General features: G+C 70.5%; 386 protein-coding genes, 4 tRNA genes, 1 other RNA gene and 14 pseudogenes (2 of these 405 only partly in view). 184 read left to right on the top strand and 221 right to left on the bottom strand.

Features of this window, described 5'->3' with window-relative positions; translation table 11 throughout:
- Positions 1-807, bottom strand: partial view of a chitinase gene (locus tag ACYUED_RS14005; RefSeq protein ID WP_491292615.1) — the 5' portion only. It extends 240 nt beyond the left edge of the window; only the first 807 of its 1,047 coding nucleotides appear in the window; the start codon lies at positions 805-807; its stop codon lies off the left edge, out of view.
- Positions 808-990: 183 nt separating this feature from the next.
- Between ACYUED_RS14005 and ACYUED_RS14000 the strand changes: the two genes are divergently transcribed.
- Positions 991-2,001 (top strand): aldo/keto reductase, encoded by a 1,011-nt coding sequence (locus ACYUED_RS14000; protein WP_491292614.1) that lies wholly within the window; start codon positions 991-993, stop codon positions 1,999-2,001.
- Positions 2,002-2,029: 28 nt separating this feature from the next.
- Complete coding sequence (locus ACYUED_RS13995) at positions 2,030-2,620, top strand: TetR/AcrR family transcriptional regulator (RefSeq protein WP_491292613.1); 591 nt, start codon at positions 2,030-2,032, stop codon at positions 2,618-2,620.
- Between the two features lie 228 nt (positions 2,621-2,848).
- On the opposite strand, the gene ACYUED_RS13990 is transcribed toward ACYUED_RS13995, so the two are convergent.
- The 3 genes from ACYUED_RS13990 to ACYUED_RS13980 all read right to left on the bottom strand — a co-directional run bounded on the left by ACYUED_RS13990 (position 2,849) and on the right by ACYUED_RS13980 (position 5,807).
- The gene (locus ACYUED_RS13990) at positions 2,849-3,994 is read right to left on the bottom strand and encodes a serine hydrolase domain-containing protein (protein WP_491292612.1); all 1,146 of its coding nucleotides are present in this window, start codon (positions 3,992-3,994) and stop codon (positions 2,849-2,851) included.
- Positions 3,995-4,075: 81 nt separating this feature from the next.
- A complete protein-coding gene (locus ACYUED_RS13985; protein WP_266513961.1) occupies positions 4,076-4,282 on the bottom strand; it encodes a hypothetical protein in 207 nt (68 codons plus the stop codon).
- 97 nt (positions 4,283-4,379) lie between these two features.
- On the bottom strand, positions 4,380-5,807 hold the full coding sequence (locus ACYUED_RS13980; protein WP_491292611.1) for an MFS transporter: 1,428 nt from the start codon (positions 5,805-5,807) through the stop codon (positions 4,380-4,382).
- A gap of 101 nt (positions 5,808-5,908) precedes the next feature.
- Between ACYUED_RS13980 and ACYUED_RS13975 the strand changes: the two genes are divergently transcribed.
- On the top strand, positions 5,909-6,865 hold the full coding sequence (locus ACYUED_RS13975) for a helix-turn-helix transcriptional regulator (RefSeq protein ID WP_491292610.1): 957 nt from the start codon (positions 5,909-5,911) through the stop codon (positions 6,863-6,865).
- 83 nt (positions 6,866-6,948) lie between these two features.
- Here ACYUED_RS13975 and ACYUED_RS13970 read toward each other — a convergent pair whose 3' ends face one another.
- On the bottom strand, positions 6,949-8,394 hold the full coding sequence (locus ACYUED_RS13970; RefSeq protein ID WP_491292609.1) for an MFS transporter: 1,446 nt from the start codon (positions 8,392-8,394) through the stop codon (positions 6,949-6,951).
- Between the two features lie 143 nt (positions 8,395-8,537).
- On the opposite strand from ACYUED_RS13970, the gene dusB reads away from it, so the two are divergent.
- Entirely contained in the window at positions 8,538-9,668 is a 1,131-nt protein-coding gene (dusB, locus tag ACYUED_RS13965; protein ID WP_491292608.1) for a tRNA dihydrouridine synthase DusB, read from the top strand.
- 587 nt (positions 9,669-10,255) lie between these two features.
- Here the strand turns inward: dusB and ACYUED_RS13960 are convergent.
- From ACYUED_RS13960 to ACYUED_RS13950, 3 genes are all read right to left on the bottom strand, one after another.
- Positions 10,256-12,076 (bottom strand): LTA synthase family protein, encoded by a 1,821-nt coding sequence (locus tag ACYUED_RS13960; protein ID WP_491292606.1) that lies wholly within the window; start codon positions 12,074-12,076, stop codon positions 10,256-10,258.
- Positions 12,077-12,534: 458 nt separating this feature from the next.
- Positions 12,535-14,472 (bottom strand): amylo-alpha-1,6-glucosidase, encoded by a 1,938-nt coding sequence (locus ACYUED_RS13955; protein ID WP_491292605.1) that lies wholly within the window; start codon positions 14,470-14,472, stop codon positions 12,535-12,537.
- Complete coding sequence (locus ACYUED_RS13950; protein ID WP_491292604.1) at positions 14,469-15,908, bottom strand: MGH1-like glycoside hydrolase domain-containing protein; 1,440 nt, start codon at positions 15,906-15,908, stop codon at positions 14,469-14,471. Before ACYUED_RS13950 ends, ACYUED_RS13955 begins: the two co-directional genes overlap by 4 nt.
- Positions 15,909-16,028: 120 nt before the next feature.
- Here ACYUED_RS13950 and ACYUED_RS13945 point away from each other — a divergent pair, with 120 nt between their 5' ends.
- Both ACYUED_RS13945 and ppdK read left to right on the top strand, forming a co-directional pair.
- On the top strand, positions 16,029-17,231 hold the full coding sequence (locus ACYUED_RS13945) for an ROK family protein (RefSeq protein WP_491292603.1): 1,203 nt from the start codon (positions 16,029-16,031) through the stop codon (positions 17,229-17,231).
- A gap of 405 nt (positions 17,232-17,636) precedes the next feature.
- Complete coding sequence (ppdK, locus tag ACYUED_RS13940; protein ID WP_491292602.1) at positions 17,637-20,357, top strand: pyruvate, phosphate dikinase; 2,721 nt, start codon at positions 17,637-17,639, stop codon at positions 20,355-20,357.
- Between the two features lie 494 nt (positions 20,358-20,851).
- Here ppdK and ACYUED_RS13935 read toward each other — a convergent pair whose 3' ends face one another.
- From ACYUED_RS13935 to ureA, 7 genes are all read right to left on the bottom strand, one after another.
- Entirely contained in the window at positions 20,852-23,821 is a 2,970-nt protein-coding gene (locus ACYUED_RS13935) for an aminotransferase (RefSeq protein WP_491292601.1), read from the bottom strand.
- A gap of 51 nt (positions 23,822-23,872) precedes the next feature.
- Entirely contained in the window at positions 23,873-24,313 is a 441-nt protein-coding gene (locus ACYUED_RS13930) for an Lrp/AsnC family transcriptional regulator (RefSeq protein WP_491292600.1), read from the bottom strand.
- Positions 24,314-24,739: 426 nt separating this feature from the next.
- Positions 24,740-25,351: a TetR/AcrR family transcriptional regulator gene (locus tag ACYUED_RS13925; protein ID WP_491292599.1), complete on the bottom strand. Its 612-nt coding sequence runs from the start codon at positions 25,349-25,351 to the stop codon at positions 24,740-24,742.
- Positions 25,348-25,545, bottom strand: coding sequence for a hypothetical protein (locus tag ACYUED_RS13920; protein WP_491292598.1), 198 nt, complete (start codon positions 25,543-25,545; stop codon positions 25,348-25,350). The genes ACYUED_RS13925 and ACYUED_RS13920 overlap by 4 nt, the downstream gene beginning before the upstream one ends.
- An 83-nt stretch (positions 25,546-25,628) precedes the next feature.
- Complete coding sequence (locus tag ACYUED_RS13915) at positions 25,629-26,675, bottom strand: agmatine deiminase family protein (protein WP_491292597.1); 1,047 nt, start codon at positions 26,673-26,675, stop codon at positions 25,629-25,631.
- A gap of 9 nt (positions 26,676-26,684) precedes the next feature.
- Positions 26,685-28,394 carry an urease subunit alpha gene (locus tag ACYUED_RS13910; RefSeq protein ID WP_491292596.1) on the bottom strand — a complete coding sequence of 570 codons (1,710 nt, stop codon included), beginning with the start codon at positions 28,392-28,394 and terminating at the stop codon, positions 26,685-26,687.
- Positions 28,391-29,095, bottom strand: a complete 705-nt coding sequence (gene ureA / locus ACYUED_RS13905; protein WP_491292595.1) for an urease subunit gamma — start codon at positions 29,093-29,095, stop codon at positions 28,391-28,393. The genes ACYUED_RS13910 and ureA overlap by 4 nt, the downstream gene beginning before the upstream one ends.
- A gap of 163 nt (positions 29,096-29,258) precedes the next feature.
- Between ureA and ACYUED_RS13900 the strand changes: the two are divergent.
- Positions 29,259-29,477: pseudogene (locus tag ACYUED_RS13900) on the top strand (cytosine permease); the annotation flags it as partial.
- Positions 29,478-29,505: 28 nt separating this feature from the next.
- Here the strand turns inward: ACYUED_RS13900 and ACYUED_RS13895 are convergent.
- The 11 genes from ACYUED_RS13895 to ACYUED_RS13845 all read right to left on the bottom strand — a co-directional run bounded on the left by ACYUED_RS13895 (position 29,506) and on the right by ACYUED_RS13845 (position 43,365).
- Entirely contained in the window at positions 29,506-30,330 is an 825-nt protein-coding gene (locus ACYUED_RS13895) for an ABC transporter ATP-binding protein (protein ID WP_491292594.1), read from the bottom strand.
- The gene (locus ACYUED_RS13890) at positions 30,330-32,171 is read right to left on the bottom strand and encodes a dipeptide/oligopeptide/nickel ABC transporter permease/ATP-binding protein (RefSeq protein WP_491292593.1); all 1,842 of its coding nucleotides are present in this window, start codon (positions 32,169-32,171) and stop codon (positions 30,330-30,332) included. Before ACYUED_RS13890 ends, ACYUED_RS13895 begins: the two co-directional genes overlap by 1 nt.
- Complete coding sequence (locus tag ACYUED_RS13885; protein WP_491292592.1) at positions 32,161-33,192, bottom strand: ABC transporter permease; 1,032 nt, start codon at positions 33,190-33,192, stop codon at positions 32,161-32,163. Before ACYUED_RS13885 ends, ACYUED_RS13890 begins: the two co-directional genes overlap by 11 nt.
- Positions 33,189-34,616 (bottom strand): amidase, encoded by a 1,428-nt coding sequence (locus tag ACYUED_RS13880; protein ID WP_491292591.1) that lies wholly within the window; start codon positions 34,614-34,616, stop codon positions 33,189-33,191. The genes ACYUED_RS13885 and ACYUED_RS13880 overlap by 4 nt, the downstream gene beginning before the upstream one ends.
- Positions 34,617-34,743: 127 nt before the next feature.
- Complete coding sequence (locus tag ACYUED_RS13875) at positions 34,744-36,324, bottom strand: ABC transporter substrate-binding protein (RefSeq protein WP_491292590.1); 1,581 nt, start codon at positions 36,322-36,324, stop codon at positions 34,744-34,746.
- Between the two features lie 265 nt (positions 36,325-36,589).
- Positions 36,590-37,273: a TetR/AcrR family transcriptional regulator gene (locus ACYUED_RS13870; protein ID WP_491292589.1), complete on the bottom strand. Its 684-nt coding sequence runs from the start codon at positions 37,271-37,273 to the stop codon at positions 36,590-36,592.
- A gap of 354 nt (positions 37,274-37,627) precedes the next feature.
- Positions 37,628-38,446, bottom strand: a complete 819-nt coding sequence (locus ACYUED_RS13865; RefSeq protein ID WP_491292588.1) for an SDR family NAD(P)-dependent oxidoreductase — start codon at positions 38,444-38,446, stop codon at positions 37,628-37,630.
- A 78-nt stretch (positions 38,447-38,524) separates the two neighbouring features.
- The gene (locus ACYUED_RS13860; protein ID WP_491292587.1) at positions 38,525-39,109 is read right to left on the bottom strand and encodes a TetR/AcrR family transcriptional regulator; all 585 of its coding nucleotides are present in this window, start codon (positions 39,107-39,109) and stop codon (positions 38,525-38,527) included.
- Between the two features lie 100 nt (positions 39,110-39,209).
- Positions 39,210-39,560, bottom strand: a complete 351-nt coding sequence (gene nirD / locus ACYUED_RS13855) for a nitrite reductase small subunit NirD (protein ID WP_491292586.1) — start codon at positions 39,558-39,560, stop codon at positions 39,210-39,212.
- Positions 39,557-42,151 carry a nitrite reductase large subunit NirB gene (gene nirB, locus ACYUED_RS13850; RefSeq protein WP_491292585.1) on the bottom strand — a complete coding sequence of 865 codons (2,595 nt, stop codon included), beginning with the start codon at positions 42,149-42,151 and terminating at the stop codon, positions 39,557-39,559. Before nirB ends, nirD begins: the two co-directional genes overlap by 4 nt.
- Positions 42,151-43,365, bottom strand: a complete 1,215-nt coding sequence (locus ACYUED_RS13845) for an NAD(P)/FAD-dependent oxidoreductase (RefSeq protein ID WP_491292584.1) — start codon at positions 43,363-43,365, stop codon at positions 42,151-42,153. Before ACYUED_RS13845 ends, nirB begins: the two co-directional genes overlap by 1 nt.
- A gap of 214 nt (positions 43,366-43,579) precedes the next feature.
- Here ACYUED_RS13845 and ACYUED_RS13840 point away from each other — a divergent pair, with 214 nt between their 5' ends.
- Both ACYUED_RS13840 and cpt read left to right on the top strand, forming a co-directional pair.
- A complete protein-coding gene (locus ACYUED_RS13840; RefSeq protein ID WP_491292583.1) occupies positions 43,580-44,362 on the top strand; it encodes a sulfite exporter TauE/SafE family protein in 783 nt (260 codons plus the stop codon).
- A gap of 15 nt (positions 44,363-44,377) precedes the next feature.
- The gene (gene cpt / locus ACYUED_RS13835) at positions 44,378-44,911 is read left to right on the top strand and encodes a chloramphenicol phosphotransferase CPT (protein ID WP_491292582.1); all 534 of its coding nucleotides are present in this window, start codon (positions 44,378-44,380) and stop codon (positions 44,909-44,911) included.
- Positions 44,912-45,041: 130 nt separating this feature from the next.
- On the opposite strand, the gene ACYUED_RS13830 is transcribed toward cpt, so the two are convergent.
- A complete protein-coding gene (locus ACYUED_RS13830) occupies positions 45,042-45,665 on the bottom strand; it encodes a class F sortase (RefSeq protein WP_491292581.1) in 624 nt (207 codons plus the stop codon).
- 133 nt (positions 45,666-45,798) lie between these two features.
- On the bottom strand, positions 45,799-46,338 hold the full coding sequence (locus tag ACYUED_RS13825) for a GVDTG sorting domain-containing protein (protein WP_491292580.1): 540 nt from the start codon (positions 46,336-46,338) through the stop codon (positions 45,799-45,801).
- Positions 46,339-46,616: 278 nt separating this feature from the next.
- On the opposite strand from ACYUED_RS13825, the gene ACYUED_RS13820 reads away from it, so the two are divergent.
- A complete protein-coding gene (locus tag ACYUED_RS13820) occupies positions 46,617-47,246 on the top strand; it encodes an NADPH-dependent FMN reductase (RefSeq protein WP_491292579.1) in 630 nt (209 codons plus the stop codon).
- Positions 47,247-47,285: 39 nt separating this feature from the next.
- Here the strand turns inward: ACYUED_RS13820 and ACYUED_RS13815 are convergent, their stop codons facing one another.
- Positions 47,286-48,185 (bottom strand): aminoglycoside phosphotransferase family protein, encoded by a 900-nt coding sequence (locus ACYUED_RS13815; protein WP_491292578.1) that lies wholly within the window; start codon positions 48,183-48,185, stop codon positions 47,286-47,288.
- 101 nt (positions 48,186-48,286) lie between these two features.
- Positions 48,287-49,939, bottom strand: a complete 1,653-nt coding sequence (locus ACYUED_RS13810) for a M4 family metallopeptidase (protein WP_491292577.1) — start codon at positions 49,937-49,939, stop codon at positions 48,287-48,289.
- A 152-nt stretch (positions 49,940-50,091) separates the two neighbouring features.
- On the opposite strand from ACYUED_RS13810, the gene ACYUED_RS13805 reads away from it, so the two are divergent.
- Positions 50,092-50,502, top strand: coding sequence for a gamma-glutamylcyclotransferase family protein (locus tag ACYUED_RS13805; protein ID WP_491292576.1), 411 nt, complete (start codon positions 50,092-50,094; stop codon positions 50,500-50,502).
- Between the two features lie 42 nt (positions 50,503-50,544).
- On the opposite strand, the gene ACYUED_RS13800 is transcribed toward ACYUED_RS13805, so the two are convergent.
- On the bottom strand, positions 50,545-52,845 hold the full coding sequence (locus ACYUED_RS13800) for a molybdopterin oxidoreductase family protein (protein ID WP_491292575.1): 2,301 nt from the start codon (positions 52,843-52,845) through the stop codon (positions 50,545-50,547).
- Between the two features lie 114 nt (positions 52,846-52,959).
- On the bottom strand, positions 52,960-53,646 hold the full coding sequence (locus tag ACYUED_RS13795; RefSeq protein ID WP_491292574.1) for a SanA/YdcF family protein: 687 nt from the start codon (positions 53,644-53,646) through the stop codon (positions 52,960-52,962).
- A 226-nt stretch (positions 53,647-53,872) separates the two neighbouring features.
- Here ACYUED_RS13795 and ACYUED_RS13790 point away from each other — a divergent pair, with 226 nt between their 5' ends.
- From ACYUED_RS13790 to ACYUED_RS13770, 5 genes are all read left to right on the top strand, one after another.
- Entirely contained in the window at positions 53,873-54,838 is a 966-nt protein-coding gene (locus tag ACYUED_RS13790) for a sirohydrochlorin chelatase (protein WP_491292573.1), read from the top strand.
- 60 nt (positions 54,839-54,898) lie between these two features.
- On the top strand, positions 54,899-56,158 hold the full coding sequence (locus tag ACYUED_RS13785; RefSeq protein ID WP_491292572.1) for a deoxyguanosinetriphosphate triphosphohydrolase: 1,260 nt from the start codon (positions 54,899-54,901) through the stop codon (positions 56,156-56,158).
- A 135-nt stretch (positions 56,159-56,293) separates the two neighbouring features.
- Positions 56,294-57,559 (top strand): NAD(P)/FAD-dependent oxidoreductase, encoded by a 1,266-nt coding sequence (locus ACYUED_RS13780; RefSeq protein WP_491292570.1) that lies wholly within the window; start codon positions 56,294-56,296, stop codon positions 57,557-57,559.
- Positions 57,560-57,588: 29 nt separating this feature from the next.
- Positions 57,589-59,487: a DNA primase gene (gene dnaG / locus ACYUED_RS13775; protein ID WP_491292569.1), complete on the top strand. Its 1,899-nt coding sequence runs from the start codon at positions 57,589-57,591 to the stop codon at positions 59,485-59,487.
- A 532-nt stretch (positions 59,488-60,019) separates the two neighbouring features.
- Positions 60,020-61,321 (top strand): RNA polymerase sigma factor, encoded by a 1,302-nt coding sequence (locus ACYUED_RS13770; RefSeq protein WP_491292568.1) that lies wholly within the window; start codon positions 60,020-60,022, stop codon positions 61,319-61,321.
- Positions 61,322-61,459: 138 nt separating this feature from the next.
- Here ACYUED_RS13770 and ACYUED_RS13765 read toward each other — a convergent pair whose 3' ends face one another.
- The 4 genes from ACYUED_RS13765 to ACYUED_RS13750 all read right to left on the bottom strand — a co-directional run bounded on the left by ACYUED_RS13765 (position 61,460) and on the right by ACYUED_RS13750 (position 67,164).
- Positions 61,460-63,391, bottom strand: a complete 1,932-nt coding sequence (locus ACYUED_RS13765) for an ABC transporter ATP-binding protein (RefSeq protein WP_491292567.1) — start codon at positions 63,389-63,391, stop codon at positions 61,460-61,462.
- Positions 63,391-65,124 (bottom strand): ABC transporter ATP-binding protein, encoded by a 1,734-nt coding sequence (locus tag ACYUED_RS13760; protein ID WP_491292566.1) that lies wholly within the window; start codon positions 65,122-65,124, stop codon positions 63,391-63,393. The genes ACYUED_RS13765 and ACYUED_RS13760 overlap by 1 nt, the downstream gene beginning before the upstream one ends.
- 207 nt (positions 65,125-65,331) lie before the next feature.
- A complete protein-coding gene (locus tag ACYUED_RS13755) occupies positions 65,332-66,774 on the bottom strand; it encodes an FGGY family carbohydrate kinase (RefSeq protein ID WP_491292565.1) in 1,443 nt (480 codons plus the stop codon).
- 84 nt (positions 66,775-66,858) lie between these two features.
- Positions 66,859-67,164: a YtxH domain-containing protein gene (locus tag ACYUED_RS13750; RefSeq protein WP_491292564.1), complete on the bottom strand. Its 306-nt coding sequence runs from the start codon at positions 67,162-67,164 to the stop codon at positions 66,859-66,861.
- Positions 67,165-67,307: 143 nt separating this feature from the next.
- On the opposite strand from ACYUED_RS13750, the gene ACYUED_RS13745 reads away from it, so the two are divergent.
- The 4 genes from ACYUED_RS13745 to ACYUED_RS13730 all read left to right on the top strand — a co-directional run bounded on the left by ACYUED_RS13745 (position 67,308) and on the right by ACYUED_RS13730 (position 68,922).
- Positions 67,308-67,380: transfer RNA gene (locus ACYUED_RS13745), tRNA-Asn, on the top strand.
- Positions 67,381-67,385: 5 nt separating this feature from the next.
- Positions 67,386-67,458, top strand: a tRNA-Asn gene (locus ACYUED_RS13740).
- 179 nt (positions 67,459-67,637) lie between these two features.
- Positions 67,638-67,711 (top strand) — tRNA-Ile (locus ACYUED_RS13735).
- Between the two features lie 647 nt (positions 67,712-68,358).
- Entirely contained in the window at positions 68,359-68,922 is a 564-nt protein-coding gene (locus ACYUED_RS13730; protein WP_491294249.1) for a nitroreductase family protein, read from the top strand.
- Between the two features lie 490 nt (positions 68,923-69,412).
- Here ACYUED_RS13730 and ACYUED_RS13725 read toward each other — a convergent pair whose 3' ends face one another.
- Positions 69,413-70,804 (bottom strand): Dyp-type peroxidase, encoded by a 1,392-nt coding sequence (locus ACYUED_RS13725; protein ID WP_491292563.1) that lies wholly within the window; start codon positions 70,802-70,804, stop codon positions 69,413-69,415.
- 386 nt (positions 70,805-71,190) lie between these two features.
- Between ACYUED_RS13725 and ACYUED_RS13720 the strand changes: the two genes are divergently transcribed.
- Positions 71,191-72,237, top strand: a complete 1,047-nt coding sequence (locus tag ACYUED_RS13720; RefSeq protein ID WP_491292562.1) for a ferritin-like domain-containing protein — start codon at positions 71,191-71,193, stop codon at positions 72,235-72,237.
- 58 nt (positions 72,238-72,295) lie between these two features.
- On the opposite strand, the gene ACYUED_RS13715 is transcribed toward ACYUED_RS13720, so the two are convergent.
- From ACYUED_RS13715 to ACYUED_RS13690, 6 genes are all read right to left on the bottom strand, one after another.
- Positions 72,296-73,864, bottom strand: a complete 1,569-nt coding sequence (locus ACYUED_RS13715; RefSeq protein ID WP_491292561.1) for a M20/M25/M40 family metallo-hydrolase — start codon at positions 73,862-73,864, stop codon at positions 72,296-72,298.
- Entirely contained in the window at positions 73,861-75,081 is a 1,221-nt protein-coding gene (locus tag ACYUED_RS13710; protein WP_491292560.1) for a hypothetical protein, read from the bottom strand. The genes ACYUED_RS13715 and ACYUED_RS13710 overlap by 4 nt, the downstream gene beginning before the upstream one ends.
- Before the next feature lie 69 nt (positions 75,082-75,150).
- Positions 75,151-76,767: a hypothetical protein gene (locus tag ACYUED_RS13705; protein WP_491292559.1), complete on the bottom strand. Its 1,617-nt coding sequence runs from the start codon at positions 76,765-76,767 to the stop codon at positions 75,151-75,153.
- A 215-nt stretch (positions 76,768-76,982) separates the two neighbouring features.
- Positions 76,983-78,365: a hypothetical protein gene (locus tag ACYUED_RS13700; protein WP_491292558.1), complete on the bottom strand. Its 1,383-nt coding sequence runs from the start codon at positions 78,363-78,365 to the stop codon at positions 76,983-76,985.
- Positions 78,352-79,116, bottom strand: coding sequence for a hypothetical protein (locus ACYUED_RS13695; protein WP_491292557.1), 765 nt, complete (start codon positions 79,114-79,116; stop codon positions 78,352-78,354). The genes ACYUED_RS13700 and ACYUED_RS13695 overlap by 14 nt, the downstream gene beginning before the upstream one ends.
- Positions 79,117-79,160: 44 nt before the next feature.
- A complete protein-coding gene (locus tag ACYUED_RS13690) occupies positions 79,161-80,396 on the bottom strand; it encodes a hypothetical protein (protein ID WP_491292556.1) in 1,236 nt (411 codons plus the stop codon).
- A gap of 193 nt (positions 80,397-80,589) precedes the next feature.
- Between ACYUED_RS13690 and ACYUED_RS13685 the strand changes: the two genes are divergently transcribed.
- From ACYUED_RS13685 to ACYUED_RS13670, 4 genes and pseudogenes are all read left to right on the top strand, one after another.
- On the top strand, positions 80,590-81,063 hold the full coding sequence (locus ACYUED_RS13685; protein ID WP_491292555.1) for a helix-turn-helix transcriptional regulator: 474 nt from the start codon (positions 80,590-80,592) through the stop codon (positions 81,061-81,063).
- A gap of 699 nt (positions 81,064-81,762) precedes the next feature.
- Positions 81,763-81,975 (top strand): annotated as a pseudogene (locus ACYUED_RS13680) (aldehyde dehydrogenase family protein); the annotation flags it as partial.
- Complete coding sequence (locus tag ACYUED_RS13675) at positions 81,923-82,516, top strand: hypothetical protein (protein ID WP_491292554.1); 594 nt, start codon at positions 81,923-81,925, stop codon at positions 82,514-82,516. The pseudogene ACYUED_RS13680 and the gene ACYUED_RS13675, both read left to right, overlap by 53 nt.
- Positions 82,517-82,540: 24 nt before the next feature.
- Entirely contained in the window at positions 82,541-82,780 is a 240-nt protein-coding gene (locus ACYUED_RS13670) for a hypothetical protein (RefSeq protein ID WP_491292553.1), read from the top strand.
- Here ACYUED_RS13670 and ACYUED_RS13665 read toward each other — a convergent pair.
- A complete protein-coding gene (locus ACYUED_RS13665; RefSeq protein WP_491292552.1) occupies positions 82,770-85,220 on the bottom strand; it encodes a SpoIIE family protein phosphatase in 2,451 nt (816 codons plus the stop codon). The genes ACYUED_RS13670 and ACYUED_RS13665 overlap by 11 nt on opposite strands.
- A gap of 137 nt (positions 85,221-85,357) precedes the next feature.
- On the opposite strand from ACYUED_RS13665, the gene ACYUED_RS13660 reads away from it, so the two are divergent.
- Positions 85,358-86,821 carry a benzaldehyde dehydrogenase gene (locus tag ACYUED_RS13660; protein ID WP_491292551.1) on the top strand — a complete coding sequence of 488 codons (1,464 nt, stop codon included), beginning with the start codon at positions 85,358-85,360 and terminating at the stop codon, positions 86,819-86,821.
- Between the two features lie 166 nt (positions 86,822-86,987).
- Here the strand turns inward: ACYUED_RS13660 and ACYUED_RS13655 are convergent, their stop codons facing one another.
- The gene (locus ACYUED_RS13655) at positions 86,988-88,424 is read right to left on the bottom strand and encodes a glycoside hydrolase family 43 protein (RefSeq protein ID WP_491292550.1); all 1,437 of its coding nucleotides are present in this window, start codon (positions 88,422-88,424) and stop codon (positions 86,988-86,990) included.
- 490 nt (positions 88,425-88,914) lie between these two features.
- Between ACYUED_RS13655 and ACYUED_RS13650 the strand changes: the two genes are divergently transcribed.
- From ACYUED_RS13650 to ACYUED_RS13640, 3 genes and pseudogenes are all read left to right on the top strand, one after another.
- Complete coding sequence (locus ACYUED_RS13650) at positions 88,915-90,483, top strand: sigma-70 family RNA polymerase sigma factor (RefSeq protein WP_491292549.1); 1,569 nt, start codon at positions 88,915-88,917, stop codon at positions 90,481-90,483.
- 340 nt (positions 90,484-90,823) lie between these two features.
- A pseudogene (locus ACYUED_RS13645) lies at positions 90,824-92,644 on the top strand (family 43 glycosylhydrolase); the annotation flags it as partial.
- Positions 92,621-93,097 carry an AbfB domain-containing protein gene (locus ACYUED_RS13640; protein WP_491294248.1) on the top strand — a complete coding sequence of 159 codons (477 nt, stop codon included), beginning with the start codon at positions 92,621-92,623 and terminating at the stop codon, positions 93,095-93,097. The pseudogene ACYUED_RS13645 and the gene ACYUED_RS13640, both read left to right, overlap by 24 nt.
- Before the next feature lie 434 nt (positions 93,098-93,531).
- On the opposite strand, the gene ACYUED_RS13635 is transcribed toward ACYUED_RS13640, so the two are convergent.
- The 4 genes from ACYUED_RS13635 to ACYUED_RS13620 are packed head-to-tail and all read right to left on the bottom strand — an operon-like array spanning position 93,532 to position 97,346.
- Positions 93,532-94,935 (bottom strand): FAD-dependent oxidoreductase, encoded by a 1,404-nt coding sequence (locus tag ACYUED_RS13635; protein ID WP_491292548.1) that lies wholly within the window; start codon positions 94,933-94,935, stop codon positions 93,532-93,534.
- Positions 94,928-96,118 (bottom strand): MAB_1171c family putative transporter, encoded by a 1,191-nt coding sequence (locus tag ACYUED_RS13630; protein ID WP_491292547.1) that lies wholly within the window; start codon positions 96,116-96,118, stop codon positions 94,928-94,930. Before ACYUED_RS13630 ends, ACYUED_RS13635 begins: the two co-directional genes overlap by 8 nt.
- Complete coding sequence (locus ACYUED_RS13625; protein ID WP_491292546.1) at positions 96,118-96,723, bottom strand: toxin; 606 nt, start codon at positions 96,721-96,723, stop codon at positions 96,118-96,120. The genes ACYUED_RS13630 and ACYUED_RS13625 overlap by 1 nt, the downstream gene beginning before the upstream one ends.
- A complete protein-coding gene (locus ACYUED_RS13620; protein WP_491292545.1) occupies positions 96,720-97,346 on the bottom strand; it encodes a hypothetical protein in 627 nt (208 codons plus the stop codon). The genes ACYUED_RS13625 and ACYUED_RS13620 overlap by 4 nt, the downstream gene beginning before the upstream one ends.
- A 236-nt stretch (positions 97,347-97,582) precedes the next feature.
- Between ACYUED_RS13620 and ACYUED_RS13615 the strand changes: the two genes are divergently transcribed.
- The 3 genes from ACYUED_RS13615 to ACYUED_RS13605 all read left to right on the top strand — a co-directional run bounded on the left by ACYUED_RS13615 (position 97,583) and on the right by ACYUED_RS13605 (position 101,135).
- Positions 97,583-98,458, top strand: coding sequence for a DUF6424 family protein (locus tag ACYUED_RS13615; RefSeq protein ID WP_491292544.1), 876 nt, complete (start codon positions 97,583-97,585; stop codon positions 98,456-98,458).
- 13 nt (positions 98,459-98,471) lie between these two features.
- Entirely contained in the window at positions 98,472-99,632 is a 1,161-nt protein-coding gene (locus tag ACYUED_RS13610) for a T6SS phospholipase effector Tle1-like catalytic domain-containing protein (protein ID WP_491292543.1), read from the top strand.
- 555 nt (positions 99,633-100,187) lie between these two features.
- The gene (locus ACYUED_RS13605) at positions 100,188-101,135 is read left to right on the top strand and encodes an anti-sigma factor RsbA family regulatory protein (RefSeq protein WP_491292542.1); all 948 of its coding nucleotides are present in this window, start codon (positions 100,188-100,190) and stop codon (positions 101,133-101,135) included.
- A gap of 243 nt (positions 101,136-101,378) precedes the next feature.
- Here the strand turns inward: ACYUED_RS13605 and ACYUED_RS13600 are convergent, their stop codons facing one another.
- The 3 genes from ACYUED_RS13600 to ACYUED_RS13590 all read right to left on the bottom strand — a co-directional run bounded on the left by ACYUED_RS13600 (position 101,379) and on the right by ACYUED_RS13590 (position 105,531).
- Positions 101,379-102,416, bottom strand: a complete 1,038-nt coding sequence (locus ACYUED_RS13600) for a rod shape-determining protein (protein ID WP_491292541.1) — start codon at positions 102,414-102,416, stop codon at positions 101,379-101,381.
- 252 nt (positions 102,417-102,668) lie between these two features.
- Positions 102,669-104,093, bottom strand: coding sequence for a carboxyl transferase domain-containing protein (locus ACYUED_RS13595; RefSeq protein WP_491292540.1), 1,425 nt, complete (start codon positions 104,091-104,093; stop codon positions 102,669-102,671).
- On the bottom strand, positions 104,086-105,531 hold the full coding sequence (locus ACYUED_RS13590) for an acyl-CoA synthetase (protein ID WP_491292539.1): 1,446 nt from the start codon (positions 105,529-105,531) through the stop codon (positions 104,086-104,088). Before ACYUED_RS13590 ends, ACYUED_RS13595 begins: the two co-directional genes overlap by 8 nt.
- A 198-nt stretch (positions 105,532-105,729) precedes the next feature.
- Here ACYUED_RS13590 and ACYUED_RS13585 point away from each other — a divergent pair, with 198 nt between their 5' ends.
- Positions 105,730-106,644: an ATP-grasp domain-containing protein gene (locus ACYUED_RS13585; protein WP_491292538.1), complete on the top strand. Its 915-nt coding sequence runs from the start codon at positions 105,730-105,732 to the stop codon at positions 106,642-106,644.
- Positions 106,645-107,018: 374 nt separating this feature from the next.
- Positions 107,019-108,242 carry an IS110 family RNA-guided transposase gene (locus ACYUED_RS13580; RefSeq protein ID WP_491292537.1) on the top strand — a complete coding sequence of 408 codons (1,224 nt, stop codon included), beginning with the start codon at positions 107,019-107,021 and terminating at the stop codon, positions 108,240-108,242.
- Positions 108,243-108,454: 212 nt separating this feature from the next.
- Here the strand turns inward: ACYUED_RS13580 and ACYUED_RS13575 are convergent, their stop codons facing one another.
- From ACYUED_RS13575 to pgfA, 10 genes are all read right to left on the bottom strand, one after another.
- Positions 108,455-109,054 (bottom strand): hypothetical protein, encoded by a 600-nt coding sequence (locus ACYUED_RS13575; RefSeq protein WP_491292536.1) that lies wholly within the window; start codon positions 109,052-109,054, stop codon positions 108,455-108,457.
- Positions 109,020-109,850 carry an FkbM family methyltransferase gene (locus tag ACYUED_RS13570; protein WP_491292535.1) on the bottom strand — a complete coding sequence of 277 codons (831 nt, stop codon included), beginning with the start codon at positions 109,848-109,850 and terminating at the stop codon, positions 109,020-109,022. Before ACYUED_RS13570 ends, ACYUED_RS13575 begins: the two co-directional genes overlap by 35 nt.
- Positions 109,847-110,071, bottom strand: a complete 225-nt coding sequence (locus ACYUED_RS13565; protein WP_491292533.1) for a Trm112 family protein — start codon at positions 110,069-110,071, stop codon at positions 109,847-109,849. Before ACYUED_RS13565 ends, ACYUED_RS13570 begins: the two co-directional genes overlap by 4 nt.
- Positions 110,068-111,000 carry a hypothetical protein gene (locus ACYUED_RS13560; RefSeq protein ID WP_491294247.1) on the bottom strand — a complete coding sequence of 311 codons (933 nt, stop codon included), beginning with the start codon at positions 110,998-111,000 and terminating at the stop codon, positions 110,068-110,070. Before ACYUED_RS13560 ends, ACYUED_RS13565 begins: the two co-directional genes overlap by 4 nt.
- A gap of 23 nt (positions 111,001-111,023) precedes the next feature.
- Positions 111,024-111,758, bottom strand: coding sequence for a class I SAM-dependent methyltransferase (locus ACYUED_RS13555; RefSeq protein WP_491292532.1), 735 nt, complete (start codon positions 111,756-111,758; stop codon positions 111,024-111,026).
- Complete coding sequence (locus ACYUED_RS13550) at positions 111,755-113,146, bottom strand: condensation protein (RefSeq protein WP_491292531.1); 1,392 nt, start codon at positions 113,144-113,146, stop codon at positions 111,755-111,757. Before ACYUED_RS13550 ends, ACYUED_RS13555 begins: the two co-directional genes overlap by 4 nt.
- A 142-nt stretch (positions 113,147-113,288) precedes the next feature.
- The gene (locus ACYUED_RS13545) at positions 113,289-117,740 is read right to left on the bottom strand and encodes an alpha-(1->3)-arabinofuranosyltransferase domain-containing protein (RefSeq protein WP_491292530.1); all 4,452 of its coding nucleotides are present in this window, start codon (positions 117,738-117,740) and stop codon (positions 113,289-113,291) included.
- A complete protein-coding gene (locus ACYUED_RS13540; protein ID WP_491292529.1) occupies positions 117,737-118,462 on the bottom strand; it encodes a class I SAM-dependent methyltransferase in 726 nt (241 codons plus the stop codon). The genes ACYUED_RS13545 and ACYUED_RS13540 overlap by 4 nt, the downstream gene beginning before the upstream one ends.
- 101 nt (positions 118,463-118,563) lie before the next feature.
- Positions 118,564-119,715 (bottom strand): glycosyltransferase family 4 protein, encoded by a 1,152-nt coding sequence (locus ACYUED_RS13535; protein ID WP_491292528.1) that lies wholly within the window; start codon positions 119,713-119,715, stop codon positions 118,564-118,566.
- A 194-nt stretch (positions 119,716-119,909) separates the two neighbouring features.
- Complete coding sequence (gene pgfA, locus ACYUED_RS13530) at positions 119,910-120,896, bottom strand: cell envelope lipid trafficking protein PgfA (RefSeq protein ID WP_491292527.1); 987 nt, start codon at positions 120,894-120,896, stop codon at positions 119,910-119,912.
- Positions 120,897-121,139: 243 nt separating this feature from the next.
- Between pgfA and ACYUED_RS13525 the strand changes: the two genes are divergently transcribed.
- Both ACYUED_RS13525 and ACYUED_RS13520 read left to right on the top strand, forming a co-directional pair.
- Positions 121,140-121,292, top strand: coding sequence for a hypothetical protein (locus tag ACYUED_RS13525; RefSeq protein WP_266513737.1), 153 nt, complete (start codon positions 121,140-121,142; stop codon positions 121,290-121,292).
- Between the two features lie 3 nt (positions 121,293-121,295).
- A complete protein-coding gene (locus tag ACYUED_RS13520) occupies positions 121,296-122,543 on the top strand; it encodes a PucR-like N-terminal domain-containing protein (RefSeq protein ID WP_491292526.1) in 1,248 nt (415 codons plus the stop codon).
- Positions 122,544-122,550: 7 nt separating this feature from the next.
- Here the strand turns inward: ACYUED_RS13520 and ACYUED_RS13515 are convergent, their stop codons facing one another.
- Positions 122,551-123,636 carry an NAD-dependent epimerase/dehydratase family protein gene (locus ACYUED_RS13515; protein ID WP_491292525.1) on the bottom strand — a complete coding sequence of 362 codons (1,086 nt, stop codon included), beginning with the start codon at positions 123,634-123,636 and terminating at the stop codon, positions 122,551-122,553.
- Between the two features lie 212 nt (positions 123,637-123,848).
- On the opposite strand from ACYUED_RS13515, the gene ACYUED_RS13510 reads away from it, so the two are divergent.
- Positions 123,849-124,622 carry an IclR family transcriptional regulator gene (locus ACYUED_RS13510; RefSeq protein ID WP_491292524.1) on the top strand — a complete coding sequence of 258 codons (774 nt, stop codon included), beginning with the start codon at positions 123,849-123,851 and terminating at the stop codon, positions 124,620-124,622.
- Positions 124,619-125,464, top strand: coding sequence for an SMP-30/gluconolactonase/LRE family protein (locus tag ACYUED_RS13505; RefSeq protein WP_491292523.1), 846 nt, complete (start codon positions 124,619-124,621; stop codon positions 125,462-125,464). The genes ACYUED_RS13510 and ACYUED_RS13505 overlap by 4 nt, the downstream gene beginning before the upstream one ends.
- 81 nt (positions 125,465-125,545) lie before the next feature.
- Here ACYUED_RS13505 and ACYUED_RS13500 read toward each other — a convergent pair whose 3' ends face one another.
- Together ACYUED_RS13500 and ACYUED_RS13495 are read right to left on the bottom strand one after the other, a co-directional pair.
- Positions 125,546-126,814, bottom strand: coding sequence for a DUF6545 domain-containing protein (locus ACYUED_RS13500; protein ID WP_491292522.1), 1,269 nt, complete (start codon positions 126,812-126,814; stop codon positions 125,546-125,548).
- Complete coding sequence (locus ACYUED_RS13495; protein ID WP_491292521.1) at positions 126,811-127,434, bottom strand: toxin-antitoxin system, toxin component family protein; 624 nt, start codon at positions 127,432-127,434, stop codon at positions 126,811-126,813. Before ACYUED_RS13495 ends, ACYUED_RS13500 begins: the two co-directional genes overlap by 4 nt.
- Before the next feature lie 316 nt (positions 127,435-127,750).
- Here ACYUED_RS13495 and arfA point away from each other — a divergent pair, with 316 nt between their 5' ends.
- Positions 127,751-129,265: an arabinosylfuranosidase ArfA gene (arfA, locus tag ACYUED_RS13490; protein ID WP_491292520.1), complete on the top strand. Its 1,515-nt coding sequence runs from the start codon at positions 127,751-127,753 to the stop codon at positions 129,263-129,265.
- 29 nt (positions 129,266-129,294) lie between these two features.
- Here arfA and ACYUED_RS13485 read toward each other — a convergent pair whose 3' ends face one another.
- Together ACYUED_RS13485 and ACYUED_RS13480 are read right to left on the bottom strand one after the other, a co-directional pair.
- On the bottom strand, positions 129,295-131,751 hold the full coding sequence (locus ACYUED_RS13485; RefSeq protein WP_491292519.1) for a beta galactosidase jelly roll domain-containing protein: 2,457 nt from the start codon (positions 131,749-131,751) through the stop codon (positions 129,295-129,297).
- An 18-nt stretch (positions 131,752-131,769) separates the two neighbouring features.
- Positions 131,770-131,991: pseudogene (locus ACYUED_RS13480) on the bottom strand (hypothetical protein); the annotation flags it as partial.
- A 105-nt stretch (positions 131,992-132,096) separates the two neighbouring features.
- Here ACYUED_RS13480 and ACYUED_RS13475 point away from each other — a divergent pair.
- The 5 genes from ACYUED_RS13475 to ACYUED_RS13455 all read left to right on the top strand — a co-directional run bounded on the left by ACYUED_RS13475 (position 132,097) and on the right by ACYUED_RS13455 (position 135,044).
- Positions 132,097-132,555: an RrF2 family transcriptional regulator gene (locus ACYUED_RS13475; protein WP_491292518.1), complete on the top strand. Its 459-nt coding sequence runs from the start codon at positions 132,097-132,099 to the stop codon at positions 132,553-132,555.
- Between the two features lie 190 nt (positions 132,556-132,745).
- Positions 132,746-133,396, top strand: coding sequence for a DUF4360 domain-containing protein (locus ACYUED_RS13470; protein ID WP_491292516.1), 651 nt, complete (start codon positions 132,746-132,748; stop codon positions 133,394-133,396).
- 139 nt (positions 133,397-133,535) lie between these two features.
- On the top strand, positions 133,536-133,922 hold the full coding sequence (locus ACYUED_RS13465; RefSeq protein ID WP_491292515.1) for a peptidase inhibitor family I36 protein: 387 nt from the start codon (positions 133,536-133,538) through the stop codon (positions 133,920-133,922).
- 154 nt (positions 133,923-134,076) lie between these two features.
- Positions 134,077-134,796, top strand: a complete 720-nt coding sequence (locus ACYUED_RS13460; RefSeq protein WP_491292514.1) for a hypothetical protein — start codon at positions 134,077-134,079, stop codon at positions 134,794-134,796.
- Positions 134,775-135,044 (top strand): winged helix-turn-helix domain-containing protein, encoded by a 270-nt coding sequence (locus ACYUED_RS13455; RefSeq protein WP_491292513.1) that lies wholly within the window; start codon positions 134,775-134,777, stop codon positions 135,042-135,044. Before ACYUED_RS13460 ends, ACYUED_RS13455 begins: the two co-directional genes overlap by 22 nt.
- Positions 135,045-135,211: 167 nt before the next feature.
- On the opposite strand, the gene ACYUED_RS13450 is transcribed toward ACYUED_RS13455, so the two are convergent.
- The 8 genes from ACYUED_RS13450 to ACYUED_RS13415 all read right to left on the bottom strand — a co-directional run bounded on the left by ACYUED_RS13450 (position 135,212) and on the right by ACYUED_RS13415 (position 145,622).
- Positions 135,212-136,912, bottom strand: coding sequence for a pyridoxal phosphate-dependent aminotransferase (locus ACYUED_RS13450; RefSeq protein WP_491292512.1), 1,701 nt, complete (start codon positions 136,910-136,912; stop codon positions 135,212-135,214).
- 248 nt (positions 136,913-137,160) lie between these two features.
- A complete protein-coding gene (locus tag ACYUED_RS13445; RefSeq protein ID WP_491294245.1) occupies positions 137,161-138,303 on the bottom strand; it encodes an aldose epimerase family protein in 1,143 nt (380 codons plus the stop codon).
- Positions 138,276-139,523 (bottom strand): multiple monosaccharide ABC transporter permease, encoded by a 1,248-nt coding sequence (gene mmsB / locus ACYUED_RS13440; protein ID WP_491292511.1) that lies wholly within the window; start codon positions 139,521-139,523, stop codon positions 138,276-138,278. The genes ACYUED_RS13445 and mmsB overlap by 28 nt, the downstream gene beginning before the upstream one ends.
- Positions 139,520-141,070, bottom strand: coding sequence for a multiple monosaccharide ABC transporter ATP-binding protein (gene mmsA / locus ACYUED_RS13435; protein WP_491292510.1), 1,551 nt, complete (start codon positions 141,068-141,070; stop codon positions 139,520-139,522). The genes mmsB and mmsA overlap by 4 nt, the downstream gene beginning before the upstream one ends.
- Positions 141,071-141,131: 61 nt before the next feature.
- Positions 141,132-142,238: a multiple monosaccharide ABC transporter substrate-binding protein gene (gene chvE / locus ACYUED_RS13430; protein WP_491292509.1), complete on the bottom strand. Its 1,107-nt coding sequence runs from the start codon at positions 142,236-142,238 to the stop codon at positions 141,132-141,134.
- Between the two features lie 137 nt (positions 142,239-142,375).
- The gene (locus ACYUED_RS13425; protein ID WP_491292508.1) at positions 142,376-143,344 is read right to left on the bottom strand and encodes a hypothetical protein; all 969 of its coding nucleotides are present in this window, start codon (positions 143,342-143,344) and stop codon (positions 142,376-142,378) included.
- Positions 143,345-143,454: 110 nt separating this feature from the next.
- Positions 143,455-144,462: a zinc-dependent alcohol dehydrogenase gene (locus ACYUED_RS13420; RefSeq protein ID WP_491292507.1), complete on the bottom strand. Its 1,008-nt coding sequence runs from the start codon at positions 144,460-144,462 to the stop codon at positions 143,455-143,457.
- Positions 144,459-145,622: a mandelate racemase/muconate lactonizing enzyme family protein gene (locus ACYUED_RS13415; protein WP_491292506.1), complete on the bottom strand. Its 1,164-nt coding sequence runs from the start codon at positions 145,620-145,622 to the stop codon at positions 144,459-144,461. The genes ACYUED_RS13420 and ACYUED_RS13415 overlap by 4 nt, the downstream gene beginning before the upstream one ends.
- A 256-nt stretch (positions 145,623-145,878) precedes the next feature.
- On the opposite strand from ACYUED_RS13415, the gene ACYUED_RS13410 reads away from it, so the two are divergent.
- The 6 genes from ACYUED_RS13410 to yjfF all read left to right on the top strand — a co-directional run bounded on the left by ACYUED_RS13410 (position 145,879) and on the right by yjfF (position 152,938).
- Entirely contained in the window at positions 145,879-146,649 is a 771-nt protein-coding gene (locus ACYUED_RS13410) for an SCO2400 family protein (protein ID WP_491292505.1), read from the top strand.
- 343 nt (positions 146,650-146,992) lie between these two features.
- Complete coding sequence (locus ACYUED_RS13405) at positions 146,993-148,039, top strand: LacI family DNA-binding transcriptional regulator (protein ID WP_491292504.1); 1,047 nt, start codon at positions 146,993-146,995, stop codon at positions 148,037-148,039.
- Between the two features lie 132 nt (positions 148,040-148,171).
- Positions 148,172-149,176 carry an ABC transporter substrate-binding protein gene (locus ACYUED_RS13400; RefSeq protein WP_491292503.1) on the top strand — a complete coding sequence of 335 codons (1,005 nt, stop codon included), beginning with the start codon at positions 148,172-148,174 and terminating at the stop codon, positions 149,174-149,176.
- Between the two features lie 95 nt (positions 149,177-149,271).
- Positions 149,272-150,810, top strand: a complete 1,539-nt coding sequence (locus ACYUED_RS13395; RefSeq protein ID WP_491292502.1) for a sugar ABC transporter ATP-binding protein — start codon at positions 149,272-149,274, stop codon at positions 150,808-150,810.
- The gene (locus tag ACYUED_RS13390; RefSeq protein WP_491292501.1) at positions 150,807-151,916 is read left to right on the top strand and encodes an ABC transporter permease; all 1,110 of its coding nucleotides are present in this window, start codon (positions 150,807-150,809) and stop codon (positions 151,914-151,916) included. Before ACYUED_RS13395 ends, ACYUED_RS13390 begins: the two co-directional genes overlap by 4 nt.
- Positions 151,916-152,938, top strand: a complete 1,023-nt coding sequence (gene yjfF, locus ACYUED_RS13385; RefSeq protein ID WP_491292500.1) for a galactofuranose ABC transporter, permease protein YjfF — start codon at positions 151,916-151,918, stop codon at positions 152,936-152,938. Before ACYUED_RS13390 ends, yjfF begins: the two co-directional genes overlap by 1 nt.
- Before the next feature lie 104 nt (positions 152,939-153,042).
- On the opposite strand, the gene ACYUED_RS13380 is transcribed toward yjfF, so the two are convergent.
- Complete coding sequence (locus tag ACYUED_RS13380; RefSeq protein WP_491292499.1) at positions 153,043-153,489, bottom strand: MarR family winged helix-turn-helix transcriptional regulator; 447 nt, start codon at positions 153,487-153,489, stop codon at positions 153,043-153,045.
- Between the two features lie 115 nt (positions 153,490-153,604).
- On the opposite strand from ACYUED_RS13380, the gene ACYUED_RS13375 reads away from it, so the two are divergent.
- Both ACYUED_RS13375 and ACYUED_RS13370 read left to right on the top strand, forming a co-directional pair.
- Entirely contained in the window at positions 153,605-154,603 is a 999-nt protein-coding gene (locus tag ACYUED_RS13375; RefSeq protein ID WP_491292498.1) for an NADP-dependent oxidoreductase, read from the top strand.
- 105 nt (positions 154,604-154,708) lie between these two features.
- A complete protein-coding gene (locus ACYUED_RS13370) occupies positions 154,709-155,143 on the top strand; it encodes an organic hydroperoxide resistance protein (RefSeq protein ID WP_491292497.1) in 435 nt (144 codons plus the stop codon).
- A gap of 92 nt (positions 155,144-155,235) precedes the next feature.
- Here ACYUED_RS13370 and ACYUED_RS13365 read toward each other — a convergent pair whose 3' ends face one another.
- Complete coding sequence (locus ACYUED_RS13365; protein ID WP_491292496.1) at positions 155,236-156,387, bottom strand: serine hydrolase domain-containing protein; 1,152 nt, start codon at positions 156,385-156,387, stop codon at positions 155,236-155,238.
- 272 nt (positions 156,388-156,659) lie between these two features.
- Between ACYUED_RS13365 and ACYUED_RS13360 the strand changes: the two genes are divergently transcribed.
- Both ACYUED_RS13360 and ACYUED_RS13355 read left to right on the top strand, forming a co-directional pair.
- Entirely contained in the window at positions 156,660-157,523 is an 864-nt protein-coding gene (locus tag ACYUED_RS13360; protein WP_491292495.1) for a hypothetical protein, read from the top strand.
- Positions 157,524-157,661: 138 nt separating this feature from the next.
- The gene (locus ACYUED_RS13355; protein ID WP_491292494.1) at positions 157,662-158,468 is read left to right on the top strand and encodes an EI24 domain-containing protein; all 807 of its coding nucleotides are present in this window, start codon (positions 157,662-157,664) and stop codon (positions 158,466-158,468) included.
- Here the strand turns inward: ACYUED_RS13355 and ACYUED_RS13350 are convergent.
- Positions 158,458-159,735, bottom strand: coding sequence for a pyroglutamyl-peptidase I (locus ACYUED_RS13350; RefSeq protein ID WP_491294244.1), 1,278 nt, complete (start codon positions 159,733-159,735; stop codon positions 158,458-158,460). The two genes, ACYUED_RS13355 and ACYUED_RS13350, sit on opposite strands and share 11 nt — an antisense overlap.
- 355 nt (positions 159,736-160,090) lie before the next feature.
- Positions 160,091-160,669 (bottom strand): TetR/AcrR family transcriptional regulator, encoded by a 579-nt coding sequence (locus ACYUED_RS13345; RefSeq protein ID WP_266840587.1) that lies wholly within the window; start codon positions 160,667-160,669, stop codon positions 160,091-160,093.
- A 139-nt stretch (positions 160,670-160,808) separates the two neighbouring features.
- On the opposite strand from ACYUED_RS13345, the gene ACYUED_RS13340 reads away from it, so the two are divergent.
- Positions 160,809-163,253: a beta-glucosidase family protein gene (locus ACYUED_RS13340; RefSeq protein WP_491292493.1), complete on the top strand. Its 2,445-nt coding sequence runs from the start codon at positions 160,809-160,811 to the stop codon at positions 163,251-163,253.
- 91 nt (positions 163,254-163,344) lie between these two features.
- Here ACYUED_RS13340 and ACYUED_RS13335 read toward each other — a convergent pair whose 3' ends face one another.
- Positions 163,345-164,316 (bottom strand): aldose epimerase family protein, encoded by a 972-nt coding sequence (locus ACYUED_RS13335; protein WP_491292492.1) that lies wholly within the window; start codon positions 164,314-164,316, stop codon positions 163,345-163,347.
- Between the two features lie 28 nt (positions 164,317-164,344).
- Positions 164,345-165,232, bottom strand: a complete 888-nt coding sequence (locus tag ACYUED_RS13330; RefSeq protein ID WP_491292491.1) for an SGNH/GDSL hydrolase family protein — start codon at positions 165,230-165,232, stop codon at positions 164,345-164,347.
- Positions 165,233-165,498: 266 nt separating this feature from the next.
- Here ACYUED_RS13330 and ACYUED_RS13325 point away from each other — a divergent pair, with 266 nt between their 5' ends.
- On the top strand, positions 165,499-165,993 hold the full coding sequence (locus ACYUED_RS13325) for a DUF3145 domain-containing protein (RefSeq protein WP_266513626.1): 495 nt from the start codon (positions 165,499-165,501) through the stop codon (positions 165,991-165,993).
- A 173-nt stretch (positions 165,994-166,166) separates the two neighbouring features.
- Here the strand turns inward: ACYUED_RS13325 and fabF are convergent, their stop codons facing one another.
- The 5 genes from fabF to ACYUED_RS13300 form a co-directional block, all read right to left on the bottom strand.
- Positions 166,167-167,438 (bottom strand): beta-ketoacyl-ACP synthase II, encoded by a 1,272-nt coding sequence (gene fabF / locus ACYUED_RS13320; RefSeq protein WP_491292490.1) that lies wholly within the window; start codon positions 167,436-167,438, stop codon positions 166,167-166,169.
- An 80-nt stretch (positions 167,439-167,518) separates the two neighbouring features.
- Positions 167,519-167,767: an acyl carrier protein gene (locus ACYUED_RS13315; protein ID WP_030678203.1), complete on the bottom strand. Its 249-nt coding sequence runs from the start codon at positions 167,765-167,767 to the stop codon at positions 167,519-167,521.
- 76 nt (positions 167,768-167,843) lie between these two features.
- Positions 167,844-168,839 (bottom strand): ketoacyl-ACP synthase III, encoded by a 996-nt coding sequence (locus ACYUED_RS13310; protein WP_491292489.1) that lies wholly within the window; start codon positions 168,837-168,839, stop codon positions 167,844-167,846.
- Between the two features lie 21 nt (positions 168,840-168,860).
- Positions 168,861-169,778 carry an ACP S-malonyltransferase gene (locus tag ACYUED_RS13305; protein WP_491292488.1) on the bottom strand — a complete coding sequence of 306 codons (918 nt, stop codon included), beginning with the start codon at positions 169,776-169,778 and terminating at the stop codon, positions 168,861-168,863.
- A gap of 89 nt (positions 169,779-169,867) precedes the next feature.
- Entirely contained in the window at positions 169,868-171,073 is a 1,206-nt protein-coding gene (locus tag ACYUED_RS13300; protein WP_491292487.1) for a PucR family transcriptional regulator, read from the bottom strand.
- Positions 171,074-171,147: 74 nt separating this feature from the next.
- Here ACYUED_RS13300 and ACYUED_RS13295 point away from each other — a divergent pair, with 74 nt between their 5' ends.
- Complete coding sequence (locus ACYUED_RS13295; protein WP_491294243.1) at positions 171,148-171,810, top strand: pirin family protein; 663 nt, start codon at positions 171,148-171,150, stop codon at positions 171,808-171,810.
- Positions 171,811-172,345: 535 nt separating this feature from the next.
- Here ACYUED_RS13295 and ACYUED_RS13290 read toward each other — a convergent pair.
- Positions 172,346-173,164, bottom strand: a complete 819-nt coding sequence (locus ACYUED_RS13290) for a serine hydrolase domain-containing protein (RefSeq protein WP_491292486.1) — start codon at positions 173,162-173,164, stop codon at positions 172,346-172,348.
- A 116-nt stretch (positions 173,165-173,280) separates the two neighbouring features.
- Here ACYUED_RS13290 and ACYUED_RS13285 point away from each other — a divergent pair, with 116 nt between their 5' ends.
- Positions 173,281-173,751, top strand: coding sequence for a MerR family transcriptional regulator (locus ACYUED_RS13285; RefSeq protein WP_266513614.1), 471 nt, complete (start codon positions 173,281-173,283; stop codon positions 173,749-173,751).
- Complete coding sequence (locus tag ACYUED_RS13280; RefSeq protein WP_491292485.1) at positions 173,748-174,764, top strand: aldo/keto reductase; 1,017 nt, start codon at positions 173,748-173,750, stop codon at positions 174,762-174,764. Before ACYUED_RS13285 ends, ACYUED_RS13280 begins: the two co-directional genes overlap by 4 nt.
- Before the next feature lie 22 nt (positions 174,765-174,786).
- Here ACYUED_RS13280 and ACYUED_RS13275 read toward each other — a convergent pair whose 3' ends face one another.
- Positions 174,787-175,647 (bottom strand): DUF4429 domain-containing protein, encoded by an 861-nt coding sequence (locus ACYUED_RS13275; RefSeq protein ID WP_491292484.1) that lies wholly within the window; start codon positions 175,645-175,647, stop codon positions 174,787-174,789.
- 57 nt (positions 175,648-175,704) lie between these two features.
- Positions 175,705-176,922, bottom strand: coding sequence for an alpha/beta hydrolase (locus tag ACYUED_RS13270; RefSeq protein WP_491292483.1), 1,218 nt, complete (start codon positions 176,920-176,922; stop codon positions 175,705-175,707).
- 76 nt (positions 176,923-176,998) lie between these two features.
- Between ACYUED_RS13270 and ACYUED_RS13265 the strand changes: the two are divergent.
- Both ACYUED_RS13265 and ACYUED_RS13260 read left to right on the top strand, forming a co-directional pair.
- Positions 176,999-177,445: pseudogene (locus ACYUED_RS13265) on the top strand (MFS transporter); the annotation flags it as partial.
- A gap of 317 nt (positions 177,446-177,762) precedes the next feature.
- Positions 177,763-178,071: a small hydrophobic protein gene (locus ACYUED_RS13260; RefSeq protein ID WP_266588450.1), complete on the top strand. Its 309-nt coding sequence runs from the start codon at positions 177,763-177,765 to the stop codon at positions 178,069-178,071.
- A 51-nt stretch (positions 178,072-178,122) separates the two neighbouring features.
- Here ACYUED_RS13260 and ACYUED_RS13255 read toward each other — a convergent pair whose 3' ends face one another.
- Together ACYUED_RS13255 and aceE (ACYUED_RS13250) are read right to left on the bottom strand one after the other, a co-directional pair.
- Complete coding sequence (locus ACYUED_RS13255) at positions 178,123-178,860, bottom strand: potassium channel family protein (RefSeq protein ID WP_491292482.1); 738 nt, start codon at positions 178,858-178,860, stop codon at positions 178,123-178,125.
- Between the two features lie 159 nt (positions 178,861-179,019).
- A complete protein-coding gene (gene aceE / locus ACYUED_RS13250) occupies positions 179,020-181,767 on the bottom strand; it encodes a pyruvate dehydrogenase (acetyl-transferring), homodimeric type (RefSeq protein ID WP_491292481.1) in 2,748 nt (915 codons plus the stop codon).
- Between the two features lie 353 nt (positions 181,768-182,120).
- On the opposite strand from aceE (ACYUED_RS13250), the gene ACYUED_RS13245 reads away from it, so the two are divergent.
- The 6 genes from ACYUED_RS13245 (at position 182,121) to ACYUED_RS13220 (ending at position 186,661) form a co-directional block, all read left to right on the top strand.
- Positions 182,121-182,552 (top strand): DUF3052 domain-containing protein, encoded by a 432-nt coding sequence (locus ACYUED_RS13245; protein WP_266513594.1) that lies wholly within the window; start codon positions 182,121-182,123, stop codon positions 182,550-182,552.
- A 111-nt stretch (positions 182,553-182,663) separates the two neighbouring features.
- Entirely contained in the window at positions 182,664-183,122 is a 459-nt protein-coding gene (locus tag ACYUED_RS13240) for a peroxiredoxin (RefSeq protein ID WP_491292480.1), read from the top strand.
- Between the two features lie 113 nt (positions 183,123-183,235).
- Positions 183,236-183,811: a calcium homeostasis/redox stress adaptation protein gene (locus ACYUED_RS13235; RefSeq protein WP_266513589.1), complete on the top strand. Its 576-nt coding sequence runs from the start codon at positions 183,236-183,238 to the stop codon at positions 183,809-183,811.
- A gap of 113 nt (positions 183,812-183,924) precedes the next feature.
- Positions 183,925-184,500: a TerD family protein gene (locus ACYUED_RS13230; protein WP_384249247.1), complete on the top strand. Its 576-nt coding sequence runs from the start codon at positions 183,925-183,927 to the stop codon at positions 184,498-184,500.
- 163 nt (positions 184,501-184,663) lie between these two features.
- Positions 184,664-185,812 carry a DUF475 domain-containing protein gene (locus ACYUED_RS13225; RefSeq protein ID WP_491292479.1) on the top strand — a complete coding sequence of 383 codons (1,149 nt, stop codon included), beginning with the start codon at positions 184,664-184,666 and terminating at the stop codon, positions 185,810-185,812.
- 111 nt (positions 185,813-185,923) lie between these two features.
- Positions 185,924-186,661, top strand: a complete 738-nt coding sequence (locus ACYUED_RS13220; RefSeq protein WP_266513582.1) for a TerD family protein — start codon at positions 185,924-185,926, stop codon at positions 186,659-186,661.
- A gap of 9 nt (positions 186,662-186,670) precedes the next feature.
- On the opposite strand, the gene ACYUED_RS13215 is transcribed toward ACYUED_RS13220, so the two are convergent.
- Positions 186,671-187,498, bottom strand: a complete 828-nt coding sequence (locus ACYUED_RS13215; protein ID WP_491292478.1) for a TerD family protein — start codon at positions 187,496-187,498, stop codon at positions 186,671-186,673.
- A gap of 196 nt (positions 187,499-187,694) precedes the next feature.
- Here ACYUED_RS13215 and ACYUED_RS13210 point away from each other — a divergent pair, with 196 nt between their 5' ends.
- The 3 genes from ACYUED_RS13210 to ACYUED_RS13200 are packed head-to-tail and all read left to right on the top strand — an operon-like array spanning position 187,695 to position 192,550.
- Positions 187,695-188,861, top strand: coding sequence for an HpcH/HpaI aldolase/citrate lyase family protein (locus ACYUED_RS13210; protein WP_491292477.1), 1,167 nt, complete (start codon positions 187,695-187,697; stop codon positions 188,859-188,861).
- 24 nt (positions 188,862-188,885) lie between these two features.
- The gene (locus ACYUED_RS13205; protein ID WP_491292476.1) at positions 188,886-191,738 is read left to right on the top strand and encodes a phosphoribosyltransferase; all 2,853 of its coding nucleotides are present in this window, start codon (positions 188,886-188,888) and stop codon (positions 191,736-191,738) included.
- Positions 191,738-192,550, top strand: a complete 813-nt coding sequence (locus ACYUED_RS13200) for an HAD family hydrolase (RefSeq protein WP_491292475.1) — start codon at positions 191,738-191,740, stop codon at positions 192,548-192,550. Before ACYUED_RS13205 ends, ACYUED_RS13200 begins: the two co-directional genes overlap by 1 nt.
- Positions 192,551-192,553: 3 nt before the next feature.
- On the opposite strand, the gene ACYUED_RS13195 is transcribed toward ACYUED_RS13200, so the two are convergent.
- On the bottom strand, positions 192,554-192,775 hold the full coding sequence (locus tag ACYUED_RS13195; RefSeq protein WP_491292474.1) for an FmdB family zinc ribbon protein: 222 nt from the start codon (positions 192,773-192,775) through the stop codon (positions 192,554-192,556).
- 221 nt (positions 192,776-192,996) lie between these two features.
- Here ACYUED_RS13195 and ACYUED_RS13190 point away from each other — a divergent pair, with 221 nt between their 5' ends.
- From ACYUED_RS13190 to ACYUED_RS13180, 3 genes are all read left to right on the top strand, one after another.
- Positions 192,997-194,934, top strand: coding sequence for a transglycosylase domain-containing protein (locus ACYUED_RS13190; protein WP_491294241.1), 1,938 nt, complete (start codon positions 192,997-192,999; stop codon positions 194,932-194,934).
- Positions 194,935-195,010: 76 nt separating this feature from the next.
- Positions 195,011-196,288: a polysaccharide deacetylase family protein gene (locus ACYUED_RS13185; RefSeq protein ID WP_491294240.1), complete on the top strand. Its 1,278-nt coding sequence runs from the start codon at positions 195,011-195,013 to the stop codon at positions 196,286-196,288.
- An 83-nt stretch (positions 196,289-196,371) separates the two neighbouring features.
- Positions 196,372-197,487: an amidase domain-containing protein gene (locus ACYUED_RS13180; RefSeq protein ID WP_491294238.1), complete on the top strand. Its 1,116-nt coding sequence runs from the start codon at positions 196,372-196,374 to the stop codon at positions 197,485-197,487.
- 268 nt (positions 197,488-197,755) lie between these two features.
- Here the strand turns inward: ACYUED_RS13180 and ACYUED_RS13175 are convergent, their stop codons facing one another.
- Positions 197,756-199,132: a hypothetical protein gene (locus ACYUED_RS13175; protein ID WP_491292473.1), complete on the bottom strand. Its 1,377-nt coding sequence runs from the start codon at positions 199,130-199,132 to the stop codon at positions 197,756-197,758.
- A 188-nt stretch (positions 199,133-199,320) separates the two neighbouring features.
- Between ACYUED_RS13175 and ACYUED_RS13170 the strand changes: the two genes are divergently transcribed.
- The 9 genes from ACYUED_RS13170 to ACYUED_RS13130 all read left to right on the top strand — a co-directional run bounded on the left by ACYUED_RS13170 (position 199,321) and on the right by ACYUED_RS13130 (position 207,853).
- Positions 199,321-199,563: a hypothetical protein gene (locus ACYUED_RS13170; RefSeq protein WP_491292472.1), complete on the top strand. Its 243-nt coding sequence runs from the start codon at positions 199,321-199,323 to the stop codon at positions 199,561-199,563.
- Between the two features lie 407 nt (positions 199,564-199,970).
- Positions 199,971-200,738, top strand: coding sequence for an iron-containing redox enzyme family protein (locus ACYUED_RS13165; RefSeq protein ID WP_491292470.1), 768 nt, complete (start codon positions 199,971-199,973; stop codon positions 200,736-200,738).
- A gap of 13 nt (positions 200,739-200,751) precedes the next feature.
- Entirely contained in the window at positions 200,752-201,750 is a 999-nt protein-coding gene (locus ACYUED_RS13160; RefSeq protein WP_491292469.1) for a 2-hydroxyacid dehydrogenase, read from the top strand.
- A gap of 2 nt (positions 201,751-201,752) precedes the next feature.
- Positions 201,753-202,907, top strand: coding sequence for an FAD-dependent oxidoreductase (locus ACYUED_RS13155; protein ID WP_491292468.1), 1,155 nt, complete (start codon positions 201,753-201,755; stop codon positions 202,905-202,907).
- 59 nt (positions 202,908-202,966) lie between these two features.
- Positions 202,967-203,503 carry a hypothetical protein gene (locus ACYUED_RS13150; RefSeq protein WP_491292467.1) on the top strand — a complete coding sequence of 179 codons (537 nt, stop codon included), beginning with the start codon at positions 202,967-202,969 and terminating at the stop codon, positions 203,501-203,503.
- 12 nt (positions 203,504-203,515) lie between these two features.
- The gene (locus tag ACYUED_RS13145; RefSeq protein WP_491292466.1) at positions 203,516-204,397 is read left to right on the top strand and encodes a hypothetical protein; all 882 of its coding nucleotides are present in this window, start codon (positions 203,516-203,518) and stop codon (positions 204,395-204,397) included.
- A gap of 80 nt (positions 204,398-204,477) precedes the next feature.
- The gene (locus ACYUED_RS13140) at positions 204,478-206,241 is read left to right on the top strand and encodes an SUMF1/EgtB/PvdO family nonheme iron enzyme (protein WP_491292465.1); all 1,764 of its coding nucleotides are present in this window, start codon (positions 204,478-204,480) and stop codon (positions 206,239-206,241) included.
- A 57-nt stretch (positions 206,242-206,298) separates the two neighbouring features.
- Positions 206,299-207,036 carry a class I SAM-dependent methyltransferase gene (locus ACYUED_RS13135; protein WP_491292464.1) on the top strand — a complete coding sequence of 246 codons (738 nt, stop codon included), beginning with the start codon at positions 206,299-206,301 and terminating at the stop codon, positions 207,034-207,036.
- A gap of 37 nt (positions 207,037-207,073) precedes the next feature.
- On the top strand, positions 207,074-207,853 hold the full coding sequence (locus ACYUED_RS13130) for a class II aldolase/adducin family protein (protein ID WP_491292463.1): 780 nt from the start codon (positions 207,074-207,076) through the stop codon (positions 207,851-207,853).
- Between the two features lie 295 nt (positions 207,854-208,148).
- Here the strand turns inward: ACYUED_RS13130 and ACYUED_RS13125 are convergent, their stop codons facing one another.
- A complete protein-coding gene (locus ACYUED_RS13125; protein ID WP_491292462.1) occupies positions 208,149-208,919 on the bottom strand; it encodes a DUF4097 family beta strand repeat-containing protein in 771 nt (256 codons plus the stop codon).
- Between the two features lie 174 nt (positions 208,920-209,093).
- On the opposite strand from ACYUED_RS13125, the gene ACYUED_RS13120 reads away from it, so the two are divergent.
- A tRNA-Val gene (locus tag ACYUED_RS13120) sits at positions 209,094-209,165 on the top strand.
- Positions 209,166-209,215: 50 nt separating this feature from the next.
- Here the strand turns inward: ACYUED_RS13120 and ACYUED_RS13115 are convergent.
- Together ACYUED_RS13115 and ACYUED_RS13110 are read right to left on the bottom strand one after the other, a co-directional pair.
- Positions 209,216-209,542, bottom strand: a complete 327-nt coding sequence (locus ACYUED_RS13115) for a DUF8825 domain-containing protein (RefSeq protein WP_491292461.1) — start codon at positions 209,540-209,542, stop codon at positions 209,216-209,218.
- Between the two features lie 145 nt (positions 209,543-209,687).
- The gene (locus ACYUED_RS13110; protein ID WP_491294237.1) at positions 209,688-210,587 is read right to left on the bottom strand and encodes a ketopantoate reductase family protein; all 900 of its coding nucleotides are present in this window, start codon (positions 210,585-210,587) and stop codon (positions 209,688-209,690) included.
- Between the two features lie 105 nt (positions 210,588-210,692).
- On the opposite strand from ACYUED_RS13110, the gene ACYUED_RS13105 reads away from it, so the two are divergent.
- Positions 210,693-210,920: a DUF2277 domain-containing protein gene (locus tag ACYUED_RS13105; protein ID WP_491292460.1), complete on the top strand. Its 228-nt coding sequence runs from the start codon at positions 210,693-210,695 to the stop codon at positions 210,918-210,920.
- Positions 210,921-210,971: 51 nt separating this feature from the next.
- On the opposite strand, the gene ACYUED_RS13100 is transcribed toward ACYUED_RS13105, so the two are convergent.
- From ACYUED_RS13100 to ACYUED_RS13085, 4 genes are all read right to left on the bottom strand, one after another.
- Positions 210,972-211,583: a DedA family protein gene (locus ACYUED_RS13100; protein WP_491292459.1), complete on the bottom strand. Its 612-nt coding sequence runs from the start codon at positions 211,581-211,583 to the stop codon at positions 210,972-210,974.
- A 241-nt stretch (positions 211,584-211,824) separates the two neighbouring features.
- Positions 211,825-212,280, bottom strand: coding sequence for a DoxX family protein (locus ACYUED_RS13095; protein ID WP_491292458.1), 456 nt, complete (start codon positions 212,278-212,280; stop codon positions 211,825-211,827).
- Between the two features lie 335 nt (positions 212,281-212,615).
- A complete protein-coding gene (locus ACYUED_RS13090) occupies positions 212,616-214,259 on the bottom strand; it encodes an alkaline phosphatase D family protein (protein ID WP_491292457.1) in 1,644 nt (547 codons plus the stop codon).
- A 115-nt stretch (positions 214,260-214,374) separates the two neighbouring features.
- Positions 214,375-215,019 (bottom strand): HNH endonuclease family protein, encoded by a 645-nt coding sequence (locus ACYUED_RS13085; RefSeq protein WP_491292456.1) that lies wholly within the window; start codon positions 215,017-215,019, stop codon positions 214,375-214,377.
- A 370-nt stretch (positions 215,020-215,389) separates the two neighbouring features.
- Between ACYUED_RS13085 and ACYUED_RS13080 the strand changes: the two genes are divergently transcribed.
- Complete coding sequence (locus ACYUED_RS13080; RefSeq protein ID WP_491292455.1) at positions 215,390-215,971, top strand: TMEM165/GDT1 family protein; 582 nt, start codon at positions 215,390-215,392, stop codon at positions 215,969-215,971.
- A gap of 184 nt (positions 215,972-216,155) precedes the next feature.
- Complete coding sequence (locus ACYUED_RS13075) at positions 216,156-216,824, top strand: HAD family hydrolase (protein ID WP_491294235.1); 669 nt, start codon at positions 216,156-216,158, stop codon at positions 216,822-216,824.
- Between the two features lie 239 nt (positions 216,825-217,063).
- Here ACYUED_RS13075 and ACYUED_RS13070 read toward each other — a convergent pair whose 3' ends face one another.
- Positions 217,064-218,041: a peptidoglycan-binding domain-containing protein gene (locus ACYUED_RS13070; RefSeq protein ID WP_491292454.1), complete on the bottom strand. Its 978-nt coding sequence runs from the start codon at positions 218,039-218,041 to the stop codon at positions 217,064-217,066.
- Positions 218,042-218,209: 168 nt separating this feature from the next.
- On the opposite strand from ACYUED_RS13070, the gene ACYUED_RS13065 reads away from it, so the two are divergent.
- Positions 218,210-220,309, top strand: coding sequence for an MDR family MFS transporter (locus ACYUED_RS13065; protein WP_491292453.1), 2,100 nt, complete (start codon positions 218,210-218,212; stop codon positions 220,307-220,309).
- Positions 220,310-220,489: 180 nt separating this feature from the next.
- Here the strand turns inward: ACYUED_RS13065 and ACYUED_RS13060 are convergent, their stop codons facing one another.
- Positions 220,490-220,993 (bottom strand): GNAT family N-acetyltransferase, encoded by a 504-nt coding sequence (locus tag ACYUED_RS13060; RefSeq protein ID WP_491292452.1) that lies wholly within the window; start codon positions 220,991-220,993, stop codon positions 220,490-220,492.
- Between the two features lie 4 nt (positions 220,994-220,997).
- Entirely contained in the window at positions 220,998-221,630 is a 633-nt protein-coding gene (locus ACYUED_RS13055; RefSeq protein ID WP_491292451.1) for a dihydrofolate reductase family protein, read from the bottom strand.
- Positions 221,631-221,829: 199 nt separating this feature from the next.
- Here ACYUED_RS13055 and ACYUED_RS13050 point away from each other — a divergent pair, with 199 nt between their 5' ends.
- Together ACYUED_RS13050 and ACYUED_RS13045 are read left to right on the top strand one after the other, a co-directional pair.
- Positions 221,830-222,495, top strand: a complete 666-nt coding sequence (locus ACYUED_RS13050; protein ID WP_491292450.1) for a hypothetical protein — start codon at positions 221,830-221,832, stop codon at positions 222,493-222,495.
- A gap of 5 nt (positions 222,496-222,500) precedes the next feature.
- Positions 222,501-223,169 (top strand): hypothetical protein, encoded by a 669-nt coding sequence (locus ACYUED_RS13045; protein ID WP_491292449.1) that lies wholly within the window; start codon positions 222,501-222,503, stop codon positions 223,167-223,169.
- A gap of 42 nt (positions 223,170-223,211) precedes the next feature.
- On the opposite strand, the gene ACYUED_RS13040 is transcribed toward ACYUED_RS13045, so the two are convergent.
- Entirely contained in the window at positions 223,212-223,640 is a 429-nt protein-coding gene (locus ACYUED_RS13040; RefSeq protein ID WP_491292448.1) for a DnaJ family domain-containing protein, read from the bottom strand.
- Between the two features lie 81 nt (positions 223,641-223,721).
- Between ACYUED_RS13040 and ACYUED_RS13035 the strand changes: the two genes are divergently transcribed.
- On the top strand, positions 223,722-224,114 hold the full coding sequence (locus ACYUED_RS13035; protein ID WP_491292447.1) for an FHA domain-containing protein: 393 nt from the start codon (positions 223,722-223,724) through the stop codon (positions 224,112-224,114).
- A gap of 47 nt (positions 224,115-224,161) precedes the next feature.
- Here ACYUED_RS13035 and ACYUED_RS13030 read toward each other — a convergent pair whose 3' ends face one another.
- The gene (locus tag ACYUED_RS13030) at positions 224,162-224,833 is read right to left on the bottom strand and encodes an O-methyltransferase (RefSeq protein ID WP_491292446.1); all 672 of its coding nucleotides are present in this window, start codon (positions 224,831-224,833) and stop codon (positions 224,162-224,164) included.
- Positions 224,834-224,941: 108 nt separating this feature from the next.
- On the bottom strand, positions 224,942-226,357 hold the full coding sequence (gene proP / locus ACYUED_RS13025; protein ID WP_491292445.1) for a glycine betaine/L-proline transporter ProP: 1,416 nt from the start codon (positions 226,355-226,357) through the stop codon (positions 224,942-224,944).
- 358 nt (positions 226,358-226,715) lie between these two features.
- Between proP and ACYUED_RS13020 the strand changes: the two genes are divergently transcribed.
- The 4 genes from ACYUED_RS13020 to ACYUED_RS13005 all read left to right on the top strand — a co-directional run bounded on the left by ACYUED_RS13020 (position 226,716) and on the right by ACYUED_RS13005 (position 232,008).
- Positions 226,716-228,761 carry a bifunctional glycosyltransferase 87/phosphatase PAP2 family protein gene (locus tag ACYUED_RS13020; protein WP_491292444.1) on the top strand — a complete coding sequence of 682 codons (2,046 nt, stop codon included), beginning with the start codon at positions 226,716-226,718 and terminating at the stop codon, positions 228,759-228,761.
- A 92-nt stretch (positions 228,762-228,853) separates the two neighbouring features.
- The gene (locus ACYUED_RS13015; protein ID WP_491292443.1) at positions 228,854-230,512 is read left to right on the top strand and encodes a LuxR C-terminal-related transcriptional regulator; all 1,659 of its coding nucleotides are present in this window, start codon (positions 228,854-228,856) and stop codon (positions 230,510-230,512) included.
- Between the two features lie 78 nt (positions 230,513-230,590).
- The gene (locus ACYUED_RS13010; protein WP_491292442.1) at positions 230,591-230,914 is read left to right on the top strand and encodes a tetratricopeptide repeat protein; all 324 of its coding nucleotides are present in this window, start codon (positions 230,591-230,593) and stop codon (positions 230,912-230,914) included.
- Positions 230,818-232,008 carry a flavin-containing monooxygenase gene (locus ACYUED_RS13005; protein WP_491292441.1) on the top strand — a complete coding sequence of 397 codons (1,191 nt, stop codon included), beginning with the start codon at positions 230,818-230,820 and terminating at the stop codon, positions 232,006-232,008. Before ACYUED_RS13010 ends, ACYUED_RS13005 begins: the two co-directional genes overlap by 97 nt.
- Before the next feature lie 73 nt (positions 232,009-232,081).
- Here ACYUED_RS13005 and ACYUED_RS13000 read toward each other — a convergent pair whose 3' ends face one another.
- Positions 232,082-233,317 (bottom strand): cytochrome P450, encoded by a 1,236-nt coding sequence (locus ACYUED_RS13000; RefSeq protein WP_491292440.1) that lies wholly within the window; start codon positions 233,315-233,317, stop codon positions 232,082-232,084.
- Between the two features lie 239 nt (positions 233,318-233,556).
- Between ACYUED_RS13000 and ACYUED_RS12995 the strand changes: the two genes are divergently transcribed.
- Positions 233,557-234,726, top strand: coding sequence for a steroid 3-ketoacyl-CoA thiolase (locus ACYUED_RS12995; RefSeq protein WP_266513482.1), 1,170 nt, complete (start codon positions 233,557-233,559; stop codon positions 234,724-234,726).
- Between the two features lie 26 nt (positions 234,727-234,752).
- Here the strand turns inward: ACYUED_RS12995 and ACYUED_RS12990 are convergent, their stop codons facing one another.
- Positions 234,753-234,851, bottom strand: a complete 99-nt coding sequence (locus tag ACYUED_RS12990) for a DUF397 domain-containing protein (protein WP_491294233.1) — start codon at positions 234,849-234,851, stop codon at positions 234,753-234,755.
- A 17-nt stretch (positions 234,852-234,868) separates the two neighbouring features.
- On the opposite strand from ACYUED_RS12990, the gene ACYUED_RS12985 reads away from it, so the two are divergent.
- Genes ACYUED_RS12985 through ACYUED_RS12970 form a run of 4 tightly spaced genes read left to right on the top strand, consistent with a single transcriptional unit; the run spans position 234,869 to position 236,756 of the window.
- Positions 234,869-235,231, top strand: coding sequence for an ATP-binding protein (locus tag ACYUED_RS12985; RefSeq protein ID WP_491294231.1), 363 nt, complete (start codon positions 234,869-234,871; stop codon positions 235,229-235,231).
- A gap of 12 nt (positions 235,232-235,243) precedes the next feature.
- Positions 235,244-235,771 carry a GNAT family N-acetyltransferase gene (locus ACYUED_RS12980; RefSeq protein ID WP_491292439.1) on the top strand — a complete coding sequence of 176 codons (528 nt, stop codon included), beginning with the start codon at positions 235,244-235,246 and terminating at the stop codon, positions 235,769-235,771.
- Positions 235,772-235,804: 33 nt separating this feature from the next.
- Positions 235,805-236,284, top strand: a complete 480-nt coding sequence (locus ACYUED_RS12975) for a hypothetical protein (RefSeq protein WP_491292438.1) — start codon at positions 235,805-235,807, stop codon at positions 236,282-236,284.
- A 1-nt stretch (position 236,285) separates the two neighbouring features.
- Positions 236,286-236,756 carry a pyridoxamine 5'-phosphate oxidase family protein gene (locus ACYUED_RS12970; RefSeq protein WP_491292437.1) on the top strand — a complete coding sequence of 157 codons (471 nt, stop codon included), beginning with the start codon at positions 236,286-236,288 and terminating at the stop codon, positions 236,754-236,756.
- Between the two features lie 9 nt (positions 236,757-236,765).
- On the opposite strand, the gene ACYUED_RS12965 is transcribed toward ACYUED_RS12970, so the two are convergent.
- The 10 genes from ACYUED_RS12965 to ACYUED_RS12920 form a co-directional block, all read right to left on the bottom strand.
- Positions 236,766-237,467, bottom strand: a complete 702-nt coding sequence (locus ACYUED_RS12965; protein ID WP_491292436.1) for a YoaK family protein — start codon at positions 237,465-237,467, stop codon at positions 236,766-236,768.
- Positions 237,468-237,821: 354 nt separating this feature from the next.
- Positions 237,822-238,241 carry an aggregation-promoting factor C-terminal-like domain-containing protein gene (locus ACYUED_RS12960; protein ID WP_491292435.1) on the bottom strand — a complete coding sequence of 140 codons (420 nt, stop codon included), beginning with the start codon at positions 238,239-238,241 and terminating at the stop codon, positions 237,822-237,824.
- Positions 238,242-238,532: 291 nt separating this feature from the next.
- Positions 238,533-239,378 (bottom strand): ECF transporter S component, encoded by an 846-nt coding sequence (locus ACYUED_RS12955; protein ID WP_491292434.1) that lies wholly within the window; start codon positions 239,376-239,378, stop codon positions 238,533-238,535.
- Complete coding sequence (locus tag ACYUED_RS12950; RefSeq protein ID WP_491292433.1) at positions 239,375-239,512, bottom strand: hypothetical protein; 138 nt, start codon at positions 239,510-239,512, stop codon at positions 239,375-239,377. The genes ACYUED_RS12955 and ACYUED_RS12950 overlap by 4 nt, the downstream gene beginning before the upstream one ends.
- Positions 239,509-241,434 carry an ATP-binding cassette domain-containing protein gene (locus ACYUED_RS12945; protein ID WP_491292432.1) on the bottom strand — a complete coding sequence of 642 codons (1,926 nt, stop codon included), beginning with the start codon at positions 241,432-241,434 and terminating at the stop codon, positions 239,509-239,511. Before ACYUED_RS12945 ends, ACYUED_RS12950 begins: the two co-directional genes overlap by 4 nt.
- Entirely contained in the window at positions 241,431-242,498 is a 1,068-nt protein-coding gene (locus ACYUED_RS12940) for an energy-coupling factor transporter transmembrane component T (RefSeq protein ID WP_491292431.1), read from the bottom strand. Before ACYUED_RS12940 ends, ACYUED_RS12945 begins: the two co-directional genes overlap by 4 nt.
- A complete protein-coding gene (locus ACYUED_RS12935) occupies positions 242,491-243,135 on the bottom strand; it encodes an SCO2322 family protein (RefSeq protein ID WP_491292430.1) in 645 nt (214 codons plus the stop codon). Before ACYUED_RS12935 ends, ACYUED_RS12940 begins: the two co-directional genes overlap by 8 nt.
- Positions 243,132-244,388, bottom strand: a complete 1,257-nt coding sequence (locus ACYUED_RS12930) for an SCO2321 family membrane protein (RefSeq protein WP_491294229.1) — start codon at positions 244,386-244,388, stop codon at positions 243,132-243,134. Before ACYUED_RS12930 ends, ACYUED_RS12935 begins: the two co-directional genes overlap by 4 nt.
- A 355-nt stretch (positions 244,389-244,743) precedes the next feature.
- Positions 244,744-245,247: a nuclear transport factor 2 family protein gene (locus tag ACYUED_RS12925; protein WP_491294228.1), complete on the bottom strand. Its 504-nt coding sequence runs from the start codon at positions 245,245-245,247 to the stop codon at positions 244,744-244,746.
- 60 nt (positions 245,248-245,307) lie between these two features.
- The gene (locus ACYUED_RS12920) at positions 245,308-246,336 is read right to left on the bottom strand and encodes a Strvi_7410 family MBL fold metallo-hydrolase (protein ID WP_491292429.1); all 1,029 of its coding nucleotides are present in this window, start codon (positions 246,334-246,336) and stop codon (positions 245,308-245,310) included.
- 209 nt (positions 246,337-246,545) lie between these two features.
- Here ACYUED_RS12920 and ACYUED_RS12915 point away from each other — a divergent pair, with 209 nt between their 5' ends.
- Positions 246,546-248,003, top strand: a complete 1,458-nt coding sequence (locus ACYUED_RS12915; RefSeq protein WP_491292428.1) for an aldehyde dehydrogenase — start codon at positions 246,546-246,548, stop codon at positions 248,001-248,003.
- Positions 248,004-248,009: 6 nt separating this feature from the next.
- Positions 248,010-248,243 carry a ferredoxin gene (locus tag ACYUED_RS12910; RefSeq protein ID WP_491292427.1) on the top strand — a complete coding sequence of 78 codons (234 nt, stop codon included), beginning with the start codon at positions 248,010-248,012 and terminating at the stop codon, positions 248,241-248,243.
- A gap of 322 nt (positions 248,244-248,565) precedes the next feature.
- On the opposite strand, the gene ACYUED_RS12905 is transcribed toward ACYUED_RS12910, so the two are convergent.
- Positions 248,566-249,219 carry a TetR family transcriptional regulator gene (locus ACYUED_RS12905; RefSeq protein ID WP_491292426.1) on the bottom strand — a complete coding sequence of 218 codons (654 nt, stop codon included), beginning with the start codon at positions 249,217-249,219 and terminating at the stop codon, positions 248,566-248,568.
- A 396-nt stretch (positions 249,220-249,615) separates the two neighbouring features.
- Here ACYUED_RS12905 and ACYUED_RS12900 point away from each other — a divergent pair, with 396 nt between their 5' ends.
- From ACYUED_RS12900 to ACYUED_RS12890, 3 genes are read left to right on the top strand one after another with little or no spacing between them, the layout of a single operon-like run.
- Positions 249,616-251,193, top strand: coding sequence for a glycosyltransferase family 4 protein (locus tag ACYUED_RS12900; RefSeq protein WP_491292425.1), 1,578 nt, complete (start codon positions 249,616-249,618; stop codon positions 251,191-251,193).
- A complete protein-coding gene (locus ACYUED_RS12895; protein ID WP_266513430.1) occupies positions 251,187-251,921 on the top strand; it encodes a class I SAM-dependent methyltransferase in 735 nt (244 codons plus the stop codon). Before ACYUED_RS12900 ends, ACYUED_RS12895 begins: the two co-directional genes overlap by 7 nt.
- Positions 251,918-252,988, top strand: a complete 1,071-nt coding sequence (locus ACYUED_RS12890) for a prenyltransferase/squalene oxidase repeat-containing protein (RefSeq protein WP_491292424.1) — start codon at positions 251,918-251,920, stop codon at positions 252,986-252,988. Before ACYUED_RS12895 ends, ACYUED_RS12890 begins: the two co-directional genes overlap by 4 nt.
- Positions 252,989-253,113: 125 nt before the next feature.
- Here ACYUED_RS12890 and ACYUED_RS12885 read toward each other — a convergent pair whose 3' ends face one another.
- The 4 genes from ACYUED_RS12885 to ACYUED_RS12870 form a co-directional block, all read right to left on the bottom strand.
- Positions 253,114-253,401, bottom strand: a complete 288-nt coding sequence (locus ACYUED_RS12885) for a hypothetical protein (protein WP_491292423.1) — start codon at positions 253,399-253,401, stop codon at positions 253,114-253,116.
- 48 nt (positions 253,402-253,449) lie between these two features.
- The gene (locus ACYUED_RS12880) at positions 253,450-254,460 is read right to left on the bottom strand and encodes an LLM class F420-dependent oxidoreductase (RefSeq protein WP_491292422.1); all 1,011 of its coding nucleotides are present in this window, start codon (positions 254,458-254,460) and stop codon (positions 253,450-253,452) included.
- A 114-nt stretch (positions 254,461-254,574) separates the two neighbouring features.
- On the bottom strand, positions 254,575-255,402 hold the full coding sequence (locus ACYUED_RS12875; protein WP_491292421.1) for a hypothetical protein: 828 nt from the start codon (positions 255,400-255,402) through the stop codon (positions 254,575-254,577).
- A gap of 85 nt (positions 255,403-255,487) precedes the next feature.
- A complete protein-coding gene (locus tag ACYUED_RS12870; protein WP_491292420.1) occupies positions 255,488-256,459 on the bottom strand; it encodes an N-acetylmuramoyl-L-alanine amidase in 972 nt (323 codons plus the stop codon).
- Between the two features lie 33 nt (positions 256,460-256,492).
- Here ACYUED_RS12870 and ACYUED_RS12865 point away from each other — a divergent pair.
- A pseudogene (locus tag ACYUED_RS12865) lies at positions 256,493-256,585 on the top strand (type II toxin-antitoxin system YoeB family toxin); the annotation flags it as partial.
- Positions 256,586-256,598: 13 nt separating this feature from the next.
- Here the strand turns inward: ACYUED_RS12865 and ACYUED_RS12860 are convergent.
- Both ACYUED_RS12860 and ACYUED_RS12855 read right to left on the bottom strand, forming a co-directional pair.
- A complete protein-coding gene (locus ACYUED_RS12860) occupies positions 256,599-257,252 on the bottom strand; it encodes a class I SAM-dependent methyltransferase (protein WP_491292419.1) in 654 nt (217 codons plus the stop codon).
- Between the two features lie 196 nt (positions 257,253-257,448).
- Complete coding sequence (locus tag ACYUED_RS12855) at positions 257,449-259,182, bottom strand: MFS transporter (protein WP_491292418.1); 1,734 nt, start codon at positions 259,180-259,182, stop codon at positions 257,449-257,451.
- A gap of 160 nt (positions 259,183-259,342) precedes the next feature.
- Between ACYUED_RS12855 and ACYUED_RS12850 the strand changes: the two are divergent.
- The 4 genes and pseudogenes from ACYUED_RS12850 (at position 259,343) to ACYUED_RS12835 (ending at position 264,293) form a co-directional block, all read left to right on the top strand.
- A pseudogene (locus ACYUED_RS12850) lies at positions 259,343-260,590 on the top strand (thiolase C-terminal domain-containing protein).
- Positions 260,591-260,654: 64 nt separating this feature from the next.
- The gene (locus tag ACYUED_RS12845; RefSeq protein ID WP_491292417.1) at positions 260,655-262,130 is read left to right on the top strand and encodes an MFS transporter; all 1,476 of its coding nucleotides are present in this window, start codon (positions 260,655-260,657) and stop codon (positions 262,128-262,130) included.
- A pseudogene (locus ACYUED_RS12840) lies at positions 262,063-262,648 on the top strand (IS607 family transposase). Before ACYUED_RS12845 ends, ACYUED_RS12840 begins: the two are co-directional and overlap by 68 nt.
- Entirely contained in the window at positions 262,641-264,293 is a 1,653-nt protein-coding gene (locus ACYUED_RS12835; protein WP_491292416.1) for a nuclease/transposase family protein, read from the top strand. The pseudogene ACYUED_RS12840 and the gene ACYUED_RS12835 overlap by 8 nt, the downstream one beginning before the upstream one ends.
- A gap of 5 nt (positions 264,294-264,298) precedes the next feature.
- Here the strand turns inward: ACYUED_RS12835 and ACYUED_RS12830 are convergent.
- Positions 264,299-264,766: pseudogene (locus ACYUED_RS12830) on the bottom strand (ATP-binding cassette domain-containing protein); the annotation flags it as partial.
- A 257-nt stretch (positions 264,767-265,023) separates the two neighbouring features.
- On the opposite strand from ACYUED_RS12830, the gene ACYUED_RS12825 reads away from it, so the two are divergent.
- The 3 genes from ACYUED_RS12825 to ACYUED_RS12815 all read left to right on the top strand — a co-directional run bounded on the left by ACYUED_RS12825 (position 265,024) and on the right by ACYUED_RS12815 (position 268,087).
- A complete protein-coding gene (locus ACYUED_RS12825; protein WP_491292415.1) occupies positions 265,024-265,899 on the top strand; it encodes a MaoC/PaaZ C-terminal domain-containing protein in 876 nt (291 codons plus the stop codon).
- Between the two features lie 146 nt (positions 265,900-266,045).
- Positions 266,046-267,131, top strand: coding sequence for a Zn-dependent alcohol dehydrogenase (locus ACYUED_RS12820; protein WP_491292414.1), 1,086 nt, complete (start codon positions 266,046-266,048; stop codon positions 267,129-267,131).
- Between the two features lie 11 nt (positions 267,132-267,142).
- A complete protein-coding gene (locus ACYUED_RS12815; RefSeq protein WP_491292413.1) occupies positions 267,143-268,087 on the top strand; it encodes a 3-oxoacyl-ACP reductase in 945 nt (314 codons plus the stop codon).
- A 326-nt stretch (positions 268,088-268,413) separates the two neighbouring features.
- Here the strand turns inward: ACYUED_RS12815 and ACYUED_RS12810 are convergent, their stop codons facing one another.
- Entirely contained in the window at positions 268,414-269,664 is a 1,251-nt protein-coding gene (locus ACYUED_RS12810; protein ID WP_491292412.1) for a hypothetical protein, read from the bottom strand.
- 244 nt (positions 269,665-269,908) lie between these two features.
- Between ACYUED_RS12810 and ACYUED_RS12805 the strand changes: the two genes are divergently transcribed.
- Genes ACYUED_RS12805 through ACYUED_RS12795 form a run of 3 tightly spaced genes read left to right on the top strand, consistent with a single transcriptional unit; the run spans position 269,909 to position 272,766 of the window.
- Positions 269,909-270,760, top strand: a complete 852-nt coding sequence (locus ACYUED_RS12805) for a Nif3-like dinuclear metal center hexameric protein (RefSeq protein ID WP_491292411.1) — start codon at positions 269,909-269,911, stop codon at positions 270,758-270,760.
- On the top strand, positions 270,757-271,500 hold the full coding sequence (locus tag ACYUED_RS12800) for a zinc ribbon domain-containing protein (RefSeq protein ID WP_491294226.1): 744 nt from the start codon (positions 270,757-270,759) through the stop codon (positions 271,498-271,500). Before ACYUED_RS12805 ends, ACYUED_RS12800 begins: the two co-directional genes overlap by 4 nt.
- A gap of 60 nt (positions 271,501-271,560) precedes the next feature.
- On the top strand, positions 271,561-272,766 hold the full coding sequence (locus ACYUED_RS12795; RefSeq protein ID WP_491292410.1) for a bifunctional RNase H/acid phosphatase: 1,206 nt from the start codon (positions 271,561-271,563) through the stop codon (positions 272,764-272,766).
- A gap of 111 nt (positions 272,767-272,877) precedes the next feature.
- Here the strand turns inward: ACYUED_RS12795 and eda are convergent, their stop codons facing one another.
- Positions 272,878-273,504, bottom strand: coding sequence for a bifunctional 4-hydroxy-2-oxoglutarate aldolase/2-dehydro-3-deoxy-phosphogluconate aldolase (gene eda, locus ACYUED_RS12790; RefSeq protein ID WP_491292409.1), 627 nt, complete (start codon positions 273,502-273,504; stop codon positions 272,878-272,880).
- A 122-nt stretch (positions 273,505-273,626) separates the two neighbouring features.
- Entirely contained in the window at positions 273,627-274,409 is a 783-nt protein-coding gene (gene yaaA, locus ACYUED_RS12785; protein ID WP_491292408.1) for a peroxide stress protein YaaA, read from the bottom strand.
- Positions 274,410-274,485: 76 nt separating this feature from the next.
- Here yaaA and ACYUED_RS12780 point away from each other — a divergent pair, with 76 nt between their 5' ends.
- The 6 genes and pseudogenes from ACYUED_RS12780 to rnpB all read left to right on the top strand — a co-directional run bounded on the left by ACYUED_RS12780 (position 274,486) and on the right by rnpB (position 279,290).
- Positions 274,486-275,982, top strand: coding sequence for an RNB domain-containing ribonuclease (locus ACYUED_RS12780; RefSeq protein ID WP_491292407.1), 1,497 nt, complete (start codon positions 274,486-274,488; stop codon positions 275,980-275,982).
- A 159-nt stretch (positions 275,983-276,141) separates the two neighbouring features.
- The gene (locus ACYUED_RS12775) at positions 276,142-276,561 is read left to right on the top strand and encodes a DUF4260 family protein (RefSeq protein WP_491292406.1); all 420 of its coding nucleotides are present in this window, start codon (positions 276,142-276,144) and stop codon (positions 276,559-276,561) included.
- Positions 276,554-277,093 (top strand): TetR/AcrR family transcriptional regulator, encoded by a 540-nt coding sequence (locus ACYUED_RS12770; RefSeq protein WP_491292405.1) that lies wholly within the window; start codon positions 276,554-276,556, stop codon positions 277,091-277,093. Before ACYUED_RS12775 ends, ACYUED_RS12770 begins: the two co-directional genes overlap by 8 nt.
- Before the next feature lie 31 nt (positions 277,094-277,124).
- Positions 277,125-277,952: an AraC family transcriptional regulator gene (locus ACYUED_RS12765; RefSeq protein ID WP_491292404.1), complete on the top strand. Its 828-nt coding sequence runs from the start codon at positions 277,125-277,127 to the stop codon at positions 277,950-277,952.
- Positions 277,953-277,960: 8 nt separating this feature from the next.
- A pseudogene (locus ACYUED_RS12760) lies at positions 277,961-278,755 on the top strand (DMT family transporter); the annotation flags it as partial.
- A 130-nt stretch (positions 278,756-278,885) separates the two neighbouring features.
- Positions 278,886-279,290: RNase P RNA component class A (rnpB, locus tag ACYUED_RS12755), an RNA gene on the top strand.
- 449 nt (positions 279,291-279,739) lie between these two features.
- Here rnpB and ACYUED_RS12750 read toward each other — a convergent pair.
- Together ACYUED_RS12750 and ACYUED_RS12745 are read right to left on the bottom strand one after the other, a co-directional pair.
- On the bottom strand, positions 279,740-281,992 hold the full coding sequence (locus ACYUED_RS12750) for a UvrD-helicase domain-containing protein (protein ID WP_491292403.1): 2,253 nt from the start codon (positions 281,990-281,992) through the stop codon (positions 279,740-279,742).
- Complete coding sequence (locus tag ACYUED_RS12745) at positions 281,989-289,041, bottom strand: DEAD/DEAH box helicase (RefSeq protein ID WP_491292402.1); 7,053 nt, start codon at positions 289,039-289,041, stop codon at positions 281,989-281,991. Before ACYUED_RS12745 ends, ACYUED_RS12750 begins: the two co-directional genes overlap by 4 nt.
- A 307-nt stretch (positions 289,042-289,348) precedes the next feature.
- Between ACYUED_RS12745 and ACYUED_RS12740 the strand changes: the two genes are divergently transcribed.
- The 3 genes from ACYUED_RS12740 (at position 289,349) to ACYUED_RS12730 (ending at position 292,136) form a co-directional block, all read left to right on the top strand.
- Positions 289,349-290,398, top strand: a complete 1,050-nt coding sequence (locus ACYUED_RS12740) for a beta family protein (protein ID WP_491292401.1) — start codon at positions 289,349-289,351, stop codon at positions 290,396-290,398.
- Between the two features lie 202 nt (positions 290,399-290,600).
- Positions 290,601-291,005, top strand: coding sequence for a hypothetical protein (locus ACYUED_RS12735; protein ID WP_491292400.1), 405 nt, complete (start codon positions 290,601-290,603; stop codon positions 291,003-291,005).
- Between the two features lie 27 nt (positions 291,006-291,032).
- Positions 291,033-292,136 (top strand): hypothetical protein, encoded by a 1,104-nt coding sequence (locus ACYUED_RS12730; protein WP_491292399.1) that lies wholly within the window; start codon positions 291,033-291,035, stop codon positions 292,134-292,136.
- A gap of 192 nt (positions 292,137-292,328) precedes the next feature.
- On the opposite strand, the gene ACYUED_RS12725 is transcribed toward ACYUED_RS12730, so the two are convergent.
- From ACYUED_RS12725 to ACYUED_RS12700, 6 genes are all read right to left on the bottom strand, one after another.
- Positions 292,329-292,805 carry an ATP-binding protein gene (locus ACYUED_RS12725; protein WP_491292398.1) on the bottom strand — a complete coding sequence of 159 codons (477 nt, stop codon included), beginning with the start codon at positions 292,803-292,805 and terminating at the stop codon, positions 292,329-292,331.
- Between the two features lie 174 nt (positions 292,806-292,979).
- Positions 292,980-293,381 carry a hypothetical protein gene (locus tag ACYUED_RS12720; RefSeq protein ID WP_491292397.1) on the bottom strand — a complete coding sequence of 134 codons (402 nt, stop codon included), beginning with the start codon at positions 293,379-293,381 and terminating at the stop codon, positions 292,980-292,982.
- 73 nt (positions 293,382-293,454) lie between these two features.
- A complete protein-coding gene (locus ACYUED_RS12715) occupies positions 293,455-293,538 on the bottom strand; it encodes a DUF3696 domain-containing protein (protein ID WP_491294224.1) in 84 nt (27 codons plus the stop codon).
- Between the two features lie 703 nt (positions 293,539-294,241).
- Positions 294,242-296,311, bottom strand: a complete 2,070-nt coding sequence (locus tag ACYUED_RS12710) for an Hsp70 family protein (RefSeq protein WP_491292396.1) — start codon at positions 296,309-296,311, stop codon at positions 294,242-294,244.
- On the bottom strand, positions 296,308-296,730 hold the full coding sequence (locus tag ACYUED_RS12705; RefSeq protein ID WP_491292395.1) for a hypothetical protein: 423 nt from the start codon (positions 296,728-296,730) through the stop codon (positions 296,308-296,310). The genes ACYUED_RS12710 and ACYUED_RS12705 overlap by 4 nt, the downstream gene beginning before the upstream one ends.
- 268 nt (positions 296,731-296,998) lie before the next feature.
- Positions 296,999-298,594, bottom strand: a complete 1,596-nt coding sequence (locus ACYUED_RS12700) for a hypothetical protein (protein WP_491292394.1) — start codon at positions 298,592-298,594, stop codon at positions 296,999-297,001.
- 434 nt (positions 298,595-299,028) lie between these two features.
- Between ACYUED_RS12700 and ACYUED_RS12695 the strand changes: the two genes are divergently transcribed.
- Entirely contained in the window at positions 299,029-300,150 is a 1,122-nt protein-coding gene (locus tag ACYUED_RS12695) for a hypothetical protein (RefSeq protein WP_491292393.1), read from the top strand.
- Positions 300,151-300,278: 128 nt separating this feature from the next.
- Here ACYUED_RS12695 and ACYUED_RS12690 read toward each other — a convergent pair whose 3' ends face one another.
- Complete coding sequence (locus ACYUED_RS12690) at positions 300,279-300,590, bottom strand: hypothetical protein (RefSeq protein WP_491292392.1); 312 nt, start codon at positions 300,588-300,590, stop codon at positions 300,279-300,281.
- Positions 300,591-300,920: 330 nt separating this feature from the next.
- Between ACYUED_RS12690 and ACYUED_RS12685 the strand changes: the two genes are divergently transcribed.
- The 3 genes from ACYUED_RS12685 (at position 300,921) to ACYUED_RS12675 (ending at position 303,142) form a co-directional block, all read left to right on the top strand.
- Positions 300,921-301,949: a hypothetical protein gene (locus tag ACYUED_RS12685; RefSeq protein WP_491292391.1), complete on the top strand. Its 1,029-nt coding sequence runs from the start codon at positions 300,921-300,923 to the stop codon at positions 301,947-301,949.
- A 99-nt stretch (positions 301,950-302,048) separates the two neighbouring features.
- Complete coding sequence (locus ACYUED_RS12680) at positions 302,049-302,933, top strand: helix-turn-helix domain-containing protein (protein ID WP_491292390.1); 885 nt, start codon at positions 302,049-302,051, stop codon at positions 302,931-302,933.
- Entirely contained in the window at positions 302,930-303,142 is a 213-nt protein-coding gene (locus tag ACYUED_RS12675) for a DUF397 domain-containing protein (RefSeq protein WP_491292389.1), read from the top strand. Before ACYUED_RS12680 ends, ACYUED_RS12675 begins: the two co-directional genes overlap by 4 nt.
- A 23-nt stretch (positions 303,143-303,165) precedes the next feature.
- Here the strand turns inward: ACYUED_RS12675 and ACYUED_RS12670 are convergent, their stop codons facing one another.
- The 9 genes from ACYUED_RS12670 to ACYUED_RS12630 all read right to left on the bottom strand — a co-directional run bounded on the left by ACYUED_RS12670 (position 303,166) and on the right by ACYUED_RS12630 (position 318,886).
- Positions 303,166-303,843, bottom strand: a complete 678-nt coding sequence (locus tag ACYUED_RS12670; protein WP_491292387.1) for a hypothetical protein — start codon at positions 303,841-303,843, stop codon at positions 303,166-303,168.
- Positions 303,840-305,069 carry an AAA family ATPase gene (locus ACYUED_RS12665; RefSeq protein WP_491292386.1) on the bottom strand — a complete coding sequence of 410 codons (1,230 nt, stop codon included), beginning with the start codon at positions 305,067-305,069 and terminating at the stop codon, positions 303,840-303,842. Before ACYUED_RS12665 ends, ACYUED_RS12670 begins: the two co-directional genes overlap by 4 nt.
- Positions 305,070-305,121: 52 nt before the next feature.
- Positions 305,122-310,401, bottom strand: coding sequence for a class I SAM-dependent DNA methyltransferase (locus ACYUED_RS12660; protein WP_491292385.1), 5,280 nt, complete (start codon positions 310,399-310,401; stop codon positions 305,122-305,124).
- A 74-nt stretch (positions 310,402-310,475) separates the two neighbouring features.
- Positions 310,476-313,430 carry a DEAD/DEAH box helicase gene (locus tag ACYUED_RS12655; RefSeq protein ID WP_491292384.1) on the bottom strand — a complete coding sequence of 985 codons (2,955 nt, stop codon included), beginning with the start codon at positions 313,428-313,430 and terminating at the stop codon, positions 310,476-310,478.
- 237 nt (positions 313,431-313,667) lie between these two features.
- A complete protein-coding gene (locus ACYUED_RS12650) occupies positions 313,668-314,948 on the bottom strand; it encodes a serine/threonine protein kinase (RefSeq protein ID WP_491292383.1) in 1,281 nt (426 codons plus the stop codon).
- A gap of 151 nt (positions 314,949-315,099) precedes the next feature.
- The gene (locus tag ACYUED_RS12645) at positions 315,100-315,573 is read right to left on the bottom strand and encodes an HNH endonuclease family protein (RefSeq protein WP_491294223.1); all 474 of its coding nucleotides are present in this window, start codon (positions 315,571-315,573) and stop codon (positions 315,100-315,102) included.
- Positions 315,574-315,869: 296 nt separating this feature from the next.
- The gene (locus ACYUED_RS12640; protein ID WP_491292381.1) at positions 315,870-316,721 is read right to left on the bottom strand and encodes a hypothetical protein; all 852 of its coding nucleotides are present in this window, start codon (positions 316,719-316,721) and stop codon (positions 315,870-315,872) included.
- 303 nt (positions 316,722-317,024) lie between these two features.
- Positions 317,025-317,711 carry a response regulator transcription factor gene (locus ACYUED_RS12635; RefSeq protein ID WP_491292380.1) on the bottom strand — a complete coding sequence of 229 codons (687 nt, stop codon included), beginning with the start codon at positions 317,709-317,711 and terminating at the stop codon, positions 317,025-317,027.
- Positions 317,708-318,886: a sensor histidine kinase gene (locus ACYUED_RS12630; RefSeq protein ID WP_491292379.1), complete on the bottom strand. Its 1,179-nt coding sequence runs from the start codon at positions 318,884-318,886 to the stop codon at positions 317,708-317,710. Before ACYUED_RS12630 ends, ACYUED_RS12635 begins: the two co-directional genes overlap by 4 nt.
- Before the next feature lie 358 nt (positions 318,887-319,244).
- Between ACYUED_RS12630 and ACYUED_RS12625 the strand changes: the two genes are divergently transcribed.
- The gene (locus ACYUED_RS12625; RefSeq protein ID WP_491292378.1) at positions 319,245-319,778 is read left to right on the top strand and encodes a hypothetical protein; all 534 of its coding nucleotides are present in this window, start codon (positions 319,245-319,247) and stop codon (positions 319,776-319,778) included.
- Positions 319,779-320,022: 244 nt separating this feature from the next.
- Here ACYUED_RS12625 and ACYUED_RS12620 read toward each other — a convergent pair whose 3' ends face one another.
- Positions 320,023-320,349 (bottom strand): MazG-like family protein, encoded by a 327-nt coding sequence (locus ACYUED_RS12620; RefSeq protein WP_491292376.1) that lies wholly within the window; start codon positions 320,347-320,349, stop codon positions 320,023-320,025.
- A gap of 22 nt (positions 320,350-320,371) precedes the next feature.
- Positions 320,372-320,938, bottom strand: coding sequence for a DoxX family membrane protein (locus tag ACYUED_RS12615; RefSeq protein ID WP_491292375.1), 567 nt, complete (start codon positions 320,936-320,938; stop codon positions 320,372-320,374).
- Between the two features lie 139 nt (positions 320,939-321,077).
- On the opposite strand from ACYUED_RS12615, the gene ACYUED_RS12610 reads away from it, so the two are divergent.
- The 3 genes from ACYUED_RS12610 (at position 321,078) to ACYUED_RS12600 (ending at position 323,687) form a co-directional block, all read left to right on the top strand.
- Positions 321,078-321,404 carry a nuclear transport factor 2 family protein gene (locus ACYUED_RS12610; protein ID WP_491292374.1) on the top strand — a complete coding sequence of 109 codons (327 nt, stop codon included), beginning with the start codon at positions 321,078-321,080 and terminating at the stop codon, positions 321,402-321,404.
- Between the two features lie 57 nt (positions 321,405-321,461).
- Positions 321,462-322,442 carry an aldo/keto reductase gene (locus ACYUED_RS12605; RefSeq protein ID WP_491292373.1) on the top strand — a complete coding sequence of 327 codons (981 nt, stop codon included), beginning with the start codon at positions 321,462-321,464 and terminating at the stop codon, positions 322,440-322,442.
- 96 nt (positions 322,443-322,538) lie between these two features.
- On the top strand, positions 322,539-323,687 hold the full coding sequence (locus ACYUED_RS12600; RefSeq protein WP_491292372.1) for a D-alanyl-D-alanine carboxypeptidase family protein: 1,149 nt from the start codon (positions 322,539-322,541) through the stop codon (positions 323,685-323,687).
- Positions 323,688-323,947: 260 nt separating this feature from the next.
- Here ACYUED_RS12600 and ACYUED_RS12595 read toward each other — a convergent pair whose 3' ends face one another.
- Together ACYUED_RS12595 and ACYUED_RS12590 are read right to left on the bottom strand one after the other, a co-directional pair.
- Positions 323,948-324,736: an SDR family oxidoreductase gene (locus ACYUED_RS12595; protein ID WP_491294222.1), complete on the bottom strand. Its 789-nt coding sequence runs from the start codon at positions 324,734-324,736 to the stop codon at positions 323,948-323,950.
- Between the two features lie 65 nt (positions 324,737-324,801).
- A complete protein-coding gene (locus ACYUED_RS12590) occupies positions 324,802-325,824 on the bottom strand; it encodes a Gfo/Idh/MocA family protein (RefSeq protein WP_491292371.1) in 1,023 nt (340 codons plus the stop codon).
- Positions 325,825-325,945: 121 nt separating this feature from the next.
- Here ACYUED_RS12590 and ACYUED_RS12585 point away from each other — a divergent pair, with 121 nt between their 5' ends.
- From ACYUED_RS12585 to ACYUED_RS12565, 5 genes are all read left to right on the top strand, one after another.
- On the top strand, positions 325,946-327,241 hold the full coding sequence (locus tag ACYUED_RS12585) for a multidrug effflux MFS transporter (protein WP_491292370.1): 1,296 nt from the start codon (positions 325,946-325,948) through the stop codon (positions 327,239-327,241).
- Entirely contained in the window at positions 327,193-328,368 is a 1,176-nt protein-coding gene (locus ACYUED_RS12580) for a serine hydrolase domain-containing protein (RefSeq protein WP_491292369.1), read from the top strand. Before ACYUED_RS12585 ends, ACYUED_RS12580 begins: the two co-directional genes overlap by 49 nt.
- Before the next feature lie 300 nt (positions 328,369-328,668).
- Positions 328,669-329,664, top strand: a complete 996-nt coding sequence (locus ACYUED_RS12575; protein ID WP_491292368.1) for a small ribosomal subunit Rsm22 family protein — start codon at positions 328,669-328,671, stop codon at positions 329,662-329,664.
- Positions 329,665-329,709: 45 nt separating this feature from the next.
- Positions 329,710-330,372: a TetR/AcrR family transcriptional regulator gene (locus tag ACYUED_RS12570; RefSeq protein WP_491292367.1), complete on the top strand. Its 663-nt coding sequence runs from the start codon at positions 329,710-329,712 to the stop codon at positions 330,370-330,372.
- A 38-nt stretch (positions 330,373-330,410) separates the two neighbouring features.
- Positions 330,411-331,145 (top strand): bifunctional DNA primase/polymerase, encoded by a 735-nt coding sequence (locus tag ACYUED_RS12565; protein WP_491292366.1) that lies wholly within the window; start codon positions 330,411-330,413, stop codon positions 331,143-331,145.
- 6 nt (positions 331,146-331,151) lie between these two features.
- Here the strand turns inward: ACYUED_RS12565 and ACYUED_RS12560 are convergent, their stop codons facing one another.
- The 4 genes from ACYUED_RS12560 to efeO are packed head-to-tail and all read right to left on the bottom strand — an operon-like array spanning position 331,152 to position 335,457.
- Positions 331,152-332,153 carry an SCO2278 family lipoprotein gene (locus ACYUED_RS12560; protein WP_491292365.1) on the bottom strand — a complete coding sequence of 334 codons (1,002 nt, stop codon included), beginning with the start codon at positions 332,151-332,153 and terminating at the stop codon, positions 331,152-331,154.
- Entirely contained in the window at positions 332,113-332,985 is an 873-nt protein-coding gene (efeU, locus tag ACYUED_RS12555; protein ID WP_491292364.1) for an iron uptake transporter permease EfeU, read from the bottom strand. Before efeU ends, ACYUED_RS12560 begins: the two co-directional genes overlap by 41 nt.
- 2 nt (positions 332,986-332,987) lie before the next feature.
- On the bottom strand, positions 332,988-334,292 hold the full coding sequence (efeB, locus tag ACYUED_RS12550) for an iron uptake transporter deferrochelatase/peroxidase subunit (protein ID WP_491292363.1): 1,305 nt from the start codon (positions 334,290-334,292) through the stop codon (positions 332,988-332,990).
- 13 nt (positions 334,293-334,305) lie between these two features.
- Positions 334,306-335,457, bottom strand: a complete 1,152-nt coding sequence (gene efeO / locus ACYUED_RS12545; protein WP_491292362.1) for an iron uptake system protein EfeO — start codon at positions 335,455-335,457, stop codon at positions 334,306-334,308.
- Positions 335,458-335,731: 274 nt separating this feature from the next.
- On the opposite strand from efeO, the gene ACYUED_RS12540 reads away from it, so the two are divergent.
- Positions 335,732-336,442, top strand: coding sequence for a PhzF family phenazine biosynthesis protein (locus ACYUED_RS12540; protein ID WP_491292361.1), 711 nt, complete (start codon positions 335,732-335,734; stop codon positions 336,440-336,442).
- Here ACYUED_RS12540 and map read toward each other — a convergent pair.
- Complete coding sequence (map, locus tag ACYUED_RS12535) at positions 336,429-337,286, bottom strand: type I methionyl aminopeptidase (RefSeq protein WP_491292360.1); 858 nt, start codon at positions 337,284-337,286, stop codon at positions 336,429-336,431. The two genes, ACYUED_RS12540 and map, sit on opposite strands and share 14 nt — an antisense overlap.
- A 58-nt stretch (positions 337,287-337,344) precedes the next feature.
- Here map and ACYUED_RS12530 point away from each other — a divergent pair, with 58 nt between their 5' ends.
- Positions 337,345-337,575, top strand: coding sequence for a hypothetical protein (locus tag ACYUED_RS12530; protein ID WP_266513196.1), 231 nt, complete (start codon positions 337,345-337,347; stop codon positions 337,573-337,575).
- A gap of 96 nt (positions 337,576-337,671) precedes the next feature.
- Here the strand turns inward: ACYUED_RS12530 and ACYUED_RS12525 are convergent.
- A pseudogene (locus ACYUED_RS12525) lies at positions 337,672-337,950 on the bottom strand (MFS transporter); the annotation flags it as partial.
- Positions 337,951-338,195: 245 nt separating this feature from the next.
- Complete coding sequence (locus ACYUED_RS12520; RefSeq protein ID WP_491292359.1) at positions 338,196-338,798, bottom strand: phosphoheptose isomerase family protein; 603 nt, start codon at positions 338,796-338,798, stop codon at positions 338,196-338,198.
- Positions 338,799-338,877: 79 nt separating this feature from the next.
- Between ACYUED_RS12520 and ACYUED_RS12515 the strand changes: the two are divergent.
- The 3 genes and pseudogenes from ACYUED_RS12515 to ACYUED_RS12505 all read left to right on the top strand — a co-directional run.
- Positions 338,878-339,276: pseudogene (locus ACYUED_RS12515) on the top strand (sialidase family protein); the annotation flags it as partial.
- Between the two features lie 192 nt (positions 339,277-339,468).
- The gene (npdG, locus tag ACYUED_RS12510) at positions 339,469-340,185 is read left to right on the top strand and encodes an NADPH-dependent F420 reductase (protein WP_491292358.1); all 717 of its coding nucleotides are present in this window, start codon (positions 339,469-339,471) and stop codon (positions 340,183-340,185) included.
- A gap of 110 nt (positions 340,186-340,295) precedes the next feature.
- Entirely contained in the window at positions 340,296-340,475 is a 180-nt protein-coding gene (locus ACYUED_RS12505) for a hypothetical protein (protein WP_491292357.1), read from the top strand.
- Here the strand turns inward: ACYUED_RS12505 and ACYUED_RS12500 are convergent.
- Entirely contained in the window at positions 340,465-341,265 is an 801-nt protein-coding gene (locus ACYUED_RS12500) for a site-2 protease family protein (RefSeq protein WP_491292356.1), read from the bottom strand. The genes ACYUED_RS12505 and ACYUED_RS12500 overlap by 11 nt on opposite strands.
- A 238-nt stretch (positions 341,266-341,503) precedes the next feature.
- Here ACYUED_RS12500 and ACYUED_RS12495 point away from each other — a divergent pair, with 238 nt between their 5' ends.
- Complete coding sequence (locus ACYUED_RS12495; RefSeq protein ID WP_491292355.1) at positions 341,504-344,800, top strand: AfsR/SARP family transcriptional regulator; 3,297 nt, start codon at positions 341,504-341,506, stop codon at positions 344,798-344,800.
- 20 nt (positions 344,801-344,820) lie between these two features.
- On the opposite strand, the gene ACYUED_RS12490 is transcribed toward ACYUED_RS12495, so the two are convergent.
- The 3 genes from ACYUED_RS12490 to panB all read right to left on the bottom strand — a co-directional run bounded on the left by ACYUED_RS12490 (position 344,821) and on the right by panB (position 347,950).
- Positions 344,821-345,654 carry an ABC transporter permease gene (locus tag ACYUED_RS12490; RefSeq protein ID WP_491292354.1) on the bottom strand — a complete coding sequence of 278 codons (834 nt, stop codon included), beginning with the start codon at positions 345,652-345,654 and terminating at the stop codon, positions 344,821-344,823.
- Complete coding sequence (locus ACYUED_RS12485) at positions 345,651-346,676, bottom strand: ATP-binding cassette domain-containing protein (RefSeq protein WP_491292353.1); 1,026 nt, start codon at positions 346,674-346,676, stop codon at positions 345,651-345,653. The genes ACYUED_RS12490 and ACYUED_RS12485 overlap by 4 nt, the downstream gene beginning before the upstream one ends.
- 398 nt (positions 346,677-347,074) lie before the next feature.
- Entirely contained in the window at positions 347,075-347,950 is an 876-nt protein-coding gene (gene panB / locus ACYUED_RS12480) for a 3-methyl-2-oxobutanoate hydroxymethyltransferase (RefSeq protein ID WP_491292352.1), read from the bottom strand.
- 200 nt (positions 347,951-348,150) lie between these two features.
- Here panB and ACYUED_RS12475 point away from each other — a divergent pair, with 200 nt between their 5' ends.
- The 4 genes from ACYUED_RS12475 (at position 348,151) to ACYUED_RS12460 (ending at position 353,040) form a co-directional block, all read left to right on the top strand.
- Positions 348,151-349,740, top strand: coding sequence for an MFS transporter (locus ACYUED_RS12475; RefSeq protein ID WP_491292351.1), 1,590 nt, complete (start codon positions 348,151-348,153; stop codon positions 349,738-349,740).
- A gap of 72 nt (positions 349,741-349,812) precedes the next feature.
- Entirely contained in the window at positions 349,813-350,442 is a 630-nt protein-coding gene (locus ACYUED_RS12470; RefSeq protein ID WP_491292350.1) for a TetR/AcrR family transcriptional regulator, read from the top strand.
- A 301-nt stretch (positions 350,443-350,743) separates the two neighbouring features.
- A complete protein-coding gene (locus tag ACYUED_RS12465) occupies positions 350,744-351,712 on the top strand; it encodes an endonuclease/exonuclease/phosphatase family protein (RefSeq protein WP_491294221.1) in 969 nt (322 codons plus the stop codon).
- A gap of 98 nt (positions 351,713-351,810) precedes the next feature.
- Complete coding sequence (locus tag ACYUED_RS12460; protein WP_491292349.1) at positions 351,811-353,040, top strand: MFS transporter; 1,230 nt, start codon at positions 351,811-351,813, stop codon at positions 353,038-353,040.
- A 357-nt stretch (positions 353,041-353,397) separates the two neighbouring features.
- Here ACYUED_RS12460 and ACYUED_RS12455 read toward each other — a convergent pair whose 3' ends face one another.
- Positions 353,398-355,434 (bottom strand): NAD(+) synthase, encoded by a 2,037-nt coding sequence (locus ACYUED_RS12455; protein WP_491292348.1) that lies wholly within the window; start codon positions 355,432-355,434, stop codon positions 353,398-353,400.
- A gap of 188 nt (positions 355,435-355,622) precedes the next feature.
- Here ACYUED_RS12455 and ACYUED_RS12450 point away from each other — a divergent pair, with 188 nt between their 5' ends.
- The gene (locus ACYUED_RS12450; protein WP_491292347.1) at positions 355,623-356,024 is read left to right on the top strand and encodes a hypothetical protein; all 402 of its coding nucleotides are present in this window, start codon (positions 355,623-355,625) and stop codon (positions 356,022-356,024) included.
- Positions 356,025-356,125: 101 nt separating this feature from the next.
- On the opposite strand, the gene ACYUED_RS12445 is transcribed toward ACYUED_RS12450, so the two are convergent.
- From ACYUED_RS12445 to ACYUED_RS12435, 3 genes are all read right to left on the bottom strand, one after another.
- Positions 356,126-358,033: a S53 family peptidase gene (locus tag ACYUED_RS12445; RefSeq protein WP_491294220.1), complete on the bottom strand. Its 1,908-nt coding sequence runs from the start codon at positions 358,031-358,033 to the stop codon at positions 356,126-356,128.
- Positions 358,034-358,282: 249 nt separating this feature from the next.
- Complete coding sequence (locus tag ACYUED_RS12440) at positions 358,283-358,909, bottom strand: DUF305 domain-containing protein (protein WP_491292345.1); 627 nt, start codon at positions 358,907-358,909, stop codon at positions 358,283-358,285.
- 1 nt (position 358,910) lies between these two features.
- The gene (locus tag ACYUED_RS12435) at positions 358,911-359,576 is read right to left on the bottom strand and encodes a thioredoxin-like domain-containing protein (RefSeq protein ID WP_491292344.1); all 666 of its coding nucleotides are present in this window, start codon (positions 359,574-359,576) and stop codon (positions 358,911-358,913) included.
- Between the two features lie 363 nt (positions 359,577-359,939).
- Between ACYUED_RS12435 and ACYUED_RS12430 the strand changes: the two genes are divergently transcribed.
- Positions 359,940-361,301, top strand: a complete 1,362-nt coding sequence (locus ACYUED_RS12430; RefSeq protein ID WP_491292343.1) for a glutamine synthetase family protein — start codon at positions 359,940-359,942, stop codon at positions 361,299-361,301.
- A 325-nt stretch (positions 361,302-361,626) separates the two neighbouring features.
- Here the strand turns inward: ACYUED_RS12430 and ACYUED_RS12425 are convergent, their stop codons facing one another.
- Together ACYUED_RS12425 and ACYUED_RS12420 are read right to left on the bottom strand one after the other, a co-directional pair.
- Positions 361,627-362,070 (bottom strand): VOC family protein, encoded by a 444-nt coding sequence (locus tag ACYUED_RS12425; RefSeq protein WP_266585194.1) that lies wholly within the window; start codon positions 362,068-362,070, stop codon positions 361,627-361,629.
- Positions 362,071-362,092: 22 nt separating this feature from the next.
- Entirely contained in the window at positions 362,093-362,605 is a 513-nt protein-coding gene (locus tag ACYUED_RS12420; RefSeq protein ID WP_491292342.1) for a pyridoxamine 5'-phosphate oxidase family protein, read from the bottom strand.
- A gap of 314 nt (positions 362,606-362,919) precedes the next feature.
- Between ACYUED_RS12420 and ACYUED_RS12415 the strand changes: the two genes are divergently transcribed.
- A complete protein-coding gene (locus ACYUED_RS12415) occupies positions 362,920-365,919 on the top strand; it encodes a bifunctional [glutamine synthetase] adenylyltransferase/[glutamine synthetase]-adenylyl-L-tyrosine phosphorylase (protein WP_491292341.1) in 3,000 nt (999 codons plus the stop codon).
- A gap of 227 nt (positions 365,920-366,146) precedes the next feature.
- Here ACYUED_RS12415 and ACYUED_RS12410 read toward each other — a convergent pair whose 3' ends face one another.
- Both ACYUED_RS12410 and ACYUED_RS12405 read right to left on the bottom strand, forming a co-directional pair.
- Complete coding sequence (locus ACYUED_RS12410; protein ID WP_491292340.1) at positions 366,147-367,043, bottom strand: phosphatase PAP2 family protein; 897 nt, start codon at positions 367,041-367,043, stop codon at positions 366,147-366,149.
- Positions 367,044-367,174: 131 nt separating this feature from the next.
- On the bottom strand, positions 367,175-368,209 hold the full coding sequence (locus ACYUED_RS12405; RefSeq protein WP_491292339.1) for a LacI family DNA-binding transcriptional regulator: 1,035 nt from the start codon (positions 368,207-368,209) through the stop codon (positions 367,175-367,177).
- Positions 368,210-368,610: 401 nt separating this feature from the next.
- On the opposite strand from ACYUED_RS12405, the gene ACYUED_RS12400 reads away from it, so the two are divergent.
- From ACYUED_RS12400 to ACYUED_RS12375, 6 genes are all read left to right on the top strand, one after another.
- Positions 368,611-369,885, top strand: a complete 1,275-nt coding sequence (locus tag ACYUED_RS12400) for an extracellular solute-binding protein (RefSeq protein WP_491292338.1) — start codon at positions 368,611-368,613, stop codon at positions 369,883-369,885.
- Positions 369,886-369,994: 109 nt separating this feature from the next.
- Positions 369,995-370,999 (top strand): carbohydrate ABC transporter permease, encoded by a 1,005-nt coding sequence (locus ACYUED_RS12395; RefSeq protein WP_491292337.1) that lies wholly within the window; start codon positions 369,995-369,997, stop codon positions 370,997-370,999.
- Positions 371,000-371,012: 13 nt separating this feature from the next.
- Positions 371,013-371,918, top strand: coding sequence for a sugar ABC transporter permease (locus ACYUED_RS12390; protein WP_491292336.1), 906 nt, complete (start codon positions 371,013-371,015; stop codon positions 371,916-371,918).
- 240 nt (positions 371,919-372,158) lie between these two features.
- The gene (locus ACYUED_RS12385; protein WP_491292335.1) at positions 372,159-373,892 is read left to right on the top strand and encodes a glycoside hydrolase family 13 protein; all 1,734 of its coding nucleotides are present in this window, start codon (positions 372,159-372,161) and stop codon (positions 373,890-373,892) included.
- 123 nt (positions 373,893-374,015) lie between these two features.
- A complete protein-coding gene (locus ACYUED_RS12380) occupies positions 374,016-375,392 on the top strand; it encodes an alpha-amylase (protein WP_491292334.1) in 1,377 nt (458 codons plus the stop codon).
- Between the two features lie 120 nt (positions 375,393-375,512).
- Positions 375,513-376,955, top strand: a complete 1,443-nt coding sequence (locus ACYUED_RS12375) for a hypothetical protein (RefSeq protein ID WP_491292333.1) — start codon at positions 375,513-375,515, stop codon at positions 376,953-376,955.
- Here ACYUED_RS12375 and ACYUED_RS12370 read toward each other — a convergent pair.
- Positions 376,933-378,351, bottom strand: a complete 1,419-nt coding sequence (locus tag ACYUED_RS12370) for a hypothetical protein (protein WP_491292332.1) — start codon at positions 378,349-378,351, stop codon at positions 376,933-376,935. The genes ACYUED_RS12375 and ACYUED_RS12370 overlap by 23 nt on opposite strands.
- Before the next feature lie 303 nt (positions 378,352-378,654).
- Here ACYUED_RS12370 and pulA point away from each other — a divergent pair.
- The 3 genes and pseudogenes from pulA to ACYUED_RS12355 all read left to right on the top strand — a co-directional run bounded on the left by pulA (position 378,655) and on the right by ACYUED_RS12355 (position 386,175).
- Positions 378,655-384,074 (top strand): annotated as a pseudogene (gene pulA / locus ACYUED_RS12365) (pullulanase-type alpha-1,6-glucosidase).
- A 71-nt stretch (positions 384,075-384,145) separates the two neighbouring features.
- A complete protein-coding gene (locus tag ACYUED_RS12360) occupies positions 384,146-385,777 on the top strand; it encodes a SpoIIE family protein phosphatase (RefSeq protein WP_491292331.1) in 1,632 nt (543 codons plus the stop codon).
- Positions 385,778-385,812: 35 nt separating this feature from the next.
- Complete coding sequence (locus ACYUED_RS12355) at positions 385,813-386,175, top strand: 5-carboxymethyl-2-hydroxymuconate Delta-isomerase (RefSeq protein ID WP_491292330.1); 363 nt, start codon at positions 385,813-385,815, stop codon at positions 386,173-386,175.
- Positions 386,176-386,214: 39 nt separating this feature from the next.
- Here the strand turns inward: ACYUED_RS12355 and ACYUED_RS12350 are convergent, their stop codons facing one another.
- From ACYUED_RS12350 to ACYUED_RS12335, 4 genes and pseudogenes are all read right to left on the bottom strand, one after another.
- Positions 386,215-386,904, bottom strand: coding sequence for a TetR/AcrR family transcriptional regulator (locus tag ACYUED_RS12350; protein ID WP_491292329.1), 690 nt, complete (start codon positions 386,902-386,904; stop codon positions 386,215-386,217).
- 56 nt (positions 386,905-386,960) lie between these two features.
- Positions 386,961-387,224: pseudogene (locus ACYUED_RS12345) on the bottom strand (2Fe-2S iron-sulfur cluster-binding protein); the annotation flags it as partial.
- A gap of 12 nt (positions 387,225-387,236) precedes the next feature.
- Complete coding sequence (locus ACYUED_RS12340; protein WP_491292328.1) at positions 387,237-389,198, bottom strand: hypothetical protein; 1,962 nt, start codon at positions 389,196-389,198, stop codon at positions 387,237-387,239.
- A gap of 61 nt (positions 389,199-389,259) precedes the next feature.
- A complete protein-coding gene (locus ACYUED_RS12335; protein ID WP_491292327.1) occupies positions 389,260-389,769 on the bottom strand; it encodes a tetratricopeptide repeat protein in 510 nt (169 codons plus the stop codon).
- Positions 389,770-389,903: 134 nt separating this feature from the next.
- Between ACYUED_RS12335 and ACYUED_RS12330 the strand changes: the two genes are divergently transcribed.
- Positions 389,904-390,320, top strand: coding sequence for a hypothetical protein (locus ACYUED_RS12330; protein ID WP_266585218.1), 417 nt, complete (start codon positions 389,904-389,906; stop codon positions 390,318-390,320).
- Positions 390,321-390,413: 93 nt separating this feature from the next.
- On the opposite strand, the gene ACYUED_RS12325 is transcribed toward ACYUED_RS12330, so the two are convergent.
- The 8 genes from ACYUED_RS12325 to ACYUED_RS12290 form a co-directional block, all read right to left on the bottom strand.
- Positions 390,414-391,988, bottom strand: a complete 1,575-nt coding sequence (locus ACYUED_RS12325; RefSeq protein WP_491292326.1) for a DUF1996 domain-containing protein — start codon at positions 391,986-391,988, stop codon at positions 390,414-390,416.
- 189 nt (positions 391,989-392,177) lie between these two features.
- Positions 392,178-392,831, bottom strand: coding sequence for a LuxR C-terminal-related transcriptional regulator (locus ACYUED_RS12320; protein ID WP_266513091.1), 654 nt, complete (start codon positions 392,829-392,831; stop codon positions 392,178-392,180).
- Positions 392,816-394,087, bottom strand: a complete 1,272-nt coding sequence (locus ACYUED_RS12315) for a sensor histidine kinase (protein WP_491292325.1) — start codon at positions 394,085-394,087, stop codon at positions 392,816-392,818. The genes ACYUED_RS12320 and ACYUED_RS12315 overlap by 16 nt, the downstream gene beginning before the upstream one ends.
- A 102-nt stretch (positions 394,088-394,189) precedes the next feature.
- Positions 394,190-395,182, bottom strand: coding sequence for an SDR family oxidoreductase (locus ACYUED_RS12310; RefSeq protein WP_491292324.1), 993 nt, complete (start codon positions 395,180-395,182; stop codon positions 394,190-394,192).
- 124 nt (positions 395,183-395,306) lie between these two features.
- Positions 395,307-395,912 carry a winged helix-turn-helix domain-containing protein gene (locus ACYUED_RS12305; RefSeq protein ID WP_491292323.1) on the bottom strand — a complete coding sequence of 202 codons (606 nt, stop codon included), beginning with the start codon at positions 395,910-395,912 and terminating at the stop codon, positions 395,307-395,309.
- A gap of 332 nt (positions 395,913-396,244) precedes the next feature.
- On the bottom strand, positions 396,245-396,325 hold the full coding sequence (locus ACYUED_RS12300; RefSeq protein ID WP_491294218.1) for a hypothetical protein: 81 nt from the start codon (positions 396,323-396,325) through the stop codon (positions 396,245-396,247).
- Between the two features lie 150 nt (positions 396,326-396,475).
- Positions 396,476-397,507 carry a glutamine synthetase gene (glnII, locus tag ACYUED_RS12295; RefSeq protein ID WP_491292322.1) on the bottom strand — a complete coding sequence of 344 codons (1,032 nt, stop codon included), beginning with the start codon at positions 397,505-397,507 and terminating at the stop codon, positions 396,476-396,478.
- Positions 397,508-397,691: 184 nt separating this feature from the next.
- Entirely contained in the window at positions 397,692-398,183 is a 492-nt protein-coding gene (locus tag ACYUED_RS12290) for a MarR family winged helix-turn-helix transcriptional regulator (RefSeq protein ID WP_491292321.1), read from the bottom strand.
- A 37-nt stretch (positions 398,184-398,220) separates the two neighbouring features.
- Here ACYUED_RS12290 and ACYUED_RS12285 point away from each other — a divergent pair, with 37 nt between their 5' ends.
- Positions 398,221-399,117, top strand: coding sequence for an alpha/beta fold hydrolase (locus tag ACYUED_RS12285; protein ID WP_491292320.1), 897 nt, complete (start codon positions 398,221-398,223; stop codon positions 399,115-399,117).
- Positions 399,118-399,120: 3 nt separating this feature from the next.
- Here the strand turns inward: ACYUED_RS12285 and ACYUED_RS12280 are convergent, their stop codons facing one another.
- Positions 399,121-399,819: an RlpA-like double-psi beta-barrel domain-containing protein gene (locus ACYUED_RS12280; protein WP_491292319.1), complete on the bottom strand. Its 699-nt coding sequence runs from the start codon at positions 399,817-399,819 to the stop codon at positions 399,121-399,123.
- A gap of 119 nt (positions 399,820-399,938) precedes the next feature.
- Positions 399,939-400,298: an arsenate reductase family protein gene (locus tag ACYUED_RS12275; protein WP_491292318.1), complete on the bottom strand. Its 360-nt coding sequence runs from the start codon at positions 400,296-400,298 to the stop codon at positions 399,939-399,941.
- 173 nt (positions 400,299-400,471) lie between these two features.
- Here ACYUED_RS12275 and ACYUED_RS12270 point away from each other — a divergent pair, with 173 nt between their 5' ends.
- Positions 400,472-400,780 (top strand): hypothetical protein, encoded by a 309-nt coding sequence (locus ACYUED_RS12270; protein WP_491292317.1) that lies wholly within the window; start codon positions 400,472-400,474, stop codon positions 400,778-400,780.
- A gap of 166 nt (positions 400,781-400,946) precedes the next feature.
- Here the strand turns inward: ACYUED_RS12270 and ACYUED_RS12265 are convergent, their stop codons facing one another.
- On the bottom strand, positions 400,947-402,131 hold the full coding sequence (locus ACYUED_RS12265; protein WP_491292316.1) for a winged helix DNA-binding domain-containing protein: 1,185 nt from the start codon (positions 402,129-402,131) through the stop codon (positions 400,947-400,949).
- 321 nt (positions 402,132-402,452) lie between these two features.
- On the opposite strand from ACYUED_RS12265, the gene ACYUED_RS12260 reads away from it, so the two are divergent.
- The 3 genes from ACYUED_RS12260 to ACYUED_RS12250 all read left to right on the top strand — a co-directional run bounded on the left by ACYUED_RS12260 (position 402,453) and on the right by ACYUED_RS12250 (position 405,317).
- Positions 402,453-403,793 carry a DUF2252 domain-containing protein gene (locus ACYUED_RS12260; protein WP_491292315.1) on the top strand — a complete coding sequence of 447 codons (1,341 nt, stop codon included), beginning with the start codon at positions 402,453-402,455 and terminating at the stop codon, positions 403,791-403,793.
- Positions 403,794-404,035: 242 nt separating this feature from the next.
- Positions 404,036-404,770, top strand: coding sequence for a GAF and ANTAR domain-containing protein (locus ACYUED_RS12255; protein ID WP_491292314.1), 735 nt, complete (start codon positions 404,036-404,038; stop codon positions 404,768-404,770).
- A gap of 262 nt (positions 404,771-405,032) precedes the next feature.
- Positions 405,033-405,317, top strand: a complete 285-nt coding sequence (locus ACYUED_RS12250) for a hypothetical protein (protein WP_491292313.1) — start codon at positions 405,033-405,035, stop codon at positions 405,315-405,317.
- 24 nt (positions 405,318-405,341) lie between these two features.
- Here ACYUED_RS12250 and pspAB read toward each other — a convergent pair whose 3' ends face one another.
- The 4 genes from pspAB to glnA all read right to left on the bottom strand — a co-directional run bounded on the left by pspAB (position 405,342) and on the right by glnA (position 408,930).
- Positions 405,342-405,926 carry a PspA-associated protein PspAB gene (pspAB, locus tag ACYUED_RS12245; protein ID WP_491292312.1) on the bottom strand — a complete coding sequence of 195 codons (585 nt, stop codon included), beginning with the start codon at positions 405,924-405,926 and terminating at the stop codon, positions 405,342-405,344.
- A gap of 3 nt (positions 405,927-405,929) precedes the next feature.
- Positions 405,930-406,847 (bottom strand): zinc metalloprotease HtpX, encoded by a 918-nt coding sequence (htpX, locus tag ACYUED_RS12240; RefSeq protein ID WP_491292311.1) that lies wholly within the window; start codon positions 406,845-406,847, stop codon positions 405,930-405,932.
- A 292-nt stretch (positions 406,848-407,139) separates the two neighbouring features.
- The gene (locus tag ACYUED_RS12235) at positions 407,140-407,397 is read right to left on the bottom strand and encodes an SCO2583/SCO2584 N-terminal domain-containing protein (RefSeq protein WP_491292310.1); all 258 of its coding nucleotides are present in this window, start codon (positions 407,395-407,397) and stop codon (positions 407,140-407,142) included.
- Between the two features lie 123 nt (positions 407,398-407,520).
- On the bottom strand, positions 407,521-408,930 hold the full coding sequence (glnA, locus tag ACYUED_RS12230; protein ID WP_266513032.1) for a type I glutamate--ammonia ligase: 1,410 nt from the start codon (positions 408,928-408,930) through the stop codon (positions 407,521-407,523).
- A 197-nt stretch (positions 408,931-409,127) separates the two neighbouring features.
- Between glnA and ACYUED_RS12225 the strand changes: the two genes are divergently transcribed.
- The gene (locus ACYUED_RS12225; RefSeq protein ID WP_266513029.1) at positions 409,128-409,595 is read left to right on the top strand and encodes an RDD family protein; all 468 of its coding nucleotides are present in this window, start codon (positions 409,128-409,130) and stop codon (positions 409,593-409,595) included.
- Positions 409,596-409,707: 112 nt separating this feature from the next.
- Here the strand turns inward: ACYUED_RS12225 and ACYUED_RS12220 are convergent, their stop codons facing one another.
- From ACYUED_RS12220 to lipB, 4 genes are all read right to left on the bottom strand, one after another.
- Positions 409,708-410,409 (bottom strand): DUF4191 domain-containing protein, encoded by a 702-nt coding sequence (locus tag ACYUED_RS12220; protein WP_491292309.1) that lies wholly within the window; start codon positions 410,407-410,409, stop codon positions 409,708-409,710.
- 60 nt (positions 410,410-410,469) lie between these two features.
- Complete coding sequence (locus ACYUED_RS12215) at positions 410,470-410,670, bottom strand: SCO2195 family GlnR-regulated protein (protein WP_491292308.1); 201 nt, start codon at positions 410,668-410,670, stop codon at positions 410,470-410,472.
- Positions 410,671-410,951: 281 nt separating this feature from the next.
- Positions 410,952-411,938 carry a lipoyl synthase gene (lipA, locus tag ACYUED_RS12210; protein WP_491292306.1) on the bottom strand — a complete coding sequence of 329 codons (987 nt, stop codon included), beginning with the start codon at positions 411,936-411,938 and terminating at the stop codon, positions 410,952-410,954.
- A gap of 74 nt (positions 411,939-412,012) precedes the next feature.
- On the bottom strand, positions 412,013-412,813 hold the full coding sequence (gene lipB, locus ACYUED_RS12205) for a lipoyl(octanoyl) transferase LipB (RefSeq protein ID WP_491292304.1): 801 nt from the start codon (positions 412,811-412,813) through the stop codon (positions 412,013-412,015).
- Between the two features lie 252 nt (positions 412,814-413,065).
- Here lipB and ACYUED_RS12200 point away from each other — a divergent pair, with 252 nt between their 5' ends.
- Entirely contained in the window at positions 413,066-414,502 is a 1,437-nt protein-coding gene (locus ACYUED_RS12200; protein ID WP_491292303.1) for an NsdA family TPR-like regulatory protein, read from the top strand.
- Positions 414,503-414,622: 120 nt separating this feature from the next.
- On the opposite strand, the gene ACYUED_RS12195 is transcribed toward ACYUED_RS12200, so the two are convergent.
- Positions 414,623-415,966, bottom strand: coding sequence for an NAD(P)/FAD-dependent oxidoreductase (locus ACYUED_RS12195; protein ID WP_491292302.1), 1,344 nt, complete (start codon positions 415,964-415,966; stop codon positions 414,623-414,625).
- A gap of 149 nt (positions 415,967-416,115) precedes the next feature.
- Positions 416,116-417,012 (bottom strand): TIGR01777 family oxidoreductase, encoded by an 897-nt coding sequence (locus ACYUED_RS12190; protein WP_491292301.1) that lies wholly within the window; start codon positions 417,010-417,012, stop codon positions 416,116-416,118.
- A gap of 41 nt (positions 417,013-417,053) precedes the next feature.
- Between ACYUED_RS12190 and ACYUED_RS12185 the strand changes: the two genes are divergently transcribed.
- Positions 417,054-417,542, top strand: coding sequence for a GNAT family N-acetyltransferase (locus tag ACYUED_RS12185; protein WP_491292300.1), 489 nt, complete (start codon positions 417,054-417,056; stop codon positions 417,540-417,542).
- A gap of 4 nt (positions 417,543-417,546) precedes the next feature.
- Here ACYUED_RS12185 and ACYUED_RS12180 read toward each other — a convergent pair whose 3' ends face one another.
- Positions 417,547-418,740: a MarP family serine protease gene (locus ACYUED_RS12180; RefSeq protein WP_491292299.1), complete on the bottom strand. Its 1,194-nt coding sequence runs from the start codon at positions 418,738-418,740 to the stop codon at positions 417,547-417,549.
- Positions 418,741-418,927: 187 nt separating this feature from the next.
- On the opposite strand from ACYUED_RS12180, the gene ACYUED_RS12175 reads away from it, so the two are divergent.
- Positions 418,928-419,734, top strand: a complete 807-nt coding sequence (locus ACYUED_RS12175) for a peptidoglycan recognition protein family protein (protein WP_491292298.1) — start codon at positions 418,928-418,930, stop codon at positions 419,732-419,734.
- Between the two features lie 53 nt (positions 419,735-419,787).
- Here the strand turns inward: ACYUED_RS12175 and ACYUED_RS12170 are convergent, their stop codons facing one another.
- The gene (locus ACYUED_RS12170) at positions 419,788-420,915 is read right to left on the bottom strand and encodes a lipid II:glycine glycyltransferase FemX (RefSeq protein WP_491292297.1); all 1,128 of its coding nucleotides are present in this window, start codon (positions 420,913-420,915) and stop codon (positions 419,788-419,790) included.
- A gap of 98 nt (positions 420,916-421,013) precedes the next feature.
- Here ACYUED_RS12170 and ACYUED_RS12165 point away from each other — a divergent pair, with 98 nt between their 5' ends.
- Positions 421,014-421,178: a hypothetical protein gene (locus tag ACYUED_RS12165; protein ID WP_491292296.1), complete on the top strand. Its 165-nt coding sequence runs from the start codon at positions 421,014-421,016 to the stop codon at positions 421,176-421,178.
- Positions 421,179-421,254: 76 nt separating this feature from the next.
- Here the strand turns inward: ACYUED_RS12165 and ACYUED_RS12160 are convergent, their stop codons facing one another.
- The 10 genes from ACYUED_RS12160 to ACYUED_RS12115 all read right to left on the bottom strand — a co-directional run bounded on the left by ACYUED_RS12160 (position 421,255) and on the right by ACYUED_RS12115 (position 434,340).
- The gene (locus tag ACYUED_RS12160; protein WP_491292294.1) at positions 421,255-421,797 is read right to left on the bottom strand and encodes a carboxymuconolactone decarboxylase family protein; all 543 of its coding nucleotides are present in this window, start codon (positions 421,795-421,797) and stop codon (positions 421,255-421,257) included.
- Positions 421,798-421,836: 39 nt separating this feature from the next.
- A complete protein-coding gene (locus ACYUED_RS12155; RefSeq protein ID WP_266520208.1) occupies positions 421,837-422,355 on the bottom strand; it encodes a DUF4240 domain-containing protein in 519 nt (172 codons plus the stop codon).
- 56 nt (positions 422,356-422,411) lie between these two features.
- Positions 422,412-423,386, bottom strand: a complete 975-nt coding sequence (locus tag ACYUED_RS12150; RefSeq protein WP_491292293.1) for a helix-turn-helix transcriptional regulator — start codon at positions 423,384-423,386, stop codon at positions 422,412-422,414.
- Positions 423,387-423,716: 330 nt separating this feature from the next.
- Entirely contained in the window at positions 423,717-426,419 is a 2,703-nt protein-coding gene (aceE, locus tag ACYUED_RS12145; RefSeq protein ID WP_491292291.1) for a pyruvate dehydrogenase (acetyl-transferring), homodimeric type, read from the bottom strand.
- Between the two features lie 297 nt (positions 426,420-426,716).
- Positions 426,717-427,340 (bottom strand): GntR family transcriptional regulator, encoded by a 624-nt coding sequence (locus tag ACYUED_RS12140; protein WP_491292290.1) that lies wholly within the window; start codon positions 427,338-427,340, stop codon positions 426,717-426,719.
- Positions 427,341-427,617: 277 nt separating this feature from the next.
- Positions 427,618-429,414, bottom strand: coding sequence for a 2-oxoglutarate dehydrogenase, E2 component, dihydrolipoamide succinyltransferase (gene sucB / locus ACYUED_RS12135; RefSeq protein WP_491292289.1), 1,797 nt, complete (start codon positions 429,412-429,414; stop codon positions 427,618-427,620).
- Positions 429,415-429,470: 56 nt separating this feature from the next.
- Positions 429,471-430,859: a dihydrolipoyl dehydrogenase gene (gene lpdA / locus ACYUED_RS12130; protein WP_491292288.1), complete on the bottom strand. Its 1,389-nt coding sequence runs from the start codon at positions 430,857-430,859 to the stop codon at positions 429,471-429,473.
- A gap of 287 nt (positions 430,860-431,146) precedes the next feature.
- Complete coding sequence (locus tag ACYUED_RS12125; RefSeq protein WP_491292287.1) at positions 431,147-432,694, bottom strand: leucyl aminopeptidase; 1,548 nt, start codon at positions 432,692-432,694, stop codon at positions 431,147-431,149.
- Positions 432,695-432,904: 210 nt separating this feature from the next.
- Positions 432,905-433,489, bottom strand: coding sequence for an RDD family protein (locus tag ACYUED_RS12120; protein WP_491292286.1), 585 nt, complete (start codon positions 433,487-433,489; stop codon positions 432,905-432,907).
- A 65-nt stretch (positions 433,490-433,554) separates the two neighbouring features.
- Positions 433,555-434,340 carry an adenosylcobinamide-GDP ribazoletransferase gene (locus ACYUED_RS12115; RefSeq protein ID WP_491292285.1) on the bottom strand — a complete coding sequence of 262 codons (786 nt, stop codon included), beginning with the start codon at positions 434,338-434,340 and terminating at the stop codon, positions 433,555-433,557.
- Between the two features lie 60 nt (positions 434,341-434,400).
- Here ACYUED_RS12115 and ACYUED_RS12110 point away from each other — a divergent pair, with 60 nt between their 5' ends.
- On the top strand, positions 434,401-435,162 hold the full coding sequence (locus ACYUED_RS12110; RefSeq protein ID WP_491292284.1) for a hypothetical protein: 762 nt from the start codon (positions 434,401-434,403) through the stop codon (positions 435,160-435,162).
- On the opposite strand, the gene ACYUED_RS12105 is transcribed toward ACYUED_RS12110, so the two are convergent.
- The 3 genes from ACYUED_RS12105 to cobT form a co-directional block, all read right to left on the bottom strand.
- Complete coding sequence (locus tag ACYUED_RS12105) at positions 435,113-435,856, bottom strand: hypothetical protein (RefSeq protein WP_491292283.1); 744 nt, start codon at positions 435,854-435,856, stop codon at positions 435,113-435,115. The two genes, ACYUED_RS12110 and ACYUED_RS12105, sit on opposite strands and share 50 nt — an antisense overlap.
- Positions 435,857-435,866: 10 nt before the next feature.
- The gene (locus ACYUED_RS12100; RefSeq protein ID WP_491292282.1) at positions 435,867-437,603 is read right to left on the bottom strand and encodes a phosphatidylglycerol lysyltransferase domain-containing protein; all 1,737 of its coding nucleotides are present in this window, start codon (positions 437,601-437,603) and stop codon (positions 435,867-435,869) included.
- An 83-nt stretch (positions 437,604-437,686) separates the two neighbouring features.
- Positions 437,687-438,808 carry a nicotinate-nucleotide--dimethylbenzimidazole phosphoribosyltransferase gene (cobT, locus tag ACYUED_RS12095; RefSeq protein WP_491292281.1) on the bottom strand — a complete coding sequence of 374 codons (1,122 nt, stop codon included), beginning with the start codon at positions 438,806-438,808 and terminating at the stop codon, positions 437,687-437,689.
- Between the two features lie 137 nt (positions 438,809-438,945).
- Between cobT and ACYUED_RS12090 the strand changes: the two genes are divergently transcribed.
- Positions 438,946-439,479 (top strand): class I SAM-dependent methyltransferase, encoded by a 534-nt coding sequence (locus tag ACYUED_RS12090; RefSeq protein WP_491292280.1) that lies wholly within the window; start codon positions 438,946-438,948, stop codon positions 439,477-439,479.
- On the opposite strand, the gene ACYUED_RS12085 is transcribed toward ACYUED_RS12090, so the two are convergent.
- On the bottom strand, positions 439,468-440,670 hold the full coding sequence (locus ACYUED_RS12085) for a bifunctional adenosylcobinamide kinase/adenosylcobinamide-phosphate guanylyltransferase (RefSeq protein ID WP_491292279.1): 1,203 nt from the start codon (positions 440,668-440,670) through the stop codon (positions 439,468-439,470). The two genes, ACYUED_RS12090 and ACYUED_RS12085, sit on opposite strands and share 12 nt — an antisense overlap.
- A 172-nt stretch (positions 440,671-440,842) precedes the next feature.
- On the opposite strand from ACYUED_RS12085, the gene ACYUED_RS12080 reads away from it, so the two are divergent.
- Complete coding sequence (locus ACYUED_RS12080; protein WP_266512951.1) at positions 440,843-441,055, top strand: hypothetical protein; 213 nt, start codon at positions 440,843-440,845, stop codon at positions 441,053-441,055.
- A 54-nt stretch (positions 441,056-441,109) separates the two neighbouring features.
- Here ACYUED_RS12080 and ACYUED_RS12075 read toward each other — a convergent pair whose 3' ends face one another.
- From ACYUED_RS12075 to ACYUED_RS12065, 3 genes are all read right to left on the bottom strand, one after another.
- Positions 441,110-442,192, bottom strand: coding sequence for a S1C family serine protease (locus tag ACYUED_RS12075; protein ID WP_491292278.1), 1,083 nt, complete (start codon positions 442,190-442,192; stop codon positions 441,110-441,112).
- 57 nt (positions 442,193-442,249) lie between these two features.
- The gene (locus ACYUED_RS12070) at positions 442,250-442,951 is read right to left on the bottom strand and encodes a class I SAM-dependent methyltransferase (RefSeq protein WP_491292277.1); all 702 of its coding nucleotides are present in this window, start codon (positions 442,949-442,951) and stop codon (positions 442,250-442,252) included.
- 83 nt (positions 442,952-443,034) lie between these two features.
- Positions 443,035-443,709, bottom strand: coding sequence for a DUF3043 domain-containing protein (locus ACYUED_RS12065; RefSeq protein ID WP_491292276.1), 675 nt, complete (start codon positions 443,707-443,709; stop codon positions 443,035-443,037).
- Between the two features lie 242 nt (positions 443,710-443,951).
- On the opposite strand from ACYUED_RS12065, the gene ACYUED_RS12060 reads away from it, so the two are divergent.
- The 5 genes from ACYUED_RS12060 to ACYUED_RS12040 all read left to right on the top strand — a co-directional run bounded on the left by ACYUED_RS12060 (position 443,952) and on the right by ACYUED_RS12040 (position 449,603).
- Complete coding sequence (locus tag ACYUED_RS12060; protein WP_266520206.1) at positions 443,952-444,719, top strand: PspA/IM30 family protein; 768 nt, start codon at positions 443,952-443,954, stop codon at positions 444,717-444,719.
- 23 nt (positions 444,720-444,742) lie between these two features.
- Complete coding sequence (pspAA, locus tag ACYUED_RS12055) at positions 444,743-445,021, top strand: PspA-associated protein PspAA (protein WP_491292275.1); 279 nt, start codon at positions 444,743-444,745, stop codon at positions 445,019-445,021.
- Positions 445,022-445,232: 211 nt separating this feature from the next.
- Positions 445,233-446,453, top strand: coding sequence for a sensor histidine kinase (locus ACYUED_RS12050; RefSeq protein ID WP_491292274.1), 1,221 nt, complete (start codon positions 445,233-445,235; stop codon positions 446,451-446,453).
- A gap of 28 nt (positions 446,454-446,481) precedes the next feature.
- Positions 446,482-447,168 carry a response regulator gene (locus tag ACYUED_RS12045; RefSeq protein ID WP_491292273.1) on the top strand — a complete coding sequence of 229 codons (687 nt, stop codon included), beginning with the start codon at positions 446,482-446,484 and terminating at the stop codon, positions 447,166-447,168.
- Between the two features lie 191 nt (positions 447,169-447,359).
- A complete protein-coding gene (locus ACYUED_RS12040) occupies positions 447,360-449,603 on the top strand; it encodes a serine/threonine-protein kinase (protein WP_491292272.1) in 2,244 nt (747 codons plus the stop codon).
- A gap of 21 nt (positions 449,604-449,624) precedes the next feature.
- Here ACYUED_RS12040 and nadA read toward each other — a convergent pair whose 3' ends face one another.
- Complete coding sequence (gene nadA, locus ACYUED_RS12035; protein ID WP_491292271.1) at positions 449,625-450,809, bottom strand: quinolinate synthase NadA; 1,185 nt, start codon at positions 450,807-450,809, stop codon at positions 449,625-449,627.
- 292 nt (positions 450,810-451,101) lie between these two features.
- Here nadA and ACYUED_RS12030 point away from each other — a divergent pair, with 292 nt between their 5' ends.
- Positions 451,102-451,458 (top strand): iron-sulfur cluster assembly accessory protein, encoded by a 357-nt coding sequence (locus tag ACYUED_RS12030; protein ID WP_491292270.1) that lies wholly within the window; start codon positions 451,102-451,104, stop codon positions 451,456-451,458.
- Positions 451,459-451,554: 96 nt separating this feature from the next.
- Here ACYUED_RS12030 and ACYUED_RS12025 read toward each other — a convergent pair whose 3' ends face one another.
- On the bottom strand, positions 451,555-453,429 hold the full coding sequence (locus ACYUED_RS12025; RefSeq protein WP_491292269.1) for a hypothetical protein: 1,875 nt from the start codon (positions 453,427-453,429) through the stop codon (positions 451,555-451,557).
- 170 nt (positions 453,430-453,599) lie between these two features.
- The gene (locus ACYUED_RS12020; protein ID WP_491292268.1) at positions 453,600-453,809 is read right to left on the bottom strand and encodes a hypothetical protein; all 210 of its coding nucleotides are present in this window, start codon (positions 453,807-453,809) and stop codon (positions 453,600-453,602) included.
- A gap of 195 nt (positions 453,810-454,004) precedes the next feature.
- On the opposite strand from ACYUED_RS12020, the gene ACYUED_RS12015 reads away from it, so the two are divergent.
- Positions 454,005-454,979 (top strand): carbohydrate kinase family protein, encoded by a 975-nt coding sequence (locus ACYUED_RS12015; protein ID WP_491292267.1) that lies wholly within the window; start codon positions 454,005-454,007, stop codon positions 454,977-454,979.
- 1 nt (position 454,980) lies between these two features.
- Here the strand turns inward: ACYUED_RS12015 and ACYUED_RS12010 are convergent, their stop codons facing one another.
- Positions 454,981-456,357 carry a cysteine desulfurase/sulfurtransferase TusA family protein gene (locus ACYUED_RS12010; RefSeq protein WP_491292266.1) on the bottom strand — a complete coding sequence of 459 codons (1,377 nt, stop codon included), beginning with the start codon at positions 456,355-456,357 and terminating at the stop codon, positions 454,981-454,983.
- A gap of 260 nt (positions 456,358-456,617) precedes the next feature.
- Between ACYUED_RS12010 and ctaC the strand changes: the two genes are divergently transcribed.
- The 4 genes from ctaC to ACYUED_RS11990 all read left to right on the top strand — a co-directional run bounded on the left by ctaC (position 456,618) and on the right by ACYUED_RS11990 (position 461,094).
- Entirely contained in the window at positions 456,618-457,577 is a 960-nt protein-coding gene (gene ctaC, locus ACYUED_RS12005; protein WP_491292265.1) for an aa3-type cytochrome oxidase subunit II, read from the top strand.
- The gene (ctaD, locus tag ACYUED_RS12000; protein WP_491292263.1) at positions 457,574-459,310 is read left to right on the top strand and encodes an aa3-type cytochrome oxidase subunit I; all 1,737 of its coding nucleotides are present in this window, start codon (positions 457,574-457,576) and stop codon (positions 459,308-459,310) included. The genes ctaC and ctaD overlap by 4 nt, the downstream gene beginning before the upstream one ends.
- Entirely contained in the window at positions 459,307-459,705 is a 399-nt protein-coding gene (locus tag ACYUED_RS11995) for a cytochrome c oxidase subunit 4 (protein ID WP_266679367.1), read from the top strand. The genes ctaD and ACYUED_RS11995 overlap by 4 nt, the downstream gene beginning before the upstream one ends.
- 132 nt (positions 459,706-459,837) lie before the next feature.
- Complete coding sequence (locus ACYUED_RS11990) at positions 459,838-461,094, top strand: L,D-transpeptidase (RefSeq protein WP_491292262.1); 1,257 nt, start codon at positions 459,838-459,840, stop codon at positions 461,092-461,094.
- 6 nt (positions 461,095-461,100) lie between these two features.
- On the opposite strand, the gene ACYUED_RS11985 is transcribed toward ACYUED_RS11990, so the two are convergent.
- Positions 461,101-461,373, bottom strand: the 3' portion of a protein-coding gene (locus ACYUED_RS11985; protein WP_491292261.1) for a response regulator. The gene runs 132 nt beyond the window's last position; 273 of the gene's 405 nt are visible here — the last part of the coding sequence; its start codon lies off the right edge, out of view; it ends in the stop codon at positions 461,101-461,103.

Raw genomic sequence — 461,373 nt, 5'->3', positions numbered from 1 at the left:
GTCGGTCTGCGCGGTGAAGCCGGCCACGGTGCCGGCCGAGTAGGAGTCGCCGGAGCAGCCGTACATGCTGCCGTTGTAGTACTGCATGTTCAGCCACCACAGGCGGCCGTTGTCCGCGTACTTCTTGACGACCGGCAGGTACGCGCCCCAGATCGAGCCGTAGGTGACGCTGCCACCGGTGACGTAGGCGGTCTCGGGGGCCATGGTGAGGCCGAAGCCCGACGGCATGCGCGCCAGTACTCCGTCGATGATGCGGATCAAGTTGGCCTGGGAGGCGGAGGGTTGGGTGATGCTGCCGCTGCCGACCAGGCCCGTCTCGATGTCTATGTCGATGCCGTCGAAGTTGTACTTCTTCAGGATCGGGACGATCGTCGCGACGAACCTGTCCGCCACGGCGGTCGAGTTGAGGTCGATGCCGGCCGTCGCGCCGCCGATCGACAGCAGGATCGTCCGCCCGGACGCCTTGGCCGCGCACATCTCCGCGGGCGTCGCCACCTTCACGCCCGCGTCCATGCCGTCCTCCCAGAGGGCCGTTCCGTCGGAACGGATCACGGGGAAGGCGGCATTGATCACGTTGTAACCGTGCGCGGCTATACGGGAGTCGGTGATCGAGGTCCAGCCGAAGGGCGGGTGGACGCCGTTCGCGGAGCCGTCCCAGTTCTCCCAGTAGCCCTGGAGGACCTTGCCTGCGGGCCGCGACTTCACGGCACAGGTGTCGGCGGCGGAGGCCGTGGTGGCCGCGGGGAGCTGGGTGAGGCAGGCGGTCGTCAGCGCGGCGGCGAGCAGGCACAGCGTGCGGCGGAGCATACGGGGCCTCCCGGTGGGGGTGCGGTGAGGTGAGGAGTCGGTCGATGTCGTAGGCATGACAGTGCTCGCGGTCCAGACCTTTCGTCAATAGGTCTGGACCACGCTGCAGGGCGGCGCGAGGGAATGACAAGTATGGAATGACAGATATTGAAATCTGTCATCCGTCATGAGAAGGTGGGCCCCATGACGATGCGGACACGAAATCTCGGAACCACCGGCCCCCAGGTCTCCGCCCTCGGCCTCGGCTGCATGGGCATGTCGCCGGTGTACGGCGACGTGGACCGGGCGGAGTCGATCGCGACCCTGCACGCCGCCCTCGACGCGGGTGTGACCCTCCTCGACACCGGCGACTTCTACGGCATGGGCCACAACGAGATGCTGATCGGCGAGGCGTTGCGCACGGCCCCCGCGGGACTGCGCGAACGGGCGCAGCTCAGTGTGAAGTTCGGCGGCCTGCGCGACCCGGAGGGCGGCTGGTCCGGCCAGGACGGGCGCCCGGCCGCCGTCAAGAACTTCGCCGCCTACTCCCTGCAGCGCCTCGGCGTCGACCACATCGACGTCTACCGCATCGCCCGGGTCGACCCGGACGTGCCGATCGAGGAGACCGTCGGCGCCATCACGGAACTGGTCGAGAAGGGATACGTGCGCCACATCGGCCTGAGCGAGGCCAACGCCGCCAACATCCGCCGCGCCGCCGCCACCGCGCCCATCGTCGACCTCCAGATCGAGTACGCGATCATCACCCGCGACATCGAGCGGGAGATCCTGCCGACCACCCGCGAACTGGGCATCGCCATCACGGCGTACGGCGTCCTCTCCCGCGGCCTCATCTCCGACCACATCACCCGCGACAAGCAGTTCGGCCCGAACGACTGGCGTTCCGTCTCGCCCCGTTTCCAGGGCGAGAACCTCCAGCGCAACCTGGATCTGGTCGACGCGCTGCGGAAGATCGCCGAAGAGAAGGGCGTGTCCGTCGCGCAGATCGCCTTCGCCTGGGTGCTCGCCCGGGGCGAGGACATCGTGCCGCTCGTCGGCGCCCGTACCCGTGAGCGGCTCGGCGAGGCGCTGGGCGCCCTGGAGGTGACCCTGGACGAGTCCGACCTGACGGCGATCGAGGAGGCGGCGCCCGCGGACGCGGTAGCGGGCACCCGGTACCCGGCGGCGCAGATGGCGAGCCTCGGCACCGAACACTGAGCACGCCGTGCCGGGTACGGTCTAGGCCATGGCACCGACCTCCCAGACCCTGACCGCCGAGCGCATCCTCGAAGCGACCGAGGAGGTCCTGCGCCGCCACGGACCGGCCAAGGCCACCGTGGTCGACGTGGCCCGCGCGCTCGGCGTCAGCCATGGCAGCGTCTACCGCCACTTCCGGACCAAGGCGGCGCTGCGGGAGGCCGTGACGAAGCGGTGGCTGGACCGCACGACCGAGGTGCTGGCCGGTATCGCCGCGGACGGCCGGTGGGACCCGGAGGCCAGGCTGCGCGAGTGGTTCACGGAACTGTTCGCCTCCAAGCGCCGCAAGGCGGGCGGCGACCCGGAACTGTTCGCCACCTACACGGTGCTCGCCGGCGAGACCGGCGAGGTGGTCGGTTCCCACATCGCCGAACTCACCGGCCAGCTGGCCCAGATCGTGCGGGCCGGCGTCGAGGCGGGCACCTTCACCGCCGACGACCCGGAGACCACCGCCCGCGCCCTCTTCCAGGCCACCGCCTGCTTCCACGACCCGGGTTACTCCAAGGAATGGGAACAACAGGGCGCGGAGGGCGAGCTCGAGGCCGTGTTGGACCTGCTGGCGCGGGGCCTGCGCGCCTAGCCGGTGCACTGGTGCCTCGGCAGGCGACGTTCGCCCGTCGACGAGCGGCGTCCGGTGCGTGCCCTGGGGTCCCCGGCCGGAGGCTGGGGGAGCGCCGGGTGCGGTGCCTCGTACTGGACGTACTTGGGCCAGTGCCCGGTGCGGCGAGTGGGGGCACCTCCCACCCCGTTGAGGCAGTGGGGGAGCGTGCCGGGCGTCGCGACGGCGCGAACGTTGCCTGCCGGGGCGTCAGCTTCCGGCGACGTGCCTCCAGAAGTCACGCATCAGCTGTGTGGGCGTCGGGTTCTGCATGGCTGCCTGGGTGAGCAGGATCGAGACCGTTCCCGTCGGCGGGACGATGTGGGCCGTCGTGCCCGTGCCGCCGACCCAGCCGTAGCGCCCGGGTACGTTCCACGGGTCGGACGGGGTGACGTCGACCTGGCCGCCGTAGCCCCAGCCCTGGCCCTCAAGAAAGAGGGGGACCCGGTCGCGCTGCTCGGCGGTGAGGTGGTTGGTGGTCATGCGGCTGACCGAGGTGGGAGTGAGGAGGCGGTGGCCGCCGCCCTCGCCGGCGTTCAGCAGCATGCGCGCGAAGGCGAGCCAGTCGTCGGCCGTGGAGGCCAGGCCCCCGCCGCCCGAGTGGAAGCGCGGGACACGGCTGAACTCGCCGTCCGGGGCGTCCGCCCGTTCCAGGGTGCCGTCGGAGGCCGTGTTGTAGGCCGAGGTGAAGCGGTCTCGCTTCGACGCCGGGACCTGGAACGCGGTGTCCTTCATGCTGAGCGGTTCGAAGATCCGCTCCGCGAGGAAGTCCGGCAGCGAACGGCCCGACGCCCGGGCGACCAGGATGCCCTGCAGGTCGGACGAGGTGCCGTAGAGCCAGGCCTCGCCCGGCTGGTACAGCATCGGCACCTGCGCGAGCAGGCTCAGCCAGGTGGCCGCGTCCGGCCAGTCCTGCAGGAAGCGGCCGTCCCGCTGCACCGGGAACAGCGACTGCACCGCGGGGAGCGTGAAGTCGGCGGGGAAGCCCCAGCCGGTGCGCGAGCTGAGCACGTCCTCGACCGTGATCGGACGGACGGCGGGGACCACGTCCTCGACGGGGCTGGACGGGGTGCGCACCACCGACGGCTTCGCCAGCTCCGGCAGCCACTCCTCCACCGGTGAGTCCAGCCCGAGCAGCCCGTCCTCCACCAGCATCAGCACCGCCGCCGCCGTGATCGGCTTGGTGATCGAGGCGATACGGAAGATCGAGTCCCGGGCCATCGGGGCGGAGCCGTCGGTGTCCACCGAGCCCACGGTCACCACCTCGACGTCGTCGCCGCGGGCGACCAGGGCGACGGCTCCGGGGGCGGTCCCCCGGTCGACATGCTGCTGCAGGATGTCGCGCAGATCACTCATCGGTCGGCCTTCCGGTCCGGGTGGTAGTCCTCAGTACGACTCCCACGGCGGCGAGAAGTCATCTCCGACAGCAGGGGAAATTCAAGCCTCCGACGGATCCACGGTCGCCTGGTGCGCCTCGGCCAGATGCTCCTCCGCCTTCAGCCAGGGCAGGAACTGGGCGCCCTTGCGCCAGCCGCACGTGTCACACCTGATCGTGCGCTGCACTCCCGCCCGCTGCACCCGGACGACGTGCTCGCGTCCGTGCTGGTCCCAGCGGCTCACCTTGCTCGTGTTGATCTCCAGCATGCTGCCTCGCCTCCGGCTAAGGAGTGTGCAGCAAGACCAACATCAACAGGGTGCCCTCCACCGCGAGTTGACCAAGCCGTGTCCGATCCCACACACCTCAGCCGATGGTGCGGGGCAGCCGCAGGCTCAGCAGCCCGGTCAGGAGCACACAACCCAGCTGCACCAGAAGGGTCGTGACCAGGGCGTCCCGCATTCCGGCATGCGGGACGAGGGACAGGAAGAGGGTGCCCAGGGCGGCCACGCCGAGCGCGAGCGCCGACTGCTGGGTGGTCATCATCACCCCGCTGCCGACACCGGCACGGGCGGCCGGCACCTCGGAGAGAACGACCCGGAAGACGATGGGGAGTTGGAGCGCCTGCCCCGCTCCGGCGAGGGCCGCGCCGGGGAGCAGTTCGACGAGGCCGAGGCCGGGCCAGGACCGCCATGCCGCCAGGGCCATCAGTCCGACGCCGAGCCCCTGGACCAGCGCGCCGGCGGTCACCACCCGGGTGCCGTACCGGGCGACCAGCCGCGGGCCGGCCAGCGAGACGAAGAAGAAGACGACGGCCATCGGCGCGAGCGCCAGCCCCGCCGGTACCGGCCCGAGCCCCGCGCCCCGCTGCAGCGCCACCGCGATCACGAACATGAACCCGCTGAAGCCGACGGAGAAGGGGAGGATCATCACCAGCCCGCGCCTGAGGGAGGTCAGCGCGAACAGGCTCGGCGGCACCAGCGGCGTACGGCCCTGCCGGTCCGCCCGCCGCTCCACCAGGTAGAACGCCGCCGCCACGAACGGGAACGCCACCAGCGACAGCCACGTCCACAGCGGCCAGCCCGCCGAGCGGCCCTCGGTGAGCGGGGCCAGCAGGGCGAGGAGGGACGCCGTGAGCAGGACGGTGCCGGGCCCGTCCACCGGCTCCGGATGCCGGGAACGGGTCTCGGGCACGCCACGGACCGCCAGGACCAGGCCCACGACGACCACGGGGACGTTCACCAGGAAGACCGAGCGCCAACCCGTGCCCGCGACGTCCGCGGCCACGAGCACCCCGCCGAGGATCTGCCCGGCGACCATGGACAGCCCGGCCGTGGCGCCGTACAGACTCATGGCCTTCGCCCGCCGCTGCCCCGCGGTGGCCGACTGGATGGTGGCGAGGACCTGCGGCAGCATCGCGGCCGACGCGGCGCCCTGCGCGACCCGCGCCGCGACCAGTGTCCAGGCGCTGGGCGCGAGCCCGCAGGCCAGCGAGGTCAGTCCGAAGGCCGCCATGCCGCCCAGGAAGAACCGGCGCCTGCCGAACAGATCGCCCAGCCGACCGCCGAGGACGAGCAGCACGGCGTACGCGAGCCCGTACCCGGCGACGACGAGTTCCAGCACGGACTCGCTCGCGTGCAGGTCCTTGCCGATGGACGGCAGGGCGACGTTGACGATGAAGAAGTCGATCAGGGGAAGTGCCGCTGCCAGCAGCACGGTGAAGAGCCCGAGGCCGCCGAGCGAGGGTGTCGCGGCCGGCGAGCGGACGGTGCGTGGAGCGATGGTTTCGGTCACGCCTTCGAGCCTGCGGTCACTCCCAGAGGGGTACCAGAGTCTCCTTATCCTGGTAGAAGCACTACCTGGAAACAGGTTCTGTGGGGCGGCACGCTGGAGGCATGACGACGATGGCACAGGATCATGCGGTAGGCACCCAGGGCCCCCCGGTGGCCAGGGACGCCGCGGTTTCGGTGCCCAGGGACGCCGCCGGTTCGGTGCGACGGCACGAACTCGCCGGGTTCCTGCGGCACCGGCGTGAGCACATCACGCCCGAGCAGGTCGGCCTGCCCCGCGGCCGCCGACGCCGCACACCCGGCCTGCGCCGCGAGGAGGTCGCCCACCTGGCCGCCGTCGGCGTCACCTGGTACACGTGGCTCGAACAGGCCCGGGACATCCAGGTCTCCGTGCAGGTCCTGGACGCGCTGGCCCGCACGCTCTTCCTGGACCCCAGCGAGCGCGCCCACCTCTTCCAGCTGGCGGGCCAGGTGGACCCGACGCCGGCCACCGGCTGCCCGTCGATCACGCCCGCCGTGCGCGCCGTCCTGGAGCACCTGGAGCCGGTCCCGGCCTGCGTGCAGAACAGCCGCTACGACATCCTCGCCTACAACCGCACGTACGGCATGCTGCTGTGCGACCTGGACGCGGTGCCGCCCGAGGACCGCAACTGCATGATCCTCTCCTACACGCACGACGACTGGTGCTCCTCGATCGTGCATCTGCGGGACGCCCAGCGCATGATGGCCGCCCGCTTCCGCGCCACGATGGCGGGCCATCTCGCCGAGCCCGCCTGGAAGATGCTCCTGAAGCGGCTGCGCGCCGAGTCAGCGGAGTTCTGCGAGAACTGGGACCGCCACGAGGTGTTGGCCCACCGCACCAAGCGCAAGCAGTTCGACAATCGCTACGTCGGCCGCGTCACCGTGGACCATACGGACCTGTGGCTGGGTCCGGAACCGGGCCCACGCATCGTGACGTACGCACCGGCGGACGAGGAGTCGAGGGAGCGGCTGGAGAGGCTGCAGCAGATCGCGTTGGAGAAGGGTGCCTCTCGCGACTCTCGCGCCTCCCGACCGGCGTGAGCGCCGACGCCTTGGGTCCAAGGGGCGAGGGGGCAGGGGCTGTGTCGTTGTGCGGCTCCGTCGCGGGGCCCGAGCAGCCTTGACTACGCACGGACTCCGGCGGCTTCGCGCACCTCGGCAGACTCCAGCTGCTTGGCCGCCCGCTCGGCGGTCGCCTTCGCCCAACGCCCGTTCGTCAGCGCCCCGAACGCGAGTACCGCGACTCCGCACCCCACGAGAATCCACCACCCGGGCACCGAAGCCGACACGAACGTGTCCTTGTACGACGACGACGCCACGCCGGACGCCAGCACCGCACCCACCACGGCGACGCCCAGCGTCTGACCGAGCTGCCGGCTCGTGGAGGCCACGGCGGCGGCGACACCGGCCTGCGCGCGCGGCATCCCGGACACCGCCGTGTTCGTGATCGGCGCGTTCACGAACCCGAACCCGATGCCGAACACCATGTACCCCAGCAACAGCGTGGTGTTGGACGTCTCCGCGTCGAACGCCGCGAACAGCACCGCGCTCGCGGTCATCGCGAACCCCGCGATCAGCAGCGGCAGCCGAGGCCCGCGGGTGCCGACCAGCCGCCCGGACAGTGGGGCGCACAGGAACATCGGCACCGCCATCGGCAGCATCCACAGCCCGGCGTGCAGCGCGCTCAGGCCCCGTACGTTCTGCAGATACAGCGTCGACAGGAACAGGAATCCGCCCAGGGCCGCGAACGCGCTGATCGCGATCACGGTCGCACCGCTGAACGGCACGGAACGGAAGAACCGCAGATCGATGAGGGGTTCGTCGCGCCGGGGCTCGTACCAGAGGAGCCCGATCAGCGCGGCCACGGCGATCACGGCGAACGGCGCGATCGAGCCGGCCCCTGAACTCGGTGCCTCGATGATCGCGTACGTCAGGGAGCCGAACAGGGCGATGACCAGGGACTGTCCGACCGGGTCGGGGCGGCGGGCCTTGGGCGCCCGGGACTCGGGGACGAAGCGCAGGGTGAGGAGCAGCGCGGTCAGGCCCACCGGCAGGTTGACCCAGAAGATCGACCGCCAGCCGACCGACTCCACCAGCAGCCCGCCGACCAGCGGACCGGCGGCCATCGATATGCCGACCACCGCGCCCCACACGCCGATCGCACGTGCACGCTCTCGCGCGTCCGTGAAGGTGTTGGTGATGATCGACATGGCGACCGGGTTGAGCATCGAGCCGCCGACCGCCTGGAGCATGCGGAAGGCGATCAGCGCGTCGAGGCTGGGTGCCAGGGAGCAGAGCAGTGAGCCCAGGCCGAAAATGGTCAGGCCCGCGATGAAGACCTTCTTGCGGCCGATCCGGTCGGCGGTGGAACCCGCGAGCATGAGCAGCGAGGCCAGGACGAGCGTGTAGGCGTCGATCGTCCACTGGAGACCCGACGTACTGGCGTCCAGGGCGTGCTGCATCGACGGCAGGGCGACGTTCAGGGCGGTGACGTCGAGGCTCACGATCAGCAGGCTCATGCAGCAGATCGCGAGGACGAGCTGACGTCGGCGGGGGCTGAGCTCGGGCATGCGTTTCAGCGTACACCGACTTCGATAGTGCGTCTAACTAATTACCTGGCGGATCTCGGGCGGCCCGAAGGGGCGGTTTCGGGAGTGCGCGACAATGGGTGCTTGCCCATGACCGCTGCCGTACTTCCGCCCGGAGCCTGCTGATGTCCCACCCCCTGTCCATCGGTCCGCACGCCGTCACGCCGCCTGTCGTGCTCGCGCCCATGGCCGGGATCACCAATGCGCCCTTCCGTACGCTGTGCAGGGAGTTCAGCGGGGGCAAGGGGCTGTTCGTCAGCGAGATGATCACGACCCGGGCGTTGGTCGAGCGCAACGAGAAGACCATGCAGCTGATCCACTTCGACGCGACGGAGACCCCGCGCTCGATCCAGTTGTACGGCGTCGACCCGGCGACCGTCGGCAAGGCCGTCCGCATGATCGCGGAGGAGGGTCTCGCCGACCACATCGACCTGAACTTCGGGTGCCCCGTGCCCAAGGTGACGCGCAAGGGTGGGGGATCCGCGCTGCCGTACAAGAGGCATCTGTTGCGGGCCATCCTGCGCGAGGCCGTGTCCGGGGCCGGGGATCTTCCGGTCACCATGAAGATGCGCAAGGGCATCGACGACGACCACATCACGTATCTCGACGCGGGCCGTATCGCCGTCGAGGAAGGCGTCACCGCTGTTGCCCTGCACGGGCGGACCGCCGCCCAGCACTACGGCGGCACGGCCGACTGGGACGCCATCGCCCGGCTGAAGGAGCACGTCCCGGAGATTCCGGTGCTCGGGAACGGGGACATCTGGTCGGCTCAGGACGCGCTGCGGATGGTGCGGGAGACCGGGTGCGACGGGGTTGTCGTGGGGCGGGGGTGTCTGGGGCGGCCGTGGCTGTTCGCGGATCTGGTGGCGGCGTTCGAGGGCCGGGGAGGCAGTGCGCGGCCGTCGTTGCGTGAGGTGGCCGGGGTGATGGTTCGGCATGCCACGCTGCTCGGTGAGTGGATCGGTGACGAGGCCAAGGGTGTTGTCGATTTTCGTAAGCACGTGGCCTGGTATCTGAAGGGGTTCGCCGTCGGGAGCGAGATGCGTAAGCGGCTTGCCGTTACGTCTTCTCTGGAGGAACTCCGCGGCGGGCTGGACGAGTTGGACCTTGACCAGGCCTGGCCCGACGGGGCCGATGGGCCTCGTGGGCGTACGTCCGGAAACAACAGGGTTGTGCTGCCGGACGGGTGGCTGAAGGACCCGTATGACTGTGCGGGGGTCGGGGAGGACGCCGAGCTGGATACGTCCGGCGGATGAGTCGGATGCCTGCGGCGCCTGTGCGGCTTCGGTGGGGGTGCGTGTAGCGCGTCGGGTTCGGTGGGGGGTCGGGGCCGGGGCGGGGGGTGTCCGTCCTCGGTCCGGCGGTGTTGTTGGTGGGGATGTACTGGTGATGGACGCCGGACGCTGCGGGCGGGCACCCCCCGCCCCGTCCCCTTCCCGCCGTTTGCGGCTACGGCGCGCCCTGCCCCGTCTCCTTCCCGCCGTTTGCGGCTGCGGTGCCTGCTGCCCGGTGCCCTTCGCGCCGTTTGCGGCTACGGGGCTGCCGCCCGGTCTCCTTCCCGCCGTTTGCGGCTACAACGCCTGTGCGGCTTCGGTGGGGGTGCGTGTAGCGCGTCGGGTTCGGTGGGGGGTCGGGGCCGGGGCGGGGGGTGTCCGTCCTCGGTCCGGCGGTGTTGTTGGTGGGGATGTACTGGTGATGGACGCCGGACGCTGCGGGCGGGCACCCCCCGCCCCGTCCCCTTCCCGCCGTTTGCGGCTACGGCGCGCTCTGCCCGGTCTCCTTCGCGCCGTTTGCGGCTGCGGTGCCTGCTGCCCGGTGCCCTTCGCGCCGTTGCGGGCTCCCCTCAGCCCTTGTTGGGGTGGGGGGTCGAGCCGTATGCCGTCAGGAAGGCGTCGCGGAAGTTGCTCATCTTCCAGACCGGGGCGTTGTGGGCGGGGCGCAGACCGTCTGTCCAGTTCCAGGAGCTGATCTTGTCCAGGACCTTCGGGTCCTTGGCCACGATCGAGATCGGGACGTCCCGGCTGGCGTGGTTGCCGCTGACTCGGGCGATGGGCTGGTGGTCGCCGAGGAAGACGAGGACGGTGTTGTCGTTGCCGTAGCGCTCCAGCCACTGGGTGAGGGCGGTGACCGAGTACTGGACCGACTTGCCGTACTCCGCCTGGGACTTGGGCGAGCTGGTGAGAATGTCCGAGGGCTTCTTGCCGGCCTTCTGGATGGCGTTGAAGACCGAGCCGTTGCCGATCTGGTCCCACGGGACCATCTTCGGGATGGGCGCCCACGGCTGGTGGCTGGAGGTCAGGATGAGGAACGACATCCGTGACTTGCCGTCGGCGGGCTTCTTGCTGTGCACCCGCTGCTGGAACTGCTGGAGCGCGTACTGGTCCGGCATCGTCGACCAGCTGAACTTCGGCCCCTTGTAGCCCAGCTGGAAGGCGTCGTAGACCTTGTCGAGGCCGTACCACTTCGACTCCGGCCAGCCCTTCTGCACGCCCGGCATGATGCCGACCGTGTCGAAGGCACCGGTCTTCTGGAACGCCTTGGTGAGGGTGAGGTGTTCGCCGTTGCCCGCGGTGACGGTCCGGTAGCGGCTCTGGTTGTTGATCCACAGGCCCGACATGGTCGTGGAGTGGCCGAGCCAGCTGCTGCCCCCGTACGTCGCCGACGTCAGCCAGCCGCTCTTGGCGTGGAAGCCCGCCTTCGCGAGGGCCTTGGTGCGTGCGTCGAGTGTGGCGTCCACTCCGGGCGCCTCGACCGGGTCCTCGATCGCGCTGCGGCCGTAGCTCTCGATGAAGGTGAAGACCATGTCCTTGCCGCGCAGATCCGGCAGCAACTGGCTGGGCGGTGTGCCGCCGAACGTGTCCGCCCGCGCGATCTTCCCGAATGCCGCCTCGTCCCGGATGGCGTCCCGGACCCGCTCCGCGCGGTACTTGAGCATCGTGACGGTGTGCTCGGCGGACAGCGGCACTCCGGCGTTCTGCAGGTTCACGCTCGCGCAGGTCATCCAGAACGCGCACAGCACGAGGAGGACGCGGGTCGAGTGGCCCGGGTGCCGGCCCACCAGGTTGCCGACGCGTACCGCCGCGAGGACCATCACCGCGAGGATGAGCGCGACGAGCAGGACGACGCCGACGGCCGCCAGCTGGGCCGTCCCCTTGCCCAGCGTGTCGCCGAGGTAGGACTGCGCGTCGGTCAGCAGCGGCCAGTCCAGGACGATGTTGAAGCCGCGGCCGAGGTATGCGTAGAAGCCGATGTCCATCAGGTTCAGCACGGTCAGCACGCCGAGCAGCAGCCCGAACAGCACCGCCACGATCAGCCTCGGCCTGCGCGGCAGAGCGGTCAGTACGGCCGCCCCGAGCAGCGCCTCCACCGGCAGCCGTATGAACTCGGCCGGGCGGAAGGTCTCAAGGCGGTTCGGCATCACGAGCGCCGCGACGATGAGCGCGAGCGCGCCGATCGTCACGACGATGCCGATGGCCCGCGCGGGCACGGGGTACGCGGCCTTCCAGCGCCGCCAGGCCCGCCGGGGGTGGGGGCGCGGAAGGGAGCGTATGCGGGAGAGGAGGCTCGGGGCGGCCGGCTCCCTGCTGGTTTCTCGCTCCGCGGTCTCGTCCCCGGGCGCCCCTGCCGTTTCCGTTGTCTGGCGCGTGCTCGTGTCCTGAGGCAACCCGAAGGTCCTTCCATGCGAGGCCCTGATGCGGAGCGGCGGGCCACGCCGGGGAGGCTGGGACCCGCCACCTGTCCGTACGGCCGACCTCGGCCCCCTGTTCACATCCCAGGGCAAACACCGGGCAAACGCCCGGTCAACGTTGCCGCCAAGGGCTTCTTGGGAGCGCGGGGAACTGCGCGACCAGCCACGATGAACCCGCGGCCGCCCCCGGTCTTTGAGGGGCGCGGCCGCCCCCGGTCTTTGAGGGGCGCGGCCGTCTCCCGGTCTTTGAGGGGCGCGGCCGTCTCCCGGTCTTTGAGGGGCGCGGCCGTCTCCCGGTCTTTGAGGGGCGCGGGGAACTGCGCGACGAGCCACGACGAACCCGCGGCCGCCCACGCCCTTTCAGGGGCGCGGGGAACTGCGCGACCAGCCACGATGAACCCGCAGCCGCGACACAGCCTCCGCACCCCGAGTTCCTACGCGCCCCCGACCGCCGTCAGCAGAGCGAGGGGCGCCGCCGCCGAACGAGATTCCCGCACGCACGCATGCGGATACGGAACCGGCTCCGCGTGCGTGTCCCGGCCGTACCCCGCGAGAACCTCCGGCAGCCGGTGACCGGAGGTCGTCGCCGCGTCCACCAGGGCATGGGCGACGAGCCGGGCCTCGTCATGCAGCCCGTAGCGTGCCAGCCCGAGGGCGATCAGTGCGTTGTCGTGCGGCCACACCGAACCGCGGTGGTACGAGAGAGGGTGGTAGGCGGCCTGGCCCGCGGCCAGCGTCCGCACGCCCCAGCCCGAGAAGAAGTCGGGCTCCACCAGCCGCCGGCCCACGGCCTCCCCGTACTCCTTGTCCAGCAGTCCCGACCAGAGCAGATGCCCCGCGTCCGAGGCCAGGGCGTCGACCTGGTTGCCGTCGCCGTCGAGGGCGAGTGCCGGGAAGGAACGCTCCCGCATCCAGAAGTCCCGCTGGAAGCGGTCACGGAGATCACTGGCGGCCTGTTCGAGTAACGCCGCGTATGTTCCGTCCTCCCATACCGTGCGGGCGATCCACGCCGTGCGGCGCAGCGCGTCGTACGCGTATCCCTGGGCGCCCGCCGCCATCACCGCCCCGCTCGCCCGTGTCCCGTCGGCGGAGCAGATCGCGCCGGGGGAGTCCTTCCAGTTCTGGTTGGCGAGGCCGCCCTGGTCGGCGCGGTAGACGAGGTAGCCGCGGGAGGTGAGCCCGCCGTGGTCGAGCATCCAGCCGATCGCCGCTCGGGCGTGGGGCTCCAGCCGGCGCGCGAGAGCCGCGTCCCCGGTCTGCTCGACGTAGGCGCCCAGGAGGACGAGGAAGAGGGGGGTCGCGTCCACGGAGCCGTAGTAGCGGCCGTACGGCACCTGGCCGAAGTGCGCCAGCTCCCCGTGCCGCACCTCGTGCACGATCTTGCCGGGCTGGGACACCGAGTCCGCTCCGGTCTCGGTCGCCTGGGCGGCGGCGAGGGCCGGGAGCGTGGCCGCGGCGAGCTGGGGGCGGTAGGGGAGGGCGAAGAGCGAGGTGAGCAGGGCGTCCCGGCCCAGCAGGGTCAGGAACCAGGGGGCGCCCGCGGCCGGCACGCGCAGGTCCTCGCCGTCCGGGCCCGTCGCCGGGACCTGGAGTGCGGCCAGGTCGGTGAGGCCGCGTGCGCAGGCCGCCGCCAGCTCGGGCCAGCCGGTCGGGAAGGACACGCCCTGAACGAACTCGCTTTCCAGAGCGCGGAGTTGACTGTTCGCGGCGGTCGGGGACGTCGGGACCTGTGGGGCGCCGGTGGCTCCGTGGGGGTGGGCCGCCACCCGAAGCGTCAGTTCCACCGTGCCGTGCGGCTGGAGGTCCAGGGTCCATACGAGGCGGCGGGCGCCCGTGCCCGTCTCCTCGACGGCGTCCGGGGCGGGGGCGGTCCGTACCGTCGTACGGGAACGCCAGTCGCCGCGCTGGTAGCCGAACTCCATGCCGTCGTCGAGGGCCTGGCGGGAGCGGACGGCACCGATCTTGGTGTAGGTGCGGTGGTCGGAGCGCAGCTCGAACTGGTCGGTGAAGTCGGCGTCCGCGGTGACCGCGAGGCGGACCGTCGTCGGCACCGGGCGGTTGCTGGTCACCCGCAGAGACTCGACGAACGCGCTGTCCCCGACGGCCTGTTCGCGGAAGATCGTGTACGCGGGCGGCTCCTGGCGTCCGCCGCGCGGGACGAGGACACAGCGCGCCGTGTCCCCGTCCGCGACCGGCGTGAGCGCCTCGGGCACGGCGCCGTCGACCGTCAGTTGCCAACGGCTCAGGTGCCGGGCGTCACGCACGAACAACCCGTCCGGGGAGCCCGATCCCCGGACGCCGCTGATGTCCCCGCCGTCGCCCATGGCCGCGAACGTCGCGCCGTGCACGAGCAGATGATGCCGCTCCGTCATGCCTGGTCCCCTCCCCTGACTCCCTTGTCACTGCTGTCGAACGTGCCGTCGCCCATGAGGGACATGCCGTGTCCGGGGCGCATGTGGAGCAGATCCAGCGCGAGCGCGGCGGTCCAGCCGAACCCGGTCGCGCCGCACGCCTCGCCGGTGTGCGGGTCCACGTACTCCGCGAACCCGGAGGTGCCGGCGATGTCCAGTACGGCCTCCCGCAGCGCGTCGGCCATCGCCTGCTCGCCGTGGGTGCGCAGCCCCCGCTCCAGCAGCCAGCTCGTGTTGAACCAGGCCGGGCCGCGCCAGTAGCGGTGCGGGTCGAAGGCCTCGCCGAGGAGGTCGTAGGACGGGGGGAGGCGGGTCGAGCTGCCGAGTCCGAAGTGCGGTCCGCGGGCCGTGCGCACGAGGGCGGCGGCCGTCTCGCGCGGCAGCGTGGGCAGCAGGAGGGGGAGCAGGCCCGAGACGCTTCGCTCCGGGATCAGCTCGTCGCTGTGGACGTCGCGGCAGAAGAACATCTCCCGCGCCGGGTCCCACAGCCGGTCGAGCATCGCGCTGGTCAGCCGCTCGGCCCGCGCGCGGCGGGCCGCGCCCGTGGCGCCCAGTTCGTCCGCCACCCGGGACAGGGCGTGCTCGGAGGCGATGAGCAGGGCGTTGAACGCCGGGTCCTCGACGGCGAACTCCAAGGCCCCGTCGGCGTAGTCGCGATCCCGGTAGTCCGTCGCCAGCCGCACGTACCGCCCGTAGTCCAGGTCCGTCGGCCGGTCCTCGGCGGCCCCGTGGTCGAGGTCGGCGCGGCGGAAGGAGCGGGCCGGGGCGGGGGTGACGCGGGCCAGCGGGGCGTCCCAGCAGGGGCTGTTGTCCATGCCCTGCTCCCAGGGGTGGACGACGGACACCAGGCCGCCTCCGCCGAGGTCGCGGCGGTGCAGCAGATAGCGGTGCCAGGCGGCCAGGCGGGGATACACCCGGGTGAGGAAGCCGCGGGCGCGGGACAGGCCCGGGTCGGCGCAGTGCACCAGCCAGGCGGCGAGCGCGTGCACCGGTGGCTGCACGATGCCGGAGGTCTGTACGGTGCGCGGGGCGCCCGCGGCGCGCCCCGCGGTCGAGGAGCGCCAGAAATCGGGGCTCGGGAAGTACGCGTCGAGCGGGACGGAGGGGTTGAAGACGATGTGCGGGATCCGCCCGTCCTCCCACTGGGCGTCCAGCAGCGTCTCCAGCTCCCGCTGCGCCCGTAACGGCGACAGATGCCTGAGGCCGATCGCGATGAACGCGGAGTCCCAGGACCACTGGTGCGGATACAGGCTGCGCGAGGGGACGGTGGAGGCCCCCGTCCAGTTGTCCTCCAGTACGCGCACGGCTCCGAGGTGCAGCGCATCCGGCTCGGGCGGTGGATCGTATGCAATGGGGTGCTGTGCGGCACGGCTGGCGAGTTGGGCAGTGCGTTCCACTCGGGGCTCCCCGAAAGACGTGCCGTCGACCGGTTCGGTCGTAGCTACCGTAGAGTTACGTCTATTTAACACGCAAAACTCAATATGTAATGCAGGCTTGAGAAACACAAGGGGGTGCGCATGACCGGACGTGGCCAGGCTCGCGCCGGCGATCTGCTCGAACTGGTACGAAGCGGGCGGGCCACCACGCGCGGCGCGCTCCAGCAGGCCACCGGGCTCTCCCGCGCCACCGTCGGCCAGCGCCTCGACCGGCTCTTCCGCGCGGGCTGGCTGCGCGAGGGCGCCGGCGGCCCGGTCGACTCGCCCCTCGGCGGACGCCCCTCCATCACCCTGGAGTTCGACGACGAGCACGCGGTGGTCCTGGCCGCCGACCTCGACACCCGCCACGCCCGCGCGGCCGTCCTCTCCCTGGCCGGCGAGATCCTCGCCGAGCACTCCGGCACGCTCGTCATCGAGGACGGCCCGGACGTCGTGCTCGGTGAACTCGGCCGTTGGTTCGCCGAGTTGCTGGAGAAGGCCGGCCAGCCGGCTCGGACGGTCTGCGGGATCGGGCTCGCGGTGCCGGGGCCCGTCGACAGCGACACCGGCCGGGTCGTGCAGCCGCCGATCATGCCGGGCTGGGACGGCCACGACATACGAGGCCGCCTTGCCGGAGCCTTCGCCGAGTGTGTGGGTGCGGGCGCGGGGGTGGTGCCGGTGCTCGTGGACAACGACGCGAATCTGATGGCGTACGGCGAACAGCGCACCGGATACGCCGACTGTTCGGCGTTCGTGCTGGTCAAGGTGTCGACCGGTATTGGTGCGGGCGTCGTGGTCGACGGGTCGATCTACCGGGGCATCGACGGGGGCGCCGGCGACATCGGGCACATCCGGGTGGGCACGGAGGCGCTGTGCCGGTGCGGTGCGTACGGCTGTCTCGCCGCCGTCGCGAGCGGTGGTGCCGTCGCCCGGCGGCTCGCGGAGGCCGGGTTGCCGACGGCCTCCGGCTCGGATGTGCGGGATCTGCTGGCGGCCGGGCATCCCGAGGCGGTCGGGCTCGCCCGGGAGGCCGGGCGGCTGGTGGGGGACGTCCTGGCGACCGTCGTCACGCTGCTGAACCCCGGCGTGCTGATGATCGCCGGGGATTTGGCCGGAACTCCCTTCCTCACGGGGGTCCGGGAGTTGCTGTACCAGCGGGCGCTGCCCCGCTCCACGGCCCATCTGGACGTCGTGACCTCGCGGCTCGGGGAGCGGGCGGGGCTGGTGGGGGCCGGGGCGCTGGTCGTGGAGCACCTGTACGCGCCGGAGCGGGTGGAGGAGCGACTGCTCGCGATGGGCGTGTGACGTCCGTGTTGCCGTCCCAGGTCGCGTCCGCATGGTGAAATCTGGCTGCCTGTGACAGCGTGATTCTTGCCACCCTTGATAAGGGCTGCGCTCAGATGAGCGGATCATGAGCGACTGCACTTCTCCAAGGGGTGGCACTGCGTGCCACCCCTTGATCGTTCATCGATCGAAATCAGACGTGCCGATAGCCGCTCACATGAGCGCATTTCCCGGGCGGGTGAGAGGGGTTGTGTTCAAGAAGTGAAAACATCCGCCCGTCATCGCTTGCCAAGCTTTGACTTTCGATCCACTGGCGGACGAGTGGTTACGGGCGCATGACGCGTGAGTAGACGTACCCAGACGCCTTCGATCTGGGTATGTTCTCGCCGTCAGGGCAGCCACCGCGTCCTCGAGGGAGTCGAGACCGTGTCGGATAACAAAGAACCCCACGTAGCGAAGTTCGTTTACGACTTCACCGAGGGCAACAAAGATCTCAAGGACCTCCTGGGTGGCAAGGGCGCGAACCTCGCGGAGATGACCAACCTGGGACTCCCCGTTCCCCCTGGCTTCACCATCACGACCGAAGCCTGCAAGGTCTACCTCGACAGTGGCGAGGAGCCGGCGGCACTGCGTGACGAGGTGAGTGCGCACCTCGACGCCCTTGAGGCCCGCATGGGCAAGAAGCTCGGTCAGGCCGACAACCCTCTGCTCGTCTCGGTCCGTTCGGGCGCGAAGTTCTCGATGCCCGGAATGATGGACACGGTCCTGAACATCGGGCTCTCCGACAAGTCCGTGAAGGGCCTCGCCGAGCAGGCCGGCGACGAGCGGTTCGCCTGGGACTCGTACCGCCGCCTCATCCAGATGTTCGGCAAGACGGTCCTCGGCGTCGAGGGCGAGCTCTTCGAGGACGCGCTGGAGGCGGCGAAGGCGGCCAAGAAGGTCAGCGTCGACACCGAGCTGGAGGCCGCGGACCTCAAGAAGCTGGTCACCAAGTTCAAGAAGATCGTCAAGACCGAGGCCGGCCGGGACTTCCCGCAGGACCCGCGTGAGCAGATGGACCTCGCCATCCACGCGGTCTTCGACTCCTGGAACACCGAGCGCGCCAAGCTCTACCGCCGTCAGGAGCGCATCCCGCACGACCTCGGTACGGCCGTCAACGTCTGCTCGATGGTGTTCGGCAACCTCGGCCCGGACTCCGGCACGGGCGTCGCGTTCACCCGCGACCCGGCCTCCGGCCACCAGGGCGTCTACGGCGACTACCTGCAGAACGCGCAGGGCGAGGACGTGGTGGCGGGCATCCGCAACACCGTCCCGCTCGCGGAGCTGGAGCAGATCGACAAGAAGTCGTACGACCAGCTGATGCAGATCATGGAGACCCTGGAGAACCACTACAAGGATCTCTGCGACATCGAGTTCACGATCGAGCGCGGGCAGCTGTGGATGCTGCAGACCCGCGTCGGCAAGCGCACCGCGGGTGCGGCCTTCCGGATCGCGACCCAGCTGGTCGACCAGGGGCTCATCGACGAGACCGAGGCCCTGCAGCGGGTCACCGGCGCCCAGCTCGCCCAGCTGATGTTCCCGCGCTTCGACGAGGACGCGAAGGTCGAGAAGGTCGGCCGGGGCATCGCGGCCTCGCCGGGTGCGGCGGTCGGCAAGGCGGTGTTCGACTCGTACACCGCCGTGAAGTGGTCGCGCTCGGGCGAGAAGGTCATCCTGGTCCGCCGGGAGACCAACCCCGACGACCTCGACGGCATGATCGCGGCCGAGGGCATCCTGACCTCGCGCGGCGGCAAGACCTCCCACGCGGCCGTCGTCGCGCGCGGCATGGGCAAGACCTGTGTCTGCGGTGCCGAGGAGCTGGAGGTCGACACCAAGCGCCGGCGGATGACCGTGCCCGGCGGGCACGTGGTGGAGGAGGGCGACCTCATCTCCATCGACGGTTCGAGCGGCAAGGTGTACCTCGGCGAGGTGCCCGTCGTCCCGTCCCCGGTCGTGGAGTACTTCGAGGGCCGGATGCACGCGGGCGCCAACGACGCCGACGAGCTGGTCGAGGCAGTGCACCGGATCATGGCGTTCGCCGACCGCAAGCGCCGCCTGCGGGTGCGCGCCAACGCGGACAACGCCGAGGACGCGCTGCGCGCGCGCCGCTTCGGGGCGCAGGGCATCGGCCTGTGCCGTACGGAGCACATGTTCCTCGGTGACCGCCGTGAGCTGGTCGAGCGTCTCATCCTGGCCGACACGGACAACGAACGCGAGGAGTCCCTCAAGCAGCTCCTTCCGCTGCAGAAGCAGGACTTCGTGGAGCTGTTCTCGGCGATGGACGGCCTGCCCGTCACCGTCCGGCTGCTGGACCCGCCGCTGCACGAGTTCCTGCCGGACATCACCGAGCTGTCGGTGCGCGTCGCCCTCGCCGAGTCCCGCAAGGACCCGCACGAGAACGAGCTGCGCCTGCTCCAGGCCGTGCACCGGCTGCACGAGCAGAACCCGATGCTGGGCCTGCGCGGCGTACGTCTGGGACTGGTCATCCCCGGCCTGTTCACGATGCAGGTCCGGGCGATCGCCGAGGCCGCGGCCGAGCGCAAGAACGCCAAGGGCGACCCGCGCGCCGAGATCATGATCCCGCTCGTCGGCACGGTCCAGGAGCTGGAGATCGTCCGCGAGGAGGCCGACCAGGTCATCGCGGAGGTCGAGGCCGCGACCGGCACGCAGCTCAAGCTCGCCATCGGCACGATGATCGAGCTGCCGCGCGCGGCCCTCACGGCCGGGCAGATCGCGGAGGCCGCGGAGTTCTTCTCCTTCGGCACGAACGACCTCACCCAGACGGTGTGGGGCTTCAGCCGGGACGACGTGGAGGCCTCGTTCTTCACGGCGTACCTGGAGAAGGGCATCTTCGGGGTGTCGCCGTTCGAGACGATCGACAGGGACGGCGTGGGTTCGCTGGTCGAGGCCGCGGTGAAGGCGGGCCGTGAGACCCGCCCCGACCTGAAGCTCGGCGTGTGCGGCGAGCACGGCGGTGACCCGGAGTCGGTCCACTTCTTCCACGAGGTGGGTCTGGACTACGTCTCCTGCTCGCCGTTCCGGATCCCGGTGGCACGTCTGGAGGCGGGCCGCGCGGCCACACAGTCGACGGGCAGCGACCACCGCTGACCCGACGGCCACTGGCCGGCCTTGCGGCCACTGAACCCCGGAGCCGCCGCCCGTCCCCGACCCTCAACACCGATGGGCGGCGGTTCCGGATCACCAAGAGAGGGCGGCACCCTGTGCGGGGGTGCCGCCCTCTCGTGCATTCTCTGCGGAGACTGTCAAGCCAAGTCGCTGACCAGGCAAAATGACGTTTGCTGGCGTTGGCCGCCGTTGATCCTGTGCGCGGGCGTCGTGCCCTCGTCGTGCCCTCCGCGCACGGCTGGGGCCTGTCACGCGCCGTTGCCACAGAAGCCCCGTCCTTGTCCGTTCCGGCGCGAGACCGGCACGGCTTCGGCGGCCCTTCGGGTCCCCTGCAATGCAGCAGGCCGCGGCCCTGCGCGCAGCAGATGAGGCGGGACGAGTCCACGAATGGGCCACGGGTGGCTGAGTACCGCTTCAGGAGTTCGATCCGGACCCGCTCCGGCTGGGGTCGGTGACTGGTGCGGCGGTGCGCGACGTCAGCGGGAGTGGCCGAGTTGGGTGAGGGCCAGGTCGAGCATGTCGGCGAAGAAGTCGGCCGCGGTGGTGTCGATGCACAGCGGTGGCTTGATCTTGAGGATGTTGAGGTGGTCCCCGGTGGGCTGGACGATCACCCCGAGGTCGAGCATGCGGTCGCAGAGTTCGGCGGTCTCCTCTGTGGCGGGTTCCAGGCCGACGCGGTCCCGGACGAGTTCGAGGCCGAGGTAGAGGCCCGAGCCGTGGACGGCGCCGATGATGCCGTAGCGGTCGGCCAGTGCCGTGAGTCGGCTTCTCAGATGGTCGCCGACGCGCGCCGCGTTGCCCTGGAGGTCTTCGTCGCGCAGGGTGTCCAGGACGGTGAGGCCCACGATGCTGGAGACGGGGCTGCCGCCGGTGGAGGAGAAGAAGTAGCCCTGATCGCGGTACCGGTCCGCGACAGCCTTGGACGTGATGACGGCGCCGAGGGGGTGTCCGTTGCCCATGGCCTTGGCGACACAGACGATGTCGGGGACCGCCTGCTGCTGCTCGAAGCCCCAGAACCAGTGTCCCAGGCGGCCGTATCCGACCTGGACCTCGTCGGCGACGGCCAGGCCGCCGTGACGCCGTACCGCTGCGTACACCTGGGCGAGATAGCCGTCGGGAAGGGCGACTCCTCCGGCGTTGCCGTAGAAGGTCTCGCCGATGAACGCTCCCGCCGGGCGGCCGGCGGCGGCCAGTTCGTCGATCACCGCGACGGCCTCGGGTGCGTAGCGCACGGCATCCGAACCGCGGTGGCGGCCACGGTAGGAGTTGGGCGAGTCCACGGTGTGCACCCAACTCGGGCGGGTGGCCAGGGCGTTGGGGTTGTCCTGGAGCGAGGTGGAGACCGCGTCGGAGGCGTACGTCCAGCCGTGGTACGCCTCACGCAGCGCGACGACGTCGGGCCGGCCGGAGGCCCCGATGGCCAGGCGCAGACCCAGATCCACCGCCTCCGAACCGGAGTTGACGAGGAACACCGTGTCCAGAGGGTCGGGGAGGAGGGCGGCGAGACGCTCGGTGAACTCCACCACGGAGGCGTAGTGGAAGCGCGAGTTGGTGTTGAGCCGCCGCAACTGCCGGGAGACCGCCTGCTCGACGCGGGGGTGGGCGTGGCCCAACGGGGTGACGTTGTTGACGATGTCGAGGTACGACCGGCCGTCGGTGGACAGCAGATGGTGGCGCCAACCCCGTTCGATACGCGGAGGGTTGGCGTAGTAGTGCCCCTGCACGGTGGCGAACGCGGCGTCACGCCGGTCGAGCAGGTCCCTCTCGCGCGTACGGTCGCAGGCGGCCGGGAGGCCGAGGAGCGGGGCGGGGTCTGCGGTGAGCGCGAGCCAGCCGGCGGCATACTCGGGGCGGACCAGGCGCGGGGCGGCGGGGCCGTCGGCGTCGCGCAGCGCGACGTGGACCGAGGCACCGGAGCCGAGGTGGGTGATGTCCTCGCCCGCCCGCACCGTCGCACCGGCGGTGACCAGGGGCTGGACCGTGCGGGGGAAGGACAGCGCCAGCGTCCGCGCGCCGTAGGTGAGTACCACGCGACCCGGCCCCGCGGCGAGGACCTTTCCCGCGGCGGGCGCCTGCACCACGGCGTCCCGGCCGAGCCAGAGGTCGATTCCGGTGGGCACCGTGGCGGCGGACACCGCCGACAGCGCTCGTGTCCGAGTGAGTCGTGCGTGGGCGTACCGGGTGGCGACGGCGCCCGCTCCGTCCGCGAGCGCGGAGGTCACCAGCCGGGCCTCGGTGCCGGCGTCCGTCCAGGCTCCGTGGTCCATGGAGTCGGCGTCGGTGGACAGGTCGAGGAGGGTGATGTCGTCGGCGACGAGGTCCCGCAGGAGGGGGCGCGCCGGCGCATCGGCCCGCGCGGTCCGGGCGGCCACGTCGGCCATGCCGGTCGCGTCCCCGATGAGGCGGATCATCACGGGCAGGGGCAGCGAGGTGGCCTGTTCGAAGATGCGCCACTCGCGGTCGAGCGCGGCCTTGGCGTAGGCGTTGTCCTCGTCGACGGCGGCCTGGTGCCGCCCGCTGGCCACCAGGACGGCGGCGCGCAGGACCACGAGCGGCCAGACCGCCTCGGCTTCCTCGGGGGAGAGCGGCCGAACGGCGTGGAAGGCACGAACGGCCGGCAGCACGTGGTGCGGCTCGATACCGTCGTGGTGGAGTATCGAGGACAGTGACACGGCGAGTTCGCCGACCGCCCAGCTCGTGGTCACATCACCGAAGTCGATGACCCCGTCCGTTATGGGCGGACGGCTGTCGGGACAGCGGATCAGATTGTCGTCGGTGAGGTCCAGGTGCACGGCCTGCGACGGCAGCGTGGTGGCCAGCTTCCGGACATGTGTCCAGGCCTCGGCGGTCGACGTCCGGACGGCGGTGCGCCGGTCGGGTTCGTCGATGTGCCCGGCGAGCTTGGCGACGACGCGATCGGCGTACTGCGGGTCCCACTGGAGTACGCGGTCGAGGCCCGGGTGCCGGAAGTCGCGCAGGGCGGTGCTGACCTTTGCGGCGATCGTGCCCATGCCCGCCACGCTGCCGGGGGACAGGTGCCGTGGTCCCGAGAGTGTGCCGCCGGGCAGGTGGTGCAGCAGGCGCGCGACGGCCGGACCGCTCTCGGTGTCCACCGTCGTGCGCCACGGGGAGCCGTCGGGGCGGCGCAGGACCGTGGCGATGCGCAGTTCCGGGTGGGCCGAGGCGATCAGGTCGGCTGCCGCGTCCTGGGCTTCGATCTCCACCGTGCCGAAGGCGGGGTTGGCGATCTTCAGAATCGCCGTGGGCGTCCCGTCGTCGGCGTGCAGCAGGAAGTTGGCGTCCTGCTGGCTGCCCAGTGCCTGCGCGCGAGCCGTGATGCCGAGGTGTTCGGCAGCGATGAGCTCAGCCTCGGCCGCTGTCGTGCGGGGCGCGGGGAGGGCTTCCTCGGTGAAGAAGTCGATCGTGCGGTACTCGTCGGGCAGCATGCGGGTTCCCTCGGCTGGTGCGGGCGAACGGGGCTCGGACGCTCGGATGCCTCAGTCGACGTGCCACAGGAAGCGGTGGGTGTGAATCGCGAAGTAGGGGAAGCTCTCCACGGAGGCGACACCCTCGACGGGCCGCACGACGTCGTTGATGAAGTCCAGAAGATCCCGGGGCTGAGCGCACACCGCCTCCGCGAACAGGTCGAAGCCGCCTGCCGTCAGGACCGTGTACACGACTTCGTCGTGCCGGGACAGTTCATCGGCGACCGCCCGGGGATCGCCGTCGATGCGCAAGCCCAGGAGCGCCATCGTCTGCTGGCCCATGGTCATCGGGTCGGTCACTCCGACGACCTGCACCGCCTTGGCGTCGATCAGCCGCTGCAGCCGGAGCCTCGCGGCCGAGGGTGACAACCCCACCTTCGGCCCCAGATCGGCGTAAGGGATCCGGCCGTCGACCTGCAACTCCCGCAGGATGGCCCGGTCGATGTCGTCCATGGAGCACCTCTCTCCTGCGTGAACGGCAGGCATTGCGCTTGTTTCAAGCACAATGCCGGATCGATGTGCTCGATTCAAGTGTGAAGACGATGGAATCGATCGAATCGCGTGTGCGGGTTCCCGCGTTCGGGCAGTCCGGACGGCTGTTGGGGCAGGGGGCGGGCTTCCTCCGGTCATGCAGGAACTCTCGTGGCTGCCGGAGCCGCTCGTGCTTGTTGTTCGCCGAGGCGGACGGCCCGTCGTTCATCGCGTTCCTGACTGCGCTGCTTCTCGGCGTCGCGTCGGCAGTCGGGCGGGCAATGGACCTGCCGCAGGCGGAGGTCGGCGGTCGAAGATGCCGTGCCGGACCGGCAGGTGTCGGCGGCCGGGGGTGCCGGTGGGAGTCGGTGGGCTGCTGATCCGCGGCGCAGGGGTCTGGACGTGGGTTCAGGAGTCCGCGAGGAGGCTGTCGTCCAGGAACTCCCATACGTGGCGCATGACTTGCGCCCTGTCCGCGCCGCGCAGCCCTATCGCCACATGGATGGAGAACCCGTCGAGCAGCGCCCGCAGCCGGGCGGCGAAACGGTCCGGGTCGACCGGCCGGAACCGGCCCCTCGACACCCCCTCCGCCAGCAGTGCCACCAGGTCGCGGTGCCAGGCGCCCTCGATCGCGGCCTGGCGGTCGCGGGCGTCGTCGTCGGCGTTCTGCGAGCGGTTCCAGACCTCCAGCCACAGCGTCCAGTGCGGGTCCCGGTGACCGTCGGGCACGTACAGGTCGACATATGCGTCAAGCCGCTCACGGGGGGACGTGGTGCGGGTCAGCAGCCGTCCGCGCTCGGCGCCGAGCCGGCCCTCGCTCCACTCCAGGGTCTGCAGCAGCAGTTCGTCCTTGGAGTGGAAGTAGTAGAGCAGGTGGCCGCTGCTCATGCCGACCTCGCGGCCGAGCGCCGCCATGGTGAGCTTCTCCAGACCGCGCTCGGCGACCATCTCCATGGCCGCGGCGAGGACGTCCTCGCGGGGCGGGGCGGGGGTGCGGCGGCGGGCTCCCGGGTCGGTCATGCCGCACGCCCCGGCGCACCGCAGCAGCCGCTCTCTGGCGAGGCGGGGCCGGCGCGGAGACGGCCGCGGGCGTCCTCGGGGTGGACCCCCGAGGTGTCGTGCGGCCCGGCGGTCATCATGAACTCCTGCCCTTCGGGGTCCTCCATGGCGCCGTCGGGATCCTTGCGGCCGTCGTGCTCCGGGCGGGTCGGCACCTCGGGCGGGAGCCGCAGAGCCGCGGCGCTCCGGTCAGCCGTGTTCCGCGGGTCACGCAGGTCAGCACGTTCACCCGTAAGTTCTACCCGACCACGGCCCTCGGCTGCTGCTGGGTGATGCAGTGGATGCCGCCGCCGCCGGCGAAGATCGTCCGCGCGTCCACCAGTGTCACCGTCCGCTGCGGGAACAGTCGTCGGAAGACGTCGGCCGCGATCTCGTCCCGGGGGTCGTCGAAGCCGCACAGGACGACGCCGCCGTTGCAGAGATAGTGGTTGATGTAGGAGTAGTCGGCCCAGTGGCCGTCGGCCTCCAGGACGGTCGGGGCGGGCACCTCGACGACCTCCAGGCGGCGGCCGCGCGCGTCGGTCTGCGCCTTGAGCAGGCCGATGGCCTCCTTGGTCACCTCGTGGTCGGGGTGGGCCGGGTCCGGCTGCACATGGGCCACGACCACACCGGGGCGGGCGAACGCGGCGACGATGTCGACGTGGCCGAGGGTGCCGAAGCCGTACGGGGGATAGTCGCCGGTGAGGCCGCGCGGCAGCCAGATCGCCTTGCGGGTGCCGAGCTGGGCGTGGATCTCCGCCTCGACCTGTTCCTTCGTCCAGCCCGGGTTGCGCTCGGGGCCGAGCTGGACCGTCTCGGTCAGCAGCACCGTCCCCTCGCCGTCGACGTGGATCGCGCCGCCCTCGTTCACCAGTTTCGAGGCGTACGTCTTCGCGCCGGCGAGGTCCGAGACGTACGCGGCGATCTTCGCGTCGTGCCCCCAGCGGGCCCAGCCCTGTGCACCCCAGCCGTTGAACGTCCAGTCCACGGCGGCGAGTTCACCGTGGGCGTCGGTCAGGAAGGTCGGCCCGATGTCGCGCATCCAGGCGTCGTCGAGGTCGCGTTCGACGGTGTCGACGCCCTCACCCAGCAGCGCCCGCGCATCGGCCGACTGCCCGGGACCGCACACCACGCTCACCGGCTCGAAGCGCCGGATCGCGCGGGCGACCGAGGCCCAGGCGGCGCGGGACGCGGCGAGGTCGTCCGGGTCCTCGAAGGTGGGGTTGGGACCCGGCCACGCCATCCAGGTAAGCTCGTGCGGGACCCATTCGGCGGGCATGCGGAAGCCGTCGGCGGCAGCAGACATCGGTGCTCCTCAGAGGAAGTACAGACGGTTGAGGGACACGGACTCGGCCGGCTCCGAGCGGATCGGCTCTCCGTCCAGCGTCACGAGACCGGTGCGCTGGTCCACGTCGACCGCTCCGGTACGGGAGTTGAGGCGCAGGTCGGCCGGCCCGATGCCGCGGGTGCCGCGGACGGCTACCCGGCGACGCCGGGTCGGCATGGTGTCGTCGCCCTGGTCGAGGGCCGCCCGCGCGACGAAGGCCACCGAGAGATCCGCCGGCGTGGCGCCGTGCGCGCCGAACTGCGGCCCCAGGACGAGGGGTTCGCAGGTGTCGGTGGCCGCGTTCGGGTCGCCGACCACGCCGTATGCCGGGAATCCGGACTTGAGCACCAGCTGCGGCTTGGCGCCGAAGTACTCCGGCCGCCACAGCACGATGTCGGCGAGTTTGCCGACCTCGATCGACCCCACCTCGTGCGAGAGTCCGTGCGCGATGGCCGGGTTGACGGTCAGCTTGGCCATGTAGCGCAGGACGCGCTCGTTGTCGTGGTCGTCCGGGGCGCCGAACTCGGCCTTCATCTTTCCGGCCATGGCGAAGGTACGGCGGACCGTCTCTCCGGCCCGTCCCATGCCCTGCGCGTCGGACGAGGTGATGCCGATCGCGCCCAGGTCGTGCAGCACGTCCTCGGCGCCCATGGTCCCGGCGCGGATGCGGTCACGGGCCATGGCGGCGTCGCCGGGCAGGTCGGTCTTCAGGTCGTGGACGGAGACGATCATGCCGTAGTGCTCGGCGACGGCGTCCCGGCCGAAGGGCAGGGTGGGGTTGGTGGAGGAGCCGATGACGTTCGCGACTCCCGCCATCTTCAGCACGTTCGGGACGTGACCGCCGCCGCAGCCCTCTATGTGGAAGGCATGGATGGTGCGCCCCTCCAGCACCCGCAAGGTGTCCTCGACCGACAGGCACTCGTTCAACCCGTCGCTGTGCAGGGCGACTTGGACGTCGTACTCCTCGGCGACGCGAAGAGCCGTGTCCAGGGCGCGGGTGTGGGCGCCCATGTCCTCGTGCACCTTGAAGCCGCAGGCGCCGCCCTCGGCGAGGGCCTCCACCAGAGGAGCCCTGTCGGAGGACGAACCCCGGCCCAGAAAGCCGATGTTGACCGGCCAGGCGTCGAACGCGTTGAACGCGTGCCGCAGCGCCCACGGGGAGTTGACCCCGACGCCCCACACCGGCCCGAACTCCTGCCCGATGATCGTGGTCACGCCGGAGGCGAGCGAGGCCTCCATGATCCGCGGCGAGAGCAGGTGGACGTGCGTGTCGACGGCACCGGCGGTGGCGATGAGCCCCTCGCCGGACACGATGGACGTACCGGTGCCGACCACGACGTCGACCCCGTCGAGCGTGTCCGGGTTCCCGGCGCGCCCGATCGAGCAGATCCGCCCCTCCCGGATCCCGATGGACACCTTCCGGATCCCCAGCGCCGCGTCGATCACCACCACATTGCTGATGACGACGTCGCAGGTCTCCCGCACGGCGGCGGCCTTGAGGTGCAGCCCGTCGCGGGCGGTCTTGCCGAACCCGGCGAGGAACTCGTCGCCGTACCGCTGGGAGTCGGACTCGACACGGATCACGAGCCCCGAGTCGCCGAGACGGAGACGGTCGCCCGCGCGCGGGCCATGGGTGGCGGCGTACGCGTACGGGCTCAGGCGGCGGTCCTCCGCGGGGTGGCCTCCCGGGCGGCTCATCGCTCGACCTCCTGATCAGGTGATTCCGGTACGCCGAGGTAGCCGCAGGCGGCGGCGCGGCGCAGTGCCTCCTCGCGGGCGCCGGGCGCGTCCAGCGCCCCGTCGACCAGACCGGCGAACCCGATGGCGATCCGGTCGCCCCCGATGGGCACCAGCCCGACCTCGGCGCTCTCTCCCGGCCCGAACCGCACGGACGACCCGGCGGGCACGGCGAGCCGCATCCCGTAGGCCCTCTCCCGTGCGAAGTCGAGCCGTGGGTTGGCCTCGAAGAAGTGGAAGTGGGAGGTGACGGAGACCGGCACGGTGGCGGCGTTGGTGACCGTCAGCCGGACGGCCGCCTCGGGATCGGCGTGCTCGGGACCCGGCAGCAGCGCGCCCGGAGCCCGCTCACCGAGACGCCCGCTGATCGGGTCGCTCACGACCGCGAGCCGCGAACCGTCGTCGAAGACCGCCTCGACATGCACCTCGGTGACGACGTCCGCGACACCCGGCAGCACGTCGTCCGGGCCGAGCACGGATCTGGCGCGCTGGACAGCCTCCGCGAGCGGGGCACCGTCGCGGGCGGCCTCGCAGACGGTGTCCGCGATCAGCGCGGTCGCCTCCGGCACGTTGAGCCGCAGACCGCGGGCGCGGCGGGCGCGGGCCAGCTCGGCGGCTCCGAAGAGCAGCAGCCGGTCACGCTCCGTGGGGGTCAGTCTCATGCCGTGGGCACCTCCTCGCTTCGCTCATATTAGAGCAACACTCTAAGCATGGAATGCCTGAAGGTGAAGTGATGACTCAGTCAAATTGACCCACACATTGGACGTCGCTCTAATCTTCGGGACGTCTCAGGCGGCCGATCAGGGGAGACCTGCGTACCCATGGATCAGCGCGGGCGTCGACACCATCCCCCGACGAGGAACGCACGAGGGGCCCGCGGGACCTGGTCTCGATCCTGCTGGGCTCGAAACTCCCTCTGGGAGTGATCGTCTTCGGCCGGCTGCCCCGTCGTTCGGCCACGGCTGGTGGGCGTCGGTCACCTCGATCGTGGTGGGCGCCCTGGCCGGCACGGCCCTCGCCGCCCCACCGGCCCTGATCCCCCTGGGCTGGAAGCCCCACCGGTCCGGTCGACTCACATCGTGGCCGGCTCGTCGTCGAGGCGGAACCTCGGGTCGCCCGGGACGGACGCGAGGAGCTCAGCGGTGTACGGGTGGTTCGGCGCCGCGAAGGTGGCTCCGGTCGGGCCGAGCTCGACGAGGTCGCCGTGCAGCAGGACCGCGACCGTGTCGCTGACGTGCCGGACGACGGCCAGGTCGTGCGAGATGAACAGCATCGTCAGCGAGAGCCGGCGGCGCAGATCGGCGAGCAGGTTGAGGATCTCGGCCTGGGTCGTCAGGTCGAGGGCCGAGGTGATCTCGTCGGCGATGACGAACCGGGGACGCGGTGCGAGGGCCCGTGCGATCGCCAGCCGCTGCCGTTGACCGCCGGAGAACTCGTGCGGGTAGCGGTTCATGCTGTCCGGGTCGAGGCTCACCTGGCTCAGCAGCTCGGCGATCCGGGCCCGGGCCGGTTTGACCCTGGCCCGGACCGGGTCGAGTGCCTCGGCGAGCGACTGTGCGACGGTGCGCCGCGGGTCGAACGAGGAGTACGGGTCCTGCGGAATCATCTGGACCGTCGCGGCTCCCGCCCGTCCGCGCGAGGTGCGCAGCGGAGCGCCGTCCACGAGGATCCGGCCGCTCGACGGCCTGTGGACGCCGACGAGTGTCCGCGCGAGTGTCGTCTTGCCCGAGCCGGACTCTCCGACGAGTGCGAGGGTGCTGCCCCGGGGGATGTCGAACGAGACTCCCTTGAGCACCCTGCGGGCCGCGACGCCGTGTCCGAGCTCGACGGTGAGATCCTCGACGCGCAGCAGGGGGGCGGCCGCCTGCGGGTCCGGTGCGGTGGCGGTGGCGGACATCAGTGGCTCCCTTCCGCGGCCGGGGGGCGGTCCGCGGCTTTGTCGAAAAGGTCGTCCGACGGCGCCCCGCTCGGCTGCGCCGCATGCGCGTCGGCCGTCCACCGGACCGCGCTGAGGGTTCCTCCGGCCTCCACCGCGGCGGGCGTCGCCGCGAGCAACGCGCGGGTGTACGGGTGGGTGGCCGTCCCCCGGCGCAGGTCGGCGCCCGTCGTCCGGTCCACCACCTGGCCGCCGTGGAGCACCAGGACGGTGTCGCAGAGCACGCCGACCACGCCGATGTCGTGCGAGATGAACAGCATCGCCGTGCCGTGCTCGCGGTTGATGCGCCGGAACTGTCGCAGCACCTCCGCCTGGACGGTGACGTCGAGAGCCGTCGTCGGTTCGTCGGCGATGAGCAGCCGCGGGTTCGTCGTCATCGCGGAGGCGATCGAGGCGCGCTGGAGCATGCCGCCGCTCAGCTCGTGCGGGTGCTGGCGCAGCCGCCGGTCCGGCTCGGTGACGCGGATGTCGGCCAGGGCGCGGACCATGTCCTGCGCGGCCTGACGCCGGGGCGTCCGCAGATGCACCCTGGCCACCTCGGTGAGCTGGGTGCCGAGCCGCAGCGCGGGGTTGAACGTGCCGATCGGGTCCTGGTAGACGATGCCTATCTCGGTGGCGAGGCGTCGCTCCGGCGGTGTCCCGAGCAGGTCGAGGTCACCGAGGGCCAGGCGCGACGCGTTCGCCCGCACGCCCTCGGGGAGCAGGCCCGCGACCGCCATGGCGATGGTGGACTTGCCCGAGCCCGACTCCCCCACGAGGCCGACGATCTGGCCGGCCCCGATGGTGAACGACACGTCGTCGACGAGTGTCCGGTCGCCGGCCCGCACGGTGAGCCCGGCGACGGTCAGCAGGCCGTCCGGCTCCGTGCCGGCCGCTGCCCCCGCACCGTCCGACGCCTGAAGCGCCGGAGGCGCCTGTGCCGGGTCGGCGGGTCCCGCCGCGTCCGCCGTCCCGGCCGGCGCGGGCGCTGTGCCGCGGGTTCGCGGGTCGACGAGTGAGGCCACGCCGTCTCCGAGGAGCATGGCGCCCACACCGGTGACGATGAGCATGATCGACGGTGCGAGGACGAGCGACGGCTGGGCGAAGATCGACGGCAGCGCCTCGTTGAGCAGCCGGCCCCAGTCGTACTGCGGGTTCTGCACACCGAGGCCGACGAACGACAGGCTGCTGATGTCGAGCAGGGACAGGGTGAAGCTCGAACCGAGGAGCACCAGCAGCGGCCCGCTGATGTTCGGCAGGACATGCCGGCCCAGGATGCGCAGGCCGGGGACGCCGAGCAGGCGCGCGGTGAGCACGTAGTCCTTGTCCGCGACGGTAGCGGCGAGGTTCGCCGTCAACCGTGCGAACCCGGGGACGCCGGCGACGGCGATCGCGACGATCGCGGACCCCATGCCCGGTCCGAGCACCGCCGCGATGACGAGGGCGAGCACGAGCGAGGGGAAGGCCACCGCCGAGTCGATGAGCCGCAGACAGGTCTCGCGCAGCCACCCGGGGGCCAGGTGGACCAGCGCGCCGATGGCGACGCCGACGACGAACGAGGCGGCGGTGGCGGCGGCGGCCATGAGCAGGGTGAGCCGGGTCGCGACGAGCGCCCGGGCCAGGACGTCACGGCCGAAGGCGTCGGTGCCGAGGAGATGCCCGGCGCCGGGCCCCAGGCGGGCGTTGTCGGTGAGGGTCTCGGCGGAACCGCTCAGCAGCAGCGGGGCGACGAGGGCCACGACCACGAGCAGTCCGAGGATCACAGCGCCGGACAGCAGCGACGGGTTGCGCAGCCATCGGCGCACGGTCGCTTCAGTGGCCACGACGACCTCCCTCAAGAGTGCGGGGGTCGACGATCCCGAGGACGACGTCGACGAGGAGGTTGACGAGCAGGGCGAGCATGCCGACGACGAGGATGACGCCCTGGATCACCGGATAGTCCTTGTAGATGATCGCCTGGACGACCTCGGTGCCGAGCCCCGGGTAGGTGAAGACGTTCTCCAGGATGATCGTCCCGCCGAGCAGGGACGTCAGGACGAGACCACTCAGGGTGAGGACACTCGTCACGAGGTTGGGCAGCGCGTGGCGGAGGTGGAGACGCACGGATCCCAGGCGGTGGCCGCGGGCGGTCCTCATGTAGTCCTGGGCGAGCACCGAGGCCGTCTCCTGCCGGACGACCCGGGCGATGGCGAAGGCCGGGCCGATGCAGAGCGCGGCGATCGGCAGGACGAGCGCGCTCGGTGTCGTGGCGCCGCCGGACGGCAGCAGCCCGAGACTGATCGAGAACAGGACGATGAGGAGGGTCGCGACGACGTAGACCGGCGCCGACGCGAGGAGCCCGGCGAGCGTGCCGAATGCGACGCCGAGCCGGCGGCGGCGTCCGTCACGGGTGAGGACACCGACGGTCATGCCCAGCGGGACGGCGATGACCAGGGAGAGCAGGACGGCCGGGATGACGAGCTGGACGGTGTACGGCAACCGGGTCGCGATGATGTCCGCGACCGAGGTGTCGAACCGGAACGAGGTGCCGAGCCGTCCGGACGCGATGTCGCCGAGGTAGTGGACGAACCGTGTTGCCAGCGGCTCGTCGAGGCCCAGTCGTTCGCGTATCGCCGCGAGCGTGGCCGGGGACGAGCTGGTGCCGGCGATCGCGCGGGCCGGGTCGCCCGGCAGCAGGGGCACGATGAGGAACGTCACGAGGACGAGCAGGAGCATGGACATCAGCAGCCCGCCCGCCCGGCGGACGGCGAACCCGGCCCAGCCACCGCCCAGCCGCAGCCGGGGAGCGCGCCGGACGGATGCGGCCGGCAGCGGCCCGGTCGGGACCGCGGACCCGGCGCTCACAGCGCCCCCGCCAGTGCCGCGTCGTCCGGGTGCCGCTCGTGCCAGCGGAACCGCGGTTCGAGCTGGGCGGACAGGCGCAGCAGCGTCGCCTCGTCGTAGGGTGCGCCGACGAGTTGCGCGCCGACCGGCAGTCCGTCCGGGGTCGTGTGGACGGGCAGCGAGATGGCGGGCAGCCCGGCGATGTTGACGAACGCGGTGAACGAGACCATCCGGGTCTCGGTGGCCCGAGGGCCGTCCGGGTCGGAGTTCGCCTCGTCGTACACGGGGCCGACCGGCGGCGCCACGACCGCCGTGGTCGGGGTGAGGAGGACGTCGAAGTCCCTGCCCCACTGGGCGATCACGTCGCGTGACTCGGCCTGCAGGCGGGCCGCCGTCCGGGCGTAGTCGCCCGCGCTGACCTCAAGGGCGGTCTCCCGGCGGCGCCGGATGTAGGGGTCCACCGCGTCGGGATCGTCGACCTCGATGGCGTAGGTGGAGGCACTGATGATCGTCCAGGTGAAGCCCATGATCGCCTCGTACGAGAACATCCTCGGACGGGCCTCGACGACGTCGTGTCCCAGCTCGCGCAGCGCCTGCGCGGCCGTCAGCGCCGCCTTGCGGCACTCCTCGTCGACCGGCAGCCCGGTCGGCGCGTCGAGGAGCAGGCCGATCCGCAGCCGTCCGGGATCTGCGCCGACCTCCTCGATGTACGGGCGATCCGGTTCGGGCGCGCTGTACCAGGCGAGCCGGTCGGCACGGCCCATGACGTCGAGCATGAGGGCCGCATCGTGCACGGTGCGGGTGATCGCGCCCTCGGTCGTCGAGTGTTCCCAGCCCCGGACGAACGCGGGCACGCGTCCCCGGCTCGGCTTGAGGCCGACGAGGCCGGTGACGGACGCCGGGACCCGGATCGATCCGCCGCCGTCGCCGGCGTGCGCCACCGGGGCGAGCCCGGCCGCGACGGCCGCCGACGCGCCGCCGCTCGACCCGCCGGAGGTGTGCGCCGGGTTCCACGGGTTGCGCGTCTTGCCGTGCCGGGCGTTCTCGGAGACGGTCAGAGCGCCGAACTCCGGCGAGTTCGTCCGGCCGAGAGGGATCGCTCCGGCGTCGAGGAGGAGCTGGACGTCGGGGTCCGTGACCGTCTGCGGGGTGTCCCGGATCGCCAGTGAGGACATCGTGTTGGGTTGTCCCGCGACCGAGCTGAGGTCCTTGATGGGGACGGGGACGCCGTGCAGGGGGCCGAGCCGATCGCCGCGCAGCACCGCCCGCTCGGCCCGGACGGCTGCCGCGCGCACGGCGTCGGCGTCGAGCCAGACGACGGCGTTGACGGCGGGGTTGATCCGCTCGATGCGGTCGAGGTAGGTCTCGGCCACCTCCACCGGGCTGACCTCTTTCGTGCGCACGAGGTCGGCGATCTGCTGGGCGGTGCTGAATGGGTCGATCACCAGGGGACTCCTGTCGGAAAGGTGCGAGGGTCTCGGTGCGGGGCGCCGGAACAGCGCGGGGATTCTCCGTGCCGGACGGCCGGGTCCGGCCGGGTGGGTCTCCGCCGCGTGCGGGGCGGCCTGTCCGTCAGCCGGTGATGCGCAGGACGGGGTCGTCGAGCGAGCCGCCGAGCATCTGTGCGCTGAAGCCCTTGCGCAGTGCGTAGATGAACGGGTCGTTGACCAGCGGCACCCCGTCCACCTGCGAGATCACGGCCTTGGCGGCCTTCTGGTAGGCGGCGCAGCGGGCCTTGTCGGTCGTCGCCTCGGTGCCCTGGGCGAAGGCCTTGTCCAACGCGGGGTTCTTCACCGCGCCGAGGTTGCCGCCGCCTTCGGGGACGGTCGGGCCCACGAAGTGGCCGAGCGGGCTCGCCAGGCTGCCGAGGAAGTTGAGATCGGCGAAGACCGTGAGGTCCCAGGCGTCAGGCTTGCCGAACACGGTCCCGACCCAGGCCCCGACGTCGACGTTGGAGAGGGTGACGTCCGCGCCCGCGGCCCGCAGCGCCTCCTGGATGTACTGGTTTCCGGCGCCGGCCGGCCCGACGACCTGGGGGCCGACGAGGCGGATCTTCTTGCCCTTGAGCACGCCGGCCGCCGCGGCCTTGTCCTTCGGTACGAGGAAGGAGGAGCCGGGGTCGTTGCAGGGGATGCCCTTCTGCACGAACATCGTCGACGGCTCACCCGTGTCCTTCGAGACGACCTTGGTGAAGGCGGCGCGGTCGACGGCCTGGGCGACTGCCCGGCGGGTGGCGACGTCCGCGAAGACCGTGCCGGGTCGTTCGTTGAAGAGCAGGTAGAAGTCGGAGAACCGGCTGATGCTCACGCTGTTGCCGCCCACGCCGTCGAAGCGCGGGATGCCGGAGGCGTCGATCTTGCCGATGTCGAGCTGGCCGCTGGTCACGAGGTTGCCTGTCGCCGTCGGATCGGGCGAGACCAGGTACTCCAGCGTCGTGGCGACCCTGCCGGGGATCTTCGTGCGCCAGGCCGGCCATGCCTTGTACTCCGGGCGGAGCCTGTAGGAGTACGAGACGCCGGACTGGGACTTCTCCAGAAGGTACGGGCCGGACTGGGAGCCCTTGGCCGTACCGGCGGCAAGGGCCTTGAGGTCCCCCAGCCCCGCCGGGCAGACGATGCCCGTGCTCGCGACCGACATACCGGTGACCATGTCGCCCCACGGCCTGGCGAGCGTGATCTTCACCGTCCGCGCCGCGTCGTCTGCGGTCACTTTCACCGTGTTGCCGGGGCCGAAGACGGTGGGGAGATCGGGCGCCGCCGTCTTCGGGTCGATGTAGCGGTCGAGGGAGCTCTTGACGACCGTCGGCGTGATCGGCGTCCCGTCGGCGCAGGTCGCGTCGGCGCGCAGGGTGAACGTGGCCGAGGTCGGCGTGTTCGTCCACTTGGTGGCGAGCCCGCCGACGAGCCCGCCGTCGTCCTTGCGCACGAGGGTGTCGTAACTGTCCCGGGCGAGCTGGTAGTCCGGCAGGGACAGAGCCTTGGCCGGGTCGAAGCCGGCCGGCACGTCGATGGTCGTCCGGATCTTCGTCGCCGTGGCGGCATCGCCGCCGCTCGGGTCTTGGGACGTCGATCCCGTGGTGGTGCAGCCGGCGAGTACGGCCGTCAGGGCGACGGCCGCGGTCACAGGGACCGCCCGGGTACGGGTCTGGCGCATGGGTGCTCCTGGAGAGGGGTGTCGCGCTCTGCGCAGATCTCAAGGAATGGGGCGGGACGAGCGCGAGCGGTTCGGGGGTGGAGGCGGTGCGCGCGGCGCTCGGTGGGCGCCGCTTGGCAGCGAGCCGTGGAGCACTTGGTGGAGAGGATGCAGCCAAGTGAACGGCGTAGTCAATAGCGTTAACTATTTTTTGGCGCGCCACCTTGCCGCCGATTTCGGCCGCGAGAACGTGCTGCTGGGCGGTGGCCGCGAGGACTGACGCGTGTCAGTCGCGCGGGAGCGTCGCCGCCTCCGCCTCGAGGGCCGCGAGGACGATGTCGGTCTGCCGGTGGAAGACCTCGGTCATGTCGACGCTGCGCAGGTACTCCTTCGCCGCCTCGGCGTAGGGGTACGCGTCAGGGTCCGCCGGCTGGTACTCCTGCACCCAGTTCACCTCGGCGCCGAACCGCTGGTTGACGAGTCGCCAGGCGTTGTTGCTCGCCATGGCGAGGATGAAGTTCGAGAACGCCTGGTAGTGCAGGACGGCCGCCCGGCCGCGCCAGCCGCCGCGGTGGAACGCCTCCAGGAGGGCGTCGACGGCACGCAACTCGTGAACGCCCCGGGTGACCCTCCCCATGCAGAGCGCGGCGGCCGCAGGGTGGTCCAGCGCGGTGTCCCAGGCACGGTTCGCCAGGTCCCGCAGCGACTCGGCCCACGACTCGCGCGGCTCGTACCCCTCCAGGGAGATCCTGTCGAGCTCATCCGCGACGGCGACCATGATGTGGTCGCGACTCGCGAAGTACCGGTAGACCGCGGTCGCTGAGGAGGACAGCTCCTTCCCCAGTCGTTGGAAGGTCAGTGCGTCCGGCCCGTCCTCGTCGAGGATCCGCAGCGCGGTCGCCACGATGAGCCCCTGGGAAAGAGTTCCCCGCTGAAGCCGCTTCGTCGACCGGCCTCCGGCAACTGCCACGCGAACGCCTCCCTCGGACGGGCGGCGAGCACACGCTGCCGCAGCCTGCGCCTCCTTGCCGGCGACAAGGAAACCAGCCTAAGCGACTGGTGTTGGGCGGATCGTCCTGGGCCCGTCACCGGGTTGGCCATGACCCCGACTCCCCCGACGGTCACGGATCAATGCGCAGATCTCACTCTGCGGCCGGGCGTCCCGAAGGGCGGGGCGGCCACTCCACCGGGGCCACTCGGGCAAGCGGCTTCGGGCCCCACCCCGGTCTTCCGGGCCGAACACAACTTACGGAGCTGCTTCGGGCCGCGTCCGAGCAGCTGACGGGCGTGACGTACGCCGGCCTCACGGTGTGGGAGTGAGCGGTCATGCCGAGACGCCGCTGTCCACCACCAGGTCCGTGCCGACCACCGACGCCGCGTCGTCCGAGGCCAGGTAGAGGACGGCGGCGGCCACCTCCTCCGTGGCCGAGATGCGGCCGAGGGGCAGCGTGGCCGCGGCCCGCTCCGCGCGGTCGGCCTCCGTCTCGCCGGCGCGCAGCGACATGGGGGTGGCGGTGGCGCCGGGGCTGACCGCGTTGATACGGACGCCCTCGTGGATGTGGTCGAGGGCGGCGCCCCTGGTCAGGGCGGATACGGCGGCCTTGGTCGCGGCGTAGGCGGCGGCGCCCGGGACGCGCGTGTGTGCGCCCAGGTTGGAGGCGATGTTCACGATCGCGCCGCCCGACGGCTGGGTGCGCATCTGGTGGATCTGGGCGCGGAGAGCCAGGAAGACGCCGGTGAGGTTTGTGTCGAGCTGGGTGTGCCAGTCGGCCTCGGGGAGGTCGGCCAGCGGGCCGCCGCCCCGGAACACGCCCGCGTTGTTGACCGCCACGTCGAGGGAGCCGAAGCGGTCCACCGCGGCCTGCACCAGGGCTTCGGTTCCGGCGGCCTCGGACACGTCGGCGGTGACCGCGAGGGCCTTGCCGCCCTGGCCCTCGATCAGGCGGACCGTCTCGTCGAGCGGTTCCCGGCGGCGTCCGGCCACGACGACCTGTGCTCCCTCCGCCGCGAACGCGACCGCGACCGCCCGTCCGATGCCGGAGCCGGCACCGGTGACGAGAACGGTCCGGTCGGTGAAACGACCGGTGCTGGTCCTGGTCCTGGTGTTGGTGTTGGTGTTGGTGTTGGTACCGGTCCTGGTCATGGGCCTGGTCATGGTCCCCCCATTTTGACTGATCGGTCTAGAAAGACGGCACGCGAAGGCGCCGCCCGTCCTTGGGTCTCAGGTCAGTAGCCCCAGTGCCTGTTCCGCCGCGTCCCGGACCCGGGCCGGGTCCGCGGAGGCCTTGCCGACCACTCGCAGGCCCTGCATCAGCACCAGCAGCATGCGGGCGAGGGTCAGCGGGTCGCGGTCGGCCGGCAGCTCGTCCTGCGCCTGCGCGCGCACCAGTGCCGAGTGCAGTACGGTCTCCAGCTGGTCCCAGTTGCGCTCCACGCTCCGCGTGGCCGCCGGGTCGTGCGGAGCCAGTTCGCTCGCCGTGTTGGTCACCAGGCAGCCGTTCAGGCGCAGTTGCTCGTCGGCGGCCTCGGCGGCGTAGCGCCGCACGACCGCTCGTACGGCGGGCAGGGCGGGGCCCGGCTGGGACAGTTCCCGCACGATCGGCGGGAGTCCTGCCCGGTCGTAGCGCTCCAGCGCCCTGAGGTACAGCTCGTGTTTGCTGCCGAAGGTCGCGTAGATGCTGGCGCGTCCGATGCCCAGGTGGTTCACCAGGTCGGACATCGACGTCGCCTCGTAGCCGCGCTGCCAGAACAGCTCCAGGGCTGCCTGCAGCGCGGCATCCGGATCGAACTCCTTGGTCCTGGCCACGCCCTGCAGCCTAGATTCAATGAGAACGATCGGTCAAGAAACGAACGGACCACGAAACCATATGGGCCAAGAACGCGAAACCATATGGGTCAAGGCGACGTCAGCTGGTTCGTACCTCGTACGTCGCCACCCGTACCGACTCGTCGTCCAGGCACTCTCCGGAGGCCAGGTCGAACCGCTGCTTCAGCAGGGGCGAGGCGACGAAGGGGCGGCCCTGGTGGGTGCCGGTCAGGCCGCGGGAGAGGACCGCCGCGCCACCGAAGGGGTCGCGGTTGTCGATGGCGTACACCTTGCCGCCGCGGTCGCGGAAGAGGGCGGCCTGGCGGCCGTCGGGCAGCAGCGCGGCCACGCCTCGGCCGGGGATCAGCCGGGTGAGGTCGCAGACCGTCAACCAGCCCTCCTCCAGCTGGAGTTGGATCTTCAGTTCGGTCGTCTCTGGTGCCAGGGTCATCGCTGGGCGCTTCCTTCCAGGGGACGGTGGCCGATGGTGAGCAGCGGCAGGTCGGGCTTGATCTGGTCGCGCTCCGGGACGAAGCCGACGACCGGGTCGGGGGTGTCGGGCGCGTTCACGAAGGACACGAACCGGGCGAGCTTCTCCGGGTTGTTGATGGTGGTGGCCCACTCGTCGGCGTAGTTCGCCACGTGGTCCGCCATCAGGGACTCCAGCTCCTCGCAGATGCCGAGGGAGTCCTCCACCACCACGTCGCGCACGTGGTCCAGGCCGCCGGGGATGCGCTCCAGCCAGGTCGAGGTGCGCTCCAGGCGGTCGGCGGTGCGGATGTAGAACATCAGGAACCGGTCGATGAGGCGGACCAGTTCGGCGTCGGTGAGGTCCTGCGCGAGCAGGTCCGCGTGGCGCGGGGTCGCGCCGCCGTTGCCGCCGACGTACAGGTTCCAGCCGCCTACGGTGGCGATGACGCCGAAGTCCTTCGACTGGGCCTCGGCGCACTCGCGGGCGCAGCCGGAGACCGCCGACTTGAGCTTGTGCGGGGAGCGCAGGCCCCGGTAGCGCAGCTCCAGGTCGATCGCCATGCGCACGGAGTCCTGGACGCCGTAGCGGCACCAGGTCTGGCCCACGCAGGACTTCACCGTGCGCAGCGCCTTGCCGTAGGCGTGGCCCGACTCGAAGCCGGCGTCCACCAACCGCATCCAGATCAGCGGGAGTTGCTCGACCCGTGCACCGAACATGTCGATCCGCTGGCCACCCGTGATCTTCGTGTAGAGGCCGAAGTCGCGGGCGATCTCGCCGATCACGATCAGGCCCTCGGGGGTGATCTCACCGCCGGGGATGCGCGGCACGACCGAGTACGAGCCGTTCTTCTGCAGGTTGGCCAGGAAGTGGTCGTTGCTGTCCTGAAGGGCCGCCTGCTCCCCGTCCAGGACATAGCCGCTCGCGCCGATCGTCGGGGCGAGGGAGGCGATGATCGAGCCGACCGCCGGCTTGCAGACCTCGCAGCCGTCACCGCCCTTGGCGTCGTCGCGGCCGTAGCGGTCCAGCAGGTCCTGGAAGGTGTTGATGCGCAGGGCGAGGACGATCTCGTAGAGCTCCTCGCGGGTCTGCGCGAAGCAGCCGCACAGGCCCTTGTCGACCTCGACGCCGCTCGCCTCCAGCTCGGCGGTGACGAGCTGGCCGAGGACCTTGACGCAACTGCCGCAACCCGTACCGGCCTTGGTGCACTTCTTCACCTCGGGCACGGTGGTGCAGGAGTGCTCCGTCACCGCGCCGCGGATGGTGCCCTTGCTGACGTTGTGGCAGGAGCAGATGATCGCCTCGTCCGGCAGCGCGGACGGGCCGAGCTGGACGGACTCGCCGGCGCCGGCGGGCAGCACCAGCGACTCGGGCGAGACCGGCGGAATGGAGCCGGTGAACGCCTTCAGCGTGCCGTAGGCGTCCGCGTCGCCGACCAGGATGCCGCCGAGCAGCGTCCCGTCGCGGCCGATGACCAGCTTCTTGTACAGGCCCGCGCGGGAGTCGGAGTAGACGACGTCCAGACAGTCCTCGGTGGTGCCGTGCGCGTCGCCGAAGGACGCCACGTCCACGCCGAGCAGCTTCAGCTTGGTCGACAGGTCGGCTCCGACGAAGGCGGCTTCGTCGGAGGCGATGGTCGCCGCCACCGTCTCCGCCTGCTCGTAACCGGGCGCCACCAGGCCGTACACCCGGCCGTCGGAGGCCAGCGCGCACTCGCCGATCGCGAAGACGTGCGGGTCGGCGACCGTACGGCACTGCTCGTCGACCGTGATGCCGCCGCGCTCGCCGACCGTCAGACCGCAGGCGCGGGCCAGCTGGTCGCGGGGGCGGACACCGGCGCTGAACACCACCAGGTCGGTGGCGAGTTCGGAACCGTCGGAGAGCTTCATACCGGTGACGGCACCGGCCTCGTCGACCACGATCTCCTGCGTGCCCACACCGGTGTGGACCGACAGGCCCATGTCCTCGATGGTGCGCAGAAGCGCGGCGCCGCCGCCCTCGTCGACCTGCACGGGCATCAGACGCGGCGCGAACTCCACGATGTGGGAGGTGAGTCCGAGCCCCTTCAGCGCACCGGCCGCCTCCAGGCCGAGCAGACCGCCACCGACCACGGCACCGGTGGTACGGGTCTTGGCGTACTCCTCGATCGCGAGGAGGTCCTCGATGGTGCGGTAGACGAAGCAGCCCTCGGCGTCCTTGTTCGGGACGGGCGGTACGAAGGGGTACGAGCCGGTGGCGAGGACGAGGGTGTCGTACTCGAAGACCTGGCCGGACCTGGCGGTGACCTTCTTCGCCTCGCGGTCGACCGCCTCGGCCGGATCGCCGACGTACAGCTCGATGCCGTGGTCGTTGATGAACTCCATGTCGGTCATGGAGAGTTCCTCGGGCGACCTGCCCGAGAAGTACGAGGTGAGGGCGACGCGGTCGTAGGCGGGACGCGGCTCCTCGCACAGGACGACCACGCGGTGCGTGGCGGTCAGGCCGCGTTCGGCGAGCGCTTCGAGGAAGCGCTGGCCGACCATGCCGTGGCCGACGAGCACGATCGTGGGGGTGGCCCCCAGGGTGGCGGTCATCAGGAGCCTCCATCGTTGGTGAGCAGGTGGAGCAGTGGACCGTCGTCGGGGAGCGGCTCTGCTCCCTCCCAGGCGCGGGCGAGCGCGCCGACGGTGCCGAGTTCGCCGACGAGGACTCCGCCGACCAGGCGGTCGTCGCGGACGACGACCTTGCGGTAGGTGCCGCGGGTGGCGTCCGCCAGCTGGACCACGTCGTCCCCGGGACGCGGCTCCGTCTCGCCGAACGCGGCGAGGTCGAAGGGGGAGTTCTGTCCGGCGAGCGTGAGCCGGGTCAGCGAACGGGTGCCGGTGTACCGGGCGTTGGCGCGCCCGGCGAGCAACTCGGCGAGGATCTCGGCCTGTTCGAGCGCCGGAGTGGCGAGCCCGTACACGGTGCCGTCGTGCTGCACGCAGTCGCCGATCGCCCGGATGTGCGGGTCGGAGGTGCGCAGTTCGTCGTCGACGACGATCCCCTTGCGCACCTCAAGGCCCGCGGTCTGTGCGAGACCCACCCTCGGGTGGACACCGCACGCCAGGACCACGAGGTCGGCGTCGAGCGTGTATCCGTCGTGCATCTCGACCGAGCGGACCACACCGCCCACGCAGCGCACGTCGCGCACCCGGCACTCGGTGTGGATCTCGACGCCGAGGTCCCCCAGGTGCCGTTTCACCAGCTTCGAGGCGCTCGGGTCGAGCTGGCGCTCCATGAGCCGCTCGCCCTGCTGGGCCAGGACGACCTGCGCGCCGCGCTGGGCGAGCGCGCGGGCCGCGGACACTCCGAGGAGCCCGCCGCCGATGACGACGGCCTTCACTCCCGGCCGTACGGCCTTGGACAGGCCGAGGCAGTCGTCCATCGTGCGGAACGCGTGCACGCCCTCGGGCAGCAGGTGGTCCGGCGTGAACAGGCCGCGCAGGGGCGGGAGTACCGGGTTCGAGCCGGTGGCCAGAACCAGCGTGTCGTATGCGATCTTCGAGCCGTCCGCGCACTCGACGGTCCGTCCGGCGCGGTCGATGCCGGTGACCCGGGCGCGCGTCAGTTCCGCCGGGGACGGCAGCGCGATCACCTCGGGGCTGTAGCGCCCGGCCAGCACCTCGGCGAGGAGCACCCGGTTGTACGGGCGGTGCTCCTCCTCGCCGACGAGCGTCACGGGTGTGCCGAGCTCACCGAGCCGCCGGGCGAGACGGACGCCCGCGAGGCCGGCGCCGATCACCACCACACGCGTATTCGAGGTCATGTCCAGGAGCGTGCGGTGCGGGTGTTACCCGGCAGCATCACCTCTGTTTCCCGCGAGGAACGCTGCCCTCTTCCGGAGCCCGCGGCGGGTGTGAGGGTTCCGCGGGCATGCGGGGGGCGGGGTGTGAGGTGGCCGAGGACGGCACAGCCCACCTCACACGCCGCCCACCCACCTACATGGACAGTGCAGGTATCCCGTCCATAAGGTCGCGATCATGCCCGAGATATCGCTGACCATGCTGGCCGTGCTGTGCCTGACCGCCCTGGCGGCCGGCTGGATCGACGCGGTGGTCGGCGGCGGGGGACTGCTGCTTCTTCCGGTGCTCCTCCTCGGCCTGCCCGCCGGCACCCCCGCCGCCAGTGCACTCGGCACCAACAAGGCCGTCGCCATCGTCGGCACGTCGGGCGCCGCGGTGACCTACGCCCGCAAAACCCCCGTGGACGTCCGCCTCGCCGTACGCATCGGCCTGGCGGCCCTCGCCGGTTCCTCCGCCGGCGCGTTCTTCGCGGCCGGTATGAGCACGGACGTGCTCAAGCCCGTGATCATGGTGGTGCTGCTCGTGGTCGCCGCGTTCGTGATCCTTCGCCCCGCCTTCGGCACGGCCCCCGCGACCGGCCCCGCCACCCGCCGCCGGATCCTCTCCGCGATCGCCCTCGCAGGCATCGGCATCGGCTTCTACGACGGTTTCATCGGGCCCGGCACCGGCACGTTCCTGGTGCTGGCGCTCACCGCGGTCCTCCATCTCGACCTGGTGACCGCCTCCGCCACCGCCAAGATCGTCAACTGCTGCACCAACGCGGGCGCCCTCGCGATGTTCGCCCGGCAGGGCACGGTGCTGTGGCGGCTCGCGGCCCTCATGGCCGTGTTCAACCTGGTGGGCGGCACCCTCGGCGCGCACACGGCGCTGAAGAGGGGCAGCGGCTTCGTACGTGTCGTGTTGCTGACGGTGGTGTTCGCGCTGGTGACGAATATTGCGTACGAGCAGTGGGTCGCCTGACGATACGGTGACCTGATGGCGACTCAGGTGATCGTGGTCAACGGCGGCTCCAGTTCCGGCAAGACCGGGATCGTGCGGTGCCTGCAGGCCGTTCTGCCCGAGCCGTGGCTGGCCTTCGGGGTCGACTCGCTGATCGAGGCGATGCCGGCGGAGGGCACGGGCATCGAGTTCGCCCCCGACGGCGGGGTGAGCGTCGGCCCGGAGTACCTGGCCCTGGAATCGGCGTGGGCGACCGGGATCGCCGCGATGGTCCGGGCCGGCGCCCGGGTGGTCATCGACGACGTCTTCCTCGGCGGAGCGCCGACCCAGGAACGCTGGCGCAAGGTCCTGGACGGCCTGGACGTGCTCTGGGTCGGTGTCCGGTGCGAGGCGGCGGTCGCCGCCGGCCGTGAGATCGCCCGCGGCGACCGGGTGCGCGGAATGGCCGAGCGGCAGGCGGAGCTGGTCCACCAAGGCGTCCTGTACGACGTGGAGGTGGACACGGCACGCACGGAGTCGCTGGAATGCGCACGGACCATCACACAGGCCGTGCTCAACGGCTCCCGGTGAGGTGTGGGAGCACGACCGTGTTGCCCTGGTGGCCGGTGGGGCGGAGTGCCTTCCGGCGGGTGCCGGCCGGGTTGGGGCCGGTCCGTGTGGTGGGCGGAGCCGACGCGGTCTGGTGCGGTCCGGGCCGGTCTCAACGGCTCCCGGTGAGGTGGGCGAACACCACCACGTTCCCCTCGTAGCCGGTCGACCGTGAGTACCCCCCGCCGCAGGTGATCACCCGCAGCTCGGGCCGGTCCGAGGCGCCGTACACCCTCTCGTCCGGGAAGTGCTCGGCGCCGTACACCTCGACCGCGTCCACCGAGAACAGCGCCGTGCCCCCGTCGCGCCGGTCCACCTCGATGCGACTGCCCTTCTTCAGGGCGCCGAGGTCGTAGAAGACGGCGGGGCCGTCGGCGTTGTCGACATGGCCGGCGACGATCGCGGTGCCCTGCTCGCCGGGTGTGGTGCCGGCGGCGTACCAGCCGGCGAGGTTCTTCTTCGCGGCGGGCGGCACGTCGAGACTGCCGGCCGTGGTGAGGGCGAGGCCCATGAGAGGGGCGTCCACGCGGATCGACGGGATGCGGATCCGGTCGGGCGGGGACGGCGGCAGCGCGGGCGCGACGAGAGGTTCGCCGCCCCGGCCGGTACGGGCCGCCTGCGCGGCGGACGGCTGCGGCGGGGCGTTCGTCTGCGCGCCACCGCCGAGCAGCCAGGCGCCCGAACACAGGGCCACGACCGTGACGGTGCCTATCGCGGCATTGCTGATCCTGCGCACGTGCCTCCTGCCTGGGGAGCGGGTTGTCCCTGGTGGAGCGGGTGGGCCCGTTCCCCCTCCGGGCCGCGAGGGGCGTCGGACCCGGAGGGGGCGGGACATGCGGTACCGGCCGACGGACAGCGGAGGGTGTCCGTCAGATCCCGTCGCCTCTCGCCCGGCGATGCAGGAGCCAGGTACCGCCCGCGGCGGCGACGGCGAGAGCCGCCACGCCGGCCGCGGTCTGCACGGGATCGGGGCCCAGAGCGCCGCCGACCCCCGTCTTCACACTTCCCCGGGGCTCCTGCCCGCGTGCCGCGGTCAGTGTCACCACCAGGTCGCCCTTGACCTGCCGGTCGCCCTCGGCGCACTCGGCGACGATCTCGTACGTCCCCGGCTGCGCGCTCGGCGGCACCCGGAACTGCCCGATCGCCTCGCCCTCGTGCGTGCTCGGCGCCAGCGTGAAGGCACCGGCCCCCACCGCGCCGGCGTCGCCCGCCGCCGTGCCGTTCTCGCAGTCCCCGGTGGTCACCGTGACCTCGCCGCCCGGCACGACCGACGACGGAAGGACCTCCAGGGAACCGCTGCTGCCGCCGCTCCCGCTACCGCCGCCGTCCGCGTACGCGGGCGCGGCCACGAAGCCCGCGGCGGCGACGGCGAGCGCGGCCCCGGTCAGCAGACGGGCGGTACGTCGCATCGGTGCTCCTTCGAGCTCTCTTCGGTGTCCTCTGCCCTTCAGAGGTAAGTGGCAGCGGCGCGAACGCGCTTCCTGAAGGAGCGTCAGAAATGTGGTGAATGGGTGTCAGATCTGCGCGCGGTGGGGGTGCTCGGACGGACTTCCCGCAGGTCATCGGCGTGCGACGGGGGCTGCGCGGAAGAGAACCCGAAGGGTGCAGGGCGCGCGTGTGAACGGGTGACCCGGCGATCACACCGCGGACTTGACCTCAAGAAAGGTTGAGGTACGAGGCTGGGCGCATGCAGATCACGGATACGCCCCACGCCGCCCACGCGCCCCTCAGCGACGCACCTCTCAGCGACGCACCCCTCGCCGTCACCCTCGTCATCGGCAGCAACCGGCACGGACGTTTCGGCCCGGTCGTCGCCGACTGGCTCCTGCACCACCTGCGCGACCACGACGACCTGGCCGTCGAGGTCGTGGACGTCGCGGAGGCGGACCTCCCCACGACATTCGCCCCGTCCCCCGAGGCGAGCACGGCCCTCGCCTCCGTCACCCCGAAGCTCGCGGCCGCGGACGCGTACGTGGTGCTCACCCCCGAGTACAACCACTCCTACCCGGCCGGCCTCAAGAACCTCATCGACTGGCACTTCACCGAATGGCGCGCCAAGCCCGTCGCCCTCGTCTCCTACGGCGGCCTCGCGGGCGGTCTGCGTGCCGTGGAACACCTCCGCCAGGTCTTCGCCGAGCTCCACGCGGTGACGATCCGGGACACGGTGTCGTTCCACAACGCCGGCTCGTCCTTCACCGACGGCCACCTCGACGACCCGTCCGCCCCGGACGCGGCGGCGAAGGCCATGCTGGACCAACTGGTGTGGTGGGGGCGGGGGCTGAGGGAGGCGCGGGAGAGGCGCCCGTACGGCGGCTAGGCCCGTGTCCCGGCGGGCGGTGGCGTGCCGCGTGCCGCGTCAGTACCTCCGAAGCACCTCGGACACCGTGCGCCGGGCCACCGCCGCCAGTGCCGGGTGCTTCCCGCCCCGGTAGTAGTGATCCGCCATGAGCCCGAAGCACAGGGCCCAGCCCCGCCCGCGTGCCCAGGTCGCGTCGTCGACGTCGGACGTCTCGCGGAACAGGTCGCGGGTGGGAGAGTCGAAGACGGTCCACGCGGCCATCGTGTCGCAGGCGGGGTCGCCGACGCCGAGGCTGCCGAAGTCGATGACGGCCGTGAGGCGGCCGTGCGCCGTCAGCAGGTTGCCGGGGAGCAGGTCGCCGTGCAGCCAGACCTGGGCGCCGTCCCACTGGGGGAGGCGGAGCGTCTCCTCCCAGGCCGCCGTGGCGCGGGCCGGGTCCAGCGTGCCGTCCGCGCCGAGGTCTCGGATGGCGGTGCGGACGGCGTCATCGTGGCGGGCGACCGGGCCGCCCCGGAAGGACGGCGGCCCGCCCGTGGCGTCCAGCTGCCGCAGCGCAGCCACGAACCGGCCCAACTCCCTTGCCGCGACGGCTGGTTCGGTAAGTGGAGCGTCGTACGCGTTGTCACCGTCCAGCCAGCGGTACACGCCCCACGACGACGCGTACCCGGCGCCGGGTGCGCCCTTCGCGAGCGGTGTCGGGACGGCGAGCGGAAGGTGCGGGGCCAGCCGTGGCACCCAGTGATGCTCGTCGTCGATCCGGCGGCCCCCGCGGGGCCGCCGCGGCAGCCGTACGACCATGTCGTCGCCGAGGCGGTACATGGCGTTGTCGGTTCCGGAGGAGAGCACCCGCGCGACCGGCAGCCCGGCCCACCGCGGAAACTGCTCCGCGACCAACCGGGAGACCAGCGCCGCGTCGATGTCGAGCTCGTCGGCGTGAATCTTCGCGGTGGACGGCATACGGCTCCCGGGGTGCGGACGGACAGCGGCAGCGTAGCCCAGCCATGCCCATGACACCGCTGCCACCGTATTTCCGCACCCCGATGGCCGTGCACGGTAGGTCAGTTCACGTTCACCGCACTCCAGGCCGCCGCCACCGCGCCGTACTCGGAACTCCCCGCCCCGTACAGATCCTTCGCCGCGTTGAGCGTCGCCGTGCGCGCCCCCGCGTAGTTCGTGGACGACGTCATGTAGACGGTCAGCGCCCGGTACCAGATCTGGCCCAGCTTCTCCCGCCCGATACCCGTCACCGTCTTGCCGTTGGACGTGGGGGAGTTGTAGCTGACGCCGTTGACGGTCTTCGCGCCGCTGCCCTCGGCCAGGAGGTACGCGAAGTGGTTCGCGACGCCCGACGAGTAGTGGACGTCCAGCTTGCCGACCGAGCTGCTCCAGTAGTCCGCCGACACCCCGTCCTTGGACGGCTTGTCCATGTACCGCAGGGCCTCGGCGCCGAACCCGGAGCGGACGACCTTCTCGCCGATCAGGTAGTCGCCGGGGTCGGAGGAGTTGTTGGCGTACCACTCCACCAGCGTGCCGAGGATGTCGGAGGTCGCCTCGTTCAGGCCGCCGGACTCGCCGGAGTAGGTCAGCGCCGCGGTCTTGGAGGTGACGCCGTGCGTCATCTCGTGGCCGGCCACGTCCAGACCCACCAGCGGTCCGAGCGTCGTACCGTCACCGTCCCCGTACGTCATGCAGAAGCAACTGTCGTCCCAGAAGGCGTTGTTGTACTTGTTGCCGTAGTGGACGCGGTTGTACGAACCCTTGCCGTCGTCAGCGATGCCGTTGCGGCCGAACTGGTTCTTGTAGAAGTCCCAGGTCACGTCGGTGCCGTACTGCGCGTCCACGGCGGCGGACGCACGGTCGGAACTCGTCCCGCTGCCCCAGTGGTTGTCCGCGTCGGTGAACACCGTCGACGGGGCGCGGCGGACGCAGATGGTGGTCAGCATGCACAGGTCGGACTGGCCGGCCGCGTCGCCCGTGTAGGTGTTCCCGCGGGTCGGGTCCTTGAGCTGGTACGTCGATCCCGACAGCGTCGTCTGCAGCGGCACCGTGCCGCTGTACAGCGACCTGCCGTCACCCGTCGCCGTCTCGATGTCGTCCCAGGCGTCGATCTGGGCGCCGGTGCGGGCGTTGGTGACGACGGTGCGGGAGACCGGGTTGCCGAGGGAGTCCCGGGCCACGACGCTCGTCCGCCACGCCAGCTTGGGCGCCCCGTGCAGGGCGTCGACGACCAGCTGTGGCCTGGCCGTCAGCTTCTTCAGCGTCTCGCCGAGATTGACCGCGCGCAGGGCGTTCGCCGCGAGGTCGGCGGCCTTCGGCGCGGATATGGAGGGGACGATCGAGGCCAGGGATATCTTGCTGCGCGTCGCTCGGTTCGCGCTGTGGAACGCACCGTCCGGCTTCAGATGAACGACGAAGTCGCCGCCCAGGACCGGGAGTTGACGGTACGTCCGGTCGTATCGCACATGCTGGGTGCCGTCCTGGTCGACGACGACGTCCCGCACCTTCGTGCCCTCGTCGGTGGTGAGCTGGAGGCTCGCGGCGTGCTTCAGGAGTGCCGACGCCGCGTTCTCGATCGCGCCCGCCCTGGTCGGTTCGTCGGCCGCGACGGCGGTGGGGGAGAGGGTGGCGGCCAGCAGGGTGGCGGCTGTCGCGGCCACACCGGCGGAGGCGAGGCGACGGGAGCCCCGGACGTCGATACGTATCCGACTCATCGATCTCCTCGGAAAGGCGCCCGCGGGCGCATGGGGGGCGCGACGCTGGTGTCGACCAGGAATCGCGGGTGTTGACCAAGATTTAAGGGGTCATGACAGAGCGAGGTCCATAGCGCTGACGAGGAGGTATGTGTGGAGAGAGAATCGTTTTTGTGACCCTCCCGTTCTTCGTCTACGGCACCCTCCTCCCCGGCGAGGTCAACCACGACCTGTTTCTGCGCGGCCGCACCCGGTCCGAGGAGCCGGGGCGGCTGCACGGCGCGGTGCTGTACGACGGGCCCGGCTATCCGTACGCCGTCGAGGAGCGGGGCGGGACCGTGTACGGCCGGCTGGTGACCGCGCTGCCCGAGGAGTACGAGGAGCTGCTCGTCGTCCTCGACCGGCTGGAGGAGTACACCGTCGCGGACCCGCGCAGCCTCTACGAGCGCGTCGAGCGCGAGGTGATCCGCGACGCCGCGGGCCCGCCCCTACGCGCCTGGGTGTACGTGGCCGCACCCGCCGTCGCCGCACGGCTGCGCGCCCGCGGAGAGCTCATCGAGAGCGGGGACTGGCGGGTCAGGTAGGTGTGCCGTGCGCGGTGCGCGGTGGCCTGTGCGCCGGACCGGTCAGGCGCGCACGGTCTCCAGTCGCACCGCACACACCTTGAACTCCGGCATGCGCGAGGTCGGGTCGAGGGCCGGGTTGGTCAGGGTGTTGGCGCGGCCCTCGCCGGGCCAGTGGAAGGGCATGAAGACGGTGTCCGGGCGGATCGCGGTGGTGATCCGGGCGGGTGCGACGGCCCGGCCCCGACGGGAGACCACCGCCACCGGATCGCCCTCCGCCGCCCCGAGGCGCGCCGCCAGCCGCGGATGCAGCTCCACGAACGGGCCCGGCGCGGCGGCGTTCAGCTCGGCCACGCGGCGGGTCTGGGCGCCGGACTGGTACTGGGCGACGACCCGGCCGGTCGTCAGCAGCACCGGGTACTCGTCGTCCGGCTCCTCTGCGGACGCCCGGTGCGTGACGGCGACGAACCGGGCCCGGCCGTCCGGGGTGGCGAAACGGTCGAGGAAGAGGCGGGGGGTGCCGGGGTGAGGCCCGTCGGAGCGGCCGGCCTCGAACCGGTCCGTCCGGGCATCGGGTGTGCCCGACCCGGTTGCGCTCGTCCCTGTCTCGGAAGCGCCTGTCCCGGCATCGGGCGTGCCTGACCCGGTTGTGCCCGTTCCCGTCTCGGGCGTGCCCGACCCGGAGGCGCCTGTCCCGGCCTCGGGCTCGCCCGTCCCTGGTGCGCTCGATGCCCCCGGCGCGCCCGCCGACCCCTCCTCGTCCGCCGGGCAGGGCCAGAACACCCCGTTCTCCTCGGCGAGTCTGCGGTAGGTGATCCCGGAGTAGTCGGCCGGGCCGCCCGCGCTGGCCCGGCGCAGCTCCTCGAAGACCTCCTCCGGGTCGGTCGGGAAGCCCTTCTCCACGCCGAGCCGGCCGGCCAGTTCGTGCATGACCTCCAGGTCGCTCCGGACGCCCTCGGGAGGGGTGAGCGCGCGCCGGCGCAGCAGCACCCTGCCCTCCAGGCTGGTCGTCGTGCCGGACTCCTCGGCCCACTGGGTGACCGGGAGGACGACGTCCGCGAGGGCGGCGGTCTCCGACAGGACGACGTCACACACCACCAGGAAGTCGAGCGACTTGAACCGCTCCTCGATGTGAGCCGCGTGCGGTGCCGACACCACCGGGTTCGACCCCATCAGCAGCAGGGACCTGATGTCCGTCCCCAGCGCGTCCAGCAACTCGTACGCACTGCGGCCCGGTCCCGGCAGGCTGTCCGGGTCCACGCCCCACACCTCGGCCACATGCCGCCGTGCCGCCGGATCGTCCAGCTTGCGGTAGCCGGGCAACTGGTCGGCCTTCTGGCCGTGTTCGCGTCCGCCCTGCCCGTTGCCCTGCCCGGTCAGACAGCCGTAGCCGCTCAACGGCCGTCCCGCGCGGCCGGTCGCCAGGCACAGGTTGATCCACGCGCCGACCGTGTCCGTGCCCTTGGACTGCTGCTCCGGCCCGCGCGCGGTCAGCACCATCGCGGCCTCCGGCTCGCAGAACAGCCGTACGGCTTCCCGGAGTTGTGGAACGGACACCCCGGTGATCCGTTCCACGTACTCCGGCCAGTGCGCCATCGCCGCGGCCCGCGCGTCCTCCCAGCCGGCCGTGCGCTCCCGGACGTACTCCTCGTCCACCCGGCCCTCGGCGACGACCAGGTGCAGCAGGCCGAGCGCCAGCGCGAGATCCGTGCCGGGCCGCGGTGCCAGGTGCAGGTCGGCCTGCTCGGCGGTCTTCGTGCGGCGCGGGTCCACGACGATCAACGTGCCGCCGTTCTCCCGCAGTTCGCTGAAGAAGCGCAAGGCCGGCGGCATGGTCTCGGCGAGATTGGAGCCCACCAGGATCACACAGCCCGTCTTCGGGATGTCCTCCAGCGGGAAGGGCAGCCCGCGGTCGAGCCCGAACGCCTTCGTCCCCGCGGCTGCCGCCGACGACATGCAGAAGCGGCCGTTGTAGTCGATCTGCGAGGTGCCGAGCACCACCCGCGCGAACTTGCCGAGCGTGTACGCCTTCTCGTTCGTGAGGCCGCCCCCGCCGAAGACACCGACCGCGTCCGGGCCGTGTTCCGTACGAGTGCCGTGCAGCCCGGCGGCGATCCGGTCCAGTGCCTCGTCCCAGGTGGCGGGCACCAGCGTGCCCTCGGAGCGCACCAACGGGGAGGTCAGGCGCACCCGGGACGAGAGCAGGGCCGGCGCGGTGCGGCCCTTGCCGCACAGCGCACCCCGGTTCACCGGGAAGTCCGCGCGCTCGCTGACCTCGACCGTGCCGTCCGGAGCGGGCGTCAGGTTCATCCCGCACTGCAGGGCGCAGTACGGGCAGTGGGTGGGCGTCGCGGAGGTCTGCATGCCCTTCAGCGTGCTTCGGCCGTGTTACGTCCGGGAGGGCCGCTTGTTACGCGGGCAAGACGGCGGCCTCCCCGCGCGGGCGCCGACGGAGTGAGGCACACGTCGGGTCGCCCGTCAGCGGGCGTCGGCGAGCGCCTTCGTCACCCCTGACTCCTTCGGCCCGAGGAACCGCGGGTCCGGGTGGAAGACCGCGTCCAGGGCCGCCTTGCCCGCCGCGAAGATCTCGCGGGTGCCGCCGTAGTACCAGGTCCTGTCGTGCCTGGCGTCGACCCCGACGCCGTACGACTCGATGCCCGCCGCCTGACACAGCGCGACCGCCCGCCGGATGTGGAAGCCCTGGCTGATCAGCACGGCCCTGTCGACGCCGAAGATCTTCCTGGCCCGGACGCAGGAGTCCCAGGTGTCGAAGCCGGCGTAGTCGCTCACGATCCGGGAGTCGGGGACGCCGTGCTTCGTCAGGTACAGGCGCATGGCGTCGGGTTCGTCGTAGTCGTGGCGGCTGTTGTCGCCGGTGACGAGGACGACCTCGACCCGGTCCTCGCGGTACAACTCGGCCGCCGCGTCGAGACGGTGCGCCAGGTAGGGGGAGGGCTCGCCGTCCCAGAGGCCGGCGCCGAAGACGACGGCGACCTCGGTGCGGGGTGCGTCGGCCGTCGTACGCAGCCGGTCACCCGTGACGACGTACATCCAGGTCGACGGCAGCAACGCGAGCACGCAGCCGGCCATCACGGCCTGCACCAGCCTCCGCCGCCCGGCACGCGTGCGGGGCAGGCGCGGTCTGCGCAGCCTGGGTCGGCGCATCGGAAGGTCCCCTCCCGGTCGGCCCCCCGGCCGGCCTCGTCGACAGTCCAAGACGCCCTGTCAGGCCGGACGGTTCGGCACGTGATACGTGACCAGGTTCACTCCAAGATGGGAAACCGCAGGTCACGTCGCCTCACACCCCCCACACACCCCACGGTGAACTGCCGGAAAAAGCCCGTCATTCTCGTGCAACGGCGTGGCAACCTCTCGCCGCCACCATCGGTCCATGACGCCGTCGAACCCTCCTCGCGACGAGTCCGTGTCCAAGCCCGGTGCGGCCCTGCCACTCCAGGCGGCCCACCTCGACAGTACGGCGCACCTCATGAACCGGATCAGCAGCCAGCTCGCCAGCCAGCTCAGCCTCGTATCCCTCAACGGCAGTCGGCGCCCCGGCCCTCCCGCGCTCGTCGTCGTGGCGCACGGCAGCCGCGACCCGCGCGCTCTGAGCACCGTCCGCACGCTCCTGGACCGCGTCCGCGAGCAGCGCCCCGGCCTTCCGGTCCACCTCGGCCACATCGAACTGAACGAACCCCTGCTGCCCGACACGCTCGCCGGCCTGGGTACCGGCGAGGCGGTCCTCGTCCCCCTGCTCCTCGGCCGCGGCTATCACGTCAAGCAGGACATCCCGGAGATGGCCGCCGCGGCCGAGGCACGCACGCGCGTGGCCGCCCCGCTCGGTCCGCACCCCCTCCTCGTGGAGACCCTGGCCGAGCGTCTGGTCGAGGCCGGCTGGCGCACCCGTATGGACGACAAGGCCCGCCGGGTGAGCGCCGTGGTCCTCGCCGCGGCCGGCTCCCGGGACCCGGAGTCCAAGGTCGACACCAACCGCACGGCCCACCTGCTGTCCCAACGCCTGGGCGTCCCGGTGGTCCCCGCCTACGCCACCACAGCCGCCCCGAGGGTCCCGGACGCGATCCGCGCCCTGACCGCGAGCGGCCGCCACCGGGTGGCCGTCGCCTCGTACTTCACGGCCCCCGGCCGCTTCGCCACGGAGTGCGCCCAGGCGGCCCCGTGGATCGCCTCGGCCCCCCTGGGCACGCATCCCGCGATGGCCGAGCTGGTCCTCCACCGCTACGACCAGGCACTGTCGACGCAGGCGCCGATCACCGACCTCAGGGGCGCGGGGCCGAGTCGATACGCGGCTGCGCCGCGGGGCGCGACCAGCCCCGCACACCCCGCACTCGCCGTATGACAGCACCGCACTCGGCAGATGCATGGCCGGATTGTCAGTCCGTGCCCTTAGTGTCGAGTCATGCCGTACGACCTGTCCTCAACCGAACGCTGGGCCCCGGAACCTGACAAACGCCCCGGCCGCACCGCCTTCCAGCGGGACCGGGCGCGCATCCTGCACTCCTCGGCGCTGAGAAGGCTCGCAGGCAAGACCCAGGTCGTCACCCCAGGCACCCGCAGCCAGGTGTGGGACGCCAGCCCCCGCACCCGCCTCACCCACTCCCTGGAGTGCGCCCAGGTCGGCCGGGAGCTGGGCGCCGCCCTCGGCTGCGACCCCGACCTCGTGGAAGCCGCCTGCCTCTCCCACGACCTCGGCCATCCCCCCTTCGGCCACAACGGCGAACAGGCGCTCAACGAATTCGCTGAGGACTGCGGCGGCTTCGAGGGCAACGCCCAGTCCCTGAGACTCCTCACCCGCATCGAGCCCAAACGCTTCACCGACCACGGCTCCCGCTCCGTCGGCCTCAACCTCACCCGCGCCGCCCTCGACGCCGCCACCAAGTACCCCTGGCCCCGGGGCGCCCACCCCACGGACCCCGGCTCCCGGAAGTTCGGCGTCTACGAGGACGACCGCCCCGTCTTCGACTGGGTCCGCAAGGAGGCCCCCGGCACCCGTACCACCTTCGAGGCCCAGGTCATGGACTGGTCGGACGACGTGGCGTACTCGGTGCACGACGTCGAGGACGGCCTGCACGCCGGCCACATCGACCCCAACTGCCTGCATGCCGAACCCGAACGGCAGGCGGTCTTCGAGGTCGCCGTCGCCCGCTATGTCCCCGCGGACACCGACCCCGCCGAGCTCGCCGCCGCCCTGGACCGCCTCCAGGACGAGGACTGGTGGCCGCACGGCTACGACGGTTCCGCAGGCGCCCAGGCCCGCCTCAAGGACGCCACCAGCCAGCTCATCGGCCGCTTCTGCCTCGCCGCCGAGACCGCCACGCGCGCGGCGTACGGCACCGGCCGGCTCACCCGGTACGGCGCCGAACTCGTCGTACCGCACGAGACCCGGCTGGAGTGCGCGGTCCTCAAGGCGGTCGCCGACCGGTACGTCATGCAGCGCGCCGAGCAGGAGCGGCTGCGGGCCGACCAGCGGATCGTGGTCGCCGAGCTGGCCGAGGCACTCACCGTCCGTGCCCCGGACGGCCTAGACCCCCAGTTCCGCGCCCTGTTCGACCAGGCCCCCGACGACCGGGCCCGCAAGCGCGTGATCGTCGACCAGATCGCCTCCCTCACCGACGCCTCGGCCCGCTCGCTTCACGCGCGTCTGACGGGCCATCTGTGAGACTGGCGGGAGGCGGGTGACGCCAAACGAGCCCGAATGTGACCCTCCGTGGCCTGATCGGGCCACTACCTCTTCCCGCATCACGCTCCGTGCGGGACGCTCGCATGTGGCGGCATCATCACGAGGAGGCATCAAGTGGTCGACGCGGATCAGACATTCATCATCGTCGGAGGCGGCCTCGCCGGCGCCAAGGCGGCCGAGACGCTCCGAGCGGAGGGCTTCAGCGGCCGCGTGATACTGATCTGCGACGAACGCGACCACCCGTACGAGCGCCCGCCGCTGTCCAAGGGCTATCTGCTGGGCAAGGAGGAGCGCGACAGCGTCTTCGTCCACGAACCGGCCTGGTACGCGCGCAACGACATCGAGCTGCACCTCGGCGAGACCGTGGAGGCCATCGACCGCGAGGCGAAGACCGTCCGCTTCGGCGGGGACGGCACGCTGGTCCGCTACGACAAGCTGCTGCTCGCGACCGGCGCCGAGCCCCGCCGCCTCGACATCCCCGGGACCGACCTCGCGGGCGTCCACCACCTGCGCCGCCTCGCCCACGCCGAGCGGCTCAAGGGCGTGCTGGCCGCCCTCGGCCGGGACAACGGCCACATCGTGATCGCCGGGGCCGGCTGGATCGGCATGGAGGTCGCGGCGGCGGCCCGCGAGTACGGCGCGGAGGTCACCGTCGTCGAGCCGTCGGCGACGCCGCTGCACGCGGTCCTCGGCCCCGAACTCGGCAACCTCTTCGCCGAGCTGCACCGCGAGCACGGCGTCCGCTTCCACTTCGGCGCGCGGCTGACGGAGATCGTCGGCCAGGACGGCATGGTCCTCGCCGCCCGCACCGACGACGGGGAGGAACACCCCGCCCACGACGTCCTCGCGGCGATCGGCGCGGCCCCCCGCATCGGCCTCGCGGAGGCGGCGGGCCTGGAGATCGCCGACCGGCGGTACGGCGGCGGCGTGGTGGTCGACGAACGGCTGCGCACCTCCGACCCCGACATCTACGCGGCCGGTGACGTCGTGTCCTTCCCGCACGCCCTCTTCGACACCCGGCTGCGCGTCGAGCACTGGGCCAACGCACTGAACGGCGGACCGGCGGCCGCGCGCGCGATGCTCGGCCAGGACGTCACCTACGACCGCGTGCCCTATTTCTTCTCCGACCAGTACGACCTCGGGATGGAGTACTCCGGCTGGGCGCCCCCGGGCTCCTACGACGAAGTGGTGATCCGGGGGGACGCCGGCAAGCGTGAGTTCATCGCCTTCTGGGTCAAGGACGGCCGAGTGCTGGCCGGGATGAACGTGAACGTGTGGGACGTCACAGAGCCCATCCAGCGGCTGATTCGCTCAAGGACACAGGTGGACACGGAGGCACTGGCGGACCCGCACGTTCCGCTCGAAAACCTCGTCCCTTAGATGTCGGACCATCACCGTAGAATTCACGCGTGGCAGGACGGATCAACGACGAGGACGTGAAGGCGGTACGGGACGCGGTCCCGATCGACGCCGTGGTGTCCGAGTACCTCCAGCTGCGCAACGCGGGCGGTGGCAACCTCAAGGGCCTGTGCCCCTTCCACGAGGAGAAGTCGCCGTCGTTCCAGGTCAGCCCGAGCAAGGGACTCTTCCACTGCTTCGGCTGCCAGGAGGGCGGCGACACCATCACGTTCGTGATGAAGGTCGACCACCTCACCTTCTCGGAGTCGGTCGAGCGCCTCGCCGCGCAGGCCGGCATCACCCTCCGCTATGAGGAGGGCGGCTACAACCCCGCTCACCAGCGCGGCGAGCGCATCCGCCTGGTCGAGGCCCACAAGATCGCCGCCCAGTGGTACGTCGAACAGCTCGCGACCAGCCCGGAGGCCGACACCGGCCGCAAGTTCCTCGCCGAGCGCGGCTTCGACCAGTCCGCCGCCGAGCACTTCTCCGTCGGCTACAGCCCCCAGGGCTGGGACCACCTCACCCGCTACCTCCGCGGCAAGGGCTTCACCGACAAGGAACTCCTCCTCTCCGGCCTCTCCCAGGAGGGCCGCCGCGGCCCCATCGACCGATTCCGCGGCCGTCTGATGTGGCCGATCCGCGACATCGGCGGCGAGGTCGTCGGCTTCGGCGCCCGCAAGCTGTACGAGGCGGACAACGGCCCCAAGTACCTCAACACGCCCGACACGGCGATCTACAAGAAGTCCCAGGTCCTCTACGGCATCGACCTCGCGAAGAAGGACATCGCCAAGGCCAGCCGCGCGGTCGTGGTCGAGGGCTACACCGACGTCATGGCCTGCCACCTGGCCGGCGTCACGACCGCCATCGCGACCTGCGGCACGGCCTTCGGCGGCGACCACATCAAGATCCTCCGCCGGCTGCTGATGGACAACGGCTCGGCCCGGGTGATCTTCACCTTCGACGGCGACGCGGCCGGCCAGAAAGCGGCCCTGCGCGCCTTCGAGGACGACCAGAAGTTCGCCGCCGAGACGTACATCGCGATCGCCCCCGACGGTATGGACCCCTGCGAGCTGCGCCTGGCGAAGGGCGACGAGGCGGTCGCGGACCTGACCGAACCCCGCACGCCGCTCTTCGAGTTCGCGCTCCGCCAGATCGTGGTCCGCTACGACCTCGACACCCCCGCCGGCCGGGCGGCAGCCCTGGACGAGGCGGCCCCGATCGTCGCCCGCATCAAGAACAGCGGCGCCCAGCACGAGGTCGCCGTCCAGCTCGCCGGCATGCTCGGCATCCTCGACACCCAGTTCGTCGTCAAGCGCGTGGCCCAGCTGGCCCGTTGGGCCCGCGACCGCGGCGGCAGGGGACCGGCACCGGCCCGGGGCCCGCAGTCGTACGACGCCGCCCCCCGCCCCGTGACCTCCGGCCCGGCCCTCAACCTCCGCAACCCCGTCTACGCCACCGAACGCGAACTCCTCAAACTCGCCCTCCAGCGCCCCGAGTTGGTCTCCCCGGCCTTCGACGCGTACGGCGCCGACGAGTTCACCGCCGCGCCCTACGCCGCCGTACGCGAGGCGATCATGGAGGCGGGCGGCGCGGAGTACGGCGTACAGGACGCGCAGGACTACCTGGTCCGCGTCCGTGAGGCGGCACCGGACGACGCGGTGCGCGCGATGGTCACGGAGCTGGCCGTCGAGGCGATCATGCGCCGCACGGTCGACGACAACTACGCGGGTGACCAGCTCGTCACCGTCCGCCGCCGAGCCGTGGAGCGCCGCGTCCGCGACGTCCAGAGCACCTTCACCCGCCTCGGCACACAGAGCGACCCGGCCCAACTGGCAGCCGTACAGAACGAGTTGTGGGTGCTCCAGCAGTACGACCAGGCGCTCAGGGAGCACGGGGCCGCCGCCCTCTAGGACCTGTTGCGAATGTGGCGTCTGCCGCGCGACGCCCGGCACGCTCCCCCACTGCCTTGATGGCGTGGGAGGCGCCCCCACTCGCCGCACCGCCGAAAGCCCGGGTACGCCCAGTACGAGGGCTTCCGGACGGCACGCCCCCAGCCTCCGGCCGGGGGAGTCCCGGCGCGCGCACCGACGATGACACAAGCCGCTGCCGCGGCGGGCGCGCGGCCGCTCTTCGGGCGGCGACGCCACTTTCACCACAGGCACCAGGGACGTCGCGCCGTGCTCGGCGTGCCGCCCGAGGTCGCGCCGCCGCCTCGCGTGCCGGAGCCGATTCGGCCGCGCGGGACGGGGAACCCGACAGGGTGAGCAATGGCTGATGGCGCACCACCGCCCACCGGCGCAGCGTGCGGCGATCGTGCCAGATCAGGCGGTGCGCGGACATCCGGGCTCTTTGTGACGGTAACCACCCGGTCACAGCCCGATTGCAAAAAGTCACCGCACGCCCCTCGTGGCGGCGATGTGTCGTACTCCACACTGGGGTCCGGTGCCTGAGTCCTCGGAGCGCGGCCGATCCGTCCCACACGGGTCCCACAACCCCGCGGCTGCGCTCATCGCGTACGGGACGGACAGCGGCGAGGCCGTCGACTCCGCTCCCGAAGCAGCGCTGCCGCACACCTCAGCAGCGATCATCCTGGAGGTCGCCCCCGTGCAGACCCAGACCCTCACCCAGACCGACAAGAGTACGGACGGCACGGAGCCGGACGCCGAGACCGATCCGCTCGTCGCGGTGCCCCCGCAGACCCGTGTCGCGCACCACCCCGAGGCGGAGCCCGAGAGCCCGCCCGAGCCGGCCGAACCGCTCGCAGAGGCGCTGGAGACCGCGGAGGACCCCGAGCCGGTGGCACCGCCGCGGGCCCGCGCGGCCGACACCGCAGGCCCGTCCTCGGACCTGTTCCGCCAGTACCTGCGCGAGATCGGCCGCATCCCGCTGCTGACCGCGGCCGAGGAGGTCGACCTCGCGCGCGGCGTCGAGGCCGGCCTGTTCGCCGAGGAGAGGCTCGGCTCGGCACCCGACCTGGACAGCCAGCTCGCGCTCGACCTGGACCGGCTCGTCGTCATGGGCCGCATGGCCAAGCGCCGCCTCATCGAGGCGAATCTGCGGCTCGTGGTGTCCGTGGCCAAGCGGTACGTCGGCCGCGGGCTGACCATGCTCGACCTCGTCCAGGAAGGGAACCTGGGCCTGATCCGCGCCGTCGAGAAGTTCGACTACGCCCGCGGCTACAAGTTCTCCACCTACGCCACCTGGTGGATCCGCCAGGCCATGTCCCGGGCCCTCGCCGACCAGGCCCGGACCATCCGAGTCCCGGTCCACGTCGTCGAGTTGATCAACCGGGTCGTCCGCGTCCAGCGCCGCATGCTGCAGGAACGCGGCTACGAGCCGACGCCGGAAGAAGTCGCCGACCACCTCGAACTGCCGCCGGAACGCGTCAGCGAGGTCCTCCGCCTGGCCCAGGAACCCGTTTCTCTGCACGCCCCGGTGGGCGAGGAGGACGACGTGGCCCTCGGCGACCTGATCGAGGACGGCGACGCGACGTCCCCCGTGGAGTCGGCGGCGTTCCTGCTGCTGCGCGAACACCTGGAGGCGGTGCTGTCGACGCTCGGCGAGCGCGAGCGCAAGGTGGTCCAGCTCCGCTACGGCCTGGCCGACGGCCGCCCACGCACCCTGGAGGAGATAGGCCGCATCTTCGGCGTCACCCGGGAACGGATACGGCAGATCGAGTCGAAGACCCTCAACAAACTGCGGGATCACGCATTCGCGGATCAGTTGCGGGGATACCTCGACTGAAATCTTTCGCTGTCGGCAGTTGGCGACCCCCTGGGGGCGCGGGGATGTGTCGATATGCGGCTCCGCCGCGTGGGCGCGACAGGCCACGACGGGCCGCCGGACAACCGACGACCCATCGCGGCACTCCCCGCGGAGCGACTAGTCGACCTCGGCCACCGCCTGGGCGAACTGCGCCTTGTACAGCCGCCCGTACGCCCCGTCGGCCGCCAACAGGTCCGTATGGGCGCCCTGTTCCACGATCGACCCGTTCTCCATGACGAGGATCGTGTCCGCGTCCCGGATGGTCGACAGCCGGTGCGCGATCACGAACGACGTCCTGCCGTGCGCCAGCTTCGCCATCGCCTTCTGGATCAGCACCTCGGTGCGGGTGTCCACCGAACTCGTCGCCTCGTCGAGCACCAGGATCGTCGGGTCCGACAGGAACGCCCGCGCGATGGTGATGAGCTGCTTCTCACCGGCGCTGACGCCCGAGCCCTCGTCGTCGATCACGGTGTCGTAGCCGTCGGGAAGGGTGCGCACGAACCGGTCGGCGTGCGCGGCCCGCGCCGCCTCCTCGATCTCGCCCCGGGTGACCTCCCGCGAGGCGCCGTACGCGATGTTCTCCGCGATCGTGCCGCCGAACAGCCATGTGTCCTGCAGCACCATGCCGATCCCGGCCCGCAGTTCGTCCCGGGACATGCTCGCGATGTCGACGCCGTCGAGAGTGATACGCCCGCCGGACACGTCGTAGAACCGCATGAGCAGATTGACCAGCGTGGTCTTGCCGGCTCCCGTCGGGCCGACGATCGCGACGGTGTGCCCGGGTTCCGCCTTCAGGGACAGGTTCTCGATCAGCGGCTTGTCGGGGTCGTAGCGGAAGGAGATGCTGTCCAGCTCCACCAGCCCCCGCAGCTCCTCGGGCCGCTCGGCGCGCACCGGATCCGCCTCCTGCTCCTCCGCGTCCAGGAGTTCGAAGATCCGCTCGGCCGAGGCGACGCCCGACTGCACCAGGTTCGCCATCGAGGCGACCTGCGTCAGCGGCATCGAGAACTGCCGAGAGTACTGGATGAAGGCCTGCACGTCACCGATCGACAGCGCGCCGGACGCGACCCGCAGACCACCGACGACCGCCACCAGCACGTAGTTGAGGTTCGACACGAACATCATCAGCGGCTGCATGACCCCGCTGTTGAACTGCGCCTTGAACCCGGCCTCGTACAGCGCGTCGTTCTGCTCGGCGAACTGCTGCGCCGACTCCTCCTGCCGCCCGAACACCTTCACCAGCGTGTGGCCGGTGTACATCTCCTCGATGTGGGCGTTCAGCTTGCCGGTGGAGCGCCACTGCTGCACGAAGTGCGGCTGCGAGCGCTTGCCGACGCGGGTGGCGACGACGAACGACAGCGGCACCGTGACCAGCGCGACCAGCGCCAGCAGCCAGGACACCCAGAACATCACCGCGAGCACGCCGATGATGGTCAGCACCGAGTTGATCAGCTGGCTCATCGACTGCTGCAGCGTCTGGCCGATGTTGTCGATGTCGTTCGTCGCCCGGGACAGCACCTCACCGCGCTGACGCTTGTCGAAGTACGACAACGGCAGTCGCGACAGCTTCGCCTGCACGTCCTCACGCATCCGGTACATGGTCCGGTTGACGGCCCGGTTCACCAGCCGCGTCGCCACCGCCATCAGCAGACCGGCGGCCAGGAACGTACACAGCGCGATCAGCAGCACGTTGCCCACGGCGCCGAAGTCGATGCCCTTGCCGGGCGTGAAGTCGGTGCTGCGGAGCATGTCGGCGACCTGGCCCTGCCCCCGCTCCCGCATCGACGTGAGCACCTGTTCCTTGGTGGCCCCGGCCGGCATCTGACGCCCGACGATGCCGGCGAAGACGAGGTCGGTGGCCTTGCCGAGGATCTTCGGCCCGATCACGTTCAGGCCGACGCTCACGACCACGCAGACCAGCAGCGCGTAGATCGTGAGACGTTCCGGTTTGAACCGGGCGACCAGGCGTTTGCCCGACACCTTGAAGTCCATCGAACGGCTGTCGGGGCCGCCGCCCTGGCCCATCATCCGCGCCATCGGCCCGGCCATCAGGCAGCCTCCGCTTCCGTCAGCTGGGAGAGCACGATCTCCCGATAGGTCTCGTTGCCCGCCATCAGCTCGTGATGGCGGCCGATCCCGACGACAAGTCCCTCGTCGAGGACGACGATCCGGTCCGCTTCCCGGATGGTCGCCACCCGCTGGGCGACGATCACGACGGTCGCTTCCGCGGTCTCCTGGGCGAGCGCCGCACGCAGCGCCGCGTCGGTGGCGTAGTCGAGCGCGGAGAAGGAGTCGTCGAAGAGGTAGATCTCCGGTCGCTGCACCAGCGTCCGGGCGATGGCGAGCCGCTGCCGCTGACCGCCGGAGACGTTCGTGCCGCCCTGCGAGATCGGGGCGTCGAGCCCGGCTTCGAGCTTCTGCACGAAGTCCTTGGCCTGCGCCACCTCCAGCGCGTGCCACAGCTCCTCGTCCGTGGCGTCCGGATTGCCGTAGCGCAGGTTGGTCGCGACCGTCCCGGCGAACAGGTACGGCTTCTGCGGCACCAGCCCGACCGTCTTCGCCAGCAGCGTCGGTTCGATCGACGCCACGTCCGTGCCGTCGACGAGCACCTCGCCGTCGGTGGCGTCGAACAGGCGCGGGACGAGCCCCAGCAGCGTCGACTTGCCACTGCCCGTCGAGCCGATGACGGCGGTCACCTCGCCGGGCCGCGCGACCAGGTTGATCGCCTTGAGCACGGGCTCCTCGGCACCGGGATAGCGGAACCCGGCACCCCGGATCTCCAGATGACCGTGCCGGCGCAGCTCGGTGACCGGAGCCACCGGCGGCACCACGCTGGAGGACGTCCCGAGCACCTCCTCGATCCGCTCGGCACACACCTCCGCGCGCGGCACCATCATGAACATGAAGGTGGCCATCATCACGGACATGACGATCTGCATGAGGTAGGCGAGAAACGCGGTCAGGTCGCCGATCTGCATCCCGCCGCTGTCGATCCGGTGGGCACCGAACCACACCACCGCGATCGACGACAGGTTGACCGTGGTCATGACCACCGGGAACATCAGCGCGAGCAGGTTGCCGGTCTTCAGCTGCATCTCGGTGAGGTCGGCGTTGGTTTTGCGGAACCGGTCCTTCTCGTACTCGTCCCGCACGAAGGCCCTGATCACACGGTTGCCGGTGATCTGCTCGCGCAGCACCCGGTTGACCGTGTCCAGGCGGACCTGCATGGCCCGGAACAGCGGTCGCAGCTTCCGCACGATCAGCGTGACGCAGATGCCCAGCGTCGGGACCACGGCGATCAGCACACCGGACAGCGGCACGTCCAGGCCGAGTGCCAGCACGATGCCGCCCACGCACATGATCGGCGCCGACACCATCAGCGTGAACGTCATCAGGGCCAGCATCTGGACCTGCTGCACGTCATTGGTCGTACGGGTGATCAGCGAGGGCGCGCCGAAGTGACCGACCTCCCGCGCCGAGAAGGACTGCACCCGGTCGAACACGGACGCGCGCAGGTCCCGGCCGAGTGCGGAGGCGGTGCGGGCGCCGTGGTACACGGCACCGATGTTGCACACGACCTGCACCAGTGAGATGCCGATCATCAGGGCGCCGAATGAGAGGATGTAGCCGGTGTCACCCTTCACTACGCCTTGGTCGATGATGTGGGCGTTCAGAGTGGGCAGATAGAGGGTGGCGCAGGTCTGCAGGAGCTGCAGAAGCACCAGCAGGGCGACGGGTTTGTTGTAGGGCCTGAGGTAGGTCCGCAGAAGTCGTATGAGCACGCTACGTCTCTCGGAGTCGGCGGTGGGGCGGGCTTGATGCCCCAGGCTCCTATCGTCGGACACTCCACCCGTGTTACCTCAACCGATTAAGCCGACAGCAGTGCTCTCAATTCGGGCACGCCTCGCGATGCCGCGTCGGCCACCCCGGCTGACCTGCCTTTCTGCCGGGGGTCCGGGGGTTGCCCCCCGGAATGATGCAGTGCCGCCTTATGGGCGGAAAGCGCCGGGGTGTGTCTGTTCCCTTACGGAAACGAACTGCTGCCGCACCGCCTGGCCGACCGCCAGCTCGTCGCCGGGCTCCAGCATCTGCGCGGTCGCGCCCTGCCAGGCCGGCGGCGTGCGCGGGTCGAGAGTGCCCTGCGACACGCCGAGCGCCCAGGCGGCCTGCCGGGCGGCACCGATCGCCGCGTAGTCCGCGGGCTGCGGTACGACGACCTGCGCCCCGAACAGCATGGGCGCCGCCGCCTGCACCGCGGTCAGTTCGGCCGCCGCCCCCAGCAGGAAGACCCGCCGCACCTCGACACCCCGGCCGCGCAGCACGTCCAGCGCGTCCGCGAGCCCGCACAGCATGCCCTCGAACGCCGCCCGGGCCAGGTGTTCCGCCTTCATCGACTCCCGCCGCAGCCCCGCGATCGAGCCCGCGGTGTGCGGCAGGTTCGGCGTCCGCTCACCCTCCAGATACGGCAGCATGACGAGCCCGTGCGCGCCGGGCGTCGACTTCATCGCCAGCTCGGACAGGCTCTCCAGATCGGGCAGCCCGAGCAGTTCGGCGGTCCCGCGCAGGGTCCGCACGGCGTTCAGCGTGGTGACGACGGGCAGGTGCATGCCGGTCGCGTCGGCCAGGGACGTGATCATCCCGGTGTTGTCGACCAGGGCCTCGCGGTGCACGGCCATCACGGAACCGGACGCCCCGAGGGACACCACGGCATCCCCGAGCCCGATCCCCAGACCGAAGGCGGCGGCCATGGTCTCACCGGTCCCGGAGGAGATCAGCAGCCCCTCCGGGGTCGTACCGGCCGCATCGGACGGGCCGATCACCTCGGGCAGCATGGCCTGGTGACCGAGCGCCAGCTCGACGAGATCGGACCGGTAGTTGCCGGTGGCCGCCGACCAGTAACCGGTGCCGGAGGCCCCGCCCCGGTCGGTGGTCCTTCTGACCGGTCTCCCCAGCAACTGCCACACCAGCCAGTCGTGCGCCTGCATCAGCATCGCCGTGCGCAGTGCCGCATCGGGTTCGTTCTTCGCCAGCCAGCGCAATTTGGTCACCGGCTGCGCGGCCTGCGGTACGCACCCCACCGCCTGCGCCCACGCCTCGCGCCCGCCGAGCGCGTCGATCAGATCGGCCGCCGCCACCTGGGCACGCTTGTCACCGCCGACCATCGCGGGACGTACGGTGCCGCCCTGGGAGTCCAGGGGCACGACCGCGTTCTGCTGCGCCGACACGCCGATGGCCTGCACGCCTTCGAGGAGTCCACCGCCGGCCGCTTCACCGAGCGAAAGCAGCCAGGCCTGCGGGTCGACGTCGGCAGGGCGATCACCGTCCACCGGATGCGGGGCATACCCCTGCCTGAGCACGGCACCCGTGTCCGTGTCGCAGACGACGATGCGAGTGAAATCGGGCGCACTGTCCAACCCGGCGACTATCCCCATGGCGAAAATTCTATGGGCCGAACGCCGCGGGGGCGTCTGCCGACCGGCGGGTACCGGTCCGACGGGGCCCGCGGCGCCGTGGACCTACGTATTGGTGGTGCCCCAGTCGTCCTCTGCGGCGCCGTTGGCGTTGCGGTCCCGCAGGGACCGGACCCGCTGGGTCACCGAGTCGGGGACGCGGTCGCCGACCTTCTCGCTCACCGCGTGATACGCCTTGCCGGCGAACTGGCGGCCCTGCTGGGCGGCCGTCTCGGCGGTGTTGCGGACGGCCGGGTTCTGAGAGACCTGGCGTGCGGACTTCTTCAGCTGCTCGTAGCGCTCGCGCCCGGCACGCGTGCCCAGCACGTAACCCAGAGCCAGCCCGACGACGAACGTGAGCTTGTAGCGCATGGAGGCCATCCTTCCCTCGTGTCGGTCGGTGCCGGGGGAACCGATTGGCGGAGCACCCCCCTGCTTGCGCTAATGTATGTGTCGCAGCGAGCGTCCGCCCCCTGGCGAATACCCAGGTAGGTGCGTTCGATGCAACGAGGCATTCCTCCGTAGCTCAATTGGCAGAGCAGCCGGCTGTTAACCGGCAGGTTACTGGTTCGAGTCCAGTCGGGGGAGCTCGGTCCTCCGTAGCTCAATTGGCAGAGCAGCCGGCTGTTAACCGGCAGGTTACTGGTTCGAGTCCAGTCGGGGGAGCATGCTGAACGAGGACCCCGAAGGGGTCCTTTTTCATGTCTGGCCCTGCTCCTTGGGAACCGTGCAGGTCACGGCGGAGTCCTCAAGGGCATGCGGAGTCGACCATACGAAGCAGGAGATCGTATGAGCGGCTATGCTGCGGCAGACGGCGCGCACAAATGTGCGCGACACGCCGCTATGGGGCGGTAGCTCAGCCGGTTAGAGCAGCGGACTCATAATCCGTCGGCCGTGGGTTCGAGTCCCACCCGCCCCACCTCCTACTGCGCGGGCAGAACCGCTTCCACCTGCGGCAACGAGAAGGCCCCCGCCTGGGCCGGGGCCCTCTCGTTATGTTCAAGATCGCTAGCTCGCCCGGTGCTCGCCCGAAGTGGAATCCCCCCACCCAGACGGTCCAGTTGACGGTCCGTTGGTCATCGACGGCCGGAGCAGCGACTTCTCGGACTGCCGGGCTAGTTGAGCGCGGCGGCCACGTCGAGGGTGTCGATGTGCCAGCCCGTCGGCACCCGCCGCGAGTCCAGACACAGTGTTCACGTGAGATCGGCAGTCCCTTGGGCCGGGATCGGCGCCGACAGTTCGCGGGTCTGTGTGATCGTCTTCCAGTCGGTGCCGAACACATCGATGATGTGCGTCCCGAAGGTGACGCGAGCGCGCGAGAACGCCGGACTGACACAGAAGGCGCTGGCGTCGCGACTTCGGCACGCAAGGCCTGCGCCAACTGCTGCGCGAGCTGGGCGGGGCAGTGGCGCGTCCTTGCGCCGCCTTCATGCCGACCGCTGTCGGCTCGTTCCACGCCTGCCGTACTGCACTGCCCCTTGCCGTCATCCCGCAGGCCCGAGCCGGGAGTGAGCGCCTTGGAGAGGAATCACCTTGCCCAGCACACCATCACCGTTCAGCGGCCTTGTGCGGTCCCGGCGCTCCGTGCGTGGATACCTGCCTGCCCCACTGTCCCCGTCGGACATCTACGGCGTGCTGGGAGACGCTCAAACCGCACCCTCGAACTGCAATACCCAGCCGTGGACGGTGCACCTCGTCTCGGGCGCGGAGCGGGACGCCCTGAGCGGACAGCTGCTCAAGGCCGATGAGGAGGGACGGTTTTCCTACGACTCCACCTTCGACGCTGCGACCCTCTACCAGGCCCTGGGGATACCGCGCTCGGACCGGACGGCCAGGAAGACGGCGGCCCGCGACAACCTGAGCTTCTTCGGTGCTCCCCACGTCGCCTTCCTGTTCATGCCGGCCTTCGGCGACGGGGTGCGGGCGGCCGGTGATATCGGTATGTACGCGCAGAACTTCCTGCTCGCCCCTGGCGTCCTGGACGGGCGGTGGCTCTTCCGCCCGCACGAAGCATCCGGCGAGTGCGCTCGGTCGGCTCGCACCCGCCCAACGCTCACACCGTGCGAGCGCGCCCAGGAGAACCGGACCGGGCCACTCCTCGGCGGGCTCCAGGCGGCCGACCGGGCCTGATGGCCCTATGAGGATCGTCGTACTGTCACGGAACCCCGTCACGGAGCCCCCGCCCCGGCGGCCCTTGTTGTCAGCCGCGCCTCGCGCACCGGGCGGAGCCGCGTGGTTCCCGGCGTCTCCGCCGCGGTTCGCGCACCTTCAGTCCCGGCCGGCTGATCCGATGGAAGGCCGTGACCCAGGTCTTCGCGCAGTCCGGTGGGCAAACTCGCTTCTCGAAGTCAGGGGATGGTGCTCTACCCCGGGACGAGGGGTGGGGGCGATCGTCTTGGTGCCGGTCGGACATGCCTACCGGGATGTCTTCGGGACGTTGGTTGGACACAAGGATCGGAGAAGACCGACAAGGGCCGAGAAGGCGGAGCTGTCCCCGCGTGCGCAGGGCCGATGAACCCATCGGCACCTTGTCGACCCGGGACCGGGAGCTATCCCCGCACACGCGGAGATGGTTCCGGGGCGCGACGGACGGGGCCGTCTGCCGCCTGAGGCGCCGGCTTCAGGACAGGCTGCGCAGGAAGGAGAGCGAGGGCATGAAGAAATACTCGCCTCCCTTCATCGTCACGGCCTGCCGAGCTGCCGCGGCCTCCTGGTCCTCCTCCTCGCCCCAGACCCGCGGCCAGTGTGCCGACGGCCGTTCTCCCTGGCCGATCACCTGGTCGAGGCCGGGCTGCGGCTCGTCGCCGGAGTTCGGGAAGCCGGCGAAGTTCGCCCAGTTGGCCTGGGTGAATTCGAACTGGTTGTTCAGAGCCGAGTTGAACGCCATGAACAGCAGGCCGACCCCGCTCTCGGGCAGGTCGCCCTCGACCCGTTCCCCGTAGGTCTGTCCCCGTCGTGCCATGAGGTGGCTGCGCTCTGTCTCGGGCGGTTCGAAGCCGCCGGACCCGCGTGGGTTGGTCTTGCGGATGTGGGCCTGGAAGGGGCACTTGTCGGCGGCGCCGTCGCTGGCATAGACGAAGTCGTTCATGACGGGACTGTGCGCTCCAGCCGTGGCCTGCAGGGTGAGTGGGGTGCCGTCCCGGAACCGGCCGACGAGCATCGCGCCCGCCCGGTCGCGGTCGCTGTTGTCGAGCTTCAACGTGTCGGCGAGCTCCTCCTCGGCCGCCTTGAACAGCCGGACGTTCTGCTCCAGCTTGCGCAGCACGAAGTAGCTGCCGAAGTCCGTCTCGGGGTTCGGGGCGGCCGGGTCCGCTACCAGGACGCGTTCCAGCGGCTGGGCGGGATCCCACACGGAAGTCCCATCCGTCCGGCGGCGTTCGTCGTCCAGGTCCTCGGTGAGGAACAGGGGCTGGCTGCGGCCGTCGACATAGCCGAAGTGCTCGATCCCGCGGCCGGCCTCGTCGTGCAGGCCGCGTCCTCGTTCCCTGCCGAGCACCCGGATCGAGTCGGGCAGCAGCGCCTCGACCTCCCGGAGCCGATCGTCGGCGGGGGTGGGTTCGGCGTCACCGACCAGGACGACGGCGTGGATCGTCTCCCGGAACCCGGGTTCCCACTGGGTGACCTCCGGGTCCCGCAGCTTGTCCCTGGTGCCGGAGGCCTGCATCCCCCGCTCGAAGGCCTCGTCGGAGGGAGCATGGGGCAGGCCCAGCTTGTCGTAGCCCGCCTTCGTCAGACCCACTCCGACATAGGGTGTGCCCGATACTCCGCGCAGCCTGTGCTCCTCAACCTCCTCGAGCTGCGCCTTCGCCGATTTCATCAGCGGGAGCAGTCCGGCCAGGAATGCGCGGGCCGCCGGGGCGCCCGCCTCGCTCTCGGTGAACTGCAGCAGCAGGATGTGGAGATGCTCGCGGACGTGGCCCTTCAGGATGTTCGGCTGCAGGTTCTCCAGCATTGTCTCGGCGTCACCGGTGGCGCTTTTCCACGAGAGTTGGCTGCTGAGGTCGACCGACATATCAGCTCCCTTCGTCGAGTTCCGGGGGTGGTCCGTCCGGCGTCCGGCCGGGAACCGCCGGTGAGGCGTCGGAAAGCCGATGAGGGCGGCACGGGACCCGATGTCTATCTTGAGTTGTTTTTGTGCAATATGCGACTTGGGTGGGTGTGGCGAACCGTCATGGCGGCTGCCTGGCGCGGGGCATGAGGTTGAAACGCGAAATTCCAGCGACGGCGGCGCACCCTGCGTCGGCTCTGTGCCCTTGACGGTTCGGCCTTATGGGTGGAATCCCGCAGGGATGATCCCGCACGCGGCTGGCTCGTCGTCTCCGTCTGCAAGATTGCTTCGGATGCTCGCGAACTGGAAGGGGTGCACTGTTGTCCACGGCCCTCAACTATCGAAGCAACATGATCGTCGAACTCATGCAGATGCCTGCGGAGAAACACGACGCGGTGTGGCTCAAGAACGCCCTTCAACAGGCCATCATGTTGGAATTGGCCACGCTCCCGCCTTATTTGTGTGGACTCTGGTCCATCGAAGATCAAGACCAGGGATCCGACGTCTTCGCGGCGATCCAGGAAGTCGTTTTTGACGAGATGTCCCACTTGGGCCTCGTCTGTAACATGCTCACCACCATCGGTGGCGTGCCACGTATCGCTGACGCGAGTGTGGTGCCGAAATACCCGGGTCCCCTGCCGGGCGGCGTGCGACCCGGATTGGAGGTGTCCCTCGCTGGGCTAACCCGGGAAACGGTCGACATGTTTTCACAAATTGAGAGGCCTGATGATCCAGTCGTCGACCCCGAGAAAGTGCACGCCTCCATCGGGGACTTCTATTCGGAAATCCTCGAAGTCTTCCGGAGTCACCAGGGACTGATCACGGGAATGCGGCAAGTGACCAGGGATATGTCGTCCCACGGCAAGGGGAACGATGTGGTTGCGCTCACGTCGTTCGATGACGTTGAGGCTGCTGTCGAGATCATCAAGGAACAGGGCGAAGGTACTGCTGCGTCGCCGGAAAACCCGTTCCCCGGCAAACCTGGTGAGCTGGCACATTTCTATTGCTTCCGTGAGATCTTCCACGGGCGTAAGCTGATCCAGGTCTCGGAGGACCCGCGGCGGTTCGACTTCAACGGTGCTGAGATTCCCATGCCTCGCACGCTTCCCATGGGAACGGTACCCTCCGGCGGTTGGGCTCAGGGCGGGGTGCCGGTCTCTGTCGAGGTGAAAGAACTCCTCGAGACATTCAACCGATCCTATAGCTCGCTGCTGCGTTTCCTGGAAGGGGCCTGGCAGGCAGATCAGCCGAACGAGGCGGCGAAACTGCTGAACAAATCCGTCGGGCAGATGTTCCAGCTCCAGGGAATCGCACAGCAGCTCATGCAGATTCCGCTGCCTGATGGCAGCGGGAAGAATTACGGTCCGGAGTTCCGGTACATCGAGACCGGGGGCTGACGGAGGGGCGCGGTTGATCCTGCCAGCCCACTCTTACTACGACGTGGCAACACACCCATCAGCCTCTGCGTGGGCCGTGCATGGTGTCGGCACCGTCCGCGCATGCTGGGGTACTCGCCATGCGGTGTGCCAGTTCGTGTAGGAACGCGATGGCTGTACGAGTGCCGTTCGTGAAGGAAGTTACTGCCAGACGTTCGTTCGGCGCGTGCATCCGGTCGTCAGGGAGGGCGAATCCCATCAGGACGACAGGCAGCCCGCGGCTGCTCAGATCAGAGACGAGCGGGATGGTGCCGCCCGATCGCATGAGTACGGGGGCACGGCCGAACCCCCTGCGGCAGGCGGCGACGGCGGCCTCTACGGCAGGGCCATTCGTGGGAAGTTCGGCGGGGGACACGGCGGACAGACGCCGCATGTGGACGGTTACTCCACCTCTTGCGGAAGACCGGAGGTGCCGTAGCAGCGCCGCCTCGACCGCCCCAGGATCCTGGCGCGGGGCCAGCCGTACATTCAGGCGGGCCGTGGCCCTGGCAGGTACGGCGTTCAGCCGCCCGGTGCCCATATAGCCCACGTGTATCCCCGTGACGACACATGCGGGCCGGATCGTCGCGCGTTCGTGCGCAGTCCAGCCAGGCTCAACGGTTCCGCGGCCCGGGCGTTCGGCCCTGGCCAGGCCGAGCAACTCGGCATCTGTGAGGGCGGAGACGGGGGCGGCGGGATGAGGCGCGGCGATGAGCGAATTCGGTGCGCCGAGCCGCAGAGCCGGGATCGGGCTGCCGTCGGCGTCATACAGTCCCGAGAGGAGACGGCAGAGCTCGCGGGCGGGGTCGGCCAGCGCGCCGCCGAAGGTCCCCGAGTGCACAGGTTCTGGTGCCCCGGTGACGACCAAACGCAGGTCGAGTGCGCCGCGCAAGGATACGACCAGGGCTGGGGTGCGGGCGTCCCGCATCCGGGTGTCGCTCAACACCATGGCGTCTGGGCACAGTTCGGGCCAGTGCCGCTCGAGGAACGCCTTGAGATGTGGGCTCCCCACCTCTTCCTCGCCGTCCAGGACCACTCTGACGTTCACTGGCAGCCGTCCGGCCGTCGCGAGCCAGCTCTCGACGGCGGCAACATGGGTGAGGAGCTGTCCCTTGTCGTCCGACACTCCCCTGCCGACCACCAGTCCGCCGGTCTGGGTCGGCCGAAACGGAGGACTGTTCCATGAGGAGACGGGATCAGCCGGCTGCACATCGTAGTGTCCGTAGATCAGCAGAGTGGGACGGCTCGGTGACCAGCCCCACGCAGCGGTTACCACCGGATGACCGGGCGTCGGTACGAGCCGCGCGCCCTCCAAGCCGGCCCGGCGCAGCCGCCGCACCAGCCAGCAAGCGGCCCGTACGACGTCCTGCCGGTTCTCGTGCCGGGAGCTGACACTGGGGATGGCGGCCAGCTCGCCCAGCTCGCGCAGGAACCGGCCCCTGTGCTGACGGGCGTACCGGAACGCGGCGTCCAGCGCAGACGGCCGGGCCGTCCGAGCGGTGCTCAGGTCAGGCGGTACGGGCGGGCGCGGTCGGCGCAGGACGGAGGACGACCGTGTCGGACGGCGAGGGCTGGCCCCGTACGGGACGAGTATTGCGGGCGGGATCATCCGGGGAGACCGCTGCGGGAGCGCCCGTCCACCGGGTTGCCGCCGCGATAGGTGCCCAGACCGCCGCGGCGGCTGTAGGCAGGTCGGACATCCCGCCGCGGGGTCGGCCGACTCATGGCTACGCCCACCGGGCGGTGCCGGTCCCAGGGCAGGACCCGCTCGGTTTCGGTTCGTTCCGCAAGGCCCAGTGACTGTGCCGAGGTGATCCATTCCTCCGCGTCCTCGGCGATATCCAGAAGCAGCGTCTCGAACTCGGCCCGCGTCGCCTCCAGGATGTGCGGGGCGGCGAGCCACCGCATCACCTTCTGGCCGGTGACCGCCATTCGCTGGCGCGGGGAGGTGACCAGCCGCTGGTCGAAGTAGCGGATCAGGACTTCGTCCACTACGTCCCAGGCGTTGTCCGCGCCGAACAGCTTTTTCACGTCGTCGGCTCCGAGGATCCGGAAAGCCTCGTCGAGCAACTGCATGACCTCTACGCGCAGGACGTTGAGGTGGCCGTACGACGTGAACTTCAGGTTGTTGCGCAGATCGAGGCCGGCTCGGCGGACGATCGCGATGCTGCCGAAGCTCGGGTCGTAGGCACGCATTCGGATCACGTCCGAGATGCGCTTGTCTCGCCAGAAGAGGGCCACCTGGTTGTTGAAGTGGGTGAACAGCTTGTGGAAGTCGGTGTTCGGACGCGCGCCCGCAGCTCCGGTGCCGCGGCCGTAGCCCAGGATGCGCCGGTACGCTGCCAGCCGGTCCTGACGGGTGTAGCGCAGGACGTCACGCCGGTCGAACTTGTACAGTCCGAACGCGCCGGGGCCGTCGGAGAGTCGCAGCGCGCCGCCCTGGAACAGCTCCTGAAGTTTCTGCACGACCCGGAACACGCCTACGCGTTCGTGCTGGTAGCAGTAGTAGAGGTCGCCGACGGCGAGGATCCGCTCGGAGGCGACCGTCTCGTCGTACGCCTCGACTCCGGCCGGCATCCGGGTCGCGCCCAGTTCCTGTGCGGCCTGCGGACCAAGACCTGCCAACTCGGCCAGGCCTCCGTCGGGTGGCGCGGGTCTGGCACGGTCTGCCTTCTGGACGCTCTCGAGAAGATCGTCGAGCTGTTTGACGACTGCGTCGCCGAGTTGGGGGTTGACGGTGAGTTCTGAGCCGAGCCGGCCGGCGACCTGCTGACGCAGGGCGGCGACTCGATCGTAGAGATCGCGGTACTGCTGCTCGGTGGCCATCGGGGGTTCTCCTTCCCGGGCACACGGTGTGGGGAGTGGGGGCGATCGGGTGGTGGGGCGGGGCGCGGTTCAGGCGCCTTTGTGCCCATGGGGCTCGGAGGGCGTGTGCCCGTCGGTGCCCGAGGGACGTGCGGGCAGCTGGCCGCTCCTATTCACGAAGACGTGGGTGAAGTCCAGAACGTCCGTCGCGTTGAGCCGAGGATGATCATGTTCGTCCCTCGGCCTATGGACGTCACATTCGCGCACGATGGCCAGTTCCCAAGGACCGTCCTCGCCACAGCTTCTGTCGAAGGTGAGGTCGAGCCGTGAGGTGACGCCGCCGTCGTTCTCCTTAGCCGCCTTCTGCTGCGGTTCGGCGACGATGACCACGCCGTCCGGCCCGAGGAGTACGCCTGTGTGCTTGTCCGGCCGAAGTCCCGAACCGAATACGGTGAGGGAGAAGCTGGCGCTGTCGCGCAACACGAAGGGGTGGACCTTGCTGATGGCGACCTGGAAGGTGCGGTGCACACGCAGGGCCGTCCGGCGTGCCTGCTGCACCTGGTTGAACAACTCGTAGAACGACAGCTGGACCCGCGCCGAGTAGAGGCCCGGAGGCAACTCGCCGCGCTGCGAGAGCACGATGGTGCCCACCGACGTCCGGACCATGCTCAGTAGGTCCTCCGCGAGCACCCTCTGCACCTTGCCCAGGAACGGGGTGACGGCGTGTTCGACGGCGTCCTTACCGCCACTCTGGATCATTTTGGGAATCTCGTCGACGGCCAGAGCGTGGATCCAGTCGAGGACTCCCTGCAGGGTGAGGGAGCGGTTTCTGCCGATCCTGATGGTCTGGCGCTCTGCGGCGCCGATGAACACGGAGTCCAGCGAAGCCCATACCGCCTCGACCTGGCCGGCCACCACGGCGAGTTCCTGGGACAGCCGGACCAGGGTTGTTCCCAGGAAGCCACGGCCGCCGTCGGCGAGAGAGATCTCGCCCCGCTGCTGAAGCCAGCTGGACTCCAGTGAGAGCACCCAGTCGGCGAGGGTGAAGAAGCTTGTCTGGATGCGCTCCTCGTCGATGGTGTTGACGTTCTCCCTGGTCAGACCGAACTGCTCGCGTAGTGCTCCGAGGTGCCCGGCCACCAGGTCGGGACGGGTGGCCTGGTGGGAACCACCCGTCAGCTGGTCGAAGAGCAAGTCGACCCGTTCGGGCCGGACCACGGGAGACCGCAGTTCGGTGAGCACCTCCTCCAGGCAGTGCCGTACGAGAGCTCGGAACGCCTCTGCGTCCTGAAGATCGGGATCCACACGCAGCGGCACCAACGAGTCGAGAAGCGGGAGTGCGTCCCTGACCACGGTTTGCGCGCGGGCGGCCAGGGACGCTTGTCCGCCGGTCACCAGACCGAGGTCGGCCTGGGCCGAGTAGCCGCGCGGCGTCCACCGCACCTCGTTGTGCCCCTCGACCCGGTTGATGTCGAAGCTGCCCGCGAGCGCGGCCATGAAGCCGTCGGCGTCCTGGCCCCGGGTACGCCAGCCGAGCACCTCGCTGATCGTCTGAGCGACGAGCCGTCCTGGGTCACTGTCGGCACGGCTTGCGGCGAGGGCCGGGGTGAACTCCTGCGTGAGTACGGGAAACGGGGACTCGGACTCCACGACAGAGATTCGCTGGTCGTGCTGATCCGATGTCTCTTCAAGTTCGTGCGGTGCCATTTCGGCCTCCTCAGTAGCTCAGAGCCGTGTTCTCACGCGGCACGTCCCCCGGCTCCGCCATGCATTGCAGCAGCTCCGCGTCAGCGGCCCGCGACGGTTCGGTGCACCTTGCGTCGCCCGGTCGGGGCGGGGCCCCGAACAAGCCCAGTTCCTCGTGACTGCGGCGGTGCGCCATGCCGCCGAGGGCATTCGTTTTCCGGGACAAGTTCATGGCGTCACCGCCTCGCCAGTTCGCCGAAGAAGTTCCGCATCAGCTTTTCGTGGCCCGCCATCCGATGATCCGCAGCGAACCGGACCGCCCCGATGAGGAACCGCTCCGGCACCACGCCGGGGTCCACACCACGGGCCAGTCGGCCGGCGGCCTCTTCCACCATCGTCTGCTCCTTCGGCTCGAAGCGCAGCACGGCTGATAGCGTTCGCCCGCCCAGAGAGGGGAAGGGTGTGTGACACACGGCGTTCACCACCACTGGGACGGCGGTGGTGGCCGTGCGCAGCAGTGGGGCGGGGATGTCCGAGCCGCGAGTGTCCGGGTAGAGGCGCCGCCACATCCGCTCGTACTCCCTGGCGCGAGTGCTGAAGCCCATGCGCTTCAGCATGTGGGTGGCGAGGAAGCCGCGCAGGTAGGGCGTGGGGTGGACGCCGCCCGGGACATACCCGAGGGACAGCTCCGGCGATCGGCCGACCACGTCGAAGAGGGAGCCGACGAACTCGGGCCCGCCGAGCAGCAACCCGGACAGGTCGGCGTAGACCTCACGGTTCCAGCGGGTCCAGGTCTCCGCGACCTGGTGTGGACAGCCCGCTGCGGTCAGCTGTGCCGCGATCTCACGGGGGACCACGTTCTGCAAGCCTAGGTCGTTCTGGAGGTTGTGGCTGATCTCGTGCAGCACCGCTCCGAGTGTCCAGGGGTTCACCAGACGGTGGTAGGGGAGTTGGACCAGCGGAAACGGATTGAGTCTGCGGCCGAGCCTGCGCAGAGGGATACCCCGCCGGTAGGTCGCGGGGGAGAATCCGGTGCGCATATAACTGAACGGCGGCGGGGCCGGGATTGACCGGGCCGTGCCCAGCCCAAGGTAGGCGTACTGGTAGCAGTCCAGAGCGATGCGGTCGCAGCCCAGCAGCCACTCGGCGTAACGAGACTGCCGCTGTCCGAACAGTTCCAGGTAGAAGTCCCAGATCTTCTCGGTGGCCCGCACCCAGTCGTGAGCCTTGGATTTCAGTGTCAGCAGTTCGTGAAGGCGGGCGGTGGTGGGCTCGTCGGCGGCTGCCTCGGCGGCCATGCGCACTGCCTCGGTGACGGTGGCCAGGGGGCGGCGCAGTTGAGCCAGCAGGTCGTTCACCGCGTGGATGTGGCCTGGGCTGGGGGCCTCGTCGCCGGTACCGAATTCCTCGCGGGTGAAGGGACGCAGCGCCTCGAAGTGGCGCTCGACGTTACCGGCCTGGCTGAGCACCCACGGACGCAAGGCGTCGCGTGGTGGGCGTGCCCGGTCCGGCCCGGGACCGGGCACGGCAGCGCCCTGCGAGGCTCCGGCTCCGATCCTGCGTCGCTGACGCGTGGGGACGAGCACGGCGGGCGGGTGGAGGTGCTTAACCACAGACACAGCGGCACCTCTGGTTAGCGCTCCGGTTGACCACTGGTGGGGCGGCGGTGGTCGGCCCCGAGTTACGGCGGATGCGGTGGTGCCTGCGTTCGTCGAAGATCCGGATCGCGTGCTGGGCACGGCTGCGCGAGGCCGGGGTGGCGAGGACACGGGTCGTCATGCGTCCCAAGGTGCGCAGCGCCATGTCGCCGGTGAGCGGGCGGCCGTTCTCCACTTGGTCGGCGATGCTCTGGGCGGTGCGCTGCAGGATCACCGGCACGGCTTCGACCAGTTTGCGGGTCGAGGGGTCTCGCCGCAGTTGTCGGGTAACCCTTGTGGCTCCCCGGATGAGCTGGGGGGTGACTCGTCCGACCAGCTGGGCCGCGCGTGGAATGATCTTCGCGGCGAGCGGCACCAGCGCGCCGACGAATGCCTCCGCCTCCGCCTCGCTCTCGGCCGCACTCGCGGCGCGTCCGAGATGGGCCATCAGCTCGGCATCGGGATAGATCCGACGTATCGGGTTGACGAAGCCCTCGAGCTCGCCTTCCGCCTCTGCTTCCGCCTCAGCCTCGAAGTCGAACTCACGCCCGGCTGATTGCGCGCCCCACCCTCCGGATTCGGTCTCGGATTCCCACTCTTCTTCGAGCTCGAGCTCCCCTGCCCCGTCGCCCTCCTCCTCCCACTCTCCTTCGAACTCGTGGGCGAACTCTGCTTCGAGCTCGTCCTCGAACTCCGTCTCCCCCTCCACGGCTGGATATCTGTTCGCGCTCATGAAGCTCCTCTCGGGTCGATACCATGCGAAGGCACGGAGCACCGTCAGTACGAGTACGACGACCGTGGCGTGCTGCGCGGGCCGCGGACCACGGTGGCGGTGCGCCGTGCCGGGACCGCGCCGCGCGGTACCCGGACGTCGGTCACGACGCGGACCAGTCGGCTGGGGCGGCCACCGGTGCCGGGCACCCGCACCGGGGTCACCAGGCGCATCGTCGTGACACCCCGGCGGGTCGGGGAGCCGCCGTACGAGGCTGGGTATGTGCGACTGCGCACCGGTACGCCGCGGGTGACTCGGCTCGCGTCACGGCCGTACGGGCGGGGGCCCTGGCCGGGCGTATACCGGCGGAGCCTGCCGATGCCGCGCCGGTTGCGGTGTAGTGCTTGACGGCAGCGACGGGTGTTGCCGAGTACCCGGTGTGCATGGACGGCCATGGTCCGTGCCGCGGTAGTGGGTGTGACGGTGCCGCCGCGGCGGGCCTGGCGCAGAAGGCTACGGGCTGTGCCGTCCACCACGGTCGGCACGACTCGAATGAAGGGCCTGGTGCCACGGGAGCCGTAGAGCAGCCGGGTGAGCACCGCGGCTCCGCGGACCATGGACGGGACCAGCGCCTCCAGGGCCGCGCGGTCACGGGGTGACAGCGCGCGTACGGCGGCCGCGCCGATGAGGGCCTCGGCCTCGGCCTCGGAGGCCATTGCCGCAGCCTGAGCGGCCATGAGTTCAGCCGCCGCCTGGCCGGACGTCAGGGTACGGCCGGCCGCTTCGCGGTGGGCGATCTCGTACTCGCCCTCGTCCTCCGTCTCGCCTTCCAGCTGAGAGGTGATGGCACGGGCGGCGAGTCCCGCGGCAGGTCCGCCCACGGCCGTGGCGATCAGCGGTCCGGCTGTCTTGGCGATGGTCTTCAGCAGAGGTGCGGCCTTGCGCAGGAATCCGCCGATCTTCCCGAAGAACTCCTCGCCCTCGTCCTCCCACTCGTACTCGGTCTCTTCTTCGCCCTCGCCGAGCATGCCGGTCGCCGCGCGGACCAGGTCGCCGAGGAACTCCTCGTCCTCGCCCTCGTCCTCGGTCTCCTCCTCCATGAGGGCCTCGAGTTCGTCCTCGAATTCGCCCTCGTAGAAGTCTTCCAGCTCGTCCTCGTCCTCGTACTCGTACTCCTCCTCGCCCTCGTGAAGGTGGGTGAGTTCCTCCTCACCCTCGCCCGGCAAGCCGATGCCGGACATTGCCTCGCCGAGGAACTCCTCGTCCTCCGGGTGCGCAGTGCCGTTGTGGTACCGGGCCATATTGGTGCCTCCATGTAGTCGAAGTGCTACATAGAGTGCACATCGGGTCCGGGGGCCCCGGTAGTCACGCTTTCTCCGTACTGCTTTCGTGCTACCCCGTTCGGTGGCCGACTCGTCCCACCCGTGCGGCGTGACACGGGGTCGGTTAAAAAGGGCACGGACATCGCAGGGGGGGAACCAGACTGGAGGCCCGATGACCGACACCACCACCGAGCTGATCCAGGCGGCAGGAAGGCCGCGCAGTGTCGGGAGCTGTACGACTGCCACCGTGGGGCGACGGGGTGCGGAGGTGCTCCAACCTGAGCTTGACTCGCTCGTGCGGAAGCTTGTACTGGAACTGGCACGGAGCGGTGTCGCCCTGCACCGAACGGAGGAAGGGGGCCGGCAAACAGTCCTGGATGTTCAGGTGGGGGAGTTTCGGTGCGTGCTCACCCAACTCCCGGCCTCCGAACACCGGTGCGGACCCGCGCAGCGTCTGAGTCCGCGTGAGGCGGAGATCGTCAGGCTGGTCGGAGCAGGGCACACGAACAAGACCATTGCCACGGTTCTCGACATCAGCCTCTACACTGTCTCGACCCATTTGCGCCGGATCTTTGCCAAGCTCGGCGTGTCGACCCGAGCGGCTATGATCGCGGCGGTCTCCGGCGACCTGGGATACCAGGCGTGATCGGCTTCGAGCGGTCCGGCTTCGTAATCTTCCCGGCCGCCGACCGGTGGGGTGAGCCACCGGCACCTCGGATGTGATGCCGAACCTCAGCCGGTGGTACCGCGAATGGGGACTGGGACTCCAGCGGAGAGTGGATGGTTCGCCCCACTTCTTGATTCGCCAAGTGCGGGTACCTTCGGCAACTGAGGTTCCCCTCGCGGCAATCGAGGGCGGGGCCTTTGCGCGTTGGAAGGGGAACCCGCTGCTCGCAGTTTCGGAGCCCGTCTGTCAACTGCAGGGACGGACGCTGCGGCAGCTGAAATCCCCATCCGGGACGCCTTCGGGACGCAGGTTGGACACAAGGATCGGAAAAGACTGACAAGGGTCGAGAAGGATTGAGGCGCCAAACCTCGTCTGACCTGGGAAAATGGACAAGACGAGCAATGGTCGACAAGGGTCGCCGAGATCCTCAAAGGACTCATGTCACGGTCGGCGGGGAGCCCGTCGTGCTCACCGACGAGCAGCGCAGGGCGCCCGAGGAGTACGTGGACACCTGGTACTCCAAGCACGTGGCCCTCGACTCGGGCCGCACCTCCACCTGGACCACGGGCCTGGGCACTGCCCGCCTGATCGAGGCGATCGCCACCGGTTCCGGGACGCTCGTCCCCGCCTCCCTCGTGCTGGACGGCGAGTACGGCGTGCACGGCACCAGCCTCATAGCAGGGCGCGCTGGGCCTGGCGGTACGGGAACCGCTGGGCGTGGTGGCGGCGTTCGCGCCCTGGAACGCGCCGGTCATCCTGGGCGTGCGCGCCGTGGCGGCGCCGCTGGCCGCGGGCAACACGGTCGTCGTCAAGGCGAGCGAGGACGCGCCAATCGCCTGTGGGTTGCTGGTCGCCGACGTGCTGCGGGAGGCCGGGCTGCCGGACGGAGTGGGCACCGGCGATCACGACCGGCTCCATCTACCAGATCTGGCCTGCGCAGGCCGACTTCCAGGCAGATCTCCTCTTCCACCTCACCAGCCGACAGGCCGAACTGGTCCCGGGGCTGTCGGAGAGCATCCGCCGTTTCAAGGAGGCGGTCGACAGCGGCACGACCTGGCAGGAGGCTCTCAACGACGTCCTGACGGACAACCACGAGAACCACCGCGTGGACCCGATCTACCGCGTGCTGCTCGGCTTCTACGCCAGTGCCGCCAACCCACGCGTCCGCGATGCCCTGGGGCACTACGGCGAGTCGTTCACCGAGGTCGCCTGCGAGGCGTACCAGGCGCTGCTGGGCGCCTACGGGCTGCGTATGCGCACGCCTTACAAGGTCGAACACCTCGCCACCACCATCGCCGCTCTTCTCGACGGCTTCCACATGCGCTGGATCGCCGGACACCCCAATCTGGAGGACCCGGAAGGAGAGGACCGCTGGTCTCTCGCCACCCGCGCTGCCGTGATGGTGTTCGACCAGTTCACCGAACCGGCGTAGACGGGTTCGCACGTCCATGCGTCAATGAGTGCGCCGAAGGCCGCCGGATCGCGGACGGAGCGCGTCACCAACAGCTCAAAGCAAGACCTCCGCAGCCCCGGGAGCGTCTTCCAGGGCCAACAGCCCCCGGACTGGGGCCAGATCCTCGCCTTCGGTGTCCTGCTGGTCCTGCTGGTCCTGCTGGTCCTGCCCGTCCTGATCGTCTTCGTGTTCTTCCAACGCTGGTTCGTCCAAGGCGTCGCCGGCTCCGCGGTCAAGGGATGAGCGGGGAGAGGGCCTGTTCGGCCCAGATCGTCTTGCCGGTGTACGTCTGGCGAGTGCCCCAGCCCTGGGTGAGCTGAGCGACGAGGAGCAGGCCGCGGCCGCCTTCGTCGAAGGTGCGCGCGCGGCGCAGATGGGGGCTGGTGTTGCTGGCGTCGGAGACTTCGCAGATGAGGTTGCGGTCGCGGATGAGACGGAGCTGAATGGGGGCGCCGCCGTAACGGATGGCGTTGGTGACGAGTTCGCTGACAACCAGTTCGGTGACGAAGGCGGCCTCTTCCAGGCCCCAGGCGGCCAGCTGCCGGGTGGCGTTCTTACGGGTCTCGGCGACCGCTGAGGGATCGGGCGGCACGTCCCAGGTGGCGACATGGGCCGCGTCCAGGGCACGGGTGCGGGCTATCAACAGCGCCACGTCATCGGCGGGGTGGTCCGGGAGAAGCGTCTGGAGCACGGTGTCGCAGGTGCTCTCCAAGGACGGAGCCGGCCGGGCCAGCACCTTGCGCAGTGCGTCGAGACCTTCGTCGATGTCGCGGCCGCGGGCCTCGATGAGGCCGTCGGTGTACAGCGCGAGGATGCTTCCTTCGGCCAGCTCGATCTCGGTGACTTCGAAGGGCAGGCCGCCCAGCCCCAGGGGCGGGCCCGCAGGTACGTCGGGGAACACGACGGCGCCGTCCGGGGTTGCCAGCGCGGGTACGGGGTGGCCCGCGCGAGCCATGGCGCAGCGCCGGGAGACCGGGTCGTAGACGGCGTACAGGCAGGTCGCGCCGATGTCGCCGACGATGCCGGCCGCGCTTTCGGCCTCGGCGGACAGGTGGATCACCATGTCGTCCAGGTGGGTCAGCAGCTCGTCGGGCGGAAGGTCGACATCGGCAAGGGTGCGCACGGCGGTACGCAGTCGTCCCATGGCGGCCGAGGCCTGGACGCCGTGGCCGACGATGTCGCCGACGACGAGCGCGACCCGGGCGCCGGACAGCGGGATCACGTCGAACCAGTCGCCGCCGACGCCGGCTTGCGCGCTGGCGGGGAGGTAGCGGGAGGCGACGTCAACGGCGGCCTGCGGGGGCAGCCGCTGCGGCAGGAGACTGCTCTGAAGAGTGAGGGAGGTGCGGCGCTCGCGGCCGTAGCGGCGGGCGTTGTCGATGCAGACGGCGGCCCTGGCGGTGATCTCCTCGCCCAGGAGCAGGTCGTCCTGCGCGAAGGGTTCCGGGTGCCGGTGGCGGGAGAACGTGGCCACGCCGAGGGTGATGCCGCGGGCGCGCATCGGCACGGCCAGCACGGAGTGGAAGCCGTAGCGTCGCATCCGCTCGGCCCGGTCCGGGGTCTGGCTCGCCACCCGGTGCATCGCGGAAGCCGTCACGTTCTCGATCAGCGGTCGGCCGGTGGTCAGGCACCTGGCCGCAGTCGAATCGTCCGGGTACGCGGCCACTGTCCCGCGCTCCACCACGACCTCGGGGCAACCCTCAAGGACGGACTGGTAGGCGACACGGCGCAGCATGACGGGGCTGGGTGGCGAGCCGGCGCGCGGGTCGTCGCCGCCCTCGATGGCGGGAAGCAGGTCGACGGTGACGAAGTCCGCGAGCTGCGGGATGGCCACATCGGCGAGTTCCTGCGCGGTCCGGGCGAGGTCCAGGGTGCTGCCGATGCGGATGCTGGCCTCGTTGAGCAGGGCCAGGCGCCCTCGGGCCAGGTGCTCCTCGGTCATGTCGTACGCGGTAAGGAGCACCCCCCGTATCGTTCCCTCGGCGTCCCGCACGGGGGTGAGCAACGTCGTCCAGACGCTCTCGCTCTCATGGCCCGTCAGGCGTAGGGACGGCTGCAGATGCTGCTGTTCGCCGGTCTCCAGCGCCCGCCGCATGCACTGTTCCGTCCGGTCGCTCTCCGGGTCGACCACGATCTCCGATATGCGCAGCCCCCGCATCGCCGCTTCGGGCAGACCGATCACCCGCTCCATGTCCGCGTTCGCCCGCCGCAGCCGCAGGCCGGTGTCGTAGAGCGCCGTCGTGAGCGGGGACCGCGTGAACGCCCACATCACCAGCGCGTCGTCGTGGAGCGGCGACGCCGACCGGGCCAGGGGGGAGACCAGGAGCCAGTCGCCGCCTCCTTTCTCCTCGCCGTCGGGCTCCCGGCGGTGGGCCAGCAGGTTCACTGCGAGGTGGTGGCCGTCCCGGTGCAGGAGAGTCGCCGTCCCGTTCCACCTCGGCAGCGTTTTCAGGGAACGAAGCGCCTCGGCGGGCGGCTCCCCTGCGAGCAATGATGCCGCGGGCCGGCCGATGACCTCCGTCGACCGGTATCCGAGCAGCCGCTGTGCTCCCTCGCTCCACCCGGTCACAATGCCGTTCGAGTCCACGCCGGCTCCGGCCGTGGCCGACTCGTCGATGGGGTCGTCCGGCCGCCACGCCGCCCGGTCGTCGCCGGCGGTGTCAGAACCCGTCATCGCGTTCATCCGCCCTCACTTCGGTCTTTCCACCGTGCGTCCCGGCTCGGCCACGAGCAACCTAGGGGAGATGGTCGGACATATATCCTCAATAAGGACATAAATGCAAAAGGGAAACCGATGCATCGGGGCTGGAGGGTCGTGCCATGACTGTCACCGACCAGGGGACGTGGCCGGACGCGGCCGAATGGACCGGGAAGATCTACAGCGGCGGTTGGCGGCCTTCCGAGGGCGGTGTTCAGCCGGTGAACGAACCCGCCACGGGGGAGCGGCTGGCTGAGGTGGGTGTGGCAGCGCCCGCGGATGTCGCCCGGGCCGGGACCCTGGCCGCCCGAGCCCAGCGGGCCTGGGCCGGGACGGCGCCCCAGGAGCGCGCCGAGGTCCTGCTCCGCGCCGCCCGGGCACTGCGCGACAACCATGGGGCGATTCGGCAGTGGATCGTCAGGGAGTCCGGAGGCGTCCCGGCGAAGGGCGACTACGAGATCGCGGCCGGACTCAGCCAGCTTGCGCAGGCCGCCGGCCTCGCGTCGCTGCCCCGCGGCGAGATCCTGAGCCCGTCGGCACCCTTCCAGACCAGTTACGCATGGCGGGTACCCCTGGGGGTGGTCGGCGTCATCAACCCATGGAACGCCCCCCTGCTGTTCGCCATGCGGGCCCTGGCGCCCGCACTCGTGCTGGGTAACGCCGTTCTGCTCAAGCCCGATCCCCACACACCGGTGTCCGGCGGTGTCGTCGTGGCGCGGCTGTTCGAGGAGGCCGGACTGCCCGAGGGGCTGCTCCACGTCCTGCCCGGAGGCCCCGGCACCGGTGAGGCGGTCGTGGCCGATCCCCACGTCGCCATGGTCGTTTTCACCGGCTCCACCGAGGCGGGACGGGCGGTCGCCCGCGCCGCGGGCGACGGGCTCAAGCGGGTGGCCCTGGAACTGGGCGGCAAGAACTCGATCGTCGTGCTCGCAGACGCGGACATCGACTCCGCCGCGGCAGCCGGGGCGATGAGCTCCTTCGGCTACCAGGGGCAGGCCTGCGTCGCCGCCGGACGTCATCTGGTGCACGCCGACATCGTGGAGCCCTACACGGAGGCGCTGATCAGGCAGGCCGATGAGCTGCGGGTCGGCGACCCGCGCGAGGAGGGCGTGGCCCTCGGTCCTGTGATCAGCGAGCGCCAGGCCGCGAGGATCGCACGCATCGTGGACGAGAGCGTGGCCGCCGGCGCACGGGTGCTGGCGGGCGGACGCCGCGACGGGCTGTTCTACCCGCCCACCGTTCTGGACCGCGTCGAGCGGACCATGCCCGCCTTCACCGAGGAGATCTTCGGGCCGGTCGCTCCCGTCGTCGCGTTCCGTACCGACCATGAGGCCGTCGAGATCGCCAACGACACCGAATACGGCCTGACGGCGGCTGTGCACTCCGGTTCGACGTCGAGGGCCGCGGTCATCGCCGAGCAGTTGCGCACCGGCATGGTGCACCTCAACGACGTCTCCGCCAAGGACGCCGCGAACGCCCCCTTCGGCGGGATGGGAGCATCGGGCAACGGCTCCCGCGTCGGCGGCACCGCCAACCTGGAGCAGTTCACCCAGTGGCGCTGGATGACGGTGACCGAGGCGGTCTGATGCCCAGGGTGCCGACCGCGTTCGCGCGCAGACGTCCGAGCCCTGCGTTCCAGTGCCGTCCGTCGACTCCCTCAACAGATTCGGCCGGCCCGCATGGGCATGCGGAGGCAGAGGAGGGCGATGCCGGCGCTCTCCGAGAGGCGCCGGCATCCTGGTCGGTGTCGGGTCAGCTGGTCACGCGGAAGGTGGCGTCGCCGCGGGCTGTCGTCGTGGTGATCGGGTCGAGGCGCAGCTCGTAGGCGTAGTGGCGGATGTAGCGGTCGGGGAAGTTGTACGACTGGAACGAGGACCAGGTGGGGTCGGCGAGGCCGGCGACCTTGCGGAAGGTGGCGTCCGCGGCGAACTGGGCGGTCCCGTCGTTGTGGACCAGCTGGAAGTCGTAGTTGGCGTGGCGCAGGAAGTACCCGGGCATGTTCACCGACTCGAAGGAGACGGTGCCGGTGCCCGCCAGGCCGGGCCGTATCCGGAACTGGGCGTCGTCGGCGGGGCTCACGGTGGGGTCGATGCGCACGTCCATGTCGGCGGTGTGCCGCACGTACCGGTCCTGGAAGTTGAACGACTGCAGGCGCTGGGCCGGGGTGTTGGGCCAGCGGGCGAGCACGCGGCTCTCCTCGGCGGCCGTCAGGTTCATGATCCAGCCGTGGCGCTTCTTCGTGCCGCCCATGTTGTAGCTTCCCGACGCCTGCTTCTGGTAGGAGGCGGGATTGGACGGGTCGGTCGTCAGGACCGGCATGTAACCGCCGCCGGAGGCGTACTGGTCGAGGTAGAGCGCCCACTTGTTGGTGCCGTTGAACTTCATCCACATCGGGCCCTCGACCATCGCCCCGGTCAAACCGACGCCGGAGAGGTCACCGAGGTTGGTCCACGTCCCGAGGATCGAGTTGCTGCCCTCGAGGGTGATCTGACCGTCACCGGAGGCCCGCACGTAGCGGTAGTTACCCACTCCGGCGGGCATCTCGATGATCTGCGTGTCGATGATTTCCTGGGCGCCGGGGCGCTCGATGTAGGTCTGCGGGGCGGTGACAGAGCGGAAGTCGCTGGTGTGGGAGTAGAAGATGCGGTGCTTCGTCTTGCCGTTGAGGGGCACGTTCGTCGCCCAGTACAGGACGTAGTCGTTGCTGGCCGGGTCCCAGATCGCCTCCGGCGCCCACGCGTTGCGCCCGTCGGGGATGGCGCCGGCGACGTTCAGCAGCCACGGCTGCGACCACGTGACCAGGTCGGTCGACTCCCACACCACCAGGTTGCGGCTGCCGTTGTTGATGGCGGCGTTCCAGTCCTGCCCGCAGCTGATGCACAGGTCGGTCGCGATGATCCAGTACTTGCTGCCGTCAGGGGATCTCACGAACGCGGGGTCGCGCACGCCCTTCGTGCCGACCGGGGAGCGCAGGACCATCCCGCCGCCGTTGAGGTCGTTCCAGTGCACGCCGTCGGTGCTGTGCGACAGGTACATCTGCTGGTTGGTCGACCCCTCCCCGGTGAAGTGCACCATCAGGTAGCCGGGGTCGGCGGCGGCGGCTTCCTGGGGTGTCGTCAGTGATTGGGAGGTGAAGAAGAGGCCGACGGCGACCAATATCGCCGCGAGCCGGGTGAGAACCCTTGACATGTGCGTTTCCTGTCTTCCTGCGGGTGCCGGGGCGGAGTGGAAGCGGGTTGTCGCGCACCTACTGGAGCCGGCGGACGAGCTGTTCCACACCGACGGATGCGGGAGTGATGCTCATGACAGAAACATCCTTGTCTCGCGCCGCGGAGTGGAAGCGGAGGTGGGTCGGATGACTCCGGAGGGCCGCACACTTCGTTCGGAATGCCGGACGTTGTTCGTAAACTCGGCGAAAAGTTAGAGGGCGGTAAGAACAGGTGTCAAGGGGCGGGAGTCAAGAGAATCAGCGTTGCCTCCGTTGTCCTCGGGATGGGGTCGTCCGCAGGGGCCGTACGCACAGGAGACGCACCGGCGCGTCGTGCATAACGGAAAACACGGAACGGGACGAAGACGTGGGGCGGCACCTGAGAAGCGACCCACGGAAATCCTCCGGATTTGCTCCTGACACACTGTCGCCCTCGGCACATCGGCAAGGCGACGGGACAGGTGGGGCGGGGTGCGCTCGCAGGACTCGCAAGAACGGCCGGACGTCGCCGTCGTCATGGCGGCGCGGGCCGGAGACCGGCAGGCCTCGGAACAGCTGATACGGGACTGTCTGCCGTTGGTCTACAACATCGTCGGGCGGGCGCTGGACGGGCACAGCGATGTCGACGACGTGGTCCAGGAGACGATGATGCGGGTCCTGGACGGGCTGCCCGGACTGGAGCAACCGGATCGGTTCCGGTCCTGGCTCGTCGCCATCACCGTGCGACAGATCCGTGACCGGTGGCGCAAAGGGCGCCCCTGGCTCACTGCGGAACCCCTGGAGGGGAACGCCCACGAACCAGACCCGCAGGCCGACTTCTCCGATCTGGCGATTCTTCGGCTCGCGCTGTCGGGCCAGCGGCGCGAAGCGGTGGAGGCGACCCGCTGGCTGGAGGAAGAGGAACGCGAGGTACTCGCGCTGTGGTGGATGGAGAGCGCCGGTGAACTGACCCGCGGCGAGCTCTCGACGGCCTGCGGCCTCACACCGCAGCATGCCGCGGTCAGAATCCAGCGGGTCAAGGAACGGCTGGAGACGGCGCGCACCGTCGTACGAGCCGTGACGGCCTCGCCGCGCTGCCCGGACCTGGCCGCCGTGCTCGCCTCGTGGGACGGGCGGCCGTCCGGGCTGTGGCGCAAGCGGCTGGCACGCCATGTCCGCGACTGTCCGCAGTGCCTGTTGAGCTCGTCCGACCTGACACCGGCGGAGGGGCTGCTGGCCGACCTCGCGCTGGTGCCGGTGCCGGTCGGCCTGGCCGGCCTGGCACTGGCCAGGGCGCTGGGGGCGGACTCGGCCGGGGCGACCGTCGGCGCGGGCACGCGGACGGCGAGCGGCGCGAGCCGTACGGCGCGGACGATCGGCAGGCTGGCCGCCAAGCCCGCGGCGACGGCAGCCGCAGGTGCCGTCATGCTCGCGGCTGCCGGAGTGGCCTGGTACGCCGTCACGGGATCGCACGAGCCGGCCCCGCGGCCCGCGGTCGCGGCCCCGCTGTCGCCCGCCGCCTCGTCCGTGCCGCCGTCCCCGAGAACGTCCCCCTCACGGACACCGACACCGACGCCGACACCGACGCCGACGCCGACAGCCCCGGCGACGACGGCTGAGGCGCGGTTTTCGGGGCGGCATGCCCTGCGGTCGGTCGACAACCCCGGCGACTACGTGAGCCAGTCCGGCCGACTCGGCATCCTGGGCCCGGTCGGCGCCACCAGTTCCGCGGCCACCCGGCGGGCGGCCACGTTCACCTTCGTCACCGGCCTGGCCGACCCCCGCTGCTACTCACTCAGGGACGCCACGGGCAGGTATCTGCGGCACTACGCCTTCCGTATCCGCCTGGACACCGACGACGGATCCGCCATCTTCCGGAAGGACGCCACCTTCTGCCCCCGTTCCGGTGCCACGGCCGGCTCGGCCTCCCTGGAGGCGTACAACTACCCAGGCCGCTACCTCCGTCACCGGGAGAACCTCCAGCTGTGGCTCGACCCTTCCGAGAACACGGCCGCGTACCGGGCCAGCCGCTCCTTCGTCCTCGTGGCGCCCTGGACCTGACACCGAACGGCCCTGCTCCGGAACTCGCGTGACGTCGGGTCAGGTCGACGAGGAGGCGCCGGTGTCCTCCCGGTCATGCCGTCAGCCCTGCTGCATCGCGCGAAAAGCCGGGTGCCCGAGCCGAAAGACATTGTTCGACTTGTCGGACACTGTTCGAAAAGTATTGACGTTGACTCACGGCTCAATTAACACTCACGCAGCGCGATTGTCATACGGGCGGCACATCAGCACCTCGGCCGAGGTCTTGAGCCCCCTCCTCAGGCATGTCTTCATCACGGGATGTGAACCGATGCACAGCGTGAGACCTCAGGGCCACCGGAGAATCCGGGCCGGCGTTCTGGCCATGGCGGCCGCTGCTTCGCTCCTTGTGGGCGTCGCCGGTCCGTCAGCCCCGGCCCAGGCGGCGGAAATCACCGACGGCCTGGCTCTCTGGTACAAACTCGACGCAGCCTCGGGCACCACGGCGGTGGACTCCTCGGGCAACGGCCGCAACGGAACCGTCAACGGCACCGCGGGCTGGTCGGGTTCCGGGGAGGGGCTCACGTTCAACGGCTCCGACACCTACATCAAGGTGCCGGACAACATCATGAGCGGCATGAACTCGATCACGGTCTCGACGGACGTGCAGATCGACGCCGCCCAGGCCACGCCGTACTTCCTCTACGGCTTCGGCAACACCAGCAATGGCGCCGGCAACGGATACCTGTTCGCCACCGGCGACTCGCTGCGGACCGCCATCGCCTCCGGGAACTTCTCCACCGAGCAGAACACCAAGACGTCCGCCTCGCTGCCGCGCTCGGTCTGGAAGCACGTCACCTACACCCAGACCGGCACGACGGGCGTCCTCTACCAGGACGGCGTGGAGGTGGCCCGGAACACGTCGGTCACCACGACCCCCGGTTCCATCGGGTCCGGCATCACCACGGCCGACTACATCGGCAAGTCGCTCTACAGCGGTGACAAGCTCTTCAAGGGCAAGATGCGCGACTTCCGCGTCTACAACCGCGCGCTCACGCCCAGCGAGGTCTTCGCCATCAGCGGAAGCACCACGGGCATCACCGCGGTCACCCACCCGTCGCTGAAGATCGCCGCCATCATCGACGACGCCGACAGCAAGATCACGCTGCCGATGAAGGAGGGCACGGACCTCACCGCGCTCGCCCCGCAGTTCACCCTCGCCCAGGGCGCCTCCATCAGCCCGGCCTCCGGCGCCCCGCGCGACTTCACCCACCCAGTGACGTACGAGGTGACCGGCTCCGACGGCGCCAGGCGCACCTGGACGGTCGCGGCGCAGGTCATGAAGAGCCCGGTGCTGCCGGGGTTCACCGCCGACCCGAACATCGTCCGGTTCGGCGACACGTACTACATCTACCCGACCTCCGACGGCTTCGCGAACTGGAGCGGTACGCAGTTCAAGGCCTACTCGTCCAAGGACCTGGTCCACTGGACGGACCGCGGCGTCATCCTGGACCTCGGCCCTGACATCAGCTGGACCAACAGCCGTGCCTGGGCGCCGACGATGACCGCGAAGAACGGGAAGTACTACTTCTACTACTCCGCCGACACGAACATCGGTGTCGCCGTCTCCGACTCGCCCACCGGCCCGTTCACGGACCCCCTGGGCAAGCCGCTGATCGCCCGCGGCGCCCACGCCGGCCAGATGATCGACCCGGACGTCTTCACCGACGACGACGGCCAGTCGTATCTCTACTGGGGGAACGGTCACGCCTACGTGGTCCCGCTGAACGACGACATGGTCTCCTTCGACCCCTCGAAGGTCGCCGAGATCACCCCGAGCGGCTACAACGAGGGTTCCTTCGTCATCAAGCGCAAGGGCGTCTACTACCTCATGTGGTCGGAGAACGACACCCGGGACGAGAACTACCGCGTCGACTACGCCACCGGTCCCTCGCCCACCGGCCCGTGGACCAAGCAGAGCGTGATCCTGGAGAAGGACCTCTCGCTGGGCATCAAGGGCACCGGCCATCACTCCGTGGTCCAGGTGCCGGGCACGGACGACTGGTACATCGCCTATCACCGCTTCGCCATCCCCGGCGGTGACGGCACTCACCGCGAAACCACCATCGACAAGCTGGAGTTCGACGCCGGCGGTCTGATCAAGAAGGTCGTCCCCACCCTGACCAGCATCGACCCGGTCTCCGGTGGCGTCACCCTGCCGACGGAAACCACGCGCTCGCTCCGGTCCGTCAACTTCCCCGGCCGCTCAGCCGTCGTGCGGTCGGACAGCCTCGGCTACCTCGACCCGGTGACGTCCTCCAGCACCACGGCGGTCAAGCAGAGCGCCACCTTCACCGTCGTCCCCGGCCTGGCCGACGGAAGCTGCTACTCGTTCCGTGACTCCTCCGGCCGCTATCTGCGCCACAAGGACTTCCGCATCCGCTTCGACGCGAGCAACGGCACGACGTCCTTCAACAAGGACGCCACCTACTGCGCCCGGCAGGGCTCGGTCACCGGCTCCGTCGGCCTGGAGTCGTACAACTACCCGGGCCGCTACATCCGCCACTACAACTACGAGCTGCGTCTCGACACGTTCCAGGACAACGCCACGTTCCGCGCCGACAGTTCCTTCACGCCGGGCAGCCCCTGGGCCTGACCGCATTCCCCCGCACAGCGGGCAGGACCCGCATGGTCACACGTCGACGAGATGCCGCGTACGCCTCCCGCGGTCTCCTCGAACACCCGTCGCCCGGCCGTCGGCGACCTCGTCACCTTCATCTCGCGGCCCTTCAGGTCCCGGCACCGGAAGGAGAATCGCCGCGGGGTGGTCCGAGATCCTTTTCCGAGCCGAGGGGCCTACGGCACCACGTGCCGTAGGCCGTCCCTTTGGGACGCGTTCGGGAAGAGCCGTCGAGCCGCTCCACTGGGTCGGCGCGCACGGCATGGCGCCCGTTTCGGCGGCCTTCGAGTTCGGTTCCACCGCTCAGAGGGGACGGTACGAGGTGCTGCTGCGGATTCCGAGGGACACCGGCTGACCGGTCTCCCGGCCGGCGGGCGGAGGCCGGCGCGAGCCCACCCCGGGCGTGAACGTCAGGAGGGGGCGGCCGTGGCGCGTTCCGTGTCCGTCAGGGGCGGGTCCTGAAGGTGCGGCTTGCGCGGGCCGAAGAGCATCGGGATCAGCATGTCGGGCGAGAAGAGGCGGATCGCGGGCTTCTCCAGGCTCATGACGTCGAGGAGGGCGCCGAGTGCGCGCGGGTGGCGGGCCCCGGTGGCGACCGCGCTGTCGACGAAGCGGGCGAGGAAGCGTTCCGCGGCGGTGGGGGGCGTGTCCGTGGCGCCGGGGTAGAACGCGTCCTGGCCCACGGCCAGGTCCCAGGCGGCGGCGACCGGGCCGGCGGCGGCGCGTTGAAGGCGACGGGCGGTGCCGGGGGCGGTGAGGGAGGTGCCGCGCAGGACGGTGCGGAGGGTGAGGGCGCACTGGGCGGCGACGGTGAGGCCGTGGCCGTAGACCGGGTTGTAGCCGGCGATCGCGTCGCCGAGGACCGTGAAGCCCTCCGGCCAGTGCGGGAGTTTCTCGTAGTAGCGGCGGCGGTTGGCGGTGGAGCGGGTGGTGGTCACCCCGCCCAGCGGCTCGGCGTCCTTGATCAGCCCGCCGATGACGGGGTCGCCGAGGGACAGGGCGAAGTCCGCGAACGCGTCGGCGTCGGCGGTGGGTTCGCCGCCGCGGGTGCCGGAGAGGGTGACGATCCAGCGACCGTCCTCGACGGGGAGGATGATGCCGCCGCGGCCGGGGGCGTTCGCCGGGTTCGCCTGCACGTTGACGATCGGGAAGGCGGCGTCGGCGGTGCTGCCCGGGGCGCGGTAGAGGCGGGTGGCGTAGACGACGCCGGCGTTGACCCTGCGCTCGGTGACCTGCGGCAGGCCGAGGTCCGTGAGCCAGCCCGGGGCGTGGGAGCCGCGGCCGGAGGCGTCCACGACGAGGTCGGCGCCGAGGGTGAGGTCCTCGTCGCCGGAGCGGACCCGGACACCGGTGATGCGTACGGCGTCGCCCTCCAGGGCCAGCGCGGTGGTGTTCTGACGGAGCGTGACACGCTCGTCGGCGAGGACGCGGGCGCGTATCACCGCGTCGAGCAGATCGCGCGAGCACACCAGGTTGCGGTGGTGGGTGGCCGTGAAACGGCGGAACCAGATCTCGTTGGGGGCCCGGGAGACCATGTCGCCCATGATGTGGACCAGTCGGGCGCCCTTCTCGACGAGCTCCTCGACGACGCCGGGCAGCAGCTCGTCGAATGCCTTGACTCCGCCGCTCCACACGAGGTGCGCGTGCCGGGCCTGGGGAACGCCGCGCCGGGGCTCGGGCCCCTCGGGGAGCGTGTCCCGCTCGACGATCGTGACGTCGGCGAACTCGGCGAGCGCGGCCGCGGTGCACAGGCCGGCGATGCTGCCGCCGACGACGACGGCACGGGGCCGGCGGGAGGCGAGTCTTTCAGGCATGTGTGATCGTGCTTTCTGTGCTGGTCAGCCGTCGGCGAAGGGCGTCGACGGGGTGCGGGCGACGCAGCGCCCGTGAGACGGACTCGATGTCACCGGTGACATGGACGCCGGTTGGCCCGGACCCGGCGCCGGCCGCGGGCGGGACTCCAGCCTGCCGGGCGTCGAGCGCGGCGAGGACCGCGACGGCGCCGGCCACCCCTCGTGCCCGCACCTCGTCGTGGGCGAACAGCGCGTCCTGGTAGGCCCGTTGGTAGAGGCCGTGGTCGAAGTGCGGGTTGAGCAGGCGCAGGGCGTCGTGGATGCGCTGGCGGCGCTGCATCAGGCGCAGATCCAGCGGCGCCCAGAAGCCGAGGCGGGCCGGCGCGGCCGATGCCCCCAGGACGTGCACCGTCCGCCACAGCGGCCGCAGCCGCCGGTGCTCGCGCCGGTCGCCGACCCACTTCTGCAGGAACGGCCCGACCTGCGGCACCAGGAACCCCAGTGCCACCAGGGCCGCCTCCATGAGCGCGAAGGGCGGGGCGGCGCGGGTGCTGAGGGCGTCCCAGTCGGCGCCCGACCAGCGGGCGCCGATCGCCGTCAGCTTCGCCGCGTCGAAGAGCAGGCCCGACGCGAAGCCGAGCTGCAGCAGCACGACCCCCGACTTCAGCCAGCGGTTCTCGACCGCCGGGAACCACTTCCAGAGCATGGAGGCGGCGACCAGGGACGACACCATGTGCGCGGTGAGGTAGAGCAGGATGTGCTCCCGCATCCACGGGGTGCCGGCGTAGTAGGTGTCCAGGTCGTAGATGCGCGGCTCGGGCGCGTCCGCGAGCAGGAACGTCCCCCACAGGGCGACGACCACGCCGGCGTAGATGCCGTAGATGCGGCGCATCCTGCGGCGGCGGCGCTCGGAGGGCTCCTCCCGCCAGCGGATGATCATCGTCAGGCCGGTGGCGCAGAACGCCGTGAGGAACGAATAGGCCCAGGGCGAGGCGATGTTGGGCACACCCGTCAGCTTGTTGAGCCGCTCGATGTTGACGGGGGTGATGACGACGAGGACGGCCGTGGCGCAGGTCAGCAGCACGGTGGTGGCCCGTACGTCGGGGTCGCGCCAGGCGCGCACGAACGTCGGCAGCTTGACGAGGAGCGCCGCCGCCAGCAGTGCGGTGGGCACCGCGTAGGGGATGTGGAAGTGCGGGTCCATCACAGGATGCGTCCGCCGCGGTTGCCGAGCGACAGGTTGATACGGCCCTCGACCGTGGCCGGCGAGACCGGACCCTGGGCGTACCGGCCCTTCATCCAGGTACGCACCTCGCGGGCGAACAGCAGGCCGAACGTCTCCGCGTCCACCTCGTGGTCGTCGGCACAGGCGGACCGGGCAGCCACCGTGTGGCAGACCTCGCGGGGGACCTCCTCGGCGGCGAGGACCTGCTGCGCGGCCCGCCGCAGCGCCTCGGGCGTCCGGTCGCCCGTGAGGGCACGGGCAGCCGTCGGGCCCACGGCGTGGTGGCCGCAGGAGCCCTGCTCCTCGTGCCACAACTCATGGCCCAGGATGACCAGTTGGGCCTCGGGGACGGTGCCCTCCTCCACCACGATGATGGACCGGTCGCCGCAGTCCAGGCGCATGCCCGACACCGGGATCTCCGGCGGGAACGCCCGGAACAGCAGCTGGATCGGCCGCTCGACGCGGACGCTCATCGCCCGGCAGAACTCCTCCATCACGGCCCGCGGTTCGGCCGGCCGCCGCAGCGAGTGCGACGCCTCCCGGCCCAGGGCGGCGAGCAGCGACTTCATCGCCTTGGTGGTCATCGCGGACCGTTCCCTTCCCCGGCCGCCTGGGGGACCGCCGACCTGATGACACCCTCCAGGAGCCGGTCCAGCTGCTCCGGCGTCATCGCGCCGTGCCGCCGCAGGTCCGTGGCCCGCACGCCGTAACGGTCCATCAGGGCACGTACGGGATCCGGCTGTTCGGCCGGTCCCGCCAACTTCCCCGCAACGGGCCGCAGTACGCGGTCGAGGGCGTCGGCGGCCGGAGCGGTGAAGAACGCCTCGCCTCCCTCGACGCCGAAGAACTCCACCAGCCCGTGCAGGAATTCGACGCTCGGCACCTTCTGGCCGGTGCACACCTGGCGAGCCCAGTAGTCGGAGACGCCCAGCCGGGCGCGGATATCGGCGGCCAGATCCGACATACGGCCGCCGGTACGGGCCAGATGGGCGTCCGCGAGGGTCCTCAGGCGGGCGCGGACCCGGTCGTTGACCTTGTCGGCGGGGGCGGCGCCGCCCTTCAGCAGGGTGCGCACGGTGCTCTCCGGCAGGGCCGTACCGGCCGCCAGTTCCCGTGGGTCGAGCAGATCCGACCGGGTCAGGCCCTGCTGTTCGGCGAGGACGTCGAGACGCCGAAGAGTCTCGGGGAGGTGCGTGGGTGGCTCCACCGTGTGCTCCCTGAGCGGGTGGTCGACAGCTGTGGCGTTGCGGCTCGCAGCCTAGGGGAACTCCTGCCGCTCTCCCATCGCCCGTCCCTCTCAACGATCGTTTATCGGCCAAGAACGATCGTTGAATGGGGCAGGTGCTACGCAGAGCGAGAATCGGGCCGTGGGAGGACGATGGGAACAGCGGGGCCCGTGACGCGCCGGGCGTCCGGGGCCGCGGTCGACAGAGGAGGCCGGCCATGGCCAACGACCGAGCCGCTACGGCGACGAAAACTCCTCCGGCCCTCACCTTCGGCAAGACCGAACGGGAGGACCACCCCTGGGAGATACAGCTCGTCAAGCATTCGGACCGCACCGAGTCCGCGCAGTTCCGCGCCGCGAAGGACGTCACGCACAAGATCCTTCGGGAGATGGGCAGGACCGAGCTGCCGTACGGGCCGGGGCCGTACGAGATGCACCACGGCGGCAGCCTCTGGGTGAGGACGAGCGGCGGCTGGCGGATGTACCGGGCCCGGGTCGGCATCGAGTGGAGCATGCAGTTCTGCGCCGACCCCGCGAAGGTCGACCGGCTGCGGCAGGAGGCCGCCGACCTCGTCGCCGCCTTCCCGGACACCCTTCCCGCCCTGGACGCCCTCGGCTACAAGCGGGCCCGGAAGCTGCTGGAGACCCCCATCACCGACGCGACGGGCGTCGCGGCCTGGACCGACTCGCTGTTCAACGCGTGCGTGCCGCTCACCACCGGCAACCACCAGGGGATCCTGCCCAAGGCGGCCGGCGAGCACCACTACCCGTGGCCCGTCAAGGGCGCGGACTACATCCGGTACGACGACTTCAACCTGTGGGTGACCCTGCCCGACGGCACCCACGCCGCTGTCGCGCCGGTGGCCGCCCGCGGTTCCGGCGACGGACATCTGCGCATCCTCCACGCCCGGCACGGCACACCGGCGGGAGACGCTCTGGCCAAGGCGCAGCGGCGCCGCCAGATGGCCGTACTGCCGCCGGACAGCCCCATGGCGCTGGAGGCGTTCCACCAGCAGATAGCGCCCGGGGCGCGCTCCGCGGCCGGCCGGCCGCGGGCCCGCGGCGGGCACGGCGCCACCCGCCGGACCGGTTAGGCGGGCAGCGGTCATGCCGCGCAGGATCGTCGTCTGCCTGGACGGGTCCGGCAACCAGGTGGACGCCGGCAACCCGACGAACGTGGTCAGGCTGTACGAGATGCTGGAGCCGAACGATCCGTCGAGCCAGCTGCTCTACTACGACCCCGGGGTCGGCACCATGTCGGCGGCCACCGCGCGCGGACCCCTGGGGCGGCGGCTCTCCCGGCTGGGCGGCCTCGCCTTCGGTACGGGCCTGAAGGCCAACCTCGCCGAGGCGTACACCTACCTCATGCAGCACTGGCAGCCCGGGGACGCGGTGTACGTGTTCGGGTTCAGCCGCGGCGCCTACACGGCTCGCGCGCTGGTCGGGATGCTCAACAAGCCGGGGCTGATGCGCCCGGGCGCGGAGAACCTCGTGCCGTACGCCGTGGCCAAGTACGCCTTCAACCAGGATATCGACGAGAGCGAGCAGGAGGTCGCGCGCTTCTCGCACGCGTTCTGCCGGCGCACCGAGAACGAGCCGCTGTGGGCGCAGGTGAAGCGCAACGACCCCCGGCAGGTCTCGCACCACGCCCTCCCGATCGCCTATCTGGGCGTCTGGGACACCGTGAAGGCGGCCGGCCTGCTCCGGCTGGGCGACCTGCGCTGGCCCTACACCCACTCGCTGCCCAACGCCGCCCGCATCCGGCACGCCGTGTCCCTCGACGAGAAACGGCGGCCGTACCGCGAGTTCCTGGTCAGGCCGCGCACCCCCGAGTCCGACACGGACCGGAGCACCGCGGAGGAGGTGTGGTTCGCCGGGGTGCACTGCGACGTCGGCGGGACCTTCGACCACGTCCCCGGCGCGCCGCTGCTCTCCACGATCAGCCTCAAGTGGATCACCGACGGTGTCCGGGACGACCTGGACTTCCGCCCGGGCGCCTACGCCGAGGAGACCGCGGTCTCCGAGGCCTTCGCCGACGCCACCATCCACCACAACGGCCCCCTGTGGATCCTCGCGGGCCGGCGCTCGCGCCCCGTACCCCCGTCGGCGGTGCTCCACGCGAGCGTACGGCTGCGCAGGGAACGGAACCCCGGCTACCGCCCTGACCTGGCCGGACGCGGACGCTGGGCCGACCCGGACTGGTTCAAGCCCACCTGGGGCAAGGGATCGGGAGCCGACGGGCCCGGGGCCGACGGACCACGGGCCTAAGGGGGCCTAAGGGGGCCTAAGGGTGCCCTCCTCCCCCGGGAGTAGCGGAAACCGGGCCCGCTCCTGCCGCGGAGGCAGCGCGGGTGCGTCCGTGGGCACGATGTGCCGGGGCGGCGCGCGGACCAGGCCGGCGGATGTCAGCCAGTAGACCCCCGGCCCGAGGAGCACGAGGAGGGCGTCATGAACCGCCAGATCCGCGTCCGCGTCAAACGCCGGCCCTCCACGCCCCGCGACACCACGATCGACCGCAGGACGCCCTCGGGCCGGATTCTGCCGTACTGACCGGATCCTGCCGTACCGATGGCGTGCCGAGGTCAGCCCAGGCAGTGCGTGATCGCCGTACGCAGGGCCCGGCGCAGCTCCTCCGGAGGGGCCGGGCCGTCGACCTTCGCGCCGGCCGTGACAGTCGCGGCCACCGTACGCAGGCTGGCGCCGGAGAGCTGCGAGGCCTGACGACGCCCCGGAATACACGGGCAGGCGAATGACGACCGCCCGCAGCGGGTACGCGAGCTGCTGTCGAGGAAATCGGGTGGGACAGAGGAGACGGCGGTGGTCATGAGCGCGACCGATCTCTTCGCCGCCCTCGACCCCTTCATCCACCCCGCCCTCTTCTACGGCGACGAGCACGAGTACCTGGCGGGCACCGTCCCCTTCGTGCGGGACGCGCTCCTGGCCGGCGAACCCGTCGCCGTGGCCGTGCCGACGGAGAACCTCCGGCTGATCCGGGACGAGCTGGGCGCCGCGGCCGACGCCGTGCGGTTCCTGGACATGCGGGAGGCCGGGCGCAACCCCGGCCGGATCATCCCCGGAGTGCTGCGCGCCTTCACCGACTCCCAGCCGCTCGGCACCCGGGTCAGCATCATCGGCGAACCGATCTGGCCCGGCCGTTCGCCCACCGAGTACCCCGCCTGCGTCCAGCACGAGGCGCTGATCAACGCGGCCTTCCGGGGCCGTACGGCGACCATCCTGTGCCCGTACGACACCCGGTGCCTGGACCCGCAGGTCATCGCCGACGCGTACGCCACCCACCCCACCTTCGTCCGGGGCGGCTCGGGGCGGGAGGAGGAAAGCCAGGCGTACGCGCCCGCGGACGTCGTCGCCCGCTACAACCAACCGCTGCCGCCCGTACCGGACGTGGTGTCCCACTGCTTCGAAGCGGACTCCCTCAGCGAGGCCCGGCACCTCGCGGTCGACGAGGCCGTACGGCTCGGCCTGTCGTCGGCCCGGGTCGAGGACCTGGCGCTGAGCGTGGCCGAGCTGGCCACCAACAGCGTGCTGCACGGCGGCGGTTCGGGCGCGCTCGGAGTGTGGGCCGAGGGCGGGTACGTGGTGTGCGAGGTGCGGGACAAGGGCCACCTCGCCGACCCGCTGGCCGGGCGCCGGCCCGCCGCCCGCGAGCAGCGCGGTGGCCGCGGGCTCCTCCTGGTCAACCTGGTCGCGGACCTGGTCCGGATGCACACGGGCCCCGGCGGTACGACGGTCCGCTGCTGGTTCGCCCGTTGACCGCGGCGAACGCGTCGCCGGGTAGCGAGTGCCGTGCCGCGGCGGGTGACCGGGTCGTCGGCGGGCGGCTGCCGCAGCGCCGCGTGGAGTCCGGCATCAGCACGGGCGACACGGCCGCGGTCCTCGCGGACGGTGAGGCGTCGGTTGCCGTACTCCTCGTGGCGGACCCGGGCTCGCCCGGCGTCTCGCCCGTGAGCCCGGCTCGCTCGGAGTGCCCGCGGTGCCTCGGGAGCCAGGGACGGCTCAGGTGGACATCGGGTCGAGCATCAGTGGCTCGATCTTGCCCTCCAGCATGCAGCCCAAGCCCTGCACGGCACACACGTCGGGCCGTTCGGCGATGTGCACGGGCATCTTCGTGGCCTGCCGCAGCATCTGGTCGAGGCCCGGGAGCAGCGCGCTGCCGCCCACCATCGTGATCCCGCGGTCGACGAGGTCGGCCACCAGGTCGGGCGGGCAGCCGCGCAGCACCCTTCCGATGCCGTCGAGCACGGCGGTCAGCGGCGTCTCGATCGCGTCGCGCACCGCGGCGGTGTCGACCCGCACGGAACGGGCGAGGCCGGTGGCGACGTCCCGCCCGTGGATCTCCGTGGACGTCGGGCCCTCGGAGGTGATCCCGTTGCCGGACAGGGCGATCTGCAGCGGTCGTACGGACTGGCTGGGGAGCATCAACTCATGTTCGTGGCGCAGGTGTTGGATGATCGCGTGGTCCACGGCCTCGCCGCCGACGGGAACGCGCTCGGCGGTGACGATGGATCCGAGGGAGAGCACGGCGATCTGGGTCGCGGCCGCCCCGCAGACCATGATCATGGTGGCCTCGGGCTGTTCCACGGGCAGTCCGCAGCCCACGGCGGCCGCGATGAGCGTGTCCACGAGTTCCACGCGTCGTGCGCCGAGCCCGACGAGCGTCTCCACGGCCGCGCGCCGGGCCAGCGGATCGGCGTCGTGCGGGGTGCAGGCCGCGGCGCGCAGGAAGGGCTTGCGGCGCAGGGCGCGGCGCATCTTGTCGCCGAGCAGCTGCCGGAGCATGCGCTGCGCCATCTCGATGTCGACGACGGTGCCGCCGGACACCGGGCGGATGACGCGGATGTAGTCCGGTGTGCGGCCCTTCATCTTCTCGGCGAACTCGCCCACGGCGATGAGAGCGCCGGTGCGGGTGTTCACGGCGGCGGCGGACGGCTGGTCGACGACGAGGCCTGCGCCCTTGACATAGACGCGGGTCCGGGCCGCCCCCAGATCGACGGCGAAATGGCAGCGGCGCAACTGCTCCAGACTGGCAGTCATGCGGGGGTCCTCCCGAGAGCACAGACCGTGGGGCCGCCGGGTGGCGGGCCTTATAGGCATCGTGCGGGAGGCGCGGCGGGGAGCGCGTTTTATGGGGGGCCGGGTGGGGGAGCGGCTGAATGGGGGTTTTGCTGCTTATGACGTGATATAAGGCTCGCTTAAGGGTGGCCGGGGCGAGGTGCGAGGTACGAGGTACGAGGTGCGCACAGGGATCGGCTTGGAGGAGGGGGCGAGAGACCCCGCTGACGAAGGTCAGGGCCGGGGTCGGGCCGCGGGTTCGACGACGCCGCGGATCACCCCCAGTTCCACCAGGTCCTGGGGCCGGATGCGGAGTTGGTCGGCGGTCGCCTCCACCTGGTCGGCCGGCCGCTTGAGGATCGCGGCCGCGAGCTCCGGGGCGATGACGGAGAAGTAACTGTCCGGGGTGGCCCAGGTGTTGTCCGACGCGGCCAGCGCCAGCGCACCCCCGGACCCGCCCTCGCCGATGACGAGCGTGGTGACCGGCGTACGGGCCGCCGCCACCGCGCCGAACAGCTCCGCGATCGCAGCGCCCGCGCCCTGCCGCTCCGCCTCCGCGTCGTTGGCCGCGCCCGGGGTGTCCACCAGGGTCAGCACCGGGATGCGGAGCCGGTCCGCGAGACGGATCAGCCGGGCGGCGGTGCGGTAGCCCGCCGGGCGGGTCGCGGTCCCGGCCTGGGCGGCGTAGGCGACGGTACGGCCGTCCCGCTCGCCGAAACCGCAGAGCATGCCGCCATCGGTGCCGCCGCAGCGGTCGCCGCTGAGGGGGACACGGTGGGTGAAGTAGGCATCCAGGTAGGCCTGCGCGCGGGGTCGTTCCGCCGAGCGGGCGCGCCGGACGGCCGCCCAGCCGGTGCCGGGGAGGTCACCGGCTCCGAGGGCGGCCGGAACGGGAGCCGCCGGAACGGGAGCGGCGGAGGCGGTGGGGGCGGTCGCGGGCTCGGAGCCGGCCCGAAGGGATCCCGCCCCGCCCGTCAGCAGCCGCAGCCAGCGCCCCAGCGTCACCCGCAGTTCCGCCAGAGGCACCACCGCGTCGGCCGCGCCCGCCGCCACCTGCGCCTCCGCCCGGTACGCCGTCGGGTCCGCGTCCGGCGGGCGGACCCGGGAGCCGGCGAAGCCGACCTGCGCGCCCGGCAGGGCGAGGACGACGTCGGCTCCCGCGCCCAGCGTGGCCCAGCCGCCGCCCGTCGTGGGATCCCGCAGGACGGCGATCTGCGGGAGGCCCGCCTCCCGGGTCAGCGCCGACTGGCGGGCCACACGCTGGAGTTGGGTCAGCGCGAGCATGCCCTCCTGCATACGGCTGCCACCGGTGGCGACCAGCGGGACGACGGGGAGACGGTGTGCGCGGGCGTAGGCGTACGCCGACTCCAGCCGGTCGCCGGTGCGTTCGCCGAGCGAGCCGCCGAGGAAGCCGAACTCGAAGGCGAGCAGCACGGCCCGCGTCCCCGCGACGGTCGCGGTGCCGCACACGACGGACTCCTGCTCACCGGTGCGCTCGGCGGCACGGGCACGCGAGGCGTCGTAGCCGCGCCAGGCGAGGGGTCCGTCGGGCTCGGCGTCCCCGGCCCCGAAGGCCCTTGCGGGGTGCGGGAGTTCGGTGAAGGTTGACTCGTCCGCGACCAGGGCCAGGAACGCGCGCGCGGAGAGGCGTTCAGCCACGGTTCAGCGCCCGCTTCATGATCTTCCCCATGTCGTTGCGGGGGAGGGCGGCGAGGTAGTGCACGACGCGCGGCCGCTTGTGCGGGGCGAGACGGCCGGCCACATGGTCCGCCAACTCCTGTGCGCCGGGCGGCGATTGGGGATCCTCCGGCACCACCCAGGCCACGATCCGCTCACCCAGGTCCGCGTCCGGCTCCCCGGTGACCGCGGCCTCCCGCACCCCCGGATGCTCCAGCAGCGCGTTCTCGATCTCACCGGCCCCGATCTTGTAACCCCCGCTCTTGATCAGGTCGGTGGCCTTGCGGCCGACGATGCGGACGTACCCGTCGGGATCGCGCACCGCCATGTCACCGGTGCGGAACCAGCCGTCGTCGGTGAACGCGGCCCCGGTCGCGTCGGGCCGGTTCAGGTAGCCGGTGAAGAGGTTCGGCCCGCGGACCTGGATCTCGCCCACGGTCTGTGAGTCGTACGAGGTGATGGCCGACCCGTCCTCCTCGACGAGCCGCAGCTCGACGCCGGGCAGCGGCAGGCCGACGGTCCCCGCGCGCGGCTCGCCGTCCGCCCGCACACTGGTGTTCATGAGCGTCTCCGTCATGCCGTAGCGCTCGACGACCCGACGTCCGGTCGCGGCGGCGATGCGCTCGTGGTCGTGCACGGGGAGCGCGGCGGAGCCGGAGACGAGCAGCCGCGCCGATCCGAGTGCCTTCACCAACTCCGGTTCCCCGGAGAGGGCCTGGGCGATCCGGTGGTACATCGTCGGCACGCCGAACAGCATGGTCGCGCCGGCGTTGAGCTCGCGTGCCACACCCTGGGTACTGAACCCGCCCAGGTGCCGGACACAGCCGCCGCGCCGGAGCGGGCCCAGGATGCCCAGCACCAGACCGTGCACATGGAACAGCGGCAGCCCGTGCACGAGCACGTCGTCGCCGGTCCACTGCCAGGCGTCGGCGAGCGCGTCCAGGGTGGTGGCGATCGCCCGGCGCGGGATGACGGCACCCTTGGGCGGGCCGGTGGTGCCGGACGTGTAGACGATCAGGGCGGGGTCCTCGGGGGTGACGGCGGGGGCCGGGGCGGTGCCGCCCGTGCCGTGGACGTCCACCTCGATGCGCTCCAACTCCCCCATGGCTGCCGGGAGTTCATCACCCGGTGCCGCCAGCACCGCCGACGGTGCGCTGTCGGACAGGATGTGCCCGAGCTCCCTCTCGCCCGACTTCGGGTTGAGCGGCACGGCGGCCACCCCCGCCCGCAGCGCCGCCACCACGGCCACCGCGGTCTCCAGCCCGGGCGTGGCCCAGACGGCGACCCGGCCGCCGGCCGGGATCCGGCCCGCCAGGGCGCCGGTCGCCGCGGCCAGCCCGGCATACGTCAGGGACCGGTCCCCGAACCGCAGGGCGAGGTGATCGTTCGGGTTCTCCAGGGCCGGGAAGAGAGAGGTCACGCGTCGTACTCCTGACTGTCGACGATCACTGATTGCTCCGAGCCGGGCACGACCATCATCGGGCCTCGATGCCCCGGGCCGGCCACAGGGGCGTCACGGCGGCCTCCCTCACGCCCGGTTAACCTGCTCATACCCTGCCGAGTGATCCACTGCCCCACGCACCGACGCACCGACGCACCTACGAGACCGGAGGCCGCCGTGGCCCGTGTCGCCCTCGCCACCTACGACCCCGGAGCGCACCCCAGCAGGGACCGCGACCTTCCCGTTCTGGCGCGTGCGCTGCGGGAGGCCGGGGCCGAGGCCGTCGCCGTGCCCTGGGACGACCCCGGCACCGACTGGAGCGGGTTCGATCTCGTCGTCATCCGCTCGACCTGGGACTACAGCTGGCGGGCGGGCGAGTTCGTGGCGTGGGCGCAGAAGTGCGCCGCGGTCACCCGGCTCGCCAACCCGGCCCAGGTCGTGCGCTGGAACACAGACAAGCGGTACCTCGGGGATCTCGCGGCGGCCGGCGTGCCCGTCGTCCCCACCCGGTATCTCGCGCCCGGCGACGCCCCCGGCCTTCCCGACGGCCACGAGTACGTCGTCAAGCCGACCTCGGGCGCGGGCGCCCGGTACGCCGCCCGCTACACGCCGGACGACCACGACAGGGCCGTACGACACCTCGCGCGCATGCACGAGGAAGGGCTGACCGCGATGGTGCAGCCGTATCTGTCCGGCATCGACGTCAGTGGTGAGCGTGCGCTGCAGTTCTTCGGCGGACGGTTCCTGCACGCCAGTCGCAAGGGCGCCGTGCTGGCGCCGGGCACGGCCTACGACGCCGACAAGGTGCCCCACCCGGACCTGGTGCCGTGGGCCCCCACGGAGGCGGAACTCGCCGTCGCGGAGCACGCGTTGGCCGCCGTACCGGACGCACCCCGGCTGCTGTACGCGCGCGTCGACCTCGTCGACGGGGAGGACGGGCAGCCGCGGGTGATGGAGCTGGAACTGGTCGAACCGAATCTCTTCCTCGATTTGCATCCCGGGTCGGTGCCCGCCGTGGTGGCAGCGATCTTGACGGAGGCCGGACGCCAGTGCTCCGACCGGGAAGGGTCACCGGGGAGGACTGCCGAGTAGTCTCCGCGTCGATGACGGGGACGGGTTCGCCCGTCATCGGGTCCGGCACGGCTACCCGCCACAGGTGGTGGCGCGAGCGACCGCGGCAGCCGAGTGACTCACCGGCGCTCCGCAGGGCGGCACAGAGCCTAATCAGTTCGGGGAGTCGGCCGCACGGCAGACTCCGGGTGGTAGCCGACGGCGGGTGAGCACTCATTGGGCTTGGACTTTCGAGTCCTGCTGAAAGACCGTGCCCCTGCCGTTCGGCCCGGAGAGTTGATCGCTACTGGGATGTCGTGCCTGCCGTACCTCGGCGTGAGCACTGCTTGATTAGGTCGCTGATAGTTCTCCGGCAGGCTGCTGCAGTTGATCGGTACCGGAGCGCGGGAGGACCATTGCGACTGTTCGTCGGGGATGACTGGGCCGAAGACCACCACGACATCGAGCTGATGGACTCGGCCGGGCGGCGGCTGGCCAAGGCGCGGTTGCCCGAAGGGGTGGCCGGGATGACCCGGCTGCACGCGCTGGTGGGCGAAGTGGTGGGAGAGGATACCGATACGGCCGAGGTCGTTGTGGGGATCGAAACCGACCGTGGTCCGTGGGTACGTGCCCTGGTCACGGCCGGGTATACGGTGCTGGCCGTCCACCCGCTGCAGGCCGCCCGGTTCCGTGACCGGCTTGCGGTGTCGGGGGCCAAGAGCGATCCGGGCGATGCGCATGTGCTGGCCGACATGGTCCGTACCCACAGCCACGAGCTGCGGCCCGTTGCCGGGGACAGCGCCCAGGCCGAAGCGGTCAAGGTGGTCACCCGCACCCACAAGACACTGATCTGGGAGCGCACCCGGCACACTCAACGACTGCGGCACGCGTTGCGCGACTACTTCCCCGCAGCACTGGCTGCCTTCGAGGACCTGGACGCCGCCGACAGCCTGGAACTGCTCGGCAAGGCACCCACTCCCGCCCAGGCTGCGAAGCTCACGACGGGGCAGATCAGTGCCGCGCTCAAGCGCGCCCACCGAAAGAACGTGACCGCCAAGGCGAAGGTCATCCAGGGGGCGCTGCGTGAGCAACACCTCGGCCAGCCCGAGGAAGTAGCCGCCGCCTACGCCGCGTCCATCACCGCGCTCATAGCGGTCCTGGCCACGCTGAACACCCAGATCAAGATCTTGCAAGGGCAGGTCGAGGCGCATTTTGGCCGGCACCCGGCCGCTGAGATCCTCCTTTCCCAGCCCGGAATGGGAGTCGTCCTCGGTGCCCGGGTGCTCGCAGAATTCGGCGACGACCCCGACCGCTACGCCAGCGCCAAGGCCCGCAAGAACTACGCCGGCACCTCCCCGATCACCCGCGCCTCCGGGAAGAAGAAGGTCGCCCTGGCTCGCTACGTCCACAACGACCGGCTCATCGATGCCCTGCTCACTCAGGCATTCGGCACCTTGCGCTACTCGCCCAACGCCTACGCCTACTACCAGCGACAACGCGCCCGCGGCGCCGGCCACAACGCCGCCTTGCGCCAACTCGCCAACCGCCTCGTCGGCATCCTCCACGGGTGCCTCAAAACCGGCACCCTCTACGACGAGGCAACCGCCTGGTCGCATCACGCGGAACTGGCTACGAGTTGACATCTACGCTCCTGGGATGTCTTTCAGCAGTCAGTGCCGCACGCGGCTGGACTTGGTCGGCCAGTGAACTTCCTGGCTGTTTCTGACTCCGTCAGGCAATGGGTCGGCGAAAACGGAGCGACGACGCCGTGCCGAACCCGGCAGGCACGGAACGAGCGTGAACACCTACGCGCCCACGCAGGCGGGCAGGGACGGCAAGGCCGGGGTCCGCCTCATTCGCCGACCGCCACCCGCTGCAGCAACCCCCACGTGAACTCGGCCGCCACCTCCCGCGGTACCCCCTCCCCGTCCGGGGCCGTGAAGGCCAGCCCCCATCGGGTCGGGGCCGTGCCCTCCAGCGGACGGGCGGGGGCGAACGCGCGGGCCGCCTCGTCGACCGTGCAGGACCAGGGGGTCAGGTCGGCGAGCGTCCTCAGGTCCGGCCCCTCGGCTTCCGGGGCGCGGATCAGCCATTCGTTCCACACCGCGCCGTTCGGAGCGAGCAGCACCTCGAAGCGCAGGTCGGGCCAGAGGGGGACGGGGAAGAGCCATGCCTCGCAGGCCATGTCGCCGATCTTGCGGGTGATCGTCGACTCCGGGGCACCGAGGATCGAGCGGTATCGGGAGGCGGCGGCCCGGGAACGGGGAGAGTGCAGCATCGCCTGCCAGCGCTTGTTGGCCTCTCTCATGTCGGCGATGGAGGCGCCCAGTGCGTGGCGGGCGTCCTCCACCAGGCCCGGATTGTGGTCGGCCATGCGGCGCAGCAGGACCAGCTGGAAGTCGCGGGGGGTGAAGGGGCTAGCGGGGTGCGTGGCGGACGGCATGGGAACCATGGTCGCCCACGGCACTGACACCGGGGCGCCGCCCGTCCGGGAGGAAGAGGACGGAGTTGACGTAACGGGGGTGGGAGCGGAAGGGCAGGACGCGGCCCAGCAGCCCCTGGGAGACGACGTGCGAGGCGCCCGCCTGATGGGCCTCCAGGGGGAACTGCGCGAGCGGCAGCCAGGTCGAGCCGGGCAGGACCCAGCCGGCGTAGCGCAGCAGGGAGAGGTAGGTGACGACGGGGGCGATCGGCTGGATGCGGGACTCCAGCTCGACGAAGAGGGCGGGGCGGTCGCGGGCCAGCAGACCCGTCGCCCCGCGCAGCACCGCCAGCTCGCTGCCGTCCACGTCGATCTTGATGAAGTCGACGTCCCGCAGGCCGAGTTCGTCGAGGGTGACGCAGGGGACGTGCAGGGCGTGAGCGTGGATGTCACGGCGGACCAGGGAGGACACGCCCCGGTCGCCGGCGTCGTCCGGCGGCAGCCACAGCCGGGCGGTGCCCGGGCGGTCCGAGGCGGCGGCCCGGACGACTCGGACGTTCGCCGGGGCGGCGGAGGTGAGGAGGCGGGCCAGGTGGGGGACCGGTTCGACGGTCACCACCTGGCGTGCCCGCCCCGCCAGGCGCCGGGTCCACGGGCCGTACCAGCCGCCGACGTCCACAGCGGTGCCGCAGCCGGCCGGGCACAGGTCGGACAGCCGGGCCAGCTCGGGTTCGAAGCGCGGGTAGACCGCCCGCGCGGTGGCCGCCACCAGGCGGACGGGCAGGTGCGGGGCCAGACGGGCGGCCAGGGTACGGGGTGCGGTCACGGCGAGATCCGCTCCAGGAGGGCCTCGTGCTCGTCGTCCGACACCTGCTCCCCGGAGGACGGCAGCAGCTGCGGGATGCCGTCGACGATCGGGTAGCGGCGGTGCAGACGCGGGTTGTAGAGGGCCTCGTCGGCCGTCGGCCCGTCCGGCAGGACAAGGTGCAGCGGGCCCTTGTCGAGCGGGCACGCCAGGATCCGCAGCAGTGGGTCGTCGGGCTTCATGGAGGGGTCAACTCCTTGGTGGCAATGGGGGGTTGGGGTGGAGTCGGCGGTGCCGGCTGCGGATCGTGCCGGGGCATGGCCAGGAGTACCGAGACGGCGAGGGCGGTCCCCGCCAGGCGCAGGGCGAGGCGCAGGGGGTCGTGCGGGAGGGCCTCGCCGAACGAGAGCGTGCCCAGTACGGCCGTGAACAGACAGGTCACGGTGGTGCACACGGGCACGATCAGCGAAGCCCGGCAGCGCTGCAGCGCGGCCTGCGACATGACCAGGCCGAACGCGCCGGTGAACAGCAGCAGATACGGGTACGGGGAGCCGAGCAGGCCGAGAACCGCGTGGCTCGGCCCGCTGGTCGTCAGACAACTCGACACGCCCTTGATGGCGAGCGAGCTGACCCCGTACAGCAGGCCCACGGCCACCCCGTACTCCACGCCCGTGGTCGGCGCCCGGTGCCGGTGGCGGGCGCGGCGCTCGGCGGCACCGTAGAGCCACACACCACCCGCCAGCGACGGCACGCAGACCAGCAGGATCAGCGGATACGGCGCGCTGCGGCTGACCGTGTCGGCACCCGGGCCGGCCTCCTTCAGCGACAGCACGACCATGAGCAGCGCGGCGAGGATCGCGCCGAGCGCGTACCGCTCGCGGCCCGTGGTCTCCTCGCCCAGCAGTCGGGCCGAGAGCAGGACGAGCAGGACCAGGCCGGAGACGAAGATGCCCTGGGCCGCGGCGATCGGCAGGGTCCGGTAGACGGCGAGCTGTGCGCCGAAACCGGCGGCCAGGGCGAGCGAGCCGCCGATCCAGAGGGGGCTGCCGAGCACCAGGCGCAGCAGCCGGACGGGTTGACGGATCGTCACCTCCGGCAGTGCGGCCAACGCCCGTTTCTCCAGCACGAATCCGGTGCTGTAGAGGAGGTTCGCCACCAGGGCTGCCGCCACTCCCCACCACATGGCCACGCCCCCTAGGTCTTTCGCGCGTGCAGAAGCAGGATCGAGGCGAGTGACGGTCTGGCGCAGGCCAGCCGGTCGAGCGGGCGCAGCGTGCGCGGTACGCCGTGGAAGGGGGCGCCCTTCATCTCCACGATCTCGAAACCGGACGCGGCGACGAACTCCCGCAGCGCGCGGGCGGTGTAGAGCCGCAGGTGCCCCACCACCTCCCGCCCCGGCCGGCCGTGGATCGCGCGCAGGCTGACCTCGGAGAACACGGGCTGCACACCGGCCAGCAGGAGGGCGCGGTTGTACCAGGCGGCCAGGTTCGGGGTGGAGAGCATGAGATGGCCTCCGGGGCGCAGGACCCGCCGGATCTCGTCGAGCGCCGCATCCGGGTCGACCAGGTGCTCGATGACCTCGCTGAACAGCACGGCGTCGGCACAGGCGGTCCTGAACGGCAGCCCACCGCCCCCGAGTTCACCGCGGAGGGCGTACGACAGGTGCGTGCGGGCGCGGGTGAGGGCGTCCTGGGACCAGTCGACGCCGACGATGCGATGCCCGGACAGCAGGGGCGCCGCGGTGGCGGCGGCGGTGCCGTCCCCGCAGCCGAGGTCGAGGACGGTGCGCGGGGTGCCCGTGGCCGGGCCGAGGGCGGTGGCCAGCATGCGGGCCTGGCGGAGGGTGCGGGGCGTGCCGGAGGCGACGGGGACGGCGGGATTCTCGTAGAAGTCGCTCAGGCCGGGGCCGAGCGTGGAGGTGGTGGTCATGGGGTGACCTCCGTGGAGTGCAGGTAGTGCTCGAACAGGTCCCGGAGGTGGGCGCCGTCGCCGTGGCTGAGCAGGGCGCGGGACCAGCGCAGGGCGAGGTGGAGGCGGCCCGCGGTGGACGCGGTCGTGACGGTCAGGCCGCGGGGCATACGGGCGGGGGCCGAGAACCAGACCGCGTGCGCACGGCCCGCCTCCTCGCCGAAGTCCAGCGGGTACGGGATGCGGCCGATGTTGCTGAGCAGGGTCGTCGACGTCCAGGGCGCGGCCGCTCTGCGCAGGCCCCGGGTGAGGGCGGCGCGCCAGGCCACGGGGGTGACGGGCGCGGTGAGGAGCGCGGCGCCGCGGCCGAGCTGGGGGCGGGGGAGGGATTTCAGGGCGCGGGTGCGGGTGGCCGTGCCGCGCAGGAGGGCGGGCATGTCGGCGGCGCCGTGGGCGGCCAACTCCTCTGCTCTGAAGGGGACTTCGACCAGACGGGTGCCGTTGCCGATGGGCATGCCGGCGTCCCGGGGGCGGTCGTCCACGGGCATGGTGATGCGCAGGGGGCGTGGGTGGGCGCCGTGTTCTCTGTTCCAGTGGGCGATGGTGAGGGCGGTGGTGACCATGAGCTGGTCGTTCACCGTGTAGGGGGAGCCCTTCGGGCGGTGGGGGAGGGGGAGTTCGGTGACGAGCATGCCGTTGCCGGGGGAGGGCTCGGGGATGCCGGGGGCGACGCGGGCGGGCGGGGACCAGTTGGAAGGGGCGCCGCCGGGGTCCTGGGGGGCGTCGGCCGTGCGTACGGGGGGTGCCGCGGGGGAGTTGTCCCTGCCTCCGTAGAGCTCGGCCGCGGTGGCCAGGACGCGCAGACAGGCGGGGCCGTCCAGGGCGGTGTGGTTGATGGTGAGGAAGAGGACGGTGCCCTGCGGCCGGCCCGGTGGCGGGCCGTCGTGCCTCCCGGGCGGCACACCGACGGCGTCCGTCGCCTCACTGCCCTCCGCCGGGCCCGCCCCCTCCACCACCTCCAGGCGTATCGGCGGAGAAAGGGACAGCGGCGGGGCGCTCGTCAGCGCCCGCGTCCGCGCGTCCCGCAACGCGCACCGGTCCCCCGGCGGGAAGGACACCACCTCCGCGTCCGGCCCGCTGGTCAACTCCCATTCGTAGCGCCGCCGATACCAGTGCCCCGGAGCCTCGCGCATCAGGATGCGCGGATGGCGACGCAGGGCCGCCACGAACGCCGTACGAAGCCGGTCCCGGTCCAGCCGCCCCGGCAGATGGACCTCGATGTGAACCGTCTCCGGCTCCTCCTCCTGGACACAGTGCCGGGCGACCTCGTCGACGACCGGAAACGGAATACGAACCGGCGGACGAGCCGGGCCGCCGCCGGCGCGTGCGGGGTGTTCGACGGCGGTCATTCGGGGTCGCCCCTCCCCGTGGTGGTGGCCGGGCCTTGTGTGTCCTGGTGCGGTGCCGACCGGTGCGTCGGGGCGGCGCGGAAGGGGGTGTGGCCCGGCGGGCGCGCGGGGCTTTCGGCGCGTGCAGGGTGGTCCGGTGCGGTCACTTGGGGTCGCCCCTTCCGCTGTCGGTGTTCGGAGCCGGTGTCTGCCCGGGCGGTGTCTGCGCGGGCGGTGTGGGCGGGGGCTTCGGTGTGCGGGCGGGGATGGGGGCGGTGCGTGGGTCCGGGTCCGGTCCGCCGGGGCCGCGGGCCGAGAGGGTCGGTCCGGTGTCGGGGCGCGGGGTGGAGGGCTCGCCCTCGGCCCCCCGAACCCCTTCGCTCCGGGGCCGCGGCCCCCTCGCGCCGCGCAGCCGGCGCGGCAGCGACTGTGTGGGTGCGTCGGAGCCGGGCGGTGCGCCGGTGGCCGGCACCGGAGGCAGCACTGCCGTGGCCCCGGGCCCCTCGTCCGGCTCCCGCACACTCACCACACCCGCGAACAGCCCGGTCAGCGCCAGCAGTTGGGCCGCCTGCCCGAAGGCGCCGTGCCCCGCGCCCACCGGCTCCCCGGCCCCCGTCGCCGCCGCGATCCCGGCCCCCGCGAGGGCCACGAAGGCGATCGGCACGAGCGGCGCGTGCCGTCGGTACGCCAGCAAGGCCAGCGCGGGCACCAGCAGGGCGAACCACCCGGCGATCACGATGCCCACCGCGGTCAGCGTCACCGTGCCGAGCCACAGCCCCGGCAGCGGCGCAGCCGGCTGCGGCGGGTCGGGGTTCGGTGCGCGCCGCCGCCACACGACCAGGCCCACCAGGACCGCGAGCCCCACAGCCGAGCCGATCAGCCCGCCCTCGTAGGCCGTCGCGGGCTCGTACGACAGCTTGACCGTGCCGCCCGCCCCGGCCGGGATCCGCCAGCCCTGCTGCCAGCCGTCGAGGCGGACCGAGGTCAGCTCCTTGCCGCCCAGGGTGGCCTTCCAGCCGTCGTTGTAGTTCTCGTACGTCGTCAGGTACATGGCCGCACCGGAGCCGACGGTCACCTCCCGGCGGTCGCCCAGCCAGTCCCGTACCGTCAACCGGCGTTCCACCGCCGTGGGTTCGGTGACCGTGCCACGGGTGAGGGTGACGTCCGTCAGCGGGAGAGGTCCGGCGTCCCCGGCCTCGACCCGGTGCGCGCCCGCCGTCAGCTCCAACGCGTCGTCGGCGCGCCCTCGTTGGCAGAGCGTGACGGCGACCGGCCGGCGTTCCCGCAGGTCCTGTACCGTCCCGCGCACGCTCGTCCGGTACAGCTCGCCGTCCACCGCCACGTCCGGCCCCCGCCCGCACGGCAGCGAGAAGGTGCGGGAACTCCTCGGCTGCGGCGTGCGGTACTGGTCCAGTACCGGGATGTACGCCTCGGTCAGGCCCACGGGCAGCTGCAGGTCCTCGTCGGCGACCGGGTTGTGCAGGGTCAGCGGCGCGGTCCTGGTGATCGTGATGTCCAGACGGTCCGTGGTGACCGGGTCGAAGCGGACCACGCCGTTCTCGTCGACGCCGGCGGTCGTCGAGCCGTCCGGCGAGCTGATGTCCACCTGGGCCGGACGGCTCGACAGTCCGCCGGCCGGTGCCAGCACCACTTCCCCGACGGGCAGTCTGCCGTTCCAGCGCAGATGGATCGTCGCCCGGTCGCCCGCGATCCACGCCGTCGTCAGGTCGCCGTCGGTGAGGTTGCGCGCGGACAGACCCGCACCGAGGGGCGCCGTCGAGTCGGCGGTCGCCACGATGCGGCTCTGCTGGTCGGGTGCGACCTCGTACAGCAGCCTGTCGAGCGCCTCACCGGCCACCGGCACCGCGCTCGCCCTCACCGCGTACGTCCCCGCCGCGGCCGTGGAGAAGCGCCGGTGCAGGCCCGCCTCGGTGCCGGTGGCGGAGAGGCCGGTGGGGTCGGGGGTGCGGTGCAGGGAGATCATCGTGGCGGCGGCGTCCGAGCCGTCCGCGTCGGTCGGCAGCCGCAGGAGCCGGGTCACCTGGACGTGCGGCAGGAGGACCTCGGAGAAGCCCGCGCCGGTGAGGCCCGAGCGACGGGACACCGAGTCGACGATGGTCAGCTTCATCCAACTCGTCGAGCCCGCCGGTGCCTTGATGCTCTGCGTCTGACCGTTCGGCCGCAGGAAACCGGTCCTCGACCCCTTCTCGGTCTCCACGCGCACCTTCGTCGCCGCCGACCGCACGCTCCGCTGCGGCAGCGGCGTCACCTCGAACGACGACGGCATGTCGTAGCTGTCCGTGAAGCCGATCCGCAGCCACTGCCCGTCCGCCGAGTCCGGCGCGCCCTCCGTCCAGGCGGTCTCCGGATTGCCGTCGAAGGCGTTCACCGGGTCGTACTGGGGGAGGTGGAAGAGCCAGTTGCCGCTGGAGGAGGCGGTCACCGAGCGGGCGCCGCGCAGCTGGGCCACCGTCTGGTGGCCGAGCCCCTTGGCGGGCAGAATCTGGTGCGGCTTCCGGCCCGGGTCCTGCACGGCGTCCGGCGAGTTCCGCTCCGAACTCGTGTACGTGTACGACGTGTTGGCGTCGACCAGGCCGAACCGGGTGTCCGCGCGGCGCAGCCCGTCGCCGACCACCTGGAGGGACGGGGAGCCGAGCCCGGGGTGGTTGTCACCGGTCAGCACACTCGCCCGGCCGCGCAGCTCGGACGCCGTCGGAAGCAGTGACTCGGGGCCGCCGGAGACCACGGCGGTGTCGGCGACCGGCAGCAGATGGGCCTGCCCCGGCCTCGGCACTCCCTTGCCGGCGGGCTCGTAGATCTCCACCGCACGCTGCCGCGGGTACAGCCCCTCCACCTGGAGCGGCGCGTCATGGGCGATCGTGCCGCCGGTCATGACCGGCCCGAAGCCCGTCACCCGGACGTATCCCGACTGCTCCAGGGTCCGCTTCACGGTCGTGGTCGGTACCGAGCCGATCTGGTCGGGGTCCAGGTCATTGCGTACGACGACGTAGTAGAGGCCCGCCCGGCTCAGATAGTCGGCGAGGCCCGGGACGTCACTGCCGGAGGCCAGGGCATCCTCGACCGCGTCCATCGCGCGCCGGTTGCCCGGGGTGCCGAAGGGGACGTAGTCCCGTTGCGCCCAGCGGGACCTGGCGAGGACGTCGAGGGGCTGGTCGATGGGGGAGCCCCAGGTGTAGAGGCCGTGCGAGGTGGCCGGGGCGACGAGGGCGCGGGAGTCGGGGGAGTACTTCGCAAGCCAGCTCGCCGTCGTCCTCCAGTACGTGGGCAGCTCCTGGAAGGAGCCCGGGTTGAGGATCGAGCCGTTGAGGTACGGCCACATGAGGCCCGGAAGGACCAGGGCCGCGGCGACCAGCGGGGCGAACCGGCGGCCACGCACGGGCCGGGCCCCGCGCTCCCGCGCCGCCACGCCCACCACATGGGCGAGCCCCAGGACCAGCGCCAGAGCCAGTCCCGTCTGGAACTTGTAGATGTTGCGGAACGGGACCAGTGGGCCGTTCAGCCAGTCCTGCACGATCCCGTGGAAGGGCGCGCCGAACGCGCCGCCGTATCCCGCGAGCAGCACCAGGCCCGTGCAGATCACGGTCAGCACCAGCCACCGCCGCTCCGGCATGTCCCGTCTCGCCAGCCCCGCCAGGCCCAGCCCGGCCGCGAGCGCCGAGCAGACGATGACGATCACCGAGGCGGTGACCGTCCAGCCCGCCGGCAGCCACGCCTGGCCGAAGTGCAGATAGGCGACCCAGTTGCCGGCCCCGCGCAGCGCCTCCGTCGCCGACATGGTGGCCGTCGTGGTCTGCGAAGTCTCCACGTACGGAAGGAAGTTCTCGCCGTAGACGCCGAGCATCAGCAGCGGGATCCACCACCAGGCCGTCGCCACGACCACTCCCGGTGCCCACCAGGCGATCAGCTTGCGCTGACGTGGCCCGGGCGGCCGGGACAGGAGGTACAGCCCGACCGGCAGCAGCGAGGCCAGCGTGGAGGCGCCGTTCACACCGCCCATGAACGGCACCACCAGTGCCGAGCGCAGAGCCGCCACCCGCGCGGCGTAGCGCTCACCGGTCAGCGGCAGCAGCACCCAGGGCAGAAAGGCACCGGGCAGCGCGGCGGCCGACGTCGACCCGACGACGATCGTGAACACCGGCCACAGCGCGTACGCGACGCCCGCGAGCAGCCGGGACCCCCCGCTGCCCACCCGCAGCCGCTCGGCCAGCCGCAGCGCACCCCAGAAGGCGACGGACACGATCAGCGACAGCCACAGCCGCTCCGCAAGCCACACGGGCAGCCGCACGGCATGGGCCGGCCAGTAGAACGGCAGCATCGGCCACAGGTAGCCGGCGTACTGGTCCTGGATCCCGCCGAAGGACCCCTGGTCGTGCCACAACTGCCCCAGACCGGAGAAGAACGCGCCCGGGTCGACCGTCACCCCCAGCTTGGTGTCGAAGGTCTGCCGCCCCGGGTGCACCACCAGGAACAGCACGAACACCACGGCCCAGAACCCCACCAGCCAGCGCCGCGACCGCGGGCCCTCCGGGGGACCCGAGGTGGCCGCGGTGGTGGGGACGGCTGCCGGAGGAGGAGCCTGGACCGTGGTCGTCATGGGGGACACCGCCGGAGGATGAGGAGAAGGTTCCAGGTGGCCAACTCCCTTACGCCGGGCGCCTTCACGACGGCCTCGGCGAGGAACGGCCAGTAGCGGGAGCGCGCCGAGACGACCGTGACGTCGTCGCGGGCGCGCACCTGCCGCAGCGTGGTGCCGATGTGCACGGCGAAGAGGTTCTCGCCGAGAGTGTGCTTGGCGGGCTTTCCGGTACGGCGCCGGTAGCGGGCGCGGGCCCGCTCGGCGCCGAAGTAGTGCCAGGGCGCCCACTCGTGACCGCCCCAGGGCGACAGCCAGTTGGTGAACGAGACGTAGATGAGCCCACCGGGCCGGGTGACGCGGGTGAGCTCACTGAGAAACGTCTGCGGGTCGGCCACGTGCTCCAGGACATTGGACGAGAAGGTGACGTCGGCGACCCCGTCGGACAGGGGCAGGAGGTACCCGTCGGCGATCACGGCCGAGCCGGGCGGCTTCTCCCCCAACTCCTTCATGTCGGGCTCGAAGAGATAGGCATGCGCCCCGCGCCGCCGAAACTCCTCGGTGAAGTAGCCATTGCCTCCGCCGACATCGACGACGGTGCGTCCGGAGAGGGGACCGTCGTAGGCCTCGATCTGATCGGTGGCGTCGCGGGCGAGGAGCGAGTAGCAGTTCTCGGGATCGTCCTGTTCATGGAGGAAGGCCCGGAAGAGGGCGAGGGACCTCTGAAAAGAGGGATCCTTCAAACGCCGGGGTACTGCGTCGCCCCCACAGGGGCGCGGGGCTGTGTCGAATGTGCGGCCACCTCCGCGTGAGCGCGACAGGCCACGACGTACCCGCACCCGCCTCACGGCGCCCAGCCCCTCACCGCCTCCGCGGCTACCGCCCGAAACTGTCTGACCGTCCGGTGCCACCGATACCGAGCCGCCCGATCCCGTGCGGCCTTGCCCATCGCCTCACGCCGAAGTCCGGACAACCCAAGCGTGCACCAGGCCGCGGCGAAGGACGATTCCCCGTGCGCGAGCACACCCGTCTCCCCGTCCACGACGGAGTCCCGCAGTCCGGGTACGTCGAAGGCGATCGTCGGCGTCCGGCGGGTGGCGGCCTCGGTGACGACCAGCCCCCATCCCTCCACGGCGGACGGATGCAGCAGCAGCCAGGCCGCGCACAACAGCCGGTGCTTCTCCGCCTCGGAGACATGGCCCGCGAACTCGACGCCGGGACCGGCGATCTGCTCCAGGCGACCCCGTTCGGGTCCGTCACCGACGATCACCAGCCGGCCGCCGGTGACCGGCCGCACCCGCTCCCAGAGTCTCAGCAGCAGATCGATCCGCTTGTACTCGACGAGCCGGCCCACCGCCACGAACAGCGGCTCGGCCGATCGCTCGGCACACGGTCCGGGCTCCTCGACTCCGTTGTGCACCACGCGGATCCGGTCACGTTCGACACCGATCGCGCGCAGGGCGTGCGCCGTCGAGGGGGAGACGGCGACCAGCAGGCTCCGGTGCTGGGCACCGGTCAGCGCCCACTGTTCGAGTCGTCGGCCGATGCGTGCGGCCGGGGTGAAGGGCCCGCCGAACCGCATCTTCCACAGGTCGGAGTGGACATGGTTGACCAGGCACAGGGTGGGGCCGTGGTGCCAGAGGGGCGCGAGGTAGGGCATGCCGTTGCAGACCTCGACCAGCAGATCGGTCTCGCCGACCTGGCGGGCGAAGGCGGAGCGGGCGCGCAGGTAGTGGCCGAACTCACCGCCGGCCGACACGACCCGGTAGTCCCGGAAGGCCGCCGGGCCGCCGCAGATCAGGGTGACCTGGTGGCCGAGACCGGTCAGCCCCTCGGCGAGCCGGTCGACCAGCAGCTCGGAGCCGCCGGCCGCCGGATTGTCGAGATCCCGGTGGGCCAGGAAAACGATTCGGCGCGGTTGTGGGGGGAGCGCCGGAGGGTGCTGCGGCGCCCAGGGGTGTGCGGCGCGCAGCTGGGAAGGCACGTGCTGGGGCATGGGTGCTCCAACTCGTCTCAGGGTGCGGAACTCAGTGGTGTCTTTCTGGACTTGCTGTGGGGGGACTGAGCTCTTCATGGGCGGGGGGTGTGGACGGGCTGTGCTCGGGTGGGGTTGGACAGTTTTCGCCCAGCCGTTCGCCACGGCTACTCACCGGGATGACAATTTCCGGCTTTATTAGAACTGACGTCATGTCACTTCATGAGGTGAGCCTGGGATGTTCCACCCGTATCGGGTGCTTCGGGGCGTTTCCGTCCTCGTAGCACCAAAACCCCACCCACCACCGCCAGAACGAATCCGGCCACAGCGGCGCCGATCGGCAACGTCTGCCCCACCATGCGCAGTTGGCCGCTCTCCTTCTTCGCCAGTTTCACCTGCGCCTTCTGCGTCGCGGTGGTGAACCCCAGTTTCCGGCTGTCGAGCAGCACCACCGCGTCCTTCTTCGCGCCCGGCGCGCGCAGAGTGCGGCGCGGGCCGACCTGGGCGTAGAGGACCCGGCCGGTGCGCCGGTCGGCGACCAGCTCGATGCCGTGGTTGGAGTACCACTCCTCGGCGAGGACCTGCGGTGTGCTCTTCCGGCCGACGATCGTGCCGGGCACCAGCCGGGTGCCGATCTTCGTGGGCGCGACGGTGCCGGTGAACCGGTAACCCGTGTACCCCTGGACCTTCTTCGTACCCGCGTAGTGCAGCACCACCGTGTCGCCGAGCGAGTTGTCCCACCAGGAGTACGACCGTTTGTGCACGTCGAAGGGGAACTTCAGATACGCGTCGCCCTCGAAGTACGGGTTCTCCTTGCAGCAGTGCACCGGCTGGTTGGTGCGCCGGTCGGTCACCCACCGGTTCAGGAAGAACTCCAGCGCGTCGTGCGGATCGGCGGCCGGCAGCGACTTGTCCGTGTCGACCGTCGTCGTCACGTCCCACACCGCCCGCCCGCTCTTCTCGCTGTCCGCGACGTTGCCGCGCACCTGCTGGGTGACCGTGATCCGCTTGTCGTGCACGGTCTCGATCTCGTCGGTGTCGAAGTAGCTGCCGGTGCCGGAGTACACGGCGGTCGTGTCGATGTCGATCGGGTTCACGGCGGCCCGCGGCTCGACGTACCAGACCAGCATCGGCGCCAGGACCAGCAGAAACGTGCCGAGTCCCAGCAGGATCAAGGAGACAGGTGAGGCTGTACGGCGCATCCGGGCACTCCAGGGGGTGGGATGACGGAGTTCGGGCCGCTCTGTCCCTGACTTCCGGGTCTTCCGGGTTTTCCGGGTCTTCCGGATCGGGCCGGCCGCGAGAAGGGGCACGTCCTGGGCGACCCGAGCAGGGCCTATGGGCCGGGAACCGTAGGCGCCTCTTGACGGGGTGTCAATGCTTGTCGAGACTGGGCCGACGGGCAGGGGTGGGGACGACCTCCGGACAGAGAGGCTGACCCTGCGATGTCCAGACTGCTCGCCGCCACGCTCACCGTTGTGGCCGCCGCGGCCCTCGCCGTGGGCGCCGCCCTCGGCGTCGTCGCGCTGCTCGACGCGACCCCCGACCAGCCGAACACGCCACTGATCACGTACGAGCAAGCCGGACAGGGGAGTTGACCGGTGACGCCCGCCCACTCGCCGGCCGTCACCACCCGATCGGCCTGGCACGACGTCCCCCGCCTCCAGGTCCGGCGGTTCGCCGCCCTGGCGATGGCCGAGGCGCCGACGCTCGCCGAGGAGATCCTGCGGGAGATCCGCCGCGAGTACCCGCACCTGCCACTCGTCCTCGACGAGTCCGGCGAGCCGATGGCCCTGGTCGGCATCCGCCGCGCCATCGAGGTCTTCGTCCAGCACCTGGAACAGTCGGAGGGCCGGCCGACGGTCCCGCCGGGCGTCTTCCAGGAGTTCGGCCGCGGCGAGGGCCTGCACGGCCGCTCCCTGGACTCGCTGCAGGCCATCTACCGCATGGGCGTACGCCTGGCCTGGCGCTGTTTCGCCGAGATCGGCCAGCAGGCCGAGATCCCGCCGCCCGCGATGTACGAGCTCGTGGACGCCGGTTACGAGTACCTGGACGGACTGGTCGACCAGTCGGTGCGCGGCTACGCCGAGGCGGCGGCCCGGCAGGCCGGCGAGCGGCTGCGCCTCCAGCGCCGCCTGGTGGAGCTGTTGCTTGCCGAACACCACCGGGGCGACCCGGCCGACGCCCTGACCGAACGGGCCGCCCGGGTCGGCTGGCCGCTGCCGCGCAAGGTGGCCGTCGGCGTCCTGCTCCGCCCGGCCCGGGAGGCGGTCGCGCCCGCTGTCGGACAGGGCGTGCTGCTCGACATGGAGTACGAGCAGCCCCGCATGGTCGTCCCCGAGCCGGACGCCGCCGGCCGCCCCGAGTTACTGCACCGGGCGCTGACCGGCTGGTCCGGGGCCATCGGGCCGCCCGTACCGCTCGCCGACGCGGCGAAGTCGCTGCACTGGGCCGAGGCGGCCGTACGCCTGATGGAACGGCGGCTGCTGCCCACCGCGGACGTCCTGTACTGCACGGAACACACGGAGGCCCTGGTCCTCCTCCAGCCCGAGGAACTGATCGACGACCTGGCCCTGCGCTGCCTGGCACCCCTGGCGCACTGCGGGCCGACCCATGGGCGCCGGCTTGCGGAAACGTTACTGGCGTGGCTGGAGACGCGGGGCGGAGCGCCGGAGGTGGCCGCCCGGCTCGGCGTCCACCCGCAGACGGTCCGCTACCGCCTGCGCCAGATCCGCGAGCTGTGGGGCGACGAGATCGATGACCCGGACCGGCGCTTCGAACTCGAACTGGTGCTGCGGGCGCAGAGGCTGAGAGGGGTGCTCGGGGAGCCGGGCGGGCACGGGCCGTAGCGGCTCCTCATGTGCGGGACCGCTGCGCCCGCCACGCCTCGTAGTGATCCAGCAGGGTCTCCTCGACGGGCCGGTAACCGATGCCGAGCTCCCGCACGCTGCGGCTGTTGTCGACCTCGAACCTGATGCCGAGGTGCTTGCGGGTGTAGTCCTGGGTGAGCCCGAAGGCGGGGCCGAGGATGCGAACAGGCCAGTGCGGAAGGCGGGTTCGGGGCAGCCGGAGATCCTTCGGATACCGCCCCCGAAGGATCCGCGCCATCTCGTGAAAGGACGTCATCCGCTCAGCCGCGAGGATGTACCGCCCCTGTGCCTGCGGCTTCTCCGCGGCCGCGATGTGCGCGTCGGCCACATCCCTGACGTCGACCGTGGTGAAGTTGAAGTCGGGGGCGCCGTAGAAGAAGTAGCCCTTGAAGAGCTCTTCGAGCAGGAACAGGCTCCCGGACTCGGAGGCGGGAGTGAGGGATGGCTGGAGCACGAGCCCGGGGTTGACGGCGACCATACGCCACCGGTCCTGCCCCTTCGCCGCCTCCCAGGCGGCCTGCTCCGCCACGGTCTTGGCGTAGTGGTACGGGTTGTTCTCCACGGTGCTGGTGGTGTTGAAGTACGCCTCGCTCAACACCTGCCCCTCCATGCCGAGCACGTCGGCGTAGTCACCGAACACGGCGCCGACGGTGGAGGTGAGGACGAACCTCCGCACCGTAGCCGTCCGCTCCACGCTCCCGACGACATTCCGCGTCCCGACGAGCGCGGGCTCGACCATGTCCCGCTGCCCGTCCTTGATCTTCTCCGGCATGAAGAACGGCGAGGCGACATGGAACACGACACCGCACCCCTCCACGGCCTCGTCGAAGGACCCGTCGACGAGAAGATCCGCCTCGAAGAGCTCCAGGCGCCCGGGATGGTCGCCCTGCATGCGACGAAGGGGCGCCACCTTCGGGGCGCTCGCCGTGCTGCGGACGGTGGCACGGACGCGATACCCACGCTCCAGCAGCCGCCGCACGAGATGGCTGCCCACGAACCCGCTGCCGCCCGTCACCAGGACGGGGTGCGCCCTCGTAGCCTCACCGACGTCGCCCACCCGCGCTCCGATCATGTCCGGCCGGTCAAGGGAAAACCGCTGTCTGGCATTCTGAAGGGAGCACCGGACGTACGGTTACCGTTCCGCCGACCGCGGGCCTTTCCCGTACTTGGACCCCGCAGAACCATTGCCCGGGCAAACGCACTTGCGTAGCCTGTGTTCGTCATGCCGATCGTCTGTTGAAATTTCGAACACAGACGCCTCAGATAACAAGGGAGGGGCCGGTTGTGGGACGCCTAGTACCTGCCGTGACCCGGGCTCTCGACATTCTTGAGCTCTTCCTCGACGGGGACGGGACGCTCTCCGCCCCCGACATCGTGCGCAGGCTGCAGCTGCCGCGCACCACTGTGCACGAGCTGGTCACCACGCTCGCCGCCCGGGCGTACATCGTCCAGCTGCCCGGGCAGCCGGGGCGCTACCGGCTCGGTGTGCGGCCGTACCAGCTCGGCAGCCGGTACGCCGAGCAGCTTGACCTCGCCGCCGAGGGACAGCAGGTGGCGCGGTCCGTCGCGGAGACCTGTGACGAGACCGTCCACGTGGCGATCCTGGAGGGCACCGACGTCATCTACATCGCCAAGGTCGACTCCACGCACGCCGTGCGCATGGTGTCCGCCGCCGGGCGCCGGCTGCCCGCGCACTGCACGTCCGTCGGCAAGATGCTGCTGGCCTCCCTTCCGGATCACGAACTCAGCTCGCGCATCCCGGAAGACGCCGAGCTCGTCGGGATGACAACCAACAGCATCACCGAGCCGTCCGCCCTGCGCGAGGCCCTGGCCCAGATCCGGCAGCGCGGCATCGCGGTGGAGCGCCGCGAGTCCAACCCGGACGTGAGCTGCGTGGCCGCGCCGGTGCGGGACCGTACCGGGCAGGTCGTCGCCGCCCTCTCCATCTCCGTCCCCATGATCCGCTGGAGCGACGAGCGCCGCGAGGAGCTGGAGCAGCTCGCCGCCAAGGGCGCCGTGGAACTCTCGGAGCGCCTCGGCCACAGGACCGTCGTATGACGGCGTACGAGGTGGCGGTGCGCGTCGAGGCGACCCTGGGGGAGGGCCCGACCTGGGACGCGGACGCCGGCCGGCTGATCTGGATCGACATCCTCGGCGCCCGTGTCCACACGTACGACCCCGTGTCGGGCCGCCGCAGCGTCCGGGTGACCGACCAGCACGTGGGGGCGGCCAAGCCCAGGGCCGGCGGTGGGCTCGTCCTGAACCTCCGGGACGGGGTCGGACTCGTCGACCCGGACGACACCTTCCGCTGGCTGCACCGCGAGGTCGTCCCCGGCCGCCGTGCCAACGACGCCGCCGTCGCCCCCGACGGTTCCCTCTGGGCCGGCACCATGCGCTACGACGAGGCCCCCGGCGGCGGCACGCTCTCCCGGATCACCGGGGACGGGGACGTACGGACGGTTCTCGACGACGTCGCGGTCAGCAACGGCATCGGCTGGAGCCCCGACGGCAGCCTGATGTACTACATCGACTCGCCGACGCGACAGGTCGACGTCTTCCACCACGAGGGCGGCCTGGCCGTGGACCGGCGCCGGTTCGCGCAGATCGAGGACGGCGCCGGCTTCCCGGACGGGCTGACGGTGGACGCCGACGGCTGTGTGTGGGTGGCGCTGTGGGGCGGCTCGGCGGTACGCCGCTACACGCCCGACGGCGAGCTGGACCGCGTGGTCGAGCTGCCCACGCCCCTCGTGACCGCCTGCGCCTTCGGCGGCCCTGACCTGACCGACCTGTACGTCACGACGGCCCGCGTGGGCCTGACCGCACCCCACCCGGTGGCAGGCTCCCTGCTGGTCGTTCCCGGTGCCGGAAAGGGTCTGCCGCAGCCGGCGTTCGCGGGCTGAACCCCGAGGCGGCGACACGGGCGGGAGCAGGTGCACGGCTCCCGCCCGGACCCCTGGACCTTAGGCCTTCGGCCCCCGGCCTCAGCCGCGAACACCCCGCCGATCAACCCCGGCGGCGCCTCGCCCCGCCACGCCCGGTTCCGGTGCGTGGGTGCGTACGGCCAGAAGGTCGGCCGGGTGGCGCAGGGCTTGGGACAGGGTGGTGATCTCGCGGAGCAGGTCTGTGGTGTCGGGGGAGTGGTCCGGGTCGGTCTCCGTCGGCCGGTGGCGGGCCTCGACCGCGTCCTGGAGGGCCACCGCGGAGGCGAGGGCCTTGGCGTGGGACGGGGCGTGGCCGAGGGCGAGGGCGGCCTCGTAGGCCCGGTGGCGTCGGTCCTCGTCGATGTGGCGGGCCAGGGGGAGCAGGACATCGCGGATGAACGTCTCCCGGCGGATGAGCCGTAGCTCCGGTGTGGCGTGCAGGACGAACGACACACCGGAGCCGTTCACCGTGCGCATGAGGAGGTACAGGGGGCGCAGGCGATGGTGGGCGGCATGGACCCGCCAGCGTTCGTGCAGGTACTGGCCGGCGTGCGGCAGGATGAAGCCGATCGCTATCAGGATGGCCGACAGGCACGCGAGGGGCGGGGCCACCGCCGTGCTCAGCCAGTCCAGGCGGCGGCCGGTCCAGCGGGCCACCACCGCGGGCAACTTGACCGCGTAGAAGGAGAGCTGGGCCGCGTAGCCGACGCCCAGGAACTTCAGGCCCCAGCGCAGCCAGGCGTCGAGTCCGTCGGTGCGGACCCAGTTCCAGATCAGGCCCGAAGTGATCACGGTGGCCACGGCCTGCGCGAGGAGATAGAGCAGGATCATCTCGCGCATGTACGGGGTGTCGGCGTAGTACGTGTCGAGGTCCCGCAGCCGTTCCACCGGCGCGTCCGCCAGCGCGAACAGCACCCACAGCGCGGCGATCACCGTGCAGGTGCCCGCGATCACCCAGCGCACGGCGCGGACCGTCGACGCCGAACGGTCGGACAGCCCGTTGCGCCACGCGATGATCAGCAGCAGACAGGAGCCGCAGAACGCGGTCAGCAGCGAGTACACCCAGGGCGCCGAGATGTTCGGCACGCCCGTGATCCGGTTGACCCGGGCGATCGTCGACGGCGCCACGAACACGAACACGGCGCAGGCGATGAGCAGTACGCCGCCGACGGCCCGCAGCAGCGGGTCGCTCCACAGCCGCACGATGGTGGGCAGCTTGATCGCCAGGGCGGCGGTCAGGACGCCGGCCGGGATCCACCAGAACGACGGGTAGAACTCGTTGACGAAACCCGCGGGGGACCAGGCCAGTCGGGCGAGGGCCGTCGTCACCGCGCCGTTCCCCCGCGCCCCCGGTAGCCGAGGGACCGTCGGAGCGGGTCGAGCGGGGCGACATTGTCCTGTCCGGACCGCCCCGACCCCCCGGACAGCAGGGGCCGGAACACGGCGGCGAGCCGATGTCCGAAGTCGTCCGCCTCCGCCTCGTCGGCGGCACGGGAGCCGTCACGCGCGGCCACGGACAGCGCGGCGTCGTCGAAGGTATTCCACTCGTGCCGGCCGGCCAGCGCCGCCCCGGCCAGGTGGTGGTGGCTGTGCCCGGCGTGCAGGTGCCACAACTCATGGCCGAGGATGACCAGTTGCTGCACCGCCTCGGCCCGCTCCTCGACGATCACCAGGTCGAAGTCCTGGAACTCCACCCACAGCCCGGTGACCTCGATCTCGTCCGGGAACCGCTCGAACCGCAGCTCCACGGGCCGCCCACCGCGCCGTACGCGCATCTCCTCGCACAGCACCCGGCACAGTTCGCGCGCGTCGGCCGGCGGGCGCGGTCTGGCCCGCACGGCCGCACCGAGGCCCTTCGTCAGCTCCCGCATCCCGGAGGAGGCCCTTCGCGAGCGCCGCAGCCCCGCGGTGAGCCGGGCCGCCTTCTTCCGCGCGCCCGCGACATTCATCGCTCCCCCTCTTATGGCTCTTGCGGCTCTAGCCGCTCTCGCCGCCGCACAGCAGGCTGCCCGAGACCAGGCCGTAGTTCAACCGAGAACGACCTCCCTGGCTGGAAAGTCCCGTGCAACCCATTGACTGACAAGCGCTTCCTATTTACCGTCCGGTTCGAGGTTACGAGCAGATGCCGAGATACCGAACACGGCGATCGGGCGCAGTCGATCAGAAGGGGCGGGCATGGGGCGACCTGAGCCGACCTGACCTGACCAGCCTCGGAACAACCCGCACCCGCCCGCGAAACAGACATACCACCCCCGAAAGGCGTACATGAGCACCGCCCGCTTCGCCCTCGACCCCGCCTTCACCGTCGGCGAGGTCAATCCCCGGATCTTCGGCTCCTTCGTGGAACACCTCGGCCGCTGCGTCTACACCGGCATCTTCGAACCGGACCACCCCACGGCCGACGACAAGGGCCTGCGCCAGGACGTCCTCGACCTGGTCCGCGAACTCGGCGTCACCGCCATCCGCTACCCCGGCGGCAACTTCGTCTCCGGCTACAAGTGGGAGGACTCCGTCGGCCCCGTCGAGGACCGCCCCCGCCGCCTCGACCTCGCCTGGCGCTCCACCGAGACCAACCGCTTCGGCCTCTCGGAGTACATCGACTTCCTCCGCAAGGTCGGCCCCCAGGCCGAGCCCATGATGGCCATCAACCTCGGCACGCGCGCAGTCGCCGAGGCTCTCGAACTCCAGGAGTACGCCAACCACCCCGAGAGCACCGCTCTGTCCGACCTCCGCGTCGCCCACGGCGACAAGGACCCGTTCGGCATCAGGTTGTGGTGCCTCGGCAACGAGATGGACGGCCCTTGGCAGACGGGCCACAAGACCGCCCAGGAGTACGGCCGGATCGCCGCCGAGACCGCCCGCGCGATGCGCCAGTTCGACCCGGGCGTCGAACTCGTCGCCTGTGGCTCCTCCAGCCAGTCCATGCCGACCTTCGCCGCGTGGGAGGCGACGGTCCTGGAGGAGACGTACGACCTCGTCGACCACATCTCCCTGCACGCCTACTACCAGCCCGAGGACGGCGACGTCGACTCCTTCCTGGCCTCCGCCGTCGACATGGAGTCCTTCATCGAGAACGTGGTCGCCACCGCCGACCACATCGGCGCGAAGCTGAAGTCGAAGAAGAAGATCAACCTCTCCTTCGACGAGTGGAACGTCTGGTACATCTCGGAGTGGCACGCGATCGAGAACTCCGGCGCGCGGGACTGGGCGGAGGCCCCCCGCCTCCTGGAGGACAACTACAGCGTCACCGACGCCGTCGTCGTCGGCTCGCTCCTCATCGCCCTGCTGCGGCACGCGGACCGCGTCACCGTCGCCTGTCTCGCCCAGCTGGTCAACGTCATCGCCCCGATCATGACCGAGCCCGGCGGCCCGGCCTGGCGCCAGACGACCTTCTTCCCCTTCGCCCAGGCCTCGCAGTACGGCCGCGGCCAGGTCCTCGACGTCCGGGTCGACTCACCGACGTACGAGACGAAGAAGTACGGCGAGGCCGACCTGCTGCACGCCACGGCCGTGCGCGCGGAGGACGGCACCGTCACCGTCTTCGCCGTCAACCGCAGTCGCACCGAGGCGCTTCCGCTCGAAGTCGCCCTCAACGGCCTCGACCTGACGTCCGTCGTCGAGCACAGTGCCCTCGCGGACGCCGACCCGGACGCCCGCAACACCCTCGACGAGCCCGAGCGGGTCGCCCCGCACGCGGTCGAGGGCACCGCCGTGACGGGCGGCACCCTCACCGCCGTACTCGAACCGCTGTCCTGGAACGTGATCCGGCTGGCCCGGTAGCCGCCCGCGCCGGGGCGGAGGCAGGAGGGTCAGACCGGGGTCACCGGCACCCCTCCCGCTGCCGCCCCGAGCAAGGTCAGCCGTACGTCCGATGGACCCGACGGTGTGGTCCCGTCGGACAGGACGGCCAGGGTGAGTGTGTTGGAGCCACGTGTGCGCAGGATCCCGTTGGGGAGCGCGAAGGTGTGCTGCGGGCCCACGTCGTTGATGTACTGGCCCATGTTCCAGCCGTTGAGGAAGATCTGGACGCGGTAGGCGCGGTCCGGGTCGTCGTCCAGGACGAGCCCGATGGAGGCGTCGGTGCCGGCCTCGACCGCGAGCCGGAAGGTCGTCCGGTACCAGGTCACTCCCTGCCGTCGGTCCGCGCGCGGCGACTCCACGGCCTCCCAGCCGTCGTCGCCGTGCCCCGGCAGATGCCAGCCCTGCCGCTCCCCGTACAGCCCGCCGTTGTTCTGCGGCCCGCGCACGGGGTCGGGTGCCGCCTCTCCCTGCAGCCGCCAGCTCACCTTCGGGCCGGCCCCCGTGAAGGTGACCGCCGTCAGCCCGCGCGCGACCTTGTGCGTGTCCCGCGCCTTGCCGTCCTGGTCGTGCTGCATACGGCGGACGAGGACGGACAGGACGTGCGGGCCGGCCGTCCGCAGGGCCTCGGGGACGGCGAGGACCGCCGTGGCCGCCCAACTCCCTTGTCGCACAGTGCTGTTGTCCGGCACCGGCATCCGGTGCGTCCCCAGTGGCCGCCCGTCCAGCCAGGCCATCAGCAGTCCCTGCGTGCCCGTGCTGTAGGCGAGCGACACGGACTCGGCGCCGCTCGCGTCGGCGAAGTGCCCGCGGTACCAGACGTCGCCGTAGTGGAAGCCGTAGTCGTCGGCGAACAGGACGGGCCGACCGGCGGGGACCGGGGTGGTGCTGTGGGAGGAGGTCTTGTCGGCCGGTGTCCAGGAGGAGTCGTCGAAGTGGGGCGCTGACTCCGGGTTCTCGTTCCTCCGGCGCCAGCCGGTGCGCAGGGCGGGCAGTGCGACCGTCCCGACACCGGCGAGCGGGCGGGTGCCGCGCAGACTTCCGGAGGAGGTCGAGTGGGTCTGCGACTCCACGCCGTTCCAGGTGACTTCCCGGATCCCGCGTGGTCCCCACACCTCCAGCTCGGCGGCCCCCACGGTGTCCCCGGTCAGCCGGAGCGCCGCGCCGTCGACGGCCGCGGTCCGCAGCAGGGCGGGCCCGTACACCAGCACCGGGCCGGCAGGGGTGTCGCGCGGGAACAGCCGCAGGGACGTCTCGTCGTCGGCGAGGAGCAGCAGGAGGGGTGTGGCGGTGCCGCCGCCGGTGACCGACAGCCGCGTCAGACCGTCGAGCTGGGCATCGATACGCAACAGCCCTGCCGCGTACGACGCTTCGGCCTGCCCGTCCAGCACCGTGACCGTCGGCCGGCTCGCGCACGCCAGGGCGGTCACCGTCGTCTCGCCCGCCCGCCCGGTGAGTACGGCGATCTCCTGGCGTCCGGCGGTGAGGGCCAGCATGGGCTGGGCGTTGGAGTACCGCATCGTCCGCCGCCGCCCCAGCCTGATACCGGCGGCCAGCAGCCGCGCGTCCTGCGCCGGGACGGTGACGGGAAGTTCGGCGCCGGGGACCGGCAGGGTGGCGTCGACCGGCACCGTGCCGTCGTTGCGCAGGACGTACACATGGGCGCCGGTGTCGGGGTTGGTCAGGTGGTACACCTTCAGGCCGTCCGCCGTGACGTCCGCCGCCCGGTCCAGTTTGGCGAAGTCGGGGACGTGACGCAGCAGATGCCCGAGCTGGTGCATGGGGATCAGCTTGGTGGTGGGCCGGCGTCCCTCGTCGATGGCCGCCCCGTAGTCGTACGACGTGTAGACGACGGGCGCGGGCAGCCAGCCCCACGAGGTGCCGCCGAAGGTCATGTAGACGCTGTGCAGCGTGATGCCGTTGGCGAGGTTGGTGAGGTAGAAACGCCGCTCGTAGGCCGCGTCCCGGATGCGCCGCGACTCCTCGTACCCCTTGCCGTCGAACCAGGCGCCGCCCCACGGGTCGAACCAGCCGCCCCCGAACTCGGGCACGAAGCCGGGGGTCCGGGGACTGGCGGTGGCTCCGCCCTTGACCCCGCCGACTCCGAAGCTGCCCCAGTCAGGGGGCAGTTGTGTGGGCGAGGGGTAGCCGTCGAAGCCGTACAGCCAACGCCCCTGCTCCCCGCCTGTGTCGAAGGAGCCAGGGGTCCAATAGCCGTTCCGGCCCTTGTCGTTGTGGAACAGCGGGACGTCGATGCCGTCGGCCCGCACCTTCTTGTACAGGTGGGCCATGTAGTCGCGGCCGGCCGGATCGCTGACGTGCGCGTCGTACTCGTTCTCGATCTGGTAGAGCAGGATCGTGCCCTCGCCGCCGGTGTACTGGTGCCGGGCGGCGATGGCGTTCACCCGGGTCAGCCACTGGGATGCGCGCAGTTCCAGGAGCTGGCAGCAAATGTCACTCCTGGACACTGTTTAGGAACGGTGCATCTCGCCGGACCAGACGACCAGCCGGCGGCCGTCGACCAGGAGCGAGTGGCGGTCGAACCCGACCGTGTGCCGTCGCCCGTCCGCTCCCGGCGGGCCGGGCGGCGGGCCCGTGGGGGCGCTCGGGGCGGCGTAGGCGCAGGTCGCGGCCCCGCTGCCGCCGAGTGCCAGGCCGAGCGCGGTGGTGCCGGCGAGGGCGCTGAAGGTGCGTCTGCTGAGCTCCAAGGGAGCCTCCCGTCGTGCCGGTGCCGTCGGCGGCGCGTGCGAGGTCGTCGCGCCACGTCATCGCGCGAGGTCATTCTGTACGACCGGACCCAGCACAATGGTGCTATGAGGATCTCGGCACGGGCGGATTACGCGGTACGGGCGGTTCTGGAGCTCGCTGTGCGCCACGACGGCGCTCCGGTGAAGGCCGAGGCCATCGCCGCCGCACAGGACATCCCGCACAAGTTCCTCGAAGGCATCCTCGGTGACCTGCGGCGCGGCGGCGTCGTCGACAGCCGGCGCGGCGGCAACGGCGGCTACCGGCTGGCGCGCGAGGCCGCGAAGATCACCGTCGCGGACGTGATCCGGGCCGTCGACGGCCCGATCGTCTCCGTGCGCGGCGAGCGGCCCACCGGCCTGGAGTACACGGGGTCCGCGCAGCCCCTGCTGCCCCTGTGGATCGCCCTGCGGGCCAACGTGCGCAGGATCCTCGAAGGCGTCACGATCGCCGACATCGCGGCGGACGCCCTGCCGGAGCCGGTGCAGCAGCTGGCGGCGGAGCCGGCGGCCTGGGAGAACCCCTAGGGGCGGAGGGGGGCGCGCGTTCGCCCTGTGAAAACCACACCTGTGAATGGCTTGAGTTCGACCTGGCCGCCGTATGTGCGTCTCCCTACGATGCGATCGCCTCCGGTCTTCACAGGAACCCCACGGTTTCTCCAAAGGGTTGCTTGAGCGCCGGGGCGAGCCACCCCCCACTCACAGAACCGGAGAGACCATGTCTGGCGGACTCCTGATGAGCGGCGCCATAGCCGCTCTGCTCACCACCGCGCTCCCCGCCCAGAGCTCGTCCCCCGTCGTCGACAACCCGCCCCCGGACAAGATCGTCATCGATGTGGCGACGGTGAACGGCTCCGGCTGCCCCGCGGGCACCGCGGCCGTCGCCGTCTCCCCCGACAACACGGCCTTCACGGTGACGTACAGCACCTATCTCGCCCAGGCCGGCGGCAACTCCGACCCCACGGCCTTCCGTAGAAACTGCCAGCTCAACCTGATCGTGCACGTCCCGCAGGGCTTCACCTACGCCATCGCCAGCGCCGACTACCGGGGCTTCCTCTCGCTCCAGCCGGGAGCGTCCGCCACGCAGAAGGCCTCGTACTACTTCCAGGGCTCCTCCAGCACGGTGCCCAAGACCCATCCCTTCACCGGCTCGTACAACGACGACTGGCAGGCCACCGACAGCACCGACTGGGCCCAACTGGTCTGGGCGCCCTGCGGAGTTCTCCGCAACTTCAACATCAACACCGAGCTGAGGGTGAACGCGGGGACCGCGAACCCGGGCAAGGTCAGCTTCATGACGATGGACTCGACCGACGGGGACATCAGCACCGTCTACCACATGGCGTGGCAGGAGTGCCCGAAGCACTGACACGCGTGCCAGGGGTGGCCCGCACCACGGGCCACCCCTGGCCGAGGATTCGATCCAGATCGAAGGCACGTGCGCGGGCGGCCGCCTCCGCACCAGGCTGGTTCCTGTTCGTGCAAGCAACGGGGAAAGGAACCACACCATGGCCCTTCGCAAGCACCGCCTCGCCCTCGGGCTGGCCGCACTCGCCGGCAGCGCTGCCATGCTCGCCGTCACCGCACCCGCGCAGGCGGCCCCGGCTCCGGGCGACCCGGCCACCTGGCCGTGCGACCCGTCGGAGTTCTGCATCTACCACGACGGGCAGGGCGGCGGTGCCCACTACTCGCTGGCGGACGGCGCTTCCGACCTGGGCGTCCTGGCCGGCGGCCTCAACGACCACGTGTGGTCGGTGAAGAACATCTCCGGCAGCCGCTGGTGCCTGTACAAGGACGCCGACTACGAGAACGAGATCCAGGTGATCCTGGACGGTCAGGCCATCGACCTGGCCTCGCCCGTCCGCGACCAGGTCAGCTCCGTCGCGGAGTGCTGAGGGCGCTCGTTCCCGGATGCCCTGTCACGCGAGTCCGGTGGACCCGTGCGGCGGGGCTCCGGCCTGTCCGCGTGCCACCCCATGACCTCTTCCGCGTGCCACCCCCTGACGTCTGAGGATGGCAAGCGGCGCGGGAACGCACAGCATGGGGACCATGGCCGTACGCATTCACTTCACCGACGACGACCTGGCTCAGATCCGGCTGGCGCAGGCTCCCGACCCCATGTGGGAAGCGCTGCTCAGCATGCACCTGCTGCAGACCGACACCGCGTCCCTCGTCTTCGGCGCCTGGCGGCACACCGTACGGCGCCGGCTGGCCGCCCCCGTGGGCGCGTTGCTGCGGCTCGCGCCGCCCGTCGGGTACTCGGCGGACTTCCTGACCCCGGCGGCCGGTTCGGGCGGGCTGGATGCCGGAATCGGTGCGCTGCTGTCCACGCCACGGCAGCGGCTGGGACACGATCTGGCCGAACTGGCCCGTACCGGACGCCGGTTGCCCTCCTGGGCCCGCCGGCTCGCTGACGGCGACAGAGGTGCGCTCACGCATCTGGGACGCCTGTACCGGCACTACTTCGCGACCGCGCTGGCCCCCTGGTGGAGCCGCGTCCGCAGCCGCTTCGACGCCGAACGCGCCGTCCACGACCGCTACCTGGCCGACGGTGACCTCGGCGGACTGCTCAACACGCTGCATCCCGGACTCGTCTGGCGCCGGCCGGTCCTGGAGGTCAGGGTCTGGGCGTCGAGCGCGACGTCCACCTCGACGGGCGGGGCCTGCTCGTGCTGCCCTCGTACTTCTGCCGGCGAACGCCCACGCTGCTCAAGGATCCCGCGCTGCCGTGCGTCGTGGTCTACCCCATGCCGCACGAGGACGCGCTGAGTACGACGCCGGGCCCGCGCTCCCTGGACGCCCTTCTCGGCCGCACGCGCGCCGAGATCCTCGAATCGGTCGCCGACCGCGGCGTGACGACGACCGAACTCGCCCACGACACGGGCGTGGCCCCGGCCACTGCCAGCCACCACGTCGGCATCCTGCGCAAGGCGGGCCTGCTCAGCACGTGCCGGGCGGGCCGCGTGGTGCTGCACACGGTCACGCCGCTGGGGTTGGCCCTCCTGGACGGGCGCTGACGAACTCGCCCACGACACGGGCGTGGCCCGGCCACCGCCGGCCACCACGTCGGCATCCTGCGCAAGGCGGGCCTGCTCAGCACGTGCCGGGCGGGCCGCGTGGTGCTGCACACGGTCACGCCGCTGGGGCTGGCCCTGCTGGACGGGCGCCGACGAAGGTGAGGGCCTCAGGCTCCTGCCGCACTGGGCCAGCTCTGGGCGTTGGGCCACCCGGTGGCGGGCGCCGGAGTCAGTCCCTGCGCGGGGCCGGTCATACCCCGCACCTGCGCGGCCGTGAGACCCCCGCGGGCCGGGACGCCCGGCGGCGTAGGCCCGGGCGGGGGCGTCGGCATCTGCGCGGGCACCGGCTGCATCTGCACCGGCACCGGCTGCATCTGTGGGGGCACCGGCTGCATTTGCGCGGGCACCGGCTCCGGAACCGGCTGCATCGGCTGGACCGGCGCCGGCATCTGCACCGGAGCCGGCATCTGCATCGGCTCCGGTACCGCTTGCATCGCCGCAGGCATCTGGCTCTGCCTCTGCATCGGCTCGGGTACCGCCTGCATCGCCGCAGGCATCTGCATCTGTGCGGCGACCGGCTGCGGTGCCGCCTGCGCGACAGCCGGCATCGGCACCCCGGCGCCCATGAACTGCCCCGCCTGCGCGGCGAGCGGCATGCCCGCCCCGTTGGTGGCCCCGACCAGCCGGTCCACGGCCGCCGTACCCGAGCTGTAGCCGGTCCCGGTGCTCAGCTCCGGTACGGCGGCTCCCCTCCTGGTCCCGTAGAGCACCTGTTCCAGGCCGGACACCAGGCGACGCACATCCACCTGGGGGCGCACCACGAGCCTCAGGAAGCGGCTGGACGAGCCGATCTTGTTGCCGCACTCGCGGACCAGGATGCGGTGCTCGGTCAGCATCCGGTCGCGGACGACGGTGCCCTCGGCGCCCACCGGAAGGCGCACGAAGAGGAAGTTGCCCTGGGAGGGATAGACGGTCAGACCGGGCAGCGCGGAGAGCTGGCCGGCCATGTCCAGGCGGTCGCGGCGCACCTGGTGGAGGCTCTGCGCGTACTCGGCGCCGTGCTCCTTGAGCATGAACACCACGTACTCGGCGAAGGAGTTGAGGTTCCACTTGGGGAGCATGGAGCGGACCCGGCCCGCGAGCGCCGGGTTGGCGACCAGATAGCCGAAACGTATGCCGTGCAGGCCGAAGTTCTTGCCGAGGCTGCGCAGCACGATCACGTTCGGGCGGATCATCGCCTCCTGCACGACGGACGGTTCGGCCTCGGCGTCCGCGAACTCCAGGAACGACTCGTCGACGACGATCAGGTCGAGGTCGGCCATCGCGTCCATGAACTGCACCAGCGCCTGCTTCTGCAGATAACCGCCGTCGGGGTTGTTCGGGTTGCAGACGACGGCGACGCGGGTGCCGCGGGCCCGGATGAACTCGGCGTACTGGGCGAGGTCCAGGGAGAAGCCGCTGGACTCCTGCAGCGGGAACATGTCGACGCGCTTGCCGGTCTCCATGGGCTGGTCGGTCCAGCGGCCGAAGGTGGGGACGGGGATGGCGAGGGACTCACGGACCATCAGATGGTCGATCCAGGTGATCAGCTCGGTCGAGCCGTTGCCCATCGCCACGCACTGCGGCGGAAGCTGGAGCAGGCTGCACAGTTCGGCCGTGATCGTGTCGGCGCTGCTCGGGTAGTACGTGACGATGTCGCGAAGCCGGGCCGACATGGTGTCGAACATCGCCGGGGTCGGGAAGTAGGGGTTGCAGGGAACACAGAAGTCCACGGGGCCGGTCCCGTCGCCGCCCTCACGTGTCAGCGCCGCCATCGACGGGCTGTGTGCCGCATTGCTGCGGAACAGCGAGGTGACGTTGTCGGCCATGGAACCTCCGTATGGGGCGGGCCCGGTGGGGACGACCGGGCCCGTCGTCCTTGGGTGGCCCGCGCGGGGGAGCACGGGCCACCCATACATACGGTGGCTGGGGTGGCGCCGTTCAACGCGGGTGAAGGAGGTGTGACTGCGCGCCCCGAAGGGGGCGGGCGCGGGGCCGCGGACCTGTGCGGCTCCGCCGCGTGGGCGCGACCGGCCACAGTCGGCCCGCAACTTCTCACGGCCGCCCGGTGGAGCGTCTACGCGGAGAACGAGTGGATCGTCGTCGTCCGGTACGTCTGCCCGGGGCGGAGCACGGTCGACGGCCACGAAGGCTCGTTCGGCGAGTCCGGGAAGTGCTGCGTCTCCAGGCACAGGGCGTCACCCTGGCGGTAGGTGCGGCCGCCGGTGCCTGTCAGGGTGCCGTCGAGGAAGTTGCCGGAGTAGAACTGCAGCCCCGGCTGGTCGGTGGCGATCTTCAGGGTGCGGCCGGAGTGCGGGTCGTGCAGCGCCGCGGCGTGCTCCGGCTCGGCCGTGACGCCCGTGTCGAGCACCCAGTTGTGATCGAAGCCCTTGGCGTACAGCACCTGCTGGTCGGCGACCCGCAGGTCACGGCCGACCGGCTTGGCCTCGCGGAAGTCGAAGGGAGTGCCCGCGACCTCGGCCTGCTCGCCCGTGGGGATCAGCCCGGGTCCGGTCGGCGTGTAGCGGGAGGCGGCGATGGACAGCTCATGGTTCTCGATGGTGCCGCTGCCCTCGCCGGCGAGGTTCCAGTAGACGTGGCTGGTGAGGTTGACGACGGTGGCCTTGTCCGTGGTGGCCTCGTAGTCGATGCGCCAGTCGCCGTGCTCGGTGAGGGTGTACGTCACCTTCACCTTCAGCGTGCCCGGGTGGCCCATCTCGCCGTCGACGGACGTGTAGTACAGGTGCAGGCCGATGTCCGAGTCCTGGGTGAACGGCTCGATGTCCCACACCTGCCGGTCGAAGCCCTGGGCGCCGCCGTGCAGGCTGTTCCCGCCGTCGTTGACGTCAGTCTGGTGGCGCTCGCCGTCGAGTGTGAACCGGCCCGCGTCGATGCGGTTGCCGTAACGGCCGATCAGCGCGCCGAAGTACGGGGAATGGGACACGTACTCCTCAAGGGTGCTGAAACCGAGGGAGACGTTCGCGTACCGGCCGTGGCGGTCCGGGATCTCCAGGGACTGGACGATCCCGCCGTAGGAGAGGACCTTCAGCCTGGTCCCGCCGTTCTCCAGCGTCCAGCTGTGGATCTCCGTGCCGTCGGCGAGCTTGCCGAAGAGCGATTTCACTGGTCCTGCGTCTCCTCCCATGGGAAGGGCCCCGCCTTCCGGCGGGGCCCACTGGCGGTTTCCCCGGTCTACGAACCGGACTTGCGCTTGTTCCAGACGTCGAAGCCGACGGCGGCCAGCAGGGCGAGGCCCTTGATGACCTGCTGCCAGTCCGTGCCGACGCTGAGGAGGTTCATGCCGTTGTTCAGCACGCCGAGGACGAGACCACCGATGATCGCGCCGAGGACGGTACCCACACCGCCGCTCATGGACGCGCCACCGATGAACGACGAGGCGATCGCCTCGAGTTCGAAGTTGAGGCCCGCCTTCGGGGATGCCGCGTTCAGACGGGCGGCGACCACCAGACCCGCCAGGGCCGCGAGCACGCCCATGTTCAGGAAGACGAGGAAGGTGACCTTCTTGTCCTTGACGCCGGACAGCTTCGCCGCCGGCAGGTTGCCGCCGATCGCGTAGATGTGACGGCCGAAGACCGCGTTGCGCATGACGTAGCCGTAGCCGACCACCAGCACACCGAGGACGATCAGGATGATCGGGGCGCCCTGGTAGCTGGCGAGCAGCATCGTGACCGCGAGGACCGCGGCGGCGATCGCGACCAGCTTCAGCAGGAAGGCGTTGCGCGGCAGCACGTCCAGCGAGAACTCCTGCTCGCGCTTGCGGTCGCGGACCTCCTGGTAGATCACGAAGGCCAGCAGGACGAAGCCCAGCAGCAGCGTGAGGTTGTGGTAGTTGGTCTTCGGGCCGACCTCCGGCAGGAAGCCGTTGCCGAGCTCCTGCAGACCGTTCGGGAACGGGCCGAGGGTCTGGCCCTGCAGGAAGATCTCCGTCAGACCGCGGAAGAGCAGCATGCCCGCGAGGGTCACGATGAACGACGGTATGCCGAGATACGCGATCAGGAAGCCCTGCACCGAGCCCGCGACCGCGCCCACCAGCAGGGACAGTACGAGGGCGACCGGCCACGCGACACCGTGCTGCACCGTCAGCACGGCCGCGAACGCGCCCACGAACGCCGTCAGCGATCCGACCGACAGGTCGATGTGACCCGCGATGATCACCAGCATCATGCCGATCGCGAGGATCAGGATGTAGCTGTTCTGCAGCACCAGGTTGGAGACGTTGCGCGGCAGCAGCAGGTCGCCGCCGGTCCACACCTGGAACAGGACCACGATCAGGCCGAGCGCGATCAGCATGCCGTACTGCCGCATGTTGCGGCGCAGGCCGCCGAGTATGAGCTGCAGCAGGTTGCTCTCGGCGGCCGTGCCTCCGCTCTTGCCGGGCGGAGCCGAGGCCGGGACCTTGTCCGTCACATCCGTGCTCATCGGGTTACCTCTTTGTCCTTCGTCATCTGGCGCATCAGCACTTCCTGCGTGGCCTCGGCCCGGGGGACCTCACCCGTGAGCCGCCCGGCGGCCATGGTGTAGATGCGGTCGCACATACCGAGCAGCTCCGGCAGCTCGGAGGAGATGAAGACGACCGCCTTGCCCTCGGCGGCCAGCTGGTCGATGACCGTGTAGATCTCGTACTTGGCGCCCACGTCGATGCCGCGCGTCGGCTCGTCCAGGATCAGCACCTCGGGACCCGCGAAGATCCACTTGCTGAGGACGACCTTCTGCTGGTTGCCGCCGGACAGCCGGCCCACCGTCTCGAAGACGGTCGGCGCCTTGATGTTCATGGACTTGCGGAAGCGCTCCGAGACCTTGCGTTCCTCGTGCTCGTCGACCACACCGCGCTTGGCCACCTTGTCCAGCGCGGTCAGCGAGATGTTGCGGTTGATGTTGTCGATGAGGTTGAGGCCGTAGTGCTTGCGGTCCTCGGTGACGTACGCGATGCCGTGCTCGACCGCCTCCGCGACGGTCTTCGTGCGGATCTCCGCGCCGTCCTTGAGGACCGTGCCGCCCGCGTGCCGGCCGTAGCTGCGCCCGAAGACGCTCATGGCCAGCTCCGTGCGGCCCGCGCCCATCAGACCGGCGATGCCGACGATCTCCCCGCGCCGCACGTTGATCGACACGTCGTCGACCACCTTGCGCTGCTGGTCGATCGGGTGGTGCACCGTCCAGTTGCGGATCTCCAGCGCGGGTGCCGCGTCCGACTCGCCCTCGTACGACGTGCGTTCGGGGAAGCGGTGGTCGAGGTCGCGGCCGACCATGCCGGAGATGATCCGGTCCTCGGTGGTCTCCGCCGACTTCACATCGAGGGTCTCGATGGACTTGCCGTCGCGGATGATCGTCACCGAGTCGGCGACCCGCCGGATCTCGTTCAGCTTGTGGGAGATGATGATCGAGGTGATGCCCTGCTTCTTCAACTCCAGGATGAGATCCAGGAGTTTGCCACTGTCCTCGTCGTTCAGAGCCGCGGTCGGCTCGTCGAGGATGAGCAGCTTCACCTTCTTGGACAGCGCCTTGGCGATCTCCACCAGCTGCTGCTTGCCCACGCCGATGTCGGCGATCCGGGTCTCCGGGTGGTCGCTCAGACCGACCCGGCGCAGCAGCTCGGTGGCGTGCTTCAGCGTCTCGTTCCAGTTGATGAAACCGCCCGAGGCGTGTTCGTTGCCGAGGAAGATGTTCTCCGCGATCGACAGGAACGGCACCAGCGCCAGCTCCTGATGGATGATCACGATGCCGTGCTGCTCGCTCGCCCGGATGTCCTTGAACTCGCAGGTCTCACCCTCGAAGAGGATGTCGCCCTCGTACGTGCCGTGCGGATGGACGCCGGAGAGCACCTTCATCAAGGTGGACTTCCCGGCGCCGTTCTCACCGCAGATGGCATGGACCTCGCCCTGACGGACGGTCAACGTGACGTCCGACAGCGCTTTGACCCCGGGAAAGGTCTTGACGATCGAGCGCATTTCCAGGACGGGTCCCGCCATGGTGTGCCCTTTCAATCCGTAGGAATGGCCGGTCTGTTCACCGACTTCACCGACAGGGGGGCTACTTCAGCTCGCCCGCCGTGTAGTAGCCGGTGTCGACCAGTTCCTTGGTGTAGTTGGTCTTGTCGACGCTCACCGGCTGCAGCAGCATGGCGGGGACGACCTTGGTGCCGTTGTCGTAGGTCTTGGTGTCGTTGACCTGCGGCTTCTTGCCCTTGAGGACGTCGTCGACCATCCCCGCGGCGACATCGGCGAGCTTGCGGGTGTCCTTGTAGACGGTCTGCGTCTGCTGGCCCGCGATGATCGACTTCACCGAGGCGAGCTCGGCGTCCTGGCCGGTGATGACCGGGAGCGCCTTGCTGCCGGAGCCGTAACCGTCCGACTTCAGGGCGGCGAGGATACCGATGGAGATGCCGTCGTAGGGGGACAGGACCGCGTCCACCTTGGCCTTGCTGTAGGTGGACGTGAGGATGTCCTCCATGCGCTTCTGCGCGGTGGCGCCGTCCCAGCGCAGGGTGGTGACCTGGGTGAGCTTGGTCTGGCCGGACTTGACGACGAGCTTCTTCTTGTCGATGTACGGCTGCAGCACGCTCATCGCGCCGTTGAAGAAGTACTTGGTGTTGTTGTCGTCGTTGGAGCCGGCGAACAGCTCGATGTTGAACGGGCCCTTGCCCTTGTCCAGGCCCAGCTTCTGGACGATGTAGTTGGCCTGCAGCTGACCGACCTTCTCGTTGTCGAAGGACGCGTAGTAGTCGACGTTCTTCGTGCCGAGGATCAGACGGTCGTAGGCGATCACCGGGATCTTGGCGTCCGCGGCCTGCTGCAGCACGTTGTTCAGCGACTTGTTGTCGATGGCCGCGACGATCAGGCCCTTGACGCCCTGCGTGATCAGGTTCTCGATCTGCGAGACCTGCTGGTCGGGGTCGTCCTCGCCGTAGACCAGCTTGGTCTTGTAGCCCTTGGCCTGCAGGTCCTTGACGACGTTCTTGCCGTCGGCGATCCAGCGCTCGGAGGACTTGGTGGGCATCGCGATGCCGATGGTGCCGCCCTTGGCGCTGCCCTTGTCCTCCTTGCTGCCGCCTTCACCGCTCTGTCCGCAGGCGGAAAGCGTGAGGGCGAGGCAGGCGGCTCCGGCGATGGAGGCGAGTGCGGCTCTGCGAGTGCGCATGATCATCATCCTTGATGTGTGTGGGCAGGCTCGGTCTGCTGTGCAAGGACGCTTTGAGGGCGGTGCGGAGGGGACCGAGAGATAAGTGGGATTCTGTTTGCGCCCGTGTGCTTCTGTGAAGGGGCGTTGTGCGAACGTTATGCGGACTTGTCGAATCGCTTGAGAGTCCCCGGCAGCCGCGAACCGAGGGGAGCCATGTCGCCGTCGGCTCCGTGCCGCGCGAGCAGATCGAGGGCCAGCCGACCGCGCCGCACTCTCTCGCGGGCGGTGGACAGCGTCAGGTCCCGCATGTGGTGCCCGTAGGGGTAGATGCCGGGAGCCTTGGAGAGCCCGAACTTCAGGTACACCGGTGCGCCGCGCCGGATCAGCTCGGCGACCTCGTACATCCGGATGTATCCGCCGAGGTCGTCGGGGGCCTCGATGTACATGTCCATGGGGGCGGCGGAGACCCGGCGGATCTCGGTGAGGTGGTCCAGCGTCAGATCGCTGGGCACGTTGATGGAGTCGCCGCCCAACTGCTCGTACACCGCGTACGCGGCCGGGTTGACCGGACCGATCAGCGCCGAGACCTTCAGGGTGGTGTCGGCCGGGATGATCCCGGCGGCACGTGCGCGGTGCAGCGTCCACAGCACGCCCTCGTCGGCGACGAGGAGGCACTTGACGCCCAACTCCGTGGCGCGGATGGCGTCCTCGACGCACCCGGCGACGGCGTCGTGCCCGCGGGCGCGCAGACCGCCCCCACGCGAGTCGGTGCGCGTGGAACCGCCGATGTCCCAGGTGCCGCGCGGGCCGGTGAACAGGCAGAGTTCGATGTCACGTTCGCCGGTCGCCTCGACCATCTCGGTGATCTCGGCGTCGGTCAGCATCCACACGCCGCTGCCCTGGCTGATCCGGTGGATCGGCACGTCGAGCCGCGAGGCCTCCTTCAGGACGACGGCCAGCGCTTCGGGACCCTCGCACGAGGGGATCTCGGTGCGCCAGCGGCCGCCACCCGGGAAGGTATGGGGCGAGGCGTCAGCGGGGGAGAGGTCGGGCGCGCCCAGACCCAGGGCGGCGAGCGCCTGCTCGCCGGGTCGACGGGCTGCCGGGGCGGAAGCGTCGGTCACAAGGTGTCCTTAGTGTTCGATATTTCGGACGAAGTTCGCGGCTCAAGTCGTGCGGGACTTGGGTGTACGCCGGTACGGAGGCTGTCACGTCGCCCCGTACCGGCGTACGGCTAGGGGCGAAGGAGGACCTTGCCGACCTTCGGATCGCCGGAGCCGACGAGCTCGATGGCCTGCGGGAACTCCGCGAGCGGCAGCTCGTGTGTGACCAGAGGCAGCGGGTCGAGCAACCCGGCTCCGAACACCCGCACGGTGTGTGCCCACGCGTCCGGCGGCGCTCCGAAGACGGAGTGCACCTCCAGCTGCCGTACGACGAGATCCGTGGGGTCGAGCCCGTTCGCGCCGGCCGCCGGGATCCCGGTGAGGACCAGGCGCCCGCCCCGCCGCAGCAGGGCGGCGGAGGTCCGCGCGGCGTCGGCGGACCCGGCGGTCTCGATGACGACGTCGAAGTCGTCCGGGAGCGGTTCGTCCTTCGTACGGAAGTCGGTGGCGCCGTACTGCCGCGACAGCGCCTCGCGGTCCCGGCGGGTGCCGACGACCAGCAACTCCACCGGCGAGACGGCCTTGAGGAACTGCACCGCGAACATTCCGAGGGTGCCGGTGCCGACCACGGCGACCTTCTCGCCCGGCTGCGCGTTCGCCTTGAGAGCGGCGGCCGCGATGCAGGCGGCCGGCTCCAGCAGGGCCGCCGCCGTCAGGTCGGCGTCGTCGGACAGCACGTGCAGCAACCTCGCCGGGAGGGTCAGCGTGGGCGCCATCGCACCCGGCTGGGTGAACCCGGTCTCCTCGTACCCGGCGCTGCACAGTGTGGTCTCACCCGCGTGGCAGCGGTCGCACACCTGGCAGTTCCGGAAGCCCTCGCCGACGACCTTGCGGCCGACCAGCGCCTCGGTGACGCCGGCGCCGACCCGCTCCACCGTTCCGGACCACTCGTGGCCGGGCGTGAGCGGGTAACGCACGTATCCCTCGGGCCGGTTGCCCTGGAACACCTCCCGGTCGCTGCCGCAGATCCCGCTCGCGTGCACCCGCACCAGGGCCTCGCCAGGACCGGGGTCCCGAGGTGTGTGCTCGGCCAGGTGGAAGGCGCCCGGGGCGTCGACGACGACGGCCGCGGAGCTCACTGCGCGTCCTTCGGGTTCCGCTTCTCCCAGCCCTCGGCCCACAGGTTGAAGTGTGCCCGCTGCTGGGGGAACTCGGCAGCGGCGTCCACGTCCAGCTCCACGCCGAGGCCGGGCGCGTCGGAGATGTGGAAGCAGCCGTCCTCCGGGTTCACCTGCGGCGCGCCCTTGACCACCTTCTTGATCTCGGCGTCCGCGAAGTCGTTGAAGTGCTCAAGGATCTTGAAGTTCGGGGCGGTGAAGCCGACCTGGAGCGAGGCGGCGGTGAGCACGGGCCCACCCACGTTGTGCGGGGCGACCAGCATGTAGTGGGTCTCGGCGGTCGCGGCGAGCTTGCGCGTCTCCCAGATGCCGCCGATGTGGCCGACGTCCGGCTGGATGATGTCGACGGCCTGGCTCTCGAAGAGTTCCCGGAACTCGATCCGGTCGTGGATGCGCTCACCCGTGGCCACCGGCATGTCCACCTTGGCGGCGACCTTCTCCAGCGCCTTCAGGTTCTCCGGCGGAACCGGCTCCTCCAGCCAGGCGGGCTTGAAGGGCGCGAGCTCCTTGGCCAGCCGGACGGCGGTGGCGGGGGAGAAGCGGCCGTGCATCTCCAGCATCAGCTCGGCGTCGGGGCCGATGGCGTCCCGGACGGCCTCGATCAGGGAGACCGCGTACAGGGTCTGCTCATGGTCGAGCTCGAAGTGCCCGGTGCCGAAGGGGTCGATCTTCAGCGCCCTGTAGCCGCGTTCCATGACGCCCTGAGCGGCCTTGTGGTACGCCTCGGGCGTCCGCTCGGTGGTGTACCACCCGTTGGCGTAGGCCTTGACCTTGTCGGTGACCTTGCCGCCGAGCAGCTGCCACACGGGTACGCCGAGGGCCTTGCCCTTGATGTCCCAACAGGCCATCTCGATAACGGCGATGCCGGACATCACGATCTCGCCGGCGCGGCCGTAGTCGCCGTACTTCATGCGGCGGGTCAGGTCCTCGACAGCGAACGGGTCGGACCCGAGAATGTGGTTCTGCTCGGCCTCCCTCAGGTAGCCGACCAGCGCGTCGGTGTGGCCCAGCATGCGGGTCTCGCCGACACCCGTGATGCCTTCGTCGGTGTGCACCAAGACGTAGGTCAGGTTGCGCCACGGCGTACCGACCACGTGCGTGCTGATTCCGGTGATGCGCACGGAAGTTACCCTTCGGATGTTCGAGATTTCGTCACTCGTTCGAAATGCTGGGCAGACAGTAAGTACCGCGTGAGCGGGGTGTCAATGGGTGTAACGGGTAACGGTTTCGGCAGTTCCAGCGCCCCTTGCGAAAGTCGCCACTCTGTGATGTGTGCCATCTCACTCTGTCGGTCGTGCCGATATGGCCTGTCCGTCACACAACCTTCACCGCCGCGACTAGGAACCTGACCGTAAGGGAACTTAACCTTCCCGCGTCATGGACTACTGCCACCCGTGCCAACGGCACCTCAACGGCGCCCTCGCCTGTGCGGGGTGCGGGACACGCGTCGAGCAGCTACGCGCGTACCGAGATGCCTACGAGCCGGAGCCGTACGGCGAAGCCGTCGCTCTCGCCGATCACGGTCTCCCTGTGGCCCCCGATGGGCATGCCGACGACGACGGTCGCGGGGACGAGGGCGACGAGCCGCACGGTCGCGCCGCGCGTCGCCGCGAGCAGGGCCGGGGTGGCCGGCGAAGTCCCGCCACCGCGGACGGCGCGACGGATACGAGCCGCCGCGACCGCAAGGCCGCGCTCCATCGGCGACGCCGCAAGCGAACGCTGCTCGTCGCCGCGGGTTTCGTCCTGGCGGCGGGTGGTCTGAGCCTGGCCGAACTCGGCGTGGACGCGCCGGGGTTCTCGTCCCACGACCCGTCCGCGGGCGGGGGCAGGTCGGCCGAGGCCGACCACTCGACGGCGGAGCCGAGCGAATCCGCAGGGCCCTCGGGTGACGGCACGGGGATCCCCGACGGCAAGCCCTCGGCCTCCCCGGACGCCTCCGCCTCGCCGTCGGCGTCCAAGTCCGCCGACGGCGAGGTCGACGCGACCCCGACGGCCGGCAAGGCGACCCGATCGGCAGCCCTCCCCGGCTCCGCCGACTCGACGCCCCCGCCCGACTCGGGCTCGAACCCGACCTCCGGTCCGACGACCTCCGGCCCGTCCCCGCAGCCGTCGGCAACGTGCAGGCGCTTCCTGTGGTGGTGCTCGTAGCACTGCCCCGGGCGTCAACTTCCGCTGGTGTGACCGCGGTTGAGGCGCTGCTGAGCGGCCGCTCGGCCAAGCCCTTCCGGCCGCGTTATTCAACCGTGACGGCCTTACGCCCGCATTCCTCTTGACCGGCGTGATTTGTTAGCGCTCACAATGACCTTCGCATTCACCGGCCAGCGTCCAGCGTCAGCGTGGGAGATACGAGCGTCGTGCCCGCAGTGTCCCGACACCTCGTTCCCGCCAGTGCTGCTGGGCCTTCCCGGAGACCTGTGCGAAGCCGCCCCGGCAGGGCCCTCCGCCCACAACACGGGCCTTGCCGGCAAACGAGCGCCAAGGAGGTACGGCCGTGACCCACGAGCAGCTTCGGCCGCCCACCATGGCCGACGTGGCACGCCTGGCAGGCGTGTCCCATCAGACCGTGTCCCGCGTGCTGGGAGACCATCCCAACGTGCGGGACGAGACACGGGCCAGGGTGCTGCGAGTGATCGAGGAGACGGGCTACCGCCGCAACTCCTCCGCACGGGCCCTGGCGACCCGGCGCACCCGGACCTTGGGGGTGGTGGCCTCCGACACCACCCTCTACGGACCGGCCAGTACCTTGTTCGCGCTGGAAGAGGCGGCGCGGGCCGAGGGATATCTCGTCTCGACGGTCACTCTGCGCAAACTGACCATGGAGACGCTGTCCGAGGCCCTGGACCACCTCAGCGAGGGCGGGGTGGAGGGAGTGGTCGCGATCGCCCCGCAGCGGTCCGCCGTGGGCGCACTGACCGAACTGCGCTGTCCCTTCCCGGTGGTGGTGGTGGGCAGCGGGCCGGGCGTGGAGATACCCAGCGTCAGCGTGGACCAGCACCTCGGAGCCCGGCTGGCCACCGGTCACCTGCTGGCCGCCGGTCACCGTAATGTCTGGCACCTCGCCGGGCCCGAGGACTGGCAGGAGGCGGCCGACCGGGCGGCCGGCTGGCGGGTGACCCTCGAAGCGGCGGGGGTTGAGCCACCCATGCTGCTTCGAGGGGACTGGAGTCCGCTGTCGGGTTACCGTGCCGGCCAGGAACTGGCCGGCTGGGTGGGCCGGGGGCTGACCGCCGTCTTCGTCGCCAACGACCAGATGGCACTGGGGGCGTTGCGGGCGCTGCGGGAGGCCGGTGTGCGAACTCCCCAGGACGTGGCGGTGGTGGGCTTCGACGACATCCCGGAGTCGGAGTTCTTCGCTCCTCCCCTCACCACCGTCCGGCAGGACTTCTCGACCGTGGGAAAACGCGGCATCGCGATGCTCCTGGAGCTGATCGAGGGCCGGCCGCACGCCACTGCGCGCAGGACGACCATCGAACCCCAACTCGTCGTCCGAGCCAGTAGTTTCCCGTACGCCGTCCAACCGGAGGACGTACCTCTCTGACGGACCGACAAGCCACACGCGGTTCCGTGTGGCCGATATACCGAACAATGATCGACAGGCTGGACGTAGTGCGGCCGGTCCCCTGAAGTACCAGCGGTCCATCCCAGGGCCGGCTCTTCAAAGGAGAAGAACATGCTCAACAGAAGGAACTTCCTCACCGCGGCGGTCAGCGTGGCAGCCGCGGGTGGACTGGCCGCCTGCGCCAAGAAGGACGACTCCGGCTCCTCCAGCTCCGGAGGCGGAAGCAAGACGATCACGCTCGGCTTCTCCCAGGTCGGCGCGGAGAGCGGCTGGCGCGCCGCCAACACCACCTCCGTGAAGTCGGCGGCCAAGGAGGCGGGTTACACCCTCAAGTTCTCCGACGCCCAGCAGAAGCAGGAGAACCAGATCTCCGCGATCCGCAACTACATCGCGCAGAAGGTGGACGTCATCGCCTTCTCGCCGGTGGTCGTCACGGGCTGGGACGCGGTGCTCAAGGAGGCCAAGGCCGCGAAGATCCCGGTGGTCTTCACCGACCGCTCGGTGGAGACCTCCGACAGCTCGCTGTACGTCACGCTCGTCGGCTCCGACTTCACCGACGAGGGCCGGCGCGCGGCCCGGATGCTGGAGAAGGTCATAGCCACGGCAGGCCTCAAGGGCCCGGTGAAGATCGCCCAGCTGGAGGGCACCACCGGAGCCGCCCCCGCGATCGAGCGCGGCAAGGGCTTCAAGGAGGTCATGGACGCCGAGCACAAGGCCGACTGGAAGATCATCGCCAGCCAGAGCGGCGACTTCACCCGCGCCGGCGGCAAGCAGGTCATGGCGGCCCTGCTGCAGTCCCACAAGGACATCAACGTGCTCTTCGCGCACAACGACGACATGGCCATCGGCGCCATCCAGTCGATCGAGGCAGCCGGCAAGAAGCCCGGCAAGGACATCCTGATCGTCTCGGTCGACGGCGTCCACGACGGCTTCGTCGCCATGTCGCAGGGCAAGATCAACGGCATCGTCGAGTGCAACCCGCTGCTCGGCCCCCAGCTGATGGAGGTCGTGAAGAAGGTCCACGACGGCCAGAAGGTCGAGCGCTGGATCAAGACCAAGGAAGGCGACTTCACGCAGGCCCAGGCCAAGGCCGAGCTCCCGAACCGCAAGTACTGACCGACCACACCCACCGCCAGGGAGCCTCCGGACGACCGAGCCCTCGGTCCCGGAGCTCCCTGCCGGGGGAAACGAATCCCACGAGGAGCACTGCCATGGCAGAGCCGCGGCCCGTCCTGGAGATGACGGGCATAGTGAAGGAGTTTCCGGGGGTACGGGCTCTGTCCGGTGTCGACTTCCGACTCTTCCCCGGCGAGATCCACGCCCTGATGGGCGAGAACGGAGCCGGGAAGTCCACGCTCATCAAGGTGCTGACGGGGGTCTACTCCCTTGACGGCGGCACGATCACCCTGGACGGCAAGTCCGTGCTGTTCGGCAGCCCGCTGCAGGCGCAGCAGGCCGGCATCAGCACCGTCTACCAGGAGGTGAACCTCTGCCCCAACCTGTCGGTGGCGGAGAACATCTTCATCGGACGCGAGCCGACCCGCATGGGCCGTATCCAGTGGAAGCGGATGCGCAAGGAGGCGGCGGAGCTGGTGGACCGGCTCGGCCTCGACATCGACGTGACCGCGCCCCTGTCCTCGTACCCGCTGGCCGTGCAGCAACTGGTCGCGATCGTACGGTCGGTGGGCACCGGCGACAGCGACGGCCAGGGATCGGGCACCAAGGTGCTGGTCCTGGACGAGCCGACGTCCAGCCTCGACCGTGACGAGGTCCAGGAGCTGTTCCGCCTGATGCGGCGGCTCAAGGACGAGGGCGTGGCGATCCTGTTCGTCTCGCACTTCCTCGACCAGATCTACGAGATCTGCGACCGCATGACCGTCCTGCGCAACGGCACGCTCGTCGGCGAGCACATGGTCAGCGACCTCGACCAGGTCGGGCTGATCCAGCTGATGATCGGCAAGGCCCTGGACCAGCTGGAGGAGCTGCACGACCAGCAGCTGCACTCGGACGTCGGCGAGACGCTGCTGACGGCGGACGGCCTCGGCAGGACCGGCGGCATCGCCCCCTTCGACCTGGAGATCAAGAAGGGCGAGGTGCTCGGACTCGCCGGCCTGCTGGGATCGGGCCGGACCGAACTCGCCCGGCTGCTCTTCGGCGCCGACCAGCCGGACAGCGGCAAGGTGTCCATCGGTGGCAAGCAGGTCTCGATGAGCGCCCCGAACGCCGCGATCGACGCCGGCGTGGCCTTCTGCTCCGAGAACCGCAAGGCCGAGGGTCTGGTGCCCGATCTGACGGTGCGGGAGAACATCATCCTGGCCCTGCAGGCCTCACGCGGCTGGACGCGGCCCATCCCGGTGTCCCAGCGCGACGAACTCGTCGCCAAGTACATCAAGGCGCTGGACATCCGGCCCGCCAACCCCGAGGCCAGGGCCGGCCAGCTCAGCGGCGGCAACCAGCAGAAGGTGCTGCTGGCTCGGTGGCTGATCACCCAGCCGAAGCTGCTGATCCTGGACGAGCCGACGCGTGGCATCGACGTCGGTGCCAAGACGGAGATCCAGAAACTCGTGGTCTCCCTCTCCGAGGACGGTATGTCCGTGCTGTACATCGCGGCCGAGCTGGAGGAGGTACTCCGGCTCAGTCACACCATCGGGGTGCTGCGCGACCGCCGGCTGGTGGCGCAGCTCGCCAACGGCCCGGAGATCACCAGCAGCCGGATCATGGAGACCATCGCGAGCGGAGAACACCAGTGAGCACCACTTCCCGATGGCGAGCACTGACACACCACCACCTGTTCTGGCCGGTCGCGGTCCTTGTCTTCCTGCTGCTCGTCAACGTGCCCTTCACCCCTGACTTCTTCTCGGTCAAGATGACGGACGGCCATCTCTACGGCAGCCTCGTCTCGATCGTGCTGTTCGGATCGCCCCTCATCCTGGTGGCGGTCGGTATGACCGTGGTCATCGCCACCGGCGGCATCGACCTCTCCGTCGGTGCCGTGGTCGCCATCACCGGGGCACTGGCCTGCTCGTACATCAGCCACCAGGCCGACCAGAGCGCCCTGTCCGGGGTGCTGCTCGCCATGGGCCTGGGCCTGCTGGCCGCGGTCGTCTGCGGCCTGTGGAACGGCTTCCTGGTCGCCAGGATGGGCATCCAGCCGATCATCGCCACGCTGATCATCATGGTCGCCGGACGCGGTGTCGCCCAGCTGATCACCGACGGCCAGATCATCACCATCGAAAGCAAGCCGTACGAGTTGATCGGCGGCGGCTACTGGCTGACGCTGCCGTTCTCCATCTTCGTGGTGGCCGTGGTCGTGGCCGTCACCGTGGCGCTGACCCGCCGCACGGCGCTCGGGCTGCTGATCGAGGCGGTCGGCGGCAACGCCGAGGCCAGCCGCCTCGTGGGGATCAGGTCCCGGCGCATCAAGATCATGGTGTACGTGTTCTGCGCGCTGTGCGCCGCCATCGCGGGCCTGATGATCAGCTCCAACACCTCGGCCGCGGACGGCAACAACGCCGGTCTGTGGATCGAACTCGACGCGATCCTCGCCGTGGTGATCGGCGGCACCTCACTGCTGGGCGGCCGGTTCTCCATCGGCGGCACGGTGGTCGGCGCCCTCGTCATCCAGACCCTGACGACCACGATCTACACCATCGGTGTGCCGACCCAGACCAACCTGGTCTTCAAGGCCGCCGTCGTCATCGTCGTCTGCCTGCTCCAGTCCCCGAAGTTCCGCGCCAAGGTCTTCGGTGCCAAGTTCGGCGCCCGGTTCGGCGCGAAGAGTGGCGCCAAGACGGCCGCGGCTCCGGCGGACACCGCCGCGGAGACCGACGCCGCTCCGAAGATGGAGGTGTCGTGATGAGCGCGACCACCCAGATCCCCACGGCCGCGGACAGCCGTACCCCGTCCAGGGCCCAGCGTCTGCTGGGCGACCGGCGTCTGCCCGTCGCGGCGACAGCCCTGCTCTTCCTCGTGATGTACGGGGTGGGCCTGGGCCGGTACCAGTACTACGGGTTCGCCGAACCGCAGGTCTTCCTGAACCTGTTCATCGACAACAGCTACCTGCTGGTGGCCGCGGTCGGTGTCACCTTCGTCATCCTGTCCGGCGGCATCGACCTGTCCGTCGGCTCGGTGATCGGCTTCACGACCATGTTCACGGCCTGGCTGGTGGAGCGTCAGGGGGTGCCGCTGCTGCTCGTGATCCCCATGGCGCTGGCCGTGGGCGCGCTCGGTGGCTTCCTGATGGGCTATGTCATCCACAACTTCGAGATCCAGCCCTTCATCGTGACCCTCGCCGGTCTCTTCCTCTTCCGCGGCCTGTGCCTGGTCATCAGCAAGGAGTCGATCTCCATCAGCGACTCCGGGGTCAGCAGCATGGCCCAGACGCAGGTGTCGCTGGGGATGGGGTTCCTGTCGATCGGCGCGATCGTCTCGCTGGTCGTCCTCGCCGTGGCGTTCTACGTCCTGCACTACACCCGCTTCGGGCGGCGCGTGTACGCCATCGGCGGCAACGATCAGTCGGCCCTGCTGATGGGTCTCCCGCAGGGCGGCACGAAGATCGCCGTGTACACGGTGAGCGGCTTCTGCTCGGCGCTCGCCGGTCTGCTGTTCACCCTCTACATCCAGTCCGGTGACCCGCTGCACGCGACCGGCATGGAACTCGACGCGATCGCCGCGGTCGTCATCGGCGGCACGCTGCTGACGGGCGGTTCCGGCTATGTGGTGGGCACCCTGTTCGGAGTGCTGGTGCTGGGCCTGATCAAGAGCATCATCCAGTTCGAGGGCACGCTCAGCTCCTGGTGGACGAAGATCGCCACCGGTGTGCTGCTGTGCGCGTTCATCCTGGTCCAGCGCGTCATGACGGGCCGCAAGAAGACATGACGACCCGTAGGAGGAGCTGAGCCGCCCGGCACGCTCCCTGTTCGAAGAGGTCCGGCGCACGCGTCCCGTGCGCCGGACCTCTCGTATGTCGGATCCTGTCGGCCTCAGTCCTCGGTCTGCTGCAGCATCCGCCGCAGCAAGCCCCTCAGCGCCATCCGTTCTTCCTTCCCGAGCCCCGCCAGTGGTTCGCGCGCGAAGCGCAGGGACTCGCGCAGGTCCTTGGCCACCCGCCGGCCCTCCGGCGTGGCCGCCGCCAGCTTCACGCGCCGGTCGGCCGGGTCGGAGCGGCGTTCCACCAGGCCACGGGACTCCAGGCGGTCGACGATGCCGGTCACGTTGGACGGCTCGCACCTGAGTTTCCGGGCCAGCTTGCGCATGGGCAGCGGTTCCAGGGAGAGCAGACTCAGCAGACGGGCCTGGGCGCCGGTCAGCGAGTGCTCGGCCGCGGCGTCCTCGTAGTCCTCGTGATAGCGGGCCACGATGTCACCGATGAGCTCGACGACCTCCAGGGTCAGTTCATCGGGACGACGGGGGCTCGGTGGTGTGGCCATGGGATCAGCGTACCCCGTTACTTGACAATCTGAAATATTCAGGAGCATGGTTGTTTCAGGTGCTGAAGTATTCGCATCTGCAGCATTGTCCACACGCGCTCGAAAGGCTCTCGTCATGATCAACCGCGAATGGCACCTGCTCAGCCGTCCCGTCGGCTGGCCGAAGCCAGAGGACTTCGCCCTGGTCGAGACCGAGGTCGGGACGCCGGGCGCGGGGCAGGTGCTGGTCCGCAACCAGTACCTCTCCGTCGACCCGTACATGCGCGGCCGCATGAGCGACGCGAAGTCGTACGTCGCGCCCTTCGAGCTCGGCAAGGTCATGCAGGGCGGCGCGGTCGGCGAGGTCATCGCCTCCAACGCCGAGGGCGTAGCCGTCGGCGACCACGTCCTGCACTTCCTCGGCTGGCGCGAGTACGCGGTCGTGGACGCGAAGACCGCCGTCAAGGTCGACCCGGAGGCCGCGCCGCTGAGCACGTACCTCGGTGTCCTCGGCATGACCGGCCTGACGGCGTACGCGGGTCTGCTGCGGGTCGGCGCCTTCAAGGAGGGCGACGCCGTCTTCGTCTCCGGCGCCGCGGGTGCCGTCGGCAGCCAGGTCGGCCAGATCGCCAAACTCAAGGGCGCCTCGCGGGTCATCGGCTCCGCCGGCTCCGACGAGAAGGTCAAGGTCCTGATCGAGGAGTACGGCTTCGACGCCGCCTTCAACTACAAGAACGGCCCGGTCTGGGAGCAGCTCAAGCAGGCGGCCCCCGACGGCATCGACGTCTACTTCGACAACGTCGGCGGCGAGCACCTGGAGGCCGCGATCGGCGCGCTCAACCTCAAGGGCCGCGCCGTGATCTGCGGCATGATCTCGCAGTACAACTCGACCGAGCCGGCCGTCGGCCCGCGCAACATGGTCAAGATCCTGCAGAACCGCCTCCGCGTCGAGGGCGTTCTCGTCGGCGACCACTACGACCTGCAGCCCGAGTTCGTACGGGAGGTCGGCCCCTGGGTCGCCTCGGGGCAGCTGAAGTACCGCGAGACCGTCGCCGAAGGCATCGAGAACAACCTGGAGGCCTTCCTCGGCGTCCTGCGCGGTGACAACACCGGGAAGATGATCGTCAAGCTCTGACGACTCCAGGTCTGTCGCCGACTTTCCGGTATGCGATAACTTCTTTCCGAAACCGTCGTTGATCGTGGGCGCGAGTCGCGGCGGACCGAGGAGGAAGACAACCGCATGTCCATCCAGCAGACCGGCATCCAGCAGACCGACGTCCTGTACACGGCCGTCGCCACCGCACAGAGCGGTCGCGATGGCCGGGTCGCCACCGACGACGGCAGACTCGACGTCGTCGTCAACCCGCCCACGGAACTGGGCGGCAACGGCGCCGGCACCAACCCGGAGCAGCTGTTCGCGGCCGGTTACAGCGCCTGCTTCCAGGGCGCGCTGGGCGTCGTCGCCCGCCAGGAGAAGGCCGACATCACCGGCTCGACGGTCACCGCGAAGGTCGGCCTCGGCAGGAACGACGACGGTTTCGGGATCATCGTCGAAATCTCCGCCGAGATCCCGAACGTCGACACGGAGACCGCGAAGGGCCTCCTGAAGAAGGCCCACCAGGTCTGCCCGTACTCGAAGGCGACCCGCGGCAACATCACCGTGACGCTTGTCTGACGCGCTCGTTGCCTACGCGAGAGGCCGCACCCCTGGACGTGGGGTGCGGCCTCTCGCCGCTTCTTCGAGCGGTACGTCGCCCGGTCCGGTGCTCAGACGGCCAGCGCCGCCGTGTGCACGGCCCTCACCAGCCGCGCGTTCTCCGGGGCCGCGCCGCCCGGGAAGGCGCAGCGGCGGCGCGTGTAGCCGTAGGCCAGTCCACTGCGAGGGTCCGCGAACGCCTGTGAGCCGGCCGCACCGCCGTGACCGAACGCGCCGGCGCCGAGGAACGGGTGCCAGGCATCCGCCGTCGCCTGGAAGCCGAGGCCGAAGGCACTGTGCGTGCGGGCCACCAGGTCGTAGCCGACGGAGTGGATCTGGCCGACCTCGGCGACGGTGTCCGGCTTCAGCAGCGGCGGCCGCCCGGCCACCTCGCTGATCGTCGCCGCGTACATCCCGGCCAGCCCGCGCGCGGCGGCCACTCCGCCCGCCGACGCCGGGCCCTTGGCGCGCACGGCGCGGGAGTTGGGGTAGTCCACCAGGTCCCCGGGCTCGGGCACATGCGCGTTGAACGCGATCGAGGCGAGCGTGTGCGGGCCCCTCGGTGTCGCGTCCAGCGCGGCCTGCTGCTTCGGCGTCGGAGCCATCGGCTGCACCGACCGGAAGCGGGGCTCCAGTGCCTCGGGCAGCCCCAGGAAGAAGTCCAGCCCGTACGGCACCCGTACCCGCTCCTCGTACACCTCCTGGAGGGTGTGGCCGGTGGCCCGGCGCACCACCTCACCGGTGAGCGCGCCGATGACGAGCGCGTGGTAGCCGAAGGCCGTGCCCGGACGCCAGAACGGCCGCTGGTCGGCGAGCCGTTCGGCGATCACACGGTCGTCGGTCAGCTCGCCCCTGGTGAACCCGGCGTCGAGCCCGATCAGCCCGGCGCGGTGCGCGAGCAGGTCCCGCAGCGTCAGCGCCGCCTTGCCCTCCACCCCGAACTCCGGCCAGTAGTAGGTCACCTTGCGGTCCAGTTCGAGCGTGCCGTCCTGCACGAGGAGCGCGACGACCAGGTGCGCGGCGCCCTTGGTCGACGAGAAGACCCCATACAGCGACTCGGCGTCGTTGCCGTCACCGGCCCACAGGTCGACGACCTTCCGGCCGTGCACGTACGCGCACAACTGTCCCTCGTAGTCGGCCAGTTCCCCCGCCACGAACGCGGCGAACTCCTCACGCACCGCCTCGAACCCGTCCGCGACGGTGCCGTGGATCTCTCGCGTCATCCGGTCTCCTCGATCTCAGCATCTGCTCGCGTGTGCCATGGTGATCAACGCCCGCCCGACCTGGGCGAATTCCCCCTTCGCATGGTCCGGGCTCCTCCGGAGCTTCCTGAGATCGGTACGGCGAGATGTACCTGTTCGACTCAACAGCAACAGGAGGGAGTTCGCGTCGCGGATACCCCGGATGGCGCAGCACACGTCGCCGGATGGGGGCATGCTGAGGACGACCGCCGCAGCCGAACCGCCCGACGCGGGCCCCAGGCCGAGGAGAGTCCATGGCTACCATCCCCTCGCTCCCCAGCAGGGACGACGTAGTGCGCATGGCACGCAACACGACCGATATCACCGGCCAGCTGCTGGACACGGCCGGAAACATCACCAGAATCGCGATCAACACCTTCGGTCCACGGGACGGTTCGGGTGCCGAGGTGCTGCGCGTGCTGCGCGAGACCACCGCGGAACTGGCCGAGGCGAGTGCGTCGCCGCAGGCGCAGGAGGCCTTCTACCGGATCGTCGACACACTGACCCGTCTCGGGACGAGCGGTGCGCCGCTTGCCGTGCACCCGGTGAGCGAGCCGGCGCAGGCGCTGCTGACGGCGCTCGGTGACAGCCTGCTGCCCGTGCTGGACGCGGTCGAGCCGGCCGTCGAGGAGTTCGCGGACGCCCTCGGTGACCTGGTCGAGACGACCTCCCCGCTGCTGCCCGCGGTGGCGGGCATGGCCGCGGGGGTGCTGCTCGCGGTGACCCCGGTGCTGCGCGCCGCGGCCGACGTGCTGCGCGAGTCCTCGCCCGAACTACGGCGCGTCGCCGACGCGTTGACCGCGGCCCTGGCCCCGCTGATGCCACTCCAGGTCGCCCTCGCCGAACGCGCCGCGGCCGCCGGAGCCGGGGTCGTCCGGGCGACGTTGCCACCCCTGGCCGACCTCACGGAGGCAGCGGCGGCGACGACGAAGGCGGCCCGGCCCGTACTGATCGCCGGTGAGGAACTCCTGGTGTCGGGCCTGGAACAACTCCAGCCCCTGCTGCTGGCGGCGGCCTTCCGGGCGGGGCGCGTGGCAAGGTCAGCGGCGGTACGGGTGACCGCGGCGGTCGCACCGACGGCGCAGCGCGGGGTCGTGGTCGCCGTCTCAACCCCGTGAGCACAGCGCCCCGCCAGGGGCGCCGGGCTGTATCGGTGTGCCGCTTGGCCGCGCGGGCGCGACCGCCACGACGCGGCCCGCGGACCCGGGGCCGCAGCCCGGACAGGCCCCCCAACCCCTGCCCGATAAAGTGCCCGCATGCGCGATCTCGGGGTGGGCTTCACCTATCTGCTCAAGGGCCAACGCTGGGCGGCCCGGCACCGCAGGCACTACGGCTTCGGGCTGCTACCAGGGCTGATAACCCTCGTTCTCTACGTGGCGGCACTCGTCGCGCTGGCCCTGTGGGGCGAGGACTTCGTCGCCTGGTCGACCCCCTTCGCCGATGACTGGTCGAGCCCCTGGATCGGCCTCTTCCGTGGCTTCCTCACCGCCGTACTCGTCGCCCTCGCCCTCCTCCTCGCCGTCCTCACCTTCACCGCGGTCACGCTGCTCATAGGGCAGCCCTTCTACGAGAACCTCTCCGAGAAGGTCGACCGTGACGTCTCCCCGGACGGCACCGCGCCGGAGTCAGGCCTGCCGCTGTGGCACGAGTTGTGGATCTCGGCCAGGGACAGCCTCCGGATCGTCGTGCGCGCCGTGCTCTGGGCCATCCTGCTCTTCGCCCTCGGCTTCGTCCCGTTCGTCGGACAGACCGTCGTCCCGGTGATCGGCTTCTTCGTCACCGGCTTCTTCCTCACCGAGGAACTCGCCGCGGTCGCCCTCCAGCGCCGTGGCGTCGACCTGCACGCCCGACTCGCCCTCCTGCGCTCCCGCAAAACCCTGGTCTGGGGCTTCGGCACGCCCCTGGGCCTGGCCTTCCTGGTCCCGTTCGTCGCCGTCTTCCTGATGCCGGGCGCGGTCGCGGGCGCGACGCTGCTGGCGCGGGACCTGCTGGGCGAGGAGACCGAGGAGGACCCTGCCGACGGGGAGCCGGAGGAGTCCGAGGACGAGGACGTCACCTCCTGAGCGGTACGGCCGCCTCGATCGCCGTCCGCAGGATCGCCCGCATCTGCTCGATGATGTCCCGCCGGTTCTGAAGGAACTCCGAGTCCGTGACCGTCCCGGTCGAGGGATCGGTGTTGCCCGTCCCGAACTGCAGGACCGGCGTGTGCACATGGCCGCCCGGCACGGTGTCGTGCAGCCCGAGCCGGTCCCGCAGCAGCGTCGCCCGGTAGGCGATCTCGTTGGAGAGGTAGTCGCCGCCGCCTCCGGCCCGCGCGGTCGAACCGGGGGTCGGCCCGTTCGGCCGTACGACGGGGTCGGTGCCGCCCGCCGGTATCTCGGTCACCTCCGTGTGGTCGTAGACCGGGAACCGGCCCGTCTTCGCGGCCACGATCTCCTTGTACGGCAGGGTCGTCGACGTCCACTGCGGCTGCGAGGCAGGATCGGTGACCGGGACGGTCTCCGTCCTGCTGACGTTGTCGTTGTCCGGGAAGCCGCCGCGCCAGGCCCCGTTGGTCCGCTCCACGTCGAACCGCCCGACCCGCCCCTGGCTCACGGTGGTGAACAGATCCACCTGCTTCAGACACGGCCGCAGCGTGCGCTCCACCGTGCCCTCGGCGAAGTCCTGCCAGCGCACCGGGAACACCACGGTCTCGACCCGCGCCGGCCCGTCCGCCGTCTCGATCACCGTGCCGTCGAGGGCGAGCGCGGTGGCCCCGGAGGGGTTGGAGATCCGGATGTCGCGGTCGAGTGTGAACGGATCGAAGCCGGTGACCAGAACGCGCCCGGTCTTCCTGCCGTGCGGGTGGCGGACGTCGGTCTGTCCGCGAGAGGTGCGCTCCAACGCATCGACCAGCGCGGCACGTTGCTTCGGGCTCAGCCCGAACCGCGGCTCCCAGGTACGCACTTCCCGCGTCATCGCGAGCCGGGCCCAGTACAGCGGCCGGTCGTCGTCCCGGGCCAGGTCCCCACCCGCCGGCCCACGCCCCTGCGCCCGGTCGACGGCCCGCCGCCACAGCGCCGACCCCTCGTGCACGAGGACCCGCCGTGCCGTCGCGTAGGAGTGCGCCTGGTCCAACTGCCGGGCGAGTCGCGGAGCCACGGCGTCGAACCCGGACCGCTCCAGGATCTCCCGCGGCACGGCCTTGTCGAGCCGCTGTTCCTCGACGGTGGGGGAGGGAGGCGCATCGGCAGGCGCAGTCGCAGTCACACTGGCGGTCGCCGTGCCGGGGGCGGTCAGCCCTGCCGCCAGAGCTAGTCCGAGAACACCGATCCGAACACGAACAGGCAGGGGATTCACGGCAGTTCAGGTCCTTCCGTCGCTGTGGGGAAGCGTGGTGCGGGACGCCCGCAGTATCGCGTGACGGAAGTGGTCCACGCCATGGTGCCGGTGTGACACGGGTGCATCCTCGGCACGATGACGCGTACCTACCCGGGGATCCGGGCGACCGCCTCCCGCAGCGCCCTGACGAACGCCCCCGCCGCCGGTGCCGGCCCATGAAGGCGGTCAAGGCGGTGTCCGGCTCCGCCGGACCTGAATCCGCGACGCTCCGCGTCGCGACCATCAGATTCGCTTCACCACCGGTCTGAAGGCCGATGCACTGCGCATGAATTCCGGTAGCAGGGGAGTTCAGGAGTTCAGGAGGTCAGGCCTCTTCGCCGAGCAGTGCGACGAAGTCCCGGAAGGCGCCCGGCATGTCCACCGACTCCGGGTCCAGCAGCCACTGGTACTGCAGGCCGTCCATCACGGCGACGAGGAGCGGGGCCGTGCGCTCGGGGGTCAGGCCGTTCGGCAGGCGGTCGCCGTACTCGGTGCGCAGGACGGCCGCCATGCTCTCCCGCACCTGTCGGTAGCGGTCGGTGAAGTACGCCCGCGCCGGATGCCCCTCCGTGACGCTCTCGCCGAGCAGCGCCGAGAAGGTCTGGATGATGCCGGGCCGCATCGCGTTGTACTCGACGAGCGAGGCCAGCAGGTCCATCCGCGACTGGGTGGCCGGCATCGCGTCCCACTGGTCCCGGTCCTTCAGCACGGCGACGAGCAGCGCGTCCTTCGTCGGGAAGTGGTGCAGCAGCCCCTGTTGGGTGAGGCCGACGCGCTCCGCCACCGCGGCCAGGCTCGCACCCCGGTACCCGCGCTCCGCGATCACTTCCAGCGCCGCCCGCACGATCTCCGCGCGCCGCTCCTCGCTCCTGACCCTGCCGTTCATGGCGTCACCGTACGGCATCCCCATCCCTGTGATATTACGGCACGATAACGAAACCTACCGTGTTACAGGTAACAGGTGCACGATGGGGTCCCGGACGCCATGGACGGCATGAACGGCATGGACGACATGGCGGCATGACCCGATGAGGAGGCACCCGATGGCGGGAACCCCTGGAACCTCTCCGGCCGACCAGGCGCGCGAGGCCGCCGTGGAGGCGGCGCTCGGCAAGCTGGACCTGGACGCCAAGGCCCGGCTGCTGTCCGGGCAGGATGTCTGGTCCCTGCCCGCCCTGCCGGAGATCGGCCTGAGGTCCCTCGTGATGTCCGACGGACCCATCGGGGTGCGGGGTGTCCGCTGGGGCGCCGACGATCCCTCCATCGCCCTGCCCTCGCCGACCGCGCTGGCCGCCACCTGGGACCCGGAGCTGGCCCGCCGGGCGGGCGTCCTGCTCGCCCAGGAGGCCCGCCGCAAGGGCGTGCACGTGCTGCTCGCCCCGACCGTCAACCTCCACCGTTCCCCGCTGGGCGGGCGCCACTTCGAGGCCTACAGCGAGGACCCGTACCTGACCGGCGCGATCGGCGCCGGCTATGTGAGCGGCGTCCAGTCCGGCGGCGTGGGCACCACCGTCAAGCACTTCGTCGCCAACGACGCCGAGACCGACCGCCTCACCGTCAACAACCTGGTCGGCGAGCGCGCCCTGCGCGAGCTGTACCTGGCCCCCTTCGAGATGATCGTCGAGAACGCCCACCCCTGGGGCATCATGACCGCCTACAACACGGTCAACGGCACGACGATGACCGAGCACCACCACCTGGTCAACGAGGTCCTGCGGGGCGAGTGGGGCTTCGACGGCTACAACGTCTCCGACTGGACGGCCGCCCGTTCGACGGTCGCGGACATCGAGGGCGGCCTGGACGTGGCCATGCCCGGCCCGCACACCGTCTACGGCGCACCACTCGCCCAGGCAGTGCGGGACGGCAGGGTCGAGGAGGCGACGGTCGACACGGCCGTACGCAACGTGCTGCGGCTCGCCGCCCGCGTCGGCGCCCTGGAGAGCGCCGAGCCCGCCGTGACCGAACCGCCCCGGGCCGTCGACGGCGAGGCGCTGGCCCGTGAGATCGCCCGCCGCGCCTTCGTCCTCGTGCGCAACGAGAACAGTGCCCTGCCGCTGAAGCCGGGCACCGTCGCCCTGATCGGCGCCGCTGCCCGCGAGGCCCGCGTCCTGGGCGGCGGTTCGGCCACCGTCTTCCCGCCCCGGATCGTCTCCCCGCTCGACGGCCTCACCGCCGCGCTCCCCGAAGGCAGCCTCAGCTACGCCGTCGGCGCCGACCCCGACACCGAACTCGCCGTCGCCGACAAGGGGTTCGAGCTGCGCGCGGTGTGCCGGGACGTGGACGGCAACGTCATCGGCACCCGCAGCGCGTCGGGCGGCCAGATCCAGTGGACGGATTCGGACTTCCCCGACGGGGTCACGCACACCAACCTCCACACCATCGAGCTGACCGGCTCCTTCACCCCCGGCGCCGTCGGCGCGCACACCTTCGGCATCAAGGGCACCGGCTCCTTCACCCTCGCCGTCGACGGCACGACGCACTACGACGACATCCAGCGCCCCGCCGACGACGGTGACCCCTTCGACCCGTTCTTCGGCGGCACGGTGCCCCGCGCCCAGCCCGAACTGACCGCGGGCGCACCGGTCGAGGTGTCCCTCACCCACGTCATCGACCTCCCCGAGGACGCCCCGTTCAAGGTCGTCACCTTCGCCCTCGCCCACCAGGAGCCGCAGCGCGACGCCGACGAGCTGATCGCCGAAGCCGTCGAGGCCGCCCGCGGCGCCGACACGGCCGTCGTCGTGGTCGCCACCACCGAGCGCGTGGAGTCGGAGGGCTTCGACCGCAGGAACCTCGACCTGCCCGGCCGCCAGGACGAACTGGTCCGCGCGGTCGCCGCCGCCAACCCGAACACCGTCGTCGTCGTCAACTCCGGCTCCCCGGTCGAGCTTCCGTGGCGGGACGAGGTCGCCGCCGTCCTGCTCAGCTGGTTCCCCGGCCAGGAAGGCGGCGCGGCCCTCGCGGACGTCCTCACCGGTGCGCACGAGCCGGGCGGCCGGCTGCCCACCACCTGGGGCTCTCTGGCCGACGCCCCGGTCACCCAGGTCGTGCCGAAGGACGGCGAACTCCCGTACACCGAGGACCTCTTCATCGGCTACCGCGCCTGGGAGAAGGCGGGGCGGACCCCCTCGTACCCCTTCGGCCACGGCCTCGGCTACACCGACTGGACGTACGAGTCCGTCGAGGTCGACGGCACCACCGCCAAGGTCCGCGTCCGCAACTCCGGTCAACGCGCGGGCCGCGAGGTCGTCCAGGTCTATCTGGCCCGCAGCGGGGCCGGCCCCGCCCGCCCGGCGCGCTGGCTCGCCGGCTTCGCGGCCGTCGAGGCGAACCCGGGCGAGAGCGCCGAAGCGATCGTCGAACTCCCGCGCCGCGCCTTCGAGGTGTGGGACGAGGCGACCGGCTCGTGGTCGCTTGTGAAGGGTTCGTACGAGATCCAGGTGAGCCGCTCGATCACGGACCGCCGGCTCACCGCGACGATTAACGTCTGATCCGGGACGAGTCTCCCCACGAACAGCCCCGGCCCGGGACCTGACCCCTGGGCCGGGGCTCGTGCGTTCACGGGCGGCCGTTCACCGGCGGCTAGCGCACGCCGAACCCGTAGACCGTCTCCGACCGGTACACTCCGCCCGGCCGCAGCACCGTGCCCGGGAACTCCGGCCGGTTCGGGGAGTCGGGGAAGTGCTGGGTCTCCAGCGCGATGCCGTCGCCGGGGGAGAAGGGGGCGGACAGGTGGTCGGCGGTGTACAGCTGGATGCCGGGTTCGGTGGTCGCCACGGTCAGGACCCGCCCGGACGCGGGGTCGTACAGCTCGGCGACCTCCCGGGCGGCCTCGGTCACCCCGCCGTCGAGCACGAAGTTGTGGTCGTACCCGGAACCGACCTTCCGCGCCTCACGGAAGTCGAAGCGCGTGCCCGCCACGTCTTCCAGGTCGCCGGTCGGGATCAGGTCGTCGTCGACCGGGGTGAACCGGGAGGCGGCGATCCGCAGTTCGTGGCCGCCGGCGCTGCCCGAGCCGCCCAGGTGGAAGTAGCTGTGGTTCGTCAGGTTCACCACGGTCGGCGCGTCCGTCACCGCCTCGTACGCGATCCGCAGGGCGCCCGAGGCGTCGAGCGTGTACGTCACGGTGACCTCCAGCCGCCCCGGAAAGCCCTCCTCGCCGTGCGGGCTGACGCGGCTGAGACGCAGCCCGTGCTCGACCGGCGCGACGTCCCACACACGCTTGTCGAAGCCCCGCCCGCCGCCGTGCAGGGAGTTCGGCGCGTTGTTCGGTTCCAGGGCGTACGTCACTCCGTCGAGCGGGAAGCGGGCGCCCGCGATCCGGTTGGCGTACCGCCCGATCACTGCTCCCAGAAACGGCTCGGGGTGCCTGAGGTAGCCGTCCAGATCCGCGAACCCCAGCACCACGTTCCCGGCCCGGCCGTCCCGGTCCGGGGTCTCCACCGACTGCACGATCCCGCCGTGCGACAGGATCCGTACCCGTACGTCCGCCCGCTGGAGGGTCCAGCGGTGGACCGGGGTGCCGTCGGGAAGTGTGCCGAAGAGTTCGTTCATGTGCGGAATTTTAGGTCAAGCACCTGAGTCACGCCGTGCGAGCCGTGATCTTCCGGTAGGCGATCTCCGCCAGCCGCGCCTGCCCGTTCACACTGGGATGGAACCAGTCCCACTGGCTCAACTGGCCCGTACCGAAGCGGTAGTCGTACACCGCGCCGTCGTCGAAGCGGCACCGGCGGTCCTTCGCGCAGACCTCCCGCAGCACCTTGTTGTACGCCTCCACCCGCTTCTGCACCGTGTCCCGGCGCAGCGTCGCCGCCGAGTCCAGCGCGTCCGCGTCGCCCAGCATCGACGGGCAGATGCCGAGCTTCCACACCTGCTTGCCCAGCGGGTTGGTGCGGCCCTCGGACCACAGCCGCTTCAGGTTCGGCACGCTCGCCACGTACACCTGCGTCTTCGGCAGCGACTCGCGCAGCGTGCTCAGCGCGTCCTCGAAGTCCGCGCGGAAGCTGCCCACCGAGGTCATGGCGGAGGTGCTGGCCCGGCAGGCGTCGTTGGCCCCCGCCATCACCGTCACCAACTGCGGCCTGCGTGTCGCCGCCTGCGCCATCTGACCGGGCAGGTCCGCCATCCGCGCTCCGGTCACCGCGTAGTTCCAGCTGCGCTCGGCCGCCCGCGCCTTGCCCAGCAGCCGGACGGCGAGGCTGTCCACCTCGGTGCTGGCGCCGGTCGCCCAGGACACCTCCGGGCAGTCCGACAGGACCGTACAGGCGTCGAAGCCGCGGGTGATGGAGTCACCCACGGCTGCGATCGAGCGGGGGCTCACGTCCCACGCCGGTGTCGGCTTCGCCCTGTGCGCGGTGCCGCCCCTGGGGCCGGCGGAGTTGCCACCGACGGCGTCACAGCCGGCGACGCCCAGGACGGCCGCCGCCACGGCGGCGAGAACGGCCCGTGAGCGGTGGCTTGGCTTCCGCATACGCCGGTGATCCCCTCGGTCGAGTCCGTCCAGTACGGATGTGTCCTCCCATAACAACGCGCGGGAGTTCCCGATCGACGCACCACGCAACGGTTCACACCCGTACAAGCGTCCTGCCGGGTGAATGGCGGACGTTTCGGCGCATCGGGACCGACGGTACGTCACACTCCTTGCGCCGCCGCACGGTAGCCTCGCCATCAACGTGGCTGCCCGGCCACCGCCGTCCGCCCGTTCGCCAGATTGTCCTGCTCTGCCCGGAGGTCCCGGTGACGACACGTGGGGTTCTGTACGTGCACTCCGCGCCGCGCGCGCTGTGCCCGCACGTCGAGTGGGCCGTCGCCGGGGTGCTCGGCACGCGCGTCAACCTCGACTGGATCCGGCAGCCCGCCGCCCCCGGCACCTGGCGCTCGGAGTTCTCCTGGCAGGCCCAGGCGGGCACGGCCTCCAAGCTGGCCTCCGCGCTGCGCGGCTGGCACCTGCTGCGCTTCGAGGTCACCGCCGAGCCCTGCTCCACCGCGGAGGGCGAGCGCTACAGCTGCACCCCCGAACTCGGCATCTTCCACGCCGTCACCGGTATCCACGGCGACATCCTCATCCCCGAGGACCGTCTGCGCGCCGCCCTGACGCGCTCTCAGCGCGACGAGACGGACCTGGAGGCCGAGATCGCCAAACTCCTCGGCAAGCCCTGGGACGACGAACTGGAGCCGTTCAGATACGCGGGCGAAGGCGCCCCGGTCCGCTGGCTCCACCAGGTGGTCTGACAGAGGGTCTGAAACGCCCCGAGGGCACGCCCCCAAAGGGGCGCGGGGAACTGCGCCGGGGAACTGCGCGACAAGCCCCCACCGGCTCGCGGTCGGCACACAACGGACACCGGAAACGGCGTGTGGCCCGCCCCCGATCAGGGGTTCGGGCCACACGCCGTTCACAAGGGCGATCAGACCGTACGGAACGCCAACACCACGTTGTGCCCACCAAACCCGAACGAGTCGTTCAGCGCGGCGATCCGCCCCTCGACGGGAAGCTTGCGGGCCTCGCCGCGCACGATGTCCGCGTTCGCCTCGGCCTCGGGGTCGAGGTTCTCGACATTGATGGTCGGCGGAGCGATCCGGTTGTACAGCGCGAGGACCGTCGCGACGGACTCGACGCCGCCCGCGCCACCCAGCAGGTGACCGGTCATCGACTTGGTCGCGGAGACCGCCATGTGGTCCGCGTCGTCGCCGAACACCTTGCGCAGCGCCTTCAGCTCGGCCACGTCACCGGCCGGCGTCGAGGTGGCGTGCGCGTTGACGTGCACGATCTCGGCCGGGTTCAGGTCGGTGCGGTCCAGCAGGTTCTGCAGGGCCTGCGAGATGCCACGGCCCTCGGGCTCCGGCTGCACGATGTCGTGCGCGTCGGCGGAGATGCCCTGGCCGACCGCCTCGGCGTACACCCGAGCACCACGCCTCGCGGCGTGCTCGGCGGACTCCAGGACGATGACACCCGCGCCCTCGCCGAGGACGAAGCCGTCACGGGCGATGTCGTAGGGACGCGAGGCGCCCTCGGGGTCGTCGTTGTTCTTGGACATCGCCATCATGTTGCCGAACGCGGCGATGGGGAGGGGGTGGATGGCCGCCTCCGTGCCACCCGCGACGACGACGTCGGCGCGGCCGGTGCGGATCATCTCGATGGCGTAGCCGATGGCCTCGGCGCCCGACGCGCAGGCGGAGACCGGGGTGTGCACGCCCGCACGGGCGCCCACCAGCAGGCCCACGTTGGCGGACGGGCTGTTCGGCATCAGCATGGGAACGGTGTGCGGGGAGACGCGGCGTACGCCCTTCTCCTTGAGCACGTCGTACTGGTCGAGCAGGGTCGTCACGCCGCCGATGCCGGAGGCGATGACGGCGCCGAGACGGTCCGGGTCGATGCTCGCATCGTCACCCGCCTTCTCGGTGAAACCGGCGTCCGCCCAGGCCTCCTTGGCCGCGATCAGCGCGAACTGCGCCGAGCGGTCCAGGCGGCGGGCCTGCGGGCGCGGGATGACCTCGGAGGGCTCCACGGCGACCGGCGCGGCGATGCGGACCGCCTGCTCGGCGGCCCATTCCTGCTCCAGGGGCTTCACACCGGACTTGCCGGCGATCAGGCCCTCCCAGGTAGAGGCTGCGTCGCCACCCAGCGGTGTGGTTGCGCCGATACCGGTGACGACCACGGTGCGATTGGTCGGGCTCACGGGAATTCTTTCTCCAACGGATCGGGATTCAGCGGCGCCACCGCCGGGTGGCGGGGCAATGCAGCCGGGGCCTGGAAGGCTCAGGCCTGGTGCGTGAGGATGTAGTTGGTCGCGTCGCCGACCGTCTTGAGGTTCTTGACGTCCTCGTCCGGGATCTTGACGTCGAAGCGCTCTTCAGCGGCGACGACGACCTCGACCATGGACAGCGAGTCGACGTCCAGGTCGTCGGTGAAGGACTTGTCCAGCTGGACGTCCTCAACCGGGATGCCGGCGATCTCGTTCACGATGTCGGCGAGACCGGCGACGATCTCTTCCTGAGTGGCGGCCATGTTGGCGCTCCTTCGTTTATATCCAGAGGGTTGGCAGTGCTTCCCGTGCCGGACCGGTCGATCCGGCACGGAGTGCCTAGGGGAGGGTAACGACAGTGGCGGCGTAGACGAGACCCGCCCCGAATCCGATGACGAGCGCGGTGTCGCCGCTCTTCGCCTCGCCGGTCGCCAGAAGCCGCTCCATAGCGAGCGGAATCGAGGCGGCCGAGGTGTTGCCGGTGGTGCGTACGTCACGCGCGACCGTGACGTGCTCCGGCAGTTTCAACGTCTTCACCATCGAGTCGATGATCCGCTCGTTGGCCTGGTGAGGAATGAAGACATCCAGGTCGTCCGGGGTGATCCCGGCCGCGTCCAGCGCCTGCTGGGCGACCTTCGCCATCTCGAACACGGCCCAGCGGAACACCGCCTGGCCCTCCTGCGTGATCGCAGGGAACTTGCCCGTGCTGTCGTAGTCGGTCCATGGCACGGTCTGCTTGATGGTGTCGGACTTGTCGCCCTCCGAGCCCCACACGGTCGGGCCGATGTGCGGCTCCCGCGACGGGCCCACCACGACCGCGCCCGCGCCGTCGCCGAACAGGAAGGCCGTGGCCCGGTCTTCCAGGTCGGTCAGGTCGGACAGCCGCTCGACGCCGATGACGAGGACGTACTCCGCGGAGCCCTCGACGATCATGCCCTTGGCGAGCGTGAGGCCGTAGCCGAAGCCGGCGCAGCCCGCCGAGATGTCGAAGGCGGCGGCCTTGGCCGTGCCGAGCTTGTCGGCGATCTCGGTGGCGACGGCCGGGGTCTGCTTGAAGTGGGAGACGGTGGAGACGATCACGCCGCCGATCTGCTCGGCGGAGATCCCGGCGTCGGCGATCGCCTTGCCGGACGCCTCGATCGACATCGCGGCGACGGTCTCCTCGTCGGAGGCCCAGTGCCGGGTCTCGATCCCGGAGCGCGAACGGATCCACTCGTCGGACGAGTCGATCGTCTCGAGGATCACCTCGTTCGGCACCACCCGGACCGGGCGGTAGCCGCCCACGCCCAGGATGCGCGCGTACGGGGCGCCCTTGCTGGGCTTGATCTTCGACATCTTCGTACGGCTCCTTTGGGCTCAGGCTTCGGCGTGCTCTGCGATGAGCTCGCGGGCCGCGTCGAGGTCGTCGGGGGTCTTGAGCGCCAGGGTCCTCACACCCGGCAGCGCGCGCTTGGCGAGGCCGACCAGCGTGCCGCCCGGGCACACCTCGATGATCGCTGTCGCGCCGAGTTCCTTGAAGGTCTCCATGCACCGGTCCCAGCGGACCGGGTTGGCCACCTGGCCGACCAGCCGCTCCAGCACCTCGGCGCCGGTGGCGACCGCCTGCCCGTCCTTGTTCGAGACGTACGTGAACCTCGGGTCGGCGGGGGCGAGATCGGCGGCGGCCTTGGCCAGCGCGTCGACCGCGGGGGCCATGTGGTGCGTGTGGAAGGCGCCGGCGACCTTGAGCGGGACGACCTTGCGCACGCCCTCGGGCTTGTCCTCGTTCAGTACGGCGAGCTGCTCCAGCGTGCCCGCGGCGACGATCTGGCCCGCGCCGTTCACGTTGGCCGGGGTCAGGCCCAGCTTCTCCAGGTGCGCGACGGACACGTCGGGGTCGCCGCCCAGCAGCGCCGACATGCCGGTCTCGGTGATCGCGGCGGCGTCGGCCATGGCCAGACCCCGCTTGCGCACGAGGGTCAGCGCGGCGGTGTCGTCGAGGACGCCCGCGAAGGAGGCGGCGGTGATCTCGCCGACGCTGTGGCCCGCGACGGCGCCCGGCGTGATGGCACCCAGTGCCGCGGCGGACAGGATGCCGGCGGCGACGAGCAGCGGCTGCGCGACGGAGGTGTCACGGATCGCGTCGGCGTCGGCCTGGGTGCCGTAGTGGGCGAGGTCCAGTCCGATGGCGTCCGACCAGGCGGCGACGCGGTCGGCGGCACCGGGGAGGTCGAGCCAGGGAGTCAGGAAGCCGGGCGTCTGGGCACCCTGGCCGGGAGCGACGAGTACGAGCACTCTCACACTCTCTCTTGTGGACGGCCTGCGCCGCCCGTGAGGACAGGGACGAAGAACACGAGGGGGTTTTGTGGGCCCCCGACAAAAGACTAGGCCGGGAGATCTCCCTCGGCCAGACGCCCCAGGATCAGAGCGATCCGCAGCGTGAAGGCGGAGCGTACATCGGAAGGTGACCAGCCGGTGACGTCAGTCACACGTCGGAGCCGGTAGCGCACGGTATTGGGGTGAACGAAGAGCATCCGGGCGGCGCCTTCGAGACTGCTCGCCTGCTCGAGATAGACGGAGAGCGTCTCCAGAAGTGCGGACCCGGCCTCCTCGAGCGGTCTGTAGATCTCCTCCACCAGCTGCTCGCGCGCGTTCGGGTCACCCGCGATCGCGCGCTCCGGAAGCAGATCGTCCGCGAGGACCGGCCGTGGGGCGTCCTGCCAGGCGAAACACGCCTTGAGCCCGGCGGCCGCGGCCTGCGCGGACCGGGTCGCTGTGAGCAGATCGGACACGACGGGCCCGGCCACCACCGGCCCGGCCGCGTACGGCCCGATCAGCGACTTGGCCACGGCGATCGGATTGTCGCTGCCACCGGCGATGACGACGAGCCGGTCGCCGAGCACCCCGGTGAGCACCTGCAGCTTGGCGTGCCGGGCGGCCCGCCGGATCGCCTCGACGGTCAGCTCGGAGTCGCCGTCGGGAGCCGTCCCGAGGACGACACACACATGCTCGGGCGAGCTCCACCCGAGGGCCGCGGCCCTGCTGACCGCACCCTCGTCGGCCTCCCCGCTCAGCACGGCGTTGACGACGAGGGACTCCAGGCGGGCGTCCCAGGCACCGCGTGCCTCGGCGGCCTGGGCGTACACCTGGGCGGTGGCGAAGGCGATCTCCCGGGCGTACACGAGCAGCGCCTCGCGCAGCACGTTCTCGTCCCCGGGAGCGGCCACCTCGTCGATGGCGCTCTCCATGACCTCGATGGTGGTGCGCACCATCTCCACGGTCTGCCGCAGCGTGATGGCCCGGGTCAGCTCGCGCGGCGCGGTGCCGAACACGTCCGTCGAGATGGCCTGGGGCGCGTCCGGATGCCGGAACCACTCGGTGAAGGCGGCGATACCGGCCTGGGCGACCAGCCCGATCCAGGAACGGTTCTCCGGTGGCATCGCCCGGTACCACGACAGCGTCTCGTCCATGCGGGCGATGGCCTGCGCGGCGAGAGAACCGGAGGATTTCTCCAGTCGCTTCAGGGTCGCGGCGTGCGCATGGACGACGCGCGCGACGGCTTCGGGCTTGCTCGTTTCGGGTTCGGGCACGGGGACAAGACTGCCTTATCCGGACGGGAGTGTGTGCCGCCGGGTGGTCGCCGAGGTCTACCGTGGTGCCCGTGATGGACGTACGGCGCGCTGCGGAGCGCTATCCAGGGGGCGACCCGGCAGCCGGCATCGAGTCGCGGCACGCCTTCTCCTTCGGTCCCCACTACGACCCCGACAACCTCCGCTTCGGCGCGGTGATCGCCTGCAACGAGGAGCGCCTCGCCCCGGGCGCTGGCTTCGGCGAACACCCGCACAGCCACACGGAGATCGTCACGTGGGTGGTCGAGGGCGAGCTCACCCACCGCGACTCCACCGGCCACGAGACACGGGTGCGCCCCGGCGACGTGCAGCGCCTGAGTTCGGCGGCGGGCGTACGGCACGTCGAGCGCAACGACGGCCCGTCGCCGCTGACCTTCGTCCAGATGTGGCTGGCCCCCCGCGAGCCCGGCGGCGATCCCGGATACGAGATCGTCCACGGCATCGCGGATTCGACGCCGTACGCGGTCCCCGAGGCGGGCGCGATGCTTCACCTGCGGCGGCTGCGGGCGGGGGAGCGGACGGCGGTGCCGGACGGGGCATTCGTCTACGTCCATGTCGTACGGGGTGAAGTGCGCCTGGACGGCCAGGAGTTGGGACCGGGCGACGCGGCCCGCGTCACGGACGCCGAGGACCTGGAGGCGGAGGCGCTGACCGGGGCCGAGCTGCTGATGTGGGAGATGACGGCGGACCAGCGGTAGCCGCACGGCTCCGCCGCGGGCGCGACCAGCGCCCCGTAGGGGGCGCGGGGCTGTGTCGATGTGCGGCTCCGCCGTGGGGCGCGACCTGCCACGAGGGGGCCGCAGTGAACCGCGGCCGTCGTGGCGCTTCTGCGGTGGCGGACCAGCGGTCTACGAGGGCGTGGGGCTGTGTCGATGTGCGGCTCCGCCGTGGGGCGCGACCTGCCAGGGCGGCGCCGCAGCGAATCACGGCCGTCGTGGCGCTTCTGCGGTGGCGCATCAGCGGCCCGCAGGGGCATGGGGCTGTGTCGATGTGCGGCTCCGCCGTGGGGCGTGACCTGCCACGAGGGGGCCGCAGTGAACCGCGGCCGTCGTGGCGCTTCTGCGGTGGCGGACCAGCGGTCTATGAAGGCGTGGGGCTGTGTCGATGTGCGGCTCCGCCGCGGGGCGTGACCTGCCACGAGGGGGCCGCAGTGAACCGCGGCCGTCGTGGCGTTTCTGCGGTGGCGGACCAGCGGCCCGTAGGGGGCGCGTAGTGGCAGGCCTGGCCGAAGGCTCAGCGCACTTCTGCCAGTACCGCGTCCGTGAACGCCGGCCACGCCTCCACCGCCCACGCCCCGAACGCCCGATCCGTCAAAGCCGCGCACGCGAGCCCCGCGTCGGGGTCGATCCACAGGAACGTGCCCGACTGACCGAAGTGCCCGAAGGTGCGCGGCGAGGAGGAACTCCCCGTCCAGTGCGGTGACTTGGAGCCGCGGATCTCGAAGCCGAGCCCCCAGTCGTTCGGGTTCTGGTGGCCGTAGCCCGGCAGGACGCCCTTGGTGCCCGGGTACTGGACCGTCATCGCCTCGGAGACCGTGCGGGGGTCGAGGAGACGCGGGGCCTGGAGCTCGGCGGCGAAGCGCAGCAGGTCCTCGACCGTGGAGACACCGTCCTTCGCCGGGGAGCCCTCCAGCGAGGTGGCCGCCATCCCCAGCGGCTCCAGCACCGCCTGGCTCAGATACTCGGCGAAGGGGATCTCCGTCGCCTTGGCGATGTGGTCGCCGAGCTGCTCGAAGCCGGCGTTGGAGTACAGCCGCCGCTCCCCGGGCGGGGCGGTCACCCGGTGCTCGTCGAAGGCGAGCCCCGAGGTGTGGGCGAGCAGATGCCGGGCCGTCGACCCGGGCGGGCCGGCCGGCGCGTCGAGCTCGATCGCCCCCTCCTCGTACGCGACGAGCGCGGCGTACGCTGCGAGCGGTTTGGTGACCGAGGCCAGCCGAAAGCGCCGGTCGACGGGGCCGTGGGCGCCCAGGACCGTCCCGTCACCCCGCACGACACCCGCCGCAGCGGTGGGAACCGGCCAGTTCTCGATCAACGCAAGGCTCTGCAAGGACATGGGGACGAGCCTAAGCGGCCCACGGGTTCATACTCTTCGTGGGGTCAGGCTGTCAGGCCTGTTTCTTACCGGTTCCGCTTGCTTGGAGTGCACTCCAAGGCCATAGCGTTGAGGGCATGACGGTGATGGAGACCACGCCCACCCGGACCGATGCCTGCGGAGCCCCGCCCCACCCCCACCGGCGCCCCGAGGGCCAGGACAGCTACACGATCAGCGAGGTCGTCGCCTTCACCGGGCTGACCGCGCACACCCTGCGCTGGTACGAGCGCATCGGCCTGATGCCGCACGTCGACCGCTCGCACACAGGTCAGCGCCGCTACAGCAACCGCGACCTCGACTGGCTCGACCTCGTCGGCAAGCTGCGGCTCACCGGCATGCCGGTCGCCGACATGGTGCGGTACGCGGAACTGGTGCGCGAGGGCGACCACACGTTCGGGCAGCGGTTCGAGCTGCTGGAGGCGACCCGCCGCGACGTGCTGGCCCGGGTCGCCGAACTCCAGGACACCCTCGCGGTGCTCGACCGGAAGATCAGTTTCTATGCGGACGCGGGCCGCGCCCGTATCCACGAGGCGGAGAAGGTGCGATGACCGACAGCAGGATCCCGGCGATACGACTCGGCGACACCGGCCCCGAGGTCGGCATACAGGGCCTCGGCTGCATGGGCATGAGCTTCGCCTACGGCCCCGCCGACGCGAAGGAGTCGCGGGCCACCCTGGAGCGGGCCCTGGAACTCGGCGTCACGCTGTACGACACCGCGGAGGGGTACGGCGACGGGGACAACGAACGCTTCCTTTCCCCGTTCGTCAACGCCCACCGGGACGAGGTCGTGATCGCGACGAAGTTCGGCGTACGCGTCCCGGCCGGCGACCGCACGAAGCGGATCATCCGCGGTGACGAGGCGTACGTCCGCCAGGCCGTCGAGGGCAGCCTCCGCCGCCTCGGCATCGACGTCATCGACCTCTACTACATGCACCGGCGCGATGTGAACGTGCCGATCGAGGAGACCGTCGGCGCCATGGCCGAGCTGGTGCGCCAGGGCAAGGTCAAGCACCTCGGCCTCAGCGAGGTCACCGCCGAGGAGCTGCGCGCCGCACAGGCCGTGCACCCGATCGCCGCCGTCCAGTCGGAGTGGTCCCTGTTCAGCCGGGACATCGAGACCAACGTGGTGCCGGCCGCCCGCGAACTGGGCGTGGCCCTCGTCCCGTACTCCCCGCTGGGCCGCGGCTTCCTCGCGGGCTCCTTCGCCAACGCGGACAAGGACCTGACGGACGGCGACGTCCGCCGCACGATGCCCCGCTTCCAGGGCGAGAACGCCGCGGCCAACGCGACGCTGCTGGAACCGATCCGCGCGGTGGCCGAAGCACACGAGGTGTCGCCCGCCCAGATCGCCCTGGCCTGGGTCCAGCGGCGAGCGGCCGTACACGGCCTCCCGGTGGCCCAGATCCCGGGCACGACGAAGCGCAGGAGGATCGAGGAGAACGCAGCGGCCACACAGATCGTGCTGACGGACGACGAACTGGCCCTGCTGGAACCGATCGCGGACAAGGTGGCAGGAACGCGCTACCCGGACATGCGCTTCGCATCAGCCGGACGTGAGTAGAGCAACCGCAACCCGGCAGACGCTAAAGCTCCGCCAGCAGCTCCGCCTTCTTCGCCGAGAACTCCTCATCCGTCACCAGGCCCGCCTGGTGCAGTTCCCCCAGGTGCCGGATTCTCTCGGCGATGTCGGCGGGGTCACGGCGCGGCACGCCGGCCGGCACCGCTGCCACCGGCCCGCGGTGCCGCACAGCGGCCAGCACGGCCGCCGCGAACGGCAGTGACTCGTGCACCGGCCCGTACCCGAGCCCGAACACCACGGCCGCCGGATCCTGGTCCGCCTGCGCGGGTGCCGCCGCCCCGTCCCGCCGTATCAGCCGGAGGTGACCCTCGAAGACCTCGGGGGAGCGCCACTCCACCCCGCTCAGCTCGCCGACCGGAACGCTCTGGTCGCCGGCCTTCCATTTCGCCGACGACGCCCCCGTCCAGAACCACCGGAAGTGCACGGTCTTCCCGTCGAAGGACGCCTTCGCGTCGTACGCCTTGAACTGCCGGGGCGCCTCGGGGGCGCTCACCAGATACCGCTCGGCCGCCTCGCCGTCGTCCTTCAGCTGCGTCCGCAGTTCGTCGGCGTAGTACTCGGCGAGCGTCTCGCGCTCGGCGGGCAGCACCAGCCGGTAGGGATCGCACCCCTCCTTCAGCTGCCCGGCGGCCGCCTCCATCAGCGGGTCGGCGCCGGCGCGGGGCTCGATGCGCAGGACGACCGTGCCGCGCCTGCCGGGGGTCAGGGTCACCCCGGCGATCGCCTCGATCGGAACACGACGCTCACCGAGCGCCTGGAAGAGCTTGGGTGCTCGAATGCCCCGTTCGTAACGGATGAGCACGGAGTCGGACTCGAACTCCCAGGCGGCATGCAATCCGGCCAGTACGTCACCCATGCGGCTCATCGTATGCGGGACCCGCTCCTTCGTCGCCACCCTGCGCAGACCGCAGTTTCTCCGCCTCTACGCGCGTCCGGCCGCGGCCGCGCCGGACAAACCCGCCCGGCAGGCGTCACCCTCGCGCGCACACTGGACCGACCGGTACGCGCCAACACCGATCTCCGCGAAGTTCAGCACGCTCTGTGTGCCCGGCTCGAAATAACCGGCATGCCCCTTCGCGCCCTGCGCCGACAGCACGCGCGCCCCGAAAGCGCCCGACACCGGGTCGGCACCGTGACCCAGCCCGCCGACCTCCAGGTACGGCACGTCCTGGATCCAGTCCGTGGCGTTGCGCATCGCCCACACATGGGCGGAGGTGTGCAGGTGGGAGGCCGTCCCCGCGCGCATACCGGGGCTGGCGGCCACCGCTATGTCGGTCACCCGGCGCGGCACCGTGTGCGCGGCCACCCCGCAGACCACGGAGCCGTAGCTGTGGCAGAACAGCGACACCGGCGCGTCGCCGGGCAGCCCGCGCAGCATCGCGTTCAGCCGCACCGCACCGTCCTCCGCGCGCATCGCCGTGGCCGAGTCGATGCCAAGGCCGGCGGGCGCCGTGTAGTCGGCCCAGGCGATCACGGCCGTACGCGTCGTCGGGCTCGCCGCCCGCTCGGCCGCGTACAGCGACCTGGCCATGCCGACCGGTGCCGTGTACCGGCGGTTCGTCTTCTGGAAGGTCAGCAGATCGGTGTCGACCCCGGGGACGACGACCGACACCCGCTCGGCCTTCTGCAGGTTCCCGATCACCTCGGCGATCCGCCCCGAGCCGTCCGGGTCGAAAGCGAGGATGTGCCGGCCCGCGTGCGCCAGCGACTCGTAGCGGTGCATACGGCGCCCCGCTTCCCGCTGCCCGAGGGCTGAAAGGCGGAGGTCGCGCATGCGCTTGCGCTCGATCTTGCGCTGCTGGACGAGCGCCAGCTTGTTGGCGCGGTAGCGCAGCTCGACGGGGGCGCCGTTCATGTTGCCGACCGCCAGGGGATAGCGGTCGGCGAGTCGGGCGCGCTCCTGAGCGGTGAGCGAGGTGAAGAAGCGGGCGAGGCGAGCGGGGGCGGCGTCGGGGCCCGGGAGGTGGTGTCCGTGGACGCGGCCGTGCTCCCAGGAGGAGAGCGAAGCCTGCAGCGGAGTCGCCTCACGGTGGCTGTGCAGGGCTGTCCAGCCGGTGGTCGCCAGCATGACGAAGACGACGGCCAGGGCGAGCAGCGCCCGCCCGACGTTCAGTTGCGGGGAGGTGTCGAAGGAAGTCACTGGGAGGACACACTAGGAGAACGAGAGGGTCTCGCGTGAGCCGAGTGACAGGGATCACGTTTCGATAAACGTGGCGATGACCTCACTGTCTCCCGGCGTGTCTCAGCGTGATCGCCAGTTCTCCGTGAGTGCGGGCCCCACCTGTTCGAGGTTCGAGAGGGTCAGCGCGCGCATGGCCGATGGTGGCCCTCGACGGCACCATCGTGGCCATCGCCGACCCGGCCATCCAGAAGGACCTGAAGGCGAGCTTCGCCGACGTCCAGTGGATCACCCACGGGTACTTGGGTACTTCCTCGCCCTCGCGGTGTCGCTGATCACCGCGGGCAAGCTCGGCGACCGTTTCGGACACCGTCAGACCTTCCTGGTCGGTGTGACCGGCTTCGCGGCCGCCTCCGGCGCCGACGGCCTGTCCAGCAGCATCGGCGCGGTCGTCACCTTCCGCGTCCTCCAGGGTCTGTTCGGCGCCCTGCCGATGCAGGCCGCGCTCGGTCTGCTGCGCGCGACCTTCCCGGCCGCCCTGCTCACCAAGCGCGGGGCGAACGAGGAGGCGGGTGCGGGCGCGGCCCACATCTGACGCGCCAACCTGAGGGGTTTTCAACGGACTTCGCTCATCAGGGTGAAGACGCTAAAGATTCCTCGCTCCCGGTGCGCACCACAGGCCACAGTGGTCACGCCCCTCCGTACGGCATGTTCCTCGGGCAAGTTCGTACGGTGCTCAGGGCGACCGGTGCTGCGGCGCGCTGCCGGAGGGGGGCAGCGCGCCGGCAGCCCGAGGATTAGGAAGCGCACCGGGGGTACCCGCTCCTTGGCCCCGAACAGACCCCGGGGTTCAAGGAGTTGATGATGGCGGGCTTCGGACAAGGAACGCGCAGGCACCCCCGCTCACGTGGCCGTAACTGGTCACGGACCGGGCCGGATCGCGCAACGCTCGGAATCATCGGAGTCATCTGCGCGGTCGCAGGGTTCTTCGTGCTGGGGATCATCCTCGGCCCCGTGGCGATCGTCTGCGGCTGGCTCGCAATGGGCCGCACATGGGCACGCTCAGGTCCCGTACCGGCTCTGGTCGCCCTCGTGCTGGGCGCCATCGACACGCTCCTCGCGATCATCTGGCTCGCAGGGGCGGCAACCCCGGGCAGCGGACTGTTCTGACCCGGGTGCGTGAGGGAAGGGTCCCCGGTGGGACGACCGGGGGCCCTTCCCTCATCTCTCCACGGACGTCTTGCTGAGCGCCGCGACCTCGGCCCGAAGCGCCCGCACTTCCTCCGTCAGCGCCTCGATCGCCTCCGTCTGCCGCCGCTCCTCCACATCGTCCTTCTCGAACCGGGCGAGGAACCACGCGGCGATGTTCGCGGTCACCACACCCAGCAGGGCGATGCCGGCGAGCATCAGGCCGACGGCGATCATCCGCCCCAGGCCGGTGGTCGGCGCGTGATCCCCGTACCCCACGGTCGTCATCGTCGTGAACGACCACCACAGGGCGTCACCCAGCGTCCGGATGTTCCCGTCCGGTGACTCCCGCTCCACCGACAGCACGGCCAGCGAGCCGAACATCAGCAGCCCCACGACCGCGCCGGCCACGTACGTCGTCAGCCTGATCTGGTGGGCCATCCGGGCCCGCCGCCCCACCAGCGTCAACGTCGCGACCATGCGCAGCAGCCGCAGCGGCTGAAGCATCGGCAGGACCACCGCGCACAGGTCCAGCCAGTGCCCGCGCACGAACTCCTTGCGATGGCGGGAGAGCGCGAACCGCGCCACGTAGTCCGCGGCGAACGCCCCCCACACCACCCACTCGACCGCCGTGCACACCGCGGTCAGCGAATGGCCGGCCGAACTGTCCACGATCGGCACGGCGTACGCGAGAGCGAACACCACGGCGAGCGCCAGCAGAGGCCGCTGAGTGAGGTGTTCCCAACGCGCTTGCGGCGATTGTTCCTGCATGCACGCATCGTAAAGAAACAGTGAAGGGGGCGGGGCTCGCGGGCCCCGCCCCCTTCGACCGGTCGACTCCGGGTGCCACCGGCGCCCCGAAAGGGGAGCGGGGAACCGCGCGATCAGCCCCCGCCGGCCCGCAGACTCACACGGACCTCTCGCGGAGCGCTACGCGTCGCCGCCCGCCGCTCCGGGGTGCGCCGCAGACACGTCGAGGAGCTGGTACCGGTCGATCGCCTGCTTCAGCACCGAGCGGTCGACCTTGCCCTCCTTGGCCAGCTCGGTCAGCACCGCCACCACGATCGACTGCGCGTCGATGTGGAAGAAGCGCCGCGCCGCACCACGCGTGTCCGCGAAACCGAACCCGTCGGCGCCCAGCGACTGGTACGTCCCCGGCACCCACCGGGCGATCTGGTCCGGAACCGACCGCATCCAGTCGGAGACGGCCACGAACGGCCCCTCGGCCCCGCTCAGCTTCCGCGTCACGTACGGCACCCGCTGCTCCTCCTCCGGGTGCAGCAGATTGTGCCGCTCGACGTCCACGGCCTCGCGCCGCAGCTCGTTCCAGGAGGTCGCCGACCAGACGTCGGCCTTGACGTTCCACTCCTCGGCGAGGATCTTCTGCGCCTCGATGGCCCACGGCACGGCCACACCCGACGCCATGACCTGCGCCGGAATCGACCCCGAAGTCCCCGCGCTCAGACGGTGGATGCCCTTGACGATGCCCTCGACGTCCACGTTGTCCGGCTCGGCCGGGTGCTGGATGGGCTCGTTGTAGACGGTGAGGTAGAAGAACACGTCCTCGCCGTGCGGGTGCTCGGCCGAGGAGCCGTACATCCGACGCAGACCGTCCTGCACGATGTGCGCGATCTCGTACGCGTAGGCCGGGTCGTAGGCGACACAGCCCGGGTTGGTCGAGGCGAGCAGCTGCGAGTGGCCGTCCGCGTGCTGCAGACCCTCACCGGTCAGCGTCGTACGCCCCGCGGTCGCACCCAGCACGAAGCCGCGCGCCAGCTGGTCGGACATCTGCCAGAACTGGTCGCCGGTGCGCTGGAAACCGAACATCGAGTAGAAGACGTAGACCGGGATCAGCGGCTCGCCGTGCGTGGCGTAGGCCGAGCCGGCCGCGATCAGCGAGGCCGTGCAGCCCGCCTCGGAGATGCCGTCGTGCAGCATCTGCCCGGTCGGCGACTCCTTGTACGCGAGCAGCAGTTCACGGTCGACCGACTCGTACTGCTGGCCCAGCGGGTTGTAGATCTTCGCGCTCGGGAAGAAGGAGTCCATGCCGAACGTGCGGTACTCGTCCGGCGCGATCAGCACGAACCGCTTGCCGAGCTCCTTGTCCCGCATGAGGTCCTTGAGTAGTCGCACGAAGGCCATCGTCGTGGCGATCGACTGCTGACCGGACCCCTTCTTCACGCTCGCATACGTCTTGTCGTCGGGCAGTGCCAGCGGCTTGGAGCGCACGACGCGGGTGGGGACGTACCCGCCGCAGCCCTTGCGGCGGTCGTGCATGTACTGGATCTCCTCGGAGTTCCGCCCCGGGTGGTAGTACGGCGGAAGCCCGCTCTCCAGCTCCCTGTCGGAGATCGGCAGGTGCAGCCGGTCGCGGAAGCGCTTGAGGTCGTCGACCGTCAGCTTCTTCATCTGGTGCGTGGCGTTGCGGCCCTCGAAGTTCGGGCCCAGCGTCCAGCCCTTGATCGTCTTGGCGAGGATCACGGTCGGCTGGCCCTTGTGCGCCTTGGCCGCCGAGAAGGCCGCGAAGATCTTCTTGTGGTCGTGGCCACCGCGCCCCAGGTGCAGGATCTGGTCGTCGGTCATGCCCTCGACCATCGCGCGCAGCCGCTGGTCGTCGCCGAAGAAGTGGTCGCGGATGTACGCGCCGGACTCGGTCGCGTACGTCTGGAACTGACCGTCCGGCGTCGTGTTCATCTTGTTGACCAGCAGGCCGTCGCGGTCCTGGGCCAGCAGCGGGTCCCAGGAGCGGTCCCAGATCAGCTTGATGACGTTCCAGCCGGCGCCCCGGAAGACCGACTCCAGCTCCTGGATGACCTTGCCGTTGCCGCGCACCGGGCCGTCCAGGCGCTGCAGGTTGCAGTTGACGACGAAGGTCAGGTTGTCCAGGCCCTCACGGGCGGCGATGGTCAGCTGGCCGAGCGACTCGGGCTCGTCCATCTCGCCGTCGCCGAGGAAGGCCCACACCTGCGACTTCGAGGTGTCGGCGATCCCGCGCGCGTGCATGTAGCGGTTCATCCGCGCCTGGTAGATCGCACCGATCGGGCCGAGGCCCATCGACACGGTCGGGAACTCCCAGAAGTCCCGCATCGAGCGCGGGTGCGGATACGAGGACAGGCCGTGCGGAGCCTTCGACTTCTCCTGCCGGAACCCGTCGAGGTTCTCCTCGGTCAGCCGGTCGAGGAGGAACGCGCGCGCGTAGATGCCGGGAGAGGCGTGGCCCTGGAAGAAGACCTGGTCACCGCCGTCGCCCTCGTCCTTGCCGCGGAAGAAGTGGTTGAAGCCCACGTCGTACAGCGACGCGGAGGAGGCGAAGGTGGCGATGTGGCCGCCGACGCCGATGCCCGGGCGCTGGGCGCGCGAGACCATCACCGCGGCGTTCCAGCGGGTCGCGTTCAGGACCTTGCGCTCGATCTCCTCGTTGCCGGGGAAGAACGGCTCGCTCTTGGTCGGGATGGTGTTGACGTAGTCCGTGCTGCGCATCTCGGGCACGGCCACGCGCTTCTCGCGGGCTCGCTCGATCAGTCGCAGCATCAGGTAGCGGGCCCGCTCACGGCCTCGCTCGTCGACGGCGGCGTCGAGCGAGTCGAGCCACTCCTGGGTCTCCTCGGGGTCGAAGTCAGGAACCTGACTCGGAAGGCCGCCAATGATGATCGGGTTGCGATCGGATCCGGAAGCCACGCTGTTCCTTACCTGTCAGAGGGCTGCTTTGAGCTGCATCTCGGTATGCCTGCACCGTTCCCCATCGTGTACCTCGCCGACGCAAACGTCATCTCTACTGAGAGGTAACCGAGACCTCCGGCAGCTTTCACAGGTTCCCAATGCCACAAAGGGGGCAGAAAGGTGTGGTGTAGGTCACTTTTGGCGGCGACCGTGTGCCTGAAGTTGGGGTGACACGGCCAGGATCGTCACCGTTTCGGCGGTCTGAACGGCCGGGTACTTGCGCGATCCGCCCCGCCCGTGTGGACTACGGCCAATGCTTCGCGCACGCGCGTGGCTGAGATATTCACCAAGACATGATCAGGAGGCAACCCGTGAGCGCGACCGCGGACCACGCGGAGACGAGCCCTGCCGTCAGGCTGGGGTTCCAGCCCGAGCAGGTGGTCCAGGAGATCGGCTACGACGACGACGTAGACCAGGAACTCCGCGAGGCCATTGAGCAAGTCATCGGCAGTGACCTTGTGGACGAGGATTACGACGACGTCGCCGATGCCGTGGTGCTCTGGTTCCGCGACGACGACGGCGACCTGACCGATGTGCTGGTGGATGCCACCACGTACATCGAGGAGGGCGGGTCGATCCTGTTGCTGACGCCGAAGACCGGCCGTGACGGCTACGTGGAGCCGAGCGACATCTCCGAAGCCTCGACGACCGCGGGGCTGTCCGCCTCCAAGAGCGTCAGTGTGGGCAAGGACTGGAGCGGCAGCCGGCTCGTGACGCCGAAGGCGGCCAAGTCCAAGAAGTGACATCGCCGGACGGGCCGAGCCGTCGTGCTCGGCCCGTCCGTCGGCTTTCGGTGATCGCTGAGTAGGGTGGTTCCACCACCCGAACAGCCCTACCGAAAGGAACAAACTGCGATGGCGATCCAGGTCGGCGACAAGGCCCCCGACTTCGAGCTCAAGGACAACCACGGCGCCACCGTGCGGCTCTCCGACTTCCGTGGAGAGAAGAACGTGGTCCTGCTCTTCTACCCCTTCGCCTTCACCGGCGTGTGCACCGGTGAGCTGTGCGCGGTGCGCGACAGCCTGCCGCAGTTCTCCGACCGCGACACCCAGGTGCTCGCCGTCTCCAACGACTCCATCCACACCCTGCGCGTCTTCGCCGAGCAGGAGGGCCTGGAGTACCCGCTGCTGGGCGACTTCTGGCCGCACGGCGAGGTCTCCCGCGCCTACGACGTCTTCGACGAGGACAAGGGCTGCGCGGTGCGCGGCACCTTCGTCATCGACAAGGAGGGCGTGGTGCGCTGGACCGTCGTCAACGCGCTCATGGACGCCCGCGACCTGAACGAGTACGTAAAGGCACTCGACACCCTGTGATGGTTGGCCCTCAAGGCCTGCGTGCCGCGGGAACCCGTCACTAGGATCGACTCGTTGATCCGATGTCAGAACGCACGCGGGGCTCCCCGCCCCTGGAACCCAATGGAGGACTCGTGGGAGTCAGCCTCAGCAAGGGCGGCAACGTATCGCTGACCAAGGAGGCCCCGGGCCTGACCGCGGTCATCGTCGGTCTGGGGTGGGACGTCCGCACCACGACCGGCACCGACTTCGACCTGGACGCCAGCGCGCTGCTGGTGAACTCGTCCGGCAAGGTCGCCAGCGACGCGAACTTCGTCTTCTTCAACAACCTCAAGAGCCCGGACGGCTCAGTGGAGCACACCGGTGACAACATCACCGGTGAGGGCGAGGGCGACGACGAGCAGATCAAGATCAACCTCGTCGGCGTCCCGGCCGATGTCGACAAGATCGTCTTCCCGGTCTCGATCTACGACGCCGAGAACCGCCAGCAGTCCTTCGGCCAGGTGCGCAACGCGTTCATCCGCGTGGTGAACCAGGCGGGCGAGGCGGAGATCGCGCGTTACGACCTCTCCGAGGACGCCTCGACGGAGACCGCCATGGTCTTCGGCGAGCTGTACCGGCATGGTGCGGAGTGGAAGTTCCGCGCCATCGGCCAGGGCTACGCCTCGGGCCTGCGCGGCATCGCGCAGGACTTCGGCGTGAACGTCTGAGACACGTCACAGGGCACACGGCAGGGCCTCATCGGCCGGCGCCGCACCGTTTGGGTGCGGCGCCGGCCGCGCAGGACAACCAAACAAGCACCATCTCGGGGAGGACCAGCATCATGGGCGTCACGCTCGCCAAGGGGGGCAACGTCTCCCTGTCCAAGGCCGCACCCAACCTCACTCAGGTGATGATCGGGCTCGGCTGGGACGCGCGCTCCACCACCGGAGCCCCGTTCGACCTCGACGCCAGCGCCCTGTTGTGCAACGGCGGGCGGGTGCTGGGCGACGAATACTTCGTCTTCTACAACCAGCTCAAGAGCCCGGAGGGCTCGGTCGAGCACACGGGCGACAACCTCACCGGTGAGGGCGAGGGCGACGACGAGTCGATCCTGGTCGAGCTCGGCCAGGTGCCCGCCCAGTGCGACAAGATCGTCTTCCCGGTCTCGATCCACATGGCCGACGAGCGCGGCCAGACCTTCGGACAGGTGAGCAACGCCTTCATCCGCGTCGTCAACCAGGCCGACGGCCAGGAGCTCGCGCGCTACGACCTCTCCGAGGACGCCTCCACCGAGACCGCCATGATCTTCGGCGAGCTCTACCGCTACCAGGGCGAATGGAAGTTCCGGGCTGTGGGGCAGGGGTACGCGTCGGGACTGCGCGGAATCGCCCTGGACTTCGGGGTCAACGTTTCGTAAAGCCCAGCTCTCCGGCCGGCCGGGGCCCGCATGTCCCTGCCGGAGGGACCTCCCCCTAGACTGTGCGGCGAGCGTCAACATTGAGTAAAGCCGAGTACGGCGCGGGGGAGACCCTCCCCCAGACTCCGTCTGGGGGGACCCCCAACACAGGATTGGGTAGCCAGTGCTTCTGAAAACCTTCGGCTGGTCGTTCGCGATTACCGCGATCGGCCTGGCTGCGGCGGTCCTCTACGGGGGGTGGGAGGCCTTCGGCATCGTGGCGATCCTCTCCGTCCTCGAGATCTCGCTGTCGTTCGACAACGCGGTGGTCAACGCCGGGATCCTGAAGAAGATGAATGCCTTCTGGCAGAAGATCTTCCTCACGGTCGGTGTGCTCATCGCCGTCTTCGGCATGCGGCTGGTCTTCCCCGTCGTCATCGTCGCCATCAGTGCCAAGATCGGCCCGATAGACGCGGTCGACCTCGCTCTCAACAACAAGGACCACTACCAGGAACTCGTCACGGACGCCCATCCGGCGATCGCCGCCTTCGGTGGCATGTTCCTGCTGATGATCTTCCTGGACTTCATCTTCGAGGACCGGGACATCCAGTGGCTGCGCTGGATCGAGCGGCCGCTGGCCAAGCTCGGCAAGGTCGACATGCTGTCGGTCTGCATCGCACTGGTCGTCCTGCTGGTCACCTCGTTCACCTTCGCCACCCATGCCCACCAGCACGGCGGCGCGCATGCCGACAAGGCGCAGACGGTGCTGATCTCCGGCATCGCGGGTCTGATCACGTACATGGTCGTCGGCGGACTCTCCGGCTACTTCGAGGACAAACTCGAGGAAGAGGAGGAGCGGGAGCACGAGGAGGAGGAAGAGGCCGAGCGGACCGGCAAGAAGAAGCCGCCCGTCGTGCTGGCCGGCCAGGCCGCGTTCTTCATGTTCCTCTACCTCGAGGTCCTGGACGCGTCCTTCTCCTTCGACGGCGTGATCGGCGCGTTCGCCATCACCAACGACATCGTGCTGATGGCGCTGGGTCTCGGTATCGGCGCGATGTACGTCCGGTCGCTCACCGTCTACCTGGTCCGCCAGGGCACCCTCGACGACTACGTCTACCTGGAGCACGGCGCGCACTACGCGATCGGTGCCCTGGCCGTGATCCTCATGGTCACCATCCAGTACCAGATCAACGAGGTCATCACCGGACTCGTCGGCGTCATCCTGATCGGCTGGTCCTTCTGGTCCTCCGTGCGCCGCAACAAGGCCCTCGCGGAAGCCGAGGGAAAAGCGGCGGCCTCGGACGAGAAGACTGAGATCTCGTCCGGGGTGTGACACACCTGCGGGTGAGGGAACGCTCTGTGCGGGGCGGCCGGTCTCCGGCCGCCCCGCCGGTTGTTCAAGTACAGCCGGGTCCGAGGGACCCGGGTGAATCTGGGGGCGGGAATGGGCTTCTTTGACGGGCTCTGGCGCGGACGCGAGGCAGACTTCGACTCGGGCAGCGCGGCCACGAACTCCATCGAGCTGACCAAACGGCACCATCAGGTCTCCCTCACCAAGCAGGGCGCGGCGACGGGCCATCTCCGGGTCAACCTGCACTGGCGGATGCGGACGTCCGACATCGGCGGGACGCAGCGGGAGTCCCTGCTGCGACACCCCTTCAAGGCGCTCAGGCCGCCCGAGGTCATGGGGCACAGCCAGAGCATGGTCAACGTCGACCTCGACCTGGCGTGCCTGTACGAGCTCCAGGACGGCACCAAGGGGGTCGTCCAGCCGCTCGGCAACCTCCTCGGGGACGTCAACGCGCCGCCGTACGTCAAGCTCAGCGGGGACGACCGGTTCGGGTCGGCGTCCGGCGAGACGATGTACGTCAACCTCGACCACCGGGACGAGATCAAGCGGCTGCTGGTCTTCGTGTACATCTACGACCAGACGCCGGCTTTCGACCGCACGCACGCGATCGTGACGCTCTACCCGAGCAACGGGCCGCGGATCGAGATACATCTGGACGAACGCCATCCCCAGGCCCGCTCGTGCGCGGTCGTGATGATCGAGAACGTCAAGGGCGAGCTGGTCGTACGGCGCGAGGTGAAGTTCGTCTACGGGTTCCAGGCGGAGCTGGACCGGTTGTACGGGTGGGGTCTGCAGTGGGGGCGGGGCTACAAGTCCAAGGTGGAGCGCTGAGGGCCGCCCCTACGGCCGGATGAACTGGGGTCCCTGGGGCGGGAGCCGGAAGTCGGGGTCCGGGGCGGACGTCACCGCGGGCGGGTAGCCGTAGCCGGACTGGGTGCCCGCAGCGGCTGCCGCCGCGGGCTGGGGGTAGCCGTAGGCGGGCTGCGTCGCGGGGGGCTGCTGGGGATAGCCGTACGCCGGCTGCACGGGGACCGCGGTCGGCTGCTCGGGCGGGAGCGGCTGGGAGACCTCGGGGGCGAGGACCGTGCCGGGCGACTGCGCCTGCCCGAGTTCGGCCGCGGCCTCCGACTCGTCCACCGAGATGCCGAACTCGGTGGCCAGGCCCTTCAGGCCGTTCGAGTAGCCCTCGCCCAGGGCGCGGAACTTCCAGACCTCGCCCCGGCGGTACAGCTCGCCGCAGATCAGGGCCGTCTCCTGGCCCGTCTGCGGCTTGATGTCGAAGTGGATCAGCGGCTCGCCGCCGGCGACGGCCGCGTCGTACAGCAGGATGCGCAGGCCCTGTACGCGGTCGAAGGTGACGTCCTCCGCCGAGGCGACCAGGAGAATCCGGCTGACGCCGGCCTCGACTCCGGCCAGATCTGTCTGGATCGTGTCGGTGAGGCCGTCGGCGACGCGCTTCTTGCCGAGCCACCTGGCTTTGCCGGAGGGGTGCCGGGGCTGGTTGTAGAAGACGAAGTCCTCGTCGGAGCGCACCCGGCCGTCGAGGCCGAGGAGCAGCGCCGAGACGTCGACATCCGGGACCCCCTGCCCGGGCGTCCAGCGCAGCACGGCGCGCACCGTGGCGGCCTCGAGCGGGACGTTCGACCCCTTCAGCATCGCGTGCGTCATGCGGTCATCCTGCCCTCTCGGTTCTGATCACGACAACGCGGGGTACTCGACCCGCAGCCGTGTCGAATCGCCGTCGACATGGTCGAGTTACCAGAAATTCATGCCCAGTGGGAACCCTTGGCATGGATCTCTACGTACTATTACCGGCCACCCATTACCGAATCCAGAGCATTACCGTGCGCCACGGGGGAGTCCTATGCGTCATTTCGGGCACATCGCCCCGGAGGTGCGACAGCACCTCTTCCATCAGGAGCCGTGTGAGTTCACCACGGACTCTCCGGCCCGGCTGCTCTCCGTGGCCCTGGGCGCCACGCTCTACAGTCCGGCCACCCGGCCGCGGCTCGCCGACGACATCGTCAAGCAGGCGGGGCTGGGCGTCGTCTCGATGGTGCTGTGCCTGGAGGACTCGATCGACGACGCGGACGTGCCGGAGGGGGAGGAGAACCTCGTCCGCCAGTTCGCCGACCTGGACGCGCGGACCGGAGCCGGCCTCCCGCTGCTCTTCATCCGGGTCCGTACGCCCGAGCAGATTCCCGACCTGGTGGAGCGGCTCGGGGTGACGGTCCGGTTGCTGTCCGGATTCGTGCTTCCCAAGTTCACCGAGGAGCGCGGCATCCCCTTCCTGGAGGCCCTCGCGAGTGCCGAGGCCGCGAGCGGGCGCCGGCTGTTCGCGATGCCGGTGCTGGAGTCGCCGGAGCTGCTCTACCGCGAGTCGCGGGTGGAGGGCCTGGAGGGAATCGCCCGCGCCGTCGACAAGTACCGCGACCGCGTCCTCGCGCTGCGCCTGGGCGTGACCGACTTCTGTTCCTCGTACGGACTGCGCCGGGCCCCCGACATGACGGCGTACGACGTCCATGTCGTCGCCTCCGTGATCTCCGACGTGGTGAACATGCTCGGGCGGGCCGACGGCACCGGATTCACGGTGACCGGGCCCGTGTGGGAGTACTTCCGGGTGCCGGAGCGCATGTTCAAGCCGATGCTGCGCACCAGCCCCTTCCTGGAGGGGCAGGCCGTCGAGCTGCGCGAGAAACTGATTGAGCACGCCATGGACGGGCTGCTGCGGGAGATCTCCCTGGACCAGGCCAACGGCCTGCTGGGCAAGACCTGCATCCACCCCTCCCACGTACTGCCCGTGCACGCGCTGTCCGTGGTCAGTCACGAAGAGTTCGGCGACGCCACGGACATCCTGCGGCCCGAGCGCGGCGGCGGGGGTGTGCTGAGGTCGGCGTACACCAACAAGATGAACGAGGTGAAGCCGCACCGCGCGTGGGCCGAGCGGACCATGCTGCGGGCCGAGGTGTTCGGCGTCGCGCGCGAGGACGTCAGCTTCGTGGACCTGCTCGCCGCCGGAATCCCCGGCTGAACCCACTTCACCATCTAGGGACGCATGAACAACGCAGTGAACAACCCGGTCTGGTCCGGGACCTGGGTCGCCGAGCGGCTCGGTCTCGAACTCACGGGCGACGACGAGCTGACCGACCTGCTGGGGCTGGCCCTGCGCCGCAACCCCAAGCGGGCGCATCTGCTCGTCTCCAACGTGCTGGGCAAGCACGTACCGCAGTCGCCGTCCGTGGTCTACGGCTACGGGTTCGCGCTCGGGCGCCGGGTGCGGGATCTTCTGGGCGCACGGGAGGCGGGCGCCGCGGTCGTCCTCGGTTACGCGGAGACGGCGACGGGTCTTGGCCACTCGGTCGCGGACGGCGTGGGCCTCGCCCCGTACCTCCACTCCACCCGCCGCCCGGTCGCGGGCGTCGCGGCGGCGGGCGGCTTCGAGGAGTCCCACTCCCACGCCACGTCCCATCTGCTGCTGCCGGAGGATCCGGCGCTGCTGGCCGGGGACGGGCCGCTGGTCCTGGTCGACGACGAGTTCTCGACGGGGAACACGGTGTTGAACACCGTCCGCGATCTTCATGAGCGGTATCCGCGGCGGCGGTACGTGGTGGTGGCGTTGGTCGACATGCGGTCGGCCGCGGACGCCGGGCGGCTGGAGGAGTTCGCGCGCGAGATCGGCGCCCGGGTGGATCTCGTGGCGGCTGCCTCGGGGACGGTTCGGCTGCCCGAGGGGGTGCTGGAGAAGGGGCAGGAGCTGGTGGCGCGGTACGAGGCCGAGAGCGCGGCGGGGGGTCGAGTGTCGTCCGCGGCGCCGTCATGGTCGGTCGCGCAGTTCCCCGTGCCCCTGAAGGGCATGGGCGTTGACGGTGAAGCCGGCGGTGAGGCCGGGGGTGCGGCGGCGGGTGGTGTGTCGTCCGCGGTGCCGTCGTGGTCGGTCGCGCAGTTCCCCGCGCCCCTGAAGGGCATGGGCGTTGACGGTGAAGCCGGCGGTGAGGCCGGGGGTGCGGCGGCGGGTGGTGTGTCGTCCGCGGTGCCGTCGTGGTCGGTCGCGCAGTTCCCCGCGCCCCTGAAGGGCATGGGCGTTGACGTCGAAGCCGACGATGAGCGCACCCCCCTGCAGGCGGGCCTTGACGTCGAAGCCGACGGCGAGTCCACCCACCTGGGGGCGCGGGGAACTGCGCGATCCACCCCCACCGGCCCGCACCCGGAAGACAGCCGCAACCACCCCGTACCCACCCGCATACAGCTGCGCTGGCCCCGTGGCCTCCCCGACGGCGGTCGCCACGGCTTCACCCCGCAGCACCGCACCCGCCTCGAAGGCGCCCTCCCCGCCATGGCGGCCCGCCTCGCAGAAGCACTCCCCGCCGACGCGCGAAGCGTCCTCGTGCTCGGGTTCGAGGAGCTGATGTACGCCCCGCTCAGGCTCGCCCGTGAGCTGGAGCAGGTCGTCGATGCCGAGGTGCGGTACTCCACGACCACCCGCTCGCCGGTGCTGGCGGTCGACGACCCCGGGTACGCGATACGCAGCCGTATCGTCTTCCCCGCCCACGACGACCCGGCCGACGGCCCCGGCCCGCGGTACGCCTACAACGTGGCCGGCGCGGGCTTCGACGCCGTGGTCGCCGTGGTCGACTCCGCCGCCGACACCCCCGAACTGCACGCGCCGGACGGCCTGTTGGCCCAGTTGGCCGCTCACACCCCGCACGTCGCCCTCGCGGTCGTGCCCTCGTACGCCCCCGAAAGGCCTGCCATGCTGCCCGAGCCCCTTCGCGGCCCCGCCTTCTCCTCGTACGCGCCGGAAGAGGTCGGCTGGCTGCTCCAGGACCTCTCGGACGTGACGCTGGAGGCGCCGACCGAGGAGCGCGAGGAGGCCATCCAGAGCGGTGGCGCGCACTACGCCGAGTCGCTGCCGGTCGAGTACCAGCCGAGCGAGCAGTACCAGGACCTGTTCCACGCGGCGCTGCGGGAGTCCACGGCGCGGCTGGCACTGGCGGTCGGCGCGGTGACGGAGATCGTGCTCGCCGAGCGGTCGCCGCGGCCGGTGCTCGTCTCGCTGGCCCGTGCCGGTACGCCCGTCGGCGTGCTGATGCGGCGCTGGGCCCAGTTCCGCCACGGGCTCGAACTGCCCCACTACGCCGTCTCCATCGTCCGCGGCCGAGGCATCGACGCCAACGCGCTGCGCTGGCTGGCCGCCCACCACGACCCCTCCGACGTGGTGTTCGTCGACGGCTGGACCGGCAAGGGCGCCATCACCCGCGAACTCGCCGACGCGATACGGGAGTTCGAGGTGTCCGACGGGATCACCGGCTTCGACCCGGAGATCGCGGTGCTGGCCGACCCGGGCTCGTGCGTGCGGACGTACGGCACCCGGGAGGACTTCCTCATCCCCTCGGCCTGCCTCAACTCGACCGTCTCGGGCCTGATCTCGCGGACGGTGCTGCGCGCGGACCTCGTCGGCCCGCACGACTTCCACGGCGCCAAGTTCTACCGCGAACTCGCCGGCGCCGACGTCTCGGTGGGCTTCCTGGACGCCGTCGCCGCACGCTTCCCGGACGTCGCGGACACCGCCGAGGCACAGGCCAAGGAGCTGCTGGCCGGCGACCGCGAGCCGACCTGGGAGGGCTGGGCGGCCGTCGAGCGGATCAGTGAGGAGTACGGCATCCACGACGTGAACCTCGTCAAGCCGGGCGTCGGGGAGACCACGCGCGTGCTGCTGCGCCGGGTGCCGTGGAAGATCCTGGCGCGGGCCGGAGCGGGCGCCGACCTGGACCATGTGAGGCTGCTGGCCGGGCAGAGAGGCGTACCGGTGGAAGAGGTCGACGAACTGCCGTACACCTGCGTGGGGTTGATCCACCCCAAGTACACGCGCGGTGCGACCGGCGCCGACGGCCGGGCGGTGTCGGTCTGATGCCGGTGCTGGTGGCGAGCGACCTCGACCGTACGCTCATCTACTCCGCTGCGGCCCTCGCGCTGACCATGCCGGACGCGCGGGCGCCCCGGCTGCTCTGCGTCGAGGTGCACGAGGCCAGGCCGCTGTCGTTCATGACGGAGACGGCGGCCGGACTGCTGACCGACCTCGGTGACGCGACGGTGTTCGTGCCGACGACGACCCGCACGCGCAAGCAGTACCAGCGCATCAACCTGCCGGGCCCGCCGCCGAAGTACGCGATCTGCGCCAACGGCGGCCATCTGATGGTGGACGGCGTCTCCGACCTCGACTGGCACGCGCGCGTGACGGCACGGCTGGCCGAGCAGTGCGCGCCGCTGGACGAGGTGCGGGAGCATCTGCTGCAGACGGCGGACCCGGCGTGGGTGCGCAAGCACCGGGTCGCCGAGGACCTCTTCGCCTATCTCGTCGTCGAGCGTGAACTGCTGCCCGAGGACTGGGTGAAGGAGCTCGCGGTGTGGGCGGAGAACCGTGGCTGGACCGTGTCGCTGCAGGGCCGCAAGCTCTACGCCGTCCCGAAGCCGCTCACCAAGAGCGCGGCGATGCGCGAGGTCGCCCGGCGTACGGGCGCAACCCTGGCGCTGGCCGCGGGCGACTCCCTGCTGGACGCCGACCTGCTGCTGGCAGCGGACAAGGGCTGGCGCCCGGGCCATGGCGAACTGGCGGACGCCGGCTGGACGGCCCCGGAGATCGTGGCGCTGCCCGAGCGGGGGATCCTGGCGGGGGAGCGCATCCTCCGGGAGTTCCTGAAGGCGGCCGGAGCGGCTCAGTAGGCGTCAGCCGCAGCACCCGCCACCACAGCAACCGCCCCCGCCGCCACCGCTCGCCGGTGCCGAGGCGGGGGCGGACGTCGTCCCGCCCACCGCCACCGTCGACAGAAGCTTCACCGTGTCCGCATGCCCGGCGGGGCAGTCGGCGGGGTCGGAGGACTGAGCCATCGGCCGGCTCAGTTCGAACGTGTCGCCGCAGGTCCGGCAGCGGAATTCGTAGCGAGGCATGCGACCAGGTTAACGGGACCGCGAGGCTGCGAGTGTGACCAATCTCTCAAGGTCGCCATGTTCCTTACTGATCGGTATGTGATTGTTCCTGTTGGATTCGAGTGTGTAGAAGGTGCGAAGATCATTGGTAGTTTTCGCACGTGACCGGGACAGTGCAGCGAAGAGGCCGGGCGACTGACCACCGTCGGCCGCGCCGCCGACGGGCGGTAGCGAAGCGGTCCGTGTGGGTGGCGTTACGCCGCCTCCGCCCTGCCTACCCGCGCCCCGGCCGTACCGGCTCGCGCCGCTGGATCCCCTCCCTGCGTCAGGTGTTCGGCGCCGCACTGGCCGCCGTCGGACTGTCCGGCCTGTTCCTGGGCGTCGCCTACGCGGTCACCGACATACCGCCGAACCTGAACAGCTACGCCACCCAGCAGGACAACGTCTACTTCTGGTCCGACGGCACCCCCCTCGCCCGTACGGGCTGGGTGCGGCGGCAGGCGATGCCGCTGAAGGACATACCCGAGGACGTCCGCTGGGCGGTGCTCGCGGCGGAGAACGAGAACTTCTACTCCGACCTCGGTATCTCCATCAAGGGCCTGACCCGCGCGCTGTGGCGCACCGTCGGCGAGGGGGACACCGAGGGCGGCTCGACGATCACCCAGCAGTACGTCAAGAACGTGTATCTGACGCAGAATCAGACGGTCAGCCGCAAGTTCACCGAGGCGATGATCGCCCTCAAGCTCGACAACAGGATGAGCAAGGACCAGATCCTGGAGGGCTATCTCAACACCAGCTGGTTCGGCCGCGGCACGTACGGCATCCAGCGCGCCGCCCAGGCCTACTACGGCAAGGACGTCACCCACCTGAACGCCGGTCAGGCGGCGTTCCTCGCCTCGCTGTTGAAGGGGGCCGGGCTGTACGATCCCACGCTCTCCGAGGCCAACCACCGGCGTGCCGTGGAGCGTTGGTCCTGGATCCTCGACCGGATGGTCAAGATCGGCAGGCTGTCGCCGGCCGAGCGGGCCTCGTACAGGACGTTCCCCGAGCCGCTCAGGTCCGCCCGCGACCACGACACCGGCAAGCAGAGCGACTACCTGGTGGAGCTGGCGCAGCAGTACGCCAAGAAGGCCGCGCACATCTCGGCCAAGCAGTTCGACCTCGGCGGCTACCAGATCTACACGACCTTCGACCGACGGCGGGAGGCGGCGCTCACCGACGCCGTCGCCAAGGCCCGCCGAGGCGCCCGCAAGGACGAGCCCGAGGCCGCGCGGACCGCGCACTACGGCGCCGCCTCCGTCGCCACCGACGGCCGGATCCTCGCCGTGTACGGCGGACCCGACCACCGTACGCAGGGCTACAACGAGTCCAACGCGACCACCGTGCAGGCCGGTTCGGCATTCCTGCCGTTCGTCTACGCCGCCGGCCTTGAGCACGGCGTCCGCAGGACTCGCGGCGGGCCCGCGACACCCGTCATGCCGCTGACGCTCTACGACGGTAACGACGGCGTCACCGTGACCACCCCCGAAGGCCCGTACTGGGACCGCGCCGGCAAGCAGGTCGTCGGTCACAACCACGGCCGCAAGTCCTACGGGCGCATCGCCCTCGGCAAGGCCCTCGCGCTGTCCGTGAACACGCCGTTCATCCAACTCGGCATGGACACGGGCCTGAACAGGGTGCGGGAGACCGCCGAGGCGGCCGGACTGCTCGCCTCCAGCATCGGCCCGCAGGTGCCCGCCCTGTCCCTGGGCAACTCCACCCCCAGCGCGATCCGGATGGCCGGCGCGTACGCCACCTTCGCCGCGGACGGCGAGCACACCGAGCCGTACTCGGTGCGCCGGATCACCCGCAACGGCGCGACGGTCCGGCTGCGCACCCCCATCGCGCGCCGGGCGATCGGTGCCCGGGTCGCCGAAGAGGTCTCCCAGGCACTGACGGACTCCCTGAACGCCGCCCACCCCACCGTCTCCACCCCCAAGGCGGCGGGGAAGTCCGGCACCACCGAGGACGACACCGCGGCCTGGTACGCGGGCACCGCCGCGTCCGTGTCGACCGCGGTCGTCGTCTACCGCATGGACCTGGCCGCATCCCTGGAGCCACTGCCGCTCCAGGGCCTGGCCGGTGACTCCGCCGACGGCGTGCCCTACGACGTCTGGGCGGACGCCATGGGCCTCGGCTGATCCCCGAGACCCGCACCACCCCCCACCCCCCTCGCAGAATGAGTACCGCATGCCTCGTGAGCACCGCATGCCTCGTATGAAGCCGCCCCCCGGCCGGCGCCGCAGAGCCGCTGCCCGCCGCCCCGCCCGCCCGGAAGTCCGCACCCTGACCGCGTTCCTCGTGGTGGCCTCGGTGGTCGCCGGGTTCCTGGTCCTGACCCGCCCGGACCACACCGCCCCCACCGCCTCCGCGAACAAGACCCCCAGGACCTCGACCGCCAGAACCGGCACGGAACCCGCCTGGAACGGCAGGACCGCGATACTCGGCGACGGCTCCACCTCCTACACCGGCCCGCAGAAAGGCGTGTTGGAACCGAAGCCGCTCAAACCCGGTGAGAAACCACCCCAGTTCGTCGTCTTCTCCTGGGACGGCGCACTGGAGGGCAGTGACCATCTCTTCTCGCACTACCGGGAGTTGGCGAAGAAGTACGACGCCCATATGACGTTCTTCCTCAGCGGCATCTACCTCCTGCCCAAGAGCAGGGCGAAGCTCTACCACCCGCCCCGGCACCCGGTCGGCACCGCCGCCATCGACTACGCCACCGGCGACCACATCCGCACCACGCTGGAGCAGCTGCGCCTGGCGTACGAGGACGGCAACGAGATCGGCACCCACTTCAACGGCCACTTCTGCGGCAAGAAGGGCGGCGGCGACTGGAGCGTCGCCGAGTGGAAGAACGAGATCGACCAGTTCTACGCGTTCGTGGAGAACTGGAAGACCAACACCGGCTACACCGACGTACCCGCCCTGCCCTTCGACTTCCGCAAGGAGATCACCGGCGGCCGCGCCCCCTGCCTGGAGGGCCAGAAGAACCTGCTCAAGGCCGTCAGGAGCAACGGCTGGCGCTACGACGCCTCGTCCACGGGCGACTTCCAGATCTGGCCCGCCCGGAAGAGCGGCGTGTGGGACTTCCCGCTGCAGCTGCTCCCCTACGAGCAGGGCAAGTACCAGGGCCTGTCGATGGACTTCAACTTCCTCGCCAACCAGTCCAAGGGCGAGACCGACGGCAACCCCGCCGACTACGCGCGGTGGGAGCGGCAGACCCTCGACTCCTACCTGGCCGGCTTCGACCGCGTGTACTACGGCAGCCGTGCCCCGCTGTTCATCGGCAACCACTTCGAGGGCTGGAACGGCGGCATCTACATGAAGGCCGTCGACCAGGTCGTCAAGAACGTCTGCACGAAGAAGGGCGTCAAGTGCGTGTCCTTCAAGGAGCTGGCCGACTGGCTGGACGTGCAGCAGCCGGAGACCCTGGCGCGACTGCGGGGCCTGGACCCCGCACAGGCGCCCGACTGGTCGACGATCGCGCACTGAACCACCCCCCACCACAAGGAGACACCTCAGTGAGACCCAGCAAGTCCCGTACGAACAGCGGCCGTTGCACGATCGTGGCCGCGATGTCCCTCTCCGCGGCCCTGCTTCCCCTGTCCGCCGCCCACGCGGCCGGCGGCGCCCCCACCGCGGGAACAGCCGCGCCGGCCGTGACCTCGGCGACGACCGACTCCTTCGGCCGTCTCGCGGACGCCGTCCTCACCGACCGTACGGCCGCCCTTCTCGAAGGGGCCCCGAAGGCACCCACTGCCCCGAAGGCGACCGGCGGTGTGCGGCTGGCGGCCACGGCGGCCAGGTCCGAGGCCGGCGCCGTGACGTCACTGCGCGGCACCCGCTCCCGGCTCGCCGCGCTCGGCGAGGCCTACACCGGCGCCGACACGAAGGTCACCGTCGACAGCGCCCGCCTGCGGGGCCGCACGGCCACGGTCCAGGTCACCGAGAGCACCACACTGACGTACGCGAAGATACGCGGCGACGAACCCGCCACCACGGGCTTCACCGCCCACCACCGGCTCACCTTCACCGCGGGCCCGGACGGCACCTGGCAGCTCACCCGCGAACGGCTCACCGACAAGGGCCCCCGCCCGGTCAACGAGCCCGCCCCGGCGACAGCCGCGCCCACCGTCCGCCCGGGCGCCGTCATCGACGCGCCCCGGTCGGCCACCACCTACCCGGCCCCGGCGAAGCCCAAGAACCTCGGCACCGGAACCACGTACAACTACGCGGCGATGGCGACGTACGCCGAGAAGTACTGGAAGAACTACAACACCGCCTACCGGCGCTACAACAGCGCCGGCGGGGACTGCACCAACTACGTCAGCCAGTCCCTGTTCGCCGGCGGCTGGAAGCAGGTCGCCAACTCCCGGGAGGACTACGGCACTTGGTACTCGAAGACGTCGGGCGAGTCGGACACCTGGATCGGCGTCAACGAGTGGTCGTGGTTCACGCAGACCGCGAAGCGGACGACCGCGCTGGCGAACGCGTACCAGATGGACGTCGGTGACCTGCTGCAGATGGACTTCGACAAGGACGGGTCGAAGGACCACTCGATGATGACCACCTACCGGAGTTCCAGCGGGGTGCCGTACCTGACGTACCACGACACCGACACCTACCGGCGGTCGCTGTCGAGCCTGATCGCGTCGTATCCGAACTCGGCCTACTACGCCTACCGGAGCTAGTGCCGCGTCAGTCAAGGTTCGCCCCGTCGCGACGCCCGGCACGCACTCTCGCCGCACCGGCCGAAAGCCCAAGTACGTCCAGTACGAGGACTTCCGGCCGGCACGCCGAGAGCACGCACCGGACGCCGCTCCTTGACGGGCAAAACCTTGACTGACGCGGCACTAGCCACTGCGCTCGGTGGCGCCGTGCTCGTCCGCGGCGCCACCGGGGCCGGTCGTGTCCGCGTGGCGGAGCCTCGGACCGATACCGACACAGCCCCGCGCCCCTTCAGTGCGTCGCGGAACCGCGTGCTTCCCGGATCTGCGCGACCACCCTCGCCACCGTCTGCCGTACCGCCTCGGTCTCCGTGAGGAAATGCCAGTAGTCGGGGTGACGGCCGTCCAGCGCGGCGACCGCCCGGTCCAGCCGGGCCACCGAGTCGTCCAGCGGGCGGGCGTGCCGCGGGTCCGGCGTGGCCCGGCCCGTCATCGCCAGCCGCTGGGCGTCCCGGATCGCGAAGCGCGTGCGGTCGATCTCCTGGTGCGGATCCTTCTGTACGGCGTTGAGCCGCTGCAGTCTGTCCCGCGCGGCCGACACGGACTCGTCGGTCGTGTTCAGCAGGGCCCGTACCGTCGACAGCAGCGAGGTGGCGTCCGGCCAGCGCTGGTTGTCCCGCGCCGCCTGTGCCTCCTTCAGCTTCAGCTCGGCCTGCCGGACGTTCTCCCCGGCCTGGTCCGGTACGTGCTGCAGGTCCTGCCAGCATGCCGCCACGAACCGCCGTCGCAGCTCGCTCAGCACCGGTTCCACCTGTCCGGCGCGCGTGGTGAGCGCCTGTGCGCGGGTGCGCAGCGAGACCAGCCGGTGATCGATCTCGGCGGCCTTCTCCGGCAGCCGCTCGGCCTCCGCACGGACCGCCTCGGCCTCCCGCGCCAGGCGCTCGGCCCGCTCCAGCGTCTCCGGAACCCCGTGCTGCCCGGCACCCTGATTGAGCTTGGTCAGCTCGGGGGCCAGGCGGGCGAGACGCGCGGCGAGGTCGTCCGCCTTCAGCCCTGTCGCCCGTACGGCATCGAGGGCGTTCGACGCGGCCAGCAGCCCCTGCCGGGCACGCTCCACCGCGGGCGCCAGCCGGGCCAGCTGCGTCTCCGCCTTGCCGAGCAGCGGCCCGAGGCTGTCTGAGAAACGAGCCAGCTCCCGCTGGACATCGGCCAGCTCGTCCTTGGCCCGGGTGAGCTCGGTGCGCGCGTGTGCCGCGACCGAGGCCTCCAGGTCGTCACGGTCGAGGTCGTGTGCGTCGACCGCCTCGATGTAGCGACTGCTGGCCTCGTCGATGCGCCGCCCCAGCGCTTCGAAATCGGAGATCGCGCGCCGGGCGGCGGGGGAGTCGTCGACGGCCGTGATCGTCTCGATCGAGATCCGCAGGTCGCGCTGGGCGGTGTCCAGCTCGTAGAACGCGGCCGCCGCGGCGTCCTTCGCGGCCTGCGCCTCGGCCCGCTGGCTCTCGGCCCGCCCGCCGAACCAGCGCCGGGTGCCGCCCCCGGCGAACGCGGCGGGCAGCGCGAGCGCGACGACGAGCGGCACGGCGAGCAGGGTGAAGGTGTCCTTGAGCGCCTGGCGGTGTGCGCGCGGCACCAACGGCGAGTACGGCTTCGAAGGTGTCGCCGTCACATCCCTCTCCCGTGCTGTCATCCGTCCTGGCCGGTGCCTCGTTTCATTCTCCCACCGGTTAAGGACGAACACACGGGCCGGTTAGTACTCCAGCAGAGCTTCGCTATCTGGCCTGGTCAGAGGCATCGTCGGGAGTGTAGTTGGCCGGCATGCCAGGGGGCGGTCTTGCCGGACCGCCCCTCCAACGAATGACATCGCCGTCGGTAGTGACAGTGCCGGGCCATGGCCTGACACCTGCGGCCACCTTCGCCACCCTCATCCAGGACCCACGCATCGGCGCCACCGCCACAGAAGGCCTCAAGCACCTCCGCGAACTCTTCGGCGGCCGCGCCACCCCAGGCGTCAACCAGGCCGCCGAAGCCCACGCCGGCGACATCCCCGAGGACACCATCCGCACCGTGGCCCCCGCCCACATCAACCGCCTGCCCTGACCTGTCGATCAACTGCGGTTATAGCGCCACCTCGGTATGTGACACCACGCAGTAGGGGCGGGCGGCGTGCCAACCTGGCCGGGTCAGTGGGCAGGGTCGGGCTGCCGGAGGAGGGTGGTGAGAAGGTCGCCCTGACGGAGGTGGTCCGGAATGCGGTTGAGCCATTCCATTATCGAACAACCGCATCGCGCTAACGAAGATCGCAATCCGCAACCACGGTATCAATCCCTCTACATGACCCGAAACCTCGTCAACTTGCCTCCCCATGAGGCAAGATGACCGGGTAACGGGCCCGAGGCCACTGGTGTTGAACGCCAATGAGGTGCCATCGGGTCAAGGGGGACGAGCGCACATCTGTGAGTGCCGGTCACTTGCGGGCGTGCGACGTTGCAAGGGGAGGCAGGGGGATGACCTACATCGGTCCGTGGCATGCGGAATCCGCGCTTCGTCTCGTGGACTCGAACGTGGATGCCTGGGATTACGAGTCGCGTTTCATGCCCGTTGAAACCTCACCGCTCCATCCGGCGGTCGAACTGGCGAGTCGACTGGTGCCGGACAGTGGGATAGAGGACCATCCGTTCTTCAGGGTCGCCGCCGGCTCACGAAAGGCACTGGAGTTCTGGGTGACGCAGGAACTGTTCGTCACCGGGGTGTTCGCACAACTGCTCAATCTGACCGCCAGCGCGGTGGTCAACGTGCACCAGCGAGCGAGACTCAACCTGGTCGTCCAGGGCGAACACGGTGGGGTGAGGAAGGGGGCGGCCCGTGCCTCGCATCCCTGGCTGCTGCACAAGCTGAGGGAGAGCATGGGAATCCCGCAGGAGGCTGTGACCGTGGCCGCCCCGACGCATACGTTCCTGCGTGCCCTGGCAGGGTTCATGGACACCCCTGTGAACGCTCTGGGCAGCCTGGGGGTCGGTAACGAGCAGATGCTTGTTCCGGAATACGGAGCGGTGAAACAGGCATTCGAAAGTGCGGCGCCGGACGCGGATTACGCGGAGTTCCTACATGCCAACATCGACGAGGACACGACCCACTCCGCGATCATGGCCCACGTCGCGTCCGAACTGATCACGCGGGACCCGTCGCTGGCCGATGGTTACTTGGCGGCTGCTCGTGGATCCGTAATCGCGCGCAAGGAGTACTACGACGAGTTGTACGGAATTCTCGCGTAGGTACTGACAATCCATGCCTGAGCTTGGGGTACAGATGGCAGATCTTGGAAGAGTCCTCGTCACGGGCGGCAGTGTGGCCGAGGAGCATCTCGACAGGCTGACGCAGGAAGGATTCCGGGTGCACCAAGTGCCCGGACTCCTCAACGAGGATGAGCTGGCAGCCGAGCTCGAAGGCTGCACCGGCTACCTGTTGGGCGGAGACGAGTACGCCTCCAGAAAGGTTCTGAGCCGTGCGGAATCGCTGAAGGTGGTCGGGTTCCTCGGCGTCGGATACATGTCGTTCGTCGATGCGGACTCCGCCCGCGAATTCGGCATCGCAGTGACGAACACCCCCGGCACGCTCACCAGCAGCGTCGCTGAGTTCACCATCGGCCTGCTGCTGGCCCAGCGCAGGCAGATCCCCTCCTACGCCGCCGACTTCCGGGCTGGTCGAGGGGGGAACGAGCAGAAGCAGCGGGACGTGGCCGGTCACAGGCTGGCTATCGTCGGGCTGGGCGCGATCGGCACGAGAATTGCGGAGATCGCGACGATCGGGCTCAATGCCGAGACGGCGTACTTCTCGCGCACCCGCAAGCCCGCTGAGGAAGAGCGTCTCGGCATCACGTACAAAGAGCTGCCCGACCTGCTGGCCTGGGCGGAGAGCGTCATCCTCATGGTCCCCGAGACACCAGAGACCCGTGGGTTGATCGGGAGTAAGGAGGTCGGGCTTCTGCCACCCGGGGGCGTGTGTCTGATCAACACGGCCAGGCCATCAGTCGTGGCGCCCGGGGCGCTGCTCCAGGGCCTGACGAGCGGCCGTATCCGTTCCGCGGCGTTCGACGGCTTCTACGACGCCGAGACCGCCGAGACCGCCGAACTTCTCGCTCTGCCGGAGTCCCAGCTCCTCGTGACCGGTCATATCGCGTCGCTCACGCACGACGCGCGGGATGCCATGGCTCTGAAGTGCATCCAGTCCATCATCAACGTGGTCACTGAAGTACCGGATGCCTACGTCGTGAACGAGAGAGACTGAGTGTGAAATCCAAGCTGCTCATCGTGGGGGGAGGCGTCGTCGGCTGTGCGATCGCACTCGAAGCCCGGAACATATTCGACAGCGTTGTCCTGACCGACGCCAGGGAGGGCCTGGGCCTGGCGGCCAGTTCGGCAGCCATCGGAGGGATCACGCCTCAGAGTGACGACTTCTGCCGAGGGCCGTTACGAGTGCTGGCGGAGGAAAGCCGGAGGATGTACCCGGACTGGCTCAAGGTCCTTGAGAGCCAGTCCGGGGTGAGCGTTCCGTTCCTGCAGTCGGGCCTTCTTCAGGTGGCGTTGAACGAGGAAGAAGCCGGCAGGCTCCAGGATCAGGTGGTGCCCCAATGGGTCGCCCAGGGATTCGCCGTGGAACACCTGGCCCCCGACTCCGTGGCCGAGGCGGAGCCGCTGCTGTCCCGTCAGCTGAAGTCGGCTGTCAGGCTCCCAAGCGAAGCGGCCCTCGAGCCCGCCGTGCTGATGTCGGCACTGGCCGGAGCGTTGACCAAAGATCCGCAGGTCACGGTCATGAGCGGGGTGCGGGTCAAAGGCGTCCGCCGCTCCGGCAGCGGTGCGGAAGTCGACCTGGGTGCGAGGGGCACGCTGCGCGGCGACGCGTGTGTGATCGCGGCAGGCGCCTGGAGCTCCGAACTGGTCCCCACGGACGAACGGGCGCAGTTCCCCGTCCGTGGGCAGGCGGCGGAGCTGAGGGTGCCAGGCAGTCGGGCCTACTCCCTCCGGCACCACATCTATTCGAAGATCCCCGTCGGGGGAGAAACCGTTTCGTCGTACGTGGTGCCACGCAGCGACGGGCGCGTGGTGGTCGGAGTGACGTACGACGAGGACCGCTGGGACGAGGCTCCGGAAGAGCAGGCCACCCGACGCCTGCTGAATGCCCTGCACATCATGGTGCCGAGTTCTGACCGCTGGACTCTTCTGAGGTCCTGGGCCGGAGTCCGACCGGGCACCGCCGACGGCTACCCCCTCATCGGACCGATCGATGAGGACGGCCCTGTCGTCCTCGCCACCGGGCACTTCGGCGTCGGTATCACCCTGGCTCCGGTCACCGGAGCTCTGGTGACCGCACTCCTCTCGAGGACCCGTATAAGCGAGAGCCACCTCGCGGCCCTCCGCATGATGGACCCTAGGCGCTTCATGTAGACCAGAAACTGAGGGAGAGAGTGATCGGTAGAGCGAAGCGCGTATGGCGCAGTGTCGGTATGCGCTGGGGACTGCTGGCCGTTCTGGTGCTGGTGCTGATGATGCCGCTCTGGGGACTGCAGCCGTACGGAAAGCAGTTCGACTACAAAGCGGCCGGCACCTGGGGTGACTGGGTGAGCGGTCTCGGCCAGTTCGCGGCCGTGGCGACAGCGATCGGCGTGGTCTTCCGCTCGGAGCACAGGGACCGCCAGCGACAGCAAACCTCCGTCGCGGCGTGGATGACCGTGCTGTCCGATGTCAACGAACCCTACTGGGCCGTACAGATCGAGAACTCGGCCTCGCTCCCCGTCTTCCGCTGGCGAATCGACAGCCCCGATGGCGCCGTGCATCTGTGCCATGAGGAACTCGGCCCCATCACCCCGGGAAGGACGGACTACGAGGTAGCGGTACCGGCACAGGCAGACCAGTCACACGCACTTCCTTTGAAGATGACGTTCGTGGACAGTGGTGGGCAGCTCTGGAGCCGGTCCGAAATGGGCGGCATCAGCAAGTTGCGCGGCCCTATCACGTGGCACCAGATCGGCACCAGTAGTTAGGCACGAGGTGAGATGGCGGCAGGAGACGACGCGAGTGATCAGCGAGGCACGTCGGTTCGGCGTATTCATCCGCAGGCATTCCGCGGTTCCCCTGAGCGGTCCTCCTCGGGGAGCAGGCAAGGCCATACGTCGGTTCCGCAGGGGCAGTCTTCCGAGCAGGTTCCGGAACTGTCCCACTATCTGGGGGCCATCCGGGCACTTCCAGACCTCACCCCCGAGGGGTCCGAGACGGGAGTTCTGCCGGACCGGCCCCTGGAATCGGTATGGATACCCCGAGAAGCGCGGGAGATCGGCTGCCTGTCCAGAAGCCTTCCTCCTGATGACGAGGATGCTCCCGGCTTGCCACTCGACGGGTTGATCCTGAACGGCACTAGCCGGTCGCTCGTCCTGATCGGGCCACCCTGTTCAGGACGCACATCTGTCTGCGTCCACTACGCCTCTGAACTGGCGAGGCGCTTGCTCGCCGGAGAGGCTGACGGCCCGGTGCCCTTGCTGTTCGACGCGGTGGACGTTCCGGCACAGGACAACTTCGTGTCCATAGCCGAAGCGATCGTACAAGCCGCCGTGGCACGTGCCGAGATAGGCGGCTACAGCGAAAACGCCAGATCCGCCCTACAGAACTCGCTCGACAACGCCTTCCTCTTCGTGGACGGGGTCGAGGACGTCCCCACGAACGGTCATCGAAGCTCAGGTAATTGGTCCTGCAAGACCATATTGTCGACGGTGGCGCAACTCCAGGTCCACTACCCGAACCTGCGGATCCTCATGACGATCTCTGATTCCACCTGGTTCTTGAACGATTGCGCGCGGTCCCGTCAGGTCCAGGTCTACAACCTGCGTCCGCCGCGGCATCAGGATGTCGAGATGTACATCAACACCTGGTTCGGTGGCTGATGCCGAGACGTGACGGAGACCTAGCCCGACAACTCATCGCGGCTGTCCGTGCAGACAGCGCCCTGGCGTCCGCTGCCCGAGTGCCCTACCTCCTGCATCTCCTGGTCGTATCGGTGGAGCAGAACCGTGAGATCCCCACGTCGATCGGCCACTTCTGTCGGCTGGCCGCGGACGAATTCCTGCGTAAGCGCCCTCGGCGTCGAGCAGAAGAATCGCAGGACACGTGCCTGCTGCGGGCCGAATATGACTCCGAGATACAGCGGATCATGGAGGAGATCGGCTTCGAGGTCGTTTCGCTGCGTGCCGTCGATCCACTGGCCAATACGATACCGGCATCCGCCACGCAAGCGCCCATCGTGCGCGCCCTGGGGGGTGACGACCAGTTCTACAACGCATATCCGGCCGTGGCCGACTACGTCGGTTTCCTTCGGCGTGGCCACGGTATCCTAGCGGTGGACGGCTCCGCTCGGCTCTCCTTCCGGGAGAGCCTGTTCCGTGACTACTTCGCCGGCTGCGCAATGGCGCACAGGGACTCACAGACAATTGTGGAATCCTGCCGGAGCGTTGTCTGGCACGCACCGTTGAAGTACTGGGCCAGTGCCCAGTCGACCTTCGAGGGATACCGCCTGGTCACTGCCGTCATCGCGGAGCTGGTGAGCGCGGCCGAAGACGACGCGGACTGCGCCCTCACCTATCAGATCCTCGCCGCTGAACTGATGGCTGCCCTCCAGGTGGCCATGCCGGGCGTCCCTGTCACGGGTCTCAGCCGCGGCCTGCATCGCACCGTATCGGCTGCCCTGACCGCCGCGTCGACGGACCGGGTGATCCCGCTCGATAAACGCGCCAAGGCGGCGACGCTCTACGCACAGCTCGACCCGGTCACTTGGGAGGAGAGGTCATGCGCCCTAGTGGCGGAAAGCGTGTGCATGCCTGGCGGGACATTTCCAGTCGGCAGCGTCAGCCCGTTGGACTCACAGGACGAAAAATATCGGCTCATCGACTGGCACCCACAGCGGAATGAGGAGATCCAGTCCTTCCGGATCGCGAAGTTCCCGGTCACCAACGGGGAATACGCAGAGTTCATCCTCTCCGGCGGCTACCGTGACTTCGACTGCTGGCCCGAGGGGCCGGCCCGATTGTGGGCGATGCAGGATTCCGCATTCATCGACGGCCCCGAGGGCCCACGCGTCGGATCGACCGCCTCCCAACGCCTGCATCTCCGGAAGGAAATGCGAGAGGGCATCGTGGATGAAAACGCGTTGCAGGACTATGTCGACCAACTCCTGCTCCGCGAGGTACCGCTCTACTGGTGGGACCCCAGGTACAACCAACCGACCCAGCCGGTCGTCGGCGTCAACTGGTGGGAGGCACTGGCCTACTGCCGGTGGCTGACAAAGAGGTTGCGTGAGAACGGTTCTCTGGACGACCGTAGTTTCGTAGACATCCCGTCAGAGTTCGAGTGGGAGCGTGCCTGTCTGCGCAGCCCGGTGTCGCAGCCCCATCCATGGGGGGAGGCCTGGGAGGACGACATGGCCCATGTCCGGACCGAAGTTAACTGGATTCAACAGTCAGTGCCCGTGGGGATCTTTCCATGGGCGACCTGGGAGGGCGGACCACAGGACATGGTGGGTAACGTCTGGGAATGGACTAAATCCCTGACCCGGTCGTACTCGGACGTCCGTCCCGGGCGCGAGGAAGTCTCGGACCAGAGTGACAGGACCGTCCGCGGAGGATCGTGGTTCTCGCGTGAGATCAATGCGCGAAAGATCCAGTTCAGGTCCTATGACCCGCCGCAGAACGCCTATGTGGACCTTGGCTTCCGTGTTGCTTACTATACGATGTAGGGGGTTTCGGGAATGGGAAATGCCCAAGCGCCGGCCGCGGCGCCCGTCCCCTCGCGCGTGGAGGACCGGCCCGACCTCTACGACTGGACCTACCAGGGGTATGACGAGGACTTGGCGTACTGGCAGTCCGCGGTGGGTACCGGCCCGATGCTGGAGCTTGGGGCGGGTAGCGGAAGAATCAGCGTGCCTTTGTCGGCCGCTGGCGTCGCTGTGATCGCGTTGGACCATTCGGCCGACATGCTGCACGCGCTCGGGAAGAGGTCGGTGGCCAAGGGCGTCGTCGTGCGGCGGCTATGCGCCAGAATGCAGGACATCCCCCTCCGAACGGCCTCCCTGACCTCGGTCATCTGCCCGTTCGGGTCCATCAACTACCTTCTTGATCAGGATGACTGGCTCCGACTCTTCGTTGAGGTGCGGCGTGTCCTCCGCCCCGGCGGGGTCTTCGCCTTCGAAGCCCTTTCCTGGGCCACGTTCGGTGACTGGCTCCATGGGGCTGAGGAGCGCGTCGTCAAACAGGATCGGACGAGCGAGCGGGTGATCACTCTCACCTGCCGTTACGCGTTCGACTCCGCGACACAGATAGCGCGTCAGGTCCGAACGTACACGGTGAAGGACGGGGCCGGTGAGGTGGAGCACCAGGTGCTGTGGGTGAACCGTTACGCCATGGCGGGAGAGATCAGGGCGATGCTGCGGTACGCAGGACTGATGATCGTGGACGAGGCCGGTGATTACAACGGCGGCCCTTACCGGCATGGCTCAGAGTTCTACCTCGTGAGGTGCCAGGCACGCCGCTGACCGATCTATCGGCGTGCAGAAAAGCAGGAGTTCACAGGTGAATGACGAACCGGTGCATCACGGCGAGGCCGACGCCGAAGAGCTGCGTCTTCGGCGTGAACTGGCGGCTGTCTACCGTTTGGTCGCCCACTTCGGGATGACGGATTTGATATTCACTCACATCTCTCTTCGTCTGCCCGGGCCCGGCCACCACTTTCTGATCAATCCGTACGGGCTTCTCTTCGAGGAGATCACCGCCTCCAGCCTCGTCCGTATCGGTCTCGATGGGCAGCCGCTCGACGCAGCGGCCCCCCCGGTGAACCCTGCCGGTTTCGTCATTCACAGTGCCATCCACCGGGCACGCCCCGACGCCCACTGTGTACTGCACACCCACACCGAGTGGGGTTGTGCGGTCGCGGCCCAGAGGGACGGTTTGCGGCCGGTCAACCAGATATCGATGGAGTTCCACGAGCGCGTCGCCTACCACGCCTACGAGGGGGTGTCACTTAATCCCGACGAACAAGAGAGACTGGTGGAGGATCTGGGCCCGCACCCCGTCATGATCCTGCGCAACCACGGGCTGCTGAGTGTCGGGAGTTCGGCGGCTCAGGCATTCCTGCGCATGTATTACCTGGACAAGGCATGCCGGATCCAGATCCTGGCGCAGTCGGGCGGTGCACAACTGGTCGTTCCGGATGACATGGTGTGCGAGTATGCCGCCCGGCAGCTCAACGTCGAAACAGAGGAACCGGGCCTGCAGGACGCTCTGGCGTATGACTTGGCGTGGACCGCTCTGCTGAGGCTCCTCGATAGAGTCGCTCCGGACTACTGGGTCTGATCAGAGTTCCGGTCGCGACGGCTCCCGTACCGACCAGGAACGGGGAGACCGCAACCGCCTCGGACGGGACACACATTCCAGTCGTTGCCATACTCAGGTTCCTGCGCAGCGTAGTCATCGAAGTCGCCTTTCGCGTCAAACTCGGTTGGCAGCCCCGTCTGCCTGATCAGCTCGTGACTTTTCAGGAATAGCCCTGAGTATTCAGCGGAATTGGGCGAGCTGACGCCCCGATAGCAGAAAGGTGCCGTTGACCTGCGAGGATGCGAGGGTCTAGGTCGTATCCGCTGCAGAAGTTCTAGTTCGCGGTCTTGAGAGTGACTTTGCCGTCATGCGTGCGCGCGGACACCACGTGCGAGCTGGAGTCGGAACGGGGCACGGACACGTGCACCGAGCCGTCGTCCGACGTGGTCGTCACCCGGTACGTGGACCTGGGCAGCGCGATGGTCACGGAGCCGTCGCCGCTGCGGGAGTCCACCAGGTCGGGTACGGCGCCGAGTTGGAGGTGCACGGAGCCGTCACCGGTCTCGGTGCGCACCTGGCGCGAGGAGACGTCGGCGTGCACGGATCCGTCGCCGGTGTGCAGCGTCAGCGGGCCGGTGGTGTCGCTGACATGCACGGACCCGTCGCCCGTACGAATGCTCAGCGCGTCCTGGAACCCGTGCGCCCGCACGCTGCCGTCCCCGTCCTCGACCTTCACGGTGACCCCGCGCGGCACCTCGATGCGGTGCTTGGCCGAGCAGTCGGCGACGACACCGGAGCACTTCATCCGCAGCGTCAGACGGTCGTCCTTCATCGACCAGCTCACCCTGGGATCCTTCCCGATGGCGACCGTCCCCTGGAACCACCGTGTGACCTGGACCTTCCCCTGCGGGTTGTGGTCCGCGGCGACGATCTCCAGCGCCGAGTCGTCGGAGTCGACCGTGAGGGTGTGCCCCTTCAGCGCGAACGAGCGGTGATCGGGATCCTTGTCGTCCCCCGCGGAAGCGCCGCAGGCGGTCGCGGCCCCGACGAGAACCACGACGGCCCCGGCGGCGAGGGCTGCGCGGGCGGTGACGGAACGGGCCATGACGATCTCCCCCTGAGACGGATGACGAAGGCCCTTCGACGGTACGGAGCGGGAGGCCGCGCGGGGATCCGGGCCGCTCCCGGATGCGGGGTGGGGAAAACCCCCGCACCGGCCCGCCCCCGATACGGGTTTGCGGGGCACCGCCTCGGGCAAGGTAGGCTGTCGACTCGTCTCGGGTGCGTAGCTCAGGGGTAGAGCGCCTGCCTTACAAGCAGGATGTCGGCGGTTCGAAACCGTCCGCGCCCACACCGACAGGAAGGCCCCGGCCGCTCATGGCCGGGGCCTTCCTGCGTCCCTCACGCCTCGCGCGCGTGCTTCAGCCTGGTGCGCGCTTCCACCCGCTCGCCGGCCGTGATCTCCGCCCAGAAGCGATGGGTGCTGACGAAGACGGCGAGTTCGTGCTCGCGCTGTCGGAGCTTTTCCACCTCGGCCTGTTCGTCGGCCGTCCAGCCGGGGGAGGCGGGGCGCTCCACCTTGCGCCAGCCGCCCGCGTCGCTGAAGCCGTCCACGGGCGCCACGGACCAGGGGAGCCGCCTGAACAGGGCCGACAGCTCGGCCCGGACCTGATGCAGCTCCTCCTGACCGGCGAGGAGGTCACTCGGAAAGTCATAGGTCGTAGCCACGACACAATGCTACGCCTGTTCGAATTTGGGATGCGAGTTCCTTCCCGGGGTTCATGCGAACGAGTGGGCGGGGCCGGTGGGCGATGCCGGCGGGCGATGCCTCCCGGGTGCCTGGTGGCGCCAACCGGCCCGAAACGCACGGGAGTCAGTGCCCGGCGGCCCTCAACTCCCGTACCACCCTTGCCGTCACCGGCACGCTCACCCCGTGTCGCTCGGCCGCGCGCAGCAACGCGTCGCCGATCGCGTCCAGTTCGAGGGGCCGGCCCGCCTCGGCGTCGCGCTGCATCGACGACCTGGTCGGGGGCGGGAAGGCGTCGTAGCGGGCCAGTGCCTGGGCCGGGTCCGACGGGCCGCCGCTCGCGCGGCTGACCGCGGCCGTCTCCTCGACCAGGGCCGTCAGTTCCTCCCGGTGCCGGGTGCGTATCTCGCCCAGCGGGAGCCCGTACCTGGTGGTGAGCAGGGCGAACGGTGCCAGGAACGACATCTTCGCCCACAGCGCGGCCGTCTCGTCGTCGAGGACGCGGGTCGCCGGGCCGGCGGTGGAAAGGGCCCGCGCCAGTGCGTCGAGCCGTGCCCGGTCCACCCCTTCGCCGGTCAGGTCGATCTCGGCGAACGGGCTGCCGTGTTCGATCACGCCCGGCGCGACCCGGGTCGACTCGACGCGGATGACGGCCGGGGCGACCAGGCCGGGACGGTAGCGGGCGCGCAGAGCGGCCGGGTGCTCGACGCCGTTCAGGAGCGGTACGAGGAGGCCGTCGCCCAGGGCCGTGGGCGGGACGCGGTCCAGGGCGGCGTCCAGAGCGGTGTGCTTGACCGCGACCAGGCACGCGTCGACCGGTTCGCGCAGCACGGTGTCCGCCTCCACGCGGGCCGTGAAGCCGCCGAACAGGCCGCTGCGGACACGGATCCCGTCCCCGCGCAGCGTCTTGGCCGTCTCCTCGCCGGACAGGCAGATCACGCGGTGGCCGGCGCGGGAGAGGAGCCCCGCGAGCAGGCCGCCGGTGCCGCCGGGGCCGAGGACCGCCACAGTGAGTTCGTTCGCCATGATTCTGTTGTTCCCTTCGTCGGTCGGCCCCGCATCGGTGGCCGCCTCGGAACGGATCATGTCAGGCGCCTCGGACATGGGTGGGGCATGGGCGAGACTGGTCTCATGTGCCGGAGCATCAAGACACTTCGCCCGCCCGCGTTGCCCGAAGAGGCGACGGAGGAAGAGATCAGGGCCGCGGCCCTGCAGTTCGTACGGAAGGTGTCCGGTTTCCGGGCGCCCGCCGCACACAACCAGGAGGTCTTCGACCACGCCGTCGACGCGATCACCGAGGCCACGGCCGAGCTGCTGGCCGGTCTTCAGGTACGGGGCCAGAAGGCGCCCGCCGCCTAGTAGTCCGCGGGACGCGACCGACCCGGACGCCTTGGCCCGGGACGCCTTCGCCTAGGACGCCTTGGCCGGGCGCCGCATCACGTACGCCGCCCCGGCCCCCGCGCCGAACAGCGCCAGCACCGACACCCCCGTGGCCAGCCACGTCGTACCCAGCCACTGCCCGCCGTAGTACCCCAGCGCCACGCTGTACGTCGCCCAGGCCAGCCCCGCCAGGGCGGACCAGGGGAGGAAGTCGCGGGCGCGGCGATGGGCGGCGCCCGCGCCGAGGGAGACCACCGAGCGGCCGGCCGGGGCGAACCGGGCGAGGATCACCAGGGGCCCGCCGCCGCGGGCCAGCGCCGCGCCGAGACGTTCCTGCGCGGTGGTCAGCCGGTGCGAGCGGGCGATCGCGCGGTCCAGTCGTTCACCGCCGCGCCAGGCCAGGCGGTACGCCACGAGGTCGCCGAGGACGGAGGCGGTGGCCGCGCAGAGCGTCAGGGACAGGATGTCGGGGACCGCGTGCGGCACGTGGCCGGTCGCCGAGCCCGCGGCCGCCGCGGTAGCGGCCGTGATCACCAGTACGCCGCTCGGCAGGACCGGCACGAACACGTCGAGCAGGACCGACAGCGTCACCATGGCGTAGATCCATGGGCTGCCGGTCAGCGACCCCACACTCTCCAGCACCGCGAACTCCCCGTGATTCCCCCGTGGCCAGACCGCACCGCGACGTCGCGAGGGGGCGGCAAGAGCGGCCATAACAGCCTTACAGCGTACGCCCGGGGTGTGACAGGAGGTTCACGGGGGGCGCGTGTGACCGGCACAGGACGTTCACCTGCCCGGCGACCGGTCCGGCGACCGGCCCCGTACGAAACGCGAAGGGCCTTCCCTCACCGGGGGAAGACCCTTCGCACGTAGGACCAGAGAATCAGGCAGCGACCGGCGTCTGATCCGCGGCCGGCCTTCTCTGGCTCGTCGAGCGCTTCGCGAACAGCCGGTCCAGGCCGAAGGCGCCGGAGCCCGTGAAGACGAGCAGCAGCATCGCCCAGCAGAACATCACGGAGGGCTCGCCGCCGTTCTGCATCGGCCACAGGGCGTTCGGCTGGTGCATCTTGAAGTAGGCGTACGCCATGGAGCCGGAGGCTATGAACGCGGCGGCACGCGTGCCCAGGCCGAGCAGGACGAAGACGCCGCCGACCAGCTGGATGACAGCCGCGTACCAGAACGGCCAGACACCGCTTTCGACAGTGCCGCCGTTCGTACCGACCACGCCGCCGAGGACACCGAAGAGTGAGGCGGCGCCGTGGCAGGCGAAGAGCAGGCCGACGACGATGCGGAACAAACCCAGGGCATACGGCTGGGCGTTGGTGAGGCGAGCGGACATACGGGGGTATCTCCTTCGGTCGGGCCGGGCCGGGGCAGACCGGACTGGGGGACGAGCCGAGCGGGTAATTCACGTTAGGTTCGCGTTCTAGATGCTTGCAAGTTCAACATTCGGCCATCGGTCGGGTTCCACTTGCGGTTCCGTTTCGCCCGCAGCCGCACGTAGGAGAGTTCTCGCCACCGCTGCCGCGACCGAAAGTGTGTCCGAATCCATCCCTGGTCGAGCGCGCGCCGCCGTCAGCCGGTGCACGCCCTCCGAGGAGCACACCGAACACGAACTGCCTTGAATACGCCTGGATTTGATGAGACCTCAGGTATTACGGCCGCGCCGCTCCGTCACTCATGCGGGGTGAGGACGGACTCCTCCACGGTCCTGAGCACGTCGTTCGGCCGGGCCTGCTCCAGCCGCAGCCGCGCCCAACGGCCACGCACCGTCAGCGTCATGAGCTGATTGCCGAACCAAGGGCCCCCCTTTTTGCGCCAGTCGACCGGCGGCCGGGAGCAGCGGCCGTGGCGCAGGAAACGGCGGCCCAGGGCCCGGGCCGCCGCGCTCCAGCCGAACCGGAAGCCGAAGCGCATGTACAGGGGCACGGAGTTGTGGACGGGCGAGCAGGTCAGCTGCAGGACACGGGCGTCCGGCGCGGCGCCCGAGACCCACGTCGGCTCGGCCACGTACGCGTGATGCACGTCTCCCGACAGGACCAGGATCGTCGCGGGTGCCTCCGGTCCCGAACCGACCTCGGCGATCAGCTCGGCCAGCGCGGCGAAGGACGTCGGGAAGGCCGCCCAGTGCTCAAGGTCGGCCTTGCGCCGCAGGTCCTCCCCGAACCGCGCCCAGCGCGCCCCGCGCTCTCCCCGGCACAGGGCCGCGTTCCACGCCTCGGCGTCGTGCACCAGGTGCGGCAGCAGCCAGGGCAGGGAGGTGCCGATGAGGAGGTGGTCGTACGAGTCCCGTTCCTGGAGGGCCTGTTCACGCAGCCACTCGGCCTCCCCGGGGTCGAGCATCGAGCGCTGGTCCTCTTCGAGAACACGGGCCGCGCGCGAGTCCACCATCAGCAGGCGTACGCGCCCGAAGTCGCGCCGGTAGCTCCAGCGCACGGCGGCCGGGTCGACGTCGGCCTTGGCGGCGAAGGCGCGCAGGTCGTCGGTGCCGTCGGGTGCCTCGCGCACGGCCGCGTACAGCGGGTCGGCGGCGAGTTCCGCCGGCGACAGGTTGCCCAGGTGCTGGTGCACCCAGTACGACATCAGGCCGCTGAGCAGCCGTTCGCGCCACCAGGGGGTGGCCCGCATGTCCTCCAGCCAGGCGGCGGAGGTGTTCCAGTCGTCGATGACGTCGTGATCGTCGAAGATCATGCAGCTCGGCACGGTGGACAGCAGCCAGCGCACCTCCGGGTCGAGCCACGACTCGTAATACAGGCGGGTGTACTCCTCGTAGTCCGCGACCTCGTTGCCCGGCGGGTCGCTCAGGTCGCGTCGGGCGGCCAGCCAGCGGCGGGTGGCCTCGGAGGTCTCGTCGGCGTACACCTGGTCGCCCAACAGCAGCAGCACGTCCGGCCGTTCGCCGTCCGGGTCGGCCGCGATACGTGCGGCGAGGGTGTCCAGGGCGTCGGCGCCGACCGGGTCCCGCTCGTCCGCGGCCGGGGCGGCCCAGCGGCAGGAGCCGAACGAGACACGCAGCTCGTCGCCCTCCAGCGAGGTCCGGATGACGGAGGGCGGAAACGACGAGAAGGGGGCGTCCGGCAGCGGCCACACCCGCGCGCCGTCCAGGAACACCTCGTACGGCGTCGTCGTGCCCGGTGTCAGCCCGGTGACCGACACCAGCGCATAGTGATGGCCCGCCACCTGGAACGTGCGGGACTCACCACGGGCGCCGTCCGCACAGCGCACCTCGGCGGTGCACGGGCGGCTCGTCTCGACCCAGACGGTCGCGGACGCCCCGTCGGCAAACCTCAGCAATGGTCCCAGCCGCAGTCCGGACACCTGATCGCCCTCCTCCGTCGCCCCGTACGGTACGGAACGACGGAGGTCGGCGGGGAGGTTCCTTTACAGAATCCGCCTGATCATCCGCCGGATCAGCAGCCACTGGGCCGCCGGATCAGCAGCCGCTGAGGACCGAGCTGAGCTTGCTCTTCTCCGCCGAGTCGACGGAGAGGTCGTAGTAGTACTTCACCTGGACCCAGGCGCGGACGTAGGTGCAGGCGTACGAGCTGAGCGGGGGCATCCACTCGGCCGGGTCCTGGTCGCTCTTCTGCTGGTTCACGTTGTCCGTGACGGCGATGAGCTGCGGCCGGGTCACGTCGTTGGCGAAGGCCTGGCGCTGGGCGGTGGTCCACTTGCCGGCCCCGGAGTCCCAGGCCTCGGCGAGCGGGACGAGGTGGTCGATGTCCAGGTCGGAGGCGGCGGTCCAGGTGGCGCCGTCGTAGACCGAGAACCAGCTGCCACTGGTGGCGGTGCAGGCGGAGTTGGTCACCACGTTGGAGCCGTCGCGCTTGAGGACGTACTCACGGGTGTTGCAGGTGCCGCTGATGGTGATCCAGGTGGGGAACAGGGAGCGCTGGTAGCCGGTGCGGTTCTCGGTCGCCACGGTGAGGGAGGCGAGGTAGGTGCGGGCGGTGGCCGCGCTGACCGGGGTGGGGAGGGCGGCGGAGGCGGTCGGGCCGTTGAAGAGCCCGACCGATGCTATGAGTCCGGTGAGGGCTGCGAGTATGCTCAGTCGTCGACGCGCGTAGAACTTCGGCATGCGAACTCCCTTGAGGGCTGGGGGCGTTGGAGTGCGAGCGAGGGAATGCTCGCGGCGCCGTGTTGCGGGAGGGTGTGTGTACGGTAAGAAACTAGTGACGTGCACATGACGCGACAAGGTTTATGGCCGGACTTTCGGTCGTGGGCCGGTCGCGTACCATGGACGGCGCAGAAGGGGAGTAGCTCTTCGCCGGACCGTCGACATACTGCTCAGCTCGTCTGAGCCGGCGCCCGGAGGCAGACCTCGGTCACGAGGTCGGCCAGCGAGACCTTCGGTAAGCAGTGCACATGTGTGTGTGCTGCCGTACCGAGGTGTCTCGTATCGCAGTCACAGCACTCTCGGTGGGGCAGCCCCGACCGATTGAGGAACCTTGATCAGCATCACCGTCACGGCGCTTGTCTTCGGCGTCGTCTTCCTGGCCGAACTGCCGGACAAGACCGCGCTCGCCGGGCTCGTCCTCGGCACCCGCTACCGCGCCTCGTACGTCTTCGCGGGCGTTGCCGCCGCCTTCGCGCTCCATGTCGCGCTGGCCGTCGCGGCGGGCAGCGTGCTGACCCTGCTGCCGCAGCAGATCGTGCACGCGGTGACGGGTGTCCTCTTCCTGGGCGGTGCCGCGGTGCTGCTGATGAAGAAGGACGAGGGAGACGAGGAGATCCGCAAGCCGGAGAACCAGTCCTTCTGGAAGGTCGCCGGCGCCGGGTTCATGCTCATCCTGGTCGCCGAGTTCGGAGACCTGACGCAGATCATGACGGCCAACCTCGCGGCCCGCTACGACGACCCGCTCTCCGTCGGCCTCGGCGCGGTGCTGGCGCTGTGGGCGGTGGCCGGACTCGGCATCGTCGGCGGAAGGGCCCTGATGAAGCGCGTCCCGATGTCCCTCATCACCAGGATCGCGGCCCTCCTGATGGTGGCGCTCGGTGTGTGGAGCCTCTCGGAGGCGGTGACGGGCTGAGCCCGCTCGTGCTGAACGTCCGGTGAACTGTTGCCGAAAGCGGTGGCGGATGCCCCGGGGATTTTGTACCGTGGAGAAACAAAGTGGCTCCCGCCCGTTTTCCCTGACCGGCGGGCGGGGCCGCCTTGTTTCCGTGGGGCCCTACCCTGCGCCCCGCTCCTTCCTCCGCGCCCTGGAGCTGCCGATGACGGTCACCACCGTGCCCACCGTCCTCACCGCCCGCGCCCTCCTGCTGGACATGGACGGCACCCTCGTGAACTCCGACGCCGTCGTCGAGCGCTGCTGGCGGCGCTGGTCCGAGCGGCACGGGCTGGACACGGCCGAGGTCATGAAGGTGGTGCACGGGCGCCAGGGCCACGCCTCCATGGCGCTGCTACTGCCGGACCGCCCCATGGAGCACAACCTCGCCGACAACGCGCGCATGCTCGCCGAGGAGACGGCCGACATGGACGGTGTCGTCGCGATCCCCGGAGCGCCCGAGTTCCTCGCCTCCCTGCGCGGCGTCCCGCACGCCCTGGTGACCTCGGCCGACGTGGCGCTCTCCACGGCCCGTATGGCCGCCGCCGGCCTGGAACTTCCCGCCGTGCGCGTGACCGCCGAGTCGGTCGGCGCCAGCAAGCCGGACCCCGAGGGATTCCTCAAGGGCGCCGCCGAACTGGGCGTCGACCCGGCCGACTGCATCGTCTTCGAGGACTCCGCGGCCGGGATCCAGGCCGGACGCGCGGCAGGGATGCGCATCGTCGGCGTGGGCGCACGGGCCGACTTCCACGAGCCGGACGTGGTGGTGCCGGACCTGACGCGGATCCGGGTGGAGGCGGCGGCGGACGGCACCGTCCGGCTGTACGTGCGCTGACGGAGCCGGCCGCAACGACACCCGTCGGTGTATCTCGGCCCGTCCGGTGGTGCCCGGCGTGCTCCGGTACCAGGACGCCGGTCGGTGTTTCTCAGCCCGTCCGGCGTTTGAGGACGAGGCCTGTTCAGGGGTGATGCGGGGGTGTGGGGGCGGCGGCCCCCAGTAAGGCGCGCACCAACGTCGGGTGGTGCCCGGCGTGCTGCGCACCAGAACCCACCCCCGGCCCAGCAAGCGCAGCGTCACGGCTCTGACGTCTCCGACTCCAGCCGCGCCCGCGTCGCCGCCCCGTACACCCCCAGCTCGTCCTCCTGGATCCCGCGCGCCCACTGGTAGCGCTCGACCGCGTCCTCGACGCCCTCGTCATAGCGGCCGCTCGCCTTGCCCGTGTAGAGGCCGAGTTGGGTCAGCCGTCGCTGGAGTTCGACGACCTCGGAGCCCTGGGAGCCGAGGCGCAGGACGGGGGCGGCGGGCCGGCGTCTGTCGGACGCCCCGGTCGAGGCGGTGGCGGTTGCACTGGTCGCCGGCGCGCTCCGGGTCGGCTCGGCCGACCGGGACGGGCTCGGTGAGGCACTCGTCGCCGACGGGGACGCCGAGGGTGACGGGCTCGCGCTGAGGTGCGGTGCGGGCGGCGCGGACGGCCGTAGCGATGGCGCGGACCCGGGCCGGGACGGAGGCGCGGACGCCGGGCCCGTCGAGCCCTCCGGCACGCTCGCCCGTATGTCGTCGGGCAGTGCGCTCGCCCGCGACGGCTTCTCGTACGAGAACATCCCGCTCGCCAGCCCCGCCGCCGCCACGACGGCGACCACGGCCCCGCCCACGCCGAGCAGCACCGTACGGCGTCTGCCCCGCGGTCTCACCGCCTCGTCGTACCGGCCCTCCGCGGGCGTCTGCTCGAACAGGCGCAGATCGTCGGCGCTCGGCGCCTCGGGGCGCACGGCGCGCAGCTGCATCGTCACCTCGGCTGCCGGCAGCGAAGCCGGGGCGGGCGGAGTCGGCGGGGGCGGAGCCGCCGGGTGCTCGGCCGTCCCGCCGGCGCCCTCCAGTTCGACATACGGCCGAATGCGCAGTGGATCGAAGTCCTCCGCCGCCGCCTGTTCGGCCGTACGGGCATCGCGCAGGGCGTCGGACGCCCGTCGAGTGCAGCCGCAGGACGGGGTGTTGTCCGCCCCTCTGAGTGCTCCGCACTCCGGGCACTGGTGACCTTTCGGGTCTGTCACGCGTTCGCCCCTCCCTTCACGCTCCCCTCGCGAACTCCAGAGGTTATCCAGATCATCTTCGGGCCGTTGCCCCAGCCCCCGGAATATCGGCTTCCAACAGGACTCAACAGGCCATAACCGGTCACAGCGATCACCATGGACCTGTAACGAGAGCCTCGGGAGGTCTTCATGGCCGGGGATGCGCACGGTATGACGGGGAATGTGCGAGACGCACAGCCACCCGCGAAGCCCCCGAAGCGGGGCAGCGCCGCCCAGGAACACGTGTCCGGTAACGTCCTCGTCTCGATCGGCGCGCTGCTCCTCGGGCTGCTGCTCGCCGCCCTCGACCAGACCATCGTGTCGACCGCGCTGCCCACCATCGTCAGCGACCTGGGCGGCCTGGAGCACCTGTCCTGGGTGGTCACCGCGTATCTGCTGGCCTCGACCGCGGCGACCCCGCTGTGGGGCAAGCTCGGCGACCAGTACGGGCGGAAGCGACTGTTCCAGATCGCGATCGTGATCTTCCTCATCGGCTCGGCGCTCTGCGGAATGGCGCAGAACATGCCCCAGCTCATCGCCTTCCGGGCGGTGCAGGGCCTGGGCGGCGGCGGGTTGATCGTGCTGTCGATGGCGATCGTCGGGGATGTCGTCCCACCCCGTGAACGCGGCCGTTACCAGGGTCTGTTCGGAGCCGTCTTCGGCGCTACGAGTGTCCTCGGCCCGCTGCTCGGCGGACTGTTCACCCAGCACCTCAGCTGGCGCTGGGTCTTCTACATCAACCTGCCCGTCGGCGTCGTCGCCCTCGCCGTGATCGCGACCGCCCTGCACATCCCCCGCAAGGCCGCACCGCACGTCATCGACTACCTCGGCACGTTCCTCATCGCCTCGGTCGCCACCTGCCTGATCCTGGTCGCCTCCCTCGGCGGCACGACCTGGGGCTGGGGTTCGGCGCAGATCGTCGGGCTCATCGTCCTGGGCGTCGTACTGGCCGTGGCGTTCGTGGCCGTGGAACGGAGGGCTGCCGAACCCGTCCTCCCCCTCAAGCTGTTCCGCATCCGCACCTTCACCCTGTCCGCGATCATCAGCTTCATCGTCGGCTTCGCCATGTTCGGCGCGATGACCTATCTGCCGACCTTCCTCCAGGTCGTCCAGGGCGTGACGCCGACCATGTCCGGGGTCCACATGCTGCCGATGGTCTTCGGCATGCTGCTGTCGTCCACCACCTCCGGGCAGATCGTCAGCCGCACCGGCCGCTGGAAGGTGTTCCCGATCGCGGGCACCGGAGTCACCGCCCTCGGCCTGCTCCTGCTGCACCAGCTCGACGAGAACAGCTCCACGGCCACGATGAGCGTGGACTTCTTCGTCTTCGGCCTCGGACTCGGCCTGGTCATGCAGGTGCTGGTCCTCATCGTGCAGAACGCGGTCTCGTACGAGGATCTCGGCGTCGCCACCTCCGGCGCGACCTTCTTCCGCTCGATCGGCGCCTCCTTCGGCGTCGCCATCTTCGGCACGGTCTTCGCGAGCCGCCTCGGCGACAAGCTGACCGACGCCTTCCGGGGCACCCCGCTCCCGGCCGGCGTCTCGGCGGACTCGCTCGAATCCGACCCGCGCGGCATCGGTGCCCTGCCGCCCGACCTGCGCCCGCCCGCCCTGCACGCGTACGCGGCGTCCATCACCGACGTCTTCCAGTACGCCGCCCCCGTCGCCCTGGTCGGCTTCGTACTGGCCTGGTTCCTCAAGGAGGACAAGCTGCGGGGCTCCGTCACCGCGCCCGACGTCACCGAGACGCTCGCCAGCAATCCGGTCGAACGGTCCTCCTACGACGAGGTGTGCCGCGCACTGTCCGTGCTGGGCACCCGCGAGGGCCGGCGCGAGATCTACCGGGAGATCACCGAACGGGCGGGCTACGACCTGTCGCCCGCGGCGAGCTGGCTGCTGCTGCGGATCAAGAAGTACGGCTGGGCCGAGCCGGGCGTGCTCGCCGAGCGCAGCTCGGTGCCGCTGCGGGTCATCATCGCCGCGGGCCGCCAGATCGAGGAACAGCGCCTGGCCACCCGTGAGGGCCTCGACCTCACGCTCACCGACGAGGGCCGCGAGGTCGCCGAACGGCTGGCGCAGGCCCGCGAGCAGTCCCTGGCGGAACTGCTCGGCGACTGGTGGGGCCCCGACCGGCCCACGGACCTCGTACAGCTGGTCGGCCAACTCAACGACGAACTGTGCGGCTCGGACCGGGAACAGCCGCACAACGGGACTCCTCCGTTGGGCCGTTCGCCTACGGGAGCTCCTTAGCCGGTGTCGGGAGGCCGATCGTGCCCAGCGCTGCGCGCCTCCACGCCTTCGGCCTCTCGACACCGGCGCGCCCCCTTCGGCTCTCTCCCGGCCGACGCGTCGGCACAGTGGACGCGGGTGGGCCCTTGCCGCCGGCCACGGGTGAGCCGGCCCGGGCGACGGCCGGTGCGGCGGTGAGTGTCAGTTGAATCGTCGGGTGAGGTCCTTGCGGAACCAGTGTTCGGCGTACGGCTCGTCGTTGTGCGGCTCGGTCTCCGCGTAGCCGAGCCGCGCGTACAGGGCGCGGGCCTCGACGAGATCGCTGCGGGTGTCGAGGACCAACTGCCGGGCGCCCAGGGCCCGGGCGGCGTCCTCGGCGGCGGCCACCAGGAGCGGGGCACCGCCCTCGCCGCGCATCTCCTCGTACACGAAGACGCGGGTCAGCTCGGCGGTCGTGGCGTCCAGCAGGCGCACGCCCGCCGAACCGGCCGGCTCGCCCCCGCGCCGCGCGACCAGCAACCGACCGCCGGGCGGGGCGAGTTCGGCACCCGTGTGCGCCGCGACCTCGCGCTCCAGTTCGGCGGGGTCGGTCCGACGGTCCTCGTGCAGCAGGTACCAGCGGTCGCTGACCTCGGTGTAGTACGCCCGCCAGAGGGCGGCGGCGACGGGGGAGTCGTAGGGCTCCGGGGTGATCGTCCAGGTCATCCGCTCATTCTGCGGACACCGTGCGTGGGGAGCGCAACCGGATATGCGTGACCCCCGCGGAGTCCAGCACCTGCGTCTTCTCCCACTCGATGTGCTGGTCGCCGAGGTTGTCGAACAACCGCCGCCCGCCGCACGCCAGTACCGGCACCACGTGCAGCAGCAGTTCGTCCAGCCGGCCGTTCCGGATGAACTGCTGCACGAGGTCCGCCCCGCCCGCCAGGGACACGTCCTTCCCGTCGGCCGCCTCCCGCGCCAGCTCCAGCGCGCGCTCCGGGCCCTCGGTGACGAAGTGGTAGGTGGTGCCGCCCTTCTTCACGACGGACTCGCGGGCGTGGTGGGTGACGACGTACACCGGCGCGTGGAAGGGCGGCTCGTCGCCCCAGGGGACCTCCCCGGTGACGAACATGCCGTGGCCCATCACGACCGCGCCGGGCCGCGCGACGTGCTCGGCGATCAAGTCGTCGTCCGGGCCCGTCGTCCCGCCCGTCATCCCCTGCATCTCGCGGAACGTCCGCAGCCCGTACACCCACGAGTGCAGCCGCTCCCCGCCGATGCCGAGCGGATGCTCGCGCCCCGACTCGGGTCCCGCGATGTACCCGTCGAGCGACATGGCCAGCCGTGCGATGACCTCACTCATGACAACCTCCTCAGCAGCGGCACCCGCGCGGTGCCTTCGTGATGCCTTCACCCTTACGTCGATCGGACCGCCGCCGAATCGACACGTCACCTGAACGAATCGCGCCCTGAGCGCCTGCGCCGCCGCCGTTTGAGGGGTGCCTTCCGGGCAACCCGGCCGGGGAACCGGCCCGACGGGGCCGACACAACGGAAGGCACCCATGTCCACAGGCATGATCATTGCTCTGATCGTGATCGTGGCGGCCGTGGTCGTTGTCGCGGCCGTCCTGACCATGCGTTCCCGGGGCCCGCGCGGAGGCCGGGACCTGAAGCGGCGCTTCGGACCCGAGTACGACCGGACCCTGGCCCGGCACGACGGGGACGCGAAGGCCACCGAGCGCGAGCTCACGGAGCGCGTGGAGCGGCACGGGTCGCTGCGCGAGCAGCCGTTGGAGCCCGGCCGGCGCGAGCAGTTCGAGGCTCGCTGGACTGCCGTACAGGAGCACTTCGTCGACGCGCCGCGTGAGGCCGTCGGCGAGGCGGACCGGCTCCTCGCGGAGCTGGCCGCCGTCAGGGGCTTCCCCGAAGGCGACCGCTACGACGAACAGCTCGCCGCCCTCTCCGTCCACCACGCCCACCACGTCCACGGCTACCGGCGCGTCCACCGCGTCGCGAGCGTGGGTGCGGGCGGGCAGGACGGCGACCGCGCCGACACCGAGGAGATGCGCGGGTCGCTGGTCGAGGCCCGGGCCCTCTTCGACGACCTCATGAAGCCGACCCGCGAGGACTCCGCGAAGCCCGCCATGCGCAAGGAGACCGCCCGCAACGACGGCAGCGGCAGCCATCTGCCGTGGGCCTTCAACCGGCACCACGCGAAGGGGAGTTGAGCGACATGACGGACGCGACGACCGGCGCCGGGGCCGCACGGACCGGGACCGGGACCGGGGCCGGGGCCGAGAACGAGGACAGGACGAAGCGGCGCACCGTCACACCGATCCCGCCGGAGACAACCGGGACGACCGGGACGCCGCAGGCGACCGAGGCGGCCGAGCGTGAGCCCGCTCGGGGCGCCGGCGACATCGCGGGCGGCGGAGCGGCCGGACTGCGCGACGACCGTACGACGCGACGGGCGACGGGACAGGGGACGGGACAGGAGACGGATCGCGAGGGCGTCGCCTCCGACCTCCACAGCGCCTCTGACGAGGGCCGCTCCAGCACCTCCGGAACCGCTCACCACACCGGCACCACCTCCACCACGCCCACCACCCACCTCCTCCCGCACGAGGAGTGCGACAAGCTGGAGCTCCGGCTCAGGCAGGCGGTCTCCGGGTTCGTCGACGGGCCCCGGGACGCCGTCGAGGAGGCCGACCACGTGGTCGAGGAGATCGCCGGCCGCTTCACGGAGGCACTGACACGGCGCCGTCGCACCCTGCGCATGTCCTGGCAGGACGGCGAGCGGGGCGAGAAGTCGGGGTCCCCGGCCATGCGCCCCGACACCGAGCAGCTCCGACTGGCGCTGCGTGACTACCGCGAACTGGCCGAACGGCTCCTGCAGAGCTGACCCCCGCAGGGCTGACCCCCGCCCCGCAGGGCTGACCGACTTCTACCGGGCCGACTCCGACTCGCCCGCCGCCGTCCGGCGCCCCCGCCACTCGCGTACGACCTCCTCGACGTCGTACGGCTTCATACCGAGCGGGGGGCCGGGCGGCGGCTTGAACATCATGTCGCGGATCTTGACGTTGACCTCGGTGATGATCTTGCGTGCGATCCGCTCCGAGGGTGCCGCGTACGCTGCGGCGAGCGCGTCCTCGGCCTCCTTGCGCAGGGCGAGCGTCGGCGGCAGCACGGAGAGGCCCTCGCGCGCCATCTTCTGCTTGATCCACCACAGTTCGTCGTACGAGGCGTCGGAACCGGACGGCAACGGCTTGCCCGCGCCCGGCAGTTGGGCGAACTCTCCGCGCCGCTCGGCGTCACGGATCTGCTTGTCGACCCAGGACTCGAACGGGACACCCGGTGGCTTTCGCTCGGTCATGAGTCCATTGTGCCGGACGCGGCACCGCCGGGCGATTTATCATGCGGCCGCTGTGTAAGGACACTTCAAGAGGAGCAGCGCGTGCTCGAACTGACCATGGCCACCGTCTCCGGGGCGGAAGAGGGGGCCACGGCCGGCATGCTCATGGCCGACGCACCCAGTGAGCCCGGCGCCGTGCTGCGGGTGGGGCGTGACAAATCCGTGTGCCGTCTCGTGACGCCCGACGACTGGCTGTTCATCTCACGGGTCCACCTGGAGTTCCTGTGCGGCCCGGAGGGGGCCTGGCAGGTGACCTGGCTGCGCGGCTCGCAGGACGACCCGTCCTCCGAGGTCCGGCTGATCGTCGGCGAGTACGCGCAGCCGCTCGTCTACGGCGGGACCGTGCCGCTGCCGAGGGGCGGCAACGGCGAGATCGTCGTCCTGGACCGCACCGCCCCGCGCAGCGTCAACGTCGGCTTCTACCACGAGTTCTGAGCGGAACCCGAGTTCTGAGCGGAACACGGGTTCTCGGTGGGCAGGGGCTACGCCAGCACGCGCGCGAGTGCGAAGCCGTCGTGGCCCTTGCTGCCCACCGTCTGGATCGCCGTGCCGCTCAACCGCGGGTGCGAGGCGATCAGTTCGATGGCGGCGCGGGTGCCCAGCACGTCGGGTGACGTGCTGTCCGCGTCGGCGACCCGGCCGCTCCGTACGACGTTGTCCACGACGATCAGGCTGCCCGCCCGTGTGAGCTTGAGCGCCCACTCCACGTAGTGCGGGTTGTTGGCCTTGTCGGCGTCGATGAAGACCAGGTCGAAGGGCGCCGGGTTCTCGTCGGCCAGCTTGGGCAGCGACTCCAGGGCCGGGCCCACCCGCACGTCGACGATCCGGTCCAGGCCCGCGCGCGCGATGTTGCGGGTGGCGACCTCGGCGTGCCTGGCGCTGTACTCGAGCGAGACGAGACGGCCGTCCTCGGGCAGCGCGCGGGCCAGCCAGATGGTGCTGTAGCCGCCGAGGGTGCCGATCTCCAGGATGGTGCGGGCGCCCTGGATCTGGGCGAGGAGCAGCAGGAACTTGCCCTGGGGTGGGCTGACGGCGATGGACGGCAGCTCGGCCGCCTCGCTGTCGCGCAAGGCCGCCTGCAGTGCTTCGTCGTTCGGCGAGAGCTGGTTGGTGAAGTAGACGTCCACGTCGTCCCAGAGCTGCGACTCGCTCATTCACCTACGCCTTTCATAGGGCTCGTCAACGCTGCCAACAGTGCGTCAGCCGGTTGGGTCAACGATTTCGAGTATGCGCCGGTTCCGGGCGCCGGGCTTCGGACGCTCCTACTTTCCCGTCGCGGAAGCCGCCGGCGCGGGAGCGTTCGTCGTGGGGGCTTCCACCGCGGGCGCCGACCCCGGCAGGGGCTTCCCCGCCGACTCGGCCATGAACCACACCGCCGCACCGCCGACGATCGCCGCCGCCATCATGTAGTACGCGGGCATCATCATGTTGCCGGTCGCGCCGATCAGGGCCGTGACCACCAGCGGGGTCGTGCCGCCGAACAGGGACACCGACACGTTGAAGCCGATCGACAGGGAGCCGTAGCGGACCCGGGTCGGGAACAGGGCCGGGAGGGCCGAGGGCATCGCGGCCGTGAAGCAGACCAGAAGCAGACCCAGCGCACCCATGCCCAGCGCGACCGCCGCCAGGCTGCCCTGGCGGATCAGCAGGATCGCCGGGACGGAGAGGAACAGGAAGCCCACGCAGCCCGCCGCGATCACCGGGCGGCGGCCGATCCGGTCGGTCAGGGCGCCCGCGAAGGGCTGGACGGCCATCATCAGCACCATCACGCCGAGCACCACGAGCAGCCCGTGCGTCTCGTCGTACCTGAGCTCACCGGTCAGATAGCTCGGCATGTACGACAGCAGCATGTAGTCGGTGACGTTGAAGACCAGGACCAGGCCCATGCACAGCAGCAGGGCGCGCCACTGGCCGGTGATCATCTCGCGCAGCGGGACCTTCGGGCGGCTCGCCTCCGCCTTCTCGACCTCCGCCGCGAAGGCCGGGGTCTCCTCCAGCCGCATCCGCAGATACAGGCCGATGATGCCCATCGGGCCCGCGATCATGAACGGGATGCGCCAGCCCCAGGACACCAGGTCGTCGGTGGACAGCAGCGCGGTCATCAGGGTGACCAGGCCCGCACCGCCGATGTAGCCGGCCAGCGTGCCGAACTCCAGCCAGCTGCCCAGGAAGCCCCGCCGCTTGTCCGGCGCGTACTCGGCGATGAAGGTCGAGGCGCCGGCGTACTCACCGCCGGTCGAGAAACCCTGGACGAGGCGGGCCAGGAGCAGCAGCAGCGGGGCGCCGACGCCGATCGTGGCGTACGACGGGATCAGACCGATCGCGAAGGTGCCCGCCGCCATCATGATCATCGTCAGTGCGAGGACCTTCTGGCGGCCGATCCGGTCGCCGAGCGGGCCGAAGACCATGCCGCCGACCGGGCGGACCAGGAAGGCCGCGGCGAAGGCGCCGAACGTGGACAGGAGCTGGGCGGTGGGGTTGCCGGACGGGAAGAAGACCTTGCCCAGCGTCACCGCGATATAGCTGTAGACACCGAAGTCGAACCACTCCATCGCGTTGCCCAGCGCGGCCGCCTTCACGGCGCGGCGGACGAGAGCGGGGTCGGTGGCGGTGACCGGTCGGGCTGAGGTGGAGGTGCGGGCGCGGACGGGGGGAACGGTGAATGTGGCGGACGCCAAGACTTCGCTCGCCTACCTTTCGACGGGGACAGGGACGCGGCCCGCGGCGGCGATGACGGAGGGCCGACAAGCGACCATAAGGGTGCGAACCGCCCTCACGGGTCGCGCTCAGGTCGTTGCGCAGTGCATGTAAACAGCACGTGTGCAGGTGCGTATGCCCGCTCGAACACGTTTCCCGCCGTCGCCCGTTGTGATCCATCTCGCGTTCCTCGGAGGCAACCCGCCGCCCGCGCACTATCGTCATTAGGGCAAAAGGGGGACGGACGTCAGGTGGACCAGGGGTGGACGGCGTCTCCCTCCAGGGGCCCTGCGAGCTCCAGGGTGAGCAGCCGGACGACGGAGCGGAGGCCGACGAGGCGTGGCGAACGTGGAGCACAGCGGGCGACCGCCGAAAGCCTTCCGACGGACGGCTGCCGAAGCGGCCGGGGGACGCCTGCGTGTGGCGCGCCTGGGGCTGTGGCTGGTGGCGGCGATCCTCGTCGTACGACAGGTGGCCGTCGTCCTCAGTACGCCGAGGGGCGAGCGGCTGACCGATCTGGAGACCTGGGTCGGCCCGGACGGCGTCCTGCATGTGAAGGGTTCGCTCTACGACTCGACGCAGTTCACCGGCACGCCGTTCGGCGGGCTCGTCCTGAAGCCGCTCACCAAGGCTGCCGAGCAGGCCCTCGGCTGGGGCTGGACCTTCGGCACGCTGCTGCTGGTCGTCGCGCTCGGTCTGGTCGTGGCCCGTGCGCTGCCGCAGCCGGTGAGCCGAAGGACCTCGCTGCTCGCCGCGCCGGCCGCCGTCAGCCTGCTGATGCTGTCGCTGCCGGTGCGCAACGCCCTGTGGCTCGGACAGACGAGCATCATGCCGGTCCTGCTGGTGCTGGTCGGCTGCTTCGCCGTACGCGGGCAGCGGGCCGGCGGCGTCCTGATCGGTCTGGCCGCGGCGCTCCAGCCGACCGTGCTGCTCTTCGCACCGCTGCTGTGGTTCACGGGCCGCCGCCGGGCCGCCCTGTCGACGGGGATCACGTTCGTCGCGTGCACCGCGCTCGCGTGGGCCGCGATGCCGCACGACTCGTACACCTACTGGGTGCACCACATGGCCGGCACCGGTCTCGGCGGCAAGGCCGACGACCTCGCCAACCAGTCCCTGCACGGCGCGCTGCTCCGGCTCGGCCTTGAGGGCCCGCTGGAGATCGCCCTCTTCTTCACGCTGGGCACGGCGGTCGCGGTGCTCGGTGTGCGGCGCGCGGTGCGTTACGCGCGCGACGGCCAGCTGCTGCTCGCGGTGGCGATCACCGGCTGCGCGGCGATCGCGGTGTCCCCGACGACCTGGCAGCACCAGCTCCTGTGGGTGCTGCTCGCGGTCGTCGGGCGGGTCGGCAAGCGGGCCTCCGACCGGTACGTGTGGCCGGTCGCCGTCGTCCTGGTGATGACGCTGCCGGCCAAGATGATGCTGCCGAACATCTCGCAGATGTACGCCCTGCGGGACGACGTCGTCCTCCTCGCGGCCCTCGTCGCCGCGACCGCGATCCCGTTCCTGTCCCGCACGTCGCCGTACTACCAGGCGCCGGTCCCGGCCCAGTACGCGCCCGCGGTCCCGGCCCGGCTCAGACACGTCCCCCTGCTGCCGTCGCTGCGCCGGGTCCTGGCCCGCCCGAACCTCCTCCTGGAACTCCTCCTCATCCGGGTCACGTACGCCGCCTACCAGAAGGTGCGGCTCGCGGCGACCGGCGGCACCAACTCGCAGGGCCGGGCGACCGCCGAGCACCACGGTCACCAGATCCTGGATCTGGAGCGGTGGCTGCACATCGACGTCGAGCACTGGGTCAACCACGCGGTCGTCAAGGTCGACTGGCTGAGCGACTTCTTCGGCTTCTACTACGAGTCGTTCCATTTCGTGGTCCCGCTGACGGTCCTCGCCGTCCTCTACTGGCGCCGCCCGGCCGACTACCGCTGGGCCCGCGCCGCGCTGGGCTTCGCCACGCTCCTCGCCCTGGTCGGCTTCTGGCTCTACCCCCTGGCGCCGCCGCGCCTCCTGCCCGGCCTCGGCATCATCGACACCGTCCACGGCGTCCAGGACTTCTCCAAGCCGGACTACGGCACCCTGACGGCGCTGACCAACCAGTACGCGGCGATGCCCTCGCTGCACTTCGGCTGGTCGCTGTGGTGCGGGGTGGTCATCGCCGTCCTCGCCCCCAGGCGGTGGATGAAGGCCCTCGGACTGCTCCACCCGCTCCTGACGGTCTCGGCGATCGTCGCGACGGGCAACCACTGGGTCCTGGACGCGGCGGGCGGCGCGCTCGTCGTCGGCGCCGGCTTCGGACTGACGTACATCCTCCAGGGCCCACGGGCGAAACCGGCCACGGCGGCGACGACCAGCGAGGAACCGGTGGCGGAGAGGGAACGGGCGGTGGGCTGAGGCGCCCGCGCCCCGAGGGGCCTGCCCGGCGGGGCCTGCCCAGCGCGTGACAGCGCCGCCCGGTTCGCGGTGCAATGTTGTGCGGAGGCGCCATGGACTGGGACGAGGATGTCTGGCGGGGGCGGGATGCCGTACGGGCCCAGGCCTGGACCGATGCGTACCACGTACTCGCGCGGGCCGACGCGGAGCGCCCCCTCGACACCCCCGATGTCGAGTTGTTCGCCGAGGCCGCCGACATGCTGGGGCGGTGTGACGATGCCGTGGGGCTGCTGCGCCGGGCCTACACCGCGTATGCCGAGGCCGGGACCGTGGGGGCGGCGCTGCGGTGTGCGTACTGGCTGTGCAAGGCGTTGGCGTGGGGCGGCGAGTTCGCGCAGTCGGGTGCCTGGCTGGCCCGCGCACGACGACTGGCGGCCACCGAACCCGGCTGCCCGGAGTGCGCCTACCTGCTCATGCTGGAGGCCGAGCTGCACTTCCGGGCGGGCGAGCCCGAGCAGATGCTCGACACCGCCCGCCGGCTGGGCGAGGTCGTCGCCTCCCGCGCGGATGCCGACCTCGCGGCCGGTACGGCGATGACGCTGGGCCTCGCCCTGGTCAGCAACGGGCAGGTGGCGGCCGGGCTCGCCGAGCTGGACGAGGCGATGGTCGCCGTCGCCGACGGCGGGCCCACCGCCCGCTGCACCGGAATGATCTACTGCGTCGTCATCGGCACCTGCCAGGACCTCCAGGAGCTGCGCCGCGCCCAGGAGTGGAGCGAAGCCCTGGCCGAGTGGTGCGCGGCCCAGCCCGACTTCACCGGCGCCTACCGCGGCCTGTGCCGCGTGCACCGCGTCGCGCTGCTCCAGCTCGGCGGCGCCTGGCCGGACGCCGTCCGTGAGGCGCGCCTGGCCTGCACCCAGCTCACCGCGGGCTACGGCGGACAGGTCGCGGGCGGTGCCTTCTACCAGCTGGCCGAACTGCACCGCCTGCGCGGCGACTTCACCGAGGCCGAGCAGGCCTACCGGGACACCCTCCACCACGGCTGGGACGCCCAGCCCGGCCTCGCCCTCCTGTGGCTGACCCGAGGCCGCGTCGAGGCGGCGACGGCGGCGATCCGCCGGGCGCTGGCCGAGACGACCGAGCCGCTGCGCAGGGCACGCCTGCTGCCCGCCGCGGTGGAGATCCTGCTCGCGGAGGGTGAGGCGGGCGCGCGGGAGGCAGCCCGGGCCGCCGGCGAACTGGAGGACATCGCCGCCGTCCACCGCGCCGCCGCCCTGCGGGCCATGGCCGGGCAGGCCCAGGGAGCGGTGCGGCTGGCCGAGGGCGCGGCGGGCCGGGCCCTGCCCCCGCTCCGGGAGGCCGGGCGGATCTGGCGCGAGCTGGACGTGCCGTACGAGGCCGCGCGCGTCGGGGTGGCGATCGGCCTTGCCTGCCGGGCGCTCGGCGACGAGGACTCGGCCGGCTGGGAGCTGGACGCGGCACGGCAGGTCTTCGAGCGGCTCGGCGCCGTGCCGGACATCGAGAGGACCGAGCGTCTGACCGTGGGCGCCGAGTACCGGCACCCGACGCTCTCACCCCGCGAGCTCGAAGTCGTACGGCTCATCGCCCGCGGCCACACCAACCACGCCATCGCCACCGAGCTGGTCCTCAGCGAGAAGACCGTCGCCCGGCACGTCAGCAACATCCTCGGCAAACTCGACGTCACCTCCCGCACCGCCGCGGCCGCCTACGCCTTCCAGCACGGACTCGTGCAGCGCGACACACCTGCGTAGAACCACCCATACGTCCCGCCCGGCGAATGGGCATTCCTCTCGATGCGCCCGGCCCCGCACCGGCACGAGCATCGAAACGTGTCCGACGACCCGACCGGTACAGCCGGTCTCCACGAACAGGTCCGCGCCGCGCGGCTACGGCTCGCCGACTGCGCCGCCGACCTCGGCACCCTGCTGCGCCTGCTCGGCGAGCACACCGAGGCCGAGCGGATGCTGCGCCGGGCCGTGGAGATCTACGAGGCCGACCGCCGGACGCACCCCGTCACCACCAGCCGCGGCACGCCCGTCACCAGCGAGGAGCTGTCATGCATACCGAGCGCATCGAAACCGTCGTCGTCGGCGGAGGCCAGGCAGGTCTCGCCACCGGATACCACCTCGCCCGTACCGGCCGCCCCTTCGTGATCCTGGATGCGGGCGAGCGCGTCGGTGACGCCTGGCGTGGGCGCTGGGACTCGCTACGGCTGTTCAGCCCCGCCAGGTTCGACGGACTGCCCGGGCTGCCGTACCCCGGCCCCGCCTGGTCGTTCCCCACCCGCGACGAGTACGCCGACTACCTCCAGGCCTACGCCGCCTGGGCCGAGCTGCCGGTGCGGACCGGCGTCTCGGTGCGGCGGGTGTCGTACGAGGGCGGCCGCTACGTCGTCGAGACGGAGACGGCACAGGGGGCTCAGAGGTACGAGGCGGACAACGTCGTCGTCGCGGCAGGCTACGACCGGCTGCCGAAGACGCCTTCCTTCGCAGGCGAACTCGCCCCGGACATCACGCAGTTGCACGCCGTCGACTACCGCAACCCCGATCAGCTGCGCGACGGCCCCGTCCTGATCGTGGGCGCCGGCAACTCGGGCGCCGACATCTCGCTCGAACTCGCCCGCACCCACCGCGTGCTGCTGTCCGGCCCGCACCCGGGACAGATCCCCTGGCGGATCGAGCACCGCAAGGCCAGGGTCCTGACGCCCGTCCTGTTCTTCGCCTTCCGGCACCTGATCACCGTACGCACCCCGATGGGCCGCAAGCTGCGCCCGAAGGTGCTCGCCCACAGCGCCCCTCTCATCCGCGTCAAGCCCGCCGATCTCAAGGCGGCCGGTGTCCGGCGTGTGGCACGCACGAGCAGGGTGCGCGAGGGCAGGCCGGTACTCGCCGACGGGTCGGCCCCCGATGTCGCCAACGTCGTGTGGTGCACGGGGTTCAGGCCGGACATCTCCTGGATCGACCTGCCCGAAGCGAACGTGTTCGACGAGGACGGTGAACCCGCCCAGCGCCGCGGAGTCGTCGCGGCACAGCCCGGCCTGTACTTCGTCGGCAGGCTCTTCCAGTACGCCATGGCCTCGTCGATGATCCAGGGCGTCGGCCGGGACGCCGAGTTCGTCGTACGGCACCTCGCCGCGCGCTCCGTTGCGGCGCGGGCCGAGCAGAGCACTGCTGAGCAGAGCACGGCCGAGCAGGGCACGCCCGGGCAGAGCAGTGCGGCCCTCGGGGGAGGCAGGAACGGCGCGTAGGGGGATGTTCCCGCCTCCCCCGACGTTCCGTGGGACGGGCCGGCGGCGCCGGGATGCCGCCGGCCCGAGCGTGTCAGGCCACCTCGACCTGGAGGTGCTTCACGCCGTTGATCCACGCGGAGCGCAGGCGGCGCGGGTCGCCGGTCAGGGTGAGGTTCGGCAGGGCGTCGGCGATCGCGTTGAAGATGAGGTCGATCTCCAGGACGGCCAGGGACTTGCCGAGGCAGTAGTGCGGGCCTCCGCCGCCGAAGCCGAGGTGGGGGTTGGGGTCGCGGGTGATGTCGAAGGTGTCGGGGTCGGTGAAGACCTCGGGGTCGTGGTTGGCGGAGGCGTAGAAGATGCCGACCCGGTCGCCCTTCCTGATCGGCTTCCCGCCCAGTTCGGTGTCCTGAGTGGCCGTGCGCTGGAAGGAGTTGACCGGGGTCGCCCAGCGCACGATCTCCTCGGCCGCCGTCTCGGGACGCTCCCTCTTGTACAGCTCCCACTGCTCGGGGTGGGTGAGGAAGGCGTGCATGCCGTGGGTGATGGCGTTGCGGGTGGTCTCGTTGCCCGCCACGGCCAGCATCAGCACGAAGAACCCGAACTCGTCGGAGTTGAGGTTGCCTTCGTCCTCGGCCGCCACCAGCGTGGTGACGATGTCCTTCGCGGGGCACTGCTTCCGGTCCGCGGCCATGTTCATGGCGTAGGCGATGAGTTCGGTGGCGGACTCGGCCCCGACCTCCTCGGTGATCGCGTACTCCGGGTCGTCGTACGAGATCATCTTGTTGGACCAGTCGAAGATCTTGGCCCGGTCGTCCTGCGGGATGCCGATGAGCTCGGCGATGGCCTGCAGAGGCAGTTCGCAGGCGATCTCGGTGACGAAGTCGAAGGGGCCGGGGCGCGCACCGGCCTCCCGCGCGATGGCGTGGGCGCGGTCGCGCAGCCGTTCCTCCAGCGCCCGTATGGCGCGCGGAGTGAAGACGCGCTGCACGATCTGGCGGACCCGGGTGTGCTCCGGCGGGTCCATGTTCAGCAGGATCAGCCGCTGGGCGTCGATGGCGTCGCGCTCGATGTGCTCGTTGAAGCGGATGATCGCCGTGTTGAGGTACGAGGAGTACAGCTCCGGGTGCGTCGAGACGTACTTGACGTCGGCGTGCCGGGTGACGGCCCAGTAACCCTCGTCCTGGAAGCCGGCGAGGTTGGCCGACTGCGGGATCCAGCGCACCGGTTCGGCCCGGCGCAGCTCGGCGAACTCCGGCAGGGGCACACGGTGGTGCAGCAGGTCGGGGTCGGTGAAGTCGAACCCGTCGGGGAGAGCTGGACAGGGCATGGGCGACTCCGGCTTGAGTTCTGACGGACCATCAGTTCTGCAGGTTTGCCGTGAAGGTAGTAACGGGTTCTACAAGAGGCAATAGGTACGGCAAGCCGAATTGCGTGCACGACCCTTGCGGTTGTGGTTGAGCTGTCAGCAGACTGCACAGAGAACTAGAACACGTACTAGTTCAGCGTGGCGGGGCCGGCCGGGACGCCCCCGCGCCGCGCGGGTACCGGAGGAGAGGATCCCCCCCCATGGCCGCGGAACCCGTGATCGTCGAGGCCGTACGCACTCCCATCGGCAGGCGCGGCGGAGCGCTCGCCAACCTGCATCCCGCCTACCTCCTGGGCGAGACCTACCGTGAACTCCTCGGCCGCACCGGCATCCCCGCCGACGCCGTCGAACAGATCGTCGGCGGCACGGTGACGCACGCCGGCGAACAGTCCATGAACCCCGCGCGCACGGCCTGGCTGACGATGGGCCTGCCGTACGAGACGGCGGCGACGACGGTCGACTGCCAGTGCGGTTCCTCGCAGCAGGCGTCGCACATGACCGCCAACATGATCGCGGCCGGCGTCATCGACGTCGGCATCTCGTGCGGCGTCGAGGCGATGTCGCGGGTGCCGCTCGGGTCGGGATCGAAGCACGGGCCCGGGAAGCCGTTCCCCGACGAGTGGAACGTCGACCTGCCGAACCAGTTCGAGGCGGCGGAACGGATCGCCCGCCATCGCGGGCTGACACGCGAGAACGTCGACTCGCTCGGTCTCATCTCGCAGGAACGGGCCGCCGTGGCCTGGGCGGAGGAGCGCTTCAAGAAGGAGACGTTCGCCGTGCAGGTGCCCACGACCGAGGACGAGCAGCGTGCCGGACAGGGCATGTGGCGGCTCGTCGACCGGGACGAGGGGCTGCGCGACACGTCGATGGAGGCGCTGGCCGGCCTGAAGCCGGTCATGCCGACGGCCGTCCACACGGCGGGCAACTCGTCGCAGATCAGCGACGGCGCCGCCGCCATCATGTGGGCCTCGAAACGGATGGCGCGGGCCCTGAAGCTGAAGCCGCGCGCACGGATCGTGGCACAGGCGCTGGTCGGTGCCGACCCGCACTTCCACCTCGACGGCCCGATCGACGCGACGCGCACCGTGCTGGGCAAGGCCGGGATGACGCTGAAGGACATCGACGTCGTCGAGATCAACGAGGCGTTCGCGTCCGTGGTGTTGAGCTGGGCGCAGGTCTTCGAGCAGGACCTGGAGAAGGTCAACGTCAACGGCGGTGCGATAGCGCTCGGGCATCCCGTGGGGGCGACGGGAGCGCGGCTCATCACGACGGCGCTTCATGAACTGGAGCGCACGGACAAGGAGTTCGCGCTCATCACCATGTGTGCGGGGGGCGGGCTGGCGACGGGGACGATCATCCAGCGGCTGTAGGGGCCCCGGCCCCGGCCCGGGTGCCGTCAGACCGCAGGGGTAGCACCGCTCCAGGAGACGAACCGACGGAACGCGTCGGGCCGGAAGGAGAGCACCGGCCCGGCGGGGTTCTTCGAGTCGCGGATGGCGATGGCGGGGCCGCCTGAGCCTCACCGCAGACGAGCACTCCGCCCGGCACATCCGCCGAATCGTCCGCTCGCTGCTCGGGGAGTGGGAGCCGGCGGAGCTGACCGACGCCGTGGAGCTCGGTGTGACCGAGCTGGTCGCCAACGTCGTACGCCATGTTCCGGACCGGCGGTGTGTGCTGCTGCTGTTGCGGTCGGCGGCGGGGGTCAGGGTGGAGGTGGCGGACGGCTGTCCTCAACCTCCGTGTATTCCGGCGGAGTTGTCGCTGGAGGCGGAGGGTGGTCGCGGGCTCGTGCTGCTCGACGCGGTGGTCGACAAATGGGGTGTGGGTCCGGCGGCCGGGGGTGGTAAGACGGTGTGGTTCGAGTGCGTGCGGTGAGGTGGTGGGGCTGTGGACGGGGTGACGGTGCGTGAGATGCGGCCGGAGGACGAGCCGGGCGTGGCCGCCCTGTTCGCGTCCTGCGAGGACTACTTCGTGGCCGCGACCGGCGATCCGGCGCTCCCCGGGGACGTGCAGAGCCTGTACTACGCGCTTCCCGACGGCGCGGACCTCGACCAGAAGCGCCTGCTGGTGATGTGCCGGGGCGAGAGGGTCGTCGGCCTGGTCGATGTCGTGGACCGGCATCCCGATGTCGAGAGCTGTTCGGTGGGGATGTTTCTCGTCGCGCCCGAGGCCCGGCGCGAGGGACTGGGCGCGAGCGTCGCGGGCCGCCTGATCGAGGAGGCGGCCGGGCGGGGGATGCGGACGGTGGCCGCCACGTGTCCGGGGGAGTGGGAGCCGGGGCTTGGGTTCCTGCGGAGCCTGGGGTTCGAGGTCGGTGCGCCGGAGGCCCTCGCGGGCGGGACCGTGGGCAATCGGACGCGGCGGGCCGAGGAGACCGGCCTGTGCACGGCGAGGTTGCGGTTCGCGGACCGATGAGTTTCGCGCGCCACCGCCGTCTCCCTCTGTGAAATGAAGGACATGGAGGTGTGTGTGGTGGACGCGGCGACACGGCAGGAATCCCTGAAACGGCTGGACGTCCTGGTCGGCGAGTGGGTGGTGGAGGCGGAGTTTCCGGGGATGGAGGTGCCTCCCGGGCGCAGTGTGTTCGAGTGGACCTTGGACGGGCGGTTCCTGGTCCAGCGGACGCAGGCGCCGAACCCGGCACCGGAGAGCATGGCGATCATCGCTGTCGACCCGGAGACGGGCGGTTACACGCAGCACTACTACGACTCGCGGGGCGTCGTACGGCTGTATGCCATGACCTTCGACGAGGGGGTGTGGCAGTTGCTGCGCGAGAGGTCGGACTTCACGCCGCTGAGCTTCCGGCAGCGGTACGTCGGGTACGTGAGCGAGGACGGCGACACCATCCGCGGCGCCTGGGAGATCGCTCGTGGCGAGTCGGCCGCCTGGGAGCGGGACTTCGCCCTCTCGTACCGCAGGAGCCACTGAGATGAGTTCCGGCAGGCACCCCGCTGACATCGTGCGCGGCATCGTCGACGCCAACCTGTACATGGTGCTCGCCACCGCCGACGCGGACGGGCGGCCGTGGAGCTCGCCGGTCTACTTCGCTCACGAGGGGTGCCGTGAGTTCTTCTGGGTCTCGTCGCCGGAGGTCGCGCATTCGCGCAACATCGCGGTGCGGCCCGAGGTGGGGATCGCGGTCTTCGACTCGTCGGCGCCGATCGGGACGGGCCAGGGCGTGTACATGGCCGCGGTCGCCGGGGCCGTGGTGGGCCCGGACGCCGAGCGTGCGATCGAGGTGTTCTCCCGCCGGTCCCTGCGGCACGGCGGGAGGGGCTGGACGCTCGACGACGTACAGGGCGACTCGGGTATGCGGCTGTACCGGGCGGTCGCCGACGGCCACTCGATCCTCGCCAAGGACGGCCGGCCGGACCATCGCATCCCGGCCGACCCCGGCTGACGTACGGCCCTACTCCCGCCCCGAGGCCAGCACCGCCAGCACCCCCGTCGCCACCGCCGCGACCAGCAGCGGAACGCCCAGGCCGTGGTGGATCACCAGCCATGCGCCCAGCCAGGCGCCGCCGGCCATCGCCACGACGGAGGCCGAGCGGCGCGGGGAGCGGTGGCCCGAGCCGCCGCCCGCGCGGGAGTCGGAGGCGAGCCCCGTCAGGGTCATCGTGAGGACGGTCGTGGTGAGGTCGGGGATGCCGAGCTTGCGGACCGTCGCGTTGCGCAGGCCCATCGCGAAGGCGGTGAGGGCGATCAGGGCGTAGTCGCCGGCGGTGGCGTGCGGGGCGGCGAAGGCGGCCGCCGCGGAGGCGCCCACCAGGGCCGCCTCGGCGGCCAGGACGAGCCGGGCCCAGGTACGGCGCGACCCCTCGCCCCGCCACCGGGCCACCCGCCCTCCGGCCACCGCCCCCAGCAGGAAGCAGAACAGGGAGGTCGCCGTGTGCGGCACGGAGAAGCCCGGCGCCCCGGCGGCGGCGAAGCCCAGCACCACCACGTTGCCGGTCATGTTCGCGGTGAAGACGTGTCCGAGTCCCAGATAGCTCACGGCGTCGATCAGTCCGCTGACCACCGTGAGCCCCAGCAGCACGACGACCAATCGCAGTCCGCGTGTCTCGTGAGGGTCGTCCGTCGGTGTGCCGGTGCTGCTGCTCTGTTCGCTCATCGAGTCTCCGGGTGGCCGGACGGGCTGGGTGCACTCAAGTCCACCACGGACGCGGGGGCGTCTATCTTCGACGGCGTACGGGGGTGATCCGGGCGTGGGGAGGCCGCGTCCAGGGGCAGCGGCAGGGGCAGGGACACCGACAGGGACACCGACAGGGACAGGGACAGGGACAGGGACAGGGACAGGGACAGGGACAGGGACAGGGACAGGGACAGGGGTCGGGGTCGGGGCCGGAACCTGGGTCCGGGGCATGGCGAAGGCGGCGGCCCGGGGGATCGGGGGCCGCCGCCTTCGGTCTTGCGGGCGTCGTCAGGCCGGTGTGGCCCGGCTCGGCGTGTCTGGGTTCGGCGTGGCTCAGTACCAGCCGTTGGCCTGCCAGAAGGCCCAGGCGCCGGTCGGGCTGCCGTAGCGGGAGTTCATGTAGTCCAGACCCCACTTGATCTGGGTCTTGGCACTGGTCTTCCAGTCCGCGCCGGCGGAGGCCATCTTCGAGCCGGGCAGAGCCTGGACCAGGCCGTAGGCGCCGGAGGACGAGTTGGTGGCGGTGACGTTCCAGCCGCTCTCGTGCTCCACGATCTTGCTGAAGGCGTTGTACTGGGCCGCGCTCGGGATCATCTTGTGCGCGATCGTCTGGGCACCCGCGGCCGAGTTGGCGGTCGCGGCGTGAGCGGGAGCCGCGGTCAGCACCAGGCCGGCGGTGGCGGCGGCCACGGCGGCGGAGGCGAGGGCCTTCTTCGGGGACGTGAGGGTGCGGGCGATGCGGGAGACGGACACGAGGAACCTTTTCTTCGGGGACAGGGTGTCGCGTGCTGCCCCGGGGGGCATGCGTCGGCGCCGAGGCCCTGGGGCTCGTCGGCGCCGTGCGACGTCATCCAGAGAAACAGGCTCGGAAGGCGTCCGCAATGACCCTATTTGCTAGTTGTGGTCGTATGTGGGGGAGGCGAGGGTGGTGTGACCTGGCTCTCAAAGTGCAGGTCAGAGGCGCTTATGGCGTGGACATGGCGTCCGATATGCACTACTAGGGTAGTTAGTGGGTGATGTGGGTCATGTGGGGTGGTTCACCGGTCAACAGGACTCGAATGTGACCGCGGTCTCGAACGCCGCCCGTCGGGTGGCTCTGCGTAGCGCCCTGAGTACGGCCGGGCCGAGGCTGAGCGTCAGCACCACGGTGACCGTGGCCCGACCCAGGTCCCAGCCCAGCGAGGTGGCCGCGCAGTACGCGAGGAAACGGGCCAGATTGGCGGGGACGGCTGCGTGCGGGTCGAAGGCGATGCCGGAGGCGAGCGCGCCGATGAAGGGCCAGCCGGCCAGGTTCAGGAGCGTGCCGTAGGCGAAGGCGGCGAGGAAACCGTAGAGGGCGAGGAGGGCGAGTTCGCCCCGCCCCCGGAGCCGGTCCGGGCCCGGCAGCAGCCCGGCCCCCATCGTGAACCATCCCATCGCCAGCATCTGGAACGGCATCCATGGGCCCACCCCGCCCGTGAGCAGCGCGGACGCGAACATGGTGAGCGAGCCGAGGGTGAAGCCGAAGCCGGGGCCGAGTACCCGCCCGCTCAGCACCATCAGGAAGAACATCGGCTCGATGCCCGCGGTTCCGGCGCCGAGCGGGCGCAGGGCGGCCCCGGTCGCCGCGAGCACGCCCAGCATGGCGACCGCCTTCGGCCCGAGGCCCGACTCGGAGATCGTCGCCGCCACCACGGCGACCAGCAGCACCAGCAGTCCCGCGAACAGCCAGGGCGCGTCCTGGGCATGCGCACTCAACTGCGAGGCCGGCGGGGCGAGGAAGGGCCAGCCGAAGCCGACGACACCGACGGCGCTGACGAGGAGGAGGGCGGTGACGGAGCGGGGGCCGAGGTGGACGGCCCTGGTGCGGGGGGTGGGGCGGACCGTCCTCGCGTGGGGAGTCGTGGTCATCCTTGCGCCCTCCGTGCCTGGGTGACCGTGAGTGATGTGAGGGGGGTGGGGAAGAGGGGGGCGAGGCCGAGGGTGTCGGCGGTGCGGGAGCGGACGCCGAGGTGGGAAGCCCTGGCCGCCAGGGTGCTGGTCATGCGAGTGCCTCCCGGACCTGGGTGACGGTGAGCCACTTCTGCGGGGCCAGGATCTTGGTGATCTGCGGGGCGAAGGAGGGGGACGAGACGACCACGTCGGCCGTCGGGCCGTCGGCGATCACCTCGCCGTCGGCCAGCAGCACCACCCGGTGGGCGAGTTCGGCGGCCAGCTCCACGTCATGCGTGGCCAGGACGATCGTGTGCCCCTCGGCGGCCAGAGCGCGCAACACGGTCACCAGGCGGGCCTTCGCCGCGTAGTCCAGGCCGCGGGTCGGTTCGTCGAGGAGCAGCAGCGGTGGCCGCGCGGTCAGCACGACGGCCAGCGCGAGCGTGAGGCGCTGGCCCTCGGAGAGGTCGCGCGGATGGACGTCGTCGGTGATGCCGGGAAGCAGCTCCGACACCAGTGACCGGCAGGTGCCCGGTTCCGCCCGGGCGTCCCGGTCGGCCGCCGCGCACTCGCCGGCGACCGTGTCGGCGTAGAGGAGGTCGCGAGGCTCCTGGGGTACGAGGCCCACCCGGCGCACGAGGTCCGGGGGCGCCGTGCGGTGGGGGACGACACCGCCGACCCGGACCGTTCCGGCGGACGGTTCGACCAGCCCGACGAGTGTGTTGAGCAGTGTCGACTTGCCGGCCCCGTTGCGCCCCATGAGAGCGATCGTCTCGCCGGGGGCGACGGTGAGATCGACGTGCCGGAGGGCGTCGACCCGCTCGCGGCGGACGGCCAGGGCGCGAACTTCCGCGGTAGGGACGGGAGTCGGGGACGCGACTGCCGTGCGGGCGCTCCTGCGCCTGCGGGCGGGGAAGGGCCAGGGCCACCGGGGCGGGTCCGCGTCCACTTTCGCCGCTGCGGTGATCACTGCGCGCCTCGGGCTGTCCGCCGCGGCCCCCTCGTGCTCCACGCCGTCTGCCGAGGTGACCTCGTGCTTCGGGTCGTCTGCGGCGGCCTCCTCATGGTCCATGCCGTCTGCCGCGGTCACCTGCTGCTTCGGGTCGTCTGCCGCGGTGACCTCATGCTCCACGCCGTCTGCCACGGTGACCCCATGCTCCACGCCGCCCGCGGCGGTGACCTCATGCTCCACGCCTCCTGCCGCGGTCTGTGTCCGCTGCTCGGCCAGCCGCTCTCGAAGACCCCCCGCCCGGCGCCGTGCGTCGCGCACCGTCAGCGGCAACGGGGCCCATTCGGCCAGGCGGCCGAGCCCGACCACAGGCGGGTACACCGGGGATACGGCCATCATCGCGGCCGGCGTGCCGAGCACGGGTGCCATCCCGGGGGCGGGCAGGACGGCGACCAGGTCGGCGTACTGGATGACGCGTTCCAGGCGGTGTTCTGCCAGCAGTACGGTCGTGCCGAGGTCGTGGACCAGACGTTGGAGGACGGCGAGGACCTCCTCGGCGGCCGCGGGGTCGAGGGCCGAGGTCGGTTCGTCGAGGACCAGGACCCTGGGATGCGGGGTGAGGACCGAGCCGATGGCGACGCGCTGCTGCTGTCCCCCGGACAGGGTGGCGATGGGGCGGTCGCGGAGACCGGCCAGGCCGAGCAGGTCGAGGGTCTCCTCGACACGGCGCCGCATCACCTCCGGTGCCAGCCCCAACGACTCCATTCCGTAAGCGAGTTCGTCCTCGACGGTGTCCGTCACGAAGTGGGAGAGCGGGTCCTGCCCGACCGTGCCCACGACATCCGCAAGTTCGCGTGGTCTGTGGGTACGGGTGTCGCGTCCGGCCACCGTGACACGGCCCCTGAGCGTGCCTCCCGTGAAGTGCGGGACGAGCCCGCTGACGGTACCCAGGACGGTCGACTTGCCGACCCCCGACGGGCCCACCAGCAGCACGAGTTCACCCTCCGGCACCTCGAAGTCCACGCCCAGCACGGTGGGTTCGGCCGCCCCGTCGTACGTCACGGAGACATCCTCGAAGCGGATCACGACGGCTCCTTGGGGGCGACGAAGGACGGCAGCAGGCCGAGCAGTACGGCTGCCGCCGGCCACAGCGGGAGGGTGGGGGCGACGAGCGGGACGACACCGGGGTGCAGGGCCTGTGGATCGTCCGCGGCGGCGAGGGTCAGCAGCCCGGCGACCGCGGCACCGGACCCCGCGACCAGCCAGGCCCGCAGGTCCCACCGGTCCGGGCGGTACCGGGTGCGCAGGCTGCGACGGCCGCCCAGCCGCAGCCCCGCCAGCGCCGCGGCGACCCCGGCGAACAGCAGGGGCAGCCCGTAGGTGCCGCCTTCGGCGGTCAGCAGCCCGTACGTTCCCGCGCAGACACCGAGCAGTCCGCCGAGGGTGAGAGCCGCGGTGGTCCGGCGTACGCCGGTCGCGACCTCGGCGCTGCGGCCGTAACCGCGGGCGTCCATCGCGGCGGCCAGGGCGACGGAACGCTCCAACGCGCCCTCCAGCACCGGGAGTCCGACCTGCAGCAGACCGCGCAGGCCGCTGTCGGGGCGGCCGCGCAGGCGACGGGCGGCGCGCAGACGCTGGACGTCGGCGATGAGGTGCGGCGCGAAGGTGAGGGCGACGACCACCGCGACGCCGGTCTCGTACAGCGCGCCCGGGAGGGACTTGAGCAGACGGGACGGGTTGGCCAGGGCGTTCGCGGCGCCCACGCAGATGAGCAGCGTGGCCAGCTTCAGGCCGTCGTAGAAGGCGAAGGTGAGTGATTCGGCGGTGACCTTGCCGCCCAGCCGGATGCCCTGCGCCCAGTGGGGGAGGGGGAGTTCGGGGAGGGTGACGATCACGTGCGTGCCGGGGACGGGGGAGCCGAGGGCCACTGCGAAGAAGAGGCGGATGACGAGGACGGCGAGGGCGAGCTTGAGGAAGGCGGGGTAGGAGCGGGACCAGGGGGCCCGGGTGCGGCAGGTGGCGACGACGTAGGCGGACGTCGCGACGAGCAGGGCCAGGAGGAGGGGGTTGGTGGTGCGGGTGGCCGCGGTGCCCAGGCCCAGGGACCACAGCCACCAGGCACCGGGGTGCAGCAGGGGACGACTACACATGCCTGCGTCGCCGTGCCTGCCACACGGCCGCCGCACCGATCAGCGCGACCGCTCCGGCCCCCACGAACAGCCCCACGGCCGGCCCGCCCTCCGTCTCCCCGGACTTCGCCGAAGCCGCGGCAGCCGTCGGCTTCTTCCCGCCGGAGGCCTGTTCCCCGCACCCCTTGTGGGGATACCCCGCGATGGCGCACAACAGGGCGTTGGTGTCGTACCGCAGCGGCTTCGCCACCGACGCCAGCGCCTCCGCCGTGGTCCCGTCGGACGACACCCGCGCGCAGGCCGTACGACCCACCGGCGGCGTCTCGCCGGACGGGGCGTCCGCCGCCGTACCGAAGTCGATGACGAGAGCCACGCGCTTCATGCCGTCCCGCGCCGGCGTCCGCGCGCAGATCACCGGGAACGACGCCTTCCCGCGCGGCTTCGCCGAGTCGCTCGAGTCCTCGCTCACCGAGAAGCGGAAGCCCTGGACGGCGCCGTCGTCGGGGCGCGTGGTGGCGGGGCCCTGGGTGGCGTAGGTCCAGTGACCGGCGTCGTAGTCCCAGAACGACCAGTAGCGGTAGCCGACCGCCTGCGCCCGGCCGCTGCCGGCCAGGGTCAGGAACAGTGCGGCGAGGAGCAGCGCGCAGCGCCGTATCACGGCTGTCGCCTCTTGGTGCGGCCGCTGAGCAGGAAACCGACGCCGATGCCGCCGACGAGGCCCACGCCGACGATCCACCAGACACTGACACCGGAGCCACTGGAGTCGTCCTTGTGGTCTGCCCGGCCCGAGTCCTTGGCGGGCGCGGCGGACGCCGGGACGGAGGCGGGCTTCGGGCCGGTCGCGTCGAGAAGCGAGACGAGATCCTGGCCGCCGAAGTCGCGCACGTCGGCGCTCTCCGCGTTCGCGGCGAGGATCAGCTGCGCGTACGCGGCCGGTCCGCCCTGCTTCGCCCACGCCCGGGAGTTGCCCTCCAGCCAGCGCATGGCGTCGGCCGCCTTGTCGCCCTGACCGGCGGTCGCGAGCGCGAGGACCGCGTCGGCCGTGTTGCCGTAGTCGGGCTGGGGTTTGGCGCCGGGGAGCGTCGACGTCAGGTGCCTGTCCTTGGCCAGTGCCTTGATGAGGTACGCGGCGCCGTTGCGCGCCGCCTGCTCGCGGTCGTCCGCTCCCTTGCACGTCACGGCCGTCCCGGCCGGCTTCACGTCGTCCCCGGCCAGCCCCTTGCCGAGCGCGCCCACCACGGCAGCCGCCGTCGCGTCCGCGTTGGCGGCCAACGTGCCCTTCTTGTCCGGCTGGAAGGCGAAGGCGCCCGCGCCGCCCCCGTCGCAGGGGAGAGCGAACTTCAACAGGGCGTCGTAGGGCGACTTCCCGCCCTTGCCGCCCTTCTCGCCCTTGACGACCTGCGCGGGCTGCTCGCCGACGGCGGTCAGCGCGCCGATGACGACGGACGTCGAGTTCGCGTCGCTCGCTCCGCCCGGCGAGTAGCCCCAGCCGCCGTCCTCGTTCTGCACGGACTTCAGCCAGCCGACCGCCTTGCCGGTCTCCGTGTCGTGGCCGCCGAGCACGGCGAGTGCCTGAACGGCGGCGGCCGTGCTGTTCGTGTCGACCATCAGCTTGGCGTCGCAGGCCTTCGCCGCATCCGCGCGGAACGCCGCGTACGCCCCGCTCGCGCACTGCTGGCCCAGCAGCCAGTCCACCGCCTTCGCGGCGGGCTTCACGCCGACGGTGTCCTGCGCGAGCAGCGCCAGCGACTGTCGCCAGACGCCGTCGTACTTGGGGTCGGCGGTGCCGTACAGACCGTCGGGTATCGCCACGGACGGGGACGGCGACGCGGATGCGGCCACGGCGGGCGCGGCCGCGCCGATCACAGCGGTGGCTGCCAGGACCGCGGCGCTGCGGCGGACGACGTTCATGATCGGCGGGTGCCTCTCCCTGCGGGAGCGGGCAGCACGGGACACCCCGGGCGGCTCGGCTCCGTGTGCCTCGACGGTGCCGTGCACCGGCAGGCCGCCGGCACACGTGAGCCGGTCACGACCGTGCGGGGCACTCCGGCCGACCGCCTTCGGTGGACGGTTCACGGTGGGGGTACCTCCCAGGCCCTTGAGGCACTGGGGGAGGGTCAGCGCCGGAATTGCACCGGCTTCCCCCCGTACGGCGTGATGACGACCCGGCCACTCTACCGGCCCGTAACGAGCGCCCCGAGGGCAGCCTGTGAGGTCCGAGAGGCAGGCGTGGCGGACGGGGTGGGCGGGCCGGGCAGGTCCGGGCTCACGGGAAGGGGACGACGGGAGCACGGTCGGTGCCGGCCGGGTCGAGAGTGCCGCGTCCCTGCCGGGGAGTGGGGCCGCCGAACGGGAGGTGCAGCGTCCGGGAGGCGAGCAGCCACCGGCCGTCGACGCGGCGGAAGGTGTCCTCGTAGTGGCCGACCTGGACCGGCGGCCCGGCCGGCACCATGCCGCCCGACCAGCCTTCGACGCGGTACGTCGTGAAGTACGACGTGGCCTCGGCCGTGTCCGCCGACGTCACCGTGACCCGGACGTTGGACATGACCCGCCGGGAGAGCTTGTCCGGCGGCCGGGAACCGAAGTACGCCCGCAGCTCCTCCCGCCCCTCGGACCTCCGCCCGTCCCCCGGAGGGGGCCACTCCCACACGCCGTCCTCGGTGAACAGCTCGGCCACGGAGGCGGGTTCACCGAGGTCGAGGCGGTGGACGAGGTCGAGGATCAGACGTTCACAGGCGCGTTCGGCGAGGAGTTGCTCCGTGGGGTCCATGGGGTCCGTGGGGTTCATGGAGATGTTGGTATCAGCGGACACCCACGAGGTGCGAGCGCTTTACACGGCCACGTACGTCACCGGATCGCTCCCCGCCACCGACTCCGCCCGCCCCAGCTTGGCCAGCCGCCGCAGGTGCGCCTCGGCCTCCGAGACCGCGATGTTCCTTGATCCGTAGGGGATTTGTGCCCAGGGCCGGTTCCACTCCATGCGCTCGGCGACCTGCCAGGCGGTGAGCGGTTCGACCAGGAGGGCGAGCAGACCGGTGAGCCGTTCCTCGTGGTGCGCGAGCAACTCCCGTACGCGGGCCGCCGCGTCGGTGAACGTGTGCTGATGCGCGGGCAGCACCTCGGCGGCTGCCAGCCGCCCGACCCGCTCCAGGGAGTCGAGGTAGTCGCCGAGGGGATCGGTGACGGTCGCGTCGTCGGGGTCTTCGTAGAGGCCGATGTGGGGGGTGATCCGGGGGAGGAGGTGGTCGCCGGAGAACAGGCGTCCGCTGCCCGGGAGTCGGGCCGGGTGCTCCTCCTCCAGGTGCAGGCAGACGTGGCCGGGGGTGTGCCCCGGAGTCCAGATGGCTCGCAGCCGGCGGCCCGGGAGGTCGAGGAGCTCGCCGGGGACGATCTCGCGGTCGGGCAGGGCGGGGGAGAAGCCCGGCAGGGTGGTGCGGGGGGCCGCGTCGCGCAGGGGCGCCACGTGCTCCTCGGGGGCGCCGGCCGCGGTGAGCTTGGCGGTCATGTACGAGAACCAGCGCCCGGGCCGGGTCTCCCGGGTGCGCCGCACGATCGCCGAGTCCGCGGTATGCATCGCGATCCAGGCCCCGGACGCCTCGCGCACCCTGCCGGACAGGCCGTGGTGGTCGGGGTGGTGGTGGGTGATGACGACACCGTGCACCTCGCCCACTGCCGTACCAGCGGCTGCCAGCCCCTCGACGAGGGTGCCCCAGGACGCGGGGTCGTCCCACCCCGTGTCGACCAGCACCGGCCCGCGATCGGTGTCGACGACGTACACGAGCGTGTATCCCAGGGGATTGTCCGGGATGGGAACCTGGACGGACCGCACACCGCCGCCGTGGTCGCTGACCTGTGCCATGGGCTCCCCTGTCGCCGCGTTCCCGTCACTATAACTAGAACCAGTTCCAATGGGAGCCCAAGTCATCGATCGGGCGCCCGAGCCACTGCGCAGCCGTCGCGGAGGTGTCGTGACGCGGTGTGCGGTCTGTGGACTCCTCCGAGGGGAACTGGTATCAGTTCCCGTATCTGATGAACCGTCAGAGTCAGCTCCCGGGAAGGCAGTCGGCCATGACCGAGCTCGTGGAACACGGACAGCTGTTCATCGGCGGGGAGTTGACCGACCCCCTCGGCAAGGGCGTCATCGAGGTGATCTCGCCGCACACGGAGGAGGTCATCGGACGCGTGCCGCATGCTTCCACGGCGGATGTGGACCGGGCGGTCGCGGCCGCGCGGACGGCGTTCGACGAGGGGCCCTGGCCGCGGATGTCGCTCGACGAGCGGATCGAGGTCGTCAGCCGTATCAAGGACGCGATCGCCGTACGGCACGAGGAGATCGCCCGCGTGATCTCCTCCGAGAACGGGTCGCCGTACTCCTGGAGCGTCCTCGCGCAGGCACTCGGCGCGATGATGGTGTGGGACGCGGCGATCACCGTCGCGCGGAACTTCACGTACGAGGAGACGCGCGACGGCGTGCTCGGCAGGATCCTCGTGCGCCGCGAACCGGTCGGTGTCGTGGCGGCCGTAGTGCCCTGGAACGTCCCGCAGTTCGTGGCCGCCGCCAAGCTCGCGCCCGCGCTGCTCACCGGCTGCACCGTGGTGCTCAAGCCGTCGCCCGAGTCGCCGCTGGACGCGTACGTCCTCGCCGAGATCACCCGTGAGGCCGGGCTGCCGGAGGGTGTCCTGTCGATCCTCCCGGCCGACCGCGAGGTCAGCGAGTACCTGGTCGGGCACCCGGGGATCGACAAGGTCTCCTTCACGGGATCGGTGGCCGCCGGGAAGCGTGTGATGGAGGTGGCGTCGCGCAATCTCACGCGCGTGACCCTGGAGCTGGGCGGCAAGTCGGCGGCCGTGGTCCTTCCCGACGCGGACCTCGCGACCACCGTCGCGGGCGTCGTCCCGGCGGCCTGGATGAACAACGGTCAGGCCTGCGTGGCCCAGACCCGCATCCTGCTCCCGCGCTCCCGCTACGACGAGTTCGCGGACGCCTTCGCGGCGGCGGCGAGCGCGCTGGTCGTCGGCGACCCGCTGGACACGGCGACACAGGTCGGCCCCCTGGTGGCCCGGCGCCAGCAGCAGCGCAACCTCGACTACATCCGCATCGGCCAGGAGGAGGGCGCCAAGATCCTCACCGGTGGCGGCCGCCCGCCGGGCCTGGAGCGGGGCTGGTACGTCGAGCCGACGCTCTTCGGTGACGTCGACAACTCGATGCGGATCGCCCGGGAGGAGATCTTCGGCCCGGTGATCTGCCTGCTGCCCTACGGCGACGAGTCCGAGGCCCTGAAGATCGCGAACGACTCGGACTACGGGCTGAGCGGCAGCGTGTGGACGTCGGACGTGGCGCACGGCATCGACGTCGCCCGCCAGGTCCGTACCGGCACGTATTCGGTCAACACCTTCAGCCTCGACATGCTCGGCCCCTTCGGCGGCTACAAGAACTCCGGGCTGGGGCGGGAGTTCGGCCCCGAGGGCTACGGCGAGTTCCTCGAACACAAGATGATCCATCTCCCGGCCGGCTGGGAGGGCTGAGCCGCCATGGGTGACCGCTGGCACGTCGAGGTCGACCGCTCCGTCTGCATCGGCTCCGCCCAGTGCGCCCACCGGGCCGCCGGCGCCTTCCGCCTCGACTCCGCCATGCAGTCCCACCCGGTCGAGCCGGATTCCGACGCCAACGAACGCATTCTGGAGGCGGCGGAGAACTGCCCGGTGGAGGCCATAGTGATCACCCTGCTGGGGAGCGGGGAGCCGGTGTTTCCGCCGGAGGAGTAAGGGCCGAAGAGGAGTAGCGGCAAGGGCCGAAGAGGAGTGGGGGTGAGGGCCGAACTCGAGAAGGCGGTGTCCAAAAAATCAGCCTTCAGGGGGTTTCATTGGCTGAAAGGCGTTCTATCCTGAGAAGTGGCCTACGAGGCGAGTGAGGGAGTTCCACCGGAGTAGCCGACTTTGGCGAGACGCAGACGCATCCGCCGGGGCCGACGTCGACGGTGGGGCTGAGAGGCCGGAAGGCAGCAGCAGGGCCGGAAGGCGACCCCCAGGACCTGATCCGGACAATGCCGGCGAAGGGAACCCGTCTCGTAGGTTCTGTGCGTGTGCCTCAGCCGCGGGCCGCACTCCCCGCGGCCGGGTCCGTCAGGTCGATCAGGCGGCACACCGTCTCGATGTCGATCTTGACCTGGGCGATGGAGGCGCGGCCCGAGAGCCAGGTGATCAGGGCCGAGTGCCAGGTGTGCTCGATGACGCGGACCGCCGAGAGCTGCTCGGGGGTGGGGTTCTCCAGGCCGATCGCGTCCAGGATGATCACCGTGGTCTGGCGGGAGACCTGGTCGACCTCGGGCGAGACGCTGCGGTCGGCGAAGGTGAGGGCGCGGACCATCGCGTCGGCCAGATGTGGCTCGCGCTGCAGCGCCCGGAAGGCCCGCATCAGTGTCTCCGCGACCCGCTGCGCCGCCGTGTCACCCGTCGGCGGCTTCTTCCGCAGCGTCCCGTGCATGTGCTCCAACTGGTCCTGCATCGTGGCGACCAGCAGATGGATCTTGGACGGGAAGTAGCGGTAGAGCGTGCCCAGGGCCACCTGCGAGGACTCGGCGACCTCACGCATCTGTACGGCGTCGAAACCGCCCCGGCTGGCCAGCTGCGCGCTCGCGTGCAGGATGCGCCGACGACGCGCCTCCTGCCGCTCCGTGAGGGGCGGGGAGGCCGGTTGCGAGGTACTTGATTCCACCTTGGCCACCTTCGCTTGCGCTGGCATGGTTCCCGTTACGTGACAGTCGGTGAGGGTCAGGGCCTGTCCGGCCGATCAGCTCGGCGTCGCGGGCCCTGGTGCGCGCATCTGCGGCGTTGTCGTCGGTCGCCGACGCTCCGCGTCGACTCCCTCCTCCGCCTTGCAGCTGCACGCACCAGACCCCGCTCGGGTCGGCCGGGAGGAACCGCATCTCACAGCCGACCTGATCCGCCGGACAGGCCCTGGTGATCGCACCGAGCATGGCAGGGCGCCCGCCGTGGCGCGAATCACCTGATCCACTGCTCACCGCGCCCCTACCTGCCGGTAGATTCAGAGCCTCCTGGACGATCAAGTCTGAAACTTGTTCTAGATTAGCGTCCCGGCGTAATCTCGCGGGACAGTGCACGCAGAAGGGGGCCCAGAGTGACCGCTGAGGCCAGTCAGGCGGGTCCCCAGGAGGACCTCGCCGCCGACGGCGAGCGACCGCTCCACATCGCACTCCTCACCTATAAAGGGAACCCGTTCTGCGGCGGCCAGGGCGTCTACGTCCGGCACCTCTCGCGCGAACTGGCCCGCCTCGGCCACCGCGTCGAGGTCATCGGCTCCCAGCCGTACCCCGTCCTCGACGAGGGCTACCCGGGTCTCACCCTCACCGAGCTGCCGAGCCTCGACCTCTACCGCTCGCCCGACCCCTTCCGCACCCCGAAACGCGACGAGTACCGCGACTGGATCGACGCGATGGAAGTCGCGACGATGTGGACCGGCGGCTTCCCCGAGCCGCTCACCTTCTCGCTGCGCGCCCGCCGCCATCTCCGCGCCCGGCGCGGCGAGTTCGACGTCGTGCACGACAACCAGACGCTGGGTTACGGACTGTTGGGGGACGTCGGCGCGCCCCTCGTCACCACCATCCACCACCCCATCACCGTGGACCGCCAGTTGGAACTGGACGCGGCGCAGGGATGGCAGCAGCGGCTGTCCAAGCGCCGCTGGTACGCCTTCACCCGCATGCAGAAGCGCGTCGCGCGTCACCTGCCCTCGGTCCTCACCGTCTCCGGCACCTCCCGCCAGGAGATCGTCGATCACCTCGGCGTACGGGACGACCGGATCCACGTCGTCCACATCGGCGCCGACACGGACCTCTTCTCGCCGGATCCGTCCGTGCCCGTGGTGCCGGGCCGGATCGTGACGACGTCCAGCGCGGACGTACCGCTCAAGGGCCTGGTGTTCCTGGTCGAGGCGCTGGCGAAGGTCCGCACCGAACACCCCGACGCCCACCTCGTGGTCGTCGGCAAGCGGCCCGCGGAGGGCCCCGTCGCGCAGGCGATCGGACGGTACGGCCTCCAGGGTGCCGTCGACTTCGTGAAGGGCATCTCCGACGCCGAACTGGTCGATCTGGTCCGCTCGGCGGAGGTCGCGTGCGTCCCGTCCCTGTACGAGGGCTTCTCCCTCCCGGCGGCCGAGGCGATGGCGACGGGCACGCCCCTGGTCGCGACGACCGGCGGTGCGATCCCGGAGGTCGCGGGCCGCGACGGCGAGACGTGCCTGGCGGTGCCCCCGGGTGACCCGGGAGCGCTGGCCGCGGGGCTGAGCCGCCTGCTGGGCGACCCGGAGCTGAGGGCGCGGCTCGGCCGCGCCGGCCGCGAGCGGGTGCTACGGAACTTCACCTGGGCGCGTGCCGCCGAGGGAACGGTGGCCAGATACCGCGAGGCCATCGCCGGCCCACGCGTCGAAGCGGACGCGACCGGCCGGCTCGTACCCGCCGCCGCAGAGCCGCACCGCACAGCGGTCGCGGAGCGGCAGCCCGGAGCCGTGGCGGAGCCGCATGGTGCAGGCGTGGCGGAGCGGCAGTCCACAGCCGTGGCGGAGCCGCATCGCGCGGCAGTTGCACAGCCGCAGCCCGCACCTGTGGCGGAGCCGCATCGTGCAGCCATGGCAGAGCCGCAGCCCGCAGTCGTCGAAGAACTAGCCGCATCCAATCCCGAAAGCAGGGCCACTTGCTGACCGTCGACTTCTCCCGGTTCCCGCTCGCGCCGGGCGACCGCGTCCTGGACCTCGGCTGCGGGGCCGGCCGGCACGCGTTCGAGTGCTACCGGCGCGGCGCGCAGGTCGTGGCGCTCGACCAGAACGCCGAGGAGATCCGCGAGGTCGCGAAGTGGTTCGCGGCGATGAAGGAGGCCGGCGAGGCACCCGAGGGCGCGACCGCGACGGCCATGGAGGGCGACGCCCTGGCGCTGCCCTTCCCCGACGAGTCCTTCGACGTCGTGATCATCTCCGAGGTGATGGAGCACATCCCGGACGACAAGGGCGTACTCGCCGAGATGGTCAGGGTGTTGAAGCCGGGCGGCCGTATCGCCATCACCGTCCCGCGCTACGGTCCCGAGAAGGTGTGCTGGACGCTGTCCGACGCCTACCACGAGGTCGAGGGCGGTCACATCCGTATCTACAAGGCGGACGAGCTGATCGCCAAGATCAAGGAGGCCGGGCTGAAGCCGTACGGCACGCACCACGCCCACGCGCTGCACTCGCCGTACTGGTGGCTGAAGTGCGCGTTCGGCGTCGACAACGACAAGGCGCTGCCGGTGCGGGCGTACCACAAGCTGCTGGTCTGGGACATCATGAAGAAGCCCCTGGCCACCCGGGTCGCCGAGCAGGCCCTGAACCCGCTGATCGGCAAGAGCTTCGTGGCGTACGCGACCAAGCCGCACCTCCCGTCGGTGGACGCCCGGTGACCACTCCCCGGACAGAACACCTCGTCCTGCCCGGGGTCCTCACCGCCGAGCAGGCTGCCGCGACCGTGCGCGGCATCCTCGCCGTGCAGCGGGAGGACGGGGCGATCCCCTGGTTCCGGGGGCACCACCTGGACCCCTGGGACCACACCGAGGCCGCGATGGCGCTGGACGCGGCGGGCGAGCACGAGGCCGCCGAGCGGGCGTACGAGTGGCTCGCACGCCACCAGAACGAGGACGGTTCCTGGTACGCGGCCTACGCCGACGGCGACTTCGCGGACGTCACCGACCGCGGCCGCGAGACGAACTTCGTCGCGTACATAGCCGTAGGCGTCTGGCACCACTACCTGTCCACCGGGGACGACACGTTCCTGGACCGCATGTGGCCGGCCGTCCACGCCGCGATCGAGTACGTCCTCGGGCTCCAGCAGCCCGGCGGGCAGATCGGCTGGAAGGGCGAGGAGGACGGCAGCTTCACCACCGACGCGCTCCTGACCGGTTCCTCCTCGATTCACCACGCGCTGAGCTGCGCGCTGGCCATCGCCGAGCAGCGCGAAGAGCCGCAGCCGGACTGGGAGTTGGCGGTGGGCGCGCTGCGCCATGCGATCCGCCGGCACCCGGAGCGGTTCCTCGACAAGGACCGCTACTCGATGGACTGGTACTACCCGGTGCTGGGCGGCGCGCTGACCGGCGCGGAGGCCAAGTCCCGTGTGGAGGAAGGCTGGGAGCGCTTCGTCGTGCCCGACCTGGGCGTGCGCTGCGTCGTCCCCAACCCGTGGGTCACCGGCGGAGAATCAGCCGAACTCGCCCTCACCCTGTGGGCGATGGGCGAGTCCGACCGAGCCCTGGAGGTCCTCCAGTCCATCCAGCACCTGCGCGACGCCGACAGCGGCCTCTACTGGACGGGCTACGTATTCGAGGACAAGGCCGTCTGGCCCCAGGAACTGACCACGTGGACCGCGGGCTCGCTCCTCCTCGCGGTCGCCGCCCTCGGCGGCCACGAGGCGACCTGCACGGTGTTCGGCGGCGAGAGCCTGCCGAGGGGACTGGACCCGGACTGCTGCGCCTGACCGCGCCCCAAAGGGGCGCCCCTTTGGGGCGCGGGGAACTGCGCGATCAGCCACCGACTGCCCGCACCCGCCGACCGGCAGTCCCCGCCGAGCTATAGGGCGTCCCGGCTCACCAAGCGGAGCGCTCAGTGCCGCTGGATCCGTCCGGCCACCGCGTGGCCGATGAACAGGTAGACCACCGCGGCCAGACCGTAGCCTGCGATCACGCGGGCCCAGGCCTTGTCGAAGGTGAACAGGTCACGCGACCAGCCGGCCAGCCAGTCTGCCGCGTTGTGGACGAACTGCACCAGGTCGTTGGCACGGTTGGCGTCCAAGAGGTACATCACGATCCACAGGCCCAGGATGAGGGCCATGACGTCGGCGACGATCGCTACGACCGCCCCGGCCCGATTGCCGCTGCTGTATCGAGACATACCTTCCGGATTGCCGCCGAATCCCGGATGAAACCCGTACGGGTTCTGTCAGGAGTTGAGCTCGGCCAGTACCCGCAGCGATTCCCGGTCCGGGGAGAGGGCCAGCAGGTCCGTCACCGGCCCCTTCCGCCACAACTCCAGCCGCTCCGCGATCCGTTCGCGCGGCCCGACCAGCGAGATCTCGTCGGCGAAGGCGTCCGGCACCGCGAGCACGGCCTCCTCGCGACGGCCCTGAAGGAACAGCCGCTGAATCCGGCGCGCCTCCTCCTCGTACCCCATGCGCGCCATCAGATCGGCATGGAAGTTACGGGCCGCGTGTCCCATGCCGCCGATGTAGAAGCCCAGCATGGTCTTCACGGGCAGCAGCCCCTCGGCCACGTCGTCGCAGACCTGCACCCGGGCCATGGGGGCGACGAGGAAGCCCTCCGGGAGCTGCTCAAGTGCCGGTCCGTACACGTCGGGACGGGAGGGCGACCAGTACAGGGGCAGCCAGCCGTCGGCGATCCGCGTCGTCTGCGCGACGTTCTTCGGCCCTTCCGCACCGAGCAGGACGGGAAGGCCGGGACGCAGGGGGTGGGTGATGGACTTGAGCGCCTTGCCGAGGCCCGTGCCGTCCGCGCCGGTGTACGGGTGGGAGTGGAATCGCCCCTCCAGCGCCACGGGCGCCTCCCGCCGCAACACCTGCCGTACGACGTCCACGTACTCCCGGGTCGCGGTCAGCGGTGACTTCGGGAACGGCCGCCCGTACCAGCCCTCCACCACCTGTGGACCCGACAGGCCGAGCCCGAGCATCATGCGCCCGCCGGAGAGATGGTCGAGGGTGAGCGCGTGCATGGCGGTGGTGGTGGGGGAACGAGCGGCCATCTGCGCAACCGCCGTCCCCAGCTTGATCCTTGACGTCTGCGCGGCGATCCAGGTCAGCGGCGTGAAGGCATCGGAGCCCCACGACTCGGCCGTCCACACCGAGTCGTACCCGAGCCGCTCGGCCTCCCGCGCCAGCGGCACGTGGTCGGGGGAGGGGCCGCGGCCCCAGTAGCCGAGGGCGAGACCGAGCCGCATGACGCCTCCACGGGGTACCTGACGGCCAGTCAGTTACGGGCCTGTGGGCTGCGACTGTACGACAACGGCCCCCCACCCGGAAGGGCGAGAGGCCGTCGTGCGGTCTGTGGGGCGTCAGCCGCGCTGGATCCCGGAGGCGTCCTGCAGCACGCCACGACGGCCGTCCTGCGTCTGGGCGACGAGACCCGGGCCGCGCTGCTCGACGGCCAGGTACCAGGTGCCCGGCGCGAGTTCGGCGATCGGCGTCGGCGAACCGTCCTCCGCGAACAGCGGACGCGGCACGGGAACGGCGAACCAGAACGGCGAGAAGTCCCCGGCCGGCTGCTGCGCCTGCTGGGGCTGCGGAGGCTGCTGCCCCCCAAAGGGCTGCCCGGGCTGCGGCTGCCCACCGTAGGGCTGCCCGGCCTGCGGCTGCTGGGCGCCGGGATAGCCGTAACCACCCTGCGGCTGACCGCCGTAGGGCTGCGGGGCGACGGGCTTGGGGGCGGGGAGGAGGGCGGCCTGGAGGGGTGGGACCATGGGGGTGGCGATGGCGGCAGCGGCCATGACCAGGGTGGCGACGAGGGCGAGGATCAGACCTGTGCCTGCGCTTGGCCCGTTGTTGGAATTGCCGAAGTTGTCCCCGCCGCCCGCCGGGTCGATGACGTTGCCGAGGGCGCTCCACGCGGCGAACACCGCGAAGGCAACACCGAAGGCGCCGATTTCCAGACCAGCGACCTTGAGCGGCTGCGGCAGGGCACGTGCCACGACGACGAGCGTGGCCCCGATGATGCCCGCCAACACGACACTGAGCAGGACCGGTCCGCTCTCCCAGAGGTTCGGGAGGTCGACGCTGTCAGGCAGGCCGTCGTACGAATAATTGTCGAGGAATGACGCGATGAACAGCAATACCGCTGCTCCGATCACCACGCCGTCGCCTCGAGTGAGGGAGCGGATATTCACTTCAAAGGTCCTTCGTAGGTCGTCTCGTCGTCGGTGAACCCTATCGTCCGTCCGACCACGGTGTCCGCCGGGAGCAGCCCGCTGATCACGAACCGTGCAGGAAACTCACGATTCCCTCAGAGATTCCTTGCGCGGCCCGCTGTCGCCATGCACCGCTCGTGAGCAGTGCCGCGTCCTTGGTATCGCGCATGTTGCCGCACTCGATGAACACCTTGGGAACCGTTGACAGATTGAGACCGCCCAGGTCCTTACGCGTGACGAGGCCGGTGCCGTCGCCGATGTAGTTGGAGGGGGCCGAACCCGTGGCGCGGACGAAATTGCCCGCGATGCGTTCGCCGAGTTCGGCGGAGGGGGCGACGATGGAGCGGGTGTCCGCGGTGCCGGCGTGGACGCTGCCCGGAAGGATCACGTGGAAGCCGCGGTTGCCGGCCGCGGAGCCGTCGGCATGGATGGAGATCGCCGCGTCGGCGTGGGCCTTGTTGCCGATCGCCGCCCGCTCGTCCACGCAGGGGCCCCAGGGCGGGGAGCCGGTGTCGTGGGTCAACTTCACCGTGGCGCCCTGCTTTTCGAGGAGCGCCTTCAGCCGGTGGGACACGTCCAGTGTGAACTGGGCTTCCGTGTAACCCGCGTTGGTGGACGTGCCCGTGGTGTCGCACTCCTTCCAGTTCGTCCCGATGTTCACCTTGCGGTCGATCGCGGACGTGTGCTGGAAGTTGCCCGAGTTGTGGCCGGGGTCGATGACGACGACCTTGCCCCTGAGGGAGCCGGAGGCGACGGGGGCCGACGAGGTGGGCGAGGCGAGGGTGGGCGTCGCGCTCGGGTTCTTGCCGTCGTCGGTGGCGGGGGAGGAGGCGGGCGCGCCGGACGTCGCCGTCGCGGACGTCCGCACGGTCGCCGCACCCGCCCCGCCGCCGTCGTTCCCCGTCCCGCCCACCGCCTCGTACACGAGCCACCCGAGCAGGGCGCCCGGCACGAGTGCGGCGACGGCGACGGTCAGGGGGCGGCGGCGAGGCCGGCGGGGCTGGGGAGGATCGAAGTCCGGGCCTACGTACGACACGGCTGCCACCCTACGGGGCGTCGGTCCGATTCGCAGGGTCGGCGGATCGACGACGAACACCGTCTCGTCCACCGGGCGGACGACAGGGAAGTGAAGATCCTCAAGGCTCGCCACCACTACAGCTGAGACCGGGCGGGTGTCACACCCCGGCGCCCGTTCGCCGCAGGACGCGCAGTGAGTCGGTCGCCGAGATCTCCGTGAAGGCGCCGGAGTCGAGGGCCCGGAGGTAGACGCGGTACGGGGCCTGGCCGGTGAACTCGTCCTCGGGGTCGGGGAAGACGTCGTGGATGAGGAGCAGCCCGCCCTTCGCCACGTGCGGGGCCCAGCCCTCGTAGTCGGCGCTCGCGTGCTCGTCGGTGTGGCCGCCGTCGATGAAGACCAGGCCCAGCGGGGAGTTCCAGATCGACGCGATCTGCGGCGAACGGCCCACCAGTGCCACCACGTGCTCCTCCAGGCCCGCCCGGTGCAGCGTGCGGCGGAACGTCGGCAGCGTGTCCATCAGCCCGATCTCGGGGTCCACCGTCTCAGGGTCGTGGTAGTCCCAGCCGGGCTGCTGCTCCTCGCTGCCGCGGTGGTGGTCGAGGGTCAGCGCGGTGACGCCGGTCTCGCGGGCCGCGTCGGCGAGCAGGATCGCGGACCGCCCGCAGTACGTGCCGACCTCCAGCAGGGGCAGCCCGAGCGCGCCCGCCTCGACGGCCGCCGCGTGGAGCGCCAGCCCCTCCTCCGCAGGCATGAACCCCTTCGCCGCCTCGAACGCGGCCAGGATCTCGGGCTTCGGGGAGGCCACGGCCATGGGGGTCCTTCCGGTCGTACGTATGTCTGCGGCCCCCATGCTGCCGCACCCCGGCCGATGATTCGACGGGGGGTGCGGCAAGGGCCCGGCCTTTTGTCTTTTCGTCTTCAGGGGCGCGGGGAACCGCGCGACCAGCCACAACGGTCCCGCAGCCGCCGAACGACGAGCCGCGGCACCCGCGGCGTCGGGTCGGGCGTCAAGCCGTCACCGTCTCACCGGGCAGCGCCAGATCCAGGTCCACAGCCCGCTCCTCCCCAGGATGCGTGGCGGAAGACGCAAGAGGCCCGTGCCCCGCCGCCCGTGCGGCCAGGACGTACGGGCCCTCGGACGGCACGGCGAGAACGTAGCCGCCGTCCTCCCCGGACAGGGTGGCGCCGGCCTGCCGGCCCCGCCGGTCGATCAGGGTGACCTTGGCGCGGGCGACCGGGGTGCCTTCGGTGTCCAGGACACGGCCGCGGAAGCCCCGCAGGACCTCCTCGGCGCGTTCGAGAACGGCGTCCTCCTCGCTGCTCGCGCGCAACTGCGGTGCACGGTTCGCCTTCGGCAGGAACAGCGCCATCAGCAGGCCGACGGCGACCGCGGCGGTCGCGATCAGGAACGAGACCCGGAAGCCGTGCATGGTCGGGATCTCCACGCCGCCGACGTTGTTCGCGGTGTTGGCCAGCACCATGCCGATGACGGCGCTCGACACCGACGTACCGATGGAACGCATCAGCGTGTTGAGGCCGTTGGCCGCGCCGGTCTCCGAGGCCGGGACCGCGCCGACGATCAGCGCGGGCAGGGAGGAGTAGGCGAGGCCGATGCCGGCGCCGAGGAGTACCGCGATGACGAGGCTCTGCCAGGCGGCGCTCATCAGGCCGAGGCCGGCGCCGTAACCGATCGCGATGATCAGCATGCCGAGGATCAGGGTGACCTTGGGGCCGTACTTAGCCGACAGGCGGGCGTAGACCGGCGCCGTGAGCATCATCGTCAGACCCAGCGGCGCGACCAGCAGGCCCGCGGTGACCATCGACTGGCCGAGGCCGTAGCCGGTGGCCTTCGGGAGCTGGAGCAGCTGGGGAAGGACGAGCGAGACGACGTAGAAGGAGACACCGACCATGATCGAGGCGAGGTTGGTGAACAGGACGGCCGGGCGGGCCGTGGTGCGCAGGTCCACCAGTGGGGCCTGCACGCGCAGCTCCATCACGCCCCACAGGACGAGGACGACGGCCGACGCGGCGAACAGGCCGAGCGTGGTGCCGGACGTCCAGCCCCAGTCGCTGCCCTTGGTGATCGGCAGGAGGAAGAGGACGAGACCGGTGGAGAGGCCTATCGCGCCCAGGACGTCGAAGGAGCCCTCGGCGCGCATCGGGGACTCCGGTACGACGAGGAGGGTGAGGAGGATCGCGAGCGCGCCGAGGCCGGCGGCGACGTAGAAGAGGACGTGCCAGTCGGCGTGCTGGGCGATCAGGGCCGCGAGCGGCAGCGCGAGTCCACCGCCGACGCCGATCGAGGAGCTCATCAGGGCCATGGCCGAGCCGAGCTTCTCGCGCGGCAGCATGTCGCGCATCAGGCCGATGCCGAGCGGGATCGCGCCCATCGCGAAGCCCTGCAGCGCACGGCCGGCGATCATCGTGAGCAGTTCGCTGGTGAGGGCGCTGACCAGCGCGCCGACCACCATCACGGCGAGGCTGAGGATCAGCATGCGCCGCTTGCCGTAGAGGTCGCCGAGGCGGCCCATGATCGGCGTGGCCACGGCTCCCGAGAGCAGCGTCGAGGTCAGGACCCAGGTGGCGTTGCTGGGCGCGGTGCCCAGCAGCTGCGGCAGGTCCTTGATGACCGGGACGAGCAGGGTCTGCATCACCGCGACAACGATGCCCGCGAAGGCGAGCACCGGAACCACGGCTCCGCTCGCTTTCCGCGCGGGCTGGTCGGTCGTCGTGTGCGTCATTGAGTGAGGCCTCCCGTGAGATAAGTGCTGGGTAAACCTCGTATGCGCAGGCAACTATTCCGTTGCTTCAGGTCTCTAATGAATTCTTGACCTTGTCATGGGTATCTAAGGTACCGTCAGGTCTGTTGGGCGAGTGGAACGTGTTCTAATCTGACGCGCCATGAAGGCCTATGTCGCCGGGGTCGGGATGACCCGATTCGAGAAGCCCGAGACTCGTGACTGGTAGTACTGGGACATGGTGCGCGAGGCCGGCGCCGCCGCCCTGGCCGACGCGGGGATCTCGTACACCGAGGTGGAACAGGTTCCTGTCGGCTACTGCTTCCAACCCTCCACCGCCGGCCAGCGCGCCGCCTATGAACTCGGCCTGACCGGCGTCCCCGTCTACAACGTGAACAACAACTGCGCGACCGGCTCGACCGCCCTGATGCTGGCCAGGCAGCTGGTGGAGGGCGGTTCCTGCGACTGCGTCCTGGCGCTGGGCTTCGAGAAGATGAAGAAGGGGGCGTTGGGAGGGGGAGCGGACGGAGGGGACCGCGGCGGAGCCGCTGATGATGGGAGCTCCACCTCCCCCGTCGCCCGGCACTACGGGATCATGGCGGCCCGGCACGGCTTCGAGATGACCCCGGCCACCGCCCAGATCTTCGGCGACGCGGCCCGCGAGCACATGGAGAGGTACGGCACGACCGAGGCGCAGCTCGCCGCCGTGGCCGCCAAGAACCACCGGCACTCGGCGCACAACCCGTACGCGCAATTCCAGGACGTGTACGAGGTGGCCGACATCCTCGCGTCCCGGACCGTCCACCGGCCGCTGACCAAGCTCCAGTGCTCGCCGACCTCGGACGGCGCGGCCGCCGCGGTGGTGGTGTCGGAGCGGTTCGTCCAGAGGCGGGGGCGGGGGCGGGGGCGGGGGCGAGGGTGGGGGCGGCAGCTGAACGGTCTCGTCGAGATCGTCGCCCAGGCGATGACGACGGACACCGAGGAGTCCTTCGCGTCGGGCTCCTGCATCGACGTCGTGGGGCAGCCGATGTCGCGGGAGGCGGCCCGGCAGGTGTACGAGCGGTCCGGACTCGGGATCGAGGACGTGGACGTCGTAGAACTGCACGACTGCTTCTCGGTCAATGAGCTGCTGACGTACGAGGCGCTGGGGATGTGCGGGGAGGGCGAGTCGGGGAAGCTCGTGGAGTCCGGGGCGACGACCTACGGCGGGCGGTGGGTGGTGAACCCGTCCGGCGGGCTGATCTCCAAGGGACATCCGCTGGGGGCCACCGGGATCGCTCAAGTGGCGGAGCTGGTCTGGCAGTTGAGGGGAACGGCGGGGGAGCGGCAGGTGCCGGGGGCCGAGGTGGGGCTCGCGCACAACATCGGGCTCGGCGGAGCGGCGGTGGTCACCCTGCTGCGGGCGGTGTAGGTCGTGCGACCCAGGGCCGGGTCGGGCGAAATCCCGATGCAAGGGGCGTAACCGGGTTGAGAGCATGACGGGCATGCTGGAAGCCGCTGACGTCACCCGGACCCCGTCCCGCCGAACCGCGCCGCCCACGTGGCTGGTCGTGGCGCTCGCCTGCGCCGGACAGTTCCTGGTCGTGCTCGATGTGTCGGTCGTCAATGTGGCGTTGCCGTCGATGCGAGCCGACCTGGGGCTGAGCCCGCAGGGACTGCAGTGGGTGGTGAACGCGTACGCGATCGCCTTCGCCGGTTTCATGCTGCTCGGCGGGCGGGCCGGGGACCTGTACGGGCGCAAGCGGATGTTCCTGGTGGGGCTCGCCCTGTTCACGCTTGCCTCGCTCGGCGGCGGCCTGGCGCAGGAGGGCGGTCAGCTGCTGGTGGCGCGGGCCGTGCAGGGGCTGGGGGCGGCCGTCCTCGCGCCGTCGACGCTGACCATCCTCACCTCGGCCGTCCCGGAGGGGGCCGCGCGGGCACGGGCCATAGCGACCTGGACGGCGGTGGGTGCCGGTGGCGGAGCGGCCGGCGGGCTGGTCGGCGGGGCGCTGGTGGACGGCCTGTCGTGGCGGTGGGTGCTGCTGATCAACGTGCCGGTCGGGGCGGTGGTGCTGGCCGGCGCGACGCGCTGGCTGGCGGAGAGCCGGAACGGAGGCGGGCGGCGGCTCGATCTGCCGGGTGCCGTGCTGGTGACGGCCGGGCTCGCGACGCTCGCGTACGGGATCTCACAGACGGAGGCGCAGGGGTGGACGGCGGCGGCCACGCTCGTGCCGCTGACCGCAGGGCTCGCGCTGATCGCGCTCTTCCTGGTCGTCGAGTCGCGTACGGCGCTCCCGCTCATGCCGCTCGGGCTGCTGCGCGTACGGGCCGTGTCGTCGGCGAACGCGGCGATGTTCCTGTGCGGCTCCGCGATGTTCTGCATGTGGTTCTTCATGACGCTGTACGCGCAGAACGTGCTCGGCTACACGCCGCTGGAGGCCGGGCTGGCGCTGGTGCCGAGTTCCCTGGCGGTGCTCGTCGGCTCCAAGGTGGCGCCCCGGTTCATGCCGGTGTTCGGCGCGCGCAAGGTGGCCGTGCTCGGGACGGTCGTGGCGGCGGCCGGCTTCGGCCGGCAGTCGATGATGACGCCGGAGGGCGCCTATCTCACCCAGATCATGATCCCGGGGATCCTGATGATGCTGGGGGCCGGCCTGACGGCGACCCCGCTCGCCGCGCTCGCCACGGCCGGGGCGGCTCCCGGAGAGGCCGGACTGGTCTCGGGGCTGGTCAACACCTCGCGCACGATGGGCGGTTCACTCGGGCTCGCGGTGATGTCGACCATCGCGGCGACGCGGTCGGCCGGGAGCGATGCTCCGGGGGCGCTCACGGAGGGGTTGCCAACTGCTGGCAGCGGAAGGTTGTTGAGTGTGCGTAACCATGAGGGAGTGGTGGCGTTATCAGCATATGAACCTGACGGAGTGGGCGCGGGCGCAGGGGGTGAACCCGCATACGGCGTATCGCTGGTTTCGTGAGGGCGCCTTGCCGGTGCCCGCGCGCCGGGTGGGGCCGCGCACGATCCTGGTGAACATCGAAGCGAACACCTCACTCGGTGACCGGTGGTGTAGGTCTGTATGCCCGCGTCTCCTCGCACGATCAGAAGCCGGACCTGGAGCGGCAGACCGCTCGCCTGTCGGCATGGGCGGCGGAGGCGGGACAGAAGGTTGTGCGGATCGAGTCCGAGATCGCCTCGGGTATGAACGGCTGCCGCGCGAAGGTGAAGCGGCTGCCGGCCGATCCGGCGGTGACCACGGTCGTGGTCGAGCACAAGGACCGCCTCGGGCGGATGAACGTGGAGCTGATCGAGGCCGCCCTGTCCGCGACTGGCCGCCGACTGGTCGTCCTCGATGACGGCGAAGTCGAAGACGACGAAGACGACCTGGTCCGGGACATGGTGGAGGTACTGACGTCGTTCTGCGCCCGCCTGTACGGCCGTCGGTCGGCGAAGAACCGGGCGAGGAAGGCTCTCGAAGCGGCGGCCGGCGATGAGTGAGCCGAAGAAGAAGAAGAAGCAGCTCCGCACCATCGACGCACCGTTCGTCGCGCCCGGGCCGTCCGGGGTGGCGATACGCGACCGCCTCAAGCACCTCACCGACGTGGACGACAAGGTGTTGCGGCTGGTCGGTGAACACCTCGGACGCCTCGCCTCGCTGGACCTCAAGAACCGCTGCGCCGACGGCCTGGACCACGACAGCGACACGTGGGCCGCCCGCAAGCAGGGCCTGACGGCCGGCTCCTCGTCCCGGTGGGCCGGTTCGATCACGAAGGCCACTCACGATCAGTGGGCGCTGTCCCGCCGCTGTCAGCTCGCCCACATCCAAGGGCTTGAGGCCGGTGTGCGGACGCTGATGCACCGACTGGCGCAGCCGATCGGGGAGAAAGGCGCCAAGCGGGCACCCGGCGGATACCGCAGTCGGGGCGAGTGGTTCCACAAGTCCCGCCGTCTGGCGACCCTGGAACACCGCCTCGATGTCGCCCGCGTGGAGCGTGAGGCCGGTGTCGTGCACGTCGTGCGCGGCGGTCGACGCCTGCTGGGCAACCGCAACAACCTCCAGGATGCGCAGCTCAGCGAGGCCCAGTGGCGCCGGCGCTGGGAAGCCGAACGCTGGTTCCTCGCTGCTGACGGCGAGTCCGGCAAGCGGTACGGGAACGAGACGATCCGCGTCACCCCCGATGGCGAGGTCTCCATCAAGCTGCCCGCACCACTGGCCCATCTGGCCAACGGCAAGTTCGGCCGGTACGTCCTCTCCTGCAGGGTCCAGTTCCAGCACCGGGGCGCGCAGTGGCGCGACCGCGTCGAAGCCAACCGTGCTGTCGCCTACCGTATCCACCTCGATGTGGAGCGCGGGCGCTGGTACATCACCGCCTCGTGGACGAAGCCCGTGGTGAAGACGGTCCCGTTGGAGACAGCCCGCGCCCAGGGCATGGTCGGCGTCGATACGAACGCTGACCACTTCGCCGCCTACCGGCTCGACCGCAACGGCAACCCGGTCGGCGACCCGAAGCGGTTCTTCTACGACCTGTCCGGCACCGCCGACCACCGCGACGCGCAGATCCGGCACGCCATCAGCCGGCTGCTGCACTGGGCCAACCGGTGCGGCGTCAAGGCGATCGGTATCGAGAACCTGGACTTCACCGCCGAGAAGACCCGCGAGAAGCACGGCCGCAAGAAGCGGTTCCGGCAGCTCATCTCCGGCATCCCGACAGGCAAGCTCAAGGCCCGTCTGGTGTCCATGGCCGCCGAGCACGGCCTGTCGATCGTCGCGGTCGACCCGGCGTACACGTCGATGTGGGGCGACCAGCATTGGCGTAAGCCCCTGGCCGGCAAGACTCGCAAGATGTCCCGGCACGACGCCGCGAGCGTCGCGATCGGGCGACGCGCCCTCGGGCACCCGATCCGGCGACGGACGGCACCGCCCCCGCAGCACCAGAGCGATGCTGTGGGGCATCGGACCGCCCAGGCCGGACCAGGCGCACGAGGGCATGAGGGAACCCGCCCACCCGTCACGGAGCGTGCACACGATGCACGCAGCCGGACGGGGACACAGCGAACGCGGGAGACCAGCGCATCCAACACCGTTCGGGATGCGCGCAGTTCCAGGAGCTGGCAGCAAATGCCACTCCTGGACACTGTTTAGGAACGGTTCCCGGCGAGCGCGACGGCGAACCGCACACGCTGCGTCTGACCGCCGGACAGCCGGTCCACGCGCCGCCCCGCCAGCTCGGTGATCCCGGCCAGCCGCAGCGCCCGCGCGACGGGCATGGGGGCCGGGTAGCGGCGGGCCACGAAGGAGACCAGTTCCTGCACGGTCACCCTGGGCACCGCCCGCCCCTCCTGCAGCATCGCGCCGACCCGCCCGGCGCGCACCGACCGCTCCGGGGGAGCGCCGAAGACGCGGACCGTGCCCTCGTCGGGTTCGTTCAGGCCGAGCAGCAGCGAGATCGTCGTCGACTTGCCGGCGCCGTTGCGGCCCAGCAGGGCGACGGTCTCGCCGGGCGCGATGGCCAGGTCGACGCCGTCGACGGCGCGTACGGCGCCGAAGTTCTTGACCGCCCCCGTGAAGGACACCGCGGGCTCTGCCCCGGCTCCCGTCCCAGTCGTGTTCGTCATGACGACGACGCTACGGAGAGGAGGCGGCCGCCCGGCAGATCCGCCTGTACGGACTCCGGCAGGACAAATGTCACGGGACTACTGCCGCCCACAGCGAGCTGACACTCCGTCAGGAGCCTTCACAAGTGGCGGGTGCTGGGCTATACAGAGGTCGCCGGACTGGAACGCGTTCTAGATCGGCCCGTAGCGACCTCGGTGCGGCCGACGGTGCGGACGGCCGCACCGGGGTCTTCATGCCGCCCATGTACAGGAGCCGTATGCCCATCGACGCAGCGCAGGCCGTCGCCGCCGAGCCCCGTTCCGGCGAGATCACCTGGGACCGCAAGGACGTCCAGCTCTACCACCTCGGCGTCGGGGCGGCCGCGAATCCTGACAAACGCAGCCCCGCCACCGACCCCGACGAGCTGCGCTACACCCTGGAGTCCAGGCTGCACGTGCTGCCGAGCTTCGCCACCGTCGCGGGCTCCGGCTCGCCCGGCGTGATCAGCAGCCTGTCCATGCCCGGCATCGACGTCGACCTGGCCCGCGTCCTGCACGGCGGCCAGTCGCTGACCCTGCACCGTCCGATCCCCGTCGCGGGCACGGCCACCGCCACGGGCCGTATCGCCGCCGTGTACGACAAGGGCAAGGCGGCCATCCTGGTCATGCGCACCGAGGTCGCCGACGCCGACGGCCCGTTGTGGACCAGCGACGCGCAGATCTTCGTCCGCGGAGAGGGCGGCTGGGGCGGCGACCGCGGCCCGTCCACTCGCCTCGACCCGCCCACCGGCGCACCCGACCGCACCGTCGAGCGCCCGATCCGCGAGGACCAGGCCCTGCTCTACCGCCTCTCCGGCGACTGGAACCCGCTGCACGCCGACCCCGACTTCGCCAAGGTCGCCGGGTTCGAACGGCCCATCCTGCACGGGCTGTGCACCTATGGCATGACGCTCAAGGCGGTCGTCGACACGCTGCTCGGCGGCGACGTGACCCGGGTGCGCTCGTACACCACCCGGTTCGCCGGGGTCGTGTATCCCGGCGAGACCCTGCGCATCCGCATGTGGCGCACACCGGAGTCCAGCAGGGTCGCCGTGAGCGCGGCGGAGCGGGACGACGCGCCCGTCCTCGCCGACACCATCGTCGAACACTCGTGATCCGGCGGGCAGTTGAAGCAGGCAGTTGAAGCAGGTAGTCGAAGCAGGCAGTCGAAGCAGGCAGTCGAAACAGGTAGCTGAAGCAGGTAGTCGAAGCAGGCAGTCGAAACAGGTAGCTGAAGCAGGCAGTTGAGGGGAGCCGCACCATGCGCGCAGCCGTACTGCACGAGATCGGCCAGGACAAGCTGGAGGTCTTCGACGACGTCGAGGCGACGGGCTTCGGGCCCGACAAGGTGAGGATCCGGGTGCGGGCCACCGGGCTGTGCCACTCGGACCTGTCGGCGATGAGCGGGGTGCTGCCGCAGCCGGCGCCGTTCGTCCCCGGGCACGAGGGCGCGGGCGAGATCGTCGAAGTCGGCGAGGGCGTACGGGATGTGAAGCCGGGCGACCGGGTGGTCGTGTGCTGGCTGCCGGCCTGCGGTGCCTGTCCGGCCTGCCGGCGCGGGCAGACGGAGCTGTGTCTGGCCGGGTTCATGAACGCGGGCACCCCCAACTTCAGGCGCCGCGGCGGCACCCCTGCCGATGTGTTCGGCTTCGCGGGCACCGGCACCTTCGCCGAGGAGGTCGTCGTCGACGCGGGCTGCGCGGTGCCGATACCGGACGACGTGCCCTTCGACATCGCCGCGCTGATCGGCTGCGGGGTGACCACCGGCCTGGGCGCCGCCCTCAACACCGCCGACATGGAGGCCGGTTCGTCGGTCGCCGTCATCGGCTGCGGCGGCGTCGGCATCTCCGCGATCCAGGGCGCGCGGCTCAAGGGCGCCGCCGAGATCGTCGCCGTCGACCCGGTCGCCTCGCGCCGCGAGTCCGCCCTCAGGTTCGGCGCCACGAAGGCGGTTTCGCCGGACGAGCTGGCCGACGCCAAGCAGCAGGTCACCGGAGGCGAGGGCTTCGACTACGTCTTCGAGGTCGTCGGCAGGTCGGCCACCGCCCGGACGGCGTACGAGAACACCCGGCGCGGCGGCACGCTCGTGGTCGTCGGCGCGGGCGCCATGGACGACTTCCTGCAGCTCAACATGTTCGAGCTGTTCTTCGACGAGAAGCGGATCCTGCCCTCGATGTACGGCGGCGGCGACGTCCTGCGCTCCTACGAGCGCACCATCGCCCTGTGGCGGGCGGGCCGCATCGACCTGGAGGGCCTGATCACGCACCGGGTGCCGCTGAGCGAGATCAACGAGGCACTGGACCAGATGCGGACGGGCACGGCGCTTCGTACGTGCATCGAGATCTGATGACTCCAAGGATGCGCATGTCACTGCCACTTGAGGGACTGTCGGCCATCGTCACCGGCGCGGGCCGGGGCCTGGGCCGCGCCGAGGCGCTCGAACTCGCCCGGCTCGGCGCCGCCGTCGTCGTCAACGACTTCGGGCAGCCGGGCCGGGACGGCTCGGGGGAGGCCTCCGCCGGCCCCGCCGGACAGGTCGCCGCCGAGATCCGCGCGGCGGGCGGCAGGGCGCTCGCCCACACCGGGGACGTGGCCGACTTCCAGCAGGCCCGCGAACTGGTCGAGTCGGCGATCGGTGAGTTCGGCAGGCTGGACATCCTGGTCAACAACGCGGGCATCCTGCGCGACCGTATGGTCTTCTCCATGACCGAGGGCGAGTGGGACTCGGTGATCCGCGTCCACCTCAAGGGCCACTTCAACACGACCCACTTCGCGGCCGCGCACTGGCGTGAGAGGTCCAAGGCGGCGGGCGGGCCGGTGTTCGGGCGGATCGTGAACACGTCGTCGGAGGCGTTCCTGGCGGGCTCCGCGGGACAGCCCAACTACGCGGCGGCGAAAGGCGGAATCGTCGGCCTGACCACCTCCACCGCCCTCGCCCTGGCCAAGTACGGCGTCACGGCCAACGCCATCTGCCCGCGCGCCCGCACCCGGATGACCGAGGACGTCTTCGCCGGCTTCGAGCAGCCCACGGAGGGCCTCGACCCGCTCGCCCCCGAACACGTCGCCCCGCTCGTGGGCTATCTGGCCTCACCCGCCGCCGCCCGCGTCAACGGGCAGCTGCTCGTCGTACACGGCGGCATGGTGGCGATCGTCGAACGGCCCAGCGTGCAGGCCAAGTTCGACAGCAAGCAGGACACCTTCACCTACGACGAACTCGACGCCCTGCTCACCCCGCACTACGCGGAGCGGCCGGTAGGCGAGACGTTCGCGGCGGCGGAGGTGCTGGGGCTCCGGCGCGGGTAGAGAGCGCGGGTGGAGAGACGGAAGGGCCCCGCACGTCGGTCGACGTGCGGGGCCCTCCCTGCGTAACCGTGTAACCGTCAGGCAGCCGCCTCGGCGTCCTTGTCCGGCCTGCGGTGCCGGCCGCGAGGGGCCGAGTCACCGTCTTGGACCGAAACCGGACCCCGGTGCCGGCCGCGGCCTGCGTCTTCCCGGGCCTCGGCGGACAGCTGCATGGTGCGTGCGTCGCTCATCGGAAGGATTCACCCCGTTAACATGATCTTTCTAACAGCCGGGCGAGTTTAACCGGCTGCCCTCTGTTCGAATCCAGACGGGCACGCCCATCGGCACTATTTCGTTACAAGACGTCCCAAGGGCGCCTGCTGCAACGGCACGGGACGCGGCGCGACAGGTTCCGGAGGATCCGATGCGGGCGGGGACTGTGTGCCCGGCGACGGGGACGAACTCCCGTCCGCCGCCAGGGCAGTCGCACCGTCCCGGACCGGATCCTCCGGCCCCGCGCCTCCTGATCCCCCCGCGCCCCCCGATCCTCCTGCATCCCCCGCTTCCCCCGTCTCCCCCGGGGGCGCCACCATCCGCGCCACGCCGCACGGCACCTCGGCCGTGGCGTACGGCAGTTGGAGCACCCCGTCCCTGGTCCACAGCCCGACGCCCGCCAACCACCCCTCGGGCGCCGGGAGATGGTGCAGCCGCCGCCGGTCCGGCCGCCACAGCCCCACCCAGCTGCCGACGGGCCCGTCCACCCGAAGTGCCACCTCGCAGCTCTCCGGCATCAGCACCTGCCCCGGCTGGATGGCGAAGGGCGTGACGGCACCCTCGGGCAGGCGCAGGCACTCCGGGAAACGCACCGGCAGCGTGCTGCCCAGCACCCCCCAGCCCAGCCGGTCCTCGCCCGGCGAGGGCGCGTCCGAGCGGATCAGCAGCAGGCCGCTGTCCGGGTCGGCGAGCAACAGCCGGTCGTCGCTGGCGTCGGCGATCTGCAGAAGGGGCGAGACCTCGCCGGCACGTTCCAGGTCGACCACGACCGCCTTGGTCCGGCCGCCGATCTCACGGTCCAGCACCAGCATCCGCCCCGCACGATCCAGCCACACCCCGCCCGAGCAGCGCCCCGGGACCTCCGCCACGTGCTCGGGCCCGAAAGCGCCGCCCGCCACCAGCCACACCGTGCTGGTGTGCCGGCCCACGGCGAGGGCGTACGCCTGCTCGCCGCCCGGGGCGGGAGGCAGCAGCCGCAGCCTGGTGTCCTCGTCCGGGCACTCGACCGCGCCGAGCAGCACCTCGCCGGTGGCGGGCCCGGTCGGGTAGAGCAGCGAGAAGACATGCCGCCCGTCCGTCGGCCGGCGGATGAGCACCCGCCCGTCGCCCATCGGCTGCACCTCGGTGCCGGGCTCCTCGGGCTGGTTGCCGGGCAGCGGCACGGCGTACGGCTCGGGGCCGTCCAGCGTCCAGCGCTCCGGGAACCAGGAGCCGCCGTCCAGGGCGAGCCGCGCGGCGTAGGCGCCGTCCGCGGTGATGGTGCAGCCCGATTGCGGGGCGCCGTCCTCGGGGGCAGCCTCGGGCTCGATCGCACACGCCGTCATGGTCTGGTCACCTCCGGCGACGAAGCTAGTTTTCGCACGCACACACGTGGGACCACCTGGCTCCTGCTTCACACATAAGGATGGCCAAGGAACGATTCGCCTGAGGAAACGGGTGCCGGTGTGCTGACGGGGGCCGGGGGCGGGGCCGGGTTCCGGCATCGTCCCGTTCGTTGCAACCGGGATCGTGGTGCCGGGACCGGGACATCGGTTCAGCGGCACAGATCAGCCAGGTAGCCTTTTGCTCGTGCCCCGTCTGTCTGAAGTCATCGCCGCACTGGAGAACCTGTGGCCCGCCGAGCGGGCCGAGTCCTGGGACGCGGTCGGCACCGTCGTGGGCGACCCCGACCAGGAGGTCACCCGGGTCCTGTTCGCCGTCGACCCGGTCCAGGAGATCGTCGACGAGGCGGTGAAGCTGGGCGCCGACCTGCTCGTCACCCACCACCCGCTCTACCTTCGCGGTACGACGACGGTCGCGGCGACCCACTTCAAGGGCCGCGTCGTGCACACCCTGATCAAGAACGACATCGCGCTGCACGTCGCCCACACGAACGCGGACACGGCCGACCCGGGCGTCAGCGACGCGCTGGCCGGCGCGCTGGACCTGCGCGTGGTCGGGCCCCTGGTGCCGGACGCCACCGATCCGTCCGGACGCCGGGGCCTCGGCCGCGTCTGCGAGCTGGACCACCCGCTGTCCCTGAAGGAGTTCGCGGCCCGTGCCGCCGAGCGGCTGCCCGCCACCGCGCAGGGCATCCGCGTCGCCGGCGACCCGGAGGCGACGGTCCGAACGGTCGCCGTCAGCGGCGGCTCGGGCGACAGCCTCTTCGACCAGGTCCGCGCGGCCGGAGTGGACGCCTTCCTCACCGCGGACCTGCGCCACCACCCGGCCTCCGAGGCCACCGCCCAAAGCCGCCTCGCGCTGCTCGACGCGGCGCACTGGGCCACCGAGTGGCCCTGGTGCGAGCTGGCCGCAACCCAGCTCGACGAGATCTCCGACCGGCACGGATGGGACCTCAGGGTCCATGTGTCCAAGACGGTCACCGACCCCTGGACGGCCCATGCGGCCTCCTCTGACGCAACCGCAGGAGCCCCCAACTGAACGCCGCGCCCGCCGACCAGATCCGACTCCTCGACGTCCAGGCACTCGACGTCCGGCTGCAGCAGCTCGCCCACCGGCGGAAGTCGCTGCCCGAGCACGCCGAGATCGAGTCGCTGACCAAGGACCACAACCAGCTGCGCGACCTGCTGGTGGCCGCACAGACCGAGGCGAGCGACACCGCCCGCGAGCAGACCAAGGCCGAGCAGGACGTGGACCAGGTGCGCCAGCGCGCCGCCCGCGACCAGCAGCGACTGGACTCCGGTGCCGTGACCTCCCCGAAGGACCTGGAGAACCTCCAGCGCGAGATCACCTCCCTCGCCAAGCGGCAGGGCGACCTCGAGGACGTCGTCCTGGAGGTCATGGAGCGCATCGAGTCCGTGGAGGAGCGGGTCGCCGAACTCACCGGGCGGGTCTCCTCCGTCCAGTCGAAGATCGACGACGCGAGCGCGCGCCGCGACGCCGCGTTCGAGGAGATCGACGGCGAGGTGGCCACGGTGACGAAGGAGCGCGAGGTCATCGCGGGCACCATCCCCGCGGACCTGCTCAAGCTCTACGACAAGCTGCGCGAGCAGCAGGGCGGCATCGGCGCGGCCAGGCTGTACCAGCGCACCTGCCAGGGCTGCCGCCAGGAGCTGGCGATCACCGACATCAACGAGATCCGCTCGGCCGCCCCCGACACCGTGGTGCGCTGCGAGAACTGCCGTCGCATCCTGGTGCGCACGGCCGAGTCCGGTCTGTAAGAGCGACTGCCAGGGCGACTGCCAGGACGATTGCCAGGGCGACTGTAAGGGGCTTGTGCCGTGCGGGAGTTCATCGTCGAGGCGGACGGCGGGTCACGGGGAAACCCGGGGCCCGCGGGCTACGGATCCGTCGTGATCGACGCGGCGACGGGGGAGACGCTGGTGGAGGCGGCCGAGTACATCGGCGTCGCCACGAACAACGTCGCCGAGTACCGGGGGCTGCTGGCGGGGCTCCGGGCCGCCCGTGACCTGGACCCGTCGGCCACGGTGCACGTCCGCATGGACTCCAAGCTGGTCGTCGAGCAGATGTCGGGCCGCTGGAAGATCAAGCACCCCGACATGAAGCCGCTGGCGACGGAGGCGGCCCGCGCCCTCCCTCCGGAGCAGGTGACGTACGAGTGGATCCCTCGCGAGCGGAACAAGCACGCGGACCGGCTCGCGAACGAGGCGATGGACGCGGGCAAGCGCGGCGAGCAGTGGTCGCCGTCGGCGTCCACGGCAGAGCTGGACGCACGCGCCGCGCGGCTCGCGGCCCCGGTGGTGGAGGACAGGGGGGAGGCCGGCAGTGCCGGGGCGAAGGCCGAGGCCGATGTCCGGGCCGCGCGCACCGTCGCGAGTCCCGGCTGGGCCCCCGCCGACATGGGGGCGCCCGCGACCTTCGTCCTCCTGCGGCACGGTGAGACACCGCTGACTCCGCAGAAGCGGTTCTCGGGGAGTGGCGGTACCGATCCGTCCCTCTCGGACGTCGGCCGGGAGCAGGCCGAGCGGGTCGGGGCCGCGCTGGCCCAACGCGGCACGATTCAGGCGATCGTCGCGTCGCCCCTCGCCCGTACCCGTGAGACAGCGGGCATCGTCGCCGCACGTCTCGGCCTGGAGGTGAGCGTCGACGACGGGCTGCGCGAGACGGACTTCGGCGCCTGGGAGGGGCTCACGTTCGGCGAGGTCCGCGAGCGCTACCCCGACGACATGAACGCCTGGCTGGCCGACCCGGAGGCCCGCCCGACCGGCGGCGGCGAGAGCTTCGCGGCGACCGCGACCCGGATCGCGGTGACGCGGGACAAGCTGGTGGCGGCGTACACGGGCCGCACGGTCCTCCTCGTCACCCACGTCACCCCGATCAAGACGTTCGTACGCCTCGCCCTGGGCGCCCCGCCCGAGTCCCTGTTCCGCATGGAGCTCTCGGCCGCCTCCCTGTCGGCGGTGGCCTACTACGCGGACGGCAACGCGAGCGTGCGACTCTTCAACGACACCTCTCACCTGCGCTGACCTTCGCCGTTTCCGAAGGATCTCCGCGGGCCGCTCCGGGTTTCCGGGTCTCAACGTGCCCGTGCCCGTGCCCGTGCCCGTGCCCGTGCCCGTACCGGAGTGCGGAGCAGGTCAGCCGCCCGGCCTGAGTCCCGCCGCCTCCCGCGCCAGCGTCTCGATCCGCCCCCAGTCCTTGGCGGCGACGGCGTCCGCGGGAATCATCCAAGTTCCGCCCACACAGCCGACGTTGGGCAGGCTGAGGTACTCGGGCGCGTTCGCGGCACCGATCCCGCCCGTCGGACAGAACCGCGCCTGCGGCAGGGGCCCCGCGAGGGACTTCAGATACGCCGTCCCGCCCGCCGCCTGCGCCGGGAAGAACTTCATCTCCCGCACCCCGCGCTCCAGCAGTGCCACCACTTCCGAGGTGGTCGACACCCCCGGCAGGAACGGCACCCCGGACGCCCGCATGGCTTCCACGAGCACGTCCGTCCAGCCCGGGCTGACCAGGAAGCGCGCCCCGGCGGCCACCGACTCCTTCACCTGCTCCGGCGTGATCACCGTGCCCGCCCCGACCACCGCGTCCGGCACCGCACCGGCGATCGCGCGGATCGCCTCCAGCGCGACCGGCGTCCGCAACGTCACCTCGATCGCCGGCAGCCCACCGGCGACCAGCGCCCGCGCGAGCGGTACGGCGTCGGCGGCGTCATCGAGGACGACGACGGGCACGACGGGGGCGAGATCCAGCAGCGAGGTGGGCATGGCACCATACTGCCGAGGCGTCGCAGCATGCGCAAAGCTCGTTGCATATGCTGCAATGCCCGGAGGACCGGCGCGGGGCGCCTGGGCATGGGCGCCAGTGGACGCCTCAGTAGAGGTGGGTCTCAGTGAACCTCGTCCACCAGCACATCCAGCGTCCACGCCTTCCCCGCCCCCTTCGGTGGCTCCACCTCCACCACGTGACCGAGGTCCCGCAGCACCTCCACCAACGCGGCCGGCCCCTTGGGCGCCGCGCCCGCCGTCAGCAGACTTCGCACGATCCGCCCCTTGGTCGCCTTGTTGAAGTGGCTGACCACCTTGCGGGTCGGCGCGTGCAGCACCCGTACGCTCGCCGTCCGCCCGGCGACCTCGCCCTTCGGCTTCCACGCGGCCGTATAGGCGGAGGAGCGCAGATCCAGCACCAGCCCGTCCCCGGCGGCCTCCGGCAGCGCGTCCGCCATCGCCGTCCGCCAGTGGGAGCCCAGCGCCCCGAGCCCGGGCAGCTTCACACCCATCGAGCAGCGGTACGAGGGGATCCTGTCGGTCACCCGGACCGCACCCCACAGCCCGGAGAAGACGAGCAAGGACCGGGCGGCACGCCTCTTCGCGGCAGCGTCCAGGGAAGCCAGGTCGAGGTTGTCGTACAGCACACCCGTGTAGATCTCCCCCGCGGGCCGGGCACCGGCCGTCGGCAGCCCGGCGTTCTTCGCCACCTCGCCCCGCAGCCCCTCGCTCAGCCCGAGCACCTCGCGCGCCTTCTCCTCGTCCCCGGCACACAGGTCGACCAGCTCGCCGAGCACGGCCTCACGGGCGGGGGTCAGGCCGGGCAGGGACAGCGACTCCAGCTTCAGCGGGGCGCCACGGCCGGAGGTCGCCTTGCCTTCGGAGGGAGGCAGCAGGACCAGCACGGAAGATCTCCTTCTGTTTGAGCTCTGCGACAGCGTACGGCGTGCCCCGAGGCGGCCACGGCCCTACGCTCGCTACATGCCCCGCCGCCACATCCGCGTGACCGGCGCCCCCGAAGCCCCCCTCCGGGCCGCCCTCACCGCACTGCGTTCCGAACTCGGCGTCCCGGAGAGCTTTCCGCCCGAGGTGCTCGCCGAGGCCGAGCGGGCCGCGAAGGCCCCCGCCCTTCCGTCGTACGACGCCACGGACATCCCCCTCTTCACCATCGACCCGCCGACGTCGACCGACCTCGACCAGGCGATGCACCTGTCCCGGCGGGGCAGCGCCGGCTACCGCGTCCGTTACGCCATCGCGGACGTCGCCGCCTTCGTCGCACCGGGAGCGGCGCTGGACGCGGAGGCCCACCGTCGGGTGGCCACGCTGTGCTTCCCGGACGAGAGGATCCCGCTGCATCCCGCGCCGCTGAGTGAGGGCGCCGCCGGCCTCCTCCCGGACCAGGTCCGCCCGGCCGCCCTCTGGACGATCGACCTCGACGCGGAAGGCCGCACCGGCGCCGTCGACGTCCGCCGCGCCCTCGTCCGCAGCCGGGCCAAGCTCGACTACGACGGCGTACAGCGGCAGATCGACCAGAAGACGGCCGACGAGCCGCTCGCGCTGCTGGAGGAGATCGGGCAGGCGCGGCAGCGGCTGGAGGTCGAGCGGGGCGGGATCTCACTGAACGTGCCCGAGCAGGAGATCATCGAGCGGAACCACGCGTACGAGCTCGGCTACCGGGCACCGCTGCCCGCCGGGGCCTGGAACGCGCAGATCTCCCTGCTGACCGGGATGGCGGCCGCGGATCTGATGCTGGCGGTCGGCACGGGCGTGCTGCGCACCCTCCCGGCCGCCCCGGACGGCGCCGTCGGCCGTCTGCGTCGTACCGCGCACGCGCTGCGCATCGAGTGGCCGCACCATGTCTCGTACGCCCAGCTGATCCGTTCCCTCGACCCGCACCGACCGCACCACGCGGCCTTCCTCCAGGAGTGCACGACGTTGCTGCGCGGCGCGGGCTACACCGTCTTCCGGGACGGGGCTCTCCCGCCGATCACCACGCACGCCGCGGTCGCCGCCCCCTACGCCCACTGCACGGCGCCGTTGAGGCGGCTCGCCGACCGGTACGCGTCCGAGATCTGCCTCGCGGCCGGGGTCGGCGAGCCCCCGCCGGACTGGGTGCTCGCAGCGCTGGACGTGTTGCCGAAGGAGATGGCCAACGGCAGCCGGCTCGCGGGCACGGTGGAGCGCGCGTGCGTGGACATCGTGGAGGCGGCGCTGCTCAAGGACCGGGTGGGCGAGGTCTTCGAGGGATACGTGGTGGAGGTCGAGGAGCGCCGGCCCATGGACCGTCAACCCGCGGACCGTCAACCCATGGACCCTCGACTCGCGGGCCGTCAACTCACGGCCGGGAAGGTCCAGTTGGAGTCTCCGGCGATCATCGGCCGGATCGAGGGCGACCGCCTGCCCCTCGGTGAACGCCTACGGGTCCGGCTCACGCGGGCCGATCCGGGAACGGCGCCCGTGCGCTTCGCGCCCGCGTGATCGCCTGTGTGATCGCCCGCGTGATCGTCGCCGTGATCGCCTGCCCGAGTGTTCGGCACCCCTTGACGGCTAACACTGTTAGCCGTACGGTCGTGACCAGGGGCGGCTAACGATGTTAGCCACTCCGTCGGTCACTCTCTTCCGCAACAGGAGGCAGCCATGAGTACGGTCACGACCACCACCACCCACCGCTCCGCCCGGTCCCTCCTCCGCCGCACCGCCTGGCTCGCGAACGCCCTGATCTGGTCCGCCGTCGCGATCCTGGAAGCCGTCAACCACGGCTGGCCCGCCGGCACCCTCGCCCTCGTCTTCTTCGTCCTGCCGGACCTGACCTTCCTGGTCGCCCTGGACGAGGCGCCCCGTATGGCGAAGGGACAGCTGGCCCCGCGCGCGGTGCCGTACTACAACGCGATGCACCGGGCCCTCGTCCCCCTGACCCTGGCGGTCGCGTACTCGGTCCAGCCCGTCTTCGCCTGGGCCCCCGCCTTCGCGGCCCTGTGCGGATGGCTCGCCCACATCTCGTACGATCGCGCCTTCGGCTACGGACTGCGCACGAAGGAGGGCTACCAGCGTGACTGACCGACCCACCGCCGACCGCCTGACCCCCCGCGCCCGCGAGATCGCGACCGCCGCCCGGACGCTCCTGGAGGAGTCCGGGCCGGCCGCGCTCACGCTGCGCGCGCTCGCCGACCGCCTCGGCATCAAGGCGCCCTCCCTCTACAAGCACTTCCCCGACAAGCACGCCGTCGAGGTGGAGCTGATCGCACAGATGCTGGAGGAATCGGCGGCGGCCCTGGAGGCGGTGGAGGAACGCGAGCCCGCTTCGCTCCCGGCCCTCGCGGAGGCGTACCGCACCTACGCCCTCGCCCACCCCCACCTCTACTGCCTGGCCACCGAGCGCCCCCTCCCGCGCGCCGCTCTCCCGCCCGGCCTGGAGGACCGGGCCGCGATGCCGCTGATGCGGGCCTGCGACTGGGATGCGGACATGGCCCGGTCCCTGTGGGCCTTCGCGCACGGCATGGTGATCCTGGAGATCCACGGAAGGTTTCCGGACGACGCCGACCTGGCCGCGGCATGGAAAAGAGGCCTGAAGGCGTTCCACTCCCAGTAAGGAACACGGGGGGCCAAGGGGGTAGGGGCGCATGGCCGAACAGGCACTGTGGACAAGGGCGAGGCTGGGCCGCTGCGGACCCTCGCTCGACCTGCTGACCGCCCGCTTCGACAAGCACGTCTACGCCCCGCACGCCCACGACGAGTTCACCGTCGGCGTCTGCGTGGACGGCTCCGAGGTCATCGACTACCGCGGCGGCCACATCCGCCCGGGCCCCGGCTCCATCGTCGTCCTGGCCCCCGGCGAGGTACACACGGGCGGCCCCGGCAACGCGACGGACGGCTACGCCTACCGCGCCCTGTACGCCGCCCCCGCACTCCTCACGGACGGCACGTTCTCCGACGGCCTCCCGCACTTCCGCGAACCGCTGATAGACGACCCGGAACTGGCCGCCGCCATCCTGCGCACCCACACCGACCTCAACACCTGCCCCGACCCCCTGGAGGCCGAGTCGCGCCTCCCCTGGCTGCTCACGGCCCTGGCCCGCCGCCACTCCACGGCCCGTTCGACGACGGACGCGATCCCCGGAGCCGACCGCATCGCCACAGTCGTACGAGACCGCCTGGCCGACGAGCTACTGGAACCCCCCTCCCTGGCAGCCCTCGCCGCCGACCTGGGCCTCTCCCGCTACCAGCTCCTGCGCGCCTTCCGTACGACGATGGGCCTGCCGCCGTACGCCTGGCTGGCCCAGTACCGCGTGACCAGGGCCCGCCGCCTCCTCGACACCGGCCTGCGCCCCGCGGAGGTGGCCTCGCTCGTCGGCTTCGCGGACCAGGCGCATCTGACCCGCTGGTTCAGGCGGGTGCTGGGGGTGACCCCGGCGGCGTACCGCAACAGCGTTCAAGACGGCAGGTACTGAGCGGGCGCATGGTCTCTCTCATGACTGCACGCGGCTGGTTCCTGTTCTCCCTGATGGGAGTCGTCTGGGGCATCCCCTACCTGATGATCAAGGTGGCGGTGGACGCCCCGCTCTCCCCGTCCATGGTGGTGTTCACACGCTGCGCCCTGGGCGCGGTCCTTCTCCTCCCCTTCGCGATACGGCAGGGCGGCCTGTTCCGCACGGTCCGCGCCCACTGGCTGCCGATGCTGGCCTTCGCGTGCATAGAGATCATCGGCCCCTGGTTCACCCTCACCGATGCCGAACGGCACCTGTCCAGCTCCACGGCCGGCCTGCTGATCGCGGGCGTCCCGATCGTGGGCGTGGTCCTGGCCCGCTTCTTCGGCGACACGGAGCAGCTGGACGTACGGCGGCTGGCGGGGCTGGCGCTTGGCCTGGTGGGGGTGGGCGTACTGACGGTCCCGCACCTGACGGGCGGGGACGCCCGCTCCCTGGGCGAGGTCATGCTCACGGTCCTGGGCTACGCGACGGCGCCGCTGATCGCGGCCCGCCGGCTGAAGGACGTCCCGACCCTCCAGCTCACGGCACCCTGCCTGGCACTGGCGGCGCTGGTCTACGCGCCGGCGGCGGGCATGTCCTGGCCGTCGGAGATGCCGTCGACATCGGTACTCGTGGCCCTGGTGGGCCTGGGCGCGATCTGCACGGCACTCGCCTTCGTGGCCTTCCTGGAACTGATCAAGGAGGTCGGCCCCACCCGCGCGACGGTCTTCACGTATGTCAACCCGGCAGTCGCGGTGGCGGCCGGTGCCCTGTTCCTGGGCGAGGAACTGACGCCGACCATCGCGGCGGCCTTCACCCTGATCCTGGCGGGCTCGGTCCTGGCGACGGCGGGACCCGGTTCCGGCTCCGGTCCGGTCAAAGGCACACGCCGGGTAGCATGGTCGACACGGCAGACGAGCCGGGCGGACGGCCGCGTGGAGTCCTCTTGACGGAGGCTTCCCGAGGAACGTCCGGGCTCCACAGGGCAGGGTGGTGGCTAACGGCCACCCGAGGTGACTCGCGGGACAGTGCCACAGAAAACAGACCGCCGGAGGCTTCGGCCTCCGGTAAGGGTGAAACGGCGGTGTAAGAGACCACCAGTGCCCAGGGCGACCTGGGCAGCTAGGTAAACCCCACCCGGAGCAAGGTCAAAAGGAAACACCCCGGTGTTTCTGCGCGGACGTTCGAGGGCTGCCCGCCCGAGTCCGCGGGTAGACCGCACGAGGCCGGCGGCAACGCCGGTCCTAGATGGATGGCCGTCTCCCCGGCCGCCGCGAGGCGACCGGGCGACAGAACCCGGCGTACAGCCCGACTCGTCTGCCGTCCAGGGCCCCTGGTCTGCTAAATCGCTGGTCAGGGGCCTTATTTCGTAGATCGAAGGGCTAGCCTGAACCCGGTTCAAACCGGACCGCGCGGCTACGAGCGTAGCCACGAATGGTGAGGCTGGAGATCGACGGCGGCGTGGCCCCCACCTGGTGCAGACGGCGTCTGTCCTGGATGACGGCGGCCGTGGCAAAGTCCAGAGGTGCGGCCAGTGCCCGCTTCTGGCTTGTACCTCTCCGACACTCCTACTGGTTGGAGGAGTGCTCATGGTCTGATCGTCAGCGGTCTGGCTCTACCGCCTGAGATCCGCCGGCAAGCGGGGGTGTCCGCGGGCGCGGTGCTGCGCCGACCCCACGAGACCAAGGGGGCCGGGAATAGCGGCAGCGAGGCTGAGGTTGATTGTCGGCCTCAGCCCCGCTGGGGTTCACCCTTCGCCTTCAGGGCTCTTAGAAGAGAAGACGTTGCAGGAACGGGCTCGGACTGCCGTGCCAGAAGATGTCGAGGCTGTCCCGTGCCCTGGTCGCCGCTACGAAAAGCAGGGACCGCGCCCGCTGTTCTTCCCTGCGGTAGCGGGCAGGGTCCGTCTGGCGTAGCTGGTTGACCTGCTCGCGGGGGACCAGACCGTCGCTGACCCCGGCGATGATCATGCGTTGGTACTCCAACCCTTTGAACCGGAACATGGTCCCGATGTGGATCCCGGGCTCGCCGCGCGCGCCGTCGGCGCCGATCTCCAAGGCTCGGATGCCGTGTTCCCCCAACGTGCTTCCCAGTTCGCTCGCCATGCGGTTGGTGGGGACACAGATGGCGATCTGCTCGTGCGCGATCCGTTCGTCCGGATGGGCGTCCCAGGCCAGGATGTGCGCGGCGATCGCCTCACGTTCCGAGTGCCAGTCCGAGGACGGGTGCATGCCGGGCGTACCGCCGCTGAGCACGGAACGGTACCCGGCGAGGGTCTCCGAACTGCCGTCGAGGTCGTCGTAGGTCTCCTCGCCGAGTACCTCCAGTGCGGAGCGCAGGATCTGTCGCGTCGTCCGGTAGCTGAGGCTGAGCTTCGCGGACCGTCCGCGGATGTTGATGCCGAGACTGCCGAGTGTCACCTGGTTCTTGTAGATGCGCTGATGGGTGTCGCCGACCAGGAACAGGTCGTCCGCCTCACGGGCCGTCATCGCGCGCAGCATCTTCCAGTGTGCGGGGCGCAGGTCCTGCGCCTCGTCGACCACGATGTGCCGGTACCGGTAGCGCAGCCAGCCACCGGAGCCGTCCTGGACGTGGATGTTGTCCAGGCCGCCCGCCTCCTCCCGCCGGCCCTCGATCGCGCGGATACGCTGTTCCCGCCCTATCTCAAGGCGGGCGGCACGCTCGGCCACCTGGTCCCACGTCTGACGTCCGAGCCGGTCCAGGCGCTGGGTGAAGCGCTCGGCGAGTTGCCAGATGGCGGCTCGCTCGGCCCGGCCCACGTTCTTGCCCCGTCCGGCGCGGCGGGCGCGGAAATAGTCGGTGCGGGTGCCGACGGCCTGTCCGAGGATGACCTGCGTCCACTCGTCGTGGAGGAACTCCGCATCCCAGCCGCTCTCGCCGAGTTCGTCGAGCATCGCCCGCCATTCCCCTACGGCCTGGCTGTCGTCGATGGTCTGTTTACGGCTGCCCGGCTCGGCTTCCCGTACAACCCGCAGAGCGAGCTGGTCGACGTGGCTGACCTCCACCCGTGACAGCAGTTGCTCGCCGCCCAGTTCCAGGAGCCGGGAGCGCAGATCGGCGGCGAGGTTCTTGTTGTACGTGGTCAGCAGCACGGGCTTGGTGTGGCCGGGCGGCAGCTGGGACACGAGGTGTCGGACGCGGTGCAGGGCGACGATCGTCTTGCCGGTGCCGGGGCCACCGCCGACCCTGGCCGGGCCGGAGTAGCGGCGCTCGACCAGCTTGGACTGGGCGGGGTGGAGGAAGACCTTCCAGCGGCCGAAGTCCCCGGCCTCCAGCGCCTCGCGCAGGGCGTCGTCGGACGTGGTGACGACCGTGGCAGGCCGCTCGGCGGCCGTCCGGAAGTCCTCGGTGTCGACAGGGTCGGGGGCAGCGACGGGTGCGGTGACCTCGTCCCGTACCTCGGCGAAGGGCTTTCCGTCGTACAGCGCCAGCAAAACCTCACCGGTGAGCTGCGGCGCGTACTCGATCAGTCCGAGGAGCTGCTCCTCGGTGGTGAGGGTGCGGATGACCGGGACCAGGGGCTCCGCCACACCCAGCTCGCTCAACTGCGCGTCGTTCCAGGCGGCGAACAACGGTTGAGCTGAGTGGGGCGGGGCTTCGGCGGGCGTGGCCGGGGCGGCGGGCGACGGTTCCTGCGGTGGAATGCGTCGCAGGATGCTGTCCTCCACCACCTGGAGGTCGACGTACTCGATGCCACCGGTGACGTGGTTGATCCCGTAGGCCAGCCGGTCGTAGACCTCCTTACGGTGTTTGACCGAGACGATGAGCCAGTCGTTCTCGGCCAGTCGGAGCAGCAGAGCCCGGTACTCGTCGTTGATGCGCGCGGACCAGATCCTGCTGTCGCCCTTGAGCTGCTTGAGTTTGAGCCCGGGGGTGCGCGGGTTGTCCTTGAACTTGTGCTGGAAGTCGAACAGAGCGCCCTTGACCGTGCGTGGCAGCCGGAGGATCTCCTTGTCCGCCTTGTCGAGCAAGCGCAGCGTCACGCCCCCGGTCTTCGTCATGCCGACTCCCCGTCCTCGTTCTTCTTCTCGTCGTACCCGGTCGTAGCCGTGCCTGACCGGCTGTGATCCGCGGGACTGTTCGATGTCCGCTCACGCTCACCTTTGACGCCGAGACGGCCGGCGATCTCCTCCGCGGTCCACCCGCCCGCCGGCCGTACGTCCCACAGCGCGGCGGCGAAGGCACGGTCGCGGTCCTGGGCCTCGATGTCCGGATCCTCGGCCGTGCCCTGTGATGCCAGAACCACACCCAGCCGGGCGTTCGGCCAGGCCAGTTCGGCCTGCCAGCCGTGTTCGTCGAGTTCGAAGCCGTCCTCGGGCGCGGGAACGCCCAGTTCGGCGAGCGCGTGGGCCAGCTCGGCCAGTCCCGCTTCGTCGGGGTCCACGTACTCCAGAACCGCGTCCCAGGCGCCGTCGCGCTTCGGGCGGGACCCGGAGGGCGTTTCCTCGGTTGTCCTCGCGGGCACCGCGGGTAGGCCGGTCGTGACGGTCACCGGCGGCAGGCTGTCGGCTTCCCGCCGCGAGCCGTCGTCGGCGGCGTAGACGATCCGGGTCGAGGACAGCCACCCCGCTCCGCCGGTCACGGTGAGAACGTCGGCACGGAAGCCGTCCAGCAGCGCGGTGGTGAGCTGTGCGCTGTCGCCTCCGCCGTGCTCCAGGAACTGCAACAGATTGCTCCAGTACAGCCATGCCCGCCAACGCCGCTTGTGGGTCGCCTCGTCCGCGACGGCGTGGGGGCTGTCGTCCAGGAGCGTCAGCCCGGTCCAGACCGGTGGCCGATGCCGTACGTCGGCGACCAGGACGAGTCGGCATCCGGACCGGTCTGTCGCCGTCAGGACGCGCAGGGGTCCCTTCGACGCGTCGGAGTGTTCGCCCCGCAGAGCCGCTTCGACGGCCGGCCCGACCGCGTCCGCCAGCACCGGTGTGTCCCGCAGGCCAGCTGTCCCGACCAGCCCGGCGACAGCGGCTTCGGCCCGGTGGTGCCAGTGCCCGGCGTCGGGGGCGCGGAGATAGGCGAGCAGCAGCTCGGCCGGGTTGACCCACACGGTCTCGGAGAGCTCCCCCGGCAGACCGCCGCGTGTGCGCTCGTAGTAGGCGCGTGCCCGTTTCTGGGCCTCCTCGTCGTAGGGCTGCCACACCGGGTCCACGGGAGCGGTCCCGGCGTATCCGGTGTCGCGGACCCGGTTCCGCCACTCCTTTATGTCGGGGTAGGTCAGCTGGAACACCCGGAGTCCGTCCGCCCGCAGCCGGGCGCGCTTTGCCGCGTCGTCCGCGAGACGGTTGTGCTCGGTACTCGCGTGGTAGCGATATCCGTCCAGGTAGACGGCGAGCCGTGGGCCCGGTGCGTCGAGCCGCTCGAAGAGGACGTCGGGCCGGGTTCCGTCGAGTACACGTTGCTGGGAGACCCGCCAGCTCACGGTCGTTCCATCACCCGTGGTCAGCCGGAGATCGAGCGCCCGCGTGCCGGCCGGAGTGGTGTACGTGTCCGCCGTCGCCCGGGACTCGGGCTGCTTGGCCCACTCCTCCAGTGTGTCGACGAACATGACCTCCAGGTCGCTCTCCGCCTGTCGCTCCAGCGGGATCTGACGGGTCGTCGAAATCCGCGAGGTCTGCCAGCGTTCGCCGTCGGCGCCGAGGAGTTCGTCCAGCATGGACTGCACTTCGCGGCGCGAGACGCGGTCGTAGTCCGACGGGGGCACCCGGCGCAACAGGCACTGGTGGCAGCCGTCCAGCTCCTTCTGCTGGCACGCACAGTCGTCGATCACCTCGCGCGCTTTGAGGAGTACCTCGCGGAAGCCGTCGGAGGACGCCAGCCGGTGCAGGTAGCCGGTGCCGCCGGGCAACCGGTCGTAGACGACGAGGAAGCGCCGCGGGAAGTCCGCGCCGAGCTGGTCCGGGCTGTCCGGCATCGAGGCGGCGGCGATGTCGATGTGGTCGGGGTCGCCGCCGTAGCGTGCCGCGATACCGGCGAACAGTGCCGCGGTGAAGGAGGCGAGCCGTTCCCGGGCCCGTGTCACGGAGGCGGGCAGCAGGATGCGTACGGCTTCCGTGGTGAGCTCGTGGGCCAGCAGCAGTGGTACGTCCTGGCCCGCCGCGCCTTCGCCCGCTCCGCGTGCGGAGCCGTGTGCGCGCCGCCGGGGACACCACAACAGGTGGTGGGCGCTGCCCTTCGTGACGGCGGCCCCCGAGTCGGTCAGCGCGTGCTGCGGCTGGTCGACGACCGGCCGGCCCTCCGCCGTCGCGCCACCGCAGGTCGTGCAGACGTAGAACGGGTTGATCCGTACTTCCTCGCCGGCCAGCGGCACCGTGGAGCTGCCGTCCTGCCGGTCGAGTCCCAGGTTCAGCGTTCGGATGACGGCCTTACGGGAGAAGTCCACGCCGAAGGTCGCCGTCTTGTGCCGCCAGGAGTCGATGGCCAGATGGTCGGGATCGATGTCCACGGTGGTGAGCACCGCGTACTGCCGACGGGCCCGCTCGTCGCGGTCGTCCCGCACCCGGGCGTCGTCCCGCTTGTCCCGGGCGACGACCCGGCGGGGCTGAAGCACGTACTGCACGCAGCCCGCGTCGGCGATCTCCCGCCCGTCGCAGCGCGGGCAGGGCGAGGTGTCGGCCTGCGCGTTCTGCGTGCGCACGTATCCGCAGGCGGGACAGAGCCGCCACACCGACCAGGCCCGGCGCTCGGGACTGCCGATGTCGAGGGCACGCACCACGTGCTTGTAGCCGTTGACGTAGAAGCTGTTGCCGGGGGCCAGTTCGGTGAGGGCTGTTCTGCGGGAGCGTTCGTAGTCGCGGGTCTCGCTGCGATGGACGCGCTCGGTACCGGCGGGCGGCCCGGCTTCTCTCGGGTTTCCTGTCTCGGACGGGTCGTCGCTGTCCGCAGGCGCCTCGGACCAGTACAGGGTGGCTTCCAGCTGGGTCGTGGTGTCGGCCAGGCTGTAGTTCGGCAGGAGTCCCAGTTCGACGAGTGTGCCGTGCGCGCTGGTACGGCTCAGCTCCCGCAGCAGGTCTCCGGTGCTGCGGCGTTCGGCGAACAGTTCCCGCCGTTCCCGGTCCTGGACCTCGTCGGTAGGGGCCAGGGAGTCGACGGCCTCGTCGATCGCGGCGATCCTGCGCCGCAGTTCCTCCTGCCGCCCTGTCCAGCCCTCCTCCGCCTCCTGGAGAGCTCGTACGATGCCGTCGGCCGCGTACTTCCGGAGTTCGCCGGCGGCGTGCGTGGACACTCCGGCGTCATCGTCGTCGCCGTCCGGTGCGGTGGGGCCGACCGGGGTCGGCGTGAGCGCGTCGCTTGCGGGGAACAGGGCCAGGAACCGCTCCACGAGTGTCGCCCCGTGTGTCTGCGCGGCGTCCGCGAGGTCCTGGCACCAGCCCGTCGTACCGAAGAGGGCGGAGGCGAGCCGGGGCACCGGCTGCAGGCGTTCGCCGTCAGCGGTGGTGAGCTCTCCGTGCGCGGCGAGGTCCAGCAACCACGCGGTGTACTGCCGCCGCAGGATCTCCACCGCCGACAGGTAGCAGCCCGGCGGCACGATGTCGCCGGCGATCATCTCCCGGGGCTGGTCCAGGTAGTACAGGTCCCGGGCACGGCGTCCGCCGAAGGCGACGACCAGCGCGTTGCCCGTCTTTCGCCCCGCGCGGCCCGACTGCTGGACGTAGTTCGCGGGCCCCTTCGGCAGTGAGCCGATCAGCACGGCCGAGAGGTCGCCGATGTCGATGCCGAGTTCCAGCGTGGGGGTGCAGGACAGCACGTTTGGGTCGGTGTAGTGCGTGCCGGCCCGGAAGGTCCGCTCCACCTGCTCCCGCTGCGCGCGGGTCAGCATGCCGGTGTGCTCGGCCGTCACCACACGGAAGGTGCCACCGGTCAGGTACAGCCGCCGGTAGTAGTCGTTCGTGTAGTCGCGCTCCTGGAGAGCACCGAAGCCCGCGCCGGTGACGCCCCCGCTGCCGTCGGCCGGGGCGGTCGGCGTCGAGCGCCGCATGCCCGGCTGCGGCGGTGTCAGGTATCCCTTGCACCGGTAGCGCGGGCACGGGTGGCCGTACCAGCGGGTGCGCCTCTCTGGAGGAACGACCTGCTGCCAGCCGCAGTCCTCGCATGCCACGAACGCCTTGTTGACGATCGAGTCGTCCAGCAGCCGTACCTGGATGTGGCCGGGCTGGAGACCGTAGACGCGCGTGGTGCGGTCCTTCGCCGTCCGCACGCTGAGCACGTGCTCGTCGGCGAGGGCGGGCAACAGGCGACGGAGGTACTCGGTGGCCCCGGCGGCGTCCAGCCCGAGGCAGCGGCGGGTCCAGTCCTGGAACCAGGCCTGCCGGCCGGTGATCACGTCGAACTCGGTCCGGTCCTTCTGCCCGTCCAGCAGGAACCGCGGCGGGGCGACACCTTCGGGGAAGGCGGGCATGCCGTCGGGCCGCCGCCCGCTGATGAGGAACCGGTCGGCGCCGGCCTCCCGCATCCACTGCTCCAGCCATCGGTGGCGGACCGCGCCGCGCAGCCGCAGCCGCTCCAGAAGGCCCCGCACATAGGCGAGATACCGCTCGGGAGTCGGGAGCCCGCCCGTCATCACCATCTGGCCCGGCAACGCGAGATGCAGATCGCGGGCGAGATCGGTGACCCGCTCGGGGTTCTCGACGACGACCTCGGCGGCGGCGGTCCGCGTGAGCTCCAGAGTGCGTCCGAGCCGTGACCGCAGTCCGAACTCCATGACCGTGGCGAAGGCCAGCCGTTCACCGATCAGCCGCCAGGTACGCGCATCGCCTGTGCCGCGGCCCGACAACACCCGGTCCACGCCCGGTTCGTCATGCAGATCCGGTGGAACTACGGCGGCCAGTGCCTCTGGATCGTCCACCGAGTCGAGAACGTTGCCGATCAGGTCGTTGAGCGCGGTCGTGGCCCCGGACTCGTCGAGGTTGTGCGCCAGCAGCGACCTCAGCGAGAACTTGTACGAGGCGTTGGCGACGTATCCGGCGCGGTGTGCGGCGTCCTGCGTGGAGTCGTTGAACAGCAGCGTCTTGCGCTCCTCCGGAACCAGCGCGATGTCTCCGCCGGTGAAGAGCTGGGTGACCGTGGCCGAGGCCAGCGCGGCCTGCGCCGTACCGAGGAACCGGATGCTGTTGTCGGTGTTGCACGCCGGACAGCGGTCGTCCTTGGCCGCCTTGTCGGCGGTCTTCTTGTCGAGCAGCGCGAGCGCGAACCAGGCGTCGACCAGGTCCCCGTCGTCTCCCGCCGTCGGCAGCCGGTAGGTGCCCTGCGCCCCGTCGAGCACCACCACGGAGAGCGGATCGACGCCACTGCCCGAGGGTAGTCGCCCGGCCAGTGCGTCGAGGGCCTGGCACCGTTCCGGATCGGTCGCGGAGATGAAGTAGCGGATGCGGCGCTTGTCCCGGCCGACTCCGGCCCGCCAGATCCGGTCCTGTGCCATGACGAGTTGCTGCGGGTCGGCCTCCGGGGAGAGCGTGGCCCAGCCGGATCGCCCGCACGCGCGGCAGTACACGGCGGGCAGGTGCACCTGTGCGGGGCGCACCGCCGTGTCCGTACCTGCCAGCGGCTGCGGCCGGTTCGCTCCGCCCGAGGACCCATGGCCCGCGGAGAGACCGTCCTCCTCGTCCGAGGGGGGAGCTGCGGCCAGGGCCGCGCGCCGGGCCTGTGCGCGGTCGTCCTCGTACCAGCGGAACTCCGGTGTCCTGCCGACCCCACGCAGCACACGCGTCACCGGCCGCACCCAGAGATGGGCCTCGACATGCAGCAGGGGACGCGGACGCCGTTCGTCGGAGTCCGGGTCCCGCGCGGCGGACAGCAGGGCCACGAAACGGGCCAGGGCTTGCAGCACCAGCTGCGGGTTCTCCCGGGCGGTGCGCCCCCAGGCGTATCCGAAGCGCGCGAGCCGGTCCCGCAGACCCCACTCGTCCAGCGGCTCGCCGTCGAGCAGCGCGAGGATGCCCTGCGTGAAGTCGTGCCGTTTCAGCAGACGGCCGATACGGAACGCGTCGAGGCCCCGTTGACCCAGCATGTGCGCGGCGAGCCCGTCCAGGTCCAGCAGGTCCGGCTTCGCCTCCACGCCGACGCCGCCCGACGCCGCGATGACCTCTTGCGGAGTGGGCGGCTCGGGAAGCGCGTAGTCGACCTCACCGGTGAACTCCTCGGCGGTCATCCGCTCCTCGCCGATGACCGCGTCCGCCGTGAACGGCATGCCGAACACCTGGGCCGCCACGTCCAGGATGCCCCCGGACGACGTGCCCGCCCGCCCCGCCCCGAGCGTCGCGGAGGTGGCCACGGGGCAGATCCGCCCCAGCGGCCGGTCCGGTAGCGTCGCGCCGACCGCCGTCGCCAGTCGGCGCAGCAGCATGGCCACGTCGGTGCCCTGGGCGCCGTCGTAGGTGTGGAACTCGTCCAGCACCACGTACGTGACGTCCGCGCCCTCCCACAGGGACCGGTCCTCACCGCGCTGCAGCAGCAGGTCCAGCATCTTGTAGTTGGTGATCAGTACGTCGGGCGGGGAGACGCGCATCTCCTCGCGGCGTGTCATGACCCGCCGGAAGTCGGTGTCCGGCCGGTCGCCGATGTACAGCCCCGCGGTGACCTGGGCGAGGTCGGGCGCGGTCAGATAGTCGCTGATGCGGCCCGCCTGGTCGGTGGCGAGCGCGTTCATCGGATACAGCAGTACGGCCTTCACGCCGCGCCGCCCGAGCGCTTTCTGCCGTCGGCAGTGGTCGAGCACCGGCACCAGGAACGACTCCGTCTTTCCGGAACCTGTGCCGGTCGTCACGAGCGTCGGCTCGGCCGCCCTGCCGCCCAGCGTGCTGAGCCGCTGCCACGCCTTGGCCTGGTGCCGCCACGGCGTGAACCCGGGCCGCCACTCCAGATGCCGCTCCCACCCGTCGTCCGCCTTGTGGAACGGCGTCCTGATGCGCAGGTACGGCCCCCGGAAGATCCCCGACTCGGGATCCCCCAGGAACCGCTCCAACGCCCGCCGGGTGTCGTCGTCGGCGAGCGCGTAGGTCGTCGTGAGGTACTGCGTCAGACTGCCCCGAAGCTGCGCGGCGGCCAGAGTGGGTTTCACGACGCTCCCCTTACGTCTGCGGATCCCGGGGCGCTCGCGCGGCAGCGGTCGCCCCGTGTGCTGCGGATCAACCGTATAGGGCAGGTCGGACAGTGTGTGACGGGGCGGGTACACCGGACGCCCGTTCCCGTCGGAAGAGGCTGTGACGGCCGCGCTCCTCGCCGAACCGTGGCTGATTGGCGCCCTTTCGGGCTTTCCTCACTGGTTTCACCCTGAAGGAAAACGAAGGAAGCGCAGGAGAGCGCACAGAACGGACGCACGAGAGCGAAGGAAGAACCGAGCACGGGCAGCGCCGAGGGGGAACGCCATGTCCGTACCGCTGTACGTTCCCGTCCTGCCGACCCGGCCGCACGCGGCGGCCGCCTACCGAGGGCTGGCGCCGGACGTACAGCGTCGGGTCGCTCCGCTGTGGACGCTGCCGCCCCGCCCCGGCATGCTGCCGAAACCGCTGGCCGAACGCATCGCCAAGGAGGCCGGTGACGTCTCCACGGCACAGCGCCTCGGCTCCGGGTGGCTGGACGCGCCGTTCGCCGACGAGGACGAAGCGGCGGTACTGGCCGCCGTCCTGACCTCCGAGTGGTGGGACCACCGCAACCTGCGGCCGGTCACCGGGCCCGGCCGCCCCGGCGCCCAGCAGTCACTCGCACTCGCCGCGGCCCGGCACCGAGAGGACGGACTCGGCATCCGCGTACGGCTCCCCGGCGACTGGAACGACCGCACGGCATCGGACGTCGCCGCGCTGCTCGGCCGGATGCCCACAGGCCACCCGGCCGACCTGTTCCTTGACCTCGCCTCCGTCCTGCCGGACCGCCCCGACGCAGCCAAGGAGGCCGTGCGAGCCCTGGACACCCTGATCCCGCTCACCTCCTGGCGCACCGTGACCGTCCTGGCCGGCGGCTTCCCCGGACCGCCTGAAGACTTCCGGGAGGGCGTCCTGCACGAGGCCCCGCGCACGGACTGGGAGGCCTGGCACGAGATCGGCCACAGCGAACGCCCCTACCTGCCCCGACTGCGCTACGGCGACTACGGGATCCATCCCGCAACGTACGTCACCCAGACCCCGCCCGCGCGCGGCGGAGGCCCGCCGTGGGGCATCCTCCGCTACACCACCGCCCGCGCCTACCACCTGTCCAAGGTGCCGCACGGAAGGCAGTACGACGACGCCAACCGGGAGGCCGCTCGCTGTCTCACCGGCCTCGCGGAGTTCCGGGGTGTGGATGCGGGAGCGGGGGAGAGGTGGTTGCGTGACCGGGCCGAGGGCTCCGTCGGCACCGGTAACCACTCGACGTGGAACCAGGTGGGAAACGTTCAGCACATGACTTACGTGACGAACGCCTTGGGCGGGAGCGTTGCTTGAGCGCGGCGCAGTGGACTCTGGTGGCGAGGTATGCCGCAGCGGATGGCGTGCGCGACAACGCACACGTCCAAGAGCGCGCGGTGTAGGGGCTCTATCTCCCTTGTAGCACACGGCAGTTGGGATAGGATTTCGAATCTCGTTCGGCTCCTGCCTGGGCGTGGGCAGTGGAGCTGGATCGAATCCACTACATCGAGGGGATTGCGTGGAGCTGAACGTGCTAGCGCTCGCCGGAACCGCAGGTACGACCGTAGCCACCTTGCTGGCGACCGACGCTTGGGAACAGACCAGGCGTGGGGTCGCGACGCTGTGGCGGCGATTCCGGCCGGACGCGGCGGAGGAGATTGATGAGCTGCTGTCCAGGTCGCGCGCAGCTCTCCTCGCTGGAGGGGAGCCAGTTGGCGTCGAGAGCGAATGGCAGCTTCGACTCGGGACGCTGCTCGCCCAGTACCCGGAAGCGGCAGCTGAACTGACCCTCTTGTTGCGGGAGCTGACCGCTGAAACGAGCGGCCAGTCAATCAGCGGAGGAGTGCACCTTGAAGCCCACGTCGAGGGGAACGGGCAGGCCTACCTGTCCGTACGCGACCAGACCGTGAACAACTACCGATGACGATGTATGGACAAGTCTCCTGACCCCTTGACCGGCGATATCTACCTTTTCGGAGCGGCCTCGGACCACAGTGGCCTGTATCAAGCAGGCCGCGATCAGACCGTGACCAACTTCAGCGTGCATGTCGGGACTGCACCGGACCCGACCGGTTCCGCGTACCTCGACCGCCGTGTCACCGCCCAGGCTGCCCAGCAGCACGCTCAACGCGTCATCGAAGCGTTGGCGCTTGCGGTAGAGCATTTCCGCAAGCGATGTGTGGAGTTGGCGGAGGAGGCGCGGAGGGCCCGGGCCGAAGGCCGTAATGAGGCACTGCGAGAGGTTCAGGAGAAACTGCGGGACGCGGAGTTGCGCGTCATCAGAGCCCAGGAGAAAAAGAGGGAGGCTGAGCGAGAGCGGGAACGCCTCGAAGCCCTCGTAGCCAGGACACGCTATGAAGCGGAAGCGGCGAAGCGGCAACCGACACGTCTTTGGGCGCAGCCGGACGACGAGCGCGCCTTCGAGGACGTCTTGGCCTCAGCTGACGATGAACTTCAGCTCATTCGCGCCGAGTTGCGCACACTGGCCAGCGACCTTGGCAGAGGCGAGGCACCGTCGGGTGGCGACGGAGTCGTCAGCGGTGAGGTTGTGCCGGAGTCCCGGTCCAGCCCGGACCTCGTTGAGACAGGTCCCGCGACCCCGTTGCCAGTCGGATCCTCGACGTCTTCTACCCGGCGTCCTGGATCACCGGCGGGGCGAACCGGGTCGCAGCGCCTCGCGCCGACGGTTCGTCTGGGGCGAGGCCGACGCTATCTCGGGCGCCTGTTCTTTGCTGCGGCCGGCTTGCCCATGCCTATGGCAGGCGCGGCCATCCGGGCGGTGTCCTCGCGGGAACCCGGAGTGGCGGTGGTGTGGAGCATCCTGTTCCCCGTGACGGTGGTGATCCTCGCCATCGCGGCGCTCTCTCTGCTCATCTTCTTCGCTCGGCTGGCTTATGCCTGGGAGAGGGATGACGGATCGGTCGTGGTGAGTTGCTTCTTCCATGCCGCGCTGGGCATCGCGTTGTTGGCCGTGGGCATCTTCCTGAACCCTGGGACTGCTCCTCTGCTCACCGACTGCGGCCGGTTGATCGCCGAGTATGTCGGCCCGTTGTAAGGGCCTGTTGCCGACCGGGGCGAAGGCCCTCCTCTGGATCCGCGCACTCCATACTTGTCCTTCGGCGTATCGGGGGACAACGCGGTGTTTCGGGACCGGTCGGCCGGGAGCCCCGTGAAGATCCCGGTGAGCCGGATTCGGCCGAAGCCGGCCGAGTCGGGGACAGCGCCCTGTGCGGTGGTCGGCGCTCGGTCAGACCAGTGCCAGCGCCGCCCACACCGTCTTTCCGGGTGCGTTCACACGTGGCCTGGTCCCCCACTCGTCGGCCAGCGCCGCGACCAGCATCAGACCCCGGCCGGACTCGGTGTCGCCGGGCGGTTCGTCGAGGGAGAGCGGCGGTACGCGTTCGGCGCGGGTGTCCGAGACTTCTACGCGCAGTTCGCCACCGGTGCCGGTGAGCCGCACCTCGAAGTCCCGTCCGGGCACGTGGCCGTGGCGTACGGCGTTGGCGGTCAGCTCGGCGGTGATGAGGGTCAGCGTGTCGTTGGCGGTGGACGTATGGGGGTGCCCCCAGGCATCGAGCCGGTCCGCGACCAGGCGGCGGGCGAGGCGGGCACCGCGCGGTGTTGAGCTGAAGCGCATCGTGAACTCGTCCTTCGTGGTGCCCACTTCGGCCGCCTCACATGTCGCGGTCGCCGCCGTGGCGGTGGGTGAGTGCTCGCTGTTCATGCCGCCAACGCTGCCCGGCGCACCCTGATGAGCACAGGTCCGACGCGCACACAGCGAGGCGCCGTGTGCGACGGTGTGTTTCGTGTACGCGGCGGTGTGCGGCAGGGAGTTCCTGGTCTACTCCCGTTACTCTCGCGGCGCCCTTGTCGGTGGAGGGGGCTGCGAGAGTCCGCTTCAGAGGTGGCGTCCGATGTGGGCGATGCGGATGGCCTTCTCGTCGTGGACGAGCCGGAAGTAGATGCGGCCGGCTCCACGGTTGAGGTTCCCGTGGAGTTCGAAGCAACGGCTCTCGCCGTCCTGGTCCTCCCAGAAACGGTTCCTGCGGGCGTTCTCGTGCTCCGGCCTGATGTTCGGGGCTTGTTCGTCCCTGGTGCGGGCGTCGTTGCGCCACTGCGCGTAGTAGTAGCCGTGGGCGAGTTCCGCCTGGTCGAGCGGGCTCTGTGTGGCAAGGCTGATGTCCCGCCAGCGCCGTAACTCCCGGAGCACGTCCACGAAGGTGCGCATGCCCGCAGCGACCTCGTCGGCCCCGCACTTCGTCACACAGGACTGTTCGTTGAGAAACACAAGCAGCGGCACGCCCCACCCCATTCTCGTTCCGCGTCTACGGCCCCGACCCCCCGGGGCACGTTCGTCGACTTCGTGTGCCTGCTCAGTCGAGCAGTTGGTCGAGGGAGTTCTCCCACTCGTCGAAGAAGCCCCTCGGCCACTCGGAGAGCCGTCCGTCCGCCCCGATGACAGGGCTAAGTTTCCTCGGTTACCGATCCAATAGGCCTGGGGTGCGGTGTCTGGGCAATCCCCGTACGGGGTGCCGGCGGGTACGAGACCCTGTTCCACGAACAGGGCCACCGCCGTGTCCAGGGCGCTTGCCGGGGCCTTCGCTGGAACGACCTCACGCTTCACGTCGACTAGGCGGACGGCAAGCCCGAGGCCGTTGGTCGGCCGTACGGCGTAGACCGTCCTCGACATGGTCGCCGCGGCGCTCACATGGCCGAAGTAGGTGGCCTCAGTAGAGAGCGAGTGCTGTTCAGAGTCAATGAACTCGACGGTGACGGAGTAGTTGGCTTCGCCCGTGCCGGTGTTCTTTACCCTGATGTCCACAGCGCTCATACCGGAGTCAGCGTCCGAGCACCGCAAGTCGCCCAACTCGACCTGACGTGCGGGCCCGGATGCGGGCGTGGGAGTGGCTGAGACGTCGGACGCGACGGGCGGACAGACGTCGCTCTCCGTCTGACCGGTGCCCGGCCGAGCCGAGCAGCCGGTGGCGAGAAGCACCGCGACTACCGCGACGACCGACAACCTCACGCTCTCCACTGGCGGCCCCCATCGTCGACCGGCCGCCCCGGACGACGACTGCGTACGTCGGCGCCAGGGCGCGGGTTTCGATATCTCTGTCTGCCTGAGCGTGTTCTCGTCTGCGCGGATCCGCCCCGAGCGTGTCACCTTCGCTGAGCAGCCGGCGCCGGATTGGGTACGCGTCGGTTGAACACCCACACACCCTGTGAGTGAGTCGCCCCCATGACCCGGCCGGCGACCCGCAGCCACGGATTCGCCTTCTGGAAGGGCGCGAAGTTGTCGTTCGAGACGATGACTCCGCTGACCTCCTCGGCGATGCTGATCACCAGTGCGTCGCCCCGCCCCTCGGTCCCGGCCGGAGGCTGTACGACGGTGCCGTCGGCGATGGCGGCCTCCACGAGGGGCCTCTCCTCGGCGGACACGTCGTGGCGCAGGGTGGCGTCGACCACCACGTGGATGTCGCAATCGGGGTGCTTGAACCGCAGCGATCGAACAGCCGCCTGCAACGCCGCGAAGCTCGGCCTTCCGCCCGCCGCACGCGGCGGGCGCCCGTTCCAGGCGAGGTTGGATCCGTCGATCACGAGTGGTGGCGCGGCCGTGTTCGCGTCGGCCGGCTGGGGCGCGGAGCGAGGCGGGGCGGGCTTGGGCGCCCCGTTGACCTGGCCCTGGGGCCGAACCTGCTGGGGATGGGTCGGAGTGGTCGCGGGTCGGGCGGCAGGGGCGAGGGCGAGTAGCCGGTCGAGTTCCTTCTTCACCTCCGGCAGGACGTTCCCGTCCCCGAACACCTTCACCTCGCCGTCGAGGACGACCTCGCCGGTCTTCTGCAGGGTCGCCCGGACGGTCAGCAGGCCTTCCTTGCTGTAGGTGTACTCCAAGTCGAAGACACCGTCCTCGGCCGTGCAGCGTCGGGGGTAGGTCAGAACGAGGTCGGTCAGTTTGACGTTGTCCGGGTGGCCGACCTCGCGGTCCGGGTCTCCCTCCCAGACCTCGACGTTGAGTTGGGAGACGTTGTCCTTCGTCGGCTCGTACGATTTCACGCGCTGCTGCGGCAGGCGCTGGTTACGGTCGATGAGGGCGCTGAATTTCCGCCTGCCCTCACGGTCCTTGGTGATCGTGCCAAGGGCGTGCGTGTTGACCACCCTGATGATGCTCTTCAGCTCGCCGTCCATGGCGGCGGCGCTGATCGCCGCTCCCTCGGCGACCGCGGTCATCGGGTCGCACAGGGAGGTGTCCACGAGTTCGCAGTCGAGTGCCTCCGAGACCGCGGCGCGCACTGCCGGGATCTGGCTGCTGCCACCGATCATGAGTACCGCGGTGAGGTCCTGCGGGTCGATCCGAGCCTGCTCCAGGCATTCCTCCACCGGGTCGAGGGCGCGGTTGATGAGGTCCTGGATGGCCTCGGAGAACTCGTCCTGCCCGATCTCGACGGTGACGTCGTCGGGCGTTTGGATGCGGACCGATTCCTGGTGGGAGAGGAGGATCTTGGCCCGCTCGATCTCCAGGGCGAACATCCGCTTCTCGGAATCGCTCCAACGCCCGCGCGCGGGCGCCTGGTCGAGGACCATGCGGCGCAGCCGGGCGTCGATCTCCAGGCCGCCGAGGCGGTTGACGCCCCGGCTCGCCTTCTCGTCGAAGAATCCGTCATCGTGAAGGAGGAGGGTGGCGTCCATCGTGCCGCCACCCCAGTCGAAGACCAGGAACTCGCCGTCGATCTCCATCTCGTGCGCGTACGCGATCGCCGCCGCCGTCGGCTCGTTCAGCAGGGTGCGGACCGTGATGCCCGCGGCACGGGCGGCCTCGCGGGTTCGGAAACGGGCCGCGCCGGTCGCGTTGGCGGGCACGGTGATGACGGCTTCGCGGATCTCGGTGGCGGCTTCCTCCTCCGCCGCCCCCGCGATGGCGTGGAAGACGCCGGCGGCGGCGGTGGTCGCGGCGAAGCGTTCACCGCCGAGCTTGACGAACGGCTCCTCGCGCAGCATCCGCTTGCACGCCTCGACGGCCTGCTCGGAGCGGAGTTTCGCCTCCCAGCCGAACAGGGTGCCCGGCCGCAGGGAACTCGTGCCGACGACCGACGGGTAGAGCAGCTCGAACCCCTCGCGCCTCCAGTTCGCGTCCAGGCCCTGCCCCCCGATCTCCAGCAACTCGACGTACTCGCCGTTCCACTGGGCGGCGACCGAGTTGGTGGTCCCGAAGTCGATTCCCGCTGCCGTCATGCTTCCTCCCCCGCGTTCACGCCCGCGGGCCCGGCGATGCGCCGGAGTTGCCCCGCGAGAATGACCTTCCCTGTCAACTCGTCCACGTATGCAGGACTCAGCAACTCGAAGGCGTCTCCCTCGCCCTCGGTCACCACGAACCGGTCGCTCTCCTCCGGCTCAGTAACCCGCAGCAGCCGCAGTTCCCGCAGGTGCGCCGTCATCGCGCCCTCGACGGTCTCACGGCTGTCTCCCGCCCGGGACCACAGCAGCGCGTCGATCTCGGCGAGACGTCCGGCGAACTGGGCGCGCGTGCGGAACTCGTCCAGGACCGCCCTGCGCACCGCCGCGGTGAGCGCGCCGGTGGGGGGCATCTCATCGACCCCGACAGCCTCCAGTGCCTCCGGTACGCGGGCCGCCACCCCTTTGATGACCGTCATCGCGTCGATCGGATCGGGACGAGGGGGAGCCTCGACGGCACCGGCTTTCGTGGGCTTGGCCTGGGCATCCGTGTGCTGCCCCCGGCGGCGCTTCAGACCTCCGGGTTTGTGTGGTGACGGCTTGCCCTGTGCCCCGGGTTGCGTCTGGCCGCACGCGGGGCACGGGCGGTGTGCTCGCTCTCTCTTGGGAATTTTCTTCTTGGGAGGCATCAGGCTGCTCTACTTCGTTCGGCTCGGACGGTGGGTCAGGACGACGGCGTCGAAGCGGTCATCGTGCGGAGCTGTGGCGGTCGAGGCGCGGCGCGGTGGTCCGGAAGTCGTCAAGGAGTTCTACGGCGGCACGGGCGCGGATGGCCTCCAGCTCGCCGCCACTCGTCATCGCGGTCCGGCGTGGCAGGGGCTCCAACGGGGGCACCAGATGCTTCGGAACCTGAGAGGGCATGCCATATCGCGACTGGTCGAGCGGCAGCTGGTAGAAGACGTCCCAGCCCGCCTCTCCGCGAAGCGCGCCTCGGATGCGTTCCTCGGCCATGTTCAGTTCCGATTGGCCCCTGGCGTCGCCCTCGCGCTCCCGGAATATCTCGCGGCAGCGCTCCTCCCACCCGTCAGCCCCGTGATCGAGGCCGATGTCGAGGAAGGGGTTGCTGAACCGACCACGGTCGTTCCTTCTCGTCCCCCTCCAGGTGCGAAGCAGCCGGAGGTTGCGTTCGGCGACGGCGCCTCCTTGCGCGGCGGCCTTCTCGGCGTGCTCCTCGGCGGAGTCGAGCAGCCTGTCCCGTACCGTCGGCGAATCGAGCCTCTCGCTCTGCCCCACCGCCGCGTACGCCGCGATGGCGTGGGACTCCTGTACCAGGTCGGCCGGAACCTTGCGGTGGCTCACGCTGCCCCGGGTGAGGGAGTACGCCTGCTGGGCCGTCGCATCCAGGTCACCGGCCTTCACGAGGTCGTAGGCGCGGTTCAGGGCGACCAGAGCATAGAACGGACTCCGTCCGGCGTCGACAAGGTTACTCGGGCGCCAAAGCGTGGCCATCAGCAGCCAGAGTCCCCGGTCTTCGGTCATGCTCGGCGGCCACTGCCCGGACAGCGCACCCGACTTGAGGTCGCGCAGTTCGATCTGCTGGGGTCGGGGCAGCGCCGCGTCGAGTGCGCTCACGGCCGTCACATCGCCGTCCATGACGACGTCGTACAGCAAGTCCCACACATCGTCCGGTTCCTCTCGGACGAGAGTCTCCCCGAGGAGGAAGGACTGCCGGCGCAGATACGCCCGCCATGCGAGGCGCTCGGCATGCTCACTGGTGACCGTTGTAGGGGCGAGACGGGCGCGCAGATACAGGCCTTCCCGCTCGTCCCGTCTCGTCCAGGGCGCGTCCTCGGGCATGAGGCCACCGTGGTCGATCAGATCGTCGATGACGGACAGAGGCGCCCACGGGAGGAGCTCGTCGAGAAACCGGTTCGGTACGGGTATCGCGCCGCGTGTGGCCGCGGTCGCGAAGAGGCTGAAGGCGGGTCCGCCCGAGACCGCGTGGGCGCGCTTGCTGACCAGGTCCAGGCTGGGCGCCGTCGAACACAACACCCTGCATCGCTCCAGACCCGCCTCGTTGAGCCATCGCACACCGGCGGCCCAGAGGCTCCGCAGATGGCCGAGGACCGACTTTGGTGACAGGAGGCTCAGCCCCGCGTGCACCGCGGGTAACAGGCTCTCGCGGTCCGGATCGCCTTCGAGGGCCTGCGTGAGGACCGCCCGCTCCGCCTCGGGCATTCCGGTGGCGGCCGCTGCCTCCGTGAGCATGGCCAGCACCGCCTCGACCGCCTCGCCGCCCCCGACGCCGAGCCAACGCCACTTGCGCTGAACGAAACCGCTCACGCCTGAGGGGCCCTTACTCTCCCGGCGTTCACGCGCCCGTTTCAGGCGCTCTTGTTCAGCGGCTTTCGCCGCCTGACGAGCGGCTACCGGGTCCGTCATGTCGTACACCTCGACAGGGTATCCGCGCGATCTGACAATCCATATGGCCTCGTACGTTTCGTGACCATGGCGATGAGCGGATTCGGGGCTGTTCACGGTGTCGAGCCAACTCGGGGTTGCTTGGTGTGTGACGCAGTTGACGGCGGTGACGGCGATCATGATGGAGGTCCGCGCGAGGGCACCAGCCGCATTACGTCACGCTAGAGTTGTGCAGCTCATGGGACATCTGTCCACAGACGGTTGCTGGTTACTGAGTCACCGTGTTGAGACGTCAGCGGGGTTGTCCAAAACCAGGCAACCTGGCTCCACGCTGAACCGCCTGGGGGGAACTCGCCATGACAGAAGCTCCGACTGAGGCTGCCAACGCCGGCGCCGACGACGATGCCGACCGGAAGGTCGTCGAGCAGGAGCGGGCCGAAATACGGGAGTTCATCAAGGGGCTGAGCGCGGACGACATCAAGTCGGGCGGCTGGTTCACCAAGCTCAGCGCCGAGGCCCTGAGTTCCTACACAGACAAGGTCAACTGGCAGTACTTCCAGGAACGGTACGAGGGCGTACCCGCGGACGCCATCGTCGACCAGCGGATCAAGATGGCGGCTCGGTACGCCGCGCTCGAAGGTGGGCTCTCTGCCGGGGCCTACACGGCGGCCGTCGCCGCCACCATCGGAAGCCTTGGTGGTGCCTCGGTGGCGACTGTCCCGGCCGCCGTCGCGACCATGATGGTCGATGTCGCGTTCATCACCCGGCTCCAGCTCCGCCTGGCCTACGACATCGCAGTCCTCTATCGGGTCCCGCTCGACCTGTCCGACCCCGATGACATGTGGAAGCTCATTCGAGTGGCCTTCACGATCAAAAGCGGGGAAGTGGTCAGGCAGGGCGTGGTGAAGGCGGTTCCGGCCATGGTACGGCCGGTGGTCAAGCGCTACTACTCCAAAGCGGTACTGAGCGCCGCGAAGGGGCTCCCCTTCGTCGGAAAGTTCCTCCTGCAGCGCAACGTCATCAAAATCGGTATCCCCGTGGTCGGCGTTCCCCTTGCGGTGGTGCTGAACCGCTATACGACGCTGCTCGCGGGGCGGCACGCGCAAGCCGTCTTCCGGAACGAGGCGCGGGTGATCGAAATCGCCGAGGGTCTGAGCAAGCGGAGTCAGCACCCGCAGTTGATGCTGTGGGTCGCGTGGCTCGTCATCATGGCGGACCACAAGATCGCCGACGACGAGACGCTCTTGATGAAGCACCTGGTGAGGCTGGTCCGTGATCAGCATCAGGTGGTCGATGAACAGCTCGCCCACCTTGTTGATATCGACCCTGCCGAGGTGTGGGAGCGCATAGACGCCGAGCCGGGGGATCTGAGCGACATCCTCGACGTGGCCGACCGGGTGGCCACGGTGGACGGTGACGTCAACGCGAGCGAGAAGGTCGTCATCTCCGAGCTTCGAGGTCGCTGCCGCCGAGTCTGACGCCGTCATGCGTCAGCTCCCACAATGGCGAAGACCTGACGCGTGAGTTGTGGCCTGCCGGCAGTCTCGCGGCTTGATTCGGAGGTTCGCGCATGTGCAGCGAACCGAGTGCGACGGTGGCGGCGGACCTAGCCGCCCACGGCCCACCGCACTCCCGCGACCGCGCCCAACAGCAGAGCCGGAAGTATCCACCACCACGTCATGGTTCTCCGCACCGAAGGCACCAGCCACAGCGCCGCCGCGGCTCCGGCGGCCCCGATGGTGACGACGCACGACAACACGATTCCGGCGTACGCGTCGTCGTCCCAGGTGCCTGACGGCGTGATGGTCAGTGCTGCCCAGCAGAAATACGCGGCGATGAGGGTGAGCAGGGTGAGGGGTACGGCGAGGACCGGACGGAGGCAGCCGCGGTCGTCGTCCACGTGGGAAGGGCTGGTCATCGGCGCAGTGCGTTCCTTGCCTCGTCCGGATTGTTCGCGAACCCCCGCCCGTAGGCCCGGGCGTCGTCCTGCCAGTTCGTCACCGGGACGCGGGATTCCGTGATCCGGTGGTGCGCGATGTCCTTCAAAGCCTTTGGGGAAACCACCAACCCCACCAAACCCGGCCTGAACGTACGCGAGTTGGGGCGCCACTCGTTCGAGTGACGAGAGCGTTGGCCGGTCGCGCGGGTGGGGTACGGTCGCCGCACACAACCACAGACAGAGAACGGCCCCCGGCGGGACTGCAATCCCGGCGAGGGCCTGACCAACCAGGAAGAGTTGACCTTCCCGATGGCTGACCCGCAGTCTAACGCGGCCCTGCCCGCGTTCCCGTACGCGTCCCCGTCGCCCGAGCACTCGCCGCCCGCGCCTCCGGCCCTCCCGCCGGACGCGCCCCGCGCCGGAGTCCTCCACGTACGTCACCGGCACACCGAGCGCTACACGGTCGTCGGCAACCACCTCGCCCAGCACCCTCGCCTCTCCGCCACGGCGATCGGCATCGGCGTCCACATCCAGTCCCTGCCGGACGGTGCCTCGGTCACCATCAAGGCGCTGACCCTGCGCTTCTCGGAGGGCGAGGTGACGATCGGCAGGGCGCTTCGGGAACTGGAGGCGGCCGGGTATCTCGTCCGCCGCCGGGTGCCCCTCGGGGGTGGACGTATCGCCACGCGTACGTTCTTCTACGACCATCCGGGGGCCGTCGTACGACCCTCGGTGCGCGGCGACGGCTCGGGGGCGGCCGTTGCCTCCGTCTCGGCCGCTGCGGTGGCCGGGGACGAACGTGAGGTTCAGTCTGCACCGGGGCCGGTGGCTGTTCCGGCGGCAGCGGAGGTCTCGCGGTCGGACTCGGCGCGGGCTTCTTCCGGACCTACGAGGCGTGCGGCACCCGAACCCGTCGCGGTGCCCACCGGCCCGGCGGCCGACCTGCTCGTGCGGCTGCGGCGCGCCGATCCCCGGCTGTTGCTGTCCGAACGGGACGTCCAGCGGCTCGTGCCCGCTGTCGAGACCTGGCTCGCCCGTGCCGCGACGCCGGACCAGATCACCCGCACGCTCACCGCCGGCCTGCCGTCCGAGGCCGACCCCATCCGCCACCCGGCGAGCCTCCTCGAATACCGCCTGACCACCCTTCTCCCGCCGCCGTTGCCGACGGCGCCTTCCTCTACGGCGACGGTGATGTCCCCACTGCGACCAGTCCCGCTGGTCAGCTGCGACGGTTGTGAACGCGCGATCCGCACGCATGACCCGCACGCAGTCTGCCGGGAGTGCCACGAACGCAAAGGCCGTCGCAAGGTCGAAGTGACCCGATGCTCGGTCGCCTGAGCACTTGTTCTGGTGAACTTTCGAGGTTCGGCGGTGTGGTGAGCGAGTGCTTCCTAGCGTGGGCGTGGGTCGGTACGGGCGGTGGAGGTGAGCGGACGCGTGAGTGAACTGGCACGGGAGCCGGACGGAACCGGGGTTGCGGACACGGGCTCGGACGTCGAGACAGAGGCGACGGGGTCGCCGGAACCAGGCTCGGGCATCCTCCGTGTCTTCGGACGCCAACTGAAACGGTTCCGGCTGCGGGCGGGGCTGGAGCGGACCGAGTTCGGGTCGCGGACCGGGTATTCGGCGTCCACGATCGCGGCGTTCGAGCAGGGGAGGCGGGTGCCGTCGCCTCGGTTCATCGATGTGGCGGACGAACTGCTGGACGCGGGTGGCGTCTTGCAGGAGATGAAAGAGGAGGTTGCGAAGGCGCAGTTCCCGGCGTTCTTTCGGGATGCGGCTCGGTTGGAGGCGGAGGCGGTTGAACTGCACGTGTACGCGAACCAGGCAGTACCGGGTCTGTTGCAGACGAAGGAGTACGCACGGGCAGTGTTCGGGATGTGGCGTCCCTTGCTGGACGAGGACACCATCGAGCAACGGGTCGCCGCTCGCCTCGCCCGGCAGGAGATCCTCTTCCGGAGACCGATGCCCACGATTAGCTTCGTCCTTGAGGAGACCTTGCTCCGTCGGCCTCTCGGAGGTCCCTCTGTGATGCAGGGACAACTGGAGCAGATTCTCTTGGTTGGTCAATCGAGGAACGTGGAGATCCAAGTGATGCCGACGTGCCGCGAGTCACACGCGGCGCTTGGCGGACCGTTCACCTTGATTGAAACGAAGGAAGGGCGCAGGATCTCATACGTGGAGGCACACCAGGACAGCCGCCTGCATACGGAGCGAGGCGCGGTTCGCGAGTTCGAGGAGCAGTACGGCATCCTGCGAGCACAGGGGCTGACTCCGCACGATTCCCTGGCCCTTGTAGAGAAGCTTCTTGGAGCGACATGACCTTCGCGATGCCTGAACGTGCTGTACCGGATCTCGTTTGGATCAAGAGCAGCTACAGCAGTGGAGCTGGCGGGGAGTGCGTAGAGGTTGCCAGCTGCCCTCAAGCGATCCATGTGCGGGACTCCAAGGACACTGCCCGTCCGGGGATGGCTGTTGGCCCGGACGCCTGGGCGATGTTCGTCGGGCACGCGGTCCACCAGATCGGCTGAGCTGCAGGACATACGTGAACGGCTCACCTACGGCGAGGACTTGGGACGGAGGCTGCGGACCACTGGCCGAGCTCGTGGACGAAGTCCTTGTAGGAGCGGTTGGTACCGGTCGGGTCCGAGGCCAGTAGGCCTAGTGACCGGGCCTGCTCAGCGACCTTGGGCCCGTCACTCTCCCGGAAGGCCGGCGAACCGAGCCTGCGCTTGAGTTCTTCCTTGGGGCTCTTGAGGTTTCCACTGTCGCGGCCCTGGAGCTGCGCGGGAACCTTCCAGTTGGGCCGGACGGCCGGGAAGGCGTCCGGGAAGAGTAAGAGCCAGGCTTCCGACTCCCAAGCGGCAAGCGCCAGCGCCGAGTTGCAGGGACTCTCGCGGGATAGGGATCCGGCGACGTTCGCGCGGATACGGGTGTACTCGGCGTCCGTGTAGCCGTCCAGGTCCTCGTGGATTACCAGGCCGACAAGCGGGCCTCTTGCCCGGAGGGCCCGGCCCTTCGCCTTGCCGATGATGGTGTTGACGCGGGCGGTGAGTTGAGGGCCGGTGGCTGTCTTGAGCCTGGTCTTGTCGCTGATCTCGACGAGCCGGGCATTGCTGAGATCCGGGTGGTGCTGCTTGATGATCTCGGCGACGATCCGGCAGTCGTTGGAGTCCTCGCCGGCGAGCACGATGACACCGCGTCCCTGCGGCTCTCTGCTCCTGGCCGTCACAGCTCGTCCCCCGTGAGGTCGCCCCCGAGAACGCCGGAGAACCAGAGTTCGCCGAGTGGTAGGTCGCCGCTCTCCTCGACGATGGCGCGAACGTCGCCTGTGCTGATGGCGGGGATGAGGGAGGCGCCTTCGTCGTCGCGCTCACAGATCACGATTTCCTCGGGCAGGAGGCGGTCCGTGAGAGCGGGGGAGTGGGTGGCGACGATGAACTGCGTCAGCGCGCTGGCCTCGCGTAGGCGATCGACGATCAGGTTCAGGGCTTGTGGGTGCAGGCCGTGGTCGATCTCCTCGATACACGTGAGGGCGGGAGGTGCGGGGTCGTAGAGCAGGGCCAGTAGGCCGAGGAGGCGGACGGTCCCGTAGCTGGCGTCGGCAAGGGGGGTGGGGCGCCGCAGACCGCGTTCGCGAAGGAAGACGGTGATCTGGTCGGCCCCGCCTCCGACCATGACGAACTCGATATCCAGCAGCTGAGGAAGCACTGACCGGGCGTCATCCATCAGCCGACCCCAAAGATCACCGGTCCTGATGGAAAGGGTGTAGAGGAAGGAGGCCAAGTTATCCGCGTTGGACGACAGGTCGTCGTAGAGGCGCCGGGACGGCTGCCGCGCCGCATCCACGTTCACGTCGAACACACGGAACGAAGACAGCTGTTGTGCCACTCGGGCGACCTCGGTACCACCTTCCGCGCTGGCCAGGCGGGGAAGGGTCGAAAGGCCACTGCTGAGTCGCTGGATACCGAATTCGCTGCTCTCCTCCGGAGTACTGGACTTCGGTCGAGTGTCGACGACTGTGGCTCGCTCACCCGAGACGGCGATGCGGCGTCCGCGTCCCCGTGTCCGTTTGAATTGGAAGCTCTCGCTGCGGGTGAGCCGATAACGCCCGCTGTCCCGGTTGCTCGGTGCTGAGTAGCGCCGAACTTTCAGGTCGTACTCGTCGGGGGCGTTGGGGCTGGAGTGGGTGGTCCAGGTCGCCTTGAGCCGAATCCGGAGGGTGGTCGGCGGCTTGGGGCCGCCCCAGAATGCGACCTCGTCGAACCCGCCCCGGGTTTCGAGGGCGGGTTCGAGGTCGGTGCGGATGATGTCGGCGAGCAGGTCAAAGACCTTGAGGACGTTCGACTTTCCGACACCGTTCGCACCGACGAGAACCGTCAGGGGCCCTAACGGAATGGTCACATCCCGCAGACTCCGGAAGTTCTCCACGTGCAGTTCGAGCAACTGTCCTGGCATGGACGGAGCCTATCGGGAAGGGGGGACCTGGGTGGGATCGATTTTCTGGCGATCAAACGTCCACTTGTACTTTGCCTCCGACGTTCGCTGTCTCGGGTGGGGTCCACCTTCCCGCAGCAATCTCGGCATCCAACCGTGCTTGGAAGTGTGCGTGGGCGGCCCGCATCTCATTTTCGCGATCGGCTTTGTAGAAGGGGGCGGTGTATCCGTCAGGTGGCGCAATTTTGCCTGGATCCGTGAAATGGTCAAGGAGGGAAAGATAGTTCTCTTTCGTCTGGCCGTGACTGTATGCATAGTAATTCTTCGCGATCCTCCTTCCTTTAGCATCAAAATACATGTCTGACTCGTACTCGCCTAGTACTTGGTAGCGGGCCCGATAAATCGCGGCAAGCTGTTCAGCTGTGATCCCAAGCCAGACCGATACCAGCGCATCTAGCTCTACAAGAGCTGCCCTGCGTTCGTAGTCACTGCGAAGTGGGGTGGATTCCGTCCAATCGGGAGTCAAGTTCGCAGCGAGTGGGGTGAGTGCCGGGTTTTTATCCCACGTATGCCCCCAGTGTTCATAATGTGGCCATGTGGGATGGAAAAGTTCTCGCCAGAGGGGGGAGTAGGCGCTGGTTAGGCAGTTCAGCCGTAGAGTGCGCAGCAAAAGGGGATGGCTAAGTGGATGGTCGTGTGTGGCTGCTGGCATGCGTAGAGCCTCGGCGACCTGAAGATGCGATCGGCCTGTAACGCGCAGAAGATAGTCCAGAGGCATGGAAGCCCAAAAACCGGCATTGAGGGCAGTTTCGCGATTGCTGGCAAGTGCCATCGAATGTACTGCATGGACGTGCGCGGCACCTGGCGGAATGATGGCGGCGAACAAGCTTCGCTCAGTGTTCTTGGGATCAATCATGGCACGCCATGCAAGTCGAAAATAGTCTGTGTAGCGTCGTCCTCGCCATTCGTCTTGAGCGGCACGATATGCACCGCGTGAGGAGGCGACCGCGTAGGTCGTGCGAGGCACTGCGTCAGGCGGAAGTGAAGTGAGGTTCCAGCTCTGCCAATCCTTGCTATTACGCATGGGTGAGTTAGGTTGCTTCGCGAAAGGAGTCGCGATGGCGAAATGAGGTCCCTGTAGAATTGCCTCTTCCCAAGTATCTGGTTGGTCTACCTTGTAGCGAAGGTAGCCGTCCTTTTTAGCATTAGTCTCGTTGTATCCGTGACTGATTAGTGGCTGCTCCTGGACCAATCGTCGAGAGATGCCTGCAAGGGCCGCGATAGCCCCTTGTTCGGCCGTAGTGATCGGGTGAAGAAGTTGGGTATGTTCGATCGGCTCTGTATCGTCACCACCGAGTTTCCGCCATTCGGTCAAGAGTGGGGAGGTTACTCTAACGAGACGGGCTGCATGGGGCCGTACATCCCACGCGCCATTGTACTTCTGGGCGGGAATCTCGCCGCGTCCGTCATGGGCGAGAGAGTCGGGCAAAACTTGAGCGGAATGGAGCTGGCTAATTGTCAGAAAATTGATATCGAGAAGTCTACCCCCGTAAATGTGTAGCCCGAATGACACTGCTCTGCCGATTTCAAAGGCCCAATTGCTTGAGTTGATGAAGGTCGCGTGGAGTCGGAGGTGGTGATAGGTTGCGGACCGAAGGTGGCCATCTCTTACGCCTTCGAGGTGCGTATCCGGATGTACCATGCCCGCCATGCCTCGGTCACCGATGTGATCCCAAACCTGACACATGAAGGATCGATACAAGTTGGGTCGCGTGCCGCTGATCAGTGGGTATGTTGTTGGCGAGCTCAGCATTTCGATCATTCCGATATTCGCTGTCATCTCGTGCAGGAAGTATGCTGTGGCCGCTCCTTCCCGGACGAATAGATCCGCTCTGCGGAGCCGCCATTCTTCGGTGCTCGGCTTATCTGTGAGCATGAACCAAGGATCTCGTTCGGCAAGGATCACATTTTCTTTCCACTCGGGCCGAACCCAAGGCGGATTTCCCACCTGCAAGTCATACCCGCCCCGCGCAAACACCTGCGCAAAGTCCAGTTCCCAGTGGAAGAACCCCTGCGCCCGCGCCACATCGCCCGCAACCCCTGCCCAAGGGAACCGCAGCTCCAGCTGCTGGAAGTGCTCCATCCCCATCAGATCGGGCAGCGCATCCTCATACGGCTCCAGCTCCTCCAGCGACCCGAACTCCGCTACCAGGGAGTCCGCCGGCACATCCTCCGTGCCGATCAGTGCCTCCGCGAACTCCAGCCAGTCATCCAGCCCCGCCAGAGGAACCACCGCCCGCTTACGCGCACCCCCGATGGCCTCCTTGCGGCGCCCCGCGCGCCGGCGCTCCACCGAGGCCGCCGTCAGCTCGCCCCCACCAGTCACCTCGCCGAACAGGTCGGTCGTCTCCCAGGACATCAGCACGCCGGAGTCGTCCGCCGCCCGCAGCCCCTCCGCCACAGCGCCCGAAGGGAGTTCCTCAGCGCCCCGCTCGTACACCTCCGCCGTACCGTCCAGCAGCCGCGCCTCCTGCACAGGCCAGAACCACAGCGCGCACCACGCGTCCATCAGGGTCTTCAGGCGCCAGTACGGGGTGTCCGGTGCCGTCAGGTCGGCGACGACCTTCTCTCGCTGTACCGCCACCTCCGGTGACCGCAACCAGCCGGCCTCCGCGCCCCACACGTCGATCCGGCGCGAGATGTCGCGCTCGGAGATCTCCAGTCGTCGTACGACGAGGTCCCACAGGAACTCCACCCGCCGGGCCGCCGCCTGAAGTCGCTCCGCCTGCTTGGCAGTTGGGGTCCGGGTGATCATCTTGCGCCAGTTACCCAGTGTCCGTGCCGCCTCCGGGGCCAGCGCCTTCGCCTCCTTCTCGGCGGCTACCGCGCCCCACTCCTTCGCCGGGAGGAGGAAGTGGTGGACGGCGTTCTCCGTGACGCGCTGGACCGAGCCGCTTCGGGTCGTGCGCTCGGTCACCGTCACCGGGAGGCCGTTCGCCGCCTCCGTCAGGGGGAAGCGTTCGGGGGTCGTGCCGAGCCAGGCCGCCTTCTTCAGCTTCTCCGCCGGGTACACCTCACGCCGGCCGCCGATGAGTGAGTTGCCGCGTCGCAGGTGCAGGCCGAACCACGGGGCCTCCATGCCGGGGTGCATGGTGTTGAGCCACAGCGAGACCTCCGCCAGCTCCACGGCGGTCTCGTTCAGGTCCACGCCGTAGGAGTTGTGCAGGGCGACGTACGCCTTGGCCTTCTGGAGTTCGACCGCGTACTTCTCCGTGTCGATCGGTGTGCCCAGCTCCTCCTGGCGGCGGCGCAAATACTCCGCCGCGACCTGGTTGATGGCCTCGTTGAGGAACGCGCCCGAGCCGAGCGCCGGCTCGCAGATCTTCCAGTCGAGCAGCTCCCGCGCCTCGGTCGTCGTGCCGTCCTGGTCCAGGCGGTGCTGGAGGGCCAGTTGGACGGTGACCTTGGTGAGTGACTCGGGGGTGTAGTAGGAGGCGGAGGTCTGGCGGTCGCGGCCCGAGAGGCGGTAGACGAACGAGCCGGGAGTGTAGGTGACGCGGACGTCCTCGCCGGTCTCCTCGTCGCGGCGGTACACGAACACGTCGCGCGGATAGTCGTCGATCTTCGACTTCGGGATCAGCCAGGAACCGTCCTTCGGGTCGCCGCCCTTCGCGACCTCGTACAGATCCTCGTTGTCGGCGGCGATGAAGCCGCTGTACGACATCAGGCCCTCGTACACGGCCCCGAGCTGGTTGATGCCGAGCTGGGCGTACGAGATGAAGCCGCCGCGCTCGCCCTTCTTGCCGCGCGTGATCATCAGCAGGCGCAGCACCTTGTAGAGGGTGGCGTTCCGCAGCCGGGTGTCCAGGACACGAGCACCGATGCTGCCGCCGTCGGTGTCGTCCTCGTCCTCGTCGGTGTCGTCGTGAGGGTGCGGGATCGCGCCCAGGCCGATCAGCCGGATCGAGTCCGCCTCGAACAGCTTGGAGTGCAGCGGCTCGAAGCGCAGGCCCACGTCCTCGCTGACCTTCACGGTGTCCACTTCGACGCCGTCCGTCTCCACGGCCGAGGGGCCGTGCGTGCGGCGGGAACGGTAGCCCTCCTGCACCTTCCGGAAGAGCAGGTCCAGTGACTCGTACAGATACGTGCCCTGCCGGGACTTCTCGTCGACGAGGTCGCGTTCGGCGATCAGTTCGCCGAGGCGGCCGAGGCCGTAGCCCTGCTGGTACTCGGGATAGTCGGCGGGCAGGATGCCCAGCTCGGGGCGGGCCTCCGCGTAGAGCAGGAACAGGACGCGGTAGAGGTAGCGGAGCGACTCGCGGGTCAACTGCTTGCCGAGGTCGCCCAGTTCGCCGATGTCCTCGGGGCGTACGTTTTGGTCGCGCAGCCGGGCCAGGACCTCGCTCGCGATCAGCTCGACGCTCAGCCGCAGACCGTCGCGGAGTTCGCTGGAGACGCCCACCGCATGCTTGGTGGACTTGCCGACGAGTTCCGCGAGGGGGTTCTCGCCGCCCTCCTCCGGGGTGCGCAGCGAGTCCGCGCCGAACAGGGCGGCGATCGTGTCGAGTTCGCCGCCCGCCTTGGTGTCGTTGCGTTGCAGGGCCGCGTCCAGGGAGACCGCGAGGTAGCGGCCCTCGCCCCACACCGTCCGGTCCGCCAGGACGACGACCCCGCCGACCAGCAGCAGCACGTAACGGGGCGCGTCCTCGCAGGCGAAGAGGAACGAGGCGAGCTTCGAGCCCGTCGGTACGGTGTTGCGGCCGTCCAGCGGCACCGGCTCCAGGAGGCGGCCGGGGCCCTCCGGGTCGAGGGCGGCGTCCGGTTCGGCGGCCCAGCCGCAGTCGACCGCGACCAGGCCCTTCTCGGCGTGCGCCACCCGCACCTCGTACGGCTGGTCGGCGCGCGTGACCGTCATCGTGCGGGGCTTGGCGTCGTAGCCGAGGGCTCGCAGGACCTCGGAGTTCAGGGCGCGTACGCGCTCGGCCCAGGCGGGGGAGTCGTACGTCGCCGAGTCGTCCTCGGTGTACTGGGCGGCCGACGTACCGTCCTCGTCCTCGGGGAGTGCGAAGGAGGAACGGGCCCGGAAGTAGCGGCGGCGCAGGTCGCGCAGGCCCGCGCGAGGGGTGACGGGCAGGACGTCGTCGGCGTCCGGCTCCTCCGACACCGATTCCGACGTTCCGTCGGCCGCGGCTCCGGCTGCTGCCGTGGCCGCCCGTTCGGCCTCCGCCCTCGCCTCGTCCTCGCGCTGCTTCCAGGTGGCCAGCAGGCCCGACTTGAGGTCCTTGGGCAGCACCTCGGCGAGGTAGTGCGCCGAGAAGTAGTCTCCTCGGTTGACCAGGGAGTCGTACGTCATGTCCGGTCTCTTCTCAGGGAATCTCAGGTCGGGAGGCCTGGCGGGCGGGGTCCGGGCCGTGGGCGGGCATTGGCTCAGGCCGTGGACGGCGCCGGCGCGGACGCCTCCGGGTCGGGGACCAGGACGGCGAGGACCCGTAGCAGCGGGCGGCCGGTGGTCAGCAGCGAGTCCGCGAGCGAGGCGAGCGACTTCTTCGTCCGCTCCCCGGCGAGGGTGGGCTGCTCCCAGTCGCCCAGGCGGGCCTTGTAGTCGTCGATCGGCTTGCGCAGCGGCTCGTCCCAGGCGTCGCGGTGCCGGTCGAGGAAACGCTCGGCGGCGGCCAGGGCGTCGGTGATGCCGGCCTCCAGCACGGTCGCCGGTTCGCTGTGGCGCATCGGGTTGGCCATGGTCGGACCGACCCCGGAGCGGCGCAGCAGCCCCACCATGTCGTCCTCGACCGTGCCGCCCCGCGTGACGCCCATCCACTTGACGACGGTCGGCCGTCCCAACGCATTGGAGTAGACGCCCTGTACGAGGTACGTGGGCTCGGGCACGTCGGCCGTGACGATCAGGGCCTCCTGGCGGCCCAGGCGGACCAGGACCTTGTCCGTGAGCCACTCCACCACCGGATGCAGATCCGTGAGCAGGGAGATCTCCGGCCAGCTGGACGTGGACGACTCGCGGGCCCGCTTCAGGGAATGGTCGGCGAGCCGGCGGTTGAAGGTCACCAACAGCCGCTCGCGCAGGCGCTGTTCGCGCACGTAGTCCAGCGGGAGCGCCTTGAGGCGGTGCACCAGGTCGGTGGGCGGGCGGAAGGACAGCAGGCCCGACTCGTTGTCCCGGTGCAGGTCCAGGCTGGTGGTCGCGTCGGGGAACACCTCGCGCAGCGCCTCGTCCAAGAACTCGGCGGTCGACGTGAACAGGCGGGGCACCGCCGCGTTGCCCGTGCTCGCGTCCGTACCGCCCGGCGTCGCCGCTCCGGCACCGTTCCCGTCGGCGTCCCGCGGATCCGCGTCCTGCGGATCGGCGTCCTGCGGATCGGCGTCCTCCGTGCCCGGTTCGGCGTCGCCCACCGAACCGAAGAAGTCCGCGAGGAAGTCGTCCATGGCCGCGTCCGCCTCGGCCTCCGCCCGGCGCGAGTCCAGCGACTCGTCCACCGTACGGCCGCGCAGCAGATCCTGGATGAGGGACTTCTCCTCGGCCTCCGCCCGGTACAGGCCCGTCACCGCCTCGGCCGTGCCCAGCGCCCGGTGCGCCTGGTCCTCCCGCTCCAGCAGCCGCTCCGCCACCACCGTGTCGTCCTTCGCCCCCTCCACCTCACTGGTGAGGATCAGCGCGTGGAACTGCGGCTGGTGCGCCTGCCCGTAGCGGTCGATACGGCCGTTGCGCTGCTCGATGCGGATCAGCGACCACGGCACGTCGTAGTGGACCAGCTGGTGGCACTGGCGGTGCAGGTTGACGCCCTCGGACGCCACATCACCGGTCAGCAGGACGCGTACAGGTGCGTCCGCCAGGCCGAAGTCCTCCACGCACTGCATCTGCTGCTCGTCCGACAGCCCGCCGTGCATCACCCGCGTCGACTCCTCGGCCGCCCGGCCCCGGAAACCGAGCGCGGCCGGAAGGACCGTACGCAGCCACTCCAGGGTCTGCACCCGCTCGGAGAAGACCACCACCCGCGCGTCCGACTTCGGGCCGACACCGATCGCCTTCAACTGCTCGACCAGCGCCGCGAACTTCGCGGAGTCAGCCTCCGTCAGCGGCACCACCAGCTCCTGGAGCGTGCGCAGCGCGGCGAGTTCGGCACGGGTCGCCGTCGGGTCGTCCTTCTTCTCCAGCGTCTTGATACGCGCGGCCACCGTCGCCTTCAGCGCCGCGTGCGAGGACAGGAACGACTTCAGCAGCGTGTAGGGGAAGAGGGGAACGCCGCTCACCGAGGTGCCGTTCTCGCCGGGCAGCCAGACCGTCGCCAGCTCCTCGAAGATCTTCTCCTCGGCGGGCGTGGCCGCACACCGCACCGACCGGGAGGGGCCGCGGTCCGCCCACTGGCCCTTCATCTGCTCGCGAACCTCGGGACTGACCTTCGTACGGCGGATGAAGAGGTGCTCGATGTCCTCCGCGCGGTAGTGCTCCGGATCGCGGATCGCCGCCGGGTCGAGGAGACTGATCAGCTCCGCGAACGACTTCGCGTCACCGTTGTGCGGGGTCGCCGAGGCCAGGATCAGGGCGTCCGTGCGCGGGGCGAGGATCTGCGCGAGCTGGTTGCGCAGGGAGCCGCGGTTGATCAGGTTGTGCGACTCGTCGATGACGACCGCGTCCCAGTTGATGCGCTCCAGGTGATGCTTGTACTGGTCCGTGTTCTTCAGGGTGTCGATCGAGACGATGACCCGCTTGAAGTACGTGAACGGGTTGCGGCCTGCCGGGATCTCCCGCTGGATCCGCTCGATGCCCACCGAGTCCAGGCGTACGAGTGGGATGGCGAAGCGGGTCCACAGCTCGTGCTGGAACTGCTCCAGGACGTGCTGCGGGGTGACCACCAGGATCCGCTCGCCACGCCCCCGCCGGATCAGCTCGGCCAGCGTCAGACCGATCTCCAGGGTCTTGCCCAGACCGACCACGTCGGCGATCAGCAGCCGCGGACGCAGGTTGCTGCCCGACAGGGCCAGCTCGGCGGGGCGGCGCTGGTAGGGGAGAGAGTCGAGGAGGAACGAGTCGGCGAGGGCCAGCCGGCGCTCGGACTGGGGGAGCGCGGTCTTGCGCAGGACCGCCTCCAGGAAGAGACGGGAGCGCCGGAAGTTCGACGACTCGTCCCGGACCAGCTTCGTGCGGCGGGCGTCGATCAGCTCGATGGTGTCCAGGCCGGTGAAGAACACCGCCTCCTGGTCCCGTACGAAGTCGGACACGCCGACGACGTCGACCTTCGCGCCGTCGTGCTCGGTGCGCACGGAGTTCCGCACGAGCCACACCTCGTCGCGCACGAAGACCTGCGCGCCTGCCGGAAACTGGTCCTCCCCGGAACCCACCGGTGCGGTGCTGCTCTGCTGGGCGGTCACCCGTTGCCTCCCATGTCCGTCGTGCTGTGCTGTTGTCGCGGTCGCCGCCCGGCGTGGACCGACGTGCCGCTCACGCTGTTGTACCGCTCCACTGTGCCGTATGGGCGGCAAAGCGCGTGAACCACCCTCACTGGGACAGACCCGCAGGTCAAGGGCTCGCGGAGCGGGGAGATCGCGGGTCGGGGTCTGGCGAGGTGTGACGTGGTGCCCCGGTGACGCGCGTGCGCGCCGTGAGGGTCAGAACGAGGCCCCCGCCGCGTAGGCCTCGCGCAGCTGCTGGGCCGTGCGCTTGGCCTGCGCGGAGTGGCGCAGGGAGCGAGCGGGGGGCCGACCGGTGCCACGCGCACGCCGAGGCCCGTCCTGCGCGCCCCCCGGCTCCTTCTGGTCCTGTATGTCCTGCTCGTCGTGTGCGCTTCGCGGCACCAGGACCGTCGGCTCGGACGGGGCGGGCGGCCCGGCCGGCGATGTCTGGTGCGGCGATGTCAGCAGCAGGGTGGGCTCGGCCTCCGAAGTGGGCTCGTCCGGGAGCGCGGCCCGTGCCTCGTCACCGGGCAGTGCCACCGGGTCGGACGGGGCCGGGGTCGCAGGTACGACGCTTTCCGACACCGCTGTCGGCAGCAGGGTGAGGAACTCCTGCGGCGGCGCGGCGGTGTAGGTCGTGAGCCGCCGGCGAGCCTGGGCGAGCTTCATCCCCTGCGCCTCGACCAGGGCGCGGCACTGCTGGACGACCTCGGTGACCGTGGGCCGGGCTTGAGCCTGGTGGGACAGCATGGACGTCAGCAGAGGGACCAGCTCGACAGGGGCGCCGGTCAGATCGGGAACCGTCGCGGGATCGGTCACCATGTGGAAGAGGACATGGATGTTGTTCGCCTGGTACGGCAGATGCCCCGTCGCGGCGAACAGCAGCACCGTCCCGAGTGCGTACACGTCGACGGCGCTCGTCAGCGGCTTCTCGCCGTTGGCCTGCTCGGGCGGCATGCACGACGGGGTACCGACGACGGTGTTGGCAGCGGTGAGGGAGGCGCTCGACTCGGCGAAGACGGCGAGACCGAAGTCGATGATCTTGGGGCCGTTCGGCCCGAGCAAGATGTTCGCGGGCTTCAGGTCGCGGTGCAGCAGACCCTGCTTGTGCACATAGCCCAGGCCCTCGGCGATGGTCGCGCCGAGCGAGAGGACGAGCAGCGGGGGCAGCGGGCCGTGCGTCATCACGTGTTTGCCGAGGTCCGGTCCCTCCACGTACTCGGTCGCCAGCCACGGCTGCTCAGCGTTCGCGTCCGCATCGAGGAGCTGAGCGATTCGTGCGCCCCAGACCGTCTTCAGGATGTCGATCTCCTGCGTGAAGCGAAGTCGGGAGGTTGAGTCGACGACCGACGGTTTGATGACCTTCACCGCGGCGGGCTCGCCCCCGGGCGACTCACCGAGATACACCTGCCCCATCCCGCCCTGCCCGATCCGGCCCAGCAACTCGAAGCCGCCGATCTGAGCCGGATCTTCCGGGCTGAGCGGAGTCGTCTGCACGTCTGTCCTCGGGTCGGGTCCGTCCGGCGAAAGCCGGCGCATCGGGTGAACGACAAGCTAGCCGATCAGGCCGAGAGGCCGTCTCGTTCTGGCCACAACTATGGGACGGCAGCGAGCACCACGCTGCTGGATTTGCAGCGCGCTGCCCACGTCACCTGCTGTCGAGCCCCGGTGTCACCGGGGCGGCGAGCAGCTGGTCTGCCAGCGGCCAGATACTCAGAGCCAGCGATGCGAGACGGGCGCCTCGTGCGTTGATGCGATGCTCGTTCCAGGCAGTGGCCCAGCCGTTGATCTCGGCGGTCGGCGGCGGATTGAGCAGCGTGCCGTGGGTGAGTCGAAGGAGGCTGTGCTCGCTGAGCCACTTCCGTTTGTCGTCCCAGGCCATGTTGCCCAGCGCGGGATTCAGGCGGGCTGTGACCAAGGTCAGGTTGCCGAGGGTGTGAACCAGTTCGTCGCGGTCGGCGCCCTCGGAGGGATCGTCGTCGAGGGGAGGCCGGTTGTCGCGCCAGCTCTGCGGCATGACGTGCTCGATGGTCAGCTTCGCCCCGAGCTGTTCGCCGACAGGGACGGTGAGCTGCTCGGTGTGGTCCGTGCGCAGCTCGTCCTCCAGCGCTTCGAGGAGGATGCGGACGCGGTGGCGGTAGAGGCGGGTGGGCCCTTTCCGGTCCTTCGGGGGCTTGCCACGTCAGGCGGCGGAAAGTCCCTCGGGACTCGGTCCGAGCCCGCAGCACCAGACCCGCTGCCCGTTCGTCGGCCGCATCCTCTCGTCGGCCCCATCCTCGATGGTCATGGGGGCCGGCCCCGAAACACCGTACTCACCGGCGCGTTGGCATCTCGCATGCAAGCGTCAGCGGCACCGACAACGCTCTGCCACCGCCCGGAGTGAGACAGGGCGTGCTTTGACGGTCCCCGAGGCGCGGGTCAGTGGACGTCGACGTAGTCACCGGCCGCTGTCGAGGCGGCGGTGGTGAGGTTGGTGGTGAAGGAGAAGCGGTAGTACCCGTCAGCGGTGGCGGTGGTGGTGGTCTTGAGCGCGCCGCCCGTGCTACTCGTGACCTTCTTGAGGGTGGTGTAGGTGCTGCTTCCCTTCTTGCGGTACTGGAGCAGCACCCCCTGGTTTGCGTATCCGGCGTAGGTGCCGTTGTTCCAGTTGGCCCGCTTCAGGCTTCCTGTGACCGTGATGGTCCTGCCCTTCTTCACCGGCTCCGGGGCGGCGTTGGCGGTCAGCTGGGACGCCTTCTTGATCCGGGTGGTGGCGACGTCGTCGTTGTAGCTGGCGTTGGCGTAGAGGTCGTATCCGCCGAGAAACAGCTTCCAGGTCCCTGCGACACCGTTGTTCTTCAGGTCGGAGGCGGCGTGGATGTGGAAGACGGCCTTGCACGCGTAGACACCGGTCTGGGTCGTCGACTCGTTGCAGGCGGGGTCGTCGTCGGTGCCCAGCGATCCGGTGATGGTGTCTGTGCTCGAGCTGTCCGTGCCCTGCCAGAGGAAGGCTTCTGTGAGGGCGACGCCGCTCGAACTGGTGGCCGTGTACGTCACGGTGACGGATCTCTCGGTGGTGGCGCCCAGAACGATGTCCTTGCCGCCGTTGATGACGGGATCGCGGAACTTCATGTTGCCCAGAGAGGTGTTGGGGTGGGCGTCGTGGGCGGCGAAGGAGCCGAGGCTCGCCGCCGTACCCGGACGCTCCGCTGCCTGAGCGGCCGCCGGAAGGGAGAGCGCGGACAGAGCGATGACGCCCTGAAGGGCTACCGACGTGGCACGTATACGCATGTGAATCCCCGTGAGGTCGAAGTAGTCCGCCGGAAGTCTCCGAGCGGGCATGCTGGGCGCGTGCGGCGCACAGGTTCCGTGACGGTACGCCGTGTCACCCGGGGCCCGCATCCGTGAAATGAGGCAGTCACTACGTACGTGTACGGCAACGCCTGCCGCGTATGCCGGCGCGCGGGTGGTCCGGGGCGTGCCGACCGCGGACAGCAATTCTGATGACCGGGGTCATCCCGATGCGGGTCGGTCATGCGCATGGAGGCGGCCAGTCGGTCCGATGGAGGCCAGTCATGCCGACGGCGGCCACGGTCATCCCGACGGGGGCCGCTCCGCGATGCCTCGGGAGTAGGCGTAGTGGACCGCGGCGGCTCTGTCCCGGCTTCCGGTCTTGGCGAAGATGCGGTTGATGTGCGTCTTCACGGTGGCTTCCGTGACGAACAGGGTGTGCGCGATCTCGCGGTTGGTCTGTCCCTGCACGATCAGCCGCAGTACGTCGGTCTCGCGCGCGGTCAGGCCGCCCGGGTCCTGTGACAGCAGGGGGCCGCCGGCGGCAGCGGCCAGCAGTCGGGTCTGCACGGTCGGGTCGAGGATGGCCTGGCCCGCGGCAGCGGCCGCCAGGGCGCGGCCGATCTCGGCCTGGGTGGCGTCCTTGGTCAGAAAGCCCAGCGCCCCGGCCTGCAGGGCGTGCAGGATCGACGCGTCATCGTCGTAGGTGGTCAGGATGACCACCTGCACATCCGGATGGTCGGCGCGGATCGCCCTGGTGGCCTCGATTCCGTCGCGGCGCGGCATGTGCAGATCCATCAACACCACCTGCGGCGCGTGCCGGGCGACCGCCTCGATCGCCGCGTCGCCGTCGCCGACCTGGGCCACCACATCGATGTCGGGCAGCAGGCCGAGCAGCAGCCCCAAACCCTCGCGGACAGCGGTCTGATCGTCGGCGATCACGATCCGGATGGGCACCCCTGCGCTCTGGACACTGCTCTGCACACTCATGACGGAATCCTCGCCGTAAGCTGCCAGCCGCCGTCCAGCGGGCCCGCGCTGAGCTGCCCGCCGGCCAGCTCGGCGCGCTCGCGCAACCCGGTCAGGCCGTAGCCCGCGCCGGTGTCGGCCAGCGGTGCCGCCGCGTCGGATGCCGGATTGGTCACCGTGAGTCTCGTCTCGGTGTCCTGATAGTCCAGGGTGATCGACACCGGCGCGTCCGGCGCGTGCTTACGGACGTTGGTCAACGCCTCCTGAGCCGTACGCAACAGCGCCAGCCCGGCCTGCGCGGGCAACGCCTTGACGTCGCCCGTGACCGCCAGGGTCGCGGCCGAGCCGTCGGCGTCCTTGTACTCCTCCGCCAACGTGGCGAGCAGCGCCGGTAGTTGCTGGGCGTCGTCCTCATGGTCCTCACGCAGGGCGTGGATGGCGCGCCTGGTCTCGATCAGCCCTTCACGCGCAAGACTGCCGGCCCGTCTGACGCAGGTGGACGCCGTCGCGAGATCCGGATGCTTCGGCAGCCCATCACTGTCGAGCAGCGCCGACGCGGCCTGCAACTGCACTGACAGCGAAGCCATCGAATGCGCGAGCACATCGTGGATCTCCCGGGCGATCCGCGCACGCTCGGCCAACGCGGCCACCCTTGCCTCCTCTATGGACAACCTCGCGCTCTGCGCAAGTAACTGCTCGGCCTGTCGAGCGCGCGCGGAGTAGTCGTCGCGGACGCGCCCGGCGAAGAAGAACCAGCAGTACAGCAACAGACTGACGGCGAGTTTGGCCGAGTTGCCGCCCACGGCGAGCTGTCCGCACAACGCGCCCAGGCAGGCGAGCGCCGTGACACCGAGGGCGGCCGTCAGCTCCAGCAGGTAGCCGGCCATGAACCCGGCCATGCAGCCGAACACCAGGCTGACACCGTGGTGTTGCAGTGAGGCGAGCAGGCCGCCGCCCGCCGCCAGACCGCCGAGCGCCAGCGTCAGGAGGCGTCGGTCCAGCAACTCGGCGAAGACGCACAACGCCCAGCACGGCGCGGCGACCGACAACGCCAACGCGATGGCGAGTCCACGGCCCTCGGCGGGGGGAGCCGGATGCCCGGTGAGGCTCTCCGCCATGACCAGGACGAGGCCGAGGGCGCGCGCAGCCCGCAACGGCCAGGCGAACCACGCGGATCGTGGGGCTGAAGCGGGCATTCAAGCTCCTTCGAGACGCTGCGCTCTTTCCAGAGAGCTTTCCACCACTTCGAAATCCAGAACGCTGCGCCGGAACTGCCGGCGGTAGTGCCCAAGTGGCCGGAAACCTGCGCCAGTCCGGAGTCGCTGTCCGAATGGGAGCGATGCACGGGGCTTCCGAGTATGGGCTTCTCGGGTGCCTCGGCGCACGCGGCGCGGGTGTGCGGATCGACGCCGTGGCCCTGGGTGGAGACCGGGTGGAGGCCGACGGTTCCACCCGGCGTCCACCCGGCTTCAATCCGCAGGCTGAGGCGTCGACAGCACCCGATTCCTAGCCTTGAGGATGTCGGAACCACCGGAGTGACACAAGGAGATGCTCATGGGCGCCAGCGTTTGGATCGTCAACCTCGCGGTGCTGATTGCCGTGCTCGAAGCCGATCTGGGTCGCCGCAAGATCACCTGGTTCCGGATCGCCAGGCCGCTGCTGCTGTCCGCTGTGATCATTCCCGTGTACATCAAGCACCCCTCGTCCAGCGGTTCCGGACTCGCCCTGGAGGTGGCCGGCGCCGCGGTGGGCATCCTGTTCGGCCTCTCGGCGGGCGCGGTGATGAAGGTGCACCGCGACCCGGCGACCGGGCGAGCGGTCTCCTACGCGGGCATGGGCTACGCCGCCCTGTGGACCGCGGCGATAGGCGCCCGTCTCTTCTTCGTCTACGGGGCGAACCACATCTTCGACCGGCAGCTCGGCCACTGGCTCGTGAACCACCACATCAGCTCCGACGCGCTGACCGATGGCCTGATCTTCATGGCGGTGACGATGACTCTCTCGCGCACGGCGACTCTGGTCGGCAGGGCTGTGACGGCCAAACCGGCGGCCGTCGCGCGGACCGCATCGCTGGCTGCCGTCAATTGACAACTGCCGGGCGAGGCGGCCCTGTCGGACCCAGGTCCGGCTCGGCGGCACATACGGCATGTGCGGCACGTGCGGCCGATCTGAAGTCCCTGACGTGACGGCACACACCTCGTCCCCGCGCATTCGCGCATGCAGGGGAGGACACGGGCGGCCCCGAGCGCGAGCACCGGCACCTGGTGCAGACGGCGGCCACGAGGACCGACCCGGGACCGGGGCCCCTGACCCCATGCCCGTGGTCGGAACATCAGTTGCCGGCAGACGGCCCGAGGGAGCGTGCGGTGACCCTCTCCAGATGGTGGGTGAACACCTCACGGGTGTCGGGTGTGAGGGTGCGCAGGGCGACCAGGGCCGTGATCACGACGTCGCAGAGCTCGCCCTCGACGTCCTCCCAGGTGTGGGTCACACCCTTGCGCGGATTCTGCCCGGTCGCGCCGATCACCGCCTGCGCGACCTCGCCGACCTCCTCCGACAGCTTGAGCATGCGCAGCAGCAGGCCCTCCCGGCCGCCGTGCGCACGGTTCTCGTCCAGCCAGGTCCACAGGTCGTCGACAGATGCCCAGAGGTCGGTCATGGGCGCAGCCTGCCCACCCCGGTCACTCCCTGAACAGCGCTTCCTCCTCGTCGAACAGGGCCTCCTGCTCGTCGGTCCTCCCCTTCCGCAGCCTCTTGTTCCGCGCGCCCACGACCAGCGCCGTGACCCCGGCCGTCGCGCCGAGTGCCGTCGGGACCATCCAGCCGCGGTCCAGAACATGGCCGAGCGCGTGGTCGAGGGAGAGGCGGCCGGGGCCGGTGACCGCGAGGCCGGTGGCGGCCAGGGCCAGGGTCGCCGCGTACTCGTAGCCGCCCTCCATGTTGAAGAAGCCGTTGGGGGCGTGCACCGCCGACGCTCCCGCCATCGCGCCGGCCGCCGCCGCGCCCGCCGCCGGGGTCGCCAGACCCAGTGCCAGCAGCGCGCCGCCGCCGGTCTCCGCCAGGCCCGCCGCGGTCGCGCTCGCCCGGCCGGGCGCATAGCCGACTGACTCCATGAACTGGCCGGTCCCCTCGATGCCGTGTCCGCCGAACCAGCCGAACAGCTTCTGCGCGCCGTGCGCCGCCAGCACGCCGCCGGTACCCAGCCGGAGCAGCAGCAACCCCAGATCACGCCGGTCGTAAGAGGTCATGGTTTCTCCTGGAGCAACGGGAACAAGTCGACAGGAACAGCCCCCTCCGCCTGTCCACCGTCGCACCTCGCGCACCGCCGTACCCGCCCGCGCCGCCGTACGGGTGGCGGGTCCCGGCGGGCGGTGTGAGTCTGCTGGCATGACGATTCAGCCTGCCAGACTCAGCGACCCGGCCGTCCGCGCCTTCGTCACCGCCGTCAACGCCCACGACCGCTCGGGCTTCCTGGCCCTTCTCACGGAGAACGCGACCATGGCGGACGACGGCTCCGACCGCGATCTGAGCGAGTGGATCGACCGGGAGATCTTCTCCTCCAACGGTCACCTGGACGTCGACAACGAGTCGCAGGGCGGCCGCGCGCTCCTCGCCCACTACCGCAACGACACCTGGGGCGAGATGCAGACCCGGTGGAGCTTCCAGGTCGAGGACGACGGCAGGATCTCCCGCTTCGAGACCGCTCAGGCGTAAACCGGCGCGCCCCGGCTCTTGCCTTCGCGTGCACTCCAGCTTCTAGCGTCCTCGCCCATGGAGACGAACAGAACTCTCGGACGCGGCGGCATGGAAGTAAGCGCGCTCGGCTTCGGCTGCTGGGCCATCGGCGGCGAGTGGCAGGCGGCCGACGGACAGCCGCTCGGCTGGGGCAAGGTCGACGACGACGAGTCCGTACGGGCGGTCCGCCGCGCCCTCGACCTCGGCGTGACCTTCTTCGACACGGCGGACACCTACGGCGCCGGACACAGCGAACGGATCCTCGGGCGGGCCCTCGGCAAGCGCCGCGACGACGTCGTGCTCGCCACCAAGTGGGGCAACGTCTTCGACGAGGAGACCCGCACCCTCACCGGCAGCGACGACTCCCCGGCGTACGCCCGCCGTGCGCTGACCGCGTCGCTGAAGCGCCTGGACACCGATCACATCGACCTCTACCAACTGCACCTCAGCGACCTCGACCCGGCGCGTGCGGCCGAACTCCGTGACACCTGCGAGGAGTTCGTGTGGGAGGGGCTGATCCGCTCCTACGGCTGGAGCACGGACGACCCGGCCCGTGCCGCCGTGTTCGCGGAGGGGGAGCACGGCACGGCCGTACAGCACGCGCTCAACGTCCTGCAGGACGCGCCGGACATGCTGGCGCTGTGCGAGAGGTCGGGGCTCGCGAGCGTCAATCGCAGTCCCCTCGCGATGGGGTTGCTGGCGGGCAAGCGCCGGGGAAGCGCGGATGCCGGGGACATCCGCAGCAGGCCGCCGGCCTGGCTCCAGGGCTTCGGGGACGGCGCGGGCGTCGACCCGCAGTGGCTCTCCCGCGTCGACGCGCTCAAGGAGATCCTCACCAGCGACGGCCGAACCCTCGCCCAGGGCTCCCTCGCCTGGCTGTGGGCACGCAGCCCGCACACGATCCCGATCCCCGGGTTCCGCTCGGTCGCCCAGGCCGAACAGAACGCCGGCGCAATCGCCAAGGGCCCGCTCACCGCCGGGCAGTCGGCCGAGATCGACCGGCTGCTCGGGCGGTGAAAGGTTCCCGCGGAGAGGGGTAGCGCTCAACAGCCCTGGTTGCCGTACGGGCGTACTGCCAGGAAGCCCCTGTTGGGTGCGGTGTACGGTCCCGGAATGCGCGATTCTTCCCCGCTCACCCGGCGTGCCGCTCTCGGCCTGACCGCCGCGGCCGTTCCGCTCGCCGCGGCGACTCCCGCTTCCGCCGCGGCCACCGTCGTCGGCGGTGCGCGACTTGCCCGCTCGGGAATTCAAGTGAGCGGCGTCACAGGCCTGCCCGGCAAACTCACCGCGAGCGCCTGGCTCGTCGCCGACGGCGACAGCGGAGAGGTGCTCGCTTCCCAGGCCGCGCACCGGCGCCTGGCCCCCGCCTCCACGCTGAAGATGCTGTTCGCCGACACCGTGCTGAGGAAGTTCGACCGCACTGAGCGGCACACGGTGACCGAGGACGACCTGGCCGACATCCCGGCCGGCTCCAGCCTCGTCGGGGTCAAGCCCGGGATCACGTACACCGTCGAGCAGTTGTGGCAGGGCGTCTTCCTGCGCTCCGGCAACGACGCCGTGCACGTGCTCGCCCACATGAACGGCGGCGTGGCGAGGACGGTCGCCGAGATGCAGGCCAAGGCCGAGGACCTGCAGGCCCTGGACACCCATGTCGTCAGCCCCGACGGCTTCGACCACAAGGGCCAGCTGTCCTCGGCCTACGACCTCACCCTGTTCGCCCGGCACGGCCTGAAGAACGCCGACTTCCGCGCGTACTGCCACACCAGGACCGCGAACTTTCCGGCCGGCGGCAAGAGGACCTTCCAGATCCAGAACACCGACCGCCTGCTCACGGGCGCGTGGGGCGTGAAGACGTACGACGGACTGATCGGGGTCAAGAACGGTTTCACCAGCAACGCCGGCAACACCTTCACCGGTGCCGCCACCCGCGGCGGCCGGACTCTGCTGGTCACTGTGATGCATCCGAGGAGCGGCTACAACGCCGTCTACGAGGAGGCGGCCGCGCTGCTCGACTGGGGCTTCACGAAGGGGAGTTCGGCACGGGCGGTGGGCACGCTGGTCGAGCCGCTGAGCGAGGGCGGGGCGAAGGTGACGCCGAGCCACGGGGCGGTCACGGCGGCGGCAGGCGCTGCGGGTGCCGCGTCCGGCGGTCCCTCGGCCTGGCGGCTGCTGGAGGGCGCGGGCGGCACGGTCGCCGTACTGGCGGGCGGCGTCTGGGCGCTGCGGCGGCGGGTCAAACGCGGGAGCCGGGCCGCCGACTGACGTACACGGCGGCCGACTGACGTACAACGGCAGCCGTTCCACGCACCGGTGCGTATCCCGCGGTCCACGCGGAATCCACCCCCACCCGACGCGCTGGAACGGCTGCCGTCTCCCCCCTCGGTTTGGCCTACGGAACTGCACTCCCCAAGTGTGAAGCTCTTGTGCAGATGATTTGAGCATAGGCCTGCGACCGGCTGCAATCCTACGGAATCTCAAATTCCGGTTGTGCAAGTTGAAGAGTTGAGGGTCTGCGGGCGCGGTCAGCCGCGCCCCACGTACGGCATGGCGGTCGCCAACACCGTCGCGAACTGCACGTTCGCCTCCAGCGGCAGCTCGGCCATGTGCCGCACCGTGCGCGCCACGTCGCCGACGTCCATCACCGGCTCGACCGCGACCTCGCCGTTGGCCTGCAGGGCCCCGGTCTGCATCCGCGCGGTCATGTCGGTCGCCGCGTTGCCGATGTCGATCTGCCCGACTGCGATGTTGTACGCCCGCCCGTCCAGCGACAGCGACTTGGTCAGGCCGGTCAGCGCGTGCTTGGTCGCCGTGTAGGCGACGGAGAGCGGCCGGGGCGTATGGGCCGAAATAGACCCGTTGTTGATGATCCGTCCGCCTTGCGGGTCCTGTTCCTTCATCTGCCGGTAGGCCGCCTGCGCGCACAGGAACGCCCCGTTGAGGTTGGTGTCCACCACATGCCGCCAGGCGTCGTACGGCAGTTCCTCGACCGGCACCCCGCCGGGACCGAACGTCCCCGCGTTGTTGAACAGCAGGTCGACCCGGCCGAAGCGGTCGACGGCGGCGGCGAACAGCCCGGCCACGTCGTCCGGCTGCGAGACATCCGTCCGTACGGGGAGGCCGGCCCCGTCGGGCACCAGCGCCGCCGTCTCCTCCAGCGTCCCGAGGCGCCGTCCCGCCAGCGCCACCGACCAGCCGGCACCCAGCAGCTCCACGGCGACCGCCCGTCCGATGCCGGAGCCGGCGCCGGTCACCACCGCGGTCCTCGACCGCGTCTTGGTCTGCTCGGTCTGTTCCGTCTGCTGAGTCCGCATGGCATCCATGGCCTGGAGCGTAGGCGAGGGCAGCCATGCCGTGACCGAGGTGGGGGAGCGGGGACTCAAGCGGGTGTGACGGCCTCCTCCAGGTCCTCTCCCGGGTAGCGGACGCCGATACGGTCCCGGATCGCGTCGAGCGTCCGCATCACCGCGAGGGTGCCGTCGAGCGGGACCAGCGGCGACTCGGTCTCACCGGCCCGCAGCGCGCGCATCACCTCCCGCGCCTCGTGCCGCAGACTGCTCCGCGGCCCGTCCGCCGGATCGGCCACGAACTCCTCGGGGTCCCGGCCGTCCCGGTGCAGCACGAAGCGGTCCGGGAAGAAGAAGCCGTACGGGATGTCGATACGGCCCCGCGAGCCGGTGACCGACGCCGAGGTCGCCGTACCGCCGACGATCGAGCAGTGCACCGAGGCGAGCGCACCGCTGTCGAAGGAGAGCAGCGCGCCCGTCTGGAGGTCGACGCCCTCCTCGGAGAGGGTCGCCCGCGCCGCCACGTCGGCCGGCTCACCGAGCAGCAGCTGCGCGAACGACACCGGGTACACACCGAGGTCCAGCAGCGAGCCCCCGCCCTGTGCGGGATCGCGCAGCCGGTGCGAGGGCGGGAAAGGACCGGCGAGCCCGAAGTCGGCCTGCACGCTGCGGACTTCACCGATCGCGCCGTCGTCGACGAGATCCTTCAGGCGCCGGACGAGGGGATTGCAGTACATCCACATCGCCTCCATCAGGAAGCTCCCGCGCCCCCGCGCCAGCGCGACCAGCTCCCCGGCCTCGCGCGCGTTGAGCGTGAACGCCTTCTCGCACAGCACGTTGCGTCCGGCCTCCAGACACAGACCGGCGGCCGCCCGGTGTGCCGAGTGCGGGGTGGCGACGTAGACGACGTCGATGTCCGCGTCCTCGGCGAGCGCGGCCCAGTCGCCGTACGCCCGCTCGATCCCGAACCGTTCCGCGAACGCCTTGGCCGACGCCTCGGTCCGCGAGGCCACCGCGACGACGTCCGCGTCCGGTAGATCCACCAGATCCGCCGTGAACGCGGCCGCGATCCCGCCGGTCGCCAGGATCCCCCACCGCACGCTCTCCGCCGTCATCACGGACCCCGCCCTCGCTCATGTGGCCTTCGGACTGTGTACGAGCTGAGAGCATAGGTGGCCGGGGGTCCGGTCCGGGGGGTCCGCCGGGACAATGCAGCGCTCGGAAAGGGAGGGGCACATGGCCGAGCAGGGGGCCTCGACACCACACATAGAACAGGCGGCCGGACGGGAAGCGGAACCGGCCGCCCCCGCTGTGCGCCGCACCGGTCTGCTCGTCACCCTGATCCTCGGCGGCCTCACCGCCACGCCCCCGCTGGCGATGGACATGTACCTCCCCTCGCTCCCGGAGGTCACCACGTCCCTGCACGCACCCGCGGCCACCGTCCAGCTCACCCTCACCGCCTGTCTGCTCGGAATGGCGCTCGGGCAGCTCGTGGCCGGGCCGATGAGCGACCGGTGGGGCCGCCGGCGCCCGCTGCTGGTCGGGCTCGTCGCCTACGTCGTCTCGACCGTGCTGTGCGTGGTCGCGCCCACCGTCGAGTTCCTGGTCGCCTTCCGGTTCGCGCAGGGCCTGGCGGGCGCGGCGGGGATCGTCATCGCCCGGGCCGTGGTCCGCGACCTGTACGACGGCGTGGCGATGGCCCGTTTCTTCTCCACCCTCATGCTGATCGGCGGGGTCGCCCCGGTCGTCGCGCCGCTGATCGGCGGACAGATCCTGCGGGTGACGGACTGGCGGGGCGTCTTCGTGGTGCTCACCGTCGTCGGGACGGTGCTGACCGCCTTCGTGTGGACGAAGCTGCCCGAGACCCTCCCCGTGCGCGAGCGGCACGGCGGGGGAGTGGGCGAGGCCCTGCACTCGATGCGCCGTCTGCTCGCCGACCTGCCCTTCACCGGCTTCATGCTCGCGGGCGGCTTCGCGTTCGCGGCGCTCTTCGCCTACATCTCGGCCTCGCCCTTCGTCATCCAGGAGATCTACGGCGCCTCCCCGCAGACCTTCAGCCTGCTGTTCGGCCTGAACTCGGTCGGGCTGGTCGCGGTCGGTCAGTTCAACGGGAAGGTGCTGGTCGGGCGGGTGAGCCTGGAGAAGGTGATGGGCGCGGGCCTGGCCGTCGTCATCGCCGCCGCGACCGCCCTGCTGCTGATGTCCACCGGCGTCCTCGGCACGGTCGGCCTCGTGCCCGTGGCCGCCGCCCTGTTCGTCCTGATGTCCGCGATGGGCGTGACCCTGCCCAACGCCCAGGCGCTCGCCCTGATGCGCACCAAGCACGCCGCAGGCTCCGCGTCCGCGCTGCTCGGCACGTCCTCGTTCCTCATCGGCGCCGTCGCCTCCCCGCTCGTCGGGATCGCCGGCGAGCACACCGCCGTCCCGATGGCCGTCGTCCAACTGGCCGCAGCACTGGTGGCACTGGCCTGCTTCGTGGGAATGTGCCGTCCTTGGAACGGGCGTGCGAGCGCGGAGGGAGCAGAGAGCTGAGCGCACCGAGACTGCGCAGGGACAGCCCCGAACGGGCCGGACTCGACCCCGAAGAACTCCGCCACCTCGTCCAGGAGGTCCGGGACCTCAGCGCCGGGGAGCACCCCTGGGCCGCGGGCACCGTCGTGGTCGCCGGGCGCGGCCCGGTGATCGCCGTCGAGGAGGCGGCGGGCTGGGCCGTGCGGTACGCGGCCTACGACGCCGAGACCGACCGCGGCGTCGAGCTGCCCGCCCAGGCGCGGGTCCCGATGACCGTGGACACGCCCTTCGACCTGGCCTCCCTGACCAAGCTGTTCACCGCGGTCGCCGCCGTGCAGCAGATCGAGCGCGGCACGCTCGGCATCGACGCCCGGGTCGGCGCCTACCTCCCCGAGTTCCGCGCGGCCGTCCGGCACCGCATCACCGTACGGGAGCTGCTCACCCACACCTCCGGGCTGCGCCCCGAACTCCCGCTGTACGACTGCGCCGACGACACCGAGCGGCTGGCGATGCTGCGCGCGGAGGCACCGGTGGGCGTGCCCGGTACCTACGCCTACTCCGACCTCAACCTCCTGCTGCTCCAGTTCGTCCTGGAACGGCTCACCGGCCGCACGCTGGACGTCCTGATCAACGACGGGATCACCCGGCCGCTGGGCATGCTGTCCACCGACTTCGGCCCCTGCCCCGGGGCGGCGGCCACGGAGGACCAGCGGCGGCCGTGGGCCAAGGTGGACCGGGGGATGGTGCGGGGCGTCGTCCACGACGAGAACGCGTGGGCGCTCGGGGGGATCGCCGGCCACGCGGGCATGTTCTCCACCGGGCGGGACCTGGCGGTCTTCTGCCGGACGCTGCTCGCCGGCGGCTCCCACGGCCCCGCCCGCATCCTCGGCTCCGACTTCGTGGAACTGCTGCTGACCCCGCCGGGGCTGGGCTTCGCCGTCGACCAGTCGTGGTTCATGGGCGAGCTGGCGGGGCGGGGAGCGGCGGGGCACACGGGGTTCACGGGGACGTCGCTGGTACTGGACCCGGCGACGGACACGTTTGTGGTGCTGCTGGCGAACACGGTGCATCCGCGTCGGCGGGCGGCGGACAACAAGCCGAGGGCGGCTGCGGCGACGCGGGTGGCGCGGGCCGTGCGGCCGGCTTGACGCGGTGGCCGGCGCGGGCCGTTGCCGGGGGCTGCCGCCCCCGGACCCCCGCTTCGGCCTGAACGGCCTCGTCCTCAAACGCCGGACGGGCTGGAGTGGCGGCCGGTGGTGGAGAGGGTGTCCGTGCTTCGGCGTGCACGGCCTTGTCCTCAAACGCCGGTCGCGCTGGATTTGCCGGTCGGCAGCGAGAGGGTGCCGGTCGGAAGTAGGAGGGTGCCGGTCGGCGGTGAGAAGCTGCCCGTCGGCAGTGAGAAGTCGCCCGTCGGTGGTGAGAAGGCGGGCGCGCTTTAGAATCGGCCGGTGAACGTCCCCGCACCCCCCGCCGAGACTCTGCGTCACAGCCTCGCCGCTCTGCTCGACGGGCTTCCGCCCAAGCAGGCCGCGCAGGCTGTCGAGCGGCTCATCGCCAGTTATCGCGGGGCCACCCCGACCGACGCCCCGATCCTCCGGGACCGGGCCGACGTCGCCGCCTACGCCGCCTACCGCATGCCCGCGACCTTCGAGGCCGTGTGCTCCGCGCTGGAGGCGTTCGCCGACGCCGTGCCCGAGTGGGTGCCCGGGAGTCATGTGGACGTCGGTGGCGGGACCGGTGCCGCGACCTGGGCCGTCACCGCCACCTGGGACGGCACCCGGCCCGTCACCGTGCTCGACTGGGCCGAACCCGCCCTCGCCCTCGGCCGGGAGATCGCTGCCGCCAACCCTGCGCTGGAGCAGGCCGGTTGGCGGCGCTCCCGGATCGGCGCCGCGCTCACCCTCGACGAGACCGACCTCGTCACCGTCTCCTACGTCCTGAACGAACTCACCGCCCCCGACCGCGCCTCGCTCGTCGACGCCGCGGCAGCCGCCGCGCAGGCCGTCGTGATCGTCGAGGCCGGCACCCCGGCCGGCTACGCCCGTGTCATCGAGGCCCGCGACCGCCTGATCGCGGCCGGCTTCCACATCGCCGCGCCCTGCCCGCACAGCGCCGCCTGCCCGATCGTCCCCGGTGAGGACTGGTGCCACTTCTCGGCCCGGGTCAGCCGGTCCTCCCTGCACCGCCAGGTCAAGGGCGGCTCCCTGCCCTACGAGGACGAGAAGTTCAGCTACGTCGCCGCCACCCGCTTCCCGGCCGGGCCCGCCCCCTCCCGAGTCGTCCGGCGCCCGCAGATCCGCAAGGGCCAGGTCCTCCTCGACCTGTGCGAGGCCGACGAGCAGCTGCGCCGCACGACGGTCACCAAACGCCACGGCGACCTGTACAAGGCGGCGCGGGACGCGGACTGGGGGGACCCCTGGCCGCCGTACACCGCACCGTCGTAGAAGCGTGACGAGACGCTCCGTCTCAGTCCTTGGTACGGTCTGGGCATGGTCAAGAAGCCCGCCCCCGACTCCACCCGCCGCAGCGAGAGGTCCCGTCGCGCGATCTACGACGCCGCCCTCGCGCTGGTCGGCGAGGTCGGCTACCCGAAGACCAGCATCGAGGGCATCGCCGCACGGGCCGGCGTGGGCAAGCAGACGATCTACCGGTGGTGGGAGTCCAAGGCGGACGTCCTGCTGGAGGCGTTCCTCGAGCTCAGCGCGGAGGCGGCGCGGGAGGCGGGCCAGGAGCCCTACGTCATCCCGGACACCGGCGACCTCGCCGCCGACCTCAAGGCCGTGCTGCGGATGACCGTCGACCAGCTGAAGGACCCCAGGTTCGAGGTGCCCTCCCGTGCCCTGGCCGCAGAGGGCCTGGTCAACGAGCAACTCGGCCGGGATTCCGTGGCCAAGCTCCTCGAACCCTCCCTCCAGCTGTACGTCGACCGGCTGCGCTCCGCACAGCGCTCCGGCGAGGTCCGCCCGGAGATCGACCCGCGCATCGCCCTCGAACTCTTCGTCTCGCCCCTGGTCCAGCGCTGGCTCCAGCACACGGGCCCGATCTCGTACGACTACACGGACACCCTCGTCGACTACGCACTCCACGGACTTGCCCCACGTACCCCGGATGTCCCTTCTGGTACCCCGGAGCGCGGGTTGGTGGGACCATAGGGCATGCTGTTCCACACGACAGCAAGGCGAGGCGATAGATGAGCGCGGAGTTCGGTGGCCGCACCGGCCGGCAGGGCAAGCTCTCCCAGTGGCTGCGTGGCCGCCGCCCGAAGGAGACCGGCGCCGATGACGCCGGCCGCGAGGCCCTGCTGCTCGCCGCCGCCGGAGCGGGACTGCCGCTCGCTCCCGCCGCGCATCCAGCTCCTGGTTACCGATGTTCCTGCGACCGCGTCGGCTGCCCCACCCCGGCCCGGCACCCGGTGTCGTTCGCCTGGCAGACCCAGTCGACCACCGACCGCGGGCAGATCGAGCGCTGGGCACGCCACCAGCCGCAGGCCAACTTCATCACCGCGACCGGCATGGTGCACGACGTCCTCGACCTGCCCCTGGAGGCGGGAACGGAGGCGCTGGAGCGGCTGCTCGCCTCCGGCATCGAGGTCGGCCCGGTCGCCGAGAGCGACGACGGCCGGCTTCTCTTCTTCACCCTCACCCGCGGCACCCCCGAGGACGAGGACGAGTGGTGGCCCTGCGAGCTGGACTGCCACCCCGAGACAGCGGACGAGCACCCTGGACTGCGCTGGCACTGCCGCGGTTCCTACGTCCTCGTACCGCCCGCCCGGCTCCCCGGTGACCAGGGCGTGCACTGGGTACGCGGTCCCGAGCACGCCCTGCCGGACCCGCTGAGCCTCCTCGAGATCCTCACCGACGCCTGCGCCCGACACGTCGGCGAGGAGTCCGACCAGGCGAGTTCCGCCTGGCCCCTGCGCCGCTGAGGGCTGCTACGAACCCACCGCCGACGTCAGCCCCTCGATGCGTCCCAGCACGCCGACCTGCGTCTTCCCCGAGCCCTGCGCCGGGTCCAGAGCCACCTGGTTCGACGTCAGCTCCATGGTCAGCGACTGCTTGACCTCGCCCTTCGTCAGCGCCTGCACGTCCTTGGTGGGCGTGGGGAGCGATGTGCCCGGGTAGGCCGTCTCCTTCGCGTAGTAGCGCGTGGTGAAGAACACCAGGGCCCCGCCGTCAGCCGTCCGCAGGGCCAGCGGCGCGTAGTCCCCGCTCGTCAGCGGCTCGTCGATGTACTGCGTGACCCGCCCCGGCTGCTGGGCGCTCTTCTTCCGGTTCGCGCGCCACCTGCTGGTGTTCGCGCCGTCCGCGAAGGAACTCCCGCCGCTCTTCAGGTAGGTCGCGTAGTCCTTGCTCAAGTCCGCGGGCCTGACGGCCAGTTCCGCCGAGTTCGCGGGCACGGCCTCGGCCCAGCCGTCCGCGTCCTTCTTCAACTTCGGCATCTGGCCGGGCACCACCAGCGTCAGATACGCCACCTGCCACGGCTCGTCCAGGCCGCCCCGCAGGAACACGAACACCCAGCGCGAGTTGCCGCCCTTGTTGGCGGCCGCGTCGGCGACGAACCAGCGCGGCCAGCCGGCCTTCTTGGGGATCGTGTACGTCACGTCGGACAGCTTCAGCGGCGTGTGCGCAGGATTGCCGCCCGGGTTGTTCGCGTGGCCGGCCTTGAGGCGGGCCGCGTCGATGTCGCCCAGGGCGCCGGTGACGTGGTCGGCGTCGAGCGAACTGTCGTACGCCTTGTCCGCCTTGTTGTACGCGGTGGTGAACTGCCCAAGTGCCTTGGCGGCCTCGCCGCGCGTGGAGGAGGGGAGCACCTCGCGCTCCCCGTGCACCACCACGCAACCGCTCGCCGTCAACGACAAAGCGGTCACCGAGGCCGCGATCAGTACGCGCCGGTCAAGCCTGCGGAGCCTTCGAGGGCCGCGATCCCTGCTCATCAGGTGCCTTCACCTTCCCCTTCCCGGAGGCGAACCCTACCGGGGCGAAGAACAGCGCGAGCGTCGGGATCAAGTACAGCAGCCACACCGTGACCTGGAGGACGGTCGGGTCCGGCTGGAAGTTGAACACGCCCTTCAGCAGCGTGCCGTACCAGCTGTCAGGCGGGATGGTGCCGCTGATGTCGAAGGCCAGGTTCGTCAGGCCCGGCAGCCAGTCGGCCTCCTGCAGATCGTGGAAGCCGTACGCCAGCACGCCCGCCGCGACCACGACCAGCATGCCACCGGTCCAGGTGAAGAACTTCGCGAGGTTGATCTTCAGGGCGCCCCGGTAGAACAGCCAGCCCAGGAAGACCGCGGTCGCCAGGCCCAGCGCCACGCCGACCAGCGGGCGCGGGGTGCCGTCGCTGGCCGCGTGGACCGACGCCCACACGAACAGCGCCGTCTCCAGGCCCTCACGGCCGACGGCGAGGAACGCCGTGGCGACCAGCGCGCCCGTGCCCATCGCGAGGGCCGCGTCCAGCTTGCCGTGCAGCTCGGACTTCAGATGCCGGGCGGTGCGCCGCATCCAGAAGACCATCCACGTCACCAGGCAGACCGCGACGACCGACAGCGAACCGCCGAGCGCCTCCTGCGTCTGGAACGTCAGCTCCTGGGAGCCGAATTCGAGCGCGCAGCCGAAGCCCATCGCGATGAGCACCGCCACGGCGATGCCGATCCAGATCGGCCGGATGGCGTCCCTGCGGTCCGTCTTGACCAGGTAGGCGATCAGGATGCAGACGACGAGGCTGGCTTCCAGGCCCTCGCGCAGACCGATCAGATAGTTGGAGAACACGGCTACGCCTCCTTGGAGAACAGGGTGCTGCCCCACCAGTCGTCCTTGTCGCGGACGCCCGGCGGAACGGCGAACACCGCCGAACCCACGTGCTGGATGTACTCGTTGAGTGCGTCGGTCGCCGACAGCCTGCGCTGCAGCGGGATGAACCCCTTGCGCACGTCACGCATGTAGGCCAGGAAGAACAGGCCCGCGTCCAGGCGGCCGAGGCCGTCGGTGCCGTCGGTGAAGGAGTAGCCACGGCGCAGGATCGTGATCCCGTTGTTGGAGTCGGGGTGCGCGAGCCGGACGTGCGCGTCGGGCTTCATCGCCTTCAGGAACGGCGCGTCGTGCTCCTTGGCCTTGCCGACCGGGGCGCCCTCGCCCTTGTCGCGGCCGAACACGTCCTCCTGCTCCTGCAGCGACGTGCGGTCCCAGGTCTCGATGTGCATCCGGATGCGCCGGGCGACGAGGTAGGACCCGCCGGTCATCCAGTCCGAGTCCTGGCTGCCGTCCTTGTCCCCGACCCACACGAACTTCTTCAGCCGGTCCGGCTCCGTGCCCGCGATGTTGCGGGTGCCGTCCTTGAACCCCATCAGGTTGCGCGGGGTCTGCGCGTCGGGGGTCGTCGACGAGGTCTTGCCGAAACCGAGCTGCGACCAGCGGATGTTGACCTTGCCGAAGCCGATGCGGGCCAGGTTGCGAATCGCGTGCACGGCGACCTGCGGGTCGTCGGCGCAGGCCTGGATGCACAGGTCGCCGCCGGTGCGCGACTTGTCGAGGGCGTCGCCGGCGAACTGCGGGAGGTCGGCCAGGGCCTCGGGCCGCCGGTCCTTGATCCCGAACGTGTCGCCGTACTTCTCGAACAGCGACGGCCCGAAGCCGATCGTCAGCGTCAGCCGCGAGGGCTTCAGGCCCAGCGCCTCGCCCGTGTCGTCCGGCGGCGCCTCGGCGAGTCCGCCGTACGCGCCGTCACCGACCGCCTTCCCGGCGGTCATCCGGCGTGCGGCCGCCGTCCAGTCCTTGAGCATCTGCACGAACTCGGCGCGGTCGTCGGTCTGCACGTCGAACGCGGCGAAGTGCAGCCTGTCCTGCACCGGTGTGGCGATGCCGGCCTGGTTGGCGCCGTGGAAGGCGACCGCCGCGCCCATCCCGGCGGCGGCCGGGTCCGCCTCGTCGGTGGAGCCGACGCGGGTCATCGCCACCGCACCGCCGGCCGCGGCGGCACCGAGCGCGAGCCCGGCCCCGCCCCAGCCGATCAGCGAACGCCGGGAGGGCCGCTGCTGAGCGGCGGCTTCCGCGCCCGTTGCTTCCTGAGTGTCCGTCATGGTGGTCCGTCCCCTACTTCGCAACGGCGGCGGCGAGCTTGGACAGCGGCTCCGCGAGCGCGTTCACCGCGTCCGAGAGCTCCTTGCGCTGGTCCTTGGTGACGGTGTCGTACGACACGAAGCCGTTCTGTTCCCGTCCCTGCGAACCGTCCGTGCGGTACTTGTCGAGCGTCGCGTTCAGCGAGGTGAACTGCTTGTCCAGCTCGGTGGTCAGCGCCTTGTCGTTCTGCTGCGCGACCGGCTTGAGCAGTTCGTACGCCTTCTGCGCGCCCTCGACGTTCGCCTTGAAGTCGGAGAGGTCCGTGTGCGAGTAGCGGTCCTCCTCACCGGTGACCTTGCCGGTGGCGACCTCGTCGAGCAGTTCCTTGGCACCGTTGGCCATGGAGGTCGGGGTGATCACGGCCTTGCCGACCCGCTTCTGCCAGTCCTTCAGGTCGGTGACCAGCCGGTCGGCGAGCGTCTTCTGCGCGGCGCCGGTCTTCTTGTCCTGCCACAGCGCCTTCTCCAGCGCGTGCCAGCCGGTCCACTTCTGGCCCTTCTCCAGGCCGTCGGCGCGCGTGTCGGTCTCGGGGTCGATGTCCCCGAAGGACTCGGCGATCGGCTCGGTGCGCTCCCAGCCGACGCGCGACGGGGCGTAGGCCTTCTTGGCGGCGTCGAGGTCGCCGGCCTTGATCGCCTCGGCGAAGGTCTCCACCTTCGGGAGCGTGGCGTCGGCCTGCTCCTGCGCGTACTCGCGGTAGTCGGCGACGGCCTTGTCCAGCTTGGGGTCGCGCTTGGCGACCGCGCCGGAGCCGGTGACCGTGAGCTTCTGCCGGACGCCGTGCCCCTTCATCCCCGGGCGGCAGGCGATCTCGTACGATCCCGCCTTCACCTCCGCGGTCAGCGTGTACTTGGTGCCCGGCCCGATGTTCTCCTTCTCCGACACGATCCGGTCGTCCGGGAAGAGGATCTCGACCTCGGTCGCCTTGGAACCCTTGTTCTCGATGCTCAGCGTGACCTGGCCGGCCGGCACCGACTTGGCGGAGGTGTCGCACGTGGAGTCGGCGGCGGTCACCTTGACTGCCGCGTCACCGTCACCCTTGCTCTTCTCCGTGCACCCCGTCACGGCGGTCAGTGCCGCGGCCGTGACGACGGCGGTGACGACGGAGAGTCTGGCGGCTCGCATGCAGGCTCCAAGCGGTGGCGAAGAATCGCGTGTCGGGACTCACACAGGGATGGTGAGGCTCACCTAACTTATCTAAGGCTTGCCTGCGTGATACCCACCCATGTGGTGATTCAGCTCTCATGGACGGTGTATGAGCACGGAGCGATCACGTTGGCCAAAATCACTTCCCAAGAGATGGTCAAGGGAGATTCAAGGATTTCGCTTCGAGTGACCAGAGGAGCCCCCGCCGTGGGCGGCCGCGGCACGCCTCGAAGGGCGATGTTTGAATGCCCCCGTGACTGACTACGACGTGCTCCGTGTCTTCTGCGGAGCGGACGGTGGCTACGGCAACGAGCTCGGCGTCGTCCGTGACGGCTCTGTGCTGCCGGATCCGGACGAACGGCAGGCGTTCGCGGGGAAGTTGGGGTTCAGCGAGACCGTGTTCGTCGACGACCCCGAGCGCGGAGTCGTCGACATCTACACCCCGACCCTGCGGCTGCCCTTCGCCGGCCACCCCTGCGTCGGCACGGCCTGGCTCCTCGACGTGCCCGAGCTGGTGACACCGGCCGGGGTGGTCGGGGCCCGCCAGGACGGGGAGTTCAGCTGGATCGAGGCGCGGGCGGAGTGGGCTCCGCCGCGGACGCTGCGCCAGTACGGGACGGCCGCCGAGGTCGATGCGCTGCCCGTGCCGGCCAAGGGGGAGTGGATCTACGCCTGGGCCTGGGAGGACGAGTCGGCCGGGCGGGTCCGCGCGCGAGGCTTTCCGGGGCGCGACGACGGCATCGAGGAGGACGAGGCGACGGGTGCGGCGGCGCTGCTCCTGACGGACCGCCTGGGCCGGGCGCTCAACATCACCCAGGGCGCGGGGTCACAGATCCTCACCGCTCCGCAGCCGTACGGCTGGGTGGAGATCGGCGGCCGGGTCTTCCTGGAGCGTGAGCCGGAGCGCCAGGCAAAAAGCCCGCCCGGAAGAGGGCGGGCCCTGGGGTGCCCTAGGGGAGCGTGAGGATCTCCGCTCCCGTCTCCGTCACCACCAGCGTGTGCTCGAACTGGGCCGTGCGCCTGCGGTCCTTCGTGACGACCGTCCACCCGTCGTCCCACATGTCGTAGTCGTGCGTCCCGAGCGTCAGCATCGGCTCGATGGTGAACGTCATCCCGGGCTGCATGACCGTCGTCGCGTGCGGGCTGTCGTAGTGCGGGATGATCAGGCCCGAGTGGAACGCGGAGCTGATCCCGTGGCCCGTGAAGTCGCGGACCACTCCGTACCCGAAGCGCTTGGCGTACGACTCGATCACGCGGCCGATGATGTTGATCTGGCGGCCCGGCTTGACCGCCTTGATCGCGCGATCGAGGGACTCCCTGGTGCGTTCGACCAGGAGACGGCTCTCGTCGTCGACGCTCCCGACCAGATATGTGGCGTTGTTGTCGCCGTGCACCCCGCCGATGTACGCCGTCACGTCGAGGTTGATGATGTCGCCGTCCCGGAGCACGGTCGAGTCCGGGATGCCGTGGCAGATCACCTCGTTGAGGCTGGTGCACAGGGACTTGGGGAAGCCGCGGTAGCCGAGCGTCGAGGGGTAGGCGCCGTGATCGCACATGTAGTCGTGCGCCGCCTTGTCCAGCTCGTCGGTGGTGACCCCGGGGGCGATGAGCTTGGCCGCCTCCGCCATCGCCTGCGCGGCGATCCGGCCGGCGGTGCGCATCGCCTCGATCGTCTCGGGCGTCTGCACCTCCGGTCCGGTGTACGGCGACGGCGCGGGCTTGCCGACGTACTCGGGACGGCGGATGTTTCCGGGTACGGAACGGGTGGGAGACAGCTCCCCTGGTACGAGCAGCGACTGGCCAGACATGCCAGCGAGTCTAACCAGCGGGCATGGGGGAATATGTCGGAGGCGAGAGGAGCAGGTCATGGCCTTGTTCAAGAAGCGCACGGCCGGCAAACCCGGCGAGTGGTACTACTGCCTGGAGCACAAGAAGGTCGAGGAGGGGCCGGAGTGCCCGGCCAAGGACCGGTTCGGGCCGTATGCCTCGCGCCAGGAGGCGGAGGCCGCGATGGCGACGGCCCGCGAGCGCAATCTCGAATGGGAGAACGACCCGAAGTGGCACGACGCCCCGGCCGGAACCCCTGACGACGACTGATTCTGCTTCTGATCCTGATCAGGGCTGGGCGGGTGCGGGCGTCTTCCGTCGGTCGCGCAGTCGTAGCGCGTGCTCGTTCGTGCGGACGTCGTACGTCAGCTTCCGCTTGTCGAGGGCGTCGGCGAGCGCACCGCCGTACAGCCCGAACACCAGCAGCGGCAGCAGTTCCACGGCCCCGATCGCACCGACCGCCGCCGCGGACCCCGTGAGCTGCTTCAACTGCACCGGCAGTGCGACGAAGGTCAGAAAGCTGCCGAAGTTCGAGATCGTCCCCGACACCCACAACCGCCGGAAGTCGACCGAGTTCCGCCAGGGAGCGAGGTCGGGGAGGAGGGCGCGCAGGCGGGAGGGGGGTTCGCAGTCGTCGCCGGTCACGAAAGGCCATGGTCGGCGGCCCGACCACCGCGAGCAACTGCTTTTCGCCCCCGCGGCCCCTACCCGTCCCGGGGGCCAGCCCCCGGACCCCCGCTCCTGAAACGCCGGAGGGGCTGAATTCAGCTCAGCCCGTGTCAGCCCGTCCGGCGTTTGAGGACGAGGCCGTTCAGGCCGAAGCGGGGGTCTGGGGGCGCAGCCCCCAGGGAAGGGGCGGCGGGGGCGAAGCTCTCAGGCGGACGCGAGGTTCACCAGCGCGCGGGTGGTGGCGCCGTCAGGTGGTCGGCCAGCCGGGACAGGCGGTCCCTCAGCCGCCGGTTCCCCCTCGGCGCCGGCAGCGCGTTCTCCCCGGCCGCCGCACTGACCAGGTGCTGCACGGTGTCCAGGTCCAGCTCCGAGCCCTCCGGCACGGTCAGCGACTCATGTGCCATGGGGGCGAGTTCGCCCCCGCCGGGGCCGAGGGCCAGCACCGTCGCCCCGGCCCGCCGTGCGTCGTGCACCCGCTCCAGAAGCGGGGCGCCCGGCCCTCCCGGCGACACGACCAGCAGCGTCTCTCCCCGGCGCGCCGCCGCCAACCGGCCGAGCCCGACGGCCAGATGTGCCGGATCGGACGGGCACGCGCCGTGCCGTACGAGCGTCGGGGCCAGCTCCGGCGTCCCCGACCACGCGGCCTCGTCCACCAGGTGGGCCGCCAGATGCCACGGCTCGTACTCCTGCGTACCCACCAGGAGCAGCCCGCCGCCGTGCGACACCACGGATCCGCGCAAGGTCCCCGCGAAGCGCCGCGTGGCGCCCAACCACTCGGTTCCGGCGAGCACTTCGCGCAGCAGCGCGACCCGTACGGCGTCCATGCGTCCGCATACTGCACCAACCGGTCACTCGTGACCCGGAGTTCACCACGAATTCGCCCGACCTGGGGACGTTGCGTGGATGAGCGAAGCCACCGTGCCCTTCGGTGCGGGCCGCGAGGGATACGCCAGTTACCGGATCCCGGCGGTGGTCGCCACCGCGAAGGGCACCCTCCTCGCCTTCTGCGAGGGGCGCGTCAGGTCGGCGAGCGACTACGGCCACATCGACATCGTGCTGAAACGCTCTACGGACGGCGGCCACACCTGGGGCCCGCTGAAGGCCGTCGCGAGCAACGGTGTCCAGCTCGCCGGCAACCCCGCGCCCGTCGTCCTCGACACCGGCCGCGTCCTCCTCGTCCACGTCCGCTCGGCGGCCTTGGCGAGCGAGGCCGCCATCCTGCGCGGCAAGGTCAAGGACGCCGACGGGCGGCGGGTGTGGGTGCAGCACAGCGACGACGACGGGGTGACAACGGCACGACCTGGCGGCCGGTGCACACGGCCGACGGTCTGCCCGCCGCATACTCCGACCTGGTACGGATCGACGCGAGCACGGTCGGACTGCTATACGAGACCGGGGACTTCGGCGCGTACGAGCGGATCGTCTTCCGGCGGGTGCCCGTGACGCGGCTCACCTGACCCGCTGGGCCGGTCGGGGCGGACGTAAAGTCGGCCCATGACCTCTACCGACAGTGCTGCACAGGTCCCCGCGAAGGCCCCCGCCAAGGACCCCTGGGACCTCCCCGACGTCTCCGGGCTCGTCGTCGGCGTCCTTGGCGGGACCGGGCCCCAGGGCAAGGGCCTGGCCTACCGGCTGGCGAGGGCCGGCCAGAAGGTGATCATCGGCTCGCGGGCCGCAGAGCGGGCCCGGGCCGCCGCCGACGAGCTCGGGCACGGCGTCGAGGGCGCGGACAACGCCGAGTGCGCGCGCCGCAGCGACATCGTGATCGTCGCCGTGCCGTGGGACGGTCACGGCAAGACCCTGGAGTCACTGCGGGAGGAGCTGGCCGGCAAGCTCGTCGTGGACTGCGTCAACCCGCTCGGCTTCGACAAGAAGGGCGCGTACGCGATCAAGCCGGAGGAGGGCAGCGCGGCCGAGCAGGCCGCCGCCCTGCTGCCGGACTCGCGGGTGACGGCGGCCTTCCACCACCTGTCGGCGGTGCTGTTGCAGGACCCCGAGATCGTCGAGATCGACACCGACGTGATGGTGCTGGGGGAGGTGCGGGGCGACGTCGAGATCGTGCAGGCCCTCGCCGGACGCATCCCCGGCATGCGCGGCATCTTCGCCGGCCGGCTGCGCAACGCCCACCAGGTCGAGTCGCTCGTCGCCAACCTGATCTCGGTGAACCGGCGGTACAAGGCCCACGCCGGGCTGCGTGTCACGGACGTGTAGGGGGATGGGGGACACTGGTCGCCGTAGCAGTGTCCCCCCGAAGACCCAAGCCCCGAAGACCCGAGCCTCCGGAGAGCCGAGCCCGAGTCCGCCGACAGGAGCCGATCGAAATGCCCCGCCTTGGACTGTATGCCCTGATCGTCTGTCTGCTCGCCGTGGCCGCGGCCGTGGTCGCCTTCGCGCAGGGCAGTTGGCTGGGGATCGTGTGGGTGCTGCTGGCGGGGCTGTCCAGCAACATGTGCTGGTACTACATGAAGCGGGGCAGGACCCGTAGGTCGGTCACGGGCTGACCGAGCAGAACTCGTTCGTACCCTGCCAGAAGCGGTAGAGCCCCTGACCGCAGTACGTGTCGAAGTCTCCGATCCCGAGGCTGCGCAGGATCGAGTCGATCACGTCGAAGAACACGCTGTTGATGGACGGCACCCACAGCAGGGCGAACACGAACAGCAGGCCGAACGGCGCGAAGGGCTCCACCTGTCGCTTGATGTTGCCCGACAGCCAGGGCTCGATCACGCCGTAGCCGTCCAGGCCGGGCACCGGCAGGAAGTTCAGGAGGGCGGCCGTGACCTGGAGCAGGGCGAGGAAGGCCAGCGCGAACCGGAAGTCCCGCGGCACGCCGTCCAGCGCGTGCAGCCAGAACGGAGCGGTGCACACGGCCGCGAACAGGACGTTCGTCAGCGGGCCGGCCGCCGAGATGAGACTGTGCCGCCAGCGCCCCTTGATGCGGTTGCGCTCGATGAAGACGGCGCCACCGGGCAGACCGATGCCGCCCATGATCACGAAGAGGACGGGGAGGACGATGCTGAGCAGGGCGTGCGTGTAGGCGAGAGGATTGAGGCTCAGGTAGCCCTTCGAGCCGACCGTGATGTCGCCGCTGTGCAGGGCGGTACGCGCGTGTGCGTACTCGTGCAGACACAGGGAGACGATCCACGCCGCCGTCACGAACAGGAACACGGCCAGGCCCGGCTGCTCGGAGAACCCGGTCCAGGAGGCCCAGCCGGTCACCGCCGTGACGGCCAGGAGCCCTATGAAGACGGGGCTGATCCGCCGGTCGCTGCGGCTGGTGGTGGCGGTGGTCATGGGGCTCCCTGGACGGTGCGTGCGCGCGGTGGGACTGCCCGACGGTACCGGGCGTACCGGGAAAACGTCTCGCGGTGGGCCGGGGGTTCCGTGGAAGGGTAAGGACATGCGGGACCTTGAACCGCCTGACCGAACCCGGTTCCGTACGACCGAAGACCTCCGAAGACCTCCGAAGACCTTTGAAGCCGACGCACCGTCGGCCCGAACCCCGTGACCGGCCCCGACCTCTCCGGAGACAATGGATCCCGTGCGCTATCGCATCCTCGGCACCGCTCAGGCTCTCCGCCCCGACGGCACCCCCGTCCAGGTCGGCGGGGCACGGCTGCGTGCTCTGCTGACCGTGCTCGCGCTACGGGCCGGTCGTACCGTCCCCGCCGGCGTCCTGGTCGACGAGGTGTGGGGCGGCGATCCGCCCGCCGACGCGCCGGGCGCGCTGCAGGCGCTGGTCGGCCGTCTGCGCCGGGCGCTCGGCGCGGACGCCGTGGCCTCCGCCGAGGGCGGTTACCGGCTCACGGCCCGGCCCGACGACGTCGACCTGCACCGTTTCGAGCGGCTGACCGGCGAGGGCACGCGCGCGCTGGCCGACGGCGACCCCGCCAAGGCAGCCGTCGTCCTCGACGACGCCCTCGGCCTGTGGCGCGGTCCCGCCCTCACCGACCTCCCCGACCGCACCGCCGAGGCGGCCCGCTGGGACACCCGTCGCCTGGACGCCCTGCGCGCCCGCCACGCCGCCGCCCTCGCCCTGGGCCACGCCGAGCAGTCCCTGCCCGAACTGACCGCCCTCTGCGACACCCACCCCCTCGACGAACCCCTCCAGGTGCTGCGTCTGCGCGCCCTGCGCGACGCGGGCCGTACGGCGGAGGCGCTGGAGGCGTACGACGACGTACGGCGGCTGCTTGCGGACCGGCTGGGCTCCGATCCCGGTCCCGAACTGGCCGCGCTGCACGGGCAGTTGCTGGCAGGAGGCGGCAGGGCCGCAGCCGCAGGGCCGGCCGCCGCCCCGCCCGCCGCCGGCCCCGGTGCTCAGCCCCCCGGTAACCTCCGCGCCCGGCTGACCTCCTTCGTCGGCCGGGAGGCCGACATCGATGCCATTCGGGGTGATCTCGCGTCGGCCCGGCTCGTCACGCTGCTCGGGCCGGGCGGGGCCGGGAAGACACGGTTGTCGCAGGAGGCCGCCGAGAGAGTGCGGGACGCGGCCCGGGACGGGGTGTGGCTGGCCGAACTCGCGCCCCTGGACGACCCGGACGCCGTACCGGAGGCCGTGCTCACCGCGGTGGGAGCCCGCGAGACCGTGCTGTACGGCGCCGGCGCGGAAGCCATGCGGGCGGCCGGCAGCGACCGCAACGACGATCCGCTGGAGCGGCTCGCCGAGCACTGCGGCAGGCGTCGCATGCTGATCGTCCTCGACAACTGCGAGCACGTCGTCGACGCGGCCGCCCGGCTCGTCGAGGAGCTCCTGGAGCGCTGTCCTGAGCTGACGGTGCTCGCCACGAGCCGTGAACCCCTCGGTGTGCCGGGGGAGGTGCTGCGGCCCGTGGAACCACTGCCGGAACCGGTGGCCCTGCGGCTGCTCGCCGACCGGGGCGCCGCCGCCAGGCCCGGGTTCCGCGTCGACGAGGATGCCGACGCGTGCGCCGAGATCTGCCTGCGGCTCGACGGACTGCCGCTGGCCATCGAGCTCGCCGCCGCCCGGCTCCGTATCCTGACGCCCCGCCAGATCGCCGACCGGCTCGACGACCGCTTCCGGCTGCTCACCTCCGGCAGCCGCACCGTCCTGCCCCGCCAGCAGACCCTGCGCGCGGTCGTCGACTGGTCCTGGGAGCTGCTCGACGAGACCGAACGGGACGTGCTGCGCCGTCTGTCGGTGTTCGCCGGCGGCTGCGAACTCGCCGCCGCCGAGGCCGTGTGCGGGTCCGGAGCGCTGGACGCCCTCGGTTCGCTCGTCGACAAGTCCCTGGTCGTGGCCGCCCCTTCGAGCAGCGGAGACATGCGCTACCGGCTGCTCGAAACCGTCGGCGAGTACGCCGGCGAGCGGCTCGACGAGGCCGGGCAGCGGGCCGAGTCCGAGCGCGCCCACCTGACGTACTACCGCGAACTCGCCCGCACCACCGACCCGTTGCTCCGCGGGCCCGGTCAACTCGCCGCCATCGGACTGCTGGAGCGCGAGTACGAGAACCTCCGCACCGCCCTGCGCCACGCCGTCAGCGAGCGCGACGAACAGGAAGGCCTCTGCCTCGTCCTGTCGCTGGCCTGGTACTGGCAGATGCGCGACGTGCGGATCGAGGCGCGCAACTGGTGCGTCGAGGTCATGGCCCTCGGCCCCGACCCCTTCACCGCTCCCGTCCGGCGGGCCGCCCCGGTCTGGCAGCGCTGCACCGACGTCCCGCCCCCGCTGACCGGCGAACTCCTCGCCGAGGCCCGGCGCGGTGTCCATCTCGCCCATCTGGCCTGCATGGACACCGAGTTGGAGGCCTGGGACTCCCCGCAGGCGAAGGAGAAGCTGCGCCTGATCACCGAGGTGTACGAACCCGGCGCCCCGCAGATCTGCCGCACCCCGGGCATGGTCTGGTTCTACGCGGTGATGCTGACCGGCGGCGTGTCGCGGCTGCCCGACATCCTCGACGCCTCGGTCCACACCTGCCGCACCACCCCCGGCATGGAGTGGGAGCTCGCCGCCACGCTCCAGATGCGCGCCAACGTCCTGGCCAACCGCAGCGACTGGGCGGGCGACGCGGCCCGCGACGCCGACGAGTCACTGGAGATCTACCAGCGCATCGGCGACCTGTGGGGCACGGCCGAAGCGCTCTCGGCGCGGGGCGAGGCCCGTGAACGCATCGGCGAGTACCGGCGCGCCGCCGACGACTACGAGTCGGCGATCGAGCATGCCGAACGGCTCGGGGCCAACGCCCAGATGGCTGTGCTGGGTGCCCGGCTCGGCGCCGCGCTCATGGAGGCCGGCGAGGTCGAGGAGGGCGAGCGGATCCTGCGCGAGGTGATCGAGATGCCGTTCGGCTCGGGCAACGAGGCCATGCCCGCCGCCCGGATGTTCCTCGCGGGCCGGCTCGCCATGACCGACCGGCTCACCGAGGCGCGCGAGCAACTGCGGCTGCTGCGTGTGGAGTTCAGCAGCTCCCACTTCGTCGTCTTCGACGCGTTCATACTCGGCTCGGAGGCCTGGGTGGAGGCGGTCGACGGCAATCTTGAGGCCTCCCTGGACAAGGCCCGGCAGGCCATGCGGCGGGCCGGCGACCCGGTGTCCGAGGCCATCGCCCCGCACATGTGGCCCCTGTACCTGGCCCTCTCCGCGATCGGCCTGGCCGGGTCGGACGGCGGCAGCCGGGCCCTCGACGCCGCCCGCTGCATCGGGGCCGCCCGCGCGGCACTGCCGTCGGGCCATGTCCCGACATCCCTGGAACGCGCGGTGTACGAGCGCGCGGAGCGGCAGGTGCGTGCCGTGCTCGGCGACCAGGCGTACGAGGCCGCGCACGCCGAGGGCGGCGGCCTCTCTCCCGAGGAGGCCACCGCCCTGGTCTGACGTGCGCACCGGCGTGAACGTCAGCTCTTGGTACGGAACTTGTGGATCGCGTAGGGCGCAGCCACCGCGGTGATCGCCACCGACCAGCCCAGCGTCAGCCACAGGTCGTGCGCGACCGGGCCGCCGACCATCAGTCCGCGGGCCGCGTCCGCGAGCGTGGACAGCGGGTTGTAGTCGGTGAAGGTCTGCAGCCAGCCCGGCATCCGCTTCGTCGGCGCGAAGATCGACGAGCCGAACTGCAGCGGGAAGAGGACCAGGAAGCCCATCGCCTGCACGGACTGCGCGTTCTTCAGGGTCACGCCCAGGGTGAGGAACACCCACATGATCGAGGAGGCGAACACCGCGGACAGGCCCACGGCCGCGAACAGACCGCCCCAGTGGTTGATGTCGAACCCGACCAGGACGGCGACGATCATCAGCACGGTGGTCGCGAACAGCATCCGCGCCAGCTCGACCGCGATCTTCGCGAACAGCACCGAGCCGCGGCCGATCGGCAGCGACCGGAAGCGGTCCATGACACCGGAGTTGAAGTCCTGGCTGAACCCGGTGCCGACGCCCTGTGACAGCGACATGCTCATCATCGCGATCATGCCCGGGATGACGTACTGCACGTACCCGTCCTGACCGCCGCCCAAGGCCTGCCCGATCGAGCCGCCGAAGACGTACACGAACAGCAGGGTGAAGATGACCGGCATCAGCAGCGCGTCGAACATCGACTCGGGGTCCTGCTTGATCCACAGCAGGTTGCGGCGGATCAGGGCGCTGGTGTGGCGCAGGTGGCCGCGCAGCGGGATACGGGCGTCGGCGGCGGCCGGAGCGGTGGTGGTGGCGGCGGTGGCGGTTGCGGCGCTCATACGGCGACCTCCTCGCGGGTCTCGGTGGGCACGGCGTCCTGCGGGGCACTGGCGCGGTGGCCGGTGAGGGACAGGAACACCTCGTCCAGGCTGGGCAGTTCGGTCGTGATGGAGCTGATGGTGATGCCGCGCGCCATGACCACGCTGACCACGGCGGTCAGCTGCTCGTCGCTGAGGACCGGGACGAGCACGGTGCCGCCCTCGGTGTCGACGGTGGTGGTGGCGAGCCCGGTGATGCCGAGCTCGTCGAGGGCGTCGGCGAGCGGGCGCAGGTGCAGCGGATCGGCGGGCTTCACCCGCAGCGTCCGTCCGCCGACCTTGGCCTTCAGCTCGTCGATGGCACCGCCCGCGATGACCTTGCCGTGGTCGACGACCGTCAGCTCGGAGGCGAGCTGCTCCGCCTCCTCCATGTACTGGGTGGTCAGCAGAACGGTCACGCCCTCGGCGACCATCGTCTTGACCTCGTCCCACACCTCGTTGCGGGTACGGGGGTCGAGTCCGGTGGTCGGCTCGTCGAGGAACAGCACCTCGGGCCGCCCGATCAGGGAGGCGGCGAGGTCGAGCCGCCGCCGCATACCGCCGGAGTAGGTGCTCGCGGGCCGCTTGGCGGCGTCCGTCAGTGAGAACCGCTCCAGCAGTTCGTCGGCCCGCGTTCGGGCCTCCTTGCGAGGCAGGTCGAGCAGCCGCCCGATCATGTAGAGGTTCTCCCAGCCGGGCAGCTTCTCGTCGACCGAGGCGTACTGCCCGGTGAGCCCTATCACCCGGCGCAGCTGCCGAGGCTGGCGCAGCACGTCGTATCCGCCGACGGTCGCCTGCCCGGCGGTCGGCTGCAGGAGAGTGGACAGAATCCGTACGAGGGTGGTCTTACCGGCCCCGTTCGGCCCGAGCACACCCATCACGGTGCCCTCGCGCACGTCCAGGTCGACGCCGTCCAGCGCCTTGGTCTCGCCGTAGTGCTTGACCATCCCCCGTACGGTCACGGCGATACCGCCGTCACTGGAGTTCTTGTCGAATCGCGTCATGCCGAGAACGGTGCCAGGGCCCACCGACAAACGACCGACAGCCCGCCTACAGGCCCCGACAAGGCGCCGACATGGGCCGGACGAGGCACGGCCGTCCCGAACTCCCACCCACCCCGAACCTCCACCAACCCGCTGGGGGCGGTGATGGTCGGCGCTGGTCAGGGCATTTCAGCGGTTCCGGCGTCTGAGGACGAGGCGCGGCTGTCCCGAACCTCCGACCACCCGCTGGGGGCGGGTGGTCGGTGCCGGTCAGGGCATTTCAGCCCGTCCGGCGTCTGAGGACGAGGCCGAAGGCCGGCAGGGGGCTGGGGGCGCAGCCCCCAGGAACGGCCGGAGCCACAAAGCAGCAGCCCGCCGACGGGGGAAGATCGGCGGGCTGCCTCTGTGCCGCGATGGCTCTAGTGGACGGAGTTCTCCTCCGACGGGAACGTCCCGCCGACCACGTCCTGGGCGAACTCCTTGACCGCGTCGCTCATGACCTCGCGCAGGGCCGCGTACTTCTTGACGAACTTCGGGACCCGGCCCGGGGTCAGGCCCAGCATGTCCGTCCAGACCAGCACCTGCGCGTCCGTCTCGGGACCGGCGCCGATCCCGACCGTGGGAATGTGCAGCACCCGTGTCACCTCGGCCGCCAGCTCCGCCGGCACCAGCTCCAGGACCACCGCGAACGCGCCCGCGTCCTGCACGGACTTCGCGTCCCGCAGCAGCTGCTGGGCGGCTTCCTCGCCACGTCCCTGCACGCGGTAGCCCATGGCGTTGACGGACTGCGGGGTGAGGCCGATGTGGGCCATGACCGGGATGCCGGACTCCACCAGGAGGCGGATCTGTTCGTGCGAGCGCTCGCCGCCCTCCAGCTTGACCGCCCCGACGCCGGCCTCCTTGACCAGCCGGGTCGCCGAGCGCAGCGCCTGCACCGGGCCCTCCTGGTAGGAGCCGAAGGGGAGGTCGCCGACGATCAGGGCGCGCTGGGTGCCGCGTACCACGGCCGCCGACAGCATGGTCATCTCGTCGAGGGTGACGGGCACGGTCGTCTCGTACCCGAGGTGGCAGTTGCCCGCCGAGTCGCCGACGAGGAGCACCGGGATGCCGGCCTCGTCGAAGACGGAGGCGGTCATCGCGTCGTAGGCGGTGAGCATGGGCCACTTCTCGCCGCGTTCCTTGGCGAGGGCGATGTCGCGAACGGTGATGCGGCGTGTGCCCTTCCCCCCGTACAGCGCCTTGCTGCCGTCGGAGGGCCTGTTCTGGACAGTCTGGGCAGCCGAGAGCTGCGTCATTGCAACGGCTCCTTCAGTCATCTCGAGGCGCCCTCACGGCGTCCCCGGATCACCTCCATGGTGGCACTTCGTGCCAGAGAGAGCCAGAGGGACGTCCATCACGTAGGGATGGGAGCCAGAGGGACGTTCCTCACGTAAGGACTGGGTAAAAACATTTCGATACGGCACCGTCTCGTATCTGAATTACCTAGTCTGGTTGCATGACGACTCCACCCGTTCCTGCCACCCGGGTACCCGAAGCCGTGTACCGGCGCCGCTGGGCGATCCTCGGCGTCCTGATGCTGAGCCTGCTGATCGTGGTGCTCGACAACTCGATCCTGAACGTCGCCATCAAGACGATCTCGACACCGGCCCCGACCGGCCTGGGCGCCACACAGAGCGAGCTGGAGTGGGCGATCAACGCCTACACCCTCGTCTTCGCGGGACTGCTGTTCACCGCGGGCCTGCTCGGCGACCGGCTGGGGCGCAAGAAAGTCCTGCTCGGCGGTCTCGCCGTGTTCGGCATCGGGTCGGCACTGGCCGCCGAGTCCGGCTCGGCGACCCAGCTCATCGCCTTCCGCGCACTGATGGGCCTCGGTGCGGCCTTCGTCATGCCGGCCACCCTCGCGGTCCTGATGAACGTCTTCGAGCGCGACGAGCAGCCGAAGGCCATCGGTATCTGGGCGGGTGGCGTCGGTCTCGCCATCGCCATAGGGCCCATCACCGGCGGTGTGCTCCTCGACCACTTCTGGTGGGGCTCCGTCTTCCTCATCAACGTGCCGATCGTGCTCCTCGCCCTGGGGCTGATGCTGTGGCTGGTCCCCGACTCCCGCGACCCGAAGCCCGGCCGCGTCGACCCCGTCGGTGTCGTCCTGTCGGTGGTCGGTCTCGTCCTGCTCGTCTACGGCATCATCAAGGGCGGCGAGCTGGCCGACTTCACGGACGCCAAGGTGCTGTCGACCATCGCCGCCGGCGTCGTGGTCCTCGCCGCGTTCATCGTGTTCGAGAAGCGCAGCGACCATCCGTCGCTCGACGTCACGTACTTCAAAAACAAGGTCTTCTCGGCCGCCATGGCCGCCATCGCGCTGGTCTTCTTCGCGCTCATGGGCGTGACCTTCTTCTCGGTCTTCTACACCCAGAGCGTGCGCGGCTACTCGCCGCTGCAGACAGGTCTGCTGATGCTGCCATTGGCCGCCGCCCAGCTGATCTTCGCGCCGCGCGCCCGGCTGGTCGTCGACCGCTTCGGCAACCGCGCCACCACCACGGGCGGCATGGTGCTCATCGCGGCGATGCTGGCGGCGTTCGCCACGCTGGACGTGGACACCCCGATCTGGCTCCTGGAAGTCATCTTCTTCCTCATGGGCACCGGCATGGCGCACATCATGACGCCGACCAGCGTCGTCATCATGCAGGCCCTGCCCCGCGAGAAGGCCGGCTCCGCGTCCGCGCTCAGCAACACCTTCCGTCAGGTCGGCGGCGCGCTCGGCATCGCGGTCCTCGGCTCGGTCCTGTCCACGGCCTACCGCAACGGCGTCGAGGGCAAGCTCGGCCTGCTGCCCCCCGCCCTGCGCGACACCGCCGGCGAGTCCATCGAGGCCACACTCGGCGTCGCCGCCAAGCTCGGCCCGCAGGGCAGGGCGCTGGTCACCCCGGCCAACGACGCGTTCCTGCACGCGATGCACCTCACCGCGCTGTGGGGCGCGGGCGTGGCGGTGATCGGCGCGGTCGTCGTGGCGCTGTTCCTGCCCGGGAAGCCGCCGACCCGCCAGGAGGGCGAGGGGGCCCAGGAGTTGGTCACCGCGGCGGAATAAGCCGTCCGGCCTGCGGGGTGGTGTCGTACACAAGGGAGAATCGGGTTCAGTACACCGAAGGGACGCAGTGAAGTGAGCCTCGCCGACAGCCAAGCCGCCCCCGAGGGACCGGCCAGGGGCCGCCCTCGCAGTGAGGCCGTCGAGCGTGCCATCGTCGAGGGCGTGATGAAGCTGCTGGAGGATGGCGTGCCGCTGGCCGAGCTCTCCATAGAGCGCATCGCCCGCACGGCGGGAGTCGGCAAGGCCACCATCTACCGCCGTTGGAACGGCAAGGAGGAACTCTTCGTCGACGTCGTACGAGGTGCCGAGCCGCCGGATCCGCAACTGCCCGGCACCTCGATGCGCGACGACCTGGTGGCGATGCTGGAACAGCTGCGCAGGCGAGCCCTGCTGACCCGCTCCTCGCTGCTCCTGCACAACGTCTTCGCGCAGATGAAGAGCAGCCCGAAGATCTGGGCGGCCTACCACGCCTCGGTCGTCGAACCGCGCCGCAGGCGCCAGGTCGAGGTCCTGCGGCGCGGGCAGGCGAACGGCGAGATCCGGGCGGACGTCGACGTCGAGTTGCTGAACGACATCGTCGTCGGCCCGATGCTGCTGCGCACCGTCATGCAGCCCAACGCCGATCTGCCCGAGGGTCTTTCGGAGCGGCTGGTCGACACACTCCTCGAAGGACTACGGCCCGTCAGTTCCCCGAAGCCATAGCCCGGGTGCACGGCCCGAGTGTGCGCCTTTCGTCACAGACGGCGCTTTCCGCGGCCGTATACGGAACTCCCGGCGCCGGGTCGCTCGTCCTCGTCCCCGTACGGCCGTCATGTGACGGCAGGTCCAGGGCCGATCATCCCCTAGGGTCTAGGGGGGTGTCCGACACCCCCGTGGTGCGGGGGACGGACGGTGTGCACGGCAGGCAGTGAGGCGACGCGGTATGGCGCAGCAGGCGTACATGACGGAGACGGACAACGGCGGCTCGGGGCCCGAGCACCGCGGAGACCGGTTCCGGCGCCTGATGAGCCGCCTGGTCTCCGGATGGCGCGGCGACCCCAGAATCTGGCAACGAGGCATCGTCCTCGCCGCCATCGCGGTGCTCCTCGCCCTGGTCATGCTGCTGCACGCGCGGATCCCGAACCGCATCGGCAACCTGGGCAGCCTCACCGAGACCTTCCTGCCCTGGCTGGGCCTCCTGGTCCCGGTGCTGCTCCTGCTCGCCCTGGTGCGCAGGTCGGCGACCGCCGTGATCGCGGTGGTGCTGCCGGCGATCGTGTGGCTGAACCTCTTCGGCGGTCTGCTCTCCGACAAGACCGGCAGCGGCGGTGACCTGACCGTCGCCACGCACAACGTCAACGCCGACAACCCCGACCCGTCGGGCACGGCCCGCGACGTGGCCGCGTCCGGCGCGGACGTGGTGGCCCTGGAGGAGCTGACCGCGTCGGCGGTCCCGGTGTACGAGAAGGCGCTTGCGTCGACGTACAGGTACCACTCGGTGCAGGGCACCGTCGGCCTGTGGAGCAAGGACCCGATGACCGGTGTCAGGGCCGTCGACATCAAGCTGGGCTGGACGCGCGCCATGCGCGCCACGGTCACCACGCCCCAGGGACCGGTCGCCGTCTACGTCGCCCATCTCCCGTCGGTGCGCGTGAAGATGGAGGCCGGGTTCACGGCCCGCCAGCGCGACAAGAGTGCCAACGCGCTCGGCGAGGCCATCGCCGACGAGCCGCTGAAGCGGAAGGTGCTGCTCGGCGACCTGAACGGCACGATGAACGACCGCGCCCTCAACGGCGTCACCTCCCAGATGCGCTCCACGCAGGGCGCGGCGGGCAGCGGCTTCGGGTTCAGCTGGCCGGCGTCGTTCCCGATGGCGCGGATCGACCAGATCATGGTCCAGGGCGTCGAGCCGGTGAGTTCGTGGACGCTCCCCGCGACCGGCAGCGACCATCTGCCGATCGCGGCCCGTGTGAGCCTCGACACCGACTCCTGATCTGCCGGAATACGGGGCCTGAGAGGCTTTGTTCCGCGAATGAACATACACGCGTGGAACACACACCCCTCCGCACTCCGAAAGGAACAGGCCCCTTCATGCCCCTGGCCCTGCTCGCACTGGCCGTCGGCGCTTTTGGTATCGGCACCACCGAGTTCGTGATGATGGGCCTGCTGCCCGACGTCGCGAGCGACCTGAACGTCTCGATCCCCACCGCGGGTCATCTGGTCTCGGCGTACGCGCTGGGTGTCGTCATCGGCGCCCCGCTGCTCGCCGCCGTCACCGCGCGGATGTCCCGCCGTACGGTCCTGATCGGCCTGATGGCCCTTTTCGTGGTCGGCAACGCGCTGTCCGCGTTCGCCCCCGGCTACGACTCGCTCCTGGCCGCCCGCTTTCTGAGCGGACTGCCGCACGGCGCCTTCTTCGGAGTGGGCGCCGTCGTCGCCACGAACATGGTGGCGCCGGAGCGCAAGGCACGCTCCGTCTCGCTGATGTTCCTCGGCCTCACGGTCGCCAACGTCGCAGGCGTCCCGGTCGCCACGCTCATGGGACAACACCTGGGCTGGCGGGCCACCTTCCTCGGCGTCAGCGCGATCGGCCTGGCGGCGATCGCCGCACTCTCCCTGCTGATCCCGCACGCTCCCGCCCACGCCGCCCCGGCCGCGGGCCTGCGCGGCGAACTGGCCGCTCTGCGCTCCGTGCCGGTCTGGCTGGCGCTCGGCACCACGGTCGCCGGCTTCGGCGCCCTGTTCGCCGCGTACAGCTACATCACGCCGATGCTCACGGACGCCGCCGGGTACGCCGAGACCAGCGTGACGCTGCTGCTGGCGCTGTTCGGCGTCGGCGCGACGGCGGGCAACCTGGCGGGCGGCCGCCTGGCGGACCACTCGCTACGGGGCACGCTCTTCGGCGGCCTGATCTCGCTGGCGACCGTACTGGCCCTGTTCCCGCTGCTGATGTCGACCCGGTGGAGCGCGGCCCTCGCCGTGATCCTGCTCGGCGCGGCGGCCTTCATCACCGGCTCGCCCCTCCAGCTGATGGTCATGGAGAAGGCCTCGGCGGCCCCGTCCCTGGCGTCCTCCGCGAACCAGGCCGCGTTCAACCTGGCCAACGCCGGGGGCGCGTGGATCGGCGGCGTGGCACTGGCCGCCGGCTTCGGCGTGACCTCGCCTTCGCTGGCGGGAGCGGCGCTGGCCGTGCTCGGCCTGGGCGTTGCGGGGGCCGCGTACGCGGTGGACCGGCGGCGGTTCGTCCCGCAGGCACGGGCCGGACGGGAACGCGTGGTCGCGTCCCACGTGCCGCAGCAGTCGGAGGCGCTGCACCGCTGAGGCCCCCTGCTTGAAGGCCGGTCGGAGCATCAACGCCGGTCAGGGCATCCCAGCCCGTCCGGCGTTTGAGGACGAGGCCCTTGGGCCGATGGGAGGCCGGGGGCGATGGGGGCCTGGGTGCGCAGCCCCAGTGCCGCGCGCACCCCCACCCGACCGCGGACCCCCACTCGGCCGCGGACCCCCACTCGGCCGCGGACCCCCACTCGGCCGCGGACCCCCACTCGGCCGCGGACCCCCACTCGGCCGCGCACCCCCACACGACCGCGCACCCCCACCCGGCCGCACGGGACTGACTGCCGCATTGCCGCATCTGACTGACTGCCGCACGGGACTGACCGGCCGTACCGGACCGACTGGCTAGTCGAAGCGGGAAAGATCCCGCAGCCATGCGGTCGCCGAGCTGTCGGACGGCGCGCGCCAGTCACCCCGCGGAGAGAGCGAACCGCCGGCCGAGACCTTCGGCCCGTTCGGCATGGCCGACCGCTTGAACTGCGCGAACGCGAAGAAGCGACGGCAGAAGACCTCCAGCCACTGCCGGATCTCCGGCAGGTCGTACGCCACTCGCTTGGCGTCCGGGAAGTTCGGCGGCCAGGCGCCGGTCTTCTGGTCGTGCCAGGCGTGCCAGGCCAGGAAGGCGATCTTCGACGGCCGGAAGCCGTACCGCAGGACATGGAACAGCGTGAAGTCGTGCAGCGCGTACGGCCCGATCTTGGACTCGGTGGACTGCATCTCCTCGCCCGGTACGAGTTCCGGGCTGATCTCGGTGTCGAGGATCGCGGCGAGCGTCCTGCCGGTCTCCTCGTCGTGCTGGCCGCTGCTGATGACCCAGCGGATCAGATGCTGGATCAGCGTCTTGGGCACGCCCGAGTTGACGTTGTAGTGGCTCATCTGGTCGCCCACGCCGTACGTGGACCAGCCGAGCGCCAGCTCGGAGAGGTCACCGGTGCCGAGCACGATGCCGCCACGCTGGTTGGCGAGCCGGAAGAGATAGTCCGTACGCAGCCCCGCCTGCACGTTCTCGAAGGTGACGTCGTACACCGGCTCACCGGACGCGAACGGGTGGTCCATCTCCTGCAGCATCAGCCGCGCGGTCGGCGTGATGTCCAGCTCGGCCGCGGTGACGCCCAGGGCGGCCATCAGCTTGTGGGCGTTGTCCTTGGTGTGGTCGCTGGTGGCGAAGCCGGGCAGCGTCCAGGCCAGGATGTCGCTGCGCGGCCGGCCCGCGCGGTCCATCGCGCGCGCGGCGACGATCAGCGCGTGCGTGGAGTCGAGGCCGCCGGACACCCCGATGACGACCTTCGGGCCGCCGATCGCCGCGAGCCGCTGCTGAAGGCCCTCGACCTGGATGTTGTACGCCTCGTAGCAGTCCTGGGCCAGGCGCTCGGCGTCGGCGGGCACGAACGGGAAGCGCTCCAGGCGACGGCGCAGACCCAGGTCCGTGACCGGCGGATCGAGTTCGAACCCAAGCGTGCGGAAGTCACTCGTCCGCGCCAGGTGCGTACGGCGGTTGTCGTCGAACGTGCCCATCCGCTGCCGCTCCTGCCGCAGCAGGTCGAGGTCCACGTCGGCCACCGCGTACTCGTCGCCGAGCGGGAACCGCTCCGTCTCGGCCAGCAGCACACCGTTCTCGTGGACCATGGCCTGGCCGTCCCAGGACAGGTCGGTGGTCGACTCGCCGAGGCCGGCCGCCGCGTAGACGTACGCGGCCAGGCAGCGGGAGGACGCCGAGCGGCACAGCAGCTTGCGGTCCTCGGCGCGCCCGACCGTGATCGGGCTGCCGGAGAGGTTGACCAGGATTGTCGCACCGGCGAGGGCCGCCTCCGCGCTGGGCGGCACGGGCACCCACATGTCCTCGCAGATCTCCGCGTGCAGCACGAGCCCCGGGACGTCGTCGGCCGCGAACAGCAGATCCACGCCGAACGGCACGGCCTCGCCGCCGACCCGGATCGACCCGCCGCGTTCGTCGGCACCGTCGCCGATCTGCCGGCGCTCGTAGAACTCCCGGTAGTTCGGCGGATACGACTTGGGCACGACGCCCAGGACACGGCCGCGGTGCACGATCACGGCGCAGTTGTAGATCCGGTTGCGATGACGCAGCGGGGCGCCGACGACCAGCATCGGCAGCAGGTCCGCGGACCCGGCCACCACCTCCTGGAGCGCGGCCTCGACCCCGTCGAGCAGCGCGTCCTGCAGCAGCAGGTCCTCGATCGAGTAGCCGCACAGCCCCATCTCCGGGAAGACGGCGACGGCGACACCCTCCTCCGCGCACCGGCGTGCGTGACGCAGGACCGCCTCGGCGTTGGCGTGGGGGTCCGCGATGACGGTGTGGCCCGTGCAGGCGGCGACCCGTGCGAAGCCGTGCTGATAGATGGACCAGAAGTTCGACTGAGGCACGAGGGCCAGTGTAATCGTCAGAGCGACGCGATGGGGGGGGCGGGTCTCGTGCCCGCGTACCGGCACACCGCGATTGGCGTGATCATGGCACGGCCGTATGCTGAATCGTCTTCGCCGGGACGTGCCGCACATTCGCCGCAGTCTCACGCCGAAGGCGCCTGGGGCCGACGGCCGAAGCAGGAGGCGCCGTGCCACGCAAGGCTTTCGCGGTCCTGGACGACCGCGCGTCGGAGTGGGGCTGGTTCCTGGCCTGGGTCGCGGTCGGCGGGTGTGTCGCGCTCGGGCTGGCCGCGCTGCTGACCGTGGGCCTGGTCCTGATCGTCCTGGGGGCCCTGGCCGCCGTGTTCCTGCTGCGCAAGGGGCACCGCAACGCCGTCGTCGGGGGCGTCGCCGGGCTGTCCCTGCCGCTCTTCTACCTCGCCTACCTGAACCGGGGCGGCCCGGGGAACGTCTGCCGGGCGACGGCCGGAGGGGAGACCTGCACCGACGAGTACGCCCCGGTGCCGTTCCTGATCGCCGGTGCGCTGCTCTTCGCCGCCGGATTCCTGGTCTTTCTGATCCTCGACCGTCGGCGCAAAGGAACCGGCTGACTCACGGAAGCCGACTCACGGAAGCCGACGCCGCACACGCGTGCGCCCGCCCCTCCGAGTGAGGAGGAGCGGGCGCACGGCGCTCGGAAGCCCGTAGGACGTCAGTGACGCTTGTACGAGTCCACGTAGCCGTCCGTGGGCGAGCCCACGCCGGTGACGTCGTCGTAGCCCTTCACGGCCGACAGCGAGCTGTCCTTGCCGAGGCTGCGGACCGAGGTGGCCAGACCGCCCGACGCGTCAACGCCGTTCACGAAGTCGACGCGCGCGACCGCCAGGTCGGAACCCGTCGGCTTGTCCGTGACGTCGTGGTACAGCTTCGACCCGAACTTGGAGTAGATCGACGGGTTGGCGAAACCGATCGCCTTGCCGCCGGCCGCCTGCTGGGCCAGCGCCTGCACGGCCGCGATCACCGGAGCGGCGAGCGAGGTGCCGCCGATGCGGTACTCGCTGTACTGCTCCGACCCGTCCGGGAAGGTCTGCGTCTGGCCGACCAGGAAACCGGTGTTGGGGTCGGCGATCGCCGAGATGTCCGGGACCACACGGTTGCCGGCCGCGTTGTTGGCCTTGGCCAGCGCGTCCGGGACGACACCCTTCTGGTAGAAGGGCTCCGCCACCGTCTTGCTGGTGCCGCCGCCCGCACCCGAGGTGAACGCGCCGGGGAAGCCGGTCCAGCTCTTGCCGTCCGCGGACAGCGTGGCCTTCTCGGTGCCCCAGCCGGTCTCCCACAGGTACTTGTCGCCCTTGCCGACGGCGAGGGAGGTACCGCCGACCGCCGTCACCCAGGCCGAGTTGGCGGGGGTGTCGACCTGCTTCGTCTTGGTGTGGGCGACCTCGTCGCCGTTGTCACCGGAGGAGAAGTAGAAGCCGATGCCCTCGACCGCGCCGAACTGGAAGACCTGGTCGTACGCTGCTGCCAGGTCCGGCGTCTGGTTGGCCTCGATGTCGCCCCACGAGTTGGAGACGATGTCGGCGAGGTGGTTGTCGACCACCTTGCTGAGCGAGTCCAGCAGGTCGTCGTCCAGGCAGGACGCGGCGCCCACGTACGTGACGTGCGCGTCCGGCGCGACCGCGTGCACGGCCTCGACGTCGAGGGTCTCCTCGCCGTACCAGCCCGAGGCGTCGCACTCGTCGGCGCCGGTGTGCGTGTACTTCTTGGGCAGCGACTGGCTCAGCTGACCGGTCTTCCAGGCGGCGTCGCCGTGCTTCTTCGCGTAGTTGGCGGCGTCGAAGGCGATGGTCGGCGAGGCGAACGCGTCCGTGATGGCGACACGGACACCCTTGCCGGTGTACGTGCCGGCGCCGTAGGCGGAACGCAGCTGCTTGCCGGTGTAGCCCTTGATGGCGTACGGGATCTTCTTGCCGTACGCGTCGGGCAGCGTGCTCGCGGTGTTCGAGCCGTAGTACGAGGAGAACGGCCCGGCATTCTTGAACACGGCGCCCGGACCGGGCAGCTGGTCGTCGTGGCTCGCCTTGTGCGGCGCGTTGTCGAGACCGGTGACGGTCAGGACGGCGCCCTTCAGGCTGTCGGGTGCCGAGGCCGACTTCGACGGCGCGCGGTACGTCTTGGAGCCCTTGGTGTAGTTGTGCAGCTGGGTGCCGAACGCCTTCTCGGCGGCGGCCACGTCACCGGTGACGGAGACGTAGTGCTGCGAAACTCCGGTGACCTTCAGGCCGTTGGCCGTCAGCCACGACTTGACCGCGGCCACCTGGGCCTTGGTCGCGCCGAAGCGGGACTGCGCCTTCTTGGCACTCAGGTACTTGCCGTACGACGGTGAGCTCGGGTCGGAGACGGCCTTCGCGTACGCGGCGAGGCCCGCCGCGTTCTTGCCGGCCAGGTAGACCCTCAGCGAGACCTGGGCGCCGTTCGAGGCGCCGCCCTTGTCCGCCTTGGCCGTCGCCCACGCGGGCTTGGTGCCCGCGAGTGCGTCCCGGCCGGGGTTGTCCGCAGCGTGTGCCGCGGGTATGCCGAGCGCCAGCGCGCCGGCGAGCATGGGCAGCGTCGCTGCCATGCTCACGGCGCGCAGTTTGGCGCGATTGGATCTCATTGAACCCCCTGCGATGCGGTTCTTCGCATGTGTGGTCGGTCGTCGCTGTGATCCGCGTAGACAACCCGCTCCGCGGCGGAGGCGCGGGCAATGGATCAAGCGATGGGGGTCACTCTCTCGATGAACCGTTCATGCCAGGGGAATGGATAAGCCAAGAGAAACCCAAGGAACCGTCAGGTGGGGCGATTTGAGGCTTTCGTTCCCGCCGGAGGGTTATGAACGCGCTTTCCCGCCACGCTCCTTGAGCATGCCCGCCATCAGGTCGATCTCCGACTTCTGCGCGTCGACCATGCCCTGCGCGAGGCTCTTCTCGACGCCGACCGTGCACGTGGCGACGCAGCCCTCGGCCATGTGGATGCCGCCCTTGTGATGGTCCGTCATCAGCTGCAGATAGAAGATCTCCGCCTGCTTGCCGTTCAGCGTGCCGAGCTTCTTCATCTCGGTGTTGGTCGCCATGCCGGGCATCAGCGAGCCGTCCTTGCCGGAGGCCATGCCGTCCATGCCCATCCAGGTCATCGGCGGGTCGGCCGACACCTTCGGCAGCCCCCACAGATCAAGCCAGCCCAGCAGCATCCCGCGCTGGTTGGCCTGCGTCTGCGCGATGTCGTAGGCGAGCCGCCGTACTTCCGTGTCCTTCGTGCGGTCGCGCACGATGTACGACATCTCGACGGCCTGCTGGTGGTGCACGGCCATGTCCCGTGCGAACCCGGCGTCCGCGGAGCCGGCCGACGGCGTGCTCGTGCTCGACCCGCCGTCCTCGGCGACCGCGTAGGTGATCGCCCCCGCGGCGACGAGCACCGCCGCGGTCGTTCCGGTGATCCAGCCGATGTGCTTCTTCACGTCACATCGTCCCGCCGGTGCACGAGGCGCCCGGCTCGGGAGTCTGCTTGCCCTGCACGTAGGTCTCGAAGAACGTGCCGACCCTCGGGTCGCTCGCACTCGTCACACTCAACTGGTGCCCCCACGCCGACAGTTCGATCGGGGAGGCCTGGTTCGCGTACGGACTCATCAGCGAGTACGGCGTCTGCTTCACCTTCGCGGACAGCGTGTCCAGGTCGGACTTCTTCACCTTGTCGGTGTACGTCACCCAGACCGCGCCGTGCTCCAGCGCGTGCACCGCGTTCTCGTCCTTGACGGCCTTGGTGTAGACGTCGCCGTTGCAGTTGAGCCACACCGGGTTGTGGTCGCCGCCGACCGGAGGGTGCATGGGGTAATTGACGGTCCCCTGGACGTGGTTGCGGGCCAGCTTGCCCGTCCAGGTCCGCACGCTGTCCTTGCTGGTCACGAAGTGCCCCGAGGCCTGCGCCTTGCCGTCGCCCGCCGTGTCGTTCTTGCCGTCCTGCGACTTCACGACGAAGACACCGCCGACCACCAGAGCGGCGACGGTCACGGTGCTCGCGGCGATGATCAGGATCCGGTTGCGCCGCTCGCGGGCCTGCTCGGCGCGCCGCATCTCCTCTATTCGCGCCTTGCGATCCGTGCCGGTGGTCTTGTTGGCGGAGCCCATGGGGTGTCCTTCTACGAAAGGGACGATCGGGTCCGCTGATGGTAATGGGGGCCCTGGGGCGCCCCGAAGGGAGGTCGCGGGAATGGCCGGATCGGCAGGTACCCGACAGGAACCCGCCGAAGAGAAGCGGTGCTCCTCGGGTGGGAGGTGGGGCCGGGCATTACGGATGTCAGTCCGAGCAGGCAAGATGGGCTGTAGAGCCGTACACCTGCCGTATGCCGGGCATTCAGGCCGAGGTCGCCGCGTCGATCATGGTCTGCAACGCGCCTGAAATGCGGTTGTGGTGTGATGCTCAGGTGCCCGACCGCCTCCTGCGGGACACGGAGACAGGCGGCCTGACCAGCAAGGATGGGGAAGCGGAAGATGGACAAGCAGCAGGAGTTCGTGCTCCGGACCTTGGAGGAGCGCGACATCCGGTTCGTACGCCTGTGGTTCACGGACGTGCTGGGCTTCCTCAAGTCCGTGGCCGTGGCCCCGGCCGAGCTCGAACAGGCCTTCGATGAGGGCATCGGCTTCGACGGCTCGGCGATCGAGGGCTTCGCCCGGGTCTACGAGTCCGACATGATCGCCAAGCCGGACCCGTCGACGTTCCAGATCCTGCCCTGGCGCGCCGAGGCCCCCGGCACCGCCCGCATGTTCTGCGACATCCTCATGCCGGACGGCTCCCCGTCCTTCGCCGACCCGCGCTACGTCCTCAAGCGTGCCCTGACCCGCGGCTCCGACCTGGGCTTCACGTTCTACACGCACCCGGAGATCGAGTTCTTCCTGCTGAAGGACCGCCCGCTCGACGGCACCCGACCGACCCCGGCCGACAACTCCGGCTACTTCGACCACACCCCGCAGAACATCGGCATGGACTTCCGCCGCCAGGCGATCACCATGCTGGAGTCGATGGGCATCTCGGTCGAGTTCTCCCACCACGAGGGCGCCCCGGGCCAGCAGGAGATCGACCTCCGGTACGCCGACGCGCTCTCCACGGCCGACAACATCATGACGTTCCGCCTGGTCATGAAGCAGGTGGCGCTGGAGCAGGGCGTGCAGGCGACGTTCATGCCGAAGCCGTTCTCGGAACACCCGGGCAGCGGTATGCACACGCACCTGTCCCTCTTCGAGGGCGACCGCAACGCGTTCTACGAGTCCGGCTCGGAGTACCAGCTCTCCAAGGTCGGCCGCTCCTTCATCGCGGGCCTGCTGAAGCACGCGGCGGAGATCTCGGCGGTCACCAACCAGTGGGTGAACTCGTACAAGCGCATCTGGGGCGGCTCGGAGCGCACCGCAGGCGCCGGTGGCGAGGCACCCTCGTACATCTGCTGGGGCCACAACAACCGCAGCGCCCTGGTCCGCGTTCCGATGTACAAGCCCGGCAAGACGGGCTCCGCACGCGTCGAGGTGCGCTCCATCGACTCCGGCGCCAACCCGTACCTGGCGTACGCCGTCCTCCTGGCCGCCGGCCTCAAGGGCATCGAGGAGGGCTACGAGCTCCCGCCGGGCGCCGAGGACGACGTCTGGGCACTCTCGGACGCCGAGCGCCGCGCGATGGGCATCGAGCCGCTCCCGCAGAACCTCGGCGAGGCCCTCACCCTCATGGAGCGCAGCGACCTGGTCGCCGAGACCCTGGGCGAGCACGTCTTCGACTTCTTCCTGCGCAACAAGCGCCAGGAGTGGGAGGAGTACCGCAGCGAGGTCACCGCGTTCGAGCTGCGGAAGAACCTGCCGGTGCTGTAGGGGCAGGTCAGGGCAGTTGTCTCGGGCTCAGGCCCCCAGGGCCGGCCGTACAGCGGCGCCGGCCCTGGGGGCTTTGGTTCGCCTCGGGCCGTCCGCGGGCCGTCACCGCACTCACGCCTCCCTCATGGAGGAACTGCTGGTGACGGTGCTGCGCGGCGCTGACGGTCGGAGGTCGTCCGGGAGGATCCGGAAGTGGGTGTGGCGGCCGCCCAGTGGGCGGACGGTTCGGACGTCGCGCAGGTCGCGGGTGAGGATGGCGTCCGTGTCGGCGGACGTCCCGGCCCCGGGGCGCGGCCGTGGTTCTGCCGGGTGAACCGTCGCGGCATCAACCACCGCTGCCGGCGGCCAGATCGGCCAGCACCTTGTGCAGCGGTTCCGTCGCCCGGCGGCGGTACTCCTGGATCGCCCAGCCGTTGCCGTCCGGGTCCTTGAAGTACATGAAGGTGGCCCCGTCCTGCGGCGCGAACTGCTGCGGCTCGCTGACCTCCAGGCCGCGCGCGGTCAGCTCCTCGTACGCGGCCTTGGCGTCCGTCACGCACAGCTGCATCCCGTGGTACGTCCCCGGCTGCGGCGTGCCCGTCGGGACCTGCAGTCCGTCGACGAGCGCGATCGAACACCCGGAGCCGGGCGGGGTGAGCTGCACGATCCGCACGCCCTCCATCACCTCGCCGTCGAGGTCAACGTGGAAGCCGACCTTGTCCCGGTAGAACTCCTTGGCCCGGTCCACGTCCGAGACCGGCAGCAACAGCACTTCGAGACTCATGTCCATGGAACGACTCCTTTGTCGTGCGTCAGGTGAACCGCCAGCGCGTCTGGCTGAACGGCTCCCCTTTACCGAAGCCGAAGACCGTGCGCGGCGCCACCGCGAAGACGAAAGCGTGCCCGCCACCGTGATGGAACGCCCCGTTCCGCACGTCGAAGTGCCAGAAGCTGCCGTACTTGGCCTCCCAAGCGGCAGCCAGGCGGCGCAGCCGTTCCTCCTCGACCACGCGCACCGCCTCGCCCTCCACGACCAGGTCGTACCCCTTGTCCCAGGTGTTGCTCCCGGTCGTCAGCGCGACATGCGGATCGGCCGCGAGGTTCCTCGCCTTGCGTTCCTCGGGCCCCGTGCAGAAGTGCAACGCGCCGTCCGCCCACACCGCGGGCAACGGTGTCACATGCGGCCGCCCGTCCGGCCGCACGGTGGAGATCCAGAACAATTCGGCCTCCGCGAGCCGCACCTCGGCCTCGGACCAGTCGGTCGCGGTGGCCTGTGGGTCGCTGTAGCGGGGGTCGAGACGGGTCTGCGGGATGGTGTCCGCCATGATCTGCCCTTCTCTTCATGCTCTCCGTACCGAAGATATGTACGGAGAGGTGACCGTGCGCGCTGCGGGAACTCATCGGTCGAAGCACTCATCGGTGGGGGAACTCATCGGTCGGCCCCCGCCGGTCCGCCGCGGCCTCGGGGGAGGCGTGGCACCACGGCTGCCCGGATCGCACGAGGCCGGACCGGGCCGCGACGACCACCGCCCGGGCCGCGACGACCACCCATCGAAACCGCCGTCCCGTCCCGGCGCTTCTGTCGGTGTCTCCGGTTAGGCTCGGGCCAGGACGACCTTGATCGGACAGGAGGGCGGGGATGACGTTGCCGGGGCGCAGGAGCAGTACCTTCTCTCGGCTGCTGCGGCACGGCTTCACCGGTCCCTCGGCCGCCGAGCGGCTCCTGGACAGCGCTGAGCTGATGCCCGTGCGCGACGACCCGGTGCTGCTCGACGCGCTGGGTGCGACCGCCGACCCGGACCTGGCACTGCTCGGTCTCGTACGACTCCTGGAGGCCCAGCCCGGCCCCACCGCGCGACGCGAGCTGCTCGACACGCTGATAGCGGCCAAGCCCCTGCGCGACCGGCTGCTCGGCGTGCTCGGCGCCTCCGAGGCCCTCGCCGACCACCTGGGCCGCCACCCGCGCGACTGGGAGGCGCTGGTCACGTACGAGCCGCAGGACCTGCACCCGGGGGTGGAGGAGTTCGAGCGGGGCCTGGCCGAGGCGACCGACCCGGTGTCGCTTCGCGTCGCCTACCGCCGCTGTCTGCTGTCCATCGCCGCCCGCGACGTGTGCGGCACCACCGACCTCGCCGAGAGCGCCGCCGAGCTGGCCGACCTCGCCACCGCCACCCTGCGCGCCGCCCTCGCCATCGCCCGCACCGCCGCGCCCGGGGACGCCGCGCTGTGCCGGCTCGCCGTCATCGCGATGGGCAAGTGCGGGGGCCATGAGCTGAACTACGTGTCCGACGTCGACGTCATCTTCGTGGGAGAGGCCGTCGACGGTGCCGACGAGGGCAAGGCCCTGCGCTCCGCCACCAAGCTCGCCTCGCACATGATGCGGATCTGTTCGGAGACGACCGTCGAGGGCTCGATCTGGCCCGTCGACGCCAACCTGCGCCCCGAGGGCAGGAACGGCCCACTGGTGCGCACCCTCTCCAGCCATCTCGCCTACTACCAGCGCTGGGCCAAGACCTGGGAGTTCCAGGCGCTGCTCAAGGCCCGCCCGGTGGCCGGCGACATCGAGCTCGGCGAGGAGTACGTCGCCGCCCTCGAACCCCTCGTCTGGAAGGCCGCCGAGCGCGAGAACTTCGTCGCCGACGTCCAGAAGATGCGCCGCCGCGTCGTCGAGAACATCCCCGCCGCCGAGATCGACCGCGAGCTCAAGCTCGGCCCCGGAGGCCTCAGGGACGTCGAGTTCGCCGTACAGCTCCTGCAGTTGGTGCACGGGCGGGCGGACGCGGCGCTGCGCAGCGGCACCACGCTGGATGCGCTGCAGGCGCTGGCCGCGGGCGGGTACGTGGGGCGCGCCGACGCCGTCCAGCTCGACGAGGCCTACCGCTTCCTGCGTTCCATGGAGCACCGCATCCAGCTCTACCGGCTGCGGCGTACGCACCTGGTGCCGGAGGACGAGACCGACCAGCGCCGTATCGGGCGCTCCCTGGGCCTGCGCACCGACCCGGTCGCCGAGCTGAACCGCGAATGGCGCCGGCACGCCGCCGTCGTCCGCCGTCTGCACGAGAAGCTCTTCTACCGTCCACTGCTCGACGCGGTCGCCCAACTCGCCCCCGGCGAGGCCCGGTTGAGCCCCGAGGCGGCCCGGGAGCGGCTGGTCGCGCTCGGGTACGGCGACCCGGCCGCCGCCCTGCGCCATCTGGAGGCGCTGGCCTCCGGGGTCACCAGGAAGGCCGCCATCCAGCGGACCCTGCTGCCGGTGCTGCTCGGCTGGTTCGCGGACTCCGCCGACCCGGACGCCGGCCTGCTCAACTTCCGCAAGGTGTCGGACGCGCTCGGCAAGACCCCCTGGTATCTGAGGCTGCTGCGGGACGAGGGTGCCGCGGCGGAGAACCTCGCCCGGGTGCTGTCCGCCGGGCGCCTCGCCCCCGACCTGCTGATGCGCGCCCCGGAGGCGGTGGCGCTGCTCGGCGACGGGGACGGCGGCAGCGGCCTCGAACCCCGCGGGCGGGACCAGCTGGAGCAGGAGATCCTCGCCGCGGTCCGCCGCGCGGAGAACGCGCAGCAGGCGGTCACCGCGGCCCGTGGCGTCCGGCGTCGCGAGCTGTTCCGCACGGCCGCCGTCGACATCGTCGGCTCCTACGGCACCGAGACCCAGCCGGCCGAGGCCGACCAGGGCGCGCTGGTGGACCGGGTCGGCGGCGCGCTGTCCGACCTGACCGCGGCGACGCTCGCGGGCACGCTGCGCGCGGTGGTGCGGGAGGGCTGGGGCGACACCCTGCCGACCCGGTTCGCGGTCATCGGCATGGGGCGCTTCGGCGGACACGAACTGGGCTACGGCTCCGACGCCGACGTGCTCTTCGTGCACGAACCGGGCGACGGCGTGGCGGAGCAGGAGGCCTCCGAGGCAGCCAACCGGGTCGTCTCCGAGATGCGGCGGCTGCTGCAGATCCCGAGTACGGACCCGCCGCTGCTGATCGACGCGGACCTGCGGCCGGAGGGCAAGTCCGGCCCGCTCGTACGGACGCTCAAGTCGTACGAGGCCTACTACCGTCGCTGGTCCCTGGTCTGGGAGTCGCAGGCGCTGCTGCGCGCCGAACCCGTCGCAGGGGACGAGGACCTGGGCCGCCGCTTCATCGAGCTGATCGCCCCGCTGCGGTACCCGGCGGAGGGGCTCGGGGACGACGCCGTACGGGAGATCCGGCGGCTGAAGGCCCGGATGGAATCGGAACGACTGCCGCGCGGCGCCGACCCGAAGCTGCACACCAAGCTCGGGCCCGGCGGCCTGTCCGACATCGAGTGGACCGTGCAGCTGCTGCAGCTGCAGCACGGGTGGGCCGAGCCGGGCCTGCGCACGACCCGCACCCGAGAGGCACTGGCGGCGGCCTGCGCGGCCGAGCTGATCGCGGGCGAGGACGCGGAGATCCTGGACGAGGCGTGGGTGCTCGCCACTCGCGTGCGCAACGCCGTGATGCTGGTGCGCGGGCGGGCCGGGGACACGTTCCCGTCGGACGGACGTGAGCTGGCCGCCGTGGGGCGGTACCTGGGGTACGGGGACGGGCATGTGGGCGACATGCTCGACGCGTACCGGAGGACCGCGCGGCGGGCGCGGGCGGTGGTGGAGGAGCTGTTCTACGGAGCGTAGGCCTCCGGCGGTGGGGCGGGAGGCGGTGCGGGTGAGTGGGGGTTCGCGCTTCTGGGGGCTGCGCCCCCAGACCCCCATCGGCCTAGCGGCCTCGTCCTCAAACGCCGGACGGGCTGGATTGCGGCGTGCCTCGTCCTGAAACGCCGACGGGCTGAAATGCCACGCGCCTCGCGCTGAAACGCCGGACGGGCTGAGGAGCGGTGCCCGCCAGTGGGAGTGCTGCCTCTTCAGGGGCGCGAGGAACTGCGCGACGAGTCACGACGCAGCCGCAGACGACCGGCGGCCCGGTTCGGCAGCGTCGGCGGAACGTCGCGTGGCAGCGCGTACGGCAACGCCCCGTACGAGAGCCGCGCCACCGTGAACCCGAAGGCCAGGCACAGCAGCCCCCCGATCGCGTCCAGCCAGAAGTGGTTGGCCGTCGCGACGATCACCGTAAGGGTCGCCACCGGATAGAGAAGGCCCAGCACCCGCACCCACGGCACCCTGGACAGGGCGAAGATCGTCAGGCCGCACCACACGGACCAGCCGATGTGCATGGACGGCATGGCGGCGTACTGGTTCGACACGTGCTTCAGGTCGCCGGAGGCCATCGACCCCCAGGTGTGGTGGACCATGACCGTGTCGATGAAGTGGCTGCCGGTCATGAGACGCGGCGGCGCCAGCGGATACAGGTAGTAACCGACGAGGGCCACACCCGTCGTCGCGAACAGCACCAGACGCGTCGCCGCGTAGCGGCCCGGGTGACTGCGGTACAGCCACACCAGCACACCCAGCGTGACCACGAAGTGCAGCGTCGCGTAGTAGTAGTTCATGCCGACGATCAGCCAAGTCACCGAGTTGACGGTGTGGTTGACGGACTCCTCGACGGCGAGGCCGAGATGGTGCTCCATCCGCCAGAGCCAGTCGGCGTTGCGCAGTGCCGCGCCGCGCTGCTCGGGGACCGCGTTGCGGATCAGTGAGTACGTCCAGTAACTCACCGCGATCAGAAGGACCTCGAACCAGAGGCGGGGACGGCGGGGGGTGCGCAGCCGGCGCAGGAAAGGCGGACCGTTCACGGCCGTGGGGGAGTCCGGAGCGGCCGTCTGCTCACGGTCTTCCAGACTGGTCACGGTCGAGTCACCCATAGGCACAAAGTCTGCCAGAAATGCCTTCCGTCACCGATCATCCCTCGGTCGGGTTCGGACCGCATGTTCTACGACAAGGAGATGCCCGCGCCTACTCCCAGCGCACTGTACGAACCTCCGGATACTCCGCCTCAGTGACGGTTCCGGTCCCCAGGGGCCGAAGCAGTCGAACCCCGCACCACCAGCTCCGGCATGAAAACGAACTCACTGTGCGGCGCGGGCGTCCCGCCGATCTCCTCCAGCAACGTCCGCACCGCCGCCTGCCCCATCGCCGGGACCGGCTTGCGGACCGTGGTCAGCGGCGGATCCGTGAAGGCGATCAGGGGGGAGTCGTCGAAGCCGACCACCGAGACGTCGCGCGGGACGTCGAGCCCGAGCTGCCGGGCCGCCCGTATCGCGCCCAGCGCCATCATGTCGCTCGCGCACACCACCGCCGTGCAGTCGCGCCCGATCAGCGCGGTGGCGGCGGCCTGCCCGCCCTCCAGGGTGTACAGCGAGTGCTGGACGAGTTCCGTCTCGATCGTCTGCGCGTCGAGGCCGAGCTGGTCCTGCATCGAACGGACGAAGCCCTCGATCTTGCGCTGCACCGGCACGAACCGCTTGGGGCCGAGGGCGAGGCCGATCCTCGTGTGCCCCAGCGACACCAGGTGCGTGACCGCCAGCGTCATCGCCGCACGGTCGTCGGGGGAGATGAAAGGTGCCTGCACCTTCGGCGAGAAGCCGTCCACCAGCACGTACGGCACGCCCTGGGCGCGCAGCCGCTCGTAGCGCTCCATGTCGGCGGTGGTGTCGGCGTGCAGACCGGAGACGTAGATGATGCCGGCGACCCCGCGGTCGACGAGCATCTCCGTCAGCTCGTCCTCGGTCGAGCCGCCCGGGGTCTGGGTGGCGAGCACCGGGGTGTAGCCCTGCCGGGTCAGCGCCTGGCCGATGACCTGGGCCAGCGCCGGGAATATCGGGTTCTCCAGCTCCGGGGTGATCAGGCCGACCAGGCCCTCGCTGCGCTGCCGCAGCCGCACCGGGCGCTCGTAACCCAGGACGTCGAGGGCGGCGAGCACGGACTGGCGGGTGGTGGCGGCGACGCCCGGCTTCCCGTTGAGGACGCGGCTGACGGTCGCTTCGCTCACCCCCGCCTGAGCGGCGATGTCGGCTAGCCGTGTGGTCACAGGGGTGGACTGTACCGGCCGACTGTCACTTTGCACACCAATCGGGCGCCGGGTACGAGCGGTTGGACGGCCCCGTGCGGGTTGCTGCGTCATCGCGGTCCCTCGTGTTCGGGTGGGAGCCTCATGCGGCAAGAGCTTGCAGAGTCTTGCACACGACTCCCCATGCCTGCTGAGTGGCTTCAATGCACGGTTGTGCGGGGGTCGGGGAGAGGGCGGTGGGAGGTCACGGGAGGGTAACTCTCGTGGAGGCTTGCAACTTTTTGCTGCAAGGACTTTCGCGGCTGCGGACATCGCTGTTACGTTCACGTCGCCCGGCGGCAGCAACGGCGCAGTCGGCACGACGAGAGCGGCGGACGGGGCCCCTCTCGCACCACACGGGCTTTCACCCTCAAGGAGAACTCATGCGGCGTGGCATAGCGGCCACCGCGCTGGTGGCGTCCTTCGCCCTCGTGGCGACGGCCTGCGGCGGAAGTGACAGTGGCAGCGACAAGAGCGACGGCCCGGTCACCATCACCTGGTGGGACACCTCCAACGCCACCAATGAGGCGCCGACGTACCAGGCCCTGGTCAAGGAGTTCGAGGCCGCCAACAAGAACATCAAGGTCAACTACGTCGACGTCCCCTTCGACCAGGCGCAGAACAAGTTCGACACCGCCGCCGGTTCCAAGGGCGCCCCGGACGTGCTGCGGTCCGAGGTCGGCTGGACCCCCGCCTTCGCGAAGAAGGGCTACTTCCTGCCGCTGGACGGCACCGAGGCCCTCAAGGACCAGAGCAAGTTCCGGCCCAACCTGATCGAGCAGGCCAAGTACGAGGGCAAGACCTACGGCGTCCCGCTGGTCACCGACACCCTCGCGCTCGTCTACAACAAGGCCCTCTTCAAGAAGGCCGGCATCACCGAGGCCCCCAAGACCTGGGACGAGCTGAAGGCCGACGCCTCCAAGATCGACGCCAAGGAGAAGGTCTACGGCTACTGGGGCTCCACCCAGGCCTACTACGCGCAGACCTTCCTCTATGGCGAGGGCACCGACACCGTCGACGCCTCCGCCAAGAAGATCACCGTGAACTCGGCCGCCGCGAAGAAGGCCTACGGCACCTGGCAGAGCCTCTTCTCCGGACAGGGCCTGCACAAGGCCGACGTCACCGCCGACGCCTACGCCCACATCCAGGACGCGTTCGTCAACGGCAAGGTCGCCTCGATCATCCAGGGCCCCTGGGAGATCACGAACTTCTACAAGGGCTCGGCCTTCAAGGACAAGTCCAACCTCGGCATCGCCACCGTCCCGGCCGGCTCCGCCGGCAAGGCGGGCGCCCCGACCGGCGGCCACAACCTGTCCGTCTACGCCGGCTCGGACAAGGCCCACCAGGCGGCCGCGCTGAAGTTCGTCACCTTCATGACCTCCGCGAAGTCCCAGACGCAGATCGCCCTGAAGAACTCCACGCTGCCCACCCGCGACGACGCCTACACCGCCGAGGTCAAGGCGGACCCGGGCATCGCCGGCTTCCAGACGGTCCTGCCCGCCGCCCAGCCGCGCCCGGCGCTGCCCGAGTACAGCTCCCTGTGGGGGCCGCTGGACACCGAACTGCCGAAGATCGCCGGCGGCAAGGAGTCCCTCGACAAGGGCCTGAGCAACGTGGAACTGGCCATCGCCAAGCTGGTGCCCGACTTCAGCAAGTAAGCCCCGAGTGACCGTCGGGTCCGCCATTTCATGGGGGGACGGACCCGGCGGTCACCGGCCTGTGCCCAGCCACTTCTCAGAGCCGCAGAACTTCCAGAAGGTGTCGAACATGACAGTCGCCATCGACCGCGCCACGGGCAAACGCCACGGTGGCGGCGCGCCGCGGCCCGGGCTGGGCCAGCGCCTCAAACACGGCTACCAGAAGCACTGGTACGCCTACGCGATGATCGCCCCGGTGATCGTCGTACTCGGCGTCCTCGTGCTGTACCCGTTGGTGTACGGCCTCTACCTGACGCTCACGGACGCCAACAGCCTCAACACCGCGCGCACGATCGGCGTCAACCACATCGACGCCACCTACAAGTTCATCGGGCTCGACAACTACAAGGACATCCTGTTCGGCCCGACGTCGTACGACCGCTTCTGGTCGCACTTCATCTGGACGATCGTGTGGACCGCGCTCTGTGTCGCCCTGCACTACACGATCGGCCTCGGCCTCGCCCTTCTCCTCAACCAGAAGCTGCGCGGCCGCACCCTCTACCGGCTGATCCTCATCCTGCCGTGGGCCGTGCCGACCTTCGTCACCGTCTTCGGCTGGCGCTTCATGCTCGCCGACGGCGGCATCATCAACCTCGCCCTGGACGCACTCCATCTGCCCTCGCCGGACTGGCTGGAGGACACCTTCTGGCAGCGGTTCGCCGCCATCATGGTCAACACCTGGTGCGGTGTGCCGTTCATGATGATCTCGCTGCTCGGCGGACTGCAGGCCATCGACGGCTCCCTGTACGAGGCCGCCGAGATGGACGGCGCCACCGCCTGGCAGCGCTTCCGCTACGTCACCCTGCCGGGCCTGAGGTCGGTCAGCTCCACCGTCGTGCTGCTCGGCATCATCTGGACGTTCAACCAGTTCGCCGTGATCTTCCTGCTGTTCGGCAACACGGGTCCCGACGCCCAGATCCTGGTGACCTGGGCCTACTACCTCGGCTTCGGACAGCAGCCGCGCGACTTCGCGCAGTCCGCCGCCTACGGCATCCTGCTGTTGGCCATCCTGATCGTCTTCACCTCCTTCTACCGCCGGTGGCTGAACCGCAATGACCAGCAGCTCGCGATCTGAGGCAGGAGTTCCCATGAGTACGACCACTGTCGAGACCTCCGCCGCGGTGAGCGAGCAGAGCCCCGTCAGCCCCCGCACGGGCCGGCGCCGCGGTGACAGGAGCCTGGCCGGCTCCCTCACCTCGCACGGCATCCTGATCGTCGCGAGCCTGATCGCCTTCTTCCCGGTGGCCTGGCTGATCTACCTGTCCCTCGGCCCGGACAAGGACGACTACCTCCACCCCGGCGGCATCTGGGCCAAGATGTCGTTCTCCAACTACTCCTTCGTGCTGCAGCACACCGAGTTCTTCGACTGGCTGAAGAGCTCGCTGATCGTGTCGCTCGGCACCACCGTCATCGGTGTGCTGATCGCCGCGACCACCGGCTACGCGGTCTCCCGCATGCGCTTCCCGGGCTACCGGAAGTTCATGTGGGTGCTGCTGGTCACGCAGATGTTCCCGGTAGCCGTGCTCATGGTGCCGATGTACCAGATCCTGTCGGACCTGCAGCTCATCGACAGTTACCTTGGACTCGTCCTCGTCTACTGCTCGACAGCCGTGCCCTACTGCGCCTGGCTGCTCAAGGGCTACTTCGACACCATCCCGTTCGAGATCGACGAGGCGGGACGCGTCGACGGGCTGACCCCCTTCGGCACGTTCGCGCGACTGATCCTGCCGCTCGCCAAGCCGGGCCTGGCGGTCGCCGCCTTCTACAGCTTCCTCACGGCCTTCGGCGAGGTCGCCTTCGCGTCGACGTTCATGCTGTCCGACACGAAGTACACCTTCGCGGTCGGCCTGCAGACCTTCGTCAGCGAGCACGACGCCCAGCGCAACCTGATGGCCGCCACCGCGGTGCTGATCGCGATACCCGTCTCCGCGTTCTTCTATCTCGTGCAGAAGAACCTGGTGACCGGGCTCACCGCGGGCGGAACCAAGGGCTGACCGCCGGTAGCCGCCGCGACGTGCCGTCCGTTGTCCGACGGTCTCGTCGTGGCTGGTCGCGCCCACGCGGTGGTAGCCGCACATGCAACACAGCCCTGTGCCCCTTTTGGGGCGCTGCCCCAACCCCCCTCGACCCGAGGCGGTCGCGGTGTCCATCCGACCCCGCTGTCACCGCGGCCGCCTCGTCACCCGCCGTCGTATCCACCACTGACCCGATGACTCCGTTACGTATAGGACGCCATGAGCCAGCAGCACTCTGCCATCGCCCCGGCCCCCACCTCCGCCAAAGCCAAGCGCAGCGACTGGTGGCGGGACGCGGTGATCTACCAGGTCTATCCGCGCAGCTTCGCCGACAGCAACGGCGACGGCATGGGTGATCTGGAAGGCGTACGCTCCCGACTCCCCTATCTGCGCGACCTCGGCGTGGACGCCGTGTGGCTGAGCCCCTTCTACGCCTCCCCGCAGGCCGACGCCGGCTACGACGTCGCCGACTACCGGGCCGTCGACCCCATGTTCGGCAGCCTGCTCGACGCGGACGCGCTGATCCGCGACGCCCACGAGCTGGCCTTGAGGATCATCGTCGACCTAGTGCCCAACCACTCCTCCGACCAGCACGAGTGGTTCAAGCGGGCCCTGCGCGAGGGCCCGGGCTCCCCCCTCCGCGACCGCTACCACTTCCGGCCCGGCAAGGGTGCGAGCGGCGAACTCCCGCCCAACGACTGGGAGTCGATCTTCGGCGGCCCGGCGTGGACGCGGGTCACCGAGCCGGACGGCACCCCAGGGCAGTGGTACCTCCACCTCTTCGCCCCCGAGCAGCCCGACTTCAACTGGGAGCACCCGGCCGTCGGCGACGAGTTCCGCTCGATCCTGCGCTTCTGGCTCGACATCGGCGTCGACGGCTTCCGCATCGACGTGGCCCACGGCCTGGTGAAGGCAGAGGGCCTGCCCGACCTCGGTTCCCACGAGCAGCTGAAGCTGCTGGGCAACGATGTCATGCCGTTCTTCGACCAGGACGGCGTGCACGAGATCTACCGCCAGTGGCGCACGATCCTCGACGAGTACTCCGGACATCAAAAAGGGCCCGAAGGGCCTTCCTCGGAAGGGCGGGGGCGGGAGACGGGTGAGCGCATCTTCGTGGCGGAGGCCTGGACGCCGACCATCGAGCGCACGGCGAACTACGTCCGCCCCGACGAGCTCCACCAGGCCTTCAACTTCCAGTACCTGAGCACCGACTGGGATGCCGCCGAGCTCCGCGAGGTCATCGACCGCACACTGGACGCCATGCGCCCGGTCGGCGCCCCCGCCACCTGGGTCCTGTCCAACCACGACGTCACCCGCCACGCCACCCGCTTCGCCAACCCGCCGGGTCTTGGCACCCAGATCCGTACGGCGGGCGACCGTGAGCTGGGGCTGAGGCGCGCGAGGGCCGCGACGCTGCTCCTGCTGGCGCTGCCCGGATCCGCGTACGTCTACCAGGGCGAGGAACTCGGCCTGCCGGACGTCGTCGACCTTGCGGACGAGGTCCGGCAGGACCCGGCGTACTTCCGCGGCGCCGGCCAGGACGGCTTCCGCGACGGCTGCCGGGTGCCCATCCCGTGGACGCGCGAGGGATCGTCGTACGGCTTCGGCAGTGGCGGCAGCTGGCTGCCGCAGCCGGAGAGCTGGGGCGAGCTGAGCGTCGAGGCGCAGGACGGCGTGCCGGGCTCGACCCTGGAGCTGTACCGCTCCGCCGTCGCCGCCCGCCGCGAGCAGCCCGACCTGGGCGCGGGCGACGCGGTGGAGTGGCTGCGCGCCCCCGAGGGCGTACTCGCCTTCCGGCGCGGGGACTTCGTGTGCGTCACCAACACCGGCGGTGAGTCCGTCACGACTCCCGCGTACGGTCGCGTCCTGCTCACCAGCGGCGAGGTGACCGAGGCGGACGGCGAGGCGAAGGTGCCCGCGGACACGACGGTCTGGTTCACCACCCGTCACTGAAATTCCTTGCATCAACTTCACACCGCCCGCTGCCTTTTCAGGCAGCGGGCCTTTAACATCTCCGTCACCGCAAGCTGGTTGAAAACTTGCAGCAAGAACCTTCAACGGTGAAGGAGCCCCCACATGGCATCCCGTAGATACGTTTCCGCGGCCCTCGCACTCGCCGCCGCGTCCGCCGTCATGTCCCCCACCACGGCGTCCGCCTCCCCGCCCGGCACCAAGGACGTCACCGCCGTCCTCTTCGAGTGGAACTTCGCCTCGGTCGCCAAGGAGTGCACCAACACCCTCGGCCCCGCGGGCTACGGCTACGTCCAGGTCAGCCCACCCGCCGAGCACATACAGGGCCCGCAGTGGTGGACCTCGTACCAGCCGGTGAGCTACAGGATCGCGGGTCGGCTCGGTGACGCCACCGCCTTCAAGAGCATGATCGACACCTGTCATGCGGCAGGCGTGAAGGTCGTCGTCGACACCGTCATCAACCACATGACGTCGGGCAGCGGCACCGGCACCGGCGGCTCGTCGTACACGAAGTACAACTACCCCGGCCTGTACTCCTCGGCCGACATGGACGACTGCACCTCCACGGTCAGCGACTACACCAACCGCGCCAACGTCCAGAACTGCGAACTCGTCGGCCTCGCCGACCTGGACACGGGCGAGGAGTACGTCCGCGCCACCATCGCCGGCTACATGAACTCCCTGCTCGGCTACGGCGCCGACGGCTTCCGCATCGACGGGGCCAAACACATCCCGGCGGCCGACCTCGCCAACATCAAGTCCCGGCTCGGCAACCCGTCGGTGTACTGGAAGCAGGAAGTCATCTACGGCGCCGGCGAGGCCGTCCAGCCGACCGAGTACACGGGCAACGGCGACGTCCAGGAGTTCCGCTACGCGTACGACCTCAAGCGGGTCTTCAACAACGAGAACCTCGCCTACCTGAAGAACTACGGCGAGGGCTGGGGCTACATGAACAGCTCGGTGGCCGCAGTGTTCGTCGACAACCACGACACCGAGCGCAACGGATCGACCCTCAACTACAAGGACGGCGCCAACTACACGCTGGCCAACGTCTTCATGCTCGCCTACCCCTACGGCGCCCCGGACATCAACTCCGGCTACGAGTGGTCCGACGCGGACGCCGGACCGCCCAACGGCGGCCAGGTGAACGCCTGTTGGCAGGACGGCTGGAAGTGCCAGCACGCCTGGCCCGAGATCAGGTCGATGGTCGCCTTCCGCAACTCCACGCGGGGCCAGTCGATGACGGACTGGTGGGACAACGGGGCCGACGCGATCGCGTTCGGGCGGGGCAGCAAGGGCTACGTCGCCATCAACCACGAGTCCGGCAGCCTGACCCGCACCTACCAGACGTCGCTGCCTGCGGGAACGTACTGCAACGTGCAGAACAACACCGGCGTGACCGTCGACTCGGGCGGCCGGTTCACCGCGACGCTCGGCTCCAACACCGCCCTCGCGATCTACGCGGGCAAGTCGAGCTGCTGAGCCTGCCCACGGCCCGGCCCCCGGCGGCGTGCACCATGGCGCCGGGGGCCGGGTGACGGACGCTGCCAAGCGGAGCAGTCCCGCATGCGTGCGAACCTGCCCGGGGCCGAGGCTGACACCATGAGCATCCGTCCGTGGGTCGTCGTCGAGGCACCGGACGACCGCGGCCTGCGCCGCGTCACCATGGGCGGCCGCACCGTGGGCAGCGCCTGGTCGCTGCGCGAGCTGCGCAGCCTGCTGGACCGCCTCGGTCACCCGGACACGGACGTGGCGGACCCCGCAGCGGTGTACTGGCGCGGAGGGGACAGCGGTGCCTGGCCCGACCGGCCCTGGCGGCGGCGCACGACCATGGTCGTCATGACGGTCGGGCTGCTCGCGTCCATGGCCCTCAACGCGGTGATCGGATGGCCGGACGCCTCCGGCGCCCTCACGTTCGCCCAGCGCATCACGGGGGCCCTGTTCGTCCTGTCCGGCGTGGTCCAGGGCGTGGCGGCGCTGCTCACGCTCGACCACTGGGGACGGCGCGAGTTCAGGACGTCCGGGGCCGTCGTTCTGCTCGGCGCCCTCATCGCGCTGGCCACGGACAGCCTGCTCGTTCTGCTGTGGCTGGAGGAAAAGGAGTACACCCCCTATCTGCTGGCCTTCATGCCGCTGTGGTGCTGGTCGCTGTGGGCAGTCGCACTGCTGGTCAGGGAGAAACCCTGGAAGGGACTTCCGCAGCCCAAGAGATTCGCTGCGGGAGTGTTCGCGTCCGCCCTCCTGACCGCGGTCAGTCTCGCGTACTCCACCCTGTACCAACCCTCGACGGCCCCCATGCGTCTGACGCTGCAGGCTGAATTCGGGACGGCGCGGGCGGACCGTACCCTCCCTTTCGCCCAGGTCCCGCTGAGACTCTCGGTCAAGAACACGGGCGAAGTCTCGGTATACGTCGTCATCAACGACTTCACCGTCTACGGCAGAACCGCCACGTATTCCGAGCGGGGTGACCCGTCGGCGCGGGCCTGGAAGGAGAGCTTCGGGGCGGAGGAGGAGGCGGAACGCCACGTCGATCGGCTTAACTATCTCCGGTTGAGCACGGGACGGTTCTACGAACCGGGGGACGAGCTCGCGGCCGGACAGGAGGACACCAGGGAGCACGTCTTCCAGATTCCCCGAAACGTGCCGTATGACGTCCTGCACGTTGATCTGCAGATCACCTATATGCGGAAGGACCGGGGCCGGATCGACGTGGAGAATTTCAGCAGACCGATCGAGTCGTGGCGGCACCCCCGGTATTCCTACCGGGCGAGCGAGCGTCCCGTGGACACGCTCGCTTACCACGGCAGAGTGCGCCACAACAACAACCTCGTCAACGTGACCCGCAAACCGCTCTATGTGACGGCGTTCTGGTCTCCGGCCGCCCGTCCCGTGTACTCCGTCTCCTCGTTCCACTTCACGGGGGGATGGATCGACTACAGGGAGGAGAAACGCGAGCTGAACAAATTCGGGATCACGACGCGTTACGCCGATGCCGAGGTGTCCGTGGCGGAGTTGCTGCGGTCTATATCTGCTGGGCCGCGCTGACCCAGCTTCCCGACGAGACGCCCAAGTCCTGGTCGAGCTCCAGAGCCGCCTGCAGGCAGTGCAGCGCCGGTGGGCCGACGGTCGTGATCAGGTCGTCGGCCGATACCGCGTCGGCGAGGCGGGGGAGGAGCCGCTTGATCGCCAGTGAGGTGTCGTCGACCTTGTCGTTCCGCAGTTGGGCGAACACGTCCAGGGAGTCGTTCGCCTCTTCCTTGGACTTCCAGAAGTCCTGGACGCCCTCGCTGTTCCAGGTGTCCGGAGTCACGCTCCGCAGGCCTTTGGCGAGGGTGGCGTCCGAGACCAGTTCGAAGACGGAGTTGGTGCAGGCCGCGGCCGCCTTGCCGAGCGGTTCGTCCGGCAGCCCCTGAGCGGCGGCCGCCTTCCTGAGCTGCTTCTCCAGTCGGCGTCTGTTGTCCGACGCCCCGGAGCCGCCGGGATCGTTCCATGACGAACTGGTCTGGTGTGCGCTGTGCGCGAGTCCCTTACGCTCGTCGTCGCTGTTCTTCGGGTCGCTCGCGGCCTGCACCGCGGCCGCGACGGTTTCCCTCAGCCGGGTCGGGGGGCTCGCGTTCGCCGTGGCGGCCTCGGGGGACCCCGGCAACAGGTTCTGCAGGGCCCCGGCCAGGTCCGCGGCCAGTGGCGGTGGCGTATCGGGGGCGGCCACGACCGGCAGCGCGAAGGCCGACCGGTCCGCGATCAAGGTGAGTACGCGCCGTTCCTCGGGAGGCGTCCCGGGCTTGTTCGCCACATCCAGGGTGGAGGTCAGCTGTTTCACCATGCCGGTCAACTGCCGCCGCGCCGCCTCAGGGGTCCCGGGATCGCTGATCACCTCCAGCGCGGAGGCCACCTGCCGTGCGGTTCTGAGTGCCCCGTCGCGCTCCTGCGGCGGTGTCCCGGCGTCGTTCACCGTCTGCAACACGGTGCTCAACTGCTCCACGCTCGGCACCAGACCCTCGGGAACGTCCTGCTTCTTCTCGTCCAGATCCGCCGTCACCTCGTCGACTTTGTCCTTCTGCTGCCTCAGTGCGGCGCCCGCCGGGGCGCCCTCCTTGCTCGGACCGGACGGCGTGCCGGTGTCAGGCGTCTCGCTCGTCTGTGAGGTCTCGCTGGAGGGAGTCGTCGGCGGCGACGGCGGGGGTGGCGGCGGGGATGGCGGCGGGTCCGGCGTCGACGGGCCGGGCGGTGTCGAGGTCCCCGGACTGTCCGGGGGCGACGGGGGCGGAGACGGAGGCGTCGGAGCGGGAAGCCCGGACGGGGCGAGCAAGCTCGTCCCCGCCGCGCCGCCGGCCGGGGCCGCCGGCAGGGCGGCCACGGGACCCGCGGCCATCATCAGTGCGGTGACCAGTGCGGACGCGCTGGTCAGCTGGAGGATGTGTCGCTGCGTGTTTCTGGCCATCGGGGATCCAGAGGGGCTGCTCTGCACGGGAATCCAGAGGGGCTGCTCCGCGCGCGGCGGCATGCGCCACACCAGCCACTCTTCCCCCGTCCGGCACATCCCGCAAGGCGACGTCGGCCCTGGCGGCCGGTCGGACTGAGCCGCGGCCGTGGAGCTTTGTGAAAATTCTTGCCGCTGCTTTCAGGGCTCTTGCTGTAAGTCTTTCGTCGGCGATACCGTCCCCCGCGGGCGCCCGGCAGCGCAGCCGCGCCGCGGCGTTGGGGTCGGACCCGAACGAGCCGTAAACACAAGGAGTTTCCGCCTGTGATACCGAGATGGCCGACGCCCGGGACGCGCCGCAGTGCACGGGGCAGACGAGCCGCAACCGTCGCCGTCGCCGCCCTCGCGGCCGCGCTGGTGCAGCCGTTCGCCGCCCGCGCCGACACCCCGCCCCCGCCGCCGTCGGACAAGGCGCTGGCCGCGCAGCCCGCCCGGCACGACGCCACCCGCGAGCAGTTCTACTTCGTCCTGCCGGACCGCTTCGCCAACGGTGGCACGTCCAACGACAAGGGCGGACTGACCGGTTCCCGCCTGTCCACCGGTTACGACCCCACCGACAAGGGCTTCTACCAGGGCGGCGACCTCAAGGGTCTGACCAGCAGGCTCGACTACATCAAGGGCCTCGGCACCACCGCCATCTGGATGGCCCCGATCTTCAAGAACCGTCCCGTGCAGGGCACCGGTGCCGACGCCTCGGCCGGCTACCACGGTTACTGGATCACCGACTTCACCCGGGTCGACCCGCACTTCGGGACCGACAAGGACCTTAAGACGCTCATCTCCAAGGCCCACGCCAAGGGCATGAAGGTCTTCTTCGACGTCATCACCAACCACACGGCGGACGTCGTCGACTACAAGGAGAAGTCCTACGACTACCTCTCCAAGGGCGCCTTCCCGTACCTGACCAAGGACGGCGAGCCGTTCGACGACGCCGCCTACGCCCACCACACGGACGGGCGCGGGAAGTTCCCCGCGGTCGGCGCCGGCTCGTTCCCGCGTACGCCGACGGTCGCCGCCGCAGACAAGAAGGCCAAGGTGCCCGCCTGGCTCAACGACCCGACGATGTATCACAACCGCGGAGACTCGACCTACGCGGGCATACGGCCACCTACGGAGACTTCTCCGGCCTCGACGACCTGTGGACCGAGCGTCCCGAGGTGGTCAGCGGCATGGAGAAGATCTACGAGCGCTGGGTCAGGGACTTCGGCATCGACGGCTTCCGGATCGACACCGTCAAGCACGTCGACATGGACTTCTGGACCCAGTGGGCCACGGCTCTCGACGCGTACGCGGCCCGGCACGGCCGTAAGGACTTCTTCATGTTCGGGGAGGTCTACTCCGCCGACACCTCGGTCACCTCGCCGTACGTCACCCAGGGCCGCCTCGACGCCACCCTCGACTTCCCCTTCCAGGACGCGGCCCGCACCTACGCCTCCCAGGGCGGCAGCGCGCAGAAGCTGGCGTCCGTCTTCGGCGACGACTACAAGTACACGACCGACAAGGCCAACGCGTACGAGCAGGTCACCTTCCTCGGCAACCACGACATGGGGCGGATCGGGTACTTCCTGAAGCAGGACAACCCGAAGGCCACGGACGCGGAGATCCTGAAGAAGGACGAGCTCGCCAACGAGCTGATGTTCCTCAGCCGCGGCAACCCGGTCGTCTACTACGGCGACGAGCAGGGCTTCACCGGCTCCGGCGGTGACAAGGAGGCCCGCCAGACGATGTTCGCGTCGAAGGTCGCCGACTACCTCGACGACGACGAGATCGGCACCGGCCGCACGCACGCGAGCGACTCCTACGACACGAGTGCTCCGCTGTACCGACAGATCGCCGCGCTCGGCGAACTCCGCAGGGCCAACCCCGCCCTCACCGACGGAGTGCAGACGCAGCGGTACGCGGCTGACGGCTCCGGTGTCTATGCGTTCAGTCGCACGGACGCCAAGACCGGTCAGGAATACGTGGTCGCCCTCAACAACGCCGACGAGGCGAAGGCGGCCACCTTCGCAACCGGTTCGGCGGGCATGAAGTTCCGTGGGATCCACGGGACTTCGAGCGAGGCGACGTCCGACGCCGACAAGAAGATCACCGTCACCGTCCCGGCCGGCTCCGCGATCGTCCTCAAGGCGGCCGGCAGGCTCGCCGCGCCCGCCACCGCGCCGACGCTCACCCTGAAGGCCCCGGACGCGGGTGCCACCGGCACGGTGGACGTCACCGCCGATGCCGGCGGCGGTCAGCTGAACCGCGTCGTCTTCGCCGCCCAGGTCGGGGGTGGCAGGTGGCAGACCCTGGGCTCCGCCGACCACGCCCCGTACAAGGTCACGCAGACCATCGGGAAGGACGTACCGCCGGGAACCGCCCTGCGCTACAAGGCGGTTGCCGTCGACTCGGCCGGGAGTACGGCGAGTGCCACCGCCGCCTCCAGCACCGGCACCCCGCCCGCCCAGGAGCCCCCCACCGCCTCCTCCCGCGACTACGCGATCGTCCACTACAAGCGCACCGACGGCGACTACGACAAGTGGGGGCTCTACGCCTGGGGGGACCTCGCCGACGGCGAGTCGACCACCTGGCCGGCCGGCCACCCCTTCGTCGGCCGTGACGCGTACGGCGCCTTCGCCTACGTCAAGCTGAAGCCAGGCGCCTCCGGCGTCGGCTTCCTGGTCGTCGACAAGGACGGCAACAAGGACGTCTCCGCCGACCGCACCATCGACGTCACCAAGACCGGCGAGGTCTGGATCGAGCAGGGCAAGGAGGCCGTACAGACGACGCGGCCCGACTACCCGGCGCAGGACAGGACCAAGGCGCTCATCCACTACCACCGCGCCGACGGGAACTACGACGGCTGGGGTCTGCACGTCTGGACCGGTGCCGCGAAGCCCACGGACTGGTCGAGCCCGCTGAAGCCGGTGAGGACCGACGCCTATGGTGCGGTCTTCGAGGTGCCGCTCAACGACGGTGCCACCAGCCTCAGTTACATCATCCACAAGGGCGACGAGAAGGACCTGCCATCCGACCAGTCGCTCGACCTCAAGGCCGGAGGCTACGAGGTGTGGCTGTTGAACGGCCAGGAGAAGTACCTGCTGCCGCAGCCGGCGGGTTCGGCCGCCGCGCTGGACCTGACCACGTCCAAGGCGGTCTGGATCGACCGGAACACGGTCGCCTGGAACGGCTCCGACGCGGCCGTCTCCACCCAGCTGCTGTACTCCCACGACGGCTCGATCGCGGTGAAGAACGGCGCGCTGACCAGCGACGACGAACGCTGGCTGCGGCTGACGAAGACGACGCTCACCGACGCCCAGAAGGCCAAGTTCCCGCACCTGAAGGACTACACGGCCTGGTCCGTCGACCCGCGCGACCGCGACCGGGTGCGCGAGGCCCTCGACGGGCAGGTCGTCGCCTCGCAGCGGGCCGCGAACGGCGCTGTTCTGGCCGCGACCGGTGTGCAGATCGCGGGCGTACTCGACGACGTGTACGCGGGCGCGACGAAGGCGGGGTTGGGGCCGACGTTCCACAACGGCCGTCCCACGCTTGCCGTTTGGGCTCCGACCGCGCAGAGCGTCTCAGTGGAGCTGGGCGGCTCGCTCAAGAGGATGCGGCGCGACGAGGCCACCGGCGTCTGGTCCGTCACCGGCCCGGGGTCCTGGAAGAACAAGCCCTATCGGTACGTCGTGAAGGTGTGGGCGCCGACCGTGCGGAAGGTCGTCACCAACAAGGTCACCGACCCCTACTCGGTGGCCCTCACCGCGGACTCCGAGCGCAGTCTCGTCGTGGACCTGGGCGCCAAGTCCCTTGCCCCGAGCGGCTGGTCGAGCCTGGCCAAGCCCAAGACCGTACCGCTGAAGGACGCCCAGATCCAGGAGCTGCACATCCGGGACTTCTCCGTCGCGGACCCGACCGTGCCGGCCAAGGACCGGGGCACCTATCTCGCCTTCACCGACAAGGACAGCGACGGCTCGAAGCATCTGCGGGAGCTGGCCAGGTCGGGCACGTCGTACGTCCATCTGCTGCCCGCCTTCGACATCGCCACCATCCCCGAGAAGAAGGCCGACCAGGCCACCACCGACTGCGACCTCGCGTCCTACGCCGCCGACTCCGACAAGCAGCAGGAGTGCGTCGCGAAGAGCGCCGCGAAGGACGCCTACAACTGGGGCTACGACCCGTACCACTACACGGTTCCCGAGGGCTCGTACGCGACCGGCCCGGACGGCACCGGCCGCACGGTCGAGTTCCGCAAGATGGTCAAGTCGCTGAACGAGGACGGTCTGAGGGTCGTCATGGACGTCGTCTACAACCACACGGCGGCCGCCGGGCAGGCGGACACCAGCGTCCTGGACAAGGTGGTGCCCGGCTACTACCAGCGGCTCCTCGCGGACGGCTCGGTGGCGAACAGCACCTGCTGCGCGAACACGGCCACCGAGAACGCCATGATGGGCAAACTCGTCGTCGACTCGGTCGTCACCTGGGCCAAGGAGTACAAGGTCGACGGGTTCCGCTTCGACCTCATGGGACACCAGCCGAAGGCCAACATCCTCGCGGTCAGGAAGGCCCTCGACGCGCTGACCCTCGCCAGGGACGGCGTCGACGGCAAGAAGATCATCATGTACGGCGAGGGGTGGAACTTCGGCGAGGTGGCCGACGACGCCCGCTTTGCGCAGGCCACGCAGAAGAACATGGCCGGCACCGGCATCGCCACCTTCTCCGACCGTGCGCGTGACGCCGTGCGCGGCGGCAGCCCCTTCGACTCGGACCCCGGGGTCCAGGGTTTCGCGTCGGGCCTCTACACCGACCCCAACTCGTCCACGGCCAACGGAACTTCGGCCGAACAGAAGGCCCGGCTGCTGCACTACCAGGATCTGATCAAGGTCGGTCTGTCCGGCAACCTCGCCACGTACCGCTTCACCGACGACGACGGCAGGGAGGTCACCGGCGCCGAGGTCGACTACAACGGTCAGCCCGCCGGTTACGCGGACGCCCCCGGCGATGCCGTCGCCTACGCCGACGCGCACGACAACGAGTCACTGTTCGACGCCCTCGCCTACAAGCTGCCGAAGGACACGTCCGCGGCCGACCGGGCCCGGATGCAGGTCCTCGCGATGGCGACGGCCACCCTCTCGCAGGGCCCGTCCCTCTCCCAGGCGGGCTCCGACCTGCTCCGTTCCAAGTCCCTGGACCGCAACTCGTTCGACAGCGGTGACTGGTTCAACGCCATCCACTGGAACTGTGCGGACGGCAACGGCTTCGGACGCGGGCTGCCGATGGCGGCCGACAACGAGCCCAAGTGGCCGTACGCGAAGCCGCTGTTGAGCTCCGTGAAGGTGGGCTGCCCGCAGATCGTCGGCGCCTCGGCCGCCTACCAGGACCTGTTGAAGATCCGTACGACCGAGAAGGAGTTCTCCCTCGCCACGGCCGGACAGGTGCAGTCGAAGATGTCGTTCCCGCTGTCCGGCAAGGACGAGACGCCCGGCGTGATCACCATGCAACTCGGCGACCTTGTCGTCCTGTTCAACGCGACGCCCGGCAAGCAGGAGCAGCACGTCGCGTCGCTGGCCGGGACCGGCTACCGGCTGCACCCGGTACAGGCGAAGGGCGCGGACTCTATCGTCAAGGGCTCTTCCTACGAGCGGGAATCGGGCACGTTCGCCGTTCCGGGTCGCAGTGTCGCGATATTCTCCCGGATCTCCTGATAGGGCATTACTTTGGTGGGGCGGACCTCCAACCGGGGTCCGCCCCACCGGTGTTGTCCAAGGGCCGAGAGATGGACGTCGACGGCAAACTGACAGACACGACCGTGCTGGTCGTGGACGACGTGGCGGCCAGTCGGTACGCCATGGGCACCGTGCTGCGCCGCGCCGGACACCAGGTCGTCCCGGTCGCCACCGGCGGGCAGGCTCTCGTCGAGCTCGACGTACGACTGCGCAAGGGCAGGCTGCCCGACGTGGCCCTGGTCGACGTCGACCTGCCGGACATGAGCGGCTTCGAACTGTGCCGCCGGCTGAAGGAACGGCCGCACATGGCGGCCCTGCCCGTCGTGCACTTCTCGGCCGCCGCCGTGGCCCCGGGTGACCGCTGCCAGGGGCTGGACGTGGGCGCCGAGACATATCTGACGGTGCCCGCCGAGCCCGAGGAGATCGAGGCGGTGGTCCGGGCCGCGGTGCGCACCGCGCGCCTTCGGGCCGACGACCAGGCGCTGGTACGGCGGCTGACGCTGCTGTCGCAGGCCATCGTCACCATCCAGGCGGCGCGCTCCCTGCAGGAACTCGCGGACGCGGCCGCCGACTCCACCGCCCGGCTCACCGGCACTCCCGCCGCCGTCTTCGTCCTCGGCCCGGACGAGGAGCTGTACTGCGGCACCTCCCGGGACCGCACCTCCCTCGCCCTGCCCGACGCGGGCGCCCACCGGGCCGTGGCCGGTCTGCTGCGGCGGCTCACCCGGGGGCAGTCGGGAGTGCAGATCACCACCGTGCCCGCGCCGCTGTGGCCCGCCGGGTTCTTCCGGCCCGGTATGCAGCACGACGGGCGGCTGGTGATGGTCCTCACCCAGGACGGCAAGGCCCCGGTGTGTCTGGCCACGCCCACACGCGGGGTGCGCCGGGTGAATCCCGAGGACGAGGCGCTGGTGGCGCAGCTGGCGCAGGCCACCGCGCTGGCCGCCGAGCCGCTGCTCATGTACCAGGTCGAGCGGCACGTCGCCCTCACCCTCCAGCACAGCTTCCTGCCCCAGCCGCACCGGCTGCCCGAGCTGCCGGGCATGGACGTCGTGGTCCGTTACGTGCCCGCGTCGCAGGACACGGAGATCGGCGGCGACTTCTACGCGGCCCTGCGCACCGACGAGGGTGTACTCACGGCGGTCGGTGACGTGGTCGGGCACTCGCTGGAGGCGGCCACCGTGATGGTGGAGATCCGGCACGCGCTGCGCGCCTACTGCGTCGAGGAGAGCGACCCTGCTGTGCTCGCCGAGCGCCTCGACCGGATGCTGCAGCACTACCATGCCGAGGTCACGGCCACCGTGTGCCTGGCCCTGATCGACCCCGGGACCGGGCGGACCCGGATCGCCAACGCCGGCCACATTCCGCCGCTGATCCTCAGGGACACCGGCGACGCCGACTACGCGAAGGCCGACGGCCCGCTGCTCGGCCTGGGACTGCCCCACCCGCCGCCCACCGAGCTGTTCCTGGAGCCCGCCGACCGGCTCCTCATGGTCACCGACGGCCTGATCGAGACCAGGGGCACGGACCTGACGATCTCGATGGAGCAGCTCCGCTCGGCGGCCATCGGCTCCCTGCCCGGCCTGGACGCCCTCTGCGACACCCTCCTGGCCTGCTTCGGCCACGACCGCGAGGACGACATCGCGATGCTGGCACTCCAACTGAGGAACGAGGGGAACTAGGCTGAGCCCGTCGCTGTCGTAGAACAGGAGTGCCCATGCCGCAGATCACCGTCGACTACTCGAAGACGATCACCCACGCCTTCGACCGGGACGCCTTCGCCCGTGCCCTGCACGAGGCGACCGTCGAGATCGCGGCGGCCAAGCCGGAGGCGTGCAAGACGCAGTTCCGGCCCAGCGAGTACACCGCCTTCGGCTACGAGGACCCCGCCGAGCTGCGCCACGCGGTCGTCCACGTCACCTTCGGACTGCTCGCCGGACGTACCGAGGAGACCAAGGCACGGCTCACGGAGGCCACCCTGGAGTTGCTGCGCAAGCACATCGCGGACGAGGGAATCGTGCTGCACGCCTCCGCCGAGGTCCGCGACCTCGACCCGTCGTACCGCAAGTTCGAGCGCTGAGCGCTCTGCCCGGGGCGGCCACCATGGGGCGCCGGCGCCTCAGGAAGCGAGCGCGATCAGCCGGCCGACCAGGTGCGCGAAGGGCCCGTCGGCCGGTTCGTCCTTGAACATCCGGCGCAGCAGCGCGCCCATCTCCTCGTCGTGGGCGGCGCTCACGGCGGCCAGCGCGGCGAAGTCGTGCACGAGCTGGGCCTCCAGCTCGGCGCGCGGGATGCGCCGGCCGTCCAGCCAGATCAGCGCGGTCGACTCGGCGAGCGAGATCCAGGAGCGTACGACCAGTTCCAGCCGCGCGGGCGGATCCTGGACCGCCAGATGCGAAAGGATCTGCTCGTACGCGGCCTGCCGCACGGAGTCGATGAGCGCGTTGGTCGCCGAGGAGCCAACGGCCGGCCCGCCACGCATCAGCGCCGCGAAGCCGGGCCCGTGATGGTCGACGAAGTCGAAGAAGCGCCGCATCACCCGCAGCAGCCGCGCCCCGAGCGGCCCCTCCCGCGGCTCGTCGAACCGCCCCGCCAGATCCTGCGCGGCACGCCTCAACGCGGCCTCGTACAGGCTGAGTTTGCCGGGAAAGTAGTGATAGACCAGCGGGCGCGAGATGCCCGCGGCGGACGCTATCTCGTCGATGGAGACCTCGTCGGGAGAGCGTTGGCTGAACAGTTCGAGGGCGACGCCGATCAACTGCTGCCGCCGCTCTTCCACTCCCATTCTGCGGCGCACCCCGGTAGTCATACGAACACCTTACCGATCGGATCCGGCCCCGAACGGACCGGACCGGCCAGCGGTGTTCACCTATCCAGCACCAGACGCTCACCTCGTGCCCGCGATACGCGGATCAGCATCGAGGCACCGCGCTCCGCGTCCGTCAGCGGCTCGTCCCGGTGCTCCACCTCGCCCTCCAGTACCCGCCGCTCGCAGGTTCCGCAGAAGCCCTGCTCGCAGGAGCAGGCGGTGCCCGGCAGCGCGGCGCGCACGGCGGCCGGCACGGTGGAGTCGGCCGGGACCGGCAACGTCCGTCCGCAGCACCGGAGTTCGAGCTGGAAGGTGCCGTTGGCGGGGCGGCCCTAGCCCAGTCCGCCGATCGGTCGGCCGTCGTCCAGGACGCCCTTGAGCTCGGCCCGTGCCCCCTGCTCGGCCCGTACCGCCAGCAGACCGCCCCGGGCACTCGCCCGCACCCCGCCCGTCGTGCTGATCGACGAGGTCTCCCGGCTTCCGGCCGCGAGCAGATACCAGCCGCCCGTCTCCGACTTCCACAGCACGCCGGCGAGCACGTGCGGGTCCTTCGCCCCGCACGCCGGCACGTTCTCCGCCTTCGCGACGATGGCCCCGTACGCCCCGCCCGGCGTGTGGAACTGCGCCAGCACCCGTGTCCCGCCGCCCCGCCAGGTCTCGGCCCGCGTGCACACCCACTCCGCCGAGCCCGACCCGCCCTTCGGGCCGGCGGACGCCCATCCCGCCTCGCTCGCGCCGGGCAGCGGCTGCCGGGCATACGCCCAGGCGTTGACGCCGCGCACACCCGCCGAGCGCAGCGAGCCCAGCGAGCAGGCGTACGGTGCCCACGCGCGCAGGGCCTGCGCGCCGGACACCTCGTGGGGGGAACCGGGCCGCCCGGTGGTGAGGCGGGCGGGGACCAGCTCACCGAGGTCGGTCGCCACGTGTGTACCGGTGGAGTCGGTCAACTGCAGCACGTTCCATGACGTGCAGGTGCCGGTCCGTGTCGCGGGGCCGGCCAGCGGCGCGGTGACACCGCCGGTCAGCTTGAGGTCCGTCGCGCCGGCGTCCGGCTTGAGCAGGTTCCGCTCGGCGGCCTTCGTCACCCAGGGCGCCGTCAGATAGCGGACGTTGCCGTCGGCCCGGTCCAGGACCAGCGCGCTCGCCTCGGCTCGGCCGGCGTCGTCGACCCGCGCGAAGTCCAGGGCGGCGCCCTTCGTACCGTCCTTCGGCTCGGCGTACCGCGCGATGCGCAGACCGTCGTAGAGGATCACCACGCGTGCGCTGTCGACGGTCCCGGCGTACAGCAGCTGAGGCGGGCCGGAGGGGCCGCCGGACTGGGTGCCCGGGGTGGCGGAGACCTGGACGCTCTCGCCGGGCCGGGCCCAGACGGCGAGGGCGCGGCGCAGCAGGGCCTTGTCGCCGGTGAGATCGCCGCGGGCCGGCCAGACGGAGAAGTCGGTGCGCGCGGAGGTCTCCCAGGCGGTGGGGGCGACCCGGGCCAGCCCGGCCGGGTCGAGGGCGGCCTCGGCGGCCGGGTTCTGCGCGTACACGGGGGCGGCGGCGCCGTCGGGAGCCCAGCCGTCGCCGGGCAGTCCGAGCAGCGTCCCGCACACGGCGAGCGCCGCGGCGGCGGCGAGCGCGGCCTTGGTGTGCTGCCTGCGCCGCATCAGGTCGGTGGGCCGGGCCTGCAGCGAGCAGGGGTCGAACTCGGGGGAGTCGAGCAGCGGGTACTGCGTGGCCGACACATCGTCGGCCTCGCGCAGCGCCGTGTCCGGGTCGGCGCAGCCGGCGGAGCCGAGGATCGCGCGTACGTCGTCGTCGGACAGCTTCTCCAGGCCGCGCAGGACATACGCCGCACGGGCCGGCCCGGACAGGGCGGACAGGCCTTGGTCCAGGGCGAGTTCATCGGCGCCGCCCGAGCGCGGGAACAGGCGCAGGCCCCAGACCTGGGGGAGGAGCGGGGGCAGCTGGGAGCGCTTGGGGAACGCCGCGCGCCGCAACGGCAGGCCCGCCTCCAGTGCCGTGCGCAGCACCTGCAGACGGACGAAGGCGTACCCCGGGTCACCGTCGCGGCCGGTCGACTGGGCCGGGATCACGGGCGCCGGTGTCCGGCCTCTGGGCAGGGCGCGCTGGGTGAGGGCGTGTGCGGTCACCACGCGCCGGTTGCGCCCTAGGCTCGGCGGCAGTACCAGGTAGGCGAGCCGGACCAGGCGCGGGTAGTGCTCGACGAGCGCGGCCTCGGCCTGCTCGACGTCGACGACCGGGTCGGAGGAGGAAGGTGCGGGGCGCGGGGCGACATCCTGTGACTGCACGTTCAGCAAAACGAGCGAATCGTGGGATGGTCACCGTCACCCGGGTGGCGCAGTCCCCGGGTCAGTCCAGCGGCTCGACGAGCGCCCGCGCGTAGTTCGCCATCGACCGCTGGTAGCGGGTGAGATGCGGCGCCAGGGCGCCCAGGACCAGGGAGAGACCCTCACGGTCCCGGCCGAGGCTGGACAGACACAGCGCCAGGCACGCCCGCACCGCGTCGTCCAGCTCGTCGGAGGGCGCGTCCAGTTCGGGTGTCAGTAGCTTGACGCCCTCCTCGGCCTGCCCGATGTTCCGGAGCGAACTGGACAGCTGGATCTTGGCGCGGCGGCCCTTGTAGCCGCTGACCTGGCTGAGCCCGAGCGTCAGCGCCTCCCGGTACAGCGGGACAGCCCGGTCCGAGTGGCCCGTCGAGTCCCAGGCGCAGGCCCGCTCGAAGGGGCCGAGCGGACTGTCGTCCGGCAGCTCGGCGACGAGGGCGTCGACCGCGGCCCGGAAGTCGGCGGCGTCCTCTTCCGCGTAGTCGTCGAAGCCCGCCCAGGTGGCGGCCACGCGATCTTCCCAGTCCTGGTTCACGGGCCATACCCTCGCACACCCGTACGCGCGGGCACACTGGATTTGAGTGCACCGCCCGGATCTGAGTACACCGCGGCCCACAGCCGTATCTGAGGGGACGGGCCCGAGGGCCAGCAACGCGACCGGAGGAACAGATGAGGTTGACCCGACCGATGATCGCCGTGGCAGGCACCGCGGCCGCCCTCGCGCTGGCGGGCTGTGGATCCGGAAACAGCGACGCGGCCGCCAAGGTGCCGACGACCGCCACCGGCAGCCTGGAGAGCCTGGCCGCCAAGGCGAAGTGCAAGCCGGACATGCAGATCGACTCCGACGAGGTCCGCCAGGCCATCTGCAAGACCTCGGACGGCAAGTACGTCTTCGCCACCTTCGCCACCGACCGCGGCCAGCGCGATTGGATCAACGACGCCAAGGACTACGGCGGTTTCTACCTCGTGGGCCGCAAGTGGGTCGCCGTCGGCGACGACAAGGTGGTCAAGGCGCTGCAGGGCACGCTGGGCGGCGAGGAGGAGATCGGCACCAACCACAGCGCGCACACCGGCCACAGCGGCTGAACACACACGGCACACGGAAGGCCGGTGGCGGGAGATCCCGCCACCGGCCTTCTTCGGTGCCTCACCGGCTCAGTGGGTCACCGGCTCAGTGCATCACCGGCACTGCTTGCCGTTGTTGACGCAGTCGGCGATCTTGTTCGCCAGGTTGTTCTTGAAGACCGCGATGAAGTCGTCGTGGTCGGTGGCCGACTTGTGCAGCTGCTCCGGGAAGCCGTCGACCGCGTAGGCGTTCTTCACCTGGCCGTTCTGCAGGGCCGGCGGGTTGATCTTGTACACCAGGCGCATCGTCAGCTGCGGGATCGCCTTGAAACCGTTCCCACAGGCACCGCTCGCCGGGTCCGCGAAGGCCACGTGCGTACGGTGGTTGGCGCTGTCGATGTTCTTGCCGTCCCAGCAGCTCTGGAAGGCGAAGGTGCGCACCACGTTGCTGCCCTGCGGGCAGATCGGGTACTGCTCCGTCAGCTGGACCTTGTTCTCGAAGCCGGTGCAGCTCCAGTGCGCGTTGGCGTTCGCCAGACCGTTGGTGGTGGTCTTGGCGTCACCGGTGATGATGCGCAGGAACTGCGGCATCGCGGTGACCTTGCTGGTCGGGTTGCCGACGTACTTGATCTGCGCCTGGACCGGCGTCAGGATCTTTCCGACGTTCCCTTCCTTGCCGCCGCCGTCCTTGTTCTGGTCGAAGTCCTGAGAGCCGTCCTGGACACGGACGACCGGCCAGTAGTACGCGGACAGGTCACCCTGGTTCTGGCAGCTGGTCTGGTCCGCGATCAGCGAGTTGTTGTTCGCGAACGCGTCGACCTTCTGGTTGCCGACATAGTCGTGCAGGTGGTGCGCGCCGTTGGTCACGCCGGGCGCCACGATCACGTTGTCGGTGTTGTGGTTCTTGTTCGCGTTCACACCGCAGCTGGTGGTGAACGTGCCGGTCGAGGCCTGGCCGCCGTTCTGCGGTTTGCCCTGGACGTTCGCGGCGACCTTCGTGATGTCCACGAAGTCGGCGGCGACGGGGCCGTTGCCGGCCTGGCCGCCGATGTTCTGGCCGGCGCCGGCCTGACCGCCGCCCTGCTGCTGGCCGCCCTGCTGCTGGCCACCACCGCCCTGCTGCTGGCCACCCTGCTGCTGGCCGCCCTGCTGCTGACCGCCGCCGCCCTGCTGCTGGCCGCCCTGCTGCTGGCCACCACCGGCGTTGGTCTGGTTCGCGTTCTGCGTCGTACAGGCGGCGAGAGCTCCCAGCCCGGACGCGTCGACCTGGCCGCCCACCCGCTGGATGTCGATCCGGATCCGGTCGAGGGTCGCGGACCGCTTGTTCTTGAGGGGGCCGACGATCGCGTTCTGCACGAAGCCGGCGTCCTGCGTCTGTGCCTGGCGCGTGGAAGCGAGACGGGCGTAGGCCTCGGTGATCTGCTTGTCGAGGTTCGCCAGCTCCGTGGCCACACCCTGACGTGCCCTCTCGGGGACGTTCGTCAGCTTCTGCTGGACGTCCGGGCAGGCGATCGTGGCCACCTGTCCGGCAGCGGCCTTGGTCTGGTTCTGCCCCGAGTTGTTCGACTCGTGAGCCGAGGCGTAGAAGTTCGCCCAGATCAGCCCGCCCCCACCGAGCGCTAGGGCCGCCGATGCGGCTACGGCCTTGGTGGCCAGCGGCGTACGGCGCTTTCGTGTGTTGCGTACCATGGAACTCCTCTGACTTCCTTGCGGGCTTGGCGGGGCTTCTAGGCGCCCGACAGGAGTGAAGCGGCGCCCATTGATACGGGCGTGGCCCCAGGCGTGTTCAGCAGCCCCGCAAACAAATCAGAGGATTACTCGGCCGATGGGCCCCAACAGCCGCCTGAGCAGCGGAATTTACGGAAAATACGCGGCCGTTCACCGGTCCTGGTCCAGATAGGCGAGGACCGCCAGAACGCGACGATTGTCATCATCCGACACCTCCAGGTCCAGTTTGGCGAAGATGTTGGAGGTGTGTTTGGCGATGGCCCGTTCTGTCACCACCAGCTGCCCCGCGATCGCCGCGTTGGAGCGGCCCTGCGCCATCAGCTCCAGCACCTCGCGCTCACGGGGCGTCAGCCGCCCGAGGGGCCGGTCGTCGGCCGCCCGCCGGGACAGCAACTGCTGGATCACTTGCGGGTCCATCGCCGTGCCGCCCGCCGCGACCCGCCGTACGGAGTCGATGAACTGCTCCGCGTCGAACACCCGGTCCTTGAGCAGATACCCCACCCCGCCGCTGCCGTCGGCGAGAAGCTCGCGCGCGTACAACTGCTCCACGTGCTGGGAGAGCACCAGCACCGGAAGCCCGGGTCTGTCCCGGCGGGCCTGCAGTGCGCACTGCAGCCCCTCGTCGGTGTGCGTCGGCGGCAGGCGTACGTCGACCACGGCGACGTCCGGCTCCAGCTCGGCCAGTGCCTGGCTGAGCTCGGGGCCGGACTCGACGGCCGCGGCGATCTCGAAGTCGTAGGCCTCCAGGAGCCGGACCAGTCCGTCGCGCAGCAGGAAGAGGTCTTCGGCTAGGACAACTCGCAAGGGATCTCCATGGTGACCATGGTGGGACCGCCCGCGGGGCTGCTGACGGCCAGGACGCCGTCGAATGTACCCAGTCGCCGCTCGACTCCGGTCAGCCCGGAGCCCGACCCGATCACCGCGCCGCCCTTGCCGTTGTCGGTGACGGAGACGCGCAGCATGCCCTCGCTGTGATGCAGGTCGACCCAGATCCGGTCCGCGCCGGAGTGCTTGACCGCGTTGGTGAGCACCTCGCTGAGGGCGAAGTAGGCGGCGGACTCGACCGGCGCGTCCGCGCGGCCGCTCAACTCGACGTTCACCTCGGCCGGGAGGGGCAGCCGAAGTGCCAACGCCCTTACCGCGTCGCCGAGTCCGCGTTCGGCCAGGACCGGCGGGTGGATGCCGCGGACCAGGTCGCGCAGCTCGCCGAGGGCGTCCACGGAGGACTGGCGGGTCTGGGCGAGGAGCTGTTTGGCCTTCGCCGGGTCCTTGTCGAGGAGCATTTCGATGGTGCCCAGGTCCATGCCCATGGCGACCAGCCGGGCCTGCGCCCCGTCGTGCAGATCACGCTCGATGCGGCGCAGCTCGGCGGCGGAGGTGTCGACGGCGTCACGGCGGGTCTCGGTGAGGACGCGGACGCGCTCGGCCAACTCGCTCTCGCTCGCGCCGAGTACGGCTCGGGTGAGCCGGAAGTGGGCGGTCAGCAGCCGCGGGGCGAAGGGAGAGGCGAGGGCGAGGATCGCGGCGGCCAGCACGCCGGCGCCGAGCGCGGAGGCCTGGTCGGTGACATGGACGAAGCCGTACCAGTAGCCGCCGCTGTCCGACAGCGGCCGCCACAGCCCGGCCGCCACGGCGAACCCTTCGAACGGGTAGAAGACGAGCACCGCCGGCAGCAGCGCCGTCACGAACCCCGCCGTCATGTCCACCTGCAGCCACCGCAGGTCCCGCCAGGTCGCCGGGTCGCGCAGCATCGCGTACGTCCGCGTCCAGGGTTTGGCGTCCTCGGGGACCGGCCGGTACGCCGACGGGATCGACACCCGGCCCCACTTCGCCGCGAGCGCCCGCCGCCGGTCGGCGAACGCCCGCACTCCCGTCAGCACCCAGGGCGTCGTGACGAGTCCGATGCCGATCGGGATGAGCGAGATGGACACGAGGGAGAGTGTGAAGCCGAGAACCGCGCCCGGCAGGGACACCAGGGCCAGCACGAACCCCCGCCCCGCCGCCAGGGCGACGGCCCGGGCCCTCGTGGTAAGAGACCCGTTCTTCGTGTTGGTGTTCATGGCAGCCAGTCTGACCGAGCACACACCGACGGTCACTGGGCCGAGCCCCCCGGCCGAGGGGTGGTGCCACGTACACCCCGGGGCGAGCGGCGCGGTCGAGGACTACCCCGCCAGCACCTTGGCCTCCATGGCCGGGTCCAGTCCCACCGGGGGCCGGTCCGGGCGCTGTGGTGCCGTGCCGCCGATGTCCTGGAGCCACCGCAAGGTGTCGGTCACGGTTTCGGCGACGGGCCGGCAGCGCAGCCCCGTCGCGAGCGCGCGGGAGACGTCCCCGCTGTGCAGGGAGTCGTGCTCCTCGCTGCCCGGCGGCACCCACACCGGCAGCTGGGTCCACGGCTCGATGCCCGCTCCGAGGACGGTCTCGGGGGCGGTCCAGCGCAGCTCCGCGTCCGAGCCGGTGACGGCGACGCACGCGTCGAGCAGCTCACCCATGGTGGCGTGCCCCTGCGCACTGACCAGGTTGTACGGGCCTCTCAGCTCCCGCTCCGCCGCGCCGAGAATCCACTCGGCCAGGTCGCGCACGTCGACGTACTGCAGGGGCAGGTCCCGCGGTCCCGGGGCCAGTACGGGCCCGCCACGCGCGATCCGGCCGAGCCACCACGGCAGACGGCCGATGTTCTCGTACGGGCCGAGGATCAGCCCGGCCCGTACGAGCACGGACCGGTCCGCGCCGAACGCCTCGACGGCGGCGATCTCGGCGCCCCGCTTGTCGCGCGCGTAGTCGGTCCTGTCCGCGTCGGGCTCGGCGCCCTGCACCAGCGGCGCGTCCTCGGTGTATCCGCGGGGCGAGGGCCACGCGTACACCGAGCAACTCGACACGTACACATACCGTGCGGCGCGGCCCCGCAGCAGTCGCGCCGCCTCGTGCACGGCCCGGGGCGCCGCCGACCAGGTGTCGACGACGACGTCCCACTCGCCGTCCGTGAGGGCGGCGAGCCCGTCGGGTGTGGTGCGGTCGCCGTGCAGGGCCCGCACGCCCGGGAGCGGCCGGTGCCGTCCCCGGTTGAGGACGCTCACGTCCCAGCCGCGCCCGAGGGCCGCCTCCACGACGGCCCGTCCCGCGAACTCCGTACCACCCAGCACCAGAAGTCTCATGCCGGTGAGCCTGCCGGGACCGGACGCGGAACGGAACGGCGATCTGCCGTCAGCAGAAGATCAGCGGCAGATCGGCAGCGGGTCGGCAGTGATCAACGGCCGGTCGGCAGCGGGTCGGCAGTGATCAACGGCCGGTCGGCGGGGTGTACTTGTAGCCGACCCGGCGCACGGTCTGGATCGCCGCGCGGTGCTCGACGCCCAGCTTGCGGCGCAGCCGGGCGATGTGGACGTCGACGGTGCGGCCGTCGCCGACGTGGCCGTACCCCCACACCGTGGTGACCAGCTGGTCGCGGGTGTGCACCCGGTGCGGGTGCGCCACGAGGTGGGCGAGGAGCTCGAACTCCAGGTAGGTGAGGTCGAGTTCCTGTCCGTCCACCTCGGCCGTGCGCTGTACGGAGTCGATGCGGACGAGCGGGTCGCCGCCCCGGCGGGCGTCCGTGCCGTGGCCGATCACGGCGTCGGTGCGGTCGGGCACCGCCACCGGCAGGAACGGCGGCTGCTGGTCGGCCGGGACGAGTACCAGGTAGCCGACCATCGGCGGCTGGCCCGGCAGGGTGGGCAGGGTGTGCTGCGGAGCCGGCAGCCAGGTGGCGCCGGGCGGCAGGAAGTCCGCCACGTCCACGACCTCGTCCCGGTCGACGGCGCGCAGTCGGTGCCGGGTGCCATGGGCCGGGGTGACGGTCGGGGCGGCGGTGAGGGTGGCGGAGGAAAGGGAACGAGTGGTCGCCATGAGAGGTCAGCTCTTTCGCGCGAGGAGTTCGTCGGGGAGGACGACGGGCCGCGAGTTCGTGGTCGGGCTCGTCGAGGGACGTACGTCGTTTCGCGTCGGACGAAGGCCTGGGTGTAAGGCTTTAGAGGGCCGGCGCGTTCATCGCGCGGCAACACACCCGGTCGAAGTCGTGGTGCTGACGGGAAGGCCAGAACGGCTCGAGGTCATGGCGACCCGTCGCGGTGTGGTTCTGGATGCTGGCCATGGCTCCATTGAAGCAGACACTGCGCGTGGCGAGGAGTCTCCTCTCGCTGCTTGGACGCTTCCTTGGTATGAAACTGACGTTGCGGACCTCACCCGGTCAGACGTTTGTGCCAGGTAAGGGGCGTGACCTTGATGGCCTTGTCCGGATTGCCGTTCCGGTCCGTGGTCAGCCCGGCGGCACCGAGCGCGGCGACGACCCTCGTGGCCGACGGCCGCTGTGGTCCGTGCCGAGTCGTCGAACCCGCTCACACTCTCCACTGACAGCGCGAGGGGGCGCCCACCGTGACCGGTGGGCGCCCCCTCGCGGGAGTCGGGTCGGATCAGACCTGGCCGGCCTTCTCCAGCGCGGAGCAGCAGGTGTCCACGATCAGGCGCGTCACCAGGTACGGGTCCACGTTGGCGTTCGGACGGCGGTCCTCGATGTAGCCCTTGCCGTCCTTCTCGACCTGCCACGGGATACGGACCGAGGCGCCGCGGTCGGAGACGCCGTACGAGTACTCGTTCCACGGGGCGGTCTCGTGCAGACCCGTCAGGCGGTCGTCGATGCCGGCGCCGTAGTTCTTCACGTGGTCGAGCGGCTTGGAGCCCTCGCCCAGGGACTCCGCCGCGGTGATGATCGCGTCGTAGGTCTCGCGCATCGCCTTGGTGGAGAAGTTGGTGTGCGCACCGGCGCCGTTCCAGTCGCCCTTCACCGGCTTCGGGTCCAGCGTCGCGGCGACGCCGAAGTCCTCGGCGGTGCGGTAGAGCAGCCAGCGGGCCACCCACAGGTGGTCGGAGACCTCCAGCGGGGAGACCGGGCCGACCTGGAACTCCCACTGGCCGGGCATGACCTCGGCGTTGATGCCGGAGATGGCGAGACCGGCCGCGAGGCAGTTGTCCAGGTGCGCCTCGACGATCTCACGGCCGAAGATCTCGTCCGCGCCGACACCGCAGTAGTAGCCGCCCTGCGGGGCCGGGAAGCCGCCCTTGGGGAAGCCGAGCGGGTAGCCGTCCTGGAAGAACGTGTACTCCTGCTCGATGCCGAAGATCGGCTCCTGCGCGGCGAACTTCTCGGCGACCTCGGCCAGCGCGGCACGGGTGTTGGACTCGTGCGGCGTCATGTCGATGTCCAGGACCTCGCACAGGACGAGGATGTCGTCGCCGCCGCGGATCGGGTCCGGGCAGGTGAAGACCGGCTTGAGGACACGGTCCGAGGAGTGGCCCTCGGCCTGGTTCGTGGAGGACCCGTCGAAGCCCCAGATCGGCAGCGCGTCCAGACCGGCGGGCTCGCCCGTCATGATCTTCGTCTTGGAACGGAGCTTGGCGGTCGGCTGGGTGCCGTCGATCCAGATGTACTCAGCCTTGAAGGTCACGAGCCACTTCCTTCGGGGTGTGTCTTACGCACTTGCGGGTGCTGCGGCGCTGCGGCACTGGGGCGCCGCTCTTGTTGCCCGCGAGCCTGTCAACAGGCGGTTTCCCGGCCATTGCTCGAATGTGAACCCCGTGTTACCTGGGAGTGGTGTGGCGCGATTCACGGTGTGAGAACGCGCGGACCGGTCAGTCCCGCTCCGTCGCCGCCTCCACCACCCCCTCCAGTACTCCTTCGAGGAACCCCCTGACGGCGGCCAGTTCCCGCTCGTCGTACACACGAAGCAACTCCGCCGCCCCTGCGATCAGCGGTCCGAAGGAGGCCCATCCGAGCTCGACCGCCTGCTCGGTCACCTCGATCAGGACCTTGCGCCGGTCTCCCTCCGCGCGCACCCGGCGCACATGTCCGGCACGTTCCATCCGGTCGATGAGCGCGGTCGTCCCCGCCGAGTTCAGCCCGAGCGCCGCGCCGAGCCGCCCGGCCGTCGTCTCCTCACCCGCCCGCGAGGCGTCCATGAGGGCGATCAGGGCGCGTACGTCCGTGGGGTGCATGCCGTTGCGGCTCGCGAACCGGGCGCTGTGCAGGCCGAGTTCGACCGTCACCGCGCGCAGCAGATGGACGACCTCCATCTCGGGCCCAAGGTTCCGCACGACCGGCCTCCGCTCTATTATCTCGTTCATCGAGTATCTCGTTCAGCGAGATAATAGGGGAGGGGCAATGAGGTCCGCGTACGACATGGACGGCTTCCTGGCCGCGTACGACAAGGTCATGGGCAAGTGGCCCGCCGAGCGGGAGGCGGTGACCGTCCCCACGCCCTTCGGCACGACGTACGTCAATGTCTGCGGCCCGCTGCACGGCCCCCCGTTGGTCCTGCTGCCCGGTGGCGGCGGAGCCACCTCCGCGAGCTGGTACGCCCAGGCCACCGACCTCGCCCGCACCCACCGCGTCTTCGCCGTCGACCTCCCCGCCTGCGCGGGCCGCGGAACCGAGGCCGGCGACCGTCACCCCCGTACGGTCGCCGACCTGGTGGCCTGGCTGGAGGCCGTCCTGGACGAACTCGGCCTCGGGGAGGCGGACCTGGGCGGGCACTCGTACGGCGGCTGGATCTCTCTGCACTACGCACTGCACGCACGCGCGCGTGTGCGCCGCCTCTTCCTCCTGGACCCCGTCATGTGCTTCGCCGGCTTCCGGCCGGCGTACCTGCTGCGCGCCCTGCCGCTGATGCTGCGGCCCACGCCCGCTCGGGCCCGCGCCTTCCTGGAATGGGAGACCCGGGGAGTGACCGGGAGAGCGACTGGGGGAGAGGCCGGGGGAGTGCTCCTCGACCCCGACTGGCTCCGTCTTCAGGAGGCGGCCACCGGCTTCCCCTCCGTGTCGAAGCCGGTGACCGGCCCGCGCCCGGCGCCTGACGCGCTGCGCGGACTGAACGCGCCGGTCCTGCTGCTCCTGGCCGGGAACAGCAGGACCCACGACGCGTGCAAGGTGGCACCGAGGGCGGATGCGCTGCTGCCGCGCGTCGAGACGGTCGTACTCCCACACGTCTCCCATCACGCGATGCCGCAGTCCGCACCCCCCGAACTCGGCCGCCGCCTCACGGAGTTCCTGAACGCCTGAGCCTCACCCCACCTTCTCGATCAGCGCGCGTCGGATCAGGAACTTGCCGGGCTCCCGGACCTGTTCGAAGGCCGCGTTGTTGAGCAGGGCGCAACTGCCGGACACCGAGGTGACCTTCACCGTCGTGGACTTGTTGTTGTCCAGGTTGGTGACCTTCAGGGTCGTCCCCGCCGGGAACTGGTTGCTGGAGGCGGCAGGCGCGCCGCCCTCGCCGGAGAGGGTGACGGTGGAGCCGTTGCACACCTGCTGTCCGGAGGCGGCAGCACCGCCCGTGTTCCCGCCCGCGTTTCCTGCGGGCGCCGAGGCGGTCTGCGAGGGCTGGGCGCCCCCCGTCTGCTGTCCCGCGCCGTCCTGCGCCGGCTGCGTCGCCTGGGAGTCCTGAGCCGACTCCCCAACGGCGCAACCGGACGCCTTCTGCTGGACCTTGATCTGCGCGATGACGGCCTCGCGGTTGGCGATCCGCGCCGCGGACTGGGCGTCCGGAGCGGCCTTCTGCCCGTCGATGAACTTCTGGTTGTTGCCGAGGGCGGTGGCGAGCCCCTGGCAGACGTTCGAGTCCGCCGCGGACAACGTCCTGGGGCTCGGACTCTGCGCGGCGTTCGAGGTGCTCGCCATGACGAAGGCGCCACCTCCCGCCACCGCCGCCGCGCTCACCAGCAGCGCGATCTTCTTCTTCGTACCGAGACTTCTCCTACGCGACATGCGCGCCTCCTGAGAGGTAGGGGAGCGTACGCCGCTATGTACGAGATACCGAACGAGGTTACTCAGCGGTCACAGGAGTCGCTGAAGTAACGTGCGTCACACAGGGGTTGGTGAGCCGCTCAGCGGGACAGCGCATCCCGCACGGCGTCCTCCGAGCGCCCCACCACCGCCGTGCCGTCCTGCGCCGTGATGATCGGGCGCTGGATCAGCTTGGGGTGTTCGGACAGCGCCTTGATCCACCGGTCTCGCGAACTCTCGTCCCGCGCCCACTCCTTGAGGCCCAGCTCCGTCGCGTCCGCCTCCTGGGTGCGGGTGATGTCCCACGGTTCGAGACCGAGCCGGTCGAGTACGTCCCTGATCTCGTCCTCGCTCGGTACGTCCTCCAGGTAGCGGCGGACGGTGTAGTCGGCGCCCTCGGCGTCGAGCAGGCTGATGGCGCTGCGGCACTTGGAACAGGCCGGGTTGATCCAGATCTCCATGCCCTCACGGTACGCGAAAACCCGCCCTCCACCTGTGTCACAGAGGCACCGAAAGCCCTTGTGGCCAGGGGCTTTTGTCAGTGGCGGTTGCTAGAATAGAAGCAGTGTTCGAGGGAATCGCCGGGGTCGACGTAGTCCCCGGGGAGCGCCCTGACCGCGACAGGAGGATGCCTGTGCCCGCTGCCGCACTGAAGCCGAAGCCGATGCAGTCCACAGCAAAGCGCCCCGTTCTGCTCGACCTGCCGTACGACCCGGTGGAGAAGCGCCCGCTGCCGCCGGGCCGTCCGCGCGACTGGTATGTCACGCACAACCGTCGCCTCAAGGCGATGCGGCTCGCGATCGCCCTGCTCGACTCGGGCGTGTACGTACCGAACCAGGCCCGCAACGAGACGATACGGAACACCGCCGAAGTGATCGGCGTCCATCCGCCGTCGGACACGACGTGCCACATGGTGCGAGCACTGATGCGTTACTCGCGCTGAGCCCGGGGGCTGTCGCCCCCCGACCCCCGCTTCGGCCTCAACGGCCTCGTCCTCAAACGCCGGACGGGCTGAATTTCGGCCCCTCCGGCGTTTGAGGAGCGGTGGTTGGGGGTCCGGGGGGCCGGCCCCCGGGTCGGGACGGGTAGGGGCGGCGGGGGCGAAATCCCTACCCCGCCAACTCCTTCTCCACCGGCGTCCGAAACCGTGGCGTCACCTTCGTCGACCCCAACCACCCCTGAAGCCGCTGCACCTCGGCACCGATCGCCGCCTCCGCCTCCCTCCCCACCCCGGAGGGCACCAACACCCGCCACACGATCTCCCCGTCCCGCCGCTGAGCCCAACCGCCCACCACCCGCCCGTCCCACCACACCGTCGGCCCCACGTTCCCGCTCCTGTCGAACAGCAGCGGCCGCAACTCCGGTGCCAGATACCAGTCCCGCCCCCGCCACCCCATCGCCGCCGGGTCAAGGCCGGGCAGCAGCGCGGCCCACGGCTGCGCGGGCCCGGCCACCGGCGCGACATCGCCGTCGACGACGTACCCCGTGCCCTCGTCCAGTGCCACCGACTGAGCGCCGATCGCCGTCAGCGCCCGCCGGACGTCCGTCACCTTCCATCCCGTCCACCACTTCAGGTCGTCCTCCGTGGCCGGCCCGCACACCGTGAGCCACCGCCCGAGCAGCGCCGCCTGCGCCTCGGCCATGTCCAGTTCGGGATGCGGAGGCGCCACCGCCCAACGGAACTGGCTGGAGGTCCACGACCCGAGCGGCCGCCCCCGCACGACCCTGCCTTCCACGCCCAGCACCCTCAACAGCCGGGTCGAAACGGTGTGCACGCCCTCATAGCTCTTCCCGGCCGCGTACACGAACTGTTCCCTCAGGCGCGGTTCGTCCTGCGCGAGCTCGGCCGCCGTCGCCTGTCCGCGCCGCGCCAGCGCCGCCAGCGCCGACTCCTCGACCTCCTTCAGCCAGGCCGCGTCCGGTGCCCCGGTCTTCGCCATGTCCTTGAGCAGCGAGGCCCGCTCCCGGGCGGCGACCGCGAGGCCGGTGGAGGCGTGCACGACGGCGGTCAGGTCCGTGGGGAACACGAAAACGGTGTGCCGCATGCCATGCATACGGACCAGGGAACGGTCCGTGTACAGGGCTCGCTCCGTCTCCGGCACGGTCGTCGCCGCGTCCGCGAGCCGAGCGCCGACGGCCAGATACACCGTCGCAGGGTCCGTGCCGTGCAGCGCGACCAACGAGCCGGCGACCTCCTCCGCGCTCCCCGCCCGCGCCTCCGGCGCCAGCCGCTGCCGCAACGCCAGCCGAGCCCGCCGCTCCGCCGCCCCGACGTACCGCACGCCGTCACCCATCCCGGCCTCCCCGCCTCTCGTCGCGCCACCCGTGACCCCATCTTGCAGGAGGACACCGACAACGGGCCGTAGGCCCGGGAAGAGAAAGACAGCCCAAGAGCCTCAGCACAGGTGCGCCCTACCGGATCCCCGTCACCCGGACCCTTCACCCGATCGCCGTGCCCGGCATGCGCGCACCCCCGCACCCGCCTTCACTGCGATCAGAGGGCGGCGGAACTCGGGCGACGACCGCGCAGGGGCGGCGCAACCGGACCGCCCCGTGCGGACACGGCCGGCAGCGGGAGGCGTGATGGGCAGGCGCGGCACGTGGTGGTGGACGCCATGAGTACCCCTGTCTCACGCGCCGACCGCGGAAGGGCCGCCCGCCGCCGCGTCGCCCGTTCCGCGCACGCCGCGTGGATACCGCCCGTCGACCGGCCCGACCCCGTCGCCGTACTGGAACGGCAGGGCCGCGACCGCCTGCCGGAGCTGCTGCCGATCCGGTACGGGCGGATGGCCGGGTCACCCTTCGCCTTCCTGCGCGGCTCGGCCGCCGTGATGGCCGCCGACCTCGCGTCCCGGCCGCACACCGGGCTGACCGTGCAGTTGTGCGGCGACGCCCACCTGCTGAACTTCGGCCTGTACGCCTCCCGGGAACACGCCCTGCTCTTCGACCTGAACGACTTCGACGAGACGTTCCCCGGACCCTTCGAGTGGGATGTCAAACGGCTCGCGGCCTCCGTCGCCGTGGCCGCCCGGGCGAACGGGCACGGCGAGGCCAAGGTCCGCCGCTCGGCGCTGGAGGCGGCCGCCGCGTACCGGACCACCGTGCGGCGGTTGGCCCGGCAGGGCGAACTCGCCGTCTGGTACGAGCGCATCGACGCCGAGAGCCTGCTGCCCCTCGCCCGCTCCGCGCACCGCCGCGGACAGGTCGCCTCCAGCCTCACCCGGGCCCGCCGCCGCACCAGCCTGCACGCCGTCGGCAAGCTCACGGAAGTGGTCGACGGACGCCGCCGGATCGTCCAGGACCCACCGCTCCTCGAATCCGCCGGCGCCTCCGACATGGCGTCGCTGCGCAAGATCTTCAGCGACTACCGCTCCACCCTCTCCGAGGAGCGCCGCCTCCTCCTGGACCGCTACCGCTTCGTGGACGCCGCCCGCAAGGTCGTCGGCGTCGGCAGCGTCGGCATGCGGTGCTTCGTCGTGCTGCTCACCGGACGCGACCAGGACGACACCCTGTTCCTGCAGATCAAGGAGGCGCGGAAGTCCGTACTGGAAGAGCATCTGCCGACCGGGCCCTACGTCCATCCCGGGCATCGGGTCGTCGCGGGTCAGCGGTTGTTGCAGACGGCCGGTGACGTCTTCCTCGGGTGGATGTCGGGGCCGCAGGGGCGTGCCTACTACTGGCGGCAGCTACGCGACATGAAGGGTTCCGCGGACGTCGCGGGGATGAAGCCGGCCGACCTCCTGGCGTACGCGCGGCTGTGCGGCACCGCTCTGGGCCGTGCCCACGCCCGCTCCGGCGACCGCATCGCGATCGCCGCCTATCTGGGCGGCGCCGACACCTTCGAACAGGCCGTCGCCGACTTCGCCCTCCACTACGCGGACCAGAACGCCGCCGACCATGCCGCCCTGGGCGCGGCGGTCGCCGCCGGCGTGATCGCGGCGGCCCCGGAAGTGTGACTCCGGACTGCCCCGCCGTTCGATTCACATACCGCCCCGAGCGAGACAACGGCGAGCGTACGATGCCGCCATGGCCGCCGATCCGCGCGCCGACGTGCACCAGGCCGCGGGCAGGGTCTCCGTCCACCTCGACTGTCCGGTGGCCGACGCACGGGAACTCGTCAAGGCACGCGCGTTCGCCGAGGGCTCCTCCGCACGCTCAGTGGCACAGCGCACCCTCCGCGGCGAAGGGAATCCAGCCGATGAGCACGATGTCCCACGCGCCGCAGCGGCTGGCGCACGCGTTCGTCGACCTCGCCGCCAGCCCCATCACCGAGGCCTCCGATCCGACCGGGCTCCTCGCCGCCCTCGCCGCACGCGGGACCGAACTGCTCGGTGACTGCGCGGCGGTCGTGCTCTACGCCTCCGACGACCGTGCCCGCGTCGAGGTCGCCGGCACCGGCGATGAGCTGCTGCGCCTGGCGCGTGATGACGTCGGCTGGGGTGAGGGACCAGGACCGGAGGCCCGCCGCACCGGCCGGCCGGTGCCCGACACCGCCCTCGACGGCGACCGTGCCCGCCATGACTGGCCGCGCTACTCGGGCCGGGCCCTGGAACTCGGCTACGGCCGGGCCGCCGCCCTGCCTCTGCGCGTCGGCCAGGACACCCTGGGCGCCGTGGTGCTGCTGGGCCCCGCCGGCACGCTGCTGGACCCCGAGCTTCTGGCCCTGGGCCGGTCACTCACCGACGCCGCCGGCTGGAACCTGGAACGGGACCGCTGCCTGCGCCAGAGCCGTGCCCTGGCCGACCAGCTGGGTGAGGCCCTGACCAGCCGTATCGTCATCGAACAGGCCAAGGGCACGCTCGCGGCCAGGCTCTCCATCTCGGTGGACGACGCCTTCGGCGTCCTGCGCTCCCACGCCCGCGCCCACCGCCGCCGTCTGGCGGACGTGGCCCGGGAGGTCGTGGCCCGGAAGGTGGACCTGCAGGCCGAGTAGCCAAGTAGCCAGGTGGCCAAGCGGGGGTATCCGGCGACCCGTACCCCTGGGCGCGAAGAAAACCGGATGCACTCCCGGTGACCGGCTCCCTACGCTGGACAAGCACGGCGGAGCTGCCCACCACCGCTTTCCGCAGGACCGGCATCACCCTGCGGACTCGGGGCTACTCTCTACGCACCGACGGACGGACGCCCATCCCCCAGCGCCCCGTCGGGGCGACACACCACCACCGCTCGATCAACCACGCCCACGGAGGCCCGTCATGGGCACCATCTTGATATCCGGGATCGTCGTCCTGGCGCTCTTGGGATTCGGAAACCACGTCTGGTGGCTGGCCGCGGCCGGCGTTCTCTTCCTGTACCTGCAGTACGGGCGGGACCGCTCCGCCTCGCGGCCCTCGCCGCCGGCGGGATCCTCGTCGGCGTCCGTGCCGGCCTCGTACCAGGCCTACCGCAAACGCCGTGACCAGCAGGCGAAGTGGGAGCGGCGCTACCGCCGCGAGCGCCCCCTGGAGACCCGCCGCCAGGAGCGTGAGAAGAACAAGTAGGACGGGCGAAGGCGCGCGCGGGCCCTACAGGCCGGGCGCGCCCCACACCGGGAACCAGCGGCTCAGGTCCTGCTCCATCCGCAGGTCGTCGGTGAGTGCCGCCTTCACCTGCAGCTCCAGCGCGTTGTCACGCCGCTGCCCCTCACCGGGCAGCGGCGCGAACGGGTAGAACGTGCCGCGCTTGTAGAGATAGACGAGCGCGAGCCGCCTGCCTCCCTCGCCCTGGAAACCGGCCAGGGAACACAGCAGCTGCGGCCCGAAGCCGTTCACCTCCATCGAGCTGTTCACCGCGTGCAGATCGTTGACCAGCTCCGACAACTGGTCGGGGGAGCGGCGGGAGAGCAGCCAGGAGTAGCCGAACTCGTCCTGGCGCAGCTCCACCGGAGGACCGTCCCGGTCCGCGTCCGCGTCCAGCAGGGCCTGGACCTCCCGGTGCGTCTGCTCGAAGGCCGAGCCCTCGACCGTGGCGAAGCACACCGCGCCCGTGCCGGTCGGCGTGAAACCGGCCGCGGCCTCAAGGGTCACGGCCGCCGACGGCAGCGCGAAGAGCCGGTCCAGATCGGGCAGGGCCGGTTTCGTACGGCCGAGCAGAATGTCCAGGAGCCCCATGCATCAGCCCTTTCCGGGGGTGGCCGCCTCACCCAACTCGGCGGAGATCCGCCCCAGTTGGTCGAGCCGCTGCTCCAGGCTCGGGTGCGTGGAGAAGTACCGCTCGATGCCGGGTTCCCTGCCGGTCGCCGGGGTGAAGTAGAAGGCGTTGAAGGCCTGGGCCGTCCGCAGGTCCTTGGTCGGGATCCGCGCGATGTCACCGGACACCTTGGTCAGCGCGGAGGCCAGCGCCGAGGGCCGCCCGGTGAGCAGCGCCGCCGCCCGGTCCGCGGCCAGCTCCCGGTACCGCGACAGCGCCCTGATGAGCAGGAAGCTGATCGCGTACACCGCCGCGGACACGCCCATCACCGCGGCGAAGACCATCGCGGTGTTCTGGTCCCGGCGCCCGCCGCCGAACAACTGCGAGTAGAAGGCGAACCGCACGATCAGTCCCGCGATCACACCGAGGAACGACGCGATCGTGATCACGGCGACGTCCTTGTGCGCCACGTGGGACAGCTCGTGCGCGAGCACGCCCTCCAGCTCCGCGGGCTCCAGTCGCCGCAGCAGCCCGGTCGTCACACAGATCACGGCGTGATCGGGATTCCGCCCGGTCGCGAACGCATTGGGCATGTCCATCTCGGACACGGCGACCACCGGCACCGGCATGTCGGCGATCGCGCACAGCCGGTCGACCACCGCATGCAGCTCGGGATACTCCTCGCGCTCCACGACCCGTCCGCGCATGGCGAACATCGCGATGCGGTCGGAGAACCAGAACTGCGCGACGAACATCGCCGCCATCAGCGCGACGACCAGCAACCAGGACTTGAGCAACACGATCAACGCGGCGAAGAACGCCACGTACAGCAATCCGAGCAGGAACATCGTGACCGTCATCCGCACGGTCAACCGCCGGTCGCTCCGGAAGCGGCTTTGCATCTGCCTCACCCCGCAGTCAGGCACTCGTCCCACTGCCAGTGTGCACCCGGCCACTCCCATGAAGTGGTCGCGATCGGCCCTAGGAGCTGCAAAGGCCCCGATCCAGTGCCGCGTCGGTCAAGGTCTGCCCGTCAAGGAGCGGCGTTCTGGCGAAGCCGGGAGGGGCGAGCGTGCTCTGGGGGAGTGCCGGCCGGAAGTCCTCGTACCGGACGTACTTGGGCTTTCGGCCGGTTCGAGGGCGGGGGCGCGTGCCGGGCGTCGCGACGGGGCGAACCTTGGCCGGCGCGGCACTCTAGTAGGGCGCCCGGAACTGTGCGTACCCCAGCAGCAGGATGATCGCGGCGACGCTGCCCAGCACGATCGCCGTCGACACCCACGACGACCGGCGTGGAGCGGCCGGCTCGGGGTCGCCGCGGAAGGGCACCGGCTCGGGTGGGTTCTCCTTCCAGCGCGCCGCGAGCATCCGCGCCCGCGCCGAGGGCTCCTTGTGGTCGGCGCTCTCCGCCCACCTGAGGTCGAACTCCCGCTCAGCGTCGTCCTGTTCGGACATCCCGGCTCTCCCCGTTGTCTCTGTCGAAGTCGACTGCATCGAACAGCAGTGCCAGAGCATACGATGACGCCCCCGCCCTGCAAAAGCAGGAACGGGGGCGCGGCCGAGCGGCCTACGGGCCGATCACACGTCGAAGTACAGCTCGAACTCGTGCGGGTGCGGACGCAGCTGCAGCGGAGCGATCTCGTTCGCGCGCTTGAAGTCGATCCACGTCTCGATCAGGTCCGGCGTGAAGACGTCGCCCGCGAGCAGGAACTCGTGGTCGGCCTCCAGGCGGTCGAGGACGGCCGGGAGCGAGGTCGGGACCTGCGCGACGTTCGCGTGCTCCTCGGGAGCCAGCTCGTAGAGGTCCTTGTCGATCGGCTCGGCCGGCTCGATCTTGTTCTTGATGCCGTCCAGGCCCGCGAGCAGCAGCGCGGAGAAGGCCAGGTACGGGTTGCCGGAGGAGTCGGGCGCACGGAACTCGACGCGCTTGGCCTTCGGGTTCGAGCCGGTGATCGGGATACGCATGGCCGCGGAGCGGTTGCGCTGCGAGTACACCAGGTTGATCGGCGCCTCGAAGCCCGGGACCAGACGGTGGTACGAGTTCACCGTCGGGTTGGTGAAGGCCAGCAGCGACGGGGCGTGCTTGAGGATGCCGCCGATGTAGTAGCGGGCGGTGTCCGACAGGCCCGCGTAGCCGGCCTCGTCGTAGAACAGCGGCTGGCCGCCGGTCCACAGGGACTGGTGGACGTGCATGCCCGAGCCGTTGTCACCGAAGATCGGCTTCGGCATGAAGGTCGCGGTCTTGCCGTTGCGCCAGGCCACGTTCTTGACGATGTACTTGAAGAGCTGCAGGTCGTCGGCCGCGGCGAGCAGCGTGTTGAACTTGTAGTTGATCTCCGCCTGGCCGGCGGTGCCGACCTCGTGGTGCTGGCGCTCGACCTGGAGACCGGACTTGGCCAGCTCCAGGGAGATCTCGGCACGCAGGTCGGCGAAGTGGTCGACCGGCGGGACCGGGAAGTAGCCGCCCTTGTAGCGGACCTTGTAACCACGGTTGTCCTCGAGGGCGCCGGTGTTCCAGGCGCCGGCCTCGGAGTCGATGTGGTAGAAGGACTCGTTCGCGCTGGTCGCGAAGCGCACGGAGTCGAAGACGTAGAACTCGGCCTCGGGACCGAAGTACGCGGTGTCCGCGATACCGGTCGACGCGAGGTAGGCCTCGGCCTTCTTCGCCACGTTGCGCGGGTCACGGGAGTACTGCTCGCCCGTGATCGGGTCGTGGATGAAGAAGTTGATGTTGAGCGTCTTGTCACGGCGGAAGGAGTCCACCCGCGCGGTCGACAGGTCGGCGCGCAGGGCCATGTCGGACTCGTGGATCGCCTGGAAACCGCGGATCGACGAGCCGTCGAAGGCGAGCTCCTCGTCCGGGTCGAACGCCTCGACGGGCAGCGTGAAGTGCTGCATGACGCCCGGCAGGTCGCAGAAGCGGACGTCGATGAACTTGACGTCCTCGTCCGCGATGAACTTCTTGGCCTCGTCGGCGTTCTGGAACATCCAGCTCCTCCTACTCCCGACCGCCTCGCCGGGGTGGTAGTTCGTTCGTGCGGCCAGTGCGGTGGCACACGCTGGCCCCGACACTAGGGACGCGTGATTTCTCGGGCGTGACCCATTTGTTTCGCTCAAGTTAACCGGACCCGGCCCCGTGTACCCCACCTGTCCGGATCGCGAAACGCCCGCAGTACCGTGGACGGGTGGAGAACAGGGATGCAATCGGCTCGTGGCTCTCGGGCCCCCGCGCGGCCGCAGAGGAAGCCGGTGTCGACTTCGGATACCCGGGTCAGCAGCTCGGCCTGCCGCAGGAGGGGCCGGGCTCCATCGCCCGCCCGGGCCGCCGGTTCGGTGCCCTGGTCGTCGACTGGGCGCTGTGTCTGCTGATCGCATACGGCCTGATCACGCACGGCTATGAGCGGGCGACCGGTAACTGGGCCCTGCTCGTCTTCTTCCTGCTCGGCGTCCTGACGGTCGGCACGATCGGCTTCACCCCGGGCAAGCGCCTCTTCGGCCTCCGCGTGGTCGCCCTGGACACCGGCCGCCCCAGCCCCCTGCGGGCCGCCCTGCGCACGGCCCTGTTGTGCGTGGCCATCCCGGCCCTGATCTGGGACCGCGACGGCAGGGGCCTGCACGACCGCCTCGCGCGCACGGTCGAGGTCCGTATCTAGCGCGTACGACGAGCGCGTATGACGAGTGCGACGAAGGGGCGCCCGGAGTGATTCTCCGGGCGCCCCTTCGTCGTACACACTCGTCGGCTCGTAGGAAGCTCGTGCGGGGAGGTCAGCGAGCCTTCGGCCCGCCCTTCGGCAGCTTCATGCCCTTGGGCATCGGCCCCTTCGGCAGCGGCATGTTGCTCATCAGGTCGCCCATGGCACGCAGCCGGTCGTTCGTGGCCGTCACCTGCGGACCGGTGAGGACGCGCGGCAGCTTCAGCATGGTGGTCCGCACCTTCTTCAGCGCCACCTGGCCCTCGCCCGCGCCGACCAGGATGTCGTGCACCGGCACGTCCGCGACGATGCGGTTCATCTTCTTCTTCTCGGCGGCCAGCAGGCTCTTCACCCGGTTCGGGTTGCCCTCGGCGACCAGGACGATGCCGGCCTTGCCGACGGCCCGGTGCACCACGTCCTGGCTGCGGTTCATCGCCACCGCGGGCGTCGTCGTCCAGCCCCGGCCGATGTTGTCCAGTACCGCCGCGGCCGCGCCCGGCTGGCCCTCCATCTGCCCGAAGGCCGCCCGCTCGGCCCGGCGCCCGAAGATGATCGCCGTTCCGAGGAAGGCGAGCAACAGGCCCAGGATCCCGAGATAGATGGGGTGACCGATCAAGAAACCGATCGCGAGGAAAACACCGAAGATGCCGATGCCGACAGCCGCGAGTACAAGACCGATCTTCTTGTCGGCCTTGCGGGTCATCTTGTAGGTCAGAGCGATCTGCTTCAGTCGCCCGGGGTTCGCAGCGTCCGCTGCCGTGTCCTTCCTCGCCATGCCACGAAGTCTACGTGGCCCGGGGACCGCCGTACGACGGCAGTACCCCGAGGACGGGATTCAGGGGCGGGGGACGAGCGTCTGGTCCAGGACGCGCTGGGCGTCGACCCGGTCCTTGGCGCGGCGGCGGTCCTCCAGGACGGAGGTCCATGCGTTGCGACGGGCGGTGCGCTGGCCGCTGCTCATGAGCAGCGATTCGACTGCACGCAGTGCAGTGGTGAACGACGGGATTGCGGTGGCGCGAACCGGCGCGGCCTGCATGGTGGAGGTCCCCCCTCGGGATACGGGCACGGGGTGTGGGTGTACGTGGCGTGAGTCCAGCGTCACTGATTGGTGTTACCAGGGCGTGACCGACCGGTCAAACGCCCATGAAGCCTTGATGCGACGAGCGAAAACGTTGACGCGGCCCTGGCGGCGCCCTCATCTGCGAGGACGGTCAGGACCGCGTCGAATCAGCCGTTACCGGCGGGTAGTTTCTTGTGCGCAGATTCACACGAAAGGGTGGCACTCCGTGCCATTCGGCGGACGGGCCCGGGCGCCCCTCAGACGGCCTGCGGGGCGACGTGGGGGGCCTGCTGCGGAGCGGCCGACTGACGCAGCTCGACTGCCATCTGGTACAGCCGCCCGGCGCGGTACGAGGAGCGCACCAGCGGCCCGGACATGACCCCCGAGAAGCCGATCTGCTCGGCCTCCTCCTTCAGCTCCACGAACTCGTGCGGCTTGACCCAGCGCTCGACGGGGTGGTGACGCACGGACGGACGCAGGTACTGAGTGATGGTGATCAGCTCGCAGCCGGCCGCGTGCAGCTGGCGGAGCGCGTCGCTGACCTCCTCGCGGGTCTCGCCCATGCCGAGGATGAGGTTCGACTTGGTGACGAGGCCGTAGTCGCGGGCGGCCGTGATGACCTGAAGCGAGCGGTCGTAGCGGAAGCCGGGGCGGATGCGCTTGAAGATCCGGGGCACGGTCTCGACGTTGTGCGCGAACACCTCGGGACGCGAGGAGAAGACCTCTTCGAGCTGCTCCGGCACCGCGTTGAAGTCGGGGGCGAGCAGCTCCACCTTCGTCCGACCGTCCGCGCGCTCGGCGGTCTGCGCGTGGATCTGGCGGACCGTCTCCGCGTACAGCCAGGCGCCGCCGTCCTCCAGGTCGTCGCGGGCGACGCCGGTGATGGTGGCGTAGTTCAGGTCCATGGTGACCACGGACTCGCCGACACGGCGCGGCTCGTCACGGTCCAGCGCCTCGGGCTTGCCGGTGTCGATCTGGCAGAAGTCGCAGCGCCGGGTGCACTGGTCGCCGCCGATGAGGAAGGTGGCCTCGCGGTCCTCCCAGCACTCGTAGATGTTGGGGCAGCCGGCTTCCTGGCAGACCGTGTGGAGTCCCTCGCTCTTCACGAGGTTCTGCATCTTGGTGTACTCGGGGCCCATTTTCGCCCGGGTCTTGATCCACTCGGGCTTGCGCTCGATGGGGGTCTGGCTGTTGCGGACCTCCAGGCGCAGCATCTTGCGTCCGTCGGGTGCGACTGCGGACACGACCGGCTCCCTAGCGATTGATTCTTCGGCGTGCCCAAGGGTACGCCCGTTGATTTGAATGCCCGGCGTGGAGTTCAGGCTGCCGGTGTCTTCTCGATCACCCTCGGCTGCAGGTCCGCGTTCTCCAGTACCTCCGCCAGGTGCCGCTCCACCACCGGCAGCACCTCCGCGATCGTCACGTCGTGGCCCAGTTCGTCGGCCAGCGACGCGACGCCCGCGTCGCGGATGCCGCACGGGATGATGCGGTCGAACCACTTGTTGTCCGGGTTCACGTTGAGGGCGAAGCCGTGCATCGTGACGCCCTTGGCCACGCGGATGCCGATCGCCGCGATCTTGCGGTCCTCACGGCGCTGGCCGGCGTTCGAAGGGGCGTACTCCGGGCCGTTCATGCGCGGGTCGAACTCCTCGTCGTGCAGACGGGGGTCGAAGTCGAGGGACAGCCCGCCGAGCGACGGTCGCTGCTCGACCGGGTCGCCGAGGATCCATACGCCGCTGCGGCCCTCGACGCGTGTGGTCTGCACGCCGAACTCCGCGCAGGTGCGGATCAGGGCTTCCTCCAGGCGCCGTACATGGGCCACCACGTCCACCGGGCGCGGGAGCTGCTGGATGGGGTAGCCCACCAGCTGGCCCGGGCCGTGCCAGGTGATCTTGCCGCCGCGGTCCACGTCGATGACGGGAGTGCCGTCGAGGGGGCGCTCGTTGTCCGCCGTGCGCCGGCCCGCCGTGTACACCGGCGGGTGCTCCAGGAGCAGCACGGTGTCGGGGATCTCGTCGGCGAAGCGCGCCGCGTGCACCCGGCGTTGCTCGTCCCACGCCGCCTGGTAGTCGACGGCCTCGGCGCCGAATCCCATCCGGACGAACCGCAGCTCACTCACGGCAAGCGCCTCCCTGGAAGTCGTAAGGCACGAAACGTGCCTACGCCACTGTACGACCGGCTGTCTCGCGTCAGCCCCGCGGGCAATCCTCACACGATCGGATGAACGAACGGCGTAATGTGCGATCGCCTGCTCACTCTCCGCTACATTCGCGCCGTTCGCAGAGGCCATAAGGGCTGCTCACAGGCAATCCGGGCGCAACGGGGCCGACACCGGCACCGGAGGTCCGAAAGGCAGGAGACCGCACCGCAGATGACGGAACGACCCGCGCAGCGCACTCCCAACCGTCAGCTCGCCGCGCTCATCGCAGAAGCCGGGTTCTCCAACGCGGGTCTCGCCCGTCGAGTCGACCAGCTCGGTCTCGAACACGGGCTTGATCTTCGATACGACAAGACGTCGGTCACCCGCTGGTTGCGCGGACAGCAGCCACGCGGGACCACTCCCGCCCTGATCGCCGAGGTCTTCACCCGCCGTCTGGGCCGCCGTCTCACCGCCCAGGACCTCGGCCTCGACGCCTGTGCGCCGGTCTACGCCGGGCTGGAGTTCGCCGCCACCCCCGAGGAGGCCGTCGACATCGTCGGCGGCCTGTGGCGCAAGGACTCCGGCTCGCACGCCGAGCTCCGCAAGATCGCGTTCACCCCGGCCGGCCTTGTCGTGCCCAGCCGCGACTGGCTGATCGGCCGCGCCGACGACAGGGTCGCCCGGGGCGAACAGCCCATCCGTGTCCCCGCCCAGGGCCGCCCCGTCGTCCCCCGCCAGCGCGGCCAGGCGGAGCGTGGCCCCGGCCAGCGGGTCACCACCGGCGACATCGCCGCGCTCCGCTCGGTCGGCGAACTGTTCCGCACCCTCGACAACATGTACGGCGGCGGCCACGCCCGCCAGGCCCTCGTGCGTTACCTGGAGCACGAGTGCGAGCCGATGCTGCGCGGCACCTACGGCGAGCAGACCGGCCGCCGGCTGTTCGGCGCGGCCGCCGACCTGACGCGGCTCGCCGGCTGGACGTCGTACGACATCGCCGCGCACGGGCTCGCCCAGCGCTACTTCGTGCAGGCGCTGCGGCTCGCGCAGGCGGCGGGGGACCGGGCGTACGGCTCGTACGTGCTGGTCACCATGAGCCGCCAGGCCGTGTACCTCGGGCACGGGCGGGAGGCCGTGCAGCTGGCGCGCGTGGCCCAGCAGGGTGTGGGCACCAATGCCCCGCCCGTCGTACAGGCCCTGCTGCACTCGGCCGAGGCGCGCGGGCACGGCGTGCTCGGCGAGGTGCGCAACTGCACCGCCTCGCTCGTCCGCGCCGAGCGGGCGCTGGAAACGGTCCGCGCCGGCGACGAAGTCCCGTACTGGGCGCGGTTCTTCGACGAGGCGCAGCTCGCCGACGAGTTCGGGCACGCGCACCGTGACCTGCAGCAGTTCCGTGCGGCGGCACAGCACGCCGAGCGGTCGCTCCAACTGCGGGCCCCCTCCTTCGCCCGCAGCCGGCTGTTCTGCCGGGTGGTCCTCGCCTCCGCCCGGCTCGGTCTGGGTGAACTGGACCAGGCCTGTCAGCTCGGTGCGGAGGCCGCGGGGGCTGCCGCGGAGATGCGGTCCGTGCGGGCGATCGAGTATGTCCGGGACTTCGAGCGGCGGTTGGAGCCGTACAAGGACGCGGCGCCGGTGCGGGGGTATCGCGACAGGGTCGCGGCCTTTGGGTAGCTGATCGCCGTGACGTCGACCCGCTGTGGGCCCGGTGCGGCTCCGTCGTGGTTGATCCCGCCCACGCGGCGGAGCCGCACATCGATACGAGCCCCGCGTCCCTGAAGGGGCAAAACCCGTTCAGGCCGCCCGTGTTGACGGGAGCGGGTCCGCCTTCTGCATGAAGCCGGCGGCCCCCAGGTCGGTGAGGAGCGCTGTCGCGGCGCGGTGGCCGGAGTGCAGCGCTCCCTGGACCGTGCTGGTGTCCCGGTGGTCGCCGCAGACGTAGAGGCCGGCCAGGAGCCGCACCGGGCGGCGAAGGTCGTGCGGGGGGCGCATGGCGGGGACGGCGTCGCGGGTGTGATGGACGGCCAGGGATTCCCAGCGGCGGGTCGAGGGGCCGTAGAGACGTGCGAGATGCATGCGTACGGCGGTGTCCAGGTCGACCGGGGGAGTACCAAGGACCGTCGAGGAGATGAGGGCACGGCCCGCGGGCGCACGGCTCGGGTCCACGGCGCTCACGACCGCCGTGTGCGCGACGGGGCCGCCGCGGTCGGCGTCCAGGAGCAGGGACGCGCCCGTCGCCGGTGGCTCGTCCGTGGTGTGGTGCAGCACCGTCAGCGGGTGGAAGTCCGGTACGCGCAGGCCCGGCAGGAGTTCGGCGGCGGCGCGCGCGTCCGTGGCGAGCAGGACTGCCCGGCAGCGGATCTCGCCGTGCTCGGCCGTGGTCACCGCGCTCGTGGAGACCGAGGTGACCCGGACGCCGGTGTGCACGGTGCCCGGTGGCAGCGCCCGGGCCAGAAGCTCCGGGAGCATCTCCGCACCCCCCTCCGGCAGACACAGCCGCCCGCACGCGAAGGCGCGCAGCGCGAGGTCGGCGCACCGGCTGGACGTGGTCAGCTCCGGGTCGCACAGCAGGGCGGCGAGCAGCGGGCGCACGAAGCCGTCGATCGTGCGGGCGGGGACGCCGCGGGCCGCGAGGGCCTGGGCGGCGGGCAACTCCGGCCGGGACAGCAGCCGTTCGATCGGCGTCGCCGCGAGCCGCGCGAGTGCGGTGCCGAGACGGGCCTGGTCGACGGCGGTGCCGAGCGGGGCCCCGGAACGGGGGGCGCTCTTCGCGGGGGCACTCGCCAGGGCTCGTACGGCGTGGAGTGCGCCCCTTGCGCCCCCCGCGCTCGCCGGAGGCACCGCGCGATGGTGGCGTCCGTCGCTGTGCAGCAGGACGCCCGGCGCGAAGGGACGCAGCACCAGCGCGTCCAGTCCGGGTGTCAGCCGTAGCTCGGGATAGGCCGTGGACAGCAGTTGGCCGATCCGGTCGAGCCGGAAGCCGTCGACCTTCTCCGTCGACATGCGGCCCCCCACACAAGGGGCGGCCTCCAGGACCGCGGTCGTCACTCCTGCGCTGGTCAGCCGACGCGCCGCCGAGAGCCCGGCGACCCCGGCTCCCACGATCACGACGTCCGCCTGGTACGCGGGCTCAAGCACGTGCCCCTCCCCGAAGTTGCGCGGCCGGTGGAGACGTCATGCCCCCAACAGGCTCTGGGAATACCCGAGTTCGGGTCGAGGTTAAGCTGGTAACCGGTCAAGAACAGTCGCGCATGGGCAGGGCACGGTCGCACAGCGGTCGCATGCGGTCACAGTGCGGCTTTGATCGCCCCCTGGATGTCCGGGAACGCGAACGTGAAGCCGGACTCCAGCAGCCGCTTCGGCAGCACCCGTGCGCTGCCCAGCACATCCCCCGCCATCTCGCCGAGCACCGTCCGCAGCACGGCCGCGGGCACCGGGAACAGCGTCGGCCGGTGCAGCGCGCGCCCCATGGCCGCGGTGATCTCCCGGTTCGTCACCGGGTTCGGGGCGGTGAGGTTGAACGGTCCGGACAGTCCGTCGGTGTCGATGAGATGCCGGATCGCGGCCACCTCGTCATGCAGCGAGATGTACGACCAGTACTGCCGCCCGTCGCCCATCCTCCCCCCGAGTCCCGCCTTGAACAGCGGGAACAACCGCCCCCAGGCCCCTCCCTCGCGGGCCACCACCAGCCCCGTCCGTGTGAACACGGTGCGTACGCCCGCCTCCCGCGCCGGCGCCGCCGCGCCCTCCCACTCCACGCACAGCTCCGGCAGGAACCCCGTCCCGGGCGGCGCGCTCTCGTCGACCGCCCGGTCGCCGGTCTCGCCGTAGAAGCCCATCGCGCTGCCGTTCACGAACACCCGCGGCTTCTTCTCCAGCGCCGCGACCGCCTCGGCCAGCGCCGCGGTGCCGAGCACCCGGCTGCACCGGATCCGTGTCCTGTACGCGTCCGTCCAGCGGCGGTCGCCCACACCGGCGCCCGCGAGGTTGACCACGGCGTCGCACCCGGCGAGCCCGGCCGCATCCACGCTTCTGCCCTCCGGGTCCCAGCGGACCTCGTCCTTCGCCCGGGGAGCCCGGCGCACCAGTCGCACCACCTCGTGCCCGTCGGCGGTCAGCGACCGCACCAGCGCGCCACCGATGAGCCCGGACGCACCGGCCACCACGATTCGGGAACGTTCCATGGCCCCTATTCTGCGCGTGGGGCGGACGTAGGGTGGCCGACATGCCGGTTCCGTACATACGCCACGCCACCCTCGACGACGAGGAGACGCTGGGCCTGCTCGACCGCGTCACCTGGTCCCCGCTGCACGCCGTCCAGCCGCGGCCGCAGCAGCCCTACGAACCCTTCTTCAACGAGCGGTTCGGGCCCAGGGACCACCTCGTCGCCGAGCTGGACGGCACGGTCGTCGGTTACGTCCGGCTCGGCCATCCGACACCCCTCGCGTGCAACTCCCACGTCCGCCAGATCCAGGGGCTCGTCGTCGCCGAGGAGGCGCGCGGCAGCGGAGTCGGACGGGCGCTGCTGCGGGCCGTGCGGATCGAGGCCCGCCGGCACGGCGCACGCCGCCTCACCCTGCGCGTGCTCGGGCACAACACCCCGGCACGGGGGCTCTACGAAGCCGAGGGATTCGTGGTCGAGGGGATCCTTCCCGGCGAGTTCCTGCTGGCGGGCGAGTACGTGGACGACGTCCTCATGGGGTCCAGTCTCTGACCGGTCACGACGTGACCAGCGCACCCGTGTCGACCGTCTCCGTCGCCCTCGCCCCGCGTGCGGCGTCGGAGGCGACCTCGGCCGCCGTCAGCACGTAGCCCGTCTCGTCGTCCGAGGTCGAGCGGGCGAAGACCACGCCGTAGACCCGGCCGTCGGTCGTCAGCAGCGGACCGCCGGAGTTGCCGGGCCGGACGGTGGAGCGGATCGAGTAGATCTCGCGGGTCACCATGGCGTCGCTGTAGATGTTCTGGCCCCTCGCCCGCACCCGGTTCGCGACGGTCGCCGCCTGGAGGTTCAGGTCGCCGTCCTGCGGGTAGCCGGCGACGACCGCCGAGTCCCCGCGGGCCGCGCTGTCGTCGAACTTCAGGAGCGGTGCGCCCAGCCCGGGCACGTAGAGCACGGCCACGTCCCTGTCGGGGTCGAAGAGCACCACCCGCGCCTCGTACGACCGCCCGACCCCGCCGATGCGCACGCTCGGGAGGTCGATGCCGGCCACCACGTGCGCGTTGGTCATGACGTGGTCGCGTGCGTACACGAACCCGCTGCCCTCGCGGCCCTGGTCGCCGGCGACGCCCTCGATCTTCACCGTGCTCAGCTTGGCCGCGCTCGTGGCGCTCGCCGTGACGCTGTCGCCGGTGGGCCTCGCCACCTCGGCCGTCGACTCGTTCTCGAACGGGTTGAAGACCTGGGGGAAGCCCGCCTGGGTGAGCGCGGTCGTGGCCCGGGAGAACCAGGTGGGGGTCGTGTCCGGCATGGCGTTCTGCACGGCGCCGAGCAGCGTCGAGTCCCGGATCGCCGTCGTGAGCAGCGGCGAGGAGGAGGCGCCCAGCACGCTCGCGGCGACCCACGCCACGAGCAGCACCGCCACCGAGTTGGCCACGGCCCCGCCGACTCCGTCGGCCACCCTGAGCGGACCGAGACCTGCACGGCCCAGCTCCCGGCGCAGCCGCAAAGCCAGCCGCCCCGCCAGCTCGTGCCCCACCACGGCCGGGACCAGCACGGTCAGCACCGCGGTCACGGTCGCGCGGGTCGTCCCCGCCGTCACCAGGTCCATCATCCAGGGAAGGAGCCACACGCCGAGGACCACGCCGCCGACGAACCCGGCGAGGGAGACACAGCCGGCCACCAGTCCGCGCCGGTAGCCGGACGCCGCGTAGGCCACAACGACCAGCAACAGCAGGATGTCGAGCAGGTCCACGAAGCCGCCTTTCTCTCAGACTCCCTATTACGCGCGGGACGGGCCCAGTGATCAGCGACACGCGCGTGGCGGCGGGAACCAGCCACGCGTGTGTGCATCAGGAAAAACGCCTCGGACCAGGACGATGGTTCCACCGGGTGGCACAGCACACATCGCGGACCGAGCGGATCCGGCCGAGAGTGAAGTCATGCGTGTCCGCAGATCTCCAGGAGCACGGCAGGCCGGCGCAGCGCGCATACCCCGCACCGCGCGGTCGCTGCTCGCCTGGCTGCCCGGACTGGCCGCCGTCCTCGGACTGATCCTCTGCGCGGACGGCATCGGACACACGAGCGCGGGCCGCCGGCCGCCGGTCGCGGCCCGCCCCGCCGCCCTGCACCCCGCGACCAAGCCGCACATCGTGCCCAGATCGGCCTGGCTGGATTCCCTCACCCGGCACGCCCAGCCGCCCCCGCGCTACGACGACAAGGTCGTCGCGGTCTTCGTCCACCACACCGACTCGCCGAACGGCTACGACTGCGCCGACGTGCCGCGCATCATCCGCTACCTCTACGCGGGCCAGACCGGCGCCCGGAACTGGGACGACATCGGCTACAACTTCCTCGTCGACCGCTGCGGCACCATCTACGAGGGCCGCGCGGGGGGCGTCGACCGCCCCGTCACCGGCGCCCACACCCAGGGTTTCAACCACCGCTCGGCCGGCATCGCCGCGATCGGCACCTTCACGGCCGGCGCCGCCGTGCCGAAGGCGATGACGGACGCGATCGCCGCAGTCGCCGCCTGGAAGCTGGGCCTCGCCGACATCGACCCGCGCGCCGAGGCGCGTCTGGTCTCCAGCAACAGCCTCAGCCGCTACACGTCCGGCACGACCGCCACCCTGCCCGCCCTCGCCGGACACAAGGACGCCTACATGACGAGCTGCCCCGGCGCCGCGCTCAGCGCCCGCCTTCCCGCGATCAGACAGCAGGCGGCACGGCTGCAGGGCCGGATCCCCTAGCGGACCGCGCCCGCGCGCTCACCCGCGTCCTCTCCGCGCTCCCACCCGCGCCCTCACCGGCGTCCGAGATACGCCCCCAACGCCCGCTGCAGCACCTTGCCCTGGCTGCCCACCGGCAGCTTCCACTCCCCGAGGTACTCCACGGCCCGGCCGCCCGCTCCCGTCTTGAAGCGCAGCCGGCCCAGCAGACGGTCCTCGGTGAGGGCGGGGGTGATGGAGCGCAGGTCGTACGTCTCGGCTCCCGCCAGCCGCGCGTCGCACAGCATCCGCCACAACAGCGCGCTGCTGGGCCGCAGTTCACGTCCCCGGCGGCCGGACGCGGCGTACGAGTGCCAGGCACGGGAGCCGACGTTGATCATGAGTGCCGCGGAGAGCACCTCGCCGTCGTACTCGGCGAGATAGAGCCGTACCTGGTCGTCGTCCTCGGCGTTCAGGGCCTTCCACATGCGGTGGAAGTAAGCCAGCGGGCGGGCCTTGAAGCCGTCGTGGGCGGCGGTCGAGGCGTACAGGCGGTGGAACGCGGGCAGATCGGCGGCCGAGCCCCAGCCGACGCGGACGCCCGCCTGCTCGGCCGTGTTCAACGACTGCTCCCAGTGCGGTGCCAGGGCATCGCGCAGCTCGTCCACCGAGCGGCCCGCGAGCGGGATGTGGCAGCCGTAGCGCGGCTGGCCGAGCCCGAAGCCGCTGCCGTCGTCCTCCTCGCACCGCCGCCACCCGAGCCGCCCCAGCCGCTCCGCCACGTCCAGCGCGTATCCGTCGAGGCCGTCCGCCGGCAGATCGTGGAGATGGCGTACGTCGGGGTCGGCGATGCCCGCGGTGACACCGGGCGCCTCCCAGTGGCGTACGACGAGCGGCGGTCCGATCCGGACCGAGAACGCCCCGCGCCCCTCCAGATGGGCGACGAGCGGATCCAGCCACCGCTGAAGGCGCGGGGAGCGCCAGTCGATCGCGGGCCCGTCGGGGAGGTAGGCGAGGAAGCGCCGGGTCCCGGGCAGCGGCCGGTACAGCACGAGCGCCGTCGCGACCAGCAGCTTCCCCTCGAACCAACCGACGCTCTCCGCCAGCCAGTCGGGCTTCACGTCGCCCCACTCCGGTATCTGGAGGTGGCTCGTGTCGGGGTACAGCCGGAGGTGGGCCAGGTGTTCCTCGCGGGTGATCTCCCTCACGTAGGGGCTGGTCATGGGCAGGGCCTCACAGGTTTCTCGTAGCCGCCCCGCGGATCGTCCCGAGGCAGCCTCCCTATCGTCATGCACACGCACTGACTGGAGGTGGGGAAGAAGTGAACAGTCACCACGGCACCACGCACAAGACGGACGGCCGGAACCGGACCGCCCACGGCCCCTGGGCGGCACTCTGCGCGGCTGCCGCCGTGGTCCTGGGCCCGGCCGCCGTCACCGCGTCCGCGCTCGACCAGGCCAACGCGGCCCGATGCACCACGCCGTGAGGGCGGACCGGACACAGGCCTCCTCCCCTCCGACACCGGGCGCCGGCGGACGTCCGTGGCCTGAGTGGCCACTGCCTCACCGCGGGCGGTCGCCGCCGGACAGGCCGAGGAACTGCTCGCCGGACGGGTCGATGTCCACCCCGAGCCCGTTCATGAGGCCCGCCAGCATGACGTAGTAGCCGACCGTGGTGACGATCTCGACCACCTGCCGGTCGGTGAAGCGGGCGCGAAGAGCCGCCAGCGTGTCCTCGGCCAGGGTGTGCCGGTCGACCAGCTCGAACACGGCGGTCACCGCCGCCGACTCCGACGCGTCGAACTCCGGGCCGCCCGCCCTGCGTTCGGCGATCGCCGCCAGCTGTGCGGGGGTCGCCCCCGCGTGCAGCGCGATCGGGTGGTGCTGGGCGGACTCGTACGCGCACTGCGTACCGCTCGCGACCGCCATCACGACGAGCTCGCGCAACCGCACCGAGAGCGTCGACCCACGGAGCACGGCCATGCCCAGGTCGATCGCCGGGCCCGTCAGCGGCGGGGCATGGGAGAGCATGCGGAAGGCGTTGAGCGGCACGGGAAGTCCGGCTACGGCGTCCGCGGGACGCTCCGGATACGGAATGCGGGCCAAGGTCCCCCCACCAGTGATGAAGTCGTGAAGTCGTGAACGTCAGTCCCTGAAGCGTTCCCACAGCTTGGGATAGCGCTGCGCCAGCACCTGCTCGTTCTCGAAGTCGAGCGACGCACCCTCCGGTTCGGAGGCCGCGGGCGGGATCCCGAGGTCGGGCGCGACGGTCCCGGTGAGTTGCTCGTACGCCTCGTCGGCCGCGTAGCCCAGTTCCTCCCCGTCCCCGTCGATCTCCTCGTCGAAGTCGTCCAGCAGTTCGGCCAGTGCGTCGGGGTGGTGCACCGCGCCCTCGTAGACCTCCCGCCCCTGCCCGATCAGCCAGCAGCGGAAGAAGTCGAACGCGTCGTCGCTCGCCCCGTCGAGCAGGACCCATGCGGCGCCCCACAGGTCCCACCGGTAGGCGCGGTTGTAACGGGCCTCGAAGTGACGGGCGAAGTCGAGGACCATGTCCGGGTCCAGTTGGAGCAGCCGGTCCACGAGCAGGTCGGCCTGCTCCTCGGGGTCGCCCTCGGCGGCCTCGCGGGTGGCGTCCACCAGCTCCCAGAACTCCGTCTCGTCCATCACGGGTACAGCATCGGCCCTGGGAGGGTGGGGCGCACGTGGAGTGCGGCGGATTGTTATGTCCCGTACAGACGACCCAGTCGTATCGCGTCATCGGCGAAACGCGCCCGCAGGCTTGCCGGAGCCAGCACCTCCACCTCCGGGCCGAGCCCCGCGAGCTGCGCGTGGGCGACCTGCTCCGACTCAACGGGGAGCGTCACCGTCAGCCGGCCCTCCTCGTCCGGGGCGCCCGCTTCGGCGAGGGCCTCCCGGGCGGAGACGGGATCGACGGCGTACGGGAGCTTTCGCGCCCCGTCCGCTGAGACCCTCACCACCACCTCGGCCCGCAGGATCGACCGCGCGAACTGCGCGGCCCGCTCCGCCCAGAAGGCGGGCAGATCGAACTCCTCGTCCCGTTCGAACCGTTCCCCGTCGGCCTCCGCCGCAGTGAACCGGTCGATCCGGTACACCCGGAAGGAACCGCCCTCGGTGACCCGCGCGCACACGTACCAGGCGCCCGCCTTGAGTACGAGCCCGTACGGCTCCAGCACCCGCTCCACCTCGGTCTCCCGGCTCCGGTAGCGCGTGGTGATCCGGCGGTCGTCCCACACCGCGTCGGCGACGGCGGGCAGCAGCGGGGGTGTCTTCGGTTCGGTGAACCAGTTCGGGGCGTCCAGATGGAAGCGCTGTGCCGCCGTGCGGGAAGCGTCCTGGAAGGAGGGGAGCAGGGCCGCCGACACCTTCAGCCGGGCGGCGGAGGCCGCGTCCTCCAGACCCATCTCCCGTAGCGCCCCCGGGACGCCGGACAGGAACAGCGCCTCGGCCTCACTCCGCGCCAGCCCGGTCAGCCGGGTGCGGTACCCGCCGATGAGGCGGTAGCCGCCCGCCCGGCCACGGTCCGCGTACACCGGAACGCCCGCCTCCGACAACGCCTGCGCATCACGCGTCACGGTCCGCTCGGACACCTCCAGCTCCCGCGCCAGCTCGGCGGCGGTCATGGCGGGGTGGGACTGGAGCAGCAACACCATCTTGATGAGCCGGGCAGCACGCATACGGCCATGATGCCGGGGCCCTGCGGGTTGGGGTTGGGGCGCATGGCCGGTGCGGGCCCGGCTGCGGCCGTTCGCGCAGTCCCCCGCGCCCCTGACGGAGGTGTGTTGTCGGGTGCGGGTCCGGTTGTGGCTGGTCGCGCAGTTCCCCGCGCGCCTGAAAGATTGGGCGCGCCTGAACTGGCCTGTTTTCAAGGGGCGCGGGGAACTGCGCGACCAGCCCCCACGGGCCCGCGGCCGACACCGGCCGGAAAGCGGTGAAGGGGAAGGGGCCCCGCGGCCGGCCGCAGAGCCCCTTCCCCTTCAACTTCACCAACTTCACCGCCGCGGGCTCTACAGCCCGTACTTCGCGCGAGCTTCCTTCACCGCCGTCGCCTTGACCTCGCCCCGCCGGGCGAGCTGGGCCAGGGCCGCCACGACGATCGACTCGGCGTCGACGCCGAAGTGGCGGCGGGCCGCCTCGCGGGTGTCCGAGAGGCCGAAGCCGTCGGCGCCGAGCGACGAGTAGTCCTGGTCCACCCACTGCGCGATCTGGTCCGGAACCTGGCGCATGTAGTCGGAGACCGCGAGCACCGGGCCCTCCGCGCCGTGCAGCGCCTGGCGGACGTACGGGACCCGCTCCTCGCCCTGGAGCAGGGCCGCGTCAGCGGCCAGCGCGTCGCGGCGCAGCTCCGTCCAGGAGGTCGCCGACCAGACGTCCGCGGCCACGCCCCACTCCTCGGCGAGCAGCCGCTGCGCCTTGAGGGCCCAGTGGATCGCCGTGCCGGAGCCGAGCAGCTGGAGGCGCGGCGCGTTGGCCACCGGGGAGAGCCCCGCCGACTCGGCCGTGTTGAAGCGGTACAGGCCCTTGAGGATGCCCTCGTCGATGCCGGGTGCGGACGGCTTCGCCGGCTGCGGCATCGGCTCGTTGTAGACGGTCAGGTAGTAGAAGACGTTCTGGTCCTCACCCGGGGCCGCCTCGCCGTACATACGGCGCAGACCGTCCTTGACGATCGCCGCCACCTCGTACGCGAACGCAGGGTCGTACGACAGCGCCGCCGGGTTGGTCGCCGCGATCACCGGCGAGTGACCGTCGGCGTGCTGCAGGCCCTCGCCCGTCAGCGTCGTACGGCCGGCCGTGGCCCCGACGAGGAAACCGCGGCCCAGCTGGTCGCCGAGCTGCCACATCTGGTCGGCCGTGCGCTGCCAGCCGAACATCGAGTAGAAGATGTAGAACGGGATCATCGCTTCGCCGTGCGTGGAGTACGCGGTGGACGCGGCGATGAAGTCGGCCATCGAACCGGCCTCGGTGATCCCCTCGTTGAGGATCTGGCCGTTCTTGGCCTCCTTGTAGTACATCAGCTGGTCGCGGTCGACCGGCTCGTACGTCTGGCCCTTGGGGGAGTAGATCCCGAGGGACGGGAACAGCGACTCCATGCCGAAGGTGCGCGCCTCGTCGGGGACGATCGGCACCCAGCGCTTCCCGGTCTCCTTGTCGCGGACCAGGTCCTTGATCAGGCGGACGAAGGCCATGGTCGTCGCCACGTTCTGGGTGCCGGAGCCCTTGTCGAAGGAGGCGAAGGCCTTCTCCGCCGGGGCGGGCAGCGGGGCGAGCGCGTGGACACGGCGGGCCGGGGCCGGACCGCCGAGGGCCGCGCGGCGCTCCTGGAGGTAGCGGACCTCGGGGGAGTCGGCGCCCGGGTGGCCGTAGGGGACCTGCCCGTCGGTGAACTGCGCGTCCGAGATCGGGAGTTCGAGAAGGTCACGCATCTTCTTGAACTCGTCCACCGTCAGCTTCTTCATCTGGTGGTTGGCGTTCTTCGACGCGAAGCCCTCGCCGAGGGTGAAGCCCTTGACGGTCTGGGCCAGGATGACGGTCGGACCGCCCTTGTGGTCCAGGGCCGACTTGTAGGCCGCGTACACCTTGCGGGACTCGTGGCCGCCGCGGGAGAGGTGGAAGCACTCAAGGATCTTGTCGTCGCTCAGCAGCTTCGCCATCTCGACGAGCGCCGGGTCCTTGCCGAAGAAGTCCGCGCGGATGTAGGCCGCGTCGCGCGTCTGGTACGTCTGCACCTGGGCGTCGGGTACCTCGCGCAGGCGGCGTACGAGCGCGCCGGTGGTGTCCAGCCGGAACAGCTCGTCCCAGGCCGTACCCCACAGCGTCTTGACGACGTTCCAGCCGGCGCCGCGGAACTGCGCCTCCAGCTCCTGCACGATCTTGAAGTTCGCGCGGACCGGGCCGTCGAGGCGCTGCAGATTGCAGTTGATGACGAAGGTCAGGTTGTCCAGGCCCTCGCGGGAGGCCAGGGCGAGCGCCGCCGTGGACTCCGGCTCGTCCATCTCGCCGTCGCCGAGGAAGGCCCAGACGTGCGAGTCCGAGACGTCCTTGATGCCGCGCGCGGTCAGATACCGGTTGAAGCGGGCCTGGTAGATGGCGGAGAGGGGGCCGAGGCCCATGCTCACCGTCGGGAACTCCCAGAGCCAGGGCAGGCGCCGCGGGTGCGGGTACGAAGGGAGGCCGTTGCCGCCCGCCTCCTGGCGGAAGTTGTCGAGCTGCTGCTCGGTCAGCCGGCCGTCGAGGAAGGCGCGGGCGTAGATGCCGGGGGAGGCGTGGCCCTGGATGTAGAGCTGGTCGCCCGAGCCGTCGGCCTCCTTGCCCTTGAAGAAGTGGTTGAAGCCGGTCTCGTACAGCCAGGCCGCGGAGGCGAAGGTGGCGATGTGACCGCCGACGCCGTGTTTGGCGCCACGGGTGACCATCGCGGCCGCGTTCCAGCGGTTCCACGCGGTGATACGGGACTCCATCGCCTCGTCACCGGGGACGCCCGGCTCGGTGGCGGTCGGGATGGTGTTGACGTAGTCGGTCTCGAGCAGCTTGGGCAGCGCGATGCCGTTGCCCTCCGCGCGCTCCAGCGTGCGGCGCATCAGGTACGCGGCACGGTGCGGGCCCGCCGCCTTGGCGACCGCGTCCAGGGAGGCCTGCCATTCGGCGGTCTCCTCGGGGTCCCGGTCGGGGAGCTGGTCGAGCTCGCTCGGCTGGATGGCGTGGGGGTCGGTCATGTCGCCGCCTTCCTCAGTCGAAGGGGTTCCCTCATCGGCAGGGGGTTCGGGGGTGCCCTTTGTCTTTGGCAGGACAGGGCGTGAGGCGCTGTGGTGCTGTAACACCGTGCGGCTTCCGCCGCGTGGCCCGTCCGCGACTGTAACTCCCTGATCGATGATCGATCAAAGGTTCCCGGGCAAAATCTCTTGATCACGAGAAAGTAGGCACGGCGTGCCTTTGGGGCAGGCACCGGGTGCCGTGATTTTCAAGGGTTTTCGCAGGTCGGAGGCGCGTTTGAGCGCTGCCTCGCTCAAGGTTCACGCTCGCGGCGCGCACCCGAGCACGTGTGCCTTCACCATCTCCGGGATCCGCGGATCCCGGCGACGGAACGCCGCCACCAGCTCCTCGTGCTCCTCCGCGTACGACTGCTGCACCGTCCCCAGCCAGCGGATCGACAGCGCCGTGAACACCTCGATGCCCAGGCCCTCCCAGGTGTGCAACAGGACCGAGTTGCCCGCCGCGCGGACCAGTTCGCGGTGGAAGGCGACCGTGTGCCGCACCTGGCCCGTGCCGTCTGCGTTGCGGTCGGCCTCGTAGAGGGCGGCGACGTGTGGTTCCAGGGCCGAGCAGTCCTGTGCGAGCCTCTCCGCCGCCAGCTCCGCCGCGATCGCCTCCAGGCCGGCCCGGACCGGGTAGCTCTCCTCCAGGTCGGCCGCCGTCAGGTTCCGTACCCGCACGCCCTTGTTCGGCGCCGACTCGATCAGCCGCAGGGACTCCAGCTCGCGCAGCGCCTCCCGCACCGGTGTCTGGCTGACCTCCAGCTCGGTCGCGATCCGCCGCTCCACGATCCGCTCGCCCGGCTTCCAGCGCCCGCTGACGATCCCCTCCACGATGTGCTCGCGGATCTGCTCGCGCAGCGAGTGGACGACGGGCGCGGTCATGAGGGCTCCTTAGGGAGGGGCCGCCCATCGGCCCCTCGGGCGTTTGCCGTTTAGACAATAAGGCCGCGGGCGCCTTCGGGAGAGGCGCACGGGGGCGCTCTCGTGCAGGTGAGACGAGACTTACACGCTCCTCAGAGGGCCGCCTGGACATCCCGAACGTGTGGGTGGCGACGCTGTTCGGCTGGTCCGACGGGACATTGCGACCGTAGCGGCGAACACGACGCCCCCGCCCGGAGAACTCCGGGCGGGGGCGTCGTCGTACAGCAGGCCCTGAGGGTTACAGGCCGAGCTCGACCTCGAACTCGCCCGCCTCCAGGATCGCCTTGACCGCGGTCAGGTAGCGGGCCGCGTCGGCGCCGTCCACCAGACGGTGGTCGTAGGAGAGGGTCAGGTAGGTCATGTCGCGGACGCCGATGACCGTGCCCTCCTCGGTCTCGATGACCGCCGGGCGCTTGACCGTGGCACCGATGCCGAGGATCGCGACCTGGCCCGGCGGCACGATGATCGTGTCGAAGAGCGCACCGCGCGAACCGGTGTTGGAGATGGTGAAGGTCGCGCCGGACAGCTCGTCGGGCGTGATCTTGTTGGCGCGGACCTTGCCCGCCAGCTCCGCCGTGGCCTTCGCGATACCGGCGATGTTGAGGTCGCCCGCGTGCTTGATGACCGGGGTCATCAGGCCCTTCTCGGAGTCCACCGCGATACCGACGCTCTCGGTGTCGAAGTAGGTGATCGTGCCCTCGGCCTCGTTGATCCTGGCGTTGATGACCGGGTGGGCCTTCAGCGCCTGGGCCGCCGCCTTCACGAAGAACGGCATCGGGGAGAGCTTGACGCCCTCGCGGGCCGCGAAGGAGTCCTTCGCCCTGCCACGGAGCTTCATCAGGCGGGTGACGTCGACCTCGACGACCGACGACAGCTGCGCCTGCTCGTGCAGCGCCTTGACCATGTTGTCGCCGATGACCTTGCGGATGCGCGGCATCTTGACGGTCTGGCCACGGAGGGGGGAGGCCTCCAGCGTCGGCGCCTTCTTGGCGGCCGGCGCGGCGGCGGCAGCGGGGGCCGGAGCAGCGGCGGCGGCCTTCGCTGCCTCGGCGGCGGCGATGACGTCCTGCTTGCGGATACGGCCGCCGACGCCGGTGCCCTTGACGCCGGCCAGGTCGACGCCGTTCTCGGCGGCGAGCTTGCGCACCAGCGGGGTGACGTAGGCGCCGTCGTCACCGGCGGTCGCGGCCGGAGCCGGAGCCGGGGTGACGGGGGCGGGCGCCGGAGCCGGGGCGGACGGGACCGGCTCGGGAGCCGGGGTCGTGACCTGCTGCGGGGCCGGAGCCGTCGGGGCCTGCGGAGCCGGGGCGGCCGGAGCGGCCGGGGCGGGCGCCGGAGCCGCCGGGGCAGCGGCGGCGGGCGCCGGGGCCGGGGCGGCGGGGGCCGGGGCAGCCGCCGGAGCGGCACCGGGCGCGCCGATGACGGCGAGCTTGGCGCCGACCTCGGCGGTCTCGTCCTCGCCGACCACGATCTCCAGCAGGACACCGGCGACGGGCGCCGGGATCTCGGTGTCGACCTTGTCCGTGGAGACCTCGAGCAGGGGCTCGTCCTCCGCGACCTCCTCGCCGACCTCCTTCAGCCAGCGGGTGACGGTGCCCTCGGTGACGGACTCGCCGAGCGCGGGCAGGACGACGTCCGTGCCCTCGGCGGAGCCGGCGCCGGTGGCGGCCTCGGCGGTGGGAGCGGGGGCCGGAGCCGCCTGCTCGGTGGACGGGGCAGCGGCCTGCGGGGCGGGCTCGGGAGCCGCGGCGGGCTCGGGCTCGGCAGCAGGGGCCGGGGCGGCAGCGGGCGCGCCCGTGCCGTCGTCGATGACGGCCAGCTCGGCGCCGACCTCAACGGTCTCGTCCTCGGCGACCTTGATGGACGCCAGGACACCGGCGGCGGGCGAGGGGATCTCGGTGTCGACCTTGTCGGTCGAGACCTCGAGCAGCGGCTCGTCGGCCTCGACGCGCTCGCCCTCGGCCTTCAGCCAGCGAGTGACAGTGCCCTCGGTGACGCTCTCGCCGAGCGCCGGAAGGGTTACGGAAACCGCCATGGTTTCGGTTGCTCCTTAGTGCGGAAGTCTGTGTCGTCGCGTTCTTCGACCGAGGGTCAGTCGTGCGCGTGGAGGGGCTTGCCGGCCAGAGCCAGGTGAGCCTCGCCCATCGCCTCGTTCTGCGTCGGGTGGGCGTGGATGAGCTGCGCGACCTCGGCGGGCAGCGCCTCCCAGTTGTAGATCAGCTGGGCTTCGCCGACCTGCTCGCCCATGCGGTCGCCGACCATGTGGACGCCGACCACGGCACCGTCCTTGACCTGGACGAGCTTGATCTCGCCCGAGGTGTTCAGAATCTTGCTCTTGCCGTTGCCCGCGAGGCTGTACTTCAGAGCGACGACCTTGTCCGCACCGTAGATCTCCTTGGCCTTGGCCTCGGTGATGCCCACGGAGGCGACCTCGGGGTGGCAGTACGTCACCCGGGGCACGCCGTCGTAGTCGATCGGGACGGTCTTCAGGCCGGCCAGACGCTCCGCCACCAGGATGCCCTCGGCGAAGCCGACGTGCGCGAGCTGGAGGGTCGGGACGAGGTCGCCGACGGCGGAGATGGTGGGCACGTTGGTGCGCATGTACTCGTCGACCAGGACGTAGCCGCGGTCGATGGCGACGCCCTGCTCCTCGTAGCCCAGACCGGCGGAGACGGGCCCGCGGCCCACCGCGACCAGCAGGTACTCGGCCTCGAACTCCTTGCCGTCGGCCAGGATCACCTTGACGCCGTCGGCGGTGTACTCGGCCTTCGAGAAGAAGGTGCCCAGGTTGAACTTGATGCCGCGCTTGCGGAAGGCGCGCTCAAGAAGCTTGGAGGAGTTCTCGTCCTCGACCGGGACGAGGTGCTTGAGGCCCTCGATGACCGTGACGTCCGTGCCGAAGGACTTCCAGGCGGAGGCGAACTCGACTCCGATGACACCGCCGCCGAGGACGATCGCCGACTTCGGGACGCGGTCCAGGACGAGCGCGTGGTCCGAGGAGATGATGCGGTTGCCGTCGATCTCCAGGCCCGGCAGCGACTTCGGCACGGAGCCGGTCGCCAGCAGGACGTGGCGGCCCTGGACGCGCCGGCCGTTCACGTCGACGGAGGTCGGGGACGACAGGCGGCCCTCACCCTCGATGTACGTCACCTTGCGGGAGGCGACGAGCCCCTGCAGGCCCTTGTACAGGCCGGAGATCACGCCGTCCTTGTACTTGTGGACCGCGGCCACGTCGATGCCCTCGAAGGTGGCCTTCACACCGAACTGCTCGCTCTCGCGGGCCTGGTCGGCGATCTCGCCCGCGTGCAGCAGGGCCTTGGTGGGGATGCACCCCCGGTGCAGGCAGGTACCGCCGACCTTGTCCTTCTCGATCAGGGCGACGTCCAGGCCCAGCTGGGCCCCGCGCAGCGCCGCGGCGTAACCGCCACTACCACCGCCGAGGATCACTAGGTCGAAAACGGTGCTGGCGTCGTTCGCCACGTCACGTCCTCCATGCATGTGCGCCACGCCGGTCAGCAGTGACCGGTCGGCGGCTGGTGTCCGGCCGCTCTTTCTTCGGCCCTGTGGTGGGGGCCCTGTCCTGCCGAGCCCCATCTTCGCACTTGTCGGGGGCGAACGAGACGCCGGGCCGGTGTGTGAGACGTCCCACGTTCGGTTGAGCGCGTGGGGCACGTTCGGTTGAGCGCGTGGGGCACGTTCGGTTGAGCGCGCAGGGAAGAGGGGGCTCCGCCCTACCCGCGCGCGGAGCCCCCTCACCCGACGTCACGTCAGCCCAGGTCGCCCGCCGCGGTCAGCTCCGCCAGGCGCACCAGCGTCCGTACCGCCGTACCCGTACCGCCCTTGGGGGTGTACCCGAAGGGGCCGCCCTCGTTGAAGGCCGGGCCCGCGATGTCCAGGTGCGCCCAGGTGATGCCCTCGCCCACGAACTCGCGCAGGAACAGACCGGCGACCAGGCCGCCGCCCATCCGCTCACCCATGTTCGCGATGTCGGCGGTGGGGGAGTCCATCCCCTTGCGCAGGTGCTCAGGCAGCGGCATCGGCCAGGCCGGCTCGCCGACCTCCGCGGCGGCCTCGTGCACCGCGGAGCGGAACGCGTCGTCGTTCGCCATGATCCCGAACGTCCGGCTGCCCAGCGCCAGCACCATCGCGCCGGTGAGCGTCGCGACGTCGACGATGGCGTCCGGCTTCTCCTGGGACGCGGCCCACAGCGCGTCCGCGAGCACCAGCCGGCCCTCGGCGTCCGTGTTGAGGACCTCGACCGTCTTTCCGCTGTACATGCGCAGCACGTCACCGGGCCGGGTCGCGGAGCCCGACGGCATGTTCTCGGCGAGCGCCAGCCAGCCGGTGACGTTGACCGCAAGGCCCAGGCGCGCGGCGGCGACGACGGCGGCGAACACGGCGGCCGCACCGCTCATGTCGCACTTCATCGTCTCGTTGTGGCCCGGCGGCTTCAGCGAGATGCCGCCCGAGTCGTAGGTGATGCCCTTGCCGACGAGCGCGAGGTGCTTCTTCGCCTTGGAGGAGGTGTACGACAGCTTCACCAGCCGCGGGCCGGCGGCGGAGCCGGCGCCGACGCCGAGGATGCCGCCGTAGCCGCCCTTCTCCAGTGCCTTCTCGTCGAGCACCTGCACCTTGATGCCGTGCTCCTTGGCCGCGGCCTGCGCGACGGCGGCGAACGCCTCCGGGTCGAGGTCGTTCGGCGGGGTGTTGATCAGGTCGCGGGCGCGGTTGAGCTCCTCGGCGACGGCGGTGGCGCGCTCGACGGCCGCCTTGTGCTCCTTGTCGCGGGGCTTGCCGCCCAGGAGGGTGGCCTCGGCGAGCGGGGCCTTGCCGTTCTTGGACTTGTCGTTCTTGCCGTTGTCCTTGTAGGCGTCGAAGGAGTACGCGCCGAGCAGCACACCCTCGCCGATCGCGCCGATGTCGGAGGCGTCCCCGACCGGCAGGGCGAAGGCGGCCTTCTTGGCGCCGACGAGGGTGCGGGCGGCTGCGCCCGCTGCCTTGCGCAGGACCTCGGCGTCGAAGGCCGCCCCGTTCGCGTCCTTGTCGGGCTGCGAGCCCAGGCCCACCGCCACGACGACAGGGGCCTTGAAGCCGGAGGGCGCGGGCAACTTGGTCACCTCGCCCTCGGCGCCGGAGGCACCGAGGGTCTCCAGGACGACGGCGAGCTTGCCGTCGTAGGCCTTGTCCACGGCCTCGGCGCCGGGCGCCACGACCAGGTCCCCGGATGTGGAGCCGGTGCCCTTGGCCACACCGATCACGATCGCATCGGCCCGAAGACCGGGCGCCGCGGCGGTGCTGAGAGTGAGAGCAGTCACGGTGGTGAATTCTCGCTTCCGATGTGAAGTTCCTGTGGTCGATCTGTGTGGGTCGACCGGGCCCGACAGCCGACCCTAGATCCGACCTGAGGGCGCGGTCTCAGCGGGGCCTTCCCCGGTGCGGCGAACACTCCGGCTGAGCCTACGCGCGTGCGCCCGTTCACTCGGTTCCGGCCGACTTCGGATACGCGAGCGGTGCGGCCTCAAGAACTAGGAAGGGCGAACCGGGGGTGTGGTGCCGGGCCCGCTGATCCCGAGGCCGGTCACCGCCGTGCCGGCCACGCGGTCGGCGAGGGAGCGGCGGGTGGGCGAGAAGACCGGCAGCGCGTTGAGGAAGAAGATCGCGACGGCCAGTGCCCATACGAGGACCGACAGCACGAAGTGGCGCTCGACCAGCAGGATGCAGGCGACGGCGTAGACGGCGATGTCCGCTGCGGTGGTGACGGCGGCACGCACCGCGGCCCGGCGAGGAGCGCTCGGTGTGACCTTGAGCCCGAGCAGTCCCTTGCCGACGGTCCGTCCGGCGAGGGAGAGGCAGCCCCACTGGTACAGGAACGTCGCCACGATCAGCGCCCCCAAGGCCTCCTCGACCTGGAGCACCACCTTGCCCCACAGCGAAATGCCGAGGTCCTCCGAGGCGCCGATGACGTCGCCGCGCGAGGTCACCAGGTCGAAGCCGCCGCGGGTGGCGAGTTCGGGCACGTCGGTGACGAGCGCGGAGATGCGGTGGAAGGTCAGCACGGCCAGCCCGGCGGCCAGTGCGAGCACCAGTGCGAAGTCGATGGACCAGGCCATGGCACGACGAAGTTTCGGCACGAACGCCCCCCGATCAAGATCCCTTGTCCGTACGGCCGAAAAGACTACTGCCCCAGCGACACCACCAGGAGCGAAACCGTCGCCGCGGTCTCCGCCAGCCCCCCGAACACATCGCCGGTGACCCCGCCGAAGCGGCGTGTGCAGTGGCGGAGCAGGAGTTCGGCGGCGGCGAGGGGGACGAGGACCGCCGCCGCCGTACGGACCATGTCGTACGTCCCGAGCAGCGCACCCCCGGCGGCGGCCGCCCCGGTCACCACGACCGCCGCGACCACCGCCGCTCGTACCGGCACCACGCCCGCGACCGCCGCCCCCAGCCCCTCGGGCCGGGCGGCCGGCACGCCCGCCCGCGCGGCCAGGGTGAGCGCCAGCCGGGCGGCGGTCGCCGAGACGACGGCGGCGAGCGCGCCCCGCCCCCACGAGTCGCCGTACGCCTGAGCCAGCGCGGCCACCTGCGCCAGCAGCACCAGGACGAGCGTGATCACCCCGAACGGCCCGATGTCCGACTGCTTCATGATCCGCAGCGCGTCCTCGGCGGGCTTGCCGCTGCCGAGCCCGTCCGCGGTGTCCGCGAGCCCGTCGAGGTGCAGACCACGGGTGAGCGCGGCGGGTACGGCGGCGGTCGCGACGGCGGCGAGCAGCGGGCCCGCGCCCAGCGCCAGCAGCAGTACGCCGACCAGGGCCGCGCAGCCGCCCACGACCAGTCCGGACAGCGGGGCGCAGAGCATGCCGCCGCGTGCGGCGTCCCGGTCCCAGCGGGTCACCGGGACGGGCAGCACGGTGAGGGTGCCGAAGGCGAAACGGAGGCCGTCCGGCCAGGGGGTCTTGAGCACCGGCGCAGGTTACCCGGCGGTTGTCAGGAGAGCCGCGGCGGCCGTGGATACAGTGCGCATATGGGACATTGGCTGCAGCGGAACGTCATCGAGCCCGGCAAGCTGCCGTTGCTGCTCGCCCTCACCGCGTTCGTGCTGACATTCCTGATCACCCGGATGATCGTCCGTCTCATCCGGGCGGGCAAGGGCCCGTTCGGCAACGTCAAGGCGGGCGGGCTGCACATCCACCATGTCGTGCCCGGCGTCGTGCTCACCATCCTCGGCGGCTTCGGGGCGGTCGCCAGCAACCGGCACGGGTTCGGTGCGGCCGCCTTCGCGGTGGTCTTCGGCATGGGGGCGGGTCTGGTCCTCGACGAGTTCGCGCTGATCCTGCACCTCGACGACGTGTACTGGAGCGAGGAGGGCCGCAAGAGCGTCGAGGTCGTCGTGCTGACGGCGGCCCTGGTCGGGCTGATGCTCGCGGGCTTCTCGCCGTTCGGCGTCAACGACATGAGCCAGGGGGAGCTGCAGAACCGGGGCGGCGTGATCTCGACGGTGGTGATCAACTTCCTGTTCGCGCTGGCCGTCCTGAGCAAGGGCAAGGCCAGGATGGCGATCTTCAGCGTGATCATCCCGCTCATCGGTCTGATCGGCGCCGTACGCCTCGCCCGTCCCGGCTCACCCTGGGCCAGGCGCTTCTACCGCCGCCGCCCACGCGCCCGGGCCAAGTCCACCCTGCGCGCCTACCACCACGACCGCCGTTGGGCCGGCCCGCGCCGCAGGTTCCAGGACCTCATCGGCGGAAAGCCCGACCCCGAACCGAGCCGCGCCCTGGGCCGGTGAGACCTCCCGAGCGCCGGGACCCCGGGCCGCGGCGGTGGTGGCGGCGGTGGCGGTGGCGCAGGGCTGAGATGGCGCACAGGAGTACCACCGTCGCGATCGCCGCCAGGTGTTCCTTGCCGGCGAGGTTTCCCTTCAGCAGCACCTCGATCGCCATCGCCGCGATCACCGCACCGGCCGTGACACGGGCGCCGTAGCGCCAGCCGAGGAAGACGGCGAGGCCCACCACGGCCGCCGACGGGCCGGTGTCCACGACCCGGGCGTCCGAGGCGGGCAGGCCCAGCGGACTGTCGAAACCGAGCCGGATGCCCAGGCGGGCGTACAGGGTTCCGGCGAGGGTGGCGGCGTAGGCGATGACGAGCGTGCGCCACCGGCCGATGCAGATCTCCGCGATGCCGAAGACGAAGAGGATCTGCGCGAGTGCGCCCCAGACCGGGAGGTCCAGCGCCGGGACGAACAGTGAGAGGGGAGTGCGGACCAACGCCAGCCACAGCGGGTCCTCGGCGCGCACGGCCCCGATGTCCTGCACGAACCGATAGCCCCACGACTGGTTCTGCACGATCTGCACGACCGTCGTCAGTGCCACCGCCCCGAGCGTCATCGGGATCGCCCGCCGTCGCCGCTCGACCAGCGGGTCACGCACCGTGCGGTACAGGAGTCCCCATTCGGCGCGGGCCCAGCGGGCGAGCCTGTTCATCCGGCGGTCCTCATCTGTGCGTTTCGAGGTGCTTGCGGTGCAGCCACTTCGGCAGCCCCGGCGCCTCCAGAAATCCTTCCGCGCGAGCCGACGCGATACCGATGCGCGGCAGGTCCGCGCTCTTCTCGAAGAGCAGGAACCGCGGCTCCCAGATGGGCCGGTACTTGGCGTTGGCGCGGTACAGCGACTCGATCTGCCACCAGCGTGAGAAGAAACTGAGCAGCGAGCGCCACAGCCGCAGCACCGGCCCGGCACCGAGCCGCGCCCCACGTTCGAAGACGGAACGGAACATGGCGAAGTTGAGCGAGACCTGCCTGACCTGGATCTCCTGGGCGCGGCGCAGGAGATCGAGCACCATGAACTCCATCAGCCCGTTGTCGGAGTCGCGGTCACGTCGCATCAGGTCGAGGGAGAGCCCGTGCGGCCCCCAGGGCACGAAGGACAGCAGTGCCCTCAACTCGCCCTCGCCGTCCGTGCATTCGAGCATCACGCACTGCCCGTCGTCCGGATCCCCGAGCCGCCCCAGCGCCATGCTGAACCCACGCTCGGTGGCCCCGTCGCGCCAGTCGTCCGCCCGCTTCAGCAGGTACGTCATCTCGTCGTCGGGGATGTCCTCGTGCCGCCGGACGCGCACGGTGTACCCGGCCCGCTTCACCCGGTTGTAGGCCTGCCGCACCGTCCGCATGGCACGCCCCTCCAGGGTGAACTCGGCGACCTCCACCAGGGCCTCGTCGCCGAGCTCCAGCGCGTCCAGACCATGGCGCGCGTACACGGTCCCGGCCTCCTCGCTCGCCCCCATCACGGCAGGGATCCACCCGTGCGCCCGCGCCTCGGCCAGCCACGGCTCGATCGCGCCGGGCCAGGCCTCCGGGTCGCCGATGGGATCACCGGACGCCAGCGAGACACCCCCGACGACCCGGTACGCGACCGCCGCCTTGCCGGTCGGCGACCACACGACGCTCTTCTCCCGGCGCAGCGAGAAGTACCCGAGCGAGTCCCGCTCGCCCTGCCGCGCCAGCAGCTCCCGCAGCCGCTTCTCGTCGTCCTCGGTGAGCGGGTCGACGGCGCGCCGGGACCGGAAGGCGGCGTAGAAGACGGCGAGGACGAGGATCGTGCTGAGTACGTTGATGGCGACGTTGATCCAGTTCGGCGCGTCGACGCCGGGGAAGTGGGACTCGTCGACGGCGATGGAGACGAGGCGGAAGGTGCCGTAGCGCCACCGCTCGGGGAACGTCGAACGGGACGCGTCCGCCGCCTCGTTGGTGACCGTCACCAGCAGCGCCGCCAGCAGCGAGGCGACCAGTGTGCCGCCCACCGCGACGGCGGCGGCGAGCTTCGGGTTCGAGCGGTCGCCCTTGGCGTAGAACTCCCGCCGCCCGACCAGCAGGGCGACGACGAAGGCCGCGGTGAGGGCCAGCGAGATCCAGTTCTGCACGTACTGCCGGATCTCCGGGAACGCCATGGCGAAGGAGAACAGCGCGAGGAACGGGCCCGCCAGGGCGAGATTGAGGATCCATGCGGCGCGCTTGCGGCGCCGCATGGTGACGGCGAGGAACGCCGTGAACACCCCGGAGGCGAAGCCCGCCGTCAGCAGGTACGGGGTGAAGAAGTTCTCCTGGTTGTGCCGTCGCACGTCCTGCCCCAGAGAGACCCAGACGGCACTGAGGAAATTGACGAACGCGACGGCCCGCAAGTACCAGACGGCGAAGGCGGCGGCACGCCGCGAGGCATTTCGGGCATCTCCCATGGCTGAGGATCATATGGGCGATGCCACGTTGAACCTCACCATCTTTGGTCTGAGGCCGGTCGACTTTCGGCCGGTTCTCCGGCCTACTCGATCTCCTCCGCCTCGGTCTCCTCATCCTTCTTCCCGGATTCCTCGGACACCTCAGCCACCTCGGCCACCTGCGGCTTCTCCGGCAGCTCCGCCGCCAGCGCCGCCGCGGCCTGCACCAGCGGCAGCGCCAGCAGCGCCCCCGCGCCCTCGCCCACGGTCACCCCGTGCGAGAGCAGCGGCTCCAGCGCCATCCGGTCCAGTGCCTTCGCCTGGCCCGGCTCCCCGCTGTCGTGCGCGGCCAGCCACCAGTCCGGGGCCCGGAACGCGACCCGCTGCGCCACCAGCGCACAGGCGGCCGCCACGACCCCGTCCAGGATCACCGGCGTCTTGCGCACCGCGCTCTGCAGCAGGAAACCCGTCATCGCGGTGAGATCGGCCCCGCCCACGGCCGCCAGCAGTTGCAGTTGGTCGCCCAGCACCGGCCGGGCCCGCCTGAGCGCGTCCCGGATCGCCGCGCACTTGCGCATCCACGCCAGGTCGTCGATCGCGAGCCCGCCCCGCCCGGTGACGACGGACGCATCGGTCCCGCACAGCGCGGCGATCAGCACGCCGGCCGATGTCGTCCCGCCGACGCTCACATCGCCGAGCACCACCAGATCCGTACCGGAGTCGGCCTCCTCGTCGGCCACCGCGACGCCTGCACGGAACGCCGCCTCCGCCTCCTCGGCCGTCAGCGCGTCCTCGCGGTCGATCCGCCCGCTGCCGCGCCGCACCCGGTGCCGTACGACCTCGTCGGGCAGGGTCTCGGGATCGCAGTCCAGCGCCATGTCGACGACACGCACCGGCACGCCGAGGCGCCGGGCCAGCACCGACACCGGACGGCCGCCCTCCAGGACCTCCCGCACCAGGGCGTCCGCGGTGCCCGCGGGCCGCGCCGAGACGCCGAGTTCGGCGACCCCGTGGTCACCGGCGAACAGAATGACCCGCGGTCGTTCGATCGGCCGTACCGGCACCGCGGACTGTGCCGCTGACAACCACTCACCCAGGTCGTCGAGGCGGCCCAGCGACCCGGGAGGCACGATCTGACGCTCCCGGCGCTCCTCGGCGTCGCGGCGCACCCCGCCGTCGGGGCGCTCGATCAGATCGGTGAAGTCGTCGAGATTAAGCGAGCTCATTCGCCGAACAGTACCGGCACCGATCGAACGTGACAGCGCCACATGGGCACCACGCGCGCGTGACGTCGTTGCTCCCAAGATCTGGATCCCATACGTTCCGTTTTGCAGCGGATTGTCGTACGTCTTCGGGAGCCGCCATGAACAGCCTGCGCACCCGCGTCAGTGTCCTCGACCGGCAAAGACGCCACCGCTCGACGGCCCGGGCGATCCTGCGGCTGCTGCCCGAACCGGAGAGCTGGCTGGACGTGGGCACGGGCGACGCACACTTCCCCGAGACGGCGCGAAAACTCTTCCCCTACACCTCCATCGACGGCCTCGACCCCACCCCGCGCGTGGCGTACGCGCGTCACGCCGAGCGCGTCGAGGAGGCGTACGCGGGGCATGTGACGGATCCTCACATCACGACGATCCTGCGCGCCCGCTACGACGTCGTCACGCTCCTGGAGCGCCGCTCACCCGCCCCGGACCCCGCCGCCGAGCTCCGCGCCGCCCTCACACTGCTGCGCCCCGGCGGCCTGCTCCTCGTGGAGGCGCCCCCGCCCGAGGCGTACGACCTGCGCGGGCAACTGGAGTCCCAGGGCTGCGCGATCGTGGCGACGAGCCGTCATGTCCTGGACCGGCTCCCGTACACGTGCCGGATCATCGCCCGCCGAACGGCGTCAGCCGCGTAGCACCAGGGCCTGTCCCGCCACCACGAGCACCACCTGCTCGCACTCCCCGGCGAACGCCGCGTTCAGCCGCCCCAGCTCGTCCCGGTACCGCCGCCCCGACGCGGTGGCCGGGACGATCCCCGACCCCACCTCGTTCGACACGGCGACCACGGTCCGCCGGGTCGCCCGCACCGCCGCCGTCAGCTCCCGCACCCGCTCGCGCAGCGCACGCTCACCGCCGTCCGCCCACACCGCGTCGTCCCACGCCCCGACGGAGTCCATCGCGTCCGTCAGCCACAGGGACAGACAGTCGACGAGCAGCGGCGGCCCGTCGTCCCGGAGCAACGGCACCAGGTCGCAGGTCTCGGCGGTCCGCCAGGACCCCGGCCGGCGCTCCCGGTGGACGGCGACCCGCGAGGCCCATTCCGTGTCCCCGCTGCGGGAGCCGCCCGTCGCCACGTACAGCACCTCGGGAAAGGCCTCCAGGCGCCGCTCGGCCTCCACCGACTTCCCGGACCGGGCGCCGCCCAGGACCAGCGTCCGCCGCGGCACGTCGGGCACGTTCTCGTACACCCCGACGGTCAGCGTCGTGCCGTCCGGCACGGCCCGCGCGCCCGATGCCGCCAGCCGCCGCCGCACCTCGGGACCGGGCGGCACGTCATGGTCGAGGTGCACGGCGACGACGTCGGTGGTCGGCCCCAGCGCCCCCACCGCCCGCAGCTTCGCCAGCGCGTCCGGCCGTCCCACGACATCGGCGAGCACCATGTCGTACGACTCCGCGGACCCGTTCTCCAGCCCGGCCGGCGCGCCCCCGGGCGGCAGATACAGCAGCCGCTGCCCGGTGGGCCCGGTCACCGCGTAGCCGGTGCCCGGTCCGTCCATCGCCACCGCCCGCACCCGATGTCCCGTCAGCAGCGCCAACTCCCGCCCGTCGGGCACCCGCCCGGGCTGCGGCAGCCCCGCGGGCACCTCGACGGCCGGCCCGTCGTGCGGATGCGACAGCAGCACCTGCCGTACACCGCCCAGCGACTGCCCGGCCCGCGCGGCCGCGAACGCCGCGCCCGGGGTCAGGTCGAGCAGCAGGGTCCCGTCCACGAGCACGGCGGTCGCCGCCCGCGCGTCGGCGCCGAGCGCGACCGCACAGGCGGCACAGGGACAGTCGGGGCGGGGCAGGCCCGCGGGGGCACCGGTGCCGAGCAGAGTCACTTCCACGATGCGATTTTCGCCCGTCGCTGCTGATCTCGCGTCACGGGTACGTCCCCAAGGGGCGCGGGGCTGTGACACCAGCGCCTCCGCCGCGAGGCGCGACCAGCCCCACCGGCCTGCACTCGACCGACTACCTTAGGTTGATCACGGCGTAACCCAGCGGAGCGAGGAGGCGTACATGGCGTCATGGACGTGGCGGTTCGAGAAGGCCGACGGGGCGGAGGTCCAGCCCGCGGTGCAGCCCGAGGAGTTCACCACGCAGGGGGACGCCGAGTCCTGGATCGGGGAGTACTGGAAGCCGCTGCAGGAAGGCGGCGCCGACCAGGCGCGGCTGTTCGAGGACTCCACGGAGATCTACGGGCCGATGAGCCTGCACGCCGAGGACGCGTAGTCGGGACGAGGCCCCGGGCAGAGGGGGCGGCCGCGACCCGGCCGCCCCCTCTCCTCACTGCTCGCCCAGCGTCACCTCGGTCTTCTTCTCACTCCCGTTCCGGGTGAACGTCACCGACGTCTTCTCGCCCGGCTGGTCCGCCGCCAGCGCCTCGGACAGGGACGTGATCGTGGTGATGTCCGTGTCGCCCAGCCTGGTGATGATGTCCCCGGCCCGGATGCCGGCCTTGTCGGCCGCCCCGCCGCTCTTCACCTCGACCACGGCGACCCCGGCGGCCTGGTACCGGCTGTCGACGACCGTACGGCCCGTGATGTTCAGCGCCGCCCGGCCCGAGTCGGTGACCTTGCCGTCCTTGATGATCTGGTCGGCGATCGTCTTCACCATCGACGAGGGGATCGCGAACCCGATCCCGGGCGCCGCGCTGCCCCCGAGTTCGGGATCGGTGGCGGCGAGCGTCGGAATGCCGATGACCTGCCCGTCGAGGTTGACGAGGGAGCCGCCGCTGTTGCCGGGGTTGATGGCCGCGGACGTCTGCACCATGTTCCCGATCGTCGCGCCCGTGCCGCCGCCCGAGCTGCCCTCGGTGACGGTCCGTCCGGTCGCCGAGACGATGCCCTGCGTCACGCTGGACGACAGCCCGAGCGGCGAGCCCATCGCCAGCACGATCTGCCCGACCGCGACCTTCGAGGAGTCCGCGAAGGTCGTCGCCTTGAGCCCGCTGGGCACCCCGTCCAGTTTGATGACGGCGAGGTCCTGGTCGGGGTAGGAGTAGACCAGCTCGGCGGTGTGCACGTCCTCGCTGCTGGCGGTCGTCACCTGGAACGTCTTCTCGTTCCCGACGACGTGCGCGTTGGTGACGATGTGCCCCTGGTCGTCGTACACGATCCCCGACCCCAGGGCGTTGCCCGCCTGGATCTGCACGACCGACGGCAGTACGTTCTTGATCACCTTCTGGTAGTCGCTCTGCAGATCGCTGGTCGTCGTCGGGACGGCGGCGGCCTGTGCGGCCTGCGCGGTCGACTTCTCCGTCTCGCTCCGGGAGCCGGAGTCGGAGCAGGCCGAGACGAACGCGAGGGAGCAGCAGAGAGCGGCGGCGGCAGCGAGCGGCCGCAGGGCACGGGTCCGGGAGACGTCCATGCCCCGAGTCTCACTTCGGAGTGAATCCCCGGCTCGTGGTGCACGCCCGAACGGGGCTCAGCCGCGTACCCCGCACAGGTGCAGCAGCGCCGCCACCCCGCGGTACGGATCCGTCCGCCCCGCCCGCTCCTCGGCCGCCAGCAGGGTCTGCGCGTCCGCCGGGATCTCCGCCCCGTCCGCCGCGGTGTCCGTGAAGACCCGCACCCCGTACCAGGCGTGCAGCGGCGCGCCGATCCCGGCCAGCGTCGCGGTCAGCGTCCCCAGCCGGTCGGCCCGGACGTCCAGGCCCAGCCGATTGGTGTACGAGACCGTGTCGAAGGCGCCCAGCGCGGACGCCCAGTCCCCGGACAGCCCCGGCCGCATCGCCAGCGCGTCGGCGTTGCGCACGAGCAGCGACAGCAGTCCGCCGTGGGCGAGCATCCGGGCCAGTCCGGCCAGCAGCGGATCAGGCTCCTCGACGTACATCAGCACCCCGTGGCACAGGACCACGTCGAAGCTGCCCGGCAGGAAGTGCACGCCGGTGTCGCGGCCGTCGCCCTCGATGATCCGCACCCGCTCCCGGATGCCCACGGGCTCTCCGGAGAGGGCCTCGCGCGCGGCCGCGAGCATCGTGGAATCCTGCTCAAGGCCGGTCACCTGATGCCCGGCCCGGGCCAGGCGCAGCGCCTGGGTGCCCTGGCCCATGCCCACGTCGAGCACCCGAAGCCGCTGCCCGACCGGGAAACGACCCGCTATCTGCTCGTCGAGCTGCCGGGCCACCAGCTCCTGGCGTACGACATCGCGCAGACCGCCCAGCGTGCGCAGCCAGGCATCCGCCGCGCCCCCGGAGAACGACGTAGCGCTCAGGGCCGCTCTCCGCGCTTGACCTGCGGCTTCGGCAGCCGGAGCCTACGCATCTGGAGGGAGCGCATCAGGGCGTACCGGGTGGCGCCCTTGGTGTTCTGGTCCGGGAAGCGCTCGGCGAGCTGCTTCCTCAGCCGGAAGGCGCTGACACTCGCGTCGAGCACGATGAGCACGATCACCACGAGCCACAGCAGCAGCGCGATGCTCTGCAGCGAGCCCACCCGCACCATGCTCAGCACGAGGATGACCACGGCCATCGGCAGGAAGAACTCCGCGACGTTGAAACGGGAGTCGATCCAGTCACGGGCGAACTTCCGCACCGGCCCCTTGTCACGGGCGGGCAGATAACGCTCGTCACCACCGGCCAGCGCCTGGCGCTGCCGGTCCAGTGCGGCACGCCGCTCGTCACGCTGACGCCTGGAGGCGTCCTTGCGCGTCATCGAGGTGTTGGCGACGCTGCGGCGCTGGGACTGGGCCGCACTGCGCTTGGGCGTGGGCCTGCCCTTCTTGGCCTGAGGGTCACGGGGCTGCTTGGAGTCGGTCAGCGACGCCTTGTCGGCGCCTGCGGCCTTCTCTTCCTTGGAACGGCTACGGAACACAAAACCCAAGGGTACGGGGTGCCCGGGGTTGGACCCCAGCCCCGCGGGGAACGATCCGGCAACACCAGTCGTCATGTAAGGGACAGAGGGGACGTTGCGCGTGCTTCCGGCCCCGGTGTCCGTCAGGGGTTTCCCTGGGGGGACACCTACTCCCTACGCCGGAGCGGGAGCGGTGGCAGTCGTCCTTGGGGATGAGCGCATCCGTCCCCGAACAGTGCGTCAATGGATGCAGGGCCCGTACTGTGGGTCCTGTCGCAGAGCTGGACGTCAGAAGGGGGCGCGCGAAGCCCATGAGCGGTGTCATGAAGCGTATGGGGATGATCTTCCGCGCGAAGGCGAACAAGGCCCTTGACCGGGCCGAGGACCCGCGCGAAACCCTCGATTACTCGTACCAGAAGCAGTTGGAGCTGCTGCAGAAGGTGCGCCGTGGTGTGGCCGACGTGGCCACGTCGCGCAAGCGCCTGGAGCTCCAGCTCAACCAGCTGCAGTCGCAGTCGACGAAGCTGGAGGACCAGGGCCGCAAGGCGCTCGCGCTGGGCCGTGAGGACCTCGCCCGCGAGGCGCTCTCGCGTCGCGCCGCGCTCCAGCAGCAGGTCACCGACCTCGAGACGCAGCACGCGACGCTGCAGGGCGAGGAGGAGAAACTCACTCTGGCGGCCCAGCGGCTCCAGGCCAAGGTCGACGCCTTCCGTACGAAGAAGGAGACGATCAAGGCCACGTACACCGCCGCCCAGGCCCAGACCCGGATCGGCGAGGCCTTCTCCGGCATCTCGGAGGAAATGGGCGACGTGGGCCTGGCGATCCAGCGCGCCGAGGACAAGACGGCGCAGCTGCAGGCCCGGGCCGGCGCCATCGACGAACTCCTCGCCTCGGGCGCCCTCGACGACCAGTCCGGCATGCACAAGGACGAGATCCAGGCCGAGCTGGACCGCATCTCCGGTGGTACGGATGTAGAGCTGGAACTGCAGCGCATGAAGGCCGAACTGGCCGGCGGCTCCTCGTCCCCCCAGGCGATCGAGGGCGGCGCGGGCGGCTCGCAGTCCCAGCAGCAGCCGAAGGACACCCCGCGCTTCGACAAGCAGTAGGGGCCCACGCCGAGGAGGGCGACATGATCGTACGGATCATGGGGGAGGGGCAGGTGAGGCTGGCCGACAGCCACCTCACCGAGCTGAACAAGCTGGACGACGTCCTCCTGCAGGAAATGCAGAACGGCGACGGCCCCGGCTTCCGCCGCACCCTGCAGGCCCTCCTCGCCAAGGTCCGCGAACTGGGCGACCCCCTGCCCGACGACTCCCTGGAACCCTCGGAACTGATCCTCCCGTCCGAGGACGCCACCTTGGAGGAGGTCCGGGACCTGCTGAGCGACGACGGCCTGATCCCCGGGTAGGACACGGGGTGTTCTTCACGCCGGGCCCTTTCAGCCCGCCGGACGGCACATCTCGACGCCGGTCCGGCAATGCCGGCCCGTCCCGCGTCCGAGGACGAGGCCCCTTGAGGGCCGAAGCGGGGGTCCGGGGGCGGCAGCCTCAGGACGCGGCCACCGCAAGGCACGGACACCACCAGTTCCGGCCCGGTCAAGCGACCCGTACTGTTCAGGAGTGAGCGGCACGCTAGAACGCACCAGATGTCGGCTGAAGGCGCACCCCCTCGCGCTGGACGCGACCCTGGCGGCCGGCGTACTCGTCTGCATGGTGGCGGGCTCCTTCGTCGACCCGCACGGCGACGACGGCGTCACCTGGGGCATCCGCACCCCCGACCTCCTCGCCCTCGTGCTCATGGCCCTCGGCGCCCTCGCCCTGGTCTTCCGCCGCCGCGCCCCGAGGACGGTCCTCGCCCTCACCGGCACCGTCGCCCTCGTCGAGTGCGTCGTCGGTGATCCCAGGGCCCCCGTCGCCATGGCAGCGGTCATCGCCCTCTTCACCGTCGCCGCCACCACCGACCGCCCCACCACCTGGCGTCTGGGCCTGCTGACGATGACCGTCCTGACCGGTGCTTCCATGCTGGCCGGCCCCCTGCCCTGGTACGCCCAGGAGAACCTCGCCATCTTCGCCTGGACCGGCATCGGCGCCACCGCCGGCGACGCCGTCCGCAGTCGCCGCGCCGTCGTCCAGGCCATCCGCGAGCGCGCCGAGCGAGCGGAACGCACCCGCGAGGAGGAGGCCCGCCGCCGGGTCGCCGAGGAGCGCCTGCGTATCGCCCGGGACCTGCACGACGTCGTCGCCCACCACATCGCCCTGGTGAACGTGCAGGCCGGCGTGGCCGCGCACGTCATGGACAAGCGCCCCGACCAGGCCAAGGAGGCCCTCGCCCACGTCCGCGAGGCCAGCCGCTCCGCGCTCAACGAGCTCCGCGCCACCGTCGGCCTGTTGCGCCAGTCCGGCGACCCCGAGGCCCCCACCGAACCGGCCCCCGGCCTGGAGCGCCTCGACGAACTCGTCGGCACCTTCCGCAGCGCCGGCCTGCATGTCGAGGTCGCCCGCGCCGACCACGGCACCACCCTCCCCGCCGCCGTCGGTCTGGCCGCCTACCGCGTCATCCAGGAAGCCCTGACCAACGTGCAAAAGCATGCCGGTACGGAGGCGAAGGCCGAGGTCAGCGTCGTACGCGTCGGCCCCAACATCGAGATCACCGTCCTCGACAACGGCTCGGGCGACGACCTCCCCACGAGCGGCGGCGGCCACGGCCTGCTCGGCATGCGCGAGCGGGTCACCGCCCTGCGGGGCACCCTCACCACCGGCCCCCGTTACGGCGGCGGCTTCCGTGTCCACGCGATCCTGCCGGTCAGGACCCGCTCCCGCGCCGCGGAAGACGCCGTATGACACCCCCATCCCCTGCGGAGGACCCCGTATGACGACGATCCGTGTCCTGCTCGCCGACGACCAGGCCCTGCTGCGCAGCGCCTTTCGGGTACTCGTCGACTCCGAGCCCGACATGGAGGTCGTCGGTGAGGCGTCCGACGGTGCGGCGGCGGTGCGGCTGGCCAAGGAGGAGCGGGCCGACGTGGTGCTGATGGACATCCGGATGCCCGGCACCGACGGTCTCGCGGCCACCCGCATGATCAGTGCCGACCCCAGCCTCGCCCAGGTCCGCGTCGTGATCCTGACGACCTTCGAGGTCGACGACTACGTGGTGCAGTCCCTGCGCGCCGGTGCCTCCGGCTTCCTCGGCAAGGGCAGCGAACCGGACGAGCTGCTGAGCGCCATCCGCATCGCGGCCGGCGGCGAGGCGCTGCTCTCCCCGGCCGCCACCAAGGGCCTGATCGCCCGCTTCCTCGCCCAGGGCGACGCCTTGGACGACGGCCGCGACCCGGCCCGCGCCGAGCGGCTCGCCGCCCTCACCGTCCGTGAACGCGAGGTCCTCGTCCAGGTCGCCGGCGGTCACTCCAACGACGAGATCGCCGAACGCCTGGAGGTCTCCCCGCTCACCGTGAAGACCCATGTCAACCGCGCCATGGCCAAGCTGGGCGCCCGCGACAGGGCCCAACTCGTCGTCATCGCCTACGAGTCCGGGCTGGTCCGTCCAAGGGCGCAGTGACCTTCGGCCCGGGCGACGCGTTCAAGAGCCTGGTGCCTGGCGATGCCGGCGGCCTCCGCACCCGCTTCGAAGGAACCGGAGGCCGGCGGTATGTGACGTTCTCGTAGGGACGGCCGGGCCCCGGCCGCCCTCATCTGCTCGCTGCGTATTCTGAGGCCTTCAGTTGCCGTACGTGGGAAAGGGATTCGGGCGTGCCCCTGCGGAAGGACGACCCGAAATCGGTCGGCGGCTACATCTTGGCCGATCGGCTCGGGTCCGGTGGCATGGGCATCGTCTACCGGGGCAGATCCCGCTCCGGCCGCGAGGTCGCCGTCAAGGTGGTGCACGCCCAGTACGCCGAGGACGAGGTCTTCCGGGCCCGCTTCCGCCAGGAGATCGAGCTGGTCCGCAAGGTGAGCGGCGCCTTCACCGCCCCTGTCGTGGACGCCGACCCGGAGGCGGTACGGCCCTGGATGGCCACCCAGTACGTGCCCGGCCGCTCCCTCGCCGAGCGGATCCGTGCGGAGGGCCGGCTGCGCGGCGCCGAACTGCGGCAGCTGGCCCTGGGGTTGGTGGAGGCGCTGCGGGAGATCCACCGGGCCGGGGTCGTGCACCGGGACCTGAAACCCGCCAACGTCCTGATGGCCGAGGACGGCCCCCGCGTCATCGACTTCGGCATCTCCCGCGCGGCCGAGAACCACAACACCCTCACCGAGACCGGGCAGATGATCGGCACCCCGCCCTTCATGTCCCCGGAACAGCTCACCGACGCCCGCACGGTGGGTCCCGCCTCGGACGTCTTCTCGCTCGGCGCCCTGCTGGTGTTCGCCGTCACCGGCCGGGGCCCGTTCGACGCCGACAGCCCCTATCTGACCGCCTACCGGGTGGTCCACAACGACCCTGTGCTGGAAGGGGTGGCCCGTCCGCTGCGCACCGTCCTGGAGCGTTGCCTGGCCAAGGACGCCAAGGACCGGCCCGAACTCGACGAACTGGCCCACGAGTTCGCGGCGGTCCTGCCCGAGCCCACGGAGGACGAGCCGCTCACGATGACCCTGCGTCCGCCCGCGCCGCGGGCCGCCGCGGAGACCGGCCCGGGGATCGCGTCCGGCGGCACCACCACTGCCGGCTCCGGCCGCCGCGGCCGTATACGTCCGTTGTGGGCCGCGGTCGGCACGGTCGGCGCGCTGGGCTTGGGGCTGCTGGGCTACATCCGGTTCGGACCGGGGTTTTCGGACTCCCCGCCGGCGAGCCCCGCCTCGTCCGCCTCGTCTTCTGCCTCGTCCCGCTGGTCGGCGCTCCCGGCCGGCTGGAAGCCGTGGCAGACGGGGGTGACCGAAACCGCCGCGAGCGGAGCGACGAAGGCGCCGGACGTGCACGGCACGGACATGGCGCCGCGCTGCGCGGTGGACCAGGGCTCCGTCTACTGCGGCGGCAACGCACTCCTCCCGGAACGGATCGACGCCGCCACCGGCACGATCCTCTGGCGCGCCGACATCGCGCCCGCCGGGCTCCCGGCCGACCGGTACGTCTCGTCGGTCGTCGGGGCCGAGGGCGACGTGGTGCTCGTCCAACTGCTCGTCAACAACGAGTCCGGCTTCACCCAGGAACAGTCCCTCGTCGCCCTCGACCGCGACAGCGGCGGAAGACTCTGGTCCCGGAAGGTGTACAACGGCAGCCCGGGGTCGATCCACGTCGCCGGACTGGTCCTCATGCTGGAGGCCGACGGCCGGTCGGTGACCGCCCGCTCGGCGGCCGACGGCAAGGAGCGCTGGAAGACGTCCCTGCCGGCGAAGCACTTCTGCACCCTGCTCGACCTGGGGAACCGTCCGTACGTCGAGTGCGTCACCGACTCGGCGGACGACGACACGGAGTTCATCGTCATCGACCCCTCCGACGGCTCCGCGCGGCGCCTGGCCTCACCCGCGGACAGCGGCAGCTTCGTCGGCGCCCTCGACGGGAAGCTGCTGTTCGTGGAGTCGGACGCGGACGCGGTCGCGGTGAGCAAGGACCTGACGTACACCCGTATCGTGCGCGTCGACCCCGAGAGCGGGAAGCGCGAGGTGACACCGCTGCCCCAGCGGTACCGGGGGACCGTGGCCCTGGCACGCGGCACGCTCTACTTCTCCACGTCCAGCGGCCTGGTGACCGCCGTCTCGCCGCTGACGGGAGCGCGGGTCTGGGAGTCCCGCACCACCCTGGAGTCGGCCGGCCGGGTCTCGGTGGACGCCGGCGGGCGCACCGCGTACATGGCCGGCGCGAGCGGACGGGTGGCGGCCCTGGACGCGGCGCGGGGCACCGTGCTGTGGGAGACCGCCGCCCGTGCCGAGGTGCTGGCCAGTGGGCTGGAGCCCGTCGTGCTGTTCGAGAAGGGCGCCCTGGTGGTGGCGACCGCCGACGGCACGATCTTCACCCTCGACCCGGCCCACCCCCACCGGACAGCCGTCCCGGCGGGGTGAGCGCGGGCCTCGGCCCACGGGCTACGGCAGCGCCAGCATCCGCTCCAGCGCGAGCTTCGCGAACGCCTCGGTCTCCTTGTCGACCTCGATCCGGTTGACCAGGTTGCCCTCGGCCAGCGACTCCAGGGCCCAGACCAGGTGGGGGAGGTCGATGCGGTTCATGGTCGAGCAGAAGCAGACCGTCTTGTCGAGGAAGACGATCTCCTTGCCCTCGGCGGCGAAACGGTTCGCGAGGCGTCGTACGAGATTGAGTTCGGTTCCGATGGCCCACTTGGAGCCTGCCGGAGCCGCCTCCAGCGCCTTGATGATGTACTCCGTCGAACCGACGTGGTCGGCCGCGGCGACGACCTCGTGCCTGCACTCCGGGTGGACGAGGACGTTCACGCCCGGGATGCGCTCGCGCACGTCGTTGACCGAGTCCAGCGAGAACCGGCCGTGCACCGAGCAGTGGCCGCGCCACAGGATCATCTTCGCGGCGCGCAGCTCGTCCGCCGTCAGCCCGCCGTTCGGCTTGTGCGGGTTGTAGAGGACGCAGTCCTCCAGGGACATGCCCAGGTCGCGGACGGCGGTGTTGCGACCGAGGTGCTGGTCGGGCAGGAACAGCACCTTCTCGCCCTGCTCGAAGGCCCAGTCGAGGGCCTTCTCGGCGTTGGACGAGGTGCAGATCGTGCCGCCGTGCTTTCCGGTGAACGCCTTGATGTCGGCGGACGAGTTCATGTACGAGACGGGCACGACCTGCTCGGCCACGCCGGCCTCGGTCAGCACGTCCCAGCACTCGGCGACCTGCTCGGCCGTCGCCATGTCGGCCATCGAGCAGCCGGCGGCGAGGTCGGGCAGGACCACCTTCTGGTCGTCCGACGTCAGGATGTCCGCGGACTCCGCCATGAAGTGCACGCCGCAGAACACGATGTACTCGGCCTCCGGACGCGCCGCCGCGTCCCGGGCCAGCTTGAACGAGTCACCCGTGACGTCGGCGAACTGGATGACCTCGTCGCGCTGGTAGTGGTGGCCGAGCACGAAGACCTTGTCGCCGAGCTTCTCCTTGGCCGCGCGGGCGCGTGCCACGAGGTCCGGGTCGGACGGCGAGGGCAGGTCGCCGGGACACTCGACGCCGCGCTCGCTCTTCGGGTCGGCCTCACGGCCGAGGAGCAGCAGGGCAAGAGGAGTCGGCTGTACGTCGAGCTCCGGGGTCTGGGCGGTGGTCACGACACCTACCCTTTCTGTTCTGCGGATATTCTCTGCGGGAGTGCTTTTCGTCGAACTGACGTTATCTATGATAACCCGGTTCACGTCAGTTTGACGATGGTCATAACGTCGATGTGACATGAATCCCGGTGCCGTGCCGGAGGGGGCCGCTGGGTCGCTGTTCGCTTCGTCGCGGGTGTGCGAGCATGAAAGAACAGGCGAAAAGACAAGTTGCCCGGCTCGGAATGAATCCGTGCCTCCGGCGGTTGAAAACGTCGGCAAGCAGTCTCCGTACAACCCGGGAGAGATGTAGATGTCCGTATCGGACGAGACCAGCACCGTCACCGACGGCATCATCCTGTCCGACGCCGCCGCGGCGAAGGTCAAGGCCCTGCTCGACCAGGAAGGCCGTGACGACCTGGCCCTGCGTGTCGCCGTCCAGCCCGGCGGCTGCTCCGGCCTGCGCTACCAGCTCTTCTTCGACGAGCGGTCCCTCGACGGCGACGTGGTCAAGGACTTCGACGGCGTCAAGGTGGTCACCGACCGCATGAGTGCCCCGTACCTGGGCGGCGCGTCCGTCGACTTCGTCGACACGATCGAGAAGCAGGGCTTCACGATCGACAACCCGAACGCGACGGGCTCCTGCGCCTGCGGCGACTCCTTCAGCTAGGCCCCGCCGACCGGCCGAGGCCCGCTGGACAACTGAACATGCCGAAGGCGGCGGCCCCCTCCGACAGGGCCGCCGCCTTCGCGTTTCTCCGGGCGGCTACTGCACCCCGGCCGCAGCCCGCGGCAGTCGCGCTCCCGGCTTCACCAGCGCGATCCCCTTGCCGTCCGAGCCCACGACCTTCCGGTCACCGAGCGGTTCGTCCAGCTGCACGGTCTTCTGGAACTCCTTGGCGATCATGATGCAGATCTTGCCCTTCCAGGGCTTCTCGGTCACCGTGACGGTCACCTCGTCCGCGCTCTCGCTCGCCTTCGCCGTGTAGTCGGCGCACACGCCGCCCGTGAAGCTCACGGTCAGCTCCTTGCCGTCCGCCGTGTAGCCGTCCACCTTGACGTCCCGGGTGGCCGGCGCCGAGGTCGGCTCGTCGCCCGGGGGCGTCGCCGACGTGGTCGGCTCCGGGGACTCGGTGGCCGAGGCCGACGCCAGGTACTTCGGGTCGACGGCCGGATACGTCACCGTGAAACCGTGCTGCGTGCCCGCGCCCTTCACCTCGAACAGCCAGGACGGCACCAGCGTCTGCCGCCCGTCCACCGCCCGCGTGGCCAGCCCGAACACCGCGCCGTCGACCGTGACGGTCTCCTTCGCCGGCGTCGCACCGGCCCCCGAGGTCGACTGCCCGCAGGGCGCTTCCAGCCGGTCCTTCAGCGGTACGGGGCTGGCGCAGCCGCCGATGCCCATGCGGTGGTCGGTCGTGGGCGCCGAGTTCATCAGCTCCAGCGTCTTCTTCGCGCCCAGCACGGGATACGTGTCGCCCTTGGCCGGTGCCTTCAACTGACCGCTGCCGCCGACCACTTCGCCCTGTGTGCTCACCGTCAGCCCGGTCGTCCAGCCGTATGTGGGCAGCCCGCCGACCAACGGGTTCGCGTTCACCGCCCGCTGGGCGCCCATGACCTGGCTCGCGTCCACCTTCGCGTCGTCCTGACCGACCGCCTTCAGCACGGGCGCCGCGGCCTTCTTCGCGGCCGCCTCGCTCACCGTGGCGCCGGCCGGGTTCGCCGGATCCTTGGTGCATGCGGTGATGCTCTGGCAGGCGTCGGTGCCGGCCGCGTACCGGTGGAACGTCCAGGTCCCCGGCGCCTGCCTGTCCACCACGAGGCTCGGCCCCGACCCGTCCCCCGCGGGCCCGACCTGCCAGGCCTGTCCCTGCGCCACCGGCGCCCCGGCCAGACCGAGGGACTTCGCCAGCCGGGCCACCTCGTCCTTGGTGACCTGACCGGCCGCCCGGTACACGGGCGCGGAGCCGGGGCCGGCGGGCAGCGTGCCGTCGACCTTGTACGTCACGCCGTACGGGTTGGGCTCCCCGGGCGCGATCCCGTTCGAACCGCCCTCGGAGTAGCCGTCGAGCGCGAGTGGCGGGGGCGTGCTGTCGTCGCCGGAGGCCCCGGAGCCCGTACGACCGCCGGACCCCCCGGTGGCGGATGCGGTGAGATAGGCCCCGCCGCCTCCCACGAGCAGCACGGCGGCGGCGACGGAGGCGATGAGCACGGGGGAGCGGCGGGCGGGCGGCCGGGGGTGGTCCGTACCCGGTTCGGGGGTGGCGTCGGGGATGCCGTCGTCACCTTCGTCAGCCGGGGGAATCCGGGCGGCCTCGGCGTCGTCTTCGTCAGCCGCGGGAGACTCGGCGTCACCCTCGTCAGCCGCGGGAGCCGCGACGGCTTCGGCGTCACCCTCGTCAGCCGCGGGAGCCGCGACGGCTTCGGCGTCACGTTCGTCAGCCGTGGAAGCCTCGGCGGCCTCGGTCTCCTCGACCTGGGCGCCGTCGGCCCGTGTGCCCTCCCCCTGGGCGCCGGAACCGAGGGCGCCGGCACCCTCGGCGCCCTGTCCGGCCACGGCACCCTGCTCCGCCGCGGAGCCGGTGTCGCCCGGCTCCTCGTCGGAGCCGTCGGCGTCGTTGTCGGGTCGCTCGGTGTTCACCGCATCGCTCCTTCTGCTGCACTGCTGTCCCATGACCCTGACCCGGCCCTGTCAAAACGGCCTGCTGGAGGGTCGTATCGCGCATCCCCTTTACGGGGGACGGCGATGGGACGCAGTGGGGGAGCGCGCGGTTCCCTCGAACGCGCCGATCGGGTACCACCGAGCCGGGTTCAGTCGCCGTAGTCCGACATCGCGTCCAGCAGGTGGGCCGACTTCGACGGCACCTTCACCCCGTGGATGAGTGACGGGGAGACCGGAAGGGAAGTGATCCGGTCGGGAGCGGCCCAGTGGGGGACCATCCGGGCACAGTCGCCGCGCAGCGACGCGAGGTCGCCTTCCAGGTCGACCGGGACCGGGGCATGGACCTTGAGGTTCGTCATAGCGGAACCGTATGCACGTACCAGCCTGCGAAGAAAGATCTACTATCGGGTAGTTTCGGCCACTTCAGAGCCCCTCTTCAGCGCCCCGCTACGACCCGGTAGCGTGAAGTGTCAATCCGCCCTCCCGTCTCCCGCCACCGCCCCTCCAACGAGCGCTATCGCGCGCCCCCTTGATTCCACAGGAGAGTCCCCGCCGTGCGCATCGCAGTCACCGGCTCCATCGCCACCGACCACCTCATGACCTTCCCCGGCCGCTTCGCCGACCAGCTCGTCGCGGACCAGCTGCACACGGTCTCGCTCTCCTTCCTGGTCGACAACCTCGACGTACGCCGGGGCGGTGTCGGCGCGAACATCGCCTTCGGCATGGGCCAGCTCGGCACGCAGCCGATCCTGGTCGGTGCCGCGGGCTCCGACTTCGCCGAGTACCGCGACTGGCTGGACCGGCACGGCGTCGACACCGGCTCGGTCCGCATCTCCGAGACCCTGCACACCGCCCGCTTCGTGTGCACCACGGACGCCGACCACAACCAGATCGGCTCCTTCTACACGGGCGCGATGAGCGAGGCCCGCCTGATCGAGCTGAAGACCGTCGCGGACCGCGTGGGCGGCCTGGACCTGGTCCTGATCGGCGCCGACGACCCCGAGGGCATGCTCCGGCACACCGAGGAGTGCCGTTCCCGGTCGATCCCCTTCGCCGCGGACTTCTCCCAGCAGATCGCCCGGATGAACGGCGACGAGATCCGGATACTGCTGGAGGGCGCCACGTACCTCTTCTCGAACGAGTACGAGAAGGGCCTCATCGAGTCCAAGACCGGCTGGAGCGACGAGCAGATCCTCGCCAAGGTCGGCCACCGCATCACCACCCTCGGCTCCCGCGGAGTCCGCGTCGAGCGCAAGGGCGAGGACCCGATCGAGGTCGGCTGCGCGCAGGAGGAGCGCAAGGCCGACCCCACGGGCGTCGGTGACGCCTTCCGCGCCGGCTTCCTCTCCGGCCTGGCCTGGGGCGTCTCCATGGAGCGCGCGGCCCAGGTCGGCTGCATGCTCGCCACGCTCGTCATCGAGACGGTCGGCACCCAGGAGTACCAGCTGCGCCGCGGTCACTTCATGGACCGCTTCGCCAAGGCGTACGGCGACGAGGCGGCGGCCGAGGTCCAGAAGCACCTGGCCTGAGCTACGACACCCGGCGGACCAGGTACGCGGAGCCCTGGTCCGCCGGCTCCTCGCCCAGGTACTCCTGCCCCCGCATCTCGCACCACGCCGGAATGTCCAGCCGCGCCGCCTCGTCGTCGGACAGCACCCGCACCGTGCCGCCCACCGGGACGCCTCCGATGACCTTGGCGAGTTCGATGACGGGGATCGGGCAGCGCCTGCCGAGAGCGTCGACGACGAGAACGTCCTGCTGCACGGCCGTGGCCAGGTCCGAAGCCCCGAGCTTCTCCCGCACCCCCGCCACCGCCCCCGGCAACACCTCCAGGAACCGCTCCACTTCCTCCCGGGTCGTCCCCGTCGGCAAAGAAACCCGCACATTCCCCTCACTCAGCACCCCCATCGCCTTCAGCACATGGCTCGGTGTCAGCGTGCTGCTCGTACAGGACGATCCGGACGAGACGGAGAAACCCTCCCGGTCGAGCTCGTGGAGCAGTGTCTCCCCGTCGACATAGAGACAGGAGAAGGTGACGATCCCCGGCAGTCGCCGCTCCGGATCCCCGACCACCTCCACGTCCGGCACCGACTGCGCCACCCGCACCCGGATCCGCTCCGTCAGTTCCCGCAGCCGTACCGCCTCTTGCGCCGCCTCCGCGCGCACCGCCCGCAGGGAAGCCGCTGCCGCGACAATGGCAGGCAGGTTCTCGAAGCCCGGCGCCCGGCCCGACTCCCGCTCGTCCACGGGCCCTCGCGGCGCGAACCGCACCCCTTTCCGTACGACGAGCAGTCCCACCCCCGAGGGCCCACCCCACTTGTGGGCACTGGCCGCGAGCAGCGACCAGTCACCCTCGACCGGCCCCCACCCCAACGACTGCGCCGCATCCACCAACAGCGGCACCCCGGCCTCCCGGCACACGGCGGCCACGTCGGCCACCGGCTGCTCGGTCCCCACCTCGTGATTGGCGGACTGAAGACAGGCGAGCGCGGTGTCGGGCCGCAGAGCGGCGGCGTACGACTCCGGCGCCGCCCTGCCCGTCCGGTCCACCGCGATCCGTGTGACACTCCCGCCGCCGGCCTCGTGCGTGTCAGCCGCATGGAGCACCGAGGAATGTTCGACCGCCGACACGATCAGGTGACCCCCGATCCGGTGACGCCCGGCCAGCGCCCCCGCGATTCCCGCATGCACGGCGCGGGTTCCGGAAGAGGTGAAAACCAGTTCGTCGGTACGGCACCCCACGGCCTCGGCAGCCGCCTCCCGCGCCGCATCCAGCAACATCCGAGCCCGCCGCCCCTCCCGATGGAGACGCGCGGGATCGGCCCACCCTTCATCCAGGGAGGCCAACAACGCCTGACGGGCAACGGGATGGAGGGGAGCGGAGGAAGCGGCGTCGAGATAGGACATACGCAAACGCTAAGACGTTCCTGGTTGCAGTCGACCCATTGGGGCGCGGGGAACCGCGCGACAAGCCGCAACGAACCCGCAGCCGCCAATCCAGCGAACCCACTGAGTGACTAGGCACCCCTCCCCGCGACCCCCTGGAACGCGTCGGCTAGGGTTTGGTCCGCATAAACATCCAAACCCCTGCCCGACGCAGGGCGGCGACCGACCAGCGAGAAGGCCGCAGCCAATACGCGCGGGCGAGACTCTCGGGAAGGCGCTACGTGAGTCCCAACGGCTCCGACCGCTCGCCGCGGCGCCCGATGCGGCGGAAGCTGCTGCAGGCAATGACCGCGGGCCTGGTCCTGGCGACCGCCACCGGTTGCACATACAAGGACTTCCCCCGCCTTGGTATGCCCACCCCCGTCACGGAAGAGGCTCCGCGGATCCTCTCCCTGTGGCAGGGTTCCTGGGCGGCCGCGCTGGCCACCGGCGTGCTGGTGTGGGGCCTGATCCTGTGGGCGACCATCTTCCACCGGCGCAGCCGGACCAAGGTCGAGGTTCCTCCGCAGACCCGGTACAACATGCCGATCGAGGCGCTGTACACGGTCGTTCCGCTCGTCATCGTCTCGGTGCTGTTCTACTTCACGGCACGTGACGAGACGAAGCTCCTCAGCCTCGACAAGAAGCCGGACGTCACGGTGAACGTCGTCGGCTTCCAGTGGAGCTGGGGCTTCAACTACATCGAGCCCGTCGACGGTTCCACCGGTGACGCGAAGACCGACAAGAACCTGGCCGCGATCCCGGACCGGTTCAAGAACGACTTCCCGGCCAACGCCGGCGGAGTCTACGACGTCGGCACGCCCGCGACGAAGAACCCGCAGACCGGTAACCCGGGCCCCACGCTGTGGCTGCCCGAGGGGAAGACGGTCCGCTTCGTCCTCACCTCGCGTGACGTCATCCACTCCTTCTGGGTGGTGCCGTTCCTGATGAAGATGGACGTCATCCCAGGCCACACCAATGCCTTCCAGGTGGTCCCCAACAAGGAGGGCACCTTCCTGGGCAAGTGCGCCGAGCTCTGCGGCGTCGACCACTCCCGGATGCTGTTCAACGTGAAGGTCGTCTCCCCTGAGCGCTACGAGCAGCACCTCAAGGACCTCGCCAAGAAGGGGCAGACCGGTTACGTTCCCGCCGGCATCGCGCAGACGAGCCACGAGAAGAACCGGGAGACGAACAACCTGTGAGCATCGTCAACGAACCCCAGGGTGCCCCGGCAGGTGAGGGGCACTACTCAGACGAACTGCCGGTCCGGCGCAAGCAGCCCGGCAACGTCGTGATCAAGTGGCTCACCACCACTGACCACAAGACGATCGGGACGCTCTATCTCGTCACGTCGTTCGCGTTCTTCCTGATCGGCGGCGTCATGGCGCTGCTGATGCGTGCCGAGCTCGCCCGGCCGGGTCTGCAGATCATGTCGAACGAGCAGTTCAACCAGGCGTTCACGATGCACGGCACGATCATGCTGCTGATGTTCGCGACGCCGCTGTTCGCCGGCTTCACGAACTGGATCATGCCGCTGCAGATCGGCGCGCCCGACGTGGCGTTCCCGCGGCTGAACATGTTCGCCTACTGGCTCTACCTGTTCGGCTCGACGATCGCGGTCGGCGGCTTCCTCACCCCCTCGGGTGCGGCCGACTTCGGCTGGTTCGCCTACTCCCCGCTGTCGGACGCGGTGCGCTCCCCGGGCATCGGCGCCGACCTGTGGATCATGGGTCTGGCCTTCTCCGGCTTCGGCACCATCCTCGGTGCGGTCAACTTCATCACCACCATCATCTGCATGCGCGCGCCCGGCATGACCATGTTCCGCATGCCGATCTTCGTGTGGAACGTGCTGCTGACCGCGGTGCTGGTGCTGCTCGCCTTCCCCGTCCTGGCCGCCGCGCTGTTCGCGCTGGAGGCGGATCGGAAATTCGGGGCACATGTCTTCGACGCGGCCAACGGCGGAGCGCTGCTGTGGCAACACCTCTTCTGGTTCTTCGGCCATCCAGAGGTGTACATCATCGCGCTGCCGTTCTTCGGCATCATCTCCGAGGTCATCCCGGTCTTCTCCCGCAAGCCGATGTTCGGCTACATGGGCCTGATCGGCGCGACCATCGCGATCGCCGGCCTGTCCGTGACGGTGTGGGCCCACCACATGTACGTCACCGGCGGTGTGCTGCTGCCGTTCTTCTCCTTCATGACGTTCCTCATCGCCGTACCGACCGGCGTGAAGTTCTTCAACTGGATCGGAACGATGTGGAAGGGGTCCCTGAGTTTCGAGACCCCGATGCTCTGGGCCACCGGCTTCCTGGTCACCTTCACCTTCGGCGGCCTCACCGGCGTCATCCTGGCCTCGCCGCCGATGGACTTCCATGTGTCCGACTCGTACTTCGTGGTGGCGCACTTCCACTACGTGGTGTTCGGCACCGTCGTCTTCGCGATGTTCTCCGGCTTCCACTTCTGGTGGCCGAAGATGACCGGGAAGATGCTGGACGAGCGGCTCGGCAAGATCACGTTCTGGACGCTGTTCATCGGCTTCCACGGCACCTTCCTGGTCCAGCACTGGCTGGGCGCCGAGGGCATGCCCCGTCGTTACGCGGACTACCTCGCGGCCGACGGCTTCACCGCCCTGAACACGATCTCGACGATCAGCTCGTTCCTGCTCGGCATGTCGATCCTGCCGTTCCTCTACAACGTGTGGAAGACGGCCAAGTACGGCAAGCCGGTCGGCGTCGACGACCCGTGGGGCTACGGCCGCTCGCTGGAGTGGGCCACCTCGTGCCCGCCGCCGCGGCACAACTTCCTCACCCTGCCGCGGATCCGCAGTGAATCCCCGGCGTTCGACCTGCATCACCCTGAGATCGCCGCTCTCGACCAGCTCGAGAACGCGCCTCACGGTGAGAAGGCTCTGGCTGGTGGCAAGGAGGCCGGCAAGTGAAGGTTCAGGGCAAGATGTTCATGTGGCTGAGCGTCTTCGTCCTCGCCATGGCGGTCGTCTATGGCGTGTGGTCGAAGGAGCCGGCCGGTACCACGGCCCTCTTCCTGGCGTTCGGTCTGTGCATCATGGTCGGCTTCTACCTGGGCTTCACGGCCCGGCGGGTCGACGCGGGTGCCATGGACAACAGGGACGCGGACGTCGCGGACGACGCCGGCGAGGTCGGGTTCTTCAGCCCGCACAGCTGGCAGCCGCTCGCCCTCGGTTTCGGTGGCGCGCTGGCCTTCCTGTCGATCGCGATCGGCTGGTGGCTGCTGTACTTCTCCGCTCCGATCATCATGATCGGCCTCTACGGCTGGGTCTTCGAGTACTACCGCGGTGAGAACCGCACCCAGTAGCACGCGCAGAGCGCAACAGGGGCCCGGACACTCCGTCAGGAGCGTCCGGGCTCCTGCGTTTGCCGCAATACCGTTCGCTCGAACGAGTCACCCGGCGCGCCGTGCTTGACGAACGTCCCTAGCGTGAGGGACATGAACCACTCTCCGCGCACCCGCATCGTCGTCAGCTGCACGCTGCTGGTGATCGCCCTCGGCGCGGGCGGCACCTCTTGCAGCAGCGGCGGCAACCCGCTGACCGACAAGCCGTACGACGCGACGGACCAGATCTCCTTCAAGGGCCCCACGGGAGACGGGAAGAAGGCCGACCCGGACAAGCCCCTGGAGGTCACCGCCGACGACGACCGCATCACCGACGTCACGGCCGTGGACGCCACAGGCCGCTATGTGACGGGCGAACTCTCCGCCGACGGCTCCCGCTGGCGCAGCACCTCCCCGCTCGCCGCCAACGCGCACTACACGGTGCGGGTGAGCACGGAGGACGACGACGGGGCACCGGGACGCAAGGTCCTCGACTTCGACACCACCACGCCCACCACCAAGAAGCGCCTTGGCGTGACGTTCGGGCCCAAGTCGGGGACGTACGGCGTCGGCCAGCCCGTCACCGCCGAACTCGACAAGCCCGTCAAGGACAAGGCACAACGGGCCGTCGTCGAACGGGCCCTACGGGTGGACGCCGTGCCCGCGGTGCAGGGCGCCTGGCACTGGGTGAGCGACAAGGAACTCCACTACCGCCCCAAGGACTACTGGCCCGCCCAGGCCACCGTCCAGGTCCACAGCGACCTCGACGGCGTCAAGGTCGGCGACCGCCTGTGGGGCACCAAGAGCAAGGCGCTGAAGCTCACCATCGGCGACAGCATCGTCGCCGTCACCGACGCGGCGTCGCACTCCATGACGGTCTACAAGAACGGTGAGGACATAAAAGAACTCCCCGTCACCACCGGCAAGCCCGGCTTCGACACCCGCAACGGCGTCAAGGTGGTCCTGGGCAAGCAGTACTTCGTACGTATGCGCAGCGCCACGGTCGGCATCGCCGAGGGCAGCTCGGACTCGTACGACCTGCCCGTCTACTACGCGACCCGGCTGACCTGGAGCGGCGAGTACGTGCACGCCGCGCCCTGGTCCGTCGGCTCCCAGGGCTACGCCAACGTCAGCCACGGCTGCACCGGCATGAGCACCAGCAACGCCGAGTGGTTCTTCGACACCGTCCACGAGGGCGACGTGGTGAAGGTCGTCAACTCGGGCGGCGACACCATGGAGCCCTTCGGCAACGGCTTCGGTGACTGGAACCTCACCTGGCAGAACTGGCGCACCGGCAGCGCGCTGGTCGCCGGCACGCCCGACGGCCCGAGCTCGGCGGAGCGAGCCCGGCTCAGGCCGCAGAGCGTCTGAGCAGCTCTAGGCGCTCTGCTGAAGCCTCTTCTGCCGCAGCAGGGAGGCCAACGCGGCAGCGAACTCCACCGGATCCGCAGGGAGCGTCACAGCCGCGTCCGCACGGCTCCAGGTCGCCAGCCACGCGTCCTGCGGCCGGCCGATCAGCAGCAGCACCGGCGGGCAGTTGAACACCTCGTCCTTGAGCTGGCGGCACAGGCCCATGCCGCCCATGGGCACGGCCTCGCCGTCCAGGACACAGACGTCGATCCCGCCCCTGTCCAGCTCCTTGAGGACGGC

It is taken from the genome of Streptomyces sp. DF42 (assembly GCF_058267695.1).
This window is presented reverse-complemented; position numbering and strand designations above follow the sequence as displayed.

Bases quoted from the DNA above. Each gene is read 5' to 3' on its own strand.
- ACYUED_RS14000 (WP_491292614.1), top strand. From the start codon at position 991: ATGACGATGCGGACACGAAATCTCGGAACCACCGGCCCCCAGGTCTCC.
- ACYUED_RS13995 (WP_491292613.1), top strand. From the start codon at position 2,030: ATGGCACCGACCTCCCAGACCCTGACCGCCGAGCGCATCCTCGAAGCG.
- ACYUED_RS13990 (WP_491292612.1), bottom strand. From the start codon at position 3,994: ATGAGTGATCTGCGCGACATCCTGCAGCAGCATGTCGACCGGGGGACC.
- ACYUED_RS13985 (WP_266513961.1), bottom strand. From the start codon at position 4,282: ATGCTGGAGATCAACACGAGCAAGGTGAGCCGCTGGGACCAGCACGGA.
- ACYUED_RS13975 (WP_491292610.1), top strand. From the start codon at position 5,909: ATGACGACGATGGCACAGGATCATGCGGTAGGCACCCAGGGCCCCCCG.
- ACYUED_RS13970 (WP_491292609.1), bottom strand. From the start codon at position 8,394: ATGCCCGAGCTCAGCCCCCGCCGACGTCAGCTCGTCCTCGCGATCTGC.
- dusB (WP_491292608.1), top strand. From the start codon at position 8,538: ATGTCCCACCCCCTGTCCATCGGTCCGCACGCCGTCACGCCGCCTGTC.
- ACYUED_RS13955 (WP_491292605.1), bottom strand. From the start codon at position 14,472: ATGACGGAGCGGCATCATCTGCTCGTGCACGGCGCGACGTTCGCGGCC.
- ACYUED_RS13945 (WP_491292603.1), top strand. From the start codon at position 16,029: ATGACCGGACGTGGCCAGGCTCGCGCCGGCGATCTGCTCGAACTGGTA.
- ACYUED_RS13935 (WP_491292601.1), bottom strand. From the start codon at position 23,821: ATGCTGCCCGACGAGTACCGCACGATCGACTTCTTCACCGAGGAAGCC.
- ACYUED_RS13930 (WP_491292600.1), bottom strand. From the start codon at position 24,313: ATGGACGACATCGACCGGGCCATCCTGCGGGAGTTGCAGGTCGACGGC.
- ACYUED_RS13925 (WP_491292599.1), bottom strand. From the start codon at position 25,351: ATGACCGACCCGGGAGCCCGCCGCCGCACCCCCGCCCCGCCCCGCGAG.
- ACYUED_RS13915 (WP_491292597.1), bottom strand. From the start codon at position 26,675: ATGTCTGCTGCCGCCGACGGCTTCCGCATGCCCGCCGAATGGGTCCCG.
- ACYUED_RS13910 (WP_491292596.1), bottom strand. From the start codon at position 28,394: ATGAGCCGCCCGGGAGGCCACCCCGCGGAGGACCGCCGCCTGAGCCCG.
- ureA (WP_491292595.1), bottom strand. From the start codon at position 29,095: ATGAGACTGACCCCCACGGAGCGTGACCGGCTGCTGCTCTTCGGAGCC.
- ACYUED_RS13895 (WP_491292594.1), bottom strand. From the start codon at position 30,330: ATGTCCGCCACCGCCACCGCACCGGACCCGCAGGCGGCCGCCCCCCTG.
- ACYUED_RS13875 (WP_491292590.1), bottom strand. From the start codon at position 36,324: ATGCGCCAGACCCGTACCCGGGCGGTCCCTGTGACCGCGGCCGTCGCC.
- ACYUED_RS13865 (WP_491292588.1), bottom strand. From the start codon at position 38,446: ATGACCAGGACCGGTACCAACACCAACACCAACACCAACACCAGGACC.
- nirD (WP_491292586.1), bottom strand. From the start codon at position 39,560: ATGACCCTGGCACCAGAGACGACCGAACTGAAGATCCAACTCCAGCTG.
- nirB (WP_491292585.1), bottom strand. From the start codon at position 42,151: ATGACCGCCACCCTGGGGGCCACCCCCACGATCGTGCTCGTCGGCCAC.
- ACYUED_RS13845 (WP_491292584.1), bottom strand. From the start codon at position 43,365: ATGACCTCGAATACGCGTGTGGTGGTGATCGGCGCCGGCCTCGCGGGC.
- ACYUED_RS13840 (WP_491292583.1), top strand. From the start codon at position 43,580: ATGCCCGAGATATCGCTGACCATGCTGGCCGTGCTGTGCCTGACCGCC.
- cpt (WP_491292582.1), top strand. From the start codon at position 44,378: ATGGCGACTCAGGTGATCGTGGTCAACGGCGGCTCCAGTTCCGGCAAG.
- ACYUED_RS13825 (WP_491292580.1), bottom strand. From the start codon at position 46,338: ATGCGACGTACCGCCCGTCTGCTGACCGGGGCCGCGCTCGCCGTCGCC.
- ACYUED_RS13820 (WP_491292579.1), top strand. From the start codon at position 46,617: ATGCAGATCACGGATACGCCCCACGCCGCCCACGCGCCCCTCAGCGAC.
- ACYUED_RS13815 (WP_491292578.1), bottom strand. From the start codon at position 48,185: ATGCCGTCCACCGCGAAGATTCACGCCGACGAGCTCGACATCGACGCG.
- ACYUED_RS13810 (WP_491292577.1), bottom strand. From the start codon at position 49,939: ATGAGTCGGATACGTATCGACGTCCGGGGCTCCCGTCGCCTCGCCTCC.
- ACYUED_RS13800 (WP_491292575.1), bottom strand. From the start codon at position 52,845: ATGCAGACCTCCGCGACGCCCACCCACTGCCCGTACTGCGCCCTGCAG.
- ACYUED_RS13795 (WP_491292574.1), bottom strand. From the start codon at position 53,646: ATGCGCCGACCCAGGCTGCGCAGACCGCGCCTGCCCCGCACGCGTGCC.
- ACYUED_RS13790 (WP_491292573.1), top strand. From the start codon at position 53,873: ATGACGCCGTCGAACCCTCCTCGCGACGAGTCCGTGTCCAAGCCCGGT.
- ACYUED_RS13785 (WP_491292572.1), top strand. From the start codon at position 54,899: ATGCCGTACGACCTGTCCTCAACCGAACGCTGGGCCCCGGAACCTGAC.
- ACYUED_RS13765 (WP_491292567.1), bottom strand. From the start codon at position 63,391: ATGGCCGGGCCGATGGCGCGGATGATGGGCCAGGGCGGCGGCCCCGAC.
- ACYUED_RS13755 (WP_491292565.1), bottom strand. From the start codon at position 66,774: ATGGGGATAGTCGCCGGGTTGGACAGTGCGCCCGATTTCACTCGCATC.
- ACYUED_RS13750 (WP_491292564.1), bottom strand. From the start codon at position 67,164: ATGCGCTACAAGCTCACGTTCGTCGTCGGGCTGGCTCTGGGTTACGTG.
- ACYUED_RS13725 (WP_491292563.1), bottom strand. From the start codon at position 70,804: ATGTCGGTCGACCTCAGCAGCCAACTCTCGTGGAAAAGCGCCACCGGT.
- ACYUED_RS13720 (WP_491292562.1), top strand. From the start codon at position 71,191: ATGATCGTCGAACTCATGCAGATGCCTGCGGAGAAACACGACGCGGTG.
- ACYUED_RS13715 (WP_491292561.1), bottom strand. From the start codon at position 73,864: ATGATCCCGCCCGCAATACTCGTCCCGTACGGGGCCAGCCCTCGCCGT.
- ACYUED_RS13710 (WP_491292560.1), bottom strand. From the start codon at position 75,081: ATGGCCACCGAGCAGCAGTACCGCGATCTCTACGATCGAGTCGCCGCC.
- ACYUED_RS13705 (WP_491292559.1), bottom strand. From the start codon at position 76,767: ATGGCACCGCACGAACTTGAAGAGACATCGGATCAGCACGACCAGCGA.
- ACYUED_RS13695 (WP_491292557.1), bottom strand. From the start codon at position 79,116: ATGAGCGCGAACAGATATCCAGCCGTGGAGGGGGAGACGGAGTTCGAG.
- ACYUED_RS13690 (WP_491292556.1), bottom strand. From the start codon at position 80,396: ATGGCCCGGTACCACAACGGCACTGCGCACCCGGAGGACGAGGAGTTC.
- ACYUED_RS13685 (WP_491292555.1), top strand. From the start codon at position 80,590: ATGACCGACACCACCACCGAGCTGATCCAGGCGGCAGGAAGGCCGCGC.
- ACYUED_RS13670 (WP_491292553.1), top strand. From the start codon at position 82,541: ATGAGTGCGCCGAAGGCCGCCGGATCGCGGACGGAGCGCGTCACCAAC.
- ACYUED_RS13665 (WP_491292552.1), bottom strand. From the start codon at position 85,220: ATGAACGCGATGACGGGTTCTGACACCGCCGGCGACGACCGGGCGGCG.
- ACYUED_RS13660 (WP_491292551.1), top strand. From the start codon at position 85,358: ATGACTGTCACCGACCAGGGGACGTGGCCGGACGCGGCCGAATGGACC.
- ACYUED_RS13655 (WP_491292550.1), bottom strand. From the start codon at position 88,424: ATGTCAAGGGTTCTCACCCGGCTCGCGGCGATATTGGTCGCCGTCGGC.
- ACYUED_RS13635 (WP_491292548.1), bottom strand. From the start codon at position 94,935: ATGCCTGAAAGACTCGCCTCCCGCCGGCCCCGTGCCGTCGTCGTCGGC.
- ACYUED_RS13630 (WP_491292547.1), bottom strand. From the start codon at position 96,118: ATGGACCCGCACTTCCACATCCCCTACGCGGTGCCCACCGCACTGCTG.
- ACYUED_RS13625 (WP_491292546.1), bottom strand. From the start codon at position 96,723: ATGACCACCAAGGCGATGAAGTCGCTGCTCGCCGCCCTGGGCCGGGAG.
- ACYUED_RS13615 (WP_491292544.1), top strand. From the start codon at position 97,583: ATGGCCAACGACCGAGCCGCTACGGCGACGAAAACTCCTCCGGCCCTC.
- ACYUED_RS13610 (WP_491292543.1), top strand. From the start codon at position 98,472: ATGCCGCGCAGGATCGTCGTCTGCCTGGACGGGTCCGGCAACCAGGTG.
- ACYUED_RS13605 (WP_491292542.1), top strand. From the start codon at position 100,188: ATGAGCGCGACCGATCTCTTCGCCGCCCTCGACCCCTTCATCCACCCC.
- ACYUED_RS13600 (WP_491292541.1), bottom strand. From the start codon at position 102,416: ATGACTGCCAGTCTGGAGCAGTTGCGCCGCTGCCATTTCGCCGTCGAT.
- ACYUED_RS13575 (WP_491292536.1), bottom strand. From the start codon at position 109,054: ATGGTTCCCATGCCGTCCGCCACGCACCCCGCTAGCCCCTTCACCCCC.
- ACYUED_RS13565 (WP_491292533.1), bottom strand. From the start codon at position 110,071: ATGAAGCCCGACGACCCACTGCTGCGGATCCTGGCGTGCCCGCTCGAC.
- ACYUED_RS13555 (WP_491292532.1), bottom strand. From the start codon at position 111,758: ATGACCACCACCTCCACGCTCGGCCCCGGCCTGAGCGACTTCTACGAG.
- ACYUED_RS13550 (WP_491292531.1), bottom strand. From the start codon at position 113,146: ATGACCGCCGTCGAACACCCCGCACGCGCCGGCGGCGGCCCGGCTCGT.
- ACYUED_RS13545 (WP_491292530.1), bottom strand. From the start codon at position 117,740: ATGACGACCACGGTCCAGGCTCCTCCTCCGGCAGCCGTCCCCACCACC.
- ACYUED_RS13535 (WP_491292528.1), bottom strand. From the start codon at position 119,715: ATGCCCCAGCACGTGCCTTCCCAGCTGCGCGCCGCACACCCCTGGGCG.
- pgfA (WP_491292527.1), bottom strand. From the start codon at position 120,896: ATGCGCCGTACAGCCTCACCTGTCTCCTTGATCCTGCTGGGACTCGGC.
- ACYUED_RS13525 (WP_266513737.1), top strand. From the start codon at position 121,140: ATGTCCAGACTGCTCGCCGCCACGCTCACCGTTGTGGCCGCCGCGGCC.
- ACYUED_RS13515 (WP_491292525.1), bottom strand. From the start codon at position 123,636: ATGATCGGAGCGCGGGTGGGCGACGTCGGTGAGGCTACGAGGGCGCAC.
- ACYUED_RS13505 (WP_491292523.1), top strand. From the start codon at position 124,619: ATGACGGCGTACGAGGTGGCGGTGCGCGTCGAGGCGACCCTGGGGGAG.
- ACYUED_RS13495 (WP_491292521.1), bottom strand. From the start codon at position 127,434: ATGAATGTCGCGGGCGCGCGGAAGAAGGCGGCCCGGCTCACCGCGGGG.
- arfA (WP_491292520.1), top strand. From the start codon at position 127,751: ATGAGCACCGCCCGCTTCGCCCTCGACCCCGCCTTCACCGTCGGCGAG.
- ACYUED_RS13475 (WP_491292518.1), top strand. From the start codon at position 132,097: ATGAGGATCTCGGCACGGGCGGATTACGCGGTACGGGCGGTTCTGGAG.
- ACYUED_RS13470 (WP_491292516.1), top strand. From the start codon at position 132,746: ATGTCTGGCGGACTCCTGATGAGCGGCGCCATAGCCGCTCTGCTCACC.
- ACYUED_RS13465 (WP_491292515.1), top strand. From the start codon at position 133,536: ATGGCCCTTCGCAAGCACCGCCTCGCCCTCGGGCTGGCCGCACTCGCC.
- ACYUED_RS13460 (WP_491292514.1), top strand. From the start codon at position 134,077: ATGGCCGTACGCATTCACTTCACCGACGACGACCTGGCTCAGATCCGG.
- ACYUED_RS13455 (WP_491292513.1), top strand. From the start codon at position 134,775: ATGCCGCACGAGGACGCGCTGAGTACGACGCCGGGCCCGCGCTCCCTG.
- ACYUED_RS13450 (WP_491292512.1), bottom strand. From the start codon at position 136,912: ATGGCCGACAACGTCACCTCGCTGTTCCGCAGCAATGCGGCACACAGC.
- mmsB (WP_491292511.1), bottom strand. From the start codon at position 139,523: ATGAGCACGGATGTGACGGACAAGGTCCCGGCCTCGGCTCCGCCCGGC.
- mmsA (WP_491292510.1), bottom strand. From the start codon at position 141,070: ATGGCGGGACCCGTCCTGGAAATGCGCTCGATCGTCAAGACCTTTCCC.
- chvE (WP_491292509.1), bottom strand. From the start codon at position 142,238: ATGCGCACTCGCAGAGCCGCACTCGCCTCCATCGCCGGAGCCGCCTGC.
- ACYUED_RS13410 (WP_491292505.1), top strand. From the start codon at position 145,879: ATGGACTACTGCCACCCGTGCCAACGGCACCTCAACGGCGCCCTCGCC.
- ACYUED_RS13400 (WP_491292503.1), top strand. From the start codon at position 148,172: ATGCTCAACAGAAGGAACTTCCTCACCGCGGCGGTCAGCGTGGCAGCC.
- ACYUED_RS13395 (WP_491292502.1), top strand. From the start codon at position 149,272: ATGGCAGAGCCGCGGCCCGTCCTGGAGATGACGGGCATAGTGAAGGAG.
- yjfF (WP_491292500.1), top strand. From the start codon at position 151,916: ATGAGCGCGACCACCCAGATCCCCACGGCCGCGGACAGCCGTACCCCG.
- ACYUED_RS13380 (WP_491292499.1), bottom strand. From the start codon at position 153,489: ATGGCCACACCACCGAGCCCCCGTCGTCCCGATGAACTGACCCTGGAG.
- ACYUED_RS13375 (WP_491292498.1), top strand. From the start codon at position 153,605: ATGATCAACCGCGAATGGCACCTGCTCAGCCGTCCCGTCGGCTGGCCG.
- ACYUED_RS13370 (WP_491292497.1), top strand. From the start codon at position 154,709: ATGTCCATCCAGCAGACCGGCATCCAGCAGACCGACGTCCTGTACACG.
- ACYUED_RS13365 (WP_491292496.1), bottom strand. From the start codon at position 156,387: ATGACGCGAGAGATCCACGGCACCGTCGCGGACGGGTTCGAGGCGGTG.
- ACYUED_RS13360 (WP_491292495.1), top strand. From the start codon at position 156,660: ATGGCTACCATCCCCTCGCTCCCCAGCAGGGACGACGTAGTGCGCATG.
- ACYUED_RS13355 (WP_491292494.1), top strand. From the start codon at position 157,662: ATGCGCGATCTCGGGGTGGGCTTCACCTATCTGCTCAAGGGCCAACGC.
- ACYUED_RS13345 (WP_266840587.1), bottom strand. From the start codon at position 160,669: ATGCCGTACGGTGACGCCATGAACGGCAGGGTCAGGAGCGAGGAGCGG.
- ACYUED_RS13340 (WP_491292493.1), top strand. From the start codon at position 160,809: ATGGCGGGAACCCCTGGAACCTCTCCGGCCGACCAGGCGCGCGAGGCC.
- ACYUED_RS13335 (WP_491292492.1), bottom strand. From the start codon at position 164,316: ATGAACGAACTCTTCGGCACACTTCCCGACGGCACCCCGGTCCACCGC.
- ACYUED_RS13330 (WP_491292491.1), bottom strand. From the start codon at position 165,232: ATGCGGAAGCCAAGCCACCGCTCACGGGCCGTTCTCGCCGCCGTGGCG.
- ACYUED_RS13315 (WP_030678203.1), bottom strand. From the start codon at position 167,767: ATGGCCGCCACTCAGGAAGAGATCGTCGCCGGTCTCGCCGACATCGTG.
- ACYUED_RS13310 (WP_491292489.1), bottom strand. From the start codon at position 168,839: ATGTCGAAGATCAAGCCCAGCAAGGGCGCCCCGTACGCGCGCATCCTG.
- ACYUED_RS13295 (WP_491294243.1), top strand. From the start codon at position 171,148: ATGGACGTACGGCGCGCTGCGGAGCGCTATCCAGGGGGCGACCCGGCA.
- ACYUED_RS13290 (WP_491292486.1), bottom strand. From the start codon at position 173,164: ATGTCCTTGCAGAGCCTTGCGTTGATCGAGAACTGGCCGGTTCCCACC.
- ACYUED_RS13285 (WP_266513614.1), top strand. From the start codon at position 173,281: ATGACGGTGATGGAGACCACGCCCACCCGGACCGATGCCTGCGGAGCC.
- ACYUED_RS13280 (WP_491292485.1), top strand. From the start codon at position 173,748: ATGACCGACAGCAGGATCCCGGCGATACGACTCGGCGACACCGGCCCC.
- ACYUED_RS13275 (WP_491292484.1), bottom strand. From the start codon at position 175,647: ATGAGCCGCATGGGTGACGTACTGGCCGGATTGCATGCCGCCTGGGAG.
- ACYUED_RS13260 (WP_266588450.1), top strand. From the start codon at position 177,763: ATGATGGCGGGCTTCGGACAAGGAACGCGCAGGCACCCCCGCTCACGT.
- ACYUED_RS13255 (WP_491292482.1), bottom strand. From the start codon at position 178,860: ATGCAGGAACAATCGCCGCAAGCGCGTTGGGAACACCTCACTCAGCGG.
- ACYUED_RS13240 (WP_491292480.1), top strand. From the start codon at position 182,664: ATGGCGATCCAGGTCGGCGACAAGGCCCCCGACTTCGAGCTCAAGGAC.
- ACYUED_RS13230 (WP_384249247.1), top strand. From the start codon at position 183,925: ATGGGCGTCACGCTCGCCAAGGGGGGCAACGTCTCCCTGTCCAAGGCC.
- ACYUED_RS13220 (WP_266513582.1), top strand. From the start codon at position 185,924: ATGGGCTTCTTTGACGGGCTCTGGCGCGGACGCGAGGCAGACTTCGAC.
- ACYUED_RS13215 (WP_491292478.1), bottom strand. From the start codon at position 187,498: ATGACGCACGCGATGCTGAAGGGGTCGAACGTCCCGCTCGAGGCCGCC.
- ACYUED_RS13210 (WP_491292477.1), top strand. From the start codon at position 187,695: ATGCGTCATTTCGGGCACATCGCCCCGGAGGTGCGACAGCACCTCTTC.
- ACYUED_RS13205 (WP_491292476.1), top strand. From the start codon at position 188,886: ATGAACAACGCAGTGAACAACCCGGTCTGGTCCGGGACCTGGGTCGCC.
- ACYUED_RS13200 (WP_491292475.1), top strand. From the start codon at position 191,738: ATGCCGGTGCTGGTGGCGAGCGACCTCGACCGTACGCTCATCTACTCC.
- ACYUED_RS13195 (WP_491292474.1), bottom strand. From the start codon at position 192,775: ATGCCTCGCTACGAATTCCGCTGCCGGACCTGCGGCGACACGTTCGAA.
- ACYUED_RS13185 (WP_491294240.1), top strand. From the start codon at position 195,011: ATGAAGCCGCCCCCCGGCCGGCGCCGCAGAGCCGCTGCCCGCCGCCCC.
- ACYUED_RS13180 (WP_491294238.1), top strand. From the start codon at position 196,372: ATGTCCCTCTCCGCGGCCCTGCTTCCCCTGTCCGCCGCCCACGCGGCC.
- ACYUED_RS13170 (WP_491292472.1), top strand. From the start codon at position 199,321: ATGACATCGCCGTCGGTAGTGACAGTGCCGGGCCATGGCCTGACACCT.
- ACYUED_RS13165 (WP_491292470.1), top strand. From the start codon at position 199,971: ATGACCTACATCGGTCCGTGGCATGCGGAATCCGCGCTTCGTCTCGTG.
- ACYUED_RS13160 (WP_491292469.1), top strand. From the start codon at position 200,752: ATGCCTGAGCTTGGGGTACAGATGGCAGATCTTGGAAGAGTCCTCGTC.
- ACYUED_RS13150 (WP_491292467.1), top strand. From the start codon at position 202,967: ATGCGCTGGGGACTGCTGGCCGTTCTGGTGCTGGTGCTGATGATGCCG.
- ACYUED_RS13145 (WP_491292466.1), top strand. From the start codon at position 203,516: ATGGCGGCAGGAGACGACGCGAGTGATCAGCGAGGCACGTCGGTTCGG.
- ACYUED_RS13125 (WP_491292462.1), bottom strand. From the start codon at position 208,919: ATGGCCCGTTCCGTCACCGCCCGCGCAGCCCTCGCCGCCGGGGCCGTC.
- ACYUED_RS13110 (WP_491294237.1), bottom strand. From the start codon at position 210,587: ATGGCGAACGAACTCACTGTGGCGGTCCTCGGCCCCGGCGGCACCGGC.
- ACYUED_RS13105 (WP_491292460.1), top strand. From the start codon at position 210,693: ATGTGCCGGAGCATCAAGACACTTCGCCCGCCCGCGTTGCCCGAAGAG.
- ACYUED_RS13095 (WP_491292458.1), bottom strand. From the start codon at position 212,280: ATGTCCGCTCGCCTCACCAACGCCCAGCCGTATGCCCTGGGTTTGTTC.
- ACYUED_RS13085 (WP_491292456.1), bottom strand. From the start codon at position 215,019: ATGCCGAAGTTCTACGCGCGTCGACGACTGAGCATACTCGCAGCCCTC.
- ACYUED_RS13075 (WP_491294235.1), top strand. From the start codon at position 216,156: ATGACGGTCACCACCGTGCCCACCGTCCTCACCGCCCGCGCCCTCCTG.
- ACYUED_RS13065 (WP_491292453.1), top strand. From the start codon at position 218,210: ATGGCCGGGGATGCGCACGGTATGACGGGGAATGTGCGAGACGCACAG.
- ACYUED_RS13060 (WP_491292452.1), bottom strand. From the start codon at position 220,993: ATGACCTGGACGATCACCCCGGAGCCCTACGACTCCCCCGTCGCCGCC.
- ACYUED_RS13055 (WP_491292451.1), bottom strand. From the start codon at position 221,630: ATGAGTGAGGTCATCGCACGGCTGGCCATGTCGCTCGACGGGTACATC.
- ACYUED_RS13050 (WP_491292450.1), top strand. From the start codon at position 221,830: ATGTCCACAGGCATGATCATTGCTCTGATCGTGATCGTGGCGGCCGTG.
- ACYUED_RS13045 (WP_491292449.1), top strand. From the start codon at position 222,501: ATGACGGACGCGACGACCGGCGCCGGGGCCGCACGGACCGGGACCGGG.
- ACYUED_RS13040 (WP_491292448.1), bottom strand. From the start codon at position 223,640: ATGACCGAGCGAAAGCCACCGGGTGTCCCGTTCGAGTCCTGGGTCGAC.
- ACYUED_RS13030 (WP_491292446.1), bottom strand. From the start codon at position 224,833: ATGAGCGAGTCGCAGCTCTGGGACGACGTGGACGTCTACTTCACCAAC.
- ACYUED_RS13015 (WP_491292443.1), top strand. From the start codon at position 228,854: ATGGACTGGGACGAGGATGTCTGGCGGGGGCGGGATGCCGTACGGGCC.
- ACYUED_RS13005 (WP_491292441.1), top strand. From the start codon at position 230,818: ATGCATACCGAGCGCATCGAAACCGTCGTCGTCGGCGGAGGCCAGGCA.
- ACYUED_RS13000 (WP_491292440.1), bottom strand. From the start codon at position 233,317: ATGCCCTGTCCAGCTCTCCCCGACGGGTTCGACTTCACCGACCCCGAC.
- ACYUED_RS12995 (WP_266513482.1), top strand. From the start codon at position 233,557: ATGGCCGCGGAACCCGTGATCGTCGAGGCCGTACGCACTCCCATCGGC.
- ACYUED_RS12975 (WP_491292438.1), top strand. From the start codon at position 235,805: ATGAAGGACATGGAGGTGTGTGTGGTGGACGCGGCGACACGGCAGGAA.
- ACYUED_RS12970 (WP_491292437.1), top strand. From the start codon at position 236,286: ATGAGTTCCGGCAGGCACCCCGCTGACATCGTGCGCGGCATCGTCGAC.
- ACYUED_RS12965 (WP_491292436.1), bottom strand. From the start codon at position 237,467: ATGAGCGAACAGAGCAGCAGCACCGGCACACCGACGGACGACCCTCAC.
- ACYUED_RS12955 (WP_491292434.1), bottom strand. From the start codon at position 239,378: ATGACCACGACTCCCCACGCGAGGACGGTCCGCCCCACCCCCCGCACC.
- ACYUED_RS12950 (WP_491292433.1), bottom strand. From the start codon at position 239,512: ATGACCAGCACCCTGGCGGCCAGGGCTTCCCACCTCGGCGTCCGCTCC.
- ACYUED_RS12940 (WP_491292431.1), bottom strand. From the start codon at position 242,498: ATGTGTAGTCGTCCCCTGCTGCACCCCGGTGCCTGGTGGCTGTGGTCC.
- ACYUED_RS12930 (WP_491294229.1), bottom strand. From the start codon at position 244,388: ATGAACGTCGTCCGCCGCAGCGCCGCGGTCCTGGCAGCCACCGCTGTG.
- ACYUED_RS12925 (WP_491294228.1), bottom strand. From the start codon at position 245,247: ATGGACCCCACGGAGCAACTCCTCGCCGAACGCGCCTGTGAACGTCTG.
- ACYUED_RS12920 (WP_491292429.1), bottom strand. From the start codon at position 246,336: ATGGCACAGGTCAGCGACCACGGCGGCGGTGTGCGGTCCGTCCAGGTT.
- ACYUED_RS12915 (WP_491292428.1), top strand. From the start codon at position 246,546: ATGACCGAGCTCGTGGAACACGGACAGCTGTTCATCGGCGGGGAGTTG.
- ACYUED_RS12910 (WP_491292427.1), top strand. From the start codon at position 248,010: ATGGGTGACCGCTGGCACGTCGAGGTCGACCGCTCCGTCTGCATCGGC.
- ACYUED_RS12905 (WP_491292426.1), bottom strand. From the start codon at position 249,219: ATGCCAGCGCAAGCGAAGGTGGCCAAGGTGGAATCAAGTACCTCGCAA.
- ACYUED_RS12885 (WP_491292423.1), bottom strand. From the start codon at position 253,401: ATGTCTCGATACAGCAGCGGCAATCGGGCCGGGGCGGTCGTAGCGATC.
- ACYUED_RS12880 (WP_491292422.1), bottom strand. From the start codon at position 254,460: ATGCGGCTCGGTCTCGCCCTCGGCTACTGGGGCCGCGGCCCCTCCCCC.
- ACYUED_RS12860 (WP_491292419.1), bottom strand. From the start codon at position 257,252: ATGGCCGTGGCCTCCCCGAAGCCCGAGATCCTGGCCGCGTTCGAGGCG.
- ACYUED_RS12855 (WP_491292418.1), bottom strand. From the start codon at position 259,182: ATGACGCACACGACGACCGACCAGCCCGCGCGGAAAGCGAGCGGAGCC.
- ACYUED_RS12845 (WP_491292417.1), top strand. From the start codon at position 260,655: ATGACGGGCATGCTGGAAGCCGCTGACGTCACCCGGACCCCGTCCCGC.
- ACYUED_RS12835 (WP_491292416.1), top strand. From the start codon at position 262,641: ATGAGTGAGCCGAAGAAGAAGAAGAAGCAGCTCCGCACCATCGACGCA.
- ACYUED_RS12825 (WP_491292415.1), top strand. From the start codon at position 265,024: ATGCCCATCGACGCAGCGCAGGCCGTCGCCGCCGAGCCCCGTTCCGGC.
- ACYUED_RS12820 (WP_491292414.1), top strand. From the start codon at position 266,046: ATGCGCGCAGCCGTACTGCACGAGATCGGCCAGGACAAGCTGGAGGTC.
- ACYUED_RS12815 (WP_491292413.1), top strand. From the start codon at position 267,143: ATGCGCATGTCACTGCCACTTGAGGGACTGTCGGCCATCGTCACCGGC.
- ACYUED_RS12810 (WP_491292412.1), bottom strand. From the start codon at position 269,664: ATGACGGCGTGTGCGATCGAGCCCGAGGCTGCCCCCGAGGACGGCGCC.
- eda (WP_491292409.1), bottom strand. From the start codon at position 273,504: ATGCCCACCTCGCTGCTGGATCTCGCCCCCGTCGTGCCCGTCGTCGTC.
- ACYUED_RS12780 (WP_491292407.1), top strand. From the start codon at position 274,486: ATGCCCCGCCGCCACATCCGCGTGACCGGCGCCCCCGAAGCCCCCCTC.
- ACYUED_RS12775 (WP_491292406.1), top strand. From the start codon at position 276,142: ATGAGTACGGTCACGACCACCACCACCCACCGCTCCGCCCGGTCCCTC.
- ACYUED_RS12765 (WP_491292404.1), top strand. From the start codon at position 277,125: ATGGCCGAACAGGCACTGTGGACAAGGGCGAGGCTGGGCCGCTGCGGA.
- ACYUED_RS12750 (WP_491292403.1), bottom strand. From the start codon at position 281,992: ATGACGAAGACCGGGGGCGTGACGCTGCGCTTGCTCGACAAGGCGGAC.
- ACYUED_RS12740 (WP_491292401.1), top strand. From the start codon at position 289,349: ATGTCCGTACCGCTGTACGTTCCCGTCCTGCCGACCCGGCCGCACGCG.
- ACYUED_RS12725 (WP_491292398.1), bottom strand. From the start codon at position 292,805: ATGAACAGCGAGCACTCACCCACCGCCACGGCGGCGACCGCGACATGT.
- ACYUED_RS12710 (WP_491292396.1), bottom strand. From the start codon at position 296,311: ATGACGGCAGCGGGAATCGACTTCGGGACCACCAACTCGGTCGCCGCC.
- ACYUED_RS12705 (WP_491292395.1), bottom strand. From the start codon at position 296,730: ATGACGGTCATCAAAGGGGTGGCGGCCCGCGTACCGGAGGCACTGGAG.
- ACYUED_RS12695 (WP_491292393.1), top strand. From the start codon at position 299,029: ATGACAGAAGCTCCGACTGAGGCTGCCAACGCCGGCGCCGACGACGAT.
- ACYUED_RS12690 (WP_491292392.1), bottom strand. From the start codon at position 300,590: ATGACCAGCCCTTCCCACGTGGACGACGACCGCGGCTGCCTCCGTCCG.
- ACYUED_RS12685 (WP_491292391.1), top strand. From the start codon at position 300,921: ATGGCTGACCCGCAGTCTAACGCGGCCCTGCCCGCGTTCCCGTACGCG.
- ACYUED_RS12675 (WP_491292389.1), top strand. From the start codon at position 302,930: ATGACCTTCGCGATGCCTGAACGTGCTGTACCGGATCTCGTTTGGATC.
- ACYUED_RS12665 (WP_491292386.1), bottom strand. From the start codon at position 305,069: ATGCCAGGACAGTTGCTCGAACTGCACGTGGAGAACTTCCGGAGTCTG.
- ACYUED_RS12660 (WP_491292385.1), bottom strand. From the start codon at position 310,401: ATGACGTACGACTCCCTGGTCAACCGAGGAGACTACTTCTCGGCGCAC.
- ACYUED_RS12640 (WP_491292381.1), bottom strand. From the start codon at position 316,721: ATGCGTATACGTGCCACGTCGGTAGCCCTTCAGGGCGTCATCGCTCTG.
- ACYUED_RS12635 (WP_491292380.1), bottom strand. From the start codon at position 317,711: ATGAGTGTGCAGAGCAGTGTCCAGAGCGCAGGGGTGCCCATCCGGATC.
- ACYUED_RS12630 (WP_491292379.1), bottom strand. From the start codon at position 318,886: ATGCCCGCTTCAGCCCCACGATCCGCGTGGTTCGCCTGGCCGTTGCGG.
- ACYUED_RS12625 (WP_491292378.1), top strand. From the start codon at position 319,245: ATGGGCGCCAGCGTTTGGATCGTCAACCTCGCGGTGCTGATTGCCGTG.
- ACYUED_RS12620 (WP_491292376.1), bottom strand. From the start codon at position 320,349: ATGACCGACCTCTGGGCATCTGTCGACGACCTGTGGACCTGGCTGGAC.
- ACYUED_RS12615 (WP_491292375.1), bottom strand. From the start codon at position 320,938: ATGACCTCTTACGACCGGCGTGATCTGGGGTTGCTGCTGCTCCGGCTG.
- ACYUED_RS12610 (WP_491292374.1), top strand. From the start codon at position 321,078: ATGACGATTCAGCCTGCCAGACTCAGCGACCCGGCCGTCCGCGCCTTC.
- ACYUED_RS12605 (WP_491292373.1), top strand. From the start codon at position 321,462: ATGGAGACGAACAGAACTCTCGGACGCGGCGGCATGGAAGTAAGCGCG.
- ACYUED_RS12600 (WP_491292372.1), top strand. From the start codon at position 322,539: ATGCGCGATTCTTCCCCGCTCACCCGGCGTGCCGCTCTCGGCCTGACC.
- ACYUED_RS12595 (WP_491294222.1), bottom strand. From the start codon at position 324,736: ATGCGGACTCAGCAGACGGAACAGACCGAGCAGACCAAGACGCGGTCG.
- ACYUED_RS12590 (WP_491292371.1), bottom strand. From the start codon at position 325,824: ATGACGGCGGAGAGCGTGCGGTGGGGGATCCTGGCGACCGGCGGGATC.
- ACYUED_RS12585 (WP_491292370.1), top strand. From the start codon at position 325,946: ATGGCCGAGCAGGGGGCCTCGACACCACACATAGAACAGGCGGCCGGA.
- ACYUED_RS12570 (WP_491292367.1), top strand. From the start codon at position 329,710: ATGGTCAAGAAGCCCGCCCCCGACTCCACCCGCCGCAGCGAGAGGTCC.
- ACYUED_RS12565 (WP_491292366.1), top strand. From the start codon at position 330,411: ATGAGCGCGGAGTTCGGTGGCCGCACCGGCCGGCAGGGCAAGCTCTCC.
- ACYUED_RS12560 (WP_491292365.1), bottom strand. From the start codon at position 332,153: ATGAGCAGGGATCGCGGCCCTCGAAGGCTCCGCAGGCTTGACCGGCGC.
- efeB (WP_491292363.1), bottom strand. From the start codon at position 334,292: ATGACGGACACTCAGGAAGCAACGGGCGCGGAAGCCGCCGCTCAGCAG.
- efeO (WP_491292362.1), bottom strand. From the start codon at position 335,457: ATGCGAGCCGCCAGACTCTCCGTCGTCACCGCCGTCGTCACGGCCGCG.
- map (WP_491292360.1), bottom strand. From the start codon at position 337,286: ATGTCTGGCCAGTCGCTGCTCGTACCAGGGGAGCTGTCTCCCACCCGT.
- ACYUED_RS12530 (WP_266513196.1), top strand. From the start codon at position 337,345: ATGGCCTTGTTCAAGAAGCGCACGGCCGGCAAACCCGGCGAGTGGTAC.
- ACYUED_RS12520 (WP_491292359.1), bottom strand. From the start codon at position 338,798: ATGGACGCCGTACGGGTCGCGCTGCTGCGCGAAGTGCTCGCCGGAACC.
- npdG (WP_491292358.1), top strand. From the start codon at position 339,469: ATGACCTCTACCGACAGTGCTGCACAGGTCCCCGCGAAGGCCCCCGCC.
- ACYUED_RS12505 (WP_491292357.1), top strand. From the start codon at position 340,296: ATGCCCCGCCTTGGACTGTATGCCCTGATCGTCTGTCTGCTCGCCGTG.
- ACYUED_RS12500 (WP_491292356.1), bottom strand. From the start codon at position 341,265: ATGACCACCGCCACCACCAGCCGCAGCGACCGGCGGATCAGCCCCGTC.
- ACYUED_RS12495 (WP_491292355.1), top strand. From the start codon at position 341,504: ATGGATCCCGTGCGCTATCGCATCCTCGGCACCGCTCAGGCTCTCCGC.
- ACYUED_RS12490 (WP_491292354.1), bottom strand. From the start codon at position 345,654: ATGAGCGCCGCAACCGCCACCGCCGCCACCACCACCGCTCCGGCCGCC.
- ACYUED_RS12485 (WP_491292353.1), bottom strand. From the start codon at position 346,676: ATGACGCGATTCGACAAGAACTCCAGTGACGGCGGTATCGCCGTGACC.
- panB (WP_491292352.1), bottom strand. From the start codon at position 347,950: ATGACGCAGCTCTCGGCTGCCCAGACTGTCCAGAACAGGCCCTCCGAC.
- ACYUED_RS12475 (WP_491292351.1), top strand. From the start codon at position 348,151: ATGACGACTCCACCCGTTCCTGCCACCCGGGTACCCGAAGCCGTGTAC.
- ACYUED_RS12465 (WP_491294221.1), top strand. From the start codon at position 350,744: ATGAGCCGCCTGGTCTCCGGATGGCGCGGCGACCCCAGAATCTGGCAA.
- ACYUED_RS12460 (WP_491292349.1), top strand. From the start codon at position 351,811: ATGCCCCTGGCCCTGCTCGCACTGGCCGTCGGCGCTTTTGGTATCGGC.
- ACYUED_RS12445 (WP_491294220.1), bottom strand. From the start codon at position 358,033: ATGGCAGCGACGCTGCCCATGCTCGCCGGCGCGCTGGCGCTCGGCATA.
- ACYUED_RS12435 (WP_491292344.1), bottom strand. From the start codon at position 359,576: ATGGGCTCCGCCAACAAGACCACCGGCACGGATCGCAAGGCGCGAATA.
- ACYUED_RS12430 (WP_491292343.1), top strand. From the start codon at position 359,940: ATGGACAAGCAGCAGGAGTTCGTGCTCCGGACCTTGGAGGAGCGCGAC.
- ACYUED_RS12425 (WP_266585194.1), bottom strand. From the start codon at position 362,070: ATGGACATGAGTCTCGAAGTGCTGTTGCTGCCGGTCTCGGACGTGGAC.
- ACYUED_RS12420 (WP_491292342.1), bottom strand. From the start codon at position 362,605: ATGGCGGACACCATCCCGCAGACCCGTCTCGACCCCCGCTACAGCGAC.
- ACYUED_RS12415 (WP_491292341.1), top strand. From the start codon at position 362,920: ATGACGTTGCCGGGGCGCAGGAGCAGTACCTTCTCTCGGCTGCTGCGG.
- ACYUED_RS12410 (WP_491292340.1), bottom strand. From the start codon at position 367,043: ATGGGTGACTCGACCGTGACCAGTCTGGAAGACCGTGAGCAGACGGCC.
- ACYUED_RS12400 (WP_491292338.1), top strand. From the start codon at position 368,611: ATGCGGCGTGGCATAGCGGCCACCGCGCTGGTGGCGTCCTTCGCCCTC.
- ACYUED_RS12395 (WP_491292337.1), top strand. From the start codon at position 369,995: ATGACAGTCGCCATCGACCGCGCCACGGGCAAACGCCACGGTGGCGGC.
- ACYUED_RS12390 (WP_491292336.1), top strand. From the start codon at position 371,013: ATGAGTACGACCACTGTCGAGACCTCCGCCGCGGTGAGCGAGCAGAGC.
- ACYUED_RS12385 (WP_491292335.1), top strand. From the start codon at position 372,159: ATGAGCCAGCAGCACTCTGCCATCGCCCCGGCCCCCACCTCCGCCAAA.
- ACYUED_RS12380 (WP_491292334.1), top strand. From the start codon at position 374,016: ATGGCATCCCGTAGATACGTTTCCGCGGCCCTCGCACTCGCCGCCGCG.
- ACYUED_RS12375 (WP_491292333.1), top strand. From the start codon at position 375,513: ATGAGCATCCGTCCGTGGGTCGTCGTCGAGGCACCGGACGACCGCGGC.
- ACYUED_RS12370 (WP_491292332.1), bottom strand. From the start codon at position 378,351: ATGGCCAGAAACACGCAGCGACACATCCTCCAGCTGACCAGCGCGTCC.
- ACYUED_RS12360 (WP_491292331.1), top strand. From the start codon at position 384,146: ATGGACGTCGACGGCAAACTGACAGACACGACCGTGCTGGTCGTGGAC.
- ACYUED_RS12355 (WP_491292330.1), top strand. From the start codon at position 385,813: ATGCCGCAGATCACCGTCGACTACTCGAAGACGATCACCCACGCCTTC.
- ACYUED_RS12350 (WP_491292329.1), bottom strand. From the start codon at position 386,904: ATGACTACCGGGGTGCGCCGCAGAATGGGAGTGGAAGAGCGGCGGCAG.
- ACYUED_RS12330 (WP_266585218.1), top strand. From the start codon at position 389,904: ATGAGGTTGACCCGACCGATGATCGCCGTGGCAGGCACCGCGGCCGCC.
- ACYUED_RS12325 (WP_491292326.1), bottom strand. From the start codon at position 391,988: ATGGTACGCAACACACGAAAGCGCCGTACGCCGCTGGCCACCAAGGCC.
- ACYUED_RS12315 (WP_491292325.1), bottom strand. From the start codon at position 394,087: ATGAACACCAACACGAAGAACGGGTCTCTTACCACGAGGGCCCGGGCC.
- ACYUED_RS12310 (WP_491292324.1), bottom strand. From the start codon at position 395,182: ATGAGACTTCTGGTGCTGGGTGGTACGGAGTTCGCGGGACGGGCCGTC.
- ACYUED_RS12305 (WP_491292323.1), bottom strand. From the start codon at position 395,912: ATGGCGACCACTCGTTCCCTTTCCTCCGCCACCCTCACCGCCGCCCCG.
- ACYUED_RS12290 (WP_491292321.1), bottom strand. From the start codon at position 398,183: ATGAACGAGATAATAGAGCGGAGGCCGGTCGTGCGGAACCTTGGGCCC.
- ACYUED_RS12285 (WP_491292320.1), top strand. From the start codon at position 398,221: ATGAGGTCCGCGTACGACATGGACGGCTTCCTGGCCGCGTACGACAAG.
- ACYUED_RS12280 (WP_491292319.1), bottom strand. From the start codon at position 399,819: ATGTCGCGTAGGAGAAGTCTCGGTACGAAGAAGAAGATCGCGCTGCTG.
- ACYUED_RS12275 (WP_491292318.1), bottom strand. From the start codon at position 400,298: ATGGAGATCTGGATCAACCCGGCCTGTTCCAAGTGCCGCAGCGCCATC.
- ACYUED_RS12265 (WP_491292316.1), bottom strand. From the start codon at position 402,131: ATGGGTGACGGCGTGCGGTACGTCGGGGCGGCGGAGCGGCGGGCTCGG.
- ACYUED_RS12260 (WP_491292315.1), top strand. From the start codon at position 402,453: ATGAGTACCCCTGTCTCACGCGCCGACCGCGGAAGGGCCGCCCGCCGC.
- ACYUED_RS12255 (WP_491292314.1), top strand. From the start codon at position 404,036: ATGAGCACGATGTCCCACGCGCCGCAGCGGCTGGCGCACGCGTTCGTC.
- ACYUED_RS12250 (WP_491292313.1), top strand. From the start codon at position 405,033: ATGGGCACCATCTTGATATCCGGGATCGTCGTCCTGGCGCTCTTGGGA.
- pspAB (WP_491292312.1), bottom strand. From the start codon at position 405,926: ATGGGGCTCCTGGACATTCTGCTCGGCCGTACGAAACCGGCCCTGCCC.
- htpX (WP_491292311.1), bottom strand. From the start codon at position 406,847: ATGCAAAGCCGCTTCCGGAGCGACCGGCGGTTGACCGTGCGGATGACG.
- ACYUED_RS12235 (WP_491292310.1), bottom strand. From the start codon at position 407,397: ATGTCCGAACAGGACGACGCTGAGCGGGAGTTCGACCTCAGGTGGGCG.
- glnA (WP_266513032.1), bottom strand. From the start codon at position 408,930: ATGTTCCAGAACGCCGACGAGGCCAAGAAGTTCATCGCGGACGAGGAC.
- ACYUED_RS12220 (WP_491292309.1), bottom strand. From the start codon at position 410,409: ATGGCGAGGAAGGACACGGCAGCGGACGCTGCGAACCCCGGGCGACTG.
- ACYUED_RS12215 (WP_491292308.1), bottom strand. From the start codon at position 410,670: ATGCAGGCCGCGCCGGTTCGCGCCACCGCAATCCCGTCGTTCACCACT.
- ACYUED_RS12200 (WP_491292303.1), top strand. From the start codon at position 413,066: ATGACGGAACGACCCGCGCAGCGCACTCCCAACCGTCAGCTCGCCGCG.
- ACYUED_RS12190 (WP_491292301.1), bottom strand. From the start codon at position 417,012: ATGGAACGTTCCCGAATCGTGGTGGCCGGTGCGTCCGGGCTCATCGGT.
- ACYUED_RS12185 (WP_491292300.1), top strand. From the start codon at position 417,054: ATGCCGGTTCCGTACATACGCCACGCCACCCTCGACGACGAGGAGACG.
- ACYUED_RS12175 (WP_491292298.1), top strand. From the start codon at position 418,928: ATGCGTGTCCGCAGATCTCCAGGAGCACGGCAGGCCGGCGCAGCGCGC.
- ACYUED_RS12170 (WP_491292297.1), bottom strand. From the start codon at position 420,915: ATGACCAGCCCCTACGTGAGGGAGATCACCCGCGAGGAACACCTGGCC.
- ACYUED_RS12155 (WP_266520208.1), bottom strand. From the start codon at position 422,355: ATGGACGAGACGGAGTTCTGGGAGCTGGTGGACGCCACCCGCGAGGCC.
- ACYUED_RS12150 (WP_491292293.1), bottom strand. From the start codon at position 423,386: ATGCGTGCTGCCCGGCTCATCAAGATGGTGTTGCTGCTCCAGTCCCAC.
- aceE (WP_491292291.1), bottom strand. From the start codon at position 426,419: ATGACCGACCCCCACGCCATCCAGCCGAGCGAGCTCGACCAGCTCCCC.
- ACYUED_RS12140 (WP_491292290.1), bottom strand. From the start codon at position 427,340: ATGACCGCGCCCGTCGTCCACTCGCTGCGCGAGCAGATCCGCGAGCAC.
- sucB (WP_491292289.1), bottom strand. From the start codon at position 429,414: ATGGCGGTTTCCGTAACCCTTCCGGCGCTCGGCGAGAGCGTCACCGAG.
- ACYUED_RS12120 (WP_491292286.1), bottom strand. From the start codon at position 433,489: ATGGCCTGGTCCATCGACTTCGCACTGGTGCTCGCACTGGCCGCCGGG.
- ACYUED_RS12110 (WP_491292284.1), top strand. From the start codon at position 434,401: ATGGGACATTGGCTGCAGCGGAACGTCATCGAGCCCGGCAAGCTGCCG.
- ACYUED_RS12105 (WP_491292283.1), bottom strand. From the start codon at position 435,856: ATGAACAGGCTCGCCCGCTGGGCCCGCGCCGAATGGGGACTCCTGTAC.
- ACYUED_RS12100 (WP_491292282.1), bottom strand. From the start codon at position 437,603: ATGGGAGATGCCCGAAATGCCTCGCGGCGTGCCGCCGCCTTCGCCGTC.
- cobT (WP_491292281.1), bottom strand. From the start codon at position 438,808: ATGAGCTCGCTTAATCTCGACGACTTCACCGATCTGATCGAGCGCCCC.
- ACYUED_RS12090 (WP_491292280.1), top strand. From the start codon at position 438,946: ATGAACAGCCTGCGCACCCGCGTCAGTGTCCTCGACCGGCAAAGACGC.
- ACYUED_RS12080 (WP_266512951.1), top strand. From the start codon at position 440,843: ATGGCGTCATGGACGTGGCGGTTCGAGAAGGCCGACGGGGCGGAGGTC.
- ACYUED_RS12075 (WP_491292278.1), bottom strand. From the start codon at position 442,192: ATGGACGTCTCCCGGACCCGTGCCCTGCGGCCGCTCGCTGCCGCCGCC.
- ACYUED_RS12065 (WP_491292276.1), bottom strand. From the start codon at position 443,709: ATGACGACTGGTGTTGCCGGATCGTTCCCCGCGGGGCTGGGGTCCAAC.
- ACYUED_RS12060 (WP_266520206.1), top strand. From the start codon at position 443,952: ATGATCTTCCGCGCGAAGGCGAACAAGGCCCTTGACCGGGCCGAGGAC.
- pspAA (WP_491292275.1), top strand. From the start codon at position 444,743: ATGATCGTACGGATCATGGGGGAGGGGCAGGTGAGGCTGGCCGACAGC.
- ACYUED_RS12045 (WP_491292273.1), top strand. From the start codon at position 446,482: ATGACGACGATCCGTGTCCTGCTCGCCGACGACCAGGCCCTGCTGCGC.
- ACYUED_RS12030 (WP_491292270.1), top strand. From the start codon at position 451,102: ATGTCCGTATCGGACGAGACCAGCACCGTCACCGACGGCATCATCCTG.
- ACYUED_RS12020 (WP_491292268.1), bottom strand. From the start codon at position 453,809: ATGACGAACCTCAAGGTCCATGCCCCGGTCCCGGTCGACCTGGAAGGC.
- ACYUED_RS12010 (WP_491292266.1), bottom strand. From the start codon at position 456,357: ATGTCCTATCTCGACGCCGCTTCCTCCGCTCCCCTCCATCCCGTTGCC.
- ACYUED_RS11990 (WP_491292262.1), top strand. From the start codon at position 459,838: ATGAACCACTCTCCGCGCACCCGCATCGTCGTCAGCTGCACGCTGCTG.